The 461373-nt window shown below is 63.9% G+C and carries 387 protein-coding genes, 3 tRNA genes, 1 other RNA gene and 2 pseudogenes (2 of these 393 running past the window's edge); 194 read left to right on the forward strand and 199 right to left on the reverse strand.

Translation table 11 applies throughout. The features are described from left to right. The 3 genes from AB6809_RS07340 to AB6809_RS07350 form a co-directional block, all read right to left on the reverse strand. On the reverse strand, window positions 1–2291 hold the 5' portion of the coding sequence (locus AB6809_RS07340; protein WP_371026216.1) for an acyl-CoA dehydrogenase. The gene continues 208 nt to the left of window position 1, outside the view; 2291 of the gene's 2499 nt are visible here — the first part of the coding sequence; it begins with the start codon at window positions 2289–2291; its stop codon lies beyond the left edge, outside the window. A gap of 130 nt (window positions 2292–2421) precedes the next feature. Further along, complete coding sequence (locus AB6809_RS07345) at window positions 2422–3402, reverse strand: TetR/AcrR family transcriptional regulator (protein WP_371026217.1); 981 nt, start codon at window positions 3400–3402, stop codon at window positions 2422–2424. 390 nt (window positions 3403–3792) lie between these two features. Continuing rightward, window positions 3793–5040 (reverse strand): MFS transporter, encoded by a 1248-nt coding sequence (locus AB6809_RS07350; RefSeq protein WP_371026218.1) that lies wholly within the window; start codon window positions 5038–5040, stop codon window positions 3793–3795. A 433-nt stretch (window positions 5041–5473) separates the two neighbouring features. Between AB6809_RS07350 and AB6809_RS07355 the strand changes: the two genes are divergently transcribed. Continuing rightward, window positions 5474–6667 carry a hybrid sensor histidine kinase/response regulator gene (locus AB6809_RS07355; RefSeq protein ID WP_029971641.1) on the forward strand — a complete coding sequence of 398 codons (1194 nt, stop codon included), beginning with the start codon at window positions 5474–5476 and terminating at the stop codon, window positions 6665–6667. Window positions 6668–6700: 33 nt separating this feature from the next. On the opposite strand, the gene AB6809_RS07360 is transcribed toward AB6809_RS07355, so the two are convergent. Continuing rightward, window positions 6701–9331, reverse strand: a complete 2631-nt coding sequence (locus tag AB6809_RS07360) for a response regulator (protein WP_371026220.1) — start codon at window positions 9329–9331, stop codon at window positions 6701–6703. A gap of 28 nt (window positions 9332–9359) precedes the next feature. After that, entirely contained in the window at window positions 9360–10574 is a 1215-nt protein-coding gene (locus AB6809_RS07365; protein WP_029971643.1) for a hypothetical protein, read from the reverse strand. A 421-nt stretch (window positions 10575–10995) separates the two neighbouring features. Between AB6809_RS07365 and AB6809_RS07370 the strand changes: the two genes are divergently transcribed. The 6 genes from AB6809_RS07370 (at window position 10996) to AB6809_RS07395 (ending at window position 16725) form a co-directional block, all read left to right on the forward strand. Continuing rightward, window positions 10996–11790 carry an OBAP family protein gene (locus AB6809_RS07370; RefSeq protein ID WP_371026221.1) on the forward strand — a complete coding sequence of 265 codons (795 nt, stop codon included), beginning with the start codon at window positions 10996–10998 and terminating at the stop codon, window positions 11788–11790. A 203-nt stretch (window positions 11791–11993) separates the two neighbouring features. After that, the gene (locus tag AB6809_RS07375; protein WP_371026222.1) at window positions 11994–12323 is read left to right on the forward strand and encodes a four-helix bundle copper-binding protein; all 330 of its coding nucleotides are present in this window, start codon (window positions 11994–11996) and stop codon (window positions 12321–12323) included. A gap of 16 nt (window positions 12324–12339) precedes the next feature. Then, window positions 12340–14454, forward strand: a complete 2115-nt coding sequence (locus AB6809_RS07380; RefSeq protein ID WP_371026437.1) for a protein-L-isoaspartate(D-aspartate) O-methyltransferase — start codon at window positions 12340–12342, stop codon at window positions 14452–14454. Window positions 14455–14561: 107 nt separating this feature from the next. After that, the gene (locus tag AB6809_RS07385; RefSeq protein WP_371026223.1) at window positions 14562–15170 is read left to right on the forward strand and encodes a cytochrome b/b6 domain-containing protein; all 609 of its coding nucleotides are present in this window, start codon (window positions 14562–14564) and stop codon (window positions 15168–15170) included. Between the two features lie 2 nt (window positions 15171–15172). Next, on the forward strand, window positions 15173–15964 hold the full coding sequence (locus AB6809_RS07390) for a molybdopterin-dependent oxidoreductase (protein ID WP_006051790.1): 792 nt from the start codon (window positions 15173–15175) through the stop codon (window positions 15962–15964). Window positions 15965–16107: 143 nt separating this feature from the next. After that, window positions 16108–16725: a hypothetical protein gene (locus AB6809_RS07395; RefSeq protein ID WP_006051789.1), complete on the forward strand. Its 618-nt coding sequence runs from the start codon at window positions 16108–16110 to the stop codon at window positions 16723–16725. Between the two features lie 58 nt (window positions 16726–16783). On the opposite strand, the gene AB6809_RS07400 is transcribed toward AB6809_RS07395, so the two are convergent. Next, complete coding sequence (locus AB6809_RS07400; RefSeq protein ID WP_371026224.1) at window positions 16784–17626, reverse strand: EamA family transporter; 843 nt, start codon at window positions 17624–17626, stop codon at window positions 16784–16786. A gap of 417 nt (window positions 17627–18043) precedes the next feature. Then, window positions 18044–18577, reverse strand: coding sequence for a low affinity iron permease family protein (locus AB6809_RS07405; RefSeq protein WP_371026225.1), 534 nt, complete (start codon window positions 18575–18577; stop codon window positions 18044–18046). Between the two features lie 284 nt (window positions 18578–18861). Between AB6809_RS07405 and AB6809_RS07410 the strand changes: the two genes are divergently transcribed. Next, window positions 18862–19722: a class I SAM-dependent methyltransferase gene (locus AB6809_RS07410; protein ID WP_006051785.1), complete on the forward strand. Its 861-nt coding sequence runs from the start codon at window positions 18862–18864 to the stop codon at window positions 19720–19722. A gap of 285 nt (window positions 19723–20007) precedes the next feature. On the opposite strand, the gene chrA is transcribed toward AB6809_RS07410, so the two are convergent. Further along, a complete protein-coding gene (chrA, locus tag AB6809_RS07415; protein ID WP_371026226.1) occupies window positions 20008–21336 on the reverse strand; it encodes a chromate efflux transporter in 1329 nt (442 codons plus the stop codon). 236 nt (window positions 21337–21572) lie between these two features. Between chrA and AB6809_RS07420 the strand changes: the two genes are divergently transcribed. The 11 genes from AB6809_RS07420 to AB6809_RS07470 all read left to right on the forward strand — a co-directional run bounded on the left by AB6809_RS07420 (window position 21573) and on the right by AB6809_RS07470 (window position 32125). Beyond that, entirely contained in the window at window positions 21573–22178 is a 606-nt protein-coding gene (locus AB6809_RS07420) for a 2'-5' RNA ligase family protein (RefSeq protein ID WP_371026438.1), read from the forward strand. A gap of 258 nt (window positions 22179–22436) precedes the next feature. Continuing rightward, on the forward strand, window positions 22437–22883 hold the full coding sequence (locus AB6809_RS07425; protein WP_371026227.1) for a DnaJ family domain-containing protein: 447 nt from the start codon (window positions 22437–22439) through the stop codon (window positions 22881–22883). Between the two features lie 482 nt (window positions 22884–23365). Further along, window positions 23366–23902, forward strand: coding sequence for a tRNA adenosine(34) deaminase TadA (gene tadA, locus AB6809_RS07430; RefSeq protein WP_371026439.1), 537 nt, complete (start codon window positions 23366–23368; stop codon window positions 23900–23902). Between the two features lie 115 nt (window positions 23903–24017). After that, complete coding sequence (ldcA, locus tag AB6809_RS07435) at window positions 24018–24944, forward strand: muramoyltetrapeptide carboxypeptidase (protein ID WP_053858191.1); 927 nt, start codon at window positions 24018–24020, stop codon at window positions 24942–24944. A 314-nt stretch (window positions 24945–25258) separates the two neighbouring features. Next, window positions 25259–26095 (forward strand): GntR family transcriptional regulator, encoded by an 837-nt coding sequence (locus tag AB6809_RS07440; RefSeq protein WP_371026229.1) that lies wholly within the window; start codon window positions 25259–25261, stop codon window positions 26093–26095. 354 nt (window positions 26096–26449) lie between these two features. Next, window positions 26450–27931 (forward strand): NCS1 family nucleobase:cation symporter-1, encoded by a 1482-nt coding sequence (locus AB6809_RS07445; RefSeq protein WP_006051777.1) that lies wholly within the window; start codon window positions 26450–26452, stop codon window positions 27929–27931. Between the two features lie 60 nt (window positions 27932–27991). After that, on the forward strand, window positions 27992–28819 hold the full coding sequence (locus tag AB6809_RS07450) for an aspartate/glutamate racemase family protein (protein WP_371026230.1): 828 nt from the start codon (window positions 27992–27994) through the stop codon (window positions 28817–28819). A gap of 240 nt (window positions 28820–29059) precedes the next feature. Then, a complete protein-coding gene (puuE, locus tag AB6809_RS07455; protein WP_371026440.1) occupies window positions 29060–30010 on the forward strand; it encodes an allantoinase PuuE in 951 nt (316 codons plus the stop codon). After that, a complete protein-coding gene (uraD, locus tag AB6809_RS07460) occupies window positions 30007–30528 on the forward strand; it encodes a 2-oxo-4-hydroxy-4-carboxy-5-ureidoimidazoline decarboxylase (RefSeq protein WP_107706747.1) in 522 nt (173 codons plus the stop codon). Before puuE ends, uraD begins: the two co-directional genes overlap by 4 nt. 74 nt (window positions 30529–30602) lie before the next feature. Further along, the gene (gene alc / locus AB6809_RS07465) at window positions 30603–31616 is read left to right on the forward strand and encodes an allantoicase (protein WP_006051773.1); all 1014 of its coding nucleotides are present in this window, start codon (window positions 30603–30605) and stop codon (window positions 31614–31616) included. After that, complete coding sequence (locus AB6809_RS07470; RefSeq protein ID WP_053858187.1) at window positions 31613–32125, forward strand: ureidoglycolate lyase; 513 nt, start codon at window positions 31613–31615, stop codon at window positions 32123–32125. The genes alc and AB6809_RS07470 overlap by 4 nt, the downstream gene beginning before the upstream one ends. Before the next feature lie 378 nt (window positions 32126–32503). Here AB6809_RS07470 and AB6809_RS07475 read toward each other — a convergent pair whose 3' ends face one another. Both AB6809_RS07475 and uraH read right to left on the reverse strand, forming a co-directional pair. After that, window positions 32504–33697: a urate hydroxylase PuuD gene (locus AB6809_RS07475; protein ID WP_371026231.1), complete on the reverse strand. Its 1194-nt coding sequence runs from the start codon at window positions 33695–33697 to the stop codon at window positions 32504–32506. Window positions 33698–33878: 181 nt separating this feature from the next. Beyond that, the gene (uraH, locus tag AB6809_RS07480; protein WP_006051770.1) at window positions 33879–34232 is read right to left on the reverse strand and encodes a hydroxyisourate hydrolase; all 354 of its coding nucleotides are present in this window, start codon (window positions 34230–34232) and stop codon (window positions 33879–33881) included. Window positions 34233–34350: 118 nt separating this feature from the next. Here uraH and AB6809_RS07485 point away from each other — a divergent pair, with 118 nt between their 5' ends. Beyond that, window positions 34351–34608: a hypothetical protein gene (locus AB6809_RS07485; RefSeq protein ID WP_371026232.1), complete on the forward strand. Its 258-nt coding sequence runs from the start codon at window positions 34351–34353 to the stop codon at window positions 34606–34608. A 171-nt stretch (window positions 34609–34779) separates the two neighbouring features. Continuing rightward, window positions 34780–36195 (forward strand): 8-oxoguanine deaminase, encoded by a 1416-nt coding sequence (locus AB6809_RS07490; protein WP_371026233.1) that lies wholly within the window; start codon window positions 34780–34782, stop codon window positions 36193–36195. Between the two features lie 79 nt (window positions 36196–36274). On the opposite strand, the gene AB6809_RS07495 is transcribed toward AB6809_RS07490, so the two are convergent. Further along, entirely contained in the window at window positions 36275–37207 is a 933-nt protein-coding gene (locus AB6809_RS07495; protein WP_006051768.1) for a LysR substrate-binding domain-containing protein, read from the reverse strand. A gap of 249 nt (window positions 37208–37456) precedes the next feature. On the opposite strand from AB6809_RS07495, the gene AB6809_RS07500 reads away from it, so the two are divergent. From AB6809_RS07500 to AB6809_RS07515, 4 genes are all read left to right on the forward strand, one after another. Further along, window positions 37457–39070 (forward strand): ABC transporter ATP-binding protein, encoded by a 1614-nt coding sequence (locus AB6809_RS07500; RefSeq protein WP_371026234.1) that lies wholly within the window; start codon window positions 37457–37459, stop codon window positions 39068–39070. Window positions 39071–39141: 71 nt separating this feature from the next. After that, the gene (locus AB6809_RS07505) at window positions 39142–40248 is read left to right on the forward strand and encodes an ABC transporter permease (RefSeq protein WP_006051766.1); all 1107 of its coding nucleotides are present in this window, start codon (window positions 39142–39144) and stop codon (window positions 40246–40248) included. A gap of 28 nt (window positions 40249–40276) precedes the next feature. Continuing rightward, the gene (locus AB6809_RS07510) at window positions 40277–41206 is read left to right on the forward strand and encodes an ABC transporter permease (protein WP_171799849.1); all 930 of its coding nucleotides are present in this window, start codon (window positions 40277–40279) and stop codon (window positions 41204–41206) included. Between the two features lie 65 nt (window positions 41207–41271). After that, the gene (locus AB6809_RS07515) at window positions 41272–42378 is read left to right on the forward strand and encodes a BMP family ABC transporter substrate-binding protein (RefSeq protein ID WP_371026235.1); all 1107 of its coding nucleotides are present in this window, start codon (window positions 41272–41274) and stop codon (window positions 42376–42378) included. 154 nt (window positions 42379–42532) lie between these two features. Here AB6809_RS07515 and AB6809_RS07520 read toward each other — a convergent pair whose 3' ends face one another. Next, complete coding sequence (locus AB6809_RS07520; RefSeq protein ID WP_006051763.1) at window positions 42533–42742, reverse strand: dodecin; 210 nt, start codon at window positions 42740–42742, stop codon at window positions 42533–42535. 225 nt (window positions 42743–42967) lie between these two features. Between AB6809_RS07520 and AB6809_RS07525 the strand changes: the two genes are divergently transcribed. Next, window positions 42968–44560 carry an ABC-F family ATPase gene (locus AB6809_RS07525; RefSeq protein WP_006051762.1) on the forward strand — a complete coding sequence of 531 codons (1593 nt, stop codon included), beginning with the start codon at window positions 42968–42970 and terminating at the stop codon, window positions 44558–44560. 103 nt (window positions 44561–44663) lie between these two features. On the opposite strand, the gene AB6809_RS07530 is transcribed toward AB6809_RS07525, so the two are convergent. Continuing rightward, window positions 44664–45116: a hypothetical protein gene (locus AB6809_RS07530; RefSeq protein WP_006051761.1), complete on the reverse strand. Its 453-nt coding sequence runs from the start codon at window positions 45114–45116 to the stop codon at window positions 44664–44666. A gap of 199 nt (window positions 45117–45315) precedes the next feature. Here AB6809_RS07530 and AB6809_RS07535 point away from each other — a divergent pair, with 199 nt between their 5' ends. The 3 genes from AB6809_RS07535 (at window position 45316) to AB6809_RS07545 (ending at window position 48785) form a co-directional block, all read left to right on the forward strand. Continuing rightward, the gene (locus AB6809_RS07535) at window positions 45316–46740 is read left to right on the forward strand and encodes an aldehyde dehydrogenase family protein (RefSeq protein WP_371026236.1); all 1425 of its coding nucleotides are present in this window, start codon (window positions 45316–45318) and stop codon (window positions 46738–46740) included. 129 nt (window positions 46741–46869) lie between these two features. Continuing rightward, window positions 46870–48060: an NAD(P)H-dependent flavin oxidoreductase gene (locus tag AB6809_RS07540; RefSeq protein WP_371026237.1), complete on the forward strand. Its 1191-nt coding sequence runs from the start codon at window positions 46870–46872 to the stop codon at window positions 48058–48060. Window positions 48061–48128: 68 nt separating this feature from the next. Beyond that, window positions 48129–48785, forward strand: coding sequence for an OmpW family protein (locus AB6809_RS07545; protein ID WP_006051758.1), 657 nt, complete (start codon window positions 48129–48131; stop codon window positions 48783–48785). A 9-nt stretch (window positions 48786–48794) separates the two neighbouring features. Here AB6809_RS07545 and AB6809_RS07550 read toward each other — a convergent pair whose 3' ends face one another. The 3 genes from AB6809_RS07550 to AB6809_RS07560 all read right to left on the reverse strand — a co-directional run bounded on the left by AB6809_RS07550 (window position 48795) and on the right by AB6809_RS07560 (window position 52073). Further along, window positions 48795–48998, reverse strand: a complete 204-nt coding sequence (locus AB6809_RS07550; RefSeq protein WP_006051757.1) for a DUF1289 domain-containing protein — start codon at window positions 48996–48998, stop codon at window positions 48795–48797. Window positions 48999–49118: 120 nt separating this feature from the next. Then, window positions 49119–50483, reverse strand: coding sequence for a phospholipase A (locus AB6809_RS07555; RefSeq protein ID WP_371026238.1), 1365 nt, complete (start codon window positions 50481–50483; stop codon window positions 49119–49121). 294 nt (window positions 50484–50777) lie between these two features. After that, entirely contained in the window at window positions 50778–52073 is a 1296-nt protein-coding gene (locus AB6809_RS07560; protein WP_371026239.1) for an Nramp family divalent metal transporter, read from the reverse strand. 427 nt (window positions 52074–52500) lie between these two features. Here AB6809_RS07560 and AB6809_RS07565 point away from each other — a divergent pair, with 427 nt between their 5' ends. From AB6809_RS07565 to AB6809_RS07580, 4 genes are all read left to right on the forward strand, one after another. Continuing rightward, window positions 52501–53601: a polyamine ABC transporter substrate-binding protein gene (locus AB6809_RS07565; RefSeq protein ID WP_307254117.1), complete on the forward strand. Its 1101-nt coding sequence runs from the start codon at window positions 52501–52503 to the stop codon at window positions 53599–53601. A gap of 94 nt (window positions 53602–53695) precedes the next feature. Beyond that, entirely contained in the window at window positions 53696–54862 is a 1167-nt protein-coding gene (locus tag AB6809_RS07570; protein WP_371026240.1) for an ABC transporter ATP-binding protein, read from the forward strand. Continuing rightward, window positions 54859–55788 carry an ABC transporter permease subunit gene (locus AB6809_RS07575; protein ID WP_371026241.1) on the forward strand — a complete coding sequence of 310 codons (930 nt, stop codon included), beginning with the start codon at window positions 54859–54861 and terminating at the stop codon, window positions 55786–55788. The genes AB6809_RS07570 and AB6809_RS07575 overlap by 4 nt, the downstream gene beginning before the upstream one ends. After that, window positions 55788–56606: an ABC transporter permease subunit gene (locus AB6809_RS07580; protein ID WP_006051751.1), complete on the forward strand. Its 819-nt coding sequence runs from the start codon at window positions 55788–55790 to the stop codon at window positions 56604–56606. The genes AB6809_RS07575 and AB6809_RS07580 overlap by 1 nt, the downstream gene beginning before the upstream one ends. A 42-nt stretch (window positions 56607–56648) precedes the next feature. Here AB6809_RS07580 and AB6809_RS07585 read toward each other — a convergent pair whose 3' ends face one another. From AB6809_RS07585 to AB6809_RS07595, 3 genes are all read right to left on the reverse strand, one after another. After that, complete coding sequence (locus AB6809_RS07585) at window positions 56649–58052, reverse strand: methyl-accepting chemotaxis protein (protein ID WP_044021883.1); 1404 nt, start codon at window positions 58050–58052, stop codon at window positions 56649–56651. Between the two features lie 311 nt (window positions 58053–58363). Further along, a complete protein-coding gene (locus AB6809_RS07590) occupies window positions 58364–59374 on the reverse strand; it encodes an alpha/beta fold hydrolase (protein WP_371026243.1) in 1011 nt (336 codons plus the stop codon). Window positions 59375–59471: 97 nt separating this feature from the next. Further along, window positions 59472–60980 carry a flavin-containing monooxygenase gene (locus AB6809_RS07595; RefSeq protein ID WP_371026244.1) on the reverse strand — a complete coding sequence of 503 codons (1509 nt, stop codon included), beginning with the start codon at window positions 60978–60980 and terminating at the stop codon, window positions 59472–59474. 170 nt (window positions 60981–61150) lie between these two features. On the opposite strand from AB6809_RS07595, the gene AB6809_RS07600 reads away from it, so the two are divergent. Beyond that, the gene (locus AB6809_RS07600) at window positions 61151–61840 is read left to right on the forward strand and encodes a TetR family transcriptional regulator (RefSeq protein ID WP_371026441.1); all 690 of its coding nucleotides are present in this window, start codon (window positions 61151–61153) and stop codon (window positions 61838–61840) included. A gap of 97 nt (window positions 61841–61937) precedes the next feature. Here the strand turns inward: AB6809_RS07600 and AB6809_RS07605 are convergent, their stop codons facing one another. The 3 genes from AB6809_RS07605 to AB6809_RS07615 all read right to left on the reverse strand — a co-directional run bounded on the left by AB6809_RS07605 (window position 61938) and on the right by AB6809_RS07615 (window position 65062). Continuing rightward, a complete protein-coding gene (locus tag AB6809_RS07605) occupies window positions 61938–63149 on the reverse strand; it encodes a tetratricopeptide repeat protein (protein ID WP_371026245.1) in 1212 nt (403 codons plus the stop codon). Between the two features lie 125 nt (window positions 63150–63274). Then, window positions 63275–63955: a PspA/IM30 family protein gene (locus AB6809_RS07610; RefSeq protein ID WP_006051744.1), complete on the reverse strand. Its 681-nt coding sequence runs from the start codon at window positions 63953–63955 to the stop codon at window positions 63275–63277. Between the two features lie 417 nt (window positions 63956–64372). Further along, window positions 64373–65062, reverse strand: a complete 690-nt coding sequence (locus tag AB6809_RS07615) for a hypothetical protein (RefSeq protein ID WP_371026246.1) — start codon at window positions 65060–65062, stop codon at window positions 64373–64375. A 532-nt stretch (window positions 65063–65594) separates the two neighbouring features. Between AB6809_RS07615 and AB6809_RS07620 the strand changes: the two genes are divergently transcribed. Further along, complete coding sequence (locus tag AB6809_RS07620) at window positions 65595–68096, forward strand: penicillin-binding protein 1A (protein WP_006051741.1); 2502 nt, start codon at window positions 65595–65597, stop codon at window positions 68094–68096. Window positions 68097–68253: 157 nt separating this feature from the next. Here the strand turns inward: AB6809_RS07620 and AB6809_RS07625 are convergent, their stop codons facing one another. The 4 genes from AB6809_RS07625 to AB6809_RS07640 form a co-directional block, all read right to left on the reverse strand. Beyond that, window positions 68254–68973: a glycosyltransferase gene (locus AB6809_RS07625; RefSeq protein ID WP_371026247.1), complete on the reverse strand. Its 720-nt coding sequence runs from the start codon at window positions 68971–68973 to the stop codon at window positions 68254–68256. A gap of 228 nt (window positions 68974–69201) precedes the next feature. Then, window positions 69202–70770 carry an efflux transporter outer membrane subunit gene (locus AB6809_RS07630; RefSeq protein ID WP_371026248.1) on the reverse strand — a complete coding sequence of 523 codons (1569 nt, stop codon included), beginning with the start codon at window positions 70768–70770 and terminating at the stop codon, window positions 69202–69204. Between the two features lie 2 nt (window positions 70771–70772). After that, window positions 70773–73901, reverse strand: coding sequence for an efflux RND transporter permease subunit (locus AB6809_RS07635; protein ID WP_371026249.1), 3129 nt, complete (start codon window positions 73899–73901; stop codon window positions 70773–70775). Further along, window positions 73898–75061, reverse strand: a complete 1164-nt coding sequence (locus AB6809_RS07640; RefSeq protein ID WP_371026250.1) for an efflux RND transporter periplasmic adaptor subunit — start codon at window positions 75059–75061, stop codon at window positions 73898–73900. The genes AB6809_RS07635 and AB6809_RS07640 overlap by 4 nt, the downstream gene beginning before the upstream one ends. Before the next feature lie 217 nt (window positions 75062–75278). Between AB6809_RS07640 and AB6809_RS07645 the strand changes: the two genes are divergently transcribed. Continuing rightward, window positions 75279–75896: a TetR/AcrR family transcriptional regulator gene (locus AB6809_RS07645; RefSeq protein ID WP_029968608.1), complete on the forward strand. Its 618-nt coding sequence runs from the start codon at window positions 75279–75281 to the stop codon at window positions 75894–75896. A 99-nt stretch (window positions 75897–75995) separates the two neighbouring features. On the opposite strand, the gene AB6809_RS07650 is transcribed toward AB6809_RS07645, so the two are convergent. Next, window positions 75996–76208, reverse strand: a complete 213-nt coding sequence (locus AB6809_RS07650) for a hypothetical protein (RefSeq protein WP_029968606.1) — start codon at window positions 76206–76208, stop codon at window positions 75996–75998. Window positions 76209–76483: 275 nt separating this feature from the next. Here AB6809_RS07650 and AB6809_RS07655 point away from each other — a divergent pair, with 275 nt between their 5' ends. Beyond that, window positions 76484–77494: a LysR family transcriptional regulator gene (locus AB6809_RS07655; protein ID WP_371026251.1), complete on the forward strand. Its 1011-nt coding sequence runs from the start codon at window positions 76484–76486 to the stop codon at window positions 77492–77494. On the opposite strand, the gene AB6809_RS07660 is transcribed toward AB6809_RS07655, so the two are convergent. The 7 genes from AB6809_RS07660 to AB6809_RS07690 form a co-directional block, all read right to left on the reverse strand. Then, window positions 77491–77880 carry a cupin domain-containing protein gene (locus AB6809_RS07660; RefSeq protein WP_371026252.1) on the reverse strand — a complete coding sequence of 130 codons (390 nt, stop codon included), beginning with the start codon at window positions 77878–77880 and terminating at the stop codon, window positions 77491–77493. The two genes, AB6809_RS07655 and AB6809_RS07660, sit on opposite strands and share 4 nt — an antisense overlap. A 185-nt stretch (window positions 77881–78065) precedes the next feature. Further along, on the reverse strand, window positions 78066–78296 hold the full coding sequence (locus AB6809_RS07665; RefSeq protein WP_006051732.1) for a DUF2795 domain-containing protein: 231 nt from the start codon (window positions 78294–78296) through the stop codon (window positions 78066–78068). 177 nt (window positions 78297–78473) lie between these two features. Next, window positions 78474–78728, reverse strand: a complete 255-nt coding sequence (locus tag AB6809_RS07670) for a hypothetical protein (protein WP_029968601.1) — start codon at window positions 78726–78728, stop codon at window positions 78474–78476. A 266-nt stretch (window positions 78729–78994) separates the two neighbouring features. After that, window positions 78995–80332: a C45 family autoproteolytic acyltransferase/hydolase gene (locus AB6809_RS07675; protein WP_371026253.1), complete on the reverse strand. Its 1338-nt coding sequence runs from the start codon at window positions 80330–80332 to the stop codon at window positions 78995–78997. A 143-nt stretch (window positions 80333–80475) separates the two neighbouring features. Next, window positions 80476–82209: a ClcB-like voltage-gated chloride channel protein gene (locus tag AB6809_RS07680; protein ID WP_029968599.1), complete on the reverse strand. Its 1734-nt coding sequence runs from the start codon at window positions 82207–82209 to the stop codon at window positions 80476–80478. A gap of 112 nt (window positions 82210–82321) precedes the next feature. Continuing rightward, window positions 82322–83059, reverse strand: a complete 738-nt coding sequence (locus tag AB6809_RS07685; protein WP_371026254.1) for a glutathione S-transferase — start codon at window positions 83057–83059, stop codon at window positions 82322–82324. Between the two features lie 210 nt (window positions 83060–83269). Further along, window positions 83270–84373: a YeiH family protein gene (locus tag AB6809_RS07690; protein ID WP_371026255.1), complete on the reverse strand. Its 1104-nt coding sequence runs from the start codon at window positions 84371–84373 to the stop codon at window positions 83270–83272. A 114-nt stretch (window positions 84374–84487) separates the two neighbouring features. Here AB6809_RS07690 and AB6809_RS07695 point away from each other — a divergent pair, with 114 nt between their 5' ends. The 8 genes from AB6809_RS07695 (at window position 84488) to AB6809_RS07730 (ending at window position 92875) form a co-directional block, all read left to right on the forward strand. Next, on the forward strand, window positions 84488–85399 hold the full coding sequence (locus AB6809_RS07695) for a LysR family transcriptional regulator (protein ID WP_371026257.1): 912 nt from the start codon (window positions 84488–84490) through the stop codon (window positions 85397–85399). 187 nt (window positions 85400–85586) lie between these two features. Then, window positions 85587–86360 (forward strand): sugar phosphate isomerase/epimerase family protein, encoded by a 774-nt coding sequence (locus tag AB6809_RS07700; protein ID WP_371026258.1) that lies wholly within the window; start codon window positions 85587–85589, stop codon window positions 86358–86360. Window positions 86361–86666: 306 nt separating this feature from the next. Continuing rightward, window positions 86667–87650 (forward strand): sugar kinase, encoded by a 984-nt coding sequence (locus AB6809_RS07705; protein WP_371026259.1) that lies wholly within the window; start codon window positions 86667–86669, stop codon window positions 87648–87650. Between the two features lie 259 nt (window positions 87651–87909). Next, the gene (locus AB6809_RS07710) at window positions 87910–89199 is read left to right on the forward strand and encodes an MFS transporter (protein WP_371026260.1); all 1290 of its coding nucleotides are present in this window, start codon (window positions 87910–87912) and stop codon (window positions 89197–89199) included. Between the two features lie 4 nt (window positions 89200–89203). After that, window positions 89204–90169, forward strand: a complete 966-nt coding sequence (locus AB6809_RS07715) for a 2-hydroxyacid dehydrogenase (protein WP_371026261.1) — start codon at window positions 89204–89206, stop codon at window positions 90167–90169. Between the two features lie 97 nt (window positions 90170–90266). Beyond that, window positions 90267–91367 carry a LacI family DNA-binding transcriptional regulator gene (locus tag AB6809_RS07720; RefSeq protein WP_371026262.1) on the forward strand — a complete coding sequence of 367 codons (1101 nt, stop codon included), beginning with the start codon at window positions 90267–90269 and terminating at the stop codon, window positions 91365–91367. A 168-nt stretch (window positions 91368–91535) separates the two neighbouring features. Continuing rightward, on the forward strand, window positions 91536–92408 hold the full coding sequence (locus tag AB6809_RS07725) for a YhfC family intramembrane metalloprotease (protein WP_029968589.1): 873 nt from the start codon (window positions 91536–91538) through the stop codon (window positions 92406–92408). 101 nt (window positions 92409–92509) lie between these two features. Then, window positions 92510–92875: a DUF3022 domain-containing protein gene (locus AB6809_RS07730; RefSeq protein ID WP_029968588.1), complete on the forward strand. Its 366-nt coding sequence runs from the start codon at window positions 92510–92512 to the stop codon at window positions 92873–92875. Between the two features lie 17 nt (window positions 92876–92892). On the opposite strand, the gene AB6809_RS07735 is transcribed toward AB6809_RS07730, so the two are convergent. Both AB6809_RS07735 and AB6809_RS07740 read right to left on the reverse strand, forming a co-directional pair. Next, the gene (locus tag AB6809_RS07735) at window positions 92893–93330 is read right to left on the reverse strand and encodes a PGDYG domain-containing protein (RefSeq protein WP_371026263.1); all 438 of its coding nucleotides are present in this window, start codon (window positions 93328–93330) and stop codon (window positions 92893–92895) included. A 243-nt stretch (window positions 93331–93573) separates the two neighbouring features. After that, window positions 93574–94098: a Spy/CpxP family protein refolding chaperone gene (locus tag AB6809_RS07740; RefSeq protein ID WP_006051717.1), complete on the reverse strand. Its 525-nt coding sequence runs from the start codon at window positions 94096–94098 to the stop codon at window positions 93574–93576. A 224-nt stretch (window positions 94099–94322) separates the two neighbouring features. Here AB6809_RS07740 and AB6809_RS07745 point away from each other — a divergent pair, with 224 nt between their 5' ends. From AB6809_RS07745 to AB6809_RS07755, 3 genes are all read left to right on the forward strand, one after another. Further along, on the forward strand, window positions 94323–95207 hold the full coding sequence (locus AB6809_RS07745) for a LysR family transcriptional regulator (protein ID WP_006051716.1): 885 nt from the start codon (window positions 94323–94325) through the stop codon (window positions 95205–95207). A gap of 70 nt (window positions 95208–95277) precedes the next feature. After that, window positions 95278–95736, forward strand: coding sequence for an Lrp/AsnC family transcriptional regulator (locus AB6809_RS07750; protein ID WP_006051715.1), 459 nt, complete (start codon window positions 95278–95280; stop codon window positions 95734–95736). 276 nt (window positions 95737–96012) lie between these two features. Beyond that, the gene (locus tag AB6809_RS07755; protein WP_029968583.1) at window positions 96013–97119 is read left to right on the forward strand and encodes a saccharopine dehydrogenase family protein; all 1107 of its coding nucleotides are present in this window, start codon (window positions 96013–96015) and stop codon (window positions 97117–97119) included. A gap of 68 nt (window positions 97120–97187) precedes the next feature. On the opposite strand, the gene AB6809_RS07760 is transcribed toward AB6809_RS07755, so the two are convergent. Continuing rightward, complete coding sequence (locus AB6809_RS07760) at window positions 97188–97775, reverse strand: AAA family ATPase (protein ID WP_371026264.1); 588 nt, start codon at window positions 97773–97775, stop codon at window positions 97188–97190. A gap of 263 nt (window positions 97776–98038) precedes the next feature. On the opposite strand from AB6809_RS07760, the gene corA reads away from it, so the two are divergent. From corA to AB6809_RS07815, 11 genes are all read left to right on the forward strand, one after another. After that, window positions 98039–99016, forward strand: a complete 978-nt coding sequence (gene corA / locus AB6809_RS07765) for a magnesium/cobalt transporter CorA (protein ID WP_006051712.1) — start codon at window positions 98039–98041, stop codon at window positions 99014–99016. A 355-nt stretch (window positions 99017–99371) separates the two neighbouring features. After that, entirely contained in the window at window positions 99372–100334 is a 963-nt protein-coding gene (locus AB6809_RS07770) for a sugar ABC transporter substrate-binding protein (protein WP_006051711.1), read from the forward strand. Between the two features lie 286 nt (window positions 100335–100620). Further along, a complete protein-coding gene (locus AB6809_RS07775; RefSeq protein ID WP_371026265.1) occupies window positions 100621–102216 on the forward strand; it encodes a sugar ABC transporter ATP-binding protein in 1596 nt (531 codons plus the stop codon). Then, window positions 102213–103286, forward strand: a complete 1074-nt coding sequence (locus AB6809_RS07780; protein WP_371026266.1) for an ABC transporter permease — start codon at window positions 102213–102215, stop codon at window positions 103284–103286. Before AB6809_RS07775 ends, AB6809_RS07780 begins: the two co-directional genes overlap by 4 nt. Window positions 103287–103433: 147 nt before the next feature. Further along, window positions 103434–104474, forward strand: coding sequence for a LacI family DNA-binding transcriptional regulator (locus AB6809_RS07785; protein WP_006051708.1), 1041 nt, complete (start codon window positions 103434–103436; stop codon window positions 104472–104474). A gap of 65 nt (window positions 104475–104539) precedes the next feature. Next, window positions 104540–105463, forward strand: coding sequence for a ribokinase (gene rbsK / locus AB6809_RS07790; RefSeq protein WP_371026267.1), 924 nt, complete (start codon window positions 104540–104542; stop codon window positions 105461–105463). Window positions 105464–105960: 497 nt separating this feature from the next. After that, window positions 105961–107793, forward strand: a complete 1833-nt coding sequence (locus tag AB6809_RS07795) for a methyl-accepting chemotaxis protein (protein ID WP_371026268.1) — start codon at window positions 105961–105963, stop codon at window positions 107791–107793. A 449-nt stretch (window positions 107794–108242) separates the two neighbouring features. Then, window positions 108243–109004: a 2-keto-4-pentenoate hydratase gene (locus AB6809_RS07800; RefSeq protein WP_006051705.1), complete on the forward strand. Its 762-nt coding sequence runs from the start codon at window positions 108243–108245 to the stop codon at window positions 109002–109004. An 828-nt stretch (window positions 109005–109832) separates the two neighbouring features. Continuing rightward, window positions 109833–111755: a PrkA family serine protein kinase gene (locus AB6809_RS07805; RefSeq protein WP_013339422.1), complete on the forward strand. Its 1923-nt coding sequence runs from the start codon at window positions 109833–109835 to the stop codon at window positions 111753–111755. Window positions 111756–111886: 131 nt separating this feature from the next. Then, a complete protein-coding gene (locus AB6809_RS07810; RefSeq protein WP_006053195.1) occupies window positions 111887–113158 on the forward strand; it encodes a YeaH/YhbH family protein in 1272 nt (423 codons plus the stop codon). After that, window positions 113155–114870, forward strand: coding sequence for a SpoVR family protein (locus tag AB6809_RS07815; RefSeq protein ID WP_006053194.1), 1716 nt, complete (start codon window positions 113155–113157; stop codon window positions 114868–114870). The genes AB6809_RS07810 and AB6809_RS07815 overlap by 4 nt, the downstream gene beginning before the upstream one ends. 111 nt (window positions 114871–114981) lie before the next feature. Here AB6809_RS07815 and AB6809_RS07820 read toward each other — a convergent pair whose 3' ends face one another. Beyond that, entirely contained in the window at window positions 114982–116019 is a 1038-nt protein-coding gene (locus AB6809_RS07820) for a GSU2403 family nucleotidyltransferase fold protein (protein ID WP_371026269.1), read from the reverse strand. 269 nt (window positions 116020–116288) lie between these two features. On the opposite strand from AB6809_RS07820, the gene AB6809_RS07825 reads away from it, so the two are divergent. Beyond that, a complete protein-coding gene (locus AB6809_RS07825; protein ID WP_006053192.1) occupies window positions 116289–117593 on the forward strand; it encodes an MFS family transporter in 1305 nt (434 codons plus the stop codon). 73 nt (window positions 117594–117666) lie between these two features. Here AB6809_RS07825 and AB6809_RS07830 read toward each other — a convergent pair whose 3' ends face one another. From AB6809_RS07830 to AB6809_RS07855, 6 genes are all read right to left on the reverse strand, one after another. Then, window positions 117667–117888 carry a hypothetical protein gene (locus AB6809_RS07830; RefSeq protein ID WP_006053191.1) on the reverse strand — a complete coding sequence of 74 codons (222 nt, stop codon included), beginning with the start codon at window positions 117886–117888 and terminating at the stop codon, window positions 117667–117669. A 154-nt stretch (window positions 117889–118042) separates the two neighbouring features. Continuing rightward, window positions 118043–119221 (reverse strand): glycosyltransferase family 2 protein, encoded by a 1179-nt coding sequence (locus tag AB6809_RS07835; protein ID WP_371026270.1) that lies wholly within the window; start codon window positions 119219–119221, stop codon window positions 118043–118045. A 212-nt stretch (window positions 119222–119433) separates the two neighbouring features. Continuing rightward, window positions 119434–119610, reverse strand: coding sequence for a hypothetical protein (locus AB6809_RS07840; protein WP_006053189.1), 177 nt, complete (start codon window positions 119608–119610; stop codon window positions 119434–119436). 55 nt (window positions 119611–119665) lie between these two features. Next, window positions 119666–120586: a LysR family transcriptional regulator gene (locus AB6809_RS07845; RefSeq protein WP_006053188.1), complete on the reverse strand. Its 921-nt coding sequence runs from the start codon at window positions 120584–120586 to the stop codon at window positions 119666–119668. Between the two features lie 183 nt (window positions 120587–120769). After that, entirely contained in the window at window positions 120770–122161 is a 1392-nt protein-coding gene (locus tag AB6809_RS07850; protein ID WP_371026271.1) for a DHA2 family efflux MFS transporter permease subunit, read from the reverse strand. A gap of 229 nt (window positions 122162–122390) precedes the next feature. Next, window positions 122391–122828: a carboxymuconolactone decarboxylase family protein gene (locus AB6809_RS07855; protein ID WP_029968571.1), complete on the reverse strand. Its 438-nt coding sequence runs from the start codon at window positions 122826–122828 to the stop codon at window positions 122391–122393. 229 nt (window positions 122829–123057) lie between these two features. On the opposite strand from AB6809_RS07855, the gene AB6809_RS07860 reads away from it, so the two are divergent. Further along, a complete protein-coding gene (locus tag AB6809_RS07860) occupies window positions 123058–124143 on the forward strand; it encodes an NAD(P)/FAD-dependent oxidoreductase (protein ID WP_371026272.1) in 1086 nt (361 codons plus the stop codon). A gap of 89 nt (window positions 124144–124232) precedes the next feature. Here the strand turns inward: AB6809_RS07860 and AB6809_RS07865 are convergent, their stop codons facing one another. Continuing rightward, window positions 124233–124469: a hypothetical protein gene (locus AB6809_RS07865; protein ID WP_006053184.1), complete on the reverse strand. Its 237-nt coding sequence runs from the start codon at window positions 124467–124469 to the stop codon at window positions 124233–124235. A 198-nt stretch (window positions 124470–124667) separates the two neighbouring features. Here AB6809_RS07865 and coxB point away from each other — a divergent pair, with 198 nt between their 5' ends. The 6 genes from coxB (at window position 124668) to AB6809_RS07895 (ending at window position 131063) form a co-directional block, all read left to right on the forward strand. Beyond that, window positions 124668–125762: a cytochrome c oxidase subunit II gene (gene coxB, locus AB6809_RS07870; RefSeq protein ID WP_371026273.1), complete on the forward strand. Its 1095-nt coding sequence runs from the start codon at window positions 124668–124670 to the stop codon at window positions 125760–125762. Between the two features lie 53 nt (window positions 125763–125815). After that, the gene (ctaD, locus tag AB6809_RS07875; RefSeq protein WP_371026274.1) at window positions 125816–127846 is read left to right on the forward strand and encodes a cytochrome c oxidase subunit I; all 2031 of its coding nucleotides are present in this window, start codon (window positions 125816–125818) and stop codon (window positions 127844–127846) included. A gap of 1 nt (window position 127847) precedes the next feature. Beyond that, a complete protein-coding gene (locus tag AB6809_RS07880; protein ID WP_371026275.1) occupies window positions 127848–128510 on the forward strand; it encodes a heme-copper oxidase subunit III in 663 nt (220 codons plus the stop codon). Beyond that, window positions 128495–128935 (forward strand): hypothetical protein, encoded by a 441-nt coding sequence (locus AB6809_RS07885; protein WP_371026276.1) that lies wholly within the window; start codon window positions 128495–128497, stop codon window positions 128933–128935. The genes AB6809_RS07880 and AB6809_RS07885 overlap by 16 nt, the downstream gene beginning before the upstream one ends. A gap of 29 nt (window positions 128936–128964) precedes the next feature. Next, the gene (locus tag AB6809_RS07890) at window positions 128965–130404 is read left to right on the forward strand and encodes a cytochrome c (protein ID WP_371026442.1); all 1440 of its coding nucleotides are present in this window, start codon (window positions 128965–128967) and stop codon (window positions 130402–130404) included. A gap of 164 nt (window positions 130405–130568) precedes the next feature. Then, complete coding sequence (locus tag AB6809_RS07895) at window positions 130569–131063, forward strand: DUF421 domain-containing protein (RefSeq protein WP_029968556.1); 495 nt, start codon at window positions 130569–130571, stop codon at window positions 131061–131063. A 211-nt stretch (window positions 131064–131274) separates the two neighbouring features. Here AB6809_RS07895 and AB6809_RS07900 read toward each other — a convergent pair whose 3' ends face one another. Then, window positions 131275–132672 carry an MFS transporter gene (locus tag AB6809_RS07900; protein ID WP_371026277.1) on the reverse strand — a complete coding sequence of 466 codons (1398 nt, stop codon included), beginning with the start codon at window positions 132670–132672 and terminating at the stop codon, window positions 131275–131277. Window positions 132673–132904: 232 nt separating this feature from the next. Here AB6809_RS07900 and AB6809_RS07905 point away from each other — a divergent pair, with 232 nt between their 5' ends. Then, window positions 132905–133057, forward strand: coding sequence for a hypothetical protein (locus tag AB6809_RS07905; RefSeq protein ID WP_013588207.1), 153 nt, complete (start codon window positions 132905–132907; stop codon window positions 133055–133057). Between the two features lie 182 nt (window positions 133058–133239). On the opposite strand, the gene AB6809_RS07910 is transcribed toward AB6809_RS07905, so the two are convergent. Together AB6809_RS07910 and AB6809_RS07915 are read right to left on the reverse strand one after the other, a co-directional pair. Next, window positions 133240–133389 (reverse strand): hypothetical protein, encoded by a 150-nt coding sequence (locus tag AB6809_RS07910; RefSeq protein ID WP_006053306.1) that lies wholly within the window; start codon window positions 133387–133389, stop codon window positions 133240–133242. Between the two features lie 153 nt (window positions 133390–133542). Next, complete coding sequence (locus AB6809_RS07915) at window positions 133543–133749, reverse strand: hypothetical protein (protein ID WP_006053305.1); 207 nt, start codon at window positions 133747–133749, stop codon at window positions 133543–133545. Window positions 133750–133789: 40 nt separating this feature from the next. Here AB6809_RS07915 and mprF point away from each other — a divergent pair, with 40 nt between their 5' ends. The 5 genes from mprF (at window position 133790) to AB6809_RS07940 (ending at window position 141330) form a co-directional block, all read left to right on the forward strand. Beyond that, window positions 133790–136342 (forward strand): bifunctional lysylphosphatidylglycerol flippase/synthetase MprF, encoded by a 2553-nt coding sequence (gene mprF, locus AB6809_RS07920; RefSeq protein ID WP_307258495.1) that lies wholly within the window; start codon window positions 133790–133792, stop codon window positions 136340–136342. Beyond that, on the forward strand, window positions 136339–137634 hold the full coding sequence (locus AB6809_RS07925; RefSeq protein WP_371026278.1) for a virulence factor family protein: 1296 nt from the start codon (window positions 136339–136341) through the stop codon (window positions 137632–137634). Before mprF ends, AB6809_RS07925 begins: the two co-directional genes overlap by 4 nt. 267 nt (window positions 137635–137901) lie before the next feature. Further along, complete coding sequence (gene ilvA, locus AB6809_RS07930) at window positions 137902–139473, forward strand: threonine ammonia-lyase, biosynthetic (protein ID WP_371026280.1); 1572 nt, start codon at window positions 137902–137904, stop codon at window positions 139471–139473. Window positions 139474–139721: 248 nt separating this feature from the next. Continuing rightward, complete coding sequence (locus AB6809_RS07935; RefSeq protein ID WP_371026281.1) at window positions 139722–140900, forward strand: 4-hydroxybenzoate 3-monooxygenase; 1179 nt, start codon at window positions 139722–139724, stop codon at window positions 140898–140900. Between the two features lie 178 nt (window positions 140901–141078). Further along, window positions 141079–141330 carry a hypothetical protein gene (locus AB6809_RS07940; protein ID WP_371026282.1) on the forward strand — a complete coding sequence of 84 codons (252 nt, stop codon included), beginning with the start codon at window positions 141079–141081 and terminating at the stop codon, window positions 141328–141330. An 88-nt stretch (window positions 141331–141418) separates the two neighbouring features. Here AB6809_RS07940 and AB6809_RS07945 read toward each other — a convergent pair whose 3' ends face one another. Both AB6809_RS07945 and AB6809_RS07950 read right to left on the reverse strand, forming a co-directional pair. Further along, entirely contained in the window at window positions 141419–141688 is a 270-nt protein-coding gene (locus AB6809_RS07945; RefSeq protein WP_006052828.1) for a hypothetical protein, read from the reverse strand. Window positions 141689–141802: 114 nt separating this feature from the next. After that, entirely contained in the window at window positions 141803–142177 is a 375-nt protein-coding gene (locus AB6809_RS07950) for a hypothetical protein (RefSeq protein WP_029968545.1), read from the reverse strand. A 659-nt stretch (window positions 142178–142836) separates the two neighbouring features. Between AB6809_RS07950 and AB6809_RS07955 the strand changes: the two genes are divergently transcribed. Continuing rightward, the gene (locus AB6809_RS07955) at window positions 142837–143391 is read left to right on the forward strand and encodes a cytochrome b (RefSeq protein WP_029968543.1); all 555 of its coding nucleotides are present in this window, start codon (window positions 142837–142839) and stop codon (window positions 143389–143391) included. Window positions 143392–143438: 47 nt separating this feature from the next. Here the strand turns inward: AB6809_RS07955 and kdgR are convergent, their stop codons facing one another. The 3 genes from kdgR to kduI form a co-directional block, all read right to left on the reverse strand. Beyond that, window positions 143439–144317 carry a DNA-binding transcriptional regulator KdgR gene (gene kdgR, locus AB6809_RS07960; protein ID WP_114156157.1) on the reverse strand — a complete coding sequence of 293 codons (879 nt, stop codon included), beginning with the start codon at window positions 144315–144317 and terminating at the stop codon, window positions 143439–143441. 110 nt (window positions 144318–144427) lie between these two features. Further along, the gene (gene kduD / locus AB6809_RS07965) at window positions 144428–145228 is read right to left on the reverse strand and encodes a 2-dehydro-3-deoxy-D-gluconate 5-dehydrogenase KduD (RefSeq protein ID WP_371026283.1); all 801 of its coding nucleotides are present in this window, start codon (window positions 145226–145228) and stop codon (window positions 144428–144430) included. Window positions 145229–145267: 39 nt separating this feature from the next. After that, window positions 145268–146104 (reverse strand): 5-dehydro-4-deoxy-D-glucuronate isomerase, encoded by an 837-nt coding sequence (gene kduI / locus AB6809_RS07970; RefSeq protein ID WP_053859030.1) that lies wholly within the window; start codon window positions 146102–146104, stop codon window positions 145268–145270. Window positions 146105–146420: 316 nt separating this feature from the next. Here kduI and kdgT point away from each other — a divergent pair, with 316 nt between their 5' ends. After that, complete coding sequence (gene kdgT / locus AB6809_RS07975) at window positions 146421–147437, forward strand: 2-keto-3-deoxygluconate transporter (protein WP_053858142.1); 1017 nt, start codon at window positions 146421–146423, stop codon at window positions 147435–147437. Between the two features lie 59 nt (window positions 147438–147496). Here kdgT and AB6809_RS07980 read toward each other — a convergent pair whose 3' ends face one another. After that, entirely contained in the window at window positions 147497–148075 is a 579-nt protein-coding gene (locus AB6809_RS07980) for a GNAT family N-acetyltransferase (RefSeq protein WP_371026284.1), read from the reverse strand. Between the two features lie 107 nt (window positions 148076–148182). Further along, window positions 148183–149628 (reverse strand): NAD-dependent succinate-semialdehyde dehydrogenase, encoded by a 1446-nt coding sequence (locus AB6809_RS07985; RefSeq protein ID WP_371026285.1) that lies wholly within the window; start codon window positions 149626–149628, stop codon window positions 148183–148185. A 306-nt stretch (window positions 149629–149934) separates the two neighbouring features. Here AB6809_RS07985 and AB6809_RS07990 point away from each other — a divergent pair, with 306 nt between their 5' ends. Both AB6809_RS07990 and AB6809_RS07995 read left to right on the forward strand, forming a co-directional pair. Then, entirely contained in the window at window positions 149935–150138 is a 204-nt protein-coding gene (locus AB6809_RS07990; protein WP_006052818.1) for a cold-shock protein, read from the forward strand. 503 nt (window positions 150139–150641) lie between these two features. Continuing rightward, complete coding sequence (locus AB6809_RS07995; RefSeq protein WP_371026287.1) at window positions 150642–151529, forward strand: ProQ/FinO family protein; 888 nt, start codon at window positions 150642–150644, stop codon at window positions 151527–151529. 31 nt (window positions 151530–151560) lie between these two features. On the opposite strand, the gene AB6809_RS08000 is transcribed toward AB6809_RS07995, so the two are convergent. Next, window positions 151561–152901, reverse strand: coding sequence for a TAXI family TRAP transporter solute-binding subunit (locus tag AB6809_RS08000; protein WP_371026288.1), 1341 nt, complete (start codon window positions 152899–152901; stop codon window positions 151561–151563). 489 nt (window positions 152902–153390) lie between these two features. On the opposite strand from AB6809_RS08000, the gene AB6809_RS08005 reads away from it, so the two are divergent. Beyond that, window positions 153391–154137: a glucose 1-dehydrogenase gene (locus tag AB6809_RS08005; RefSeq protein ID WP_006052815.1), complete on the forward strand. Its 747-nt coding sequence runs from the start codon at window positions 153391–153393 to the stop codon at window positions 154135–154137. A 73-nt stretch (window positions 154138–154210) separates the two neighbouring features. Here the strand turns inward: AB6809_RS08005 and AB6809_RS08010 are convergent, their stop codons facing one another. After that, window positions 154211–155080, reverse strand: a complete 870-nt coding sequence (locus tag AB6809_RS08010) for a LysR substrate-binding domain-containing protein (protein WP_107707799.1) — start codon at window positions 155078–155080, stop codon at window positions 154211–154213. Between the two features lie 133 nt (window positions 155081–155213). Between AB6809_RS08010 and AB6809_RS08015 the strand changes: the two genes are divergently transcribed. Further along, the gene (locus AB6809_RS08015) at window positions 155214–156446 is read left to right on the forward strand and encodes a 2-aminoethylphosphonate--pyruvate transaminase (protein ID WP_371026289.1); all 1233 of its coding nucleotides are present in this window, start codon (window positions 155214–155216) and stop codon (window positions 156444–156446) included. 40 nt (window positions 156447–156486) lie between these two features. Continuing rightward, window positions 156487–157290: a phosphonoacetaldehyde hydrolase gene (gene phnX / locus AB6809_RS08020; RefSeq protein WP_006052812.1), complete on the forward strand. Its 804-nt coding sequence runs from the start codon at window positions 156487–156489 to the stop codon at window positions 157288–157290. 26 nt (window positions 157291–157316) lie between these two features. Here the strand turns inward: phnX and AB6809_RS08025 are convergent, their stop codons facing one another. The 3 genes from AB6809_RS08025 to AB6809_RS08035 are packed head-to-tail and all read right to left on the reverse strand — an operon-like array spanning window position 157317 to window position 162672. Then, on the reverse strand, window positions 157317–160238 hold the full coding sequence (locus AB6809_RS08025; RefSeq protein ID WP_371026290.1) for an Hsp70 family protein: 2922 nt from the start codon (window positions 160236–160238) through the stop codon (window positions 157317–157319). After that, window positions 160235–162094 (reverse strand): Hsp70 family protein, encoded by a 1860-nt coding sequence (locus AB6809_RS08030; protein WP_371026291.1) that lies wholly within the window; start codon window positions 162092–162094, stop codon window positions 160235–160237. Before AB6809_RS08030 ends, AB6809_RS08025 begins: the two co-directional genes overlap by 4 nt. Next, complete coding sequence (locus AB6809_RS08035; protein ID WP_371026293.1) at window positions 162091–162672, reverse strand: DUF2760 domain-containing protein; 582 nt, start codon at window positions 162670–162672, stop codon at window positions 162091–162093. The genes AB6809_RS08030 and AB6809_RS08035 overlap by 4 nt, the downstream gene beginning before the upstream one ends. Before the next feature lie 468 nt (window positions 162673–163140). Here AB6809_RS08035 and deoC point away from each other — a divergent pair, with 468 nt between their 5' ends. The 7 genes from deoC (at window position 163141) to AB6809_RS08070 (ending at window position 172649) form a co-directional block, all read left to right on the forward strand. Continuing rightward, the gene (gene deoC, locus AB6809_RS08040) at window positions 163141–164148 is read left to right on the forward strand and encodes a deoxyribose-phosphate aldolase (RefSeq protein ID WP_371026294.1); all 1008 of its coding nucleotides are present in this window, start codon (window positions 163141–163143) and stop codon (window positions 164146–164148) included. Window positions 164149–164162: 14 nt separating this feature from the next. Continuing rightward, window positions 164163–166577, forward strand: coding sequence for an aldehyde dehydrogenase family protein (locus tag AB6809_RS08045; protein WP_371026296.1), 2415 nt, complete (start codon window positions 164163–164165; stop codon window positions 166575–166577). A 139-nt stretch (window positions 166578–166716) separates the two neighbouring features. Next, on the forward strand, window positions 166717–167685 hold the full coding sequence (locus tag AB6809_RS08050; RefSeq protein WP_114156149.1) for a ribokinase: 969 nt from the start codon (window positions 166717–166719) through the stop codon (window positions 167683–167685). Window positions 167686–167734: 49 nt separating this feature from the next. Next, on the forward strand, window positions 167735–168808 hold the full coding sequence (locus AB6809_RS08055; RefSeq protein ID WP_371026297.1) for an ABC transporter permease: 1074 nt from the start codon (window positions 167735–167737) through the stop codon (window positions 168806–168808). Window positions 168809–168938: 130 nt separating this feature from the next. After that, the gene (locus AB6809_RS08060) at window positions 168939–169943 is read left to right on the forward strand and encodes an autoinducer 2 ABC transporter substrate-binding protein (RefSeq protein WP_006052803.1); all 1005 of its coding nucleotides are present in this window, start codon (window positions 168939–168941) and stop codon (window positions 169941–169943) included. 60 nt (window positions 169944–170003) lie between these two features. After that, window positions 170004–171551 (forward strand): sugar ABC transporter ATP-binding protein, encoded by a 1548-nt coding sequence (locus AB6809_RS08065; protein WP_006052802.1) that lies wholly within the window; start codon window positions 170004–170006, stop codon window positions 171549–171551. A gap of 15 nt (window positions 171552–171566) precedes the next feature. After that, the gene (locus AB6809_RS08070; protein ID WP_371026298.1) at window positions 171567–172649 is read left to right on the forward strand and encodes an ABC transporter permease; all 1083 of its coding nucleotides are present in this window, start codon (window positions 171567–171569) and stop codon (window positions 172647–172649) included. Window positions 172650–172727: 78 nt separating this feature from the next. Here the strand turns inward: AB6809_RS08070 and AB6809_RS08075 are convergent, their stop codons facing one another. After that, window positions 172728–173453, reverse strand: coding sequence for a DeoR/GlpR family DNA-binding transcription regulator (locus tag AB6809_RS08075; RefSeq protein ID WP_053858131.1), 726 nt, complete (start codon window positions 173451–173453; stop codon window positions 172728–172730). Between the two features lie 250 nt (window positions 173454–173703). Between AB6809_RS08075 and AB6809_RS08080 the strand changes: the two genes are divergently transcribed. From AB6809_RS08080 to AB6809_RS08095, 4 genes are all read left to right on the forward strand, one after another. Beyond that, on the forward strand, window positions 173704–173955 hold the full coding sequence (locus AB6809_RS08080; protein ID WP_371026299.1) for a DUF2934 domain-containing protein: 252 nt from the start codon (window positions 173704–173706) through the stop codon (window positions 173953–173955). Between the two features lie 53 nt (window positions 173956–174008). After that, complete coding sequence (locus AB6809_RS08085; protein ID WP_006052798.1) at window positions 174009–174284, forward strand: hypothetical protein; 276 nt, start codon at window positions 174009–174011, stop codon at window positions 174282–174284. A 198-nt stretch (window positions 174285–174482) separates the two neighbouring features. Further along, a complete protein-coding gene (locus AB6809_RS08090) occupies window positions 174483–175538 on the forward strand; it encodes a glycosyltransferase family 4 protein (RefSeq protein WP_053858129.1) in 1056 nt (351 codons plus the stop codon). Window positions 175539–175576: 38 nt separating this feature from the next. Next, a complete protein-coding gene (locus tag AB6809_RS08095) occupies window positions 175577–177394 on the forward strand; it encodes an HAD hydrolase family protein (RefSeq protein ID WP_371026300.1) in 1818 nt (605 codons plus the stop codon). Between the two features lie 47 nt (window positions 177395–177441). Here AB6809_RS08095 and AB6809_RS08100 read toward each other — a convergent pair whose 3' ends face one another. From AB6809_RS08100 to AB6809_RS08115, 4 genes are all read right to left on the reverse strand, one after another. Continuing rightward, complete coding sequence (locus tag AB6809_RS08100) at window positions 177442–180408, reverse strand: winged helix-turn-helix domain-containing protein (RefSeq protein WP_371026301.1); 2967 nt, start codon at window positions 180406–180408, stop codon at window positions 177442–177444. 202 nt (window positions 180409–180610) lie between these two features. After that, entirely contained in the window at window positions 180611–181591 is a 981-nt protein-coding gene (locus AB6809_RS08105; protein WP_371026303.1) for a helix-turn-helix transcriptional regulator, read from the reverse strand. Between the two features lie 418 nt (window positions 181592–182009). Beyond that, window positions 182010–182831, reverse strand: coding sequence for an alpha/beta fold hydrolase (locus AB6809_RS08110; RefSeq protein ID WP_371026304.1), 822 nt, complete (start codon window positions 182829–182831; stop codon window positions 182010–182012). A gap of 347 nt (window positions 182832–183178) precedes the next feature. Next, window positions 183179–183697 (reverse strand): Dps family protein, encoded by a 519-nt coding sequence (locus AB6809_RS08115; RefSeq protein ID WP_371026305.1) that lies wholly within the window; start codon window positions 183695–183697, stop codon window positions 183179–183181. Window positions 183698–183992: 295 nt separating this feature from the next. Between AB6809_RS08115 and AB6809_RS08120 the strand changes: the two genes are divergently transcribed. From AB6809_RS08120 to AB6809_RS08165, 10 genes are all read left to right on the forward strand, one after another. Continuing rightward, on the forward strand, window positions 183993–185864 hold the full coding sequence (locus tag AB6809_RS08120; protein WP_371026306.1) for an amidohydrolase: 1872 nt from the start codon (window positions 183993–183995) through the stop codon (window positions 185862–185864). Between the two features lie 72 nt (window positions 185865–185936). Further along, on the forward strand, window positions 185937–187406 hold the full coding sequence (locus AB6809_RS08125) for a mechanosensitive ion channel domain-containing protein (protein ID WP_371026307.1): 1470 nt from the start codon (window positions 185937–185939) through the stop codon (window positions 187404–187406). A 223-nt stretch (window positions 187407–187629) separates the two neighbouring features. Then, entirely contained in the window at window positions 187630–188271 is a 642-nt protein-coding gene (locus tag AB6809_RS08130; protein ID WP_371026308.1) for a phosphohydrolase, read from the forward strand. 24 nt (window positions 188272–188295) lie between these two features. After that, window positions 188296–188547 carry a DUF1427 family protein gene (locus tag AB6809_RS08135; protein ID WP_371026309.1) on the forward strand — a complete coding sequence of 84 codons (252 nt, stop codon included), beginning with the start codon at window positions 188296–188298 and terminating at the stop codon, window positions 188545–188547. A 93-nt stretch (window positions 188548–188640) separates the two neighbouring features. Beyond that, on the forward strand, window positions 188641–189609 hold the full coding sequence (locus AB6809_RS08140) for a VOC family protein (protein ID WP_371026443.1): 969 nt from the start codon (window positions 188641–188643) through the stop codon (window positions 189607–189609). Continuing rightward, window positions 189599–191212: an alginate export family protein gene (locus AB6809_RS08145; protein ID WP_371026310.1), complete on the forward strand. Its 1614-nt coding sequence runs from the start codon at window positions 189599–189601 to the stop codon at window positions 191210–191212. The genes AB6809_RS08140 and AB6809_RS08145 overlap by 11 nt, the downstream gene beginning before the upstream one ends. Window positions 191213–191269: 57 nt before the next feature. Next, window positions 191270–192997: an FAD-dependent oxidoreductase gene (locus AB6809_RS08150; protein WP_371026311.1), complete on the forward strand. Its 1728-nt coding sequence runs from the start codon at window positions 191270–191272 to the stop codon at window positions 192995–192997. Window positions 192998–193008: 11 nt separating this feature from the next. After that, the gene (locus AB6809_RS08155; RefSeq protein WP_371026312.1) at window positions 193009–194022 is read left to right on the forward strand and encodes an MBL fold metallo-hydrolase; all 1014 of its coding nucleotides are present in this window, start codon (window positions 193009–193011) and stop codon (window positions 194020–194022) included. Window positions 194023–194121: 99 nt separating this feature from the next. Continuing rightward, entirely contained in the window at window positions 194122–194649 is a 528-nt protein-coding gene (locus tag AB6809_RS08160; RefSeq protein WP_371026313.1) for a DUF3331 domain-containing protein, read from the forward strand. Between the two features lie 113 nt (window positions 194650–194762). Continuing rightward, on the forward strand, window positions 194763–197774 hold the full coding sequence (locus AB6809_RS08165; protein ID WP_371026314.1) for a winged helix-turn-helix domain-containing protein: 3012 nt from the start codon (window positions 194763–194765) through the stop codon (window positions 197772–197774). 83 nt (window positions 197775–197857) lie between these two features. Here AB6809_RS08165 and AB6809_RS08170 read toward each other — a convergent pair whose 3' ends face one another. The 4 genes from AB6809_RS08170 to AB6809_RS08185 form a co-directional block, all read right to left on the reverse strand. After that, window positions 197858–198793: a LysR family transcriptional regulator gene (locus AB6809_RS08170; RefSeq protein ID WP_371026315.1), complete on the reverse strand. Its 936-nt coding sequence runs from the start codon at window positions 198791–198793 to the stop codon at window positions 197858–197860. A 131-nt stretch (window positions 198794–198924) separates the two neighbouring features. Beyond that, complete coding sequence (locus tag AB6809_RS08175) at window positions 198925–199836, reverse strand: MBL fold metallo-hydrolase (RefSeq protein WP_371026316.1); 912 nt, start codon at window positions 199834–199836, stop codon at window positions 198925–198927. Between the two features lie 95 nt (window positions 199837–199931). Continuing rightward, window positions 199932–200840: a LysR family transcriptional regulator gene (locus AB6809_RS08180; RefSeq protein ID WP_371026317.1), complete on the reverse strand. Its 909-nt coding sequence runs from the start codon at window positions 200838–200840 to the stop codon at window positions 199932–199934. A 97-nt stretch (window positions 200841–200937) separates the two neighbouring features. Then, window positions 200938–201891 (reverse strand): 2-hydroxyacid dehydrogenase, encoded by a 954-nt coding sequence (locus AB6809_RS08185; protein WP_029968488.1) that lies wholly within the window; start codon window positions 201889–201891, stop codon window positions 200938–200940. A gap of 424 nt (window positions 201892–202315) precedes the next feature. Between AB6809_RS08185 and AB6809_RS08190 the strand changes: the two genes are divergently transcribed. After that, entirely contained in the window at window positions 202316–203713 is a 1398-nt protein-coding gene (locus AB6809_RS08190) for an MFS transporter (protein WP_371026318.1), read from the forward strand. Between the two features lie 37 nt (window positions 203714–203750). On the opposite strand, the gene AB6809_RS08195 is transcribed toward AB6809_RS08190, so the two are convergent. After that, entirely contained in the window at window positions 203751–204059 is a 309-nt protein-coding gene (locus AB6809_RS08195; protein ID WP_371026319.1) for a zf-TFIIB domain-containing protein, read from the reverse strand. 33 nt (window positions 204060–204092) lie between these two features. Beyond that, window positions 204093–204851 carry a TerC family protein gene (locus AB6809_RS08200; RefSeq protein ID WP_044020922.1) on the reverse strand — a complete coding sequence of 253 codons (759 nt, stop codon included), beginning with the start codon at window positions 204849–204851 and terminating at the stop codon, window positions 204093–204095. 143 nt (window positions 204852–204994) lie between these two features. Between AB6809_RS08200 and AB6809_RS08205 the strand changes: the two genes are divergently transcribed. Continuing rightward, on the forward strand, window positions 204995–205876 hold the full coding sequence (locus tag AB6809_RS08205; protein WP_006049042.1) for a LysR family transcriptional regulator: 882 nt from the start codon (window positions 204995–204997) through the stop codon (window positions 205874–205876). Here AB6809_RS08205 and AB6809_RS08210 read toward each other — a convergent pair. From AB6809_RS08210 to AB6809_RS08235, 6 genes are all read right to left on the reverse strand, one after another. After that, window positions 205849–206310: a TerB family tellurite resistance protein gene (locus AB6809_RS08210; RefSeq protein ID WP_371026320.1), complete on the reverse strand. Its 462-nt coding sequence runs from the start codon at window positions 206308–206310 to the stop codon at window positions 205849–205851. The two genes, AB6809_RS08205 and AB6809_RS08210, sit on opposite strands and share 28 nt — an antisense overlap. 217 nt (window positions 206311–206527) lie before the next feature. Then, window positions 206528–207964 carry an aspartate aminotransferase family protein gene (locus AB6809_RS08215; protein ID WP_371026321.1) on the reverse strand — a complete coding sequence of 479 codons (1437 nt, stop codon included), beginning with the start codon at window positions 207962–207964 and terminating at the stop codon, window positions 206528–206530. A gap of 37 nt (window positions 207965–208001) precedes the next feature. Beyond that, on the reverse strand, window positions 208002–209336 hold the full coding sequence (locus AB6809_RS08220; RefSeq protein WP_371026322.1) for a glutamine synthetase family protein: 1335 nt from the start codon (window positions 209334–209336) through the stop codon (window positions 208002–208004). 30 nt (window positions 209337–209366) lie between these two features. Beyond that, window positions 209367–210161 carry a gamma-glutamyl-gamma-aminobutyrate hydrolase family protein gene (locus tag AB6809_RS08225; RefSeq protein ID WP_371026323.1) on the reverse strand — a complete coding sequence of 265 codons (795 nt, stop codon included), beginning with the start codon at window positions 210159–210161 and terminating at the stop codon, window positions 209367–209369. Between the two features lie 306 nt (window positions 210162–210467). After that, a complete protein-coding gene (locus tag AB6809_RS08230) occupies window positions 210468–210701 on the reverse strand; it encodes a hypothetical protein (RefSeq protein ID WP_321175803.1) in 234 nt (77 codons plus the stop codon). Window positions 210702–210976: 275 nt separating this feature from the next. Then, the gene (locus tag AB6809_RS08235) at window positions 210977–211720 is read right to left on the reverse strand and encodes an SDR family NAD(P)-dependent oxidoreductase (RefSeq protein ID WP_371026324.1); all 744 of its coding nucleotides are present in this window, start codon (window positions 211718–211720) and stop codon (window positions 210977–210979) included. Between the two features lie 182 nt (window positions 211721–211902). Between AB6809_RS08235 and AB6809_RS08240 the strand changes: the two genes are divergently transcribed. Both AB6809_RS08240 and AB6809_RS08245 read left to right on the forward strand, forming a co-directional pair. Beyond that, window positions 211903–212478 carry a TetR/AcrR family transcriptional regulator gene (locus AB6809_RS08240; protein WP_371026325.1) on the forward strand — a complete coding sequence of 192 codons (576 nt, stop codon included), beginning with the start codon at window positions 211903–211905 and terminating at the stop codon, window positions 212476–212478. 244 nt (window positions 212479–212722) lie between these two features. Further along, window positions 212723–213064 (forward strand): cupin domain-containing protein, encoded by a 342-nt coding sequence (locus AB6809_RS08245; RefSeq protein WP_006049034.1) that lies wholly within the window; start codon window positions 212723–212725, stop codon window positions 213062–213064. Between the two features lie 21 nt (window positions 213065–213085). Here the strand turns inward: AB6809_RS08245 and AB6809_RS08250 are convergent, their stop codons facing one another. Beyond that, complete coding sequence (locus AB6809_RS08250; RefSeq protein WP_371026326.1) at window positions 213086–214558, reverse strand: HD domain-containing phosphohydrolase; 1473 nt, start codon at window positions 214556–214558, stop codon at window positions 213086–213088. A 284-nt stretch (window positions 214559–214842) separates the two neighbouring features. Between AB6809_RS08250 and AB6809_RS08255 the strand changes: the two genes are divergently transcribed. Together AB6809_RS08255 and AB6809_RS08260 are read left to right on the forward strand one after the other, a co-directional pair. Then, on the forward strand, window positions 214843–215547 hold the full coding sequence (locus AB6809_RS08255; RefSeq protein WP_371026327.1) for an FMN-dependent NADH-azoreductase: 705 nt from the start codon (window positions 214843–214845) through the stop codon (window positions 215545–215547). After that, window positions 215544–216002 carry a cupin domain-containing protein gene (locus AB6809_RS08260; RefSeq protein WP_371026328.1) on the forward strand — a complete coding sequence of 153 codons (459 nt, stop codon included), beginning with the start codon at window positions 215544–215546 and terminating at the stop codon, window positions 216000–216002. The genes AB6809_RS08255 and AB6809_RS08260 overlap by 4 nt, the downstream gene beginning before the upstream one ends. 74 nt (window positions 216003–216076) lie before the next feature. On the opposite strand, the gene AB6809_RS08265 is transcribed toward AB6809_RS08260, so the two are convergent. Continuing rightward, complete coding sequence (locus AB6809_RS08265) at window positions 216077–216388, reverse strand: hypothetical protein (RefSeq protein ID WP_006049030.1); 312 nt, start codon at window positions 216386–216388, stop codon at window positions 216077–216079. 289 nt (window positions 216389–216677) lie between these two features. Between AB6809_RS08265 and AB6809_RS08270 the strand changes: the two genes are divergently transcribed. Next, complete coding sequence (locus AB6809_RS08270; protein ID WP_029968461.1) at window positions 216678–218030, forward strand: MFS transporter; 1353 nt, start codon at window positions 216678–216680, stop codon at window positions 218028–218030. A 28-nt stretch (window positions 218031–218058) separates the two neighbouring features. On the opposite strand, the gene AB6809_RS08275 is transcribed toward AB6809_RS08270, so the two are convergent. Next, window positions 218059–220575: a penicillin-binding protein 1A gene (locus AB6809_RS08275; protein ID WP_371026329.1), complete on the reverse strand. Its 2517-nt coding sequence runs from the start codon at window positions 220573–220575 to the stop codon at window positions 218059–218061. Between the two features lie 320 nt (window positions 220576–220895). On the opposite strand from AB6809_RS08275, the gene fabV reads away from it, so the two are divergent. Beyond that, the gene (fabV, locus tag AB6809_RS08280; protein ID WP_006049027.1) at window positions 220896–222092 is read left to right on the forward strand and encodes an enoyl-ACP reductase FabV; all 1197 of its coding nucleotides are present in this window, start codon (window positions 220896–220898) and stop codon (window positions 222090–222092) included. A gap of 115 nt (window positions 222093–222207) precedes the next feature. Here fabV and AB6809_RS08285 read toward each other — a convergent pair whose 3' ends face one another. Next, a complete protein-coding gene (locus AB6809_RS08285) occupies window positions 222208–222831 on the reverse strand; it encodes a glutathione S-transferase family protein (RefSeq protein WP_371026330.1) in 624 nt (207 codons plus the stop codon). A 344-nt stretch (window positions 222832–223175) separates the two neighbouring features. On the opposite strand from AB6809_RS08285, the gene AB6809_RS08290 reads away from it, so the two are divergent. Then, window positions 223176–223541: a hypothetical protein gene (locus AB6809_RS08290; RefSeq protein WP_006049025.1), complete on the forward strand. Its 366-nt coding sequence runs from the start codon at window positions 223176–223178 to the stop codon at window positions 223539–223541. A gap of 317 nt (window positions 223542–223858) precedes the next feature. Beyond that, a complete protein-coding gene (locus AB6809_RS08295) occupies window positions 223859–224791 on the forward strand; it encodes a LysR substrate-binding domain-containing protein (protein ID WP_006049024.1) in 933 nt (310 codons plus the stop codon). Between the two features lie 121 nt (window positions 224792–224912). Here AB6809_RS08295 and AB6809_RS08300 read toward each other — a convergent pair whose 3' ends face one another. The 4 genes from AB6809_RS08300 to aldA all read right to left on the reverse strand — a co-directional run bounded on the left by AB6809_RS08300 (window position 224913) and on the right by aldA (window position 230700). Further along, entirely contained in the window at window positions 224913–226574 is a 1662-nt protein-coding gene (locus AB6809_RS08300) for a GMC family oxidoreductase (protein WP_371026332.1), read from the reverse strand. Between the two features lie 3 nt (window positions 226575–226577). Continuing rightward, window positions 226578–227795: a mandelate racemase/muconate lactonizing enzyme family protein gene (locus AB6809_RS08305; RefSeq protein WP_371026333.1), complete on the reverse strand. Its 1218-nt coding sequence runs from the start codon at window positions 227793–227795 to the stop codon at window positions 226578–226580. Further along, window positions 227796–229142 (reverse strand): nitrate/nitrite transporter, encoded by a 1347-nt coding sequence (locus AB6809_RS08310; RefSeq protein ID WP_371026335.1) that lies wholly within the window; start codon window positions 229140–229142, stop codon window positions 227796–227798. It abuts the gene before it with no gap. Window positions 229143–229245: 103 nt separating this feature from the next. Next, on the reverse strand, window positions 229246–230700 hold the full coding sequence (gene aldA / locus AB6809_RS08315; RefSeq protein ID WP_371026336.1) for an aldehyde dehydrogenase: 1455 nt from the start codon (window positions 230698–230700) through the stop codon (window positions 229246–229248). Between the two features lie 274 nt (window positions 230701–230974). Here aldA and AB6809_RS08320 point away from each other — a divergent pair, with 274 nt between their 5' ends. Further along, window positions 230975–232153 (forward strand): porin, encoded by a 1179-nt coding sequence (locus AB6809_RS08320; RefSeq protein WP_371026444.1) that lies wholly within the window; start codon window positions 230975–230977, stop codon window positions 232151–232153. Window positions 232154–232166: 13 nt separating this feature from the next. Here AB6809_RS08320 and AB6809_RS08325 read toward each other — a convergent pair whose 3' ends face one another. The 5 genes from AB6809_RS08325 to nirB form a co-directional block, all read right to left on the reverse strand. Next, window positions 232167–232667, reverse strand: a complete 501-nt coding sequence (locus tag AB6809_RS08325) for an MgtC/SapB family protein (protein ID WP_006049018.1) — start codon at window positions 232665–232667, stop codon at window positions 232167–232169. A 75-nt stretch (window positions 232668–232742) separates the two neighbouring features. Continuing rightward, complete coding sequence (locus AB6809_RS08330) at window positions 232743–233465, reverse strand: type IV pili methyl-accepting chemotaxis transducer N-terminal domain-containing protein (RefSeq protein ID WP_371026337.1); 723 nt, start codon at window positions 233463–233465, stop codon at window positions 232743–232745. 37 nt (window positions 233466–233502) lie between these two features. Further along, window positions 233503–234870, reverse strand: a complete 1368-nt coding sequence (locus AB6809_RS08335; protein WP_006049016.1) for an MFS transporter — start codon at window positions 234868–234870, stop codon at window positions 233503–233505. A gap of 149 nt (window positions 234871–235019) precedes the next feature. Next, a complete protein-coding gene (gene nirD, locus AB6809_RS08340) occupies window positions 235020–235373 on the reverse strand; it encodes a nitrite reductase small subunit NirD (RefSeq protein WP_006049015.1) in 354 nt (117 codons plus the stop codon). A gap of 33 nt (window positions 235374–235406) precedes the next feature. Continuing rightward, complete coding sequence (nirB, locus tag AB6809_RS08345; RefSeq protein ID WP_371026338.1) at window positions 235407–237947, reverse strand: nitrite reductase large subunit NirB; 2541 nt, start codon at window positions 237945–237947, stop codon at window positions 235407–235409. Window positions 237948–238730: 783 nt separating this feature from the next. Here nirB and cobA point away from each other — a divergent pair. Then, window positions 238731–239510: a uroporphyrinogen-III C-methyltransferase gene (cobA, locus tag AB6809_RS08350; RefSeq protein WP_371026339.1), complete on the forward strand. Its 780-nt coding sequence runs from the start codon at window positions 238731–238733 to the stop codon at window positions 239508–239510. A gap of 36 nt (window positions 239511–239546) precedes the next feature. Here cobA and AB6809_RS08355 read toward each other — a convergent pair whose 3' ends face one another. Further along, complete coding sequence (locus AB6809_RS08355; protein WP_371026340.1) at window positions 239547–240428, reverse strand: MOSC domain-containing protein; 882 nt, start codon at window positions 240426–240428, stop codon at window positions 239547–239549. 274 nt (window positions 240429–240702) lie between these two features. On the opposite strand from AB6809_RS08355, the gene AB6809_RS08360 reads away from it, so the two are divergent. Next, a complete protein-coding gene (locus AB6809_RS08360; RefSeq protein WP_006049011.1) occupies window positions 240703–241107 on the forward strand; it encodes a heme-binding protein in 405 nt (134 codons plus the stop codon). A gap of 160 nt (window positions 241108–241267) precedes the next feature. Continuing rightward, window positions 241268–243445: a malate synthase G gene (locus tag AB6809_RS08365; RefSeq protein WP_371026341.1), complete on the forward strand. Its 2178-nt coding sequence runs from the start codon at window positions 241268–241270 to the stop codon at window positions 243443–243445. A 157-nt stretch (window positions 243446–243602) separates the two neighbouring features. On the opposite strand, the gene galU is transcribed toward AB6809_RS08365, so the two are convergent. Together galU and AB6809_RS08375 are read right to left on the reverse strand one after the other, a co-directional pair. Next, window positions 243603–244517, reverse strand: a complete 915-nt coding sequence (gene galU, locus AB6809_RS08370) for a UTP--glucose-1-phosphate uridylyltransferase GalU (RefSeq protein WP_006049009.1) — start codon at window positions 244515–244517, stop codon at window positions 243603–243605. Window positions 244518–244803: 286 nt separating this feature from the next. Next, complete coding sequence (locus AB6809_RS08375) at window positions 244804–244974, reverse strand: hypothetical protein (protein WP_371026452.1); 171 nt, start codon at window positions 244972–244974, stop codon at window positions 244804–244806. A gap of 220 nt (window positions 244975–245194) precedes the next feature. Between AB6809_RS08375 and AB6809_RS08380 the strand changes: the two genes are divergently transcribed. After that, complete coding sequence (locus AB6809_RS08380; protein ID WP_029968437.1) at window positions 245195–246430, forward strand: acyltransferase; 1236 nt, start codon at window positions 245195–245197, stop codon at window positions 246428–246430. Between the two features lie 117 nt (window positions 246431–246547). Here the strand turns inward: AB6809_RS08380 and AB6809_RS08385 are convergent, their stop codons facing one another. From AB6809_RS08385 to AB6809_RS08395, 3 genes are read right to left on the reverse strand one after another with little or no spacing between them, the layout of a single operon-like run. Next, entirely contained in the window at window positions 246548–249022 is a 2475-nt protein-coding gene (locus AB6809_RS08385; RefSeq protein WP_371026342.1) for a glycosyltransferase family 4 protein, read from the reverse strand. Continuing rightward, window positions 249019–250485 carry a flippase gene (locus AB6809_RS08390; RefSeq protein ID WP_006049005.1) on the reverse strand — a complete coding sequence of 489 codons (1467 nt, stop codon included), beginning with the start codon at window positions 250483–250485 and terminating at the stop codon, window positions 249019–249021. The genes AB6809_RS08385 and AB6809_RS08390 overlap by 4 nt, the downstream gene beginning before the upstream one ends. Window positions 250486–250520: 35 nt before the next feature. After that, window positions 250521–252722 carry a hypothetical protein gene (locus AB6809_RS08395; protein ID WP_371026343.1) on the reverse strand — a complete coding sequence of 734 codons (2202 nt, stop codon included), beginning with the start codon at window positions 252720–252722 and terminating at the stop codon, window positions 250521–250523. A 706-nt stretch (window positions 252723–253428) separates the two neighbouring features. Between AB6809_RS08395 and AB6809_RS08400 the strand changes: the two genes are divergently transcribed. From AB6809_RS08400 to gmd, 3 genes are all read left to right on the forward strand, one after another. Further along, window positions 253429–254526, forward strand: coding sequence for an acyltransferase family protein (locus tag AB6809_RS08400; RefSeq protein ID WP_371026344.1), 1098 nt, complete (start codon window positions 253429–253431; stop codon window positions 254524–254526). Between the two features lie 94 nt (window positions 254527–254620). After that, window positions 254621–255370 carry an SGNH/GDSL hydrolase family protein gene (locus AB6809_RS08405; RefSeq protein WP_371026345.1) on the forward strand — a complete coding sequence of 250 codons (750 nt, stop codon included), beginning with the start codon at window positions 254621–254623 and terminating at the stop codon, window positions 255368–255370. A 39-nt stretch (window positions 255371–255409) separates the two neighbouring features. After that, a complete protein-coding gene (gmd, locus tag AB6809_RS08410) occupies window positions 255410–256453 on the forward strand; it encodes a GDP-mannose 4,6-dehydratase (RefSeq protein ID WP_029968426.1) in 1044 nt (347 codons plus the stop codon). A gap of 151 nt (window positions 256454–256604) precedes the next feature. Here the strand turns inward: gmd and AB6809_RS08415 are convergent, their stop codons facing one another. Next, window positions 256605–256982, reverse strand: a complete 378-nt coding sequence (locus tag AB6809_RS08415; RefSeq protein ID WP_198143912.1) for a hypothetical protein — start codon at window positions 256980–256982, stop codon at window positions 256605–256607. 69 nt (window positions 256983–257051) lie between these two features. On the opposite strand from AB6809_RS08415, the gene AB6809_RS08420 reads away from it, so the two are divergent. Next, window positions 257052–258203, forward strand: a complete 1152-nt coding sequence (locus AB6809_RS08420; protein WP_371026346.1) for a Fic family protein — start codon at window positions 257052–257054, stop codon at window positions 258201–258203. A gap of 24 nt (window positions 258204–258227) precedes the next feature. On the opposite strand, the gene AB6809_RS08425 is transcribed toward AB6809_RS08420, so the two are convergent. From AB6809_RS08425 to AB6809_RS08470, 10 genes are all read right to left on the reverse strand, one after another. After that, the gene (locus AB6809_RS08425) at window positions 258228–259394 is read right to left on the reverse strand and encodes a glycosyltransferase family 4 protein (protein WP_006048999.1); all 1167 of its coding nucleotides are present in this window, start codon (window positions 259392–259394) and stop codon (window positions 258228–258230) included. Between the two features lie 73 nt (window positions 259395–259467). Next, window positions 259468–260697 carry a glycosyltransferase family 4 protein gene (locus AB6809_RS08430; RefSeq protein ID WP_371026347.1) on the reverse strand — a complete coding sequence of 410 codons (1230 nt, stop codon included), beginning with the start codon at window positions 260695–260697 and terminating at the stop codon, window positions 259468–259470. Then, window positions 260694–262220, reverse strand: coding sequence for a glucose-6-phosphate isomerase (locus AB6809_RS08435; RefSeq protein WP_371026348.1), 1527 nt, complete (start codon window positions 262218–262220; stop codon window positions 260694–260696). The genes AB6809_RS08430 and AB6809_RS08435 overlap by 4 nt, the downstream gene beginning before the upstream one ends. A gap of 3 nt (window positions 262221–262223) precedes the next feature. After that, entirely contained in the window at window positions 262224–263429 is a 1206-nt protein-coding gene (locus AB6809_RS08440; protein ID WP_371026349.1) for a glycosyltransferase, read from the reverse strand. A 73-nt stretch (window positions 263430–263502) separates the two neighbouring features. After that, on the reverse strand, window positions 263503–264435 hold the full coding sequence (locus AB6809_RS08445; protein ID WP_371026350.1) for a glycosyltransferase family 2 protein: 933 nt from the start codon (window positions 264433–264435) through the stop codon (window positions 263503–263505). A 61-nt stretch (window positions 264436–264496) separates the two neighbouring features. Next, on the reverse strand, window positions 264497–266695 hold the full coding sequence (locus AB6809_RS08450) for a polysaccharide biosynthesis tyrosine autokinase (RefSeq protein ID WP_371026445.1): 2199 nt from the start codon (window positions 266693–266695) through the stop codon (window positions 264497–264499). Window positions 266696–266738: 43 nt separating this feature from the next. After that, entirely contained in the window at window positions 266739–267968 is a 1230-nt protein-coding gene (locus AB6809_RS08455) for a polysaccharide biosynthesis/export family protein (RefSeq protein WP_371026446.1), read from the reverse strand. After that, on the reverse strand, window positions 267968–268405 hold the full coding sequence (locus AB6809_RS08460) for an exopolysaccharide biosynthesis protein (RefSeq protein ID WP_029968415.1): 438 nt from the start codon (window positions 268403–268405) through the stop codon (window positions 267968–267970). Before AB6809_RS08460 ends, AB6809_RS08455 begins: the two co-directional genes overlap by 1 nt. Before the next feature lie 53 nt (window positions 268406–268458). Then, on the reverse strand, window positions 268459–269931 hold the full coding sequence (locus tag AB6809_RS08465; protein WP_029968413.1) for a UDP-glucose/GDP-mannose dehydrogenase family protein: 1473 nt from the start codon (window positions 269929–269931) through the stop codon (window positions 268459–268461). A gap of 31 nt (window positions 269932–269962) precedes the next feature. Continuing rightward, on the reverse strand, window positions 269963–271360 hold the full coding sequence (locus AB6809_RS08470) for an undecaprenyl-phosphate glucose phosphotransferase (protein ID WP_006048991.1): 1398 nt from the start codon (window positions 271358–271360) through the stop codon (window positions 269963–269965). Between the two features lie 668 nt (window positions 271361–272028). Between AB6809_RS08470 and AB6809_RS08475 the strand changes: the two genes are divergently transcribed. Further along, window positions 272029–273594, forward strand: a complete 1566-nt coding sequence (locus AB6809_RS08475) for a mannose-1-phosphate guanylyltransferase/mannose-6-phosphate isomerase (protein WP_114156118.1) — start codon at window positions 272029–272031, stop codon at window positions 273592–273594. Window positions 273595–273709: 115 nt separating this feature from the next. Here AB6809_RS08475 and AB6809_RS08480 read toward each other — a convergent pair whose 3' ends face one another. Both AB6809_RS08480 and AB6809_RS08485 read right to left on the reverse strand, forming a co-directional pair. After that, window positions 273710–275143 carry a transposase gene (locus AB6809_RS08480; protein ID WP_371026351.1) on the reverse strand — a complete coding sequence of 478 codons (1434 nt, stop codon included), beginning with the start codon at window positions 275141–275143 and terminating at the stop codon, window positions 273710–273712. A gap of 599 nt (window positions 275144–275742) precedes the next feature. Next, on the reverse strand, window positions 275743–276039 hold the full coding sequence (locus AB6809_RS08485; protein ID WP_029968407.1) for a YciI-like protein: 297 nt from the start codon (window positions 276037–276039) through the stop codon (window positions 275743–275745). Window positions 276040–276505: 466 nt separating this feature from the next. On the opposite strand from AB6809_RS08485, the gene AB6809_RS08490 reads away from it, so the two are divergent. The 3 genes from AB6809_RS08490 to AB6809_RS08500 all read left to right on the forward strand — a co-directional run bounded on the left by AB6809_RS08490 (window position 276506) and on the right by AB6809_RS08500 (window position 278510). Then, window positions 276506–276799 carry a PsiF family protein gene (locus AB6809_RS08490; RefSeq protein ID WP_006048987.1) on the forward strand — a complete coding sequence of 98 codons (294 nt, stop codon included), beginning with the start codon at window positions 276506–276508 and terminating at the stop codon, window positions 276797–276799. Window positions 276800–277100: 301 nt separating this feature from the next. Then, on the forward strand, window positions 277101–277553 hold the full coding sequence (locus AB6809_RS08495) for a hypothetical protein (protein WP_371026352.1): 453 nt from the start codon (window positions 277101–277103) through the stop codon (window positions 277551–277553). Between the two features lie 369 nt (window positions 277554–277922). Then, a complete protein-coding gene (locus tag AB6809_RS08500; protein ID WP_006048985.1) occupies window positions 277923–278510 on the forward strand; it encodes a YSC84-related protein in 588 nt (195 codons plus the stop codon). A gap of 378 nt (window positions 278511–278888) precedes the next feature. Here AB6809_RS08500 and AB6809_RS08505 read toward each other — a convergent pair whose 3' ends face one another. The 11 genes from AB6809_RS08505 to mltG form a co-directional block, all read right to left on the reverse strand. Then, window positions 278889–279956 (reverse strand): glycosyltransferase family 4 protein, encoded by a 1068-nt coding sequence (locus AB6809_RS08505; protein ID WP_006048984.1) that lies wholly within the window; start codon window positions 279954–279956, stop codon window positions 278889–278891. Between the two features lie 251 nt (window positions 279957–280207). Then, window positions 280208–281374, reverse strand: coding sequence for an AAA family ATPase (locus AB6809_RS08510; protein ID WP_371026353.1), 1167 nt, complete (start codon window positions 281372–281374; stop codon window positions 280208–280210). A gap of 100 nt (window positions 281375–281474) precedes the next feature. Beyond that, complete coding sequence (gene otsA / locus AB6809_RS08515; protein WP_006048981.1) at window positions 281475–282884, reverse strand: alpha,alpha-trehalose-phosphate synthase (UDP-forming); 1410 nt, start codon at window positions 282882–282884, stop codon at window positions 281475–281477. A 290-nt stretch (window positions 282885–283174) separates the two neighbouring features. Beyond that, window positions 283175–284413, reverse strand: a complete 1239-nt coding sequence (locus AB6809_RS08520; protein ID WP_371026354.1) for a mechanosensitive ion channel family protein — start codon at window positions 284411–284413, stop codon at window positions 283175–283177. A 303-nt stretch (window positions 284414–284716) separates the two neighbouring features. Further along, complete coding sequence (locus AB6809_RS08525) at window positions 284717–285073, reverse strand: Rap1a/Tai family immunity protein (RefSeq protein WP_006048979.1); 357 nt, start codon at window positions 285071–285073, stop codon at window positions 284717–284719. Between the two features lie 176 nt (window positions 285074–285249). Continuing rightward, complete coding sequence (locus AB6809_RS08530; protein ID WP_371026356.1) at window positions 285250–285987, reverse strand: ankyrin repeat domain-containing protein; 738 nt, start codon at window positions 285985–285987, stop codon at window positions 285250–285252. A gap of 47 nt (window positions 285988–286034) precedes the next feature. Further along, entirely contained in the window at window positions 286035–286826 is a 792-nt protein-coding gene (locus tag AB6809_RS08535) for a TatD family hydrolase (protein WP_029968401.1), read from the reverse strand. Window positions 286827–286859: 33 nt separating this feature from the next. Then, window positions 286860–287384 (reverse strand): GNAT family N-acetyltransferase, encoded by a 525-nt coding sequence (locus AB6809_RS08540; protein WP_114156699.1) that lies wholly within the window; start codon window positions 287382–287384, stop codon window positions 286860–286862. A gap of 96 nt (window positions 287385–287480) precedes the next feature. Then, window positions 287481–288524 carry a DNA polymerase III subunit delta' gene (locus AB6809_RS08545; protein WP_371026357.1) on the reverse strand — a complete coding sequence of 348 codons (1044 nt, stop codon included), beginning with the start codon at window positions 288522–288524 and terminating at the stop codon, window positions 287481–287483. Between the two features lie 97 nt (window positions 288525–288621). Then, entirely contained in the window at window positions 288622–289242 is a 621-nt protein-coding gene (tmk, locus tag AB6809_RS08550) for a dTMP kinase (protein WP_114156113.1), read from the reverse strand. Further along, window positions 289243–290253 carry an endolytic transglycosylase MltG gene (mltG, locus tag AB6809_RS08555; RefSeq protein ID WP_371026358.1) on the reverse strand — a complete coding sequence of 337 codons (1011 nt, stop codon included), beginning with the start codon at window positions 290251–290253 and terminating at the stop codon, window positions 289243–289245. A gap of 77 nt (window positions 290254–290330) precedes the next feature. Here mltG and AB6809_RS08560 point away from each other — a divergent pair, with 77 nt between their 5' ends. Together AB6809_RS08560 and AB6809_RS08565 are read left to right on the forward strand one after the other, a co-directional pair. Then, a complete protein-coding gene (locus AB6809_RS08560; protein WP_029968394.1) occupies window positions 290331–291407 on the forward strand; it encodes a folate-binding protein YgfZ in 1077 nt (358 codons plus the stop codon). Window positions 291408–291544: 137 nt separating this feature from the next. Then, the gene (locus tag AB6809_RS08565) at window positions 291545–292426 is read left to right on the forward strand and encodes an NRDE family protein (RefSeq protein WP_371026359.1); all 882 of its coding nucleotides are present in this window, start codon (window positions 291545–291547) and stop codon (window positions 292424–292426) included. Here AB6809_RS08565 and AB6809_RS08570 read toward each other — a convergent pair whose 3' ends face one another. The 5 genes from AB6809_RS08570 to AB6809_RS08590 all read right to left on the reverse strand — a co-directional run bounded on the left by AB6809_RS08570 (window position 292427) and on the right by AB6809_RS08590 (window position 297850). After that, window positions 292427–293386, reverse strand: coding sequence for an alpha/beta hydrolase (locus AB6809_RS08570; RefSeq protein WP_114156112.1), 960 nt, complete (start codon window positions 293384–293386; stop codon window positions 292427–292429). Between the two features lie 64 nt (window positions 293387–293450). Then, window positions 293451–294344: an SDR family oxidoreductase gene (locus AB6809_RS08575; RefSeq protein WP_029968391.1), complete on the reverse strand. Its 894-nt coding sequence runs from the start codon at window positions 294342–294344 to the stop codon at window positions 293451–293453. 231 nt (window positions 294345–294575) lie between these two features. Next, on the reverse strand, window positions 294576–295574 hold the full coding sequence (locus AB6809_RS08580) for an NADP-dependent oxidoreductase (RefSeq protein WP_029968390.1): 999 nt from the start codon (window positions 295572–295574) through the stop codon (window positions 294576–294578). A 116-nt stretch (window positions 295575–295690) separates the two neighbouring features. After that, window positions 295691–296176, reverse strand: coding sequence for a PaaI family thioesterase (locus AB6809_RS08585; RefSeq protein WP_006048967.1), 486 nt, complete (start codon window positions 296174–296176; stop codon window positions 295691–295693). 126 nt (window positions 296177–296302) lie between these two features. Beyond that, window positions 296303–297850: a PLP-dependent aminotransferase family protein gene (locus AB6809_RS08590; RefSeq protein WP_310034003.1), complete on the reverse strand. Its 1548-nt coding sequence runs from the start codon at window positions 297848–297850 to the stop codon at window positions 296303–296305. A 231-nt stretch (window positions 297851–298081) separates the two neighbouring features. Between AB6809_RS08590 and AB6809_RS08595 the strand changes: the two genes are divergently transcribed. Together AB6809_RS08595 and AB6809_RS08600 are read left to right on the forward strand one after the other, a co-directional pair. After that, window positions 298082–298438, forward strand: a complete 357-nt coding sequence (locus AB6809_RS08595) for a hypothetical protein (protein ID WP_029968387.1) — start codon at window positions 298082–298084, stop codon at window positions 298436–298438. Between the two features lie 68 nt (window positions 298439–298506). Then, a complete protein-coding gene (locus tag AB6809_RS08600; RefSeq protein WP_371026361.1) occupies window positions 298507–299010 on the forward strand; it encodes an LEA type 2 family protein in 504 nt (167 codons plus the stop codon). A gap of 10 nt (window positions 299011–299020) precedes the next feature. On the opposite strand, the gene AB6809_RS08605 is transcribed toward AB6809_RS08600, so the two are convergent. The 3 genes from AB6809_RS08605 to AB6809_RS08615 all read right to left on the reverse strand — a co-directional run bounded on the left by AB6809_RS08605 (window position 299021) and on the right by AB6809_RS08615 (window position 304127). Beyond that, the gene (locus AB6809_RS08605; protein WP_371026447.1) at window positions 299021–300184 is read right to left on the reverse strand and encodes an acetyl-CoA C-acyltransferase; all 1164 of its coding nucleotides are present in this window, start codon (window positions 300182–300184) and stop codon (window positions 299021–299023) included. Next, entirely contained in the window at window positions 300127–302256 is a 2130-nt protein-coding gene (locus tag AB6809_RS08610; RefSeq protein ID WP_371026363.1) for a 3-hydroxyacyl-CoA dehydrogenase NAD-binding domain-containing protein, read from the reverse strand. Before AB6809_RS08610 ends, AB6809_RS08605 begins: the two co-directional genes overlap by 58 nt. Window positions 302257–302441: 185 nt before the next feature. Next, window positions 302442–304127, reverse strand: a complete 1686-nt coding sequence (locus tag AB6809_RS08615; protein ID WP_029968383.1) for a 3-(methylthio)propionyl-CoA ligase — start codon at window positions 304125–304127, stop codon at window positions 302442–302444. 221 nt (window positions 304128–304348) lie between these two features. Here AB6809_RS08615 and AB6809_RS08620 point away from each other — a divergent pair, with 221 nt between their 5' ends. From AB6809_RS08620 to AB6809_RS08640, 5 genes are all read left to right on the forward strand, one after another. Then, entirely contained in the window at window positions 304349–305905 is a 1557-nt protein-coding gene (locus AB6809_RS08620) for a YdiU family protein (protein ID WP_307254411.1), read from the forward strand. Between the two features lie 61 nt (window positions 305906–305966). After that, the gene (gene msrB, locus AB6809_RS08625; RefSeq protein WP_006048959.1) at window positions 305967–306389 is read left to right on the forward strand and encodes a peptide-methionine (R)-S-oxide reductase MsrB; all 423 of its coding nucleotides are present in this window, start codon (window positions 305967–305969) and stop codon (window positions 306387–306389) included. Between the two features lie 171 nt (window positions 306390–306560). Further along, complete coding sequence (locus tag AB6809_RS08630) at window positions 306561–307091, forward strand: septation protein A (protein ID WP_006048958.1); 531 nt, start codon at window positions 306561–306563, stop codon at window positions 307089–307091. 1 nt (window position 307092) lies between these two features. Further along, a complete protein-coding gene (locus tag AB6809_RS08635; protein WP_006048957.1) occupies window positions 307093–307404 on the forward strand; it encodes a BolA family transcriptional regulator in 312 nt (103 codons plus the stop codon). A gap of 11 nt (window positions 307405–307415) precedes the next feature. Beyond that, a complete protein-coding gene (locus AB6809_RS08640; protein WP_006048956.1) occupies window positions 307416–308195 on the forward strand; it encodes a peptidylprolyl isomerase in 780 nt (259 codons plus the stop codon). Window positions 308196–308250: 55 nt separating this feature from the next. Here the strand turns inward: AB6809_RS08640 and AB6809_RS08645 are convergent, their stop codons facing one another. The 3 genes from AB6809_RS08645 to purL form a co-directional block, all read right to left on the reverse strand. Further along, entirely contained in the window at window positions 308251–309543 is a 1293-nt protein-coding gene (locus tag AB6809_RS08645) for a HipA domain-containing protein (protein ID WP_006048955.1), read from the reverse strand. Continuing rightward, a complete protein-coding gene (locus AB6809_RS08650) occupies window positions 309533–309820 on the reverse strand; it encodes a helix-turn-helix domain-containing protein (RefSeq protein ID WP_029968379.1) in 288 nt (95 codons plus the stop codon). The genes AB6809_RS08645 and AB6809_RS08650 overlap by 11 nt, the downstream gene beginning before the upstream one ends. Before the next feature lie 315 nt (window positions 309821–310135). After that, entirely contained in the window at window positions 310136–314230 is a 4095-nt protein-coding gene (purL, locus tag AB6809_RS08655; RefSeq protein WP_371026365.1) for a phosphoribosylformylglycinamidine synthase, read from the reverse strand. 350 nt (window positions 314231–314580) lie between these two features. On the opposite strand from purL, the gene AB6809_RS08660 reads away from it, so the two are divergent. From AB6809_RS08660 to pgi, 3 genes are all read left to right on the forward strand, one after another. Further along, window positions 314581–315888: an FAD-dependent oxidoreductase gene (locus AB6809_RS08660; protein WP_371026366.1), complete on the forward strand. Its 1308-nt coding sequence runs from the start codon at window positions 314581–314583 to the stop codon at window positions 315886–315888. A gap of 246 nt (window positions 315889–316134) precedes the next feature. Beyond that, the gene (locus AB6809_RS08665) at window positions 316135–317721 is read left to right on the forward strand and encodes a bifunctional ADP-dependent NAD(P)H-hydrate dehydratase/NAD(P)H-hydrate epimerase (protein WP_006048951.1); all 1587 of its coding nucleotides are present in this window, start codon (window positions 316135–316137) and stop codon (window positions 317719–317721) included. A 343-nt stretch (window positions 317722–318064) separates the two neighbouring features. Continuing rightward, complete coding sequence (gene pgi / locus AB6809_RS08670; protein ID WP_029968372.1) at window positions 318065–319687, forward strand: glucose-6-phosphate isomerase; 1623 nt, start codon at window positions 318065–318067, stop codon at window positions 319685–319687. A 178-nt stretch (window positions 319688–319865) separates the two neighbouring features. Here the strand turns inward: pgi and AB6809_RS08675 are convergent, their stop codons facing one another. Next, the gene (locus AB6809_RS08675) at window positions 319866–320552 is read right to left on the reverse strand and encodes an ABC transporter ATP-binding protein (RefSeq protein ID WP_029968371.1); all 687 of its coding nucleotides are present in this window, start codon (window positions 320550–320552) and stop codon (window positions 319866–319868) included. On the opposite strand from AB6809_RS08675, the gene AB6809_RS08680 reads away from it, so the two are divergent. Further along, window positions 320551–321297, forward strand: a complete 747-nt coding sequence (locus AB6809_RS08680; RefSeq protein WP_371026367.1) for an arylesterase — start codon at window positions 320551–320553, stop codon at window positions 321295–321297. The genes AB6809_RS08675 and AB6809_RS08680 overlap by 2 nt on opposite strands. Before the next feature lie 116 nt (window positions 321298–321413). Further along, window positions 321414–321755, forward strand: coding sequence for a hypothetical protein (locus tag AB6809_RS08685; protein ID WP_006048947.1), 342 nt, complete (start codon window positions 321414–321416; stop codon window positions 321753–321755). Between the two features lie 177 nt (window positions 321756–321932). On the opposite strand, the gene AB6809_RS08690 is transcribed toward AB6809_RS08685, so the two are convergent. Both AB6809_RS08690 and AB6809_RS08695 read right to left on the reverse strand, forming a co-directional pair. Beyond that, window positions 321933–323873 (reverse strand): SurA N-terminal domain-containing protein, encoded by a 1941-nt coding sequence (locus AB6809_RS08690; protein ID WP_371026368.1) that lies wholly within the window; start codon window positions 323871–323873, stop codon window positions 321933–321935. 83 nt (window positions 323874–323956) lie between these two features. After that, window positions 323957–324033, reverse strand: a tRNA-Asp gene (locus AB6809_RS08695). Between the two features lie 244 nt (window positions 324034–324277). On the opposite strand from AB6809_RS08695, the gene AB6809_RS08700 reads away from it, so the two are divergent. The 3 genes from AB6809_RS08700 (at window position 324278) to AB6809_RS08710 (ending at window position 327116) form a co-directional block, all read left to right on the forward strand. After that, window positions 324278–325183, forward strand: coding sequence for a LysR substrate-binding domain-containing protein (locus AB6809_RS08700; protein WP_371026369.1), 906 nt, complete (start codon window positions 324278–324280; stop codon window positions 325181–325183). Window positions 325184–325299: 116 nt separating this feature from the next. Beyond that, window positions 325300–325977 (forward strand): HAD-IA family hydrolase, encoded by a 678-nt coding sequence (locus tag AB6809_RS08705; RefSeq protein ID WP_371026370.1) that lies wholly within the window; start codon window positions 325300–325302, stop codon window positions 325975–325977. Then, on the forward strand, window positions 325974–327116 hold the full coding sequence (locus AB6809_RS08710; protein ID WP_371026371.1) for a DSD1 family PLP-dependent enzyme: 1143 nt from the start codon (window positions 325974–325976) through the stop codon (window positions 327114–327116). Before AB6809_RS08705 ends, AB6809_RS08710 begins: the two co-directional genes overlap by 4 nt. 35 nt (window positions 327117–327151) lie before the next feature. Here the strand turns inward: AB6809_RS08710 and AB6809_RS08715 are convergent, their stop codons facing one another. Beyond that, window positions 327152–327655 (reverse strand): flavin reductase family protein, encoded by a 504-nt coding sequence (locus tag AB6809_RS08715; RefSeq protein WP_371026372.1) that lies wholly within the window; start codon window positions 327653–327655, stop codon window positions 327152–327154. Window positions 327656–327780: 125 nt separating this feature from the next. Here AB6809_RS08715 and AB6809_RS08720 point away from each other — a divergent pair, with 125 nt between their 5' ends. The 3 genes from AB6809_RS08720 (at window position 327781) to AB6809_RS08730 (ending at window position 330571) form a co-directional block, all read left to right on the forward strand. Beyond that, the gene (locus tag AB6809_RS08720) at window positions 327781–328563 is read left to right on the forward strand and encodes an SDR family NAD(P)-dependent oxidoreductase (RefSeq protein ID WP_371026448.1); all 783 of its coding nucleotides are present in this window, start codon (window positions 327781–327783) and stop codon (window positions 328561–328563) included. 9 nt (window positions 328564–328572) lie between these two features. Then, complete coding sequence (locus tag AB6809_RS08725) at window positions 328573–329943, forward strand: 3-deoxy-D-arabino-heptulosonate 7-phosphate synthase (protein ID WP_371026373.1); 1371 nt, start codon at window positions 328573–328575, stop codon at window positions 329941–329943. A 103-nt stretch (window positions 329944–330046) separates the two neighbouring features. Beyond that, a complete protein-coding gene (locus tag AB6809_RS08730; protein WP_371026375.1) occupies window positions 330047–330571 on the forward strand; it encodes a cyclophilin-like fold protein in 525 nt (174 codons plus the stop codon). Between the two features lie 141 nt (window positions 330572–330712). On the opposite strand, the gene AB6809_RS08735 is transcribed toward AB6809_RS08730, so the two are convergent. After that, window positions 330713–330988, reverse strand: coding sequence for a DUF4148 domain-containing protein (locus AB6809_RS08735; protein ID WP_029968351.1), 276 nt, complete (start codon window positions 330986–330988; stop codon window positions 330713–330715). 234 nt (window positions 330989–331222) lie between these two features. Here AB6809_RS08735 and AB6809_RS08740 point away from each other — a divergent pair, with 234 nt between their 5' ends. From AB6809_RS08740 to AB6809_RS08765, 6 genes are all read left to right on the forward strand, one after another. Next, window positions 331223–332116: a LysR family transcriptional regulator gene (locus tag AB6809_RS08740; RefSeq protein ID WP_371026376.1), complete on the forward strand. Its 894-nt coding sequence runs from the start codon at window positions 331223–331225 to the stop codon at window positions 332114–332116. A gap of 345 nt (window positions 332117–332461) precedes the next feature. Further along, window positions 332462–333649 (forward strand): MFS transporter, encoded by a 1188-nt coding sequence (locus AB6809_RS08745; protein WP_371026378.1) that lies wholly within the window; start codon window positions 332462–332464, stop codon window positions 333647–333649. A gap of 212 nt (window positions 333650–333861) precedes the next feature. Beyond that, window positions 333862–334443 carry an RNA polymerase sigma factor gene (locus AB6809_RS08750; protein WP_371026379.1) on the forward strand — a complete coding sequence of 194 codons (582 nt, stop codon included), beginning with the start codon at window positions 333862–333864 and terminating at the stop codon, window positions 334441–334443. Between the two features lie 12 nt (window positions 334444–334455). Then, window positions 334456–334764, forward strand: a complete 309-nt coding sequence (locus AB6809_RS08755) for a hypothetical protein (protein ID WP_006048934.1) — start codon at window positions 334456–334458, stop codon at window positions 334762–334764. A 2-nt stretch (window positions 334765–334766) separates the two neighbouring features. Further along, window positions 334767–335063 carry a 4Fe-4S dicluster domain-containing protein gene (locus tag AB6809_RS08760; protein WP_029968348.1) on the forward strand — a complete coding sequence of 99 codons (297 nt, stop codon included), beginning with the start codon at window positions 334767–334769 and terminating at the stop codon, window positions 335061–335063. Window positions 335064–335068: 5 nt separating this feature from the next. Continuing rightward, window positions 335069–335785: an O-methyltransferase gene (locus tag AB6809_RS08765; protein ID WP_029968347.1), complete on the forward strand. Its 717-nt coding sequence runs from the start codon at window positions 335069–335071 to the stop codon at window positions 335783–335785. A gap of 153 nt (window positions 335786–335938) precedes the next feature. On the opposite strand, the gene AB6809_RS08770 is transcribed toward AB6809_RS08765, so the two are convergent. From AB6809_RS08770 to tig, 7 genes are all read right to left on the reverse strand, one after another. After that, window positions 335939–337561, reverse strand: a complete 1623-nt coding sequence (locus tag AB6809_RS08770) for an MFS transporter (protein WP_307254452.1) — start codon at window positions 337559–337561, stop codon at window positions 335939–335941. Between the two features lie 188 nt (window positions 337562–337749). Beyond that, window positions 337750–337825 (reverse strand) — tRNA-Val (locus tag AB6809_RS08775). 59 nt (window positions 337826–337884) lie between these two features. Beyond that, complete coding sequence (locus tag AB6809_RS08780; protein WP_006048930.1) at window positions 337885–338157, reverse strand: HU family DNA-binding protein; 273 nt, start codon at window positions 338155–338157, stop codon at window positions 337885–337887. A gap of 332 nt (window positions 338158–338489) precedes the next feature. Continuing rightward, the gene (lon, locus tag AB6809_RS08785; protein ID WP_006048929.1) at window positions 338490–340913 is read right to left on the reverse strand and encodes an endopeptidase La; all 2424 of its coding nucleotides are present in this window, start codon (window positions 340911–340913) and stop codon (window positions 338490–338492) included. Window positions 340914–341111: 198 nt separating this feature from the next. Beyond that, window positions 341112–342383 (reverse strand): ATP-dependent Clp protease ATP-binding subunit ClpX, encoded by a 1272-nt coding sequence (clpX, locus tag AB6809_RS08790; protein ID WP_006048928.1) that lies wholly within the window; start codon window positions 342381–342383, stop codon window positions 341112–341114. Between the two features lie 180 nt (window positions 342384–342563). Beyond that, a complete protein-coding gene (gene clpP, locus AB6809_RS08795; protein ID WP_006048927.1) occupies window positions 342564–343217 on the reverse strand; it encodes an ATP-dependent Clp endopeptidase proteolytic subunit ClpP in 654 nt (217 codons plus the stop codon). Window positions 343218–343388: 171 nt separating this feature from the next. Next, window positions 343389–344735, reverse strand: coding sequence for a trigger factor (tig, locus tag AB6809_RS08800; RefSeq protein WP_006048926.1), 1347 nt, complete (start codon window positions 344733–344735; stop codon window positions 343389–343391). 399 nt (window positions 344736–345134) lie between these two features. On the opposite strand from tig, the gene AB6809_RS08805 reads away from it, so the two are divergent. Both AB6809_RS08805 and AB6809_RS08810 read left to right on the forward strand, forming a co-directional pair. Next, complete coding sequence (locus AB6809_RS08805) at window positions 345135–346280, forward strand: glycerate kinase (RefSeq protein ID WP_371026380.1); 1146 nt, start codon at window positions 345135–345137, stop codon at window positions 346278–346280. A 64-nt stretch (window positions 346281–346344) separates the two neighbouring features. After that, the gene (locus tag AB6809_RS08810; protein ID WP_029968344.1) at window positions 346345–346797 is read left to right on the forward strand and encodes a MarR family winged helix-turn-helix transcriptional regulator; all 453 of its coding nucleotides are present in this window, start codon (window positions 346345–346347) and stop codon (window positions 346795–346797) included. Window positions 346798–346933: 136 nt separating this feature from the next. Here the strand turns inward: AB6809_RS08810 and AB6809_RS08815 are convergent, their stop codons facing one another. Then, a complete protein-coding gene (locus AB6809_RS08815) occupies window positions 346934–348466 on the reverse strand; it encodes a DUF3999 domain-containing protein (RefSeq protein WP_371026381.1) in 1533 nt (510 codons plus the stop codon). After that, window positions 348463–352014: a DUF2339 domain-containing protein gene (locus AB6809_RS08820; RefSeq protein ID WP_371026382.1), complete on the reverse strand. Its 3552-nt coding sequence runs from the start codon at window positions 352012–352014 to the stop codon at window positions 348463–348465. The genes AB6809_RS08815 and AB6809_RS08820 overlap by 4 nt, the downstream gene beginning before the upstream one ends. A 530-nt stretch (window positions 352015–352544) precedes the next feature. On the opposite strand from AB6809_RS08820, the gene AB6809_RS08825 reads away from it, so the two are divergent. From AB6809_RS08825 to AB6809_RS08835, 3 genes and pseudogenes are all read left to right on the forward strand, one after another. Further along, on the forward strand, window positions 352545–352832 hold the full coding sequence (locus tag AB6809_RS08825) for a hypothetical protein (RefSeq protein ID WP_029968338.1): 288 nt from the start codon (window positions 352545–352547) through the stop codon (window positions 352830–352832). Window positions 352833–353177: 345 nt separating this feature from the next. Continuing rightward, on the forward strand, window positions 353178–353405 hold the full coding sequence (locus AB6809_RS08830; RefSeq protein ID WP_006048920.1) for a hypothetical protein: 228 nt from the start codon (window positions 353178–353180) through the stop codon (window positions 353403–353405). A 306-nt stretch (window positions 353406–353711) separates the two neighbouring features. Next, window positions 353712–353897: pseudogene (locus AB6809_RS08835) on the forward strand (hypothetical protein); the annotation flags it as partial. Here AB6809_RS08835 and AB6809_RS08840 read toward each other — a convergent pair. Further along, window positions 353898–353984, reverse strand: a tRNA-Leu gene (locus AB6809_RS08840). It lies immediately after the preceding pseudogene. Between the two features lie 230 nt (window positions 353985–354214). Here AB6809_RS08840 and AB6809_RS08845 point away from each other — a divergent pair. Further along, window positions 354215–355075 (forward strand): squalene/phytoene synthase family protein, encoded by an 861-nt coding sequence (locus tag AB6809_RS08845; protein ID WP_029968337.1) that lies wholly within the window; start codon window positions 354215–354217, stop codon window positions 355073–355075. A gap of 25 nt (window positions 355076–355100) precedes the next feature. Here AB6809_RS08845 and AB6809_RS08850 read toward each other — a convergent pair whose 3' ends face one another. Both AB6809_RS08850 and AB6809_RS08855 read right to left on the reverse strand, forming a co-directional pair. Further along, a complete protein-coding gene (locus AB6809_RS08850) occupies window positions 355101–356303 on the reverse strand; it encodes a DUF1501 domain-containing protein (protein ID WP_307254492.1) in 1203 nt (400 codons plus the stop codon). Between the two features lie 323 nt (window positions 356304–356626). Beyond that, window positions 356627–356953, reverse strand: coding sequence for a hypothetical protein (locus tag AB6809_RS08855; protein ID WP_029968335.1), 327 nt, complete (start codon window positions 356951–356953; stop codon window positions 356627–356629). 229 nt (window positions 356954–357182) lie between these two features. Between AB6809_RS08855 and ompR the strand changes: the two genes are divergently transcribed. The 4 genes from ompR (at window position 357183) to AB6809_RS08875 (ending at window position 360689) form a co-directional block, all read left to right on the forward strand. Continuing rightward, window positions 357183–357917: a two-component system response regulator OmpR gene (gene ompR, locus AB6809_RS08860; protein WP_006048917.1), complete on the forward strand. Its 735-nt coding sequence runs from the start codon at window positions 357183–357185 to the stop codon at window positions 357915–357917. A 44-nt stretch (window positions 357918–357961) separates the two neighbouring features. After that, the gene (locus AB6809_RS08865) at window positions 357962–359311 is read left to right on the forward strand and encodes an ATP-binding protein (protein ID WP_006048916.1); all 1350 of its coding nucleotides are present in this window, start codon (window positions 357962–357964) and stop codon (window positions 359309–359311) included. Window positions 359312–359547: 236 nt separating this feature from the next. After that, window positions 359548–360096, forward strand: coding sequence for a peroxiredoxin (locus AB6809_RS08870; RefSeq protein ID WP_006048915.1), 549 nt, complete (start codon window positions 359548–359550; stop codon window positions 360094–360096). Window positions 360097–360170: 74 nt separating this feature from the next. Continuing rightward, window positions 360171–360689 carry a carboxymuconolactone decarboxylase family protein gene (locus AB6809_RS08875; RefSeq protein WP_006048914.1) on the forward strand — a complete coding sequence of 173 codons (519 nt, stop codon included), beginning with the start codon at window positions 360171–360173 and terminating at the stop codon, window positions 360687–360689. Window positions 360690–360766: 77 nt separating this feature from the next. On the opposite strand, the gene ispF is transcribed toward AB6809_RS08875, so the two are convergent. Together ispF and ispD are read right to left on the reverse strand one after the other, a co-directional pair. Continuing rightward, window positions 360767–361246, reverse strand: coding sequence for a 2-C-methyl-D-erythritol 2,4-cyclodiphosphate synthase (gene ispF / locus AB6809_RS08880; protein WP_371026384.1), 480 nt, complete (start codon window positions 361244–361246; stop codon window positions 360767–360769). A gap of 54 nt (window positions 361247–361300) precedes the next feature. After that, the gene (gene ispD, locus AB6809_RS08885; RefSeq protein WP_029968333.1) at window positions 361301–362014 is read right to left on the reverse strand and encodes a 2-C-methyl-D-erythritol 4-phosphate cytidylyltransferase; all 714 of its coding nucleotides are present in this window, start codon (window positions 362012–362014) and stop codon (window positions 361301–361303) included. Between the two features lie 120 nt (window positions 362015–362134). On the opposite strand from ispD, the gene mfd reads away from it, so the two are divergent. The 4 genes from mfd (at window position 362135) to mscL (ending at window position 368737) form a co-directional block, all read left to right on the forward strand. Further along, window positions 362135–365617: a transcription-repair coupling factor gene (mfd, locus tag AB6809_RS08890; protein ID WP_114156083.1), complete on the forward strand. Its 3483-nt coding sequence runs from the start codon at window positions 362135–362137 to the stop codon at window positions 365615–365617. A 218-nt stretch (window positions 365618–365835) separates the two neighbouring features. Then, the gene (argE, locus tag AB6809_RS08895; protein WP_114156082.1) at window positions 365836–367083 is read left to right on the forward strand and encodes an acetylornithine deacetylase; all 1248 of its coding nucleotides are present in this window, start codon (window positions 365836–365838) and stop codon (window positions 367081–367083) included. Window positions 367084–367145: 62 nt separating this feature from the next. Next, entirely contained in the window at window positions 367146–368180 is a 1035-nt protein-coding gene (locus tag AB6809_RS08900; RefSeq protein WP_006048909.1) for a threonine/serine dehydratase, read from the forward strand. Window positions 368181–368290: 110 nt separating this feature from the next. Then, window positions 368291–368737 (forward strand): large conductance mechanosensitive channel protein MscL, encoded by a 447-nt coding sequence (mscL, locus tag AB6809_RS08905; protein WP_006048908.1) that lies wholly within the window; start codon window positions 368291–368293, stop codon window positions 368735–368737. Window positions 368738–368804: 67 nt separating this feature from the next. Here mscL and AB6809_RS08910 read toward each other — a convergent pair whose 3' ends face one another. From AB6809_RS08910 to AB6809_RS08920, 3 genes are all read right to left on the reverse strand, one after another. Continuing rightward, window positions 368805–370778, reverse strand: coding sequence for a response regulator (locus tag AB6809_RS08910; protein ID WP_006048907.1), 1974 nt, complete (start codon window positions 370776–370778; stop codon window positions 368805–368807). Between the two features lie 52 nt (window positions 370779–370830). Further along, window positions 370831–371316, reverse strand: a complete 486-nt coding sequence (locus AB6809_RS08915) for a response regulator (RefSeq protein WP_107707714.1) — start codon at window positions 371314–371316, stop codon at window positions 370831–370833. Window positions 371317–371458: 142 nt separating this feature from the next. Further along, the gene (locus AB6809_RS08920) at window positions 371459–373069 is read right to left on the reverse strand and encodes an ATP-binding protein (protein WP_371026386.1); all 1611 of its coding nucleotides are present in this window, start codon (window positions 373067–373069) and stop codon (window positions 371459–371461) included. 334 nt (window positions 373070–373403) lie between these two features. Between AB6809_RS08920 and AB6809_RS08925 the strand changes: the two genes are divergently transcribed. After that, window positions 373404–373895 (forward strand): hypothetical protein, encoded by a 492-nt coding sequence (locus AB6809_RS08925; protein ID WP_006048904.1) that lies wholly within the window; start codon window positions 373404–373406, stop codon window positions 373893–373895. Window positions 373896–373980: 85 nt separating this feature from the next. Here AB6809_RS08925 and AB6809_RS08930 read toward each other — a convergent pair whose 3' ends face one another. Next, entirely contained in the window at window positions 373981–376629 is a 2649-nt protein-coding gene (locus AB6809_RS08930) for an AsmA family protein (RefSeq protein ID WP_371026387.1), read from the reverse strand. A 181-nt stretch (window positions 376630–376810) separates the two neighbouring features. Here AB6809_RS08930 and AB6809_RS08935 point away from each other — a divergent pair, with 181 nt between their 5' ends. Both AB6809_RS08935 and fetB read left to right on the forward strand, forming a co-directional pair. Then, window positions 376811–377521 carry an ATP-binding cassette domain-containing protein gene (locus tag AB6809_RS08935; RefSeq protein WP_371026388.1) on the forward strand — a complete coding sequence of 237 codons (711 nt, stop codon included), beginning with the start codon at window positions 376811–376813 and terminating at the stop codon, window positions 377519–377521. Then, window positions 377518–378324 carry an iron export ABC transporter permease subunit FetB gene (fetB, locus tag AB6809_RS08940; protein WP_371026389.1) on the forward strand — a complete coding sequence of 269 codons (807 nt, stop codon included), beginning with the start codon at window positions 377518–377520 and terminating at the stop codon, window positions 378322–378324. The genes AB6809_RS08935 and fetB overlap by 4 nt, the downstream gene beginning before the upstream one ends. Window positions 378325–378348: 24 nt before the next feature. On the opposite strand, the gene AB6809_RS08945 is transcribed toward fetB, so the two are convergent. Together AB6809_RS08945 and AB6809_RS08950 are read right to left on the reverse strand one after the other, a co-directional pair. Continuing rightward, entirely contained in the window at window positions 378349–378912 is a 564-nt protein-coding gene (locus AB6809_RS08945) for a DUF6013 family protein (protein ID WP_006048900.1), read from the reverse strand. Between the two features lie 396 nt (window positions 378913–379308). Continuing rightward, the gene (locus AB6809_RS08950; RefSeq protein WP_371026390.1) at window positions 379309–380325 is read right to left on the reverse strand and encodes a zinc-binding alcohol dehydrogenase family protein; all 1017 of its coding nucleotides are present in this window, start codon (window positions 380323–380325) and stop codon (window positions 379309–379311) included. 160 nt (window positions 380326–380485) lie between these two features. Here AB6809_RS08950 and AB6809_RS08955 point away from each other — a divergent pair, with 160 nt between their 5' ends. Then, the gene (locus AB6809_RS08955; RefSeq protein ID WP_371026391.1) at window positions 380486–381451 is read left to right on the forward strand and encodes a LysR family transcriptional regulator; all 966 of its coding nucleotides are present in this window, start codon (window positions 380486–380488) and stop codon (window positions 381449–381451) included. Between the two features lie 19 nt (window positions 381452–381470). Here the strand turns inward: AB6809_RS08955 and AB6809_RS08960 are convergent, their stop codons facing one another. From AB6809_RS08960 to AB6809_RS08975, 4 genes are all read right to left on the reverse strand, one after another. Further along, a complete protein-coding gene (locus AB6809_RS08960) occupies window positions 381471–381773 on the reverse strand; it encodes a hypothetical protein (protein ID WP_029968318.1) in 303 nt (100 codons plus the stop codon). A gap of 246 nt (window positions 381774–382019) precedes the next feature. Further along, a complete protein-coding gene (gene ligD / locus AB6809_RS08965; protein ID WP_371026392.1) occupies window positions 382020–384818 on the reverse strand; it encodes a DNA ligase D in 2799 nt (932 codons plus the stop codon). Window positions 384819–384827: 9 nt separating this feature from the next. Next, window positions 384828–385835, reverse strand: coding sequence for a Ku protein (locus AB6809_RS08970; RefSeq protein ID WP_307254567.1), 1008 nt, complete (start codon window positions 385833–385835; stop codon window positions 384828–384830). A 161-nt stretch (window positions 385836–385996) separates the two neighbouring features. Continuing rightward, window positions 385997–387226: a cytochrome P450 gene (locus AB6809_RS08975; protein ID WP_371026393.1), complete on the reverse strand. Its 1230-nt coding sequence runs from the start codon at window positions 387224–387226 to the stop codon at window positions 385997–385999. Between the two features lie 404 nt (window positions 387227–387630). Here AB6809_RS08975 and serB point away from each other — a divergent pair, with 404 nt between their 5' ends. Further along, a complete protein-coding gene (serB, locus tag AB6809_RS08980; protein WP_371026394.1) occupies window positions 387631–388476 on the forward strand; it encodes a phosphoserine phosphatase SerB in 846 nt (281 codons plus the stop codon). A 283-nt stretch (window positions 388477–388759) separates the two neighbouring features. Here the strand turns inward: serB and AB6809_RS08985 are convergent, their stop codons facing one another. The 12 genes from AB6809_RS08985 to AB6809_RS09040 all read right to left on the reverse strand — a co-directional run bounded on the left by AB6809_RS08985 (window position 388760) and on the right by AB6809_RS09040 (window position 402820). Next, a complete protein-coding gene (locus AB6809_RS08985) occupies window positions 388760–389221 on the reverse strand; it encodes a hypothetical protein (protein WP_371026395.1) in 462 nt (153 codons plus the stop codon). A 205-nt stretch (window positions 389222–389426) separates the two neighbouring features. Then, window positions 389427–390611 (reverse strand): cystathionine beta-lyase, encoded by a 1185-nt coding sequence (locus tag AB6809_RS08990; protein ID WP_053858035.1) that lies wholly within the window; start codon window positions 390609–390611, stop codon window positions 389427–389429. 125 nt (window positions 390612–390736) lie between these two features. Beyond that, window positions 390737–391369 carry a hypothetical protein gene (locus AB6809_RS08995; RefSeq protein WP_053858034.1) on the reverse strand — a complete coding sequence of 211 codons (633 nt, stop codon included), beginning with the start codon at window positions 391367–391369 and terminating at the stop codon, window positions 390737–390739. A 59-nt stretch (window positions 391370–391428) separates the two neighbouring features. Beyond that, a complete protein-coding gene (gene bktB, locus AB6809_RS09000) occupies window positions 391429–392613 on the reverse strand; it encodes a beta-ketothiolase BktB (protein WP_371026396.1) in 1185 nt (394 codons plus the stop codon). A 70-nt stretch (window positions 392614–392683) separates the two neighbouring features. Then, window positions 392684–393619: a sugar kinase gene (locus AB6809_RS09005; RefSeq protein ID WP_371026397.1), complete on the reverse strand. Its 936-nt coding sequence runs from the start codon at window positions 393617–393619 to the stop codon at window positions 392684–392686. A 3-nt stretch (window positions 393620–393622) separates the two neighbouring features. Next, window positions 393623–395014 carry a 30S ribosomal protein S12 methylthiotransferase RimO gene (rimO, locus tag AB6809_RS09010; RefSeq protein WP_371026398.1) on the reverse strand — a complete coding sequence of 464 codons (1392 nt, stop codon included), beginning with the start codon at window positions 395012–395014 and terminating at the stop codon, window positions 393623–393625. 286 nt (window positions 395015–395300) lie between these two features. Continuing rightward, complete coding sequence (gene phaR / locus AB6809_RS09015; protein ID WP_006048885.1) at window positions 395301–395912, reverse strand: polyhydroxyalkanoate synthesis repressor PhaR; 612 nt, start codon at window positions 395910–395912, stop codon at window positions 395301–395303. 127 nt (window positions 395913–396039) lie between these two features. Continuing rightward, window positions 396040–396780 (reverse strand): 3-ketoacyl-ACP reductase, encoded by a 741-nt coding sequence (locus AB6809_RS09020; protein ID WP_006048884.1) that lies wholly within the window; start codon window positions 396778–396780, stop codon window positions 396040–396042. A 210-nt stretch (window positions 396781–396990) separates the two neighbouring features. After that, window positions 396991–398172 (reverse strand): acetyl-CoA C-acetyltransferase, encoded by a 1182-nt coding sequence (locus AB6809_RS09025; RefSeq protein WP_029968296.1) that lies wholly within the window; start codon window positions 398170–398172, stop codon window positions 396991–396993. Between the two features lie 123 nt (window positions 398173–398295). Next, complete coding sequence (phaC, locus tag AB6809_RS09030) at window positions 398296–400263, reverse strand: class I poly(R)-hydroxyalkanoic acid synthase (protein ID WP_371026399.1); 1968 nt, start codon at window positions 400261–400263, stop codon at window positions 398296–398298. 374 nt (window positions 400264–400637) lie between these two features. Beyond that, a complete protein-coding gene (gene pgeF / locus AB6809_RS09035) occupies window positions 400638–401498 on the reverse strand; it encodes a peptidoglycan editing factor PgeF (protein ID WP_371026400.1) in 861 nt (286 codons plus the stop codon). Beyond that, entirely contained in the window at window positions 401495–402820 is a 1326-nt protein-coding gene (locus AB6809_RS09040) for an RluA family pseudouridine synthase (RefSeq protein WP_371026401.1), read from the reverse strand. Before AB6809_RS09040 ends, pgeF begins: the two co-directional genes overlap by 4 nt. Window positions 402821–402858: 38 nt before the next feature. On the opposite strand from AB6809_RS09040, the gene AB6809_RS09045 reads away from it, so the two are divergent. Continuing rightward, window positions 402859–403719 carry an outer membrane protein assembly factor BamD gene (locus AB6809_RS09045; protein ID WP_006048879.1) on the forward strand — a complete coding sequence of 287 codons (861 nt, stop codon included), beginning with the start codon at window positions 402859–402861 and terminating at the stop codon, window positions 403717–403719. Window positions 403720–403838: 119 nt separating this feature from the next. On the opposite strand, the gene rlmD is transcribed toward AB6809_RS09045, so the two are convergent. From rlmD to surE, 6 genes are all read right to left on the reverse strand, one after another. Continuing rightward, window positions 403839–405266 carry a 23S rRNA (uracil(1939)-C(5))-methyltransferase RlmD gene (rlmD, locus tag AB6809_RS09050; RefSeq protein ID WP_371026402.1) on the reverse strand — a complete coding sequence of 476 codons (1428 nt, stop codon included), beginning with the start codon at window positions 405264–405266 and terminating at the stop codon, window positions 403839–403841. A 91-nt stretch (window positions 405267–405357) separates the two neighbouring features. After that, complete coding sequence (locus AB6809_RS09055; protein WP_371026449.1) at window positions 405358–406134, reverse strand: 3'-5' exonuclease; 777 nt, start codon at window positions 406132–406134, stop codon at window positions 405358–405360. A 4-nt stretch (window positions 406135–406138) separates the two neighbouring features. Continuing rightward, complete coding sequence (gene rpoS / locus AB6809_RS09060) at window positions 406139–407218, reverse strand: RNA polymerase sigma factor RpoS (RefSeq protein ID WP_006048876.1); 1080 nt, start codon at window positions 407216–407218, stop codon at window positions 406139–406141. 11 nt (window positions 407219–407229) lie between these two features. After that, on the reverse strand, window positions 407230–408177 hold the full coding sequence (locus AB6809_RS09065) for a peptidoglycan DD-metalloendopeptidase family protein (protein WP_006048875.1): 948 nt from the start codon (window positions 408175–408177) through the stop codon (window positions 407230–407232). A 5-nt stretch (window positions 408178–408182) separates the two neighbouring features. After that, a complete protein-coding gene (locus AB6809_RS09070) occupies window positions 408183–409313 on the reverse strand; it encodes a protein-L-isoaspartate(D-aspartate) O-methyltransferase (protein WP_371026403.1) in 1131 nt (376 codons plus the stop codon). Then, complete coding sequence (surE, locus tag AB6809_RS09075; protein WP_006048873.1) at window positions 409310–410068, reverse strand: 5'/3'-nucleotidase SurE; 759 nt, start codon at window positions 410066–410068, stop codon at window positions 409310–409312. The genes AB6809_RS09070 and surE overlap by 4 nt, the downstream gene beginning before the upstream one ends. Before the next feature lie 252 nt (window positions 410069–410320). Between surE and AB6809_RS09080 the strand changes: the two genes are divergently transcribed. Further along, on the forward strand, window positions 410321–411295 hold the full coding sequence (locus AB6809_RS09080) for an NADPH:quinone oxidoreductase family protein (protein WP_053858025.1): 975 nt from the start codon (window positions 410321–410323) through the stop codon (window positions 411293–411295). Between the two features lie 96 nt (window positions 411296–411391). On the opposite strand, the gene AB6809_RS09085 is transcribed toward AB6809_RS09080, so the two are convergent. The 8 genes from AB6809_RS09085 to ffs form a co-directional block, all read right to left on the reverse strand. Then, window positions 411392–412216, reverse strand: a complete 825-nt coding sequence (locus AB6809_RS09085) for an ABC transporter permease (protein ID WP_006048871.1) — start codon at window positions 412214–412216, stop codon at window positions 411392–411394. Between the two features lie 78 nt (window positions 412217–412294). Beyond that, entirely contained in the window at window positions 412295–413107 is an 813-nt protein-coding gene (locus AB6809_RS09090) for an ABC transporter ATP-binding protein (protein WP_006048870.1), read from the reverse strand. 88 nt (window positions 413108–413195) lie between these two features. Continuing rightward, window positions 413196–414233, reverse strand: a complete 1038-nt coding sequence (locus AB6809_RS09095) for an ABC transporter substrate-binding protein (protein ID WP_029968283.1) — start codon at window positions 414231–414233, stop codon at window positions 413196–413198. A gap of 137 nt (window positions 414234–414370) precedes the next feature. After that, a complete protein-coding gene (locus AB6809_RS09100) occupies window positions 414371–415618 on the reverse strand; it encodes a CaiB/BaiF CoA transferase family protein (protein ID WP_371026404.1) in 1248 nt (415 codons plus the stop codon). Between the two features lie 72 nt (window positions 415619–415690). Beyond that, window positions 415691–416287 (reverse strand): recombination mediator RecR, encoded by a 597-nt coding sequence (gene recR, locus AB6809_RS09105; protein ID WP_102634031.1) that lies wholly within the window; start codon window positions 416285–416287, stop codon window positions 415691–415693. A gap of 346 nt (window positions 416288–416633) precedes the next feature. After that, window positions 416634–416960: a YbaB/EbfC family nucleoid-associated protein gene (locus tag AB6809_RS09110; RefSeq protein ID WP_006048866.1), complete on the reverse strand. Its 327-nt coding sequence runs from the start codon at window positions 416958–416960 to the stop codon at window positions 416634–416636. 79 nt (window positions 416961–417039) lie between these two features. Further along, window positions 417040–420090 (reverse strand): DNA polymerase III subunit gamma/tau, encoded by a 3051-nt coding sequence (dnaX, locus tag AB6809_RS09115; RefSeq protein WP_371026406.1) that lies wholly within the window; start codon window positions 420088–420090, stop codon window positions 417040–417042. 334 nt (window positions 420091–420424) lie between these two features. Continuing rightward, an RNA gene (ffs, locus tag AB6809_RS09120) (signal recognition particle sRNA small type) lies at window positions 420425–420523 on the reverse strand. Window positions 420524–420951: 428 nt separating this feature from the next. Between ffs and trxA the strand changes: the two genes are divergently transcribed. The 8 genes and pseudogenes from trxA to AB6809_RS09160 all read left to right on the forward strand — a co-directional run bounded on the left by trxA (window position 420952) and on the right by AB6809_RS09160 (window position 429942). Further along, the gene (trxA, locus tag AB6809_RS09125; RefSeq protein WP_006048864.1) at window positions 420952–421278 is read left to right on the forward strand and encodes a thioredoxin TrxA; all 327 of its coding nucleotides are present in this window, start codon (window positions 420952–420954) and stop codon (window positions 421276–421278) included. A gap of 262 nt (window positions 421279–421540) precedes the next feature. Continuing rightward, window positions 421541–422809, forward strand: coding sequence for a transcription termination factor Rho (gene rho, locus AB6809_RS09130; protein ID WP_006048863.1), 1269 nt, complete (start codon window positions 421541–421543; stop codon window positions 422807–422809). Between the two features lie 185 nt (window positions 422810–422994). Further along, window positions 422995–423600, forward strand: coding sequence for a MerR family transcriptional regulator (locus tag AB6809_RS09135; RefSeq protein WP_371026407.1), 606 nt, complete (start codon window positions 422995–422997; stop codon window positions 423598–423600). Next, window positions 423597–425152 (forward strand): annotated as a pseudogene (locus AB6809_RS09140) (MFS transporter). The gene AB6809_RS09135 and the pseudogene AB6809_RS09140 overlap by 4 nt, the downstream one beginning before the upstream one ends. A 14-nt stretch (window positions 425153–425166) precedes the next feature. Then, entirely contained in the window at window positions 425167–426000 is an 834-nt protein-coding gene (locus tag AB6809_RS09145) for a M90 family metallopeptidase (protein WP_371026408.1), read from the forward strand. Between the two features lie 206 nt (window positions 426001–426206). Further along, window positions 426207–426473 (forward strand): type B 50S ribosomal protein L31, encoded by a 267-nt coding sequence (locus tag AB6809_RS09150; protein ID WP_006048858.1) that lies wholly within the window; start codon window positions 426207–426209, stop codon window positions 426471–426473. 325 nt (window positions 426474–426798) lie between these two features. Further along, window positions 426799–428556 (forward strand): glycosyltransferase family 39 protein, encoded by a 1758-nt coding sequence (locus tag AB6809_RS09155; protein WP_006048857.1) that lies wholly within the window; start codon window positions 426799–426801, stop codon window positions 428554–428556. Window positions 428557–428562: 6 nt separating this feature from the next. Next, window positions 428563–429942 carry an MATE family efflux transporter gene (locus tag AB6809_RS09160; protein WP_029971382.1) on the forward strand — a complete coding sequence of 460 codons (1380 nt, stop codon included), beginning with the start codon at window positions 428563–428565 and terminating at the stop codon, window positions 429940–429942. Window positions 429943–430135: 193 nt separating this feature from the next. On the opposite strand, the gene AB6809_RS09165 is transcribed toward AB6809_RS09160, so the two are convergent. Next, entirely contained in the window at window positions 430136–430567 is a 432-nt protein-coding gene (locus AB6809_RS09165) for a carboxymuconolactone decarboxylase family protein (RefSeq protein ID WP_371026409.1), read from the reverse strand. Next, window positions 430519–431019, reverse strand: a complete 501-nt coding sequence (locus AB6809_RS09170; RefSeq protein WP_371026410.1) for a MerR family transcriptional regulator — start codon at window positions 431017–431019, stop codon at window positions 430519–430521. The genes AB6809_RS09165 and AB6809_RS09170 overlap by 49 nt, the downstream gene beginning before the upstream one ends. A gap of 334 nt (window positions 431020–431353) precedes the next feature. On the opposite strand from AB6809_RS09170, the gene AB6809_RS09175 reads away from it, so the two are divergent. Continuing rightward, the gene (locus tag AB6809_RS09175; RefSeq protein ID WP_371026411.1) at window positions 431354–432004 is read left to right on the forward strand and encodes a ComEA family DNA-binding protein; all 651 of its coding nucleotides are present in this window, start codon (window positions 431354–431356) and stop codon (window positions 432002–432004) included. An 88-nt stretch (window positions 432005–432092) separates the two neighbouring features. Next, a complete protein-coding gene (locus AB6809_RS09180; RefSeq protein WP_371026450.1) occupies window positions 432093–432659 on the forward strand; it encodes a YidB family protein in 567 nt (188 codons plus the stop codon). Between the two features lie 193 nt (window positions 432660–432852). Here AB6809_RS09180 and clpB read toward each other — a convergent pair whose 3' ends face one another. Both clpB and AB6809_RS09190 read right to left on the reverse strand, forming a co-directional pair. After that, the gene (gene clpB / locus AB6809_RS09185) at window positions 432853–435450 is read right to left on the reverse strand and encodes an ATP-dependent chaperone ClpB (protein ID WP_006048851.1); all 2598 of its coding nucleotides are present in this window, start codon (window positions 435448–435450) and stop codon (window positions 432853–432855) included. A 132-nt stretch (window positions 435451–435582) separates the two neighbouring features. After that, entirely contained in the window at window positions 435583–436092 is a 510-nt protein-coding gene (locus tag AB6809_RS09190; protein ID WP_006048850.1) for an Rrf2 family transcriptional regulator, read from the reverse strand. 310 nt (window positions 436093–436402) lie between these two features. Between AB6809_RS09190 and AB6809_RS09195 the strand changes: the two genes are divergently transcribed. Next, entirely contained in the window at window positions 436403–436945 is a 543-nt protein-coding gene (locus AB6809_RS09195; RefSeq protein ID WP_029971376.1) for a group III truncated hemoglobin, read from the forward strand. 36 nt (window positions 436946–436981) lie between these two features. Here AB6809_RS09195 and AB6809_RS09200 read toward each other — a convergent pair whose 3' ends face one another. From AB6809_RS09200 to ltrA, 7 genes are all read right to left on the reverse strand, one after another. Then, a complete protein-coding gene (locus AB6809_RS09200; RefSeq protein ID WP_371026412.1) occupies window positions 436982–437458 on the reverse strand; it encodes a molybdenum cofactor biosynthesis protein MoaE in 477 nt (158 codons plus the stop codon). A gap of 17 nt (window positions 437459–437475) precedes the next feature. After that, window positions 437476–437733: a molybdopterin converting factor subunit 1 gene (gene moaD, locus AB6809_RS09205; protein WP_371026413.1), complete on the reverse strand. Its 258-nt coding sequence runs from the start codon at window positions 437731–437733 to the stop codon at window positions 437476–437478. A 24-nt stretch (window positions 437734–437757) separates the two neighbouring features. Next, entirely contained in the window at window positions 437758–439014 is a 1257-nt protein-coding gene (gene glp, locus AB6809_RS09210; protein WP_371026451.1) for a gephyrin-like molybdotransferase Glp, read from the reverse strand. A 123-nt stretch (window positions 439015–439137) separates the two neighbouring features. Then, the gene (gene thrC / locus AB6809_RS09215) at window positions 439138–440589 is read right to left on the reverse strand and encodes a threonine synthase (protein WP_006048845.1); all 1452 of its coding nucleotides are present in this window, start codon (window positions 440587–440589) and stop codon (window positions 439138–439140) included. Window positions 440590–440596: 7 nt separating this feature from the next. Beyond that, window positions 440597–441928, reverse strand: a complete 1332-nt coding sequence (locus AB6809_RS09220; RefSeq protein ID WP_053858014.1) for a homoserine dehydrogenase — start codon at window positions 441926–441928, stop codon at window positions 440597–440599. A gap of 94 nt (window positions 441929–442022) precedes the next feature. Then, window positions 442023–443270 (reverse strand): pyridoxal phosphate-dependent aminotransferase, encoded by a 1248-nt coding sequence (locus AB6809_RS09225; protein ID WP_029971373.1) that lies wholly within the window; start codon window positions 443268–443270, stop codon window positions 442023–442025. A gap of 393 nt (window positions 443271–443663) precedes the next feature. Continuing rightward, on the reverse strand, window positions 443664–445364 hold the full coding sequence (gene ltrA / locus AB6809_RS09230) for a group II intron reverse transcriptase/maturase (RefSeq protein WP_371026414.1): 1701 nt from the start codon (window positions 445362–445364) through the stop codon (window positions 443664–443666). Window positions 445365–446549: 1185 nt separating this feature from the next. On the opposite strand from ltrA, the gene AB6809_RS09235 reads away from it, so the two are divergent. From AB6809_RS09235 to AB6809_RS09290, 12 genes are all read left to right on the forward strand, one after another. After that, window positions 446550–446924, forward strand: a complete 375-nt coding sequence (locus AB6809_RS09235) for an Mth938-like domain-containing protein (RefSeq protein ID WP_029971371.1) — start codon at window positions 446550–446552, stop codon at window positions 446922–446924. A 163-nt stretch (window positions 446925–447087) separates the two neighbouring features. Continuing rightward, window positions 447088–448818, forward strand: coding sequence for a glycosyltransferase family 39 protein (locus AB6809_RS09240; protein ID WP_371026415.1), 1731 nt, complete (start codon window positions 447088–447090; stop codon window positions 448816–448818). Window positions 448819–448843: 25 nt separating this feature from the next. Next, a complete protein-coding gene (locus tag AB6809_RS09245; RefSeq protein WP_006048839.1) occupies window positions 448844–449215 on the forward strand; it encodes an SMR family transporter in 372 nt (123 codons plus the stop codon). Between the two features lie 210 nt (window positions 449216–449425). Beyond that, window positions 449426–450586, forward strand: coding sequence for a DegT/DnrJ/EryC1/StrS family aminotransferase (locus AB6809_RS09250; RefSeq protein WP_371026416.1), 1161 nt, complete (start codon window positions 449426–449428; stop codon window positions 450584–450586). Between the two features lie 6 nt (window positions 450587–450592). Next, entirely contained in the window at window positions 450593–451654 is a 1062-nt protein-coding gene (locus AB6809_RS09255) for a glycosyltransferase (protein ID WP_006048837.1), read from the forward strand. After that, window positions 451651–452586, forward strand: coding sequence for a formyltransferase (locus AB6809_RS09260; RefSeq protein WP_006048836.1), 936 nt, complete (start codon window positions 451651–451653; stop codon window positions 452584–452586). The genes AB6809_RS09255 and AB6809_RS09260 overlap by 4 nt, the downstream gene beginning before the upstream one ends. Continuing rightward, entirely contained in the window at window positions 452583–453629 is a 1047-nt protein-coding gene (locus AB6809_RS09265; RefSeq protein ID WP_006048835.1) for a bifunctional UDP-4-keto-pentose/UDP-xylose synthase, read from the forward strand. Before AB6809_RS09260 ends, AB6809_RS09265 begins: the two co-directional genes overlap by 4 nt. Window positions 453630–453639: 10 nt before the next feature. Further along, a complete protein-coding gene (locus AB6809_RS09270) occupies window positions 453640–454533 on the forward strand; it encodes a polysaccharide deacetylase family protein (RefSeq protein WP_029971368.1) in 894 nt (297 codons plus the stop codon). A gap of 199 nt (window positions 454534–454732) precedes the next feature. Continuing rightward, window positions 454733–455194 carry a peroxiredoxin gene (locus AB6809_RS09275; RefSeq protein WP_371026417.1) on the forward strand — a complete coding sequence of 154 codons (462 nt, stop codon included), beginning with the start codon at window positions 454733–454735 and terminating at the stop codon, window positions 455192–455194. 361 nt (window positions 455195–455555) lie between these two features. After that, window positions 455556–457430 carry a PhoH family protein gene (locus tag AB6809_RS09280; RefSeq protein WP_371026418.1) on the forward strand — a complete coding sequence of 625 codons (1875 nt, stop codon included), beginning with the start codon at window positions 455556–455558 and terminating at the stop codon, window positions 457428–457430. A gap of 213 nt (window positions 457431–457643) precedes the next feature. Beyond that, window positions 457644–458939, forward strand: coding sequence for an NlpC/P60 family protein (locus tag AB6809_RS09285; protein WP_371026420.1), 1296 nt, complete (start codon window positions 457644–457646; stop codon window positions 458937–458939). Between the two features lie 273 nt (window positions 458940–459212). Next, a complete protein-coding gene (locus AB6809_RS09290) occupies window positions 459213–460019 on the forward strand; it encodes an SDR family oxidoreductase (protein WP_006048830.1) in 807 nt (268 codons plus the stop codon). 144 nt (window positions 460020–460163) lie between these two features. Here AB6809_RS09290 and AB6809_RS09295 read toward each other — a convergent pair whose 3' ends face one another. Continuing rightward, complete coding sequence (locus AB6809_RS09295) at window positions 460164–461174, reverse strand: inorganic phosphate transporter (protein ID WP_006048829.1); 1011 nt, start codon at window positions 461172–461174, stop codon at window positions 460164–460166. Further along, window positions 461174–461373, reverse strand: partial view of a DUF47 domain-containing protein gene (locus AB6809_RS09300; RefSeq protein WP_006048828.1) — the 3' end only. It continues 427 nt past the right edge of the window; 200 of the gene's 627 nt are visible here — the last part of the coding sequence; its start codon lies beyond the right edge, outside the window; it ends in the stop codon at window positions 461174–461176. Before AB6809_RS09300 ends, AB6809_RS09295 begins: the two co-directional genes overlap by 1 nt.

A 461373-nucleotide genomic window follows, 5' to 3' on the forward strand; every position in this document is an offset into this window, starting at 1 on the left:
GGCATCGGCTCGAGGCGGCGCGCTTTCACCGCTTCGCGAAGCTTATGCTCGATCTGCGTGAAGCGCGGGTTCAGCTCGAATACGAGTTCGCCGTAGCCAAGCGCATCGACGTCGGGATGCGGCACGTACGAATCGGAGACCAGCCGGTTGCGCGCCGCGCCAGGCGTCTGCATCAGTTCCGCGATCGCGCTGCCGAGGCGGTCGGACGGCTCGCGATGCGGCAGGCCGAACGGAAAGGCGAGCACGCGCACGAGGCCGGCGGCAAGGCGATTCGGATAATTGGCGAGCACGCCGTCGAGCGCCTGTTGCGCGCGATACAGCGAGTCCTCCACGCCCCAGCGCACGAGCGGCAGATCGTCTTCCTGACGGCCTTCGTCCTCGAAACGCTTCAGCGTTGCGGAGATCAGATAGAGCTGCGAGAGCACGTCGCCAAGACGCGCCGAAATGCGTTCGCGGCGTTTCAGATCGCCGCCGAGCACGAACATGGAGACATCCGCGAGCAGCGCGAAAACCGTGGCGATGCGCGTGGCCGCGCGATAGTACGCGTGCAGCGGCGCATGCGCGGCGCGCGGCGTGGCGACGAAGGCGCCGCCCGTGATGCCGTACACGACGCTGCGCACCACGTTCGACAGCGTGAAGCCGACGTGGCCGAAGAAGGCGTCGTCGAAATCGCGCAGCGCTTTGGCGCGGTCGGCTTCGCGCGTTGCGCTCATTTCCTTCAGCACGTACGGATGGCAACGAATCGCGCCCTGACCGAAGATGATCAGGCAGCGCGTGAGAATGTTCGCGCCTTCGACGGTGATCGCAATCGGCACCTGCTGATAGGCGCGTGCGAGAAAATTCGACGGCCCCATGCAAATGCCCTTGCCGGCGGTGACATCCATTGCGTCGTTGATGACCATGCGCGCGCGTTCGGTGATGTGATACTTCGCGATCGCCGAAATCACCGAAGGCTTTTCGCCGAGATCTACCGCATGCGCGGACAGGCGGCGCGCGGCGTCCATCACGTACAGATTGCCGCCCATGCGGCCGAGCGCTTCCTGCACGCCCTCGAACTTGCCGACGGCCGTGCGGAACTGGCGGCGCACGGCGGCATACGCGCCCGTGCCGCGCACGGCGAGCTTCGCCATTCCCACATTCGACGACGGCAGCGAAATCGCGCGGCCCGCCGCGAGACATTCCATCAGCATGCGCCAGCCGTTGCCCACTTGCGCGCGTCCGCCGATCACCCAGTCGAGCGGAATGAAAACGTCCTTGCCGGAGTTCGGGCCGTTCTGGAACACCGCGTTGAGCGGCCAGTGACGGCGCCCGATGTTCACGCCCGGATGATCGGTCGGAATCAGCGCGCACGTGATGCCGGGTTCGTCGTTCGAGCCGAGCAGACGGTCGGGATCGAGCGCGCGAAACGCGAGGCCGAGCACGGTGGCAATCGGCCCGAGCGTGATGTAGCGCTTGTCCCATGTCACGCGAAGGCCGAGCGTCTCGCGGCCTTCGTGCATGCCTTTACACAGGATGCCGACATCGGGAATCGCCGCGGCGTCCGAGCCGGCGTAGGGACTCGTCAGCGCGAAGCAGGGGATTTCATCGCCGCGCGCGAGACGCGGTAAATAGTGGTTCTTCTGCTCGTCGGTGCCGTAGTGCATCAGCAGTTCGGCGGGGCCGAGCGAATTGGGCACCATCACCGAAACGGCCGCGGCCGAGCAGCGCGTGGCGAGCTTCATGATGACCTGCGAATGCGCGTACGCGGAGAACTGCTTGCCGCCATACTGCTTCGGAATGATCATGCCGAGAAAGCCACGCTCCTTGATGAACTGCCATGCTTGCGGCGACAGGTCCTGCCACACCATGGTGGTTTCCCAGTCGTTCGCGAGGTCGCATAGCTGTTCGCATTCGTTGTCGAGAAAGGACTGCTCTTCGGCCGTCAACGTCGCTGGGCCGTAGCCTAGCAGCGTGTCCCAATGCGGACGGCCGGAGAAGAGTTCGGCGTCCCACCAGACGGTGCCGGCTTCGATCGCGTCGCGCTCGGTCGGCGACATGTCCGGCAGGATCTTGCGGAATGTGTCGAGCACCGGCTTCGCGAGCCACGCGCGGCGCAGCGGCTTCACGGCGAGCACGAGGGCAGGCAGCACCAGCACGATCGCGAACAGCGTGGTCGCGGCCACGCCCGCCGCTCCGCTCACGCGTACGGCGGCGACCCACGCGGCCATGAAGACCAGCCACCAGAGCGCGCGCGCCTGAACGTACACGAGCGCAAGCGCGCCGACGACCAGCAGTAGAACGAACCACGACATGACGTTTCCTCCCTGTTTCGATGATGCGTGCGAACGCATCCACGGCGCGTGGACGGTTCGTTTTTTTGATGTTGTGCGAGCAGGCTTGGCGTCGATTGGCGCTTGGCCTGCTTTTTGTCGAACGGCGTTTTTATGTCGCGCCGTGCCACACCTGCTGCAACGGACACGCTTCTATCGCACTGCCGCGAGATTCGCCGTCGAGGCTCGCATGTGCCGGTGTGTGTGCATGTGTATGTGCATGTGCTGATGCAGCCGACATGCCTGGGTTGCCTCGCGAAGCAGATGACCTCGCTGAGTCGTCAGCGTCGCGATGTGCTTCGTTCGCGGCATCGTTCGTAACGTGTTGGCTGTTCTGCGCGGCCGTGGCGGTGCTCGCGTCGCTGTCCGCATCCGCTTCGGTATCGTTATCCGTTGCGTCGCCGAGCACCGCCGCGAACATCGCCAGTTGCGACGCGTCGGGCAGCGGCGCCTTCAACGCGGCGACCATCAGCGATGCAAGACGGGCGATCAGTTGCAGATCGTTCATCGACTTGCCCTGCGAGAACTCCGCGATCAGGCTCTCGGTGTCGGCGCCTGCCAGCACGCCCGACAACGCGCCGATCGCAAAGTGCAGACGCCAGCCGAGTTCCTCGCGCGGCAGATGCGGCAACGCGCGCTGAAACGCGTCGAAAAAACGCACGGCCACCGACGCATAGTGCGCATTCAGAAAGTCGCGAATGAAGGCGGACGGGTCCGTGTAAGCGCGGCCGAGCAAGCGCAAAAACGCCTTGCCGCCGACGCGCGGATCGCGCGACAGCCGCAGCGCCGGAATGAACATCGCGCCGAGCACATGCTCGCAGGTGAGCCGTTCGCCGAGCATCTGATCGAAACGATCGAGCAGCTTGACGCGCTCTTCGTTGAGGCGGTCGAGCCGGCGCGACAGCATCGAGTGAATCAGCGATTCCTTGCTGCCGAAGTGATAGTTGACCGCCGCGAGATTCACTTCGGCGCGCGAAGTGATCTGCCGCATCGACATGGCCTCGTATCCGCAATCGATGAAGAGCGTCTCAGCGGCGTCGAGAATGCGTGACTTCGTATCGCCGGCGTGCCGGCTTGTTGTGCGACCTGCCATGTTGCGTCTCCCAGTTGCCGGGCGCCCGGCCCGCAAACAGGCGATTCAAATGTCAATTTGAAACAGCCGTTTTTTTCAGGATAAGAAGGATGGTGAAGGCGAGCAAGGGTTGCGTGTCGATTAACTCCTCTAGAAGACTCAAGGTTGGGCGCAACGCTTCGCGCGCAAAAAATAAAAAGGCCGTTCCGACGAATCGGAACGGCCTCGTATGAATCGGTGCTGATTGGTACTCTGTTTGGCCTGCGCTTATGCGCTAGTTCAATGCGGCACGCGCGCTATGTATGCCGTGGTGCTCTGTGCATACAGGCTGCGTGCCGTGGCGGTTCGAGCCGCCTTGTTGTCTATTGTGCCCGATAACGGCGCGGCGAAACAGTTGTTTGGTTCGAACGCTTAAAGCTGTCCTCCAACGGCGCGGCCTTGCACGTGTTCGCCGACATGCGCGGCCGACTGCGTCATGTCGATGCCGCGGCGCTCGCGGCTAAACGGAATCAGCGCGCAGATCACGAGCGCGACGACGCCGATCACGACCGCCATCACGAGTGCATAGTTGTTGCCGTGGGCTTCGGCGGCGCTCGCCTGCAGCGGTCCGTTCACCGACGCAATCAGATTGCCGAGCTGATACACGAGACCGGGGAAGGTCGCGCGAATTTCATCGGGCGAGATCTCGTTCAGATGAACCGGTATCACGCCCCATGCGCCTTGCACGGAGATCTGCATCAGGAACGCGCCCACCGCGAGCAGCACCGGCGTGCTCGAAAAAGCCCACAGCGGCAGCACCGGCAGAGCGATCAGCGCGGCGATAAAGATTGCGCGCTTGCGTCCGATCTTCTCGGACAACATGCCGAAAAAGAGCCCGCCGCAAATCGCGCCGATGTTCAGCGTGATCGTGATGAGCGACACCGTGTGCGCGTCGAACTGATGCTGCACGCGCAAGAAAGTGGGGTACAGGTCCTGCGATCCGTGAGAGAAGAAGTTGAACGCGGTCATCAGCACAATCGCGTACAGCGACAGCTTCACGTTCTTTTTCAACGTGGCGACGAGGCCGGGCCGTGCCTGCTTTTCGAGTGTTTTGAACGCGGGCGATTCCGGCACGTGCGCGCGAATGTACAGCACGAGCAGCGCGGGCAGCACGCCGACGAAGAACATGCCGCGCCAGCCGATATACGGAAAGAAGAGGCCGAACACCACCGACGCGAGCAGGTAGCCGCTCGGATAGCCGGCTTGCAGCAAACCGGAGACGATGCCGCGCGACTTCGGCGGCACGGTCTCCATCGTCAAGGCGCCGCCCACGCCCCATTCGCCGCCCATCGCGATGCCGAACAGCGCGCGCAGCACCAGCAGCGTCGCGAGGTTAGGGGAGAAACCGGACAGCAATTCGAGCAGCGAGAAACACGCGATGTTCACCATCAGCGTGGGCCGGCGGCCGTAGCGATCGGCGAGCCAGCCGAAAATGAGCGCGCCGACCGGCCGCATCATGAGCGTCAGCATAATGCCGAACGCGACATCGGGGATTTTCGTATTGAATTCCGCTGCAATATCTTTCAATACGAAAACCATCAGAAAGAAATCGAATGCGTCGAGTGTCCAGCCGAGATAGGCGGCGATCGTGACGTTTCTCTGCTCGCGTGTCCAGCTCATGGATTGTTCTCCTGGTCTCCATTCCGTTTTCGGTAAGCCGCGCGCGATGCCGATGACCGACACGCCCGTGGCATGGTCTTCGAGCGCGAGTGTACGCCGACCTTTAAGCGTCTGCAGGAATCCGCGCAGCGTTATCGGTGTTAATCCTGGAGCAATTATCGTGCTGAATGCGCAACTGAGGCGGAGTGTCGGTTTAATGTAATTATTGTATTGGGCTTGTTTGCGAAAGTGCATGCGATATGTAATGGAATGGATTGCGGAATGGATTGCCTATCAATTGCCCGATCAATTGCAAACGCGGCCTCATCCGGTCGCAATGACTTCGCTGTTTTGCGTAGCCCCGCAAGCTTTTCCGATGCGCTCGCGCCGCAACGGTAGAATGCAATCGACCGCCGACTGTCGGCATCCACGAATGGATGTGCCCGAAAACGCAATGAGCGATTCAACCCAAACGACAAATCAGACGGCAACGCCCGCGCCGCTCCAAACACCGTTCTCCGTCCTGTTCGTCGACGACGATGAGATGTCGCGCAACCACTTCGCCCGCGCCGTGCGCGACGATTACCGCGTGCATCTCGCGCGCGACGCCGACGAAGCGATGGCGCTGCTGCACGATCTGGGTCCCGAGATTGCCGTGCTCGTCACCGACTTTCGCATGCCGGGCCGCGACGGCGGCCATCTGCTGCGCGAAGTCGGAGAAACGTATCCGCAGATCGTGCGCATCCTCGTGACGGCGTATGCGGACAAGGACATGCTGCTGCAAACCTTCAATACCGGCGACCTGTTCCGCATCCTCGAAAAGCCGCTTCGCGTGGAGTCCGTGCGCGAGGTGCTGCGGCAGGCGGTGACGCGTTACGCCGAGCGCGAAACGCGTCAGCAGCGGCTGCTCGCGATGGACGAGACGCTTGCGTTCCTCGCTCATGAGCTGAACACGCCGCTCGCCGCGATCTCGCTCTTTGCGCGCTCGGTGGAGAACGACGTCGCGCAGGACTACGATCCCGAGCGTCAGCGCGAGATCGGTCTCGCGGCCACGTCCATGCTCAACAACGCGCAGTATTGCCTGACGCTGATCTCGTCGTTCTGGGCGACGGTGCACAAGAGCGGCGGCCCGCAGCCGGCGTCGGGCAGCGCGGCGCGCGAGGTGAAGGCGACGCGCCTCATCGCCACCTTGCTCGACTCGTATCCGTTTGCGGGCGCACAGCGCGAATGGGTCGCGGTCGACGCGCGCGGCGATTTTGTCATTCACGCGATGCCCAATTGCGTCGCGCTGGTTCTCTCGTCGCTGATCTCGAATGCGTTGCGCGCGCTCGACGGTTGCCCCGCGCCTTCGTTGCGCGTGGAAGTGGTGAGCGAACCGGAGCCGGAAATTCGTCTGCACGACAATGGTCCGGGCATCGAACCGGAGGTCAAGGCGCGCTTGCTGCTCGATCCGGTGACGACGCACGCCGGCCGCGGCGGTCACGGCATGGGCATGATCTTTTGCAACCGCATCATGCAATCGTTCGGCGGCGGGCTGCGGATCGAATCGGCGGTCGGCGAGGGCACGACCGTGACGATGCGCTTTCCGGGCATCAGAGGCCGGGTGCAGAGTGGCGTCGGCGAAGCGCGCGACAACGGCGCGATCTGAATCGCGCCTTTGACGCAGACGCCTTAGTCTTAGTTAATGCTCGCGCATCGCGATGCCGTTCGCGCTTGCCGACGCGGGATCGCCTGACGATTCGGGCAGGCCAGGCCTTACTGTCACCGACTCGAGATAGCGACGCAGCGCCTCGGTCGAGCGCTCGCCGAGTTCGCCAATCCGTTCCAGCCAGTCGGGTTCCGCGGGCCATGCGCCTTCGAGCGTACGTGGATAAATCTGCCGCGTGTACTGGTGCAACGCCTTCGCGCCGATGTTGCCGCTCGCGCCGAGCAGCAGATGCAGCGCGCCATGCGTGGCGTCCAGGTCGCGATCCGCGGCGTGCGCACGAAGCTGCGAAATCAGCGTGCGAATCTGCTCGATACCGCTTGAAAACGTCTCGTCGATGAGGCCGAGCGCGGCCAGCTCGCGCAGATGGTTCGTGTCGAGGAGATCGTTCTCGAGGATTGCGTTTTGCGTGTTGCCGGAGTCGAGCAGCGTCGGCAAGCGCCGCAGCTCGACCGCCGCGCCGGCACCGTTGCCACTTTTGCCACTCTTGCCGCCACCACCGCCACCACCACGCTGTTGCGCAAACTGCCTCGTGAGACACGCGTACAGCGATCCGCCTTGCACCGGCTTGACCATGACCTCGTTCATCCCCACGCTCATGCACGCCTGCACCGAGCCAATATCCGACTGGCTCGTGAGCGCGATGATCGGCACGCTCGCGTGCGCGTCGGTGCGCGCGCGAATGGCCGCGGCCGTCTCGAGCCCGCCCATGCCCGGCATGTTCATGTCCACCACGATCGCATCGATGACGGGTTCTTCGTCGAGCCGCTCCAGCACCGCCTGTCCATGTTCCGCCTCGACGACGCTCGCGCCGAAGCGCTCCAGATACGCCTTGGCGACGAGCCGGCTGTAGGTGTCGTCGTCGGCGACGAGAATCGACTTGCCGGAGAAGTCGTCGAAGCGCTGGTTCAGATGGCGCCGGTTGCCGTTCTCGAACAGCGCCTGCAGCGACGTGAACAGTTCCATCACGCTGCACGACTTGCTGATCATGTCGTCCATGCCGGCACGGCGCGCCAGCACTCGCGCGATGTTGCCCGGCTCCGACGTGTACGCGGCAACCAGCACGTTCCAGTTCGGATGATCGCGGTCCGCGCGCAACTGTTCGGTGGTGGTGTAGCCGTCGAGCACCGGCATGTTGACGTCCATCAGCACGAGGTCGTAAGCCGTCGCTTCGCGCAGCATCGTCAATGCCGCATGGCCGTTGTCAGCCTCGCTCACCTGCATGCCGACCTTCGATAACGTGCGTCGCGTGCGGATGCGCTGAGCGGCGTCGTCGTCGACGAGAAGAACGTGCTTGCCGTCGAGCACCGTCGTTGCGCGCGCAACCAGAGCGCGCTCGTGCGCGGCGACCTCGCTTTCGGTGACGGGCGGAAATTGCAGCGTGAATTGCGTGAACTTGCCGGGCTCCGACTTGCACGCGATGCTGCCGCCGAACGCGCGCATCGCGCGCTGACAGTACGCGAGCCCGAGGCCCGTGCCCGCCGAGTTGCCGGCGGTGCGAAACGGCTCGAACAGATGCGGCAGGATTTCCGGCGCGACGCCGCTGCCGGTGTCGTGCACCGTGACCGTGTGCCGGTCCACCGTCAGCGTGAGCGTGGCCGAAGCAAGCGGCGCAATGTGATGCAGCGCGTTCTTGATCAGATTGAAAAGCGTGAACAGGTAGACGGTTTCGTCGACCTTGAACATGAAATCCTCGAGCACGACGAGGCGAACCTTGCCGCGCTCCTTTTTATCCGCGAAGCCGTATTCGTCGAGTGCCTTGCGCGTGGTGGCCGCCGCGCTCAGGTAAGTGAGCGAGTCGGAGCGGATCTGTTTCGCGCTGACTTCATCGAGCGTCATCGCAATCACGCGCAGGCCGCGCTCGATCGACAACTGCCCATGCGCGATATGCCGGTACAGCAGGCCCGCGCCTGCACCGGACAGAGCGGGCCCGCGGCCGGCTTCGGTGAGCGCGGGCAGCGTTTCTTCCACGCGATCCAGAACGTGCTTTAACTGGCTGAGCGGGTTGCGCATTTCATGCGCGATGGACCCGGCGAGCGCCTGCAGCGCGCGATTTTTCTCGACAAAGATGCGTCCCTTGCTGATCGCATGAGCGAAGGCCATGCTGCACAGCACGACGACCGGCAGCACCGCGAGATCCGATTGATTCGCCGTACTGAGCACGATAGGAGCGGGCGAACTGGCCACCGCGGCCCATGCGCCCGACAGCATGCCGATGCCGATGCAGCCCATCAGCAGGAAAGGGTTGTCGATGCACAGCGCCATGATGAAGATCATCATGACCTCCGTCATCATCCACATGGTGGAGAACGAATTCCGGATAGCCAGGAACGTGCAAACGAACGGCAGCACGTAGATCAGGCAGATGTGCCAGTAGATCAGCAGGTACTGGTTGAAGCGCTTCGGCCAGCGCGCCTGGAAGATCAACGGAATGCAGAGCAACGCGGCGCTCAGACGCAGCGCCAGGTTGTCGTACGGCTGCGGCAGGATATAAGTCCAGACCAGGTAATAGATGGGGTGGCACACGAGGCCGAGTACGCCTCCCCATCGAATTGCAAACCGGCTTCGTTCAAGCACGTCCTGCATGCTTTCGCGCGGTATGATCATCTGGCCTCCAGAGACATTGACGACCCGGTCAAGTCATATTTGCAGTCACGCCCAGATCGAGGTTGATCGCCGAGCCGTCTTTGCCGTGAAAAGGTCCGACCGAGAATCCGTACTTTTTCAGCAGGCCATGAGTATAGGAGACGGACCACACAGGCGGACTGCCGATGATGAAGTCCGAAGCAATCCCTTCCTGCCAGGCGGCATAGCCCTCGGCGAAACAGGTATAGCAGTCGCGCGTAGTAGGCAGTCGGAACGGGAACCTCGAATCGAGACCGGCGGGGCCGCGCGCGAAGCATTCAATATATAGCGTATGTCCGCGCGACGCGAGTTCCGCTTCCACGCTTGCCGCGCGCGGATGCGAGTCGTCGATCCAGAAGCGCGCGCGCTTCAGATCGGCGGCGGTGAGATACGGCACGCTGGTGCTGCTCGCGAGGATCGCGCCGTCGAACTGCGGCAACGGCGTGTCGGGGCTGAAGGTGTGGACCGATACCTTCGTGCGCCCGAGCAGGTCGGCCGCCATCAGTTCGCGCGCCTGGTCCGCGAGCAGATTGACCTTGTCGGGCAGATCGATCAGCACCAGTTCCGTCGGTGTTTCCTTGTACAGCAGGTACTTCGCCACCGTGGTGCCGAGCCGGCCGGCCGCGCCGAAGAGCGCGAGCTTGGTCTTGCCGAACTCGAGATCGAGCTCGTTGCAGCAGTGAATCGCCCAGTCCTTCAGCATCGCCGCAGTCGCCGCATGGCCCGTGGTGATGTGCGGCGGCTTCGTCTGCCGCGGCAGCGCCCCATAGTTGCAGGCATAAGGCGTCGAGGCGCCCATTGCCACCATGTTCAAGCCAGCCTGCCTCGCCAGTTCCAGCGCGGGGAAGAATTGCGTTTCGCGAAACCGCTTGATGCCGCGTGGACTGCCGAGCCAAAGCTCGAGCGGCACCGGGCAGGCAATGTTCGCGCCGATCATCTGCGAGCCCGAATAGATCGGCGACGCGATAAAAGGCTTGGTGCGCCAAAGCTCTTCTTCGAATGACTCGCTTCGGGTTTTGACATTGTGAAAGGAGAAAGCAAGCGTATCCCAGTCTGTAGCGTGAAAGAGAAAGCCGACACCGCCCTGGCCCGCCGGCAGATTGTCGCGAATCTGCTCGGGGTGGATCGTGTGCTTGAGTGTCAGCGGCGCACCGGATAGATGCAGCCTCGAGGTGCCGTGCCCGTGTTGGCCGGTCGATCGATCGTTGTAAAGAGACGTTCCCATTTGTTTTTCCCTGGTTTCCTCTGGATGACCCGCGCTGCGTGTTAGCGCGGCTTCGCCAGCCGCCATTGGCCGGCGATCCATCAACTCTAGAGAAATCCAATAGTTTTTGTCCGTGTGTTCGTGCGCATCGCCCGCCGTTGGGGGGATTGCGCGGCTTGGACCGCGCCGGCTTGGCGGGATTTGCGGCTTGGGCGGGCGGTCGGCTGGCGGCCGGCTTGCTGCGAATCGCGCGCGGCTGGGCATAGGCGATGCTGGTTTTGATCAGGCTGGGCCTGAGCCTGAGCCTGGGCCTTCGACGGCGTCGCCGCCAGGCAACCCGCCGTGCGGACGCGTCAGCGCCGCCTCGTCTTGAAACCGTACCGTCGCGCGAAGCCGGATCGCCCAAGCGCCGGCCGCGCGCCCATCCGTGGAGGAAACCCGTATGAACCGACCTGCCGCGTGCGGCTGCCGCCGCGCTTTCACGTCGTCGATACTCAAAAGCGTGCTGCTGCTGCCGTTCGCGAGCCTCTTCGTGCCCGAGGCGCGGGCGCAGCACAATCTCGGCGTGCCGCCGCGGGGTTCGCAAAAGAGCGCAAAGAGCAAGGCGCTCGCCGCGGGCGCCGACGTGTTGCAGAACCGCAAGCCGATCGACGCGATGAGCGCCTACCTGAACGGCTTTCATTTTTACGCCGACGACATGGGCCGCCAGGTCGAGGCGCATCACTTCTGCACGCATGTGACCGAGGATTTTCACCAGTGCGTGATCTTCGATTCCAACGAGAGCAACGCGAAGCTGATCGGCATCGAGTACATCGTCAGCGAGCGCATTTTCAAATCGCTGCCCGACGACGAAAAGAAGCTCTGGCACAGCCATCATTACGAGGTGAAATCGGGCGAACTCGTCGCGCCGCGCATTCCCGAACTCGCCGAACATGCGCTGATGCAGGACCTCGTGACGACTTACGGCAAGACCTGGCACACATGGCAGATCGACCGCGACGCGAGCCTGCCGCTCGGCATCCCGCAACTGATGATGGGCTTCACACGCGACGGGCAGATCAATCCGCCGATGCTCGACGCGCGCGACACGCGGTTTCGCACGTCGACGGTCGAAGCGAGGCGCAAGCGCGCCGACATCGCCGAGCCGCAAGTGGTGAAGGGCGCGAACGCGTGGGAAAGCGGCAAGACCGTGCAACTGACGTTGGCCGAAGTGGACGTGAGAAATCTGCGGCGCTGACACGCATCGGCACGCGAGGTTTGCCTAATACCCGCGCCTGCGAATCGCGACCGCATTGGCACCGAAACACTGCGGCGCGACGCTGCTGCCCAAGCAGAAAAACCGCAGCCGGAATGCGCTTTGCTGCTCATCATGCAGGACGCGCGACGCGTCGGCGCGTTGCGTCGTCGATTGAAAATTCGACTCGTCAGAAGGAGGTCACCATGACGCACGAACAGTTTCAGGCCTGTATTTCAGCCTGCGATGCGTGCGCGCTCGCCTGCGGCCACTGCGCCGGCTCTTGCCTCGCGGAAGAGGGCGTGGCCGACATGACCCGATGCATCGAACTCGACATCGATTGCGCGGCGGCTTGCCACTTCGCATCGGCTGCGATGGCGCGCGGCAGCAGCGAAGCCGCCACGATCTGCCGCATGTGTGCCGACATTTGCGACGCCTGCGCAGCGGAATGCGAAAAGCACGAAGCGCAGCACTGCAAGGATTGTGCTGCGTCGTGCCGCGCGTGCGCGAAAGCGTGCCGCGCAATGGCATCGTGATGCATGAAGGCCCATGATGGACGAATCGACAGTCAATGAAGAGGCGTTCGACGAAGCGCGGCAGCAGATGGTCGAAAGCCAGATCGCCGCGCGCGGCGTGCGCGATGCGCGCGTGCTCGACGCGATGCGCGAGGTGCCGCGGCATCTGTTCGTGCCGCCGGAGCTTGCCGAGTTTGCCTACAGCGACACGCCGTTGCCGCTGGCCGATGGCCAGACCATCTCGCAGCCGGTGATCGTCGCGCGCATGCTGGAGGCGGCGCAGTTGTCGCCAGGCGATCGCGTGCTTGATGTCGGCACCGGTTCGGGTTATGCGGCGGCCGTCGCGTCGAGGATCGTGGCCCACGTGGACAGCATCGAACGGCATGCGTCGCTCGCCGACAGCGCGCGGCAAGCGCTGCACAAGCACGCTTTCCACAATGTCGCCGTGCATCACGCGGACGGCACGCGCGGCTGGCCCGCCGCGGTGCCGTTCGATGCGATCATCGCGGCTGCTGGCGGCCCCGATGTGCCGCAGGCGTGGCGCGAGCAACTGGCGATCGGCGGCAGGCTCGTGATGCCCGTGGGGGCGTCGACGGAGACGCAGCGGCTTATCAAGGTCACGCGCCGCAGCGACACGGAGTTCGACGAAGAGGACATCTGCGGCGTGCATTTCGTGCCGCTGATCGGCGAGCAGGGCTGGCCGGAGGAAGACGGCGTTGCGGCGGCGGGTGCTGAGCAGTCGAGTGAAGCGGGTGGTGGGGTTTCGGTGGATGAGCCGCAGGGGCAACAGCGAGGGCCAACCCGAGCGCGAACGCAAAGACCAACGCCCAAGCAAGCGCGAACCCAGCGCCAACCCCATTCGCTAGCCGGCCTGATCGCAGCGAGCGCGCGTCCGCTGCCTGAGCCCGAAGACGACAGCTTCGCCGACGCGTTCGATCATCTGCGCACGAAGCGAGTCGTGCTGCTCGGCGAATGCAGTCACGGCACGTCGGAGTTTTACCGGGCGCGTGCGGCGATTACGCGGCGGCTCGTCGAGCGGCATGGCTTCACGATCGTCGCGGTGGAAGCGGACTGGCCCGATGCGGCGGTCATCGACAGTTACGCACGCGCGCGCGAGCCGCGCAACGGCGAGCCGCCGTTCCAGCGCTTTCCGGTATGGATGTGGCGCAACGAAGAGTTCGCGGCGTTCGTCCGCTGGTTGCGCGCGCATAACGAACAGCAGAGCGACGGACGGCGCCGTGGTTTTTATGGGCTCGACATGTATAGCCTGTCGGCGTCGATTGCGGCCGTGCTCGATTATCTCGATCGCACCGATCCCGAGGCGGCCAGGATCGCACGCGAGCGCTACGGCTGCCTCACGCCGTGGCAGAAGGACCCGCAAGTGTACGGACGCGCGGCGTTTTCAGCGGGCTTCAAAACTTGCGAGAATGCGGTGATCCAGCAGTTGCAGGACCTGTTGCGCAAACGGCTCGACGAGGCGAACGTCGACGGCGAGCACTGGTTCGATGCGACGCAAAACGCGCGGCTCGTGGCATCGGCGGAACGTTATTACCGGACCATGTACCGCAGCTCCGCCGCAAGCTGGAACCTGCGCGACACGCACATGTTCGAGACGCTCGAAAGCCTGCTCGACTCGCAAGGCCCCGACAGCCGCGCGGTGGTGTGGGCGCATAACTCGCACATCGGCAACGCGGCCGCGACCGAAATGGGCCGCGTGCGCAACGAGCTGAACGTGGGGCAGCTATGCCGTGAACGTTTCGGCGACGCGGCCGCGTTGATCGGATTCGGCACGCACAGCGGCGACGTCGCCGCCGCGTCCGACTGGGACGGACCGATGGATATCAAGGCGGTGCGGCCTTCACGCGAGGACAGTTACGAGTATCAGTTTCATGCGTCCGGCGAGCCGCGCTGCGTCGTGGACCTGTCGAGCGGCGCGGACGCGCTGCTGCGCGCGCGCTTGAGCGAGGCGCGGCTCGAACGCTTTATCGGCGTGATTTACCGGCCCGAGACCGAACTGCATAGCCACTATGCGGAAGCCGTGCTGCCCGAGCAATTCGATGCCTATGTCTGGTTCGACACGACGCGCGCCGTCGAGCCGCTGGCCACGCGCGCGACCGAACGCGCGCCGGACCTGTATCCGTTTGGCGTATGAAGGGTGGCGCCGAAATAAATTTATCGTGCGATGGAATAGCTGCCCACACGCGCTGTTAACGCCCATGACAGTGCCGATTTTTTGCAGCTATCCACCACGAGGCCGCCTTGAATTACGCCACAATTCGTCATGCCACGATTCAACCCGCATGGGTTCGGATCTCACACTGGGTCAACGCGCTCGCCGTCACGCTGATGGTGATGAGCGGTTGGCAGATCTATAACGCTTCGCCGATCTTCGCGGGCTTGCGGTTTCCTGCCGCGATCACGCTGGGTGGCTGGCTCGGCGGCGCGCTGCAATGGCATTTCGCGATTATGTGGATGCTGGTCGCGAATTTCGCCGTGTACGTCGCGCTCAATATTGCTTCGGGCCGTTTGCAGCGCAAGCTGCTGCCGCTCAGCTTGCGCTCGCTGATGAGCGATCTCACCGCCGCGCTGCGCGGCAAGCTCGGGCACGACGACCTCGCGCATTACAACGCGGTGCAGAAGTTCGCGTACCTCGTGGTGATCGTCGATATTGTGCTCGTTATCCTGTCCGGGCTCGCGATCTGGAAGTCCGTGCAGTTCCCGCTGCTGCGCACGCTGATGGGCGGATACGACAACGCGCGGGTCGTGCATTTCGTCGGGATGAGCGTGCTGGTGGCGTTCTTCGTCGTGCATGTGGCGATGGTGGCGCTCGTGCCGCGCTCGCTTCTCGTAATGATTCGGGGGCGCTGATCATGACGCTTCGAAACAAGTCAGGAAGGCTAAGCGAATTTGCTTCGTCGCATGCCGAGAGCATCATCAAGGATGCGCGCAACGAGCTCAAGAATCCCGCACGCCGCCTGCTCGGCAAGCGCATTCTCACGCTCGGCGGAATCGCCATGCTGTCGGGCTGCGATCTGTCGAACGACAAGTCGGTGAACAGCATGTTGCGCAAGATGTCGTCCTTCAACGACGACGTGCAGGCGCTGCTCTTCAGTCCGACTACGCTCGCGCCGACCTATCCGGAGTCGATGATCACGCGGCCGTTTCCGTTCAACGCGTTCTACGATATCGACGACGTACCCGAGGTCGACGCCGCGAGCTATCGGCTGCAAGTGAGCGGCCTTGCCAACGGCAAGCGCGTGTGGACACTCGACGAACTGCGCGCGTTGCCGCAGGAAAGCCAGATCACGCGCCATATCTGCATTGAAGGCTGGAGTGCGATTGGCCGTTGGGACGGCGTGCGCTTTGCCTCGTTCCTCAAGCAAGCGGGCGCCGATCTGACCGCGAAATATGTGTCGTTTCATTGCGCGGACAACTACTGGACCAGCATCGACATGCCGACGGCGCTGCATCCGCAGACGCAACTCACGCTCGGTTACGACGGCGAGACGCTGCCGCCGAAATACGGTTTCCCGATGAAGCTGCGCATGCCGACCAAGCTCGGCTACAAGAATCCGAAGCATATCGTCGCGATCAGCGTGACGAACGACTATCCCGGCGGCTACTGGGAGAACCAGGGCTATAACTGGTTCGGCGGTTCGTGATTTGCAGCGGGCCGTTCAGGGTGTTGCAGTTTCGGTTTGCAGTACTCGCTTATACATTGTCGTTTTGCAGTGCTCGCTTGTGCAGTCCCCGCTTTGCAGTTCTTTTTGATCGTTTTCGATCGTTTCTCACGGAGCATTCATTCATGTCTATTCGCCTGAAAATCGGCATCACGCTCGCGACGCTCGCCTTTGCCGGCGCCGCGCTCGCACAGACGCCCGCCGCCAAACCGTCGCGCATTCGCGGCGATATCGTTTCGCTCGACGGCGACGTGCTGAAGGTGCATCGCCGCAGCGGCGACACGGTATCGATTGAACTGAAGCCGGCTGTCGCCGTATCGGCGGTCAAGTCCATGCAGCTTTCGGACATCAAGCCGGGCTCGTTCGTCGGCACGGCCGCGACGACCGGCACTGACGGCAAGCTCACGGCAACCGAAGTCGTCGTCTTCCCCGAAGCCGCACGCGGCACGGGCGAGGGTCACTATGGCTGGGACCTCGGCCCCAACAGCACGATGACGAATGCGAACGTCGACACGGTGGTCCAGGGCACCAGCGGCCGCAACCTGAAGCTCTCGTACAAGGGCGGCAGCAACGAGGTGACGGTGCCGCCGAACGTGCCTGTCGTGACCTTCACGCCGGCTGCCCGTTCGGATCTGACGCCGGGCAAGAAGGTGTTCGTCGTGGCAACCGCCGCATCGCAGGGCGGCGCGTATGTCGCTCAGCGCGTGGTCGTCGAAAAGGATGGAGTCGCGCCGCCGATGTAAGGTGCGCAGGAAGTGCGGCAAGTGCGGCAAGCGCGGCGGCGCGGTGAAGGCTTGAGCATCAAAGCCCGAGACAAACCGCGCCGGCCGCGACCACCACGCAGGCAAGCCAGCGCTTGCCGTTGACCGTTTCGCTGAGGAACACGCGACCGATGAGCACGGCGAACACCACGCTGGTCTCGCGCAACGCCGAGACGGTGCCCATCGCGCCCGACTGCATCGCCCAGATCACGATGCCGTACGCCGCGACCGACACAAGCCCGCCCACGAGCGACGAGCCGACCGCCGCCGGCGCCGAGCGTATCGGCATCCACAGCGCGGGCAGCCCGCGCCTCGCGATGAACAGCAGCGGCATCAGCCAGTAGAACAGGAACATCCACGCGGTGTAGGCAAGCGCCTCGCCGCCGGACAGCCGCACGCCGATGCCGTCGATCACCGTGTACAGCGCGATGGTCGCGCCGGTCGTCAACGCGGCCAGCACGCCCGCGCGCGACACGCGCCCCGCTTGCAGTGCAATGGCGATGATGCCGCCGGAGATCATCGCGATCCCGAGCGCGTGCAGCGGGCCGATCGCCTCGTGAGCGAAGAGCGCCGCGCCGAGCGTGACGAGAAGCGGCGACGAGCCGCGCGCGACCGGATACGCCTGCGCCAGATCGCCGCGCCGGTACGCGTGCACGAGGCTCGCGTTGTAGCCGATATGCACGAGCCCCGATGCGACCACATACGGCCACGCCGCGGCGGCCGGCAGCGACGTGAACAGAACGATGACCGTGCTGACCGCCGCGATGGCGATGCTCATCCACGTCATCGACAGGAAACGGTCGCGATTGCCGTGCAGCAACGCGTTCCAGCTTGCATGAAGCAGGGCCGCGACGAGGACGAGACCGCCGGTATAGCTGAGCATGCGCCGGTCAGGCCAGGAGTGCGGGAAGCGGACTTGCAGGCGCGAAAGCGGGGACAACGGCTTGAGCGATGTTCATGGTTTTCTGTTGCAGCGTGGTTGGCGTAAGGCGGATCAGGTGCCGACGCGCGAGCGCGCGTGAGGCCGCGCGAAGCGTTCGATCTTAAACGGAATTCGCAGAGATTGCCCGCGCGTCTCGCAAGGGCCTGCACGGCGGAGGAGCGTCGGTGCGCTGCAAGCGCTCGACGTTTCTGCGGTGTCGCTTGAGGAGCAGAGCCGCGAGTTGAACGATGCGGTGGCCGTGTTTCGTTTGAAGGGGGACGCGGCGGTGGGGTGAGGCGAAGCGGCTTTCTTCGCTGTTATCGATGGGTGCATGGTTCGCCTCGCCTGGCCGCGTTGCGTTGCGTTGGGAAACGTGGGCTAGTTTTTTCGCTCGTGTGGGTTTGGTGTGTTTTGTGTGTCTCGCTTGTCGTGTTTGTCGTCGTCATGGTCGCCGTGGCGCTTGTCGTCGTCGCTCCGCTTTTCGTCGCTCATGTCGCGATTGTCGACGAACGGCGAATCGGTATCGCTGCCGCCTTTGCGCAGCGCGACGCGCGCGTCTTTCGCGAGATTTTCGTACTGTTTGCGAAAGCGCGTGAGGTCTTTCTCCTCCAGTTCTTCGAGATCGAGCAGTGCGTTATGCGCGCCTTCGATCGCGCGGATCAGTTCGTCGAGCTTGATCTGCATCGCGGCCGTATCGCGGTTCTGCGTGTTCTGGATCAGGAAGACCATCAGGAACGTGACGATCGTCGTGGATGTGTTGATCACGAGCTGCCACGTGTCGCTGTAGTGAAAGAACGGCCCCGTAACGGCCCACACGATCACGAGCGAGACGGCGATGACGAAGGTGCCCGGCCGGCCGGTCATCGTCGAAAGATAGCTCGCGAAGTTCGAAAACCATCTGCTGCTGCTCATGGCGATCTCCCTGAGGTCTGGTCTGGTTCATAGGATGATCGCATAGAGATGCGGAGGGATCGGATGTTGAGTGGCGATTCGGCGCGGTGGGGATCTGTATGGTGTTGTGTGCCGATGCTATGCTTTTTGTTTGCTGCGGGCTGGGCGCGCAGAGCAGAGGGCAGAGCTTTCTGTGCCTGGGTTGCTGCGTGCTGGGACTGCGGTGCTGCGCTGTGTGCTGCTGCGCGCCAACCCGGCGATGAAGCGAAACACCCGCATCGCATAACCGAGGAGGATCGGCCATCATGAATGACGAGCGAGATCTGGCACCCGACAGCACCGCGGCCCGCGTCGCCCTGTGGCGTGCGTTGCATACCGAGGCAGACGCCGCGCCGCATGTTTTCGACGATTCCATTGGGCTGAAGCTGCTGTCTCCTGGCGACGACTGGCGTCAGCGCGGCGACATGGACCCGCAATTCACGCGTCCGTTTCGCGCATCGATCGTGGCTCGCGCACGCTTTATCGAAGATCTCGTGGCCGAGCAGGCCGCGCACGGAATCGATCAGTATGTGATTCTTGGCGCGGGCCTCGACAGTTTTGCGCAGCGCAGGCCCGAGCTTGCTTCACGCCTCACCGTGTTCGAGATCGATCAGCCTGTGCCGCAGGCGTGGAAACGTCGGCGGCTGATGGAGCTTGGCTTCGGCATTCCACAGTGGCTGCGTTTCGTGCCGGTCGATTTCGAGGCCGGCGAAGCGTGGCGCGAGCGGCTGATGGCCGAGGGTTTCGACAGCAACAAGCCGGCAATCGTGGTCTCGACGGGCGTGAGCATGTATCTGACACGCGATGCAAACGCGGCCACGCTGCGTGAAGTTGCTGCCTTCGCGCGCGGATCGACGCTCGCCATGACTTTCCTGCTGCCGCTGCAGATGGCGGACCCCGAGGTACGCCCCGGACTGGAAATGGCGGAGAAGGGCGCGCGCGCAAGCGGCACGCCTTTTCTCAGCTTCTTCACGCCGGCGGATATGCTGGCTCTTGCGTACGAAGCCGGGTTCACGCAGGCCCAGCACGTTTCGGCGGCAGATCTCACGCAGCGCTACTTCGCGGACAGGACCGACGGTTTGCGTCCGCCGAGCAATGCTGAAGAGCTATTGGTCGCGAGTATGTAAGGCTGTTCTTGGCGGACGCCGCTGAGCGGCGTTCCGCGCTTAGTGTCGCGAGTACCTGGCCTGTTCTTGACCGAGGTCGCGATGCAACGGCCTTCCGCGCTTAGTGTCGCGAGTACCTGGCCCGCTCTTGACGGACGCCCGCGAGGCAGCGGCGTTTCGCGCTTCATGCTGAGAGTACTTGGCCCGCTCTCGACGGAGGCCACGATGCACCCGCCTTCCGCGCTTCATGTCGCGAGTACCTGAACCGTTCTTGACGGACGCCGCGACGCAGCAGCGTTCCGCGCTTCATGCAAGCAGCCGGAACGCGAGCCCTGCCGCGCCGCACGTCAGCACCACCGGTATCACGCCGGCCTTCAGCCGAAACAGGGCAAGCGCCGCCGCGAACCCGATGACGAGCGACGGCCAGTCGAAACTTCCATGCAGGCCGTGCGGCCACAAAACGTGCAACGCAAAGAAGACCGCGAGATTCACGATGACGCCGACCACCGCTGCGGTGATCGCCGTCAGCGGCGCGGTAAATTTCAGATTGCCGTGCGTGGTCTCGATAAACGGGCCGCCAAGCAGAATGAACATGAACGAAGGCAGGAAGGTGAAGAACGTCACGACCGTCGACGCGACGACCGCGGACAAGAGCAGCGCGTGCGGACCGAATATCGCTTTCGTCCATCCACCGACAAAGCCGACGAACGCGACGACCATGATCAGCGGGCCGGGCGTCGTCTCGCCGAGTGCGAGGCCGTCGATCATCTGAAGTCCCGTGAGCCAATGCTGATGCTCGACCGCGCCCTGATAGACGTACGGCAAAACAGCGTAGGCGCCGCCGAACGTAAGCAGCGCGGCCTTCGTGAAAAACCAGGCCATTTGCGTGAGCGCGCCGCTCCATCCGTAGAGCGCCGCCAGCGTACCGATCGCCGCGAGCCATAAGGCGACGAAGATCGCGAGCACAATAAAAAAGCGCTTCCAGGTGAAGAGCGCATGGCGAGGCGTCGGCGTGTCGTCGTCGATCAGCGCCGGACCATGAAGCTGTGCGGCGGCGGCGTGTTTCCCGCCCATCGCGAAGCGGGCCGGCGCATATTTGCCACCCAAGTACCCGATGATGCCGGCGACGAGAACAATCAGCGGGAAGGGCACATTGCCGACGAAAATCGCGAGAAACGCGGCGGCGGCGATCGTCCATAGCCACGCGTTCTTGAGCGCTCGCGAGCCGATGCGATACGCGGCGAACACGACAATCGCCGTCACGGCCGGCTTGATGCCATAAAGCACGCCGGCCACGGCCGGGACGCTGCCGAACACGAGATAGACCCACGAAAGGCCCATCAGAATGAAGAGCGACGGCAGCACGAACAGTCCGCCCGCGATCACGCCGCCCCACGTGCGATGCATGAGCCAGCCGATGTACGTGGCCAGTTGCTGCGCCTCCGGGCCCGGCAGCACCATGCAGAAATTCAGCGCATGCAGGAAGCGCTTTTCCGAGATCCAGCGCTTTCGTTCGACGAGTTCCTCATGCATGAGCGCAATCTGGCCCGCCGGACCGCCGAAGCTCATGAAGCCGAGCCGCAGCCAGTACAAGAACGCCGTAGAAAAAGGGACCTGCGCGACGTCGTCTTTCATTGAGGTGGACCTGTTGTTTTCTCTGCCAGAACTTCTTCTGGTTTTTTTCCAATTTCACGTTGCCGCCGATACTGTATGAATGTACAGTATTCTACGTAGACGGTTTGGTACGGCAAGTGTTTTTTTGGGGGGGGGCAGTGTGGCTTTCGCCCTCGCAGCACCCCCGAGTCAGTTAATGGCCAGTTAATGTGAAGGAGGATCCGTGTAGATGCCGGCTTTCACCACGCAGGAGCAAGATGCCTGAACAACTGTGGTTGCCCGGGCTCGAGGCGCCGCCAACCCCGACAGACGGTCTGTTCTTCGCTGTGTTTCCGGACACTAGCACGGCGGCCAGCATTTCAAAGCTCGCGCAGGAGCTTTGCGGGGAGGCGCGCGCCCGCGGCAAGCCGCTCGCCGCCAATCGGTTGCACGTCACGCTGCGTCACCTCGGCACTTTTGCAGGCGGGCTGCCGCAGGCCCAGGTGGCGGCGGCCATGCAGGCGGCCGCGTCGGTGCGCGTGGCGCCGTTTACCGTCGAATTCGATACGGTCGAGAGCTTCGCTTCGAAGCCACGGCCGGGGCCATTGGTGCTGACGGGAACTGAGGGCGTCGTCGGCCTGCATACGCTTCATGATGCGTTCCGCAGCGCGTTGGAGAGCTGCGGCATCGACAGTCATCGGGGTTCGGGGGCCGTGGCTTTTACGCCGCATGTGACGTTGGCTTACGGTTTGCCGTGGGCTGCGCCGCGCCCGGTCGAGCCGGTCTGCTGGAATGTGCGCGGTTTTGCGTTGATACATAGCTTGTTGGGGCGTACCCGGCATATCGCGCTTGTGCGGTGGCCGCTCGAAGCTGCCGAGTCATAGGGGAGGGAAGTCCGCATCGTGGGCTCTCGGGCTTGCTGTGGATCGTACGAGGGCCCGGCGCTACTGCGGAACTGGGCTCGAATTGATTGCACGCTCGGCGCGCTCACATGGCCGGCTTGCGTCCACAAACGCCGCATACACAGCATCCACGAAATGTCCGCGCAAGATGCGAAGGGGCGGCGGCGCCGGTCGCTCCGGCGGAGGCAACCGTCGCGCGCCCTGATAGAATGCCTTGGGCCGCAACGTAGTGGATTGCAGATGAGATTGCTTGATGCGTTAGTCGAACAGCGTATTGCCGCCGCCGCCGCGCGCGGCGAGTTCGACGATTTGCCGGGCGCGGGCGCGCCGCTTTGCCTCGACGACGATGCACTCGTCCCGGAAGAGGTGCGCGTCGCGAACCGGATTCTGAAAAACGCGGGTTTCGTGCCGCCTGCGGTCGAGCAGTTGCGCGCTCTGCGTGACTTGCAGGCCGAACTGAATGCCGTGAGCGACAAGGCTACGCGCCGTCGCCTTCAGGCGCGCATGCTGGCGCTCGATATGGCGCTGGAATCGCTGCGCGGGAGCGCTATGGCGTTGCCGCGCGAATATTGCCGTCGGATCGCCGAACGGCTGTCCGAGCGTGCTTCCAATGACGAAACGTCTCGATTGGAAAGCGCGGCGTCGGTTGTGTCCGGCGCGGAGAACGTCGCTGCGAGGTCGCGGTGAGCGAGCCCGTCGTCCATCCGGGCGCGGCGCATGCCGAGCCGGATCGGACCGAGGGCAGCAAGGCGTCGGATGGATCGCCTGCTGTTGTCGAGGGCGTTGACACGGCGAGCGGTGCTTGCGCGGGGCGCACGCCGCGCGTCGACGCCACTGGCGTGTGCGCGCCAGGGCGGCCGCTGGTCGCGCAGTCGGCCGTCGCTGAGCCTTCACCCGCAACTACAACTGCAACGGCCTCTGCTGAAACCGCTGCGTCTGGTGCTCCTGCTGCAACTGCCGCGATCCCCGCAGCCGCTGCGACTGCCGAAACTGCTGCACCTGCCGAAACCGCTGCCTCTGCTGAAACCGCTGCACCTGCCACAACTCCGGCAACTGCCGCAACTGCCGCAACTGCCGCAACTGCCGCAACCGCCGCAACCGCCGCAACCGCCGCAACCGCCGCAACCGCCGCAACCGCCGCAAGCGATCCGGCTGCACCGCCCACCGGCATCCCCACCCCCATCTCCGACCGCGACCGCCGCTTCATGGCGCTCGCCCAGGCCGCCGCCGAAGAGGCGCGCGCGGCCGGCGAAGTGCCCGTCGGCGCAGTGCTGGTGCGCGGCGACGAAGTGATCGCCACGGGCTTCAACCATCCGATCGGCGCGCACGATCCGTCGGCGCATGCGGAGATGGTCGCGTTGCGTGCCGCGGCGCAAGTTGCGCAGAACTATCGCTTGCCGGGCTGCGAACTGTATGTGACGCTCGAGCCATGTTTGATGTGCGCCGGCGCGATCATGCATGCGCGCATCGCCCGGGTTGTGTTCGGCGCACGCGATCCGAAAACGGGCGCGTGCGGGAGCGTCGTCGATGCGTTCGCGAACCCGCAGTTGAATCACCACACCGAGGTAACGGGCGGCGTGCTCGAAAGCGAATGCGGCGCCGCACTGAAGTCGTTCTTCGCGGAGCGGCGGCGTGCCAGTCGCGAAGCGCGGGCAGCGGCGCGCGCCGGCATCGGTGCGCAAAGCGAGTCAGACGAGCCGCTCTGAACAGCAACCGCGCGCACAACTCCAACCAACAACCTCGATCAGCAACCGCAGCCAACAACCGCAGCCGACAACCGCAGCCAACAACCGCAGCCAACACCATAACAAGGTCCCGCCGATGACTGTCCACCGTACCTTCGATCTGATCGCACCGTCCGGCTACCCGCCTGATTCCGAGGTGCTGAATCGGGCGTTGCAGCGCCTGCGCGGGCAAGGGCATCGGGTGGAGGGCGTCGACGCGACGCGGCGTCGTTATCAGCGCTTCGGCGGTACGGACGGCGAGCGCGCTGCGGACCTGAACCGGCTCGCGGATGCATCGCGCGCGTTGCCCGATATTGTGCTGGCCGTGCGCGGCGGATACGGCGCGATGCGTCTCCTGCACGGCCTCGATTACGACGGGCTGCAACGCCGGCTGACCGATCAACCGGTCGCGCTCGTCGGCCATAGCGACTTCACGGCGATTCAGTTGGCGCTCCTCGCGCGCGCCGGGCTGAAAACGTTCAGCGGGCCGATGCTGATGAGCGACTTCGGCGCGGAACACGTCAGCGAATTCACGATGCAGCATTTCTGGTCCGCGCTGACAAAGCCCAGCGTGACGATCGCGCGAAACGTCCCCCAAGCGCACGCGGTCGACGTCTCCGGCACCTTGTGGGGCGGCAATCTGGCGGTGCTGACGTCGCTCATCGGCACGCCGTACATGCCACCAGTGCAAGGCGGCGTGCTGTTTGTCGAAGACGTCAACGAGCAACCGTTTCGTATCGAGCGGATGCTTTATCAATTGCATCTGTCGGGCATCCTGGGTCAGCAGCAGGCACTCGTGCTCGGCGATTTTTCGGGCGGCAAGTTGTATGACTATGACAACGGCTACGACCTGCAAGCCATGATCGAGCACATGAGATCGGTGATCGGCATTCCGATCGTCACTGGCCTGCAGTTCGGCCACGTGCCGGACATGGTGACGCTGCCTGTGGGCGCCGACGCGCACCTCATCGCCGATGCGCGCGGCTTCAGGCTGACGTTATCCAACTATCCATTCCTGGGTTGAATGCCCGGGCACCTAAGAAGCGGGCTGCGGTCCGTTTTTTTTATGGCTTGTCCACGCAACTAACGGCCCGGATCTGAACGCCCGTTCGGGCAACGAAGGCAGCGGTGAAGTAACGATTTTGTCGACAAAATAGCCGTTTAAAGACAGCGACTGTGCTCGCCGGCCGAGCGGCGCGTCCTTGCTGACAAAGCCGCCAAGCCACCCAGGCCAATTCACGTCGCACCGCACCACGAAAAATTGTCGATGATCGCCGCAAAAATTGTTGACAATCTTTATGTCCATCCTAATATGACCAACATACCGAGACACACATCATGTCCGACATCGACACCGAATCCGTCAGCACAAATAGTTCGAGGCCCGAAGCAATTGCCGAGCGCATTCGTGCCGCGATTCTTGAGCATCGGTTGGCGCCCGGAGCGAAGTTGACCGAAGCACAGTTGTGCGAAGTATTCGCGGTGAAGCGTGGTCCGATCCGGCAAGCGTTGGCGCAACTCGCGACGGATCGTCTCGTGGATCTTGAGCCGAACCGCGGCGCGTTCGTCGCGAGTCCGTCGCTCCAGGAAGTGCATGAGGTGTTCGAGATGCGCCGCATCATCGAGCTGGCCGTCGTCGAAAAGATTTGCAACGGACACGGCATGCTGCAGTTAAAGAGCATCGGCGGCATGATCGGCCGCGAACGCAAGGCGTTCGAGACGCGCGACTTTTCGTCGTGGATTCGTTTGTCCGGCGAGTTTCATACGGAGCTGGCTCAACTCACCGGCAACACCGTGCTGTGCGATTGCCTGAACGGACTGGTCGCGCGCTCCACGCTGATCTCGGCGTTGTACGAGTCGCTTGGACGAAGCCCGTGTTCGTTCGAGGACCACGAAGCGATTCTCGCCGCGCTCGACGCCGGCGATGCCAAAGAGGCGGCGGCACTCATGTCGCGCCATCTGCAAAGCGTCGAGTTGAAGATGCTGGAGCGGCCCGCACGCGGCGCAGCCGACCTGCATGAAGTATTCGGCGCGCTGAGCGGCGGCATGAGCGGCATGAGCGGCATAAGCGGCGCAAGCAGCGGCGCAATGAGCGGTGCACCACGCGGCGCCGCGAAAGCATCGCGTGAAGAATCACCCAAAGCGTTATCCAAGCGCAAGTCCGCGCCAAGCTGAGGCAAGCGGCCGGCGTGCGCCCGTTGCTGGTGCGCGCCGCACTGAACTGAACCGATAGAGCGAGCGTTGCAAGGCGGCCCGGCGCGGGCGCTGCCGGCCGGCGCACGCGCGTCCGTCGCCAACGCGCCGGACGAAAGTAGCAGCAGACCCATTGCGGACGTCCGCGGAACGCCGGCAATGCGATAACCACAAGTACTTCAGTACGGAGACATCCGCGGCGTGGCCATCGCGGCGGCCCGAGTCTGTTGCGCTTGCAACGACAGCAGGCGCGGGACCGGCAGCAAAGCCGCAAGTGGCATGGCCAATGCATTGCCCTTCGATTCTCAATCGACGGTCCCATCACAAGGAGGAATCATGGCTCAGTTCAGTGCAGCGCCCGGCAGTTCCGCAATCCCCCCTTATGCAGACGGCGACGCATCCGGCAATCCCGCCATGCCGGCCGGCTACAGCGAGCGCTTATACAACGAGGATCTCGCGCCGTTGCGTCACCAGACCTGGGGCGCCTATAACATCTTCGCGTTCTGGATGTCGGACGTGCACAGCGTGGGCGGCTACGTGTTCGCGGGCAGTCTGTTCGCGCTCGGCCTGACGAGCTGGCAGGTGCTGATTGCGCTGCTCGTCGGCATCGGCATCGTCAACGTGTTGTGCAACATGATCGCGAAGCCGAGCCAGGCGAACGGCGTGCCGTATCCGGTCGCATGTCGCGCGACTTTCGGCGTGCTCGGGGCCAATGTTCCCGCCGTGATTCGCGGGCTGATCGCGGTCGCGTGGTACGGCATCCAGACGTATCTCGCGTCGAGTGCGCTGGTGATCGTCGTGCTGAAGTTCGTGCCGCAACTGCTGCCGTATGCGGACGTGCATCGTCATGGCTTCATGGGGCTGTCGACGCTCGGCTGGTCAGGCTTCATGCTGCTCTGGGTGTTACAGGCGCTGGTGTTCTGGCACGGCATGGAGACGATCAAGAAGTTTATCGACTTCGCGGGTCCGGCCGTTTATGTCGTGATGTTCATCCTCGCCGGCTACATGGTGTATCGCGCGGGCTGGCGCAACATCGGCATCAACCTGGGCGGCGTCAAATATCACGGCATGGAAGTGCTGCCGGTGATGATCACGGCGACCTCGCTGGTGGTGTCCTACTTCTCCGGGCCGATGCTGAATTTCGGCGACTTTTCGCGCTACGGCAAGAGCTTTCGCAGCGTGCAGCGCGGCAACTTCTGGGGACTGCCGGTCAACTTTCTCGCGTTCTCGCTCGTCACGGTGATTACGACGGCGGCCACGCTGCCGGTGTTCGGTCAACTGATCACGGACCCGGTGGAGACGGTCGGCCGCATCGACTATCCGACCGCCGTGATTCTCGGCGCGCTGACTTTCACGATCGCGACCATCGGCATCAACATCGTCGCGAACTTCGTTTCGCCGGCCTTCGACTTCTCGAACGTCGCGCCGCGGCTCATTAGCTGGCGCGCGGGCGGCATGCTCGCGGCGGTTGCGTCGATCTTCATCACGCCGTGGAATCTGTTCAATAACCCGGCCGTGATTCACTACACGCTGGACGTGCTCGGCAGCTTCATCGGACCTTTGTACGGAATCCTGATCGTCGATTACTACCTCGTGAAGCGCCAGAAGATCGTGCTCGACGATCTGTACACGGTCGCGCCGACGGGGTCGTACTGGTATCGCAACGGCGTGAACTATCGGGCCGTTGCCGCGCTGTTGCCGGCCGCGCTGATCGCCGTGTTGTGCGTGATGGTGCCGTCGCTCGACGGCATGGCGAACTTCTCGTGGTTCATCGGCGCGGGCCTTGGGGCGCTGTTTTATCGCCTGCTGGCACGCTGAGCTTCGGTAGGTGAAGGGCAGTGCCGGTGCATTGCCCATGCAGTCGAAAGAGGAGACGAGATGCGTATCAAACTGATCAACCCGAACACGACCCAACGCATGACGGATGCAATGGGCCGCTGCGCGCGCGAAGTCGCCGCGCCGGGCACCGAGGTGATCGCGGTCAGTCCGACGATGGGGCCGCCGTCCATTGAAGGCTATTACGACGAAGCGCTCGCGACGCCGGGCCTGCTCGCCGAAGTGATGGCGGGCGAGCGCGAGGGCTGCGACGGCTACGTGATCGCGTGTTTCGGCGACCCTGGTCTCTACGCGGCGCGCGAGCTCGCGCGTGGCCCGGTGATCGGCATCGCGGAGGCGGCCATGCACGCGGCGAGCGTGCTCGCGCCGGGCTTTTCGGTGGTCACGACGCTTGCGCGCACTTGCGGAATGGCGTGGCATCTCGCCGAGCGTTACGGCATGCGGCGTTTTTGCCGCAACGTGCGCGCGACGGACGTCGCCGTGCTCGACCTCGACAAGCCTGGCTCGGCGGCGCGCCGCATCATCCTCGACGAATGCCGGCGGGCGCTGGCGGAAGACGGTTCCGATGCAATCGTGCTCGGCTGCGCGGGCATGGCGGAGTTGTGCGCGGAGATCGAGGACGCGCTCGGCGCGCCGGTGATCGAAGGTGTGACGGCCGCCGTCAAGTGGACGGAAGCGCTCGTCGCACTGCGGCTGTCGACCGCCAAGCGCGGCGACTATGCGCGGCCATTGCCCAAGCGCTATGACGGCGCGCTGGAATCGTTCAGTCCGTCGGCAGCGGACCCGAATCCCGCGCCGGCGCGCGTGAGTCATGCCGATTCGCTGCGGGTAAACACCAGCGCAGCCGAGCCGCACATACATTCAGTCTGACACGCACTATCTGCGCCGGTGTATGGGCGCACCAAGGCGTTTTCGCTACACTGGTCCAACTCGCCGCGGGCCGTGCGACGTGCTGTGCGCTGCCTTGTGGTGGCCGCTGTGGTGGCCATCTCGGTGGCCATCTCGGTGGCCGTCGCGACGGTTATCGCGGCGGCGCCGCACAAGGCTTCAACAGGTCTTGCAGCGCGCTTCGCGAGCCCACTCGTATCGTCACTACGCATTCGTCAAACCATGCCACTCGACCCCAACTATCCACGCGATCTGATCGGCTACGGCCGCCACCCCGTGCAGGCCAACTGGCCGGGGCGAGCGCGCGTCGCCGTGCAATTCGTCCTCAACTACGAGGAGGGCGGTGAAAATTGCGTGCTGCACGGCGACCCCGGTTCGGAGCAGTTCTTGTCGGAGATCGTCGGCGCGGCTGCGTATCCGGCGCGTCACATGAGCATGGAGTCGATCTACGAATACGGCTCGCGCGCGGGCGTGTGGCGCATTCTGCGCGAATTCGAAAAGCGCGGCTTGCCGCTCACCGTGTTCGGCGTGGGCATGGCGATCGAACGGCATCCCGAAGTGGCGCGTGCATTCGTCGAACTCGGCCATGAGATCGCGTGTCATGGCTATCGCTGGATTCACTATCAGGACGTATCGCCGGAAAAAGAAGCCGAGCATATGCGGCTCGGCATGCAGGCGATCGAGAGCGTCACCGGCGAGCGGCCGCTTGGCTGGTACACCGGCCGCGACAGTCCGAACACACATCGGCTCGTCGCCGAATACGGAGGCTTTCTATACGACTCCGATTACTACGGCGACGACCTGCCGTTCTGGATGGACGTCGAAGTGACAGGCGGCTCGACCGTGCCGCAACTGATCGTGCCGTACACGCTCGACACCAACGACATGCGCTTCGCGAGCCCGCAGGGCTTCAACACCGCGGACCACTTCTTCACGTACCTGCGCGATGCGTTCGACGTGCTCTACGAAGAAGGCGACGAAGCGCCGAAGATGCTGTCGATCGGCATGCACTGCCGGCTGCTCGGACGCCCTGGGCGTTTCCGCGGACTGCAGCGTTTTCTCGACCATATCGAACAGCACGATCGCGTCTGGGTGACACGGCGCGTCGACATCGCGCGGCACTGGCGCGAACATCATCCGTATCAGCAAAACAACCGCGAGGCGGCGGCATGAAGGCGATGCAATACACACTGGACCAACTCAACACCGTTTCCACCGACGCATTCGTCGCGGCGCTCTCGGGCATCTTCGAGCACTCGCCGTGGGTCGCGGAAATCGCCGCAAATGAGCGGCCATTTGCGAGCATCGACGAACTGCATCGCAAGATGTCGAAGATTGTCGAGACGGCGGGCGAAGACAAACAGCTCGCGTTGATCAATGCGCACCCGGAGCTCGCGGGCAAGGCGGCGGTGCGCGGCGAACTCACCGCGGAATCCACGCGCGAGCAAAGCGGCGCGGGCCTTGCGCAATGCACGCAGGCAGAGTTCGACAGGCTGCTTGCGCTGAACGCGGCGTATCGCGAGAAGTTCGGCTTTCCGTTCATTCTCGCGGTGCGCGGCTATGACCGTCACGGCATCATCGCGAACTTCGAGGCGCGCGTGAACAACAGCCGCGCCGACGAACTGCGCGCGAGCCTCGATCAGATCTACCGTATCGCACGTTTCCGGCTCGAAGACCTGATTAGCGCGTGAATGGACGTTTGAATCAACGCGCGGCTTCACGGAAACGTTTCCTCGCACTAACAAACACATCAAGGAAGACAAAGATGGCACTCCCGACTCTCGACCCCAACGCACCCGAATTCACGCGGCGTTACGTGAATCTGGCGGACCCGCGCCTGGGCGCGCAGGCGCTCGAGGCCAGCGACGAATTCTTCGCGCCGAAGGACCGCATGCTGAACCCGGAGCCGGCTGTCTTCATTCCAGGCAAGTACGACGAGCACGGCAAGTGGATGGACGGCTGGGAAACGCGCCGCAAGCGCGTGACCGGCTACGACTGGTGCGTCGTCAAGCTCGCGCGTCCGGGCGTGATCAAGGGACTCGATCTCGACACGAGCCACTTCACCGGTAACTTCCCGCCGGCCGCTTCCGTCGAAGCCGCGCGCGTGGTGGACGGCGTGCCGAATCAGTCGACGCAATGGACCGAAATCGTGCCGTCGATCACGTTGCAAGGCAACAGCCATCACTATCTCGAAGTCGGCGACACGAATGCGTACACGCACTTGCGCGTGAACATCTATCCGGATGGCGGCATTGCACGCTTGCGTGTGTACGGTCAGCCGCAAGTCGACTGGGCGGGCGCGAGCCGCACGCAGCAATTCGACCTGGCCGCGATGGAGAACGGCGCGTATCTGGTCGCGGCGAACAATCAGCACTTCGGCGCGGCGTCGACGATTCTGATGCCGGGCCGCGGCGTGAACATGGGCGACGGCTGGGAAACGCGGCGCCGTCGCGAACCGGGCAACGACTGGGCGATCGTCGCGCTGGCACAGCCGGGCGTGATCTCGAAGATCGAAGTCGACACCGCGCACTTCAAGGGCAACTATCCGGACCGCTGCTCGATTCAGGCCGCGTATGTGACGGGCGGCACGGACAGTTCGCTGATCACGCAAGCGATGTTCTGGCCCGTGCTGCTCGGCGAGCAGAAGCTGCAAATGGACAAGCAGCATTACTTCGAAAGCGAGATCGCGGCGCTCGGTCCGGTGACGCACGTGCGCTTTAACATCATTCCGGACGGCGGCGTATCGCGTCTGCGTTTGTGGGGCACGCTGGCATCATGAAAACGCTCGCTATCGAACCATTGACGAAGGAAGCGTTCGCCGCGTTCGGCGACGTGATCGAACTCGAGGGCGCGAAGCAGATCCCGATCAATCTCGGCACGACGATCCGCTATCACGACCTCGCGAAGGTCGACGTAACGGACGAGAATGGCCGCACGCTGATCAACCTGTTTCGCGGGCAGCCGCGCACGCTGCCGTTCGAGGTGAAGATGCTCGAACGGCATCCGCTCGGCAGCCAGGCTTTTGTGCCGCTGAACGACAAGCCGTATCTGGTGGTGGTCGCGCCGGCGGGCGAACTGGACGAATCGAAGATTCGCGCATTCGTGACGAGCGGTTGGCAGGGCGTTAATTATGCGAAGGGGGTTTGGCACCATCCGCTGATCGCGTTGGGAGAAGTGAGCGACTTTATCGTCGTCGATCGTGGCGGGGAGGGGCTTAATCTTAACGAGCAGGATCTTGTGGAGCCGCTGTGGTTGACTGAGGATGCGTTGAGTGGGGTGGCGGTTTAGCGTTCCTGTTCCGGCGTTATTGGCGATTGACGAGCAGGATGATGGTAAGGAGCTCATGGCAGAAATGCCGTGGGCTCTTTTGTTTTTTGACGGTCGTCAACATCGGCGAGTCGGCTTCGACTTGGCCAGCGGCGGCATCACTGAGAACGTGCGTTAGCCGGCGCCTCGGCTGCGGCCATGACTGGTGAAACCAACGTCGACCGGCAGCAGGCCGTACAGAATGCCTGCGCGACAGAGGAAGCGTCCAGCAAGCAATTCAACCATCACTGCGCAGCAAACAAAAAACGGGCTTCCCGCTTCCGCGAAAAGCCCGCTTCGTGATGCTGAGCGACCTGGTTCCAACGACCTCACACCGGCAAAGTCTCGGTCACTTCGCCATCACTTCGCCGCACCCCCCTCGAACCACGCAGCGATCTTCATCCGTTCGTCGTCCGTCATATGCGTGACATTGCCAAGCGGCATCGCCTTCAGCGTCACCGCCTGCTGATAAATCCGCTGCGCGTTCTGCGAGATCTCGTCCGGCGTATCGAGCAACACGCCGGCGGGCGCGCTGCCCATCATCGTCGGATGCGCGGAGTGGCATGCCACGCAACGCTGCTGCAACACCGGCGCGATGTCGGCCACTTTCACCGTCGGCGCATTCGCCGCTTGCGCCTGCGGGACCATCGGCTTGGGCATCGTCCAGAAGAGGGCGCCGAACATCAGCGCGATGCCGGCGAGCGGCAAATACCACAGCACCTGGCCACGATGACGCATCACGAAGAACTGACGGATCAGCGCGCCGGCCAGCATGATGACGACGAGCACCGCCCAGCTGTGCGGATGCGTGTACGTCATCGCGTAGTGATTCGACAGCATCGCGAAGACCACAGGCAACGTGAAATACGTGTTGTGCACCGAGCGCTGCTTGCCGCGCTTGCCGTAGATCGGGTTCGGCGTGTCGCCCTTGAGCATCGCGTCGACCATCTTGCGCTGGCCCGGAATGATCACGAAGAACACGTTGGCCGACATGATGGTCGCGAGCATCGCGCCCATGATCAGATACGCCGCGCGACCCGCGAAGATATGGCACGCGAGCCACGCCGCGATCAGCACATACACGCCGACGCAGATGCCGAGCACCTTGTCCTTGTTGCCGAGCATGCGGCACAGCGAGTCGTAGACGATCCAGCCTGCGGCGAGAAAACCGAGCGCCGACGCGACCGCGACCACGGGGCCCATGTCGAGCACGTTTTTGTCGATCAGATACGTGGACGGCGAGAACAGATACAGCACCGTAAAAAGCCCGAAGCCCGACAACCACGTCGTGTACGACGGCCACTTCGACCAGTGCAGGTCGTCCGGCATTTCCGGCGGCGCGACGGTGTACTTCTGCATGTTGTAGAAGCCGCCGCCGTGCACATGCCACAGTTCGCCGAACACGCCGCGCTTGCGCTGGTTCGGGTCCTGCGGCGGTTTCAGGCTGTTGTCGAGGGCGACGAAATAGAACGACTCGCCGATCCATGCGATTGCGGCGACGACGTGAAACCAGCGAATCGCGAGATTCAACCAGTCGGTGATAAAGCCTTCCATGAAACTCCTCCACTTCTGATTCGTTGCTCGCGCGGCGGCGTTGTGTGCGTCACGCCGCCCCGCGGACTGCGGGGCGAAAGACGCGGTGCGCTCAGTTCGCACGGCGTCGTCTTTCACTCGTCTCTAAGCTTTGTTATTGCGCTTCTGCAATCGACCGCACGCTTTTGCGGTTGCCGATCGATCAGCTGCCGCGATAAGTGCTGTACGACCACGGCGATACGAGCAGCGGCACGTGATAGTGCGCGTTGGCATCGGCGATACCGAAGCGCAACACGACGCGATCCACGAAACGCGGCTCGGGCACCTTGGTGCCGATCGACGCAAAGTAATCGCCCGCGGCGAACACGAGTTCGTACTCGCCCGGAACCAGCGCGTCGCCTTGCAGCAGCGGTTCGTCGCAGCGGCCGTCGTCATTGGTGAGAGTGGTTTTCAGCGCGCGGCGCGTGTCGCCCGAAAGCGCGAAGAGTTCGACCTTGATGCCCGCGCCGGGACGGCCGTTCGCGGTGTCGAGCACATGGGTAGTGAGCTTTCCCATTCGCAGTTTTCCTTGTGTGTTTGCGAGGTTTCGGCGGCAGCCCGATCCAGATACGTTGCGGCGGATCGAGGCTCCACGTCAGTGGCTACATACCCGTCGGCGAATTGAAGCGAGCGCCGTGGCAGCCATTGTAAAAACTTGTTCTGTCGAGCGCGCGCGCGATAAGAAAGATAATAGCTGGCGCATGAACGACAGTCTGCTGAAAGCCTCGGCGGATGCGTTCGCGCGGCCTTGCTGCGCAGACGATCCCCGTTGGATCGTACCGTCGTCAAAAATGACCGACTATATCGCCGGCCTGAGGATGGTTATCGCAACGGCGCGAGTTGCCAGCGTTATTTTGGCCGTCGAAGGTTACGTCTGTGCGCCGCAGCAATAAGGCCGAGCAACTCAAGGCTTATGCGCGGCACACGTCCCGAAGACGGCGGAGCACGCCGGGTAACCGGGCCAACGGCGTTCGACGGGACGCGGCGGCGCGGCGACACGGCTCACGCGCGGTCACATCGCGTTCGAACGACTTTGCACGGAAGCAATCAGGCGGAGAAAGCGGATGACGATGGAACAGGCAGCACAAGAAACAAACAAAACGAACAAAACGAACAAGCCCAACAGAACGATGCTGGTCAAGCACGCCGACGTGCTCGTCACAATGGACGGCGCACGGCGCGAACTGCACGACGGTGGCTTGTATATCGAGGACAACCGCATCGTCGCGGTCGGGCCGACGGCGGAACTGCCGCCCACCGCCGACGAAGTGCTCGACATGCGCGGACATCTGGTGATTCCCGGCCTCGTGAACACGCATCACCACATGTACCAGAGCCTCACGCGCGCGCTACCGGCCGCGCAGAACGCCGAGCTGTTCGGCTGGCTCACGAGCCTCTACAAGGTGTGGGCGAACCTCACGCCGGAGATGATCGAAATTTCGACGTTGACCGCAATGGCCGAGCTGTTGCTCTCGGGATGCACGACGTCGAGCGATCACTTGTATATCTATCCGAACGGCAGCCGGCTCGACGACAGCATCGTAGCGGCACGCCGCATCGGCATGCGTTTTCATGCGGCGCGCGGCAGCATGAGCGTGGGGCGCAAGGACGGCGGCCTGCCGCCGGATTCGGTCGTGGAGCGCGAGGCGGACATCCTGAAGGACACGCAGCGGCTCATCGAGAGTTACCACGACGAGGAGCGTTACGCGATGCTGCGCGTCGTCGTTGCACCATGCTCGCCGTTTTCGGTGAGCCGCGATCTGATGCGCGAATCGGCGGTGATGGCGCGGCACTACGGCGTATCGCTGCACACGCACCTCGCCGAGAACACGAACGACGTTGCCTATAGCCACGAGAAATTCGGCATGACGCCCGCGCAATATGCGGAAGACCTGGGCTGGGTCGGGCGCGACGTATGGCACGCGCACTGCGTGCAACTCGACGACGCCGGCATCGAACTGTTCGCGCGAACCGGCACGGGCGTCGCGCATTGTCCGTGCTCGAACATGCGGCTCGCGTCCGGCATCGCACCGATCAAGCGGATGCGGCTCGCGGGTGTGCCGGTGGGTCTCGGCGTGGATGGCTCGGCGTCGAACGACGGCGCGCAGATGGTCGCCGAAGTGCGCCAGGCGTTGCTATTGCAGCGCGTCGGCTTTGGACCGGATGCGATGACCGCGCGCGAAGCATTGGAGATCGCCACGCTCGGCGGCGCGAAGGTTCTGAATCGCGACGACATCGGCGCGCTCGCGCCGGGCATGGCGGCCGACTTTGTCGCGTTCGATTTGCGTCAACCGCTCTTCGCCGGCGCGTTGCACGATCCGGTCGCGGCGCTGGTCTTCTGCGCGCCGCCGCAGGTGAGCCATAGCGTGATCGGCGGCAAGGTCGTGGTGAAGGACGGACAGTTGACGACGCTGGAACTCGGACCGGTCATCGAGCGGCACAACCGGTTGGCGAAGGCGCTTTACGAAGCCGCGGTGTGAGGCGAAGGCAAAAGGCGGCCGCGTGCGGGGATGCAGATGCACGAAATCGCCGTCGACCGCTCACGCGGCCACTCAAGCTTCAAGGCTTGTCGATCAACGTCCTGGTCGCTTCCGCGACGAGGCTGCGCAGCCAGCGCACTTCGTCGGAGTAGTGAACGCGCTCATGCCAGAGCTGGTAGTACTGCATCGGCGGAAAATCGAGCGGTGCGGGCACCACGGTCAGCGGCAAAAACTTGGCGTAGTAATCGGCGAAGAGACGCGTTGTCGTGAAGATCAGATCGGATTTGATCAGCACGTACGGCGCGAGATTGAAGTACGGCAGCGTGACGACCACATGGCGCTTCAAACGCTCGCGCGCGAGATGCACGTCGATGGCGCCGCGCTGGCCGACCGAATACGGCGTCGGCGCGAGATGCGGCGCGTTCAGATACTGATCGAGCGTGAGCCCGCCGCGCTTGGCGAACGGATGCGTGTTGCTCATCAGGCAGACGATCTGATCGACGAACAGGTTCGACAGATGCAGCTGCTCGGGCGGCTCCGGCCAGTTGCCGACGACGATGTCGAGCTTGCCGTCTTCGAGCGCGAGTTCGTAGTCGAACGCGGGGCCGAGCGAATGAAATTCGAGCGTCGCGTTCGGCGCGGCCTGGCGAAAGCGTTCGACCACCGTCGGCACGAACAGCACGTTGAGGTAGTCCGGGCAGCCGATGCGGTAGCAGCGGATCGACGTCGCCGGATCGAAATTGTGTTGCTGGAACTTGATGCGCTCGATTTCGCGCAATGCGTTTTGCACCGGTTCGAGCAGGCGCAGGCCGTATTCGGTGGGCACCATGCCGGATTTGCCGCGCACCAGCAGCGGGTCGCCGGTGATGTCGCGCAAACGCCGCAGCGCGGCGCTAATGGCCGGTTGCGATTGATTCAGTTTGACGGCCGCGCGCGTGACGCTGCGTTCCATCAACAGGGTGTGCAAGACGCGTAAAAGATAGGTATCGATCGCCTCGCGTTGCTGACTCATGACTTCTCCAAAATATATGTTCTGGCTGATCGACGGGGTGCAGGGATATATGCTTTTTAATATGAACGAAAAACCGCGTCAAGGGAGGCATACCCGCAGAGCTTGCTGTGGCGCGGGTTTCAGCGAATTTTGTCGGCTCGACTGAGCGGGGCGAATTAGGTATTGTCATCCGGTTGTGGTGACGGATCGGCCGCCGGGAAGGTGGGCGAACGCACGGCAACCGCAGTCACTGACGCACTACGGAATCACATGAGCGACTCTTCTTATAGCGACGGCGCCGCCGCGCAGCCGGCAGCCGGATCGGAACCCAGGCCGGAACAGGCGGCGCCCCGGTTGATGCTCAAGGGCATCACCAAACAGTATCCGGCCGTGCGAGCCAACGACGACGTCACGCTGATCGTCGCGCCGGGCGAGATCCACGCGGTGCTCGGCGAAAACGGCGCGGGCAAGAGCACGCTGATGAAGATCATCTACGGCGCCGTTCGGCCCGACGCAGGCGAGATTCACTGGGAAGGCGAGGCGCTCGACATCGCGAGTCCCGCGGCCGCGCGCAAGCTCGGCATCGGCATGGTGTTTCAGCACTTTTCGCTGTTCGAGACGCTCACGGTCGGCGAAAACATTGCGCTCGCGCTCGACGAACCGTTCGATCTGAAAGCGCTGTCCAAGCGCATTCGCGAAGTGTCCGCCGACTACGGCCTCGACATCGATCCGCAGCGTCACGTGCATAGCCTGACGGTCGGCGAGCGGCAGCGCGTGGAGATCGTGCGCTGCCTGCTGCAGAACCCGCGGCTGCTCATCATGGATGAACCGACGTCCGTGCTCACGCCGCAAGCGGTGCGCAAGCTGTTCGCGACGCTGCGGCGGCTCGCGGCCGAAGGCTGCAGCATTCTCTACATCAGCCACAAGCTCGACGAAATCCAGGAACTGTGCGACACGGCCACGGTGATGCGCGGCGGTCGTGTGACGGGTCATGTGAAGCCCAAGCAGGAAACGCATGCATCGCTCGCGCAACTGATGGTGGGCCACTCGCTGCCCGATTACACGCGCCGCGAGCACAAGCCCGGCGACGTGCTGCTGGAAGTGAAGGCGCTTTCGGTGGCAAGCGACGACCCGTTTGGCACCTCGCTCGATAACGTGTCGTTCGCCGTGCACGCGGGCGAAATCTTCGGCATTGCGGGCGTGTCGGGCAATGGTCAGGCGGAGTTGCTGTCGGCGTTGTCGGGTGAGAAGCGGGGCGTGCGCGCCGATGCGGTGACGATCTGCGGCAAGCCCGCGGGCCGTCTCGGCGCGGGCGCGCGGCGCGCGCTCGGTTTCGGCTTCGTTCCGGAAGAGCGGCTTGGCCGCGGCGCAGTGCCCGCGATGACGCTCGCTGAAAACGCGCTGCTGACCGGGCATCGGCAGAAGATGGTGCGCTCGGGCTGGATCAACGCGGGCGCGATGCGTGCGTTTGCGAAGCGCTGTATCGAAGCGTTCGACGTGCGTTGCGGCGGTTCCGAAGCGCTCGCGCAGAGTCTGTCGGGCGGCAATCTGCAGAAGTACATCGTGGGCCGCGAGATCTTGCAGGCGCCGAAGGTGCTGGTGGTCGCGCAGCCGACGTGGGGCGTCGACGTCGGCGCGGCCGCGTTCATTCGTCAGCAGTTGCTCGATCTGTCGGCGCGCGGCGTGGCGATCCTCGTCATTTCCGAAGAGCTGGAGGAACTGTTCGACATCTGCGACCGGATCGCAGTGCTCGCGGGCGGCAGACTCTCGCCGGTGCGCGCGACAGGCGCGACCAACGCCGAGGAAATCGGCCGCTGGATGGCGGGGCTTTTCGGCGACCGCGAAGGCGCGGCGCCGTCGGCGGAACAGCCGGCGCATGCCTGAGCCACGTTCGTCCACGCGTTTATCCACGCTTTGCGTCCAATAACAGAACCCGACAACACGACACGCTACTCATGATTCTTCCGTATCGACTCGAAGCGCGCACGACGCCCTCGCGCACCATGCAGATCGCCGTGCCGCTGATCGCCGCGTTGCTCACGCTCGCCATCGGCTTCGTGATCTTTGGGCTGGTCGGCCGCGATCCGCTTCAAGCCATGCACGCGTTTTTCATCGAACCGCTGTCGAGCGTGAACGGCTGGTCCGAGCTTCTGCTGAAGGCGTCGCCGCTGTGCCTGATCGGCCTCGGCCTCGCGATCGGTTATCGCGCGAACGTGTGGAATATCGGCGCCGAAGGGCAGATGCTGCTCGGCGGCATTGCCGCGAGCGGCGTCGCGATTTATTTCGATCAGGCAAGCGGCTGGTGGATTCTGCCGTTGATGATGCTGGCCGGAGTGATCGGCGGCATGCTGTGGGCGGCGATTCCCGCGCTGCTCAAGAGCCGTTTCAACACCAACGAAATTCTCGTGAGCCTGATGCTCACGTATGTCGCGACGCAATTGCTGATCTATCTCGTGAGCGGTCCGTGGCGCGATCCGCAGGGCATGAATTTTCCGCTCTCGGAGATGTTCAGCGGCGACGCGCTTTATCCGACGTTTTACGGCGACTGGCACTGGAAGTGGCTGCGCGGCACGCGGCTGAACGCGTCGGTATTCGTCACGCTGATCGCGATTCCGCTGGTGTGGATCTTCATGCGCAAGAGCTTCGCCGGCTACCGGATGAACGTCGGCGGTCTTGCGCCGCTGGCCGCGCGCTACGCGGGTTTCTCCGACAAGAAAACCATCTGGATGTCGCTCCTCATCAGCGGCGGCCTTGCGGGTCTTGCCGGCATGGGCGAGATCGCCGGGCCGATCGGTCAGTTGCAAGCGACGTGGTCGCCGGGTTACGGCTTCACCGCGATCATCGTGGTGTTCGTCGGACGGCTGCATCCGCTCGGCATCGTGCTCGCCAGTCTGCTGATGGCGCTGCTGTATCTCGGCGGCGAAGCGGTGCAGACCTCGATGCAATTGCCGCAGGCGCTCTCCGGCGTGTTCCAGGGGCTGCTGCTGTTCTGCCTGCTCGGCGCCGATCTGTTCGTGAATTACCGTGTGCGCCGGCGCTCCGTTGCCGCGCAAGCCCACTGACCCGCTCACCGCTTCGCTCACGCCATTCATGGATATTCAACAAGCCAGCGCGCTCACGTCGAGCGCCGTCACCGCCGCGATCCCGCTGATGTTCGCGGGCGCGGGCGAACTCGTCGCCGAAAAGTCGGGCGTTCTCAACCTCGGCGTCGAAGGCATGATGCTGATGGGCGCCGTCACCGGCTACGCGGTCACCGCGATCACCGGCAACCCGTGGCTCGGCGTGATTGCCGCGATTGGCGCGGGTCTCGCGATGTCGCTGCTGTTCGCGTTTCTCACGCTGACCATGCTCGCCAACCAGGTCGCGACGGGTCTCTCGCTGACGATCTTCGGCATCGGTCTGTCGGCGTATGTCGGCAAGCCGTACACGTCGGCGGCGGTGCGCGCCACCATCGACACGTGGACCATTCCGGGCCTCTCGAAGATTCCGGTGCTCGGTCCCGCGCTTTTCAGTCTGACGCCGCTCGATTACCTCGCGTTTGCGATGTTCGCGGTCATCGGCTGGTTTCTGTATCGCACGCGCGCGGGGCTCGTGTTGCGCTCGGTCGGCGAGTCGCCGCAGGTCGCGCATTCGGTCGGCTTTCCGGTGGTCGGCGTGCGCTATGGCGCGGTCGCGTTCGGCGGCGGCATGGCGGGACTCGCGGGCGGCTACTACTCGATCGTCAATCTGCACTTGTGGCAGGAGCAACTGACGTCCGGCCGCGGCTGGATCGCGCTTGCGCTCGTCGTGTTCGCGACGTGGCGGCCGGGGCGCTTGCTGATCGGCGCGCTGCTGTTCGGTGCGGTCACGGGCCTGCAGTTCTACGCGCAGGCGATCGGCGTGCCCGTGCCGACGCAATTCCTCGCGATGCTGCCGTATGTCGCGACGGTCGTCGTGCTGGTGCTGATTTCGCGCAACCCGAACACGATTCGCCTGAATGCACCGGCATCGCTCGGCAAGCCGTTTTTCTCGGCGGGCTGACGCGCCGCCCGGTTGGCCAGACATAACCACACGTTTCAATGACTAATCACACGACTGGAGAAAACATGAAGAAAAGGAATCTGCTGACGGCTTTCGCATGGGGCGCCGCCTCGCTCGCGCTCGGTGCAGCCGTGACGGCGCCATTCGCGCAATCCGCGCACGCGGCGGACGCGCCGGGCGTCGCGTTCGTCTATCTCGGCAATCCGGGCGATGCCGGCTGGACCTTCGCGCACGACCAGGGATCGAAGGAAGCGGAAGCGAAATTCGGCAACAAGATCAAGATCACGCGTATCGAGAACGTGCCGGAATCGGCGGACTCGGAGCGTGTGTTTCGCGATCTGGCGAACAAGGGGAATAAGGTCATCATCGGTTCGAGCTTCGGTTATCAGGACTTCGAACTGAAGGTCGCGAAGGACTTCCCGGACACGGTGTTCCTGCATGCAACCGGCTACAAGAAGGCGCCGAACTTCGGCACCTACGACGTGCGCATGTACCAGGGCGCGTATCTGGCCGGCGTCGCCGCGGGCTATGTGACGAAGACCAACACGCTCGGCTTCGTCGCGTCGGTGCCGATTCCCGAAGTGGTCCGCAACATCAACGCGTACACGCTCGGCGCGCGCTCGGTGAATCCGAAGGTTCATACCAAGGTCATCTGGATCAATAGCTGGTTCGATCCGGGCAAGGAAAAGCAGGCCGCCGAAACGCTGATCGGGCAGGGCGCCGACGTGCTGTTGCAGAACACGGATTCGAGCGCGACGCTCGCGACGGCGTCCGAGAAGCACGTGCATGCTTTCGGCTGGGATTCCGACATGAAGAAGTTCGGCCCGAGCGCGCATCTGGGTTCGGTGGTCGCGCACTGGGGCGTGTACTACAACTCGGCGATCCAGCAGGTGCTCGACGGCAAGTGGAAGAACGATCCGGTGTGGTGGGGCATTCCGCAGAAGGCGGTCGATCTCGAGGATCTGAACACGTCGGCGATTCCGGCGGACGCGCAGAAGAAGGTCGCGGGCAAGCGCGACGAGCTGGCGAGCGGCAAGTGGGATGTGTTCGCCGGTCCGATCAAGGATCAGTCGGGCACGGTGAAGGTGCCGGCCGGCAAGACGCTGACGGACCCGGAATTGCAGCGGCTGAACTGGTATGTCGAAGGTGTCGACGGGTCGTTGCCGAAGTAAGCGGGTGATGCCGGGCGGGTTGTGCTGCTCGCCTGGTTGATTACTTGTTGAGAAAGAGCTGCATCCGTCGTTGGCGGATCGCAGCTCTTTTGGTTTGCGTTTTTGTGCTTGTGGGGCTAGGCGTCAGCGCGCCACATGCGCGACGTGCTCTGCCTCAATCGTCGATGCGCAGCCCGACCTTGATCGTCACCTGCCAGTAAGCGACGCGGTCGTTTTCGATCTGGCCCCGCGTTTCCGTCACTTCAAACCAGTGCAGATTGCGCAGCGTTTTCGACGCCTTGGCGATGGCGGTGCTGATCGCGTCGTCGATCGATTTCGTCGATGAGCCGGTCAGTTCGATCTGCTTGTAGACGTGGTCTGACATGAAATCTCTCCTTTAATCTTCGTTGGCGTTCAAAAAGTATAGGTAACGCGGACGGTTGCGCATGGCCTCCGCGCGAACGCGTTCCCCCGCACGTCGCATGCCCGATACGCCGGACGCCCCCAGCCAGCAGGGCGCGGCGCGCGCCGAATTCCCGTCCGGTTGAAATCCCGGTAACCTGCTAAAATATTGGGTTTTTCGCCGATATCACATTCAAAGGGACGCGCCGTGCTGTCTACTGCCAACATCACCATGCAATTCGGGCCAAAGCCCCTGTTCGAGAACATCTCGGTCAAATTCGGGGGAGGGAACCGCTATGGCCTGATCGGTGCTAACGGCTGCGGCAAGTCCACCTTCATGAAAATCCTCGGTGGCGACCTGGAGCCGAGTTCCGGCAACGTCATGCTGGAGCCGAACGTGCGCCTCGGTAAATTGCGCCAGGACCAGTTCGCGTATGAAGACGTGCGCGTGCTCGACGTCGTGATGATGGGCCACGCAGAAATGTGGGCCGCGATGACCGAGCGCGACGCGATCTACGCGAACCCTGACGCGACCGACGACGACTACATGCACGCCGCCGAGCTCGAAGCGAAGTTCGCCGAATACGACGGCTACACCGCCGAAGCGCGCGCGGGCGAACTGCTGCTCGGCATCGGCATCGCCATTGAAGATCACAACGGTCCGATGAGCAACGTGGCTCCGGGCTGGAAGCTGCGCGTGCTGCTCGCGCAGGCGCTGTTCTCGAAGCCTGACGTGCTGCTGCTCGACGAACCGACCAACAACCTGGACATCAACTCGATCCGTTGGCTGGAAGACGTGCTCAACCAGTACAACTCGACGATGATCATCATCTCGCACGATCGACACTTCCTGAACCAGGTGTGCACGCACATGGCCGACATGGACTTCGGCACGCTGAAGGTCTATCCGGGCAACTACGACGACTACATGCTCGCGAGCACGCAGGCGCGCGAGCGTCAGCAGAACGCGAATGCGAAGGCGAAGGAGCGTGTCGCCGACCTGCAGGACTTCGTGCGCCGCTTCTCGGCGAACAAGTCGAAGGCGCGTCAGGCAACCAGCCGTCTGAAGATGATCGACAAAATCAAGATCGAGGAATTCAAGCCGTCGTCGCGGCAGAATCCGTTTATCCGCTTCGAGTTCGAGAAGAAGCTGCATAACATCGCGGTGGTCGCCGAAAACATTTCGAAGAAGTACGAGCGGACCATCTTCAATAACTTCAGCATCAGCGTGCAGCCGGGCGAGCGCATTGCGATCATCGGCGAGAACGGCGCGGGCAAGACCACGTTGCTGCGCTCGCTGCTCGGCAATCTGCCGCTCGATCACGGCACGGTGAAGTGGGCGGAAAACGCGAACGTCGGTTATATGCCGCAGGACACGTACGAAGAGTTTCCGCAAGACGTCACGCTGATGGACTGGATCGACGCCTATCGCAAGGAAGGCGACGACGAGCAGATGGTGCGCGGCACGCTCGGCCGGCTGCTCTTTAATGCCGACGACATTCGCAAGTCGGTGAAGGTGCTGTCGGGCGGCGAGAAGGGCCGCATGATCTGGGGCAAGCTGATGCTCGGTCGCCACAACGTGCTGATGATGGACGAGCCGACCAATCACATGGACATGGAATCGATCGAGTCGCTGCAAATCGCGCTCGACAAGTTCGAAGGCACGCTGATTTTCGTCTCGCACGACCGCGAGTTCGTGAGCGGGCTGGCGAACCGGATTATCGAAGTGAAGACGGACGGCACGCTGAACGACTTTGGCGGGAATTACGAGGACTTTTTGGCGAGCCAGGGCGTGCAGTAAGGGGCCCGGAATGCCTATTCATGTGACGCCGTTGTCCTGCGGGATTGTCCCGTTGGGACAATGGCGGCCGACATATCGGCCGGGAAGCCGCCGCGTGGAATCGCTACTCCGTTGGGGGCAGCGCCGCCTTCAGCGCGATCAGTGCGTCAACAAAGCTCTCTGCATCTTTCTGATTCTCCACGTACACGTCAGCAAGCTTTCGTCCTTGCCCTGTGCGCGGCTCGACTATGTACCAGTGACCCTTCAACGAAGCACGATCTAACAGCTTTACGTCGGCCATCGTTCGATAGTAGAGCCTCGTTACGTCCTTCTTGGACGAATGGTTGAACCCGGTCAGCGTCTCGCGAGACGAGCCTTTACTGCCGGCTCCGAATTCCACATAGTCATCAGTAACATCGACGTATTCCGGCCGTTTGCTCCCGGGCTGCTCGTACATAACGCGTTCCACGATTTTCTTCGGATCACCTTGGACCGGCCCGGCTTTGTATTCGGTCGGGACGTAGACACAAGCGGTAAGCGCGAGAGCGGATAGAGCTACGGACAGAACGGCTTTCATTTGGTCCCTTTTATGTTTGTCGACGGCATCGTAGCAGAGGTAAGACGGGAGCTAGGCGGCGATCAAACTACAAAATAGTGCCCTTATCCGCGGGTACTTCGCCGCATGCCGGCAACTCACCGCCCAACCCGCCCACCGAATCCTTCCCCCGACGCTGGCTAAAATAGAACAACCACCATCCGAAGCCAGGGCCGACATCATGAAGATCTACGACAAACTCTACATCGACGGCAAATGGATCGCGCCGTGCGGCACCGGCACGATCGACGTGATCGACTCGGGCACCGAGGAAGTCATGGGCCGAATCCCCGAGGGCGTCGACGCCGATGCGGAAAGCGCGATCGCGGCCGCGCGCGTGGCCTTCGACGGCTGGGCCGCCACGCCCGCCGCCGAGCGCGGCCGATACCTCGAGCGGATCGCCGAGAACCTCAAGGCGCGCACCGACGAACTCGCCGCGCTGATCGCAGGCGAAGTCGGCATGCCGCTGAAGCTCGCGCGCGCGATCCAGGTCGGCAGTCCCGTCTACAACTGGAACGCCTATGCGAAGCTCGCCGGCAGCTTCCAGTTCGAAGAGCGCGTCGGCAATTCGCTCGTGGTGCGCGAACCGGTCGGCGTGGTTGCGGCGATCACGCCGTGGAACTATCCGCTCAATCAGATCACGCTGAAGGTCGCGGCCGCGCTCGCGGCCGGTTGCACGGTGGTGCTGAAACCGTCGGAGATCGCGCCTTTGAATGCGTTCGTGCTGGCCGAAGCGATCCACGAAGCGGGGCTGCCCGCCGGCGTGTTCAACCTCGTCAGCGGTTATGGGCCGGTGGTCGGCGAAATGCTGGCGAGCCATCCATCGGTCGATATGGTGTCGTTCACCGGCTCGACGCGCGCGGGCAAGCGCGTGTCGGAACTGGCATCGGCGACGATCAAGCGGGTCGCGCTCGAACTGGGCGGCAAATCGGCATCGGTCATTCTCGACGACGCCGATTTCGCCGCCGCCGTCAAAGGCACGGTCAGCGCATGCTTCCTCAACTCGGGGCAAACCTGTTCGGCGCACACGCGCATGCTGGTGCCCGAAGCACGTTACGACGAAGCGCGCGCGCTCGCGAAACAGGCGGCCGAAAGCTACGCAGCCGGCGATCCGCGCGACGAGAAAACGCGCCTCGGCCCGCTGGCCTCCGCCGCGCAACAGGCGCGTGTGCAGCAGTACATCGCGAAGGGCATCGAGGAGGGCGCCGAACTCGTGACGGGCGGCGCGGGGCTGCCCGACGGTGTGTCGAAAGGCTTTTTCGTCAAGCCGACGGTGTTCGGCCGCGTGCATCCGAAAGCGACGATCGCGCAAGAAGAAATCTTCGGGCCGGTGCTGTCCATTCTGACTTACAAGGACGAAGACGAAGCAATTCGGATTGCCAACGATTCGCCATACGGACTCGGCGGCGCAGTGTGGGCCGGCAGCGACGAGCGCGCGCAACGCGTCGCGCGCCGCATCCGCACGGGGCAGATCGACATCAACGGCGGCGCGTGGAATATGGCGGCGCCGTTCGGCGGCTTCAAGCAGTCGGGCTTCGGACGCGAGAACGGCGTCTTTGGACTCGAGGAATATCTCGAACTCAAGTCGATGCAATTCAAAGTCTGACGCGGATGACCGGCATCAACAAAGCCGCGCGCGCCGCAACGGCATGCGCGCGCCGCTTGATCTGACGCAACCCCGGCCGCGCCCGACCGACGATTATCCACGCTTTGATAATCGTCCGTCGGGTCAGCCATGCTCAACTCTCATTCGTTTTCTCCGCTGGTCATTCGCGGCCGCTCGCTCTTGCCGATCGTGCAAGGCGGCATGGGCGTCGGCATTTCGGCGCACCGGCTCGCAGGCAGCGTCGCGCGCGAGGGCGCGCTCGGCACCATCGCCAGTATTGATTTACGCCATCATCATCCCGATCTGGTCGAACGTTGCCGGCAGTCGCCCGACCGTGCCACGCTCGAAGAGGCGAATCTCACCGCGCTCGCGCGTGAAATTCATGCGGCGAAGAAGCTGAGCGAAGGCCGCGGCATGATTGCCGTCAACGTGATGAAGGCAGTCAGCGCGCAAGCCGATTACGTGCGCGCCGCCTGCGAAAACGGTGCCGACGCGATCGTGATGGGCGCGGGCCTGCCGCTCGATTTGCCGGAGATGACGCAAGGCCACGACATCGCGCTGATTCCGATTCTGTCGGACAGCCGCGGCGTCGCGCTGGTGCTGAAGAAGTGGATGAAGAAGGGCCGCTTGCCCGACGCCGTCGTGATCGAGCATCCGGCGCATGCGGGCGGCCATCTCGGCGTCACGAACATCGCCGATATGAACGATCAGCGCTTCGACTTCAGGCGCGTTCTCGATGAACTCGAGACCGTGTTCACGTCGCTCGGGATCGATCGCAAGCAGGTGCCGTTGATTCTCGCGGGCGGCATCAATAGTCATGAGGCCGTGCGCGCGCTGCTGAACGCGGGCGCGAACGGCGTGCAGCTCGGCACGCCGTTCGCCGTGACCGAGGAAGGCGACGCGCATCCGAACTTCAAGCGCGTGCTGGCCGAGGCGGCGCCCGATGACATCGTCGAATTCGTCAGCGTGACCGGTTTGCCCGCGCGTGCGGTGAAAACGCCGTGGCTCACGCGCTATTTGCGGCATGAAGCGAGGATCCGCGAGAAGGTCGGCGCGCTCAGGCAGGCGTGCCCGACGGCGCTCGAATGTCTGAGCGTGTGCGGGTGGCGTGACGGCGTGGAGAAGTTCGGGCACTTCTGCATCGACACGCGGCTTGCCGCGGCCTTGCGCGGCGATGTGGCCAACGGCCTCTTTTTTCGCGGCAAGGAAGCGCTGCCGTTCGGCTCGGCGATTCGCAGCGTGCACGACCTGATCGAACTGCTGCTGACTGGCGCGACGCGACCGGCTGTCGCAGGGCGGCTGGCTTTCTCGCTCGGTTGATGGGAGTCAACGTGACGCGCGGCGGGAGCTTCGACAATCCCCGTAGATCAACAAAAAGGGGAAGAAAAATGAAGCTCTCGCTCAGCAACACCATCAGGACGGCTGCGTTGGCATCGGGGCTGCTCTGCGCCGCCGCGCTCATTCCGCAGGCGCATGCCGCCGGCGACGATTCGATGAGCGGCATTCACGCCGGCGACGTGATCGTTCGATTGCGCGCGATCAGCATCATGCCGAGCGTATCGACGACAGGCACGCTCTCCACGCTGAACACCGACGTCAACAACGCGATCGTGCCGGAACTGGATCTGACCTACATGATCCGCGATTATCTCGGCGTCGAACTGATTCTCGGCACGTCGCGTCATCAGCTCACTTCGAGCATCGGTCCGCTTGGCGGAGTGAACGTGCTGCCGCCCACGTTGCTGCTGCAATATCACTTCAATCACGCGGGGCGCGTGCGTCCGTATGTCGGCGCGGGTCTGAACTACACGTTGTTCTATAACAATGGCTTGCACGCCGGCGGGCAGCCGGTGTCGATCCGCAATCACAGCTTCGGTCCGGCATTGCAGGCAGGCGTCGACGTGCAGGTGACAAAGACGCTCTTCGTCAACGCGGACATCAAGAAGATCTGGATGCACACGGATGCCTCGCTCGGCGGGCAGCCGCTCGGCCGCGTGAGCATCGATCCGGTGGTGGTGGGGCTCGGCGTCGGCATGCGCTTCTGAGCGAAACGCTCAGAGCTTGTCGTTCTGAAAACGCATGGCCGTGCCTTCGCGTTCGATGCGGGTCCACACGGCCCGCTTTTCTTCATCGCTCATGAATACCCAGTTCGATACCTCGCCGGCCGTGCGGCCGCAGCCCTTGCAGACTTCGTCGAAAAGTGTCGAACACACGCCGATGCACGGGCTGTCGGGTAGAGCGTGGAGATTGGAAGCCATCGGAAACCTTGCAGCAGAAAAGCGGAGGTCCGCTATGTTAACCGATACGGGACGTGAAGCCGCCCGAGCCCGTCCGCGAGGCCGATACTGCGCCGCCGCCGAGCGCGGCCCGCGTCGGCCTCACCGCGCGATGCTGTAACCGATTCGCGCCATCCAGTGCTGACGGTTGTTGTAGTCGAGCAGATCCTCGCCGTAGCCGTTGAAATAACCGATCCACAGATAGCCGCCCCACGCGCTGCCGAGCAGCTTCGCGAGCGGATAGGTGAATTGCGTGTCGACGCTGCCGTACCAGTGCTTCGTGCCTTTGCGCAGCGTGGTCGCCAGTTGCCAGCCATCGGGGCTGCCGTATTTGACGAGCAGATCGACATAGCCGCGATAGTCCGCAATGTCCGGATTACTGGACGTGCCGACGTAGTAATAAATTTTCGGCGACACCGTCAGATGGTTGGCCGTCAGATCGCCGAATTCCCACGTCGGGCGGATGAACGGCATGTTGATGCTGCGCGAATCGCTTCCGCCTTTGCCGTTCGATTCATGCGCGACGCCCGCTGCAAAACCCATTCGCGTGAAGAACGGACTGCGCCAGCCCGTGTCCGGCACGTAGTAGAAAAGCTGCGGCGAGTACGTGGTGTCGCGAAACGGACGCGAGTCGGCGGAGAGATCCCAGATCGACGTCTGCGTGTAGGCGAAGTAAAGGTTGTCGGTGAAGGCTTTGGAGCGCAGGTCGTCGGGAATGCGCAAGCGATACTTGAAGCTCAGTTGCAGCCGCGCATTGGTGTCGCCGTTGTGGCCGACGCCGATATACATCGGGTCGTAGTAGGAAACGTGCGCAAGCACGCCGCGTCCGGTCGTCGACAGCGAGTCGCCTGGCGGCGAGATCGCGTCGCCCGAGGGGCCGTCGAGCGCGGCCGCCGTCGCCGCGGCCTGGGCCGGCGTGCGGGCCTGGCTTTCGCTGCGCTCGGCCTGCGCAATCGCATTCTGGTTGGGACCGCGATTGATCACGACGACCGCGGGCGAAGCATCGAAACCGATCGGATCGACACGCACTTCTCCGCGAGCCGATTCCGGCCAAGGCGCGGAAAAGCGCACCTTGCGGAACTGGCCCGGCCGCAGACGCAGCGTGTCGGGCACGCCCGCTTCGCGCGCGAGTTCGAGCGGCTGCGGAGACTGCTCGCCGCCGCTCAGGTTCACGCGCAGCGTTTGCGGCACGGCGACGGTGAGCGGCGTGGAGTCGTCGGCGGAATAGAGCAACGTGATCTGCAGCGGCTCGTTCGCAGCGGCGATGCGCGCCGGCTGCAGCATCGCGACGGTGGCCGCAGCCTCGCCGGGAAAGGCGCTCGACAAGAACAGCGCAGCGAGCACGCAGACGAGTCTGCCGCGGCCGAAGCGGTGGCCGGGCACGCGCAACGGTCTGGCGGAGGCGCGATGGGTAAGGCGGTCGAATGCAGCAATGAGGAAAGCCGGAGGCAAAGCAGGAAGCGGCATGGGCTGTCGTCCAGGAGCAAGGGCGGTGAGCAAAACGGCGCGCCGCGTGTCGACTGAAGTCATGCTCGGGGCATGGCGTCATCGCCGCCGCCTGGCGGATACGGCACGCAGACGGCACAACGCGGTGGCAAGACAAACAAGCGAATGGCCGCCGCAATAGCGCAGGCAGCCATCGGGACTACGGCGAAGGCGGCGCCACGGCCAGCGGCGGCGCCGTTAAACTCGAAATACTAAAAGAATATTTACAACTGCGTTGCAACGATTGGCGAATGGCCTCGCGGCTCGCGAGGCGGCTCACTCACCCAACGCAACCTGCCACAGCAGCGCGCCGTTCAGCAGGATGATGAAAGCCGCCGACATCCACGCCAGCACCAGCGGCACGCCGTGCACGCGCCAGTCGCGCATCAGGCTCGTATCCGACGCGTAGCGGATCAGCGGCACGACCGCGAGCGGCAATTGCAGGCTCAGCACCACCTGGCTTGCCACCAGCAACTGATTCGAGCCTTCCTGGCCGAACATCGTCACGGCCACCAGCGCCGGTCCGATTGCCAGTGCGCGCGTGAGCAGCGCACGCTTCCAGCGCGGCAGACGTAGTTGCAGGAAGCCTTCCATCACCGCCTGGCCGGCCAGCGTGCCGGTGACGGTCGCGCTGAGTCCGCAGGCCAGCAGCGCCGCGGCAAACAGGATGCCGGCCCAGCGCGTGCCGAGCAGCGGCGCGATCAGACGATGAGCGTCCGCGAGATCGGTGACGTCGCGGTGGCCGCTCGCATGGAACACGGCGGCGGCGACGATCAGCAGCGCGGCATTGATCACGAAAGCAAAGAGCAGCGAGCCGATGGTGTCGATATTGACGACATGCAGCGCGGCCTTGATCTGCGCGTCGCTGTTGTCGGGCGCGTGATGCTTGACGAGCGACGAGTGCAGATAGAGGTTGTGCGGCATCACCGTCGCGCCGACGATGCCCGCCGCGAGCCACAGCATGCCCGCGTTGCGCAGAAGCTCGGGGCTCGGCGCGGTGCCCGCCAGCGCCGCATGCCAGTCGGGCCGCGCGAGCGCCAGTTCGATCACGAAGCACAAGCCGACGAAGCCGATCAGCAACGCGATCACCGCTTCCAGCTTGCGGCCGCCTATCTGCTGAAGCGCCAGCAGCGCGAACGTGCATACCGCCGACATCAGCACACCCACGGTCAGCGAGACGCCCAGCAGCAATTGCAACGCGACGGCGCTGCCGACCACTTCGGCGACATCGCAGGCGATGATCGCCACTTCGCTGGTCAGCCACAGGAAGATCGTGCGGCGCGGCCCCGAACGCTCGCGGCAAACCTGCGCGAGATCGCGCCCGCTGACGACGCCGAGCCGCGACGACAGCCATTGCAGCAGCATCGCCATCAGGCTGGAGAGCACCACCATGCCGAGCAACTGGTAGCCGTAGCCGGCGCCCGCGCCGAGCGCCGTTGCCCAATTGCCGGGATCGATATAGCCGACGGCAATCAGCGCACCCGCGCCGACGAACGAGAACCAGTGCGCGGGTCCTCCTTCGGGCAGACGTCGACGGCGGTTTGGGCGCAGCGCGAACGGATTGGTGTTCATGGATGCCTGAGGTCAAAGACTGCCTGGTTTCGCAAGGCTTGTGCCCGCCGGGCGCGTTGCTGCCGATCGAGCCCGCGCCTCGCCGCTGTTGCCCCTTGTCCGTTGTCAGCTATTGTGCTCCGTCGCCCGGCTCCGCGTTTGGCTTGTCATGCGCGTGGGGAGCCTGCGTGAGGCCGCCGCCAGAGCGCCTAAGCGTGGCGGCGTTTTTTTCGGGTAGACACGCGCCCATAACCCGCTAAAATTGCGCCCATTTTCCGGCGGCGCGGCTTACGCTGTACCGTTTGCGCGACAGTGCGGCATTTTTTTTGGACCGCGCAATAATTGATGGTAGTTTTCGGGTTTTTCAGGGGAGCCGCTAGCGCAGCATGGCGCTGCTCGCGGCGTGCGTGAGGACGGCCGGCTCGGACCGGCACGATCGGAGAACGGGATGAAAAGACGGGTAGTGGGGCAAGTGGCTGCGCTGGTCTTGTGCGCGGCGCCGTGGTTGACGGCGGCAGCGAAGGATACGCAGCTCAACGTGTACAACTGGTCCGATTACATCGCCAAGGACACCATTCCGAACTTCACGAAGCAGGCCGGCGTCCAGGTCAAATACGACAACTACGACAGCGACGACACCCTGCAAGCCAAGCTGCTGACGGGCAATTCCGGTTACGACATCGTCGTGCCGACCAGCAATTACGCGGGCAAGCAGATCGCTGCGGGCATCTTCGCGCCGCTCGACAAATCGAAGCTGCCGAACCTCAAATACCTCGACCCGTCGCTGATGGCGCTTGTGGCCGGCGCCGATCCCGGCAACAAGTTCACGGTGCCCTGGGCATACGGCACGACCGGCCTCGGCTACAACGTGACGAAGGCCCAGCAGATTCTCGGCAAGAACGTGCCGCTCGATAACTGGGACGTGCTCTTCAAGCCGGAAAACATCTCGAAGCTGAAGGCCTGCGGCGTGTCCGTGCTGGATGCGCCGGATCAGATGTTCGCCGCCGCGCTGCATTACATCGGCAAAGACCCGATGAGCACGAACCCGGCCGACTATCGCGAGGCGCTCGCGATGCTCAAGAAGATTCGCCCGTACATCACGCAGTTCAACTCGTCGGGCTATATCAACGACCTGGTGGGCGGCGACGTGTGCTTCGCCTACGGATGGTCGGGCGACGTGGTGATCGCGAAACATCGCGCGATCGAAGCGAAGAAGCCGTACAAGATCGAGTATTACATTCCGAAGGGCGGCGCGCCCGTATGGTTCGACGTGATGGCGATTCCGAAGGACGCGAAGAACAAGGAAGCCGCGCTCGAGTGGATCAACTACATCGAAACGCCGCAAGTGCATGCCGCGATCACCAACGCCGTCTACTACCCGAGCGCGAATCTCGAAGCGCGTAAATACGTGGATAAGGACGTCGCGAACGATCCCGCCGTGTACCCGCCGCCCGAAGTCATCAAGACGCTGTTCCTGTTGAAGCCGTTGCCGCCCGAAGTGCAGCGGCTGCAGACGCGGCTCTGGACCGAGTTCAAGTCCGGCCGCTGAAGCGTGGCCGGAGTGAACGGGTAACAGCATCATCAAGAAGCCCTCGGTGTTCACCGGGGGCTTTGTTCGTCAAACGCCGGAGTGAAGCATTGTGATGAGTAGTGAGCAGCCGGGCGCGCTGGACCGGACGGCCGTGTCGCCCGCCGGCGGCAACGCCGCGATCGACGACGCCGCCGATAATTTCGTGCAGGTCGTCGACGTCGTGAAGAAATTCGGCGAGACCGTGGCGGTCAAGCAGGTCAATCTGTCGGTGAAAAAGGGCGAGCTGTTCGCGCTGCTCGGCAGTTCGGGTTGCGGCAAGTCGACCTTGTTGCGCATGCTCGCGGGCCTCGAGACCGTGACCTCGGGCAAGATCCTGATCGACGGCGAAGACCTTGCGCAACTGCCGCCGTACCGGCGGCCGGTCAACATGATGTTCCAGTCGTATGCGCTTTTTCCGCATATGACGGTCGAGTCGAACGTCGCGTTCGGTCTGAAGCAGGAAGACGTGGCCAAGGCCGAACTCAAGGACCGCGTGCAGACCGCGCTCGAACTCGTGCAGATGGGCCGCTTTGCGAAGCGCAAGCCGCATCAGCTTTCCGGCGGTCAGCAGCAGCGGGTGGCGCTGGCGCGTTCGCTGGTGAAGCGGCCGAAGCTGTTGCTGCTCGACGAACCGATGTCCGCGCTCGACAAGCAGATTCGCCAGCGCACGCAGATCGAGCTCGTCAACATTCTCGACAAGGTCGGCGTGACCTGCATCATGGTCACGCACGATCAGGAAGAAGCGATGACGATGGCAGGGCGCCTCGCGGTAATGAGCGAAGGCGAGATCGTGCAGCTCGGCACGCCGCACGAGGTGTACGAGTATCCGAATAGCCGCTTTTCGGCGGAATTCATCGGCTCGACGAATCTGTTCGAAGGCCATACGGTCGAGGACGAGCCCGATCACGTCTTTATCGAAACGCCCGATCTGACTTGCCGTTTGTATGTGAGCCACGGCATTACCGGTCCGCTCGGCATGCCGGTGACGATCTCGGTGCGGCCCGAGCGCATCGCGCTCACGAGCAAGCCGCCCGAGGGCGCGTTCAACTGGGGCAAGGGCGTCGTGTCGAATATCGCGTACATGGGCGGCTATTCGCTGTATCACGTGAAGCTCGACGGCGGCAAAACCGTGATCGCGAACGTGACGAGCCTCGCGCTGACGGAGATCGATCCGCCCACTTGGGGCGACGAGGTGTACGTGCGCTGGAGCGCATCGGCCGGTGTGGTGCTGACGTCATGAAGCGCCAGTTCCATTCGGTTCTCAACTGGCCGGTGCGGCGCTTTAACCTGACGGGCCGTACCGCCGTGGTGGCCGGTCCGTTCGTCTGGCTGCTGCTGTTTTTTCTGGTGCCGTTTTTGCTGGTCGTGAAGATCAGCTTTGCCGATTTGCAGCTCGGCATTCCGCCGTATACCGAGCTCACGAGTTTCGCGGACGGCGCGATCAATCTCAAGCTCGATCTGTCGCATTACGCGTTTCTCGTCACCGACAGCCTGTATTTCGCGACGTATGTGAATTCGGTTGTCGTGGCCGCGATTTCGACGCTGCTGTGCCTGCTGATCGGTTATCCGATGGCGTATTACATCGCACGTTCGAATCCGGCGCGCCGCAATCTGCTGATGATGGCCGTGATGCTGCCGTTCTGGACGTCGTTTCTGATTCGCGTGTATGCGTGGATCGGGATTCTGAAAAACAACGGGCTGCTGAATAACTTCCTGATGTCGATCGGCCTGATTCATTCGCCGATCGAGCTGTATCACACGAATACGGCGGTTTATATCGGCATGGTCTATTCGTATCTGCCGTTTCTCGTGATGCCGTTGTACGCGCATCTCGTGAAAATGGACATGACCTTGCTCGAAGCCGCCTACGACCTGGGCGCAAGACCCTGGAAAGCGTTCTGGCAGATCACATTGCCGCTTTCGAAGAACGGCATTATCGCCGGTTGCCTGCTGGTGTTTATTCCAGCGGTGGGCGAGTACGTGATTCCGGAATTGCTCGGCGGCGCGAATACGCTGATGATCGGCCGCGTGATGTGGAATGAGTTCTTCGACAATGCCGATTGGCCGATGGCTTCCGCCGTGACGTGTGCGATGGTAGTGCTGCTGTTGGTGCCGATGGCGTTTTTCCAGTACGCGCAGGCCAAGGCGATGGAGGAAAAACGCTGATGAAGCCGAACCGGATATTGCAGTTCACCGCGTTGGCGCTGGGCTTTCTGTTCCTGTATATACCGATCATCAGTCTGGTCGTCTATTCGTTCAACGAATCACAACTCGTCACCGTATGGACGCGTTTTTCGACGCGCTGGTATGCGGCGTTATTGCACGACGATGAACTGATTGCGGCGGCGTGGCTGTCGTTGAGAGTGGCGGTGCTGACGGCGTTTGCGTCGGTGATTATCGGCACATGGGCGGGTTTCGTGCTCGCGCGCATGGGGCGTTTCCGCGGCTTTACGCTTTATACCGGCATGATCAACGCGCCGCTCGTGATCCCCGAAGTGATTCAGGGCATATCGCTGCTGCTGCTCTTTATCGAAATGGCGAAGTGGCTCGGCTGGCCGGCGGGGCGCGGCATTTTCACGATCTGGATCGGGCACGTGATGCTGTGTATTTCGTACGTGGCGATTATCGTGCAGTCGCGTGTCAAGGAGTTGCATCCTTCGCTCGAGGAAGCGGCGCTCGACCTCGGCGCGACGCCGCTGCGGGTGTTTTTCTCGATTACGTTGCCGCTGATTTCGCAGGCGCTGGTATCGGGCTGGTTATTGTCTTTTACGTTGTCGATCGACGATCTGGTTTTATCCGCGTTTCTGTCGGGGCCTGGGTCAACGACATTGCCGCTGGTGGTTTTCTCGCGCGTCAGGCTGGGTTTGAATCCCGAGATGAATGCGTTGGCGACGTTGTTTATCGCGGTGGTGACGGTTGGCGTGGTGGCGGTGAATTATTTTATGCAGCGGGCGGAGAGGAGAAGGGTGCAGGTGAGGGGGTAGGTGACGGGGCAAGTGCGCTTGCCCTGTTTCACGAATTGCAGCTTAAACCCTATACCCAATCCGAACCCCGCCCCAATGCCGTCCCTGCACAAAAACCGGCGCGGACGCATCCTTCATCAAAACAAACTGTCCACCGCCCATATCTCGCCGATACGTCTGCAGCAAAAACTTCTTCGTATGCGACCCGGCAGCCAGTCCAGTGCGGTCGTTAAAAATGCGCCGGTTCCGGCAATTGGCCATATTCCACACGACATCGTCACGCTGCGGCAAAGAGAACTTCAGGTTGTGCGTCGGCAGATAACCGCGCACGTCGATTGCGGCAGAGAACGCGACCCGCGGATCGAGATCGAGTAGCGGCTCCTGAATCGCCGGCAGAACGCGATCGGTGAAAGCCGTGAACCGCGTCATGAACTGCTGCGGATTGCTGCCAGGCACGGGCACGTAGTGCTGATCGAACAGATCGTCGAGCGAAATCTCGCCGCGCGCGACCGCTGCCTCAAACAGCTTGCTCACCGCCGCCGCCGCGTCCTGCACGGCCTCGATAAAGCGCGTGTCCGGCGTCTCCACGCCCGCCGCCGCCGTCAGTTCGATCAAGGTCTCTGAGACGCCGAGCAGATTGCCGAGCCGATCCTTCGCCTGCACGAAGTTCTCGCTCGAATCCTCGACGCCGCTCGCCATTTCCAGCACCTGCGCCTCGAGTCCGCCGCACTGCGTCTCGATCTCGCCGGTCAACGCGGCGATCTGCTCGGCCTCGTTGTTCAGATGCGCGATCGCGTCGCCCGTCGAATGCACGACGTCGCCGATCTTGCGCGTGCCCTCGCGTACCCGATGCGCCCGCTCCGTATTCACCGAGCCTTCGTTGATCAACTGCTCGGTCTGCTGCGTGAGTTGCGCGAGTGTGGTCTCGATCTGGCCGGTCGCCTGCGCGGTCTTCGCCGACAGATTCTTCACCTCGGCCGCCACCACCGCGAAGCTTCGGCCGGACTCGCCGGCGCGCGCGGCTTCGATCGCCGCGTTCAGCGCGAGCAGATGCGTTTGCCGCGCGATCAGCGAGATTTCCTCGGAGACGCGGCTCACATGCGCGAGCGCGCTGCGCAGCGCGCCGATCTGGCTCTCGATCACGGTCACGCCTTCCACCAGTCCGTGGATGTCGGCAAGCGACGCCTCCAGCGTGTCGTGCGATTCCTGCACGCCGGTCGCCGCTTGTGCCGACACATCGCGCATACCCCGCGCGGCGGTCGCGATCCGATGATTGCCGGCGAGCGTCTGCGCAGCCGACTCGCGCAACGCGCGGCACACCTGCGCCTGATGCTGCACGCGCGCGGCGACTTCATCGACGTGGCCCGATACATCGCAGATTTCGATACCCAGTTTGCCCGCCTGCGCGGCAATATCGCCGACGACCCCTTGCGGTCGGCCCGTCCGGCGAAAGCTGAAACGCGACATGAACGTCTCCTTGATGACGCTAGCAACGCTGCCGGTCACGCGCTCGTCGAGCGCGAACACAGCCTCTTCTCGACGCGTTTACGGCTGGCTTTCGGCGGACTTGATACGGGGTATCCCGCAGTCGCTACGCCGCAGTCGTTATGATGTCCGGTTTGGCGCCGCGGCAAGCGCCGCCATTCCTGACCAACTTTAACGATGTTCGATTCCTTCGCGCGCGCTTCGGGCTGGCAGCAGCTTTACCATCTGTGGGAGCTGATCGTCATGCTCTTTAAATTTCTCTGGGACTTGCTGCGCTTGCTCGGAGGAAGGGGCTAGGCGCGCGCGACGGCGCCTGCTTTCGGAGCAGCATGCGTGCCGAGAAACGCCCGCAGGTCGGCCAGCACGCGCTCGGGCGCTTCCTCCATCGGAATGTGTCCAAGGCCCGGATACATGACCGATTTCGCGCCCGGAATGCGCTGCGCGAATTCAGCCGCGTGCGCGGTCGGAATCCAGCGGTCCTTCGCGCCCCACAATACGAGCGTCGGCAGCGCGAGTGTCGTCAGCACATTCGTATCCAGTTCGGCGAAATCGAGCGTCGGCACCATCTTGCCGATCGCGGCGCGCGTGCCTTCGCCGTGAAAAAACTCGACGTAGCGCCGCAGCGTGACGGCATCGATTTTGCGCGGATCGCCATACACGTTGCGCACCGCGCTTTTGATGATCGCTTCCGGCAGCCAGCGCGGCGAACTCGCGCGCACCAGCGCGCTATTGAAGAGGCCAATATAGATGGGCAGCCGCATCGGAAAGCCCGCGGAGTCGATCAGCACGAGCCGCTCGACGGCCTCGCGATGCCGCACCGCGTAGTCCCACGAAATCAGTCCGCCGAGCGAATTGCCGATGAAAGTCGCGCGCCTAATGCCGAGTGCCTGCAAAAAAGTGTCGATGAAACGCCGGTAGGTCGGGAGGTCCATCGTTTCGATCGCGCCTGTGCTGGAGCGCAGCGGCCCAGTCACGCCGAACGGCGGCAGATCGAGACGAATGATGCGGTAAGCGTGCTTCAGTTCATCCGCGACACGATTCCATGTGTGCAGCGACGACGCGAAGCCATGAATCATCACGATGATGTCGCCGCGGCCTTCGTCGACATAATGCACGTCCGCGCCCATGATGCGGATGAACTTCGAGCCGCTTTGGGTGTAGCGCCGCCGCAGTTCGTCGCGCGGCACGCTGGTGATGCCGAGGCGCGCGGCGAGCGAGCGGGGCGGCAGCGCCGCGACTGAACTACGGGGCAACGAGTTCGACGAGTTCGACGAACTCGACGAACGAGGATCGATGCTTGCCATGTTTTCCGTCTCCCTTTTTTATTTGAATCGGGATACTAAATAGTCGCCATCGGATCGGGCGACGTAGCTTGCAATCGCACCGCGTGAGCGTCATTCCTCAAGGCAAAAAGCGGTAATCGCCTGGCCGCACGCGGCGCGTCCTCTTGCGAAAGCTGAACGTGAATCCCGGCCACAGCGCGGTCACTTTGCCGCTTCGCGTCTGATACCAGCTATGGCAACCGCTCGACCACACCGAGCGCCGCATATCGTGCTGCAGGCGCGCGTTGTAGTCGCGCTGCACGTCGGGCCGCAGGTTCATCGTGCGGGCGTTGCGCCGGCGCAGCGTCCGCAGGCAATCGGCGATGTACTGCACTTGCGACTCGATCATGTAGATCAGCGAGTTGTGGCCGAGTCCTGTGTTCGGGCCGACGATCATGAAGAAGTTCGGAAAGTCGGCGACGCTCACGCCGAGATAGGCTTCGGGGCCGTCGCGCAGCCACAGCGCGCCGAGATCGGCACCGCCGACGCCGGTCACGTCGAACGGCGCGCCGACGTCGTTGACCTGAAAACCAGTGCCGCAAATGATCGCATCCGCACGATGATGCGCGCCGTCTTCTGTCACGATGCCGTGCGCGACGATCTCGCGGATGCCCGTCGTGATCACGTTCACATTCGGCTCGACGAGCGCGCGATAGTAGTTGCTCGACAGCAGCACGCGCTTGCAGCCGAGGCGGTAGTTCGGCGTGAGCGTCGCGCGCAACTCAGGGTCTTTCACGCGCCGCTCGAGATAGCTGAGGCACAGCTTCATCGGGCGCTTCATTAGCTTTGGATGACTAACGAAAGCGATCGCCTGCGATTCGAGCTTCCAGTAGATCGCGCTGCGCACGAATCGCTGCGTGAACGGCAGATGTTCGAAAAGCCAGCGCGCGCGTTCGCCGATGCGCTTGTCCGGCTTCGGCATGATCCACGGCGCGGTGCGTTGGAACAGATCGAGCCGCGCGACGCGTGGCTGAATCTGCGGCACGAACTGAATCGCGCTCGCACCGGTGCCGATCACGGCGACGTGCTTGCCTTCGAGCGGATACGCGTGATCCCAGCGCGCGGAATGAAACAGCTTGCCTTCGAAGCTCTCCAGTCCCGCGATGCGCGGCATCGCCGGCCGCGACAGCGGACCGCTCGCGGCGATCAATACGTCGGCCTCGATGTTCTCGCGCATGCCGCCGGCATCGAGTTCGATCTGCCACACATGACGCGCTTCGTCGAAGCGTGCCGCCACCACGCGCGCATTGCAACGCACGTAACGGTCCACGCCATACTTGCGCGAGCAATGCTTCAGATAAGCGAGAATTTCGTTCTGGCCGCTGAAGGCGCGCGACCACGCCGGGTTCGGCTCGAACGAAAACGAATACAGATGCGAGGGCACGTCGCACTCGGCGCCCGGATAGGTATTGTCGCGCCATGTCCCGCCGATGTCCGCGGCGGCTTCATAGACGGTGAACGACGTGATGCCCATTTTTTGCAGCCGCACGGCCATGCCGATGCCGGAAAAACCGCTCCCCACAATGGCGATGCGCGGCGCGACAGCTTGTGTTGATGCAGCGGATGCAGCAAATGCAGCGGACGTCACGTCGATCTCCTGCAAGGGGAAGTCGGGCGCTGCCTGCGCACACGGCAAGCCGCGTAGCCGCCCAAACGTAACGCGCAGGGTAGACAACTGTACACCTCGCGTCAAGATCGTTTAGAGTACGTCTATCAAACGCGCGTCCCGCGCGGCGATTGAAAGCCACCATGAACGCGATGAAATCCGTATCCGAAACGGCGCGGCAGCCCGCGCGCGACGCTGCGGCAGAACAGGAACTGCCGCCCGGCAAACGCAAACTGATCGAAGCCGCGTTGCGCTTGACCGCGGGCGGGCGCGGCTTTGCGAGTCTGGGTTTGCGCGAACTCGCGCGCGAGGCGGGACTCAATCCGAACACGTTTTATCGGCATTTCGACACGCTCGACGAACTCGCGCGCGAGGCCGTCGATTCGGTCAGCCGCCGTTTGCGGCCGATGCTGCGACGCGAGCGCTGGCTCGCGGCGCATGACGAACCGCATAGCGTGCCGCGGCGCGCGTGCGTCGCGTTCTTCATGTTTGCGCTCGAAAACCGCGATGCGTTTCTCAGTGCGTTAGCTGAATATCACGGCACGTCGCCCGCATTGCGTGAGGCAGTGCGCGCGACGCTTCATGCGGTGTCGGCGGAAATGGCCGACGACGTCGTGCAATTGCAGCTAATGCCCACACTTTCGCAGGATGTCGTCGATGAAGTCTGCACGCAGATCGTGCTGCAACTGTTTCATCTCTCCGCCGAGTATCTCGATGCCGACGCCGCGCGCCGCGATGCGCTCGTCGGCTATGCGGAGCGTTTTATCGTGAGGCTTTTTGCGGGCTCGGTGCTGCTCGCGCAGCAGGAGGAGGCGCGGGCGCCTGTCTCGCGGCGCGCGTGATTTTCGCTGAACGTGCAGGCAAAAAAAACGGGCTCCGTGTAGGAGCCTGTCTTCAATGCACACGCGGAGAGTGCCGCGACTGAAAGAGCGCGAGGACTCAGGTATTGTCGTCGCTCCAGCCGCCGGAATCGTCGTTGCTGCCCATGTCGATGCCGCCGCCGCTGTTGTCGTTCCAGTCGTTCGAGCCCTGGCCGAAATCGAGCCCGCCGCCATTGTCGCCTGAGTTGCCGCGCCTGCGCCCTTCATCGTCGACGATGACGTCGCGCTCCACGACGCGTTCACGCCCCGAGTTCAGCGCCTCGCCGAGCAGCACGCCGGTCAGCAGCCCGCCCATGCCGCCGCCGAAACCGCCGCCTTGCTGCACGACAACAGGCGGTTGCTGCTGATACGGACCTTGCTGCGGATAGGGCGCTTGCGGCGGATTGCCGAAGCGCTCGGCTTCGCGCGCATACGGCGACTGCTCGTTGCCTGCCGCGGCTGCTGCGTTCGGATCGGGCCGGCCTTCGGCGCGTGCGCGCAGGCTGCCGATACGCTGCTCCAGTTCATCGAGCTGATACGGCGGCACCGGATTCTTGCTGTTCGACAACGCTTCGACGAGCGTGCGCAACTGGTCTTCGGTTGCTTCGACTTCCTTCTCGAGCGCTTCGTGACCGGGCGCGGTGGAGAGCTTCACGTCGAGTTTCAGCGAACGCACGGTGTTGAGCAGGTCGGTTGCACGCTTGAGTTGCACGCGACGGTCGTCGTTCGCGCGCGTGTCGTCTTGCGTGCGGGCGCGGCGCAAGGTCCAGCGCAACACGAGCGCGATCACGCCCACGATAAGCAGAATGCCGACCCACATGCCGATGCCCGGGCCGTGGCGCTCAGGCGCTTGCGGCACTTGCGGCGCGAGTCCGGCCTGCTGCTGCAAGGCCGGTGTGTTCACGCTCTGCTGGGCGAACGGGTTGTCCGCGCGGCTCGTCGATTTGGCGTTCGCGTTGCCCACCCGTTCGGCGTCCCGACGAATGCGCGCCTCGACTTGTGCGAAACGCGTGGGATCGGTGAAACGGATTTGCGGGTCGAGCGTCTTTGCCTGTTGAAGCTGCGCGAGCGCGTCGCCATAGTGGCCTTCACGGTCGAGCACCTGGCTGTACAGGTAATGCGCGCGCGCGTTGTTCGGATGCGCCTGCAGCACTTCGGACAAGCCGGCGTCGGCTTGCTGCCAGTTGCCTTGCGACATCGCGGATTCGATCTGCTGCACGGTCGGCACGGCAAACGCCGCGCCCGAAACGAGCATGAGCGAGACGAATGCGCTTGCGATAAGTTTTTTCATTTGCGGACCGGGCGTCATACGCCCGTCTCCTTCAGTCGATTGCGCCGGGCCGGCGATCCCGCGGCGGCCGGCGGCCGGTTAAACATCCACGCTCACCGGCCTGCCGTCAGACACTACTCACGCAATTACTGGGCCGGCGTATTGAGCTGCTTCTTCAGCGCTTCGAGACGGTCTTCCACCGACGGGCCGCGGTTCAGATCCGCGAGCTTGTCGTCGAGCGCCTTGCCGCTTTTGACGTCGGCGGAATTCAGGCGTGCGTCCGACCGTGCATTCGACAGTGCGACCTTGTCCTCGAGCTTCTGAAAATCTTCGGACAGGTTCTTTCCGCCGATGCCGCCGAGCGCCGTCGCAGCGACGTCTTTCGCCTCGGCGATCTGCTGCTTGGCCTGGAGAATGTTGGACCGCGCGTTCAGATCGTTGCGGCGCGCGCGCATGTCTTCGATCTGGCTCTTCAACTGCGCGACCGACGGCTCGAGCGTGGCGAGTTCCTTCGTCAGTGCATCGCGTTCCGCCTCGGCGGTGGCTTGCGCGCTCAGCGCTTCACGCGCGAGCGCTTCGTCGCCGGATTGCAGCGCGCGCTTCGCGCCGTCTTCATACTTCTTCGCCTTGTCGGCGGCAACATCGCGCTTGCTTTGCTGCGTGGCCACCTGCGCCTGAATCTCGATCAGCGAATTTTCGGCCTTGCCGATGCTCTCGTCCAGTTCGCGCACGATCTGGCGCGAGTCGCGCGACGGGTCCTGCACGGAGTCGGCCGCGTCGTTCAGGAGACCTTTTAGCGTGCGCGAAATGCTGTCAAAAAGCGACATGAAAACCTCCAAAGAATGGTGTCGGCGCTGAATAGTTCACGCGCGTTCGATTGCTTGCCACTGCTACTTTACGCCGCCGCGCGACAAGCCGCGCAGCGTTCGGACCGGAGGTCGGGGCGCGCGTGCGGAATGCAATAGCACGAGCGCAAATTGTCCGGCCGGTTCGCGCATGCGTCGCGTGATGAAGCGGCAAGCTTCGATGATAAACACGCGGGCGCGTCCCTTCAGCGGCTCGCGGATATTACACCACGGGCTCTCTTAAAATGCGCTTAAAGGGCACGATGCGCGAGCCGCTCAGTGTGCGAGCGGCGAGTGTCGTCGGCGTGAATTGAGCGATGGTTGCGAAAGCGTAGGCGCGCGGAGACGATGAGCTTGCATCGTACATTCGCCTTACACCTCCATTGCGTTTCGCCGGCGCTAGGCGAAGCGTCCGCCTTCGGGGCCCAGATCGCCTTGCGGATCGTCGTCATCGCGCGCGATGTCGAGGCGAGGGCGCTTCAGTACGCTCTTTATGTGCGTCTGTACTTGCGTCTGCGCGGTAACGGCAGCGGGCGCCGTCTTCTGATCGGCAGCCGCTCGGGCTGCGGCGACTCGCGCGACGGCTTCGGCGGTAGCGACAGCGTCTTCATCGACATCGGCAGTGAGCGCGGCCAGCACATCGGCGGGCAGCAGCGGGGCGGGTTCGGAAGGAGCGGGTCGAGATGCGTGCGGCGCGCTACCCGCAAGCGCTTTGCCTGACGACGTCATCGGCTCATGCGCCGCGCGGTTCGCCGCATCGGGCAGTGCGTGGTTTGCGTCGGCGTTCGCGAGTCCGCTCGCCTCGCTGCTCGCGCGCGTGCGCAAGCCTGGCGGCAGCGCCGCGCGCGCATGCTCCGTGTCCTGCGCGACGCGCCGCAGCGCGGCGTCGAGCGCGTCGGGCGCGCGCGGCGCATTGAGCCTGTCGACGATGCTCGCCGCTTTCACCTGCTCGCTCGTCGCGTCGAAACTCAGCACCGCGCGCCGCATGAGCTCGCTGACGCTGATGCCGAGCTCGTCGGCGGTGGCGGCGATCGCGCGTTTCTGCGCGGGCGTAACGAATACGACGATGCGTTCGCTGGGCTTTGTCATGATCGGCTCGCATACTTTTGTTGGTGTGGCGCTTCGCGGCGCGCATCGGCGTGCGCCGAATCCATCATATGACGAGTTGCGCCGATCGCAAACGGGCGCGTCGTGAAAATGCCGTGACATCAACGGCTTGTGGCGTTTTTGGTGGGCTTGTCCACAGGCTTGTGAACGTTTTCTGTTGATAACTCGCGCTGTGTGCGCAAGCGCATCGAAAGCTTGCCGAATCTACTCAAGCGCGCGCCGCCGGGGGCGGCGCGAAGGGAATTCTTACAAAAAAACTGCGTTGAGCGCGGCTTGATTTCTTTAAAATGCGCTGTTACGTTGCGCCGGACACTGTTCGGGCGCGCCGTGGCGACTCGCGGGGGCAAAGGGTCGCGCGGCGGTTTGCGTCCCGGACAACGCCCGCTCAGGATTCATGCGCGCTTCAAGCGCGAGAACAAGGCGTTGAATCATGGCATCCGGTCATGGCATTCAGTCATCCACTGAGTCATGAGACTGAGTCACGCCATTGATTCACGCGCCCACTATTCCAGTCATGCCAATCATCAAACGACCGCATTCTTCGCATTCTCCCGCCGGTCAAGACCGGGACTCCTACCGCCGCACCGAGGGACGCAACGCCGCTTCGCGAGATCGCGAAGAACGCGGCCGCCCGATCGGCGCGACCATCGCGATCTGGTTCGCGAGCTTCGCGGCGATTGTCGCCGTGGTGGGCGCGCTGATCGTCGGCTATGCGCTCGTCGTGATGGGGCCGAACCTGCCCTCGCTCGATGCGCTCACCGACTATCGTCCGAAAGTGCCGCTGCGCGTGTACACGGCGGACCATGTGCTGATCGGCGAATTCGGCGAGGAGCGGCGCTCTCTCGTGCGCTTTCAGGACATCCCCGACCAGATGAAAAAAGCCGTGCTCGCGATCGAGGACTATCGCTTCTACGAACACGGCGGCGTCGACTTTCTCGGCATCTTGCGCGCGGGTTTCGCGGACCTCGCGCACGGCGGCGCGTCGCAGGGCGCGAGCACGATCACGATGCAGGTCGCGCGCAACTTCTTCCTGTCGAGCGAGAAGACCTATACGCGCAAGGTTTATGAAATGCTGCTCGCGTACAAGATCGAGCGCGCGTTGACGAAGGACCAGATTCTCGAGCTGTACATGAATCAGATTTATCTGGGCGAGCGCGCGTATGGTTTCGCGGCGGCGGCGCGCGTGTACTTCGGCAAGGATCTGAAAGACATCACGCTCGCGCAGGCCGCGATGCTCGCGGGTCTGCCGAAAGCGCCGTCCGCGTATAATCCCGTGGTGAACCCCAAGCGCGCGAAGATCCGTCAGGAATACATTCTGAGGCGCATGTTCGAGCTTCGGTATATCAGCCAGGAGCAGTACGACCAGGCGGTGAAGGAAGAGATTCACACGCGCAATCCGGGCAACGAATACAGCGTGCACGCCGAGTACATTGCCGAAATGGTTCGGCAGATGATGTATGCGCAGTACAAGGACGAAACTTATACGCGCGGCCTGAACGTGACGACCACGATCGATTCCGCCGACCAGGACGCCGCGTATCGCGCGGTGCGCAAGGGCGTGATGGATTACGAGCGGCGCCACGGTTATCGCGGGCCGGAAGGTTTCGTGCAATTGCCGGCTGCGGGCGACGACCGCGATCAGACGATCGACGACGCGCTCACCGATCATCCGGATAACGGTGAACTCGTCGCCGCCGTCGTGACGGACGCGAGTCCGAAGCAGGTGAAGGCGCAACTGGTCGACGGCACGCAGGTCACGATGAGCGGCGAGGGCTTGCGCTTTGTGGCGAATGCGCTGAGCGCGCGCGCCGCGTCGGCGACGAAGATCAAGCCCGGCTCGATCGTGCGCGTGATGAGCGACGACAAGGGCAACTGGCAGATAACGCAGCTTCCGCAAGTGGAAGGCGCGCTTGTGTCGCTGACGCCGCAGGACGGCGCGATTCGCGCGCTCGTCGGCGGCTTCGATTTCAACAAGAACAAGTTCAACCACGTGACGCAGGCATGGCGTCAGCCGGGTTCGAGCTTCAAGCCGTTCATCTATTCGGCCGCGCTCGACAAGGGCCTCGGACCGGCGACGATCATCAACGACGCGCCGCTGTACTTCCCGTCGAGCACGCCAGGCGGCGACGCATGGGAGCCGAAGGACGACGATCAGCCCGACGGTCCGATGCCGCTGCGTCTCGCGTTGCAGAAGTCGAAGAACCTGGTGTCGATCCGCATCCTGTCGTATATCGGCACGAAGTACGCGCAAGACTTCGTCACGCAGCGTTTCGGTTTCGATGCCGACAAGACCCCGCCGTATCTGCCGATGGCACTCGGCGCGGGGCTCGTCACGCCGTTGCAATCGGCGGGTGCGTATTCGGTGTTCGCGAACGGCGGCTATCGGATCAACCCGTATCTGATCAGCGAAGTCACGGACGCGCGCGGCGAGCCGCTTTCGAAAGCGCAGCCGCTCACGGCCGGCCGCGACGCGCCGCGCACGCTCGAGCCGCGCAACGCGTACATCATGAACAGCCTGTTGCATTCGGTCGCGACGGCGGGCACGGGGGCGGGCACCAACGCGCTGCATCGTTCGGACTTGCAGGGCAAGACGGGTACGACCAACGACGCAAAGGACGGCTGGTTCGCCGGTTATCAGCAATCGCTCGTCGCGGTCGCGTGGATGGGTTATGACCAGCCGAAGACACTCGGCAGCCGCGAGTTCGGCGCGCAACTCGCTTTGCCGATCTGGGTCGAGTACATGCAGCGCGCGTTGCGCGGCGTGCCGCAAAGCGAGCCGGCGCAACCCGACGGCGTGACTTCAGTCGACGGTGAGCTGTTCTATTCGGATATGACGCCGGGGAATGGTTTCGTGGCGAGTATCGGGCTCGATTCCGCGAATCCGACGGCGGGTGTTAGCGATGCGGTCGGCGGTGTCGGGCCCGCGGGCATGACGCCGCCGGCGGTGCCGCCGCCGAGCGTGTCGTCGAACGAGAAGAAGCAGATCATGGATCTGTTTGAGTCGAATAAGCCTTGAAGATGGGAAGCGCGTGCGAGCGGTGCTCGCACGCGCTGTGTTCTGCGCAGACCGCAAGGCAATGCGGACTTATGCGCGGGTCTGCCGTGTCGCTGAGACTAAGCGGACGGCTGCGGCGTGTAATGCCGCCGACAATAGGCCAGGTGCATGGTCGCTTTCAGTAGCCTGCCTCTCGGCGTATCTCTTTCAGTTGTGCGTAACTGATTATCTGAAAATGCTGATCGTCGTTGAATTGGGCGATGAGCTTTGAGTCGTCGGGTGGCGTTTCTCCAAACATCTGGTAGTGAAATGCAAGCGTGGTCACATAGTTGACACTTGGCACGATTGAGTGGGCTCGCGTGTAGCCACCGGTTTGCACGGCACGCCAGAAAACCCTGTCGCCGACGATGCTCTCCGACGAGTCCTTGAAGAGCCAGACTGCGCATGCGGGAAACGCAGCTCGCGTCAGGAAATAGCAATTCGTGTCGTTGAAATCGATCCCGTTGGATTCCTTGCAGATGCCAAGCACGCGGCCGTCTGCCGCAATTATCGTGCGAGTAGCCGTGACCACCTGCGCACCCGTCATCTGTACTATTGAGCGCATCGTTTCGATGTGGTTTGGCTCGTACCAGTTGTCGGCATCGAGAAAGCAGATCGCATCGAAACCATTGGCAGCCACGCACGCGGCACCTACTCCACGAGGAGTGTCTCCATAGTCAGCATGGTTCGGAATCTTGATGTGGACGACGCTTTCCCAGCTATCGACATCGGCAGCAGGGAACCCATCGGCGACCATGAAGTGAGTGACGTCCCCTTGCTGTCCAAGGACGCTCTCGTGGCACCTTCGTAGAACGTCAAGCGGCTCTTTATAGTACGGGCTAATAACGGCGACTCGCATGAAGAATTCCCGACGTATCCATGGAGCGGCGAATTATATATATCGGTAGTTCGCAGAAGGCTATCTCGATTAATGGTCGCGCGAGGTCTGCGTCTTTAAGGCAATCCCTGCCGCTTATGCTTCATTCCTCACCGCTGCCGATAACCCCAGCCCGCTCAACGAGTTAGCCTGCTTATCAGAAAGTTTTCAACAGGCTCATGAACATCAACTGGGGATAACTCCGGCCGACTAATTCGTACCACCAGGTTTCGCCTCTACTCCCCGCGAAACCTCCCCCAAACTCGCCTGCCCACCGTCGCCCCCCACCGGCGGATTCCCCATCGCCTGAAACAGCGCCGCCGTATCCGTGAGCCGTGCGCTCGTGTAGCGAATCTCATCGAGCTGCGCATTACGAAACTGCTGCTCGCTCGTACGCGTCGACGAGACAGGCACGGCGCCGAGCCGATAGCGCCCCGACGTTTCATCGAAAACACCCTGCGCCGAACGCGCCGCCGTACTCGCGGCATCCAGCGCCTGCGCGTCATGCTCGAGCGCGGCGAGCGTATCGGCGACGTTCTGGAACGCGGCAAGCACCGTTTGCTTGTATTGCGACACGGTGGCCTCGTAGATGTTCATGGCCGCGCGGCGCTGCGCCATCAGCGCGCCGCCGTGAAAGAGCGGCTGCGACAGCGACGCGCCGATGCTCCAGATCGCGCCCGCGCCCGAAAGCGCGACCGGCCAACTGAAGCCGCCTTGTCCCATCGACGCGCTCAGCGACAGGCTCGGATACATCTGCGCGGTCGCCACGCCAACATCGGCGGCGGCGGCTTTCAACGCGGCGTCGGCGGCCTGAATGTCGGGCCGCGCACGCAAGAGTTCGCTCGGCACCACGACCGGCACCTGCTCGGGCAGATGCAAGCTCGCGAGTTGGAGATCGTCCGGCGCGGCGTCCGGCGTGCGGCCCAGCAGCACGGCGAGCGCGTGACGCGTCGTTTGCCATTGCTGCCTGAGCCCCGGCAGACTCGCCGACAAACTCGCCGCACTTTGTTGCGCGCTCAACTGATCGGCATGCGAGACGGCGCCAAGCGCATAGCGCCGCGCGGTGTCGTGAGCCTGATCGTTGGCAAGCGTGACGAGCCGCTCGGTGGTGTCGATCTGCGCGCGCAATGCCGCGCTCGTGATCGCGGCGCTCACGATGTTCGCAGCGAGCGCGCGCCGCGCGGCGTCGAGTTGATAGGCCTGCACGTTCACGCGCGCGGCCAGCGCGGCATCGGCGAGACGCGCGGCGCCAAACAGGTCGATCGTGTAGTGCGCCTGCAATTGGCCGACGAAGATGTTGTACAGAAACGTATTCGGGCCGATCTCCGGAATCGCCAGCGCGCGATTGCGGGTTGCCTGACCGCCCGCGTCGATGGTGGGCAGCATCGAACTGCCGATCTGCGCGCGCAGTTGCTCGCGCGCGGCGGCAAGCGTCTGTTCGGTGGCGGCGAGCGTCGGGCTATTGTGCAGCCCTTCGTCGACGAGCGCGTTCAACGCATCCGATCGATACAGCGTCCACCACTCGGGCACCGGTTTGCCGCCGACCATGAACTGCTGCGCGACGCCTTGCGCGGCGACGGTTTGCGCCGGCTGTGCCTCGCTGCCGTAGTGGAGCGGCTGCGGCATCGCCGGCGGCTCGCCGTTCGGTCCGAACGAACAGCCGGCAAGCGAAGCGGCGAGCGCGAAGGTGAAGCCCGCAAGCGCCGTGCTGGGCGATACGCGTGCCGGCGAGAAAACCCCCAACCTGCGCAAGAGGCGGGAATGTGCGAACTGGTTCATGTTCAATTCCCCGTGTGCGCCGCGCCGGATTCGGGCGGCGTTTGCGGCTCGCGCTCGTCGTTGCGCACGCGGAACGACAGCGCATAGAGAGCCGGCAGATAGAACAAGGTGAGGACGGTCGCGCTCGTGATGCCGCCCATCAGCGCGGTGGCCATCGGCCCGAAAAAGTTCGAGCGCAACAGCGGAATCAGCGCGAGCACGGCAGCGGCCGCGGTCAGCGTGATCGGCCGGAAGCGCCGCACGGTCGCGCCGACAATCGCGTCGAAGCGCTTTTGCCCGGAGGCGATGTCCTGCTCGATCTGGTCGACCAGAATCACCGAATTGCGCATGATGATGCCGAACATCGCAATCACGCCGAGCATCGCGACAAAGCCGAACGGCTTGCCGAACAGCAGGAGGGTAAAGACGACGCCGATCAATCCGAGCGGCGCCGTCAGCACCACCATCAGCACGCGCGCGAAGCTCTGCAACTGGATCATCAGCAATGTGAGCACGACGACGATCATGATCGGCATTTGCGCATTGATCGACGCCTGGCCTTTGCCGCTTTCTTCGACGGAACCGCCGATCTCGATCCGGTAGCCGACAGGCAAGCTCGCGCGAATCGGCGCGAGCGCCTTGTCGACGGCATGCGTCACGTCGATGCCTTGCGCGCCCGGCGCGACGTCGGACTGCACGGTGATGGTCGGCTGACGGTCGCGTTCCCAGATCACGCCGTACTCGAGATCGTTGCGCAGATGCCCGAGCGTGCCGAGCGGCACCGCGCCGTTCGGCGTCGGCATGGCGAGCGTGACGAGCTTCGCCGGGTCCACGCGCTCGGCTTTCGGCGCGCGCAGATCGACGCTGATCAGCTTGTCGCGCTCGCGATACTGCGTGACGGTATAGCCGGACAGCGTCATCGCGAGGAAGCTCGAAATGTCGTCTGAACTCACGCCCAGTTCGCGCGCTTTTGTCTGGTCGACTTCGAAGCGCACCGAGCGTTCGGCCGGCTCGTCCCAATCGAACTGCACGTTGCGCGTATCGCGGTCGGCGCGCAGCGTCGCGGCGACTCGCTCGGCGATCGAGCGCACGGTCGCGATGTCGTCGCCGCTCACGCGGAACTGCACGGGATAGCCGACCGGCGGCCCGTTTTCGAGGCGCGACAGGCGCGTGCGAATCGCGGGAAAGTTATTGCGCAGTTCGGGCTCGAGCCATTGCGCGAGCTTCTCGCGCTCTTTCACGGACTTCGCGGTGATCACGAACTGCGCGAAATTCGGCTGCGTCAGTTGCTGGTCCAGCGGCAGATAAAAACGCGGCGCACCGGTGCCGACGAAGTCCACCGAGTGATCGATTTCAGGGCGTCCCACAAGTACCTTTTCGAGCCGTTTCGCTTCGCGCAAGGTCGCGTCGAACGATGCGCCTTCGGGCAGCCGCACGTCCACCAGCAGTTCGGGCCGGTCCGAACTCGGGAAGAACTGCTGCGGCACCAGCGCGAAGCTGGCCATCGCCACGACGAACAGCACGATGGTGATGGCGAGCACGATGAAGCGCCGCTCGATACACCAGCCGATCCAGCCGCGCAGACGCTTATAGAAGCCCGTGTCGTAGATGTCGTGTTCGTGATCAGGGGCGTGGTGCGCCTCGCGCTTGCGCTCGGGCAGCAGGTGAAAACCGAGCAGCGGAATGAGCACGACCGCCGCGAGCCACGACGCGATCAACGCGATCGCCGAGACTTCGAAAATGGAGCGCGTGTATTCGCCGGTGCTCGACTTGGCCAATGCAATCGGCAGAAAGCCCGCGACGGTGACGAGCGTGCCGGTCAGCATCGGAAATGCCGTGCTGGTGTAGGCGAACGCCGCGGCGCGCGTGCGGTTCCAGCCCTGCTCGAGCTTCACGGCCATCATTTCGACGGCGATGATCGCGTCGTCGACCAGCAGGCCGAGCGCAAGCACCAGCGTGCCGAGCGATACCTTGTGCAGTCCGATGTCGAACATGTACATGCACAACGCCGTCACGGCGAGCACGACCGGAATCGAGATGACTACCACCATGCCTGTGCGCACGCCGAGCGACACCAGGCTCACCACCAGCACGATCGCGATGGCTTCGGCCACGGCTTCCAGGAAGTCGTCGACGGAATGAGCGACGGCGTGCGGCATGCTCGACACTTCGGTCAATTGCAAACCGGCGGGCAGCGCCTTGCGCAGGCCGACCATTTGCGCGTCGAGTGCCTTGCCGAGACGGATCACATCGCCGCCCGGCTGCATCGTCACGCCGATGCCGAGCACCGCCTTGCCGCCCGCGCGCATCTGCGTGACGACCGGATCGTCGTAACCGCGCTTGATCGTCGCGATGTCGCCGAGACGGAACGAGCGGCCGTTGATGCGGATCAGCGTGTCGGCAAGCGCGTTCACGTCCTTGAACTGGCCGGTGGGACGCACGAACACGCGGTCGTCGGTCGTGGTCAGCGTGCCCGCCTGCGACACCGCGTTCTGCGAGTTGATCGCCTGCCCGAGTTGTTGCGGCGAAATGCCGAGCCGCGTGAGCTGCGTGTTCGTGATCTCGACGTAGATGTGCTGATCGGGATCGCCGAAGTAATCCACCTTGGCGACGCCGGGCACGCGCAGCAGCACGGTGCGCAACTGGTCCGCGTAATCGTGCAGTTGTGCGGGCGAGAAGCCGTCGCCTTCGAGCGTGAAGATGTTGGTGTAGACGTCGCCGAATTCGTCGTTGAAGAACGGGCCCTGAACGCCTTGCGGCAAGGTCGCGGCGATGTCGCCGACTTTCTTGCGCACCTGATACCAGGTTTCGGGCACGTCCTTTACGGGCGCGGAGTCTTTCATCGTGAAGAACATCAGCGACTCGCCGGGGCGCGAGTAGCTGCGCACGAAGTCGATGGCGGGCGTTTCCTGCAGCTTGCGGCCGATGCGGTCCGTCACCTGTTCCTGGACCTGGCGCGCGGTCGCGCCGGGCCAGAAGGTGCGGATCACCATCACGCGAAACGTGAACGGCGGGTCTTCGGATTGCGCGAGGCGCGTGTAGGCGAGGGCGCCGAACGCGGTGGCCAGTGCGATCAGGAAGACGACCAGCGCCTGATGGCGCAGCGCCCACGCGGACAGATTGAAGCGTCCTTCCTCTTGCGTCGCGCTCATGAAGCGAAGTCCTCGGGATGCAGTGGCGCAATCGCGCGGACTTTCTCACCGGCGCTGACCGTATGCACGCCTTGCAGCACGACGTGCTCGCCGTTCTTCAGGCCCTGGCTCACGATGATCGTGCGCTCGTTATAGCGCGCGACCGTGACGCGGCGCAGCTCCAGCGCGCTGTCCGCCGCTCGCACGACCCACACGGCCGGCTGCGTGCCGTCGTGAAAGAGCGCGGTGGACGGCAGCACGAAAAAGCCGTGCTCGCCTTCGGCGTTGCTCGCCGCCGAAGACGAACGCGCCGACAGCGCGATGTCCGCGGTCATGCCGAGGCGCACGTCGGGCCCGGGATTGTCGAGCGTGAGTTTCGCGCGATAGGTGCGGCTCTGCGGATCGGCGGCGGGCGACAGTTCGCGCACGCGCGCCGTGAACTTGCGGCCAGGCAGTGCGCCGAGCGTGACGTTCGCCGTTTGCCCGACGGAGAGGCCGGCGAGCGCGCTTTCCGGCACGTCGCAGACCACGTCGAGTTCGCCGCTCCACGCGAGGTTGTAGACGGCCTGGCCCGCCGACACGTTCTGGCCCGTGTCGGCCTGCTCGGCGGTGATCACGCCGGCGTGATCGGCGGCGAGCGTCGTGTATTGCAACTGATCTTTCGACAACGCCGCCTGCTGCGCCGCCTGATCGCGCTGCGCAGCGGCCGACGCATATGCGTTCGTGGTCTGCTCAAGTTGCGCGGGGGCGATCAGATTTTCCTTGGCTTGCGCCCGGTCGCGGTCGAGCTGCTGCTTCGCGTATTGATAGCTGTGCTCGGCGGCGGCGAGCTGCGCCTGCGCGCTCGCAGCGTTCTTTTGCGCATCCGCGGGATCGAGGCGTGCGACGATCTGGCCGCTCTTCACCACGTCGCCAAGACGCACGCGCCGCTCGACGATTTTTCCGCCGACGCGAAACGACAGCGGCGTCGAATAACGCGCCTGCACCTCGCCCGGCAGCGACGCGACGGGCGCGGCGTTGCCGTCCGCATGAACCGCGACGGCCACGACGGGCCGCGGCTCGGGCGCGGCGGCTTCCTTTTTCGAACACGCGCTCAACGCGACGACGCCCGCAAACGCGAGCGCAACGGCGAGGCGGCGCGCACGCCGTTGCGCCGCGAGGCGAGGAGACTGCTGGCGCATCGCTTCAGATGCGCGGACACCGGGACGCTTCACAATGACCCCAACCGGAAACAGCGAAGAACATGGCAGGCCGCAGCGGCATACCAGCGAAGAGCGCACGCCCGGTCATGCAATTGGCATACGCATCTGATTTTCAATGATGCCTCGCATTCTAATACACACCTGTATCTGAATGTCGATGTGAATTAGAATTCTTTTCGGTGCTAGACTTGCGCCCATGAAACGGCAAAGACTCACACGCGAGCAAAGCAAAGACCAGACGCGGCAGCGTCTGCTCGATGCTGCGCAGGCAACTTTTATGAAGAAGGGCTTTGTCGCGGCGAGTGTCGAGGACATCGCCGCGGCGGCGGGCTACACGCGCGGCGCGTTCTATTCGAACTTCCGCAGCAAGAACGAACTGTTCCTGGAACTGCTGCGGCGCGACCACGAAGCCATGCAGGCGGGCTTGCGCGCGATTTTCGAAGAGGCGGTCACGCGCGAGCAAATGGAAGAGCGCGTGATGCGCTACTACAGCAACCTGCATCGCGAGAACAAATGCTTTTTGCTGTGGGTCGAGGCGAAGCTGCTGGCGGTGCGCGACGGCCGCTTCCGGCTACGGTTCAACGCGTTCATGCACGAGAAGCTCGAGCAGCTCGCCGCGTATGTGAGCGAGTTCTCGGAGCGGGTCGGCACGCCGCTGCCGCTGCCGGCCGCGACGCTGGCGCTGGGCTTGATGGGTTTGTGCGACGGCGTGCAGTTCTTCTACACGGTCGATCCGCAGAATGTGCCGAGTGAAACGGCAGAAGCGGTGCTGGCGGGATTTTTCGCCCGCGTGGTGTACGGGCGCAGCGCCTGAGGGCGCGAGGTGCTTAAAGCGCGCGAGGGCGCGTGAAGCGCGAGAATGCGTGGGGCTACAGATGCCCCACGCCTTTGCGCATAAGTCCCGCTGCGGGAATCAGTTTGTCGTGAACTGCGTGCAGGTATCGACGACGGGGCTCGCGCACACGAACGAATATTCGCCGCTGTAGCGCAGAACTTGCTCGCCCGCATGAAGAACGACCTTGATGTCCGGGCAGCGCTCGTAAGCGATGAACGCCGAGCAGGCTGCGGCGGACCAGCAGACCAGAGAAAACGCGATTTTTTCGAGAAGCTGGAAACGGTGTGGCATGGCTAGAGGCTGACGAAATAGCTAGCGGTGAAATTGTTCAGGCGCCATCTTACCAGCATCTAAGGGTTTATACCTAGTCTGACTCCGCAATCACGGGTGAACCGTCGCGCGCACGCATCGGCCAAGCTGGCGGGATTGTCATGTGCAGGTCAGGGTTGGGACAGGTCGGGTCGATACAATCGATTCGTTGGGCAAATCCGCGCGAGCCTTGCCGCGCGGGGTGATGGTGGCGGCAGCGCGCGCCCGGCCCGGCATCTCGACGTAGGAGTCGCCCCATGAATCAATTGCAGTCCATGCGCGTGTTCGTCAAAGTGGCGGACCTCGGCAGTTTCGTCCGCGCGGCAAACGCGCTGGATCTTTCCACCGCTGTCGTCACGCGCCATGTGGCCGATCTGGAAGCGCGCCTCGGCGCCCGTTTGCTCAATCGCACCACGCGCCGTCTGTCGCTGACGGAGTCGGGCGCGACCTATCTGGAGCGCGTGCGTCATCTGCTCGACGATCTCGAAGGCGTTGAGCAGATGCTGGCCGCGCGCCATCACGAGCCGGTCGGCACCCTACGGATCGTCGCGCCGGTGGTGTTCGGGCTGCAAAGCCTCGCGCCGGCCGTGCAGTCGTACGCGGCGCGCTATCCCGACGTGGTGCCCGATGTGACGCTCGCCGACCGCCAGGCGGATCTCGTTGAAGAAGGTTTCGACGTGGGCATCATGGTCGGGCGTCCGGCGCGCAGTGCGAGCATCGTCACACGGCGGCTCACCACCTGTCAGCTAACCGTTTGTGCGACGCCGGCCTATCTCGCGCAGCACGGCACGCCGACGCGCCCCGACGATCTGTTGCGTCATCCGTGTCTGAGCCGGGCGCCCGAGCAGGGCGGCGAGGAGCGCGTGTTCAGCGGACCGGAAGGGCTCGTGCGCGTGAGGACCACCAACGCCATTGCCGCGAACAATAGCGAAATGCTGCGGCAGTTCGCGCTGCTCGGCATGGGCGTCGCGATTCTGCCGAGCTATCTGATTGGCCGCGATCTGGCATCGGGCCGGCTTGTCGAACTGCTCGGCGATTACCGCCTGCCCGAGATCGAAATTACGATTGTCTATCCCAGCCGCCTGCACTTGCCGGCGAAGGTGCGGACTTTCGTCGATCACCTCGTCGAGCATTTCGAGTCGGACTTCACGGTGCCGGCACGCGATTCGCGACATGCGAAGCGTGCAGGTGCGCTTGCGGGTTGCGGCGTCCGGCATGTGCGGCCACGAGCGGGCGCCGCCGCCGGTCTCGCAACGGCGCCGGGCTAGATCCAGAGATCGTTGACGGCCGTGCGTTCGTTGGTTTCGTCGCCGGTGTTCTTGACGCCGCGCGGCTCGATCAGCAGCAGCTTCGCTTCGCGCTCCGCGAACGGCTTGTGCTCGGTGCCCTTCGGCACCACGAACATTTCTCCCGCCGACAGCGTCACGAAGCCGTCGCGCATGTCGATGCGCAACTGGCCGTCCAGCACGATGAAGGTCTCGTCGGTGTCCGCATGCTCGTGCCACACGAAATCGCCTTCGATTCGCACGACCTTGAACTGATAGTCGTTCATTTCGGCAACGACGCGCGCTTGCCATTGGTCCTGGAACAGCGCGAGTTTTTCAGCGAAATTGATCGCGCGGTAGGTTCGTTGTTCGGGCTGGACGTCGGACATGTGGTGCTCCTTCCAAAGAGGGTTGCTGTCTCGGGAAAGAGCATAGCGCGCGCGGACGAGGCGCGTCTGGAACGTTTGTGCGCGGGAGCGGGGCGCGAGCGGCCGCGCTTAGGTCGCGCTTAGGTCGCCTTTAGGTCGGGCTTTTGGCCGCGCTCACCTGCGCACGCATTCACCTGCGGACAAACTCACACACTGAGTCCCGGCCCGAAATTGCCGCCGATCAGCCGCGTGACCGAATCGACGTCCGCGTAGTCCTGCTCGGGAAGGCCGTCGAGCATCGACAGGACTTCGTTGCTCGCACCTGCCTCGCGCGCCGCGTCGACGAGTGCGTCCTTGTTGGCGGGGAAATGGATTTCGCTGAGTACGTCGGAGATCTGCAAGTCGATGGATTCCCCGGGGATGGACGATGCCGTCATGCAAGCGCTCCTGCAGATAAAGTTGGAATGAATCGCGGCGCCGCCCGAGCCGCACAAGCCGCCGCTCAAGCCGCACGCGGACCGCCGCGAGCCGGAACTCCGTATTGCCGGCCGGTTCGCCGCACTCGACCCCTCGGTCAAAGCGGACCGAGCGAAGCCACGCAACGGGCGCTGCTGTCAGGTCTGCAAGCGCTCATTGCGCGCCGCAAATCCACGCTCCGGATGTCGCGACTTCGGCAGGACGATATGCTGCCATTGCTGCGGACGATTGTCGTCCGTGACGGCCACGTCAGGCGCTGCTGGGGCGACTGGCGCGGCGTTCGCGCGTTCGGCGAGGGTGCTCGCCGGCGTGCCGTCCTGCGCGGTGTGAACCGGCGCGGCAAAGCACGAAGCGGACAGCGTCACCATGGTCAACAGTGTCGAGGTTTTCATGCCCGACCTCCTAAGCTCATGCGGCGCTAAGCATTCAGCAAGGGCTGTGCCGTCCCCGCGTCGAAAGGAAAGCGCAAGCCGCGCGAGGCCGGGCTGCAAAGGCCGCGCGCTTTGGTCGGGCGGGGCGCGTAATGCTTGCCCAGCGGCCTGCAAAGCAAGCTTGCCGCGCGCCTCGTGACCACCCATTGTAAATCGCCGATGATGGCGCGGGAATGGCAGTCAAAAGGCAGTGGTGTTCAGCAGTTTGGAGGCGCGGCGGCGCACCGCTACCTCAGCACATCGAAGCGCGTCCACGGCCACGAAGGCCGGTCGCGCATATAGCCGTTCAGCCAGTTCCACTGCGGATGCCGCTTCATGAACGCCTGGGCGTCGAACGGCCGGCCGCACGGATGTCCCCAGCGCGCCGAGAACGCCATGTCGCGTGCCATCTCGCTGTCGACCACCTTGCCGTCGTTCGCGCCCCACGGATTGAACGGCCCGTGATCCGAGCCGCCGAAACGCGCGTCGTCCAGTTCCAGATGTCCGCAGATCGTGCGCGAACACGGGTTGTCGTTGCGATCGAGATAGACGTCGTGATGATCGGCGATCATCGCCTTCGCGAGCTCGACGTCGATTTTGCCGCGGTGCATCTCCTCGAGCTGCATGAAGCGCAGACGCCGCGCGCCGTTCTTGCGCACGTCGGTATAGTCCTCGCCTTCGCCGATGCATTCCTGGTTGCGGATCTTCAGATCGGTCGCCGTGTTGTAGCCGCTGTAAAAGCCGTCCTTCGTGCTCTCGAAGCCGGAGTAGTGCAGCCCCAGTTCATAGCGCGCGATCTCGCCGGTCTTGATGTCGCCGAGCAGCCAGCTATTCGCGTAGCCGCCGTTGTTCGCCACGGCAAACATTTCGCACCATTCGCCGATGCTGTTCGCGTATTGCGACGCGCGTCGAGAACGATAGAACTCGGGCGCGCCCGCCGCGTTGTAGCCGACGAAGTTCGAGATGGTCGTCTCCGTCACCATCAGTCCCGCGGCCGTGATCCAGAAATCGGTGAGGCTCGAAATGCAGCCCGGCAGGCCCTGCATCAGAATGCGGTTGCCCTCATCGGGCACGATGTCGAAGATGACATTAAACGCGTCGCCCGCGGCGTAGCGGTCCCACGAGTTGTGCGCCATCACGATGCGGCCGTCGCGCGTGGCGTTGCCCGTTGCGATGAACGCGCTGCAATGATGGCCGCGCCGGCCGCGCCAGGGCTTGAGTCCGAGGCCGGGCTTTTGCTGGGCCGCGTGCGCGGGCCACCAGCTTTGCAGCAGGTCCATGTAGCCGTTCCACGCGAGCACTTCGGCGAATGGCAGTTTCGCGCCGTCCGCGATGCCTTGGATTTCGTCGGCGAATTCGGTGTCGAGCTTGTTGGCGAACTGCGAGACGGCAGCCTCGACGAAGGTGTCGAACTCTTCGCCGGTGTCCCACTTCGCAAGGTAGCGGGCGGTGCGGATTGCGTTGCGGATTTCGGCTGCGAGCAGTTGGCCGTGCTGTTCGCCGCGATCGTACGGCTCACCTTCGATATGCAGGAAAATCCAGCCCGCCTGGTCGCGGCGCGCGGCGTCAAGGGACGGTTCGCTCATCTTCCCTCCGATCGAATGGCGGGCGTCGCGCTCGCCCGGCCTGGCGTAAGCTCGCGCTGCCGATGCCGCCGCAGCGTCTTTTCATTGTAGAGATTCTGCGATGCTTTGCACGGGCGCGCCGCCCGCATGCGGAGCCGCCGTGCTCAGCGCGTCGGATTCATGCGGAAGTACGCATCGAGCAGCGACGTTTTATAAACCACGCCCGCGAGCCGCGGATGCGCGGCGCTTTCGACAACCGGCAGGCGCTCGCCCTGGAACGCCATGAAGTGCTGCAACGCGACGCCGAGCGGCATGTCGGGCGTGAGCACGTCGAAGTGCGGCTGAAGATAGTCGGCGGCGGTTCGCGTCGAGGTATCGCGCTTGTCGAGCAGATCGGACGTGATGTCCTTCAGCGCGACGACGCCGAGAAACGCGCCCGATTCGTTCGCCACATACAGATACTTGACCGGATATTCGAGGAACACGCGCGTCATGTCGTGCACGGTCGCATTGGGCGGCACGACGGTCTGCGCAGGGCGGATCAGCTCGCGCATCTGCGTCGCGCGCAGGCGCGTGCGTTCCTGCTCTTCCTGATTGCGGCGCAGCGTGATTTCGTACATCGACGTCTTGCCGATCGCCCGCGAGACAAAGTACGCGACGACGCACGAAAGCATGAGCGGCAACACCACCTGGTAGCTGAGCGTCATCTCGAAGATCATCAGGATCGCCATCAGCGGCGCCTGCGTCGCGCCCGCGAGGAAGGCGCCCATGCCGACCATCGCATACGCGAACGGCGCCGAGGTGCCGTGCGGCCACAACGCGTGCATGCTCTGCCCGAACAGCGAGCCGACCACCGCGCCGACGAACAGCGTCGGCGTGAACACGCCGCCCACGGCGCCCGAACCGGCAGTGGCCGCGGTCGCCACGAGCTTGAACACCAGCACGACGACGAGCGCGGTCCACGTCCACGGCGAGTGCAGGATGGAGTTCACGACGCTGTAGCCGTTGCCCCACACCTCGGGCGTCCATACGGACAGAATGCCGACCACGAGCCCGCCGAGCGCGAGCCGCGCGGGCAGCGGCAACGGCAGCTTGCCGAACAGCGCCTTGGAGCCGTCGAGCAGCCGCAGAAACTGCGGCGCGGCTGCGCCGCACAGCAGACCGAGCGCGACGAACAGCAACACCTCGACGCCCGCCACCGGCGGAAACACCGGCATTTCATACGGCGGCTTGTAGCCGGCGAATTCGCGCATCGTGATGTTCGCGACGACTGCCGCGACGACCACGGGCCCGAAGCTTTCCATCGCGATCGAGCCGAGCACGATCTCCGTGACGAAGAACGCGCCCGCGATCGGCGCGTTGTACGCGGACGTGATGCCGGCCGCCGCGCCGCAGGCCACCAGCAGGCGCAGCCGCGGCGGATCGAAGTGCACCCAGCGCCCGATCAGCGAGGCCGCGAGCGCGGCGAGCTGCACCATCGGACCTTCGCGGCCGATCGAGCCGCCGCTTGCAATCGTGAACAGCGACGAGACGCTGCGCCACAGACTCAGCTTGACCGGCACCACGCCGTCGCCGATCGCCACGGCCTCCATGTAGTCGATGTGATTGCATTTGTCGGCATGACGACGCGCGATCAGCAGCAGCGAACCGGCGATCAGCCCGCCCGCCGCCGGCAGCCAGATGCGCACCGTCCACGGCAGGCTGCGCGCCATTTCGACGAAGCTGCCGGCCTTGCCGGCCACCAGCAGTTGCAGGATCTCGATGCCGCGGCGAAAGGCGATCGTCGCAAAGGCGCCCGCGACGCCGACTACCACCGACCAGACCAGCATCGTGTGCGCGTCGGAGAGACGGAAAAGATCTTGCGCGCGGGTGCGCAGCTTCAGCAGGAATGAAAGCACGTCGGCGGTACGGAGCGGGAAGAAGCGTTGAAAAGCGCGCACGGTAACAGCAGCGCGCCCGCTGGACGAAGCGGGCGCGCTGCCGGACGTGAACGGGGAAGGGCGGCGCGGCTCAAGCCGCCGCCTTGTCGAGTTCGGGATAGTGTCTGAAGATGCTCGCCTCGTTATGCTCGATGCGGCGCTCGGACTGCAGATAGGCGGCGATATTCGGCCGCTCCATCACCGCGGCATGCAAGGCGGCGAGCCGCGGATACTGCTCGCCGAAGCGCTTCAGCGCGCGCGGGAACGCGTAAAGCAATCCGTCGATCAACTGGAACATCGAGAGATCGACGTAGGTGAGCGAGTCGCCGACCATGAAGGTGTCGCCGGCCGGATTCTGTTTCAGCACGCGCTCGAAATACTTCATGAACTTCGGAATCCGGTTGTCGATGAAGTCACGCGAGCGCGTTTTCGCGGCGTCTTTCTGGTCTTCGTAGTAGAGGCTGGCCGCAAGCGGGTGATGAGTGTCGTGGGCTTCGGTCACCACGTCGGCGATAGTCAATTGCAGGCCGTTTGCGACGTAGCGCAGGCTTTCCACGGACGGCGCGAGATCCAGCCGTGGTCCGAGATAAAACAGGATGTTCGCGGTCTGCGCGATCACCAGGTCGCCGTCTTTCAGAAACGGCGGAGCGAACGGCGGATAGGGCTCGTCCCTGCTTTTCATGACCGCCATCATCGCGCCGGTGCCGAGACCTTCGGACGGCTCGCCGCGCGCCACTTCGACATAGTCCGCGCCGGCTTCTTCTAGCGCGAGCCTCACAAATTCGCCACGGCCTTGCAGGCCGTCCCAATAGTAGAGTTCCAGGCTCATCGATCTGTCCTCATTCGGGTTGCGGGAAGGGTGTGCGGAACGCGTCGCGCTTGCTGCTGCGGGCGCTAGCGATGCTGTTTGCGTCGTTCGCGTCGTTTGCGTTCTCCGCGTTTCTCGCACGCCAGCCAGTATGCCGCGCGGCGCGGCCGGATGCTTTCCCAGACGCACGAAACCCCGCACGCGGCGGGGTGTGTTCGGGCGAAGTGCGGCTTAGCCGAAGAAGTGCTGGACAGCCCATGTGATACCCAGTCCGCCCGCAATCAGCCACACGTACAGGATGAAGCCCGTGGTCAGCGCACGCGGACCTGCCTCGCGGATTTGCGAAATGCGCGTTTCGATGCCGAGCGCGGTCATGGCCATGGTCAACGCGAAGGTGTCGAGCGTGTTGAGCGTGCTTGTGGCGGCTTGCGGCAGCACGTGCAGCGAGTTGATCACGACGAACGCGAGGAAGCCGAGCGCGAACCAGGGAATCGCGAGCTTGCCCGCACGACGCTGCTGAACCGCAGCGCCTTGTTGCGAGCTGGCAGACGATGCGTCAACGTCGCGGCGCGCCGCGCGGTTGACCCACAAGCCGACCACGAGCAGCACCGGCACGAGCAGCATCACGCGAGTCATCTTGACGATGGTGGCGATATGCGTCGCTTCCGGGCTCACATTGCTCGCGGCGCCGACCACCTGCGCGACCTCGTGAATCGTGCCGCCAAAAAAGAGTCCGGCGCCCGTCGTGTCGAGATGCAGCCAGCCCGCCTTGAAGAGAACCGGGTAGAGGAACATGGAGAGCGTGCCGAACAGCACGACGCTGCCCACCGCCATCGCGCTTTTGTGCGGCTTGGATTGCAGCGTCGACTCGAAGGCGAGCACGGCCGCGGCACCGCAGATCGCGCTGCCCGCAGCGGTGAGCAGCGCGGTGTCGCGGTCGAGCTTCATGATTTTCATGCCGGCCCACGTGCCGATTACCAGCGTGCTCACGACGATCAACACCGATTCGGCGAGGCCCGGCAAACCGACCTGGGCGATTTCCTGAAGGCTCACGCGCAGGCCGAAGAACGCGACGGCGATGCGCAGCAGCTTGCGCGCGGAAAAATTGACGCCGGCCGCCCAGCTTGCCGGCATGCCGTCGCGCAGCGCGTTGCCGTAAATCGCGCCAGCGACGATGCCGACGATCAGCGGGCTCAGCCCCAGCCCCGCAATCGCAGGGATCTGGGCGATGCGCGTGACGGCGGCGGCGAACAGGGCGACGAACAGAATGCCGTTGAGCTGGCCGCGGGCGGATGACGCTTCGGCGGTGGCGGCGGTGAGGCGGGCGGTGGTCATGGGTGCAGCCTTTGGACTGACTGAGTCGATAGGTCTAATCCTAAGTTAGATATATGAATATGAAAAATCGTGATTTAGAATGGAAACTATCCGCTCTGCCGATAGTTCGTTGCCATGACCCCTGATCAGCTTATAACGTTTGCCGCCGTCGCCGAACATCTGAACATCAGCCGCGCCGCGCTGGCTCTGCATTTGTCGCAGCCGGCGGTGTCGGGGCAACTGCGTCAGCTTCAGGATGAATTCGGCGAGCCGCTTTATCAGCGCGACGGGCGCGGCGTGCGTCTGACGCCCGCGGGCGAGCAACTCGCGCAGTACGCCGCGCGGCTGCGCGACACCTGGCGCCAGGCGCATGCGTACCGCGACGCGCTGCGCGGCCTCGAACACGGCACGCTGCGGATCGGCGCGACCACCACGCCCGCCAGTTATCTGCTGCCTTACCTGATCGCGGATTTTCATCGGCAGTATCCGGACGTGACGCTGCATACCGCCGACGGCAATACGACCGACATCGTCGGCGCGCTCGGCTCGGTCGACATCGCGCTGATCGAGGGGCCGGTCGGCACCGACCTGCCGCCGGATACGGCCGTGCACGCGTGGCGCGAGGACGAGATCGTGGCGATCATGCCGCGCACGCATCGGCTCGCGCAGGGGATGGGAGCAGACGCGGCAAATGCGGCAAATGCCGGGCTAGACCTTGCCGCGCTCGGCGCGGAGCCGCTGATCGTGCGCGAGGCGGGCTCGGGCGTGCGGCAAGTCGTCGAGCGTGCGTTTGCCCGCGCGGGCGTGCCGATGCGCGTGGCGCTGGAAATTGCCGGCGTCGAAGGCGTCAAGGAAGCGGTGCGGGCGGGCATGGGCATCGGCTTCGTCTCGGCAATGTCGATGCGGCACGAAAACGGCGCGCTGCGCGTGTTCTCGCTGAGCCCCGAGCCGCTGACGCGGCGGCTGTCGATTGTCGTGCCGCACGCCAGCGCGCCGTCGCGTGCGGTCAAGCGGTTTTTGGCGTTGTGTCTGGAGGAGGGGGCGTAGACACCGAGCGCTGCGGCGCGCCGTGCCAACACAGCCCACAGCCCCGCCTGGGGATTTCCACTATGGTCTCCGACACGGACCCAAGCGCACTATTGGCCTATCGCAAGCGCTTCGGCGCTTTTTTGAAATCCGCCTTTGGAACCGGTTCCATAGACGGAAGCTCGACGAAACACACGGTAGTGACGACATGACGGATGCAGTGGAAGTAGCGATTGTTGCCAGCGCTTTCGGCGCCGACGCGGTGCGCACGGCGGGTCATCGCAAGTGGGCGGAGGCGAGCCGGCGCGCCGGGGCGACCGGTTTCGAAGTGCGTCGCGAGCTGTTCGGCGACGAAGCCGACGCGGAGCCGGCGTGCCTCGAGACACTGGGCAAGCAGATTGCGGAACTGGGCCTGTGGTCGGTGTACTCGACACCTGCGTCGCTGTACGCCGAAGACGGCCAGCTCGACGCAGCCGCGCTGCGGCGCGCAGTGGATGAAGCGACGGCGCTCGGCGCGCGCTTCGTCAAGCTGCAACTCGGCGGCTTTGCGGATCGCGCACACGGCGACGCGATCGCCGAGCAATTGCACCGCGCGAACGTGCGGCTCGTCGTCGAAAACGGGCAATTGACGCAGGGCGGCTCGCTGCATCAATTCGTCGGCCTGTTCGACGCATTGCAGCGCGAAGGTCACGCGGATCTGCTCGGCATGACGTTCGACGTCGGCAACTGGGCGTGGTGCGGCGTGCCCGCGCTCGACGCCGCTGTGGCGCTCGCGCCTTACGTCGAGTACGTGCATTGCAAGATCGCGGCGGGCGAGGGCGCGCGGCGTTTCGCGGCCGCGCCGGCTGCCGACGATGCGCGCTTCGCCGCCGTGCTGGACCGGCTGCCGCGCCGCGTGCCGCGCGGCATCGAGTTTCCGCTCGATCCCGCCTGCATCGACGACGACGCCACGCGGCGCGTCGCCTGGTTGGCCGCAGCGTAGGCGGTGGCGAGGACCGAGGTCCGAGAGTCAGCAGCCGAGAGTCAGCAGCCGAGAGTCAGCAGCCGAGAGCCGAAAGCGAAAAGCCGACAGCCGAAAGCCGAGAGCCAGAACCTGAGAGAACGAGCAGCAAACAAGACATAACAACAGAAGCAACAGCAGCAAAGCGGCACCAAGGCACCAAACGCAGCAACCGCACCAACCGCACCAACCGCACCAACCGCACCAACCGCACCAACCGCACCAACCGCACCAACCGCACCACCGCACCACCGCACCACCAGCCCGACGCACAAGCAGGAGCAACGCATGACCAACCCGCCCGCAGCACTGGACATCATCACCTACGGCGAAGCCATGGCCATGTTCGTGGCCGCCGAAACCGGCCCGCTCGCGGGCGTCGGCCAGTTCACGAAACGTATCGCGGGCGCCGACCTGAACGTGGCGATCGGCCTTGCGCGGCTCGGCTTCAAGGTCGGCTGGATGAGCCGCGTCGGCAACGATTCATTCGGCCAGTACGTGCGCGACACGTTGACGAGAGAAGGCATCGACCAGCGTTGCGTCATCACCGACGAGCGCTATCCGACCGGCTTCCAGCTCAAGTCGAAGAACGACGACGGCAGCGATCCCGCCGTCGAATATTTCCGCCGCGGCTCGGCGGCGAGTCACCTGTCGGTTGCCGATTACATGCCCGACTACGTGTTGCCCGCGCGTCATCTGCATCTGACCGGCGTCGCGCCGGCAATCTCGGAGAGCTCGCGCGAACTCGCGTTTCATCTGGCACGTGAGATGCACGCAGCCGGAAAGACCATTTCGTTCGATCCCAACCTGCGCCCGACGCTGTGGCCGTCGCGCGCCGCGATGGTCGAAGGCTTGAACTCCCTGGCCGCGCTGGCGGACTGGGTGCTGCCTGGCATCGGCGAGGGCGAGATTCTGACCGGCTACACGCAGCCCGAGGACATCGCCAGCTTTTATCTGGAGCGGGGCGCGCGCGGCGTGATCGTCAAGCTCGGCGCCGAGGGCGCGTACTTCCGCACCGCCGACGATGCCGCGATGATCGCCGGCCAGCCGGTCGCAAACGTCGTGGATACGGTCGGCGCGGGCGACGGCTTCGCCGTCGGCGTGATCAGTGCGCTGCTGGAAGGCAAGACGCTGCCGCAGGCGGTGGCGCGCGGCAACCGCATCGGCGCGCTGGCGATTCAGGTGATCGGCGATTCGGAAGGCTTGCCGAGCCGCGCCGAACTCGATGCGCTCGAACGCGGCGATGTCGCGAGCGTCGCGCACGCGGCATGACACGCAGGCGCGGCGAACATGGCACAGGCACCTCGCCGGCAGAGGCGGCGCGCACCGGCAAGCGCGCGCACGCACCGGCAGCCAGCGGCACACACATGCATCGAAACGGCAAGCACACGCATCGAAGCGCCGCGCGCAACGAAGACAGATCCAGCAAAGCACGGCGCGAGCCGCGCACCGATAACAGCAAGAGCGCTCGACAAGCGCCGCACCAGCTCCGTCCATCATTGTTTCGGGAAGCCGTAAAAGGAGACACCCCATGACTTCATCTCTCGCGATCCGCCGCTGGTGGACGATCATGCCGATCGTATTCATCACCTACAGCCTCGCTTATCTCGACCGCGCGAACTACGGTTTCGCGGCGGCCGCCGGCATCAACCAGGACCTGGGCATCAGCAAGGGATTGTCGTCGCTGATCGGCGCGCTGTTCTTCCTCGGTTATTTCTTCTTCCAGATTCCCGGCGCGATTTACGCCGAGCGCCGCAGCGTCAAGAAACTCGTGTTCTGGAGCCTGGTTCTCTGGGGCGGCTGCGCGGCGTTGACCGGCATGGTCAGCAATATTCCGTCGCTGATGGTGATCCGCTTCGTGCTCGGTGTCGTCGAGGCCGCGGTGATGCCGGCGATGCTGATCTTCATCAGCAACTGGTTCACGAAGAACGAGCGCTCGCGCGCCAACACGTTCCTGATTCTCGGCAATCCGGTGACGGTGCTGTGGATGTCGGTCGTGTCCGGTTATCTGGTGCACTCGTTCGGCTGGCGCCATATGTTCATCGCCGAGGGCGTGCCCGCGATTCTGTGGGCCGTGTGCTGGTGGTTCATCGTGCAGGACAAGCCGCAGCAGGTGTCGTGGCTCACGCAGCAGGAGAAGGACACGCTCGCCGAAACGCTGCGCGCCGAGCAGGCCGCGATCAAGCCGGTGCGCAATTACGGCGAAGCGTTCCGCTCGTCGGCCGTCATCAAGCTGTGCGCGCAGTACTTCTGCTGGAGCATCGGCGTGTATGGTTTCGTGCTGTGGCTGCCGTCCATTTTGAAGAACAGCTCGACGCTCGGCATGGTCGAAACCGGCTGGCTGTCGGCGCTGCCGTATCTCGCCGCGACCATCGCGATGCTGGTGGCGTCGTGGGCATCGGATAAACTCAACCGCCGTAAAGTGTTCGTGTGGCCGTTCCTGCTGATCGGCGCGATCGCGTTCGCGGCATCGTATGCGCTCGGCTCCACGCATTTCTGGCTCTCGTATGCGGCGCTCGTGATTGCCGGCGCCGCGATGTACGCGCCGTACGGTCCGTTCTTCGCGATCGTGCCGGAACTGCTGCCGAAGAACGTCGCGGGCGGCGCGATGGCGCTGATCAACAGCATGGGCGCGCTCGGTTCGTTCGTCGGCTCGTATGTGGTCGGCTATCTGAACGGCGCAACCGGATCGCCCGCGGCATCGTACGCGTTCATGAGTGTCGCGCTGATCGCCGCGGTCATCCTCACGCTGATCGTGAAGCCGCAACAGCAGGCGGCAGCGCCGCGGCACAAGCTCGCTACACCGTTGCAAGGAAAATAAGCTGATGAAGAAGATCGTCGCGTGGAAGCCGTTGCCTGAAGATGTGCTTGCGTATCTGCAACAACATGTCGAAGTGGTGCAGGTCGACCCGGCCCGCCATGATGCATTCGTCGCCGCGTTGCGCGAGGCCGACGGCGGCATCGGCGCGAGCGTGAAGATCACGCCGGCCATGCTCGAGGGCGCGACGCGCTTGAAAGCGCTCTCGACGATCTCCGTCGGCTTCGATCAGTTCGACGTCGCCGATCTCACGCGACGCGGCATCGTGCTCGCGCACACGCCGGACGTGCTGACCGAATCCACCGCGGACACGGTGTTCTCGCTGATCCTCGCGTCCGCGCGCCGGGTGGTCGAGCTTGCCGCGTGGGTGAAGGCGCGGCAGTGGCAGCACAGCATCGGGCCCGCGCTATTCGGCGTCGACGTGCAGGGCAAGACGCTTGGCATCGTCGGCCTGGGACGCATTGGCGGCGCGGTCGCGCGGCGTGCGGCGCTCGGTTTCAACATGCAGGTGCTCTATACGAACCGCAGCGCGAACCCCGAGGCCGAAGCGGCTTACGGCGCGCGCCGCGTCGAGTTGGCCGAACTGCTCGCCACTGCCGATTTCGTCTGTCTGCAAGTGCCGCTCACGGAAGAAACGCGGCACATGATCGGCGCAAAAGAACTCGCGTCGATGAAGAAAAGCGCGGTCCTCATCAACGCGTCGCGCGGCGCGATCGTCGACGAAAGCGCGCTGATCGAGGCGCTGCGAAACGGCACGATTCACGGCGCGGGTCTCGACGTGTTCGAGAAGGAACCGTTGCCCGCCGACTCGCCGCTCTTGCAGATGGCGAACGTGGTCGCGCTGCCGCACATCGGCTCGGCGACGCACGAGACGCGTCATGCGATGGCGCGCAATGCCGCCGAAAACCTCGTCGCCGCGCTCGCCGGTACGCTGACGACGAACATCGTCAATCGCGAAGTATTGCAACGGTGACGGCAGTCGCGATGAAGCGTTCGGCGGCCGGGTCGTTCGTTAAGCGACGCATCTTGCGTTGCATGGGGCGTCGCATGGCAGCGAGCGCGAGCACGCGATGAGCGCGACGCCCACATCTCAAGGCGCGCCGCGCCGCGCGACGATCACCGACGTCGCGCGCGAAGCCGGCACCGGCAAGACCAGCATTTCGCGCTATCTGAACGGCGAGATGAGCGTGTTGTCGCCGGAACTGCGCGCACGCATCGAGGCGGCGATCGAGCGGCTCGACTATCAGCCGAATCAGATGGCGCGCGGCCTGAAGCGCGGCCGCAACCGGCTGATCGGCATGCTGCTCGCCGACCTCACGAATCCTTATACCGTCGAAGTGCTGCAAGGCGTCGAGGCCGCATGCCACGCGCTCGGCCTGATGCCGCTCATCTGCCACGCGGCGAACGAAGTGGAGATGGAGCGGCGCTATCTGCAACTGCTCACCACGTATCGCGTCGAAGGCGTGATCGTCAATGCGCTCGGCGTGCGCGAGGAAACGCTGCGGCCGGTGGGCGGCGGCGGGATTCCGGCGGTGCTCGTCGACCGTTCCGTCGAAGGCCTCGCCGCCGACATCGTCGGACTCGACAATCGCGCGGCGGCGGAGCTGGGCACGCGGCATCTGCTGGACAGAGGCTTTCGGGAGATATGGTTCGTCGTGCAGCCGTTCGAGCAGGTCAGCTCCCGGCGGCTGCGCGAGGCGGCGTTTCGGGACGCGATGCGGGCACATGCGGATGCGGGTGCCCATGCCGATGCTGATGCAAGCGCTGCGCAAGGTCATACGCTCGTGCTCAATCTCGCCGACGCCGCGCAAACAGAACACGGCCTCGCGGAACTGGATCGGGCCATCGACACCGCGCATCAACGCGCAGGCAGAATCGGCGTTGATGCCCGCATCGCCGTGTTCGCGGCGAATGCGCCGGTCGCGCTGCGGCTCGCGCTGCATCTGAAGGCGCGTTACGGCGACGCCTGGCAGACACGCGTCGCACTGCTTTCCATCGACGACCCCGAGTGGGCCGAACTGACCGGCATCACGACGATTCGCCAGCCGACCTATGACATCGGCTATCGCGCGGTCGAGTTTCTGCATGAGCGGATCGAGGGCGTGCAGACCACGGCGCGCGACTGTCTGCTGCCGGGGGAGTTGATCGTGCGGGCATCGACGGCGCGCTGACAGGCTCACGCGCTGCGAGCGCACTGCGCGGCACCGCGCGACGTCATTCGCCCCCGCCACTCGCCGCATTTCCCATCCTCGCGAACTTCGCCGCCCGTTTTCCGCCGATCTGCGATCATTCGGGCTGCGGCGCGCAGCGGGTGCGCGCCGGTCATCGCAAGGAAACTCATGGTCGTTGCACCGCTCACTCTGTCGAGCCTCGCGCTCGCGACGCTCGTCGTCGCCGCTTTGCCGTTTGTCATTTACCGCCGCCTGCGCCGGCCGCTTGCGCTGAAGCCGCGCCCGGCGATCGCCGGCATCGCCGTGTTCGCGCTGTTCGCGATGGTCATCGAGCGCGCGCTGAACGATTATGTGCTGCATCGGAACGAGGCGACCGCGACGTTCCTGTCGCATCCGCTGGCGTTCGTCGTGTATGGCGCGCTGGCCGCCGGAATCTGCGAGGAAGTGGGGCGGTTCATCGGCATGCGCCTGCTGATTAAGCGTGCGTCTGCAAGGGCGGCTGCAAGTGCTTCGGCAAGCGCGTCTGCAACGCCCGCGTCCGCGCACCAAACCCCGCGCACCGACGACGGCACTGCGCTCGCGTACGGACTCGGTCATGGCGGCGCGGAAGCGTGGCTCGTCGGCGTAATGGTGCAGGTTCAATGGATTCTGTTCGCCGTGTTCGAAAACCGCGGCCAGCTCGACAGCTATCTGAGCAATCTGCCGACCGAATCGTTGATGCGCATCCATCTGATACTCGCGAGTCTGACGCCGCAAACAGCCGGCATTTTCGCGCTCGAGCGGATCGCGGCGCTCGTCTTCCAGATCGGTTTGTCGGTGCTGATGTGGCGCGGGCTGCGCGCCGGCTGGCGCGGCATCCTGCCGCTCGCGATCGCGCTGCATGCGCTCGTCGACGTGCCCGCCGCGCTGTTCCAGGCGCAGCTCGTGCCGCTTGCCGCTGTCGATGCGGTCTATGCGCTCGCAGCGGTCGTCGTCGTGGGATTGCTGTTCAAGACGTTGCGGCGTCCCGTCGCGGACGCTGTGACGGAACTGCCTCGCTAGGATGATGGCGTCGCTGCGGCCGCTGCGCCGCAGCGGCCTCGATAGCCGCTGCTTTACAATCGACGGCCATCCACCGCATGCCTATGACCTTCGGCACATCCATGGAAGCTTACCAATACGACTGCGCGAATCCCGAGTTCGAGGAATTGGCGCGCGTCATCAGCGATCTCTTTCCCGAGCAGACGCAGTTCATCCAGCGTGCCGCCGAAGACGGCACGCCCACGCTGGCGATTCACTGGGTCGCGATGCGCTTCGGCGCGACCGCGCGACGCATCGTGATGACGGTGCAGATCGCGCCGGCGGCGCTCGCGCGTTACCGCGCGCTGCCTGCGCGCTTGCGCGGCCGCAGCTTCGCGGTGTTGCGCGCGTATGTCGAGGCGAGCATCGGCTCGCTCGAGGAACAGTATGCGAATGGCGAAGCGGTGCCGCGCGAAGTCACCGTGGATCTCGGCGACGAATTTGCGTAACGCGCGCGTGACGTGCTTTAGTCCGCGAGACGGTAGACCTTTGCGAAGCGCGCGGCCTGCACGACGCCGTAATCGCCGGGCGCGTACTGCATGATCCAGTCGCCGGCCACGCCGCGCAGCACGTCGCCGCCGTTCGCCGAGCGGGCCAGCGAAAACGCTTCGTGCATCTGTTTCGCGAGCACGACGGCCGGGCGGTTGCGATAGGCGCCTGGCTCGCCGTGCGTGAGCGCGGCATCGGCGTGAACATACTTCGCGTCGAAGCGTTCACGCGACACGACCCAGCGGTCGCCGGTCGAGCCGGTGATCAGCGCGTCGCCTGGCAGATAGCGGTTCGGGCCTTCGAGGCTCATCAGTTCGCCTTGCGTGGCGGCGAATTCGACGTTGACCGTTTCGTCCTTGACGACACGCCGGGCGGCGGCGTCCTGGCTCAGGTCGAGATTTTTCAGGTGGTTCATGAAGCGGGGCAGAAGGTGTGTTGACGGCGGCGCCGCGAGCTCGATGTGATCGAGCGCGGACTCGCATCATGCCAGACGCATCTTACGGAGCGCTTCTTTTACGGTGCGACGTGCGGGACGCGATGCGATCCGATTCGACGTGATGCAATCCGGCGCACATCGCGATGCGGGCGCGGCGCTCAGAACAAACGGCGTCTAGCTTCGAACCGCGCCGCTTGCATCACGCACCGCGCCTGCAATCCGTTAAGGCTTCACCGTCGCATCGCTCGCCGGAGCCGGAGCCGCTTTGCCGCTCTTGCCCTTGCCGTGATGACGACGCCCGCCCTCAGCACCGCCTTCGCGATGGAACGTCGTATCGGCGAGCTTCTTCTGTTCCGGCGAGAAGCTGTTGTAGAGCGGATCGAATGCGTCCACCAGTTTCTTCACGCCGTCCGCATGGGCCTGCGCGATGGTCGCATACTGCTTCATGTCGTCGAGCGCCGACAGGTTTGTCGCGGCGCGGCGTTCCTTGAACAGCTCGCCCATCGTCTGGCCGTTGCCGCGCATCACGTCGGCGAACGCTTTCCATTGCGGCTCCTGCTCCGGCGTAATCTTCAGTTGCGAATGCAGATAGGCGATGCGGTCTTCGACATTGCGCTCATGCCCAGCTTTCGCGGCGGGCGCGGACGCGGCCGTGCCCGAGGGCGCCGCTGCCGGTGCCGAGGCTTGTTGTGCGAATGCGCCGCTCATCGCGACTGCGGAGGCCAGCAAGACCAGTGCTTTTTTCATCGAAACTCCTGATGTCTATTCGAATTGGGACGATTGGACCAGTGCGTGCGGCGAGCGTTCCGCGTCATGGCGCGGCATAACGTGACATAGCGCTGCATAACTCGCCAGGCGTCATGATGCGGATCGCTCGATCCTTACGGTCGCCGCTATTAGTATCACGATATCCCTACAATGCGGCTCTTGTGCGACAAACGCTTACAACCGAAACGAACAGGAAATAGCGGGTGGATAAATTCGTCAGCATGGAGATTTTCGTGGCCGTGGTGGAGGCGGGCAGCCTCACGGCGGCAGCGGAGCGCTTCGACATTTCGTCGGCGATGGTGGGCAAACACATCCGTTCGCTCGAGACGCGGCTCGGCACGCGGCTGCTCACGCGCACCACGCGCCGTCAAAGCCTGACCGAGATCGGCCGGCAATACTACGAGCAGTGCCGGCGCATTCTCGCGGACGTGAAGGACGCCGAGTCGCTCGCCGAAGCGATGGCCGCCGCGCCGCGCGGCGTGCTGAAGGTGACGGTGCCGCTCACCTACGGCGTCGAAGTCTTCTCTTCGGCGATGACCGATTATCTGAGCGCATGGCCCGACGTCACGCTCGAACTCGACCTGTCGAACCGCATGAGGGACCTCGTCGAAGAGGGTTTCGACGCGGCCGTGCGCATCGGCCATCTGCCGGATTCGAGTTTTGTCGCGCGGCCATTGAAGCCGTATCGCATGCGCGCGTGCGCGTCGCCGGCGTACCTTGCGCGCGCGGGCATTCCGCGCACGCCGGCCGATCTCGCGCATCACGAATGTCTCGGTTTCCTGCATTGGGGCCGCGAGGGGACATGGCGGCTCGGCGGCGAAAGCGCAACGGAAAACCCGCTCCGCGCAGGACGTTTTCGCGCGAATAACGGTCAGGCGCTCAAGGTCGCCGCATTGCGCGGCTTCGGCCTCGTGCTGCAACCGGAGGCGCTGCTCGCACGCGAGATCGAGAGCGGAGAACTGGTGTCGGTGCTGGAAGAGCATCTGCCGCAAGGCGCGCCCGTGCATCTCGTCTATCCGCGCGATCGGCGCGCCACGCCCAAGCTGACCAGCTTCATCGACTTCGTGATCGAGCGCTTCGGCGTTTGAAGACGCGCCGCATAGCACTGAAGACGCGCGATAATCCGCACCACTCCGACCACTTCTTCTTCCTTCTCCGATGAGACCTCCGCGCCTCGACCAACTCGACGATCTCGACCGCAACCTCGTGGCGCTGCTGCAGGCAAACGCGCGAGAAAGCGTCGCCAATCTCGCGCGCCAGCTCGGCGTTGCGCGTACCACCGTGATCGCCAGAATCGCGCGGCTCGAGCGCAGCAACGTGATCGCGGGCTACAGCGTGCGGCTCGGCCAGGACGTGCTCGATTCGAGCATCTATGCGTATGTGGGGATCATCATCGCGCCGAAGCATGGGCCCGCTGTGCAAAAGCGCCTCGGCAAGATGCCCGAGGTGCAACTGCTATGCGCGGTGAGCGGCGAATTCGACTACGTCGCCTGGCTGCGTGCGGATTCGCCCGATCGTCTGAACGATCTGCTCGATCAGATCGGCGGACTCGAGGGCGTGGAGCGGACCACGACCTCGATCATTCTCGCGCGCAAGATTGATCGCGGCATGGTGTGAAGCGCACGTTGCCGACGTTTTTTAGATGCTCTTTTATGGCGCTTTTGACGCGTTCCTGACGTTTCGTCGGCGTGGCTCGTCAAAACGTCGAAGTTGATGGTCATTGCGCAGCATTTTGCGCGTATGAACTGGTTTTGCTTCTCCCTACACTGTCGTTCGAGGGTTCAGCCCGCCGCGCGCCGCGCTCAATCGCGGCGCACCTGAAGCTGGAGACAGCGCACGAAATGAACCGGACGAGGTGCTCACGCGCCGCTCCGATCGACAAAGGAGAAGAACATGAAAGTTGCCATCGTTGGTGCAGGTCTGATCGGTCACACCATTGCGCATATGCTGCGCGAAACCGGCGACTATGACGTCGTCGCATTCGACCGCGATCAGCCCGCGCTCGACAAACTCGCCGCGCAAGGCATTGCGACCCGCCGCGTGGATTCCGCCGATGCCGCCGCACTGCGCGCCGCGATTCATGGCTTCGATGCGCTCGTCAATGCACTGCCGTATTATCTCGCGGTGAACGTGGCCGCTGCCGCCAAGGGCGCAGGCGTGCATTATTTCGACTTAACCGAAGACGTGCGCGCGACCCACGCAATCCGCGCGATCGCCGACGACGCCGAACACGCATTCATGCCGCAATGCGGTCTCGCGCCGGGCTTCATCGGCATTGCCGCGCACGAACTCGCGAACCGCTTCACGGAGATTCGCGACGTGAAGATGCGGGTCGGCGCGCTGCCGCAATTCCCGACCAATGCGCTGAAGTACAACCTGACGTGGAGCGTCGACGGCCTCATCAACGAATATTGCCAGCCGTGCGAAGCGATTCGCGACAGTCGCACGCAGTGGGTGCAGCCGCTCGAAGGCCTCGAACATTTTTCGCTCGACGGCACCGAGTACGAAGCGTTCAATACATCGGGCGGTTTGGGTACGCTGTGCGAAACGCTGTCGGGCCGCGTCGAATCGCTCGATTACAAGTCGGTGCGCTATCCGGGCCACCGCAATCTGATGCAGTTCCTGCTCGAAGACCTGCGTCTTTCCAGCGACCGCGATACGCTCAAGAGCATCATGCGCCGCTCGGTGCCGTCGACCGCGCAAGACGTGGTGCTCGTGTTCATCACCGTGAGCGGCATGCGCGACGGGCAACTGGTGCAGGAAGTGTTTACCCGCAAGATCTTCGCGAAGACAGTTTGCGGCGTGCCGATGAGCGCGATCCAGATCACGACGGCTGGCGCAATGTGCGCGGTGCTCGATCTGTTCCGCGAAAAGAAGCTGCCGCAACGCGGCTTCGTGCGTCAGGAGCAGGTGTCGCTGCGCGACTTCCTCGGCAACCGCTTCGGCCAGCTTTATGAAGGGCAAACTCTGGACTCGCTGCAAACACTCGCGACGGTTTGACGAACCATCTTCGATAGAGGCTGGAAGCGCAAACGCCCCATATGTGGGGCGTTTGCGCGTTTTTTCGTTTACTGCGGCTCGCCGAGAATACGCGCGAGCAGCGCATCGTAATCGGCCGCGCTCGGCGCCGTGTTATCGAACATCAGCAGATCGTTGCAGATGTCGCCGGCCGGCACGAAGCGCCGCTGACGGTATTCGTCCCAATGGGCGAGTTTGTACGCGTCGTTCGGATTGGCGCGCGCGACGATTCGCTGGTGCGCAGTCTCCTCCGATACATGCACCCACACCACGCGCACGCTGACATCGTCGCCGACGCCGAGCCACGCGCGATCGAAAAGCCGCCGTTCGCGGACTTCGCGTGACAGCGGCCCGACCACCAGTGCGCTCACGCCGAGTTCGAGATTATCGCGCGCGGTGTCGATGAGCCCGCGATATTCCGGCTCGCGCAGATGCTCAAGGAACAGCGGGCTGTCGCGATCGTTCGGGTCGCCTGTCAGCATGCCCATCGCGGCCGCGCTATAGCCGCCGTACAGCGTGTCCTTGTCGAGCAGACAGAAGGGCGACCCGGTTGCTTTCATCAACCTGCCGATCAGCATTTTTGCGAGCGTCGTCTTGCCGGTGCCCGCGTGACCGCAAATAAAAACGAGGCGGCTCACGACAAGCTGTCCTCCATCCGAACCGCCGCGGCACTAGTGGACATCGAATTCAAATACCACATTGCAGTCTCCTTACTGTCTTCCTTTGCATCGATCATGAAGAAGAACGCAGAGGCGCGCAAGCGCCAGGGCCTTTAACAAATCGATACATGAGCGCAGCCCGCAGCCCTTAACATGACGGTTACTTGTTCCATTCATGCAGAGGGGCTTGCACGCGTGTGCGGCGATGCAGCCCGCTCTGTTCCGCTTTCAGGGTAACCAACATGCTGATCAATTGCGCCGCCTATCAGGACGGCCGGAAGCTGGCAGACATCGACATCGATAGCATCAGCGACTACGTCGCGCGGCCCGAGTGTTTCGTGTGGGTCGCGTTGAAAGATCCGGGCCCGGGCGAACTCGCGGTGATGAAGCACGAGTTCGGTCTGCACGACCTCGCAATCGAAGACGCGCAGAACGGTCATCAACGGCCGAAGATCGAGGAGTACGGCGAGTCGCTGTTCGCGGTCATGCACACCGTCGAGATGGACGAGGACGGCGAACTGCTGCTCGGCGAGGTCGACGTATTCGTCGGAGCGAACTATGTGCTGTCGGTGCGGCGCGGCACGCGCGCGGGTTTTCAGAACGTGCGGGCGCGCTGCGAGCGCGAGCCGCAGTTGCTGAAGGCGGGCTCCGCGTTCGTGCTGTATGCGCTTGCGGACGACATCGTCGACCGTTATTTCCCGATCATCGACGCGGTGAACACCGAGATCGAAGCCATCGAAGACCGCATTTTCGAGCGCAACAATTCGGCGGCATCGCGCGCGATCATTCAGGATCTGTATTCGCTGAAGCGGCGCCTCGTGATTCTTCAGCATCACATCGCGCCGCTGCAGGAAGCGATCAGCAAGCTCACGGGCGGGCGCATTCCGAGTGTCTGCGAAGGCATGCAGGCTTACTTTCGCGACGTGTACGACCACCTTGAGCGGATCGTGCGGATCATCGACGGACGGCGCGAGATGGTCGTGACCGCGGTGCAGGTGAACCTCGGCATGATTTCGCTCGCGGAGAACGAAGTGACCAAGCGGCTCGGTTCGTTCGCCGCGCTGTTCGCGGTGCCGACGATGATCGCCGGCATCTACGGCATGAATTTTCAGAACATCCCCGAGCTGCATTTCCGCTACGGTTATCCGCTTTGCCTGGGGATCATGCTCACCGTCGACGTGATCCTCTACTGGCGTTTTCGCAAGGCCGGCTGGCTCTGAGCGCAAAGCCGCGCTTGCGCGCCGGTCCTGCTTGCACGCGGCGCAATAAAAGTCCAGCATAGGCGGCCCGTCGGCGGCGGAGATTGCAGCCGACGGCAACACCGTCACACGCGGACACAAGCGAGGACCCATTGCCAACCATCGTCTGCCGGACGGTCTGCGAGGCGTTTCGGCGCCCGGCCGTCGAGCGCTTTTGCGAGCCGCCCCGACGCGCCGCATTTTTTGCGCGCCGATGCACTGCAACACTTCGGATCGTTGACAGTTTGGCCGCGATGCGCTGAGAATGAGTCCCGCAAACGTTTGCGCGTAACTAAAAATACGGCTCGACAGAGCCTGACAAACCCAGGAGATATGCATGAGCAATCGCATTCGCCGCCGCATCGTGGCGGCCGCAATCCTCGCCACCGCCAGCACCGCCTTGCCGTTTTCCGCCGCCTATGCCCAGACGGCGCCCGCTCATAAGCCCAAAGTCGCGCTCGTCATGAAGTCGCTCGCCAACGAGTTCTTCCTCACGATGGAAAACGGCGCGAAGGACTATCAGAAGCACAACCCGTCGCAGTTCGACCTGATCACGAACGGCATCAAGGACGAGACCGATACGGCGAACCAGATCCGCATCGTCGAACAGATGATCGTCTCGAAGGTCGACGCGATCGTGCTGGCGCCGGCCGACTCGAAGGCGCTCGTGCCGGTCGTGAAGAAAGCGGTGGACGCGGGCATCATCGTCGTGAATATCGACAACCGGCTCGACCCGGACGTGCTCAAGTCGAAAGACCTGAACGTGCCCTTCGTCGGACCGGATAACCGCAAGGGCGCGCAGAAGGTCGGCGACTATCTCGCGAAGAAGCTGAAGGCGGGCGACGAGGTCGGCATCCTCGAAGGCGTGTCGACCACGACCAATGCGCAGCAGCGCACGGCCGGCTTCAAGGACGCGATGCAGGCGGTCGGCGCCAAGGTGGTGTCCGTGCAGTCGGGCGAATGGGAAATCGACAAGGGCAACGCGGTCGCTTCCGCGATGCTCAACGAGTACCCGAACCTGAAGGCGCTGCTCGCGGGCAACGACAACATGGCGATCGGCGCGGTTTCCGCGATCCGCGCGGCAGGCAAGCAGGGCAAGGTGATGGTGGTCGGTTACGACAACATCAACGCGATCAAGCCGATGCTGAAGGACGGCCGCGTGCTCGCCACCGCCGACCAGTACGCCGCCAAGCAGGCCGTGTTCGGCATCGACACCGCGCTGAAAGCGTTGAGCGAGCACAAGAAGCAGTCGCAGTTGTCGGGCGTGGTGGAAACGCCGTGCGACCTGGTGACGAAATAAGCGCCGCCACGCATGACCGACTAGCAGGGCGCGCGGATTCGCGCCGCATCAGCACGCGAATCCGCGCCTACTATTCAATGAACGCTCAATAGCCGCTCAAGAAACCCGCCGGGCCGCCGTTAATTCAGAGGTAAGCGTCATGACGGCGGCCGTGCGGCGAGAGGGAGCGCGGCCAGAGCGCCTGCGCATTCCGCGCATTGGGCCGGCATTGACCGCGCGGCGCCCGGCGCCGTCTCGCCCGAGCGGATCGTGCGAGACGCGCCTCGCGCCGCGAAACAGGATCGCGATGGATTCAACCGACCACGACGCCTTGCCTGCCGTGCTGTCCGTCAGCGGCATCGGCAAGACCTACGCCGAACCGGTGCTCGCCGACGTGTCTTTGTCGCTGCGCGCCGGCGAGGTATTGGCGCTCACCGGCGAGAACGGCGCCGGCAAGAGCACGCTGTCCAAGATCATCGGCGGACTCGTCGAGCCGACCGCCGGCACCATGCAGCTTGCCGGGAAACCGTATGCACCGGCGAGCCGCACCCAAGCCGAGGCGCTCGGCGTGCGCATGGTGATGCAGGAGCTGAATCTGCTGCCGACGTTGTCGGTGGCCGAGAATCTGTTCCTGAACCGCTTGCCGCGCGCGGGCGCGTTCAGCTTCGGCTGGATCGATCGCCGCAAGCTGCGCGAGGACGCGCGTCACGCGATGGCGCAAGTCGGGCTCGACGCGATCGACCCCGATACGCTCGTCGGCGAGCTTGGCATCGGTCATCAGCAGATGGTGGAGATCGCGCGCAATCTGATCGACGACTGCCGCGTGCTGATTCTCGACGAGCCGACCGCGATGCTGACCGCGCGCGAAGTCGATCTGCTGTTCGAGCAGATCGAGCGCCTGAAGGCGCGCGGCGTCGCGCTCGTCTATATCTCGCACCGGCTCGAGGAACTGGCGCGAGTCGCCGGGCAGATCGCGGTGCTGCGCGACGGCCGCCTCGTGCACGTCGACGCAATGGCCAATCTGACGAGCGACGAAATCGTCACGTGGATGGTCGGCCGCGAGCTTGGCGAGCAGATCGATCTCGGCGTGCGCAAGATCGGCGCGCCGCTCTTGCGGGTCGAGCGGCTTTCGCGCGGCAAGGTGGTCCGCGACGTGTCGTTCGAAGTCCGCGCGGGCGAGATTTTCGGCATCAGCGGGCTGATCGGCGCGGGCCGTACGGAGTTGATGCGGCTGATTTACGGCGCCGACCCAAAAGACGGCGGCACGGTGGCGCTGGCTCCGACGCCTGGCGCACCGCCTGCGCCGGTCAGGATCGATTCGCCGTCGGACGCGGTGCGCGCGGGCATCGCGCTCATCACCGAAGACCGCAAAGGCGAGGGCCTGCTGCTGCCGCAACCGATCGCGGCGAACGTGTCGCTCGGCAACATCGGCAGCGTGGCGCGGCACGGCATCGTCGATGCAAAGCGCGAGAACGCGCTGGCGAAAAAGCAGATGGACGCGATGCGGATTCGCAGCTCCGGCCCGGCGCAGATTGTCGGCGAGCTGTCGGGCGGCAATCAGCAGAAGGTCGTGATCGGCCGCTGGCTCGCGCGCGATTGCCGCGTGCTGTTATTCGACGAACCCACGCGCGGCATCGACGTCGGCGCGAAGTTCGATATTTATGGCTTGATGGGCGCGCTGGCTCGTGAAGGGCGCGCGCTCGTCGTGGTGTCGAGCGATCTGCGCGAACTGATGCTGATCTGCGACCGGATCGGCGTGATGTCGGCGGGAAGCCTGACCGGTGTGTTCGAGCGCGGCACGTGGTCGCAAGACGCGTTGCTGGCCGCCGCTTTCGCCGGCTATCGCGGCCGCGAAGCGCTGTTGCACGACCTCGACGCCAATGAAGCAGGGAGTTTGTCATGACCGATCAATCGTTGCGCGACGCGCCGGGCGCGAAACATGGCGCGGATGGGAGCAAGGCCGCCGCGAATGCGAATGCAAACGCCGCGCCGCCGGCCGATCCGTCGGCGCCGCTCGCGAGCGGCAAACCCGCGGGCACCCGGCTCGGCTTTTCGAACTACCTCGGCCTCGCCGGTGCGCTGCTCGCCATGATCGTGCTGTTCTCGCTACTGAGTTCGCACTTTCTGACGTATGACACGTTCAGCACGATCGCCAACCAGATTCCGGATCTGGTGGTGATGTCGGTCGGCATGACGTTCGTGCTGATCATCGCCGGCATCGATCTGTCGGTCGGGTCGGTGCTTGCGCTTGGCGCGTCGGTGGTGAGCGTGGCCGCGCTGAAGTGGGGCTGGGGCCCGCTGCCGTCGGCGCTGCTCGGCGTCGCAGCCGCCGCGCTGACCGGCACGGTCACCGGCGCGGTCACGGTCGGCTGGCGGATTCCGTCGTTCATCGTGTCGCTCGGCGTGCTCGAAGCGGCGCGCGGCCTCGCGTATCAGATGACGAATTCGCGCACCGCCTATATCGGCGATGCGTTCGATTTTCTGTCGGACCCGATCGCGGTCGGCATCTCGCCGGCCTTCCTGATCGCGGTGGCGGTGATGGTCATCGCGCAACTGGTGCTCACGCGCACCGTGTTTGGCCGCTACCTGGTCGGCATCGGCACCAACGAGGAAGCCGTGCGGCTCGCGGGCGTCAATCCGCGGCCGTATAAGGTGATCGTGTTCGCGTTGATGGGCGCGCTCGCGGGCCTTGCGTCGCTGTTCCAGATTTCGCGGCTGGAAGCGGCTGACCCGAACGCGGGCGTCGGCATGGAACTGCAGGTGATCGCGGCCGTGGTGATCGGCGGCACGAGTCTGATGGGCGGGCGCGGTTCGGTCATCAGTACGTTTTTTGGCGTGTTGATCATTTCGGTGCTGGCGGCCGGCCTCGCACAGATCGGCGCGAACGAGCCGACCAAGCGGATGATCACCGGCGCGGTGATCGTGGTCGCGGTGGTGCTGGATACGTATCGCAGCCGCCGCAAACGCGCCTGACATGTTCAGCGTAACGTGTGGCGGGTGCCAGAAGGGCGATTTGCGGTAAAGCGTAAGAATTCACGAGTACGGCGTGTTCGATGAGGACGTCCCGGGGTCGGCGCAAAGTCTGACTGGCGGGAAAAACAGGCGGGAGAGCAACAGGTTATGGCGACGATCAAGGATGTAGCAGCCGTGGCGGGCGTGTCCTTCACGACGGTATCGCACGTCGTGAACAACTCGCGGCCGGTGTCGGCCGACGTGCGCGCGAAGGTCGAGCTCGCCATCCGCCAGCTTCACTATGTGCCCTCGGCGGTGGCCCGTTCGCTGAAGGCGCGCGCCACCGCGACCATCGGACTCGTGGTGCCGAACAGCACCAACCCGTATTTCGCGGAACTGGCGCGCGGCATCGAGGACGGTTGCTCCCGCAACGGCTACTGCGTGTTTTTCTGCAATTCCGACGACGACCCCGCGAAGCAGCGCAACTATCTGCGTGTGCTGCAGGAAAAGCGTATCGACGGGCTGATCGTCGCGTCCGCCGGCGACGACGCGGTCCTCGCGCAGACGCTTGCCGACGCTCGCGAGCCGCTTGTGATCGTCGACCGCAATATTGAAGGCGTGAACGCGGACCTCGTGCAGATCGATCACGAGAAGGGCGCGTATCTCGCCACGCGTCATCTGCTGGAACTCGGGCACGTGCGGATCGGCTGCATTAGCGGGCCGGTCGACACGGCGGTGAGCGCGATGCGCGTGCACGGCTTCATTCGCGCGATGAGCGAGCGCGGCATCGAGATTCCGCCGGACGCGATCGTCGAAAGCGATTTTTCGGGCACCGGCGGCCATCGCGCGGCGGCGCAACTGTTCGATACCGTGAAGCCGTCGGCGATCTTCGCCTGCAACGACATGATGGGCATCGGCGCGCTGCGCGCGGCGGCGGAGCGCAATATCAGCGTGCCGCGCGACTGCTCGATCATCGGTTTCGACGACATCGAACTCGGGCGCTTCACCTATCCGGCGCTGTCGACGGTCGGGCAGTCGGTGCGCGCGCTCGGCGACATGGCCGCACAGACGCTGATCGAACGGATTGCCGGCAAGTCGTCGGCGAACGCGCGGCCGGGGGGGCGCAGGCGCGTCGTGTCGCCGCGGCTGATCGTGCGCGAATCGACGGCGACGTGGGCGGGCGCGGGAAAGCGTCATCTGGCCGCGTGATCGATCGGGTCTGAGTGCAGCAATCGCGTATCGGCAGGTTAAAGGCAGGAGAACGGGAGAAATGAGTGGCCAGTAAGGAAACGCGCTCACGCGTGGCAGTGGTCGGCAGTCTGAACATGGATCTGGTGGCGCGCGCGCCGCGTCTGCCGCATCCCGGCGAAACGCTGGCCGGCCGCACCTTCGCGCAGGTCGCGGGCGGCAAGGGCGGCAACCAGGCGGTGGCCGCAGCGAGGCTCGGCGCGCAGGTGTCGATGCTCGGCTGCGTCGGCGCCGATGCGAACGGCGCGCAATTGCGCGCGGGGCTGGAGGCGGAAGGCATCGACTGCGCGGCGCTCGAAACCGGCCGCGAGGCGACGGGCGTGGCGCTGATCGTCGTCGACGATGCGAGTCAGAACGCGATTGTGATCGTCGCCGGCAGCAACGGCGAGGTCACGCCTGAGACGATCGCGCGCCACGAAGCGGTGCTGGCCACCGCCGACGTGGTGATCTGCCAGCTCGAAACGCCGCTCGCCACGGTGCATGCGGCGCTTGCCGCGGCGCGGCGGCTCGGCAAGACGGTCATTCTGAACCCCGCGCCGGCCACCGGGCCGCTGCCCGCCGAGTGGCTGCCGCTGATCGACTATCTGATTCCGAACGAGCTGGAAGCCGCGACGCTCACCGGCTTGCCGGTCGGCTCGCCGGAAGAAGCGGCGACGGCCGCTGCCGTGCTGCGCGCGGCGGGCGCGCGCAATGTTCTGGTGACGCTCGGCCCGCGCGGTGTGCAGGCGGCGCTCGAAGGCGCGGCGCCTGTGCTGTACGACGCGCCGAAAGTCGAAGCCGTCGATACGACGGCGGCCGGCGACACGTTCATCGGCGGGTTCGCCGCGCAGCTCGCGGAAGGTGCGGACGTGGATGCGGCGATCCGCTTCGCGCAGCGCGCTGCGGCGCTGTCGGTGACGCGCGCCGGCGCTCAGCCTTCGATTCCGACGCGGGCGGAGTTGGGCGGGTAGGTTGTTGGGGGCGACGCTGAACTGCGCTCGCCTGGTCTCTTCCTGGTAGTTCAAAGGCTCGGGTTCGGCTGTGCAGCGCAGACGCGGTGCGCCCAAGCGCGCGCGGGCCAGCTTGCCCGCTTAAACTCGCCATTGCCGCCCGAGCCGTAGACGCGCGGCCCAAGCCGCAGGTCTCCTTTCCCGCAACTCAAAGCCCTCACATTGCCGCTCGAGCCGCAGACGCCTCGCGGCAAGCTGCATTCGTCCGTCGCTCCCAGCTTGTCCCTGCGCAGCCTTGCAACTACCGCCCCCCCGCTCAGCCATCCTACCACCCAACTTGTAACTCTTTCCGCCTCGTCTCCCGCCTTTCCTCAGACGTATAAAAACTTCAAGTCCGCATCGCAACTGCCGTTAATGCGGCTATCAGAGCGCCGACGAAACCAATAACAACCAACCGCGCGCGGGCCGTCATCGGACTTTTATTGCTGCAAAGCAGCCTCTCAAGCACAGGACACTTTATGTTGAACAAGGGCATTTCGATCAAGGCCCGCATTGGCCTCACGATGGCTTTTCTCGCCGCCTTGCTGCTGGGCATCGGCGCGTTCGGGCTGTTCGGCATGAGCCGTTCCAACTACGCCTACCAGGAAACCTTCACGAATTCGATGCCGAGCGCCGTGAACATCGGCAACGCCGAACTCTATGCGGCGCGCGAGCGTCTCGCGCTCGATCGCGCGGCCTTCATGATCGGCACGCCGGAAAGCGCGCCGACGCTGGAACGCGCGCGCTCGATGCGCACGACCTCCGACATGTGGTGGAAAAAGTATATGGATCTGCCGCGCGACGCCGACGAGGACCGTCTCGCGCGCGACGTGGTCAGCAAGCGCGACGCGCTGCACCAGCGGGCCGACGCGTTCGCCGCAGTGGTCGCGGCGAGCGACCAGAGCAAGCTGATCGACGGTGCCAAGCTTCTGCAAAGCGCCTACAACGAACTGGCGACCTCCGACGACGCACTGCGCAAATATCAGTTCGAGCTGGCGCAAGCCGGCTACGATGACGCGCAATCGAACTTCCATATGTTCCGCATGGTCAGCATCGGCGCGCTGATTGCCGGTATCCTCGCCGCGTTGCTGTCGTACGTGGCGCTCAGCCGCGCGATCGCACGGCCTCTCGCCGAGGCGCTCGACCATTTCGACGCGATCGCCGCGGGCGATCTGCGCCGCCAGGTCGTCGTCAGCTCACGCGACGAGATGGGCCAGATACTGGAAGGCATCTCGAAGATGCAGCGCAGTCTCATCGAAACGGTACGCGCGGTGCGCGGCGGCAGCGAGTCGATTGCGACTGCCACGCGCGAGATCGCCGCCGGCAACATCGACCTGTCCTCGCGCACCGAAGAGCAGGCGTCGGCGTTGCAGGAAACCGCGTCGAGCATGGAAGAACTGACCGGCACGGTGAAGCAGAACGCGGACAACGCGCGTCAGGCGAGCGCGCTCGCGGCCAATGCGTCGGAAATCGCCAACAAGGGCAGCGCGGTGGTCGGCCAGGTCGTCGGTACGATGGGCGAGATCAACCAGAGCTCGGCGAAGATCGCCGACATCATTTCGATCATCGAAGGCATCGCGTTCCAGACCAACATCCTCGCGCTCAACGCGGCCGTGGAAGCGGCGCGGGCCGGCGAGGAAGGGCGCGGCTTCGCGGTCGTGGCGGGCGAAGTGCGCAGCCTCGCGCAGCGATCGTCGGCGGCGGCGAAGGAAATCAAGGAATTGATCGACACGTCGGTCGACCGCGTGCAATCGGGCTCGGCGCTCGTCGATCAGGCCGGCCGCACGATGAACGAAATCATCGGCGCGGTGCAGCGCGTGACCGACATCATGGGCGAAATCGCCGCGGCGTCGGAAGAGCAGAGCAGCGGCATCGACCAGGTTGCGCGCGCCGTCACGCAGATGGACGAAGTCACGCAGCAAAACGCCGCACTCGTCGAGGAAGCGGCGGCAGCAGCGTCGTCGCTCGAAGACCAGGCGGACAAGCTGCGCGGCGCGGTCGCCGTGTTCCAGCTCAGCGACGAAGGCAAGGTGTCGGGCGGTTCGTTGGCGAAGCACACGCCGACGCCTGCGCGCGCCGTGTCTGCTGCGCCGCGGGCAGTTTCCAGGACCGTCGCCCACGCACGCTCAGCCGCCGCGCCGCGCGCGGCCGCAGCAACCGCCGCGCAGCCTGTGACGGCTGCTCATGTGCCGGCCGCGGCTATGGCCGCCTCGGCGCCTGCGGCACCGAAAGCCGCGCCGGCTCCGCGCGCGCCGGCGAAGTCCGCCGCCGTCGTCAGCGCCGGCAGCGATCAGGACTGGGAAACGTTCTGACGGGCATCCGCGGCGTTTGCCGCACGGCTGCACGAGCGCCGGCCAGGCGCCGTGCAACCGGCGTTCCCGGCGCGACGGCATCTGAATCGACGCCACGACGCCCGAGCCGCCTATATTGAAGACAGCAACGAAAAGACCGCGCCTGCTGACGCAGCCGCGGTCTTTTTTTATGGCGTGCGCATTAAGTCGCATTTGCGAAGCGGTGGGCGCCCTGGCGAGCCTCGCGATCCGGTACATTGACGGGCGGGTGACGGTAATTCGTAACCGGATCGCGGGCGAAGCACGGGTTGGCAAAGCGGCAGTGTGTAAGTCGGCGCCGCGCCCGACCGGTGCATCGCGCTCCACGTCACGTCACCGCTTGCCGGTCAGCGTCAGGCCGGCCAGCCGCTCGCCCTCACGCTTCTCATGCTTCAAACGCACGTTCAATGCGCCAGCCACAAAGGACCGACATGACGCCACACGACCTCGCGCATCGCCTCGTCGAAGCACGCCGGCAGCATCGCCCGATCGACGGGCTGCCCTCCGAACAGCTCCCGCCCGACGCCGCGACCGCGTATGCGATCCAGCAGGCGGTCATAGCAGGCCTCGGCGACTCCACCGGCGCGTGGAAGATCGGCGCGAAGGCGCCCGGCGGATCGACCTCGGGCGCGCCGATCCCGGCTTCGCTGGTGCGGTCTTCGCCGGCGCGCGTCGAGCATGCGGGCTTCTTTCGCGTACTCGTCGAGCTGGAGATCGCGTTCCGTTTCACCGAGGTCATCGAGCCGCGCAGCCGCGCCTATACGCGCGACGAGGTGCTCGCGCTCGTCGGCGTGGTGCTGCCGGCCATTGAAATCGTCGATAGCCGCTTCGCCGAATGGCCGAACATCGCGCCGCTCGCTCAACTCGCCGACGCGCAAAACAACGGCGCGCTCGTCACCGGTCATCCGGTCCCGTATGCGGGGCTCGCGCGCGGCTTCGACTTCGTGTCGCCGGAACTGGAACTGAGCTTCGACGGCGAGTCGCTCGTGCCCGACGCCACCGGCAATCCGGCCGGCGATCCACGCGAATTGCTGGTGTGGTTCGTCAACCATTGCGCCGCCATGGGCATCACGATCGAACCGGAATGGACGCTGACCACCGGCTCTTACGTCGGTGCGCACAAAGTGGGAAAGCCGGGCATCGTGCGCGGTCACATCGACGGACTCGGAGAGGTCGAGATCGAACTGACCTGATTGCGCGACACTGTGTCATGTGACACAGCGCTGCATTTCTTTCGACGCCGTTCTTGTAACGGCGCATTACAAACTCATCATCAAGCGGCTGCCCACGGGCGGCCGTTTTACATTTGACGCGTCGCCGAGGACTCCTTAGCCGTATACCCTATTGAAGCGGTTGCGCGCCGCGCCGTTATCCAGTTAACAAAGTTGAACAAGAGTCCAACGAGACATCGACAACGTAAAGCGAAGCAAAGGCGACCATGCCGTCGACGCGGTTATGCAAAGCATGTGAAGCATCGCATTGATAGCAAAGCATGCGCAGCGATGTGATGGAACAAAAGCTCGCGTGCATGGACGAACTGCATGAACGTGCGACGCCGAACGCTGCTTGCAACTTTGGTCGATCGACGTGTAACAGATGCGCACACAGGTAGACCAAATGCGTGTCAAAGCGTTAAGGAAGCAAGAGGCGAAAGCAGAAAAGAGTGGGGACGTAGCGCGAAAATGCGCGATGTGCGGCTGATGCCAGGCTTCAAGGTACGCGACGTGCGTGTGCAGGCAACGCGTGAATGTAACTGCTGGATGAGTGCCGTCAAAGAAGTGTGAAGCGACACTATGAAGCGAGGTCGCGAAGCAACGCTCGCGGCACTGTTCGACGCGCAAGATTGTAGGTGGTCGAAACGGTGTTTCCAAGTGATGAATGTCGGGAGGCCCGCACGGCGCGATTTTCGCAACGTAGTTCGTGAAAAAAAATTTAAAAGGGTTTAGGATGAATTCGAGCGATGTCGTTTCCGAATAGCGCGCCGCGCACGACATCGGTCTAGACTTCGGCGAGGAGGTAGCATGGATATCTACAGCAGTTTCGCGACCCGCTTCGAGAAAACGCGAGAGGACGAACTCTCGCTCGAGGAGTACCTCGCGCTCTGCAAAGACAATCCCGCCGCGTACGCCACGGCTGGCGAACGCATGTTGACGGCAATCGGAGAACCCGAACAGATCGACACTCGCAACGATCCGCGCCTGTCGCGCATCTTCGCGAACAAGGTCATCAAGGTATACCCCGCATTCCGTGAGTTCTATGGAATGGAGGAGGTGATCGAGCAGGTGGTCGCCTACTTCCGGCACTCGGCCCAGGGGCTCGAAGAAAAGAAGCAGATTCTGTATCTGTTGGGCCCGGTCGGCGGCGGTAAATCGTCCATCGCCGAGCGTTTGAAGCAGCTCATGGAGCGCGTGCCGTTCTACGCGATCAAGGGCTCGCCTGTGAACGAATCGCCGCTCGGTTTGTTCGATTACGACGAGGACGGTCCGATCCTCGAAGAGCAATACGGCATACCACGCCGCTACCTGAAAAGCATTCTGAGCCCGTGGGCGGTCAAGCGCCTGCACGAGTACAACGGCGACATCCGCAAGTTCCGCGTGGTGCGGCGCTATCCGTCCATCCTGCGGCAAATCGGCATCGCCAAAACGGAGCCGGGCGACGAGAACAATCAGGACATCTCCTCGCTCGTCGGCAAGGTCGATATTCGCAAGCTCGAGCAGTACGCGCAAGACGATGCGGACGCCTACAGCTACTCCGGCGGCCTGTGTCTTGCGAATCAGGGTCTGCTCGAATTCGTCGAAATGTTCAAGGCGCCGATCAAGGTGTTGCACCCGCTGCTCACCGCGACCCAGGAAGGCAACTTCAAGGGCACGGAAGGCTTCGGCGCGATTCCTTTCGACGGCGTGATCCTCGCCCACTCGAACGAGTCGGAGTGGAAAGCCTTCCGCAATAACCGCAACAACGAAGCCTTGCTCGACCGGATTTTCGTCGTGAAGGTGCCGTACTGCCTGCGCTATTCGGAAGAGATCAAGATCTACGAGAAGCTGTTGCGCAATTCGTCGCTGGCCAATGCGGTCTGCGCGCCCGGCACGCTGAAGATGATGGCGCAAATGTCGGTGCTCACGCGCTTGCAGGAGCCCGAGAATTCGAGCCTCTTCTCGAAGATGCAGGTCTACGACGGCGAGAATCTGAAGGACACCGATCCGAAGGCGAAGTCGTACCAGGAATACCGCGACTTCGCGGGCGTCGACGAAGGCATGACCGGCGTGTCGACCCGCTTCGCGTTCAAGATTCTGTCGCGCGTGTTCAACTTCGATTCGACCGAAGTCGCGGCCAATCCGGTGCATCTGATGTACGTGCTCGAACAGCAGATCGAGCGCGAGCAGTTCCCACCGGAAACCGAGCAGAAGTACCTGTCGTTCATTAAAGACGTGCTCGCGTCGCGTTACGCGGAATTCATCGGCAAGGAGATCCAGACGGCGTATCTCGAGTCGTACTCCGAATATGGGCAGAACATTTTCGATCGCTATGTGACGTATGCGGACTTCTGGATTCAGGATCAGGAATTCCGCGATCACGACACCGGCGAGAGCTTCGACCGTGCGGCGCTCAACGCCGAGCTGGAGAAGATCGAGAAGCCCGCGGGCATCAGCAACCCGAAGGACTTCCGCAACGAGATCGTGAACTTCGTGCTGCGCGCGCGTGCTGCGAATGCAGGGAAAAATCCTGCATGGATCAGCTACGAAAAGCTGCGCGTCGTGATCGAAAAGAAAATGTTCTCGAATACGGAGGAACTGTTGCCGGTCATTTCGTTCAATGCCAAAGGTTCGGCGGAAGAACAGCGCAAGCACGAAGACTTCGTCAACCGGATGGTGGCGAAGGGCTACACGCCGAAGCAGGTGCGCTTGCTGTGTGACTGGTATCTGCGCGTGCGCAAGTCGTCATGATACGCACTGCGTGCCGCTCGCGCGGTCCGACCGCGCGAGCACCCTGCGAGCCGCAAGCTGCATGGACATAGCATCGGGCCATCCAGCGTGCGTCTCGCGCACCCGAATTTGGGCAGTATGGGAGACCGGGCGTGCTTCATCAAATCATCGACCGCAGGTTGGCAGGCAAGAACAAAAGCATTGCAAATCGCGAGCGTTTTTTGCGCCGCGTCAAGAACTACATTCGTCGCGCCGTTTCGGAAGCGGTGCGCGACCGCAGCATTAAAGACATTCAGAACACCCAGAGCATCACCATTCCGCGTAAGGACATCGCGGAGCCGTCGTTCCGGCATGGACCGGGCGGCCGGCGCGAAATGGTGCATCCAGGCAACTCCGACTACATCCGCGGCGACAAGATTCAGCGTCCGCAAGGCGGTGGCGGCGGAGGCGGCGGCAGTCAGGCGAGCAACGAAGGCGAAGGTCAGGACGACTTCGTGTTCGAGCTGAGCCGCGAAGAATTCATGCAGTATTTCTTCGACGATCTCGAACTGCCGCGGCTCGTCAAAACCCATCTGATGGCCGTGCCCACATGGAAGAGCATCCGCGCGGGCTGGGCGGCCGAAGGCACGCCGAACAACATCGACGTGGTCCGTTCGCTGCGCAGCGCGCTCGGCCGCCGCATCGCACTCGGTGCGCCGCTCGTCAACCAGTTGCATGAAATGGAGCGGCAACTCGAGGTACTGAAGGCCGACCCCGACGATCGCCGCGAAGAAATCAAGCTGCTCGAAGACGAGATCCATCATCTGCGCGGGCGCATCTGGCGCATTCCGTTTATCGACCCGTTCGACCTGCGTTACGTGAACCGCGTGAAGCAGCCCACGCCGTCGAGCCAGGCCGTGATGTTCTGTCTGATGGATGTGTCCGGTTCGATGGACGAGCAGCGCAAGGATCTCGCCAAGCGCTTCTTCATCCTTCTTTATCTGTTTCTCAAGCGCAATTACGAAAAGATCGAGGTGGTGTTCATCCGCCACCACACGCGCGCCGAGGAGGTCGACGAAGACACGTTCTTCCATTCGACCGAAAGCGGCGGCACGGTCGTGTCGAGCGCGCTGGAGCTGATGCAGAAGGTGATGGACGAGCGCTATTCGCCGACTGAATGGAACATTTACGGCGCCCAGGCGTCCGACGGTGACAACTGGACCGACGACTCGCCGAAGTGCCGCAAGATACTCTCGGATGACATCCTCGAGAAGGTGCGCTATTTTGCGTATATTCAGGTGACGCCCGAAGAGCAGAACCTGTGGCTCGAATATGCGCAACTGGCCCTGAGCCAGCCGCATATGGCGATGAAGAAGGTCGAAACCGCGGCTGACATCTATCCGGTGTTTCGCGAGTTGTTTGAAAAGCAGGTGGCGTCGTCATGACGACCAAACATTTGCATAACGAAGCGCGCGGCTATCAGCCGGAGCGTGGGACAGGCGTGCCGCAGCGTGAGTCGGGGCATGCCGAGGCAGGGGCGGACGAAGAGCGGGCCGCCGCAGCCGGAGCAGTCGACAACGCTGACGCACGGGGACACACCGGAACGCCCATCGAGGGGCAAAGGGAAGTCCGTATGAACGTAGCCGATAGACGGCCTTTGCCGTGCCCGTCCGACTGGACCTTCGAGTTGATCGAGGAGTACGACTCCCATATTGCCCGTGTTGCAGAGCAATATGAACTCGACGTGTATCCGATCCAGCTCGAACTCATCAGCGCTGAACAGATGATGGACGCGTATGCGTCCGTCGGCATGCCGGTGAATTACCGGCACTGGTCGTTCGGCAAACACTTTCTCTCTACCGAAAAAAGCTACCGTCGAGGGCAGATGGGTCTCGCGTACGAGATCGTGATCAATTCGAACCCTTGCATCGCGTATCTGATGGAAGAGAACACGATGACGATGCAGGCGCTCGTCATCGCGCATGCGGCGTATGGGCACAACTCGTTCTTCAAGGGCAACTATCTGTTCCGGCTGTGGACGGATGCGCATGCCATCATCGACTACCTCGTCTACGCGAAGAACTACATTGCGGAATGCGAGGAGCGCTTCGGGCTCGACCGCGTGGAAGAACTGCTCGATTCGTGCCACGCGCTGATGAACTACGGCGTGGACCGCTACAAGCGTCCGCAGAAGCTGTCGCTGGAAAAAGAGTTCGCCGCACGGCGCGAACGCGAGGCGTATCTGCAATCGCAGGTGAACGAATTGTGGCGCACGCTGCCCACGCGGCATACGCCGTTGCCCGAGGAAATCGAGGAGCGTTATCCGCCTGAGCCACAGGAAAATCTGCTGTATTTCGCGGAGAAAAACGCACCTTTGCTCGAGCCTTGGGAGCGCGAGGTGATCCGCATCGTGCGAAAAGTGGGGCAGTATTTTTATCCGCAGCGGCAGACGCAGGTGATGAACGAAGGTTGGGCCACGTTCTGGCACTACACGCTGCTCAACACGATGTACAACCAGGGCAAGCTCGAAGACGGCTTCATGATGGAGTTCCTCCATTCGCACAGCAACGTCGTCTATCAGCCGCCCGTCACCAAGCCGTACTACAGCGGCATCAATCCGTACGCGCTGGGTTTTTCGATGATGAGCGACATTCGCCGCATCTGCGAAAACCCGACGGAGGAAGACCGCAAGTGGTTCCCGGAACTGGCCGGCAGTCCGTGGCTGCCCGCCATGCACTACGCGATGCGCAATTTCAAGGACGAGAGCTTCGTCGCGCAATATCTGTCGCCGCATCTGATCCGCGAAATGCGGCTGTTCTCAGTACTCGACGACGACATGCGCGACGCGCTGGAAGTCTCGGCGATCCACGATGACAGCGGCTATCAGTACGTGCGCCAGGCGTTGTCGCGGCAGTACGACATGCATCATCGCGAGCCGAATATCCAGGTGTGGTCGGTGAATACGCGCGGCGACCGCAGTCTGACGCTGCGGCATTTCATGAGCGACAACCGGCATCTCTCGTCCGATAGCGACGAGGTGCTCAAGCACATGGCGCGCTTGTGGCAGTTCGACGTGTATCTGGAAAGCGTCGACGAAAACGGCACGGTCAGGAAGCGTTACGAGTGCCGCTACGTGCCGCCGGCCGTGAGGGCGTGAGGACGTCTCACGGCGTGAGGGTCTCTTGGGCGCGCCCGCCACTGTCGTGGCCGGCGCGCCAGTCTTTATGGTGTCGAAGCCTGGCAGGCGATTCGCGCGGCCTGTCACGGGTTACGCGTGGGCACCCAGATCAGCCAGAAAATCGCGGGCGCGTTCCGACAAGCCCGGCGCGAGGTTTAGCGCCTGGGTGGCCGCGGTGCCGACCCTGGGGCGCGCGTTTTCCTCGAGTTCGTCGACGGCTGTCGTCAACCAGTCTGGAAACTTCTCCGCGAGCGCGTCGATCAACACGGCGGCCTGCCGCCGGTCCTTGTCCGCCTTGAGCGCACGCGACGGGTCGCGAAGCGTGTTGACGACAAGCTTGCGAAGCGCGAATCTGGCGGGGTCGGGCAGCATGACCGGCACCACGTGTTCCTTGCCGAGGATAAAGCCTTGCGTAGGGTTCGTTACCAGATACCTGAAGTAGGGAAGTCCGGTTGCGTGGGCGCGCAAGTGCGGCAAGGCCTTCGTCTCGTACGCGTCGGTACCCGGCACGAGCAAGTCCACCTTGAGGTGCTGTCCACGCGCCTTGAACGACGTGGACGGCTTTCGCGAGTGCAGTTCCGGCATCTCGAGAAACGGAATGCCGCTATCACGAAGGATGTCGAGAAAGCTGCGCTCTTCGGGGATAGCCACCGAAATGCTCCCGGTGCTGCCAATGTCGATATCTTCCGTCCGGTAGTTCGCAGGCAGCCGCACGCCCAGGCTGTTCAGAAGCGCGCCGAAGGCGTGGGAGCCGACCAGCACTCCGCCGTGGCTGAAGATGCCCGCGTTGAAGAGCGTTGCCAGCGTGAGCGCCGAAGAGTTGTCCGCGGCGGCAAAGTTCGCCTTGCGCAGTATGTGGACCTCGGCGGCAAGCGCGCGCATCTCCGCGCTCTCAAGTAGTTTCGCCTCGAGCGCAGCCTCGGTAGCGGGCTCGCCTGCGCGGCCAAGCGACGTTTCCTTATGCTTTCCCGATGCCAGATAGACGCGCCAGTAGGTGTACGTTTTCCCGTCGACGGTCTTCTGGGCCGCCGAGCCCGGAGAGTGCAGGGGAATATGACCTTGTGCGCCGGCGCGCTCGGTGACGGACGAATACAGCGTTTGCAATGCGTCGTTGTGGAAGCTGGCCATTGCTGGCGTCTCCTTATACCCTGTGATTGAGCATTAAGGTATAAATCCACAACAGTCAAATTTATACCTCACGATTAGACCACGAGGGATAAACCGGAAATGAGTTCTGAACTGTGCCGGGACCGGTCTGGCGACGGCGCTCGCCGTAGCGCTTGCCAACAAACCCCCAACTTTCACTTGCGATTCTGTAAAATTCGCCCACGCTAAAAATCGCGTGCTGAAGGAGGCGCCAAGACCGCCACCTCCGTTCAAGAGACAAGGAAGACAACATGACCGACCTCACAGACCACAGCGTGGCCTCCGCCCACGACACGCGGCGCCGCATTTTCGCGATCGTCGGCGCTTCATCGGGCAATCTCGTCGAGTGGTTCGACTTTTACGTCTACTCGTTCTGCGCGCTGTACTTCGCGCCCGCGTTCTTCCCAAGCGGCAACACCACCACGCAATTGCTGAACACGGCCGGCGTGTTCGCGGCAGGCTTTCTGATGCGGCCGATCGGCGGCTGGTTCTTTGGCCGTCTCGCCGACAAGCACGGCCGACGCACCGCGATGATGATCTCGGTCTTCATGATGTGCGGCGGCTCGCTGGTGATCGCCGTGCTGCCCACGTACGCGCAGATTGGCGCGCTCGCGCCGGCGCTGCTGCTCGTCGCGCGGCTGTTCCAGGGACTCTCCGTGGGCGGCGAATACGGCACCAGTGCAACGTATATGAGCGAGGTCGCGCTGAAAGGGCGGCGCGGCTTCTTCGCGTCGTTCCAGTACGTGACGCTGATCGGCGGCCAGTTGTGCGCGCTCCTCGTGCTGGTGATCCTGCAACAGACGCTCTCGACCGCGGAACTCAAAGCATGGGGCTGGCGCGTGCCGTTCGTGATCGGCGCGATCGCGGCGCTGGTCGCGCTCTATCTGCGTAAATCGCTCGATGAAACCACTACCGCCGCGACGCGTCAGCGCAAGGAAGCGGGCACGCTGCGCGGCTTGTGGCAGCACCGCGTCGCGTTCATGACGGTGCTCGGTTTCACCGCGGGCGGCTCGCTGATTTTCTATACGTTCACCACGTATATGCAGAAGTATCTGGTGAACACGGCGGGCATGAATGCGAAGACCGCCAGCAACGTGATGACCGCAGCGCTCTTCGTCTACATGCTGCTTCAGCCGCTGTTCGGCGCGCTGTCGGATCGCATCGGCCGGCGTCGTTCGATGCTGTGCTTCGGCCTCTTCGCGACCATCGGCACGGTGCCGCTTCTGCATGCGCTGAAGGACGTGACGAGCCCGTATGCGGCGTTCGGTCTCGTGGTGCTGGCGCTTGCCATCGTCAGCTTTTATACGTCGATCAGCGGCCTCATCAAGGCGGAAATGTTCCCGCCCGAAGTGCGCGCGCTCGGCGTGGGCCTCTCGTATGCGGTGGCAAATGCGATCTTCGGCGGCTCGGCCGAATACGTGGCGCTGTGGCTCAAGTCGACCGGCAGCGAACCGATGTTCTACTGGTACGTGACCTTGATGTGCGCGATCGCCGGCATCGTCGCGCTGCGCATGCGCGATCCGTCGAAAGAAGGGTATTTGCGTCACGAACCGTGAGCCGAGGCGCGCGCTCGGGTGCGTGCTTAGGTGCGTGCTTAGGTGCGTGCTCAGGCGCGTGTTCAGTGCGTGTTCACGCCACCACGATTTCGGTGCCGAGTACGTGCAGGAGGTCGCGCAGCGCCTCGGCCTGCGCCATCTTCGCGTCGCTGCGCAGGTGGATCTGCACGGCTCGCCCGGCAATTCCGTCGATGGGTTGAGCAAGCCACAATTCCACCGCCAGTCCCAATCCCTCGGGCTGATTGGCGGCGACCGGCTCGATCACACGCGGCTTGAAACAGGCACTGTCGGACATGGCGAATCACCTCGGACTTGATGACGTGTCCGGCTCATCGTAATCAGCGGCGCGCGCGAGTCCAAGCAACAAATACGCCTTTGCTAAGCAGAGGATGCTTAGCAGAAAACGCGCTGACGGCGCATGGCGACGACCGCCGACGACGTCGCCGCGATCAGCGCGATTCCGTCGTGTCGGCGGTGAGTTCCGCGACAAGTTCTTTGATGGTTGTGCCGGGTTCGCCGGGCAAGGCTGCAACAGGAGCCGCCGTTGCCACGGCGGTTGCAGCCACCGTTGCTGCTGCCGTAACCGTGGCTGCGGCGCTCGCCCTCACCACGCTCTCCGTCTCCGCCATCACCACATCCCCCGCAGCAATCCCCGCCCGCGCGCGCGCATTCACCGCAGCCCGCGAAAGCATCAGCAGATGGTAGTAAAGCCGCGCGCTGAACCCATACCGATACGCGAACAGATGACCCAGCGCGATCTTCAACCCGAGCCGCGCCTGACGATTCCTCGCATGCACCGACACGACGATCGGCGCGAGCCGCCGCAGAGCGAGCTTGCGCGAAGGCTCGAGCTGCGGCGGCAACTTCAGCTTCCTGACGAACGCGTAGGCGCTCAGCGTGGCTGCCGCCGCGGTCCCGCGCGTACTGTGCGAAATCGAAGTCGCGGTCTTGCGATACACCGACACGTAATCGTGCAGATAAAAGACCTCGCGCGCCGCGAGGCACAGCTCGGCGCCGAACACGAAGTCGCAGCACGCGCCGTATTGCTCCTTATAGCCGACGCGCCTAACGAGCCGCGCGTCCGCCATCCAGCCGTTGTTCGGGAACATCTGAACGAGCCCGGTTCTGCCCGGCAGCGGCTGCAAGCCTTCGGCGTCCTTCGTGCGCCTGAACGCCGCGTTAAGCCGCGCGCTGGCCTCGAGATCGATCGCGCCGTCATGGTCCGCCTCGTACTGTGCGCCGAACGCGGCATCGAGTTGCGGATGCAGCTTCCACAGCGACACGAGTTTTTCGACGCCGTCGGTGGTGAGCAGATCGTCGTCGTGGAGCAGCAGAATCTTGTCGCCGAGCGCGCGCTCGAACAGGCCCGCGACGTTGCGCGCCTGGCCAAGCGGCGGCTCGTTCCTCGCATAACGGATGCGCTCTTCGCTCAACTCGTGCGGATAGCGCAACGCGAGCAGCTGCGCGGTGCGCGCATCGTTTGAATCGTCGCCGATCACGATTTCCAGATTGCCGTAGGTCTGCGCAAGACACGAGTCGATGCACTCGACGATCAGCTCCGGCCGGTTGCAGGTCGGCACGCAGATCGACACTTTGGCTGGCTCGGCGGAGGGCGCGGGAATGGACATGGGCGTCGCCTTTGTTATCTGTTGAAGGGGCGGCAGCCGGCTGCTTGTTCGCATACATCGCTGCAAGCAGAAAAGTAGTGCATCGCGCCGAAAAAATATTCGGTAAAAAAGCGGAAAAAATGTCTGCTGTATGAAAGCTGCGGAAAGGGAAAAATTTATGCGGCTTTGCGCGCTCCAACGCAGCAAAGCCGCTTCCAGACCTGCGCTTAATTTCAGCCGACTGACGGCTCGCCTTCACCCGGCTTCTGACCCGGACGGTCCGCCGGCGACTGATCGCGGTCGGCGTCGCCGCGCTCCGGCAGCTTGCTCTTTTCGTTGTCGCTATGTACCGCGGGGTGCGGATGGGCGATGTCGTCGGGCTTGTCGTTGCCTTGCTTGGGGTCGGCCATGGCGTTCTCCTGATCTTGAAGACCTAACTCAGGAAGCAAAGCCTGGGCCCGCACTTCACTCGGCGTGAGCGGCGCCCGTCAGCGAAATGATGAAATCGATGAAGGCGCGCACCTTGGCCGGCGGATGGTGCCGCGACGGATAAAGCGCGTAGAGCGGATAAAGCTCGTCGCCCCATTCGGGAAAAAGTTCGACCAGCTTGCCGCTCGCGAGCAAGGCTTCCGCGCCGAGCGCGAGGATTTGCGCGATGCCCTGGCCCGCGGCGCACACGCTGTGCAAGGTGCCCACATCGTTGACGGTCAGGCGGCCTTGCGGCGTGACGACGATTTTCTTGCGGCCGCGATGAAACTCCCAACTGAACGGATAACCGGTCAGCGGATCGCGAAACTTGATGCACGCATGCTGGCCGCTTTCGAGTTCCGCAGGATTTGCCGGATGCCCATGCTTCTTCAGATACGACGGCGCGGCCACCGTCAGAATGCGCGTGTCGAGCAGCTTGCGCGCGATCAGCGACGACACCGGCGGCTCGCCGAAGCGGATTGCAACGTCGAAACCGTCGCCGACCATATCGCCCAACTGGTCGCGCGTGATCAGTTCGAGCTGCAAATCGGGATGTTTGTCGACAAAGCCGCCGAGTCTCGGTCCGAGCACGAGGCGCGAAAAGAACGGGTCCATGTTTACGCGCAGGCGTCCGCGCACGGCCGTCGCGCCTCGGGCGGCGCTGGCCGCCGCGTCCTCGAGGCCGCTTAGCAGCGGCACGATCTGTTCGTAGAAGCGCCGGCCTTCGTCGGTGAGCGTGACCGAGCGCGTGGTGCGATCGAATAGCCGGATGCCGAGCCGCGCCTCGAGCCGCGCCACCGAACGGCTCACGCCCGATTGAGACATGTCGAGCGCGACGCCTGCTGCCGCGAAGCTGCCGCAATCGACGATCGCCGTCAGCACGCCCATGCCGTTCAGCACGCGCTCGTCAAATGGCATCGGAGAATCCTTTTCTTGTTCGTTGACGCGGTACATGCTAACGCGAAACGCGCGGCGGAGAGCCCGTCCACGAAGGATCGCGGGTCCGTCATGCGCGGCGCATATCAGAAGCGACAGCGTGTGAAAGCAACGCGGCGGCGCGGACTCAGTTGCAACGTTACCGAACCCGAACCCGAACCCGAATCAGCGCCCCGCGCCCTGGCTAGCCGACGCGCGCACGGCGGGCGCCGCGTCGAGATGGCGGAACACCCACGCGGACAGCAGTGTGATCGCGCCGACGCAGACGAAGCTCAGCCGGAAGCCGAGGGCCGCCGAGTCCCATTGCGCGGCAAAGAGCTTCACGAGCCCGCCGCCGATGGACACGCCCAGGCCGATCGCCAGCATCTGCACCATCGAAAAGAGGCTGTTGCCGCTGCCGGCGTCTTCGTGCGAGAGGCCCTTGAGCGTGACGCTGTTCATCGCCGCGAACTGCATGGAGTTGGCTGCGCCGAATATCGCGAGAATCACGATTTCGACGATGAGCGGCGTGCCGCGCGAGATCGACGCAAACGCCACAATCGACGAACCGACGATGAGCGTATTCACCAGCAGGAAGAGGTCGTAGCCGTAGCGCCGCACGAGCGGCGCGATCCAGCGTTTGGCGACCGTGCCGGCGAGCGCCGCGGGCAGCATCATCAGCCCCGAATGCAGCGGCGTGTAGCCAAGCTGAAGCTGCAACAGCAGCGGCACCAGAAACGGCACGGCGCTCGAGCCGATGCGGCACACGAGGTTGCCGATCAGCCCCACGCTGAAATTCGGCTCGCTGAACAGCGACAGTTTGAAGAGCGGGTTACGCCGCCGCCTCGCGTGCGGAATGTAGGCGAGCGCGCTCACCGCCGCGAGCGCGAACAGCGCCGCGGACCACGCCGCCTGATGCGTCGGCACGGGCGCATCGACGGCCAGCGAAAACGCGATCATGCAAAGCGACAACAACCCGCAGCCGATGAAGTCGAACGGCGGCGCCTGGGTCTCGCCGTGCGGCGGCAAAAAACGCTGCACCGCGTAGAGACCGGCGGCGCCGATCGGCACGTTGATCAGAAAGATCCAGTGCCATGTGATCGCCTGGACGAACCAGCCGCCGAGCGTTGGTCCGACAATCGGGCCGAGTTGACCGGCGACCGAAATAAACGCGAGCGCCGCGACGTATTGCTCGCTGGACACGCTGCGTAGCACGGCGAGGCGTCCGATCGGCAGCAGCATCGAGCCGCCCACGCCTTGTAGCACGCGCGCGAGCACGAGTTCGCCGAGCGTGTGCGCGCTCGCGCAGCAAATCGAGCCGATCACGAAGACGAGGATCGCGGCGAAGTAGACGCGCCGCGTGCCGAAGCGGTCGGCGAGCCAGCCGGAGGCGGGCGTGAGCATCGCCATCGTCAACGTGTAGGCGACCACGATCGGCTGCATTGCAAGCGGCGCGACATGCAGGCTGTGCGCGATGGACGGCAGCGCCGTGTTCACGATCGTCGTGTCGAGCGACTGCATGAAGAAGCCCGCGGCGACGATCCACAGCAGCGCGGTATGCGACGAATCCCTGGTCATGTGATGGCAAGCGGCGGCGCATGGGCGCCGGTTAAGCGGAGTTTTTTGTCAGCAAACGCTTCAATGATACGGCATTGAGCGGTGTTGCAAGGCGGGGAATGGGGACGGCGTGCGAGCGCTGGAGGTGTGCGGTACGAGTGCGCAGCGCGAGCCGCCTCTTTGAATCGCGTGATCCAGCCGAGTTGAAAGAGGCGCTGCGCCAGCGGTGCTGCTATGTACAGTGACGCGCTTATTCAGGCATCGAGCGGAACGAAATCGCGAAGCGGTTCCAGGCGTTGATCGTGGAAACGAGCAGCGTCAGGTCGACCAGTTCTTCGTCGCTGAAGTGAGGGCGGACCGCTTCCCACACGGCGTCGGGCACGTGATCGTGCGAGATGAGCGTCAACGCTTCCGTCCATTCGAGCGCGGCGCGTTCGCGATCCGTGAAGAACGGCGTTTCGCGCCACGTCACGACCGTTGCAAGACGGCGGTCGGTTTCGCCGCCTTTGCGGGCGTCGGTGGTATGCATGTCCACGCAGAACGCGCAGCCGTTGATCTGCGACGCACGCAGGCGAACCAGTTCCGCGAGCGACTTTTCAATCGACGATTTGCCGATGCGTTCTTCGAGGCCCAGCATTGCCTTGATCGCAGCGGGACTGGCTTTGTAGTAGTTCAGACGTTGTTTCATGATTCACTCCTTCGCTTTGGTGGGACGCATCCGGTGATGCGATGAGTGAATACTAGTCTTGGCATTGGCTTTGCAAAATGGCCATTTTCGACGATTTGTAGGTGGCCACTTGAATGTCCGCAACCGGCTGCGAATCCCCGCTTAAGCGCCCTTGCTGGCTGTAATGGCATCGTTGCCGCGCTCACGGCGATTCGGTATGGTGGGTCATCACCTTATGAAGAGATAGCGAATGACGTCCGCCGCCGAGCCTGTTGTGCAACCTGGTTCACCGCCTATCCGCACCGACGTGCTGATCGTCGGCGCGGGTCCCGTTGGGCTCTTTGCCGCTTTCGAGGCCGGCGTGATCGGCTTGTCCTGCCAGATCGTCGATGCACTCGGCAAGATCGGCGGCCAATGCACCGAGCTCTATCCCGACAAGCCGATCTACGACATTCCCGCGATTCCATCGTGCACGGCGCGTGAACTCGTGGACCGCCTGCTCGCGCAATGCAAGCCGTTCGACGTGCCGATTCATCTCGAGCAGCGTGTGGAATCCGTCGAGCAGCGCAGCGACGGCCGGTGGACCGTGCGCACGGATCGCGGTCTTGTGTTCGACGTCGCGGCAATCATGCTGGCCGCGGGCAACGGTGCATTCGTGCCGCAAAAGCTGCCGCTTGCCGAAGCCGTGCCGCTCGAATCGCGCCATGTGCACTACAGCGTGCAGCGTCTCGCCGATTTCGCCGACAAAACCGTGGTCGTGGCAGGCGGCGGCGATTCCGCGCTCGACTGGGCGCTCGCGTTGCGCAAGGTCGCGCGGCGCGTAACGCTCGTGCATCGGCGCAACGGATTCAGCGCCGCCGATTCAAGCGTCGAGTTGATGCGGCGCGCGGTCGAAGCCGGCGAGATGGACTTTATTGTCGGCGCGATTTCAGGGCTGAAGGTGCAAAGCGACGCGCAAGAGAAAGCCGAAAGCGCTGCACTCAAATCCATCACATTGCGACATATCGAGGGCGAGACCGAGTTGCCGGCGGAACAGCTCGTCGTGCTATACGGACTGGTCGCGGACCTCGGTCCGATAGGGCAGTGGGGCTTGAGCCTGCACGGCGGCCGCGTCGATGTGGATACGTCCAACTACGAGAGCTCGCGGCCAGGCATCTTCGCGGTCGGCGACATCGCCAACTATCCGAACAAGCAGAAGCTGATTCTGTCGGGCTTTCACGAGGCGTCGCTCGCGCTGCGCAAAGCGTATTCGTATGCGTATCCCGAGCGCAAACGCGTGCACGTCCATTCGAGTTACGACGCGAAGCTCGCGGAAAAAGTCAGCGCGGCAGGCTGAGCGTGCAAGACGATTGAAAGAGACCCGCTGGAGACCGCACGATTGCAAGATGGTCCGATCGCCGCGGGTCTTTTTTACATCACAAGCTGCTATTTTCCCGCAGGCTGACTGGCGGCCGCCGCCGCGCTGGCCGCCTTGTCTTTCTTCTTTGCTTCATGATGGCCGATCGCGCAGCCTGCTGCTGCGCCGGCCACGCCGTGGCCACCCGCAATATGTCCGCCGACGCCGCCGACCACCGCGCCTTTGGTGCAACCTTCGGCATGCGCCGCGGCGTGAACGAACGCGAATGAAACCACGAGAGCCGTGGCGAGAGAGGCATGTTTCAAGGCAAGCTCCTGATGTTGAATTGATCGTGTGTCGATAAAGCAAGTGCGAGACCTGACCCGTGTTTAGCGGTCTGAAAGGTTCGTTTCTTGCTGCGCGATGAGCGCTGCTCGACGAAGCGCCGGGCACTTCGCACGAGGGTCGGGCGCCGCGCCGCGCAGCGTGAGTCCCAGATCGAAACCGAATCGGAGCCGAGCGGCATGTCACGCACGAGGACCGCGCGAATCACATCGGACAGGGCAAACTTTTTCGCGCGTCAGAGCGCGTGGTTCGTGCTGAGCCTGCTGTCCGCGAGCGCTGTTCTTCCATCCACAGCTTCTGCCGACTCCGCGCCCCTCGCGTATTTTCTCCACACCGCAGGGCCCGCTGCTGCGCCGACGATGCGCCTCGGCTGGGTGCTGACTGCAATCGTCGTGCTGGTGGTGCTGATCGTGAGCGGCTTGCTTGTCGTGGCGCTCGCTCGCAAGCGGCCTGCTGAACCGGCGGACACGATCGGTCCCGAAGCGGGCGGATTGCGCTGGATTTATGTGGGGACCGGTGGCTCGTGTGTGGCGTTGCTCGGCATGCTCGTCTACACGATGACGACGCTCGAATCCGTCGCTTCGCCCGCATCGCATGCGCGGCTTGTCATCACCGTGACCGCCTACGACTGGTGGTGGAAAGTCGATTACGCCGACGACCCCGACGCCGCGCGAAACTTCAGTACCGCCAACGAAATTCATATTCCTGTCGGCGAGCCCGTGAAGGTGCGGTTAAAAAGCGCCGATGTCGTCCACGCGTTCTGGGTGCCGCAGCTTGCCGGCAAGACGCAGACCATTCCCGGTCAAACGAACGAGCAATGGATTCAGGCCGATCGTCCCGGCGTCTATCGCGGACAGTGTTCGCAGTTCTGCGGCGCGCAGCATGCGCATATGGCCTTCGAAGTCGTCGCACAAAGCGCCGCCGATTTCGATGCGTGGCGAGACGCGCAAGGGCGCAACGCGATGCCGACGCAGGCATCGGCGCACGGTGCGCACGACGCGCAATTCAGCGCGGGCAAGAAACTGTTCGACGAGCGCTGTGCAGGCTGCCACACGATACGCGGCACCGATGCGCATGGCTCGCAAGCGCCCGACCTCACGCACCTCGGCTCGCGACGTCTGATCGCGGCCGGTGCGCTGACGAACACGCCCGAGCATCTGCTCGACTGGGTACAGCACGCGCAGCGAATCAAACCGGAAGCATTGATGCCGAGCATCGCATTGACGACGAGCGATGCCGCCGCGCTGTCCGCTTATCTCGCGACGCTTCATTGAACCCGAGCCGGTCGCGAGTTTGCGCGACCGCCTAACGTAAGGAGCGCATTTCGATGTCCGATCATGCCGACGCGCCGAGCTCGGGCGCATCGTCTTCGTTAGCGGCTGCACATGCGCCGCGCCTCGCGCGCCGGCCGCGGCGCGGCCGCGTGCCGCCTGGCAGCGCCGACGAAAAACGCCTGCGCGAGATCTGGGAAACGCCGCCGGGCTGGCGCGGCTGGCTTTCGTCGGTGGATCACAAGACGATCGGCTTGCGCTATCTGGTGACCGCGTTCGTGTTTCTGCTGATGGGCGGCGTCGAAGCGCTCATCATGCGCGTCCAGCTCGCGCGGCCGAATGCGACGGTGCTCACGCCTGAGCAGTACAACCAGCTCTTCACGATGCACGGCGTGACGATGATCTTTCTGTATGCGCTGCCTGTGCTGTCCGGCTTCTCGAACTACCTGTGGCCGCTCGTGCTGGGTTCGCGCGACATGGCTTTTCCGCGGCTCAATGCGCTGTCGTACTGGATCTTTCTGTTCGCGGGCATCTTCCTGTACGCGAGCTTTCCGACCGGCCAGGCGCCCGACGCGGGCTGGTTCAACTACGCGCCGCTCTCGGGCCTCGAATACAGCAGCGGACCCAACATCGACGTCTACGCGCTCGGCATGGTGCTGCTCGGCATTTCAACGACAGTCGGCTCGATGAACTTCGTCGTGACGTTGCTGCGCATGCGCGCACCGGGCATGTCGCTCGATCGCGTGCCGGTGCTCGTATGGGGCACGCTCACTGCATCGGCCGGCAATCTGCTCGCGGTGCCGTCAGTGAGCCTCGCATTCTTTCTGCTGTGGATGGACCGCCGCATCGGCACGCATTTCTTCGACGTACTGAACGGCGGACGGCCGCTGCTCTGGCAGCATCTGTTCTGGATCTTCGCGCATCCGTGGGTCTATGCGGTCGTGTTGCCGGCGATGGGCATCGTGTCCGATGCGTTGCCGGTGTTCTGCCGGCGCCCGCTGGTCGGCTACGGTCCTGTCGCGCTCGCCACGGTCGCGACGATGGCGATTGGTTTCGTCGTGTGGATTCACCACATGTTCGCGACGGGAATTCCCGCGCTCGCGCTGTCGTTTTTCGGCGCGGCGAGCATGGTGATTGCGATCCCGAGCGCAGTGGCCACGTTTGCATGGATCGCGACCATCTGGACGGGGCGGCCGGTATTTCGCGTGCCGTTCCTGTTTTTCGCGGGCTTCGTTTTTCTGTTCGTGGTGGGCGGCGTTTCGGGCGTGCTGACCGCGGCCGTGCCGTTCGACTGGCAACTCACCGACACCTACTTCGTCGTCGCGCATCTGCATTACGTGCTGCTCGGCATCAACGTGTTCCCGGTGATCGGCGGCATCTACTTCTGGTTCCCGAAGTTCACCGGCAAGATGATGAGCGAGCGTCTTGGCAAGCTCGGTTTCTGGGTGATGTTCGCGGGCTTCAACATCGGCTTTTTCCCGATGCATATCGCGGGGCTGCTCGGCATGCCGCGCCGCATCTACACGTATCCCGCCGATATGGGCTGGGATACGGTGAACCTCGTTACGTCGCTCGGCTCCTTTCTGTTTGCGTTCGGTATCCTGATCTTTCTCGCCGATCTCGCGGTGAGTCTGAAGCGCGGCAAGCCGGCGGGCAATAATCCGTGGGACGCACCATCGCTCGAATGGGCCGTGAGTTCGCCGCCGCCGCCGTACAACTTCGCCGTGGTGCCGACGCTCGCGAGCCGCCATCCGCTGTGGGAAGGCCGTATCGAGGAACCCGGCAACGCGGGCAACGTGCGCTCGCAAATCGACGAAGGTTATCTGCTGGCCGAAGGGCGCGAGGCGCTCGGCACGACCGCGCTCGAAGCGAATCCCGACGTGATTCTGAAGATGCCTGGCGACTCGTACGCGCCGTTCTTCCTTGCGTTGTTCGCCGCGCTTTTCTTCGCGGCGCTCGCGCTCGCGGCGTGGCTTTTCGCGGGCGCGATGCTGGCGGGCTGCGCGGTGTCGATCATCGTATGGCTGTGGCCGGAGCGCGAACTGATTCAGCGCGAACCGGTTGCCGTCCACGACGCTGGAGGCTGACATGAGCGACGCCGTCAACCTGCAGCGCTCATCGCGTGAGCCTCGCGAGCCGGACGAACCGGCGGGTCTGTTGCCGATAGGCAGCGCGGGCGAGCGTTCGGGCGGCTGGTGGGGTTGCCTCACGCTTGTGCTGACCGAAGGTGCATTGTTCGGATACCTGATCTTCACGTATCTGTATCTCGCTTCGCAAAATCCGCAGCACTGGCCGCCGGAAGGTTTGCCCAAACTCACGCTCGGCGTCGTCAACACAGTCATTCTGCTGACTAGCAGCGTGTTCGTCTGGCTATGCGAGCATTGCGTGCGCCGCCGACGCGTGCGCTGGGCAGTCGCGTCGATGGCCACGGGTGTCGTGCTCGGCATCGTCTTCATGGGCATTCAGCTTGCGGAGTGGCACGACCATCCTTACGGGCTTACGACGCATCTCTACGGCTCGCTCTACTTCACGATCACCGGCTTTCATATGGCGCACGTCGCCGTCGGCATCGTCGTGTTGCTGTTGCTGCTGTTATGGACGGCGCTTGGCTATTTCGACGAGCGGCGTTGCGCGGCGTTGAGGATCGGCGGACTGTATTGGCATTTCGTCGATATCGTCTGGCTGTTCATCTTCAGCACGCTGTATCTGACGCCTTACCTCTTTCAGGAGTGGTCATGGCCCAGGACATGAACACGCATTCGACGAGCCCATTGCCCGGCGCGCCGCACCCGCTGCGCCATGTGCTGATCGGTCTGCTGGTCGCGCCGCTCGCCTGGCTCTTGCAGATGACGGTCGCCGAAATGCTCGCTGCGCAAAGCTGTTATCCGTTCGATCATCCGTTATCCGAACCAATTCTGCCGTGGATGAAAACCGCGCTCATCGTGCTCGGCGCATTGTGCCTCGCGGCGGGCTCATTCGGCACCTGGGTCGCGTGGCGCGAAATGCGGCAGCTTGCGCCGGTCGAGTGGGCCGCGCTCGATGCCGCGCGCCGTAAGCGGGTAGAGTTGCAGCGTTTTTTGCTGAGGGTCGCGGCGTTGTGCAGCACGCTGTTTCTGGTCGCTTTGATCGCGGTCGACGCCGCCATCGCGATCGTCTCGCCGTGCAAATGGTGGTGACGATGCGCGGCCTTCGTGATTTTCTCGCGATGCGCGGCAGCGGCTTGGTGCGGCGAGGTTGGCGTGCGGGCAGTGTCGCCGCGGTCGCGCTCGCGGTGATGGGCATGTTGTTGCACGATGCCGCGAGCCATGCCGGAGAAGCCGCGGCGAGCGGGGCGGGCAAGGGCATAACCAGCACCGCAACGAACAGCACGGCCACGGGCGAGGCCAACGCCAACACCAACGCTACCAACACCAACCCCACCGAAATCGCCCGCGGCGCCTACCTCGCGAAAGCCGCCGATTGCGCCGGCTGCCACACAGCCCCGCCGCGCATCCCCCAGCCTGGCGCGAAGCCGGTAGCGACGCCGCCGTTCGCGGGCGGCCTCGGCATGGGCTCGCCGTTCGGCACCATCTATTCGTCGAACATCACACCCGATCCGCAAGCGGGCATCGGCCGCTACAGCTACGAAGACTTTGCGCGCGCGTTGCGCGAGGGCGTCGCGCGAGGCGGCAAGCGGCTTTATCCGGCGATGCCGTATCCGTCGTTTTCGAAAATCACCGACGACGACCTGCACGCCCTCTACGCGTACTTCATGCACGGCGTGCAGCCTGTGCCGACACCCGCGCCGACGACGCGTCTGCCGTTCCCGTTCAACCAGCGTTGGGCGCTGCTGTTCTGGGACTGGGTTTTTGCGCCGACCAGGCAGTACCAGCCGGACCCCGCGCATGACGCGCAATGGAACCGCGGCGCCTACCTCGTGCAATCGCTCGGACATTGCGGCGCGTGCCACACGCCGCGCGGCCCCGCGTTCAACGAGCGCGGCTACAGCCATTCGAGTTCGACGTATCTGACGGGCGGCACCAATGACAACTGGTTCGCCTCGAACCTCACCGCCGATCCCGGCTCGGGCCTCGGCCGATTTTCCGCCGACGACATCGCCGCCTTCCTCAAAGCCGGCCACGGCGGCGGACTCGTGACTTTCGGCAGCATGGTGCAAGTGGTCGAAGACAGCACCCAGTACCTGAGCGATGCCGACCGCGCCGCCATCGCCGCGTATCTGAAGAGCCTGCCGCCGCGCGCGCCGAACGGCCGCTTCAATGCAAACTCGCGCGCCGCGCAGCAGACCGTACGGGCGCTCAGAACCGGCGACGTCGAGCGGCCCGGCGCCGGCATCTACGCCACGTATTGCGCGCGATGTCATCAGATGGACGGCGCCGGCGTGCCGCAAAAGTATCCGCGGCTGGCGGGCAATCCCGCCGTGCTCGGGGCATCGAGTACATCGCTCGTGCGCTTGCTGGTCGAAGGCGGCGAGAGTCCGCACACACTCAGCGGTCCGGAGCCGCGCAAGATGCCGTCCTTCACGGACAAACTGACCGATAACGAAATGGCGCGCGTGCTGACGTTTATCCGCAATACGTGGGGCAACGCGGCTGCGCCGGTCACGTCGCGCGATGTGTCCCGTGTGCGGGCGAAGCTGGGGAAGTAGCGCCTCGAATAGCGCCTCAAACAGCGCTCGGAATAGCGCTTCAAAAAGCGTCGCCGCGTCCGGCGATCGGCACATGGTTTGCTTCTCCTTGGCATCTGCTGCCGGTACTGCGCATGGCCTTGCCTTCATCGAACGGAGGCGGGCCGGACCCGGAGGACAAAACAATGATGGACGCGATTTATCTGCTGTTCGGGCAAGGGCGCGATCTCGACCCGCTGCAGATGAGCCTGCGCGCGGTCGTCGTGTTTCTGATCGCACTCGTGCTGATCAGGATCTCCGGACGGCGTTCGTTGGGACAGCGCTCGCCGTTCGATTCGGTGGTGGTCATTCTGCTGGGCGCCACGTTGAGCCGCGCGATCGTGGGCGCCTCGCCGTTCGTCGCGACGGTGCTGGCATCGCTCGTGATCGTCGTTTGCCATCGCCTGCTTGCGTGGATCTGCATGCGCTCGCATGCGATCGAGCGGCTCGTCGGCGGCGTCGAGCGCGAGCTGTTCAGCAACGGCGCGTTCAACGAGGATCAACTGCGGGCCGCGCTGATGACCCCGAACGATGTGCGGGAAAGCGTGCGGCAGAAGATCGGCTCCCGCTCGCTCGACAAGGTCGCCGCGGCGATTCTCGAGCGCAACGGCGAAGTGAGCGTGATCCGCAAGGAGCAGTGAATTCGGCGCGGCGGGCAGCGGGGCAGACGAGCAGCGCGGGAGACCTGCGGCGTGACAGACGAGCAGCGCGACAGACGAGCAGCGCGACAGACAAGTAGCGCGGCAGACGAGCAGCGCGACAGACAAGTAGCGCGGCAGACCAGCAGCGCGACAGGTAAGTCACCAGCTCGCCAAGCCACCAGCCCCCGCAGACCGCGCTATCCGCTCGTCGTCAGCCGCGCCCACCGCGCGAGATTTCTTCCCCCGCGCCACGCGGCAGCCGCAACGTCACCGGAATCGACGCGAACGAGCACAATCCCACCACGAGAAACGCGGGCCAGAAATCCGACCACATGATCGCGTCGTGGCCGTTCATCAAGCGCGAAATCTGCAGAACGATGCCGCCGACCGTCACGCCGAGACCGAGCGACATCTGTTGCACGACACTGCCGAGGCTCGTCGCCCGCCCGACGTCGCGGCTCGCGATTTCCGCGTAGGTCAACGAATTGAGGCTCGTGAATTGCAGCGCGGGAAAGAAGCCGCCGAGCAGCACGACGACCCAGATGATCCACGTCGGCGTGCCGGGAAAAAACAGCCCGCACGCCGCGATCGAAACGCCCGACAGCGCCGCGTTGACCACCAGCACCGAGCGAAAACCATAGCGATGCAGCACGCGCGACGCGACCGTGCGCATGAACATGCCGCCGAATGCCGACGCGCAGGTAATCAGGCCGGACTGAAACGCGCTCATGCCGTGTCCTTCCTGAAGCATCAGCGGCAGCAGGAACGGCAGCGCGCCGAGACCGATGCGAAACAGCGATCCGCCGAGCACGCTCGCCTGAAACGTCGGCACCTTGAAAAAGCGCAGATCGAGCAGCGGCAGCCGCGCGCGCTGCGCATACACGACGTAAAGCACCAGCAGCACCGCGCCGACCCCGCACATGCCGAACGCGTCGCGATTGGCGATCAGCTCGCCGCCGATCAGCGACAAGCCCAGTAAAAGCAGCACCGCGCCCGCCGCCGACAGAAAAAAGCCGATCCAGTCGAGCGGGCCGGGATGCGGCTCGCGCGTGTTGGCGATGTGCTTGTTCGTCAGATAGATGCCGAGGATGCCGATCGGCACGTTGATAAAGAAAATCAGGCGCCAGTGCAGATAAGTCGTGATGAAGCCGCCGAGCAGCGGGCCGGCCGCGGGGCCGAGCATCGCGGGCACGCTCAGATAATTCATCGCGCGGATGAAGTCGACCTTGTGCACGACCCGGAAGATGATGATTCGGCCGACCGGCACCATCATCGCGCCGCCGACGCCCTGGACGAAGCGCGCGAGCGTGAAGGTGGCCAGCGAATTCGACGCCGCGCACAGCAGCGAGCCGGCCACGAAGATGCCGATTGCCGTGCGAAACACGGTGCGCGCGCCGAAGCGGTCGGCGAACCAGCCGCAAACGGGGATGAACACGCCGAGCCCGAGCACGTAGCTCGTGACCGCGATTTTCAGCGCCACCGGGTCGCGCCCGAAGTCGCGCGCCATCGCGGGCAGGGCGGTGACGATCACGTTGGCGTCGACGCTTTCCATGAACATCGCGCACGCGACGATCAAAGGCGCTATCAGGGCGGTGCGGGCGGCGGTCATGGACAAAGCTGCGGCGGGCGGTCGCAGGCAAAGGGGCCATTATTGCACCTGTACGGTGCGGTTTGTTAATACTACGGGCCTCCATGCCGCCCTTTGCGGTCATCGACCTCGGAGCGCGCTGCCGACGCCGCTGTGATTCTTGCGCAACAGCTTTATTTTTTGTTGCACTGCGCAACGAGAGGACTATAATCGGGTTATTCCCTAGGTATAAACCCTATACAGGAGCCTCGATATGAACACCGCCACGAACGCTGCATCCGCCCGTAACACCGTCGCCGCCAAGGGCAACTGGCTCGCGAAACTGCGCGCTCTCGCGCTGCACGCACTGAATCTGCATCTGCAAAACTGCGCCGTGATCGCCGAAGCGCATCGCCGCCCGCAGTAAGCGGCAAACGCGGCCGGGCGCGCTGAAAGGCGCTGTCGACGGTCGCGCGTTAAAGACGGTCGCGCGTGACAACGAACGCGGGTCAGCAAGCAACAAGCGGCGCATTTCGCGCCGCTTTTGCTTTGTGAACGCCGCGCGCTTCCCGTGGCTTATTCGCGGCTTATTCGCGGCTGACTAGCGGCTTACTCGCCCGAACGACGCGGCAAACGGATAAGCGTAACCGTTCGCCGCATTTTCGCCGCTCGCGCGGACCAGGCGCTCATCGCCAGCACGGTCGACGCGAGGGCCGCCAGATACAAGCCCGCCATCATCCAATCCTGTTCGGCCATCATCGTTTCTCCCGTCAAGTGCCCCGTTTGTGCGACCAACGGATCGCATCTCGCGAGGCTATTGCTTGCGACTACGGCACTTGCGGCAAAAAGCTTAGCCAGCCGTGGCTCACAGCTCACGTCAACCCGCGACGAATCTTCGTTGACCGTCCACGATTAGCGTTTAAACTTCAGCCCCCTGACTTCCGGGCCGGCCGGCGCGGCGCGGGTTCCGCCCAGGTTAAACCCCGGCGCAAAGGCCCGCAGTGTCAACCTTTTGATCTGCTTGCCGTTATCCAGTTGTAATCGCCGCAAGGCGACCTGGCGGCAGACGGCCCGTCGCCGCGACAGCTGACAGCTCCACGCAAGGCCCGCATTGACCATGTTCCATCGATATAAGAATAAATTCGACCGGCTGGGCGCGATGTTCGTCCGCGCATCCAAAGCGCGAGGCATCAGGGGATTGCTCTCGCCCGTGCTCGCGCTGGCGATCTGCGCGCTGCTGCTCGGCGTGCTCCAGCATTTGTCGCAGGCCGTCGACTACCGTTCGGTGATGCACGAGCTGCGCCGCTTGTCCGCCTCCGAGTGGACCGCCGCGCTGGCCGCCACGGCGCTCAGCTACGTGGCGCTCGTCGGCCGCGATGCAGTCGGCTTGCGCTACCTGGGTGCAAGCGTGCCGCGCCCGGCGTTGTGGATCGGCGCGACGGCCGGCTCCGCGCTCGGCAACGCCACCGGCTTCGGCGCGTTGACGGGCGGCGCGGTGCGCGCCCGCGTGTATGGCGCCTCGAGCATCACGCCCGCGCAGATCGGCCGCATGACGGTCTTCACGAGCGTCTCGCTCGCGCTTGCACTGGTCCTGATGACGGCGTTCGGCATGGTCTGCCTCGCCGGCCCGCTTGCGCCGATGCTGCATCTTTCGCCCGTCACGGTCCGCTGGGTCGGTGCGTTGCTGCTCGCCGCGCTGATTCTGCTGACCGCCGCATGCCGCGCCGAGACCCGCGCGATCCGCACGCGCTGGCAATGGCTTTCATTCGACATTCCCGCGCGCCGCGACCTGCTCGAACAAGTCGGCCTCGCGGTCGTCGACGTGATCGCCGCCGGCCTCGCGTTGTGGGCGCTGCTGCCGCATGCGCATGTGAGCTTCGTCACCTTCATTACCGTCTATGCCGCGGCCATGCTGCTCGGCCTGATCGGCCATACGCCCGGCGGCGTCGGCGTGTTCGAAGCGGCGATGGTGTTCACGCTGAACGGCAGCGTCGCGACCCAGCAGATGGTCGCCGCGCTGCTCGCTTATCGCGCGATCTACTTCGGCGCGCCGCTCGTCGTGTCGGCTGCGCTGCTCGCGGGTTTCGAGGGCCGCGCGCTGAAAGGCCGCTTGCCGCTGCGCCATGCGGCGGCCGCGTCGAAACTCGCGCCGCTGTTTCTGAGCCTCGTCACGTTCGTGGTCGGCGGCATGCTGGTGATCTCGAGTGCGACGCCCGCGTTCTGGCAGCGCCTTCATATTCTTCGCGACGTGCTGCCGCTGTGGGTGCTCGAAAGCTCGCAGATGCTGTGCAGCGTGCTCGGCGTGCTGCTGCTGTTCGTCGCGCGCGGGCTGCTGCGGCGTCTCGATGCCGCCTGGTGGATGACCTTGCTGCTCGCGGTGCTGAGCCTCGCGTTGTCGCTGACCAAGGGCCTGGCGTTCGTCGAAGCGGGCGTCTTGTGCACGCTGATCGTGCTGCTGCTCGCGACGCGCCGGCGCTTCAATCGTCATTCGTCGCTGTTCGCCGAGCGCTTCACGGCCGGCTGGCTCGTGTCGGTCGCAATGGTGCTGATGCTCGCGACGTGGGTCATGCTGTTCGCGTTCCGCGACGTTCCGTATACGCGTGACCTGTGGTGGCAATTCGCCTTCGACGAACGGGCGCCGCGTGCGCTGCGCGCAACGCTCGCCGCGAGCCTGTTCGCCGCGACGTTCTCGTTCTGGCAGTTGCTGCGTCCCGCGCCGGGCCACTTCGTGAAGCCCGCGCCGGAAGATTTGCAGGACGCGGCGCGCATCGTGCGCGCGCAGGAGCGCAGCGACGCCGGCCTCGCACTGATGGGCGACAAGAGCTTCCTGTTCTCGGAGTCGCGGCAAGCGTTCCTGATGTACGCGAAATACGGCCGCACGTGGGCCGCGCTGCACGATCCGGTGGGTCCGCGCGCGGAGTGGGCCGGTCTCATCAGCAAGTTCGTCGCGCTCGCGCATGCGCACGGCGGACGCGCGGCCTTCTACCAGGTGCGCGCGAACGCGTTGCCGCTGTATCTCGACGCGGGCCTCTCGCTGATGAAGCTCGGCGAGGAAGCGCACGTCGTGCTCGACGATTTCGATCTCAAGGGCTCGCACCGCGCGCATCTGCGCTACGCGCTCAAGCGCGGCGAGCGCGATGGCTTCACGGTCGAAGTGATCGACCAGGCGAACGTGCCGGCGTCGCTCGAAACGTTGCGCGGCATTTCCAACGGCTGGCTCAATAGCCGCGATGCGCGCGAAAAGAGCTTCTCGGTCGCCGCTTTCACCGACGAATACCTCGCCGCGCAATCGGTGATGCTGGTCCGCCAGAACGGCGAGCCGGTCGCGTTCGTCACCTTCATGACGACCGACCTGAACACCGAGGCGACCGTCGGCGTGATGCGTCACGTGGAAAGCGCGTCGCCGTACGCGATGGAATATCTGTTCACGCAACTGGCCTTGCATCTGAAGCAGGCCGGTTTCCGCTCGCTGAGTCTCGGCATTGCGCCGCTCTCGGGCATGCAGCCGACGCCGCTTGCGTCGCGCTGGCACCGGCTTGCCGGCATCGTGTGGCGCTTCGGCGGCCGCTTCTATAACTTCCGCGGACTGCGCGCTTTCAAGAGCAAGTTCCAGCCGCATTGGGAGCCGCGCTATCTCGCGGCGTCGGGTTCGGTGGGCGTGGTCTTCACGCTCGCGGACCTGTCATTGCTGGCGGGAGGCCGGCGTTCATGACTTTGCAATCGTTTTTCAGGCTCGCCGTCGTGGCGGGCCTCGTGGCTGGCGGCACCCTCGCAAACGCGGCGACGACCACCATTTCCGGCGGCCGCTACGGCAACGTCACGGTCACGCAGCCGGCCGGTCCGTTGCGCGGCTTCGTGGTGCTTTACTCGCAGGCGAGCGGCTGGAGCGCGGCCGATCAGCAAAGCGCCGACGCGCTGGCGAAGCAGGGCGCATTGACCGTCGGCGTGGATACCGCGCGCTATGCCGCGAAGCTCGCGACCGATCCCGTGCAGAAGAAAGAAGCCTGCCATCAGCTCGTCGGCGATGCCGAAGCGTTGAGCCATCAACTCGAGCGGCAGTCGCTGTCGAACCATTACTTCGCGCCGATCGTCGCGGGCACGGGCCAGGGCGCGACGCTCGCGATGCAGGTGCTGGAGCAGGCGCCGTCGAACACGATCGCCGGGGCTGTCGTCGTGGATGCGGAGCACACGCTCGATCCGCGCTTCAAGCCGTGCCCGCCCGATTCGACGATCATTCGCGACAAGATTCCGGGCTTCGTCGAAAAGGCATCGACGGGCAACGCAGGCAATGCGGGCAACGCCGACCGCGCGCGTCTCGTCGCGCTGATCGCGCCGCATCTGCAAACCGTGTCGACGCATGACGAGGACGTCTCCGATCTGCCGCTCATCGAACTGCCCGCCGCGCATCCGAACGGCCTGATGGCCGTCGTCATTTCCGGCGACGGCGGCTGGCGCGATCTCGACAAGACCATCGCCCAGGCGCTGCGGAAAGACGGCGTGTCGGTGATCGGCATCGACAGTCTGCGCTACTTCTGGAGCGAGAAGCCGCCCGCGCAAACGAGCCGCGACCTCGCGCGCGTGATGCAAACCTACGGCGCGCGCTGGCATGCCGAGCACATTGCGCTGATCGGCTATTCGTTCGGCGCGGACGTGATGCCGTTCGCGTATAACCGCCTGCCCGAAGCGTTGCGCGCGAAGGTGTCGCTGATCTCGCTGCTCGGCTTCGCGCCGGACGCCGATTTCCAGATTCGCGTCGGCGGCTGGCTCGGCATGCCCGCGAGCGACAAGGCGCTGAAAGTGCGCCCGGAACTGGCGCGCGTGCCGCCCGCGATCGTGCAATGCATCTACGGCCAGAACGAGGAAGACACGCTGTGTCCGACGCTGACGAAGACCGGCATCGAAGTGATTCGCACGTCGGGCGACCATCACTTCGGCGGCGATTACAACGCGCTCGAGCGGCGCATTCTGAGTTCGTTCAAGAAGCAGAGCGGCGTGCGGGATTGAGTGCGTCGGTCGCGCGCTCGTTTCGCACGGCGTACTCGCGGCACACTTGCATTGACAAATCCTGACCAGTCAACGATGATCGTCCGCATGAACTGCCTCGACATCCGTATTGCGCTGATTATTAGCATCATTCATCGAATGGTGGGTTAGCGCGCGTCTGATAGCAGTCACACATAACCCGCCCCACGAGGCGGGTTTTTTATGTCCGCTTGCTCCTGCCTCCTGGTCGACTTTCGATGACACGTCCTTGCCGCACAGGAGCTTGCCTTGCCCTCACGCGAATCACAACCGCTCGATGAAGCCGTCGACCATGTCGCGCTTCGTCACGACTACCTGAAGAAAACCCTCACCGCGCGCGTCTACGACGTGGCCCGCGAGACCGAGCTCGAACGCGTGCCGCATCTGTCGGCGCGTCTGCGTAATCCGGTGTATCTGAAGCGCGAGGACAACCAGCCGGTGTTCTCGTTCAAGGTGCGCGGCGCGTACAACAAGATGGCGCACATGTCCGCCGACGCGCTCGCGCGCGGCGTGATCACCGCATCGGCGGGCAATCATGCGCAGGGCGTCGCGTTGTCCGCGGCGCGCATGGGCGTGAAGGCGATCATCGTGGTGCCGGTGACAACGCCGCAGGTGAAGGTCGATGCCGTGCGCGCGCACGGCGGGCCGACGGTCGAAGTCGTGCAGTTCGGCGAATCGTTTAGCGATGCGTACGGCCACGCGGTGCAGCTACAGAAAGAGCGCGACCTGACCTTCGTGCATCCGTTCGACGATCCGTATGTGATCGCCGGCCAGGGTACGGTCGCGATGGAAATTCTCAGCCAGCATCAAGGCCCGATTCACGCGATCTTCGTGCCGATTGGCGGCGGCGGACTCGCAGCGGGTGTCGCGGCCTATGTGAAATCGGTGCGCCCGGAGATCAAGGTGATCGGCGTGCAGACCGACGATTCGTGTGCGATGGCGACATCACTGAAAGCGGGCGAACGTGTGACGTTGAACGAGGTTGGTCTGTTCTCCGATGGCACCGCCGTGAAGCTCGTCGGCGAAGAAACCTTCCGCCTGTGCAGCGAATATCTCGACGATGTGCTGCTGGTCAACACCGACGCGCTATGCGCCGCAATCAAGGATGTCTTCCAGGACACGCGCAGCGTGCTCGAACCCGCGGGCTCGCTCGCGGTCGCCGGAGCCAAGCAGTATGCCGAGCGCGAAGGCATCGAGAACCAGACGCTGATCGCGATCACGTCCGGCGCGAACATGAACTTCGACCGGATGCGCTTCGTCGCCGAACGCGCCGAAGTCGGCGAGGCGCGCGAAGCCGTGTTCGCGGTCACGATCCCCGAAGAGCGCGGCAGCTTCAAACGATTCTGCGAACTGGTCGGCACACGCAGCGTCACGGAGTTCAATTACCGGATCGCGCAGGCCGAATCCGCGCATATTTTCGTGGGCGTGCAGATCAGAAATCGCAGTGAATCGGCGCAGATCGCAAGCGCCTTCGAGGCGCACAATTTCGCCACCGTCGACATGACTTTCGATGAACTCTCGAAGCAGCACATCCGCTACATGGTCGGCGGCCGCTCGCCGCTCGCACACGACGAACGTCTGTTCCGCTTCGAGTTTCCCGAGCGCCCGGGCGCGCTGATTAAGTTTCTATCGTCGATGGCGCCCGACTGGAATATCAGCCTCTTTCACTACCGGAACCAGGGCGCGGACTACAGCTCGATTCTCGTCGGCATCCAGGTGCCTGAAACGGATAACGCGGAGTTCGACCGCTTTCTCGCGACGCTCGGCTATCCGTATTGGGAAGAGACGCAGAATCCGGTTTATCGGCTGTTCCTCGGCTGAACGTTATCGGCGCACTCGGGGTTTACCTTGAGCGCCTCACGTACGAGCAATCGCACCGCATAAACAGGCACTGCGCTGCAAGCGCCGTCAACAGGGCGTCGCGCCGTATCGGCGGCTTTGCGTGACGCTTGCAGCGCCGTCCTGCTATCTCAAAAGACGATACAGCGTATCCGCCGTATCGCGTTGCGCGATAGCCGGGCCCATCGTCAAACTGGGCGCAAATCACACTTGCACTCAGGAGACACATCATGCGCACTCAGGTTGGCATCATCGGCGCGGGGCCGGCGGGCCTGCTTCTTTCTCATCTTCTTCATCTGCGCGGTATCGAGTCGGTCGTGCTCGAAACGCGCACCCGCGAGCAGATCGAATCGACGATACGCGCCGGCGTGCTCGAGCAGGGCACGATGGATCTGCTGACGCAAGCCGGCGTCGGCGAGCGCATGAAGGCCGAGGGCGCGCTGCATCACGGCTTCGAGCTTGCGTTCGAAGGCAAGCGCCGCCGCATCGATCTGACTGGACTGACGGGCCACTCGATCACCGTGTATGCACAGCACGAGGTCATCAAGGATCTGGTCGCGGCGCGCGTGGCAGCGGGCGGGGAATTGCGCTTCGGCGTATCGGAGACGTCGCTGCATGGCATCGACACCGACAAGCCGTCGATCCGCTACCGCCACGAAGGCGAAGTCTGCGAGTTGCAGTGCGACTTCGTGATCGGCTGCGACGGCTCGCAGGGCGTTTCGCGCGCATCGATTCCGCAGGCATTGCGCCGCGACTTCGAACGCGTCTACCCGTTCGGATGGTTCGGGATCCTATGCGAAGGGCCGCCGTCTTCCGATGAACTCATTTACGCACGGCACGACCGCGGCTTTGCGCTGATCAGCACGCGCTCGGCCAACGTGCAGCGCATGTACTTTCAATGCGATCCGAAAGATTCCGTCGATAACTGGTCCGACGACCGCATCTGGGCCGAACTGCATGCACGCGTCGATTCGCACGATGGTCAGCACGTGAAAGACGGCAAGATCTTTCAGAAGAACATTGTCGGCATGCGCAGTTTCGTTTCGGCGACGATGCAGCATGGCCGACTCTTCCTGGCCGGCGACGCCGCGCATATCGTGCCGCCGACCGGCGCAAAAGGGATGAACCTCGCGGTCGCCGACGTGCGGTTGCTCACGAAGGCATTGAACGCGTTCTACGTGGAGAACCGCAGCGATCTGCTCGAACGCTATAGCGAAACGGCGCTCAAGCGCATCTGGCGCGCGGAGCATTTCTCGTACTGGATGACGAGCATGATGCATCGGATCGAGGGCGCGTCGCCGTTCGAGCAGCAGCTTCAGGTGGCCGAACTGGAATACGTGACGACGTCGCGCAGTGCGGCCACGGTGATGGCGGAGAACTACGTCGGCGTCGCCGTGCCGCAAGACTGAGCGCGAGACGGAGATTGAGACTGAGCGCAAGGCCGGCGGCTGCGATTGTCGGTGCAACAGCAACAGTGAATTCAGGATTAGCGGATTTATCGTCTACGACGGCGCACCTACACTGCCTTCACCGCTGCAACGAATTCCGTTCGCAGCACACATAAGAAGCATGACTGGAGGTGGTCAAATGAAATCGCTCATTCAGGCTGTTGCAGTTGCCGTCGCGCTGGGCGCGCCGATCGTTTCGATGGCGAAGACGTCGGGGCAAGCCGCGCAGCAAGGCGTCGAGGTTATTCAAAGTCAGGCCGCGGGCCAGCAGGGCGCCGCGCGAGTCGAGAACAGCGGCTATGGTTCGGGCAGCCACGGTACGTGGCAAGCGGGCCGCGGCGGCGACGTTACGTTCAGTTCGTATTCGCCGCCGGTTTATAACGCACGATAAAGTTTGCCGAAAGAGCAGGGCGCGGAGCTTTTCGCGTTCAAACCGCAAACGAAAAAACCGCGCGACGCCCTAGGCGCCGCGCGGTTTTCTATTTCTGCATCGTGCCGGATTGCGGCGAGCGCAGCAACGTCATCTCGTTGCGCAGCAGTGCGATGAGGTCGTCGTCGGTTGGTCGCGTGCCCCAATGCCGCGCGCCCGCGACGGACGCAATCGCCATCCACGAATGCGGTGGAAACCATTCGCGAACGAGCGCGCCGTTCTGCCGCAAGCACAACTGGCCGGTCTGTTCGCTGTACTCCGCGCAGACGAGCATGCCGTCGATCTGCGCGCTGACTCGTCGTGGATCAGTGCGTACCAAGTTGTCGCTCCTGCAAGCTGCCGATGCAAACGCAAACGCAGACCTCAATGCAAAGGCAAAGCCCAATGCAGCGCGGCGCGATCGTCATAACGTGTAGCGCCGCACTACGCGCGATCAATGATCGCCGCCGTGGCCGTGCCACTCGCCGCGGCCATGTCCTTCGCCGTGGCCGCGCCAGTCTCCGTGCGGACCGCGCGCGTCGCGCCATTCGCGTTCGCGATGACGCTCTTCCCATTCGCGGCGTTCCCAATAGCGATGACCGTCGTAGTAACGCTCGCCATACCAGCCGGGACTGACGACGACCACCGGCGGCGGCGGTGCATAGACCGGCGGCGGAGGCGGCGCATAGACCGGCTCGGGCGCATACACGACGCCCGGAACGCCGATGTTCACGCCGACGTCGACGTGAGCGAGCGCCGCCGACGACGCCCCGATGCCGACACCGGCGACGATCGCAATAGAGAGCAAGCGGCTTCGTGATTGATTCATGGGGTGGGTTCCCGTGTTCTTATGATTGAGTGTGTAGGGCTCGGCGCGCGCCGCGATCAGTAACGGTCGTGGTAACGGTAATGGTTGTGATAGCCGCCATCGGGCACCACGATGCAACCGCTCAACGCGGTGCCGAGCGTCGCCGCCAGAATGACCAGCGCAAAAATTCGTTTCATGAGATTGCTCCTCGTTGCTGTTGATCCGAACTCTACTGAGAGGCGGTATTACCGTTGTGTTCGTGTGTAACAGGACGTGTCGCGTGCATCGCGTGGACTGTTTGTGCAGGGCGCGCGCAGGCGAGGGCGCATGAGGCGTGCGACGACCGCGGCTACGAAGTGCAAACGAGGGGCAAGCCATTGAGCACGCTATGAAAAGGCCGCGTACGCAGGTCTTGGATGAGCCGTGGCGCAACAAAGGCGTGGTGCAAGCAGCGCTGAAAAGCGGAAGGCAAGGCCAGACGCGGTCTATATACCGCGCGGATACATTCGGTTGCAGACTGGCGTTTTACGTTGAACCGCTCGCGACGCCAGCCCTGAGATTGGTCATTCGTCGGACCGCAGTTCAGCTTTTATTAATATTTGACCGGTAGCATACTGGCTCGCACGCCGGCGCCCGCCCCGTGCCCAACCCACGATGCCAAACGAGAAACGAGACGTCCTATGAAGATGCAATCCTTCGATACGAATACGCGCCGTTATGCGACCGGCTATGACGGCGTCGCCCGCTTGCTTCACTGGCTGATCGTCTTGCTGATTGCGGCGCAGTTCGTGATCGGCTGGACCATGCCGGACATTCACAAGGGCACGCTGCCCGAAGGGCTGATTGCGTGGCATCTCGGTGTGGGCGCAACCTTGATTGCGGCCGTCGTGCTGCGAATCGTCTGGCGTGCCACGCATCGTCCGTCGCCGGCATCGGTGTCGCCGTTTTTTCGCGTCGTTTCGCACATCACGCATGGCCTGCTGTATCTCGCGCTTGTCGTCGTGCCGGTGCTCGGATGGGCGAACGCGTCATCGCGCGGCTGGACGATCAAGCTTTTCGGCGTGCTGCCGTATCCGTCGATTTCGCCGACCGGCTCGAGCGTCGGGCATGAGATGGGCGACATCCACGGGTATCTTGCGTGGGTCTTGCTCGTGCTGATCGGCTTGCATGTGGCGGGCGCGCTCTTTCATCGCTTCGTGCTGAAGGACGATGTGTTGCAGCGGATGCTGCCTTGAGCGGTGCGATTGCATGGACGCAACCTGAACGCTGCATCGGCGTTCGATCAACCCGGTTCGGCGGCCGCATGCTGCGGCGCGGCTGCTTCGCGATAGCCGAGCCGCGTCGAGATCGCAAGGCCCGACTCGCGCAACAGCGCGACGTAATGCGACTTCGTATCGGCGCCGCAGCGCATGGTCGGAAATGAAATGGACAGGCCGGCGATCACGCGGCCAAAGCGGTCGAACACCGGCACCGCGATACACTGCAAGCCTTCTTCCTGCTCCTCGTTGTCTTCGCCGTAACCTTGCTCGCGAACGCGCGGCAGGATGCTCAACACTGCCTCGGCCGACGACAACGTCTTTTGCGTCGACTTGCGGAATTCGACGTGAGACAGCACCTCGCGCGCGTCGGCCGGCTCCATCCACGCGAGCAGCACCTTGCCGATTGCCGTGCTGTGAAGCGGATTGCGCCGGCCGATCCGCGACTGCATGCGCAGCCCGTAATCGGCGTCGATCTTGTGGATGTAGATGATCGCGTCTTCGTCGAATGCGCCGAGGTGCACCGCCTCGCGTGTGAGCTGGCCGATGCGGCGCATTTCGACGTCGGCTTCGCGCACGAGATCGACGCTCTCCAACGCCTTCGCGCCGAGTTCGAAAAGACGGATGGTCAGACGGTAGCGCTCGGTCTCGACTTCCTGCGTCACGTAGCCGAGCGCCTTCAGCGTCTGCACGACGCGATGCACGGTCGTCTTCGACATGCCGAGCCGTTGCGACAGTTCGCTGATGCCGATCTGCCCGCTGTCGCCGATCGCGCCGAGAATCGCGAACACGCGGCCAATCGACGAAGCCGATTCGCCTTTGTCGCTGCCGCACTCGACGCTGTCCGCGTCGTGCGCAAGGGTCGCGGGAACGTCCTTACGCTGCTGTTTGCCGGTTGCTGCCATTTCCGTGATTCCCTGATCGAACTTCTATCGAACCATATTCGAACGCTATTGCGTGCCGCGTTGCGGCGGACGCCGCGAGCATACCGCGTCTCGTCGCGTATGTTGAAGACTCAGCGCGCGAGCCATCCGCCGTCTACTGCGAGTGTATGCCCGTGCACGTAGTCCGACGCGGACGACGCCAGAAAAACCACCGGTCCCGCGAGATCGTCCGGCGCGCCCCAGCGGCCGGCCGGAATGCGGCTCAGGATTTCGTCGTTGCGCTGCGCGTCTTCACGCAACGCCGCGGTGTTCGCGGTGGCCATGTAGCCGGGCGCAATCGCGTTCACGTTGATGCGCTGCGCGGCCCATTCGTTGGCAAGAAGCCGCGTGAGCCCGAGCACGCCGCTTTTCGACGCCGTGTACGACGCGACGCGTATGCCGCCCTGGAACGACAGCATCGACGCGATGTTGATGATCTTGCCGCCGCTTTGCTGCGCGACGAACTGCCTTGCCGTGGCCTGCGCGAGAAAGAAGAGGCTTTTCAGATTGAGGTCCATCACGGCGTCCCAGTCGTCCTCGGTGAACTCGAGCGCGTTCTCGCGACGGATGATGCCTGCGTTATTCACCAGCACGTCGACGCGTCCGAACGCTTCGACCGCGGCCCGCACGATGTCGTCCACTGGCGCAATCGAGGCGAGGTCCGCGCGCACGTCCGCGAATCTGCGCCCCGCGGCGGCGACGCGCTCGGGCGTATCGCCCGCATCGGCACGCGACACGCCGACGATGTCGCAGCCCGCCTCAGCCAGCGCGAGCGCCATGCCCGCGCCGAGGCCCGCGTTGCTGCCGGTGACGATGGCGACCTTGCCGGTCAGATCGAACGGATGGGTCACGGGGCGGTTGGTGGCGGAGATCTTCACAATGTCAAAGCCCATGTCGTGAGTTTCGTATGGCGAGCGGCCGATGCGATGCGCTCAGCGCAGATCGCGCACCGCGATATGGTCCATGTCGCTGAACACCTGGTTTTCGCCGACCATCCCCCAGATGAACGTATAGGCCCGCGTGCCGACGCCCGAGTGGATCGACCAGCTCGGCGAGATCACCGCCTGTTCGTTATGCACGACGATGTGCCGCGTCTCGCTCGGCTCGCCCATCATGTGAAAGACGGCGGCGTCGTCGGCGACATTGAAATAGAAATACACCTCCATGCGCCGCTCGTGCGTATGGCAGGGCATCGTGTTCCACAGACTGCCGGGTTCGAGCTTGGTCATGCCCATCGACAACTGGCAGGTCGGCAGCACCTCGGGCACGATGAACTTGTAGATGGTGCGGCGGTTGCTCGTCGCGGCATCGCCGAGCGTTTGCGGCGACGCCTGCGCGAGCGAGATCGTGCGAGTCGGATGCGACTCGTGTGCGGGTGCGCAGTTCAGGTAGAACTTGGCCGGCTGCGCGGCGTCGTCGCTGCCGAAAGCCACCGATTGCGCGCCGCGGCCGATGTAGATCGCCTCCTCGTTACGCACCGTGTAGCGCGTGCCGTCGACATCGACCCAACCGTCGCCGCCGATGTTGATCGCGCCCAGTTCGCGCCGCTCGAGCAGATAGCTGACGCCGATCGCCTTGCCCAGCGAGCCGGGCACTTCGACGGCGCGCGCGGCGGGCCACGCGCCGCCCACGATGATGCGGTCGATGTGGCTATAGGTGAGCCGCAGCGCGTCGCGCTCGAACACCTCGTCGACGAGGAACTCCTTGCGCAATCCGGCGGTGTCGAGCGTCTTCGCATACTCGCTGTTGACCGCTTGCCTCACTTGCAGCGTTGCTTCCATGATTCTGTCTCCGGTGGGTGGACGCCTTCCCGCAGTTACCTAGCGGCGGCGCACGCATGGGCTCGACTGTAGCGCGTTATTCGCTATTTCGGAACAGTGGTCCATAAAAAATTGCGAAGCATGGGGAGCCAGCGGAGGCCCGCCAGCATAGGCCGGGTAAACGATTATCCTTGTCGCGCAAAAAACCGGAACGACGTTCCTGACTCGATGCTATATTGCGCCGAAAGGGAGCAGCCGGCGTCAGACCGGTGCTTACCCAGGTGGAGTTACCGGACAACTGGACGTCAAGTCCACGGAGGAGACAATGAAGCTCAAGAAGGCCATCGACCGCATTCCTGGCGGCCTGATGCTCGTGCCGCTGCTGCTCGGCGCCTGCGTTCATACGTTCGCGCCCGGCGCGGGCAAGTATTTCGGCTCGTTCACCAACGGCCTGATCGCCGGCACCGTGCCGATTCTCGCGGTCTGGTTTTTCTGCATGGGCGCGACGATCGACCTGCGCGCCACCGGCACCGTGCTGCGCAAATCCGGCACGCTGCTCGTCACGAAGATGGTGGTCGCGTGGATCGCGACCCTCGTGGCGTCGCATTTCATTCCCATCGACGGCATCAAGGCCGGGCTCTTCGCCGGGCTCTCGGTGCTCGCGATCACGACGTCGATGGACATGACCAACGGCGGTCTCTACGCCGCCGTGATGCAGCAGTACGGCACGAAAGAGGAGGCCGGCGCATTCGTGCTGATGTCGGTCGAGTCCGGGCCGCTCGTCAGCATGATCATTCTCGGCGCGACGGGCGTCGCATTCTTCGAGCCGCGGCTTTTCGTGGGCGCGGTGCTGCCGTTTCTGATCGGTTTCGCGCTCGGCAATATCGACAGCGATCTGCGCGAGTTCTTCGGCCGCTGCGTGCATCCGCTGATTCCGTTTTTCGGTTTCGCGCTCGGCAACGGCATCGACCTGAACGTGATCGCGAAGAGCGGCATGGCGGGCGTGCTGCTCGGCCTTGCGGTGATCGTCGTGACCGGCATTCCGCTGATTCTCGCGGACCGCTGGATCGCGGGCGGCAATGGCGCGGCGGGACTCGCGGCTTCGTCGACGGCGGGCGCGGCGGTGGCTAACCCGGCGATCATCGGCGAGATGATTCCGAGCTTCAAGCCGCTGGTGCCGGCCGCGACCGCGATGGTCGCGACCGCCTGCCTCGTGACCGCGATTCTGGTGCCGATGCTGACCGCGCTATGGGTGCGCCGTCATCACGCGCGCGATACGTTGCGCGAGGAATTGCTGACGCCCGCGGCGACGCCGCTGAAGGAGAGCGACGTGCATGTGTGAGCGGGTGTGAGCATGCGCGCTGATGCTCGCTGACCGAGCGTACAAACGCCGGGGCCGCTTTAACGCGGCCCCAGTTTCGTTTCGAGCATGGCCTTAACGTGCGCCCATTCGTCGTCGATGATGCTAAAGCGCACCGAGTTGCGCTTGCGGCCGTCCGGCATGATGCGCTCGTGGCGAACCACGCCTTCCTGCTTTGCGCCGATTCGCAGAATCGCCGCGCGCGACTTGTCGTTGAGCTCGTCGGTGGTGAACTGCACGCGCACACATTGCATCGCTTCGAATGCATGACGCAGCAGCAGATATTTCGCCTCGGTATTGACGGCCGAACGCTGCGCCGATTCGCCGAGCCACGTGTGCCCGATTTCGAGCTTGCGATTCGCGTAGTCGATTTTCCAGAACCGCGTGCTGCCGACCACCGCACCCGTATCGCGGCGCACGATCACGAACGGCATGACTGTTCCCGCGTCACGTCCGGCGAGCGCCGCGTCGATATAACCGTCGATCATGCCGGGCCCTGGCACGACAGTCAGCGTCAGATTCCACAATTGCCCATCGGCGGCGGCTTCGAGCAGCGCTTGCGCGTGATCGCGTTCCAGTGGCCGCAGTTCGACCGTGTTGCCCGTCAGCGTGGGTTGCATGAGTTCACACAAAACGTTTGTCGATGAAATAAAAAAGTCCGCGAGCATCAACTCGCGGACTCTCTACAGCCAGCAACGATCAGCCGTTGCCGGCGTTACCCCATGCGTTACGACGACATCACCGTGACGGCCTTCGTGACCAGATACGCTTCCATCGCTTCCGGTCCGCCTTCCGAGCCGTAGCCCGAATCCTTCACGCCGCCGAACGGCATTTCCGGCGTCGGCGTGGCGGGCTGGTTGATCCACAGCATGCCGACTTCCAGTTGCTGCGACAGCAGATGCACATTCGCGAACGACTTCGTGAACGCGTAACCCGCGAGACCGAACGGCAGGCGGTTCGCTTCGGCGATCGCTTCCTCGAGCTTGTCGAAACCGCGGATCGCCGCGATAGGGCCGAACGGCTCGTTGTTAAACACGTCGGCTTCGAGCGACACGTTGGTCAGCACCGTCGGCGCGAAGAAGTTGCCTTCCGTGCCGACGCGCTCGCCGCCCGTTTCGATCTTCGCGCCGGTCTTGCGCGCGTCGTCGAGCACCTTGCTCATCGCCGTCAGGCGGCGCGCGTTGGCGAGCGGCCCGAGGGTCGTGCCGTCCGCGAGACCGTCGCCGAGTTTCAGGCCCTCGGCGTGCTTGACGAGCGCCGCGGCGAACTCTTTGCGGATGCTGTTGTGCACCAGAAAGCGTGTCGGCGAAATGCACACCTGGCCCGCGTTGCGGAACTTCGCACCGCCCGCTGCCTTGACCGCGAGCGCGACGTCGGCGTCTTCAGCGACGATGACCGGCGCGTGGCCGCCGAGCTCCATCGTCGCGCGCTTCATGTGCGCGCCGGCCAGCGAGGCCAGTTGCTTGCCGACCGGCGTGGAGCCCGTGAACGTGACCTTGCGGATCACCGGATGCGGGATCAGGTAGTTCGAGATTTCGGCCGGATCGCCGAACACGAGGCCGACGGTGCCGGCCGGCACGCCCGCTTCGACGAACGCCTGCAACAGGCCCGCTGGCGACGCCGGGGTTTCTTCCGGCGCCTTCACGAGGAACGAGCAGCCGCTCGCGAGCGCGGCGCTCAGCTTGCGCACGATCTGGTTGACCGGGAAATTCCACGGCGTGAAGGCGGCGACCGGGCCGATCGGTTCCTTCAGCACGAGCTGCTGCGCGGCGAGATTGCGCGACGGCACCACGCGGCCATAGAGGCGGCGGCCTTCGTCGGCGAACCATTCGATGATGTCCGCCGCGGCCAGCACTTCGACCTTCGCTTCGGCGAACGGCTTGCCCTGTTCCTGCGTCATGAGGCGGCCGATGTCGGACGCGCGCTCGCGCACCAGCGCGGCTGCCTTGCGCATCACCGCGGCGCGCTCGTGCGCGGGCACCTTGCGCCAGGCTTCGAAGCCGCGCTGAGCCGCTTCGAGCGCCCGGTCGAGATCGGCGATGCCGGCGTGCGCTACCTTGCCGATGACCTGGCCGATAGCGGGGTTCAGTACGTCGAGAGTCTTGCCGCTCGCGGCATCGCACCACTCGCCGTTGATGAGAAGTCGGGTATCGGTATAGCTCGAAATTGCCATGCTGGTTCCTGTAAATGGAAAAACGACAGGCTGCGCTGCGCTCGCGTACAGAGCCGAACGCGCGTGGCCGAGAATGGACTGCCGATAAGGAAACATCTTATCTGATTGCGCTCAAACGTACCGGCGGCCGCTCCGCTCGCGGCGGGCGCGGCACGCATCTTGCGACCCCAGTTTCCGGACGGCCGCCGCGGCCTGTGCGTCGACGCCAGGCGCTAGTCATGGAAAGCCCGGGGAGAGCGCCGGCGCGTCAAGTGGCGTACAGTCGAGCGGCAGTCCCAGTCAACCAGATGCACATGAGGAATCGACATGCCTACCGGTACAGTGAAGTGGTTCAACGACGCAAAAGGCTTCGGCTTCATCACACCCGACGACGGAGGTGAAGACCTGTTCGCCCATTTCTCGGAGATTCGCTCCGAGGGTTTCAAATCGCTGCAGGAAAATCAGAAGGTCAGCTTCGAAGTGAAGCAGGGGCCAAAAGGAAAGCAGGCCGCGGACATCAAGCCTATCTAGCCGGCGATGCGGCCGGCGCCGCGCACACGTTCGCGATCGTTGCGCGGCGCTTTGCGTGATGACGGCGAGCGCCGCGCTTGCTGCGATCGCCGAGATCGCCGCAGCGTCTGGCGTCGTCGTGGACGCCGCGCTCGAGCGTCGCCGGCTTGGGTGAGCGCGGCCCGTCGTGCGCCGATGCGGTTATCTTGGCCGCGCTTAGTGGCCGCGCTGAGCGGCCCGCTGAGTGGAAACTTACCGGCAAGTTAATCAGCATCCCGAAACCTTCTGCAACCCTCGTGCGGGCGATGCGAACGCAACGCCCGCGCGGACATCGGGTTCGCTCGCCGCGCGGGGAGCGAGCGTTCGAACGGTTATTGCACCTTGCATAATCCGCTGCGTTAGTGCCCAACGGCATCGCAAACGGGCGCCCGCGCATGCTGGCAGCCCGCCCGGCGTTGCAATGCCGTCACTAATCTCTTACGGAGCGCTGCTACAATCTCCCCTTTCTTGATTGGTTGTGCGCTATGGGTTTCGAACAACTCGCTGAACTGAAGAAGCAACTGGCCGCGGCACGGGCCCAGGCTGCGCCGGCCGCGAAGGCTGACGGCAAATCCGGCGCGAGGCCCGAGGGCAAGCCGGATTCAAGGCGCGATGTCAGGAGCGATGGCAGGCCGGCTGCGAAATCCGCGAAGCCGGGCGCGGGCCCCGGTGCGGGCGCCCGACAGGGCGCGCGGCCTGCCGGCAAGCCGTCGCAGCCGTCACAATCGCGGCGCGGTCCCGGCGGGGGTGCCAATGCTGGCGCGCCGGCCGCGGACGCCAAGCCGGTCGATCCGGTGGTGAAGTCCATCGGCCGTCTGCAAAAGCGCTTCCCGAACGCGTTCCCGAAGAACCCGGCGCCGAAGCTGCCGCTGAAGGTCGGCATCTTCGAAGACCTCGTGGTGCATGCCAAGGAACTGTCGCTGAGCGAAGCCGAGTTGCGCGACGCGATCAAGACGTGGTGCCGCGGCAGCCGCTACTGGAAGTGTCTCGTGGAAGGCGCCGCGCGCGTCGACCTGACGGGCGCCGAGGCGGGCAAGGTCACGGCTCAGGAAGCGGCGGGCGCGCAGCGCCTGCAGGCGCATCGCGCGGCGAAGAGCGCGAAGAGTGCGGCGGCAGCGGCTGCGCCGGCTGCATCTGCTGCTTCCGCCGATGCAGTCCATGCGCAGAACCAAGCGCCTGTGGATGCTTCTGCGTCACAGCAGGGTTCGCAAGAAGCGTCGCAAGCAACCTCACAAGAAGCGTCGCAAGCAACCCCGCAACAAGCCGAGCCCAACGAGCCGCAATCCACCGCCGCCGATGCGCCGTCTGACGACAAACTCGCTGCGCAATCCGCCAACCACTCCGAGACGGCTCCCGCCACTCGCGAAGCCTGAGCATCGGCCACCTGAATCACCCGGTGGCCGCTCAACGCACCGCCGCCCCCAGCCGGCCGCGCACGAAGCCGACGTGTTCGCGCAGCACATAGAACGCGTCGGCGTAAGCGAGCGGCATGCGCAGCCGATTCAACGATTCCTCGATCTGATCCAGTTCCGCGAAGAGCCGCTTGCGCTCTTCGTCGGTGGTTTGCGCGAGCGCGCCGCGCTCGATCGCGATCAGCGAACCGTAATAGCGATAGATGCGCGAACGCACCCGCCAGCGATACAGCGCCGGAACCAGCCGCATCGCCGGAAAAAGCAGCACGGCGATCGGCAACAGCAGCACGAGCGTGCGGTCGCCGATGCTCGCGAGCCAGAACGGCAGCGTCCGGTATAGGAAGCTCTTGCCGGTGCGGTAGTAGCGCTGCGCGTCCTCGCTGATCTGATACTCGTGCGCGATCGGGCTCGGGAATTGTCCCGCGCGCTGCAGCAGGCCCGGCCTGCCGTGCACTTCCTGCGCCGCCTCGATCAGCAGATCGGAAATGGCCGGATGCAGATCGGTTCGCGCGACAAGCTCGACCGTCGGGCTGATCAGATGCACGGTCTCGGGCGGAATCTTGTGCCGCAGATCCAGCACGCCAGGCGGCAGATCGATCTGATCCAGATACGGAAAAAGCCGCGTATAGGCGCTGGCTTCGTCGAAATTCATCACCGAAATGCCGGGCACGCGAAGCAGGCGCAGCATCAGCCCGCGGGTCGCGGAATCGCCGCTGAGAATCGCCGCATCGACCTCGCCCGCGACGAGCTGCGTGGCCGCTTGCAGACCGTCGCTCGGCACGAGCGTCGTATCGTCGCCGGACCCAATGCCGTTCGCGTCCAGCAGCTTCAGCGCGAGCAGGCGCGTGCCGCTGCCTTCACGGCCCACGGCGATCCGCTTGCCTTCGAGCTGCGCGAGCTCCGTTACGCCGGTGCCGCGATAAAACACCACGATCGGCACATAAAAGACGCTGCCGAGCGACATCAGCGACGACGTATCCAGACCGTCCGCCACGCCGCCTTGCACGAGCGCGAGGTCGACGTGCTGCTTCGGATCGAGCAGACGCTGAAGGTTCTGCACCGAGCCGTCCGATTCCAGTACGTTCAGTTTGATGCCGTTTTGCGCGAGAATTTTCTTGTACTGATCGGCGGCGGCGACAAACGAGCTATCTTGCGGACCGGCGCTGAGCGTGATCGTTTTCGGCGGCGCCGGATCGACGAGCCACACGATCAGCGTGACGACAAGCGCGACCGCCGCGGCGACGACAATATAGGGCAGCGTGTGATCGCGCCACTCGGCATGAAGCGATTCGCGAGGAAGCGGCGGAGGACGAGGCGGACGTTGCGCTTTCATAGGCATGGCGAGCGGTGGCCGGGATCAGGGCATTGTCTACTGCGGCGGGCGGAGTTGTCGTCGGAAGTTTGCTCTATTGTTGGTTGCCCTGTTGTTTGCCTGATTCGCGGCGCGCGTTGCAAAAGTCCTTTAATCGAAGGGCCATGCAATCGTTCTCAAGCAATGAGCAGCCCGAGCTGCCAAGGAGACGATCGTGTTGTCTGCTGCATTGGATACTTTAGGTGCATTGGCGGTGCTGCTGAGCATCGCTCTGCATATTCTCGTCTTCGGACGCAAGCGGTGAGCGCGACACATCGCCGGCCGACCGCATCTTTCCCATTGTTCGGCTGCCTTGACGTATCTATTCGCCTTGAGCCGCTTTATCCGCGTGGCCGTGGTGCTTACATTGTCACCAGTGTCAGCGCCGCAGCGTCCTGCTGAAGCAGCGTGAATGCCGCGAACTCCGCGGCAGCACGCCGGCGCAAATCCAGTCAAAGGACGAACCAGATCATGAGTAAGCTCACAGGCAAGGTCGCAGTCGTAACGGGTGCATCGAAAGGTATCGGCGCGGCAATCGCAAAGGGATTGGCCGCGCAAGGCGCGTCGGTAGTCGTGAACTACGCGTCGAGCAAGGCAGGCGCGGACGAAGTGGTGGCTGCGATCACCGCCGCGGGCGGCAAGGCCATCGCCGTCGGCGGCGACGTATCGAAAGCCGCCGATGCGAAAGGCATTATCGACAGCGCCGTCGAAACCTACGGCCGCCTCGATATCCTCGTCAACAACTCGGGCGTGTACGAATTCGCGGCGATCGAGGACATCACCGAAGCGCACTTCCATAAGCACTTCAATGTGAACGTGCTCGGTCTGCTGCTGGTCACGCAGGCAGCGGTCAAGCATCTGGGCGAGGGCGCGAGCATCGTCAACGTGAGCTCGGTCGCGAGCCGCATCACGCCGCCGACGAGCGCAGTCTATTCAGCGACGAAGGGCGCGGTGGACAGCATCACGGGCGTGCTCGCGAAGGACCTCGCGCCGCGCAAGATTCGCGTGAACTCGGTGAATCCGGGCATGGTCGTGACGGAAGGCACGCATAGCGCAGGCATCATCGGTTCGGACCTGGAGCAGTGGGCGCTGAGCACGACGCCGCTTGGCCGCCTCGGCCAGCCGGACGACATCGCGGACGTCGTCACCTTCCTCGCATCCAACGACGCGCGCTGGATCACCGGTGAAAGCCTCATCGTCAGCGGCGGCGTGCGTTAAGAATATCCATTGAAGTAGCGGCAAAGCGGCGCCCTCGGGTGCCGCTTTTTTTGCGCGTCGCTTTTTGCCTCGCTTATTCCTCGCTGCCCGGCAAGCGGACGGCAAAGAGCGCATCGAGCAGATTCGACCCCGGCCGTCCGGCGAGCCGCGTGAGCGATTCGGTCATCCGCACCTGACAATCGTCGAGCGGAATCATCCGGATGCGCCGCGACGGGTTGAATTCCGCGCGCGCGATCACGCCGACGCCCATGCCTTGCGCGACGGCTTCCTCGAGCGCCTCGCGGCCGTCGACATACATGACCGGCTCCACTTGCAGCGACTCGCGCACCAGTTCGATCTCCAGCAATTGCTGCGTGACCGATTGCGGCTCGCGAAAAATCATCGGCTGCTGCACGAGTTCCCCGTAACTCAGCTTGCGTTTCTTCGCGACGGGATAGCGCACCGGCACCATCGCGACCAGCGGATCGCGCCGCAATACGCGCGATTCGAGCCGGCTGTGAACCTGCGGCGCGGCGGTAATGGCGGCGTCGACGGCGCTCGACAGCACGCGCTGCATGCAGTCCGCCGCATTGGCGATGGACAGCGTCACCACGATCCCCGGATGCAGCTTGCGAAACGCGCGGATCAGCGCGACGGCGAGATCGGGCGCGTCCGCCGCGAGCGACAGCGACCCCGACTCCAGGCCGCCCGCCGATTCGAGCAACTGCCGCGCGTCGCGCTCGCAACCGAGCATCTGCCGCGTCACGCTGAAAAGGCGTAGCCCGAGCTCGGTGGTCTCGACGCCGCGCGGCCCGCGCTCGAACAGCTTCACGCCGTAATCCTGCTCGAGCCGCCGCACGTGATCCGACACCGCCGGTTGGGAAAGCGACAACGCCTCGGCGGCCCGCGAAAAGCCGCCATGTTCCGCGACCGCATGAAACGCCCGCAATTGCGCGTATTGCACCTGAGCCTCCGTCGCAGCGAAACTCGCCGGCTATAAGTATTTACGATGAGCGCATCGATTATATCGATTTTACCGATGCACCACGTTTCGGTACTGTAGGCGCTATCTCAACCAGCCAGACCGGAGATTGGGCATGCAAAGCGCGACTGGCAATTCCCCGGCGACAGCGCAAGAAAGCGCAAGCTGCCCGCCGCCGGCCCAAGGCGAGCCTTATCTGTTGACGCCCGGCCCGCTGACCACCGCCTTCTCGACCAAGCAGGCGATGCTGCGCGACTGGGGTTCGTGGGACGGCGATTTTCGCGCGATGACCGCGCAACTGCGCCGCAGCCTGCTCGACATCGCAGGTGACGCAAGCGACGAGGCCGGCGAATACGATTGCGTGCCGTTGCAAGGCAGCGGCAGCTATTGCGTCGAAGCGATGCTGGGCAGTCTGATTCCGCGCGACGGCCATGCGCTCGTGCTTGCGAACGGCGCCTACGGCAAACGCATCGCGACGACGCTGCGCTATCTCGGCCGCGCGCATACCGTGCTCGACAAGGGCGATTACTTGCCGCCGCGCGCGACGGAAGTCGAACGCATGCTCGATGCCGAGCCGGCCATCACGCATGTCGTCGCCGTGCATTGCGAAACGAGCTCGGGCATTCTCAATCCGATCGAGGAGATTGCCGCGGTCACGGCGGCGAAAGGCTGCAAGCTGCTGATCGACTCGATGAGCGCATTCGGCGCGGTGCCGCTCGACGTGCGTGAGATCGCGTGCGAGGCGTTCGTCTCGTCGGCGAACAAATGTATCGAGGGCGTGCCCGGCTTCGGCTTCGTGATTGCGAAGAAGAGCGCGCTGCACGACGCGCGCGGGCGCAGCCATTCGCTCGCGCTCGACGTGCACGGTCAATGGGACGTGATGAACCGCACCGGCCAGTGGCGCTTCACGCCGCCAACGCACACGGTCGCCGCGTTTATCGAGGCGCTGCGGCTTCACAAGCTCGAAGGCGGGCAGCCCGCTCGCCTCGCGCGTTATGCGAACAATCGCGACGTGCTGGTCGCGGGCATGCAGGAACTCGGCTTCGAGCCGCTCCTGAATGCGCGCTGGCGTTCGCCGATCATCGTGACGTTTTTCTCGCCGGCGCATCCGGCGTTCAGCTTTGAGCAGTTCTACGAACTAATGAAGCAACAGGGTTTCATCATTTATCCGGGCAAGCTGACGGTGGTGGAGAGTTTCCGCATCGGCTGCATCGGCCAGGTGGACGCGCAGGTGATGCGCCGCGTCGTGCAAGCCTGCGCGAGCGCGCTGCGGACGATGGGCGTCGATCACGCCGCGCCGCCGGCCGCCGCCATCGAAGAACGCAAGCTGCTGGCGGAGCTTGCATGAGCGATAGCAGACAACATCGAATGGAAGCGAACGAAATACGATGAAGCACGTCAAGGCGGTGATTTTCGACTGGGCCGGCACGGTGGTCGACTACGGTTCTCTTGCGCCGATGGGCGCGTTTGTCGAAACCTTCGAGCAGTTCGGCGTGCCGATCACGATCGACGAAGCGCGCGGACCGATGGGCATGGCCAAGCGCCCGCATATCGCGGCGCTGATGGCGCTGCCGCGCGTCGCGCGCGCATGGGCCGACAGGTATGGCCACGCGCCGGGCGACGCCGACATCGACGCCGTGTACGACGTGTTCGTGCCGAAGAATATCGCGGTGGCCGCGAGCTACAGTTCGGTGATTCCGGGCGTCGCCGAAGTGACGAGCGCGCTGCGCGGCGACGACATCCGCATCGGCACAACGACGGGCTACACGCGCGAGATCATGGCCGAGATCGTGCCGGGCGCGGCGGCCCAGGGCTTCTCGCCGGACAGCATCGTGTGCACGGGCGATACGCCCGAAGGGCGGCCGTCGCCGTACATGATCTACAAGACGCTGCCGGAACTGGGCGTGTGGCGCGCGAAAGACGCGATCAAGGTCGACGATACGGAAGTCGGCATCGAGGAAGGCATTAACGGCGGCACGTGGGCGGTGGGTGTCGCCGTCAGCGGCAATGCGTTCGGTATGGCGGAGGACGACGTCAAGGCGCTCGCGCCCGACGACTTCGCGCGGCGCCGCGCGGCCGCGATCGACAGATTGCGGGCCGCGGGCGCGCATTATGTGATCGACAGCGTCGCGGATCTGATGCCGGTGGTCCGCGATATCGACGCGCGGCTCGCGCGGGGCGAGCGGCCTTGAGGGGCGTGTTGGGCGCCGGTCCCAACTTAGTCGGAAATCAGCTTCAACCCCGCAGGCAAGGACTCCCCGAACACGCGGCCTTCGTCCGCATTATCCAGTTCGACCACCTCGCCGACCATCGCGATCCACGCGCGCGGCGCGCTCGCCGCCTCTAACCTGCGAATCACGGCGTCGCGCAACTCGTGCGGCAGATCGCGCGAGCGGTCGCCGGTCATGCGCGCGATCTGCACGGCGGCGAACGCGGCCGGGTCGATCTTCTTCCAGTCGAGCGCGAGAATCGCGTCGAGCCATCCACTCGCGACATCGGCCGGCACGACGTTGTGCGCGCTGCCATAGAACGGCCGGCGCGCGCCGATCCGCCCGACGGCCCACCAGCTCTGATGATTCTCCGAAGGCTTGCGCAAGCGCGCGAGCACCGACTCGCCGAGTTCGATCTTGCGCTCCACCGGAATGCGTTCCAGCGACGCGCTCAGCCGAACCATATCGGCGATACCGGTTTTCGCGACGTCGAACGGCAGCTTGTGACGCGACTGCGCGGCCGTTTGCAGATAGGTCATTGCATCGAGCACGCGCAGTTGCGCGGTTTCGTCGAGGCCGCCAGCGGCGCGCCGCCACAGCGTCCACCATTCGGACCAGACCTGGCTTTCCTGGACGTACTGAATACCGTCGTCGAAGAGCGACCACAGTTGTTCGACGCGCCATTCGTCGAGCGGATAACCAAAGCCTGGCCGCACGCAATAGCCGGCGAGGTTCAGCCAGAGCCGCTCATGATCCGCCGAGCGGCGCCGCCTGCGCGCGCGTTCCCACAGCGCGCCGAACAGTTCGCGTAGCAGCGCGCTGTTCCAGCTCTCGCGCGGGCCGAGCAGTTGTTCGAGCTGCGCGCGCAGACGTTTGACTTCCTTTTTATCGACGTCTTGCGAGCGCGAACCGAACGAGCGGTCGATCTGCGCGATGGCTTCGTCGAGCCGCGGATGCCGCGCCGCGGCGGCATCGTCGGCGAGATCGACTTGAGCATGCTCACGACGCAACTGGAACTCAAGCAACCAACGCTCGGCAGGATTGTCGCGGTCGATGCAGTGGACTTCTAGCGTGCCGACTTCGGTCAGCGAAGTCGCGATGCGCACGGCTCGCTCGCGGGCGCTGCCCGCGCCCTGCGGCGGGACGATGGTGGCGATGGGCGGCAGGCGCACGAAGTCGCCGCCCGCGAGGTCCGCCAGTTCGCCTGGTGCATACACGGTGTCCGCGCTCGACGACACGAGGTGAAAGCGCACCGGATGCCCGAGCCGCAGCGCGAACGTGCGATCGGCGATGAGGATTTCGTGGCCTTCCTCGGTGCCGCGCGGCAGAAGGCAGATGCCGCGTTGGGTGGTTTGCTCGGGCGGTGTGGGTTGCGAGCGCTGCCGTTCCTCGCGCGCGTCGGCGGGTTCATCCAGCACGAGAAAATAGCTGCGTGGCGAACCGCCGCCGATTTTCGGCGCGCCGCCCGCGCGTGCGAGGCTGTAGGCAACAGCGCCGCGCGCGACGGCGACGTCCGGATTGTCGTTCTCCAGCACATGCAGCGGTTCGCCGCGCCACGCGCCCAATGTGTCGGCGAGGCGCTGCGTCAACGCCTGCGCGCGGAACACGCCGCCGTTGAGCAGCAGCGTATCGGGGACGGGGAGTGCAGTGGGTTCGTCTTTCTCCCGCCCCAACGCCTTGCGCGACTGCGCCTCGAAGCGGCCCAGAAAAGCGGCGATATGCCGTGTGACGGCGGCATCGGTTGCGTACGGCAGACCGAACTCGACGATCGCGCCGCGCGGCCGGCCCGGCCGTTCGTGTGCAGCCACCGCCGGAAAAAATCCATCGACGATCACACGCTCCACCTCGTCGCGCGTGACCTGCGCCGTTCGCGCGCCGCCGACGAGCTTCGCGCCCGCGCCGAGCAGCGTGATCGACGCCGAGTCGGGCGCTTGCGGCCCGAGCAGCAACTCCTTCGCGCCGCGGCAGCGCTCGACCAGTTGCGACAGGCTCGCCGCCGACAAACGCGCGCGCTCGCCGCCGCCAGGCAGCCGCGCTTCGACGAGATGCGCGAGCGCGAGGTCCATGTTGTCGCCGCCGAGCATCAGATGATTGCCGACGCCGATACGCGTGAGCTGCGGCTCGCCGTCGGCCATGCTTACTTCGATCAGCGTCAGGTCGGTGGTGCCGCCGCCGACGTCGCAGATCAGCACGAGACGCGTGTGCGCCAGTTCGTCGGCAAGCCGCTCGCGATGATGGAACAGCCAGTCGTAGAAGGCTGCCTGCGGCTCTTCCAGCAGCCGCAACGACGGCAGCCCGGCCATGCGCGCCGCTTCGACGGTCAGCGCCCGCGCGCCTTCGTCGAACGATGCGGGGACCGTGAGCACCACGTCCTGCTGTTCGAGCGGCGCGTCGGGAAAGCGCTGATTCCACGCCGCGCGCACGTGCGCGAGATAGCTCGCGCTGGCTTCGACGGGCGAGACCTTGCGGACATCGTCGGCGGCGCCCCAAGGCAGGATCGGCGCGACGCGATCGACGGCGGCATGCGAGAGCCAGCTTTTTGCGCTGGCGACGAGACGTCCAGGGACCTGCGCGCCGAGCACGCGCGCAAGCCGGCCGATGACGATGGACGGCGCGTCCTGATCGTCGGTGGAAGGCGCCGCGGCTCGCGCCGCGCTTTCGCCCGAGACCGAGACCGAGACGCTTGCCCCGACCGCCTGCACCCCGCATCCCGAGGTCCACGGCAACTGCAAATCCCCCGCATCCAGCTCGCCCGGCGCCGCGTGATACCGCACCGAAGGCAATAGCGGCCGCGCGGCAACCTCGCCCGGACTAACAAGCTGCTCGATCTCGAAGACGCGAATCTCCTGCGAGCCGGCCTGCGCATACGCAAGCACCGTGTTGCTCGTGCCGAGGTCGATGCCGACGCTGTACCGCTTCATCTCAGTCATGCATTCGCGTTGCCGCGCACATCGAATTCGACTTTCCAGCGCTCGTCCGTTCCGCGCGGCACCGCTTCCAGTTCGAGCGTGCCCGCTTCGGTCACGCGCGCGTGCAGCTTCACGGGCACGACCTCGCCGGACCTGCGGCCGGAGGCGGGCAGCGTCGCCTGAATCTCTTCGAGTTCCTGCAACTCATCGGGGCCCCAGAAGTCGAGCAGCGTGCCGACCTGATCCTGACGACGCACCGACGACCCGAAGAAACGGAAATGCACCGGCTCGCCGACGACAAGCCCAAACTCCTGCGCCGGTAACTCGGCCTCGGTGCCTTCTTCCATGCCGAACGGCGCGACGCACAGCGCCTGGATGGGCGGCTCGAGGCCAGGCACGGCGGGCATCGCCGATTCGATCGCGATGTAATACGCCCGCGCGGTGCCGCCGCGAATCCGCACGCCCTGGCCGCGCCGCACGTAGCCGTAATACGCCGCGCCGCGCGCGACGGCCAGATCGAGATCGGCGCCTTCGAGCAGGCGCGCGGGCGCCGCGCCTTCCGCGGCGAGCCAGCCGTTCAGCGTGCTCATGATCCGCTCGACGAGCAGCGTCGACTTGAACACGCCGCCGTTGAACAGCACCGCCGTCGGATGCAGGAAGCTCGCGCCTTGCGCGGACGCGTCGGCAGCCGTCTCGCGCAAGCCTTCCAGTTCCGCGAGCGCGCCGACCTGACGGCCGAGAAACGCCGCCAGATGCCGCGTGATGCCCGCGTCCTGCGCATACGGCAAGCCGAGTTGCGTGAGGCCGGCGCGCGTGCGGCTCACCGGCCGGGCGGCGCTCTCCACCTGCGGGAAAAAGCCGTCGAGAATCGTCTGCGTCAACTCCGCGCGCGTGAGCTCCGTGCGGATCGATCCGCCGATCAGCTTCGAGCCGCGGCTCGGCACGACGAGCGGCACGGTGTCGGTGGTCGGGTCGCTTAGCAGCGTTTCCTTCGCCGAGCGGCACGCATAGGTGAGGGCGCGCAACTGCCACGCGTCGGCCTGCGTGCCTTGCGCCGCGAGCTTGCGCGCGACCACGTGCGCGAGCGCGAGGTCCATGTTGTCGCCGCCGAGCAGAATGTGTTCGCCGACCGCCACGCGATGCAGTTCGAGATTGCCCTCGCGCTCGACCACCGCGATCAGCGAGAGGTCGGTCGTGCCGCCGCCGACATCGACCACGAGAATGATGTCGCCGACCTTGACCTGCTTGCGCCACTGGCCGCCGCTCTTCTGAATCCAGCTATACAGCGCGGCCTGCGGTTCCTCGAGCAGCGTCATGCGGCCGTAGCCCGCGGCTTGCGCGGCTTCGGCGGTCAGTTCGCGCGCGGCCGGATCGAACGAGGCGGGAATCGTCACCGTGATGTCCTGCTCGTGAAACGGCGCGTCTGGATGCGCGTGGTCCCACGCTTCGCGCAAATGCGTCAGATAGCGGACCGAACTTTCGAGCGGCGACACGCGCGCGACTTCGGGCGGCGCATCGCTCGGCAGGATCGCCGCGCGCCGGTCGACGCCCGGATGGCACAGCCAGCTTTTCGCGCTCGAGACGAGCCGGATCGGCGTCGCCGCGCCGCGGCTGCGCGCGAATTCACCGACCGCGAACTGGCGCTCGCCCGTCCACGGCAGATGCAGGTCACCCGAACCGAGTTCGTCGGGATGCGGCAGATACAGGAACGAGGGCAGCAGATCGAGATCGGCAATTGCGCCGGGGCCCGTCAATTGCGCGATGGGCAGCACCGCCAGCGTGGTCTTCTCGCCGTCGCTTGCGCTGGTGTCGACGTAGGAGAGCGCGCAGTGCGTGGTGCCCAGATCGATGCCGATGGAATAACGCGCGCCGCTCATAGCTCCACCTCGGCGGGCGCGATGACCTTCGCGTTATGGCTTTCCGCGAGCTTCGGCAGACGCACGTCGTCGACGCGCCAGCCGCGGTGGCTGATGCTGCCGACAAACGGCGCGCGGCCGACCACGTTGCCCGTCAGACGGATCGCGCTCGCGTCGAAACCTTCCTGAAGCGTGACGCGGCTGCCTTCCGCCTCGTCGCGCACCGGGCGGATCGTGAAGTGCTCGCGCAGCGTCGCGCGGCAGCCTTCGTGCACGAGGCGCGCGGCGGCGCCGATGTCGGCGTCGCTGAAACGCTTGATGTCTTCCTCGACGAAATCGATGAAGCGCGCGTCGCGTTGCAAGAGGCCGAGCAGTTGCAGCGCGGCGTCGGGGCTGGCTTCCTTGAGCGTCGGCGCGGCCTTGGGGGCCGGCGAGGGCGCCTGGGTTTGCGTTTGTGCGGGAGTTTGCGCTTGCGCAGCCGCGCCGCCGTCGCGCACGCGCAGCACCGCGGCGGCGAATTCGCCATCGCTGAGAATGCGGAAAAACGCGCTGACGGCCAGCGAAATCCTGCCGAGGAAGGACGGGTTCGAATCGGTCATAAATGCTCCTGAGAGGCTCTGTTAGAGGACGAGCTGTCCTGTGTCCGGGAGTGGGCGCGGCGGGCGAAACGGCCCACGGCGCCCTGTGGCGATGTTCGTATCGCGGAAAGCCTGCGACGCAGCGAGCGGTGCGCTTTGCTTGGCGCGACCGGCGCAATCCGCGCGCGCAAAACCCGTATTTTGCCTTGTGACGCGCCGGCTGCGGGCAAACCCGCACGTTCTCACGTGAGAAACGCAGTCAGATTGGCGGCTTGGGAGGGGGCAGCCCAACAACCTCGCAACGTGGTTTGTGACGTCTACATCACGTTCAAGCGCCTCGCCTCACATGCAGACACCGCAACAACAGCATTCGCCGCCCGCAATGTGAGGATTTACCCGTACTGCGTGTGACAATCCTATCAAACGGAGTAACATAGCCCCGTCATTCGCCGGCTCGCCGTCGTGCCGCATTCCAACCCCGGACGCCTCATGCCTGATTCCTCTCCGTCGTCATCGGTCGTCGCGCTGCGCGGCGGGCCGCTCGTTCATCCGGTGCGCAATCCGGGCATGCCGTTCGACGCTTCGTGGCTCGACGGTTTGCGCGTCAACCAGTCGGCGGTCGAACGGCGCTCGGCCACGCTCGTCGCGCGCCGCAGCGTCAAGAAAGACGCGCAGGCCGCCTGGCTGCTGAAAGCCGTCACCTGCATCGACCTCACCACGCTCAGCGGCGACGACACCGAAGGCCGCGTGCGGCGCCTGTGCGCGAAGGCGCGCCAGCCGGTGCGCGCCGATATTCTCGACGCGCTCGGCATGGCGCCGCAGCGCATCACGACTGGCGCGGTATGCGTCTATCACCGCTTCGTCGCCGCCGCCGTGGATGCGCTAGAAGGCAGCGGCGTGCCCGTCGCGGCGGTGTCGACCGGCTTTCCGGCCGGACTGATTCCGCATCCGCTGAAGCTGAAGGAAATCGAGGCGTCGGTCGCCGACGGCGCCGCGGAAATCGACATCGTCGTCACGCGCGAATACGTGCTGACCGGCAACTGGCAGGCGCTGTACGACGAAGTGCGCGAGTTTCGCGCGGCCTGCGGCCCGGCGCATCTGAAGGCGATTCTCGCGACCGGCGACATCCGCACGCTGTCGAACGTGGCGCGCGCGTCGATGGTCTGCATGATGGCCGGCGCCGACTTCATCAAGACGTCGACGGGCAAGGAAGGCGTGAACGCGACGCTCGACGTGTCGCTCGTCATGGCGCGCATGATCCGCGAATACCACGAGCGCACCGGCGTGCTCATCGGCTTCAAGCCGGCAGGCGGCGTGTCGAGCGCGAAGTCGGTGCTGGCGTATCAGATCCTGATGAAGGAAGAACTTGGCCGCGCGTGGCTCGAGCCGGAGCTGTTGCGCATCGGCGCATCGAGCCTGCTCGCCGACATCGAGCGGCAACTCGAACATCACGTGAGCGGCCGTTATTCCGCTTTCAACCGTCACCCCGTAGCCTGAAGCAGACCCAACCCATGAGCGTAGCGGAGTATTTTTCTTCGATGGAATACGGCCCCTCGTCCGAGGGCGACCAGCCCGCGCGCGCCTGGCTCGCGCAACATGACGCGCGCTTCGGGCATTTCATCAACGGCGCGTGGCACGCGCCCGCAAGCGGCGCGCATTTTGTGTCGCACGCGCCGGCAAGCGGCGAGCGCCTTGCCGAAGTCGCCCAGGGCGATGCAGCCGATGTCGACGCCGCGGTAGCCGCCGCGCGCGCCGCGCAACCCGGCTGGCTCGCGGCGGGCGGCGCGGCACGCGCACGGCATCTGTATGCGCTCTCGCGCATGGTGCAGCGGCATAGCCGGCTTTTCGCGGTGCTCGAAGCGCTCGACAACGGCAAGCCGATTCGCGAGACGCGCGACATCGACGTGCCGCTCGTCGCGCGTCATTTTCTGCATCACGCCGGCTGGGCGCAGTTGCAGGACAGCGAGTTCGCCGATCACGCGCCGCTCGGCGTAATCGGCCAGATCGTGCCGTGGAATTTCCCGCTGCTGATGCTCGCGTGGAAGATCGCGCCGGCTATCGCAACGGGCAATTGCGTCGTGCTGAAGCCGGCCGAATACACGCCGCTCACCGCGCTCCTGTTCGCCGAGCTCGCGCATCGCGCCGGCCTGCCCGCGGGCGTGCTCAATGTCGTGACCGGCGACGGCGCGACGGGCGCGGCGCTCGTCGAGCACCCGCAAGTGGACAAGCTCGCGTTCACCGGCTCGACGGAAGTGGGCAAGCTGATCCGCTCGGTCACGGCGGGCTCGGGCAAATCGCTGACGCTTGAGTTGGGCGGCAAGTCGCCCTTCATCGTATTCGACGACGCGGATCTCGACGCCGCGGTCGAAGGCGTGGTCGACGCGATCTGGTTCAACCAGGGCCAGGTGTGCTGCGCGGGTTCGCGTCTGCTGGTGCAGGAGGGCATCGAAGCGCGCTTCATCGCGAAGCTCAAGCGTCGCATGGAGTCGCTGCGCGTCGGAACGTCGCTCGACAAGAATGCCGACGTCGGCGCGATCGTCGATCAGGTACAACTGGAACGGATTCGCTCGCTCGTCGAAAGCGGGCGGCGCGAGGGCTGCGCGATCTGGCAGGCGAGTAATACAACGCTGCCTGCCAACGGCTGTTTTTATCCGCCGACGCTGGTCACGAACGTTGCGCCCGCATCGACTCTGGCTCAGGAGGAAATCTTCGGCCCGGTGCTCGTGTCGATGAGCTTTCGCACGCCGGAAGAAGCCGCCGCGCTCGCCAACAATTCGCGCTATGGACTCGCTGCGAGCGTGTGGAGCGAGACCATCGGCCGCGCGCTCGACGTCGCGCCGCGGCTCGCGGCGGGCGTGGTGTGGATCAACGCGACGAACCTGTTCGACGCAGCGGTCGGCTTCGGCGGCTATCGCGAGTCGGGCTTTGGACGCGAGGGCGGACGTGAGGGCATTTACGAATATCTGAAACCGCGCGCGTGGCTCAATCTTCCGAAGCGCCGGCCGCCGAGCGCGACGCAAGAGGACAGCGACGGCGTAAAGACGGCTGCCGAGTGGGACACGACGAACACCGCGAACATCGTATCCATCGACCGCACGGCGAAGCTCTTTATCGGCGGCAAGCAGGTGCGGCCGGACAGCGGCTATTCGCTGACGATTCACGCGCCGGACGGAACGCCGGTCGGCGAGGTGAGCGAAGGCAATCGCAAGGACATACGCAACGCGGTCGAAGCGGCGCGCGCCGCGCACAAGTGGTCGCAGGCGAGCACGCATAACCGCGCGCAGGTGCTGTTCTATCTCGCCGAGAATCTCGCGGTGCGCGCCGATGAATTCGCGCATCGGCTCGTCTTGCGGCATGGCGTGACGGCTGACGCGGCGCGTGCGGAAGTGGAGGCGTCGGTCACGCGCCTCTTCACGTACGCGGCTTGGGCCGACAAGTTCGACGGCGCGGTGCATACGCCGCCGTTGCGCGGTGTCGCGCTTGCGATGCACGAGCCGCTCGGCGTGATCGGCATTGCGTGTCCGGACGAGGCGCCGTTGCTGGCTTTCGTTTCGCTGATCGCGCCGGCGCTCGCGATGGGTAATCGCGTGGTCGTGCTGCCGGGCGAGGCCGGTTCGCTCGCCGCGACGGATTTCTATCAGGTCGTCGAGACGTCCGACGTGCCCGGCGGCGTGGTGAACATCGTCACAGGCAAACGCGCGGCGCTGCTGCCGGCGCTCGCGAGCCACGACGACGTCGACGCGGTCTGGTGCTTCGGCAACGCGGCGGATTCGGCGCTGATCGAGCGCGCATCGGTCGGCAATCTGAAGCGCACCTTCACCGACTACGGCCACCAGTTCAACTGGTTCGACCGTGCGAGCGAGGGCAGGCCGTTTCTGCGCCAGGCCGTGCAGGTGAAGAACATCTGGATACCGTACGGAGATTGACCGCACAGCAGCACACGCACCGCAGCGCAGAGCATGCGCGTCGATCACAAAATGAAGGAGACAACGTGCCGAACATTCTGGACTTCCTGCTGTTGACGAACGCTGCGCCATCGCACGCGGCGCACGAAGGGCTGCCGTCATGAGCGCGCAGCAAGCGAGCGGACGCGTCGTCATTCTCGGCATCTACGTGACCGATCTGACGTTTCGCGCGGCGCGCATGCCTTCCATCGGCGAGACGATTGCGGGCTCCGCGTTCGCGATGGGCCCTGGCGGCAAGGGCTCGAACCAGGCCGTGGCGGCGGCGCGCGCGGGCGCGCAGGTCGTGTTCTGCACGCGCATCGGCGACGATGCGTTCGGCTCCATCGCACAGGCCACCTGGGCGCGCGAGGGCATCACGGCGCGCGCGTCGGTGGTGCCCGGCGTGGCGACGGGCGCGGCGCACATCTTCGTCGACGACACCACGGGCATGAACGCGATCATCGTCGCGGCCGGCGCGGCGGGCACGCTCGGCGCAGCCGACGTCGATGCGATAGAAGCCGACATTGCCGGCGCGCGCGTGTTCGTCACGCAGCTCGAGCAGCCGCTCGCGGCCGCGCGGCGCGGACTCCAAGTGGCGCGTAAGCATGGCGTCATCACGGTCTTCAATCCCGCACCGGCCATGCCGCTTGACGACGACATCTTCCCGCTGTGCGACTACATCACGCCGAACGAAAGCGAGGCGGCCGCGCTCACCGGCGTGCCGATCGCGAATGTCGACGACGCGCGGCGCGCGGCCGACGTGCTGCTCGCAAAAGGCGTGGGCGCCGCGATCGTGACGCTCGGCGAAGGCGGCGCGTTGCTGCACGACGCCACGCAATCGGTGTGGCTGCCTGCGTTCCGCTGCGGTACGGTAGTGGAAACGGCGGGCGCGGGCGACGGCTTCACGGGCGGCTTCGCGGCTGCGCTTGCGCGCGGCGAAGACCCGATTGCGGCGATGCGCTTCGGCTGCGCGCTCGCGGGCATCTCGGTCACGCGTGCGGGCACCGCGCCCTCGATGCCCACGCTTGCCGAAGTGAACCAGGTGTTGAGCGAGTACAGCGAGTCGGGCCAGACCGCGCAGGTGTCGTAACTCATCCGTGCAGTAACGTGCAGTGCAGTGTCAGGAGATCATGAGCGCCATGAAGTCTTCGTTTGCTGCGGGAAAACTGTTTGCCGACCGGCAACTCAACTTCCTTCTGATCGTCAACGTGCTCGTCGTGCTGGTCGCGACGTGGCTCTCGCGCGGCCAGTTCGTCGACATCGACAATCTTCAGTCGATGGGCGGCCAGTTGCCCGAACTCGGTCTGCTCGCGCTCGGCATCATGCTGTCGATGGTGTCGGGCAACGGCGGCATCGACCTGTCCGGTGTCGGCCTCGCGAACCTGTCGGGCATGGTCGCGGCGATCGTGGTGCCGCGCTTCGTCAATGGCGACGATTCGCCGATGCTTTACACGTCGCTCTTTTGCGCGATCGTGCTCATCATGGGTCTGCTCGGCGGGCTGCTCAACGGCGTCGTGATCGCGCGCCTCAGACTCACGCCGATTCTCTGCACGCTCGGCACGCAGTTGCTATTCACCGGCTTCGCGGTCGTGATCAGCAACGGCGCATCGGTGCATGTCGACTATGTGGAGCCGCTGTCGGACATCGGCAACGGCACCGTGTTGCAGGTGCCGATTGCGTTCTGCATCTTCATCGCCGCGGTGATCGTGCTGGGATGGCTGCTCAGGCGCAGTCCGTTCGGCTTGCGTCTCTATCTGATGGGCACGAATCCGAAAGCCGCGTTTTACGCGGGCATTCCACGCGCGCGCATGCTCATCACGACCTATGCGATGTGCGGCGTGCTCGCGTCGCTTGCCGGGCTGATCAGCGCGACGCATACGTCCAGCGCGAAATGGGACTACGGCAACTCGTATCTCTTGATCGCGATCCTCATTGCGGTGATGGGCGGCGTGAATCCCGCAGGCGGTTATGGGCGCATCGTCTGCGTGTTTTTTGCGGCGACAGTGCTGCAGTTTCTGTCGAGCCTCTTTAATCTGCTCGGCGTCTCGCAATTTTTCGGCGACTGCGCGTGGGGCTTTTTGCTGCTGCTCTCGCTGGCCTTTGCGGGCGGCGAACGCGTGCGCGCAATCTTCGGCTTCGGCGGCAGTGGCGCGCGTCCGGCAACGGAACCGGCAGCGGCTCGCGCCGACGGCGGCACGCCGCCAAAGCGCTAACGCATAGCGAAGTATCGGTAAAAGCAAACGCAACGCAACGCAACGTATAAAGGCGGACAGGGTGCCCTCCCTGTTCGCGACGGCTGACACGGCCAGCACGGGCGACATCGAACGATAAAGGAGACATTGCATGAAACTGACTCGACTGGGTGCCGCGCTCGCAGCAGGCGCAGTGGCGGTGGGCGCGATCGCCGCGGCGCAGGCCGCCACCAACGAAACCATTGTCACGGTCGTCAAGGTGACGGGTATCAACTGGTTCAACCGGATGGACGACGGCGTCAAGGAATTCGCGAAGGAAAACACCGGCATCACCGCGTACCAGACGGGCCCGGGCCGCGCGGACGCGGCACAGCAACTGAAGATCATCGAAGATCTGATCGCGAAGAAAGTCACCGCGATTGCCGTGGTGCCCTACGATCCGCCGACACTCGAACCGGCGCTGAAGAAGGCGATGGATCGCGGCATCAAGGTCGTCACGCATGAAGCGGACAACGCAAAGAACACGATGGTCGACATCGAGGCGTTCGACAACACGGCCTACGGTGCGGGTCTGAACGAACGGCTCGCGTCGTGCATGCATAACGAAGGCAAGTGGGCGGTGCTGGTCGGCTCGCTCGGCAGCCGTTCGCAGGTGCAATGGGCCGACGGCGGCATTGGGAACGCCAAGGCCAAGTACGCGAAAATGAATCTCGTCGAGCCGAAGCTCGAAACCAATAACGACGGCGAGCGCGCGTACGAAGTCGCAAAAGAAGTGCTGCGCAAGCATCCGGATCTGAAGGGCTTCCAGGGCTCGTCGTCGCTGGATGTGATCGGCATCGGCCGCGCCGTCGAGGAAGCCGGCATGCAGGGCAAGATCTGCGTATACGGCACGGGTCTGCCGACCGAGGCGGGCAAGTTCCTCGAGAGCGGCGCGATCAACGGCATCGCGTTCTGGGACCCGAAACTCGCGGGCATCGCGATGAACAAGGTCGCGAAGATGCTGGTGGACGGCAAGACCGTCGAGAACGGCGCGGACCTCGGCATTCCGGGCTACACGAAGGTGACGGTCGCGAAAGGGCCGGGCAAGGGCATCATCGTGCGCGGCCAGGGCTGGGTGAACGTCGACAAGTCGAACTACAAGCAGTATCCGTTCTGATTCCGTTGTTCACTTCGGGGCGCGTCCGGTGGGCGCGCCCCGGCATCGCGACCGCTCATCATGAATCGACAAGACGTCTCTTCCGCCCAGTCCTCGCAACCCTTTCTGCAAGTGGTCGGCGTGCATAAGCGCTTTACCGGCGTGCATGCGTTGCGCGGCGTGAGCCTCGCGTTCGAGCGCGGGCAGATCTATCACCTGCTCGGCGAAAACGGCTGCGGCAAGAGCACGCTGATCAAGATCATTTCCGGCGCGCAGCCGCCGGACGAAGGCCAACTCGTGATCGAGGGCGTGCCGCATGCGCGGCTCTCCGCGCTCGAGGCGCTCGCGGCCGGCATCGAAACCGTGTATCAGGATTTGTCGCTGCTGCCGAACATGAGCGTCGCCGAAAACGTTGCGCTCACATCGGAACTCGCGACGCATGCCGGACGGCTCGCGCGCACTTTCGATCGCCGCGTGCTCGCCGCCACGGCCGCGCGCGCGCTCGAAGCGGTGGGCCTGCCCGGCAACGCGGATTTCCAGGCAACGCTCGTCGAGCAACTGCCGCTCGCCACCCGGCAGCTTGTCGCGATTGCGCGAGCGATTGCGAGCGAGGCGAAGTTCGTCATCATGGACGAGCCCACCACGTCGCTCACGCAAAAGGAAGTCGACAATCTGATCGCGGTGCTCGCGAATCTGCGCGCGCAAGGCGTGACGGTGCTGTTCGTGAGCCACAAGCTCGACGAGTGCTATGCGATCGGCGGCGAAGTGATCGTGCTGCGCGACGGACAAAAGATGGCGCAAGGACCGATCGCGCAGTTCACCAAGGCGCAGATCAGCGAACTGATGACGGGCCGCCATCTGTCGAACGAGCGGTATCGCGAAAGCGCGCACGCGGACGACGTCGTGCTCGACGTGCGCGGCTTCACGCGCGCCGGTCAGTTCAGCGACGTCACGTTCAGGCTGCACGGCGGCGAGATTCTCGGCGTCACCGGACTGCTCGATTCGGGGCGCAACGAACTCGCGCGCGCGTTGGCGGGCGTCGCGCCGGCGCAAGCGGGCGAGGCGCGGCTCGACGGCAAGCCGATTGCGCTGCGCACGCCGTCGGACGCGAAACGCCACCGCATTGGCTACGTGCCGGAAGACCGGCTGAACGAAGGGCTCTTTCTCGACAAGCCGATTCGCGACAACGTGATCACCGCGATGATTTCGAGCCTGCGCGACCGCTTCGGCCAGATCGACCGCGCGCGTGCGCAGGCGCTTGCCGAGCAGACCGTGAAGGATTTGCAGATCGCGACGCCCGGCGTCGACAAGCCCGTGCAATCGCTTTCCGGCGGCAACCAGCAGCGCGTGCTGATCGGCCGCTGGCTCGCCATCGATCCGCGCGTACTGATTCTGCACGGCCCAACGGTGGGCGTCGACGTGGGCTCGAAGGACATCATCTACCGGATCATGCAGCGGCTCTCGCAGCGCGGCATCGGCATCATTCTGATCAGCGACGACCTGCCCGAGCTTCTACAGAACTGCGACCGCATTCTGATGATGAAGAAGGGACGCGTGGCCGCCGAATATCAGGCCGACGCATTGAGCGAGGCCGATCTGTATCACGCGCTGCTTTCCGAAGCGGCCTAGAGGACGTCAACCGCCATGAACTCGCGCATCCAGCCGCGCATTGATTTGCCCACCGAATCGCCCATGAAGCAGACCATGACCACTCCGAATGTCGTCGAAGTCGCGCCGAGCGTCGAACCGGGAGGCTTGCGCATGCGGCTCGCGCGCAACCCCGAGTGGTTCACGGTCGCGCTGATCGTGGTCACGTGTCTGATCGTCGGCGCCATCAACCCGCGCTTCTTTCAGTTGGCGACGCTGTTCGATCTGCTGCATTCGGCGACGACCATGTCGCTGTTCGCGCTCGGCACGCTCGTCGTGCTCGCGTCGGGCGGCATCGACGTGTCGTTCACCGCGATTGCCGCGCTGACCATGTACGGCATCACCAAGGCCGTATTCGCGTTCTGGCCGGACGCGCCGTTCGCGCTGATTCTCGTAGCGGGTGCAGTGGGCGGCGTCATGCTCGGCGTCGTCAACGGCTTGCTCGTGCATCGGCTGAAAGCGCCTTCGCTGATCGTCACGATCGGCACGCAATACCTGTATCGCGGCTTGCTGCTGTCGTTTATCGGCACGACGTTCTTCATGAACATTCCGCACAGCATGGATCGCTTCGGCCGCATTCCGCTGTTTTTCTATCACACCGCGGACGGCTTGCGCGCGGTGCTGCCGGTCTCGGTGCTGGCGCTCGTCGCCGCCGCGTTCGTCACCTGGTGGCTGCTCAACCGCACGATGATGGGCCGCGGCGTCTACGCGATGGGCGGCTCGCTTGCGATTGCCGAGCGGCTCGGCTACAACCTGCGCGCGATCCATCTGTTCGTGTTCGGCTATACGGGCATGCTTGCCGGCATCGCGGGCATTCTGCATGTGTCGAATAACCGCCTCGCGAATCCGTTCGATCTGGTCGGCTCGGAACTCGACGTGATTGCCGCGGTGATTCTCGGCGGCGCGCGCATTACGGGCGGCACGGGTACGGTGTTGGGAACGCTGCTCGGCGTGGTGCTGGTTACGCTGATCAAGAGCGTGCTGATTCTTGTCGGCGTGCCGACTACGTGGCAGAAGGTGATTATCGGCGCGTTCATTCTGCTCGCCGGCACGCTGTTCGCGCTGCAACGCAAGCGCTGAAAACGCGCCGCGCGGGGTTGCGTTCGTGTGAGCGGAAGGCGCGTCGCGATGCGCGCCTGCCGCTTCACGCTAAACGTATTACGTGCGCTTGCGCGGCGCCTGGCCTTCTTCGGTGATGATCGAATCGAAGTCTTCGATCTGTGAAAAGCGCACGGCTTTCACGACGCCGAACTTGCTTCTGTCCACGACCAGATGCCGCTCGACGGCGCTCGCCATCGCCGCCTGCTTCACTGCGACTTCGTGGAAATTCCAGCAGGTCACGCCGCGCGCGGTGTCCACGCCGCCCGCCGAGATAAACGCCTTGTTGATGCCCATGCGGCGCAGCATCTCGAGACTTTCCTCGCCCGCGAACGAATCCGACGAAGGCACATAGACGCCGCCGAGCAGAATCATGCGCACGTTCGGCTTGCGCCGCAAAATCTCCGCGACGTTTAGCGAATAGCAGACCACGGTCACATGCCGCTCGGGCGGAACGAGGCGCGCGAGTGCAGCGAGCGTCGTGCCGCAATCGATGAAAAGCGTTTCGTTGTCGCCGATCAACCCCGCCGCGATCGACGACGCGTCGGCCTTGGCCTGCGCGAAGTGATCCTTTTCCTGCTCCAGCGAATACCCGGCGTTATTCGGCACATCGGTCGCGCTGACGATATAGCCGCCGAGATACGTGAAGCGATCCGAATTCGCGGCAATGTCGCGGCGCACCGTCATTTCCGATACGCCGAGCAGCGCCGCGGCATCGCGCAGGCGCATCACGCTTTGCCGTGTCAGCGCGTCGGCCAGAGCGCGAAGGCGATCGGGTTTGAGCATGGAGGTCCTGGCGCGTGGAGAGAATGTGAATGTCGTTAGATTTGATTCATGCTTGCTGAAACGATTATAACGACAGGCTCATCGTGAGGCGAGCGGAAAGCCAACGCAGTCGCGCAAAAAGCGCTTGCTTCGAGACTTCACATGCAGCGTGCGCACAGCGCGCATGGGAACGCGCTTTGCTCACCTCACCGGCGCAGCGGCCCGCATCGCGTGCGCTGTTTCGACTGACAACGAACGTTTGGAGATTGCCATGGACGGGCTGCCGGGCGAACCCACCGTAGAGGACCGAATCCGCAAGCGCGCGTATGAGCTATGGCAGAGCGACGGCTCGCCGGAAGGAAGCGCCGACGATTACTGGACACGCGCTCAGGCGCAGATCGAAGCCGAAGGCGATACGGGCAACGCCGAGCCGCCGGTTGCCGTCGACCAGTCGAGCAAGGGGCGACGCGCGGACGAAGCCATCGGCGAAGACAGCGCACCGCGAGCCGATAACGGTTCGTGAGGGCACCTGGCAACACAACTGAGCGACACAACCACGACACGCGGGAGAACATCATGGATTTCGAATACGGAGGGTGCATCGTTCATCTGACGGCAGGCGTCGACGGCGGCGCGATCGTTGCACATGCGAGGATCGAGGTCACGCCAGGCAGCGTGAGTTCGGGCGACGATACGCATGACATGGAGTTTCACCGCGATTTCGTCGATGAACACGAGGCGCTCGAATTCGCACGTGAACGCGCGACGGCATGGATCGACGAGCACGTCGAACGGGCAAACGGAGCGGAGCCCGCGGCGTCCGCCGATGGCTATAGCGGCCCGATCAGCTAGCGGCGCATGCAGTCCGCTCAGGTTCAGAATGCCCACGCGACTGACCACGCGACTGACCATTGCCGCGCGTACCGCTTAATTTCATCGCCGGCCTGTACATTTTTCCATCGGCGAAAAGTACTGCGGCTCGCGCGTGAGGGCGCCGGGCATGCACCATGCGGCGGCTTCCGAACATAGGTTCGTCGAATGGAGCAGGGCATGCGTATCGCGCAGGTTTCGCCGTTGTATGAGAGGGTGCCGCCCGTGGCCTATGGCGGCGTCGAAAGAGTGGTGGCGTGGCTCGTGGACGGTCTCGTCGCGCGAGGCCACGACGTGACGCTCTTTGCAAGCGGCGACTCGCGCACGCGCGCGCGGCTCGTCTCGGGCAGCGACTGCGCGGTTCGTCTGATCGAAGATACCGCCGACCCGCAGGCCTTCCATTTCGCGATGCTCGAGGACGTGGTGCGGCGCGCGGACGAATTCGACATCGTGCATTTTCATACCGATTACGCGAGCTTTCCATTCGCCCGGCGTTTGAACTGCGCGTCGCTGACGACCTTGCACTGGCGGCTCGACGTGCCTGGCTTGAGCACGCTTTACCGGCAGTTCGCCGACATGCCGGTGGTCTCGATCTCCGCCGCGCAACGCGCGCCGTTGCCGTGGCTCAACTGGCGCGCCACCGTGCATCACGGCTTGCCCGTCGACCTGCTGCGCTTTCATGAAGAGCCGGGCGACTACGTCGCGTTTCTCGGCCGCATCGCGCCCACCAAGCGGCCCGACCGCGCGATCGAAATTGCGCGGCGCGCGGGCTGGCCGATCCGCATTGCCGCAAAAATCGACAACGGCGATCGTGCGTATTTCGAGCAGGAAATCGCGGACCTGTTCGAGCTGCCGCATGTCGAGTATTGCGGCGAAGTCGGCGATTCCGACAAGAACGATTTCCTCGGACGCGCGCGTGCGTTGCTGTTTCCGATCGACTGGCCGGAGCCCTTCGGCCTCGTGATGATCGAAGCGCTCGCGTGCGGCACGCCGGTGATCGCCTTCGATCATGGCGCGGCGCATGAAATCGTCGAACACGGCGTAACCGGCTTTCTCGTTCACTCCGTCGACGAAGCGGTCGACGCGCTCGCGAAGATCGACACCATCAGCCGCGCCGCGTGCCGCGCGGCCTTCGAGCGCCGCTTCACCGTCGAGCGAATGGTCGACCGGTACGTCCGCATTTACGAAGCGATGCTGCGCGACGCGTGCGACGCGCAACCGCTCGAGGCCGGCTGAAACAAGGCTGAACAACACGCGATCACGGAGCGCTTTCCATGCGATTTTTTGCCATTGCGACCGACTACGACAACACCCTTGCATCCGACGGACGCGTTGCCGACGCGACGTGGGCCGCGCTCGAACGCCTGCGCGCGTCGGGCCGCCAGGCGATCCTCGTGAGCGGCCGCGAGATGGACGATCTGCTCGCGATCTGTCCGCGGCTCGATCTGTTTTCGCGAGTCGTCGCGGAAAACGGCGGCGTGCTGTACACGCCGTCGACGGGCGCGCGGCGCCTGCTCGCTCCACCGCCGCCGCCGGCTTTCGTCGACGAATTGCGAAGCCGCGGCCTGCGCCATTTCAGCGTCAGCGAAACGCTCGTCGCGATGATGAAGCCCGCGGAACAGATCGCGCTCGCGGCGATTCGCGATCTGGGCCTCGGCTTGCAGATCATCTTCAACGGCGACGCGGTGATGATCGTGTCGCCGGGCATATCGAAAGCAACCGGCTTGCATGAGGCGCTCGACGAACTCGCGTTGTCGGCCTTCAACGTCGCGGGCGTCGGCGACGCGGAAAACGATCACGCGCTGCTCGACGCATGCGGTTTCTCGGTGGCGGTGGCGAATGCGCTGCCGGCGTTGAAGCAGCACGCCGACATGGTCACGAGCCAGGCGGCTGGCGCGGGCGTCGCGGAACTGGTCGACGCGATCGTAAAGGACGACCTGCGCGAACGCGCGTGCGCCGCGCCGAAGAGCCGCGTGCTGATCGGACATGCACGCGATGCGCAAGACACGCGCGAACCCGCGGACCGTTACTGCCCGGCGCACGGCACGGTCGCGCTGCTCGCCGGCGAATCGGGATGCGGCAAGTCGACCGCGTGCGCGGGTCTGCTCGAACGCCTCGCGGGCATGCATCAGCAGTTGTGCATCATCGATCCGGAAGGCGACTATCAGAACGACGAGGATACGATCGTGATCGGCGACGCGCACACCGCGCCGGTCATCGATGAAGTCGTGCAGTTGCTGTTGCGGCCTCCGCGTCCGGCAGTCGCGGTTAATCTGCTGCGTGTGCCGTTGCCCGAGCGGCCCGCGTTCTGCGCGTCGCTGCTGCTCGAAGTGCAGCAGTTGCGTCTGCGAACCGGGCGGCCGCACTTGCTCGTATTCGACGAGGCGCATCATTTGTTTCCGGCCGGCTGGGCCGGCGCGAACCAGGCGATTCCGCAGGCGCTCGAGACCGCGCTCGCGATCACCGTTTCTCCGCAGCAACTGGACGGCGCGTTCCTGCGTCAGGTGAACCTGATACTCGCAATGGGTCCGAGCGCCGGCAAGGCGGTGCAGGAACTCGCGAACGCCACCGGCCGCCCGGTGCCGCAGCTTCAGGAAACGCAGCTCGAGACAGGGCAGGCGTTGTTATGGCGGCTCGATGAGCCCGAGCCCGAAGGCATGATCCGGCTCGAGCCGGGCAGCAAGCATCGCCTCAGGCATCGGCGCAAATATGCGGAAGGGCTGCTGATTCCCGAGCGCAGTTTCTATTTCCGCGGGCCGCAGAACGCATTGAATCTGCGCGCGCATAACCTCGTGCTGTTCGTCGAAATCGCCGAGGGCGTCGATGCGGGCACCTGGCAGTATCACCGCGAGCGCGGCGACTATTCGCGCTGGTTCGAAAAGGAAATCGGCGATCCGGATCTCGCGGCGCAAGCGCGGCAGATCGAGCAGGACGCTTCGCTAGATGCAGCCGCGAGCCTCGCGCGCATCAAGGCCGCCGTGCAGGAGCGTTATACGCAGCCGGAGAATCCGTCGATGCCGGCGGTGCTGACGGCGAAGAATGCGGACGTGGCGACGGCAGATGGCGAAGACGCGGATGGAAAAAAAGAATAGTTCGGATGGCGTAATAAATCCGCGCTCGGGGCTTGCGCGACGCCAATCTAATCGACGCGCGCGAGGCTCGCGTTCGGTTTGCGCGCGGCTTTGCGACGACCATCCAGCGGTGCCGGACTTGTCAGCATCGCCGACGCAGTGCTCACCGTGCGTTCCGCTCCACGCATCGTGCTGAGCGTGTCGAACAGCGCACGCACATCGGCGGCATTCGACGGCGCGTCGAAACACAGCGCGAGGCGCTCGAGCATGTGCAGCGCGTGCGAATGGCGCTCCGCGTCGCGAGATTCTTCACGCCACAACGCGGCCAGCGACAGCGACGCGCGCAGCTCCCACATTGTCGCGCCTTGCCTGCGGGCCATTTGTATGGCCGTGGTGAAATGCGCTTCGGCGTCGGCGGATCGGCGTCGTGCGCGCGCGGCGATACCGAGCACGCGCCACAGTTCAGGGACGAACATCATCTCGCCGTTGTTCTCGCAGAACTGCAACGTGTCGTTGAGCCGGCGCACCGCTTCGTCGATTCGTCCTGCTGCAACGAGCGCTTCCGCATAGGCCGCGATGAACAGCGTGATGAGCCGGCGAAAGCCGCGCGCGATCAGCGCGTCGAGCGAACTCTCCAGCAATGCGACGCCTCGTTGCAGTTGGCCGTCGAGAATGTCGCGATGCGCGGACAAACAGTTGCAGTAGTCGCGCCACACGTCGAGCCCATGCAGCGCCACCTGCGAGCGCATGATGTCCAGATACACGGCGGCGCGGCCGAGGTCGCCGCACATCAGCGAGAGCGGGGCGGCCGAAGCGCCGAGCGTGTGCGTGAGCGACGGCTCCATGATGTCGGGCCGCACGAGGCCGACGAGCGTGTCGACGAGCCGCATCGCCTCGCCGCAATGTCCCTCGAGCCATGCAATGCGCGCGAGCGTGCCATTGCAGTAGACGAGCGGATCGACGGCAATCGTGTTGTCGCGCTGTCCGCTGTATTCGAGCTCGGCGAAGCGGTTTCTCGTGCGAAGCAGTTCGGCCTTGGCCTCCGCATGGCGGCCGAGGCAATGCTGCGAAATGGCGGCGATCTGATCGGCCAACGTTTCCTGCCAGGCGTTCTCGCGTTGCTGCGCGAGCTGCCGCAAGCGCACTGCGAATTCCGCCGATGCGTGGATGTTGCCGCTTGAAATCATCGTGGTCCACAGGCCCCACAGCGCGCGCGCGTGGTACGCGTCGTCGGCGCGTTCCGTTGCGAGCGCATAGACCTTGCGCCACAATTGCTCGGCTTTCGAGACCGAGCCGCGCACATGCGGCAGCGCCGAGGCCAACGCCGCGCGCACGCGCATTTCGTCGCGTGCATCGATGCTCGCGGCGGGCAGTGCGTCGAGCATGTCGACGGCGCGCGTCGCGCGTTCGCAGCATTCCGCGATCATGCCGCCGTCGAGCAGCGCAGCCGACAGCGTCGATGCCAACTCGACGCCGAGTTGCACGTCGCCGTCGGGCGAGAACGCCCAGTCGTACGCATGGCGCGCGTCGTCGAGCGTGTGTTTGAGTGCGGCGGCGAGTGCGGCGGCGCTGTCCGCGTTGCCGCGCACGGTTTGCGCGGTGTGCGTGATGAAGCACTGCGACAGATAGCGCGCGTGGCGCACCGCGAGTTCCTGGCGCTCGCCTTCGGCTTGCAGCTTGTCGAGCGCGTATGCGCGGGTCGATTCCGACAACCGGTAGCGCGCGACCGGCCCGTCGAACTCCACATTCACGAGCGACTTTGCGAGCAGTTCGCTGATCGCGATGATCGCATCGGCGACCGTCAGCGACGCATCGCATGCGACCGCGCACATCGCTTCGAAGGTAAACACGCCGCCGAACACCGCGCTTCGCCTGAACAGCGCCTGCGACTTCGCGTCGAGCAGCGCGAAGCTCCAGTCGAAGGTCGCGCGCAAGGTCTGGTGACGCGGCAACGCAGTGCGATAGCCGCCCGCGAGTATCGCGAGGCGATCGTCGAGCCGTTGATACACGCCGACCACGCCGAGCGTCACGACGCGCGCGGCCGCCAGTTCGAGCGCGAGCGGAATGCCGTCGAGCCGCCGGCAGATTTCGCCGACGAGCCGCAGCTCGGCGCTGTCCGTGGCCACCTCGCGCTGCATCGAGTTGGCGCGCAGCAGAAACAGATTGACGGCGGAGCGCCGCAGGATGTCGGCATCGGCGCTGCCGGGCTGCGGCACGTCGAGCGGCTCGACGCGAAACACCGCTTCCGCCATGATCCGCAGCGGCTCGCGGCTCGTTACGAGCATGCGCAAATCCGCGTTGACGGCGGCCAATACTTCGACGGCTTCGGCGACGTGCTCGATCACGTGCTCCGCATTGTCGAGCACGAGCAGACGGCGGCCGGCGAGCGCAGAAGCGATTTGCGCGAGGCCCGGCGTTGCGTGTTCGACCGGCAGTCCGCAAGCTTGCGCGATGGCGGCGAGCACCTCGTCGCGCGTGCCGAGCGTCGCGAGTTCGACGAACCAGACGGGCTCCGTGAAGGGCTCAGTGACATCTGCCGCGGCCTGGCGCGCGGCTTCGACGGCGAGACTCGTCTTGCCGATGCCGCCCGCGCCGACGAGCGTCAGCACGCGCGTATGGGCCAGCATCGAGCGGATCTGGACGACGTCCGCTTCGCGCCCGACCAGTTGCATGCGCAACGGCGGAAGCGGGCGTCCGACCGGCGCGCATTGTGCCTCTGGCGAAAGCGCCGCCACGCTCGCCACGCGGTGCCGCTGCACGAGCTGATAGCCGCGGCCAGGCACGGTCAGGATCAGGTCGCGGTCGGCGCCGAGAATCTTGCGCAACGCGGACAGATGAACCTGGATATTGTTTTCCTCGACGATGGTGTTCGGCCACACGGCGTCCATCAACTCGTCCTTGGTGACGAGGCGACCGCCGGCCTTGACGACCATCGCGAGAATGTCGAAGGCGCGCGAGCCGAGCGGCACACGTTCGCCGTCGCACCATAAGGTGCGCAGTTCCAGATCGATTTGAAAGCGGCCTAGTTCAATCATGTCGTTTTCAATTTCCGGACAACGGGCTGAGGGAAAAACGTGCAGGCGGTAGGGCAGAAATTACCGCGTCCGCGCCTCGGCGTCTTGTCGGTTAGTGCGATGCTTTGTAGGAAAGTCTCGCGATGGCGAGCGCAGACGGCTGTCATGCCGGCGGGGCGTTGCGTGCGGCGTGTGGCGCGTGACGTGCGGCGCCTGACGTGCCTTAACGCCCAGCCTGTCGACGCCAATGTCCAGGGGGCGTGCCGACCAGTTGCGAGAATGTGCGCGTGAAATGGCTCTGATCCGAAAACCCACAGGCCATGGCGATGTCGGACAGCGAACGGTCCGATCGTTTCAGAAGTTCGCGCGCCTGTTCGACGCGCCGCTCGAGCAGCCATTGATGCGGCGTGCGCTGCGTGGTCTCGCGAAACGCGCGAATGAAGTAACTGCGCGACAGATTGCACGCGCCCGCGATCTCTTCAATGGAGACATTGCCCTGCGATCTGGCGAGCAGCATCTCCTTCGCGCGCGCTTCCTGCAAGGGCGAAAGACGGCGGCTCGCCTGACCCGGTCCACGCGCGGGCTCGCCATATCGATCGAGCAGATGCGTGCCGATGGTCACGCCGAGTTGTTCGACGAAAAGCGGGCTCGCGTTGTTCTGTGCGTCGAGCGTGAGCGCGAGCACCTGGGCGAGATGGCCGAGCACCGGGTCCTTGTGTCCCGCGACGGTCGCGATGCGTGCGAGGCCGCGGCCGCGTTCATGGCAGGTGTCGCTGACGAACGCGCGCGACAGTTCGATCAGCACGAAGTCGAAGCCGCCCAGCAGTTCGGCGCGATAGTCGTCGGCGAGATCGCGCACGTACACCGAGTCGCGCTCGAACTCATGCGTGGTCCACCGATGCTGCGAGTGGATGCGCCGCCGATGTCCCGTTCTCAGCGATACGCCGATCAGAAAGCCGCGGCCCGAGCCGTCCATGACGACCGGGTTCGTGTCGCTGCCGAGCGTGCATTTGCGATAGAACCTGAACTCGCCGGTATCGAGTTCGCGGTCGTGCTGCAAGCGGCTCGACAGACAGCCGAGCGAATCCTCGCGAGCCGCGGTGGCAGACCCTGTGGCAGAAGCGATGGCAGAAGCGGTGGAAGAAGCCCCAGTGGAAGAAGCCCCAGTGGAAGAAGCGGCGGATGCAAGCCTATCGTTGAGCATGGTCGTTACCCCTGTTCGTCGCAGCGCCCGACTGCATGCCGTTAATTTACTCGGAAATAATTAAATGTAAGTGAATTGTCATTATGCCGGGTTTTCCGGCGAATTGGGGATGGCGGCTCATTCGCCATATGCACAAACAATAGGCAAAAAGCGCGATAAGAAGGGCGAGAGCCGCGCCGGGACTGGCTTTGCGCGCAGGAGCGGGATGACGGACGCCCGGCGGCAATTGATATTGTGATTTCTTTAGACGTAATGCCGCAATGGAGCGCGTGTCAAAATTCCGCGCCAACAACAGTCATGTATTTTAAGTGCATCTATTAATCGGCAAGGCGCGCTTTGCAGCCACGAAGAGGCGCGGCGCCGCTGCAATCGCGGCCCCGCGCCTCAGCCATTAACGGCATTAACGGCATTAACAGCATCAGCTCTGCAGGAACTCCAGCAGATCGGCATTCACCTTATCCGCGTGCGTCGAGCACATGCCATGCGGCGCGCCGGCATACACCTTCAGCGTCGCGTTCTTCACCAGCTTGGCCGACAGTCGCGCCGCGCCGTCGATCGGCACGATCTGGTCGTCGTCGCCGTGAAGGATCAGCGTGGGCATGTCCATCTTCTTCAGGTCGGGCGTGTAGTCGACCTCGGAGAACTGCTTGATGCATTCATACTGGCCTTTGATCGAGCCGAGCATGCCTTCGCGCCAGAACTCGTCGATCAGGCCTTGCGACACTTTCGCGTTCGGCCGGTTGAAACCGTAGAAGGGCACCGCGAGGTCCTTGTAGAGCTGCGAGCGGTTCGCCGCCACGTTCGCGCGAATGCCGTCGAACACGGACATCGGCAGGCCGTTCGGATGCGCTTCGGTCTTGACCATGATCGGCGGCACTGCGCCGATCAGCACGGCCTTCGCGACGCGCGCGCTGCCGTGGCGGCCGATATAGTGAGCGATTTCGCCGCCGCCCGTCGAATGGCCGACGAGCGTCGCTTCCTTCAGATCGAGCGCGTCGATCACCGCCGCCAGATCGTCCGCGTAGATGTCCATGTCGTTGCCATGCGACGGCTGGTCCGAGCGGCCGTGGCCGCGGCGGTCATGAGCGATCACACGATAACCCTTCTGCACGAGGAACAGCATCTGCGGGTCCCAGGCGTCCGCGTCGAGCGGCCAGCCGTGCGAGAACACGACGGGCTTACCGGTGCCCCAGTCCTTGAAAAAAATCCGCGTGCCGTCTTTCGTCGTGACCGTGTTCATGCTGTGTCGCTCTCCGTGATGTGAGTGAGATGAGTTGCCCGCATGGCTCGCGCCGCCGGCCGATGCCGCGGCCATCGCGGCGCCGGGCGCGGCAAACGCGGCAACGGCCGCGCTTGCGCCCGCTGCGAGCAACTGGCGGCGATTTGCCGATGGAACTGCGGATGAGTTAGCCAAATTATTCTCCGTACCTGTGACGTTGTTGTGTGCCGCTTTCAATGCTACGGGCGCGCATAGTCGCCGTACTTCAGATTGCTTAATTGTTGTTAACCTCGTGTTGTTAACCTCGTGTTGTTAACCTCGTGTTGTTAAGCGCGTGTCGTTAAGCCCGTGTCGCCCGCCGCGCCTCATCACGCATGTCGTCCCGACTCGAACAGGAACCACACGCGCTGTTCGGCTTCGTCGATCCAGTTTTCGAGCAGGCTTGCCGTCGCGACATCGCCATATTCGTCGCACAGCGAATGCGTTTCGCGCATATAGCCGGCAAGCGCCAGGTTGTCCTCGCGCAACTCGGCGAGCATGTCGTCGGGCGTGACGAACTCGGCGTCGTTATCGGCGATGCGCTGCAGCTTCGTGATGTGTCCCGCCGAGCGCAGCGTCTTTCCGCCGATCTTGCGCGCGCGCTCCGCGATGGGATCGGTGGTCGCGTAGATCTGGTCCGACTGTTCGTCGAGCAGCAGGTGATAGTCGCGGAAGTACGGGCCGGACATATGCCAGTGGAAGTTCTTCGTCTTCAGATAGAGCGCGAACACGTCGGCGAGCAGCGTGGTCAACGCGGCGGCGATGTCGCGCGTCGCGTCTTCGCTGAGGCGGGTCGGCGTCTTCAGCGGCGCCGCGCGATGCGCTGCGGCCTCTTTGATGTCTTTCATGGCGATTCCTTTTTAAAGGCGAGTGAGCAGCGGGTCGAACGTGTCGAAGCATTCGGTTTACCGCGCTGCCAGTGTAAAAACGCCGCCCGCAAAAAGTCCTGCAAAAAAGATGAAAAGTTCTGAGGCGCATCACCGTCTCGCCACGCCTCGCCGGACAGTTCTTTTAAGAACTATTAAGGGCTTGCACAAGGACTCGGCAAAACCCCGCCGATAGACTGCCTCCCAGTTCGACTCGCCATGAGTGCGAGCCCCGCACTCATCCCAGTCTGCCTGTCCTTTCCCACTGGAGCCCGTCATGTCCCAGGACCCGTCAACCGGATTCACCCCGGCCGAAGTCGTTTTCTTCAACGGCAAAATCGCGACGCAGGACGACAAGCGCTCGTTCGCGGATTCGCTTGCCGTCGCGAACGGCCGTGTGATCGCCGCAGGTTCGCGCGATGCCGTGATGCGTCACGTGAACGACGCCACCCGCCATGTCGATCTGAAAGGCCGCACGGTCATTCCGGGTCTCAACGATTCGCATCTGCACATCATTCGCGGCGGTCTGAACTTCAACATGGAACTGCGTTGGGACGGCGTGCCGTCGCTCGCCGATGCACTCGACATGCTGCGCAAGCAGGTCGCACGCACGCCGGCGCCGCAATGGGTTCGCGTGGTCGGCGGCTGGAACGAATTCCAGTTCGCCGAGCGGCGCGGCCCCACGCTCGAGGAAATCAACGCGATCGCGCCGGATACGCCCGTGTTCATCCTGCATCTGTACGACAGCGCGCTGCTGAACGCGGCGGCGCTGCGCGCGGTCGGCTACACGAAGGACACGCCCAATCCGCCGGGCGGCGAGATTCAACGCGACAAGCGCGGCAATCCGACCGGCATGCTGATCGCGCGGCCCAACGCCGGGCTGCTGTATGCGACGCTCGCGAAGGGTCCGAAGCTCGCGCTGGAAGACCAGCGCAATTCGACGCGCCACTTCATGCGCGAACTGAACCGCCTCGGCGTGACGAGCGCGATCGATGCGGGCGGCGGCTATCAGGCCTATCCCGACGACTACGCGGTCATCATGGAGATGGCCACGCGCAATGAACTGACCGTGCGCATCGCGTACAACCTCTTCACGCAGAACGCGAAGAAAGAGATTGAGGACTTTGCGAAGTGGGTGAAGATGACGAAGCCCGGCGAGGGCGACGACTTCCTGCGCGTGAACGGCGCCGGCGAAATGCTGGTGTTTTCCGCAGCCGACTTCGAAGACTTCCTGGAGCCGCGGCCCGATTTGCCCGACACGCTCGAAGTCGAACTCGAGGCGGTGGTGAGACTGCTGGTCGCGAACCGCTGGCCGTTCCGTCTGCATGCCACGTATAACGAGTCGATCGAGCGCTTCCTGAATGTGTTCGAGCGCGTGAACGCCGACATTCCGTTTAACGGCCTGCGCTGGTTCTTCGACCATTGCGAAACGATCACGCAGAAGAACATCGAGCGGGTGCGCGCGCTCGGCGGCGGCATCGCCATTCAGCATCGGATGGCGTATCAGGGCGAGTACTTCATCCAGCAGTACGGCGAAGAAGCGGTCAAGCACACGCCGCCGATCCGCCAGATGCTCGACGCGGGTCTGCCGGTCGGCGCGGGCACGGACGCGACGCGCGTCGCCAGTTTCAATCCGTTCGTGTCGCTTTACTGGATGGTGTCGGGCAAGACGGTCGGCGGCACGGCGATGTATTCGAGCGCGAACAAGCTCGACCGCATGGAAGCACTGCGCCGCTACACGGTGGGCAGCGCGTGGTTCTCGAACGAAGACGACCGCAAGGGCGCACTGATGCCGGGGCACTTCGCGGACTTCGCGGTGCTGAGCGACGACTACTTCAGCGTCGACGAAACCAGCATCAAGTACCTCGAATCGGTGATGACGGTCGTGGGCGGCAAGGTCGTCTATGCGGCCGACGAGTTCGCGCCGCTCGCACCGCCCGACCTGCCGGTGAGCCCGTCGTGGTCGCCGGTCGCCGAGTTCGGCGGCTACAGCCGTTATAAGCCGACCGCGGTGGCCTGCGTGGACGGCTGCGTGAATCTGTGCGGCGTGCACGCGCATGCACACGGCTGGGCGTGGCGCAAGAACGTGCCCGTTAGCGATTCGAACGGCTTCTGGGGCGCGCTCGGCTGCAGTTGCTTCGCGTTCTGACGCGCGGCGCACGCACCAGGCACTTGATGTTGCGCCCGGCTCTTTAATACATCGTCGCAAGCGGGAACCCTCATGCCGACTCTGACCGATGGCGTGCTCTATGGGCTCGGCATTCTGGTTCTCGACTTCCTCGCGTGGCGCTTCATGGGCCGGCGCAGCGAGCAGGCGCGGCTCGCGTTGCGCGCGCTGATGTTCGGGCTGTCCAGCTACGTGCTGTTTAGCCACGGGATGAATCCGCTGCGTGAGGCGCCGTGGTCCGCGGAACCGGTGCGCCATCTGCTCGCGCAGATTCTCGAGGTCGTGTGGTGGCTGCAAGGCGCGCGGCTTGTCACCGTCGTGCTCGACCGGATGGTGTTGCCCGACACCTGGCACAAGGAGCGTCTCTTTCAGGACGTGCTCGGCGCGCTGGTGTTTCTCGCGGCCGCGGTCGGCGCGATAGCGTTCGTGCTGCAACTGCCGGTGCGCGGGCTGCTCGCCACTTCGGGAGCGGTCGCCGTGGTGCTGGGTCTCGCGATCCAGAGCACGCTGAACGACGTGTTCTCCGGCATCGTGCTCAATGCGACGCAGCCGTTTCGCATCGGCGACTGGATCACCATCGGCGAAGTGGAAGGCCGGGTCGTGGAGAGCAACTGGCGCGCGACGAGCCTGCTCAACTCGCAGGGCAACATCGTCGTGATTCCGAATAGCGTGGCGGCACGCACGAACATCGTCAATGCGAATCAGCCGATGCACACGCACGGCGTGAGCGTGGTGCTGCCGGTCAAGCCGTCGGTTCGTCCCGCGACGGTTTTGCAGGCGCTGATGCACGCCGCGGCGAGTTCGCCGGAAGTGCTGACCGAGCCCAAGCCGCTGGTGAGCGTGAAGCGCGCGACCAACGACGCGATCGAGTACGAGATCGTTTGTTATGTCGACGCGTGGACCAAGAAGATCGGCGTGCGCAACGACCTTTACGACCTCGCGCACCGGCATCTGCTATCGCGCGGTGTGGTGTTGCGGCCGTTGTCGGTGGCCGAACCCATAGGCGAGCCCGCCGACGAAAAGCAGCGACTGCTGCGCAACGTGCTGATCTTCCAGACGCTCGACGACGATGAAATCGCCGAGCTTGCCGCGCAATTGACGCCGCACGAGTTCGACGCCGACGACACCATCTACAGCGCCGCCGACGAGGGCGGCCACGAGCTGCATATTCTCGCGCGCGGCGTCGCGAAAGCGGTCGTGACAAAAGAGGGCGTCGAGGTCGAGTTGCGCAGGCTCGCGCCAGGCGACTCGGTCGGCCAGTCCGGAATACTCGCCGGTGTCAGAACCGGCGTGATCGTGCGCGCACTGACGCGGGCCACGGTGTTCCGGCTCGACAAGGACGCGCTGACACCGATCCTCGCGCGGCGGCCGGACGTGGCGCGCGAAATGTGCCGGCTGCTTTCCGTCCATCACGAAAGCGAAAAGATGCTGCTCGCGCCGTCCGCGAATACCGATGCGGGCAGCGGCGGTTTGCTGCAATGGATTCGCGACGGCGTGCGGCGTTTTCACGAACTCGCGCTGTGAGCGCGGGTGTGCGTGTGAACGTGCGCTTGCGCTTATTCCCGCTTCAGGCTTTTTAAGTTTGCGCCAAGGCTTTTATCGGCGGCAATCGTTACGCTGTTCAAGGCTCGGTCGATGGCCTGCCGATGGCAGCCTTTCGCGTGTTCGCAGGAATCGCGCGAGGACTACGGCCCGATGAAGAGGCCCGCGCGGAGGCCCGTGCGATGCGCTACGTGGAGGAGATGAGATGAACAGGACCATAGCGGGCATCGCGATGCCGGACAGTGCGATGGCCCGCGGGGCAACCGAGCGGGTCCGCGCGACGGAATCGGCGCTGATGTTCCATCACGCGCAGCGGGCGTTTCTATTCGGCGCGTTGACCGGCTATCGCGAGAACCTGGTGTTCGACATCGAACTGCTGTACGTGGGCGCGATGTTTCATAACGTGGGCCTGAATACCGTGCATCGCGGATCGTCGTGCCGCTACGAGGTCGATAGCGCGAACGCGGCGCGCGACTTCATGCGCGAGCACAAGGCCGCGGCGAGTGCGATCGACGAAGTCTGGCTGGCGGTCGCGTTGCATACGACGCCGGGCATTCCCGAGCATCTCGCGCCGCTCGCGGCGTTGCTTGCCGCGGGTGTGCAAATGGACGTGCGCGGCGCGTGCTACGACGAATTCGCCCCGCAGCAGCGCGACGAAATCGTCGAGGCGTGTCCGCGGGAAGCGGGCTTCAAGAAGCGGATTCTCGAGGAATACGCGCGCGGCATGGAGTTTCGTCCGCATACGACGTTCGGCACCGTGAACGCCGACGTACTGGACCGGTGGGACCCGAACTACCGGCGTCTGAATTTTTGCGGGCTGGTGCTCGGTTCGGAATGGCCGAACTGAGCATGGCCCCGATAGGAGATTGACATGGGCTACATCATTTCTTTGGGCGTCGGCTTCGGCGTCGGACTGCTCTACTGGCTGCTCAAGGTGCAGTCGCCGGCACCGCCGTTGATCGCGCTCGCCGGCCTGCTCGGCATGGTGCTCGGCGAACACGCGATCCCTGTCGTGAAGGGCCAGCTCTTCACGCCGAGCGCGGCGGTCCAGAGCGCGCCGCCCGCAGCGGATGGCGCCGCGCAAAAACCGGCCGCGCCGGGCGCCGCGAAAGAGGGCGGTTGATTCCAAGTTAGTGCGCAGTTGATTCCCACGTTAGTGCAGCGATTCCTCCGCTCCATTGCACACGCATTTTTCCAACACGATCAGGTCATGCATATGCTCCATTCGCTCCAGCGTCTTCGTCCTCTCGCGGCGGTGTCCGCCGCACTGCTCATCGGCCTGACCGGCCTCACGCCGTTCACGTCCGCATTCGCCGATGCGGGTCCGCCCGAAGTCGCGAGCGCGAAGACCGCGCTTGCCGCGCGTCATCCCGATGTGTCGGTCGGTCCGCAATACGACACGACGCACGTGTATGTCGCTTCCGCGGATCTCGATGCGTTCGTCAACAGCTTCATCGCGACGTTCGGCGGCAAGGCGTCGCCGCGCGCGGTCTTCACCGTCACGCCGACGCCGAGCCGCACCGCTTCGCAATATGTGCAGACGCCGGTGGGCATGCTCTCGGTGTTCGGCTTCGAAACGCCGGTGCCGTATCCGTTCGGCAATGAACGCACCGGCTACCTCGTTACCAATATCGATCAGGCCGTGAAGGCCGCGCGCGCGGCGGGCGCGGACGTGCTCGTCGACAGCTTCGACGATCCGATCGGCAAGGACGCGATCATCCAGTGGCCGGGCGGTCTGACGATGCAGCTCTACTGGCACACCAAGGCGCCCAACTATGCGCCGCTGCAAAGCGTGCCGGATAACCGCGTGTACGTGTCGCGCTACGAGGCCGACGACTTCGTGCGCCGCTGGCTGCACTTTTCGCACGGCAAGGTGCTGTCGGATAATCCGCGCGCCGATGGCGGCGTGATCGGCCGTCCGGGCGAAACGATCCGCGAGATTCGCATCGCTTCGGGCTTTGGCCGCATGGTCGTGTTCGTCACCGACGGCAAGCTGCCGTTCCCGTTTGGCCGCGACACCACCGGCTATGCCGTCGACGATGTCGCGCAGACGCTGCAACGCGCGCAAGCGGCCGGCGCGAAGGTGCTGTATGCGCCGTACGCGTCCAATGGCAGCGCGGCGGGCAAGACCGCGATGCTTGAGTTCCCGGGCGGATATATCGCCGAAGTGCACGATGGCCGCTAAAGCGACCGCGATGCAGATGACGCAGACGATGCAGGCTACATCGGCGGCGAGTTCACGCAAGGTGGAGGCGACGGCGCGTGCTCGAACGGCGCGCCGTACCGCGCTGCGCGCGTGGCTTTTCGCCACGAGCGTGACGACGGGACTGGCGACGGGTCTGACTGCCGCAACGCCGGCTTTTGCCGTGGAGAGCGCATCGGGCAGCGCCGCGAATACGGCGAGCGCCACCAACACCGCCCTCGGCAGCGCCGACGACACAGCCCTCGTCAGCGCTCCCGCCACAAGCACGTCATGCACGCGCCCAGCCGTGATGTTCAACCGCTGGCAGGAAAACTGGTCGGCGCTCGCGAATCCGTGCGTCCCGAAGCGTCCGTTCGATTCGCTGAAATACATCCCGCTGTTCGGCAATCCCGATGCGTATGTGTCGCTCGGCGTGGTGCTGCGCGAGCGGCTCGAAACCAACGACGCGCCGCTCTTCGGTCTCGGCTCGGGGCATGCCGACACGTATCTGCTGCAACGCCTCGAAGTGCATGCGGACGTGCGCCTCGGTCCTCACGTGCAGATCTTCACGCAACTCGAGGACGCGCATCCCTACGGCAAGAACACGGTCTCGCCAGTCGACAAGAATCCGCTCGACTTGCGTCAGGCGTTTGTCGCCATCGTGGAGCCGCTCGGGCCCGGCGTGATCAAGTTCCGCGTCGGCCGCCAGGAGATGGCGTTCGACTTGCAGCGCTTCATCTCCGTGCGCGACGGCCCGAACGTGCGCCAGGCGTACGACGCGATCTGGGCCGACTACGAGACCGGTCCGTGGCGCTGGATCGCCTACGCGACGCAGCCGGTCCAGTACCGCGACAACAGCGATTTCGACGACGTCTCGAACCGGCATCTCACGTTCAGCGGCGTGCGCGTGGAGCGCCAGGGCGTCGGTCCCGGCGACGTGTCCGCGTATTACTCGCGCTACAACCGCAGCAACGCGCGCTTTCTCGACGCGACCGGCGACGAGCATCGCGACGTGTTCGACGCGCGCTATGCGGGCAAGCTCGGTCACGTCGACTGGGACGTCGAGGGCATGTATCAGTCAGGGCATGTGGGCACGAAGACGATCGGCGCATGGGCGGTCGGTTCGCTCGCCGGCTACACGTTCGCGTCCGCGCCGTGGACGCCGCGCGTCGGCATCCAGGTCGATGCGGCATCGGGCGACAACCATCCGGGCGACGGCCGCGTCGGCACCTTCAATCCGCTGTTTCCGAACGGCTACTACTTCGCGCTCGCCGGCTACACCGGCTACGCGAACCTGATCCACGTGAAGCCCTCGCTCGTCGTCAAGCCGACCAGCAAGCTCTCGCTGCTCGCGGGCGTCGGTCTGCAATGGCGCGAGACCACCGCCGACGCGGTCTATCAGCAAGGCTCCGCGGTGGTGCCGGGCACGGCGGGACGCGGCAGCCGATGGACCGGTTTCTATACGCAACTGCGCGCCGACTGGGCCGTCACCGCGAATCTCGCGGCGGCGCTCGAAGCCGTGCATTTTCAGGTGGGACCGTCGCTGCGCGAACTCGGCGCGCGCAATGCCGACTATGTCGGCGCCGAGCTGAAGTTCGGCTGGTAGGTAAGAGAAAAGCAGAGAAGAGAGCGGCAACGGGTCACGCATACAAAGGTCATCGCAATGAGCACTTCCGGTTTTTCGCTCGACGCCTCCCAACCGTCGGAGCTCGAGTTTCCCTATTCATCGCTCGAATACCGGCAACATCAAATGTTTCCGCGTCTGTCGGCGGCGGAGATTCAGAGCGTGCGGCGCTTTGCGCGGCCGATGAGCTTCAAGGCCGGCGAACTCATCTTCAAGACGGGCGAAGTCGCGCTCGGACTCTTCGTGCTGCTGCATGGACGCGTGCGGATTTTTTCGCGCGACAGCTTCGGCCGCTCGACGCTCGTCACCGAACACGACGACGGGCATTTCATGGCGGAGATGGCGCAACTGTCCGGCAAGCCGGCGCTGATCGACGGTCTCGCGCTGACGGACGCCGAGACGCTCGTGATCGAACCCGAGCGCCTGCGCGCGCTGATCGTCGCCGATGCGCAACTCGGCGAGCACATCATGCGTGCGCTGATCTTGCGGCGGCTCGGACTGATCGAGCAGGGCCTCGGGCCGATCATCGTCGGCAATGGCGACGATGCGCGGCTCGTCGGCCTGCAAGGCTTCCTGCGCCGCAATGCCTATCCGGCGACCGTGATCGACGCGCGCTCGGACCCGGAGGCGGTCGCGCTGCTCGGCGGCATGACGACCGGTCCCGGCGATTTTCCGCTGGTGTTCTGCCCGAACGGACATGTGCTGCGCGCGCCCGATGAAGCGCAACTCGCGTCGTGCCTCGGACTCGTGCCGACCTTCGAGCAGTCGCATCGCTACGACGTCGCGATTGTCGGCGCGGGTCCGGCCGGACTCGCCGCGTCGGTGTATGCGGCGACCGAGGGACTGTCCGTGGCCGTATTCGATCAGCGTGCGCCTGGCGGCCAGGCGGGCGCGAGCTCGCGCATCGAAAACTATCTCGGCTTTCCCACCGGCATCTCGGGTCAGGCGCTCGCCGCGCGCGCATTCCAGCAGGCGCTCAAGTTCGGCGCGCATCTCGCGATTCCCGGCAAGGTCACGGAGGTGCGCCGCGATGACGGCAGGTTCGCGCTGACGCTCGTCGACGGCCAGCGCATCAGTGCGCGCACGGTCGTGGTGGCGAGCGGCGCCGCGTATCGCAAGCCGACGGTGCCCGGCTTCGAGCGTTTCGAGGGACGCGGCACCTACTACTGGGCATCGACGATCGAAGCGAAGCTCGTCAAGGGGCAGGACATCGTGCTGATCGGCGGCGGCAATTCGGCGGGGCAGGCGGTGGTGTTTCTCGCCAACTTCGCGCGCAGCATCCGCATGCTGATTCGCGGCCGCGATCTCAACGCGAGCATGTCGAAGTATCTGATCGACCGGATCGGTTCGCTGCCCAACGTGTCGTTGTGCACAGGCTGCACGCTGAGCGAGCTCGAAGGCGACGAAGCGGGCCTCACTCAAGTGCGCGTGCGTCACGAAGCGAGCGGCGACGAAGAAGTCGTGGCCACGCGGCATCTGTTTCTCTTTATCGGCGCGGACCCGAAAACCGATTGGCTCACGGCGAGCGGCGTCGAACTCGACAATCGCGGCTTCGTCGTGACAGGAATCGCAAGAAGCGACGCGGGCGGCTCCGCGGCGGGCCTGCGCTATCCGCTCGAAACGAGCGTGCCGGGCATGTTCGCGGTCGGCGACGTGCGCTCGGATTCGGCCAAACGCGTGGCCGCGGCGGTCGGCGACGGCGCGGCGGTCGTCGCACAGATTCATGCGTATCTCAGCCAGCCGGCGAAAGTCGCGGCTCATTCCTGACGGAGCAGAAGATGAAGTCGTTTCAACGTAGCTGGACTTTGCATGCGGCCGCGCGTTGCATGATGATTTTGGGCATGGCCGCGAGCTTTTTATGCAGTGCGGCGTTCGCGGCCGCGCCGCAAGTCAAGACACAAGGGCCGGGCTTTTACCGGCTCATGCTCGGCAAGTTAGAAGTCACGGCGCTGCTCGACGGCACGCATCCGTTTCCCATCGACACGGTGATTGAAGACGTGTCGAAGGCCGAGATCGCGCGCGACCTCGAACGCGATTTTCTGAGCGCGCCGGTGCAAGGCTCGATCAACGCGTTTCTGATCAACACGGGCTCGAAGCTGATCCTGATCGACACCGGCGCGGGCGTGCTGTACGGCGATTGCTGCGGCAAGCTGCTCGCCAATCTGCGCGCGGCCGGCTATCGGCCTGAGCAGATCGACGAAGTGTTGCTCACGCATCTGCACAAGGATCATGTGGGCGGGATCGTGATCAACAGTGCGAGCAGCGGCACGATGGCGTTTCCGAACGCGCTCGTGCGAGCAAGCCGGGCCGAAGCCGACTACTGGTTGAATCCGGCCAACAAAGCGAAAGCGCCGGCTTTTCTGAGCACCTTCTTCGACGCCGCGAGCGCAAGCGTCGCGCCGTATATCGCGGCGGGCCGCTTCAAACCGTTCGATGTCGACGTCGATAGCGATATCGAACTCGACGCCGGCATCCGCGCCATCGCGTTGCCTGGACACACGCCTGGCCACACCGGTTATCTGATCGAGAGCGGCACGGAGCATCTGCTCGTGTGGGGCGACATCGTGCATGTGGCCGCGATCCAGTTGCAGAACCCGACAGCTTCGGTCGAATACGACACCGACGCCGCCGCTGCACAACGCTCGCGCCGCAGCGCGCTCGAACTCGCCGCGAATCGGCGCTACCTGATCGGCGCCGCGCATATCGCGTTTCCAGGCCTCGGGCATATTCGAAAAAACGGCGGCACGTACGACTGGGTGCCGGTCAACTACGAGGCCGCGCCTGGCCACTGATGCGGCCACTGATGCGGCCACTGATGCAGCCGACGTTGCGAGGCGAGCCGCCTGCAACGTGGCCCACCGGCGCATAGTCAACACTCGAGGAGAATCGCGATGCACATCGAATCCCCCGCCAAGCAATGCACGAATGCAGCCAGGCACGAAGCGGGCGTGCATCGTGACGAATGCCGCACAGCGCGCGACGAGTGCGAGCATGAGCACGAATACGCGCGCGACGGCACCAGCGCGCCCATCTGGAATCACGTGATCGAGCGGCTCCTCGCAGGCTATCGCGGCGACGCCGAAGGCGAGCCATATCGCGTGCTGCCGCTCACGCGCGAGGCCGCCAACGGGCCGTCGCGGCATCGGCAGGTCGAAGTGATCGAGCGTCTGTCGGAGACGTCGATTGCGGTCCTCTGGCAGGACGCCACGCTGTGCCGTTACGCGGACCAGGTGTGGATCAGTTGCCGCGCGCGACTGAAGGGACGCTGCGCGCTGAGCGGCGCGACGATCCGCCGGAACGACATGATCTACAAGCCGAGAGTGCGCAGCGCGGTGCCGGTCAACGCCGCGGCGATGATTCTCGCGTCGGTGGTCGAGCTTCAGCATCCGCTCGTTCAGTACAAAAATTTTGAACGATAGGTTCAGTTTTTTCCGCGCATGCGTGATTACTGTTGGTCTAGACTTCGGGGACTCATCGCCGGGTAGCCATTGCCCGGCAGCATCTTCATCCCTCGTGCTCTGGATACCGCCTCATGATCCGCATCGGCCCGCTTCAGGTGGACCTGGCCAGTCGGGAACTGCTTCTCGACGGACAACCCGTGCGCATCGGCAGCCGCGCATTCGACATGCTCGCCGTCCTGATCGCCGCGAAAGGCGAACTGGTGTCGAAGAACGACATGTTGAAGGAAGTGTGGCCCGACACCATCGTCGAAGAAAATAATCTGCAGGTTCATATGTCCGCGCTGCGCAAGGTGCTTGGCGAGAGCCGCGGACTCATACAGACGGTCTCGGGCCGCGGCTACCGGCTCGTCGCGCGGCAATCGCCGGTGCAGCACGCGAGCGGCGTGACGTTGAGCGGATTCGGCCGCGACCTGCAGGCGGCCAACGACCGCCAAAGCGCGGCGGCCCACATCCCGCGCAATCTGCCCGCGAGCTTCTCGCCGCTGATCGGCCGCGACGACGCGCTGCGCGACGTCGCGCAGGCGCTCGCATCGGCGCGTCACGTCACGCTGCTCGGCGCGGGCGGCATCGGCAAGACGCGTCTTGCGGTCGAAGTCGCGCGCCGCCTGCTCGACGCGTATCCGGACGGCGTCTATCTGATCCCGCTTGCATCGACGTCGGACGCGAACAGCGTGCTCGCGATGTTCGCCGCGAGCGTCGGCGTCAGCAAGGCGAGCGGTCCGCTCACGCTCACGCGCGTCAGCAGCGAGTGGGGCGAGCGGCGCGTGCTGTGCGTGATCGACAATTGCGAGCACGTACTCGGCCCGGCCGCCGAACTCGCCGACGCGCTGCTGAATGCGGGTCCGGGCGTACGCGTGCTGACCACGAGCCGCGAGCCGCTACGCCTCGCGCAAGAGCACTTGTACTGGGTCGCCTCGCTCGATGTTCCCGCGCACGACGATCAAAGCCAGCAGGTACTCGAGCGCAGCGCCGTGCAGTTGTTTCTGTCGCGCGCCCGTGCGATGGATGCGCGTTTTTCGTCCGACGAACGCAGCATTCAACTGACCGGCACCGTGTGCCGCCGGCTCGACGGCATACCGCTTGCGATCGAACTTGCTGCCGCGCGCGCGGCCACACTCGGCATCGAAACACTCGCGGATCATCTCGATGACCGCTTCGACATGCTGACGGGCGGCAACCGCACGGCGCTGCCGCGGCATCAGACCTTGAAGGCCACGCTCGACTGGAGTCACGGCCTGCTCGACGACGCCGAACGCGCGACGCTGCGCAGGCTCGGCATCTTCGTCAACAGTTTTTCAATCGACGCGGCCATCGCCGTCGCCGCGGACTCTGGCTTGCAGCAAGCCGGGGTGATCGCGGCGGTCTCGGGGCTCGTCGAAAAGTCGCTGGTGGTCGCGCGCGTGGAGCGCGGCAAGGCGAGCTATCGGCTGCTCGAAACCACGCGTGCGTACGCGCTGCAAAAGCTCGACGACAACGGCGAGCGGCGCGCGGTCACGCTCAATCACGCGCGCTATTTCACCGGCTTGCTCGAGCGTCATATGTCGGCAGAAGCGCGCTCGGCGGAAGGCGATGCCGATGCCGACGCCGACCGCTGGCATGCGCGCATGCGCGGCTGGCTCGACGATCTGCGCGCGGCGCTCGGCTGGGCGCTTTCGTCGAAAGGCGACGACGCGCTCGCGGAAAAACTCGCGGTCAAGGTGGTCGCGTTGTTGTACGAGCTTTCGCTGGTGGACGAATGCTGCGCGTGGGCGCGCCGCGCGCTGGAAAGCGTCGCGCATACGCATGGCGCGTCGGGGTCGACGCGGCATCTGCGCGTGCGCATGCAACTGCTCGCGGCGCTCGGTGCGGCGCTTGTCTACGTCAACGGACCGAACCGCGAAACGCTCGCGGTCTGGGCCGAGGTGCTGGCGCTCGCCATCGCGCTTGCCGATCGCGCATTCGAAGCGCGCGCGTTGTGGGGCATGTGGAACGCGAGCCAGTCGTCGGGCGCGGCGCGCAATGCGCTGGCGTTCGCGCATCGGTTTGCGTCGCTCGCGGCGCAGACCGGCGACACGAGCAACGGCATTCTCGCCGCGCGGCTTCTCGGCATAGCGTGGCATTACGCGGGCAATCAGCAGCAGGCGCGCGCGTCGCTCGAACGCTTTCTGCTGCAAGCAGATACGTTGCAGCACGGTTTGCCGCTCGGTCAATCCATCGATCAGGGCGTGGTCGGCCGCGCGACGCTTGCACGGCTGCTGTGGTTCCAGGGCGCGCGCGACGAGGCGCTGGATTTGGCGCAGGCTTGCGTCGCGAGCGCGTGCGCGGAAGACCAGGCGATCGTCACCTGCTACGTGCTCGTCGAAGCGGAGATTCCGCTCGCGTTGCTGTCGGGTCAACGCGAGCGGGCCGCAGACGCCATTGCCTTGCTGCGCGATGTATCGGCGCGCACGGGCCTCGGTGTCTCGCAAGCGTGCGCGCGCTGTTTCCACGAGTACCTGCGTTCATTCGACGACGTGAGCCCCGCGCGTCTCCAGGCATTTCGCGCGGCGCTCGACGAACTCGACGCGCTCGAATACGCCGCGCAACGCGCGATGCTGGTCGCGCAGTACGCGCTCGCATTGGGCCGCGCGGGACGGCGCGAGGAAGCCATCGCCGCGGTGACGCGCGCGCTGGCCCAATGCGACGAAAGCGGCGACCATTGGTATGTGGTCGAACTGCGGCGCGTGCAGGGCGAGTTGCTGCTTCAGGATGCCAATGTGTTTTCAATTGGCAGCGCCGCGATGGATGCGAACGCGTGCCTGACGGCGGCAATGGAGGAATCGCTCGCGCAAGGCTGCGCTTCGTTGCAGTTGCGCGCGGCCACCAGTCTCGGCCGCCTGTGGTGCGCGCAAGGGCGTGCTGCCGATGCGGTGCGCCTGATCGAATCGGCGTGCGCGAAACTCACCCAGGGGCTCGATTTCGACGACTTCAGAGCAGCGCTGCAACTGCTCGAAACCGCGAGGGCTTCGGCCGCAATGGTGCCGCAATGCGCGCACAGAGAAGGCGAGGCGAGTGCGCCGCCTGTCAGGCGTTCGCGGCAGCCGAGAGTGAGCGAAGGATGCTAGCCGGCGCGCGGCATTGGCTTTGAGCGGCCTGGGTTATGCCTGAGTCACGCCTGAGTCACGCCCGCGTCACGGGTGCGTCTGCATCACGGCGGACTGATCTGCATGTCGAGCATTTGCCGTTGCACGGCCTGGTCGATCAGGTCGGGATGATCGAGACGCTCGACCCACCAGCGCAGCGCCTTGCCCGTCTCGTCGTCGCGCCATGCCAGATAAAAATGTGTGATCTCGCGCATGCCGAGCACTTCTTTCTGCACCAGGTCGCCGTTCCTGAGCGCCTCGACGGCGAGGCATTCGGGAATCGTGCCCGCAGCGAGCCCGCGCAACTGCGCGGCGAGCTTGGTTCCGAGCGTCGGCACGGTCAGCACTTCCTGATTGTCGGCGAGCGCGATGGTGCGCGGCGCGAGTTTGCGCGACGTATCGCCGATCGCCACCGCGCGATAGCGCGCGACCACGTCGAGCGTCAGCGGTCCGGGCATGCTTGCGAGCGGATGATCGGGCGCGACCACGAAGACGTGCCGCAAAGAGCCGATCGGCTTTGCGACGAGATTCGGAATCGGCGGCGGATCGCCCGCGGCGCCGACAATCAGATCCGCGCGGCGCGTGAGCAGCGCGTCCCACGAACCGCCCAGCACTTCCGTCGACAGATTCAGGCGCGTGTCGAGCTTGAGCTTATAAAACTCGCCGACGTGATCCCACAGCAGCGCGAACGGAATGATCTCGTCGACGGCGACGTACAGGTCGGACTCCCAGCCTTGCTCGATGCGCTTCGCCTTGCATTCCAGATCTTCTGCTGCGGCCAGCAAACGGCGGCCTTCCTCGACGACCACGCGCCCCGCATGCGTGAGCGTGGCGCGCCGGCCACTGCGATCGAACAGCTTGACGCCGAGATCGAGCTCGAGCTTCTGCACCAGATACGTGAGCGACGACGGCACCTTATGCAGCGTTTCCGCGGCGCTCGCGAAGGTGCCGGTTCGATCGACGGCGTCAAGCACCTGAAGGACTTCAAAGGAAAGATTCATGACGAAGAAGGGCGAAGGACGACATCCATTCGAGCCGGGCGGCTGAAGCGCTCAGCATACTGGATTTCATCGCAGGCGCGGTGGCTGGCGCGCCGGCTTCTTCGTTGTTGTCTGTTCTTTTGTTGACGGCGCTATGCCGTGCGATTGTCGGACGACCAGGCCGCGTGCGGGGCGGCAGAGGTGTCGACGGCCCGGCGCGCCGGCATGTTCGCGGGACGCTTCGCGAGCCGTTCGAACTCGGTCACGTCGTGACTGCAAAACACGCTCACCGCCTGGCTCGTCAATGCGAGTTCGCGCAACCGGCTTTGATTATCGAAGCGCGCCGCGCGATCTTTTTCGAGCATCCACTGATAAAAGCGCAGCCCCGGCGTGCAATGCGGTTCTGCATGCATTTCGGCGTGATGGAAATAGGCGTCGGCCGCGTTGAACAGCCACCGGTCGCCCGTCGTATTTACGGCGATGCCCGCATGACCGAACGTGTGTCCGCGCAACGGCACGACGAGCAGTTCGGGCGGCAGTCCGTCGAATTGCTGCACGCGCGAAAAGCCATTCCACGTTTCGCCTTCGCTCGCCTGATACACGCGCCATTTCGCGGACGTCGACCACTGCTGCGGACGAAACCGCTGCCGGTCCATCCACGTTCTTTGCTCGAACGCGTAATCGCGCTCGACGCGCAACAGGTGCACGGTGGCGTGCGGAAAGTCGTCGAGGCCGCCCGCATGATCGAAGTCGAGATGGCTCAGCACGATATGCGTGACGTCGCGCGGATCGAAACCGAGCCGCTGAATCTGCCGGATCGCGGTCATTTCCTCGCGGAAATCCGGGCTCACGAGTCCGAGAAAGAAACGGCTGATCCGCGAGCGCGGATCGGCGACGTCGCGCAGACCGAAGCCGGTGTCGACCAGCACGAGCCCCGCGGAGGTTTCGACCAGCAGGCAGTGGCAGGTGAGCAACCCGCGCTCGGCGAGCGAACGCGTGCGTCCGTCCATCAGGCGGCCGCCCAGCGGGCAGGTCGAAATGCAGTTGAGATGGTGCACGATCATCGCATTCGTCCCGTAACGGAAGGGGAAGGAGTGATGCAACGTCGCGCAAGCGCTATACCTGGTCGCGCGAGAGGCTATTGGTTCCGCGCGGCTTGCTACGTGCGCGCCACATTCGCCACATTCGCGAAATATTCCGCGGCCATCAGACGGAACGCGGTGACGGCGGGATTGTCCTGATCCGCGCGCCAGGCCATGCTCATTTCCGCGTGAATCGTGTTGCCGGCGATATGCCGGAACTCCACATTGTCGTAATGAAACCGTTGCGCAGACGCGGGCAGAATCGCGAGCCCGAGTCCCGCGCGAACCAGCGACAGAATCGTGGGCGTCTGATCGATGTATTGCGCGATGTTCAGATTCACGCCTTCGGCCGCGAGCATGCCCATGATGCGGTCGTGAAAGTACTTGCCTTGCGCGGGCGAATGCATGATGAACGGCTGCTCGTCGAGTTGCTTCAGTTCGATCCGCTCGAACTGGCACAACGCGTGGCGCCTCGGCAGCGCGACGATCAACGGCTCTTCGTCGACGAGCAGAAACTCCAGCTTTTGCCTCGATTGCAACGGACGCAGAAAGCCGAGGTCGATTGCATTCGCGGCGAACGCTTCGATCTGCGCGGCGGAAACGAGTTCGAGCAATACGACGTCGATCTCGGGCAGCACGTCGGCGGCGGCGACCAGCAACTCGGGAATCAGCTCATAACCGGCCGCGCCAGTGAAACCGAGCCGCACGCGCCCGGTCTTGCCCTTGCTCGCGCGCCGCACGGTGCTTTCGGCCTGCTCGGCAAGATTGAGCAGACGCGTCGCGTCGGCGAGAAACACGCGGCCTTCGGTGGTCAGCTTGACGGTGCGGCCAATGCGTTCGAACAGCTTCACGCCGAGGTTGTCCTCGAGCAGTTGAATCTGTCTGCTCAATGGCGGCTGGGTCATGTGCAGCAGCGCGGCAGCGCGTCTGAAATTCAGTTCTGTCGCCGCGGCGACGAAGCAACGCACTTGTCCGAGATCGAGCATTCTTGTATCGGCATGGAAGGGAAGTCGACGCTCATTATAGGTGCGCGCGCTCCCCATCCGATCCGGACGCCGCGGCAAGCCGCGGGCCGGTGCTGCATCAGGTCGTGAGACTGCCCTCGGGACGCTGCCCTGCAAGCGCCTGTTCGAGGCTTGCCAGCACCATTTCGCCCATCGCGGTGCGCGATTCGACCGTGGCGCTCGCGCGATGCGCCTGCAAAACAACGCGGTCCATGTCGAAGAGCGCAGGCGGCACGTTTGGTTCGTCGACGAACACGTCGAGTCCCGCGCCCGCGATCACGCCGCCTTGCAGCGCCTGCACGAGATCGCTTTCCACGACGAGCTTGCCGCGCGCGACGTTGATCAGGTAGCCGTTCTTGCCGAGCGCATCGAGCACGGCGGCATTGACGATGCCTTGCGCCTTGTCGGCGGCGGCGGCCAGCACGAGAAAATCGCAACCGCGCGCGAGCGACAGCAGATCGGCGACGAACGGATGCGGCACATCGTCCATGCGGCGCAAATCCGTGTATGAGATCGGGCAGTTGAACGCGCTCGCGCGCTGCGCAATCGCACGCCCAACCTTGCCCATTCCGACGATTCCGACGCGCTTGCCGCTCAAGCGGCGCGACAGCGGCAACGCGCCCGGATGCGGATTCTTCTGCCAGTTGCCCGATTTGACGAACTCGTTGCCCGCGCAGATTTCGCGGCATACCGCGAGCATCAGACCGATCGCGAGGTCGGCGACATCTTCCGTCAACGCGCCGAATGTCGCTGTCACCGGAATGCCGCGCGAGCGCGCGAATGCCAGGTCCACTGCATCGGTGCCCACGCCGTTGACCGCGATCACTTCCAGAGCGGGCAAGCGCTCGATCAGGTCGTTCGAAATGCCGGTGTGGCCGCCTGTGATAACGCCTCGGATCGACGCGCCGTGCTCGCTGATATAGGCATCCTTATCATTTTGTTCAAAGAGGCGATGCACCGTGTAGCGCGATGCGAGCGTGTCGTTGATCGCGGGAATCAGAATCGGGTTCAGTTGCAGAATGTTCGGTTTCAAAGCGGCGCTCCTTGTTGTAGTCGACGATCCGGCCGGCGCGGCGAGCGGCGCACGCATCCAGTCGCGATGCCGGCGGATGATGGGCCCTTTCACGAATCGCGTCCAATCCCAAAACGCTATCAGTTGATCCACGGATCGAAGCGTAACGGCGCGCTCGCCGGTGATTCAATCCAGGCATCAATTAATAGCGAGAAAAGATTGGACGGCCCATGACACCGCCCGCAGAATCGAAGCGTCGGAAGGAGCATTCCTTCGCCTGCTTCCTCAAGGGAAGCGGCTAATAATTTCTAAATACATCGGAGACAAAGCGTGAAAACATGCCGCTGCATGACGCCTCTCGCTGCATCAGGTTTTTTACCGATGCACCCGCTGTTGCACTCGCAATTGCATTCCCGTCCCGACGCAAGCTCGCGAGGGATTCGCCATGAATAATGCGGAGAGTGTGGTCGCGGATGCAAAAGCCGCACCGCTTGCGCAAAAGCGCACGGGCCACCGCTGGATCGTGATGGGGCTGATCTTCTGCATCTGGGCGATTGCCTGCGCGGACCGCGCCAATTTCGGCTTTGCGCTGCCGTACCTGAAAAAGGAGTACGGCATCACGAACACGCAGGCGGGACTCATCGTGAGTCTCTTTTCGTTTGCGTACGGTTTCGTGCAGATACCCGTCGGCCTGCTTTACAAGCGGCTCAGTGAAAAGACCACGGGCTTTCTGTTTTCGGTCTTCATGATTCTCACGTCGGTATTTACCGGGCTGATGGGCACGACGTCGTCGGTGTTTCTGCTCCAGGCGTACCGCGTCGGTCTCGGGTTATCCGAGGGTCCGTTGGGGATCGGCTGCACGAACGTGATCAACCGCTGGTTTCCCGCGAAAGAGAAGGGCACGGCCACCGGCCTGTGGATCGCCGCGTCCAAGCTCGGGCCGCTGATCGTGCCGTCGGTGTGCATCGTCGTGATCCAGTTGTGGGGATGGCGCGAGATCTTTTATGTCTTCGCGGTGCCGGGCCTTGTGCTTGCTCTCGTGTGGATGGTTCTCGTCACGAATTCGCCCAGTGAAAACCGCTTCTGTTCGGAAGCCGAGCAGCGCTATATCGCCGACGATACCCCGCGCCAGGGCCAGGGCGCAGCCGCGTCGCGCCGCAATGAAGTCGCGCGTATTCCGTATCTCGATGCGTTCAATCGGACCAGGCCCGTCGCGCAACTCGAGACGATCCGCCAGGTGTTCGGATCATGGAATATTCTGGGCGTCGCGATCGGCTATGGCTGCATGATCGGCATCAGCAACATCTTCATGTCGTGGATGCCAACGTACCTCGTCACGGTCAAGGGTTTTGCGTCGGTAAAAATGGGCTTTCTCGCGTCGGCGCCGTTTATCGGCGCGGTGGCCGGCAACATGCTCGGCGGCGTCATATCGGACCGGCTGCTCGCCGGCCGCCGCAAGCCGATGATGATGCTCGGCGCGCTCGGCACCATGCTGATGATGCTGCTGCTGATCGACGCGCCGGACAGCGTCGCGTATCTCGGCGTCGCGCTGATGCTCGCGGGCCTGATGCTCGGCATCGGCTTCGCCGGCTATTCCGCGTACCCGATGGGACTCGCGACGAAATCCACTTATCCGACGGCCTTCGGCATCGTGAACTGTGTCGGGCAGATTGGCGGCGCATGCGCCCCGCTTGTCGTCGGCATTCTGCTCGACAAGTTCAGTTGGACGAGCGTGTTTCTGTATATGGTCGGCACGGCGCTGCTGTGTCTGCTGCTGCTCTGCAGCGTGGCCGAGCCGATTGCGACGCGGCGCGGTGACGGGCCGCAAGCGCGCGCGAAGTAGCAGGGCCACGCGAGGCGTATGACGCAGGTTTAAGCGCTCAATCGAAGTCGAACACGTCGAAAATCGAGCGCTTTTTCTTGTGCGTCCGATAACCCGATCGATGATCGTCGTAACGGCGTTGATCGTCGTAGACATGCCCGCGATCGCGATCCCGATAGTCGTCGTGGCTCGGGCGCGCGTGAGCGGCTGCGGCAGGCGCGGCTGTTTCGGCGGTGTCTTGCGCGATCAGCTTGTCGAGCTCGCCGCGGTCGAGCCACACGCCGCGGCACTGGGGACAGTAGTCGATTTCGATCGAGCGGCGCTCGGTCATCAGCAGGTCAGGCGTTTTGCAAGCAGGGCATTTCATGGTGTCGCTCCTTGTTACGAGAGGTGGAAACGCTCATCGAGCGGTGCCCGCAGCGCGCTTCGACTTCGAGCGGCGCACGAGCATGTTCACTGCCTCGACGAACGCGGAGAAAGCCATCGCCACGTAGATATAGGCCTTCGGCACATGCGTTCCAAAGCCTTCCGCAATCAGCGTCATGCCGATCACGAGCAGGAAGCTCAATGCGAGCGTGACGATGGTCGGATTGCGGTCGATGAATTGCGACAGCGGGCGCGCGGCGAACAGCATCGCCATGACCGCGCTGATGACCGCGAGGAACATGATCGGCAAATGGTCGGTCATGCCGACCGCCGTGATGATGCTGTCGACTGAAAACACGATATCGAGCAGCAGAATCTGGCCGATGGCGCTCGCCACGGTCAACTGAACGGTGCTGCCCGCGCTGCGGTCTTCGTGGTCCGCCTGCGCGTGCACGACGTGATGGTGCATTTCACGCGTCGCTTTCCACACGAGGAACAGGCCGCCGCCAAGCAGAATCAAATCGCGCCATGAAAACGCGTGGTCGAACAGCGTGATCGCGGGCGCGGTCAGTTGCGCGATCCATGCGACCGTGCCGAGCAGGCCGAGCCGCAGCACGAGCGCGAGCATGATGCCGAGACGCTGCGTGCGCGCGCGCTGCGCCACGGGCAGCTTGTTGCTGAGGATCGAGATGAAGATGAGGTTGTCGATGCCGAGCACGATCTCCATCACGACGAGCGTGAGAAGCGCGACCCATGCGGCGGGATCGGCAGCGAGTGTGAGCAGGGTGTCCATGAGTTCGTCGGCGAATGGGGTTGAATAACGGTGGAATAGCGATGCGATAGCGATCATGATCGCCAAATGCGTGGATCGGATAAACCAGTGTTAAGCTGATCGATATATCGGTTTTTTCGAACATGATTTCCACCGGCCGTGCCATGCTCAACTACCGTCACCTGTACTATTTCTGGATCGTCGTGAAGGAGGGCGGCTTTGCGCGCGCAGCCGAGCGGCTCGATATGGCGGTTCAGACCATCAGCGCGCAGGTCCGCGAACTCGAAAAATCCATCGGGCGGCAATTGCTGAAACCGGCCGGCCGCGGCGTCGCGATGACCGAAGCCGGCGAGACCGCGTTCAGCCGCGCCGAGCAGATTTTTCAGCTCGGCGAGGCGCTGCTCGACGACATGCAAGAGGCGGGCGGCGAAGGCGTCGCGCGCCTTGCGGTCGGCCTGTCCGATGGCATTTCAAAGCTCGCGGCGCATGCGCTTCTCGCGCCCGTGCTCGGCACGCCGTCGCTCAGGCTGCTGTGTCACGAGGGAGAGCCCGCGCAGTTGCTGTCCGAACTCGCGCTGCATCGGCTCGATCTGGTGCTCGCGTGTCAGCCGGCGCCGCACAATTCCGATCTGCGTGTGCTGAGTCAGCGGCTCGTCGGCTCGCCCGTCGACTGGTACGGTCCTGCGGAAATCGTGCGCAAATCCGCGCGCGCGAGTTTTCCGCACTGTCTTGCCGATTTGCCCGTGCTACTGCCCACGCGTCACGCCGCGTTGCGAGCGCGGCTCGATCGCTGGTTCGATTCGCACGGCATCCGGCCGCGCGTCGTCGGCGAGTTCGAGGACAGCGCGCTGATGGCGGTGTTCGCCGCGCGCGGCCTCGGCGTGTTTCCGCTCGCCGAACTGGGCGCGGAAGAGTTGTCGCTGCTGCGCGGTTTGCGCCCGCTCGGCCGCGCGGACGGCGTGGTCGAAGAGATTCACGCAATCCGCTCGCGCCGCGGGCAGCATCATGCGCTGGCTTCTCAGGTGATGGCGAGCGCGCGCTCGTAATTGCGCATCACATGCGACGGAAAGCCGTGGCGACGTGCGACCGGTTTCAGTTCGTGTCCCCACGCATCGAACACCGCGGCGAGCAGCGCGATTTCGCCGTCCGCGAGATAGTCGTCGGCGACCGTCACCGCGACGCATAGGCGGATGACCTTGCGGCGCAGCGCGGGATCGTCGATTTCGTCGATCAGCGTGGCGAGCAGCGCGGTGTCCAGGCGGCCCATCGGTGGCGCGGACGATAGCCGCGCGATCGAGCGGTCCTCGCACAGCGTCTGCAGGATCTGCGCGAACTGCGCCGGCGCGAGGCCGAGTTCGCCGGCTATGTCGAGCTTCTCGAGTGCGCGTTCTTCCGAACTGCAGACATGGCCGTCCGAAGTGAGCGCAAGCGCGACGATACGGGCTGCTGCCTCTTTGCTGTTAAGCGGATAGCTTCGCATGATCGGGTCCTTTCGCGGACAATGTCCGTGTTGATGATGAGCCCAGTCTGCGGCAGTATCCGTATCGGATAAACCTGTTAATCGCGAAGTTAAGGTGCGGAAAATGCGAAGTGTCACGAACCGCCGTTGCGGCGCTTTTTTCAGCGTCGGCGTCGGCGTGAGCGTCAGCGGCATGCGCGTGCCTGACGCCTACGCGCATGCCTGAAGCCGCAATCCGTTATAAGCGGCCCAGTTGCCGCGCTGTTGCATCGACGGCCTTTTTCGCCTTCGCAACGATCTCGTCGATTTCCTCCCTGCTGATCACGAGCGGCGGCGACAACAGCATGCGGTCGCCGGTTGCGCGCATGATCAGATTGCCGTTGAAGCAGAAGTCGCGGCAGAGCGTGCCGACATCGCCGCCATTCGCAAAGCGTTTGCGCGATGCAGGTTGTTCCGCGAGTTGCAAGCCGGCCACGAGTCCGGCACCGGCAATCTCGCCGACAACCGGATGATTGGCGAACGTCTCACGCAGTTTTTTCTGGAAGTACGGACCGGTGTCCGTCTTCACGCGCTCGACGATTTTCTCGTCGCGCAGCAACCTGAGGTTCGCTACCGCAACGGCGGCGGCCACAGGATGACCGGAGTACGTAAGGCCGTGATTGAACTCGCCGTTGTCGATAATCGCGGTTGCGATGCGATCGTGCAAACCGACGGCGCCCATCGGCACATAGCCGCTCGTGAGTCCCTTGGCGAGCGTGATGAGATCGGGCTCGAAACCAAAGTGCTGATGAGCGAACCATTCGCCGGTGCGCCCAAATCCGCCGATCACTTCGTCCGCGACTAGCAGCACGTCGTATTTGCGGCAAATACGCTGAATTTCCGGCCAATAAGTCGACGCGGGAAAGATCACGCCGCCCGCGCCCTGGAACGGCTCGCCGATAAACGCGGCCACGTTTTCAGCGCCAAATTCGAGGATCTTTGCTTCGAGTTGCTGCGCGCGAGCCAGCGCGAATTCCTCGGGCGTCTGGCCGCTTTCTGCTTCGCCGAAGAAATACGGTTGATCGATATGCACGATGTTCTCGACTTTCGACGGCATCTGCTCATGCATATAGCCCATGCCGCCGAGCGTCGCGCCTGCGATGGTCGAGCCGTGATAACCGTTTCTGCGCGCAATCACGATCTTCTTCGAATGCCGGCGCTGCGTGGCCCAGTATTGATGAACGATGCGCAGCACCGTATCGTTGCCTTCCGAGCCGCTATTGCAGTAGAAAAAGTGATTGAACGGCTCGGGCGCGAGTTCGGCGAGCAAAGCCGACAACTCGATTATCGGCGGGTGCGTGGTCTTGAAGAACGTGTTGTAGTAGGGCAGTTCCTGCATCTGCCGATAGGCCGCATCCGCGAGTTCCTTGCGACCGTATCCGACGTTGACGCACCAAAGACCCGCCATGCCGTCGATAATTTTGTTGCCGTCCGAATCCCACAGATACACGCCGTGCGCTTTCACGATCACGCGACTGCCGCTGCGATTGAGCGCGCCCATATCAGAGAACGGATGAATGTGGTGAGCGGCATCGAGTTCGCGGAAATCGGCGGTAGTGCGTTGCTGCGCGGCAGGCGTGTTCGCCGCGGATTGCGCCGGCTGCACATAAGCGATGTCTTCTGTCCGGTAACTCATGTTGCCTCCAGTGTTTGGCTTGTTGGCTTTGTGTGCGTTAGACGTGCAGCAGCAAATGCCGGCGTTCCCACGAACTGATCACGCGGAAAAACGCTTCGTATTCGGTCTCTTTCAATGCGAGGTAGGCCTTCACGAATTTTTCGCCGAGTACTTCGGCAATGGGTTCGCATGCGCTCATCAACGTTAGACCCTCTTCGAGATTGCGCGGCAATTGATAGGGCAATTCATAGCCGTCGCTAAGCAGCGGCTCGGTGGCTTCGAGTCTTTGCGTGATGCCCAGATAGCCGGCCGCGAGCGTCGCCGCAATCGCAAGGTACGGGTTGCAATCCACGCCCGGAATGCGGTTTTCTATGCGGCGCGCGGCGGGCCCGGAATGCGGAATACGAAAGCCGACTGTGCGGTTGTCGTAGCCCCACGCGACGTTGATCGGCGCGGCCATGAAGCGCGACAGCCGCCGATACGAGTTGATGTACGGCGCGAAAATCGGCATCAATGCCGGCGTGTATTTCTGCAAACCGGCGATATAGCTCGTGAAAAGCGAGGTCGGCTTGCCGTCCGCGGCGGTGAAAAGATTGCGGCCGGTTTCTTCATCGACGAGGCTCTGGTGCATATGCATCGCCGACCCCGGCTCGCTTTCCATTGGCTTCGCCATGAACGTCGCGTACATCTTGTGACGCAAGGCGGCTTCACGCACCGTGCGCTTGAAGAGGAACACGCTGTCCGCGAGTTTCAACGGATCGCCATGCATGAAGTTGATCTCCATTTGCGCGGCGCCCACTTCGTGAATCAGCGTATCGACTTCGAGTTCCTGCACCTCGCAGTACTCGTAAATATCTTCGAAGAGCGGGTCGAACTCGTTGACCGCTTCGATCGAATAGGACTGGCGTCCGGTCTCGGGACGTCCGGTTCGGCCAATCGGCGGTTGCAAGGGCAGGTCCGGGTCCTTGTTCATGTCGACCAGATAGAACTCGAGTTCGGGCGCGATGACGGGCTTCCAGCCTTTCGCGCGATACAGCTCCAGCACACGGCGCAACGCGCGGCGCGGCGAGATGGCAACGGGCGTGCCGTCGAAGTGCACGCAGTCGTGGATCACCTGAGCGGTTGGATCGACGGCCCAGGGAATCATCCGGATTGTCGTGGCGTCCGGAACGCACACCATGTCGGGGTCGGTGACGCCGGTCAGCGTGCCGTCGTCCGGATAATCGCCGGTGACGGTCTGGATCATTACCGCTTGCGGCAAGCGCATCGACTCGCCGGATTCGAACTTGCTGCGCGGAATGATCTTGCCGCGCGCGATGCCGGCCATGTCGGGAATGATCGCTTCGATTTCAGTCACATGGTGCTTCTTCAGAAAATCGTCGATGTCATGCATGATTTTTCTCTCGGTTTTATAGCGCTACTGTTAGCCTTGCTTCGCGGCGACGGATGACGCGCCGTAACTCGTCGTCATGCGTAGCCGGTTGCGGCACGCGTCGCCGAACGCACGAAAAATCGCGGTGGAGAGCGCGTCGCTCGCATGCTTCCACTCGGGGTGCCACTGCACGCCAAGCGCGAAAGCACGCGCGTTTTTTACGCTGACCGCTTCGATCAGCCCGTCCGGCGCGGTGGCTTCAATCGCGAGGCCCGCGCCCAATCGCTCGATGCCCTGGCCGTGCAATGAATTCACGCGCGCTTCATTTGCGCCGCATGCGAGGCGCTGCAATAAGCCGCCTGGCGCGAGAGAAATAGAATGAGAGGGCGCGTATTGCACGTCGAGGCTGTCTGCCTTGTTCTCGCGATGGTCGGCAAAGCCCGCACTCGTATGCACGCTTTGGTGCAACGTTCCGCCGAATGCCACGTTCATTTCCTGGAACCCTCGGCATACGGCGAGTACGGGCACGCCCGCTTCGATTGCGGCGCGCAGCAAAGGCAGCGTCGTTGAGTCGCGGGCCGCGTCGTAGAGCGTGTCCGGTTCGTGCGGCTCGCCGCCGTAGCGGTGCGGCTCGACATTTGAATAGCTGCCGGTGAAGAGGAGGCCGTCGACTGCGGCCAGCACGTCTTGCGCCGATTGACGCTCGCCGAACGCGGGCAGCAGCATGGCGAGCGCTCGCGAGCCGTCCACGATCGCCGCGATGTATTTTTCGCCGGCCACGTGTGATGGATGCATGCCTGTCGTCGTTCTGTCGGCGCTGATGGCAACCAGTGGTTTAGTTCGCATAACGAATAGATGTGTTTATCCGGCCGCGAAATGCGGCGCGACATTCTTCGAAACACGGCGGGGCGCGAGTTCGCGGCCGCACGGCCTGCTTCAAGGCTTCGGAGCAGGGCAGGCGGTCGCCGTCAACGGAACGCGCCGCGCGTGACGATCTGATGAGCCGTTCGATGCCGCCCGCCGCGATGCGCGAGCGGGCGCACGCGTGCGCGACGGATGGACGTCAGGCAACGCCGCACGCAAGCAAACGCGCGATTCAGGCGAACGCGTTCACGCAGACGGACGGATCGAACGGCAAAAAGGAGGGAGGCGCTAGGGCAACAGCGACGCGACTTCGTCTGTACGCACCGCGATGAAGGCGCGCGCGGAGATAGAGTTGTGACGCCGAACTGAACGGCGGGAGATGATTGTAAAGACGATCTTGAAGACGGACAGGAAGCGGCGGAACGCAAGGCTGCCGCTGCTGCCGTTGGCGATGGCGCCGTCAGCGCGCGGACAACTCGCGTGACTGCGGTTCCATCTCACCAAAGGGCCACGGACTCTCACGATGACACTCGATTAGCGACGTTGAACGTATTGAACGCGCTGCCTTGATCGCACGGGGCATTGACAGAAGCTGCGCGTCGGATGGATCGTGTATTCGCTGCGTCGGAAAAAGTGATGAACGTGTTTTCCGACGGCGGTATCACGATCGCCTGTTAACCAGCATATACGAGCCGGTGATGCCGTCAAATTGTTTTCTGGATTGGTGAGCGTGGATGCATTGTTGGGATGTATGCACTCGGCAATTTTGGAGCGCCGAAAAATCGTGCATTACCGACCTAAGTCAGCAAGCCCCCGTCGACCGTGAGAATTGTTCCCGTGACATGCCTTGCCGCCGGGCTTGCAAGAAAAGTGACGGCCGCAGCGATGTCAGCCGGCGCGGCGAAGCGCCCGAGCGGCGCGAGGCTGCGCTGGAAGTCCGCGCTCTCGCCATTAGCCGGGTTCATTTCGGTATCGGTCGAGCCCGGTTGAACGAGGTTGGCAGTGATGTCTTTCGGGCCCAGTTCCTGGGCCAGCCCGCGTGTGAACGACTGTAGTGCGGACTTGGTCATGTAGTAGACCGTTCCCGCTGCGCCCACGATGCGATCAGCTCCGGCGGAGCCGATCGTGATGATCCGACCGCCCGCTTTGAGGTGAGGGATGGCTGCCTGCGTCGCGAGAATGGGACCGCGGATGTTGACCGCAAGGAGAGCGTCGATGTCCGCCAGGTCGAAGTCGGCGATCGTGTTGTAGCGAGCGATGGCAGCGTTGTTGACGAGAATGTCGAGCCCACCCAGCGCGCCAACGGCCTCATCGACCGATCGCCTGATGGCGGCCGGATCGGCAATGTCGGCTTGGATCGCGACACCGCGGCGGCCTAGCTTCTCGATTGACGCCACGACTGCCTGCGCGCGCTCGGCTGAGTTCTGAAACGTTAGCGCAACGTCCGCGCCTTCTTCTGCAAGCGCAAGTGCGATCGCGGCGCCGATGCCCCGGGAGCCGCCGGTGACCAATGCCCGTTTTCCGACTAGATTGTTATTCATTGTCCGCCTTTTATGTAGTGATCGATGCATAAATGGTAGAATCGGCGGCACAGACAGTCAAGATATTTGTGTAGTGATCGATGCAAAAAAAATCAGAGAGATCTCCGAGCACCGTTGGACGCCCACTTCGTGGCCGCGGCAGGCCACGCGCTTTCGATCGCGAGGCTGCATTGGCGCAAGCCATGAGACTTTTCTGGATCAAGGGTTATGAGGCGACCTCAATCGCAGACCTGACCAATGCGCTCGGCGTCGGCCCGACCAGCCTCTATGCCGCTTTCGGATCGAAAGACGAGCTATATGCCGAAGCGATGCGGTTTTACTCGGAGACCTACGAGCATCTGGTGCTGGGAAGCTTTCGCAAGGCGGTCACAGCGCGCGAAGCGGCGTTCGCCTATCTGTGGGACTCAGCCGCGGCGATGACTGGGGCAGATTGCGGTCTGCCACACGGCTGCATGGTCACACTGGGGAGCGTCGGGAGCGACGGCCATGCCGAGCTCGGCGACTTGATGCGGGCCGCGCGAGGTGGAGCGTTTGATGTGCTCGTGTCGCGCCTGGAAAGGGCCGTTGCCGAGGGTGAGTTGCCGGAATCCGTGGATATAGTGAAACTCGCGAGGTTCCTGCAAACAGTACAAAGCGGTATGGCGATCCGGGCGCGGGACGGCGCCGAAAGAGCAGAACTCCAGGCCGTCGCTGAGATGACGATGGCGGGATGGGAGGCGCTGGTTCGTCACTGCGACACACGTGTAAAGCCTGATTAACAGATTGATTCGGACAGCGGAGTATCTCGCTGGGCTTGAAAACCGGCTTCGCTTTGCGTCAAGGTGTTTTCGGGCGCGCAGAATTTCGCTATTCCGGCTTCTTTCGACTGGAACGGAAACGTGCTTTAGAGGCACGCTCGCGCGTATCGGTCATTCGACCGATACCTCAGCGATCAGTCGGCTGCCATGATGCCGTTGGAGCCGCGGCGACACAACACGCTACTGACTCGCATCGGAGAATGAAATGAATGACAACGATATTCCGCTTGCCAACGGCAAGGTGCAGTACAAGACGCTATTGCGCGAGGAAGGGTGCTCGATCCTGCAAACGACGGTTCAAGCCGGCGGTGAAACGCAGTGGCATCACCACACGAATGTCAGTGACCGGTTTCTCGTGATCCGGGGCGTCTTGACCGTCGAGTTGAATATCGACGGTCAGGTTCAGAGCACCGAGGTGCGCGAATTTTACTCGGTTGATCCGGGCACCGTTCACCACGTCAAGAACGAGACGAATGAGGATGTTGTCTATCTCACGGTCCAGGCGGGCGGCGTCCCGGACATTGTGCTGGCCGGATCGTCTCGCTGAGGGCAGGGCAACGCCATGCATCTAGATCAAGCCCATCGTCGACGCCTTGAGTGTTGCTGCCGCGCGTGTCGAACACTCGAGCTTGCGAAACACGCTCTCGACGTGGGTGCGCACCGTGCTCGGACTCATCGTCAATTCCTGCGCGGCTTGCTTGTTGCTCGCACCTCGCGAGATCGCACGCAGGACGTCGATCTCTCTCGCAGACAGACGCGGACCATGTGACACACTTCTTGCCGCGCGCCTTGCGACGGGGACCCGTTCCGCCACCAGCGCGTCCACCACCTCGCGGCATAGCCGGCCATTGGCAGCCTCGTCTTGCAGCAAGCGTCCGGCCGCCTCATCGGTCAGCGCGGCGCGCCACGGGCGCGTCGAGCGCAACGCAACCCATGCCACCGACGCAGCCAGCACGCGAGCCTCCAACGTCAATGCCGGGTCGCGCACGCCGCGAAAGTACCCGGAGCCGTCTTGCCGCTCGTACGCATGGGACGCAAGCACGGTGGCTTCGCCGAGCGAGCCGGTTTGCTTGCCGGCGCGCTCCGTCCAGTAGGGCACGAGCCGCACCTTTTCCCAGGCGCTCGGCGACAAGCGAGTAGGTAGGTTCCACACTTCGTTGGGCACGGCGGCCCTGCCGATGCCATGAATCAATCCAGCCCGATAGACAAGCGCGCCTGCTGCGTCATCCGACGTGAATCGTGCGTAGCATTCGGCGGCCGTCATTGCGACCGCACGTGAAAAGCCTGTCATCCACGGCAATTTCAGATCGATGATGTCGGCGATCAATTCCGCCGACGTGGTCCGTTGCATATCGGCTGTCGCGAGCACGACGTCAAAATCATCCAGCGCCTGGCGCTCCAGTTCCGTCAGCCAACTGCCGGCGTGGCGTGTCGCGACTGCGACGAGGCTCTCCGGATACCGCGTGCCGGCGCGTTCTTCGATCAGCGCAAGCGCCGCTTCGACTCCATATGTGCGGCTGAACACCTCCAGATCGCCAGCAAGCGCGACGACGAGTACGGATATCGGCACCGCGTCGCGGGCGAGTTGTGCGGGCAAGCCGCTGCCGTCCCAGGTTTCGAAAATGTGGCGCAGCGCCGTTTCGGTCCCACTCGAAAGCCCCATTATTCGCGCGACCTCGCCGGATACTTCGCAGTGAGTTTGCGCGAGAGGCATCATCGCGGCGCCGACGCCGCCAATCGTCTCCGCGATGCCGGGCCTGCTCTCGAGCATCGCGGTCCGGACCGCGATGTCGTCGCCGAACACTGTTGCGAACCCTGCCGCGTTTGCCGTGCAACCCGACCAACGTAGCAGCGACACCTCGCGGACCGCGTCGCAGGCCGAGGCCTCGAGTCCGGCCGCTTGTGCGAGCCGTACTGCCAGCCAACCCGTGCGCAACGAATGATCGGTCGGCTGTCCCATGCTCAGATCGCCGATGAAAGCGAGGGCTCTTACCGCATCGAAAATGCGCAGCGTGGCGTGGCTGGTCTGAAGGTCGAACATCGGATGGGATAGGGTACGTCGCCGGAATGGGCTAACAATCATACGCGACGGTTAGAAGCGCTGCACCGCAGTGCCTGATGGATCGGAGGTGATGAACTATGCGCGCCGTCGAATAGTTGATTTGACATAAGATAAATTATCAACAAATCGCATGGCGGAGCTTTTTAGAAATGTCCGCCCGCCGACGCGAACTGGCCACCTCAATTTCCCAAAAACCGGTCATTTCCCAAAGCCACTCCAGGCTCTAATCTGACATCACCCATTCAACCCTGAAGGAACCGACGATGAAACTCATGCATGTCGATGCCAGCGCGAAACGCGAGCGTTCGAACTCGCGGGCGTTGAGCCGTTTTTTTGTGGAACGTCTGCGCGTCGGGCACCCGGACCTGGAAGTCGATTATCTCGATGTCTCCGTCGATACGCCGTCGCACGTCGACGAAGCGTTCGCGATCGCAATCTACGCGGCGCCGCACGAGCGCACGCCGGCCATGAAGGCGCGGCTCGCGGCGTCGGATGCGCTCTGCCAGCGCGTGCTCGCCGCCGATGCGCTCGTGTTCGCGATGCCCATGTACAACTGGTCGATGCCGTCCGCATTCAAGACGTTCGTCGACGCGATTTCGCGCGCCGGCGTTACCTATAAGCATGGCGACGACGGCCGCATCGTCGGCCAGCTCGCGGGCAAGAAAGTGCTGTTCATCACGAGCCGCGGCGCGGACTTGCGGCCGGGCTCGCCGTACGCGTCGATGGACGCGCTCACGCCCGCGCTCAAAGCCGCGTTCGGATTTCTCGGCGTCGCGGCGCCGACGTTCGTCGATGCCCAGCCGTTGCAGTTCGCGAATCAGGAAGCACGAGCCGAAGCGCTCGAACGCGCACGCGACGAATTATCGGCGGTGGCGGCTAGCTGGGCCAATTCGGCAAACGCGGCTTCGCATGCGAATAACGCAGACGCCGCACAACATGAAGACGCAGACTCGGAGATGACGCAATGAAACTACGTACCCTGATCGCCGCGGCAACGTTCGCCGGTTTCGGCATGCTCGCCACCTCGCAAGCCGCGCTTGCCGCCGACTCAACCGGCCAAGCCGCCGCCGCTGCCGCCGCCGCTGCGGAGACCATCACGCCCGCCTTCGCCGAAGCGATCGCCAACGTGCCCGGCAAGAAAATGACTGCGCTGGTGGTCGATTACGCGCCGGGCGGCAAGTCGTCGCCGCATCGGCACGGAAAGGCTTTCGTGGTCGCGTATGTGTTGTCGGGCGCAATTCGCAGCGGCGTCGACGGCAAGGAAGCGCAGGTCTTCCATGCGGGCGAGCACTGGATCGAGAAGCCGGGCGCGCATCACACCGTCAGCGAAAATGCGAGCGATACAGAGCCGGCCCGCCTCCTCGCCATTTTCGTGGCCGACTCAAACGACAACAAGCTCGTCACATTCGACCACAAGAAATAAGCTACCAATAAGCCGCAAAATAAGCGGCAACCGCAGCGCCAACCGCGCAACACCCCTGCCGCACGCGCTTCGTTCTAGAACTTCGGATGACATTCGAAGTTCAGCGAAGACGCGTGCGTCGTCAGCATCGCCACCCCGCTCACCGATTCTTCCTTGACACTGCTTTGCATGCCGAGGCGCTCGCAGTAATCGCGCGCTTCGTTCAGCGCCTCGCCGTGTGCGCGGGCCCATGCCATGCGCCCGCCCGTCGCGCTCGCCGCGACCGTGTACGTGCCGGGTTTATCGGTTGCGACGACATGCGTCGACGATGCGCAGCCGGCAAGCGCGCCGCCTGTCGCGAGCGCTGCGAGAGCGACGCGCGCCCAATCGCGTAGCTTATTCAACATGATGTACCTGAGTTTGCTGATCGTTGCGTGATCCGCCGACGGAGTCGTCGCAGATCGGTTAGATGGTTTTTCCGCGAATCGAATTATCCTGAATCTGCCGCTGGAGATCAGCCTCATGGGTCGAAAACACTGTTGCCTTCGCCCGAACAATCCGCGTGCGCTTACTGACCGCGGCCTCGACGCATTGGCGCGCGCGGACTGTTTAAAGCACTTCCCGAAACGTGGCCGAGCGACTAGTCTGTAACGGCATCTTCTGAACCATCCGGACAATGAACTGGAGGAGACATCGATGGAACTCGAAGCACGTACCATGAAACGTGTGACGGTTCGGCTCGTGCCGTTCCTGATCGTCTGCTATTTCATCGCCTATCTGGACCGCGTGAACGTCGGCTTCGCCGCGCTGCAGATGAACAAGGCGCTCGGCCTTTCCGCGAGTGCATTCGGCTTCGGCGCGGGGATTTTCTTTATCGCGTACTTTTTTTTCGAAGTGCCGTCCAACCTGCTACTCGAGAAATTCGGCGCGCGTCGCTGGATCGCGAGAATCATGTTCACGTGGGGCCTGCTCGCCGGCGCGATGGCGTATATCCCACATATCGCGCAATACACGGGGTTTTCGGCGGCGCATGTTTTTTACGGCTTGCGCGTTCTGCTCGGCGTGGCTGAAGCGGGCTTCTTTCCCGGCGTCATCTTCCTGCTCACATTGTGGTTTCCGGCCGCCTATCGCGGCCGCGTGGTCGGCTATTTCATGGCGGCGATTCCGTTATCCACGGTGATAGGCGGGCCCATTTCTGGCGCCCTGCTCTCCATGGATGGCTTCGGCGGGCTCGCCGGCTGGCAATGGGTTTATCTGATCGAAGCGGCGCCCGCGCTGCTGCTCGCGTTCGCGGTCTGGTTCTACCTGACCGACAAGCCGGCCGACGCAACCTGGCTTGCCGACGACGAACGCGAATGGCTCGTCGCGCGTCAGAAGCAGGAGCGCGAACATCGCGAGGCCGCGCATGCATTCAGCGTGAAGGAAGCGCTTTTCAATCGGCGGGTGCTTGCCATCGCGCTCATCTACTTCGGTGCAAACGCAACGAATTATGGCTTGAGCTTTTTCCTGCCGCAGATCGTGAAGTCGTTCGGCTTGACCAACTTGCAGACGGGCTTCGTGACGTCGTTGCCGTATATCGTCGGCGTGATCAGCATGGTCTATTGGGGACGTCATTCGGACCGCAAGCTCGAACGCAAACGCCATGTCGCTTTCGCGCTGACGGTGGCCGCGGTTGGCATCGCGGCGTCGGCGGGGCTCGATAATCCGGTGCAAAAAATGATCGCGCTGTCGATCGCCGGCTTCGGCATTTTCGGCTGCCTGCCCGTTATCTGGACGCTGCCGGCCGCGTTCCTCTCGGGCGCCGCGGCGGCGGGCGGCATCGCCGCGATCAATTCGCTCGGCAACCTCGCGGGCTTCTTCGGACCTTACGCGATGGGCTGGATCAAGGACAGCACCGGCGGCTTCGGCGCGGGCCTCCTGTGCCTCGGAGGCGCGGGACTCGTCGGCGCGGCGGCCGCGCTGCTGCTGCATCACGATACCGCACTGGAGACGTCGGCGGGCGCGGCGCAGCGGGAAGCGCCGGGGCGGCCTGGCGTGGCGGAGTATTAGGCGACGCTCACGTGGCTTGCGTCGACAGTCACTCCGACGCACCTGCTCCGCTCGGCTGACCTTCGACGCTCACCGCATCCGGCGGCATCACGTCGTCGGGCGTGGGCGTCGGTGCCGACGCCGCTGTGCCGGCGCCGCGCGCTTCGCCGTGGACCGGCTCATTCAGAACCGCCGCACCTGAAGCCGCGCCAGGCGCCGTCAGCAACGGCGGCAGCGCCCGCGTGTCTTCGCTCGCCGCCGCGGCTGCCGCCGCGGCACTCGACGCAGCCGCCCCCGCCTCCGACGAAACAACCTCAACCGGCGCGCGCCGCGTCGTATTCCGCGCAGTCACCGCCGCATCCGGCTTGACCGTCGGCGCCGTCGACGGAAACAGTTGCTGGAACCACGCCCGCAACCGCTCCGAACGCTCGGCGAACCAGCCAGGCTGGTGCTCGGTGTCGAATTTGACGCGCGTGTCGACGAGCTTCGAGCGCTGCGCGCGCTGGAAAAAATCGCCGACGATCGGCAGCGCGCTATGCGCCCCCTGCCCCCAGTAATCGCTGCGCAAGGTCACGCGGCTGTCGTTGAAACCGACCCACGCGCCGGCCACGAGTTGCGGATGGATCAGGATGAACCAGCCGTCCGCGTTGCCCTGCGTCGTGCCGGTCTTGCCGGCGACGTCGCCGCGCACGCCGAAGCGTCCGCGTATCGCCGATCCGGTGCCGCGATTGACGACGTCGCGCATCACGTCGACGAGCGTGCGCGCCGCATCGGCGGACAGTTCCTGCTGCGGCGGCGTCGGCGCGAAGTCGGCCAGCACCTCGCCGTTGCGGTCCTCGATGCGCGTGACCATCACCGGCTCCACGTATCCGCCGAGGTTGGCGATCGTGCCGTATGCCGAGACCATTTCCTTCAGCGTGACCGGGCTCGTGCCCAGGGCGAGCGACGGCACCGCCTCGAGCGGGCTGTCGCGCACGCCCATCGCGCGGGCGAGCCGCGCGACCTTGTTCGGACCGACTGTCTGCATCAGTTGCGCGGTGATGCGGTTGCGCGAATACGCGAGGCCGTCGCGCAGCGTGATGGGCCGCTCGCTCGGTTCGTCCTCGTCGCCCGGACGCCAGACTTCGCCGCCCGCGAGTTGAATTTCGACGGGCTGATCGAGCAAGGTATCGGACGGTTTCGCGCCCGCCTCGAAGGCCGCCGCGTAGACGAACGGCTTGAAGGTCGAGCCCGGCTGACGCCGCGCCTGCTGCACATGATCGAACGGGTCCTGGCTGAAATCGCGGCTGCCGACCCACGCGCGGATCTGGCCGTTGCGCGGGTCCATCGCGAGAAAATCGGCCTGCACGCGCGTTTTCGATTCGCATACCGACTGCACGAGGCCGCGGTTCGCCGACACGCGCTTGAGCGCGTCGTCGTCGGAGAGGCCCGTGTCTTTCGCGGCGCGGTAGTCGGGCGTTTCGCGCAGGAACGTCGCGAGCAGGTCCTTGCCGTTCGAACAACCGGCACGGCTGCCCCACGCCGCATTCGCGATGCCTTGCAACTGGTTGCCCTGCAAAATGACCGCCTGCGTGGCCATCGTCTGCAGACGCGAATCGATCGTGGTGCGCACCACGAGGCCGTCCGAATACAGGTTGTAGTCGTTGCGGTCGGCCCATGCCGCAAGCCATTTGCGCAGTTGCTGCGCGAAGTGCGGCGCGGGTCCGGGCGGCTCGGTCTGCCGCTCGAAGTCGATGCGCAACGGCTTTTTACTGAGCGTCTGATACGCGGCGGGCGTGAGCTTGCCGAACTTCACCATCTGCGCGAGCACCGTATTGCGCCGCTGCAATGCGCGCTCCGGATTGAGCACCGGGTTGTAATAGCTGTTGCCCTTCAGCATGCCCGCGAGCGTCGCGCTTTCGAGCACGTTCAGCTCCGACGCCGACTTGTCGAAGTACGTGCGCGCGGCCATCTCGATGCCGTACGCGTTGTACAGAAACGGCACGGTGTTCAGGTAGGTTTCGAGGATCTCGTCCTTCGTATAGAGCGCTTCGATCTTGAAGGCCGTGATCGCTTCCTTGAGCTTGCGCGTGAGCGTCGGCGCGCGGCCGATTTCGTCGGGATAAAGATTGCGCGCGAGTTGCTGCGTGATGGTCGAGCCGCCCTGCCGGTCGCCAGAAAACGTATGCAGCGCGGCCGATGCCGTGCGCCGCCAGTCGAGCCCGAAATGCTGATAGAAGCGATGGTCTTCGGTAGCGATCAGCGCATTGACCACGTTCGGCGAGATGTCCTTCAGCTTGACCCACTCGCGGTTGGACGGCTTGAACTCGGCGAGCAGTTTGCCGTCTGCCGAGAGAATGCGCGCCGGCTGCTCGATCTTCGCCTTGCGAATATCGCCGATGCCCGGTGTGAACGGAATCAGGACCAGCACATACAGCACGAACAGCAGCGGAAGCGCCGCGCACGCCTTGAGTACGCCGCGGCGGGTCGGATGGCGCAGATGCCACAGCGCCGCGGCCACGAGCGGGTTCACGCGGGTCAGACCTCGGTCGAGTGTCTCCAGAATCAGGGGAATAAGGCGCTTCACGCTGGCTACCGTCTGCGGGAAAAGGCTGAATCCTACCAAGATGTGCGGGTTGGGCTGATTTTTGCCCGTGCAGCCGTGGGACGGCGGTGGCTTTGTTGCGGGTTTGTTACGGGTTTGTTGTGCGTTTGTTGCTGCTTTGCCGGTGCTTTTCGGCGGCTTTGCCGGTTCTCGCCGCGGCTCGCCGCTCGTTTGTTGCTCGCTCGCCGCTCGTGTGCTGCTCGTCTGCTGCCTGTTTGCCGCTCCCCGCAGCCGATCCCGCGTGCCGCGCCAGCAGCCGCGCGGGCCACTATAATGTCGCCAATTCCGACAAGAGGTGCTTCATGATCATCAAACCGCGCGTGCGTGGCTTCATCTGCGTAACCACCCATCCGACGGGCTGCGAGGCCAACGTCAAGGAACAGATCGACTACGTCAAGGCACGCGGTCCCATTGCGAACGGTCCGAAGAAGGTGCTCGTGATCGGCGCATCCACGGGCTACGGACTGGCCGCTCGCATCAGCGCGGCGTTCGGCTGCGGCGCGGACACGCTCGGCGTGTTTTTCGAGCGCGGCGGCAGTGAATCGAAGGCCGGCACGGCAGGCTGGTACAACAGCGCGGCGTTCGAGAAGTTCGCCGCCGCCGAGGGCCTCTACGCGACGAGCATCAACGGCGACGCGTTTTCCGACGAAGTGAAGGCGCGCACCATCGAAGTCATCAAGCGCGATCTCGGCCAGGTCGACCTCGTGGTCTACAGCCTCGCCGCGCCCAAGCGCACGCATCCGAAAACCGGCGAGGTGTTCACGTCCACGCTCAAGCCGGTCGGCAAGGCAGTCACGCTGCGCGGCATCGATACCGACAAGGAAGTGATCAAGGAAACCGTGCTCGAACCCGCCACGCAAACCGAAATCGACCACACGGTCGCGGTGATGGGCGGCGAAGACTGGCAAATGTGGATCGACGCGCTGCTCGAAGCGGGCGTGCTCGCGGACGGCGCGAAGACCACCGCGTTCACCTACCTCGGCGAGAAGATCACGCACGACATTTACTGGAACGGCTCGATCGGCGCGGCCAAGAAGGACCTCGACCAGAAGGTGCTCGATATCCGCGCGAAGCTCGCGGCCAAAGGCGGCGACGCGCGCGTGTCGGTGCTGAAGGCGGTCGTCACGCAGGCGAGTTCCGCGATTCCGATGATGCCGCTCTATCTGTCGCTGCTCTTCAAGGTGATGAAGGAGAAAGGCACGCACGAAGGCTGCATCGAGCAGGTTTATGGCCTTTATAAGGACAGCTTGTACGGCGCGGCGCCGCATATCGACGAAGAAGGCCGTTTGCGCGCGGACTACAAGGAACTGGACCCGGAAGTGCAGCAACGCGTGGAAGCGCTGTGGGGCCAGGTGACGAACGACACGATCTACGAACTCACGGATTTCGCCGGCTATAAGACCGACTTTCTGCGGTTGTTCGGCTTCGAGATTGCGGGCGTCGACTATGAGGCCGACGTGAATCCCGACGTGCAGATTCCGCGGCTCGTTCAGGTCTGAGTTTTTGCGGGTTTTAGCCGCGTTTTGAGAATGCGGGGCCGCTGCGCCCCGCATTGTTTGTCTCGTTTGCTTCCTCCTCTGCTTTTTCTCCCCTCGTTCGCTGATGCTGTCGCGCTTACGGCGTGCCGTTGCGGCAGTACTCGCGATACGCATCGCGCGACGCAAGGCGCGTCATGTATGCGTCGACCGCGGGCAGATCGTCGCGTGCAATTGGGGTTTCGAGCCAACGGTTGATCGATAGTGCGATCGGAATGTCCGCGAGCGAGAAGGCGTCGCCCGCGATGAATGCGCCGGTGCGCTGCAATTGTCCTTCGACGATTGCCATGTGCTTCGCCCAGTTCGCGCGCGACGCCTCGATCTGCTGCGCATCGCGATGAGCCGGCGATTGCCGCACGAGCGCGAGAAACGCGTAGCTCCACGAGCGGTTCAATTCGCTTGCCTGCCAGTCGATCCACTGGTCGCAGCGCGCGCGTTCGCGCGGGTCGGCCGGATAAAGCCACTCGCCGCCATAGCGCCCCGCGAGATAGCGGATGATCGAGTTCGACTCCAATAGAACGAAGTCGCCGTCCCTGATGACGGGAACCATCGCGTTCGGATTCAGCGCGAGAAATTCGGGGACGTTGGTTGGACGGAACCCCGCGCCCCAATCTTCCCGTTCGAACGCGAGCCCGAGTTCCGCGCAGGTCCACAGCACCTTGCGCACGTTGATGGAGGTAGGTTTGCCGAGAATCTGCAGCATGGGGCGTGAATGCGGTGGTGGACGGGAAACGTTACGTTAGCGCGTTGGCGGGTTTTCCGCTGGGGCGCGGCGGGTGCCTGCGCGGTTGGGCGCGTTGCTTGCCGCGCGTCTCGTTACCCGCTCCTGCTCCTTGCTGCCGCGCGCCTCGCGCTCGTGTCCTGTTTTGTGCCAACGGGGCGAGTGGGCCGCCGTTAAACCAGCGCCCGAACAAAGCGCCGCCCCGCGTGCGCCAGGGTACGCCCGGGAATTGCCGCTGATGAATTCTGCGTGATATTGTTAATCCATGCGGAGGACGGCTGCACGCCGCCTCCCCCGGAAAGCAATTTACCGCAGCGAGCGTCGCCATGAGTGATGTACGCCACCATCTGAGTCCGCGGGACCGTCTGGAGCTGTTGTGCTGGCTCACATGCGGCAGCCTCGGCGCTTACTACCTCAACGAGGACTGGCCCGACGCGGCGTTCCACGTGCAGGCCGCCCACAAATGGCTCGACCGGCGCGCGCGCGAGGCCGACTGGCTCGCCATCGCCAAGCTGTCGGCCACCGCGCTGGAAATCGCCCGCCGGCACGCGCGCTTCGTCGACACCGACTGGGCCCGCGACGCCGTCGAGGAAATTCTCGACACCGACGAACTCGATCCGCAAGCGCGGCTCGTCCGGCAGGTTCTCGCGGACTGCGAGAAGGCGCTGGCGGACCGGCGGACGGCGGACTGATTGGTATCGAGAGGGCAAGCTGGCGCCGCCGCGCGTTTTTTGCCCGCAAGTCTAAAAACGAACGTTTCGCACGAATCCCGACGCCGAACTCTGGCGGTGCGGGAAGCCGTTTCAGCAGCAAGTCCGCATCTCGCGCTTCGCCGTGCCCGCCATCTCTTCAAACCCGCGAAAACACCTGCGCGACACGCCTTCCCTCCGCGTCCCCTCCGTAAAAACACCCGCCCAAACCACCTCGCCTCGCTCTCCCCAGCCGCTAAAATACCGGGCACATCGCGCGTCGCGCTTCCCTCTCCCGGTCGAACATCTTGAAACGCAAAATGCCGGCGCTGAACGCGCTCAAAGCCTTCGAAGTGGCTGGCCGCACCGGCAGCTTCACGCGCGCCGCGGAATTGCTGAACGTCACGCAAAGCGCCGTGAGCCGGCAAGTGCGTCAACTCGAGGCGCAAATCGGCGAGACGCTGCTGCAACGCCATCATCACCATCTCGAACTGTCGGCCGCCGGGCGCGTGCTGTTGCAGGCGCTGCAGCAATCGTTCGACCGTATCGAACTGACGGTGCGCAGCCTGCAGGAGAAAACGCATCGTAACCGGCTGCGCATCAACGCACCGCCCACCTTCACGAGCCGCTGGCTGATGCCGCGTCTCGGCCGGCTGCGCGACGCGCACCCGCATCTCGAACTGAGCCTGTCGACGCGCATCGACGACAAGCTCGCGGAATCCGGCGTGCTCGATTGCGCGATACGCTTCGGCAACGGCGAGTGGGAAGGTTTCGACAATCGTCTGTTGATGAACGAGCGGCACGTCGCCGTCTGCGCGCCCGCGCTGCTCGCGCGCCAGGCGGGGCGCGCGTCGATCGATCTGAACGAATTCACGCTGCTGCACGTATTGGCGAGCGCGGATCAGCGTTACCTGACCTGGCAACACTGGCTGAAGGCGGCCGGAATCGACAATGTGGATACGCGCGGCGGCTATGAATTCGATCTGCTCGACCACGCGATTCGTGCCGCCATCGACGGCCTCGGTGTGACGATCGCCGACCGTCACATGGTCGCGCGTGAACTCGCCGACGGGCAACTGGTGCAGGTGCTGAACGTGCACGTCGACGGCCATCAGTCGTACTGGCTCGTGACGCGCGCCGGGCAGGAGGAACTGCCGCACGTCGCGCTGTTTCGCGACTGGCTGCAACAGGAAATCTGGCTGGGCGAACGGTCTTTCGAAGGGTCGGAGGCGATGCCGCTCGGCGACGTCTAACGTGTAGTGAAACGCGCGGCGTCAACCGCGTTTGTTTTTCACAGAGTGCCGATAAAAAACGCGCCGATCGCATTGCATCGGCGCGCTGTCCTCGTCAGCTTCAACACAACGCCGACACCCCTCAAGCGGCGCTAGCCCACTCCGCCACCTCAGCCTCGCGCGCAGCATGCGCGGCAGCGTCTTCGAGAATCATGTCGGCGCCCTTCTCCGCGACCATCATCGTCGGCGCATTGATGTTGCCGGACGTGATGTTCGGGAAGATCGACGCATCGACGACGCGCAAGCCCGCCATGCCGTGCACGCGCAAACGCGCATCCACCACCGACGTCCGCGGATCGTCGCCCATCGCGCACGAGCCGCACAGGTGATAGATCGAGCCGGACTGCTCGCGGAAATATTGCAGGAAGTCCTCGCGCGACGCGACCTGCGGCCCCGGCGAGATTTCCTCGACTGTGATCTCCTTCAGTGCCGGCGAGCCCATGATCTTGCGCACGAGTTCGCAACCCTGAATCACCTCGTCGATGTCCTTCTGTGTGCTGAGCGCGTTCAGCCGAATCTTCGCGGCGTCGGCCGCGCGATTCGACGCGATTTCGATCGAGCCGCGGCTCGTCGGCCGGCAAGGGTTGAATGCGAGCAGGAAGCCCGAGTACGGCTCCGGTTCGAGATTCGCCTTGCTGCTCTTCGGAATGCGGTACGACAGCGGATTGAAGTAAAGCTGCAGGTTCGGCTGCGCCTCGCGTTCACTGCCTTTGAAAAAACCGCCCGACTGATTCACGCTCATTGCAAGCGGCCCCTTGCGCGTGAGCAGATATTGCAGCCCAAGTTTGAGCTTGCCGAGAAGCGGCCGCATTTCGTCGTTGAGCGTTTTGACGTTCGCGCGGTAGTAGAAGCTCACGCACAAATGGTCCTGCAAATTGCGGCCGACGGCGGGCAACTCATTGACGGTGGCGATGCCGTGCTTCGTGAGCAGCGCACTGTCGCCGACGCCGGACAGTTGCAGGAGCTTCGGCGAATCGACCGCGCCCGCGCACAAGATCACCTCGCGGTTCGCCATGAAACGCCGCACGACACCCTCCTGCGTGACGCTCACACCAATCGCGCGCCGCTCGCCGTCGAACAGCACACGATCGACCAGCACGTTATGCTCGATCGTGAGATTTTTCCGCGCGAGCGCCGGATGCAGATACTCGAAGCTGCTCGACGAGCGCTGACCATTGCGCGTGTTCACATCGTAGATACCGGCGCCTTCGAATTGCGCGCCGTTGAAGTCGTCGCTGCGCTGATAGCCGGCCTGATCGCAGCCCTTCAGAAAGACGTGGCAAATCGGATGCACGGCGTCTTTCATCGGCGAGATGCGGATCGGCCCATCGGCGCCGTGATACTTCGTATTGCCAAGCGGATGCGATTCGAGCTTGCGGAAATACGGTAGCACGTCGCGAAACGCCCAGCCGGAGTTGCCCGCTGCCGCCCAATCGTCGAAATCGCTCGCTTGCCCGCGCACGTAAATCATCGCGTTGATGGAGCCGGAGCCCCCCTGCACCTTGCCGCGCGGACAGTAAATAGGCCGGTTATCCAGCGCTTTTTCCGGCTCGCTGTAATACATCCAGTTATAGGTTTCGTTGTAGTAGGTCTTCGTAAAGCCCACTGGAATCCTGAACCAGAACGAACTGTCCTTGCCGCCCGCCTCGAGCAGCAGCACCGAATATTGGCCCGACGCCGACAGGCGATTAGCGAGAATGCAGCCCGCCGAACCCGCGCCGACGATGATGTAATCGTAGTTCATGCTCTAACCCCTGGCCGGCGCGAGATCTTTCACGTCGGCAGGTTGTGCGGCCATTTGCAGATGCAGACGCTCGCCCGTGTACGGCGTGTGCTGTGCGACGACTTCCATGTTCAGCTCGACGCCAAGCCCAGGTTCGCGCGACGGAATGATGTAGCCGTCTTCCCATTGAATCGGCTTCTTCAAAACCGCCGCATGAAAACCGTCCCACGTGCCGATGCTTTCCTGAATCAGGAAGTTCGGCGTGCATGTCGCCAATTGAATGCTTGCGGCCGCACCGATCGGACCGTTGTACAGATGCGGTGCGATCTGCGCGTAATACACCTCGGCGAGCGCGGCCACTTTCTTCGCTTCGAGCAGACCGCCCACGCGCGCCACGTTCAATTGCAGAATCGATGCGGCGCCCGCTTGCAGCAGCTTGAAAAATTCGTACTTGGTAGTCAGCCGCTCGCCCGCTGCAATCGGAATGCTCGTGTGCCGCGAGACTTGCGCCATCGCGTCTTCCTGGCCGGGCGGCACGGGTTCCTCGAACCATAGCGGATCGTATTTTTCGAGGCGCTTCGCAAGACGGATTGCCGATGAAGGCACCATCTGTCCATGCGTGCCGAACAGCAGATCGGCCTTGCTGCCCACCGCTTCACGCACGCGGCGGCAGAACGTCTCGCAGCGGTCGAGTACTTCCATCGACAGTTGATGCCCCGAGTACGCCGTGTACGGCCCGGCCGGATCGAACTTCACCGCGGTAAAGCCGCGCTTCACATTCCCGGCGGCGCATTCGGCGGCAAGATCGGGATCGTCGTAGTCGTATTCGCCGCGGCTGTTCTTCGGGTATAGGTACGTGTATGAGCGCAGACGCTGATTCACCATGCCGCCGAGCAATTCGTAAACCGGCTTGCCTGCCGCCTTGCCGATAATGTCCCAGCACGCCATTTCGAGGCCGCTCACCACGCCCATCATCGTCAGATCGGGACGTTGCGTGAAGCCGCTCGAATAGGCTTCGCGCCACAAGCGCTCAATATGATGCGGGTCCTTGTCGAGCAGATAGCGCGCAAACACATCGTCGACGATATGCGTCATTGCTTTCGGATGAAACGTCGCCGAATAGATTTCGCCGACGCCTTCAATACCGCAGTCGGTTTTCAGCTTGACGAAGATCCAGTACATGCCGCCCACGTGCGGCGGCGGTACGGCAACGATATGCGTTTCGAGGGAGACAACTTTCATTTACGCAACCTCTTTCCTGTTAAGCATGTTTCTCAACGCGAGCCCCGCAAAACCGCCGAGCGCAGCCATCGCCGCCACATAACCGAAATACAGCTGATAGCCGAATACGCCGGGGAACGTTTGCGTCAGATAACCGTTGATGAGCGGCAGAAATACATCGGGCGAATAACCAAGTACGGAGATGAGGCCGATGGCGAGGCCCATCGTCGAAACGGGGATGTTGCAGCGGTCCAGCAGCGACCAGTAAAGCCCGCGAATCGCGTAGGTCAGAATGCCGATGAACAGCACGAGGAACACCAGCAATACGTGGCTCGCAATGCGTGGTGCGGCCATCAATCCGAGCAGGGACAGCGCGGCGAGGAACAGCGCGATGACCAGCACCGATACCTTCGAGTAACGGTCGCCGAGAAAGCCGCCGCCAATGCCGCCAATCGGCCGCATCCACAGTTTGAGCGTGGTGATCGTGCCGGCCATGACGACGGTCAGGCCGATTTCGCCTTCGTGCAGATAGGCGGAAAAGCTATACGTCGCCCAGAACACCTGGTAGCCGCAGAACACGATCGCCGCGACGAGCCACAACTCCGGAATCTTTGCGAGCGTGGCGAGATCGGCGAGCACGTTGTTGCGCCGGCGCGCAGCGCGATTGGCCGCGTCGTCACGCGCGCCCTGCTCGCCTTGCGGGTCTTTCACGAGAACCAGCACCACACCGAGCGCAATGCACAAGAACGCGTACATGTAGACGACCATTCTGAAACCCGCGGCGACTGACTCGCCCTTCGTCTGCGTCGCCCATGCGAAGAGCGTGATCGCGACCGTCGCGAGCATCGCCTCGATGAGCCCGCGCCCGCCGTCGAGCAGACCGAAGAAGCGGCCTTGCTCGTCGGCGCCGGCGATCATCGTCACGCGTTTGATGACAGCGGCCCAGAACGTCAGGCCCGTCGACAAGCCCCAGCCGCCGAAGATCAGCATCAGCATCTGAAACGAAGGCGCGGTCGAATACCAGAGCCCCAGTGCGCCGGTCGCGATCAGCGAAAAACAGATCAATAGGCGCGGCGCGATGCGATCCGCGAGCCAGCCGCTCGGCAGATAGCTCAGCAGAAAAATCGTGCCGAGCGACGAATACAGATAGCCGAGTTGGCTATCGGTGATATGAAACACTTCGAGCATCGTCGGCTGATAAACCTGCCGCAGATACAGGATCGGATAGATCGCGCCGGCTGCGAGAACCAGCAACATCAGTTGCGTATAACGGCGCGCTCTGGTGTTTTGCAGCGCGGCTTGCAGGTCGTTTTCGTTTAACGCCAGCGCTGCGGCGTTCGAAGCGGATCGGACGGGTTGAGATGACACGTGAGCCTCCTGAGAGACCCCGCTCCGCATGAGCGGCCCGTGAGTCTCCAATATGTTTTGATGTTTTGTTATGAATGAGCAGCGGTTTTGCTGCGTGTTTGCATCAGTACTTCATGACGACAAGACGCGTCTGCGTGAATTCGAGCATGCCGTGCTTGCCGTCGTCGCCGCCGAGCCCCGAGCGTTTCCAGCCCGCATGAAAGCCCTGATACGGATCGGCCGGCGTGCGGTTCACATACAACTCGCCCGCCTCGATGCCGTTGGCGATCTTCATCGCGCTGCGATAGTTCTCGGTGTAAAGCACCGACGACAAACCGAACTGGTGATCGTTGGCCATCTCGAGTGCTTCGTCGAGCGTGCGGTATTTGACGACCGGCATCACGGGGCCGAAGGTCTCTTCCTGCACGATCTCCATGTCCTGCCGGCAGTTCGACAACAACGTGGCCGGATAGAAGAACCCTTTGCGTTCCGTCGATGCCGGCAGCTTGCCGCCTGTTTCCAGCGTCGCGCCTGCTGCAACCGCGCGCGCGACCATCGCGTGAATCGACTGACGCGATGCTTCATTGACGAGCGGACCCATCAGCGACGGCTGTTCGCCGCGGTCGCCGAACTCGACTGCGCTCATGTGGCGCTTGAGCAGCGCGACGAAGCGGTCATGCACGCTTTCCTGCACATAGACGCGTTCGATCGCCGTGCAAAGCTGGCCGCAGTGCGTGGTTTTCGACGCGACCAGTTCACGCGCGGCTTTTTCCAGATCGGCGTCGGCTTCGATAATGGCCGGCGTCTTGCCGCCCAGTTCGAGCGACGGCTTCGCGATATTCGCCTTGCAGTAATCGAGCACCTTGCGGCCTGCGCCGACGCTGCCCGTCAACGTGATCATGCCGACCTTGGGATGCGTGCACAGCGCTTCGGCGGTCGCATGATCCATCGCGAGAATGTTGACGACGCCTGCGGGCAAACCGGCTTTCTCGACGGCCTTCGCGATTTCGAACGCCGAGGTCGGCGTGTTGTTGCTTGGGCGCACGACGACCGTGTTGCCCGCGATCAGCGCGGGCGCCACCTTGCGCATGAACGTGTAGACCGGGTAGTTGAACGGAATCAGGCACGCGACCACGCCGATCGGCTCGCGATGCAGCACGAGGTTTTCGTCGGGCGTATCGCTTGGAATCACTTCGCCTTCGATGCGCCGCGCCCACTCTGCGTGGTAACGCGTGATCTGCGCGGCGTAGATCGCTTCGTTCGTGGCATCGGCGAGACTCTTGCCCGATTCGAGCGCGAGCGCCGCGCCGATGGCCGGCGCGCATTCGGTGAGCGCGTCGGCGAGCTTGTGCAGCCACGCGCCGCGTTCCACCGACGGCAGCTTGCGCCACGCCTTTTGCGCGAGCGCGGCGGCATCGACGGCGGCCACGGCTTCCGCGCGAGTCGCGGCGGTGACGTGCGCAATGAGCGCTTCGGTCGCTGGGTTGTGGACGGCGATCAACGCCTGATGCGTGGGTGAACCGGCATCGGCGGCCGGTTCGAGAAAGCGGCCGTTCACATAGTTCCGGTCGAGTCGCATGTTCGTCTCCTTCGTTTTCTTGCCTGCGGAAAACGCATGCCTTGCGTTTCCGTCTTCATGCAAAAGTGCATGGACGGAATTTTTGTCGGCCTGATTACCGGCCACAAGCGAATAATTCGCGGGACAAACATTCGAAAAAATCACGTTTATCCAGGGATGTGCCTCATACGCGAGCCGCATCTCGAATAGCAGAATCCGGGCTTCGCCAAAAAGCAGCGGCCGCGCCGAGTCCTCATGCGCGGCCGCTCATTACCAACGTCTGGAGTTCACGATGATGAGAAAGAACCTGTTCGCCACGGCTAGTGCCAAGGCCATTGCGGGCGCTATCGCCGCCCTCGCCTCGCTGGCCAGTCCCTGCGCCTTCGCGCAAAGCAGCGTGACGCTGTACGGCGTGCTCGACGAAGGCCTCGACTACACCAACAACGCCGGACACGGTGCAGTGTGGGAAATGGCGAGCGGCTACGCGCAAGGCAGCCGCTGGGGCCTGAAGGGCTCGGAAGATCTGGGCGGCGGGACGCAGGCCGTGTTCCAGTTGGAGAACGGCTTCGACATCAATTCGGGGCGGCTCGGCCAGGGCGGCCGCATGTTCGGCCGCCAGGCGTACGTGGGTTTGAGCGACAACCGGTTCGGCACGCTCACGTTCGGACGACAGTACGACTCCGTCGTCGACTACCTCGCGCAGACGACGGCGAACGGCAACTGGGCCGGCTATCTGTTCGCGCATCCGTACGACAACGACAACACCGACAACTCGTTTCGCCTCGGCAACAGCGTGAAATACGCGAGCCCGAACTTCGCGGGCCTGCAGTTCGGCGGCGTCTACAGCTTCAGCAACGACACGAACTTCGCGAACAATCGCGCGTACAGCTTCGGCGCGCAGTACGCGACCGGCGGCCTTCTGATTGCGGCCGCCTATCTGCAGGCGAATAACCCCGGCGTGGGCGCGACCGGCGCAATCACGGCGAACGACGCGAGCTTCATCGCCGGACGCATGCGGATTTTCGGCGGCGGCATCAACTACACGTTCGGCTCGGCCACCGCCGGTTTCGCTTATACGAACTCCAGCTACAGGAGCCCAACGGGCAACGGCTATATCGGCGTGCCGCTCGCGGCGGCGGGCGTGACGTTGAACACGCTGAAGTACCAGAACTTCGAAGTGAACGGCAAATACCAGTTCACGCCCGCGTTCTTCGTCGGTGCGCAGTACGTGTACACGATGGAGAATTACGACGCGTCGTCAGGCGGCGTGAAGCCGAAGATTCATTCGGCCGGTCTGATGGCGGACTACAACCTGTCCAAACGCACGGACGTTTACGTGCAGGGCGTGTATCAGAAGGTCACGGGAGACTCGACGCATTCGATCCTCGATAACGCGTTTATTCCGGGCGTGCAGGCGCCGTCGTCGACGGGTACGCAGGTCGCCGCGCGAGTCGCGCTGCGTCATAAGTTCTAACGTCGACGCACGCTTATTTTCGTGGATGCGCGCGGCCTTTCACGAGCCGCGCGCTCGAGAGAATCAGCAGCGCAATGACCACGCTCAGAATCGCGGTGGCTTCGCGCCCAAGGCCCGCCGCCATGCCGACACCCGCGCTCAGCCACAGGCTTGCGGCCGTCGTCAGGCCGCGCACCTCGCGCTGCGCACTGAGTTTGATGACGGCGCCCGCGCCGAGAAAGCCGATGCCCGACACGAGCCCTTGCAGCACGCGGCTCATATTGTCTTGCGAAAAGCCGGCTTGCAGCGGCACCACGACGAATAGCGCCGCGCCCACGGCGACCATCATATGCGTGCGCATGCCGGCATCGCGCCGCGAGATCTCGCGCTCGAAACCGATCACGCCGCCGAGCACGAGCGCGATGCCGAGACGCATCAGCACCTGAGTCAGATCGGCCGCGCTGCCGAGGTCCGAGAACTCACCCTTGGCCGTCTGCCACACCGTTTCCCACACCGTTTGCGATCCGCTGTTCATATGGCTGACCCGACGTTGGCGAAAACGTCAAGCATAGCCGGGATAGCATCGTGTCGGCAGACCTCGGCGCGCGGATCAGGCGGACGCGGTCTTCTTCACGAACGCGCTCACCACGGACTCGAGTTCCTTCGTGATCGAAGTCATCACGCCCGCAACGACCGCGAACTCGCGACCGGTCACATTGGTGCGGCTCGCCACGATCTGACCGTTGAAGGACACGATATGCGCTTCCTTCGCGATCGACTTGATTCGTTCGATCAATTGCTGCTGCTCTTTTTTCTGCAAGCGGGCAATGCGCCGGCTCTCCTGTTCGTAGACAGCCGTGATGCCATGCAGGTCGTTCAGCAACGGATCGGCGCAAGCGATCAACGCCTGCACGGCGTCTTCAGCGCGTGCCGAGTCGCGTGCCGAGTTGCGTCCTATCTCGTCGAGCGCGGCCGACGCCAATGCGATGAAGTCGGCGATTTTCTTCGCGACGTGTCCGCTACCGTTGCCCTTGTCTTTGTCACTGCCCGTGCCGTGAAAGGCCTCGCGCAGCGCCGGTGAAAAGAGCCCCGGCAGACCATCGCGGCCTTGCACGAGCGCCGCGTGACTGTCCGCGAAAGTGCGCAGCGTGTCTCGCGCGATCGCGAGCGCGCCGTCGCTTTGACGCAGCGCGAGCATCGCCTTGAAGACGATGCGCTGCGAGAGCATCCGTTGACGCCCAGCGATGTTGATCAACGAGCTCAACACTTCGCTGGACACGTCGGTTTGCGCTGCGTCGGCCCGCACTGTCTGAATCCGTTCTATCGTGCTCACGCTATTTGTTTGTGAAGGTTCAGATCAAAGCGCCGCATCACTCCGTAGCATGCGCGTGCATGCCGGCAGATTGCATCGACCACGCCATCCACGGACGGCGCAGCGCGACGATCGCGAGGAACGCGCAGGCGGCCAGCGCGCCGAAGGTCGCAAAGCCCATCTGATACGAACCGGTGCTTTCCTTCGCGATACCCATCACGACCGGCAGATAGAAACCGCCAATCCCGCCCGCCGCGCCGACGATGCCCGACATCAAGCCCGTGCGGCCAGCCCAGCGATGCGGCACGAGCTGGAACGTTGCACCATTGCCGAGTCCGAACGCCAGGTACAGGCACACCAGCAGCGCGATGCCGCCTGCGAGCGAAGGCATGACTGCCGCGAACACAAGGTCGCACAGCGAAATCGTCGCGAGCAGCACCGTCAGCGCACGCACGCCGGACACCTTGTCGGCGATCAGGCCGCCGAGCGGACGCACCAGCGCGCCGGTTGCGGCGAGCAACGCCATGAAGAGGCCGGCGTCGATCTTCGAGAGCTGATAGAGGTTGGTGAGCAGCAGCGAAACATACGAGGACATGCCGACGAAACCGCCGAACGTGATGCTGTACACGAGCATGATGACCCACGTATCGCGCTCCGCGAGCACTGAGCGATAGCGCTTGGGCAGCACCGCAATCGCGAGCAGCGCGCCGATCACCGGCAACAGCAGCACGCCGGTCTTGCCCGAACCGAAGATGCCCGCTTCGACGAGCAGCACGAGCACGATCAGACCGACGAGCGTCACCGCGAAACCGCCGAAGGCACGCAGCACGCTGCCTGTCTTCACGCCGGAGTCGTTGGCCCAGAAGTACAGCGTGATCGCGGCGATCGCGAGCAGCGGCAATGCGCCGCCGGTTGCGACCTGCCAGCCGTAGTGCGTGGCGAGCTGCGGAAACAGGAAGCCGTCGAGCACCGCGCCGATGTTGCCCGCAGCGGCAAGCCCCAGCACGAGGCCCTGCACTTTCGGCGGATAGTTGCTGCCGGCCATCGGCAACGCGACCGCGAAGCTCGCACCGCCCACGCCGAGAAACACGCCGAGCACAAGCAGCAGCGTGTACGACGGAACGAACGGCAGCACCGGCAACACGATGGTCGGCACCGCCGAGAGCAGCACGCCGAGCAGCGCAATGCGCTTGCCGTGCGCCGACTGATAGAGGTTGCCGAGCGTCACGCGCAGGATCGCCGCGGAGAGCACGGGCACCGCGACGAGCAGGCCCTGCTGCGCCGGCGTCATCGAAATGCTTTTGCTGATGAACGGCGCGAGCGGGCCATACAGCACCCACACGGTAAAGCCCGTGTCGAAATAAAGGAAACACGCCACCAGCGCGCGCCAATCGCCGCTCTTAAGCGAGCTCATCACGTTTTTCATCAGACATCCTCATTAAACTGATTTTCGATCACCCGGCTGGCCGTATGCTTCGCCGCGCACCGGAATGATCACTCTGTTTGGACCCCGCGCTGTCAATGCAACGTCTGTGCCATGCGGGCCGTTCTTATGCAGCGGTGAAACGTACCGGCTCAAACGGCGACCCACACCTGGCCGTTTTCGACGCGCGCGGGAAATGCGCTGACGGAATGCGCGGGCGCTTCGAGGCACTCGCCGGTGCGCAGATCGAAGTGATGCTTGTAGATCGGCGAAGCCACCACGACGCGCTCGCCGAGACTGCCGATCAGCCCGCGCGAAAGCACGGCCGCGCGCGAGCCCGGATCGAAGTTTTCGATCGCGTACACGGCGGCCTGATCTTGGTCCGTGTTCACGTGAAATACGGCGACCTGTTCGCCTTTGACGAGCGCGCAGACGCCCGTGTTCGGAACGATGTCGTCGAGCGTGCAAACAGGGGTCCAGGTTTGCGGCAAGCGGTCGTTACTCATGGCGGAGCTCCTCATTTTCGATGACGCTAAAAATCAAACGGTTTCGACTACGACAGGAATCGCAGCGAGCTTCGACTGACGTTCCTCCGGCGTGGCCGGGCGAATCTGTCCGCGCTCCTGAACGAACGTCACGGTGCTGTCGGCCTGATCGCTGTTGACGAAGTGACGGAAGCGCTTGCGCGTCTCGGGATCGGTGACCGCTTTCTTCCACTCGCATTCGTATGTGTCGACCACGCGCTGCATGTCCGCTTCGAGTTCCGTGGCGACGTCGAGCTTGTCGTGTACGACCACGTCGATCAGATACTGAAGCCCGCCTTCCAGGCTTTCGCGCCACACGCTGGTGCGTTGCAGACGGTCGGCGGTGCGTACATAGAACATCAGGAAACGGTCGATGTAGCGCACGAGCGTCTCGCGATCGAGGTCCGACGCGATCAGTTCAGCATGCCGCGGCTTCATCCCGCCGTTGCCGCACACATAGAGATTCCAGCCCTTCTCGGTCGCGATCACGCCGACGTCCTTGCCCTGCGCTTCCGCGCATTCGCGTGTGCAGCCCGACACGCCGAACTTGATCTTGTGCGGCGTGCGCAAGCCCTTGTAGCGGTTCTCGAGTTCGACCGCGAGCCCGACCGAATCGCCGACGCCATAACGGCACCACGTCGAGCCGACGCACGACTTCACCGTGCGCAGCGATTTGCCGTACGCATGCCCCGATTCGAAGCCGGCTGCGATCAGCTCTTCCCAGATCAGCGGCAACTGCTCGACGCGCGCGCCGAACAGGTCCACGCGCTGACCGCCAGTGATCTTCGTGTAGAGGCCGTATTTCTTCGCGACCTGCGCGACGGCGATCAGGCCGTCGGGTGTGACTTCGCCGCCCGGCATGCGCGGCACCACCGAATAGGTGCCGTCACGCTGGATGTTCGCGAGGTAGTAGTCGTTCGTGTCCTGCAACGACGCGTGCTCTTTCTTCAGCACGAATTCGTTCCAGCACGACGCGAGAATGCTCGCCACCACCGGCTTGCAGATGTCGCAGCCCAGACCGTGGCCGTGCCGTGACAGCAGTTCGCCGAAGCTGCGCACGCCTTCCACTCGCACGATGTGATAGAGCTCCTGGCGCGAATAGGCAAAGTGCTCGCATACGTGATTGTTCACGGCGAGGCCCTGCTTCTTCATCTCGGCCTTCATCACCTGCGTGACGAGCGGCACGCAGCCGCCGCACGACGTGCCCGCCGTGGTCGCGCATTTCAACGCGCCGATGTCGGTCGCGCCCGCGCAAACGGCGGCGCACAGTTCGGCCTTCGACACGTTGTTGCACGAGCAGATCTGCGCGGTGTCGGGCAACGCGTCGACGCCCAGGCCCGGTTTCGCGGCGCCGTCGCTTGGCGGCAGGATCAGGAATTCGGGCGACTCGGGCAGCTCGATACCGTTGAGCATCATCTGCAGCAGCGTGCCGTATTCGCTCGCGTCGCCGACCATGACCGCGCCCAGCAACTGCTTGCCGCATTCGGAGACGACCAGCTTTTTGTAGACCTGCTTGCGCTCGTCGCTGAACTGGTACGCGCGGCTGCCCGGCGTCGTGCCGTGCGCATCGCCGATGCTCGCGACGTCCACGCCCATCAGCTTCAGTTTCGTGCTCATGTCGGCGCCCGCGAAGGCCGCGTCGTCGCCGAGCAGATGTTTCGCGGCCACGCGCGCCATGTCGTAGCCCGGCGCGACGAGGCCATACACCATGCCGTTCCATGCGGCACATTCGCCGATTGCGTAGATGTCGGGATCGCTCGTGCGGCACGCCGCGTCGATGGAAATGCCGCCACGCGCGCCGACTTCGAGGCCGCATGCACGCGCCAGTTCGTCGCGCGGACGGATGCCTGCGGAGAACACGATCATGTCGGTGTCCAGATGCGAACCGTCGGCGAACTGCATGCGGTGCGTGCCGGCTTCGCCGTCGACGATTGCCGTGGTGTTCTTCTGCGTGTGGACCGTCACGCCGAGTTCCTCGATCTTCGCGCGCAGCACGCGGCCGCCGCCTTCGTCGACCTGCACGGCCATCAGGCGCGGCGCGAACTCGACCACATGCGTTTGCAGGCCCATGTCGCGCAGCGCCTTCGCGCATTCGAGACCGAGCAGCCCGCCGCCGACGACGGTGCCCGTCTTCGAGCGCGCGCCGCATTCCTGCATCGCTTCGAGATCCTCGATAGTTCGGTAGACGAAGCAATCGCGGCGCTCGCGGCCTGCCACGGGCGGCACGAACGGCGACGAACCGGTGGCCATCACGAGCTTGTCGTAGGCAAGCGTCTCGCCACTGGAAAGCGCGACCGTGTGCGCGTCGCGATCGATCGAAACGGCCTTCGCGTTCAGTTTGAGCAGCACGTTCTCGCGCTCGAAAAAGCCGGGCTCGACAAGCGAGAGGTCGTCTGCGGACTTGCCCGCGAAGAATTCGGACAGGTGCACGCGGTCGTACGCGGGACGCGGCTCTTCGCACAGCACGGTGATGTCGAGGCCGTGCGCGGCCTCTTGCGCCAGACACTCGACCAGTTTGTGACCGACCATCCCGTGACCGATAACGATGATTTTCATGACCGCGGTTTCCTCAATGTGCTGGGCATCGGCTGCCGCGCTGCCGTCATCGGCAAAGCGGCGCCGGAAATAAAAACGGCGTCCCGCGAACCCAGTCGATGACTGAATTCGGGGGACGCCGTTGTCCTGACCTGGGTGCTGCGGCGAGCGCTTTGTGTGCGCTCACGGCGGATCGTCGTTGATCCGATGGCACCGTTAAATGCAAGGGCTGTGCCAATCGGGTTTTATAGGCTCGTGAGCCTTGCAGCGCGTGGTTTGCGAGGAATCGCGGCATCGTATGAAGGACTCGACGCGCGACGTATTTCGATGCACGTCAGCACAGCGATGGTGCGACGCAGCACTGTGTGCGTGCGAAACGTGCGTGGATCGGCGGCGCGGGAAGCGCGCTCCCTACCCGGCTTTTTCAAGCGTGCAACGGCGACTCGAATGCGGGAGCGCGAGCGTCGGCGCGCGAGTCATCGGCGCTTTGCGTCCAACGAATACGCACGTCATTACCGCGCAAGCGCTTCGTTGGCCTGCTCCTTGCATAAACACGATGCGCGTCGCGTGCAACGTTCGACTCCGGCAACGCAGCCGGAGCGCAACACGCGACCATCGCGCGAGACACAACGCAGTGCCTCGCGACGCATCGAACAAGTCAGCAACACAGCAAGCAACGCAGCAGCATCGGACAACGGCGTCCCCTCGTGATCATCGCGAGAGGACGCCGTTTTTGTTTTTGCGCCGGCGGCACGCGAGGCACACCAAAGCCGTCGGCCACCAGAGAATCAAAAGGACATCGCGATGAACACGAACTCCGGCAAGGTCACGTTATTGAGCGCCGGCCCAGGCGAACTCGATCTGCTCACGCTGCGGGCCGCGAAAGCGCTCGCCGCCGCCGACGTCGTGCTGCTCGACGACCTGGCCAATCCCGAGATCGTGTCGCTCGCGCCGCAAGCGCGCGTGATTCGCGTCGGCAAACGCGGCGGCTGCCGCTCGACGCCGCAGGCTTTTATCGAGCGCCTGATGCGGCGCTACGCGCAGAAGGGCTTGCATGTGGTGCGCGTGAAAGGCGGCGAAGCGCTGCTGTTCGGCCGCGCGGGAGAAGAACTCGCGAGTCTGCGCGAGGCCGGCATTCCGGTCGAGATCGTGAACGGCATTTCATCGGGTTTTGCTGCCGCGGCGGGCCTCGGCATTTCGCTCACGCACCGTCGCCATTGTCATGGCGTGACCTTCGTCACCGCGCACAAAGAGGATCACGGCGAACCCGATTGGGCCGCGCTCGCCGCGACGCGCACCACGCTTGCCATCTATATGGGCATGCGGCGGATCGAGAGCCTCGCCGCAGCGTTGCTCGCGAGCCTGCCCGCCGACACGCCCGCAGCAGTCGTGCAATGGGCCGGCAGCGCGAATGAACGGCGCTTGCTGACGCGCCTCGATCGTCTCGCCGCGGATGCCACCGACGAGGGCTTCGGCAGTCCCGCCGTGATCCTGGTGGGCGATGCGATCGGCGAAAGTGTGGAAGCGATGTGGGTGCAAGACGCGGCATCGCACGATGAATCGGCGCGTGCTCGGGCTGCGTGACGCACGTCACGCGCGCGGCCGCGCTGCAAAACCCAGCTAATCGCCGAAGCCCAACTCCGCTTCGACCGTCTGCCCCACGCGCAGCCACGTGCCCGCCCCGCTCGCGACGACCGCGTTGTTGCCGAACGTGACCGCGCCGTTCCTCTGCGGATTCGCGCGATAGGCGCTCATCGTGTCGGTCGGTTCGTTCGGCCATTCGGGATCGCGCTCGCCCTTCGCCTGGTCGATGGTCGGCATCGGACAGCGCGAGCATGGCTTCACAAGGCGCAGTTCGACGCGCGGCCCCGAGGTTTGCGCGCCGTCGATGCCGAGCGTCTCCACATAATCTTCCTCATAGGCATCGAGCCCGTTCAGCACGATGTTCGGACGAAACCGGTCGATCGGAATCGACGGCGCGCCTTTCGCGTTCAGACGCGTGTTCAGATCGTCGAGCGAAGCCTGGCCGATCACGAGCAACGGAAAGCCATCGGCGAAATAAGTCGTGGCGCCGCCCACGCTCTGCGTGTAGGTGGGATCGACAATGCGCTCGCGCTCGGGATCGAAGCGCAGCAGCCGCACCGGCATGCCGAGAAACGCGGTGAACCAGGCGGCGCATTCGTCGCCGGTGTCGAGTCCGTAAGCCGCGTCGCGCCATACCTTCGTAGTTAATTTGTTCACAGCGCCGAGTTGCGCGGCGTCGAGCGGCGTGCGCAACTCGCTCATGCCGGGCGCGCGGATCACGAGTTCATGATCCGCAATCTCCACCTTGATGAGCGCCATGCGCGGATACGCGCGCTGCGTGAGCATCTCGCCGTTTGAATCGACGGCCATCCAGTAACGATCGTATTCGAGCCCCGTGGCCAGCAGACGCGCTTCATTCAGCGCAATGCCCGCGCAGGATTTGATCGGATAGACAAATAGCTCGCTGATGGTCGGCATGATGTGGGGTTCTCGCTGGTTTTTATGAGGCACTTGGGCGATTGTAAATCGGCAAATCGCGCCGCTTGTTCCTTTCGAGCCGCAAGCTTGGGACGGCGGCCGTTTCCTCCCGCCGCTCGTGGAAGTAAAATCCCAAAGCTTGGCACGCAGCATGGCTGTCGACGCGGCCCGCGCTTTATGCCCCGTTTGATAGCCACTGCAAGCATGAACATGCGCACGAGCCGGAAGAAGTGGCACAAAGCCTCCCTACCATGAACGAGACAGGAACCTGATTATGCTGAGCAAACCCGTACTGACCATCGCCGAAACGACCCGCATCCTCGAAGCCGCGCGTGCCGAAGCCGAGAAGAACCGGTGGGCCGTCGCGATCGTCGTGTCCGACGACGGCGGCCATCCGCTCGGCATGCTGCGTCTGGACGGCAGCGCGCCCGCGAGCGCCTATATCGCGACCGAAAAGGCCCGCACCGCGGCCATCGGCCGTCGCGAAACCAAGGTTTACGAGGACATGATCAACAATGGCCGCACCGCGTTTCTCAGCGCGCCGCTCTCCGGTACGCTGGAAGGCGGCGTGCCGGTGATCGTCGAAGGCCAGGTGATCGGCGCGGTCGGCGTGTCGGGCGTAAAGTCCGATCAGGATGCGCAGATCGCGAAGGCCGGCATTCAGGCGCTCGGCGTCTGATGTCGGCAAGGCCATGAGCATGGCGCGTGCGCCACGAATGCCGTCGTGATCGCATGATCCGCGAACCGAACGCAGCAACAGCAGCAGACAGCTTGTCAGCAGTAGCCCCAACGCGGGCCGATACCCCACATCGGCCCCACTCAGACAGATGGAGCAGTCGATGACTCAGATGAACCCGCGTGGCGGCTTGCAGGTCGCCGCCAATCTCGACCAGTTCGTCGAAACCGAAGCCCTGCCCGGCACCGGAATCGACAGCGCCGCGTTCTGGTCGGGCTTCGACGCCCTCGTGCACGAGCTGGCGCCCAAAAACCGCGCGCTGCTCGCCGAGCGCGATCGCCTGCAAACGGAACTCGACAACTGGCATCGCGCGAATCCGGGCCCGGTGCGCAACTTGGGCGCGTATCGTGCGTTTCTTGAAGGCATCGGTTATATCGTGCCCGCGCCGGCCGGCGTGAAGGCGACAACCGCGAACGTCGATACTGAAATCGCCGAACAGGCCGGTCCGCAACTGGTGGTGCCGTTGTCGAACCAGCGCTATGCGCTGAACGCGGCGAACGCGCGCTGGGGCAGCCTGTACGACGCGCTCTACGGCACCGACGCGATTCCCGACACCAACGGCGCGGAGCGTCAGAAGAGCTTCAATCCGGTGCGCGGCGCGGCGGTCATCGCCTATGCCCGCAAGTTTCTCGACGAAGCCGCGCCGCTCGCGAACGGCTCGCATGCCGACGCGACGCGCTATAGCGTGCAGGACGGCAAGCTCGTCGTCGCGCTGAAAAACGGCACGAGCGAGCTTGCTGCGCCCGCGCAGTTCATCGGCTATCAGGGCGACGCGAGCGAGCCCTCGGCGGTGCTGCTCAAGCATAACGGCTTGCACCTCGAAATCCAGATCGACGCGAACGACTCAATCGGCAAGACCGACGCCGCGCATGTCAAGGACGTGGTGGTCGAAGCGGCGGTGAGCACGATCATCGACTGTGAAGATTCCGTTGCGGCCGTGGACGCGAGCGACAAGGTTCAGCTCTATCGCAACTGGCTCGGCCTGATGAACGGCGATCTGACCGAAGAGGTCACGAAAAACGGCAAGACATTCACGCGCCGTCTGAACGCGGACCGCGAATACGTCGGCGCGGACGGCAAGACGCCGGTCAAACTGCATGGCCGCTCGCTGCTTTTTATCCGCAACGTCGGCCACCTGATGACCAATCCGGCAGTGCTGACGAAAGACGGCGCCGAGATTCCCGAGGGCATTCTCGATGCGGTCATCACGACGCTGTGCGCGCTGCACGACCGCAAAAACAGGCTCAATTCGCGCACCGGCTCCATCTATATCGTGAAGCCGAAAATGCACGGTCCGGCTGAAGTGGCGTTCGCGAGCGAGCTCTTTGCGCGCGTCGAAGACTTGCTGAAGCTGCCGCGCAACACGATCAAGATGGGCATCATGGACGAGGAGCGCCGCACCAGCGTCAATCTGCTCGCGTGTATCGGCGAGGCATCGGAGCGCGTCGCGTTCATCAATACGGGCTTTCTCGACCGCACCGGCGACGAGATGCACAGCGCGATGGAAGCCGGCCCGATGATGCGTAAGGGCGATATGAAGTCGAGCACCTGGATTGCAGCGTACGAGCGCAGCAATGTGCTGGTCGGTTTGCATGCCGGGCTGCGCGGCCGCTCGCAAATCGGCAAGGGCATGTGGGCGATGCCCGATCTGATGCACGCGATGCTCGAGCAGAAGATCGGGCATCCGAAGGCCGGCGCGAACACCGCGTGGGTGCCCTCGCCCACGGCCGCGACGCTGCATGCGCTGCACTATCACCAGATCGACGTGCAGGCGGTTCAGCAGGAACTCGAGCGCACCGATTACGCGAAGGTGCGCGACGAATTGCTCGACGGCCTGCTGACGATTCCCGTCGTCGAAACGGCGAAGTGGAGCGCCGATGAAATCCGCGCCGAGCTCGACAACAACGCGCAAGGCATTCTCGGCTACGTGGTGCGCTGGATCGATCAGGGCGTGGGTTGTTCGAAGGTGCCGGACATTCACGACGTCGGCCTGATGGAAGACCGCGCGACGCTGCGTATCTCGAGCCAGCACATCGCCAACTGGCTGCATCACGGCGTGGTCACGCGCGAGCAGGTCGAGGAGACCTTCAGACGCATGGCGAAAGTGGTCGATCAGCAGAATGCCGCCGATCCGTTCTACACGCCGATGGCGCCGGGCTTCGACACGATTGCGTTCAAGGCCGCGCAGGCGCTCGTGTTCGAAGGACGTCAGCAGCCGAGCGGCTACACCGAGCCGTTGCTGCACAAGTTCCGGCTCGAAGTGAAGCAGGACCGGGCGTGAGGTTCGCCGCTGCGCGAACAGCGTTGAAGTTCGAGTAGCGGCAGCCGCAAAAAAAGACGGACGCCTCGTTGCTGCGAGGCGCCCGATTTCAATGCGCGCGATGTATTGCGCGCTTTCTGCGTGATTTACGTGTGGACCGCAGCGACCGCCGCCCGAATCAGGCCGCTTCAGCCGTGTACTCCGGCGGCACGCCGTGCGCGTTCGCCTGCAAATAAGCCTGCAAATAGGCTCCAAACTCGTCTTTGACTTCCGGATGACGCAGCGCGAACTCCACCGTCGCCTTCAGATAGCCGAGCTTGCTGCCGCAATCGAAACGCGTGCCGAAGTAGCGATAGGCGAGCACCTGCTCTTCGGTGAGCAGCGACTGCACGGCATCGGTCAACTGCAATTCGCCGCCCGCGCCGGGCTTCAGCGCGCGAATATGCTTGAAGATGGTCGGCATCAGCACGTAGCGGCCCACTACGCCGAGGTTCGACGGCGCCTTGTCCGGCGCGGGCTTTTCGACGATGCCCGAGAGTTTGATCACGTTGTCTTCCCACTCGCGGCCGTCGACCACACCGTATGAGCGGCTGTCTTCACGCGCGATGGTTTCCACGCCGATCACCGAGCTGTGATAGTGATTGAACGTATCGACAAGCTGGCTCATGACCGGCTTCGAGCTATGCAGCAGGTCGTCCGCGAGAATCACCGCGAACGGGCTCTGACCGACCAGCTTTTCCGCGCACAGCACTGCATGACCGAGACCGAGCGCTTCGGCCTGGCGAACGTAAAAACAGTCGACATTAGCGGGCTTGATGCTGCGCACGAGATCGAGCAGCTTCTGCTTGTTGCGCGCTTCGAGCTCGGCCTCGATCTCATACGACTTGTCGAAATGATCTTCGATAGCGCGCTTGCTGCGGCCCGTGACAAAGATCATTTCGGTGATGCCGGCAGCAATCGCTTCTTCGACAGCATACTGAATCAGCGGCTTGTCGACGATAGGCAGCATTTCCTTCGGACTTGCCTTGGTAGCCGGCAGGAATCGTGTCCCGAGGCCCGCTACGGGAAACACGGCTTTGGTGACTTTCAGCATGGTAGGCATTCCCAGATCGGTTAGAAATTGGTGTCGCGGGCATGGCGGCCGCTCGACGTCGCCGGAAAGGCTAACAAAAAAGCCACGCGAGATCACGCGTGAAATTTCTCAAACAATGCTTAATAAAACCGGTTTGCATCCATTGGAGCGGCGTGTAATGCGCAAGACAGGCAACAATTACATTGCAAAATCGAATTATTTTTAAGCAGTTGCGAAAAATTTACTCGTGGATTTTCTCGCGCCGCGCGCGCGAGTCCGCGCGCAACGAGGCGTGCCGCGGCCGGCTTTACGAACGGGCTTCTTCGTTTTCGTCGAGTTGCGGCAGCTTGCCCGGATTGATGCGAAAACGGCGGATCGGCTCATTACGCAGCGCTTCCCGGTAGGCGGAGGCGGCGACGAGGATCAGCAGCACGGCGAGGCCGGCCAGCAAATGCAGGTTCATGACTTCACCTCTCATCAGGAGAATCCGTGCTTCAAATTAGCATGACAAAACGGATAAATAATTATTCGATACGGCTCGTCATGTCTAATTACAATTCGTCACAAAATGGCCTTTTTAATGGAGAATATGGCCGATTTTTTTATCCATTTTTGGTGCGCGCGGTGCACTAGCATGTGATGCACCGCGCGCACATCGCGCGAATCCGCATTGCACCACTTCGAATAAAGGACCGCGCATGAGCGACTCAGCACTGGATGCCGCCGGCTCATCCCTGCCCCTGTCTCCTACGTCAAAACCCGCGGCAAAACCCGCCGCGCCGCGCGCGCAAAGCGACGCGCGCGCCGACAGCGCCGGCAAGGAACATGTGATCGACGCAATGCGAGGCTTCGCCGCGCTGCTCGTCGCGTACTTCCATTGCCGGCAGATCGAATGGGTCGGCATGCAGGCCTTTCACCAGAACGCCGGTCATTCATTCAGCCTGAATACGATTGCCGCCTATCTGACCTTTCCGATTGCGTGGGGCTCGGCCGGCGTGCCGATTTTCTTCGTGATCAGCGGCTACTGCATTCATCGCAGCGCCGCATTGCGGCTCGCCGCCAATCCCGCTTACCGGCTCGGCGCGGCGAACTTCTGGGCGCGCCGCTTTGCGCGCATCTATCCGGTGCTGCTCGCGGCATTGCTGCTGACGTTCGCACTCGACTGGTTCAGTCTGCAATTGCCACCTGTGAGCCACAAGATTCGCGAGATCGGCCTCGAGGCATTTCTCGTCAATCTGTTTTCGCTGCAAGGCGTGGCCGGCAAGACCTATGGATCGAACGGCGCGCTGTGGACGCTTTCGCTCGAAGTGCAGTTCTATGCGATCTATCCGCTGCTGTTCGCACTGCGCCGGCGCATCGGCATGACGTCGGTGCTCGCGATAGTCGGCGTGGTCAATGTCGTGTCGGCTTATGCGCTCGAGCGGCACGACATTCAGTTCTTCACGTCATACTGGTTTTCGTGGACGCTCGGCGCATGGATCGCCGACGCGAAGGCGCACAGCGTGTTGCAAACGCGTTCGTCGCGGTGGCTTTACGCGCTCGCGGCGGCCTGCATCGCGCTCGGCTGCGCGGCGTTTCATTTCGGTCAGTACGGTGCGTTCCAGTTGTGGGCGATCGGCTTCGCGTTCTATCTGTACAAGGCGTTGGAACCCAACGACCGCAATAAGGGCAACGGCAGCGGCCGCGCCGGTTGGGGCCTGCGGCTGCTGTCGCGCTTCGGCGACTTCAGCTTCTCGCTGTATCTGATTCATCTGCCGATCTTCGTGCTGCTTTCGTCGCTGCTGTTCCGCTCGTCGTTGCAGATGTCGATCTGGCCGTCGTTCGGGTACATGCTCGTCGCGGTGCCTGCCGCGTATGTGTTCTATCGTCTCGTCGAATTGCCGGCGATGAAGTGGTCGGCCAGTTTCAAACCGAAAACGAAAAGCGCGCTGTAACGTTCCTGAAAAAAAAACGGAGCAAGGCCGGCGAGTTCGTCGCTGACTCATGCTCCGCTTTCTTTCTTTCACGCAAGCGGCGCTCACAACCGCGAGCGCCCGCTCCTTCCTCAAGCGTCACGCATCCGCAGACTTCTTCGCCGACGCCGCCACGCGCCTCAGAATCCGCTCGACGCTCTCGACATACGCTTCCGTGCCGAAACGGCTCAGCGCCGTCCTGTAGCCGTTTTTAACGAGCCTCTCGCGCAGTTCCGCATTCGAGCGCAGTTCGGCCAACGCGTCGGCCAGCGCATGCGCATCGCCTGGCGTACACAGCACGCCGTTCTCGTAGTCGTCGACGATCTCCAGCACGCCGCCCGCGCGTGCGGCCACCACGGGCCGCTGCGCGAGCATGCCTTCGACGATCACGCGGCCGAACGGCTCGGGCGTGATCGACGTATGCACGACCGCATCGACGGCACACATGCACGCCGGAATATCGTGCTGAAAGCCGAGGAAATGCACGCGGCCACCGAGCTTGTTCGCCGCGACGAACGCATGCAGTTCGATCTCGTACTGATCCTCGCCGAAGAGCGGCGCGCCGACCAGCACCGCGTGCATGTGCGGATTGAGGACCATCGCTTCGAGCAGCACATGCTGGCCTTTCCAGCGCGCGAGCCGGCTGAACGAGCCGACCAGAAACGCATCCTGCGGCAGGTTCAGGCGCTCGCGCAGCGTCGCTTGCGGCACGTCGCGCAACGCGTCGAACGGGGCTGCGGAAATGCCGTTGAATACGACGTCGATACGCTTGTCGTCGAACTGCGTGAGTTCGGCAAAGGCACGCGCCGATGCCGCCGAATTCGCGATCACATGGCTAAGGCCGAGGCGCGCGCACCACTTGATGATCGCAAGCTGCTTGCCGCCGAAATGCTCGGGACTCACGATGTCGCGCAGATGCCAGACCACCGGCCGCCTCGCGAGCTTGCCCGCGACCGCGCCGATCACCATCGCGCGCTGCGTGTTCGCATAGATCACCTGCGCATTGCGCGCGCGTTTGGCCGTCGCCCGAACGAGCGACAACAAACCCTTCAGCGCCGCGCCCTTCGGCAGCGAGCCGCCCTGCTTGCGCACGTTGCGCAGCGCGCCGGCGTCGAGCACCTCGACGCTCACGCCCGCTTTGTCGAGCGCGGTGCGGAACGGGCCGTCGTCGAACAGCACGACCTCGATGCGCGAACGCAGCGCCTTGACGATCTCGAGCAGCGACAATTCGGCGCCGCCCAGCACGCCGCTTTGATCGACCGCGAGAATGCGCGGCGCGTTCGCCGCAGGTTCAGCGCGCTCCGGTACATACGGCACGTATGGCGGCAGCGTTGCGTTGCGCAGCGCGGGCACCGCAGCGCGAACGTGTGCGAAGAGGCGCTCGCGGAAATTGGCCGCGGAGAAACGCTCGGCGTTCGCGCGGCAATCCAGCGGCGAAAAACGCTTGACGTGTGCGTCGAAACGCTCGACCGCGGCAATGATCGCGTCCGCGCTTTGCTCGTCGAAGAACATGCCGGTCGCGCGCGGCTCGGCCACGTCGCGCACGGTTTCGAGCGCCCCGCCCTTGCCGTATGCGATCACCGGCGTCCCGCACGCCTGCGCCTCCACCACCGAAATGCCGAAGTCTTCTTCTGCGGCGAACACGAACGCCTTCGCGCGGCTCATCCGGTCCTTGAGCACCTCGAACGGCTGATAGCCCATGATCTCGACATTCGCGCCCGCCTTCGCGCGGATCTTCTGCATCTCGGGACCGTCGCCGATCACCACGAGCTTGCGCTCGGGCATACGCGCGAACGCCTCGACGATCAGATCGATCTTCTTGTACGGCACCATGCGCGACGCGGTCAGATAAAAGTCGTCCTTCTCCGTGCATAGCGTGAAAGCATCGACGTCGACGGGCGGAAAGATCACTTGCGCATCGCGCTGATAAACCTTCTTGATGCGCCGCGCGATGAACTCCGAGTTCGCGATAAAGCCATCCACGGAATTCGCCGTGCGGATGTCCCAGTTGCGGATGTAATGCAGAATCAGCCGCGCCATCGCGGACTTGAGGCCGCTCGTCAATTTCGACTGCTGCAGGTACTGATGCTGCAAATCCCACGCATAACGAATCGGCGAATGCACGTAGCTGATATGCACCTGGTCGGGCCCGGTGAGAATGCCCTTCGCCACCGCGTGGCTGCTAGAGATCACGACGTCGTACGCGGACACATCGAGTTGCTCGATGGCGAGCGGCATCAGCGGCAGATAGGTGCGGTACTTCGTGCGTGCGAGCGGCAGCTTCTGGATAAACGAGGTGGTCACGGGCTTGCCGCGCAGGAAGCTGCGGTCGTCGAGAAAATCGACGAGGCTGAACAGGTCCGCCTCCGGAAAGCACGCGACGATCTGTTCCAGCACCTTCTCCGCGCCTGCATAGGTGACGAGCCAGTCGTGCACGATCGCGACGCGCACGGTTTTATTGTCGCGTGATGCGGCGCGCGAAGGCGTGCCTATAGCGGGAGCCGTGGTCAGTTCGGCCAGTGCGCTGCGCGTCGGCGGTTGCAGCACGGCTTCTTCAAGGACTTCGTGGTTCATGCGCTTTTCCTCGGATTCAGTCGCAACAGCAGTGAACGCGCTAGATCGCGCAATGCGGGAGTCATCGTGATGGACCAGGCGATGTTCGCGCCGACCATCAGTACGCCGGCGACAATCGCCATCGCGAGGCCGGGCAGGAAGCCGGAGAGCCAGAGGCTCGCCAGCAGGAAAACGAGGTGAGCGAGCATGTCGAGCGCGATCTGCCGCGCGCGGATTGCGGAGAGCCGCAGCAGCACGACGTAGTCGAAAAGTGCGCGGCCGGCCACCGCGATCGCCGCGCCGGTCAGTCCGAAATGCGCGATGCCGAACCACAAAGCCCCTGCAAACAAGGGCAATTCGAACAGGCCGACGCGTGCGGCCGTGGCCGGATTGACCTGCGACTGGATCAGGATGCGCGTCACGTTTGCCTGGCCGACGAGCCAGACGGCGACGATCATGATGCGTCCCACCGGCGCCGCGACGGTCGCAATCTCATTGCCCACCCATAGATGCAAAAACGGTTCGAGCACGAGCATCGCGATCAGCGCGACAGGCGTGAACACGCCGTTGAGAAATTCAAGCGATTGCTGCGTGATCGTGTCGGCGTCCGCGCGGCCCACAGCGGAGAGCCTTGGAAACAGCGTGCGCACCATCGCAGTGGGCACGATGTTCAAACGCGTGACGAGGTTTTGCGGCACCGTGTAATACGTGACGAAGCGCGCGCCGAGACTGGTGCCGAGCATCACGCGGTCGAGCGATTCGGCGATCATGTTGGTGACGCTCGCAATCAGCATCCAGCCGCCGAAGTTGAAAAGCCCCTTCGCCACGCCGAGCTGCGGCGGCAGAATACTGCGTATTTCAAGCACTTTTAGCGCCGAACGGCCGAGCAGGATCGCGGCGAGTATGCGTGCGAACACCGCTGCCGCGAGCACGTTCTGCAAATTCGCGCCGAGCCAGAGCGCCGCGCCGAGCGGCAAGAGCTGGAACAGGAAAGTGCCGATCGTCTGATTCGTGTTGTAGACGCCGAAGCGTTCCGCACCGTTGATCGCGCCTGCGAATACCCACGAGACATTGGCCAGCGGAATCGCCACCGCGAGCCACGGCAACGCCATGTAGACCTCGTGCTGCAGTTCCGGCGATACCTTCGTGAAATACGCGGTGTAGAGAAACGCGCCGAAATAAATGATCAGTCCGCCGATTACACCGGTCCCGAGATTGAGCCACGTCGCGCTCCAGAACACGCGCGCGCTTTCGTCCTTGTCGCCCGATGCGCGCGCTTTCGAAATGTGATTCTGCGCGGCCATGCTCATGCCGAGATCGAGAATGCCGAAGTAGCCGATCAGCGTCCACACGAGACTGATCACGCCATAGCGCTCGACGCCCAGCAGTTTGATATACGACGGCACGGTCACGAGCGAGACGAAAGTCGGCAGCACGAGGCCGAAGAAATTGATCGCTACGTTCTTGAGAATGCCTTTGTCCATCGGATGCCCTGGGTTCGACTGCGATTGGTAATTCGTCACGGTTTCCAGCGGTACATGAGCACCTTGCCGCGCGCGTCTTCTTCGACGAACACGAGGTACTCGCCGTTGCTTCGCTTCGCCGCGCTGATGCCGTTGGGCACATCGACCCAGCCGGACGCGCGGCCTACTTCGGGGCCCGGCCGAATCACGCCGACCTCGCGGCCGTTGTCCTTGTCCCACACGTGCACGGCGCCCACGGGTTCGACGCCGAAGATGTATTGCCCTTCGACCGTGAGGCCGATAATCGTCGCGATGGGTTTGCTCTGCGTCTGCCAGGGGAGCGTGATCGAATAGCGCTGCACCGGCTTGCCGCTCGACCACTTGTCGTAGCGCACGAGCACGCGGCCCACTTCCTTCCAGAAGCCGCGGTCGGCCGGCGTGTCCTGCGTATAACCTGTTACGTACAGCGTGTCGGTGTCGGGTTCGTAAATCGCGCGATGCAGTTCGGCGAACGGTTGCGGCACCGGGTATTGCGTGAGGTCGGAATACGAATAGACGGGGTTGCCCTTCGCATCGATGCCGCCGAAGCGGAAGCGATAAATGCCCTTCGTATCGCGTGTGCGCCAGATGTCGCCGGCGCTATCGACCCACCAGCCCCAGCCACCCGCGAGCTTCGTGCCGGTTGTGTTGAGCGCGAACTCGTCGGAATTAAATTTGCCGTCGCCGTTTGCGTCGCGCCAGATCCAGTCGCCGCCCGGCGGCGCGTTCGGCACCTTCACGACCGCACGTTCTCGGCCCGCGATAAAGCCCGACGGAATCGCCGTCTCGCCGTCGTGTTGCGGATCGAAGCGATAGATCTTCAGATGATCCGCATACATGTCCGTCAGATACAGAAACGTGCGGCCCTTCAGCTTGCGGGCGATCGGCAGGCCCGGATACTGGTCGGTGTGAAAGACCGGATCATCGGGATACTTGAATCGGTTGGACAGGAATCCGACATATTTCCAGTCCTGTCCCGCGGGTGTCGATAGGTCGAGTTCGAAGCGTTTGTTGCCTGTATAAACGCTGTCCGGACGCGACGGATCTATCCACGCGCCGTCGACGAAAAGCAGTCCCTGAACGAGCCAGTTCTGCTTGCCGTCGGGCGCGTAGCTTTCGAGCGTCGCGCCAAGGCCCGCGCCGATCGGCTCATAGCGCGGACCGATGCCGTTGGTCGACACGTACACATTGCCGCGCGCATCCACGCCCACACCGGTGAGTCCGTTAAAACGCCGCGGTCCCGGCCTTCCGGCGACGCCGCTAAAAATGCCGCCGCGCTCGCCGAGCGAACCGCTCTCTTCGTAGCGCCCTTCCTTCTTGCTGAAGAACAGCACCTGCTGACGCGGGCCGTTATCGGCGATCAGCACACGGCCTGTTGCATCGACGGCGACGTCGACCGCGACCGTATCGGCGGGCAGTTCGAAGTTCTCGTCGATACGTTTTCCGCCTGACGTGTAGTGCTCGACATGCGGCGCGCGATCGTTGCGCGTGCCGCTCAGCACCCATAGCGTGCCGTCCGGCGCAAGCGCGAGGCGGCCCGGTTCGTGCACGCTCCACGTGGTCTTCTGTTGCATCGATTCCGCGTCGTACACCTCGATGCGATCGCGCGCGGTGTTCGCCGCGTAGAGCGTCGTTTCGCTCGCCGCGAGTCCGCCGATTTCGGCGCTCGTGCCGGTCGGCACTTCGTTCATCATCAGGAAGCCGGCTGCGAGTTGCGCATGCGGATCGGCGCTCTTCGCCGCAGGCTGAAACGGTGCGGCGCGTTTCGGATCGCCGATCTGCCGGCGCGAGATGCCGAACCACTCCTTGCCTTTCTCCGGCCACACGCCCGGCTGTACGAGCCGGCCTTTTTCGTTGCCGACTGCAATTGCGACGAACGCATACTTGCGATTGATCGCGATCGCATTGCCGCCGCTGTTGCCCCAACCGTGCGTGCCGCCTGCGAAGCCGAGCATCTTGCCGTTCTGATAGACGCTTGCCTCCGCGCCGCTTTCGTCCCACGGCGCATTCGTGTAGACCTTGCCGTCGGGCGCGACGGCAATTGCTGTGATGTTGATTTGCGTCCAGGTGCCGTCGCCGAAGCCGAACGTATTGCCGATCCACGACGTCTTTGCGTTCAACGCCGTTTCGGCACGCGCGATCGAACCGGCCGATAGAGCGGCCAGCCCGGCAGCGCACGCGAATATCGCGAGACGGCGTTTGAACGTGAAGCGCAGCAAGGTATGTCCTCCAGTCGATACGGATCGATGCTTTAAAAACGATGAGGCTGATAGGCGAGCGCGCGCGAGCCTCACAGACGTACGCTGCTATCCGCACACACAGGCATTCAATGAAGGTGACGGCATGCGCCGCAAGTTGCCGATGAAAGACGAAGCGCGAACGTTCGCCTATGCCACGCAGGCCGCATAAGCCACGTCGAAATGCGATGCTCGGCGCACGCGCCGTCCTTGGCCGCCCAATCCGCACGGTTCACATTACGCGTACAAAAGTCGGCGACGAAAGTCAAAAATAATTCAAAAATATTCCCGGCTTTATGCCGGGATAAAGAAATCGATTTAAAAATGGATTAAAAGAAAATTTGGCCGTGCCATGCTGTATAAGGAACACGCTTGCGGATGCATGAGCCCATGTTTTACCGACTCCGCTTCACCGATCCGGCGAATTCACGCAGAGCTTTGGCTCACGCTCGAAGTACAAGACAAGCATGAAAACCGCCTTCAAATGGATAACGAAACACCCTGTTGCAATCTGATTCACTTATCCATTTCATTCGCGTTTTTTCGCGATTTTCTTTTGCCTAGAATCGATTGCAGCCGGATTGCATTCCGATTGCGCTCCGGATCGCGGCCGTTATCGGCGCGACGCGTCTTTCGCAATGCCTTGCGGCTTCTCGCGGCTTTATCCGCTTCACACCATGGACGGTTCATGACTGCTAGCGCCCTGCCCATAGCGCCTTCTCATTCACGCCGCATCGTGCAGCTCGACGGCTTGCGTGCGATCGCCGTGCTCGCGGTGTTCGCGCAGCACGCATTGAAAGCGCCGCTGTGGATGGGCGTCGATCTGTTCTTCGTGCTGAGCGGCTTTCTGATCACCGGCATCCTGCTCGAACGCAAGGCGCGCGGGCAGTCGTACTTCGGCTATTTTTATGCACGCCGCGCGCGGCGCATTCTGCCGCCGTATCTGCTGCTGATGGTGGTGTCGTCGATCCTGTTCGGCTTCGGTTGGGCGCAGCACTGGCAGTGGTATGCGTTCTTCGCGACCAACATCGGCGATGCGCTCAACCAGAGCGGACACGACAGCCTGAATGTGCTGTGGTCGCTTGCCGTCGAAGAGCAGTTCTATATTGTCTGGCCGTTCGTGATTCTGCTCGTGCCCGAGCGCGTGCTCGCGTGGGTCGCGGCCGCGCTGATCCTGCTCGTGCCGGTGCTGCGCGCGGTGGCCACGCCGTGGTTCGATTCGTTCTGGCCGATCTATTACCTGACGCCCTTTCGCATGGATTTGCTTGCGGCGGGCGCGCTGCTCGCGGTCGCCGTGCGCCGCGATCGTGACGCGCTCGAACCGTTCAAGGGCCTCGCAGTGCTCGGCGTGATTGCCGCACTCGCGGCGCTCGCGTGGCTGCATCTGCATTTTCCGCGTTTTCGCGCGGCCAATACGCCGCTGTCGAACGCGGGGCTTTACAGCATTTCGTTGGTGCTTTGCACGTCCGTCGTGGTCATCGCCCTGCAAAGCCGGGGCATCGTCAAACGGCTGTTGTGCAATCCGGTGCTGGTGTACATCGGTACGATCAGCTACACGATTTACCTGATTCACCTGAGCGTGCTGTATGCGTTGTGGCCGCTGAACATGAGCCGCTATGTGACCGCTGCGCTTGCGCTCGCGATCACCCTCGCCTATGCAAGCGTCACATGGTTCGCGTTCGAGAAGCGGCTGATTTTCGGCTCGCGCGGCAGTTCGCACGCAACGGCCGGCGCGGGTGCGAGTGTGCCGCGCGCCGCGCCGCAAGCACCGCACGGCCGCGCATGAAGTGGCGCATGAAGTGGCGCATGAAGTGGCGCATGAAGTGGCGCATGAATTGGCACATGAAGTGGCACATGAAGTGGCGCATGAGGTCGCACGCATGAAGCGCCGCGCATGGGCCGCCGCGGCAGCGATGCTCGCGCCGCTTACCGCACTCATCACGCTCACGGCGCTCACTGCCGCAACGACCGGGCATGCTCAGGCCACGCAGCACCAGATCGTGATCGATGCCTACGGCGACTCGACGACGCTCGGCATTTCATGCAGCGAAGGCCGTTGCGCGCCGCAAGCGCAAAACGCCGTGGCCTATCTGCAGGACAAGCTGCAGATGCATTTCGGCGAGCGCGTGCACGTCGTCAACTACGGCGTCGGCGGCACGATGGCGACGCAATTGCGCGACGGCACCGGCAACCGCCGCGCCGGGCCGACGGCCGGTTTGCCGTGGCGCGAACGGCTCGCGGCATCGCCCGCGCAAATCGTGCTGATCAACTACGGCATCAACGAAGTGATGCAGGACCAGACGCCCGAGCAGTTCTACGCAGCGCAGAGCGCGCTCGTGCAAACGGCTCGCGCGCTCGGCAAGGAGCCGGTGCTGGAAACGTCGAATCCGATGCCCGATAACCGGCTCAACGCGCGGCTCGCGTCGATGGTCGCGGTGACGCGCCGCGTCGCCGCCGAGCAGCACGTGCCGCTCGTCGACCAGTTCGCGTACATCAGCAGCCTGCCGGACTGGAAGACGCTGATGTCCGACGGCGCGCATCCGAAGCCGGGCTTGTACCGGCTCAAGGCCGAGCAGGATGCCGAGGTCGTCGAACCGCTGGTGCGGCGGCTCCTGGATGGCACGCTCTGAGGTGCTCTTTTTTTCTTTTACCCATATCGAAGGCAAGCTATGAGCCAACCACGCAAAGCGATCATCACCGGTGTGTCCGGACAGGACGGCGCCTATCTGACCAAGCTGCTGCTCGACAAGGGCTATCACGTGACCGGCACCTACCGGCGCACGAGTTCCGTCAACTTCTGGCGCATGCGCGAGCTGGGCGTGCTCGATCATCCGAATCTGCGTCTCGTCGAGCACGATCTGACCGATCTCGGCTCGACGCTGCGTCTGCTCGAAGGCGCGCAGGCCGACGAGCTGTATAACCTCGCCGCGCAAAGCTTCGTGGGCGTCTCGTTCGATCAGCCGGTGACGACCGCCGAGGTGACCGGCATCGGCGCGCTGAATCTGCTCGAAGGCATCCGCATCCTCAATCCGAAGATGCGTTATTACCAGGCGTCGACGTCGGAAATGTTCGGGCTCGTGCAGGCGGTGCCGCAACGCGAGGACACGCCCTTCTATCCGCGCAGTCCGTATGGCGTGGCGAAGCTGTTCGCGCATTGGTCGACGATCAACTATCGCGAGTCGTATGGTCTATTTGCGAGCAGCGGCATTCTGTTCAATCACGAATCGCCGCTGCGCGGCCGCGAGTTCGTGACGCGCAAGATCACCGACACCGTCGCGAAGATCAAGCTCGGCAAGCAGGACGTGCTGGAGCTCGGCAATCTCGGCGCGAAACGCGACTGGGGCTTCGCGCTTGAATATGTGGAAGGCATGTGGCGCATGCTGCAAGCCGACGAGCCCGACACCTTCGTGCTCGCGACGGGCCGCACTGAAACGGTCCGCGACTTCGTGCGCATGGCGTTCGCAGCGGCCGGTTATCAACTCGAATGGTCGGGCAAGGAAGAGCGCGAAACGGGTATCGACGTGGCGACCGGCAAGACGCTCGTGCGCGTGAATCCGAAGTTCTACCGGCCGGCCGAAGTGGATCTGCTGATCGGCTGCGCGGACAAGGCGCGCGAGAAGCTAGGCTGGGAGCCGCGGACGAGTCTCGAGCAACTGTGTCACATGATGGTTCACGCGGATCTTGGGCGGAATGAGCATCAGGAGACGTTTTGAGGTAAGGGGCGCGGGGACGGCGTGACGGCTGTGGGGGCCGGCACGCGAGAGCCGCGTGTCGCGGTCGGAGAGCACGTCGTAAGCTGGTAAACGACATTTATCCGCGTTCCTTAGCTGGTTTACGACAAATTCGCCAATCCGCCCGTGCCGATTAGCTGGTAAACGACACGCCTCCCGGATAGCGTTTTAGCTGGTAAACGACAAAACCGGTAGAATGGAAGCTGGTTAACGACAAATTCCCGGCTCCATGCCCTCCCTCGAAGTCGAAAAACGACAATCCGATGAAATTGTCTTCGCGGCCGGTGACACCGGCTTCGACCGCACGCTTCAAAGGCGCGCGAAGGAAGGCGGCCTGTTGCGCGTCGCGCGAGGCGTCTACGTCGAGCCCGGTAATCAGGAAGAGGTCGCGGGGCGGATTCGCCGAAACTGGCAGAAAATCGCCGCGCACGCGGTGCCTGGCGCGGTAGTCTCCCACCGTAGCGCATTCGCCGGCGGCATCACCGCGGCCAATGAAGTCGTACTCTCCCATCCCACGCGGTTTAACCGGCGTATCACCTACCCCGGCCTCACGCTCGTGCTGATGAAAGGCCCCGGGCCTATGCCCCGCGATCTGCGGCTTGGATCGCTCGATCTTTACTGGGCCTCGCAGGAACGTGCGCTACTCGAAAATCTCGCGCGGGGGGCGGCCGCAACGCGGGCGTCGCGCGAGGAGATTGAAGAACGCCTCGTTGCCTGCCTGAGCGCGAACAAAGAGCCAGGCCTCAACCAGATTCGGGATCGCGCTCGCGAACTTGTCGAACCGCTCGGCGCAGCAACGAGCTATGAGACGCTCAACGGACTGATAGGCGCGCTGCTGAGCACGCATTCAAAGGGCGTGCTCAAAACGAAGGCTGGATTGGCTATCGCCCAGGGCGCGCCTATCGACATGGCGCGCATGACGCTCTTCGGCACGCTGGCAACCGCGCTACGCACGGCGGTGTTGCCCGACATCGTGGACGTGGCCGTTGGGGGTGACAGCCGCATCCATTTCGCGTTTCTTGAATCGTATTTTTCCAACTATGTCGAAGGAACACGGTTCTCTGTCGAGGAAGCGGAAGGCATCGTCTTGCGCAATCAGATCGTTGCGCAAAGACCCAAGGATTCACACGACATCCTGGGCGTATTCAATCTGGCGTATCGCACCGAGACCCGCGCAATAGTGCCGCCAGTCGGTGAAGATTTCATCGACGTGCTTCAGGAGCGCCATCGGATCATGCTCGAGCGCAGACCTGAAGTAGACCCTGGCAATCTGAAGCTCGAGGCAAACTATGCGGGCACCACGCAGTTCGTCGAGCCCTCTCGCGTTCGCGGCACGCTCGCCGAAGGATCTCGCCTCGCGTTGACCGTCCCCGAGGGCCTCGCGCGGGCCATTTTTTATCTGTTTCTGATCGCGGAAGTTCATCCCTTCGCGGACGGCAATGGGCGTCTGTCGCGGCTGATCATGAATGCGGAGCTTTCGCGGGGCGAGCGCGCTCGCATCATTATCCCCACGCTTTTCCATCCGCAGTTCGTGGACTGCCTGAGAGCCCTCACACAAAGCGGCCGTCCGGAGCCGCTCATCAGTTCCCTCGCACGAATGGCAGCGTGGTGCGCGGGCTTCGACTATGCCGAACTTGAAGCAGTCGTGCCCGCCATGCGCAGCGCACACGCGTTCGAAGAGTCGCCGGCGGAATTCCGGCTGCTCAATGCGGACGGCAGCCGGGCCACGTAGTAGCGTCTCGTCCCGTCACAAAGCTCAATGCACCCCACCCGCCCCAATCGCCTCCCCATAAACCGCAGCCACGCGCTTCGCGATCACCGAATTATCGAAGTTCTCACGCGCATAGCGCCGGCACGCGTCGGCGTCCGGCAGCTTCAGCCTGCCGCTTAGCGCGCCCGCAAGACCCGCTGCGATGGCTTGCGCGCCCGTCTCCGGCAACACGAGATCGGGCGACAGCCCCGCCACCGCTTCCGGCAAGCCGCCGACCGGCGTTACCAGCACCGGCGTGCCCGACGCGAGCGACTCGACCGTGATGAGCCCGAAGCCTTCGAGCGCCACCGTCGGCACCACGCTGATATTCGCCGCACGATACAACGCCGCGAGATGCTGATCGGGCACGAAGCCGAGCAGCTTCACGTTGTCCTGCAAACCGGCCTCGTCGATGCGCGCCTGCAATTCGTCCGCGAGACGCCCCTTGCCCGCGATCAGCAGCAGCACGTCCGGATGGGCCGCCTTCAGCAGCTTGACCGCGTCGATCAGATCCTCCAGACCCATGCGCCGCACGAGACGCCGCACCGCCAGCACGATCGGACGATCCTGCGGCAATTGCAGTTTCAGGCGCGCTTCGGCCGGTGTGATCGGCAGATTGAATTGCTCGACGTCGACGCAACCCGGCACCACGCGCACACGGTCCGGCGAGATGCGATAACGCGAAGTCAGAATCTTGCCGAACGCCTCCGACAAGACGATGAGCCGCGACGAACGCGCATACACGGACTGCTCGAGATAACGCTTCGCGCGCTGGCCGAGCGAATCGGCGCCTTCGACATGGCTTTCGTCGGCCCACGGTCCCTGAAAATGCGAGACCTGCGGAATGCCCCGCGTCACGTCGAGCCCAGGAAACGTATAGAGCGCGAAGTGCGACGAGATCACGTCGGGACGCGAGCGGCCGATCTCCTCGCGCAGCGCGCGGCGTGCGGCCATCAAGCGCAATGGCAGCGATTGCCCGGCCGAACCGAAGCCGTTGATCGCACCGCCGGTATCGGCGGCCACTTTCGGCGAGCCGGCCACGACGCCGCGCACCGCGACGCCCGCGCCCGGCAGCGCGCCGACCAGCGAGTAATACATGCGGTCGAGGCCGCCCGCGCGCTCGGGGAACCAGTGCATCCCGATCTGCAGCGATTTGATTGAGCTCGTCGTCATTGTCATTGCCCCTTGTCGATTTCGTTAGGTATTCGTTGGATTGCGATGGTCGCGTGTCCGACGCGCCGTCGCTTCATTCGCCGCTCTTGTGCCCGGCCAGCGAGTTGAGCGTCAGCGCGTCGGTCTTCGCGACCGCCGCCGCGTCGGCTTCGCTGCGCCGGCGATTTTTCTGCTGCCCTTCGAGCTGCCGATACAGCGCAATGTATTGCGCGGCCATGCGCGCCCAGCCGAAGCCGGTCGCGAGTTCGTTGGCGGCTTTGCCCATGTTGCGGCGCGCGTTGTCGTCGGCGGCAAGGCGCGCGACTGCGGCAGCAAGCAGGCGCGGATCGTCGGGATCGTCGAGCACGATGCCGCACTCCGGCGTGATGATCTCGGCGCCGCCCGCGGTGCGCGCGGTCACGACCGGCAGACCCGCGGCCATCGCTTCGAGCAGCGACAGGCTCATTGCCTCATAACGTGATGGAAACACGAACGCATCGACGGAATGCATCAGCACGGGCATCTCTTTGACGAGTCCGAGAAAATGCACGCGATGCGCGATGCCGAGCGCCTTCGCTTCGTCCGGATAAGGACTGCCCGGCAGGAAACCGGCCACCGCGATATGCACATGCTCGGGCAAATGTTTGAGCGCAGCCAGCACCGTACCGAGGTTTTTGCGCGGCGTCCGCAAGTCACCGACGAACAGCAGCAGGAACGCATCGGACGGCAGACCGAATTTCGCGCGGTCGCCGGTGGCCGCCGCGAAGCCCTGCGTATCGACGCCGTTATAGATCACATCCACACGGTTATCCGGCGTGAGGCCGATCGCGCGGATTTCATCGGCGACCTTCTGCGAGACCGCCGTGATCACCTTCGAGCGCCGGTAGGCCCAGCGCTCAAGCATCGCATTGCAGCGCGTATAGATCGACTGATACGCGGACCACACGCCCTTCAGCAGCCCGAACGGGTAGTACTTGCTGCCGAGCCAGCCGCTATGCACGAAGTGCGATGTGTTGACGTCGGCGGGCATCCACGTAATGAAGCCGTTCACATGCAGCACGTCGTATTCGCGGCGATGCGCGCGCAGCCACAGCGCGCTCTTGAACGCGAACACCTGCTGGCGCAGCAGATTGGTGGGCCACCAGCGGCCGATCTTGATCGGCGCCCAGCGGACATTCGGATGAACGAGCAGCTCGGGCGCCACATGCGAAGCGATCAGCGTCACGCCGATGCCTTCGTCGAGCGCCGCGCGCGCGATCTCATGGTTGACGCGCCCCTGGCCGTCGTTATGGCGCACAACGTGCGTGACAATGGCGACTCTCAATCAGTGCCTCCGTGGAAAATTGGCGTGCGCGATGGGCTATTGACCGCGTTGACGCGGTTGATCTTGTCGTAATGCACCGCGGAAAGAATCGAAAAAACGCTCATGAAAAGCAGCAGCCCGCCGGTGCCGACGAGCGAATTGGTGAACACCAGCATCGCGAAGGTCGCGAGGCACAGGCTCAGGCACGCGGACACGTATTTGTCGTGGCGCAATCTGAACGACGCGAGCACCGCGCGCGTCAGCAGCCACACGATGCCCGACATATAGAGCAGCGTGCCGGGCCATCCAAGCACGAACGGTATGTTCATCACGCCGCTGTCGAAGTTGCCGTACTGGCCAAGCTGGCCGCCGTCGTTCGAGAGTTTCGTCGAGGTGCCGGTCGCGCCCATGCCTTCGCCGGAGACATCGGTGAAGGCGGTCTTCGCGAAGGTCGCGTAGAACTCGTTGCGCGCGGCATAGCTCTGGTCGTCGTTCAGATTGACGATGGTCGACAGACGCGCCTGCATCCGCTCGGCCACCGGACCCACCGCGAGCAGCGGCACGCATAACCCCGCAAGCAGTACCGCGCTCGCGACGATCCGCAAGCGCACCTTGTTGTTCGACTTGATCAACTGGATCAGCAGCGCGATCACCCAGCCGCCCCAGGTGGAACGCACGAGGCTCAGCGCAAACGAGAAGAAGCCGAGCGCCGCCGCGACCCAGCGCACGCGATGCGTGGCGGCCATCACGTAGACCATCGCGCCCATCATCGCGAAGGCGAACGGTCCGGAAGAATTCATCGTGCTGAAGACGCGCACGCCCATCGGCACGGGATCGCCTTGCGAGTTCATCTGCGAGCCGAGCATCCACAGCGCGTCCCACTGCGGCATGATGAAAAACTGGATCAGGCCGTAGCCGCCCATCACGAGCATGCCCCAGATAAACGTGTTGACGATGATGTCGCGATACTGCGGATACTGGCGCGTGTTCGCCATGATGTGAAAGCCGATCAGGATCGGATAGAGCCAGTTCGCGAGGTCGTAGGTGGCCGCGAGCGGACCGCTCGACACCACGCCGACGAGATACGCATAGACGAGGCCGAGCAGGATCAGCAGCACAGGCAGACCGCGTCGCTGGCCGAGCAGCCGGTAGTAGCGCAATAGTGAGAGTGCGCTGATCATCGTGACCGCGAGCGGCGCGACCTGGATCAGGCTCGTCGGTGTGAACGAGCCTTTCGACCAGTCGGCGAGACGCCGCACTTCCGGGCTCAGAAACCACAGCCACCACATGAAGCCGATGTAGCGCGCGGGGCTTTTGAAGTAGAGCCACAGGCCCGTGAGAATCGCGAGAACGGGAAACGCGAGCGTCAACACCGTGCCTTGATGCGCGACGATCAGCACCGCCGTGATGAGCCAGAGCATCGCCGATGGTAGCCATTCGCGGCGGCCTCGCCTTGCGCCCTGCACGGCCGCCGCCTCTACAGCGCTGGACATGCCGGGTATGCCGGGCGTAGGCGGAAAGTCCGCTCGCGGGAACATCGACATCGCTTACAGACCTCCGCGCGATTCTTGCGCGGCGCCGGCCTGCGCTTGCCTGCTTGCGGCGCTATTCGCGGCCTTGCTTGCGGCCTTGTCCGCGTCGGTGCTCTGCGCGCCCCGGCCGCGCACCCCAGCGCGTGCCCGTAGCATCTCCTGCGTGATGCGCACGTGCTGCATCGCGTAATGCTCGGTCGTGAGATCGCGCGCGAGCAAACCGGCGGCGGCCGCTTGCGCCTGTCTCAGTGCATCCATTGGCGCGGCGGCGAGCTGATCGACGGCATCGCGCAACGCGGGCGGATTGAATGGCGGAATGTAGAAGGCCTCACTCGCCGGAAAATAATCCTGCAACGCGCCGACGTTGGTCACGACCATCGGCTTGCCGACCGCCGCCGCCTCGAGCATCACCGTAATGCCCGACGCGTGCGTATTCGGCCGCAGCGGCACGACGATCACATCGGCCCAGTCATACAACTCATGCTGTTTCTTGATGCCGGAGAACAGCGCGATCTCGACGTTCGGCGCACGCAGCGAAGCGGGAATCCGGCGACGCGTGGCGAGCTTCACCGTGTAGCGCGCGTCGTTGCCGAATGCCTTGATGAGCGTCTCCCAGTCGCGGTCGCGGTCGTTGCCGATCGCGGCGATGCGGATCGGCGAATGCGGCTTCCATTCGGTCGGCGTCTTCACGGGGAAGTCGCGCGTGTTCAGACCGTACAGCAACGGCTTCGCGTCGCGATCGAAATAGCGCTTGCACAGCGCGGCGTTCTCGCTGGCGAGCGTGGTCAACTGATCGGCGCGAGTCATCAGCTTGCGATACAGCCAGCGACGCACGATGCCATACGAAGGCCACTTGTCGAGCAGCCACACGCTTTGCGCAAGCAGCAGCGGCGACGCATTCGCGCCGGCCTTGCGGCCGCTCAGCAGAAGCATCAGCGCGGCGGAAAGCCATTCCTGCTCGGTATGCGTCCAGATCACGTCGGCACTCAACATGTCCGCGCGATTGCGCCACGTGTGAATGAAATCGAAGCCGAACGCCGCCTTCAGTGCCCGGCGCGCGAGGCGCACCGGTTTGTTTTCGCGCGCGTCTTTCGAATAGCTGAGCGCGAACGCGTCGGACTCGGCGTGGTGATAGCCGTACAGGCAACCGATGTTGTCGCCCGGTCGATAGAAACGCGGATCGGCGCCGTAAAACAGATGAACGTGAACCTTGGTAGTCATGTAGAGATTCCCTTTGCCGATGCCGATGCCCACGCGTCCAACCCGCTGCGTGCCGCTTGCATGAACCGCCGCTTCACGCGGTCCGCGACAATGCGCGCCGCGCCTCGTGCGCGCCGGTTCGCACCGCGCGCCAGCGCGAGAGCTTCAAACGCGCCTGTTTTGACAGCAGCGCGAGCGCCGCATGCGTGAGCCCCGGATACACCTTGGTGCCGACGAGCGTCCACCACCACCATGCGGTTTCGCGGCGCAGCGGCGGCAACTGGTCGCGCAGAATCAGATGGAAGTTAAACGCGGCGTTGCGCAACGCGGCCATGGTCTGCGCGTCGCGGCGGTCGTCGTCGAAACGTTCGGCGGGGAAATGATCGACCGCCACGCGCGGGTCGTACATCAGCTTCCAGCCGGCGTTCTTGACCGCGAGGCTGAACGCCATGTCGTTGTGAACCTGGGCGCCCGCGCCGCGCAGCCGTGCATCGAAACGGATGTTGCGCACCGCGTCGCGCCGATAGCTCATGTTGGCGCCCTTCAGGATGTCGACTTCGCGTGCGCCGCCCACGCCGAGATGATGATTGCCGATGATCTTGCCGTGCGCGGTGACCTTGCCGACCAATGGCCGCTCGCCGTCGAGCACGCGGCCTTTTTCGTGCACCCAGTCGCGGCCGCCGAGCGCGCCGAGCCGCGCATCGCGTTCGAACGCGGCGGCGATGCGCTGCACCCAGTCGGGATGCGGCGCTGCGTCGTCGTCGGTGATGGCGATCACGTCGCCGCTCGCGGCGTCTAGTCCGCGATTGAGCGCGGCGACCTGGCCGGGCACGTCGACGAGCGCCACCGACAGCGGCAGCTTGCCCGGCACCGCCGGATCGCGCAGACAGGTATGCGTCGCGTCGTCGTCGGCGCGCGCGACCACCACGACTTCGTCGGGCGCGCGCGACTGCCGTTGCAGCGCCGCGAGGCAGCGCGCGAGGTCGGCCGGGCGGCGGTAAGTCGGAACCAGTACCGTCACTTTCATTGCGATGTCCTTGTTGCTGAGTCCTTGATGCGATGCGTTTCGCTAGCCGAGGCCGTTCCGGTTACGTGCTCAGATATTCCTGCACCGCCGCGTAACTGCGGTCATAGCCGCCGCGAGCGCGCGCCGGCATGCCGTTGAAGATGCCGCCCTGCACATGCACGCCGGCCCCGCGCAGACGTTTCAGCGAGTCGATGATCTCGCCCTCGCTGTGCATGCCCGAACGCATCACGAAGAACGTCGAGCCTGCATACGCGCCGATGATCGACGCATCGGTCACCGCGAGCACCGGCGGCGTGTCGATCAGGATCACGTCGTAGCGTTTCGCGAGGGCGTCGAGGTATTGCGGCAAACGCGGCGACATCAGCAATTCGGACGGATTCGGCGGACGGCGCCCGCACGAGATAAAGCTGAGGTTCTCGATCTCCGACGCGCGGATCGACTCCTCCAGCGAAATCTGACCGCTCAGCAATTCCGACAAACCGTTTTCCTGCGTGCCGCCGAGGTAGCGTTCGAGCACACCGCGGCGCATGTCGCCGTCGATCATCAGCACGCGCTTGCCCGAATGCGCGAGCAGCACGGCAAGGTTGACCGTGAGGAAGCTCTTGCCGACGCCCGCCATCGGTCCCGTGAGCATGACGATGCGATTCTTTGCATCCATGATCGTGAACTGCATCGACGTGCGCAGACTGCGCAGACTCTCCACGGTGACGTCCTTCGGCCGCGCATTGGCGAGCACGGAACGCAGGCGCTCGCCGCCACGAGCGAATCCATTTTCTAGCAGCGTCTGCTCGGCGCTCATCGGCACAAGGCCGAACACCGGCAGACGAAATGCGCGCTCGATATGCTCGGGGTCGTCGATGCCTTTGAACATATTGCGGCGCAGGAACACGAAGCCGGTGCCCGCGATCAGCCCGAGAATCGTCGCCGCCGACAGGATCAGCGCCTTCTTCGGCTTGACCGGCGATCCGGGACGCAGCGCGGCATCGACGATATGCACGTTGCCGCCAGTGCCGGCCTTCTGCACCGACAACTCCTGCACGCGATTGAGCAGCAGCACGTAGATGTCTTCCGCGACCTTCGCGTCGCGCTGCAACTGCACGGCCTTGACCTCGGTGGCCGGCAGATCGCGGAAACGGTCCGCGTATTTCGTGCGCTGCGCCTGCAGCTCGGCCATTTGCTCGCGTGCGGCCTTCAGCATCGGATGGTCGTCGCCGTAACGTTCGGTGAGCTGCGCCATCTGCAGACGCAAGCCGGCAATCTGCTGTTCGTACTGCACGCTGCCTTCGAGATAAACCTTCGCCTCCTCGCTCGCGTTGATCGAGCCGGACTGACGCTGATACGCGGTCAGCGCGGCCTCGGCGCGTTCGAGATCGGACTTCAGGCGCGGCTCTTCGCTCTTCAGGAAGTCGAGCATCTTGCTTGCATCGGACTGCTTGTTCGCGATGTGCTGACGCACATACGACTGCGCGAGCGCGTTGGCGACGAGCGCGGCATGCTCGGGGTTTTTGTCCTCGAGTGAAATCTGGATCACGCCGGTCTGCTTGCCCTGCTCCTGCACGCTGATCGCGGATTGAAACGCGCTAATCGCGTCGAGATCGTTCGCCCGCATCACGGTGAATTCCTCGCCCGGACGCGCGACCAGCTTGCTGACCAGCATCGTCACGCCGCCGCCTTGCGCCTGCTGCCCGACCTGACCGCGCAGCAGCAACGCGCCGTTCTCCGCGCGCAGTTCGTAGCGGCCGCCGTCGAGCGCTTTCATGGTCAGCTTCTGGCCTTCGAGCGTTGGCAGCACGTCGATCGAATCGACGTCGACGACCTCGCCGCCCCATGCATACGACGACAAGCCGAGCCACGGCTTCGCCGGCTCGCCAGGCGTCGCGACGCGCGCGGCGATGCTGCCGAGCAGCGGCAGCGTTTTCGGCGTGACGCTGAAGTTCAGCTTCATCTGCTCGACGACCGGCGCCACCACGCCGCGGCTCTTGATGATTTCGATTTCGGCGTCGGTCGGCAGCGAACTGGAGCCGCTCGTGATCGCGGCGCCGGTCTGCGTTTGCGTGAGCGCCTGCGACGTGTTGTCGGCCTGCTCGACGCGCACGTGCGCATCGGCCGAATAGATCGGCTTGGCGAGCACGCAGTACGCGCCGGCAATCGCGACGACCGCCGCCGCGATCGCGATAAGCCACCAGATGTCGTCGAGGATCACCTGCACCAGTTGCCCGAGGACCACGTCCTCTTCTTCGGTCCTGATCGGGCCGGCCATGTGTGGAGAGATTTGATTGCTCACAGTTCGATCCCGTATCTGGTTAGCGCGTCAGTTGCTTCAGGTAGAACAGCGTCTGCACGCTCGGCAACACCTGCTGCAACACGCGGTTGAACGTGGTCGAGGCGGCGGTGCCCACATACACGACATCGAGCGGCTGCAACTGGAACTGCGCGGACAGCATGATCGCGTCGGGCTGCGTCATGTCGAGGCGGTACACGTCCGGCGTGGTCGGATGCTCGCGCATGCCGCGCATCACGAAGATCTGCCGCGGATTGGCGTCGGTGTCGAGAATGCCGCCGGCTTGCGTGAGCGCGTCTGCGATCGTCAGACGGCCCTTGAGCATCGGCACCTGAATCGGCGTCTTCACTTCGCCCATCACGAAGATGCGGCTGTTGCTGCGGTCCGGCACGTTGATGACGTCGCCGTTTTGCAGCATCACGTTCTGCGTGGTGTCGCCCGCATCGAGCATGCGGTTCGCGTCGAGCACGTAAAGCGTCTTGTTGCGCGTGAGGCGCACGCGCTGGATGTCGGCGTCGGCAGTCGTGCCGCCCGAGCGCGTGAGCGCATCGACGAGCGTGAGCGGCACGTCGCTGACCGCGAGCGGGCCCGGCGTCTTGACTTCGCCGGTGACCTGCACTTTCTGGCCGCGATACGACAGCACGCGCACATCGACCTGCGGATTGCGGATGTAGCGCACGAGGCCGCGCGCAAGCTGATCGCGCAACTCGCCGACGGTCTTGCCCGCGGCCATGACGCGGCCGACGAACGGGAAATAGATGGTGCCGTCCGCGGCGACGGTCTGGCCGTACGGATCGGCCTGGCCCGGCAACGCGGCCGTGTACGGCTGCTGCAACGCGCCGGCGATGGTCTGCGTGCTCGTGCCGCCCGCCGACAGCGTGCTGCCCTGCGGCGTGGTCAATTCGGGGTGATCCCACACGGTGATGCCGAGAATGTCTTGCGGCGACAGCCGGTAGACGTACTGCGAAGGATCGCTGAAGGTCGAGGTCGGCAACGGACGCGGCGGTGCGCTGGCTTCGGCCTGTGCCTGAGCCGCAACGACGCTCGCGTCGATCACATGGACCGGATAGGTTTCGGCGGACTGGCTCTGAGTCTGGTGCTGGCCGTCGTCTTTCAGACGCGACGTGTCGAGGTAATTACCCGGTGCGGTGGCGCAGGCCGACAGAAAGGACGTCAGCAAAAGCGTGGCGGCGAACTTCGTGGTGAGCTTCGTTTTCGGGTTCGCGAATGTAGGTGTAGCGAGTGTTTTCATCAGCATATTTTTTTCAGCCATCCCATGACCAGATGTTCGATGAGCACGAGACTTTCCCTGTAAGCGGATTCCTCGCCGCCGTGCGGATCGGCGACGTCGGCCAGGTCTTCCCACTTGCCGAGCGGAAAGACCTTGCCGCGCGAAGCCGGATCGAGCGCTTCGACTTCGCCGATCTGCGCGCGCTCGCTCACGAGCACGAGATCGGCGGATCGCACGAGCCGGCGGTCAAGCCGCCGCGAGTGATGCGCGCCGGACGCGACGCCGCGCTCGGCGAGCAGGCGCCGCATCACCGGGTCCATGCCGTGGCCGTTCATCGCGCGGATGCCCGCCGAATGAAACGCGATGGACGCCGACGCCTGACGCGCCTTGAACAGCATTTCGGCGGCCGGCGAACGGCACACGTTGGCGTGGCAGACGATCAGAACATTGGCGAACATGTCGGGCTCCGTGATGAGGCGCGTAGTGCGTGCGGGCGGCGTGACAGGCAGGCTTATTGGCCGGCCTGGGCCACGGCGAGCGCATCCGCTTGCGTACCGCCGTGCGTATCGCCATGCACGGGCGGCAGACCGTTCACGCCGACTCTTGCGGGCGCATTGCGCAGCGCATGCTGGCGTCCGATCGCGTGATACTCGATGCCGAGTTCGAGCAGCGCGTCCGGTTCGTACAGATTGCGGCCGTCGAAAATAAGCGGCGTTTTCAGCATCGTTTTGAGCGCATTGAAGTCCGGGCTCTTGAAGACTTTCCACTCGGTCAGGATCACGAGCGCGTCGGCGTCTTGCGCTGCTTCCATCTCTTCGTTCACGAACTGCAGACGCGCGTGCTGCTGCGGCACGTCCTTCAGATCGAGCGCGAACACGCGCTTCGATTCGTCGATTGCGACCGGGTCGTACGCCTTCACGCGCGCGCCGCGGCGCAGCAGTTCGGCAATCAGCGGGCGGCTCGGCGCTTCGCGCATGTCGTCGGTATTCGGCTTGAACGCGAGGCCCCATACGGCGAACGTGCGGTCGGACAGGTCCTCGCCGAGACGCGCGACGATCTTCTGCCCGAGCACTTTCTTCTGCGTGTCGTTGACCGCTTCCACGGCTTCGAGAATGCGCAGATTCGCGTGGTGATCGGCGGCTGTGCGGATCAGCGCCTGCACGTCTTTCGGGAAGCACGAGCCGCCGTAGCCGCAGCCCGCGTACAGGAAGTCGTAGCCGATGCGCGGGTCCGATCCGATGCCGCGGCGCACGGCCTCGATATCCGCGCCGACGCGGTCGGCGAGATTCGCCAGCTCGTTCATGTACGAGATGCGCGTGGCGAGCATCGCGTTGGCCGCGTACTTGGTGAATTCGGCCGAGCGCACGTCCATGTACAGCGTGCGTTCGCGATTGCGATTGAACGGCGCATAGAGGCGCTTCATCAACTCGCGCGCCTTTTCTCCGGGCACGTCTTCGTCGCAACCGAGCACGATGCGGTCGGGCCGCGTGAAGTCTTCCACTGCCGCGCCCTCTTTCAGGAACTCCGGGTTCGACACCACCGAGAACATGTGACTGAGGTTGCGCGCGGCAAGCTCCTCGGCGATCGCGTCGCGAACGCGTGAAGCGGTGCCGACCGGCACCGTCGATTTGTCGACGATCACCTTGAAGCCCGTCATATGGCGGCCGATATTGCGTGCCGCGGCGAGCACGTATTGCAGATCCGCTGAGCCGTCTTCGTCCGACGGCGTGCCGACCGCGATGAACTGGATGTCGCCATGCGCGACCGCCGCTTCGACATCGGTCGAAAACGTGAGGCGTCCGGCCTTGCGATTGCGCGCGATGATCTCCTGCAGGCCCGGCTCGTGAATCGGCACGCCGCCGCCGTTGAGCACGTCGATCTTGCGCCGGTCGACGTCGAGACAGAACACGTCGTGGCCGATGTCGGCCAGACATGCGCCCGTCACGAGGCCTACGTAGCCGCTACCGATGATCGTCAGGTTCATGTATTACCTCGCAGGAGTTTGGAGTGAGTGTTCAATATGCGTTGCTGCCGACAAAGCCCTTCCACAGCGTCAGCACGACGATCTTGATGTCGAGCCAGAAGGTCCAGTGCTGCATGTAGTACAGATCGAGCTTGACGCGGCCCATCATTTTTTCGATGCGGTCGGTTTCGCCGCGATAGCCGTTGATCTGCGCCCATCCGGTGATGCCGGGCTTGATCCGGTAGCGGTGCATATAGCCCTTCACCAGATCCTTGTAGATGTCGTCGTGTTCGAGCGCATGCGGACGCGGGCCGACCACCGACATCTCGCCGCGCAGCACGTTGATGAATTGCGGCAGTTCGTCGAGGCTCGTGCGCCGCAGGAATGCGCCGACCGCGGTGATGCGCGGATCGCGCCGCGTGGCCTGCGTGATCTTGCCGGCCTCTTCCTTGTGTACTTTCATCGAGCGGAACTTGTAGATCTCGAACTCGTTTCCGTCGATGCCCTTGCGCTTCTGGCGGAAGAACACCGGACCCGGCGAGCTGAGCTTGACGAGCACCGCGATTCCGAGCATCAGCGGCGCGAGCGCGGTCAACGCGGCGAGCGCGAACAGCCGGTCGAAGATGCGCTTGGGCAGCACGCGCAAATCGGTGATCGGCGAAGCCGCGAGGTTGATCGCCGGCACGCCGAGCAGCTCCACCATCGGCTGATTGAAGAGCGTGAGGCTGCGCACGTCCGGAATAAAGCGGATGTTCACGAAGTCGTTGCGCAGATCCATCACAATGCGATGTATTTCCTTTTCCTTCGAGATGGGCAGCGCGAGCCACAATTCGCGGATCGCGCGCTGGCGCACGAGCTGGATCATGCGCTGATAGTCGCGTTCGACGGGCACGCCTTCTATCGCAGCGGCCGCGTCGGGATCTTCATAAGGGTTGATCGTGCCGTTCTCGTCGAACACCACGACGGGGCTGAAGCCGGCGTCCGGGCGGCTGCGCATCTGCTGGATCAGGAAGCGCCCATACGGTGCGCCGCCGACGATCGCCACCGCGCGCTGATTGAAGCCTTCGCGGCGCAGCCCGCGCAGAATCGAGTAGACGATCACCTTCGTGACGATCAGCAGCACGATGGTCGCGGCCGCCCAATAGACGAGCCACAGCCGCGACAGACTGTCCGCGCGATGCAGGCTGAAGCTGATCAGCACGCCGGTGACTTCGACCATCGCCCAGCCGCCCGCGACGCGGCACAGCAGGTCGTAGAGCGGCTTGCCGCGCCATGACTGATAGATGCCGAGCGCGGGAAAGAACACGACGACGAGCAGCACGTCGAAGGCGAGCGACACGCTTTGCATGTCGTCCAGCCACACGACTTCTCCGTTGTGCACGGCCGCCGCGATGGCGGCGCCGAGCGCGACCATCGCGATGTCGATCAGTCTCGATAGAACGCTCAGCATGTGCTGCCCCTCAGTTCGTCAGTCAAGTGCCATCCTGCTGTTAGTCCGTTGCGTGCATCCGCCGGCCAGTTGCAATGCGCTGCACGGTCGTTTGGGCGTGGCACGCAAAAACGCCGGCAGCCGCGCCGGCAAATGAATTGCCCGACGCGAATCCGATTGAAGCCGTGCTAATTGCAATTACGCTTTCCGCTTTGCTAAACCGGACGCTCGGCCGCGGCGAAAAACGTGTCTCGGAATGAGTGAATGTCCTTCTACAGGTATAGATAAAGCGTTATTAAAATTCGCGCCGCAAGGCTGCAAAAATCTCAAAATGTATCGGTCAAAATTTCGGAATTTTTTGTGAATTTTGTGGGGTTTTTTTACCGGAATAGCGGCTTTGACCATGCTTTTGCGCCTTCATGACGGGCAACGGCGGCCTTTCTGTCGCTTTCCGGCGATGCCCGCCCGGTCTTGCGCCGTCATCATTCTCGTGCAGGCGCCGCGGTAAAAAAATAGCCCGCCGTTAATTTCCGCATAATTTTTCTTTTTATAAAATAGCCGCGACATTTTTTGTTCATCAAGACGTTAGCTCTATTCGGCTTATATATAGTTTCCAATTAACGGGCTTTTATTCATTTCGGTCTTCGTGATAAAACTGGACGCATCCATCCAGTCCCGAGGAGTCCATCATGACCGCTCCGGTTACGGCCACGTCCGCCGACACCCGGCCCACCCAGACGACGTCCGCGCACGTCAAACTGAAGGTTCATCCCGTCATTCTCGCGGGCGGCTCAGGCACGAGGTTGTGGCCGATGTCGCGCGAGCAGCATCCCAAGCAGTTGATCGGCCTGCTCGGCGAAGACTCGCTGCTGCAGTCCACCACGCGCCGTCTCGACGCGCTCGAAGCCGGCTATCCGCTCGCCGGGCAACTCGTCGTGGTGGCCAACGAGGAACAACGCTTCACGACCGCCGAGCAATTGCGCACGAGCGGCAAACCGACTCGCCTGATTCTCGAACCGGTAGGCCGCGATACGGCGCCGGCGCTGACTGTGGCCGCGCTATCCATTGCTGCGCAGGACGAGGACGGCATCATGGTGGTGATGCCCGCGGATCACGCGGTCACCGATCTCGAAGGCTTTCACGCCGCAGTCGCCGCGGGCGTGCAGCATGCGGCGGCGGGTCAGATCGTCACAATGGGCATCGTGCCGACGCGCGCGGAAACGGGCTACGGCTACATCCGCATTGGCGCGGCTATCGGTACGCCTGGTAATCCTGATGAAACGCAAGCGGCTGACGCTGTGGATGCGAGTGCTTCGGTCACCGCGCACAAGCTCGATCGCTTCGTCGAAAAGCCGCATCTCGAACTCGCGCAGCGCTATGTCGAATCGCGCGAATACTGGTGGAACAGCGGCATTTTCATCATGCGCGCATCGACGTGGTTGAAGGCGATCCGCCACTTTCAGCCGGCGATTCACGACGCCTGCGAAGCGGCCTACGCGGGCGGCAAGGCTGACGGCGATTTCTTCCGCCTGCAACGCGATGCGTTCAGCGCGTCGCCGTCCAATTCGATCGACTACGCCGTGATGGAGCAACTCGGCCAGGACCAAAGCGCGGCCTCGGGCGTGGTCGTGCCATTGCAGGCGGGCTGGTCGGACGTGGGCTCGTGGGACGCCATCTGGGACATCTCCGAGAAAGACGCGGAGCAGAACGTGGGCCGCGGGCGCGTGATGTTCGAAGGCGCCTCCTCCACCTTCGCGCATTCCGAAGGACGCCTGATTGCCTGCGTGGGCACGCAGGATCTCGTCGTCGTCGAAACGGCGGACGCGATTCTCGTCGCCGACAAATCGCGCGTGCAGGACGTGAAGAAAATCGTGGGCCGCATTCGCAGCGAAGGCGGCATCGAAGCGGCCAATCATCGCAAGGTGCATCGCCCGTGGGGCAATTACGATTCCGTCGATACCGGCGAGCGTTTCCAGGTGAAGCGCATTGTCGTAAAGCCGGGCGCTCGCCTCTCGCTGCAAATGCATCATCACCGCGCCGAACATTGGATCGTCGTGCGCGGCACCGCGCTCGTCACGCGAGGTGAAGAGCGCTTTATCGTCTCCGAAAACGAATCGGCTTATATCCCGCTCGGCGTCACGCACCGTCTCGAGAACCCGGGCAAGATGCCGCTCGAAATGATCGAGGTGCAATCCGGCTCGTATCTCGGCGAAGACGATATCGTGCGCTTCGACGACACGTACGGACGCCAGTAAAGCCTTGGGTCACACATCAGGCACGCGAGGTCGGTTGCGGGAACAGCATTGAATCACAGCGAATGAAGCGGGATCCTGCGGCGGTTGCTCCAGACTGCCGCGGGGTGCTGCGTGCTCATCCCGCGTGGGAGATGAGTTCTGTGTACGACGGATAACGTTCTGCTCGATCTGCTGCGGCTGGATTGGCGGGCGTTGCGGTTGCTGCGCCTGGTGCTGCGCCCGCGCCTGATGCTGCATTGGCTGATGCGTTTGCGCTAGTCATCCCGCCATTCACCGCGCTGCCGACGGCGGCCGCGGCGGGTTCGCTCGTGTAGCGCCGCAGCGGTCCGCGAAACGCATTCAACGGACCATGCAACGGCGCTCCATGATGCGCGGCGACGGACTCGGGCACATGACGCATGCCCGCCATCGGACGAGCCGGCGGCGCGGTATACGGCGAGTGAGCGGCAGAGACGTCCGACGTGTACACGGGCTTGTGCATCTGCCCATGCATCGGCGCGCCGTACGCTTGCGATGCCCGTACCTGCGGCGCTGCATAGGCCGCGGCCTGCATCGCGCATTCACGATCGATCCACTGCGCGGCCCACTCGAACGCATAATGCTCGGCCGCCTCGGCGTCCGCGAAGCGCGGGCCGACGAGGCCGGAACGCTCGACGCGCTTGCCGTCCTTCATGATCTCCGCCCATGCGCGATACATCGCGTTCGGCACCCGCTCGGCGGCGACGTAGATCAGATAGCCGTGCCGCTCGGCGACTTGCCGCCCGCGCGGCGCGAGAGCCGTCGACAGCGGGCTGCGTTGCAGCGCCGCTCCCGAGATTCCGCGCGCCGATGCAATGGCCGCGTCCAGACCCTGCATGGCCGCACCGACCGCGCCGGCTTCGTTCATCGCGCGCAAGTCGGCACGCAGCGCCGGGCGCGGCGCATAAGCGACCGATGGAGTCGGCAAAGCCGGCGCACGCGCGATGGCATGTGCGGCTTGTGCAGCGTAGGCATCTTGCCGATCCTGCGCGACGACGGGCGCGGCGTGGTCGAAACCCGCCAGTTGACGCGTGATATCCGCGATCGGATCGGCCGAACGCCAGGGCCGCGCGTGCGACGCCTGAGCCTCGTGCAGCGCGTTGGCCGCGTGGCCATTCGTGCCGGGCGCCTGCCACGACTCGGGGCTTTTCCACGACACGCCGCGCGGACTCTCGTCACGCATGCTGGTTGTATCCGCGACAGGCGCTGCGGGTTTCGACGCGACGGGCGGCGCCGGCTGCGGCACGTAGGCGAACGTGCGCCCTGTTCTGGACAGAAGCCGAACCATCTCGAGCAGCGTGCCGTTCAGTTGCCATTCCTCGAAACGGCGCCGGCAAGTGGGCCCCGACGGATAACGGCCTGGCAGCTTCGACCAGGGCTCTCCGGTAGTGAGGATCCACAAAACCGCATTGGCCACGACACGTGGGTCGGCGCGAGGCCGCCCACGTCGGTTCAGACGGACGGCCGGCTCATCGGAGACAAGCGCAGATAGCAGCGCCCATTCGTCATTGCTTAGCTCATCGAAAAACATGGATTTTCTCCACGCAGCCTGGCCGGGCCGCGGCTTTGGGTGGACCACAGATTCAGCCTTCACGATCCGTGTGTCACCCTCGGTTGCACAAATATGTCTTGTACGTTCTGTTGGCTGGTCAACCCCGCCCTGTGTTAGTGCGGTTTATCCCTATTGCGAAGCACAAAACGTGGTCTCACTCGTGCATGGGAGAATTGTGCACGAAGCATACCATCACCAGGGTTTGCGTGAATATCGGCGAGACAAGTGTTACGGATAGAAACAAACTTATGCTTTTCACTCGCTTAATTCACGTCATGCCGTAACGGAAATGCTTCATGCGATAGCGACGGAATTGCTATTGCCCACTCGACAGCCCGCGAAAAAGCACAGCCAATGCGCGCTAAAGGCCTGCTAAAAAATGCGGCAGACACGCCGAATAAGCCGCCCGAATTCGACCGCATCACGGCGCAATAATTCATGCATTCTTTGTCTGTCTGCCGGTGCGGCAGGTTCGTTGCGCGCGCATCGAGTCAACGGTGCCAACGCTTGATGACATCGATGTGGCAACGCAGGCGAGCCGCTCGCTTGAGGCATCGCCCGCGTGGTGTATGGAACGGCTAGCGCACGGGATTCGCCGCGCCCTCGCCCGCCACGGTTTTCCATTCGCGTACGCGCCAGCGTGTAACAAGCCCCGCTCGCACGTACGGATCTGCCTGGGCGAAGGCTTCGGCGACGCGAGGCGTGTCGCTGTTAAAAAGCAGCATGGCCGTGTCGACCGGTTCGGTCAGCGCACCGCCCAACATCAGTTCGCCGCGCCCCGCCGCTTCCCATGCGAGTTTCAGATGCGCATCGCGGTACTCACCGCGCCGTTCCAGATAGTCGGGCACGAGGTCATAGATCAATAGATAGTGCATGACGAATTCCTCCTTAAAAAACACTACAGCGCCGGTGGTGAACGGACACGGCAACCTGTCAATAGCCGTTAAGGATTTCCCTGCGAATTTCCTTACCAATTGCCATTCATGTGCTACCGCAGCAAATGGACAATGCAGAAAAACAATGCAGCGCGAATTTTTCAACCGCTCGCAGTGGGCGATACGGTAGCGAATTGCAGCTCGATTGCATCATCGTTTAATCTGCAATGCATAACATAATCGCGTGTCCGGATTCGCTGCAATTCAACGCCAATCGACCTGAAATACGCACTCACTCCGCCTGGTCAGGGAAAACCAGCGGGCGCGGCTGTCAACGCAAACGCGGTTTTGACCGTTGATGCAGACAGCATTTGCCATAATGGACTTGCCGAGGGCCGGATGCCGGATCCCGTCGACGCCCACGTGCATGAAGACCAAAAACGTTTCCACACCGATGGAGTGTCACATGAAAATCCAATCCGCAATCGCTTCCCTGGTACTCGGCGCCGTCCTCGTTTCGCCGGCATTCGCGCAGAACAGCCAGCAGACGAAGATGGCCGACTGTAACAAGCAGGCCGGCGACAAAAAAGGCGACGAGCGCAAGGCGTTCATGAAGACGTGCCTGTCGGCGAAACCGGCCGCCGCGCCGATGAGCCAGCAGGACAAGATGAAGGTATGCAACACGCAAGCCACCGGCAAGAAAGGCGACGATCGCAAGGCGTTCATGAAGAGCTGCCTGTCGTCCGCGCCGGCTAACTGAACTTGGCTTAAACCCAACCAGATTCGACCAGGCGGGTTTCCAGCACGCTCGACCATGCGCCGCGCACTTCGCGCGGCGCATGCTTTCCGCATCGGACTCCAGCATCCCACTCTCGCATCCGATCTTTCGCACCACACCCCCTACGCTTTTCCGTTCCCCGCTTCGCCCGCCCTTCACAGTCCTCTCGCCCGAACGCGCCGTTTTTCTTCTATGATGGCTGCGGAGACGGCCCACCCCACACAACATTCATACGGGCCGCCATCTTGTCGTTGATGCCGCAAAGCATCGATTGGAGGCAAGGATGGTATCGAAGCATAAAAACCGCTGGTTGAGGCGGTGGCTGGTCGTCATCGTGTTCTGGGCGGTGCCCGTGGCGATCGTTGCTGTCAGCGAGATTCGCGAGGAGATGGCGTACAACGCCGTCGACCTGGACCGCGCGCTGACCACCTGGAATTTCACCGACGCGCAACGTGCGGCCGGCGCCCCCGCGCGCTGCCACGGCAAGCCGGAAGAGGCGCAAGCCGCCGGTTGTCCCGCCGACGTGCTCGCGGCCAACGCGCCGCGTCAGCAGGACGCCCGCAATGAATACAGCGTGCGCCGCTCCACCCTGATGGCTTATCTCTGGCATGCGTTCGTCGGCTACTGGATCGTGCCGGCGCTCACGCTGTTTGCTATCGGCGTGTTGATCGGCGCGGTGCGCCGCGCGCTCAGGCGGCCACCGGCGGTCAAGAGTCCGGCCAATCACGGCGGATAGCGCGCGCATCTGACTTCGGATTTGCGGCGTCGAGACAACAGTTTCGAGCCGATCGCGACAGAAAATGCGAAGCGCTGGAGTCGGTAAAAATGGGCGAATCCGGCGATTTCGGCTCGCGTGCGCGGCGGCTCGACCGAGCGCGACCCGCAGCACGGCGGCCCGGTTTCTGCGTGTTGATGCGGTCGGCGAGCGTCGCCCGGCGACCGGTCAAATTTACAGAAGACTCTTTTCGATTTGCCTCAAAGCCCCGCCGCATAAGGCTTTGAGGCTTACGACCGAGGGCGCGTTTTGGCGTGCCGTGTGATATAACTCAGAGGCGACCGCGCGATTTGCTCGCGGTCGCGCCCCGGAACCATACGGAGAAAAACGATGCAAAGACGACACTTCATGTTGAAGACTACCGCTGCGCTCGCTTTCGGAGGCCTTGCTCTCGCCGGTTGCACAACCAACACCGGCGGCCACGACACCGCCGCCACCGATTCGTCCAAACGCCGCTCGATCGACGCCGACGTCGACGGCACCATGTCGCGGCTGTACACGACCGTGAAGGGTTCGCGCGAGCTCGTCGCCAAGGCGCGCGGCGTGCTGGTGTTCCCGTCGGTGCTGCAGGCGGGCTTCATCGTCGGCGGGCAATACGGCGAAGGCGCGCTGCGCGTCGCCGGCACCTCAGTCGGCTACTACAGCACGGTTTCCGGCTCGTTCGGGCTCCAGGCGGGCGCGCAATCGAAGGCCATCATCTTCCTGTTCATGACGCAGGATGCGCTCGACAAATTCCGCAATGCCGACGGCTGGTCGGTCGGCGGCGACGCCTCCGTTGCGCTCGTGAAAATGGGTGCGAACGGCGCGATCGATTCGAACACCGCAACCGCGCCGGTCGAGGTCTTCGTGCTGACCAACGCCGGGTTGATGGGCGACCTGTCGTTGCAAGGCACCAAGGTTTCGCGCCTGAAGATTTGACGCCGAAGGGTTGGCCCCGGCGGTTTGTGTCCGCGGGCCGACTCTGTGAGCGTGACAATGGCTCGACGAGCCGCCGCCGCGTTGGTTGAGGCGGTATAGCGTCTTTGCGGCGGGACACGCAATGTGTCCCGCTGGGCCTAGGGTTGTGGAACGCAACCGTAGTAATGCAGCCATCGCGACAACTGAGTTGCCGCGAGCGCGCCTAGTGCGCTATGCCGGCATCGGCTCACCGCACACGCGGCACAGCCTCTCGCAGTAAAAAAGCCGGCGCTCGCCACGAGCGCCGGCTTCGTTTCTCTCTACTGTTTTCGCTCAATCCCGCTTTGTCTGATCGCGCGAGCAAACGAGACAGCAGCACCGCGCGCCCACTCGCCGCGATCAACGCCCCGAGCTATCCACCACCTTGAAGCGCGAACGTTTCTGCGCGCGGATCACCGACTGATACGCATCCACGTACTGCTGCGCCATCCGGTGCGACGTGAAACGCTCTTCGAAGCGCTGCCGCACGCCCGCACGCGACATCTTGTGCAGCCGGTTGACCGCCGCGACCGCGCCGATCTCGTCTTCGACGATAAAGCCCGTCAGCCCGTCTTCGAGCACTTCCGGCACCGAGCCGCGGTTGAACGCGACGACCGGTGTGCCGCACGCCATCGCCTCGATCATCACGAGGCCGAACGGCTCCGGCCAGTCGATCGGAAACAGCAGCGCATGCGCGCCCGACAGAAACTCCGCCTTCTGATTGTCCGCGATTTCGCCGATGAACTCGACGTACGGCAAGTCCAGCAGCGGCCGGATATCGCGCTCGAAATATTCGCGATCGGCGGCGTCGACCTTGGCGGCGATGCGAATCGGCATGCCGCAGCGACCGGCAATGCGGATCGCCGTATCGACGCGTTTTTCCGGCGAAATACGGCCGAGAAACGCGAGGTACTTCTGCTCGACCGGCTGCGGCGTGTAGAGATGCTCAGGCAAGCCGTGATAGACGGTGGTGAGCCAACGCGCCTGCGGCAGCGGATGGCGCTGCGCATTCGAAATCGAAATCACCGGCGCGGAGCTGAACGTGTCGAACACCGGCTGCTGTTCGGGCAGGTCGAGACGGCCGTGCATCGTCGTGACGAACGGCGTGTCCTGGCGCTGAAACACCGAGAACGAGTAATAGTCGAGGTGAAAATGCAGGACGTCGAACTGCTCGGCCTGGCGGCGCACCAGTTCCATCAGCAACATATGCGGCGCGACGCGATCGCGAATGCCTGGGTCGAGGCGCAGCGCGCGCGGCCACACCGGCTCCAGTTTCGCACTCGTAACGGAATCGCCGCTTGCGAACAGCGTCACATCGTGGCCGAGCTCGACGAGCGCCTCGGTGATGTACGACACGACGCGCTCCGTGCCGCCGTATAGCTTCGGCGGCACCGATTCGGTCAAGGGGGCGATCTGCGCAATCTTCATAGTTGTCTCCGTGAACTGACGGCTCGTGCCCGGCTTGTTCCGAGGCCGCGTTTTGCGGCGCCGTCAGTGGCGCCCTTTTGAGCGCCGGTCTTCGATCAGTGCACCGCGGCAGCACGCGCGCACCATAGGCATCGGAGCATTATTCCCTGGCAGGGACTAAAAAGCGCCCGTTATTGCATTTCCTGGGCGCTGTTACATTCAGCTTACAAGCCGCCTGGCACCGAAATAAAGGCCGCATCGCACCGCGCGGTTCAGCGCGACGGCCACTTCCAGGCCGGCATGTCGCGCTCGTCGGCGCCCGCGAGACGCGTGGCGCCGAAATGCTTTTCCAGCACCAGCGATTCGCTCGCGTCCTCGCGTTCGAGCGCCGCGATCAGCCGCGCCGCATGCGATACGACGAGCACCTGCGAGTGCGCGGCGGCCCGCGCGATCAGCCGCGCGAGCGCCGGCAGCAGATCGGGATGCAAACTGGTTTCAGGCTCGTTCAGCACCAGCAGCGCGGGCGGGCGCGGAGTCAACAGCGCGGCGACCAGCAGCAGATAGCGCAAGGTGCCGTCCGACAATTCCGCGCCCTTCAGCGGACGCAGCAAGCCGTGCTGCTGCATCAGCACTTCGAAGCGGCCGTCCTGCGAGGCGATGTCGAGCCGCGAGCCGGGAAACGCGTCGTCGATCGCAGCGTCGAGCGCGCTCGAATCGCCGATTTCGCGGATGGTCTGCAACGCGGCGGCGAGGTCCGCGCCGTCGTCGGAGAGCACCGGCGTATGGGTGCCGACTTGCGGCATGCGGGCCGGGGCGTCGACGTCGGTCCGGAAGTGATCGTAAAAGCGCCACGAGCGGATCTGTTCGCGCACCGCGATCATTTCGGGCGCGGAGCGCGGGTCGGCGAACTCCGTCATCATGCTGTCGAAACTCGCAACCGGCTGCGGCACCGTTTGCCACTCGCCGCTTTCATCGCGCGTGCGTAACGCCGGACCCTGCCTGTCGACGAGCAATGCGGACGGCCGCAGCACCGGCCCGCTCCAGATGCATTCGCGCTTGACGACGGGATCGAGCATAAAACGGGTGCTCTTATTGAGCAGCGGCAGCCCGAGATCGATCGCATAACTAAACTGCTCGCCCGCGAAACCGAGCCTGAGACTCACCGGCGTCTTGCGTGCTGTGGGTTCAACCTCGAATTCGCCGCTCAGCACGCCGCGCGAAAAGCGTTCGGGACCGGCCCATAAGGTGGACGGCAGGCCGCCTTCCCGTGCGAGCGACGTAATCACGCCGCCGCGCGCCGTTTCCGCAAGCAGACGCAGCGAACGGTAGACGCTCGATTTGCCGCTGCCGTTCGCGCCGGTAATGACGTTCAGCCGGCCGAGCGGCACGATCAGTTCGCGCAAAGACCGGTAGCCCGCGATGGCGAGCGCACTCAGCACGCGGCCATCCGAAGATACGAGGCTTGCGGGCGCACGCGCGCCTTGCTGGCCGACAACCTCCGCTGCCCGGGGATGAATGTTGCGTATTGCCGCAAGCTCATTACCTGTGCCCTCCGCCCGCGGCCGGTCTTTGTATCGGCACGCTGCGCAGGTCGCGCAGGAAGCTGTCGCGCCACACGCCCAGATCGTTCTTGCGCAGCGCCGCCATGTTGATCTCGTGACGCCGCTGCCGTGCATCGAGCGGCATTTGCAGCGCCCGCTGCAACGCCTCGCACATGCCGATCGCATCGTGCGGATTGACGAGCAGCGCGCCCGTCAACTCCGCCGCCGCGCCCGCGAAAATCGACAGCACGAGCACGCCGGGATCGTCCGGGTTTTGCGCGGCGACATATTCCTTTGCGACCAGGTTCATACCGTCGTGCAACGGCGTGACGAAACCGATCTGCGACTCGCGAAACAGCGACATCAGTTTCCAGCGGTCGTATTGCTGATTCAGATAACGGATCGGCGTGTAGTCGAGGCCCGAATAGCGGCCGTTGATACGCCCCGCTTCGTACTCCAGGTCCTGGCGGATCTTCTGATAGGTCGCGACGTCCGACCGCGTGGGCGGCGCGATCTGCACGAGCGTGACGTTGCCGCGCCATTCGGGCGAGCGTTCCAGCAGATGCTCGAACGCGCGAAAACGTTCGACGAGCCCCTTCGAATAATCGAGCCGGTCCACGCTCATGATCAGCTTGCGGCCTTCCAGGCTCTGCTTCAGGTCGAGCACGTGCTGACGGCTTTCGTAGCGCTTGGCCTGTTCGGCGATCTCGTCGGGAAACACGCCGATGCGGTAAACGCCCGTGCGCAGCTTGCGGCCGAACGCCTCCACCATGCCGTTCGACACCGTGCCGCGCGCGTGGCGCGTCACGTAGTCGTGAAACGCCTCTTCGTCGGTCGCGGTCTGGAAACCGAGCAGGTCGTAGCACGACAGCGACTTCACCAGCTCCTCGTGCGGCGGAATATTCAGCAGGATTTGCGGCGACGGAAACGGAATGTGCAGGAAAAAGCCAATGCGATTCGTGATGCCCTCGCTGCGCAGCGCCTCGGCGAACGGGATCAGATGGTAGTCGTGAATCCAGATGACGTCGTCGGGTTCGAGCAGCTTGATGAGCTTGTGCGCAAGCCACGCGTTGACGCGCCGGTAACCGGCATATTCCTCGCGCTCGTAGCGCGCGAGGTCATTGCGATAGTGGAACACCGGCCAGAGCGTCGCGTTCGAAAAACCGCGGTAGTACTGGTCGTAATCCTTGCGCGTGAGGCCCACGGTCGCGAAGGTGACTGCGCCGTCCTGCTCGAGTGTGGGTCCCGCGTTGGCGACGGTCTCGCTGACCACGTCGCCGCTCCAGCCGAACCACACGCCTCCCGCGTCTTTCAGCGCGCCGAACACGCCGACGGCGAGGCCGCCCGCCGATCCTTTGGTTTCCGTCGGCGTAGCGACGCGATTCGACACGACGATCAGTCGGCCCATGTTGCAAGTCCTCCTTGTTTCGCGCGGCATCTGACAGGGTGCAGCCCGCGCCCGCCACGCAGCGGACGCGTCGACATCGTTTTGCATGGTGCACGCCATGCCGCGCCAGGTTTATTCAATGAGTGGACGGTTCGACCCTTTGGCGAACGATCGGTTGCATCGTTTAGCCGGTTGGCCAGGGCAGATAGCGCACGGCGCGCACATTTCAGCGAATTCGGTTGCGCGCTTCCGATCGTCGCAGCACTGCCTGCCCGCGTTCCGCGCAGCGTCGCGCGGATTCTGACCTCGCGCTAGGCCGTTTCCTTCACTTTGTGGGGCGACCCAGCCGCCGACGACGGCCCAGGCCCAGGCCGGCTTGCCACCGGGTCCGCCTCAGTATGCGCCGCCGTGCTGCCGGCCGGCGTGCGCGTGCCGCGCGGCACCCAGTCGAGCGGTTCGCCCTTGCCGTTTTCGAGTTCCGCCGACACCTCCGCGCGCGCCCGCGGCAAATACTGCGGATAGTGCTTCTGGATGAAGTCGAGCAGCCCCTCGCGCACGCGGCAGCGCAGGTCCCAGTTCAGACCCGAATCGAGCGAACTGACGAGCGCGCGCAACTGCATCGAGCGCTCGGTGCCCTCGGTGACTTGCAGCACCTGCACGCGACGGTCCCACTCGGGCGCCGCTTCGACGATGCGCGCCAGTTCCTCGCGCAACAGCGCGAGCGGCATCCGGTAATCGACGTACAGAAACACCGTGCCGATGATCTGCGAACTGCTGCGCGTCCAGTTCGAAAACGGATTCTCGATGAACCATTGCAGCGGCACGATCAGCCGCCGCTGATCCCACAGACGCACCGACACATAGGTCCCGGTAATCTCCTCGATGCGCCCCCACTCGCCCTGAATCACGACAACGTCGTCGAGCCGGATCGGCTGCGACAGCGCGATCTGCAAACCCGCGATCAGATTGCCGAGCACCGGCCGCGCGGCAATACCGGCGACCAGACCGGCGACGCCCGCCGACGCCAGCAGGCTCGCGCCGATCTGCCGCACGTTCGGAAGCGTCATCAACGCGCCGCCGACGCCGACGATCACGATCACCAGCATCACCGAGCGCGCCAGCACCCTCGCCTGCGTATGGATGCGGCGCGCGTGGAGATTGTCGGCGGTATCGAGCGGATGGGCCTGAATGATCGCCTCGCCGATGGCCGCCGCCGAGCGCACCGACAGCCACGTCAACGCGCCGATCAGCGCAATGGCCGCGGCGTCGCGCAACGGGCCGATGAAGGTGAGCGTGTCCGGCGCCTCCCACCAGACGGCTTCGAGCGAGAGAATCAGCAGAACGAACAGCGACGGCTTGTCGATATAGCGCAGCACGACACTCGTGAGCGGATAAGGCCGCGCGATCCGCGTGACGATGCGCGCGCCCACGCGGTGCGCGCCGATCGCGATCAGCACGGCGATGACCGAGACCAGCAACGCGCCGGGCCAGGTATGCAGCGGCGCTTCGGCGATGTGGTCCAACTGGTCGAGTCGATCGAGAAAAGCCATATAGGACAGTTTCCTCCTCGCTTGGATGGGGACAGGCCGGCCGCGTGTGACGCGGCGACGGCGTAGAGATGAGGCGCCGGCCGGCACGCCCGCGAAAGCGCGGATCAAACGATGCGCCCCGCTATCAAAGCCGGCTGCGACCGCGCAAAGCGGCGCCCCGGCTCATGTTGAACGCGTGCACGGCATTCGGCGCACGCGGTGAGCAAACTCAGTGACAAGAACCTGTGACAAAACAACAAAGCTGGCAACCCGCACGCCCCGCTACACGAGGCCGCAAACCGCGCCGGCTCAAATCAACTCAAGTCAGCTTCCGCTTTTGCAAGGAAACGCCTTGCCGAGCCCCAGCGAAATCGCCGTGCTCGCGTTATAGCCCGCCACAATCGGATTTTCCGCGATGTATTTGCGCACCGCATCCGTCAACTGCGCCGAACGCGCGTCTTGCGGCAGGCAGAAGTACTGGCCGACGCGCGGCCCGGTCGTGCCGCCGATTGCGTCGATCGTGTTGAAAATGCCGTCGGCGGCGCCTTCAATGTACGCGGCGCATGCACTGCGCGACGCCACGTCGGTCTTCGTGCACAGCTTGTTGAGGTCGCCTCCCGTAAACGCGGCCGCCGACAACGGTACGGCAAACGCGCTGGCGAAAATCAAAGCCCGCAGCATGGTGTTCCTTTCCAGGTCGTTTATCAGGCGGTCTGTTGCCGCATCCCGAGGGCGCGCACACGAGAGGCGCGCCAAAGTCGTCATTCTGCACTGTTTTACGGGGCCGCAGCAGGCAGCCGCCGCTATCTTCAGGCATATAAGCGGCAAAGCGCGCACCAGCCGCTTCGCCGCGCGCCTTACTTCTGCTGCATCTGTTGCAGGCGGGCGGTGAGGCCCTCGACCACGTCCGGCTCCTTGTAGGTCTTCGCGAAATCGAGCGCGGTCAGGCCGATCTGGTTCTTCACGGTCAGGTCCGCGCCGTTGTCGAGCAGCAGCTTCACCGTCGACACATGGCCGCCGCGCGCGGCCATCATCAGCGGCGTGGTGCCGTTCGGGGAGCCGGCGTCGACGTAAGCCGAATGGTCGAGCAGCAGTTTCACGATGTCGTCGTGGCCGTTCGCGGCGGCGTAGTGCAGCGGCGCCCAGCCCTTCTTGTTGACTTCGGCGTCTTTCGCGATCAGTTGCTTGACGAATTCCAGGTCGCCGTTCAGCGCGGCCATCATCATCGCGTTCTCGCCCGCCTTGTCCTCGATTTCAACGTTGGTCTTCGGATTCGCGAGCAGCGCGGCGCCGACCTTGTCCGACTTCTCGCGCGCTGCAAGGACCAGCAGCGGCATGCCCTGGTTGTCGACGCTGTTCGGGTCCATGCCCTTCGCGAGCAATTTCTTGACGCCGTCCACGTCGTCGAATTTCACCGATTTGATCAGCGAGTCGATCGGCGCGGCCACAGCCGGCGCGGCGATCAGCGAACTCAGCGCGGCACAGGCGAATGTGGCGGCCAGGGCGGTGCGCGACAAACCGCGGCGGACGGACGAGACTGCCGTGGCCGTCGTGTCAGCGGTATGCGGTGTGTGGGTTAATGTGAAATATGTCATATTTTACTTTAGGGATAAGCCCTATCCTATTGATTTACTTACATTTTCTATGCGCCAGCCGGCGCGGGAATCTTGAAAAGGCGGAAGAAGTTTTGCGTCGTCGCGGCGGCGAGCGCCTCGTCCGTCATCTCGCGCTGCTGCGCGATGAAACGTCCGACATAACTCACGTACGCAGGTTCATTGGGCTTGCCGCGATACGGCACGGGCGCCAGATACGGCGAATCGGTCTCGATCAGCAGGCGCTCCAAGGGCACGCGACGCGCGACGTCCTGCACGTCCGTCGCGCTCTTGAACGTGACGATGCCCGACAGCGAGATGTAAAAATTTTGCGCAAGCGCCTGCTCGGCGACGCTCCACGGCTCCGTGAAGCAATGCATGACGCCGCCCGGCTCGCTCGCACGCTCCTCGGCCATGATGCGCAGCGTGTCTTCCGACGAAGAACGCGTATGGATGATGAGCGGCTTGCCGGTCGCATGCGCGGCGCGGATGTGCGTGCGAAAGCGCTCGCGCTGCCATTCCATATCGGCGATCGAGCGGCCTTCCAGGCGGTAATAGTCGAGCCCCGTTTCGCCGATCGCGACCACTTTCGGATGTTCGGCCAGTTCGACCAGTTCGGCGACGCTCGGCTCGCGCATGTCCTCGTGATCGGGATGCACGCCCACCGACGCATAAACGTTGTCGTGCCGGCTCGCGATTTCAAGAACCGACGGCAGCGTTTCCAGATCGACCGACACGCACAGCGCATGCGTGACCGCGTGGCTGCGCATGTTCTCGAGCACCTGCGGCAGGCGGTCGGCGAGTCCTTCGAAATTGATGTGACAGTGTGAATCGACAAACATGACGATGTCCTGCAAAGGAATGCCTGAGGCGGATCAGCTTGCCGCGCCCTGCGCGTCGAGCCGCTTGCCGAGAATCACCAGATCGCGCTCGACGCCGTCCAGCACGGCCACGCGCGGCAGCGACCCCCACGTGTCGAAGCCGAAACCCCGAAAGAGGCGCAGGCTCGCGTCATTGTGGCCGAAGATGAAACCGAGCACGGTGTCGATGCCGAGCGCCGGCGCCGCCGCGAGCGAGGCCGCCAGCAACTGCTTGCCGAGGCCCTTGCCGCGCGCGCGCTCGTCCAGATAGATGCTGACTTCCGCGGTGCGCTGATAGGCCGGACGGCCGTAAAAGTCCGAAAAGCTGAGCCAGCCGAGCAGGCGGCCGGGCGCTTCGGCGTCGTCGACGACCCACAGCGGACGTTTCTGCGGCCCGTGCGCATGAAACCATGCCAACCGGCTCTCGACGCTGACCGGCTCCAGATCGGCGGTCACCTGGCGCGACGCGACCGTCGAGTTGTAAATGGCGACGATCGCGGGCAGATCGTCGAGCGTGGCATCGCGGTAAGACAGGCTCATGGTGCTTTCGGATTGGAATGAGAGGCTGGGTAAAAAATTAACAAACGGTCCTTCAGACGACGCTTGCGGCATGGACGGCATGGCGCTTCGTGAGCGTCATGCAAAAAGCTCGCGGTAGCCCAGAAACAGCTCCTCGAACACAAGCCGCGCGTTCAACGGATGATTTTCGACCGCGCGCTGCCGCGTCACGGTCCGCATGAAGCGCGCGAACGCGCTCGCGTCAGCCTGCGACGCGCAACGCGTCAACGCCGCCGACGCCTGCGGAAAGTAGCGCGGCGCGCCGGCCGCGCGCTGGGCGAGCAGATCGTACATCCAGCGCTGCAGCCAGCCGAGCACGAGCGGCACCGGCAGCTTCTGCAGCGCCTCGCCGCACGCAAAGGCGTCGCACTCGGGGCCCGCAGCGAGTTGCTTGAGCGTCCAGTCGCGCAGCGTGCGGTTTTCGTCGTTGGCGAGGGCGAGCGCGGTGAGCGGCGCGCCGCCCGCCTCGGCGAGCAGCGCCGGCGCTTCGGACACGCCTTGCGCCGCGAGCCATTGGGTGGCGGCTTCGGGCGACGGCATGCTCATCGGCCATTGACGGCAACGGCTGATGATGGTCGGCAGCAACCTGTCGACGCGGGCCGACACCATCAGGAATACGACGCCCGCCGGCGGCTCCTCGAGCGTCTTCAGCAGCGCATTGGCCGCCGCGATGTTGAGCCCTTCGGCCGGATACAGCACGACCACGCGCGCGCCGCCGCGATGCGAGCCCACGCCGACGAAGTCGAGCAAGCCGCGAATCTGCTCGATCTTGATCTCCTTGCTGGGTGCACGCGTTTTCTTGCCCTCGTCGGCGTCGGCCTTGTCGGCTTTGTCCGCTTTGTCGTCGGCGCCGTAGCCCAAGCCCGCCTCGGCGGCCAGCGCCTCGGGCACCACGATCCGGTAATCGGGATGGTTGCCTTGCACGAACCAGTTGCACGCGACGCACGCGCCGCACGGCTCGCCGTTCTCGCGCTGGTCTTCGCACAACAGGCCCTGCGCGAGGTGCTGCGCAAAGCGCAGCTTGCCGATGCCCGCCTGGCCATGCAGCAACAACGCATGCGGCCAGTGGCCGCGCAACTGCTGCAGGCGGTTCCAGTCATCGGCTTGCCACGGATAAATCATCGTTTGTCTTTTCGAATCAAGCGGTTGGGGGCGTTATTTGACGCTTTGCCGGAGCTTTGGCGTGCGCTCGCCTGGATTTGACATTACTAGTGCAAAATCAAAGGCTTGCAATCAACTCTTCAAGCTGCTTCTGGATACGGACAATGCTCTGCGAAGAGTCAATGATAGCGAAACGATACGGTGCTTCTTCCGCCCGGCGGAGATATTCGGTCCGCGTGCGCTCGAAAAAAGCCGCCGATTCGCTCTCGAAGCGATCCGGATCGCGCGCCGCGCTGCGCCGTTCGTTGGCGATTTCCGGCGCGAGGTCGAACAGCACGGTCAAATCCGGCTGAAAGCCGCCCTGCACCCAGCGCTCGAGCGTTTCCAGCTTGTCGCGCGGCAGCCCGCGCCCGCCGCCCTGGTAGGCAAAGGTCGCGTCGGTGAAACGGTCGGACAGCACCCAGTCGCCGCGCGCGAGCGCCGGCTCGATCACTTCCGCCAGATGCTGGCGGCGCAGCGCGAACATCAGCAGCGCCTCGGTTTCGAGATCCATCTTCTGATGCAGCACGATTTCGCGGATCTGCTCGCCAAGCGGCGTGCCGCCGGGTTCGCGCGTCATGACGACCGCGCGGCCGGTGGCCGCCACCTTCTGTTCCAGCCGCTCGCGGAACCAGGCGAGATGCGTCGTCTTGCCGGCGCCGTCTATGCCCTCGAACGTGATGAATTTGCCGCGCGCCATTTATTGCCCTCGAATGTATTTGTCCACGGCCTTGTTGTGATCGCCAAGGTTGTCGGAAAAGATGCTGCTGCCGTCGCCGCGCGACACGAAGTACAACGCGCTCGTTTGCGCCGGGTTCATCGCCGCCTGCAGCGACGCGACGCCGGGCAGCGAAATCGGCGTGGGCGGCAGGCCCATGCGCGTGTAGGTATTGTAGGGAGTGTCCGTCTGCAGGTCTTTTTTGCGGATGCGGCCCGCGTAGCTCTCGCCCATTCCGTAGATCACAGTCGGGTCGGTCTGCAGCGGCATGCCCACGCGCAGACGGTTCGCGAACACGGCCGCGACCATCGGACGGTCCGACTTTTTGCCGGTTTCCTTTTCGATGATCGAAGCCATGATGAGCGCCTCGTACGGCGTCTTGTACGGCAGGTTCGGCGCGCGCGCGAGCCATGCTTCATCGAGACGCACGCGCATCAGACGATACGCGCGGCGATACACGTCGAGGTCGCTCGTGTTCTTGTCGAACAGATAGGTGTCCGGGAAAAAGAGCCCTTCGCCGTTGCCGATCGACGCTTCCGGTGCGCCGATTGCGCTCATCAGCTGCGCGTCGTTCATCGCGACGCTGTCGTGCTTCAGCGCCGGATTCGCGTCCAGCTCGGCGCGCATGCGCTTGAACGTCCACCCTTCGATGATGGTCGCGACGTATTCGTTGACGTCGCCGCGCGCGATTTTTTGCAGCACTTCGTAGGGCGTCACGCCGGTCTTGAACTCGTAATTGCCGGACTTCAGCTCGCTTTGCAGGCCGAGCAGCCGCGTCATCACGATGAATAGCTCGGGCTCGACCGGCACGCCGCCGCGATTGAGCTGCAGCGTGACGCTGCGCAGGCTGCTGTGCGGTTTGACGGTGACGTCGAGTTGCGCGGGATTCAGCTCGAGCGGGCTGTTGGCCCAGTGGTGTCCGCCAGCGATCGCGGCTGCGGCCAGCACGAGGACAATCGAGCCGGCAACCAAACATTTCTTGAAGAGGGACATGAAAACGTGGCAGGGTTGGACTGCATATAATACTTGTTTGCCTTAGCTAAAGTCAGAATTGACTGTTCCCGGAATCCATGAACACACCGCTCGCTACCGCTTCAGGCACTGTCCCAGCTAACCCCGCAGTGCATCCGTCAGCCGCGGCCGTCACGGCGCTGCCGGTGTGGCCGCGTCCGTCCGCCGATGAGTTCGACGCCGCCCTCCAGCACGGCGCCTACGCGGTGCTCACGCAGTTCGGCGTGATCGACGCGACCGGCGACGACGCCGCGAGCTTCCTGCACGGTCAGTTGACGAACGACACGCAGCACCTCGACGCCGCCAACGCGCGCCTCGCAGGCTACTGCTCGGCGAAGGGACGCCTGCTCGCGTCGTTCCTGACCTGGCGCAGCGGCGACACGCTCCGTCTGCTGGTCTCAAAGGACGTACAGGCGGCGGTGCAAAAGCGCCTCTCCATGTTCGTTCTGCGCGCGAAGGCGAAGCTCGCCGATGCAAGCGGCGAGCTGGCGGTGATCGGCCTCGCGGGCGACGTGCGCAAGGCGCTGTCCGGCGTGTTCGACGCGTTGCCGGACGGCGTGCACGTCAAGGTGGACGGCGCGGCCGGCTCGCTGATTCGCGTGCCGGATGCGTTCGAGCGGCTCCGTTATCTGTGGATCGGGCCGAAGGCGCAGGTCGAAGCGCATCTGCCCTCGCTCGGCGAGAAGCTCACGCAGGTTTCGCCGGCCGTGTGGGACTGGCTCGACATTCGCGCGGGCGAGCCGCGCATCACGCAGCCGGTGGTCGAACAGTTCGTGCCGCAAATGGTCAATTTCGACGTGCTCGGCGCGGTCAATTTCCGCAAGGGCTGCTACCCTGGCCAGGAAGTGGTCGCGCGCAGCCAGTACCGCGGCACGATCAAGCGGCGCACGTCGCTCGCGAACGTGGCGGGCGAGCTCGATACCGTGAAGGCGGGCGTCGAGCTGTTTCACTCCGACGATCCTGGTCAGCCGTGCGGCATGGTGGTGAACGCGGCGTCGGCGCGGGACGGCGGCGTCGATGTGCTCGTCGAGATCAAGCTCGCGGCGCTCGAAAGCGGTTCGGTGCATCTGGGCGCCGCGGACGGCCCGGCGCTGCGCTTTCTCGCGCTGCCGTACGGACTGCCCTCCGAGGTTTGAACGGCGCTCCGCGGTACGCAGATGAGCGGCGCAGTGCGCTCGAAGCACGCGCCGCTTTTTGCCGGCGTCCTCGTCCGACTACTGTTCGCCATTGCGTTTTGAAGCAACATTGAAGCAACAACCGGGAGACGCCCCCGATGTGCCTGATCGTGTTCGACTGGCGACCCGATGCGGTCGACGGCCCGCTCTTCACGCTTGCCGCGAATCGCGACGAATTTTTCCACCGCACGGCCCAGCCGATCGGCTGGTGGGACGACGCGCGGGGCGTGCTGGCCGGCCGCGATCTGGTCGGCGGCGGCACCTGGCTCGGCATGTCGCGCCACGGACGCTTCGCCGCGCTGACCAACTACCGCGCGCCGCACGACATGCGCGCCGACGCGCCGACCCGCGGCACGCTCGTCAGCGACTGGCTGGCTTGCGAGGAGCCCGCATTTGACGCGGGACGGAATGGCGGCGAAAACCACGACGCAAACGACGGCGAACAGGAAACGCCCCTCGCCTATCTGCGCCGCGTCGCGCAAACCGGCGATCTGTACAACGGCTTTAATCTGCTGGTAGGCGACTGGACGCGCCGCGAGCTGGCCTGGTACTGCAATCGCTCGAATCTGGCGCCCGCGCTGCTCGCGCCGGGCACGCACGGCATCTCGAACGCGATTCTCGACACGCCGTGGCCGAAGCTCGTCAGGAAGCGCGCCGAACTGGGCGCGCTGCTCACGCGCAATTCGATGCCGCCGCTCGAACATCTGATCGACCTGATGCGCGATCCGCGCGTCGCCGCGGACGCCGAGTTGCCGTCCACCGGCATTGCGCTCGAGCGGGAACGGGCGCTGTCGGCGGCGTTCATCGAAACGCCCGGATACGGCACGCGCGGCACCACGGCGCTGCGCGTCGTCGCGAACGGCGAGATGGTCAGCGTCGCGGTGGCCGAGCGCAGCGACGACAACGGCTCACACTGCATCGTCCGGCCAGGCGACTTCGAACGCAGCTTCGCGTTCAACGTCGAGCGGGAAATCGCCTAGTCAGTCGACGCCGAATGCCGCGCGCAATGCCGCGGCGGCATCGGCATGCGCGTGCGCGACCTCGGGCACGAAGCCGCCCATCTTGAAGAACTCGTGGATCATGCCCGGATAGCGCCTGAGCGTCACCGCGTTGCCGTAGCGGCGCAGCTTGTCCGCGTAGGCATCGCCTTCGTCGCTGAGCGGATCGTATTCGGCGGTCGCGATCCAGGCCGGCGCGAGTCCGCTGAAATCGGGCGCACCGCGCGTGCCGTCGAGCGGCGCGAAACGCCAGTCGTCGCGATCGCTCGTATCGCGCACATACTGCTCGAAGAACCATTGGATCGTCGTGCCCGACAGCAGGAATCCGTCGGCGAGGCGCGAGTGCGAATCGGTCTGCTGATAACCGGTCGTGCCGGGATAGATCAGCAATTGCAGCGCGAGCGGGATGCCTGCGTCGCGCGCGAGCACCGCGCACACCGTCGCCAGCGTGCCGCCCGCGCTGTCGCCGCCGACCGCGAGCCGGGCCGCGTCGATGCCGAACTCCGCGCCGTGCGTATGCAGCCACGTGAGCGCGTCGAAAGCGTCGTCGACGGCGGTCGGGAACTTGTGTTCCGGCGCGAGCCGGTAATCGACCGACAGCACCGCGCATTGGCCGTCGCGCGCGAACATCCGCGCGAGCGCATCGTGCGTGTTCACGCTGCCGACCGTGAAGCCGCCGCCGTGATAGTAGACGAGCGCGGGCGCGGGGTTCGCCCAGCTCGGCTCTTCGGCGTGGTAAAGACGTGCGCCGATCGTCGCGCCGTCGCGTGTTGGAATACGCAGGTCTTCGACGGAGAACATCGGCGCGCTGGCGATCTCCAGAATCGGCGCGCTTTTTTCATACGATGCGCGCGCCGCTTGCGGCGTCATCTCATGGAGCTTCGGGCGCTTTGCGCGCGCGATCATGTCGAGCACCTGCTCGATCTTCGGATTCAACGGCATGTGACGTGAGGTGGGTTGAAGAGAACTCGCGGGACGGCTCGGGCGGGCGGCTTCCGTACCGCATTCAAATCTCGCTGGCGCTTCTCACTTCCGGCTTCAGCGACATCGGATCGGTCGGATCGCGCAACTGCTCGATGTCCTCGTGACGCAGCTTGACGGTCGCCATGATGGCCGGGTGCGTGATGATATAGAAGCGCCGTGCGGCGATGGCGTCGAACGTGAGCGCGGCGACCTCGGCCGCGCTCAGCTTGCCCGCTCGCACCGCGCGCTGCAATTGCTTGCCGGCGGCGATCTGCGAGCGCGTCGGGCCGTTTTCGTTGCGCAGACCGGCGGGCCGCATGCGCTCGGCATCCGCGATGCCGGTCGGCGCGAAGGCCGGACACAGCAGCGAACAGCCGACCCGGGCGTTGGCGTCGCGCCCGGCCTGCGCGAGTTGCAGGTCGTGATACAGCGTCTCGGTGAGCGACACGACGGCGTGCTTCGACGCGTTGTAGACGCCCATCGCAGGCGGCGACAACAGCCCCGCCACCGACGCCGTATTGACGATATGCGCCGGCTCGTTCTGCGCGAGCATGAGCGGCGCGAACGCGCGCACGCCGTGGGCGACGCCCATCACGTTCACGCCGAACACCCAGGCCCAGTCGTTCGCCGAACTCTCCCACAGGAAGCCGCCCGAGCCCACGCCCGCATTGTTGAAGAGCAGATGCACCTTGCCGAACGCATCGAGCGCGGCCTGGGCAAGCGCTTCGACCTGCGCCGCGTTCGATACGTCGGTCGGCACGCCGATCGCGTCGGCGCCCGCGGCGCGCAATGCATCGACGGTCTGGGCGAGCGCCTCGGGGTTCACGTCCGCGAGCACGAGCTTCATGCGAAGCGCCGCGGCTCGTTGCGCGAATGCCTGGCCGAAGCCGCTCGCCGCGCCGGTGATGACCGCGACCCTGGCGGGGAATTCGAACATCTGGCGACTCCTTTTTGCGTGGGGCCTAATGCGTGGCTTTTGAATGTGTGATTCGCGATGCGCGACTTCGACTGCCGTGACTTCGGCTGCGTGCCGTTTGATGCCTGATTTTGCCGCATGCCCTCAACCCGCGACTTCCGCGCAACGCAACGCATCGCATCGCATCGACAAACGGCTCAATGAGCGACTCGCGCGTCCCACTCACGCTTCACTCACCGAGCCGAGCCTCACTCAAATCAGCTTCACCAGCTGCTTGCCGAAGTTCTTGCCCTTCAGCAAACCAATGAAAGCCTCGGGCGCGGCATCGAGCCCTTGCGCGATGGTCTCCCGATATTGCAGCTTCTTCTGCGCGACGAGCGTGCCGAGTTCGTTGAGCGCCTGCGGCCAGACGTCCATATGCTCGGTCACGATGAAGCCTTGCACCAGCAGGCGCTGCGTCAGTATCAGCGACGGGTGCTTGAGCGGCACCGGCTGACCGTCGTAGCCCGCGATGTATCCGCACACCGCGATGCGCCCCGACGGGTTCATGCGCGCGAGCGTCGCGTCGAGCACTTCGCCGCCGACGTTCTCGAAGCAGCCGTCGATGCCGTCCGGCGTCGCCGCCTTCAGGTCCTGATACAGATTGCCGGCCTTGTAGTCGACGCAGGCGTCGAAGCCGAGCGTCTCCACGACGTAGCGGCATTTCTCGACGCCGCCGGCGATGCCCACCGCGCGCGCGCCGGCCCGCTTCGCCAGTTGGCCGACGACGCTGCCCACCGCGCCGCTCGCCGCGCTCACTACGACGGTCTCGCCCGCCTTGGGCGCGATGATCCGGTTCAATCCATACCATGCCGTCACGCCCGGCATGCCGACGGGTCCGAGATAGGCCGACAGCGGCACGTGCGTGTCGTCGACTTTCTGCACGCCCGCGCCGTCCGACGTGCCGTATTCCTGCCAGCCGAATATGGCGACGACCTTGTCGCCGACCGCGAACTTCGGGTTCTTCGACTCGATCACTTCGCCGACCGTGCCGCCGATCATCACTTCATCGAGCGGCTGCGGCGCCGCGTACGACTTGCTGTCGTTCATGCGGCCGCGCATGTACGGATCGAGCGACAGGTAGTGATTGCGCACGCGGATTTCGCCATCGGCAAGCGGCGCGAGCGGCGTCTCCACGAGACGGAAGTTGTCGGGCGTGACAGCGCCTTGCGGACGCGAAGCGAGCAGGAACTGGCGGTTGATTTGTGGCATGTCGATCGTCTCCTTGGGTTGTGGATTGTGGACTACCGATTACGAATCAGCGATGGCAAGTCGCGCTCGCCGATGGCATGTTCGGGCATGTTGCCGCCTCGCACCTTGCCACTCGCTCAACCGTCGCTAGGACCGGGTTTCGCCGACGGGTCGCTGCGCAAGCGCTGGCGCGTCACGTCGCGGCCCACGGCGAGGCGGCGCATGTATTTGAACGTGCCGAGCGCCTTGCCGACGAAGTGGCCTTCGCTATCGCGGATCTCGCCTTCGCAATAGGCCATGGTGGTCGAGCGGTGCAGCACGCGCGCCGTCGCGCGCAACTCGCCGCGGCCTGGCTGCATGAAGTTGACCTTCATCTCGACCGTGACCACGCCGACACCGTCGCCGGCGAGACTGCGCGCGGCCATCGCGAGCGCGACGTCGGCGAGCGTCATCGTGACGCCGCCGTGCGCGACGTCCCAGGTGTTCATATGCTCGGGCAAGAGGGACAGCACCACTTCGCTGGCGCCGTCCGCAGCGGAAACGAGCCGTGCGCCGAGCCGGTCGACGAAGGGACTTTCGGGCAACGACGCGCCGCCCGCAGTGGATGAAGATGAATCGGTCATTGCGGCTTTCGGTTTTCCTTGTCTTGACGTGCGGCGGCGCGTGCGCGTGTGCGCTGATGCAGCGGCGATGCGGGCACCTTCATGCACGCGCGACGCGACGCGCCGGAAGAGAAGAAATGATACCTGCTATGCCGTTTCGCAGTGGGAGAGAGGCGTGGGTTTGTCTGCCGCCGACGCATATGCCGACGCCCGCGCCGCCATCGCTGTCGCAAGCCGTCCGAGCCGGCGCAGCGCGTCATCGGCGAGATCCAGATCTGTGCTTGGACAACTGAGGCGAATGAAGTGATCGAAGCGGCCCGCGTTCGAGAACACGGTGCCCGGCATCACGCGAATGCCCTCTTTCAGCGCGGCGTCGAAGAAATCGGCCGACGACACCTCGCGCGGCAGCTCGATCCAGAAGAAGATGCCGCCCGCGGGCGGCGTGAACCGCGTGCCCTCGGGAAAGGACGCGCCCAGCGCCGCCGCCATCCGCTCGCGCTGCATCCTCAGCCGGTCGCGCAAGCGCCGCAGATGCCGCTCATACGCGTTGGTCTGCAGAAACTCCGCGAGCACGACTTGCGACAACTGCTCGTTGTGACGCGACTGCGCGAATTTCAGCATGCCGATACGCGGATGCCAGCGCCCGCCGTTGATCCAGCCGATGCGCATGCCGGGCGCGAGCGTCTTGTTGAACGACGTGCAGTGGATCACGGTGCCGTCGCTGTCCCAGGCCTTCAGCGAGCGCAGCGGCTGCGCGCTGTCGACCAGCTCGCGATACGGGTCGTCCTCGATCAGCGCGATGCCTGCCCGCGCGCACAACTCGACGAGCCGTGCCTTGTGCGCGTCGGGCATCACGCTGCCAAGCGGATTCTGCAGGTTCGGCACCACGACCACGGCCTTGATGTCGGGATGCGTTTGCAACGCGAAGTCGAGCGCCTCGATGGCGAGCCCCGTGCTCGGGCTCGCGGGAATTTCGAGCGCGCGCAGCCCGAGACTCTCCAGCGCCTGCAACAGGCCGAAGAAACACGGCGATTCGACGACGACGGTGTCGCCCGGTTGCGTCACGGCCCGCAACGCCAGGTTGACCGCCTCGATGCCGCCGTGCGTCATGATGATGTCGTCCGCGCCGACCTGGATGCCCGCGTCGAGCGCACGGCGCGCGATGATCGCGCGCAACGCCGGATCGCCCTGATCGGGCCCGGCTGCGGTCAACAGCGTCGGCCGTCGGCGCAATGCGCGCAGCGCGGCTTTCTGCAACGCGTCGGTCGGATAAAGATCTGGCGACGCCGTCGCGCCGCCCAGATTGAACGCGTCCGGATAGCGCTGATATTGCGAGACGATGGTTGAAATGACCGAGTGAATGCCGACGAACTGCGCGGCGCGAGGCATCGTTGCGAGGTCGGGTTCCGATGCGGCGGGCAACGCGGCGCTTTGCGACGCGCGCACGAAATAGCCGGCGCGCGGCTGCGCCTCGATCAGCGCCTCGCGTTCGAGCACGCGATAACTTTCGGTGGCCGTCGCGAGGCTCACGCCGTGACGCTGCATGAAGGCGCGCATCGACGGCATGCGCTCGCCGGGGCGCAGCACGCCGCTGCGAATCGCGCGGCGATATTGCGCCGCCAGTTGGCGGTAAAGCGGTTCGCTCGCGGTGGCATCGTTCGAGGACGCCGGGAGTGCATGAGGCGCGAGGGGCATGCTGGTGTACGCGTGCATGGGCTTTTGTGCTTGCGTTCAGGTTGATCGGCTCATGAGCCGATGGTGCGCACGGTCCGCGTGCGGCAACAGATACACATCGACCTCATTTCGACCGATACAGCGTATCAAAGAGCCGCGTTGTACCGGTGCAGATCGTCGGCGACTGCGGCTGTTTTCTGTGGCAGCGGGTCAATAAGCTGAATGGCATGCAAACGCACCAAAGGAAACGTTATGTCAGCTCACGCCAACATCAATGTGTGCCGTCTCGCCGCGGGCCAGGTCGCGCTGCACGACCTGCGCGCGAGGAGCGCCGTCGTCGCGGTCGAAGGCGATCTGCACCTCGTCGTCCGCGATCATTCGCTGTCGTGGCTCGGCGACGCGGTTCCGTCGACATCGATCATGCTCAGCGAAGGCGAGTGCTTCGTGCCCATCGAACGCAGCATGGTGTCGATCAGCGCGTTGCATGGAAAAGCCGCGGCGTTCGCACTGCCCGCATCGCATGCAGCAGCTAGAAGCAATACGCAGCACGCGAATGGGATTCGCCAACTCGCCGCGTTTCTCAAAGCGACGCTGCGGCGCGCTGCCTGATGCGTTGCCGCGCGCCGCCTGTCGCCCGCTACAATGCATGACCCCATCCGCTCTTCGAGGTGCCGGTCATGTCCTTTGTCCGCAAGCTGTTCGGCGCGAGTCTGTTGCGCGTCGCCGCGTTGTGCGCGGTTCTCACGCTGACGCTCAGCGGCTGCGCGGGGCTGTTCGGCGGCGACCCGTTGCGCGTGAGCGTGGCGGGCATCGAACCGCTCGAAAGGCAGGGGCTGGAGGTGCGCTTTAACGTCAAGCTGCGCGTGCAGAATCCGAACGAATCGGCGGTGAGCTTCAACGGCGTGTCGCTCGATCTCGAACTGAACGGCCACTCTTTTGCGAGCGGCGTCAGCGATCAAGCCGGCACCGTGCCGCGCTATGGCGAAACGGTGCTGAACGTGCCGTTGACGGTGCCCGCATTCGCCGCGGTGCGCCAGGCCTTTGCGTTTGCCGGGGCCGCGCAGTCGGGACAGGTTCCGTATATTCTGCGCGGCAAGCTGGCGGGCGGTCCATTCGGCACCGCCCGTTTCGTCGATCAGGGCATGCTCAGCCTGCCGATGTCCGGCGCCGGCATGCCGTAATCACGCGACCTCAGACCACTTCAAAGAGGCCCGCCGCGCCCTGCCCGCCGCCGATGCACATCGTCACCACGACGAGCTTCGCGCCGCGCCGCTTGCCTTCGATCAGCGCATGTCCGGCGAGGCGCGCGCCCGACACGCCATACGGATGGCCCACCGCAATCGCGCCACCGTTCACGTTCAAGCGCTCCTGGTCGATGCCGAGTTTGTCCGCGCAATACAGCACCTGCACGGCGAACGCTTCGTTCAGTTCCCACAGGTCGATGTCCCCGACTTTCAGACCGGCCTGCTTGAGCAGCTTGGGCACCGCGAAAACCGGGCCGATGCCCATCTCGTCCGGTTCGCAGCCGGCCACCGCGAAGCCGCGAAAAATGCCGAGCGGCTGCAGCCCTTCGCGCTCCGCGAGCTTCGCGTTCATCACCACGCAAGCCGACGCGCCATCCGAAAACTGGCTCGCGTTGCCCGCGGTAATCACGCCGCCGGGCAGCGCCGTGCGAATCTTCGATACGCCTTCGAGCGTCGTGTCCGCGCGAATGCCTTCGTCGCCGCTGACGGTGACTTCCTTCGTATAAAGACGCCCCGTTGCCTTGTCGGCGACGCCCGCGAGCACCGTCAACGGCACGATCTCGTCGTTGAAGCGGCCGGCTTCGAGCGCGGCTGCGGCGCGCTGCTGGGAGCGCACGCCGTATTCGTCCTGACGTTCCTTCGAAATCGAATAGCGTTTGGCGACGTTCTCGGCGGTCTGCAACATCGACCAGTAGATTTCCGGCTTGTTCTCGCTGAGCCAGCCTTCGGTCATCATGTGGCGGTTCATCTCGTTCTGCACGCACGAGATGGATTCCACGCCGCCCGCGACGAACACATCGCCTTCGCCGGCGATCACGCGCTGCGCGGCAAGCGCGATAGTTTGCAATCCCGACGAACAGAAACGGTTGACCGTCATGCCCGGCACGCTGACCGGCAAGCCCGCGCGCAGCGCGATCTGCCGCGCGATGTTCATGCCCGTCGCGCCTTCCGGATTCGCGCAACCCATGATCACGTCTTCGATGCGCGCCGGGTCCAGCTTCGCGCGCTCGACCACGGCCTTCGTCACGTGGCCGCCGAGCGTCGCGCCGTGGGTCATGTTGAAACCGCCGCGCCATGACTTGGCGAGCCCCGTGCGGGCGGTCGATACGATGTGCGGCCCTGCGCCGCGAGTTCGGCGATGCTCGGCGCAAGTTGCCACGCGTCGCCGTTCGGCTGCGATGCGTAGCGGCGTATTGCGCGCTCGACGTTGTAAAGCCCGACGGTATCCGCGTACAGCATCGGACCGCCGCGATAAAGCGGAAAGCCGTAGCCGGTCAGATAGACCATGTCGATGTCCGACGCTTTCGACGCAATGCCTTCCTCGAGTATCTTCGCGCCTTCGTTCACGAGCGCGAACACGAGGCGCTCGACGATTTCCTCGTCGCCGATCTTGCGCCGCTCGCTACCGGTTTCCTTCGAATAAGCGACGATCATTTCGTCCACCATTTTCGACGGATACGCGGTGCGGTCGCCCGCCTTGTAGTCGTACCAGCCGCCGCCGGTTTTCTGGCCGAAGCGCCCGCTCTCGCACAAACGGTCGGCGATTTTCGAGTAGTGCATGTCAGGCTGTTCCTGATAGCGGCGCTTGCGGATCGCCCAGCCGATGTCGTTGCCCGCCAGGTCGCTCATACGGAACGGCCCCATCGCAAAGCCGAATTTTTCGATGGCCCGATCGACCTGCGCAGGCAGCGCGCCTTCTTCAAGCATGAAGAGCGCCTGGCGGATGTACTGCTCGATCATCCGGTTGCCGATAAAGCCGTCGCACACGCCCGAAACAACCGCGGTCTTCTTTATCTTTTTCGCGAGCTTCATGACGGTGGCGAGCACGTCTTTCGCGGTCTTCTCGCCACGCACCACTTCGAGCAGCTTCATCACATTGGCCGGGCTGAAGAAGTGCGTGCCGACGACGTCCTGCGGACGCTTCGTGAACGCGGCGATCTTGTCGACATCGAGCGTCGACGTGTTCGACGCGAGAATCGCGCCCGGCTTCGCGATTTCATCAAGACGCCTGAATACCTGCTCCTTGACGCCGAGTTCCTCGAACACCGCTTCGACGATCAGGTCGGCGTTCTTCAGGTCGTCGTAGGAAAGCGTGGTCGTGATGAGCGCCATGCGCTCCTGCAGCGCCTCGGGCTTGAGCTTGCCCTTCTTCACGCTCGCTTCGTAATTGTTGCGGATCGTGGCAAGACCGCGCTCGAGCGCGTCCTGCTTCATCTCGAGCAGCGTGACCGGAATGCCCGCGTTGATGAAGTTCATCGCGATGCCGCCGCCCATCGTGCCCGCGCCGATCACCGCGACCTGGCGGATCTCGCGCACCGGCGTATCGGCCGGCACATCGGGAATCTTGCTCGCCGCGCGTTCGGCGAAGAACGCATGGCGCAGCGCGCGGCTCTCGGGCGTTTGCACGAGCGCGACGAAGCACTCGCGCTCGAATGCGAGGCCCTTGTCGAAGCCGTTTTTCACGCCGGCCTCGACAGCGTCGATGCATTTGAGCGGCGCGGGAAAATTCTTCGCGATAGCCGCGACGCTGTTACGCGCGAACTGAATGAAGCCCTCGGCATTCGGATGCTCGATCTTGCGATCGCGCACTTTCGGATGCGGGCCTTGTTTCGCGCCGACCTTGCGCGCAAACGCGAGCGCGGCTTGCGTGAGATCGCCTTCGGCGAGTTCGTCGAAGAGACCGGAACCGGCCAGTTTCTGCGAGTCGACCGGCACGCCCGACACGATCATGTTGAGCGCGCTTTCGAGGCCGATTGCCCGCGGCAGACGCTGCGTGCCGCCCGCGCCCGGCAGAATGCCGAGCTTCACTTCGGGCAATGCGATCTGCGCGCCGGGCGCGGCGATGCGGTAATGCGCGCCGAGCGCCAGTTCGAGGCCGCCGCCCATCGCGACGCTGTGAATGGCCGCAACCACCGGCTTGGCGCTCCCTTCCACGGTCTTGATGACGGTGGCGAGCGTCGGCTCCTGGGTCGCCTTCGGCGTGTTGAATTCGGTGATGTCGGCGCCGCCCGAGAAGGCCTTGCCCGCGCCCGTCAGCACGATGGCCCGGATGGCCGGATCGCGTTGCGCTCGCTCGATGCCTTCGACGATCCCCGCGCGCGTCGACAGGCCGAGGCCGTTGACGGGAGGATTGTTCAGCGTGATGACGGCCACGCCGTCATGGGTTGTGTAGTCCACTGCCATCTGCCTGCCTCCGTGCGATGCATTGCATCCATGAGATGAGGCGGCGCAGCGCGCGCCGCCCGTCCGGTTGATCGAGCCGGCGAATGGCCCAACTCGAATGCGCCGGCCTTCGTCTTCAGCTTAGGTCGGCGGTTCCGGTGTCAGCAGGCAGAATACACAAAAAAGCACGTTCGTTCAATTTACGATCAGGCGGGGTTTCCCCTGGCGAGCGGGCAATCGCCTTCGTGCATGCGGTCTTCGAGCGCGGACGGCAGCACATGATCGCGGAAAATATCGCGCAGCTTGAGCTTCTGCAGTTTGCCCGTCGCCGTATGCGGCAGTTCGTCGACGAACACGACGTCGTCCGGAATCCACCACTTGGCGACCTTGCCGTTGTAGAACGCGAGCAGTTCGTCGCGCGTCACGTCGAGGCCCGCGCGCTTGACCACGACGAGGAGCGGCCGCTCGGTCCACTTCGGATGCGCGCACGCAATGCACGCCGCTTCGGCCACTGCGGGATGCGCGATCGCGACGTTTTCCACGTCGATCGAACTGATCCATTCGCCGCCCGACTTGATCACGTCCTTCGAGCGGTCCGTGATCTGCAGGAAGCCGTCGTGATCGATGGTCGCGACATCGCCGGTCGGAAACCAGCCGTCCACGAGCGGCGAGTCGTCCTTGCGGAAATATCGGTCGATCACCCACGGCCCACGCACGTACAGATCGCCGAACGCGACGCCGTCCCACGGCAACTCCTGTCCGTCGTCGCCGACGATCTTCATATCGACGCCATAGAGCGCATGCCCCTGCTTCTCGAGCAGTTTGCGCTGCTCCGCGACAGGCCGCTGCGATTGTTCCCACGTAAGTTTGGAGAGCGTGCCGAGCGGCGACATCTCTGTCATGCCCCATGCATGAATGACCTGCACGCCGTAGTCGTCGACGAAGCTGCGCAGCATCGCCGGCGGACACGCGGAGCCGCCGATCACCGTGCGCTCCAGCGACGAAAACCGCGAGCCGCTTTCGCGCAGATAGTTGAGCAGGCCGAGCCAGACGGTCGGCACGCCCGCCGAATACGTGACGCGTTCGCGCTCCATGAGTTCGAACAGCGACTTGCCGTCGAGGTCCTTGCCGGGGAACACGAGCTTTGCGCCGGTGAGCGGCGCGGCGTGCGGGATGCCCCATGCGTTGACATGGAACATCGGCACGACGGGCAGCACGGAATCGCGCGCGGACAGCGCCATCGCATCGGGCAAGGACGCGCCGAACGCATGCAGCACCGTCGAGCGATGCGAGTACAGCGCGCCTTTCGGATTGCCGGTCGTGCCCGACGTATAGCAGAGATACGACGCCTGCCGTTCGTCGATGGGCGGCCACTCGAAGTCGCCGTCGTGCGCGTTCACGAGCGTTTCGTAGCTGAGCACGGGCGTTTGCATGGCCGGCAGATGCGCTTCGTCGGCGAGCGCGATCCAGCCGCGCACTTTCGGACATTGCGGCGCGAGCCCGTCGACGAGCGGCGCGAACGTGGTGTCGAACAGCACGTAGGCGTCGTCGGCGTGATTGACGATGTAGGCGATCTGATCGGGAAAAAGCCGCGGGTTGATCGTGTGGCAGACCGCGCCGAAGCCGGTCGTGCCGTAGTACGTTTCTAGATGCCGGTAGCCGTTCCAGGCGAGCGTCGCGACGCGCTCGCCGGGCTGCACGCCAAGCGCGATGAGCGCCTGCGCGAGTTGCTTCGCGCGCCGTTCGCAATCGCGATAGGTATAACGGTGGATGTCGCCTTCAATGCGCCGCGACACGATCTCGGCGGTGCCGAAATGCCGCGCGGCGTGCGCAAGCAGCGAGGACACGGTGAGGGGCACGTCCATCATCTGGCCAAGCAGCGGCATCGTCATAAAGAGTCGTCTCCTCGCCTTTTGCTTTTCAAAGAGTGCGGATCGGAAAGCGCCGTGCGCGGGAAATCCGCCGCGGCAGTGAAATTGCTGAAGCAGTCGGCAAGCGAGCCGGCGGCTCGCCACGCATCGGCAGCCACGCGGCCCGCGCGGCTTACGTGCCGGCCCGCCAGCAGCGCCGCGGGTGCGGACTTACAATATCGGTTAATAGTGAGGCGCTCAACATGTCGTTTTCCCCAAGCATTGCAGGCCTGTCCGGGCCTTTGGCGGCACTTTCCGAAGCTCTTTCCACCTCCAACGAAAACGCGTTCGCGCAGCTTGGCAGCACATTTGTCACGCGTTTGCCGGCCACGCCGCTCAACGCGCCGTACGTCGTCGGTTTCTCTTCCGAGACCGCGGCGATGCTCGGCCTGGAGCCGGGGCTCGAAAAAGATCCGGGCTTCGCCGAGCTGTTTTCGGGCAACGCCACGCGCGAATGGCCGGCAGATGCGCTGCCCTATGCATCGGTCTATTCGGGGCATCAGTTCGGCGTGTGGGCGGGTCAACTCGGCGACGGCCGCGCGCTCGGACTCGGCGAAGTCGAACATGACGGCCAGCGCTTCGAGCTGCAACTGAAAGGCGCGGGCCGCACACCCTATTCGCGCATGGGCGACGGCCGCGCGGTGCTGCGCTCGTCGATTCGCGAATTCCTGTGCTCGGAGGCGATGCATCATCTCGGCATTCCGACCACGCGCGCGTTGTGCGTGATCGGCTCGGATCAGCCGGTGCGGCGCGAGGAAGTCGAAACGGCCGCCGTGGTCACGCGCGTCGCGCCGAGCTTCGTGCGCTTCGGCCACTTCGAGCACTTCTATTCGAACGACCGCACGGACGCGCTGCGCGCGCTCGCCGATCATGTGATCGAGCGCTTCTATCCGCATTGCCGCGAAGCCGACGACCCGTATCTCGCGCTGCTGAACGAAGCGGTGCTGTCCACCGCCGACCTGATGGTCGAATGGCAGGCCGTGGGCTTTTGCCACGGCGTGATGAACACCGACAACATGTCGATCCTCGGTCTGACGATCGACTACGGCCCGTTCGGCTTCATGGACGGCTTCGACGCCGGCTACATCTGCAATCACTCCGATTCGCAAGGCCGTTACGCGTACCGGATGCAGCCGCAAATCGCGTACTGGAATCTTTTCTGCCTCGCACAAGGGCTCTTGCCGCTGCTCGGCGAGCGCTACGAGGAAAGCGTGCGCGGCGACAAGTCGATCGAAGACGCGCAGCGGGTGCTCGCCGGTTTCAAGGACCGCTTCGGTCCGGCGCTCGAGCGGCGCATGAGCGCGAAGCTCGGACTCGAGATCGAGCGGGACGGCGACGCGGCGCTCGTGAATCGCCTGTTCGACGTGATGCACGCCAATCGCGCCGATTTCACGCTGACGTTCCGCAATCTCGCGCGTCTCTCGAAGCACGATGCGAGCGGCGACGCGCCGGTGCGCGATCTGTTCCTCGATCGCGCCTCGTTCGACGCGTGGGCGAACGACTATCGCGCGCGGCTGTCCCATGAAACACGCGACGACGCGGCGCGCGCCATTGCAATGAACCGCGTCAACCCCAAATTCGTTCTTCGCAATCATCTGGCGGAAACGGCGATCCGCCGCGCGAAAGAGAAGGACTTTTCCGAACTGGAGCGTCTGGCCGCCGTGCTGCGCCGTCCGTTCGACGAACAGCCCGAGCATGAGGCGTATGCCGGCTTGCCGCCCGACTGGGCAAGCTCGCTCGAAGTGAGCTGCTCGTCGTGACGCGCGCGTCGCCGCATCGCGCGAACCGCGCTCCCACCCAAGCCCGAGAGAGGAACCGACCATGAACAATCCCGACGACCTCAAGCACGACGCCCCGGCCGTACAGAAAGACGACGCCGAGTGGCGCAAGCAGCTTTCCGACATCGAATATCAGGTGACGCGGCACGCGGCCACCGAGCGTCCCTTCACCGGCCGCTATCACGATCACTGGGATCGCGGCATCTACGACTGCGTCTGTTGCGGCACGCCGCTGTTCGAGTCGGACACCAAGTTCGACGCCGGCTGCGGCTGGCCGAGCTACTTCAAGCCGATCAACGGCGAAGTGATCGCGGAGAAGACCGACCGCTCGCACGGCATGCTGCGCATCGAGGTGCAATGCAAGAACTGCGGCGCGCATCTCGGCCACGTGTTCGAGGACGGCCCCGCGCCGACCGGTCTTCGCTACTGCATCAATTCGGCTGCGTTACAATTCGAGCCCAAGTAACGCAGCGCGTGCGCTGATGGCGGGACCCGACGAGTGTTTGGCGGCCGCTTGCACGGTCCGCCAGGCGCCGTCGGTCGTGATGCTGAAGCTGAGCGCCCGGCGCAGCCAGCCAGTTGGCGGATCACGGCGCCCCTGCCTCTCCGACCCACTCTCCGAATTCCCCGTCCACACATGAAATTTCTGTTCGATCTGTTCCCGATCATCCTGTTCTTCGTCGCCTTCAAGGTGTGGGGCATCTTCACGGCGACGGCAGTGGCGATCGTCGCCACGCTGGTGCAGATCGCGTGGGTGGCCTTCCGCCATCGCAAGGTGGACCCGATGCTGTGGGTGAGCCTCGGCGTCGTCACCGTGTTCGGCGGCGCGACGCTCGTGCTGCATAACGACACCTTCATCAAGTGGAAGCCGACCGTGCTGTACTGGGCTTTCTCGGTCGTGCTGATCGTCTCGCAACTGGCCTTCAACAAGAACCTGATCGAAGCGATGATGGGCAAGCAGATCACGCTGCCGCACGCGATCTGGGGCAAGCTGAATGTCATCTGGGCGATCTTTTTCGTGCTGCTCGGGCTGCTCAATCTGTTCGTCGCGTACAACTACACGACCGACCAATGGGTCAATTTCAAACTGTTCGGCGCGACCGGCTGTCTGGTGGTGTTTATCGTCGGGCAAAGCTTGTGGCTGTCGAAGTACATGAAGGAGGAATGACATGAGCGACGTGTTCATGCACGCCACCACCGCCGAGCGCGCCGCGCTGATCGAGGCGCGCCTCACGGCTGCGCTCGCGCCCATCGCGTCGATCCAGATCACCGACGACAGCGCGCAGCACGCAGGCCACGCCGGAGCCTCTGCCGGCGGTCATTTCAGCGTCACGATCGTGGCCGCCGCGTTCGCCGGGAAGCCCCGCGTGGCGCGGCATCGCATGGTGTATGATGCGCTGGCCGACGCCATGCAGCGCGGCATTCATGCCCTTGCCATCACGGCTTACACGCCCGAAGAATTCGCTTTGTTGCCCCGCTAGGAAACCTTCCGATGACCTTGAAGAAAACCCGCCTTTGGGTATTGCTGGCTGCGTTTGCGGCCGCACCTGCATTCGCACAGAACATCGCCGTGGTGAACGGCACGCCGATTCCGAAAGCGCGCGCCGACGCGCTGATCGATCAACTGGTTCATCAAGGCCAGCAAAACACGCCGCAGTTGCAAATGGCAGTGCGCGAAGAGCTCGTGAATCGCGAGATCCTGATGCAGGAAGCGCTGCGCCGCGGGCTGCCGAATCGGCCGGACATCAAGGCGCAAATCGCCGTCGCCCAGCAAACGGTCGTGCTGCGCGCGCTGATCGAAGACTTCGTGAAGAAGAACACGCCGAGCGACGCGGAAGTCACCGCTCGCTATAACGCGCTGATCAAGGACGCGGGCGGCAAGGAGTATCACCTGCATCACATCCTCGTCGACAACGAACAGCAGGCGAAGGACCTGATCGCGAAGATCAAGGGCGGCGCGAGCTTCGAGGATCTCGCCAAGCAATATTCGAAGGACCCGGGCTCGGGCAAGAACGGCGGCGACCTCGACTGGTCCGATCCGAAAGCCTACGTGCCCGAGTTCGCGGACGCGGCCACGCATCTGCAGAAAGGCCAGATGAGCGAGACGCCGGTGCATACGCAATTCGGCTGGCACATCATCCGCGTGGACGACGTGCGCAGCATCACGCCGCCGCCGCTGGAACAGGTGCGCCCGCAGATCGTGCAGCAGATTCAGCAGGAAAAGCTGCAGGCGTTCGAAGAAGGTCTGCGCAAGAACGCGAAGATCCAGTAAGCGGCAAGCTGGTTCGCTTCATGGCCCCGTTCAGTCGATGACTGAACGGGGCTTTTTATTTGCGCAGTGCCCGGCTCATTTCAGCAAGCGGCATCGCAACGATCGAATCGAGCAGGCGGACTTCGCCGGCATTCGGCTGCGCGATTTCGTCGACGGCCCGCCGCGTGTTCGCGACTTTCGCGTCGGCCAGTGCCAGCATTTCGTCCAGCAATTTCTCGCAGCCTTTCAAAGGAAGGCGCAGTGCTTGCCCGAACTCGAGCATGTTCTTCCTGGAGATGTCGGCGAAACGCGTGGCCTGACCGACAGGCATGGTCAGATCGCAGTCGGGCCAGCGGTCCTGATTGTGCGGCTGGTAAGTCGGCGTGTGATAGACGACTGTGCTCACCAGGTCATAGAACGGCGCGAGCATGTAGCCCCGGAAAGTCGCGAAAAACGACACGTTCTTGAGATGCGAGTCCGCATTGCCGATAAGCACATTGAAGATGGCCCAACGGAACAGATGCAGCCGCGCGACGGCTCGCGTGCTGGTTATCTCGATGGCATCGCTCAACACCTGCGCGTTCGCGTTCCGGTATTTGAAGCTGCGGTCGTAGTTCAGCAACTGCATCGCGTCGATCGTGTGCAGGCGCCGAACCGGCTCGCTGGAGATGTCGCGATCGAAGCGGTCGATCACATAACACGCCGACGGCACGCGCAGAAAATGCGTGGGCGGCACCGGCAGACCCATCGCCTGCGCCAGTCGCATGCAGAAAAATTCGTTGATTGCCGAATGCGGATAGCCGGTGCTTCGCATGTCGGGCTTCAGCAAATGCATGGACGGCTCGCTGCCTAGCGGCTCGAGAAGCTCGTACTCCGGTGCATTGCCCCTTAACGTCAAAAGAAGCTTCTGCTGCGCGCCAGCCGCCGACATGCGCTTGGGTGCGGTGGCGGTCAGCGCGCGTTCGGGCATGGCGCGAATGCGCGCGTCGAGATTGGCGTACGACAACGGTTGCAAACCGCCCGAAGCCTCGCGCTCGCCTTCCGCGAGCAGAGTCAGCGCGCCTGCCGATTCCCGGCCGTAGTAGGCGAGCAGACCCCAGGCATCGTTTGCATCGACTGTGGCTTCGCGAGCAAGCGCCGCTCGCATTTCTTCTTCGGGCAACAGATTGTCGAAGAACCATTGAACCGGCCTCTCGCTCGAGCCATCCACAAAAGACGCGGACTGGAACGCGAAAGCGGGCGACAGCGCGAACGCGTCGCCGTAGCCGAGCCATTCCTCGTCGTAGGTGAACGACCAGACGCCGTTTTCATCGCTCACGGTGCCGACGCGCCGGCGGTTGGCGTATGCGACGAGTGTTCTAGCCGCCACGATTGCTCCGCCGGCGACGAGGTGCACCTGCGGCCGCGGCCGCGGGAAGATTGACGGGGGTCTCGGCGCGCAGTGTTATGCCGAGTTCGCCAAGCAGATGCAATACCTTGCCGATCTGCGCCGTCGTCTTGCCCGCCTCGATGTGGCTGATGAATTTGGGCGACAGGCCGGTGGCAAGCGCGACGTCGTCTCGCGTGAGCCCTTGCGCGAGCCGCGATGCTCGCGCCAGTTCGCCCAACTGCGCAATGTCAGTAATCAACACTCCGGATTCCCGCACTTTCGACTCCCTCGCCGTCCGTATCCGCTCGGGAACATTATGGCATAGCGAAGCGGTTCAAAGCCGTTTTCGTACCCGAGCGGATACGAAGCGGGTCAAAATGGGGTGAAACCGGGTGTTTCGTACCCGAGCGGATACGAAACCGGTGAAAAGCGGGAGAAATGAGGTGTTTCGTACCCGAGCGGGTACGAAGAGAAGTGGAGCGAAGCGGCCGCGAGGGCTAGGACGGCGACCTGCGGCTCGGCGCAGCGGAACGGGCTGCCGCGAAAGACGCGGCAGCCCGTTCTACGGCTCTACCGGCTACACTCCAGGCGATCAGCCCAACCAGCGCCGTGCGTTCTGGAACACGCGCAGCCACGGGCTTGCGTCGGTGGCGCCCTCGCCCCAGCCTTCCGGATGCCAGCTCATCTGCACCGCGCGGTGCACGCGCTCGGTGTGCGGCATCAGCACCGTGAAGCGGCCGTCCGGCGTCGTGACCGACGTGATGCCGTCCGGCGAGCCGTTCGGGTTGAACGGATACTGCTCGGTCGCCTGACCGCGGTGATCGATATAACGCATTGCCACCGCGACCTTCGACGCATCGCCCTGCTGCGAGAAGTCCGCGTAACCCTCGCCGTGCGCGACCGCGACCGGAATACGCGAGCCTTCCATGCCGGTGAAGAAAATCGACGGCGAAGCCTCGACCTGCACGAGCGAAAAGCGCGCTTCGAATTTCTCCGACTTGTTGCGCGTGAACTTCGGCCAGGCTTCGGCGCCCGGGATCATCGACGCGAGGCTGCTCATCATCTGGCAGCCGTTGCAGATGCCGAGCGCGAAGGTGTCCGCGCGGCCGAAGAACGCCGCGAACATGTCGGCGAGTTGCGCGTTGAAGCGGATCGCCTTCGCCCAGCCTTCGCCCGCGCCGAGCGTGTCGCCGTACGAGAAGCCGCCGCACGCAACCGCGCCGGCAAAGTCAGCGAGGTTCGCACGTCCCGCGAGCAGATCGCTCATGTGCACGTCGTGCGCGTCGAAACCGGCGCGGTCGAACGCATAAGCCGTTTCCAGGTGCGAGTTCACGCCCTGCTCGCGCAGGATCGCCACACGCGGACGCGCGCTCTTGCCGACGTACGGCGCGGCGACGTCTTCGGCGGGATCGAACGTCAGCACCGGCGTGATGCCCGGATCGGCGGCGTCGAGCAGCGTGTCGTATTCGGCGTCCGCACAAGCCGGGTTGTCGCGCAGACGCGAAATGCGCCAGCTCACCTCGCTCCATGCGCGATGCAGTTCGACGCGAGGCGCTTCGTAGACCTTCTTCGCATCGCGATAAATTTCGATGACGTCGCGGTCGTTGATCTTGCCGATCACATGCGAGCAGGCCGCGAGGCCATGTTCGCGCAACGCGGCGAGCACCACGTCGCGGTCGGCTGCGCGCACCTGCACCACGGCGCCGAGTTCTTCGTTGAAAAGCGCGCGGATCGTGCGGTCTTCGCGGCGGCCGCTCGTCTGCTTCGCCCAGTCTTTGGCGTCGCCGTAATCGGACTCGTGATGCGGGTCGAGCACCAGCATGTCGACGTTCAGCGACACGCCGACGTGACCCGCGAACGCCATTTCGCAGACCGTCGCCCACAGGCCGCCGTCGGAGCGGTCGTGGTAAGCGAGCAGCTTGCCGTCGCTGTTGAGCGACTGGATCGCGTTGAAGAAGCGCTTGATGTCTTCGGGCTCGTCGACGTCCGGCACCGTATCGCCGATCTGCTGCGTGACCTGCGCGAGGATACTGCCGCCCAGCCGATGCTTGCCGCGGCCGAGGTCGATCGCGATCAGCACCGAGTCGCCGACGCCGTCGGCACCGCTCGCGCGACGCAGTTGCGGCGTGAGATGCCGGCGCACGTCTTCGACGGGCGCGAACGCCGAAATGATGAGCGACACCGGCGCGACCACTTCCTTCGCGACGCCGCGGTCTTCCCATTTCGTGCGCATGGACAGCGAGTCCTTGCCGACCGGAATGCTGATGCCGAGCGCCGGGCACAATTCCATGCCGATCGCCTTCACCGTGTCGTAGAGCGCCGCGTCTTCGCCCGGCGCGCCGCACGCGGCCATCCAGTTCGCCGACAGCTTGAGTTTGTCCAGCGACGCAATCGGCGCCGCTGCGATATTCGTGATCGCCTCGCCAACCGCCATGCGGCCCGACGCCGGCGCGTTGATGACGGCGAGCGGCGTACGCTCGGCCATTGTCATGGCTTCGCCGCGGAAGCCCGCGTAGTCCATCGTCGTGATCGCGACGTCCGCGACCGGCACCTGCCAGGGGCCGACCATCTGGTCGCGCGCGGTCGTGCCACCCACCGAACGGTCGCCGATGGTGATGAGGAATGACTTGCTTGCGACCGTCGGATGACGCAGCACGCTGACCGCGACTTCGGAGAGAGCGATGCCGGTCACATCCACCGCTTGCAGTTTGGACTCGACGCGCTTGACGTCGCGATGCATGCGCGGCGCCTTGCCGAGCAGCACTTCCATCGGCATGTCGACCGGTTGATGCGCGTTGTCGTCCTTCAGTTCAGGATCGATCAGCTTCAGTTGACGCTCGGCCGTGGCCGTGCCGATCACGGCGAACGGGCAGCGCTCACGCTCGCACATGGCCTGGAACGCCGGCAAATCGGCCGGCGCAATGGCCAGCACATAACGCTCTTGCGCCTCGTTCGACCAGATCTCGCGCGGCGACAAACCGCTTTCCTCGAGCTGAATCTTGCGCAGATCGAACAGCGCGCCCTTGCCTGCTCCGTCGACGACTTCCGGAAACGCGTTCGACAAACCGCCCGCGCCCACGTCGTGAATGCTCAGAATCGGATTCTTGTCGCCGAGTTGCCAGCACGCGTTGATGACTTCCTGCGCGCGCCGCTCGATTTCCGGGTTGCCGCGCTGAACCGAGTCGAAGTCGAGTTCGGCTGTGTTCGTGCCCGTCGCCATCGAACTCGCCGCGCCGCCGCCCATGCCGATGCGCATGCCGGGGCCGCCGATCTGAATCAGCAGTGAGCCTTCCGGCAAGTCGTGCTTGTGCGTGTGCTGATCCGAGATATTGCCGATGCCGCCCGCGATCATGATCGGCTTGTGATAGCCGCGCACGAGGCCCGCCACATTCTGCTCGTAAGCACGGAAATAGCCGCCCAGGTTCGGCCGGCCGAATTCGTTGTTGAACGCGGCGCCGCCGAGCGGTCCGTCGATCATGATTTGCAGCGGCGACGCGATACGGTCCGGGCGGCCATACGCTTCGTACTTATTGTTCGGATTGCGATGCGCGAGCGGCTCGGCAACGTCGCGCGCGTTTTCCCATGCCTCGACGGCGTCGGGCAATTCCAGGTTCGACACCGTGAAGCCCGCGAGGCCGGCCTTCGGACGCGCGCCGCGGCCCGTCGCGCCTTCGTCGCGGATTTCACCGCCCGCGCCGGTTGCGGCGCCGGGGAACGGCGAAATCGCGGTCGGGTGATTGTGCGTTTCGACCTTCATCAGCGTGTGCGTGAGCTCGACGCTGCGGCGATAGTGCTCGGGCAATTCGTTCTCGCCGAGCTGCTCCGGCGTGCGCGGGAACCAGCGCTCGGCCATGCCGCCCGCCATGATCGCCGAGTTGTCCGAATACGCGACGATCGTGCCTTGCGGATTGAGCTTCTCGGTATTGCGGATCATGTTGAAGAGCGAGATGTCCTGCTTCTCGCCGTCGATGGTCCATTCCGCGTTGAAAATCTTGTGACGGCAGTGCTCGCTGTTGGCCTGCGCGAACATCATCAGTTCGACGTCGGTCGGATTGCGGCCGAGTTTCGTGAACGCGTCGACCAGGTAGTCGATTTCGTCGTCGGCGAGCGCGAGGCCCAGTTCCGTGTTCGCGGTTTCCAGCGCGCCGCGGCCCTGGCCCAGCACGTCGACGGTTTGCAGCGGCCTGGCCGGCAGTTCGTCGAACAGATGCAGCGCGTAATCGCGCGACGGCGCGACGCTCTCGGTCATGCGGTCGTGCAACGCGGCGGCGACGGCCTCACGTGCTTCGTCGGAGAGCGCCTTCTTGCCGCCGAGCAGCCCGCTTTTCAGCGTGACCGTGTACTCGACGCCGCGCTCGATGCGGCGCACCTGCGTGAGCCCGCACAGATGCGCGATGTCCGTTGCCTTGCTCGCCCACGGCGACACCGTGCCGAAGCGCGGCACCACGAGGAACGTCTCTGCGGCGCCGCGCTCTTTGACTTCTTCGAGCGGATGGCCGTAGTGCATCAGCGCCTCGATTTTCGCGTTGTCTTCTGCGGAAAGCGGAGCGTGCGCGTTGACGAAGTGCAGGTATTGTCCGCGCACGCCCGTGATGTTCGGGTCGATGCGCGTGAGCGTTTCGAGCAGGCGGGTTTGACGGAAATCGGAAAGGGCCGAAGCGCCGGGGAAACACGAGAAGTGGGCCATGGACTTGACGTTGCGTCGCTCAATGATGCCGAAGAGTCGCGCGTGATGGCGACATGAGGCGGAAAGGAAGTCCGGGATTATACCCCGGGAACGGGCTTCCAGCGGCCCGCGCCGTGGGCTCGCCCGCGCTCCGCGAGGCGCTCTCGGCCATGCTCCGGCGCGCCGCGCGCGGTCGTTGACTGCTATCATTCGCCCTTTCATCAGATCGGTGCGAGCAAGGCGTGGCCTTGCGCCGGCCTCACGTCGCGAGCCGCGCCGGACTTCGTTCCGGAAGTCTTGGCTGCGCGCGAGGTGCGGCCGCGCCGCATGTCACGCCTCGGCGCCTCGCCCCGGCAAATCGAATCAGAACAATGGATGTCATCGTCATTGGCGGCGGGATTGCTGGCGTCGCCACCGCTTATCAGCTACGCGCGGCCGGCCACCGGGTATGCGTCGTCGAGCGCCACGCCACCGTCGCGCAGGGCGCCACCTATGGTCACGGCGGCACGGTCCTGCCGACGCCGCTCGACGTCTGGTTCGGCCCGACCTTCATGGCAAGCCGGCAGAACGCGAAAAACGGCGTGATCAGCAAGCCCGGCTTCAGCGGCCCGGCGCGCCAGTTCGTGAAGAAGCTCGCCGCGTTGCAGGAGCCGGACGAGTTCGGTCATCAGTACGAGATGTTGCGGCCGCTCATCGAGTCCTCGCGCGAGGCGATGGCGGACATGGAAGCGCGCTTTGGCTACGAGTTCGAACAGGCAAGCGGCCTGCTCTATCTGGTGCGTTCCGCGCAGGAGTGGCAGCAGTTGCAGCCCGCGCTCGGCCTGCTGGCGCTGCACCACGTGCCGCATCGCGTGCTCAGTCCCGCGGAATGCGCGGCCTACGAGCATTCGGTGCGCACCGACCCGGAATTCGCGGGCGGCGTCGTGTTCGATCACGAACGAACCGCCAATTGTCCGCTCTTCACCAAGCTCATCAAGCAGACGCTCGACAACCAGGGCGGCGTGCAGTTCATGCTCGGCTGCGAGGTGTCGTCGATCCGCCTCGACGGCCAGCGCGCGGCGGTCGAACTTGCGTCGCGGCCGGGCGAAACTTCCCGTTCGCGCGAAGTCGACGTGATTCACGCGGACGCCGTCGTGGTCGCCGCCGGTCAAGGCAGTCTCGCGCTGCTCGAGCGCCTCGGCTTGCGACTGCCGCTCTATCCGTTGCGCATTCACACGCTGGTCGCACCGATCGCGCATGAAGAATGCGCGCCGCACGTGGCCATCGTCGATGCGGTCAAGCGCATCACGATCAGCCGCATGAATCACCGTTTGCGGATTGCCGGCGGCGCGGTCCTGCAAGCCGCCAACCAGCTCGACAAGCCGCTTGGCGAGGCGCTGACCAAGGAAGCGCTCGCGCTCCTCGGCCAGGCCACGCACGACTGGATTCCCGGCGCCGCGCGCATCTCGGCGGCCTTGCCGTGGGAAGGCGTCAAGCTGTTGTCGCCGGACGGACTGCCGGTGGTCGGCAATGCGCTGCATCCGCGGCTCTTCGTCAATGTCGGGCATGGCCCCGCGGGCTGGGGCGTCGCCTGCGGAGCGGGCAAGCTGGTCGCGGATCTGATCTCGGGCAAGACGCCGGATCTGCCGGCGGAAACGCTCGCCGCGTTGCGGGCCGAGCGGTTCGGGCAAGGGGTTTAAGCGCTGCGCGGGCCGTGGGACGTAGCCACGGTTTTGCGAATGCCGTTCGCGCCCGGCCATCGCTAGCAGTGCCGCCGGCGCTTTGCATGGCCGCAGACCAGCTCGCCTCATCTCACTTCATCTCGCCTCGTCTCATCTCGCCTGGCCAAACTGCCACGCGGCGCGTCCATCGGCACTACCATAGCGATTCCAGAAGCTCTCGCGCCTTACCCAAGGTGCTCGCCTTGTCTTCGCCCTGTTCTCGCCATGACCGATGCCGACCTCACGCCGCCGACGCTGATCCGCCCGCAAAACCGCGCGCTGCCGCTGCTCACGCTGACCGATCTGCGGATCGCCGAAACGCAAGCCGCGGCGTCGCTGCCCGCGCACACGCTGATGGACCGCGCCGGCAAGGCGGCCGCCAGCTTCCTGCGCGAACAGATCACGCGCGACACGTCGACGGAAAAATCCCGCCAGCGCGTCTGGCTGATCGCCGGTCCCGGCAACAACGGCGGCGACGCGCTGATTCTCGCGACGCAACTGCACAAGGCCGGCATCGCCACGGAACTGTGCATGCCCGTCGAAGTGAAACCGGACGACGCCCGCTGGGCGCTCGACACGGCGCGCGCGAACGGCGTCTCGATCACCCAGGCGCCGCCTGCTTCGTTCGATGGGTACACGTGGCTTGTCGACGGCATGTTCGGCATTGGCCTCGCGCGCCCACTGGAAGGCGTGTTCGCCGACATCGCGCGCCGGCTTTCGCAGCGCACGCGGGCGCGGCCGCATGGCGGCGGCGTGCTGGCGCTCGACGTGCCGAGCGGTCTCGACAGCGACACCGGCACGATCGTCGGCGACGGCGACGCCGCGGTGCGCGCGACGCACACGGTCACGTTCATCGCCGGAAAGCCGGGCCTCTTTACCGCGCAGGGCCGCGATCTTGCCGGCGCGGTGACGGTCGCGCCGATCGGCATCGACAGCACGGCGCGCGCCTCGGTTCGGCTGAACGCGCCGGAACTGTTCGCGACGTTCCTGCCGCCGCGCGACTTCGCGACCAACAAGGGCACGTTCGGCAGTCTCGCGGTGGTCGGCGGCGACACCGGCATGTGCGGCGCGCCGATTCTGGCATCGCGCGCCGCGCTTTTCTGCGGCGCGGGGAAGGTCCACGTCGCGCTGCTCGGCGCGGGCGCCCCGCCCTACGACCCGCCGCATCCCGAACTGATGCTGCATGCCGTCGACGATCTGCCGCTCGACAAAATGGACGCGCTGGCGGTGGGCTGCGGCATGGGCCACGGCGAGCGCGCCACGCGCGTGCTGCGCGACGTGCTGCAACTCGACGTGCCGAAGCTGCTCGATGCCGACGCGCTCAATCTGATTTCGAACGACGCCGCGTTGGCCGCGGCCGTCACCGCGCGCGGCGTCGAAGGCGATCCGTGCGTGCTCACGCCGCATCCGCTCGAAGCCGCGCGCCTGCTCGGCACCGACGCCGCCGGCGTGCAGCGGGACCGCCTCGGCGCGGCGCGCGCGCTCGCTGCGCGCTTCGCGAGCGTGGTGGTGCTCAAGGGAACGGGCACGGTGATCGCCGCCCCCGACGGCCGTCTCACGATCAATCCGACCGGCAATGCCGCGCTCGCGACGGGCGGCACCGGCGACGTGCTCGGCGGCATCATCGGCGCCTTGCTCGCGCAACGCCTGCCGGGCTACGAAGCGGCGCTCGCGGGCGTCTATCTGCACGGACTGGCCGCCGACACGCTCACCGCGCAAGGTCACGGCCCTGCCGGATTGACGGCGGGCGAACTCGCGCCGATGGTGCGCAGCCTGATGAACCGCATGTTCTATCCGTCGACGCAATCATGAGTGATGGCGCGCTGAGCGGCATCGCGCCGCGTGCGGCAAGAGGCGTCCTATACCGGGTGGCTAAAGCCCTGCCGCCTGTCACGCAACGCCGCTATACTGAGTGACTGCGTGACCCACTGTGTAGATAGACCGCGCTAAGCGATTATGTTCGCAGCGTGTCGCATGCAGTGCCTCGCGAATCGCGATGGATTCCACGAACCGCGGCGAAGCGCTGCATGGTGCCGCAGCTTCTGAAATTTCACCACGAACGCGGCCGTGCGGTCTCGCTCTAACAGCATCGTTGCATCATCCCTGGCGGCGCTTCGCGCGCGCCTTTCTTCGTGCCCCTGGTTAGACGGACGCTATGACCCAGAACTCGCTCCCCTCCTGGTCCTCGCTGCAAACGCATTACGAGCAGATTCGCAATGCACACCTGCGCGACTGGTTCGCCCCCGAGAACGATCCCGCGCCCACGCGTGCCGAACGCTTTGCGTTCGCCGGCGGCGGTCTCGCGGCCGACTTTTCGAAGAACCGCATCACCGACGACACGCTGAAGCTGCTCGTGCAACTCGCCCGCGAAGCCGGCGTCGAAAAGCGCCGCGACGCGATGTTCGCGGGCGAAGTCGTCAATCCGACCGAAGGCCGGGCGGCGCTGCATACCGCGCTGCGCGCGAGCAGCCCGAGCGCGCCGTTCCACGCGCAGGTGCAAGCCGAGCGCGCCAAGATGGCCGCGTTCGCCGACCAGGTGCGCAGCGGCGCGTGGACCGGCTACACGGGCAAGCGCATTCGCCACGTGGTGAACATCGGCATCGGCGGCTCGGACCTCGGGCCGAAAATGGTCGTGCACGCGCTGCATCATCTGGCTACGCCCGAGATCGCCACGCACTTCGTGTCGAATGTGGACGGCGCGGATCTCTACAACGTGATGCAGCAAATCGATCCCGAAGAGACGCTCGCCATCATCGTTTCGAAGACCTTCACCACGCTCGAAACCATGACGAACGCGCGCTCGCTGCGCGACTGGTTCATCGAGAAAGGCTGCCCGGAAAACGCGCTCGCGAAGCACTTCGTCGGCGTATCGGCGAACCCTTCGGAAGTGGTCAAGTTCGGCATTGCGCAAGAGAACGTGTTCGAGATGTGGGACTGGGTGGGCGGCCGCTATTCGCTGTGGTCGGCAGTCGGTCTGTCGATCATGATCGCGGTCGGACCGCAGCAGTTCGGCGAGCTGCTCGCGGGCGCCAACGACATGGACGAGCATTTCCGCACCGCGCCGCTCGACAAGAATTTGCCCGTGCTGCTCGGCATGATCGGCATCTGGTATCGCAACTTCTTCGGCTCGCAGAGCTATCTCGTCGCGCCGTATTCGGAAGCGCTGCACTACCTGCCTTCGTATCTTCAGCAACTGGAGATGGAGAGCAACGGCAAGTCGGCGCGTCTGGATGGCGCGATGGTCGACTATCCGACCTCCGCCGTGACGTGGGGCGAGCCGGGCACGAACGGCCAGCATGCGTTCTTCCAGATGCTGCATCAAGGTCCGACCATTGTGCCGATCGACTTCGTCGCTGTGCTGACGCCGGAGCATCCGCTCGTCAATCATCACGCGAAGCTGCTCGCCAACTGCTTCGCGCAAAGCGAAGCGCTGATGCTCGGCCGCACGCTCGAAGAAGCGAAAAAGGTCGCCGGTCCGGACAAGCCGGAGCTTGCGCCGCACCTCGTGTTCCCGGGCAACCGTCCGACCAGCACGCTGATTCTCGACGCGCTCACCGCACGTTCGCTCGGTGCGTTGATCGCGCTGTACGAACACAAGGTGCTGGTGCAGGCGTCGGTCTGGAACATCAATCCGTTCGATCAATGGGGCGTCGAGCTGGGCAAGATTCTCGGCAAGGTGGTTGAAGCCGATCTCACCGCGGCAAGCGTCGATGAAAAGAAACACGATTCATCGACGTCGGCGTTGATCGCAAGGGCGCGGGCGGCTTTGAAGCGCTGATGTTCGTGCGCTGGTCGAATAGATGCTTGCGGCCGGCGTGTCGGATATGCGCTGTGCCGGGTGAAGTAGAAAGCGGGCCTTTAGCGGCCCGCTTTTTTTCGACCTAACGGCATGTGTCGCGCTTACTGGTTGTAGCTCGCTGATGAGCGCGGTGTTAACCGCGCCTCCTCCACCTCGCTCACGCCAGACGCCCCGCTTCGATCGTCACTGTCGTATCGCAGCGGCGCGCCAGTTCGACGTCGTGCGTGACGAGAATCAGCGTTGCGCCATTCGCGCGATTCATCTCGAACATCAGGTCGATCACCGCGTGGCCGGTCGCGGCATCGAGGCTGCCGGTCGGTTCATCGGCGAAGAGAATGGCCGGGTGCGTGACGAACGCGCGCGCCAGTGCGACGCGTTGCTGTTCGCCGCCCGACAGCAGCTTCGGATAATGACCGGTGCGCTGTCCGAGGCCGACTTGCTCGAGCAGCCGGCGCGCGCGCAGCGCGGCCTCGCGGGTGCCGATACCGCCTTGCAGTTCCAACGGCAAGGTGACGTTTTCGAGCGCGGTCAAATGCGGCATCAACTGGAACGACTGGAACACGAAGCCGACCGAGCCGCTGCGCAATGCCGCGCGCTCGTCTTCGTTCAATGTCGTCAGCTCGCGGCCGAGCAGACGAACCGAGCCGGCGCTCGCGCTGTCCAATCCTGCGAGTAGGCCGAGCAGCGTAGACTTGCCCGACCCGGACGCGCCGACTATCGCGACACTGCTGCCGGCCTGGATAGCCAGGTCGATGTTGTCGAGAATGGTCAGTTCGCCCGTTGCATCCTTAACCTTCTTGCACAAACCCCGCACTTCAATGACTGGATCAGTTTTGTTTAGCATGGTGAGGCGTAGGTTGAAAGTGCGCGCCATCAGGCGTTGCGCCAACGCCATTATTCCGGCAACGAGCTCAGTGGTAATCGGCTCGGTCGTATTGGCCGCGGCCTTGCTATCGGCGAGTTTCGCGGTTCGCGCGGCTAATGTACCCAACGCACCCAACGCACCGAATGCGCCCGAAGCGGCCAGGCCGGTGATCGTCGTATTGGGCGATAGCATCTCCGCCGAATACGGCCTGCCCCGCGATACGGGCTGGGTTGCGTTGCTGCGCCAGCGCCTGACCGAAGAGCGAATCGATTATAGCGTTGCCAACGCCAGCATCAGCGGCGACACGACGAGCGGCGGACGAGCCCGCTTGCCAGCGCTGATGCAGCGTTTGAAGCCGAGCATTGTGATCGTGGAACTGGGTGCGAACGACGCGTTGCGCGGCGTGCCGCTCGCCACGACCGAGGCGAACCTGCGCACGATCATCGAAGAGGCGCAGCAAGGTCACGCGAAGGTCGTGCTCGTGGGCATGTACGTGCCGCCTAACTACGGCCCCGACTATACGCAAAAGTTCCACGGCATCTATGGCCAGCTCGCGAAGCAACTGCGCGTGCCGCTCGTGCCGTTTCTGCTCGCCGGCATTGCCGACAAGCCCGATATGTTCCAGGCTGACCAGATTCATCCGACGCAGCAGGCACAGCCAGTGCTACTGAACAACGTGTGGCCCGCTGTGAAGCCACTCCTTCGTGCAAGTTCGCCGCGCTAGGCAGGCGGCTAGCAACTTGTGTCCGACATCACGGGAACACGGATCGGCGCGCTCTATCTCACGCTTCGCAATCCCGTGTACCCGGCTCGATTCTGAGCGACTTCTGAGGAGATAACGTGAAATACCTACCGTTAATCGCTTTGACCGTGGCAATTTCTGCCTGCGCCGCTCAACCGCCGGCTGGCGTCCAATCCGTTGGACAAAGCCAGCAACCGCCGAAGGCCGTGGCGACCTGCATCGCGCAAAAGTGGGCGGACGGCTCGCAGCAGCAGGTCGTGTCGCAAGACACGCTCGCTAACGATCAGGCCGTCGACGTGTATGTGCCTGGCCAGCAGCCGCCGAACGGCGCGGCCGCTGTCGTGCGTCCTTCATACTCCGGCAAGGGTTCGTGGGTCGGCTTCCGCGCAAACGGCGCAGCAGGCAGCGACGCCACCGGCGCGATCAGTTCGTGCCTGTAATCGCGAGGCGCTGACCAGCGCCAGGATCGTTCGACGAGCGCTCAGTTGTCGAATGAAGCTTGTCGAATGAAAAGTGTCGCGAAATGCAAAAAGCCCCGCCGTTGCGGGGCTTTTTGCGTTTGCGTGCTGCTGACTAACAGGCTGCAACCGGGCTGCAACGAGGCTGCAACGCGAGACTTACTGGTCGCTTGCCTGCGCGTTGCCGCTGCTTTCGAGCGAGCCGTACAGCTTCACCTTCGAGCGGGCGCGCAGTGCCTCGACATACGCCTCGGCTTCCGACTGCGATTGCACCTGCGCGATCTGCTGCTGAGCCGCAGCCAGACGCTGCGGGTCCACCGCCCCACCCGTCACGACCGCGTTCACCCGATAGATCGCGTAACCATCGTCGCCGAGATCGACGCCTACGTAGGCGGGCAACTTTTGCGCGTCCGCCTTGTAGATCGCGCTCAAGGCCGCCGGAGGCATGCCTTGCGCGTCGTTGCGCGACACTTTCAGCGGCGACGAGAAACCCGTGGTCGCCTTCGACTTCTCCAACTCCGCGAGCTTTGCGATGCCGTCCTTATGCGCGGCTTCGTTCGACTGGGCCGCGATGACCTTCTGACGCACGGTGTCCTTGATCGCGTCGAGCGCCGGCACGGCCGCGGCCTTGTAGTCGGTGACACGCGCCGCGATCAGCGTGTTGCCGCCGACGTCGATTGCCTGCGTGTTGTTGCGCGCATTGACCGAGTCGTTCGCGAACACGGCGGCGAGGAACTTCGCGTTGTTCAGCGGGCTGTCGGGCGGCAGCTTCGGATCGGGCTGCGGCGTGACCGTGGCCGTCTGCAACTGAAGCTTGTACTTGTCGGCAGCCGGTTGCAGGCTCTTCGCCTTCTCATAGACGATGGACGTGAAACCTTCCGAGTCGTCGCTGAACGCCTTGCTGGCGAGTTGGGTCTTCAGGTCGCGCGCGATCTGATCTTTCACTTCGTCGAACGGCTTGGTAGCGGCCGGCTTCACGTCCGTCACCTTGACGATGTGATAGCCGAAGTCCGTTTGCACGATGCCGCTGACCTCGTCCTTCTTGAGCGCGAACACCGCGTCGTCGAACGCCTTGCCGCCTGCGATCATGCCGCGGCCAAAGTAGCCGAGATCGCCGCCCTTCGCCGCCGAGCCGGGGTCTTGCGAGTTCTGTTGCGCGATCTGAGCGAATTGATCAGGATGCGCCTTGATCTGTGCGAGCAACTCGTCGGCCTTCTGCTTCGCCTTGGCCTTGTCGGCCGCGCTCGCGTCTTTCGGCGCTGCGATCAGGATATGGCTCGCGCGCACCTGGCCTTCAGTGCGGTAGTGCGCGATGTTGTCGTCGTAGTATTTTTTCAGCTCGGCGTCGCCGGGCTGCACCGACGCGGCGACCGTGGCCGGCGACATCACCAGATACTGGATGGTCGCCGTGGCCGGCGTCGCGAAGTCGTTGCGATGGGCGTCGTAATAGGCCTGCAACTGCGCGTCGGTAGGCTGCACCTTCGCGGCATAGTCGCGGGGATGGAACGCGATGCCCTGCACTTCGCGCTGCTGCTCGGCGAGTTCGGTCAAATGCTGCGCGAGCGTTTTCGACGTGAAGGCGCTGCCCTGAATGGCGGCGGGCAACTGCTGCGTGGCGATGCTGTAGCGCACGCGCTCGTCGTACTGATCGGGCGTCATGCCCTGCATGGCGAGCAACTGCTTGTAACGGTCGACGTCGATCGAGCCGTCCGGATTTTTCAGCGACGAGATGACCGGATCGTTCAGCAGCACGCGGCGCACGGCGTCGTCGGACGCGGTGAGGTGCAGGCGCTGCGTTTCATCGGCCAGCACGCGTTGTTCGATCAGGCCGTCGAGCATCTGGCTGCGACGCTCCGGCGTGTCGAACGCCTTGATGTCGAACTGCGCGCCGAGCATCTGCCGCGCGCGGTCGAGCTGCTGACGCATCGCGTTGTCGTACTCTGCCCGCGTGATCTTGTGACCGTTGACGCTCGCGACGTTTGCGCTTTCGTCAAAGAAGCCGCGAAAGCCCTGAATGCCCACAAAACCCAGCCCCGGCACAATGACGAGGATGAGCATGAACATCATCAGGCGTTTGTGATTACGGAAAAAATCGAGCATGCGTGAGTGCCAAAAACAGAACGCCCGATCTTACAACAGCGGGCAATAAAAAAGGCGAACCGGAGTTCGCCTTTCAAGGATACTGGCGGAGTGGACGGGACTCGAACCCGCGACCCCCGGCGTGACAGGCCGGTATTCTAACCGACTGAACTACCACTCCTTCTACTACACACTTCTGCATCTTCGCTGCGCTTCTTCTTGCAAGCTGCAGCTTGCCGGGACTGCCCAAATTGCGGCGAAATCGCGGCAAAAAATGAATTGTAGCTGAAGGCGCCGCGTGTCCGCAACTTTTGCGTCCCGGGGTTCGGGCGGCTCCCGATGCGATTCAGGCAAGGTTCGGCGCGTACCTGAGCGGTCCGGCTCACAATCCAATCTCCGTCACTGATCCAGTTAGCGTCACCCAAATGACCGATACCGCCGATATCCGCTTCCTCCTTACCATCCAGCAGAACGGAAGCCTGATCGCCGCCTCGCGCAAGCTCGGCCTCACCGCTTCGGCCGTAACGCAGCGCCTGCAACAGATCGAAAAGAAGCTCGGCAGCAGGCTCGTCGAAAGAACCGCGCGCAAGCTGACCTTTACCGAAGAAGGCACGCTGCTTTGCCTGCGCGGTGCGGAACTGATCGAGCAACTCGACACGCTGCTGGAAGATCTGCGGATTCATCATGGAGGACTGGTCGGCACATTGAAGGTCAATGCGCCGCTCGGTTTCGGCCGGCGCTACCTCGCACCGGTCATCGCCGATTTCCAGCAGGAGAACCCCGACGTCGATGTCGCGCTGACGCTATCCGACCAGCCGCTCACCGAAGCGGCGGACCGGTTCGACGTCGTGGTTCACATCGGCGAGTTGCGCGCATCCAATCTTGTCGGCCATACGATCGCACCGAACGCGCGATTCGTCTGCGCATCCCCTGCTTTCGTGAAGCGTTTCGGCAATCCCGAGCAGCCTGACGACCTCGCGGGACTGCCGTGCATCGTCCTTCGCGAAAATCAGGAAGACGTGTCGCTGTGGCATTTCAGCAAAGGCAAAACCGGCCGCAGCGTCCGCGTGACGTCGAAACTGAGTTGCAACGACGGCGACGTGATCCGCCGATGGGCGTGCGAAGGGCGAGGCGTCATCCTGCGTTCCGAGTGGGATGTCGCGGACGATATCCGGCAAGGCCGGCTGGTGAGGCTGCTGCCCGCCTGGAAAGCACCGGATGCCCACGTGATCGCGCTGACTCACAACCGTTCCGGCTTGCCGAGAAGAACCCGGAATTTCATGCAGTATCTGCAGGCGCGCTTCAAGCCGCTTCCGCCGTGGCGCGTTTGAGCGCGCATCGCATGTTCATATTTTTTGAATCATTGAGTTAGCGCAGCTAAATTCACAGCGGGCTGCTGAAACCTATAATCGAATCGTCCCTGGATTCCGATTGGTTATCAACGTCCATGTCCGCGAAAGATTCCTCACCTCAACCGGGCTATCCGAAAGCCGTCCTGTTCGACCTGTTGACCGCCCTGCTCGATTCGTGGACGCTCTGGAATCGTTGCGCCGGCTCCGAACAGGCAGGCAGAGCGTGGCGCGCGGAGTACCTGCGCCTCACCTACGGCTGCGGCCAATACGTCGAATACGAAACGTTGGTCAAGCGCGCGGCGCAATACGTCGGCCTTCCCGACTCCGCGCCGCAAGCGCTCGAGGACAACTGGCTCGAACTGACGCCGTGGGAAGGCGCATTGGCTGCGCTGCAACAGCTACAGCCTCACTGCAAGCTCGCAGTGGTCACCAATTGTTCGGCACGACTCGGCCGGCAAGCCGCCTCGATTCTGCCCGTGCAATGGGACGTGGTAGTGACAGCAGAAGAAGCCGGCGCCTACAAGCCCAGCCCTCGTCCCTACGAGTTGGCGCTCGACGCGCTGAACGTGCTGCCTCACCAAGCGGCATTCGTCGCGGGTTCCAGTTACGACATGTTCGGTACGGCTGCCGTCGGCTTGCGGACGTACTGGCATAACCGGATCGGCCTGCCGCTCGTCGCCGGCGCACAGCGGCCGGAAATCGAATCGCCGGCACTCGATTCTCTCGCCGCCTGGGCGAGCCACTTCACGCCGAACAAACCGCAAACATCATGACGCTAGACTCACAGGAAACGCCCGCAGCCATCGTCGATGTCCGCAAGATGGAAAAGAATATTGCCGCGATGCAGGAACGGATGAACGCGCTCGGCGTGAAATTCCGCCCGCACGTGAAAACGTCGAAATGCGTCGACGTGGCACAGGCGCAGATCGCCGCCGGGGCTCGGGGCATCACCGTTTCCACGCTGAAAGAGGCGGAAAGTTTTTTCGCGGCCGGCATCGTCGATATTCTTTATGCGGTCAGTATCGTTCCGTCGAAGCTGCCTAGAGTCATGGCGCTGCGGAAACGGGGATGCGATCTGAAGATCGTCGTCGACAATGCGAGCGCCGCGCTCGGCATCGTGGAGTTCTGCAAAACAGCGGGCGAATCGCTGGAAGTGTGGATCGAAGTGGATACCGACGGCCATCGCTCCGGCCTCAAGCCAGAAGAAGATGCGCTGCTCGAAATCGGCCGCATTCTGCACGCGGGCGCGATCAAGGTCGGCGGCGTGTTGACACATGCCGGTTCGAGCTACGAATTGAATACGCCCGAAGCGTTGGCGGCGCTCGCTGAACAGGAACGCGCCGGCTGCGTGCGCGCCGCGCAACGCCTGCGCGCGGCCGGCATTCCGTGCGAGAGCGTGAGCGTCGGCTCCACGCCGACGGCGCTCGCCGCGCGCAGCCTCGAAGGCGTCACCGAAGTGCGTGCCGGCGTCTACGCATTCTTCGATCTCGTGATGCACAACGTCGGTGTGTGCGCGATCGACGATATCGCGCTGAGCGTGCTGACCACGGTGATCGGCCATCAGGAAGACAAGTCGTGGGTGATCGTCGACGCGGGCTGGATGGCCATGAGCCGTGACCGCGGCACGTCGAAGCAGTCACGCGATTTCGGCTATGGACTGCCGTGCACGCTCGACGGCACTCCGCTCGACGGCTATCTGATGATCGGCGCAAACCAGGAGCACGGCATTCTTGCACCGGCCGATGCCGGCCACGCTCCTGATCACGGCGATCTGAAGGCACGTTTTCCGATCGGCAGCCGGCTGCGCGTTCTCCCCAATCACGCGTGTGCAACGGGCGCGCAGTTCCCCGAATATCACGCGCTGCAAGCAACGGGAGAACTCGCCGCGTGGAGCCGCCTGCATGGCTGGTGAAACTCGCGGACCTGCTTGTGAGCCCGCGCCCGCGGCTAGCCAAACTGGTCCGGATAGAGCGCCGCGCTGCCGTCGAGATTGCCGGTTTGCGCGTAGATCAACGGCTCGCCGTCGCGGCGAATGATTGCTCCATCAACGACACGGCCGATGACCAGGCGATGATCCCCCGCCTCGATGTCGCTCGCCACTTCGCACTCGAAGTGCGCGAGCGCCTCGAGGAGCAAGGGCGCACCCGTCCTGCCGGGTTGCCACGACACGGACGCGAGTTTGTCGACGGTGCGGCCCGACTGCGTGCCGAAGTGCTCCGCGAGCGGCTGCTGGTCCGCACTCAACACGCTGATGGCGAAGACCTGGCCGCTTCGCAGCAGTTTGTACGACTCGTGGTCCGTGCCGATCGTGATCGCGACGAGCAACGGCGAAAACGAAACCTGCATGATCGAACTGGCGGTGAACGCGTTGCGTCGATTACCATCCGCAACGCCGACGACATACACGCCGGCCGTCAAATGCCTGAAAAGTTCTGCGATGCGCTCGCTCATCGTGGACTCCTCTTAAGTGCGAAGAAGCGTGTTTCATCATAGCGCCGCTCATGCGTTGCGGCTCGCGCATCGGCTGGAACGCGGCTTGCGGCGCGAAGGTGTTTTACAGCGATCTTCATTTCATCATGAAAGACTCTCTCATCTACAACCGGTTCAGTTCGAAAGTGGTCGTCGTGACAGGCGCCGGGTCCGGGATCGGCGAAGGTGCGGCGCGTCGCTTTGCCGGAGAAGGCGCGTCGGTCGTGTTGGCCGGACGCACTCACGAGAAGCTCGAGCGGGTGGCGCGCGACCTCGACGCTCAACGCACGCTCGTTCACCCCTGCGATGTCTCCAGCTACGAGGCCGCCGAGCAACTGATGGCCGCGGCAATCGCGCGCTTCGGCCGTATCGACGTGCTCGTCAATAACGCAGGAATCGCGCCGACTGGCCGCATCGACGAAGCCTCGCTCGACGACTGGCGCGCGATCATGTCGACCGATCTCGACGGTGTTTTCTATTGCAGCCGCGCGGCGATTCGTCATTTGATCGACGCGCGCGGCTCGATCGTGAACGTGTCGTCGGTGTCCGGCCTGGGCGGCGATTGGGGCATGAGTTTCTACAACGCGGCCAAGGGCGCGGTCACCAATTTCACGCGGGCGCTTGCCCTGGATCACGGCCGCGACGGCGTGCGAGTCAACGCGGTCTGCCCGAGCCTGACGGCCACCGACCTCACGCAAGACATGCTCGGCGACGAAAAGCTGATGGCAAAGTTTCGCGAGCGCATTCCACTCGGCCGCGCAGCCGAGCCCGCTGACATCGCGGCGGTCATCGCTTTTCTCGCCAGCGACGACGCGCGTTTTGTGACCGGCGTGAATCTGCCCGTCGACGGCGGTCTGAGCGCGTCGAACGGCCAGCCGCCGCAAGCGTGAGCGCGACGCGTGCCTGCGCTGCTCGATGACACGCTGAATCGCGTCGTGCGGCGTTATCGCTTGCCGGCCGACGCCTGCAAATTTCCGCCGACGCCCGATGCCAGTCCTGCTGAGGCGCTCGCGATCGTCATCGAGCGGGCTCGCGAAGCCGTGGTCCGCGGCGAAGCGCCCGATGCGGAATTGAAGCGTCGTTTCATCGCAGCGCTCGCTCAGATGATTCGTGACGCGATGCGTGCCGAATCCGGCGACCCCGTTTTCCAGGCGATGGCGTTTCGTCATCGAACGGCTGAGGTGCGCGAGTACGCGTCGCTGGCAGCGCGTGCCGCGCGGGACCGCCGTACGATTCACGCGGCCGTGAACGCCATCGCTCATCCGGCGAAGCAGCAACGAACTCCGCCGGGGCGGCAACGTGATGCGTTGGCTTTGTTGCATGCGTCCGCGGCGTCGGGAGCGTGGTCGGAGTTCGACGCGACGCTGCGGCGGCTTTGCGTCGAGCATTGCTCGGGCGAGTTTCCGTTCGAGCGCAGCTTGACGCAATTGCTCGACAGTCCCGAATTGTCACGCTTGCGGCGTCTCGAACTGCTCGCGTCCGATGATCGTGTGCGTCAATATCAGTCGCTGTGGGATCGGCATGCTCATCGTCCGGGAAGCGCAGCGGCGATTGCCCTCGGCGTTGCATCAAAAGAACGCGGCGCCCAGGTTGAAGCGTTAGCCACGCACGCGCTCGAGCTATTGGCGCGACGACTGAATGAAGCGGAAGACTCGCTCGCGTCGTATCGCATCGTCAACTCGATGCGCGTGCCGGCCGCGATGCCCGCGAGCCACGAGCGTGCAAAAACCGAGTGGGACGTCGTGCTGTTAAGACGTGCAAAGGCGAATGGCGAAGCTGCGGCCTGGGACGTATGCCTGCTCGTGGAGGCGAAGGCATCCGTTGACGCCGCGACCACCGACTTCCCGCGTCTTTTGCGCGGTGTGAATCTGCTTGCCCACGCGGATGAAAACACGGTCTATTCGTTCCTCACCCAGCAAGGCACGGTGAGTGTGCGTGGCGCTTCACTGAGCGCGCTGCGAACGGACGACGCAAGTCTCGCGAAGACCGTGCTCTATTGCTGTGACGCTCCTGCTGAAGCGACTCCGCGTTTGCTTGGTGCCGCCGCTCGTATGCAGTTGTTGTCGGCAGAGGCCAGTCTGGTGTTTGCAAATGTTCTCGCTACCGAACACGATGCCGATTCAAGCGCTCTAGAACCAGTCTGGCAGCAGTTACTCGAATCTCCGAAATGGCATGCCCTGCTCTACCAGTATCCGACGCTGCGCCGGGTTCGCGAGCTGATGGTTCATGCGGAAGATCTGCAATCGGCGGTCATCGCGGCGCTGTATTGATGACGCTGATTCATAGCCTCAAGAAAGCACAGCAACTTAATCTAAGGAAGACTCTCGGATAAAGTGGACAGCGACGTGGACTTCCCAGGCAAAGGAGCAGCATTTGGACACGAAGGTTTGCCGAACAGTTGCACTGGCTGTTGCATTTGCAACGACTGCTCTCCCCTTTATGAGCCGTGGCGCGTCCGCATTAAAGAGCCAAACGAATCCTGCTTACGTACAGACCGCTTCAGCAAAACAAGCCGCAACCATGTCGAACAAATCGACCGCGCTGGCCCGAATCAGGCTGAGCTTCGACGGTAAGCAAGCGGAGGTCGAACTCAACGACAACCCTGCCAGCCGCGACTTGGCTTCCATGCTGCCGCTCACGCTGAACTTCCGGGACTACAACGGAGTGGAGAAAGTCGCCTATCCTCCGCGCAAGCTCTCAACCAAAGGCGCGTCCTTTGGATTGACACCCTCAGTAGGCGACTTTGCGTTGTATGCGCCGTGGGGAAACCTCGTGGCCTACTATCGCGGGTTTCGACATTCCGACGATCTGATTCATCTCGGTCGCTTCACTTCCGGTATAGAAGAACTGTCGAAGATGGACGGCGAGTTCAGCGTCCGTATTGAAGCTGTGCAGTAGTCGGCTTTTGAACTTTCGATGCCGTTCCGTCGTTTTCTCGAACATGCACAAAGAGGCTATGGGACTCGCATCCCATAGCCTCTTTTGCTTGCGAGCGTCGGCAGATAACCGATAGACAACTATCGTCGCGCAATACAGCGATCAGTTGCAGTGAGCGTTGTCGTCGCTCTTATTGGCCGCGAGTTGACTCGACGTGCGTTCCGCTTTCGCGAGCGTAACCTTCGCGGACGCTGCGTGCGCGTCGTCCACCCAGGTCCGCGGATTCATGCGCGCGGGGTTATATCCTGCTGCCGCGTAGTCGGCCGTTTCCTGACGGACCTGCTCACGCGTCAGATCTTGAGCGGACGATTGCGCCGAGGCGAGCACAGGCGCGGACATGGCGATTGCGATAAGAACAAGTTGAAGTTTGCGTTTCATGGTCGTAGCTCCGGAAAGATGGGCAAGGTTTGCCCGATAGCTTCGATGAAGCAACGGGCGTCGCTTCGGTTCATGCACACTTTAAGGATTTCTACTGATTCGATTAAGTAGACGCCTTCCATTGAGCCTATTAGTATCATTCATGAATCACGAGATCGAAGCGACGCTCGAACACGCAACGCGCTGCTCGCCCCTGGCACCGGATGTTTGCTCACAAAGAATGGATGATGCGAGATGCCTCGAGAAAACCTGAATGACATCCTTGTGTTTATCGCGGTTGCACGCGAGAAGAGCTTCACGCGTGCGGCGGCAAAACTGGGCGTTTCTCAATCGGCGTTGAGTCATACCATCCGCGATCTCGAGGCGCGACTCGGACTGCGCCTCCTCACGCGAACGACCCGAAGCGTTTCGACCACTGAAGCGGGCGAAGAACTCTTTCAGGCGGTGGCGCCGCGCATCGAGGAAATCGATGCAAGCATTGCGGCTTTATCGGATTTCAGGGACAAGCCCGCTGGGATCATTCGCATCACCGCAACGGATCATCCGGTGGAGACGGTCATCTGGCCGAAGCTGCGAAAACTTTTGCCGTCCTACCCGGACATCAAGGTCGAGGTGACCGTCGACTACGGTCTTTCGAACATCGTCGAAGAACGCTATGACATTGGCGTCCGATTCGGCGATCAGGTCGCAAAGGACATGATTGCGGTCCGTATTAGCCCGGACATTCCGATGGCTATCGTCGGCTCACCCGGCTACTTTGGAAATAGAGAACTTCCGAAAACGCCGGAAGATCTTCTCCGCCACGAATGCATTAGCTTGCGCATGACGACCACGAAGGCGCTGTACGCGTGGGAATTGAAAAAGGGAAAGAGAGAGACGCAAGTGCGCGTTGCAGGACAGGTCACCGTCAATACGCAGCCTCAAATGATCCAGGCCGCGCTGGACGGCTTTGGACTGACTTTCGTACCTGAGGACGCAGTACTCGAACACATGCGCAATGGCCATTTGCTAAGCGTTTTGAGAGACTGGTGCCCAGTCTGGCCCGGCTACCGCGCCTACTATCCGAGCCGCCGTCAAACGTCGCGTGCTTTCTCGCTTGTGATCGATGCATTGAAACACCAAAGCTAAGCCGACTCGCAATCCGCCGCACCGATTGATCACAACAGCTCATAAGTCCAATCGACCGGCTTGGGTTTATCCGAACTGCCCGCGCAGCTAGAATAAGTTCAATCGGTCAGGCATTCACTCGCTGACTTCAGTCTTTTAGTCAACACGCGCCCGCTGCATTGCTTTAACGGATCGTAGCGCCGGCGACTCGCACGTCCATTCACTGCTTGAGCGCGTATCGTCGCGCCTGAACGCCGTAGTCAGGCATTGTCGACTGCCAATTCGTTGGCCGGTCGTGCATTCCTTTTGTCGGAACACGTTCAAGTACTGCAGCGAATCGGCGCGCAAGATGAACGAGGAAATCCGATGTCCACAGTGCCGAATCAATCCGCTATTTCCAGACGTCAGGTATGGAGCGCGGTCGCCTCGATGGCGATGTGCGCGGCCATGCTGATAGCGTCCGAATTCATGCCCGTTAGTCTTCTGACGCCGATTGCCTCGGACCTGCGTGCGTCAGTCGGTATGGCGGGCCAGGCCATTTCTATCTCGGGCCTCTTTGCTGTCGCGACAAGCCTGATCATTCCTTCGGTGACGAGCCGTCTCGATCGACGTCATGTGCTGGCCGGACTCGCGGGGCTGATGCTGATGTCGTTGGTGCTGATCGCCGAGGCCCGCAGCTTCGAGATGTTGATGGCTGCTCGCGCGCTTCTCGGCGTGACAGTAGGCGGCTTCTGGTCGCTTGCAACCGCAACGATCATGCGACTCGTGCCCGAGGAATCGGTGCCGAAGGCGTTAGGTGTTCTTTATACGGGCAACGCCGTCGCGACGTCGTTTGCGGCACCCATTGGCAGTTACCTGGGCAGTGTCATCGGATGGCGAGGTGTGTTCTGGGCACTCGTCCCAATCGTGGCAATCAATCTGGTCATGCTGCTGGTGACGCTTCCGCCTATGAAAACCCGCGCATCGCAAGACGGCGGCGCGAACGCGCTTGCACTCCTGCGGCGCCCACATGTGTCGTTTGCAATGCTCGCCGTCATGCTGACGTTTGCCGGCGCTTTTCAAGTCTTCACGTACTTCCGGCCGTTCTTTGAAACCTGCACGCACGTCGGCGTGCTACGGCTATCAGTCCTTCTGCTTGGCATGGGACTCGCCGGTTTCGCCGGCACGTACGGTGCGAGCGCACTGATCGGTAAACGCCTCTTCCATCTGTTGATGGCTTTGCCCGTTGCACTGGCTGTCGTGACGCTCATCATGCTTCCCGCGGGTCACTCGTTCGGCGCAGCGGCATTGCTGGCAATTGCGTGGGGCGCCGTTAATGCAGCCATTCCGGTCGCTTGGTCGACGTGGCTTTCAAAAGGCGTGAAGGACAAACCCGAAAGCGGCGGAGGCTTGATGGTTGCGTCTATCCAGCTATCCATCATGGGGGGCGCGGAGCTAGGCGGCACACTACTCGATCATTATTCGATCGGCGCGACCTTCTTGTCCGGCGCGGCGCTGCTGGTTCTTTCGGCGATTGTGGTTGGCAGCGGCAAGCGTCTCAGGCCTGCGGTGTGATAGACGATGCAGACGTTGCGCAGTTCATGCGCGGCGCCGACGTCAATGCTTGTCCGGCTAACGGCCATCTTACGTTTCCAGTTTGCGCGTCTGGGTCCTGCCGCGTACAGTTGATTATTCTTCTATCGGCGGCAACGAGCGGCCGCAGTCGCCCGACAAAACATTTTTCACGCTCGCCACAATATTCGCGTTCCTGAAACGTCTTCAGGCGCATGGAACCGCCACCTACCTCGCAGCCGATGACCGACCGAGACAGCAACATCACCGCGACCGTGGTGCGTGAGCGCACGAGGCTCGTCAATTTCATCCGGCGTCGAATACGCGACCCGGACGATGCCGAGGACATCCTGCAGGACGTGTTCCACGAATTCGTGCAGGCTTACCGGCTTCCCGCTCCGATCGAACAGGCTAGTGCGTGGCTTTTCCGCGCCGCGCGCAACCGCATCATCGATCGTTTTCGCAAGAAAAGAGAGCAGCCGCTGCCCGATCCGTTCGAGACCGACGACGACGCCGGCGGCGAATACCGCCTCGACCTCGCGCTGCCGGCGCACGATGCCGGTCCCGAAGCGCTCTACGCTCGCGCTCTATTGCTGAAGGCTTTGCAGGACGCGCTCGATGAGTTGCCGCCCAATCAACGTGACGTATTTATCGCCCACGAGCTCGAAGGACGTTCCTTCAAGGACATGGTCGCGCAAAGCGGCGTGCCGCTTAATACGCTGCTTGCGCGCAAACGCTATGCGGTTCTCCATTTGCGCGCTCGACTGCAAGTCATTTACGACGAACTGGATATTTAAAGGAGTCAACGGATGAAATTCCGAATCAGATGTGCCGGCAAAGCGCTGCTTGTGGTGGTCGCCATCGCCGCGCTCGGGTGGGTGGTCATGACGCTATGGAATTGGGTGATTCCGGCGCTATTCGTCGGCGCCCGTGCGATCGATTTCGCTCATGCGTTGGGCTTGCTGGTCTTGAGCCGCATTCTCTTTGGCGGATTCCGCGGACATGGCGGCTGGCGCGAACGGCGTCACTGGCGCAAATGGGAAGCGATGACGCCCGAGGAACGCGAGCATTTCCAGACGGCGTGGCGCTCGCGCCATGCCCCGCGCAAGGAGGATTGAACATGCGCGAGAACGCGATGCGCGACTGCAAACAGGAGCCGGGCGTGATTGCGCCTGTCGTCGATCTGAGACGTTGCGAAGGCAAAGGCGATTGCGTGAACGTTTGCCCGGAAAATGTGTTTGAGATCCGGCGTATCGATGAGGCCGATTATCTCAGCCTCGGTTTGATGCATCGCCTGAAGCAGCGCGTGCATGGAATGAAGGTCGCCTATACGCCGAATGCGGACGCCTGCCGCTCGTGCGGTCTTTGCGTGACGGCATGCCCTGAACGCGCGATCAAGCTCGCCAGAACGGCATAGCGCATATGAGTCCATCAACCACAGTGCTTTTGCGCGAGCTTCACGAGCAGAGCCAGTCAGAAATGATAGCCCGCGCATGCGCGCAGTTTCAGGGATCGAGCGAGGAATTTCTGACTCTCGCCGACGAATACGAAACGCTCGCACCCAGATTGCGTGGCCGGTTTCTCGAAACGCTCGGGCTATCCAGCGAAGATTTCGAGTCCTCGCAAGGCACGCCTCTTTCGCTGGCCGTCTCGGCGGAGACGGGACGGTTCCTGCGCAACATGGTGCTGTCGCACAAACCGGCTCGAATCCTCGAACTCGGGAGTTCGTGCGGTGTGTCCACGTTGTATCTCGCCGAGGCTCTTCGCACGTCAGGCAGCGGCATCGTTGTAGCGACTGAAGTCGATCCGCTGAAGTGCGTACGTCTTCGGGACAACATCACGACGGCGGGCGTCGATGCTTATGTCGATCTGCGGGAAGGCGATGTGTTCCAGACCGTCACCGAGCTGGACGGCACGTTCGACATGGTGTTCATCGACGTATGGGCCAACGCCTATCTGGATCTGTTCAAACGGATCGAACACCTGCTGCGCCCCGGATCGATCGTTCTCGCCGACAACATGTACACAGCCGAAGACGCGGTTCGGCCGTACAAGCAATATCTCGATGGCGACCCGCGCTTCTCGAGCACGACCTTGGGCTTTGAATCGGGGATCGAGTTTACGGTCGTGGTTTGCTGAATGAATCGGGAGTGGGCTCGCGTTCTTGCGCCATGCAATCGGGATGATTCCAGTGCGCCGTGATTGATCGCTGCTTGCCTGAAGGCGCCCGGTCTCAGCCGGAGATCGAAGCAGAGAGTCCGCGAGCAAACGCGTCCGGTGAAGCGAAGCCTCTCACTTGCGCCGCTGGATGGTTGCCAACGCGAGCCCCGCTCCTGCGAACGCGCACGCGGCGGACACCAGCGCGACTGCGCGCAGCGCGGCAACGATGGCGTCGGCTTCCGCTTGCGCCGTCGGCGTCTGCGGCGTCTGCTGCGGCGTATGGGCACCGCCGGCTTGCGCACCGGCTGCCGCGTTCAACCCCGATAACTGTGCGCTCTGGCGTGCATCGTGAGGAACGTGCAGTGCGTCCAGCCGCGCGGACAGCGCCGCGTCGTGCGACCACACAAACACGATGCCGAGCACCGCAACCGCCAGCAGGCTCGCCACGCGTGCGACCGCGTTGTTGATACCGGACGCCACGCCCGTGCGATGAGCCGGCACTGAGCCCATCACGGTCGTCGTGAGCGGTGCGACCGTGATCGTCATGCCGAGGCCGAGCACGGCGAGCGCAGGGAAAAATCCGGCCCAATAGCTGCCGCGCACGAACGGCATCGCGAGCATCGCAAAGCCGATTCCGGCGATGGCCGGGCCAACGCTCAATAGGACCCGCGAACCGAAGCGGGTCGTCAGGCCGCCGGTCAAGCGCGACAACGAGCCGATGATGACCGGCACCGGCAGCAGCGCCGCGCCCGCTTCCGTTGCCGTGTAGCCATGTGCGCGGATCAGCGTGAACGGCAGGAAGAAAAATACCCCGCCCATACCGAAGTAAAGCAGCAGCGTGACGAGATTGGCGCCGGTGAAATCGCGCGAGCGGAACACCTCGAGCGGCATCATCGGGTCACGGCTCTTCGCTTGGATCATCAGGAATGCGGCCAGCACGAGCGCGCCAACGCCGATCGCGCACAGTACGAGCGCATGCGCGAAGCCACGCGCCGACGCCTCGGTCAGGCCATAGGTCAATGCCGCGAGCCCCGCTGCCGCACTCAGCGCGCCAGGCCAGTCCAACTGTTGAGGGGCATCCGGCGTGTGGCTGTTCGGCACCGACGAAACCGCGAGCGCAATCGTCGCCGCTGCAAGCGGGACGTTGAGAAAGAAGATCGCGCGCCAGGAGAATGCGTCGACGAGCAGGCCGCCGGCCACTGGCCCGAGCGCCGACGTAATCGCGCCGACACCCGCCCAGGTGCCGATTGCCCGTCCGCGCTCTTCGCCGTCGAAGATCGCCCCGATGATCGCAAGACTGCCGGGTACGAAGAGCGCAGCGCCTATGCCCTGCACCGCACGCCCGGCGATCAGCGAGCCCGCGTTCGGCGCGAGCCCGCAAGCGGCCGAAGCCAGCGTGAAGACCGCGATGCCCACGATGAACACGGTGCGATGGCCGAGTTTGTCGCCCATCGATCCGCCCACCAGCACGAGCGAGCCGAGAAACAGAAGGTAGGCGTTGATGATCCACTGCATCGCCGCGACGCTCGCGCCGAGCTCGCTCTGAATGGCGGGCAACGCGACGTTGACGACGGAGCCGTCGATAAACGCCATGCTCGAGCCGAGGATCGTCGCGGCGAGCGCCAGACGCTTGCGCCGGCACGGGCTGTCGAGTGCGGTGGGCTGCATGCGGATGATGAGTTCGTCGCACGGGCTCGCTTGCGCAGCGACAACGTGCGCGCGGTGTGGGTCGCTATGAACGCGCGGGTCGGCCATGCTCGCTCCAGTGCCGGTCGATGGTGACTAGCATAGCAACTGGGGCGCAGGAGCGCAGGTGTGGGTGCTCGTGGACTTGCGCGCCGCGCCACGGCCAAGAAAAAACCCGCAGAGCCAATAGCTGTGCGGGTTTTCGGATACTGCGGCAGAACACTACGGAACTGCGTGGAAGCAGGTCGCGAAACGAATGGTGGGTGCTGAGAGGCTCGAACTCCCGACCTACGCCTTGTAAGGGCGCCGCTCTACCAACTGAGCTAAGCACCCGTTTCGCAGACTTCTGATGCTGCTGCCTCGCTGTTGCCTTTGCCGAAGCAGCAAGCCCGTTAGTTTAGCGCATCCTTTAGGGCTTTGCCAGGCCTAAATTTAGGCACTTTTGCCGCCTTGATCTTGATCGCGTCGCCGGTGCGCGGATTGCGTCCCGTGCGCGCCGTACGCTTGCCGACGGCGAACGTGCCGAAGCCGACCAGCGTCACCGAACCGCCTTTCTTCAGCGTGCCTTTTACACCGCCGATCACTGCGTCCAGCGCGCGGCCGGCCGCAGCCTTGGAAATTTCCGCCTGCTGCGCAATGTGGTCGATCAATTCCGTCTTGTTCATCCTACCCCCGCGAATGTTTTAGAAGCGAAACGGCGCGTGCAGCGCCTGACATCGTGTGGCCGGCGCAACGCCGGGCCGAGTCATTAGAATTGGCCGAAACCGCCGTGTCAACCGGGGTTGAGCCTGATTTTGCAGAGATTCGAACGGACTTGCTTATCGCCGCGATGCTTGCGCCTTTCGATGCGCGCACAACCAGTTTACAGCCTCACATTTCATTGCCCAAATGAAGACCGTGTCGCGACAACTTTCTTTGCACTCGAAAGAAAACAGGCAATAAAAAACCCGCGGCGATAACACCGCGGGTTTTGTGCAGCGAAACTACCGCTGAAGGTTTAGTGCTTCACGACTTCGGTTGCGCCGGAGTCCTTGCCGGGTTCGGCAGCGACCGGCGACGCAGGCTTCGCCTCTTCTTCCGGCAACGCTTCAGGCACACGTTCGAGCGCCAGTTCGAGCACCTTGTCGATCCAGCGGACCGGCACGATTTCGATTGCGTTCTTCACGTTGTCCGGAATCTCCGTCAAGTCCTTGACGTTTTCTTCCGGGATCAGCACGAGCTTGATGCCGCCGCGATGCGCTGCCAGCAGCTTCTCCTTCAGACCGCCGATCGGCAGCACTTCGCCACGCAACGTGATTTCACCCGTCATCGCGACGTCGGCACGCACCGGAATACCGGTCAGCACCGACACCAGCGCGGTGGTCATCGCGATACCGGCCGAAGGACCGTCTTTCGGCGTGGCGCCTTCAGGCACGTGGATGTGAATGTCCTGCTTCTCGAACGCTTCGTCCTTGACACCGAGACGACGCGAACGCGAACGCACAACCGAGCGCGCTGCCTCGACCGATTCCTTCATCACGTCGCCGAGCGAACCCGTGCGGATCACATTGCCCTTGCCCGGCATCACGGCGGCTTCGATGGTCAGCAGATCGCCGCCCACTTCCGTCCACGCGAGACCCGTGACCTGGCCTACCTGATTTTCCTTCGCGGCCAGACCGAAGTCGTACTTGCGCACGCCGAGGAACGTGTCGAGGTTGCTGCCGTCGACCTTCACCGCGCCTTCCGCCTTCTTCAGCAGAAGCATCTTCACGACCTTGCGGCAGATCTTCGAAATTTCACGCTCGAGCGAACGCACGCCCGCTTCACGCGTGTAGTAACGAATGATGTCGCGGATCGCCGTTTCCGTCACATCGACCTCGCCATCCTTGAGGCCGTTGTTCTTCTTCTGCTTGGGCAAAAGATAACGTTGCGCGATGCTGACCTTCTCGTCTTCCGTGTAACCCGACAGACGGATCACTTCCATCCGGTCGAGCAACGGCGGCGGAATATTCAGCGAGTTCGACGTCGCCACGAACATCACGTCCGACAGATCGAAGTCGACTTCGACGTAGTGATCGGCGAACGTGTGGTTCTGTTCCGGATCGAGCACTTCCAGCAATGCCGACGACGGATCGCCGCGGAAGTCCTGGCCCATCTTGTCGACTTCGTCGAGCAGGAAGAGCGGATTGCGCACGCCGACCTTGGTCAGGCTTTGCAGAATCTTGCCCGGCATGGAACCGATATACGTACGACGGTGACCGCGAATCTCGGCTTCGTCGCGCACGCCGCCGAGCGCCATGCGCACGAACTTGCGGTTCGTGGCGCGAGCGATCGACTGGCCCAGCGACGTCTTACCGACACCCGGAGGCCCAACGAGGCACAGAATCGGCGCCTTCACCTTGTCGACACGTTGCTGGACCGCGAGATACTCGAGAATGCGTTCCTTCACTTTCTCGAGACCGAAGTGGTCTTCGTCGAGCACGCGTTCCGCATTCGAGAGGTCGTTGTTGACCTTGCTCTTCTTGCGCCACGGCAAGCCGATCAGCGTGTCGATATAGTTGCGCACGACCGTCGCTTCAGCCGACATAGGCGACATCAGCTTGAGTTTTTTGAGCTCGGCGTCGGCCTTCTTCTTGGCTTCCTTCGGCATGCGGGCAGCCGTGATGCGCTTCTCGAGTTCCTCGAGATCCGCACCTTCCTCGCCTTCGCCGAGTTCCTTCTGGATCGCCTTGACCTGCTCGTTCAGGTAGTACTCGCGCTGGCTCTTCTCCATCTGGCGCTTCACGCGCCCACGGATGCGCTTTTCGACCTGCAGGATGTCGATCTCGGCTTCGAGCTGCGCGAGCAGATGCTCGAGACGCTCGATGACCGGGAACATCTCAAGGATGTGCTGCTTCTGGTCGAGCTTCAGCGGCAAATGTGCCGCGATGGTATCGGCCAGACGCCCGGCTTCGTCGATACCCGACAGCGACGTCAGAATCTCCGGCGGAATCTTCTTGTTCAGCTTCACATACTGATCGAACTGCGACACGATCGCGCGGCGCAGCGCTTCAGTTTCAGCGCTGTCGGCGTGGTCGGGTTCGAGCGGCATGACTTCGCACGAAAACTGCGTTTCCTGTTCTTCGATGGAAAGCGTTTTCGCGCGCTGCAAACCCTCGACGAGCACCTTAACGGTGCCATCGGGCAGCTTGAGCATTTGCAGGATGTTGGCAACACACCCTACTTCGTACATGTCCTTTTCGGTCGGCTCATCTTTCGCAGCCGTTTTCTGGGCGACGAGCATGATGTGCTTGCCGCCTTCCATCGCTGCCTCGAGAGCCTTGATCGACTTCGGGCGGCCTACGAAGAGCGGAATCACCATGTGCGGGAAAACGACTACGTCACGCAGCGGGAGCAGCGGGAGCGTAATGCGTTCCTGCGGAAGGAGTTGGGTTCCTGACATTTCATTTCCCCATGAGTGGAATCAGTTCGTTCGATAGGTGAGGCCGGCAGAAAATATTGCAAGCCTCCGCGTGTGGGAAAAGTTCAGTGACTCCGAAGGTTCAGTGACTCCATTGTGAAAACAATCTTTCTGACCACACGATAAACGAAAAAGCCGTTCACGTCGCCATGAACGGCTTTTTGCGGTATCCGAAGCCGATCAGTTGGAACCCGCGACTTTGGGCGCGTCTTCGTAGATCAGTAACGGTTTGCCGTCGCCGTCGATCACATTGTCGTCGATGATGACCTTGCTGACACCTTTCATTTGCGGCAGATCGTACATCACGTCCAGCAACGCCTGTTCCAGGATAGAGCGCAGTCCGCGCGCGCCCGTCTTGCGACGGATCGCCTTGCGCGCCACAGCCTGCAACGCGGCCGGGCGAATTTCGAGTTCGACCCGTTCCATGTTGAAGAGCTTGTGGTACTGCTTCACCAGCGCATTCTTCGGTTCGACGAGAATTTTCATCAACGCCGCTTCGTCGAGCTTGCCGAGCGTGGCGACCACCGGCAGACGGCCGATCAGTTCGGGAATCAAACCGAACTTGATCAGATCTTCCGGTTCCACTTCGCGCAGCACTTCGCCGGCGTCGCGATCCTGCTTGCTCTTCACGCTCGCGCCAAAGCCGATGCCGGTCTTTTCAGTACGATCGACGATGACTTTTTCGAGGCCGTCAAATGCGCCGCCGCAGATGAACAGAATGTTGGTCGTATCGACCTGGATGAAGTCCTGATTCGGATGCTTGCGGCCACCTTGCGGCGGCACCGACGCCATCGTGCCTTCGACCAGCTTCAGCAACGCCTGCTGCACGCCCTCGCCCGACACGTCGCGGGTAATGGACGGGTTATCCGACTTGCGGCTGATCTTGTCGATTTCGTCGATATAGACAATGCCGCGTTGGGCCTTGTCCACTTCGTAATTGCAGTTCTGCAGCAGCTTCTGGATGATGTTCTCGACGTCTTCACCCACGTAACCCGCTTCGGTGAGCGTGGTTGCGTCCGCAATGACAAAGGGAACGTTCAGAAGACGCGCGAGCGTTTGCGCGAGCAAGGTCTTGCCGGAGCCGGTCGGGCCGATCAGCAGGATGTTGCTCTTGGACAGCTCGATCTCGTCTTTCTTGTCGAGATGCTTCAGGCGCTTGTAGTGGTTGTACACCGCGACCGCGAGAATTTTCTTCGCGCGTTCCTGACCGATCACATACTGGTCGAGGATTTCACGGATTTCCTGCGGACTCGGCAGATCGGACTTGGACAAGCCCGCCTCGATACCCGCGCCTGCTGCTTCGTCGCGAATGATTTCGTTGCACAGGTCGATACATTCATCGCAGATGAACACCGACGGGCCGGCAATCAGTTTCTTGACTTCATGCTGGCTCTTGCCGCAAAACGAGCAATACAACAGCTTTTCGCTGTTAGAACCTTTCTTGTCCGCCATAGATGTGTGAGCCTCCGGACACTCGATTACATGATACGCCGTTTGCCCCAGCCTCGCAGTTGGGCGCGGCGGGGCTGAGCAAGGTGACGGCGTTTGCCGCAGGCGCTCGGACGAGTCTTGATTATTTCACAACCGATCAGGCGCCGGATTTGCCCCGAATTAGGGCAAATCCGTACCCGATCAAGGACGCTTGTGGGCTACCTGATCGACCAGACCGTACGCTTGCGCGTCGTCGCCGGACATGAAGTTGTCACGGTCGGTGTCGCGCGCAATACGCTCGACCGGCTGGCCGGTGTGGTGCGCCAGCAGATGATTCAGCCGCTCCTTCAGGTAAAGGATTTCCCGCGCCTGAATTTCGATGTCCGACGCCTGACCGCGCGCGCCGCCAAGCGGCTGGTGAATCATCACGCGCGAGTTCGGCAGCGCGAAGCGCTTGCCCTTCGCGCCCGCTGCCAGCAGGAACGCGCCCATGCTCGCCGCAAGCCCCATGCACAGCGTGGAGACGTCCGGCTTGATGAACTGCATCGTGTCGTAGATCGCCATGCCCGCCGAAACCGATCCGCCCGGGCTGTTGATATAGAAGTAGATGTCCTTGTCCGGATTCTCGCTCTCGAGGAACAGCATTTGTGCGACGACGAGATTGGCCGTCTGATCGTTCACCTCGCCGACCAGGAACACAATGCGTTCCTTCAGAAGACGCGAGTAGATGTCATACGAGCGCTCGCCCCGACCGCTCGTTTCCACGACGATCGGCACCAGTCCGAGCGCCTGCGCTTCGAGATCCCGGGACGACTGGGAGGTCAACGTGTCCAGCATTTGGGCGCGAAAGGTCATGCAATGGATCCTTGTCTGGAAATATTCTAAATATTTGATGCTAGACAGGTGTGGTCGACCAGCCCGTATTCAAGTGCGCGCCGACTGCACGACAGGCAGTACAAAAATGCAGCACAAAAAAACGGCGTGCGGGCCGTCGCTCCGACAGCCGGCACGCCGTTGCAGCGACGCTTACGCTTGCGCCGTTGCGCTTGCCAGTTCTTCGAAGCTCACTTCCTTGTCCGTCACCTTGGCCTTGCTCAGCACGAATTCGACGACGTTGGCTTCAACGACGTACGCTTCCATTTCAGCAAGGCGTTGCTGGTTCGAATAATACCAGCGGACGACTTCCTTCGGGTCTTCGTAGCTTTTCGCGAATTCGTCGACTTCGGCGCGGATCTGTTCCGGCTTTGCCTGCAGGTCGTTCGCCTTCACAAGCTCGGCCAGCACGAGACCCAGCTTCACGCGACGCTCGGCCTGTTCCTTGAACATAGCGGCAGGAATCGGCGCATCTTTAGCGTTCGGCACGCCGCGCTGCTCCAGATCCTGGCGAGCCATCGCGACGAGGCGTTCCTGATCCTGTTCGATCAGCGCGTTCGGCACGTCGAGTTCCGAAATCTTGAGCAGCGCGTCCATCACCTGATTCTTGACGATGGCTTGCGTGCGGCGCTTGGCTTCGCGCTCCAGATTGTCCTTGATCTCGGCGCGCATCTTGGTCAGATCGCCGTCTTCAATGCCGAGCGACTTTGCGAATTCAGCGTCGATTTCCGGCAGATGCGGCCACTCGATCTTCTTCATCGTGATCGTGAATTGCGCGGTCTTGCCGGCCACTTCCTTGCCGTGATAGTCGGCCGGGAATGCCAGGTCGAATTCCTTTGATTCGCCGACCTTCAGGCCCGTAGCCGCCTTTTCGAATTCCGGCAGCATGCGGCCTTCGCCGAGCACGAACGCGAAGTCTTCGGCGCTGCCGCCCTGGAACACTTCACCGTCGATCTTGCCGACGAAGTCGACCGACACGCGATCGCCTTCCTTGGCCGCCGTATCCGCGCCGCCGTCGCCGTGCTCGCCGGCTTCGCCGCGAGCGTGGAAATGCACGCGCTGCTTGCGCAGGATTTCGAGCGTGCGGTCGATTTCCGCTTCGGTGATCGTGGTCGTGGTGCGCTCGATTTCAGCCGTGGCGACATCGCCCAGCTTCACTTCGGGATAGACCTCGAAGGTCGCGTCGAAAGCGTAATCGCCTTCAGTCGCGTCGACCTTCGGCGCAAAGCTCGGCTGACCGGCGACGCGCAGGTTTTCGGCGCGGCTGATGTCGAAGAATTCCTTGCCGACCTTGTCGCTCAGCACTTCCGCTTCCACCTGGCCCGAATACTGTTGCGTCACCATCTTGAGCGGCACCTTGCCCGGGCGGAAACCCGGCATGCGCACGTTCTTCGCGAGTTGACGGATACGCGAGTCCACTTCCTTCTGCACGGCGTCCTTCGGCAGGGAAATCGTTACGCGGCGTTCGAGCTTGCCGAGGTTCTCAACAACGTTAGCCATGGCTTCAATCGTCCTAAAATTATTCGAGCGAATTCAGTTATCTTCTCGTGCCGCATTTGCGCGCCTGCGCCGCGGGCTTGCAGGCCGCCGGCAGCACGGTTGGGTCCAAAGAGCCGAATATTTTAGCAAACTATTTGCGCGCCTAGCCGGGATTCGATGATTACGCGCGTTTTTATCGGCATTCGGAGCCCTTTCCGGGCTGTTTTCGAGTCGGTTTCGCACTTCGCCGACGATGCCGCCGCGCTACCAGATCGCAATTTCCACAATGCCGCCTATGCCTTTCGGCATATTTAGTCGGCGCGGCCATGCTGATAAGCTAGCGAACGCGTTCGGAGCGGCGCCGCGTCCGCTCCACCGCCGCCTCCCGGCTCGTAACCATTCAAACCATTTAGAGACACCATGCCGAATTCGCCGTCCACGCCTGTCGTCGTCATCGCCCCCGATTCCTTCAAAGGCTCGCTCAGCGCCGAACAGGTCGCGCAGGCGATCGCGTCGGGCGTGCGGCGTTCCCGTCCGGACGCCGAAGTCCGTATCTGCCCGATGGCGGACGGCGGAGAAGGCACGCTCGACGCCATGCTGACGAGCGGCGGCGAGCGCCGCACGCTGAGCGTGCGCGGTGCGGCCGGGCCGGTGCGCGACGCGCTGACCGGCGTGCTCGCCGACGGCAGCGCGATCGTGGAAACCGCGGAGATCGTCGGCATCACCGACCCGGTCGGGATGGGCGTGCCGGTTCAGGCGCGCAACACGCGCGGCATGGGCGAAGCGATCAGCGCGCTGCTCGACGCGGGCGTGCGGCGGTTTTTCGTCGCGCTCGGCGGCAGCAGCACGAACGACGGCGGCGCGGGCCTTCTCGTCGGACTCGGGCTGAAGCTCTTCGATGCGCAAGGCGGGGAACTCGAGCCCTCGCCCGAGCAACTCGCTCGCGTCGCGCGCGTGGACGTGTCGCAACTCGACGCGCGGCTCGCGGGCACGCAATTCATCGGCATGTCCGATGTGGACAATCCGCTGACCGGTGAGCATGGAGCGACCGCGGTGTTCGGCCCGCAAAAAGGCGTCAAGCCGGAACAGGTCGCGACGATCGACGCCGCCCTCGCCCGTTACGCGGATCTGCTCGAAGCGGCGCTCGGGCGCAGTGCCCGCGATCTGCCCGGCGCGGGCGCCGCGGGCGGCCTGGGCTTCGCGCTGCACATGCTCGGCGCGCAGTTCGAGCCGGGCGCGGAAACGGTCGCGCGGCAACTCGGCCTCGACGCCGCGCTCGAAGGCGCGAACTGGCTGATCACCGGCGAAGGACGCTCGGACGTGCAAACGCTGCATGGCAAAGCGCCCTTCATCGCGTGCCGTCATGCGCAAGCCGCAGGCGTGCCGGCGACACTTTTGTCGGGCGCCGTGGACTCCGCCGCGTTGCCGCGCCTTGCCGAATTTTTCAGTGGTTGCTTCTCGCCGGCACCCGGTCCGATCACGCTTGAATTCGCGATTCGCGACGCCGCGCGGCTCCTGGCGGATGAGGCCGAACAACTGACGCGTTTGAAGTACGGCGCGCGTTGACCAGGCGGCATGGTTGCGGCAACAATCACAGCGCCACAACCACGCCACTCATCACGGGAAGACCATGAAGGACTCCGCCAAAGCTGGCCTGGAACAGCTCCTCACTTATCGTCTGCATGTACTCAACAAGCTTGCTGAGCGCGGCATCAGCGAGCGCTACCAGGACAAGCTCGGCGTGACGTTGCCGGAAGCTCGCGTGATTGCGTCGGTGGGATCGTTTGGACCGTTCTCGATCATGGAACTCGCAAGGCATGCCAATCTCGACAAGAGCCAGGCGAGCCGCGCCGCCGAAGGTCTGATCAGACAGGGACTCGTCAAACGCGAAGCGAGTGCCGACGACGGACGCGTGGTGCTCGTATCGCTCACGCCCGAGGGCCGCGCGCTGTATCGCAAGGTGATGCCGATCGCGCGCAAGTGGAATGGCGACCTGTTCGATTGCCTCGACGAAAACGAAAAGCTCGCGCTAGGCGAAGCGCTCGACAAGGTCATCGAGATGATGACTACGCGCGACGCGTGAAGCACGTGAAGCGCTGCTCGAGTCTGAAACCGGCAAGCGTCAGACATGGCGCGCGGCGCTTCAAATTTGCGACGAATGCCGCGCTCATGAACAGAGGTGGATAACGCGTGTCGTTCGTTGCGAACGCACGCGTGTTTCAGTCGTTGCTCTCGCGCCGATGCCCAGGTTCCGGCGCGTGCCCTGCACCACCGGACACCGCGTTCGCATTATCCTGGGGCGAAGCACCTGCCGGGCCGTTTAGATCCGCTGCCGCAGCCGCCGTAGTTGCAAGACCGCCGGCCATCGCGCCCGATGCGCTTGCCGCGGCATCGCCCGCCGGCACCCGATGCGACACGCTGCGCGCCAGACGCCACGCGATCGCCGCGAGCGAACCGACGGCCAGCAGCAACGCGGCCCACAGCACGTAGCGGCGATACGCATCCGCATTCGCCGGCGACGGCGCATTCGCATTCGGCGCAAGCGCGAGCGGCTCGCCGACGCGCGCGGTGACAATCGCCGAGGACGCGTCCATCAGCAACTCGTCGCGCCCGACTGCGGTCGACACCGCGGACGCATTGCCCACGCCAAGCGTGAAAGGCGCCGATCCGCGCGCGACGAACGTCAGCGTCGCCGGACGCCACCCCGCTGCAACAGTCAGCACGCCGCTGCCGAGTCCGCCGTTACGCGCATCGACAACGACGCGCCAGTGACGGTCCGTATCCGGCGTCAATTGAAGCGACGGATTGTTCTGTTCGACGTCCCCGTTATGCAAACGGAACAGCGTCGCATTCGACACCTCGCGCCACGCCCCGCCCAGTTCGCCGCGCGAATAGACGACCGCGGGCGCCACCGTGTTGGGCTGCGGCAGATTGAGCCGCAGCCGGTCGACCGGAAACGGACCGCTGGTGCTAAAGAAATATTCGCCGGCCTTCGGACCCGCGCGCGCGACGATGCCTTCGCGCCACTCGCGCTGGCTGTCCGCCAGTTGCGTGCGCCCCGCGCCGGCCGCCTGCACTTCCACGTCGATCGATTCGAGGTACGGCGCGCCGTCGAGCCAGCGCAGGCGCAGATAGCGCGCGTGCGCACCGTTCAGTTCGATCCGGTCCTGGCTCAGCGTGCTGCCGTTGTAGCTGACCTTGAGCAGTTGCGCATCGCCGGCCGGTTGCCAGTTGCGCAGATCGTCGCTCGATTCGACCGACACACGCCCCTGGTAATTGTCGTCGCGTAGATGAATCAGCAGCGCGCTCGCGCGGCCTTCGTGCGACGCCTGACCGGCATCGATCAGATCGGTGTCGTGCTGCGCGCGCCCAGGCGGCGCGGCGGTGGCGCGCAGCGATCCGTCGGCGGCGATCGTCACGCCCAGCGGCGCGCCCGCCTGACCTGCGGCGGCCGGACGAAGCGGGAACCAGCGGGCCGGACGCAGCGTCGGCGGCGTGCGGGCCGGCTCGCGGAGCCCCTCGAGCGAGTACGGCACGGGCTCGCCCGCGCCGTTGAAAACGCGCACGTCGCCGAGATCGTTGCGCTGGCTGGCCGCATAGACCGCGGCCGGCAGCCTCACGCTGTAGTAGGCCGCGCCGTCGTCGAGCTGAAGCGCAAAGTGCCGCGCGAAATCTTCGGCCCACGCGGGCGCCGCGGTCCACGCGCACACGAGCGCGGCACACCAGCCCGTCACTTTCAGAAGATGCTTCATTGTTCAGTTTCCCTGACCATCGGCTTGGGCGGCAGCGGCGAGAAGTAGCCGATCAGCAGCAACATCAGGCCGATACCGATAAACGATACGATGCGCTCGATCCCCGTCACGTGCGACAGGTCGAACAGAAATAATTTGACGACAGTCGCGCCGAGCAACCCGCCGCCGATGAACCACACGATACGGCTTGCGCGTCTCGTCGCCCAGATCATCGCCGCCAGCGCGCACAGCGTCCAGAAGACCGAGACGGACGCCTGCACGAGCATCGACTCGGACATCTGCGCGAACTCGTACGGCACGCCGATCCAATGATGCAGCGTGCGCAGCAGCATCGCATTCAACCACACGAAGCCGGTCGCCCCGGCCGCGACTTGCAGCGGCAGCCGGTAGCCGTCGAGCGGCACGCCGAGACGGTGAACGCGCACGAGCCAGAGCGCGGCCAGTGCAAAGACCACGGCCTGCACGAGATCGAGCGGATTCAATAACGGCAGCCGCGCCCACGCGCCGCCGTCCTGCGTCAGGTTGGCGTAGAACGTCCACAGCCACATCACGAGCACGAGCGGCGTCGACGCAATCGCGCACAGGCGCACGATGCTGTCGCGTCGCGCGAGCCACAAACCGGCGAACGCGAACGCGCTCCATCCGACCAGGAACACCTGCTGCAGCGTGAACGACGCGAGCACCGCGGTCACGTCGTACGCCGCGTCGAAATGATGATGCAGCGTGCGAAGCAGCAACGCATTGAACCACAGGAACAGCGTCGCGAGCACGGCATAATCGAACGCGCGCGGATGCCATTGCACGCCCAGTGCGCGCAGCCGTCGCAGCCACACTGCGCCCGCGACGAACACGAGTATCTGTGCGACGTCGAGCGGATTGACGATAGGCAGCCAGAAGAGCGGCGCGGCGCTGCCGTCGCTCGTCACGCTTGCAATGGTCCACGCCCACAGCAACGCGGCGAGCGGCGCCGCGGCCCACACCTGATAGGCCCGAGTGAAGCGCGCAACCGGCCAACGCAGACGATGCCCCACGCCGGCCAGCAGCAACAGCAGCGCGCCGAAGCCATACGCCCACGCGCTCCAGCTCCATGCACCTTCGGGCACGTAAGCGCGCAACGCCCAGTAGCCTTCGAGCGCGGCGAGCGTGCCGGCGGTCCAGAACATCAGCGTGTGCAGCGGCGCGAGAATGCGCTCGCCGACGTCGCGCTGCTGACGCCATAAAAGCGCGTAAGTGGCGACTGCAACCAGCAGACAAACCAGCCAGCCGTAGCCGCTGACCGGCCTTATGTTCAATGCAAAAAGTTCGAGTGTGAGCGCGGCGAGAACAGGCACGAGCGCGAGCGCCGGCCACTCGGCGAGCGGCCAGCGCAGCTTGCGGCGCGCGCCATGAGCGAGCCATGCGCTCAACGCGGCGAACAGCGCGACGAGTGCGATGCCGACTCGGTCGCGGTCGTCCGGAACGTACGCATGGACGTAGCTCTGTATCTCGTTGAGCCCGCCCCCCACCCACCACAGCAGACCCCACAGACTCGCGACCACGCCGATCTGCGGCAGCCACGCGTGCCAGTCGCGTGCTTCGCTGCGGCCGTGCAAACGCCATCCGGTGAAGATGCCGGCGAGCGCGATCAGTACGCTTGCCAGATAAGCGCCGTTCAGCACCGGCAAGCTCGCCGCGTGGCTGAACGACAAAACCGTGCCGACGACAAACGCGCCCGCCGCGGCCAGTTGCATCAGCAGGCCGAAGGCGAACGCGACGAGGCGTCGTTGCCGTACGGCGAGCCATGTCACCGCGGCGCCTTCGATTGCCCACGTCGCGCTCGTCGTCGGTCCGGTGAACGCGAGCGGCACGGCGAGCGTCGCGAAGATGACGGCGAGCGCGAACATCGAGTCGAACAGCAGGCCGAGACGCGCGCGGCGCGGCGCGAGCCAGCCCGCTATCGCGAGATAGAAGACGGCGAGCGCGACGGCGCTCCATGCGAGCCCGAACTCGGTGCCTCGCATCAGCGCGGACTGTAGGCCGATTGCGACGAGCGGCGTGCCGAACACGAGCGTGCCGTCGACGTAATGCCTGAGCGTCAGTTCGCGGCGCACCGCGTAGAGCAGCGCGATTCCGACATACATCAGGAAGAAGAGGATCAGAAACGGCTCGGTGCTCGCGAGGAGTTCCGGGCGATATGCGGTCGCGCCCCACGCGGCGCCGATCGAGAACGTGAAGACGAAGCCGAGCAGATTCAGCGGACGCCATGCCTTGAACCATGCGATCGCGAAGATGCCCGCGTTGAGCAACGCGTAGTAACTGAACAGCATCACATGACTGCCGCCGCCGGTGGACAAGAGGAGCGGCGCGAGGAAGCCGCCCGCGCTGCCCATGAACGCGAGCGAAGGCGCATTCTGCCGTACCGCGAGGAACGCACTCAGCGCGCAGGTCGCGACCATCAGCGGCAAGGCTGCGCCGGCGGGCAGCAGATGATAGAGCCGGGTCGCGGCGAACACCGTCAGGTACAGCGCGCCGACGCCGCCGCCTTGCAGCACGAGCCCGTACGCGCCGCGACTGTCGCCGATGCGCCAGCCGAGCACGAGCAAGGCCGTCGCGGCGAGCGCGACGCCGGCGAGGCGGAATTCGATCGGCAGCAGGCTGTTGTCGGCGGCGTATTTGAGCAGGAACGCAATGCCGAAGAACAGCACGACGATGCCGACGCGCACCACCGTATTGCCGCCGAAGAGCCAGTCGCGGCCTGCTTTGAAAAGGCGCTCGACGACGCCGGGGCCGCGTGGAGGTGCGGGTGGGAGGTTGGGTTGTGCGGGGGCAGCGAGGTCAGGTTGGGTATGCGCAGCGGCGGCGGGTTGCGGTTGGGCGCGTTGTGCCGTGTCGGTCGCAGTGGCTTGCGGGAGGCCCGCGAGGTTCGGTTGTGCTGGCGCGGCGGCGTCGGCTTGGGTGCGCGCGGCTGGGTCGAGTTGTGCTTGTGCTTGTGCTTGTGCTTGTGCTTGTGCTTGTGCTTGTGCTTGTGCTTGTGCTTGTGCTTGTGTTTGTGCGGCGGCGTCCATGCCGGTTGACGTTTCCGTCTGCCGATCAATCGACGCGCCCGCCTCCCCGCCCGCTGGCGCAAGCGCCGCCGACGCTCTCGCCGTGAGCTTCTCAGCTTCTTGCGCCGCGATTGCATAGCGATGCTCTGTGGTGCCTGCCGCAACTGAATCGGGCATCGTTGCGGCGTCTGATGCGTGCATCGGCGCGGGCGCTCGAGCGTCGTCGTCGGCTGATGCAATACCCGCTGCCTCATGCAATTGCCGGATCTCGCCGCGCAGCGAAACGAGTTCACGTTCCAGCCACTCGACGCGAGCCGCCAGGTCACGAGGCGCGCCGGGCGCATCCGTGGCGGTAGCGCCCGGCAATGGCGACTGCGCAGTGCCCGCTGGATTTCTCTTGCGCAAGCGCGCCAGCGCAAAGCCCGCGAGCGCGCCGAACAATGCGCCGTAGCCGACCGGAAGATCGTTCGACAACGAAGCCAGCATGCCGACCACCGCGCCCAGCACGGCAAATAACACGCTCATCGCATCCCTCTTTTATTGTGTTTTCCGGCGATATCCGTTTGATCGCAACCTCGGTCGCGCGGATTATCCGCGAATACGGCATGTGGAATCAGCGAAAATCGGCGCGCAGAATAACATGCAAAGCGACGTGCAAAGCGGGCTTTTCAAGCAGCTATCCCCCGATAGATGATGACGAGCGGCAGGCAAGCCAATTGAACGCGGATGTCGCCACGTCTCCGACAACACTTGCCGAAATTTCATCGCTCATTATGCGGCTGATGCACGCCGATTAATTAAAGCGAATCGCTTAACGAACCGAACCGTTATTGTCAGCGTTTTTGCCAGCGCCTTTGCCGAGTCAATTACCCGAACAACGGCACGCGATTATCCGCGCGCCGCATTCTCACTGATCGCGACGCTGTCTTCGCGGCAAAACGCCAACCGTGTCAAAATCCCGGGTCCGCCGCGTGCGCCGGGTTATCGCTTCCATTCAGGTCGATGAACCGCGCGGCGCGCGAGCCAGTCATCCAACTCTATTCAGGGAAGTTTCAGTGGACATCAACAAACAGGTCGCGGCGCTCACGGCGTCGGAACTCCAGACGGCCGGTGCGAGCCAGGCGACGGCGATTGCGGTAAGCGTGCTGTTGCGCCATCTGCGTTCGCCGGAACTGGTGAAGCTGTTGTCGTCGGCATTCGAAAACCATCAGGCGGTCATGCTGCAAACGCCGTGGCCCGAGCCGATGTTGCAGGCTTTCGAATCGACGCGGCGCTTTCTCGAGGGCGCCGCGCAAGCCGATCTGCCGGGCACGCAGGCGCCGCCCGCCACACCGGAAGTCTGAGCGGCCTGACCTCGCCATGCGGGCCTCTACGGGCCTGCATCGCGCGCGCCGCCTATCCGGGTCACCAAAAAAGAGTCACCCAGGAGCCATTCAAGAAAGAGCCCCGGCGAGTGCAATGACCTGACGGGGGTTCTCACTACACATCGCGACGATCGCGAACACTCGGCGTCGTACCGCTTCAGGCCGCCGTCAATTCCTGATTGCAGCCTCGCCAGCAGATTGTCGGGCGCGCTTTTGATTCGTCCCGCATGACAGGACGGCACAACTTTCCGAAATTGGAAGTTACGACATCAGAAAATCGGAGTATCTTTCCGATCAATCAAAAAAAATACCAAAGACCAAGAGATGGCAGATAACGAACCGACCAAGCCGGACTACCTTCTGTTCGATGAAATGAAGGAAGTCAGCGCGACCGTGCGCCGCACTCGCTCAGCGCAGGGCAAAAAGAATCCCGAGGACGTTCCGTTCGGTACGCCCGAGTGGATCGAGGTCAGCACGGACCTCATGCGGGACATGTGTGTGGCGATGGGTGGAGATCCCGACGCATGGCCCGCACTCCCGAATATCGAGTGATTGATAACCTGCGGAACCGGACCGACGGTCTCATTTGTACAGGTGAGCCATAGCGGACGGCCCGCTGTTCATCGACCCAACGACGCGCGAACGGTACGCCGGCTCGCACCAGGTTTACCGCGTGTGGCAAACGGCGCGCAAGCGCGCCGGCGACGATTCTTCAGGCGCAAAGACCGTGGATAAGTTTGGAAAAGAAAACGGCGAAAAGAATGCAGCGATGCACGGAAAGCTTCTTGAGCGCGCAGGCCTTCAACAGGTTCCGATTCCGGCCTAGCGCCGCGGACTCTATTTCTCGGACTCTATTTCTTCTTGAGGCAGCGGAATATCCAATACATTGGAAAGACAGAAGATGTCTATACGCGGCTCCGGCAACACATCAACGTCAGGGAATTCGATGATGTTATGTTCGTGCCGACAATCCCGGATTCGCTTCAAGGCCGCCGGTCAACCACGCCAAGGAAATCCGCAGACCGCTCTATATCGAGAAGTTAATGGTGCGAGGGAGGGGACTCGAACCCCTACACCCTTGCGGGCGTCAGGACCTAAACCTGGTGCGTCTACCAATTTCGCCACCCTCGCAGCCGGGCCAACGTTGTACGTCTCGCCCGATGTCCTGCATGCTTTCCGGCGCGTTCAAATGTACGCGCCCAAAAGCGTAAGCGCGAGATTCTAACGCATTGATTCGCGCTTGTCTGCAACTGCCGGGCATCCGGCTCGCGCCTCTGCCGTTGCCCCGCCGATGCTACAATTTTCGGCTTCGCGCACGCATGCCGTGCTCACTTCGCCTGCCCTTCCCCACATTCCAAGCCGTGAATTTCGACGAATATTGCCAGCAAAAAGCGGCGCCCCCTGGATCGAGCGCCTACTACGCGCTGCGGCAAGCGCCGGCCGCCAGTCAGCCGCGCTTGACCGCGCTCTTCGCACTGCGCCGCGAGTTCGAGGAAACGGTCAAGGAAGTGAGCGACCCCGCGATTGGCCGCACGAAGCTCGCGTGGTGGCAAAACGAACTCGGCGCGTTGGCTGCGGGCTCGCCCACGCATCCGGTTGCAAAGGCGCTCGCGGCTTCGCTGCCCGACGTCAAAGCGGAATACCCCGCGTTGCAGACGCTGCTTGGCGGCTTCGAGATGGATCTCGACCAGGCGCGTTACCTGGACTATCCGAATTTGCGCCGCTACGTGCAGGCGGTCGGCGGCACTTTTGCCGCGCTTGTGGCGCGCGCGGCGAGCACGAATGGATCCACGAGCGCACACACCAGCGCACCCACCGACGGCGCGCAGGCTCCTGGCTGGTCCACGCCGTTAGGCGAAGCGCTGCTGCTCGCACAACTCGTGGCGGAAACGGGCAACGATGCGCGCCACGGCCGCATCTACATTCCTATTGACGAAATGCAGCGCTTCAGTGTGACAGCCGCGGACCTGATCAATCGAAAATATTCGGATGCGTTCACGGAACTCATGCGCTTTCAGACGAAGCGTGCCCGCGATGCCTTGCATAGCGCGCTCGCCGCGGTGCCGCGCAGCGAGCGCCGTTCGCAGCGCACGCTGCTTGCGCAGGGCGCGCTTGCTGGCGCGTTGCTCGATGAAATAGAGCGCGACGGTTATCACGTGCTGCATCAACGTATCGCGTTGACGCCGGTCCGCAAGCTGTGGATCGCGTGGCGCGCAAAGTAAGCGTAACGGGCGGCGCGCGCCGTCGTCAGATGTGCAGCAAAGGGAGTGGCTCGAACTGCTGCCGCAAGATCGCCTGTGCGTCGACACGCCACCAGCGCGCGAGCACCGTCGCGTAAAGCTGTCGAAAATCGACGCCGACCGGCAGCTCCCCATTGCCGTCGAGCCGCGCCAACTGCGGCGGCACGCCGTGCAAGCCGCCGAGCACTCGTCCACCCATCATGAAATGCGGCGCCACGGTGCCGTGGTCCGTGCCGGCGCTGCCATTCTCACGCGGATGCCGCCCGAACTCGCTGTACGTCATCACGAGCGTGTCGTTCCAACGGCCCAGTTCGACAAGCGCCGATCGCATCGCAGCCAAGCCTTCAGCAAATTGCGTCAGCAACAGACGGTGGCGCTCCGGCTGATTCTGATGCGTATCGAAGCCGTTTAGCGTCAGGCGGATTGCGGTTGCGGGGGCGGTTGTGTCGGCTTGCGCAGCATGTAGTCGCAGTGCCTGCCCTTGCTGTGCTTGCACGCGCAACCTATCGCGGGCCGCGAGCATCTGCATCGCGCTCTTTATCGACGCGCCGAACGAGCTGCATGGAAACGCGGTCGTCAGTCGCGTTGCGTCTTGTGCGCGCAGCGGCCGACCACATAGTTGAGCGATGCCTTTCCCGGCCTCTACAACTTGAGCGCGACCGGCAAGCGCCCCGTCACCGCCGCCCAGCGCCAACGGTCCCATTTCAGCGCTGCCGATCACGACGCCCTCAGCGGCAAAACCAGCCGCCGCCGACGCGCTGTCGAACGCGCGACTGAGCCAGCCTTCGCGCAGGTACTGATCGGAGCGCGATGCCGTGTCCCATATCTGCATCGAACGAAAATGCGAGAGGTTGGGCGCCGCGTAACCGACGCCCTGAATGATCGCAAGCTGCCCGCTTCGCCACAAGGGCATCAACGGTTCGAGCGATGGATGCAGCGCCGTGCGTTCGTCGAGTTGAATCGCGTGCTCGCGTCTGATTGCGATGCGCTTACGGAGCCGGTAGTACGCCGGATCGGCGAACGGAATGACGGTGTTCAGACCGTCATTGCCGCCCTTCAATTCGATGAGGATCAGGAGCTTGCCGTTATCGCGTGCGAACGCTGGAACGTGACGTGCCCTGTGCGCGGCGGGCTCAGCGCCGAATGTGCGAGGCAGCCAGAGGGCCGCGCTGGCGGCGGCGCTCATCGAGAGAAAGCTGCGTCGTTTCATGGGGCGTCCGGAAGGATGCGCGAATCACTGGCGAGCAAATGTGCAAGGCGCACGATGCGTTCATGACAGACCGCATCTTCACGCACGATGACGCATCGCATGCGCCATGCCGCTCCCCTGCCCGCCCGCTTCTAGCACGAGCCACATGCAAGACTCGACACACCTTGTCAGCATGATGAGCAAGACATGCACTGCAAAATCACGAACGGGAAGCACAGCGAAGAGCGATGCAAGTGCGAACAAGCACAAGACAGCACAAGAACGGAAAGACAGCGTGGAACGCTAAAACCAGAACAAGCACGACGACCACCACCACCAAAACCCTACCGCTTATAAAGCTCCCGCACAGCATCTTCGATATGCTGCCTCAGCAAACGACGTTCGTCCGGCGTCATATGCCCATCGCGGCGGCGTTGATCGAGGTCGGGGGGAACCGCGGTGCGCAGCATCACGTCCGATGCAGGCCGCTCGCTGTTCGAGTCATGACGGTTTGCTTTTGAGGGACTCGGTCTGGGCGCGCGCGCGCTCGCAGCTCTGTCGGCAGAAGGCTGGGCGTGGGCGAGCGTTGATCCCAATGTGCCTGCGAGCGTACCGGCGACCGCCAGTGCAATCACGTTCAGGCGCACATTCGGCCAAACCCCTCCCTTCATGTTGTTCCCTTCGTGGCGCGGCAACCGGCGACCTCAAATGCGTGTGACAAACCCGGTTACGAGCCGGGCGCGTGGGTTTTAGTCGAGTGAAGTATCCACCGAACAGCCGCATTCAGTAAAGGAGTCTAACTGGCGTCGCTTTACGCCGTGCCACAGGCAGGGTAAATTTTGTAACTGACTGTAACTCGACAAATGATGCAACCGCGCACCACTTTCTAATCGCGCTAAGATGCCGACCATGGAAACCAAAAACCCTTCGAAAATCCTCGTCGTCGACGACGATCCGCGCCTGCGCGACCTGCTGCGCCGCTACCTCGGCGAACAAGGCTTCAATGTTTATGTGGCGGAGAACGCGCCGTCCATGAACAAGCTGTGGGTGCGCGAGCGCTTCGATCTGCTGGTGCTCGACCTCATGCTGCCTGGCGAGGACGGCCTGTCCATCTGCCGGCGTCTGCGCGGCAGCAACGACCGCACGCCGATCATCATGCTGACGGCCAAGGGCGAAGACGTCGATCGTATCGTCGGCCTCGAAATGGGCGCCGACGACTATCTGCCGAAGCCGTTCAATCCGCGCGAACTGGTCGCGCGAATTCATGCTGTGTTGCGCCGTCAGTCGCCGTCGGAATTGCCGGGCGCGCCGTCCGAGACCACCGAGGTCTTCGAGTTCGGCGAGTTCGCGCTCAATCTCGCGACCCGTACGCTCACCAAGGCAGGCCAGGAAATTCCGCTGACCACCGGCGAGTTCTCGGTGCTCAAGGTATTCGCGCGTCATCCGCGCCAGCCGCTGTCGCGCGAGAAGCTGATGGAACTCGCTCGCGGCCGCGAATACGAAGTGTTCGACCGCAGCCTCGACGTGCAGATCTCCCGTCTGCGCAAGCTGATCGAGCCCGACCCGGGCAGCCCGCGCTTCATTCAGACGGTATGGGGTCTTGGCTACGTGTTCATTCCCGACGGCGCAGCCTGAGTTTGTTCACACCTCAAGCTTTTGTTTTCAGATAAGAAGGGCCCATGCGGATCGACCGGCGCCTCCTGACGCTCGCGTTCGGCGGCCTTTTCTGGCGGACCTTTCTGCTGATCGCGCTGTTGATCGCAGTCAGTCTCGCCGCGTGGTTCCAGAGCTTCCGGGTGATCGAGCGCGAGCCGCGCGCGCAGCGCGTGGCGTTGCAGCTCGTCGCCATCGTCAAGCTCACACGCACGGCACTCCTTTATTCCGATCCCGATCTGCGGCGCGCGTTGCTGCAAGATCTGGAAAGCAATGAAGGCGTGCGCGTGTATCCGCGCGAAACCACCGACAAGTTCAAGCTGCAGCCCGACGAGTCGCTGAACCGGCTGATCGAACACGACATTCGCGGCCGTCTCGGCGACGACACCGTGATCGCGCAAAGCGTCAACGACATCCCTGGCGTGTGGATCAGCTTCAAGATCGACGACGACGATTACTGGGTCGCGCTCGACCGCGATCAGCTCGACAATGCAACCGGCCTTCAATGGGCCGGCTGGGGCGTGTTCGCGCTCGCGTTGTCGCTATTCGGCGCGGCCTTCATCACGAGTCTCGTGAACCGGCCGTTCGCACGTCTCGCGATGGCCGCGCGCCGGGTCGGCTCGGGCCAGTCGCCCGAACCGCTGCCCGAGCGCGGCATGGGCGTGGCCGCCGAAACCAATCGCAGTTTCAACCAGATGGTGCGGGACCTCGAACAGCTCGAGGCCGACCGCGCCTTGATGCTCGCCGGCATCTCGCACGATCTGCGCACGCCGCTCGCGCGGCTGCGGCTCGAAACAGAAATGAGTCCGTCGGATCAAAGCACGAAAGACGCAATGGTCGACGACATCGAGCAGATGGATATGATCATCGGCCGCTTCCTCGATTACGCGCGGCCGGTGCAGCGCGTGCCCGAGCCCGTCGATCTGTCGGTGATCGCAAGCGAACTCGCCGCGCGCATGCAAAGCGAGGACAGCATGCGGCTGATCACGCGGCTTGCGCCGTCGGCGGTGATCGAAGCGGACGAGACCGACATGCGGCGCGTCGTCGGCAATCTGCTGGAAAACGCGCGCAAATATGGTTTGAGCGATGGCGACGGCATTCCGCACGTCATTCTGGAGACGCGTGTGTCGCACTCGCGAGTCGAGCTTTCGGTGGTCGACGAAGGCCCGGGCATTCCGGAAGATCAACTCGCGCTCGTCACACGGCCGTTCTATCGTGTGAACTCCGCTCGCACGCAGGCGAACGGCACGGGTCTCGGCATGGCGATCGTGCAGCGGCTCGTCGGCCGTTATCGCGGCGCGCTGCGCTTGCGCAATCGCACGCCGGGCCCCGGCCTCGAAGTCACGATCGAATTCCCGCTTGCCAAAGGCGCTTGAGTCCACTGCGAGCCCGCTGTGAACCGCTTGGCCCGCGCCTTGCGACACCGGCTACATCGGACCAGGCTGCGCACTGCCAATGCCCGCCCCGTTGAATAATAACTATCCGGGTTGTTAGTTAAAAACTATTGAGCGGATAGTTCCATAGAGCTATAGTTAAAAGCCTGACACGCGCTCGTGATGACGAGCTGGTAGCCTCAACATGCTGTTTTTCCAACACACGAAGGAGCACTCGCATGAAAACCGTTGGCGACAAACTCGAAGCGTTCACCGTCACCGCTGCCAAGCCTGGCTTTAACAACCACGAGGAAAACGGCGTCTCGGCGTTCGAAGAGATCACGGAGCAGTCGTTCCCCGGCAAGTGGAAGATCATCTACTTCTACCCGAAGGATTTCACCTTCGTGTGCCCGACGGAAATCGTCGAGTTCGGCAAGCTCGCGAAAGACTTCGAGGAACGCGACGCGGTGCTGCTCGGCGGCAGCGTCGACAATGAATTCGTGAAGCTCGCATGGCGCCGCGAGCACAAGGACTTGAGCAAGCTGAACCACTATTCGTTCGGCGACGTGAAGGGCGAGCTGATTGACCAGCTCGGCGTGCGCGACAAGGAAGCGGGCGTCGCGCTGCGCGCCACGTTCATCGTCGATCCGGACAATACGATCCAGCACGTTTCGGTGAACAACCTGAACGTCGGCCGCAATCCTGAGGAAGTGCTGCGTATTCTCGACGGTCTGCAAACGGACGAGCTCTGTCCGTGCAACCGCGCAGTCGGCGGCGCGACGCTGTAAGCCGTGTCTGCCCAGGCCCGCCACGCTTGAAAAAGCCGCGGGCTTTTTTATCGACAACCCGATAGGAGATCGCAATGGAGTTCTTGTCTTCCATTAAGGCGCTCGTGCCCGACTACGCGAAAGACATCCGGCTGAATCTCGACGGCACGATCGCGCGCTCGTCGCTGGAAGGTAACGATGCGGTGGGCGTCGCGTTGGCCGCGGCTTTCGCCGCGAAGAGCACGGTGATCGTCAACGCGATTCGCAACGCGGGCGTGCTCTCGCCCGAAGAGACGAACGGCGCGTTGACCGCCGCCGCGTTGATGGGCATGAACAACGTCTGGTATCCGTACGTCGAAATGACGGACAACGCGGATCTGAAATCGCAACCGGCGCAGTTACGCATGAACGCCTATGCGTCGCATGGCGGCGTGGACAAGCGGCGCTTCGAGATGTATGCGCTGGCCGCGTCGATCATCGGCAAGTGTCATTTCTGCGTGAAGTCGCACTTCGATACGCTGGTCGCCGAAGGCATGAGCACGACGCAGTTGCGCGACGTGGGCCGGATTGCCGCCGTGATCAATGCGGCCGCGCAGTGTATTGCCGCAGAATAACGGCAGTTGATTTCGTCGCGGCTTAGGGCTTTGTCGACGCCGCGCGAGCCGCTCTTCGCGGCCGCATAAAAAGCCAGTCAGTCCTTGACCAGCAACACCACGGCCTGCGCCTCGATGCCCTCGCCCCGGCCAAGATAGCCGAGCTTCTCATTGGTCTTGGCTTTTACGTTGACCTTTTCCGTCGGCAAGCCGAGGTCGGCGGCAATGTTCGCGCGCATGCCTTCGATATGCGGCGCGAGCTTCGGCGCCTGCGCGACCACGCTGCTGTCCACATTCGCGATCGAAAAGCCCGCGGCCTTCACGCGCGCCACGCACTCGCGCAGCAGCACGCGGCTGTCGGCGCCGGCGAACTTCGCATCCGTATCGGAGAAATGGCGGCCGATGTCGCCGAGCGTGGCCGCGCCGAACAGCGCGTCGGTGATCGCGTGCAGCAGCACGTCGGCATCCGAATGGCCGAGCAAGCCGCGCTCATAGGGAATCGTCACCCCGCCGATAATCAACGGACGCCCCGGCACCAGCGCATGCACGTCGTAGCCTTGCCCAATTCTGAAATCCATCTGCGTCAAGTCCTCAAGTCCGTTCACTGAATTCACTGAAAATGAAACCGCCGGTCACGCTGCCGAAGGCCGCAGCAAAATCGCCTCGGCGAGATCGAAGTCTTCCGGGTACGTCACCTTGAAATTGCGCAGGCTGCCCTGCACGAGCCGCGGCGCATGGCCGGCCCATTCGATCGCGCTCGCTTCGTCGGTGAGATCGTGGCCGTCGGCCTGCGCGCGCAAGATCGCTTCGCGCAACATGCCGATGCGGAACATCTGCGGCGTCTGCGCCTGCCAGAGTCCGTCGCGCGATTCGGTGCGGGCAATGCGGCCGTCCGCCGATGCGCGGTCGATGCGCTTTAACGTATCCGCGACCGGCAAGGCCATGATGCCGCCCACCGCGTCGTCTTTCAGCGCGCCGGTCAACGTGCGGATCAGCCCCGGCGTGATGCCCGGCCGCGCGGCGTCGTGCACGAGCACCCAGTCGTCGTCGCGCGCGTTGAACTCGGTGAGCGCGTGCAAGCCGTTCAGCACCGACGCCTGGCGCGACGCGCCGCCGCAACGGCGCACGGCAAAGCGCAAGCCGCCGAAGCGGCGCGCGTCGAAGTGCTGGTCGTCGGGCGCAATGACGACGAGCGTTTGCGCGAATTCACTGCACGCGTCGAATGCCGCGAGCGAATAATGCAGCAGGTCGCGGCCGGCGACGGTGCGATACTGTTTGGGCATCGCGGCGCCGGAACGGCTGCCGGTGCCTGCGCACGGAATCAGGGCAAATAGACGGGAAGTCACGAGTGCGGATGCCGCGAGGTCAAAGTAAAGGACGGATTTTATAATAGGTCCTTCGCATCCACGCCCCGACACGCGTAAACTTGCCGGTTCGTGTGAGCCCGAGGCCGCCTTTTCCTTTCTATGCCAGATATCGCCGCAACATCGCAGTACTCCCCGCCCGTCGCGCTCGTCAAGGCCGGCCAGCGTTTCGCCTTCGACGGCACGCATGGCTCGTCCGACGCCCTGCTGATCGCCCGCTACCATCTCGCCTATCGCGAGAAGGTGCCGTTGCTCGCGGTCGTCTGCGAGAGCGCGGTCGATGCACAGCGGCTGTCGCAGGAAATCGGCTTTTTCGCGCCGGACGCGCGCGTGCGCCTGCTGCCCGACTGGGAAACGCTGCCTTACGACACCTTTTCGCCGCACCAGGATCTGGTCTCCGAGCGCCTCGCCACGCTGCACGATCTCGGCGAGGGCCGCTGCGACATCCTGCTCGTGCCCGCCACCACGGCGCTGTACCGGATGCCGCCCGCGTCGTTTCTCGCGGCCTATACGTTCTCGTTCTCGCAAGGCGAGCGCCTCGACGAGGCCAAGCTGAAAGCGCAGCTCACACTGGCCGGCTACGAACACGTGAGCCAGGTCGTGCGCCCCGGCGAATACTGCGTGCGCGGCTCGCTGCTCGATCTTTACCCGATGGGCTCGCCCTTGCCCTACCGGATCGATCTGTTCGACGACCAGGTCGATTCGATCCGCGCGTTCGATCCCGACACGCAGCGCAGCCTTTATCCGGTGAAAGACGTGCGGCTCTTGCCGGGCCGCGAATTCCCCTTCGACGAAGCCGCGCGCACCGCGTTTCGCAGCCGCTGGCGCGAAACGTTCGAGGGCGATCCGAGCCGCGCGTCGATCTATAAGGACATCGGCAACGGCGTGCCGTCGGCGGGCATCGAATATTATTTGCCGCTTTTCTTCGACGAGACGGCCACCCTCTTCCACTACTTGCCGCAAGGCGCGCAACTCGCGTTTATCGGCGATCTGGACGCGGCGATCCGGCGCTTCACCAACGACACCAAGCAGCGCTACAACTTCCTGTCGCACGATCGCGACCGGCCCATTCTCGAGCCGCAGCGCCTCTTTCTGACGGACGAGGATTTCTTCACGCTCGCCAAGCCGTTCGCGCGCCTCGTGCTGCCGGCCAACGCGGGCGGCGGCTGGGCGACGCCGCTGCCGAATCTCGCGATCGACCGTCACGCGGACGATCCTGTCTCGGCCTTGCGCGCGTTTCTCGACACGACGCCGAACCGCGTGCTGTTCGCCGCGGAATCGGCGGGCCGCCGCGAAACGCTATTGCAGTTGCTCGCGGACAATCATCTGAAGCCCGCGTCGAGCGACAGCTTCCAGGACTGGCTCACCGGCGACGCGCGTTTTTCGCTCGGCGTCGCGCCGCTTGCGAACGGCTTTGCGGTGCCGGTCGACGGCATCGCGATCATCACCGAAACGGAGCTTTACGGACCGCTCGCGCGGCGTGCGGGGCGTCGTCGCCAGGAACAGGCGAGCAACGTCGATTCGATGGTGCGCGATCTGTCCGAGCTGAAGGTCGGCGATCCGGTCGTGCATTCGCAGCACGGCATTGGCCGCTACATGGGCCTCGTCACGATGGACCTGGGCGAAGGCGAAACCGAGTTCCTGCACCTCGAATACGCGGGCGACAGCAAGCTCTACGTGCCGGTCGCGCAACTGCATGTGATCTCGCGCTATAGCGGCGCCGACCCGGAAAGCGCGCCGCTGCATTCGCTCGGCTCGGGTCAATGGGAGAAGGCCAAGCGCAAGGCTGCGCAGCAGATTCGCGACACCGCCGCCGAGCTGCTGAACCTTTACGCGCGCCGCGCCGCGCGCTCGGGCCACGCGTTCGCGCTCGAGCCGAAAGACTATGTGAAGTTCGCCGAGAGCTTCGGCTTCGAGGAAACGCCCGACCAGGCCGCGGCCATCGCCGCCGTGATCGGCGACATGACGAGCGGCAAGCCGATGGACCGTCTGGTATGCGGCGACGTGGGCTTCGGCAAGACCGAGGTTGCATTGCGCGCGGCGTTTATCGCGGTGATGGGCGGCAAGCAGGTCGCGCTCCTCTCGCCCACCACGCTGCTCGCCGAACAGCACACGCAAACCTTCACAGACCGCTTCTCCGATTGGCCGGTGCGCATCGCCGAACTGTCGCGCTTCAAGTCGACCAAGGAAGTGAACGCCGCGATCCAGCAGATCAACGAAGGCAGTGTCGACATCGTGATCGGCACGCACAAGCTGCTCTCGTCGGATGTGCAGTTCAAGCGGCTCGGGCTCGTGATCATCGACGAAGAACACCGCTTCGGCGTGCGTCAGAAAGAAGCGCTCAAGGCGTTGCGCGCGGAAGTGGACGTGCTCACGCTGACCGCCACGCCGATTCCGCGCACGCTCGGCATGGCGCTCGAAGGGCTGCGCGATTTCTCCGTGATCGCGACCGCGCCGCAAAAGCGTCTGGCGATCAAGACCTTCGTGCGTCGCGAGGAAGAAAGCGTGATTCGCGAAGCCATGCTGCGCGAACTGAAGCGCGGCGGCCAGGTTTACTTCTTGCACAACGAAGTCGAGACCATCGAGAATCGCCGGCAGATGCTTGAAGCGCTCGTGCCCGAAGCACGCATCGCGGTCGCGCATGGGCAGATGCACGAGCGCGAACTCGAACGCGTGATGCGTGACTTCGTCGCGCAACGCGCGAACGTGCTGCTGTGCACGACGATTATCGAAACCGGTATCGACGTGCCGAGCGCGAATACGATCCTGATTCATCGCTCGGACAAGTTCGGTCTTGCGCAATTGCACCAGTTGCGCGGGCGCGTCGGGCGCTCGCATCACCAGGCGTACGCGTATCTGCTCGTGCACGATCCGCAAGGTCTGACGAAGCAGGCGCAGCGCCGGCTCGAGGCGATCCAGCAGATGGAGGAACTCGGTTCGGGCTTCTATCTGGCCATGCACGACCTGGAGATTCGCGGCACGGGCGAAGTGCTCGGCGACAAGCAGTCGGGTGAGATTCACGAGATCGGTTTCCAGCTTTACACCGACATGCTCAACGACGCCGTGAAGGCGCTGAAGGACGGCAAGGAACCCGACCTCACCGCGCCGCTCGCCGCGACGACCGAGATCAATCTGCATGCGCCCGCGATTCTGCCCGCCGACTATTGCGGCGACGTGCAGGAACGTCTGTCGCTCTACAAGCGGCTTGCGAATTGCGAGCACAGCGATTCGATCGACGGCATTCAGGAAGAGCTGATCGACCGCTTCGGCAAGCTGCCGCCGCAAGCGCATGCGCTTGTCGAGACGCATCGGTTGAGGCTGGCGGCGAAGCCGTTGGGCATTTCGAAGATCGACGCGGGCGAAGCCGTGATCGGCTTGCAGTTCATTCCGAATCCGCCAATCGACGCGATGCGTATCATCGAGATGGTGCAGAAGCACAAGCACATCAAACTCGCGGGCCAGGACAAGCTGCGTATCGAAACGCGCAGTCCCGACCTTGCGGTGCGCGTCGCGACCGTCAAGGAGACCTTGCGCGCACTCGGGTCGCCGAGCCGCGGTACGGCCGCGGCAACGGCGGCGCGATGAGTTGAGTAAGTTGAGTTGAAACGCCGCACGGCGTAGGGCGCGTTCATTCGATGCACGCGTTACGCGCGGCCCAGCGCACAAAACCGCCCTACGTCTAGCGTTATTCCGCAATGCTGCGCTGCGCAACCCGCGCGCAGCAGCACACTCAACGTACACAAGCCGCATACGGCACGGCATTTTTGGGTATGATCGAAAGACTCAAATGCCGGAGTCTTGTCATGTCTCACGTCGCTGATTCAGCGCAGTCCTCGCAAACATCCGCCACTGCATCATCCGCTTCCGCCTCCGATACGCCTGTCTCGCTGCCTTGGGTCACACGGCTCGTGTCGATGGACACGGTGAGCCGCAATCCAAACTTGGGTCTGATCGAAACCGTGCGCGACGAGTTGCGCGCCGTAGGCATTGACGCCACGCTCACGCACGATCAAAGCGGCAAATGGGCCAACCTCTTTGCGACGATCCCCGCGCACGACGGCGAAACGAACGGCGGCGTGGTCTTGTCGGGCCACACGGACGTGGTGCCCGTCGACGGTCAGCAATGGGACAGTGATCCGTTCAAGCCGGAAATTCGCGGCGACAAACTGTATGGCCGCGGCACCTGCGACATGAAAGGCTTCATCGGCGCGGCGCTCGCTCTCGTTCCTGAAATGCAGCGCACGAAGCTCGCCAAGCCGATTCACTTCGCGCTTTCATTCGACGAGGAAGTGGGTTGCGCGGGCGCACCGCTTCTGATCGCCGACCTGATGAAGCGCGGCGTGAAGCCGGACGGCTGCATCGTCGGCGAGCCGACCAGCATGCGGCCCATCGTGGCGCATAAGGGCATCAACGCTTATCAATGCTGCGTGCGCGGCCAGGCGGCGCATTCGTCGCTCACGCCGAAGGGCTTGAACGCGATCGAATACGCAGCGCGCCTCATCTGCTATATCCGCGACATGGCCGATCAGTTCCGCGAGCAAGGTCCGTTCGACGAACTGTACGACGTGCCCTTCACCACCGCGCAAACCAGCACGATCGTCGGCGGCAATGCGATCAATACGGTGCCGGCCGAATGCAAGTTCCAGTTCGAATTCCGTAACCTTCCCACGCTCGACCCGGAGCCGATCTTCGCGCGCATCGACCAGTACGCGCGCGAAACGCTGCTGCCGAAAATGTTGCGCGAGCATCCATCGGCGGCCATCGAGATCACGAAGATCGCCGCGGCGCCGGGACTCGATTCGTCCGAACAGGCGGCCATCACGCAACTCGTGCGCGCGCTCACCGCGGATCAGGACAAGCGCAAGGTTGCATACGGCACGGAGGCCGGACTGTTTTCGCTGGCGGGCATTCCGAGCATTGTGTGCGGACCCGGCGACATTCAGCAGGCGCACAAGGCCAACGAGTTCGTCGCACTGGATCAGCTCGTGCAGTGCGAACGCTTCCTGCGCAAGTTCATCCACAGCATGTCGGTGGAAGCGCATGCGCTCTGAAAACGCGTGAGAAAGAAGCAGACACTCACGCGTTTCCCGATCAACCCATTGTCGCCCACGCCATGTCAACCGCCACGCCGCAGCACACCGACCATACGATCGACGGCGAGCCGATCCCCACTCTCGACGACATCGCCGCGCAGCACTTCGCGCTGACGCCGTGGGTGGCGCGAACGCCGGTGTTCGACAGGCTCGACTTCGCGTCGCTCGAAGGCACGGTGGTGAACTTCAAGTTCGAGTTGCTGCAGGCGGGCGGCAGCTTCAAGGCGCGCGGCGCGTTCACGAACCTGCTCGCGTTGGATGAAGCACAGCGCAGCGCGGGCGTCACCTGCGTATCGGGCGGCAACCATGCGGTAGCGGTTGCGTATGCGGCGATGCGGCTTGGCATCAGCGCGAAGGTCGTGCTGTTTCGCGCGGCCAATCCGGCACGCGTCGCGCTGTGCCGGCAATATCGCGCGGAAATTGTGTTCGCCGAAGATCTCGCCGAAGCGTTCGAACTGGTGCGCCGCATTGAAGCGGAAGAAGGCCGCTACTTCGTGCATCCGTTCAACGGTTATCGCACGGTGCTCGGCTCGGCCACGCTCGGCTACGAATGGACCACGCAAACGCCCGACCTCGAAGCCGTGATCGTGCCGATCGGCGGCGGCGGTCTCGCGGCCGGCGTCGCCACGGCAATGCGGCTCGCGAATCCCGACGTCCACGTGTTCGGTGTCGAGCCAGAAGGCGCCGATGCAATGGGCAAGAGCTTCGCCGCGAATCACACGGTGAAGATGGGCCATATGCACAGCATCGCCGATTCGCTGATGGCTCCGCATACCGAGGAATACAGCTATGAACTGTGCCGCCGTCATATCGACGAACTCGTCACGGTTTCCGACGACCAGTTGCGCGCGGCCATGCTGACCCTGTTCGGACAACTGAAGCTCGCCGTCGAACCGGCTTGCGCGGCTGCCACCGCGGCGCTGCTCGGACCGCTGCGCGAGAAGCTGCAAGGCAAGCGTGTCGGCGTTCTGCTGTGCGGCACCAACACCGACCCGGTTACTTTCGCGGCGCAGATCGAACGCGCGCGCCACAGCGCGTCGCAGTTTCCCGACTAAGCTAGTCATGCCGACCAAGCCGAACTACGCTCACTAAGCTATAACTAAGGGCTGGCCTATCCGTCTGAGATTGGTATGATTAAGTCATCGATATTCGGGAGGAAAACCCTATGAGCATGGTCAAGGAATTCAAGGAATTTGCCCTTAAGGGCAACGTGATGGATCTCGCGGTCGGTGTGATCATCGGCGGCGCGTTCTCCACCATTGTCAATTCAGTCGTGAAAGACCTGATCATGCCGGTCGTCGGCGTCGCCACGGGCGGCCTCGACTTCTCGAACAAGTTCATTCGCCTCGGCGACATTCCGCCGAGCTTCAAAGGCAGTCCGGAATCGTATAAAGACCTGCAAACAGCGGGCGTTGCCGTGTTCGGTTATGGCTCATTCATTACGGTGCTCATCAACTTCATCATCCTCGCGTTTATCATTTTCCTGATGGTGAAGTTCATCAACAATCTGCGTAAGCCGGACGCTGCCGCGCCGTCGGAACCCCCGCCGCCGCCCGAAGACGTGCTGCTGTTGCGTGAAATCCGCGACTCGCTGAAAAACTCGCCGCGCTAGGCGACCGATGCTTGCCGTGCGGCGCTCTCATGTGCCGCACTTATGTGCCACACCTACGCGCCGCGCGTCACATTTCCTTCTGCGCCTTCAGATTGATCGCGTTCTCGATCATCGTTTCCAGTTGCGCGAAGTTCACCGGCTTCGTCAAATGCGATGTGAAACCAGCGGCGAGACAACGGCGCACGTCTTCGTCGGTGCCGAAACCGGTCAGCGCAACGGCGGGCGCATTCGAACGCTCGCGATACGCCTTGATGAAGTCGAGGCCGGTGCCATCCGGCAAGCCGACGTCGCTGATCACCAGATCGAAAGTTTGCAACTGCGTGGCGGCGAGCGCGTCGTCCACGCGGCCCACCGTCGTCACGTCGTGGCCGAGCGTGCGTATCAGTTGCGCCATGACTTCGGCAGTATCGACGTGATCTTCGATCAGCAAAATGTTAAGTACACCGGCCGGATGCACCGGGTCGGGCAACACCGGCTGCGAGGTGCGCGCGGGGGCGGCAGCCGTCGGCAGCGTGATGGTGAACGTGGCGCCGCAGTGCGGGCCCGGGCTTTGTGCGGTCACCGTGCCGCCATGCACGTCCGTGAGCGCCTTGGTGATGGCGAGGCCGAGCCCCAGCCCGCCGAACTGCCGCGTCATCTTCTGATCGCCCTGCTCGAACGCGTTGAACAGCTTGCCGATCTGTTCGGGCTCGATGCCGATGCCCGTGTCTTCCACCGAAATCTGCACATGCATGCGCTCGTCGCGCGTGCGTACGTAGATGTGGCCGCCGTCAGGCGTGAACTTCGCGGCGTTGCGAATCAGATTCCATAGCATCTGTTGCAGGCGCGCGCGATCGGCAAGCACGTAGTGATGCGTCGCGTCCTTGTGCACATGCACGTCCTGCTGCTTGACCTGGATTTCGCTGCGGAACAGTTCGAGCACGCTGTCGATCACCTCATGCACGTCGACCGTTTCCAGCGACAGACGCAGCTTGCCGTTGGCTACCCGCGTAAGGTCGAGCAGATCGTCGATCAGGCGCGCTTCGAGTTCGATGTTGCGGCGAATCATGCGCACGCTCGAGCGCGCCTGATCCGGCAGATCGGGAATCATCTCCAGCACGCTCGCGCCGGCGAGCACCGGCGTGAGCGGCGTACGCAACTCGTGTGAAAGCATCGCGAGGAAGCGGTCTTTCGCGCGGTTCGCTTCTTCGGCGATCTGGCGCGCGGCCTGTTCGGAAGCGAGCAGCCGTTCGCGTTCCTGCATCGCTTCGCGCTCCGAATGGATGTCCGTGCAGCTGCCGAACCATTTGCTGATGTTGCCTTCGTTGTCGCGCGTGGCGACGATGCGCGTGTCGAACCAGCGATATTCGCCGTCATGGCGGCGAATGCGCAGTTCGTGCCGATAGGTGCCCGCATTGCCGGCCACCGCTTTGAGCCAGCTACGGCGCACTTCCTCGCGATCGTCCGGATGCACGGCATCGAGCCACGCAAGACCATGCGAGCTGTTTTCGGTGAGACCGGTGTAGTCGTACCATTGCTTCGACAGAAAATCGCAGTCGCCCGCGGCGTTGCAGGTCAACACGAGGTGAGGCAGCGCTTCGGACAGGTCGCGGTAGTGCTGCTCGCGATCGCGCAGCAGCAATGCTTCGTCCGACGCGCGCTGCAGGCGCACTTGCGACAGCACGCGCTCCACCGCTTCGGGCAGGTAATCGAGGTAATCGCCTGACTTCGGCACCACGTCGGACACGCCCGCGCGCAGCGCTTCGATCACACGCGATTCGTCGGTAAAACCAGTCACGAGGATGGCCGGAATCCGCACGCCTTCGGAGCGCAGCCGGCGAAAGAAGTCGAGGCCCGTTTCCGGTCCGCTCAACTGATAGTCGAGCACCAGCAAGTCGAGCCCGCCCGCGGCGAGCCGTTCGCGCGCGGCCTCCACGCTCGGGCATACCGCGACCCGGCAGCCGGCGCGTTCGAGCGACTTGCGCGCGAGACGCAAGATGCCCTCGTCGTCGTCGACGACGAGAACACAAGCGGCGGGCTGCGTGGACACTTCTTCGGTCATGCGCGATCTTCGTCGGGTAGATATATAGAGTATGTGAACAAATTGAGGCACGTCATGATGGCGACGCAAAGCGATGCCCGGACGGCAGCTTCACCACTTGCAGGAAAAACCCGAGGCGGCGCACCGCTTCAATAAATGCATCGTACTCGACTGGCTTCGTAATGTAGACATTGCAGCCCAGTTCGTAGCAGCGCGCGATTTCGCGAGGATCGTCGGTCGTGGTGAGGACGATCACCGGCACTGGGGCCGTTTGCGGCGACTCCTTCAGGCGCCGCAATACTTCGAAGCCGTCGACGCGCGGCATCTTCAGATCGAGCAGAACCACGGAATTCCTCAGATCTTCAGCATCGGGATGCGCGCCCGGCGCGCTCTCGCTGTCCGCCTGCGCGCCGAAGAAATAATCGAGAGCCTGCTGACCATCGCGAAAGCGCACGAAGCCATTCGAAATACCGGCACGGCGCAGATTGCGTTCGACGAGCGTGGCGTGGCCGTCGTCGTCTTCGATCAACACGATGCTGACCGTTTCCCCGTGACTCATATGCCCTCCGTTCTCCCAGTTCACGGCAGTTCACGCCAGGTAAGGCCAAGTAAGGCCAAGTAAGGCCACGTAGTGCCGGCGTTGCGCTGGAGCGCAGGCCGCTCGAATCATGCGCTGCGAGTTTTCATTGCGCCCGCGCGACTCAGAGGCGCGCGGGTTGTTCCGGCAGTACGACGAAAAAGCTCGATCCCGCACCTTCCGCGGACTCGACCCACACTCGCCCGCCATGCCGTTCCACCGTGCGCCGCACCACCGCGAGACCGACGCCGTCGCCCTTTGCCACGTCGATATGCAGACGTTGAAACGCACGAAACACTTTCGACATATACGCGGCCGGAATGCCGAGGCCGTTATCGCGCACATAGTACGTGCGCATGCGCACGGCGCGCGGCCCGTTCGCTTCGACGGGCTCCGGCTCGAGCGCGCCGATCTCGATGCGCCCGATGCGCGCCGGGTCGAGGTAATTCAACGCATTGCCAATCAGATTGCTGAAGACCTGTTCGATCGCGGCCGGGTCGCCCCAGGCCGGCGGCAAATCACGCACGGTGACGACCACGCCGCGCTCGTCAATGACGCTTTGCAGATTGTCGACAACGCGCGCCACCGCGCGCGCGACGCTCACCCGTTGCCACTGATACTCGAGCCGCCCCGCACGCGAAATGCGCAACAGCGCCTCGATAATCGCAGCCGCCTGCGTGACCGCACCACGCAAGTATTGCAGGGATTCGCGCACGTCGCCGTCGAGAATATGCGCCATCCGTTTATGTTCCGCTGCCGGCAGGCGCGCCTCGCCGACGATACCGTCCAGCTCGTCGCACGAAACCTGCAATTCCTTCGAGAACCCTTGCAGGTTCACGAGCGGCGAGCGCAGATCGTGCGATACGCTGTAGATAAACATTTCGTTGTCTTGCGTCTCCTGGCGCAGTTCCTCATTGACGCCGGCGAGTTCGTGCGTACGCGCTTCGAGGCGCCGCTTGAGCGACGCCTGCTCGGCATCCGCCTCGCGCAGACGCGCGCCTGTCTGATGCAGCACGGCGTCGAGCGCAGCGATTTCGTCGTTGCCGGACAGGCGCGCGGCAAGCGGCCGCCCGTTGCCGAGGCGCTCCGCGTTATCGGTCAGCACCTCGAAGCGCCGGCCGATGCTGCGCGCAAAAACGACTGCGGTGCCGGCCCAGATCAGCATTGAGCCGATCACTGCCGCGATCAATGCATATTGCTGACGCTCGCGACGCCGCGCGAGCGCCGCGGCACGCTCGCCATCCAGACGCGAGGCCTCTTCGCCGAATGCCGCGAGTTCGTCGCGAAAGAGCGCGATAGGCTGCGGCAGCGCACCACTTTCGAGCGCGGCCAGCGACTTGCCGCTACGCCCTTCATGCAACGCCTCCGAAACGGTGGCGGTCTGCGCGCGATAAGCGTCGATCGCGCGTCTCATGTTCTGCACGCGTTGCACTTGCTGCGGCGTGTCGGCCACGAGCGCGTCGAGCTTCGACAGACGATCGCTCATGTCGATCCACACCGTGTGCCGGTCGAGCAATGACGGATCGCCGATCACCATGCCGGTTCGAACGCGTGCGGCCTGGCGCAGCAGCGGATCGACGAGCGCCGACGACTGATAAAGAATCTGCTTGCTATTGGTGACCCATTGCGCGGCCTGCGCTGTCTCTTCCTGCGTATCGAACACGGCGCCGAGAAGCGCGAGTTCGACGAGGCTAGGTACTGCGATCAGCAACAGACCCTTGGTGAATAATTTCATGGTCGCCCGAAGGTCGTTCACGCCGCGGCAAGTCACGGGAACCCGCCAGCCGGACGGGCCATTATCGACGTGAATCGGCAATATTTCAACGTGGCCCAAAGATGCGCCGACCCACATAAAAACGACTTTTTTATTGGTGCGAGATGTTTTTTCGGCGCGCCGTGCGTCTATGATGGAGTCAGATGTGCTCGAATGCTAAGGCGCACGGCGAGGCGGTTCGGCATGATTCGTGCGGGAGACGGTGAGGCGGCGGGATTGTCGAATCATCGTGAATCCGGCCTTGTCGTATGCTATAAAAGATCGACGTGCGGCGCGCGAAGCCGGGAGTTGTCGCATGAGGACGCTGCGTTTCTTGCAATTCTTTTTCAGGCGAATTTTTATGTCCTTCCCGAAAAAGCGTAGACGCGCGAAGGTGGACGGCGATGAGTCGTTCCTCGCGGTACTGCGGCATTTCAAACCCTTCGGCCAACTCGACACCAAGATCGCACGCGCTCGGGCGCAAGACGAGCCGGTGCTTTATGCCCACGTGCTGCCGGGACTCGACGTACTCCTATGCAGCGTGCGCGGCGCACATCCACCCTACCCGGCCGCTGCCGAACTGCGGCGGCGCTGCATCGAATCCATTACGAATGCGCTGGAACAGCCGCTCGACGGTCTCGAGAACGGCGGTTACTGGTATGAAGCCGACGGCTTCGGCTTCCTCGTATTCGCAAGCCGCGCTCGCGGCAAGATCCTGACCGAGTTCGGCGCGACCCGCGTGGGCGCACGTCGCGGAGTTCGCCGGCAGGACGCGGCAGGCGACGCGACGCCGCGTTCGCTGCGCTAGGCACGCTGGCCTTTCATAGAAAGACAAAAGAAAGGCCGCCGCCGAACGTGCGAGTTTCACGAGTCGGCGGAAACAAGGATGTGCCTCAGCTTCCCTTGTATTCGGCGGCGCTCGCGGGCGACATCGGCGCGGGCTTGCGCGTTGCCGGTGCAACCGCCGAAGCGCCAGAAGCCGCCGATGCACCCGAACCTGCCCCCGCCCCCGACGAACGCTTGTTGACCGGCACGCCCTCGAGCGAGATGGCGGGCTTCGGCTGCTGCTTGCTGCCCGGCGGCGGCGCAGTCGGCGCCTGACGCACTTGCGAGAGCAACTGCGCGCACGGCAACGGCTTGTTGTTGCTCGGTGCGAGCAACGGCAACAGCGCCGCAAACGGATTGATGAGGCCGAGGCCGACGGCCGCGCCGCCTCGCAAGGCCAACGCGGCAGCATTCACGCCGACATGCGGGTTCTTGAACGTGCCCTTCGCGTACAGCGGCGAGCGCAGCGAGAACACGCGAAAACCCTTCGTATGCGGATGCACGCCGAGGTCCATCGTTTCGTCGCGCATGTTGACGTTGCCGTCGATGTCGATCACCGCGTCGTCGGTATCGAGTGCGAACACGCGCGAATCCAGCACGCCGTTGGTCGCGACGAAGTCGGCGGCCGCGCAGTTGATCTTCACGTCGCGATTGCCGAAGAGCTTCTCGTACACGACGTTCGCCACGTTCAGGCCGGCGGCCTCCATCAGCAGGCGGCTCACGGTGCCTTCGGTGACGAGCGCCTTGACCTCGCCGTTCGATGTCGCGGCGAGCGCGGCCGGCGAGTTGCCCGTCGCGGTCAGCGAGGCGTCGCCGTTGATTTCCCCGAGTGCGTTTTGCATCGTCTTGAAGTTCGGGAAGAGCTGCTTCAACTTCAGATGCCGCGCCGAAGTCGCGAAGCGTCCCTTGAGCGGCGTGCCGCTACCGTCGAGATGAATGTCCGATGCGAGCGTGCCGCCTGCCACGCCGAACTTCAATGGTTGGAGCGACAGCACGCCGTCGGTCATCACGATGTGTGTGTACAGGTCGGTGATCGGCAAATCGGCGTTCTTGACGATGCGCCGGCCGGTGAACTTCACGTCGGCGTCGATCGCCTTCCAGCGGTCAGTGCGGAATTCTTCGACGGGCAGTGCCTTGTTGGACGGCTGCTTCGCCGCATCGCCGCGCTTGGCTTTGCTTGCGTTCGAGTCCGCGCCGATCACCGGCGCGAGATCGGAGAATTGCAGCAGGCGCGACTCGAGTTCGCCCTGCAGCAAGGGGCGCGGCCGACGCGCGGTGTAGGTCAGCGAACCGTTCAGATCGCTGCCGCCCACGCGGCCTGTAAAGTTTTCATACTTGAACACGTTGCCGCTCGTTTTGAACTGGCCGACGAGACGTCCTTCGGTTGCGTAAGGCGGCGTGTCGGGCAAGGTGACGCCCGTCAGCGAATAGAGCTTGGCCATGCTGCTGCCTTGCACCCACAGGCGCAGGTCGACGGCGGCGAGATGCGCGGGGTCGGTGATGGTGCCGACGAGACCCACGTGCAGATCGCCCGCCTTCACGTCCGCTTGCACGGGAAACGGGCGGTTCGCGTCCTGCAGCGCGAGCACGCCGCCGACCTTGCCGCTGCCCGACACGGGCGTCTTGTTGTAGGTGCCTTTCAAGGTCCAGCCGATCGCGTACGGCGGCAGGTCGGGTTTGCCGTTGCGGGCGGTGTTGGGGGCGCTGGCGGGGTTCGTATTGCTGGCCTCGTTGGCGCCGTTGGCTTCATGCGTACCGCTCGTTCCGTTTGCATCGCTGGCGCGGTTCGCTCCATTGGCTCCATTGGCGGTGCTCGCGCCGCGTGCATCGCTCGGCGTCGCCGCCGATGCAACCGCCGCGCCGCTCGCGCCTGACCGCGCTGTCGCGCTCGCGCCCTTCGAACCGCCCGCGACCAGCCCACCCGAAGCGCCCGTGGCCGCCGTGGTGCCCGACGCATGCACATCCGTCGCGGAAGCCCCGCGCGCCGCGGCCGCGGAGGCAGCGGACGCCGCCGAGGCCGCCTGCGCATCGGCCTGCGCGCTCAGCTTCTTCGCGCCGTCCTTACCCACCGCTTCCGCCGATGCCTTGCGCGACGCCTCTTCCTGCTGCTTCATCGCCTCGCCGATCGGAATCGGCTGGCCGAGCGTATCGACGACCATCTGCGCGTCGACCTTCTTCTGCTGGTCGGACAGCGCGATGTTGCCCTTCGCGAACACGATGTCATGCAACTGCAGCTTCCACTGCGACGGCGTCTTCGACTTCGGCAGCTCGAAGGTCCAGTTGTTACGTCCGTCGAGCATGCGTTCGAGATCGACGGAAGGATTCACCAGATTGATCGCGGGGATCACGATGTCGTGCGCGAGAAGCGGCAGCACCTTCACCTGGAAATCGATTTCGTCGAGTGTCGCGAACTGCGGGCGCTTGGCCCAGTCCGGATTCGCGATGGTGATGTTCGCCGCCGAGAAGCGCGGCCACGGCACCCAGCTTTTCAAGCCGGTCTCGCCGACCGGACGCCGCAAGCCGACCTTCAGATCGCCGTTGATCGTGAACTGCCGGCCGATGGCCTGCGTGACCTTGTCATTGACATAAGGCCGCGCGCGGTTCCAGTCGAAGGTCAGAATGAAAACCGTGAGCGCCACTATCAGAATGACGATGATCGCCAGTATCCATGCGACGATTTTGCCGGCCCGTCTTCCGATTGTGCTCGACCCTGCCATCAACGGCTCCGCGTTTTCTTCTTGGGTGCCGATCGTTCAGCAGATATTGTGCCCGGCGATTGCGTATCGTAAGAGTCGCGATCGCGTTTGAGCGCGGCACGGACTCATGCGAATGCTGTACGTTCGGTGCCCTTATGATGCTGCATCGCTCATCGCGTTTTCTCACGCCTCGTCCATTGTCATGACCGACGTCCCCCTCGTCCTCGCCGACGGCATCGTGCGGCGCGATCCGTCGCGCGGCCAGACGCTTCTGCACTCCACGCGCTTCGCGCTCGACGCCGGCGACCGCGTCGCCATCACCGGTCCGTCGGGCTCCGGCAAGAGCGTGTTCCTGCGCGCGCTCGCCCTGCTCGATCCGCTCGACGCGGGACGCATCGTCTGGCGAGGCGCACCCGTCGCGCGCGCCGCGATCCCGCAATATCGGCGCAACGTCGCGTATATCCGGCAGCGGCCCGCTCTGCTCGATGGCACGGTCGAAGACAATCTGCGTTATCCGTTCGAACTGCGCGCGTATCGCGATGTGCGCTTTGACCGCGAGCAGGCGGCGAGTCTCGTTGCCCAGGCAGGCCGCGGCAACGGCTTCCTCGACAAGCTCGCAAGCGAACTGTCAGGCGGCGAGGCGCAAATCACCGCATTGATTCGCGTGCTGCAACTCGCGCCCGAAGTGCTGCTGCTCGACGAACCCACCGCGTCGCTCGACCCCGAGTCATCGCACGCCATCGAGGGGCTCGTGCGCGCCTGGTTCGACGCCGCGCCGCACGCGCGCGCTTCGATCTGGGTGTCTCACGACGCCGCGCAAGCCGCGCGCATGAGCGAGCGTCATCTGACGATGAAGGCTGGCGTGCTCGACGAACCGGCCGTCGCCTCCACTCACGAGGAAGCCAGCCGATGACCTTGCAGAACCTGACGCTCTGGGACGTCGCGATCGCCGCGTTGCTGATCGTCGTGAACGGCGCGGTATCGGTTGCGCTCAAGCTCGATCTCGAGCGCAAGCTCGCATGGGCCGCCGTGCGCACTGTCGTGCAACTGCTCGCGATCGGCTATGTGCTTGGTTGGGTGTTTCGCTACGACCACTGGTTCGTCGTGCTGCCCCTGATGATCGTGATGACGCTGATTGCCGGCTTCGCGGGCGCGCAGCGCGGCAGCCGCACTTACGCGGGCCAACGCGTGGACAGCGTCCTGTCGATCTGGATAAGTTCGTGGCTGGTGGCCGCGGTTGGGCTCTTCGTCGTGATCCGCATTCACCCGTGGTACGAGCCGCAGTATGCGATTCCGATTCTCGGGATGATCCTCGGCAATACGCTCACGGGCGTATCGCTCGGCATCGAACGCATGACCGAGGAGTTGACCGCGCGCCGCGACCGCGTCGACATGGCGCTCGCGCTCGGCGCGACCCGCTGGGAAGCCGCGCAGGCGCCCGCGCGTCGGGCCGTGCGTGCCGGCATGATGCCGACGCTGAATCAGATGGCCGTGGTCGGCGTCGTGAGCCTGCCCGGCATGATGACCGGCCAGGTGCTGGCCGGCCAGTCGCCGCTGCAGGCGGTGCGCTATCAGATCGTGATCATGTTCCTGATCGCCGCGTCGTCGGCGCTCGGGACCGTGGGCGCCGTGCTGCTTACTTACCGGCGGCTGTTTTCGGCGGAGCACCGGTTTTTGTCGGCGCGGCTGGTGGAGCGGAGCGCTGGGCGGCGGTGAGCCGGGCGGGCGCGGGCCAACCCTTCACCGCCTGGCGCTGATCGCGACAACCGTGCCGTCGCTGAGCGTCAGGGATTTGGTGCTGCCGTTCACGGGCATCGTGAAACGCAGGACCTGGCTCATGCTGACATCGTTCGGACACTTGAGCGATTTGCCGCCGGCCGTGACCGTCTTCATGCCGTCCGGCTTGTGCGCCTGGAAGCTCAGTTGCACGGTCGCCGTGCCGTCTTCGCCGACGACCGGCGCGAGCCGAATCTGCGTCTGGCGGATCATTGCGCCGTTGGCGTCGAGCGGCAGCGACGCGTAGTTCGGGCACGCATCGGTGGCAGGCACCGCGCCGCCGGGCGGCACCGTTTTCCACGTGAAGTCATCCGACTGGCCCGAGCGGATCGTGCGGGTTTCCTGCGAGTTGCCGAACTGTTTCGACGTGACGCGCACCGTGTAGCGAATTGGACCGTCGAGCGCGGATTGCGACGTCACCGTGATCGGCGTCGCCGCATGAGCGGCCGGCGCGAGCATGCCGCAAGAAAGCGCGCAAGCGAGAGAAGCGACAACTGGAACGGCGGAGAGTTTGAAGCTGGAGCTCATACTGTCACCTCGTTGTTGTGCCGTTGCATGCCCGCCAGAGCCCGGCCCTCCCGCATGGTCCCAGGTACGGTCCAGATACAGCGTGCGGGAGCCGGCAACGGACGCGAGACACGCAACCGTTTTAGCATGATGCATTACCAGTCTACCGCCAAGCGATGCCGCGCGTGCTCGCGCGGCATCGGGTGTTACCCCGCTTGCGCTGACGCGTTTTATCGGGGGCCGCTTGTCGAAGTTGCGTCAACAGCCGCACGTCGCAAGCCGCTCATGAAAAGCCGCGCGAGAAGCTGCTTATCGAAGCCGCGTCAGCAGCCACTCGTCACAAGCCGCTGATCGAAAGCCGCGTTAAAAGCCCCTCATCACGAGCGGCTCGTCTAAAGCCGCGTCACAACGCACGCATCAAAACCCGCTCAGCACCAGCTTCCCGATCGCGCGCCCTTCCTCCAGCAGACGATGCGCGCGACGCAGATTGGCCGCGTTGATCGCGCCCAGGTGCTGGCCGACCGTCGTGCGCAACGTTCCGGCATCGACGAGACGCGCCACCTCCGTCAGCAGCTTGTGCTGTTCGATCATGTCGGCCGTGCCGAACATCGAGCGCGTGAACATGAACTCCCAGTGAAACGCGGCGCTCTTCGCCTTCAGCAGTTCGACCGGCACCGGCTTGCTGTTCTCGACGATCGTGCAAATGCCGCCTTGCGGCTTGACGAGCTCGGCAGCGGCGGGGAAATTCGCGTCGGTGTCGTTGAAGAGCAGCACGTAGTCAACCTGCTCGATGCCGAGCTTTTTCAGTTGTGCGGGTATGTCGCCGAAGTGATCGACGATGTGATCGGCGCCCAGCTCACTCGCCCATTTCGCCGACTCCGGCCGCGACGCCGTGGCAATCACCTTGAGCTTGCCGAGCTGCTTGGCCAATTGGATGCCGATTGACCCGACGCCGCCCGCGCCGCCGAAAATCAGCACCGTGCGGCCTTCGTGCGCGCCCTGCGGCGAGACGCCGAGGCGATCGAACAATGCTTCCCACGCTGTTATCGCGGTCAACGGCAATGCGGCGGCATGCGTGAAATCGAGCGATGCCGGCTTGCGTCCGACAATCCGCTCATCGACGAGATGAAACGCGCTGTTCGCGCCCGGCCGCGTGATGCTGCCCGCATAGAAGACCGGATCGCCGACCTTGAAAAGCGTCGCCTCCGGGCCGGCCGCGACGACGGTGCCGGCGGCGTCCCAGCCGAGCACGCGCGGCTCTTTCTCGACGGTGTCCTTCGGCGCGCGCACTTTCGTGTCCACGGGATTGACGGAGATGGCTTCGACTTTCACCAGCAGGTCGCGTCCGGTGGCTTGCGGTTGCGCAATCTCGACGTCGATCAACGCTTCTTCGTGGTCGATGGGCAGATAGCGGTAGAGGCCGACGGCTTTCATACAGGCTCCTTGGTTTGTTCAGGTCAGAGTTGAAGGATGAGGACCGGCGGTGTGCGCGTGTGACGAATACAACCGTCGATCCATGGACGTGATCGTAAGACGCCTCTTACTGCGACAAAAGCGGCATAATCGCTGAAACATCTTTTTGATTTTCCGAAGAATGGACCTTGCTGCCGCTCCACAATCGCGTGATGCGCGCCCCGCTGCCGGCGAGCGCGAGCGCCTCGATCTGCTCGACGTCGCCCTGTTCGTGCGGGCCGCGCTGCTCGCGAACGTGTCGGCGGCGGGACGCGAGTTCGGGCTGTCGGCGGCGGTCGCGAGTTCGCGCATCGCGCAACTGGAAAAGCTGCTCGGCGCGCGGCTGCTGCATCGGACCACGCGCCGCATCAGTCTCACGCAGGACGGCGAAGTGTTCATGACGCGCGCCGAAGCGCTGCTCGACGCGGCGGCGGCCGCGCGCGCGTCGGTGGGACGCGGCCAGGTGGAGCCGCAAGGCCGCTTGCGCGTGTCGATGCCGTCGTCGTTCGGACGGCAGCACGTGTCGCCTGTCATCAGCGAATTCCTGCGCCGTTATCCGGGCGTGAGCGTCGATCTGCGGCTGACCGATCAGGTGATCGATCTCGTCGATGCCGGTATCGACGTCGCGATCCGGGTCGGCGCGCTGAAGGATTCGTCGCTGGTGGCGCGCCGGCTCGCGGTCAACCGGCGTGTGTTGTGCGCGGCGCCTTCCTACCTCGAAGAGCGCGGCACGCCGCATCATCCGTCGGATCTCGCGCAGCACGAATGCATCATTCTGTCGGACCAGCGCGACTGGGCCTTCCACACGCCGGCCGGACGGCTCGACGTGCGCGTGAGCGGGCGCATCGTCAGCGACAACGGCGAAGTGATCCGCGATGCGCTGCTCGCCGGCTTCGGCATCGCGCTGAAATCCACTTGGGACGTCGCGTCGCTTTTGCGCAGCGGCGAACTGGTCAGCGTGCTCGAAAATTATCCGCTCGCCGAGCAGGTGGCGATCTGGGCGGTGTATCCGAGCCGCGCGTTCGTACCGCCGAAGACGCTTGCCTTCATCGACTTTCTCGCCGCTCATTTCGGCGATCCGCCCTATTGGGACGTCCAGCCGGACTAGCTAGCGTCGCTCGCGCGAATCAGCGTTTGCCGGTGCCCGCGCCGGGCGATCTGTCGTCCGAATTGGTGTCGGCGTGCGCGTCGTTCTGCGTCTTTTCCTGATATTCGCCGCCACCGCGGCGGTCCGTGTCCTGCAGACCGCGTTCGACGTCCTGATGTGCCTGCTTGCCGACGCGCCGCGGATCTTCGTCGTTCTGCGATTCGGCATTCTGGTCGTTCTCATGCGGCAGCGGCGCGGCAGCTTCCTCCAGCGACTGAGGATTCTTCGGTGCGTGCGGATCGGCTTGCTTGTCGCCGTCGGACGATTGCGGTGTGCTCTTCATAGTGGGCTCCTTTTTTGCGTTTGAGGTGCCTGAAAGAATGCGGCAGAGGCGATATGTCACGATGTGCTATGTGTGCGAGGACGTGTTGTGACGTGGTGAGGACGTGCCGCCGCGTATGGCACGTATGCCGCCAACGTCACGCACGCGATTTCCGCCACATACATCACAACGTGACATACGTCACGTAGACTACATAGGCTACATAGGCCAAATACTCCACGCCCAGCGAGCCGCAGCCACGCTCACCTACGCGCCGCTCAGACGCTTCCTCATCGCCGCCGCAATGCGTTGCCGCGTCTTTGCATAATCGGCCCACGGATCACCCTTCAGTTCGTCGAGCCTCTCGTGCAGGTTCTCGATATTCCACTGGTCGCCGCCCGTCGTTTGCGCGACTTCGTCCCATGCAAGCGGAACCGAAACGCCGAGGCCGGGACGCGCCCGCACCGAAAACGCGGCGACGGTGCTCGAGCCGCGGTTATTGCGCAGATAGTCGACGAAAATCTTCTGCTTGCGATTCTGCGCGCCCATCTTCGCGCTGAAGTACTTGGGCAGCGTGGTCGCCATGTGTTGCGCGACGGCCTGCGAGAACTCCTTCACCTCGTCCCAGCCCGCGTGTTTCGAGAGCGGCACGACCACGTGCAGACCTTTGCCGCCGCTCGTCTTGCAGAACGACGTGAGGCCGAGTTCCTCGAGCAGCGAGCGCGTCAACATCGCGGCCTCGATCATCCGGTCCCAGCCGAGCGACGGGTCCGGGTCGAGATCGAACACCACGCGGTCCGGCTTTTCGATGTTCGACGCCACGCCGTTCCATGTGTGAAATTCGATCGTGCCCATTTGCGCGGCGCCGACGAGCGCCTTCGCGCTATCGACGGTGATCAGCGGAGGATGACCCGGATCGAGCCCGGGATGCTGCGTGATGTTTGGAATCGACAGCTTCTGCGTGTGCTTCTGAAAAAACAGCTCGCCGCCGATGTCCTCCGGCGCGCGCACGAGCGACACCGGCCGGTCGACGAGATGCGGCAGCATCCATTGCGCGACGGATTCGTAGTACTGCACGAGGTCGATCTTGCGCGCGCCGGTGCTTTTGTCGATGACGCGGTCGGGATGCGAGATGCGGACCCCGGCGACTTCGGCGGGCGAGGATTTTTTGGCTCGCGGTGCGGTGGGTTCGGTTGAGTTTTGGGTGGCGGTTTTGGTGGCTACTTTGCTCGCGGTTTTCGTGGCCACTTTGCTGGCGGATTTGGCGGCGGTTTTGTTGGCCTCGCCGCGCGCCGCACGCTTTTTCGGCGCGGCGTCGGCCTCGATGTCGGTTTGCTGTTGCACGTCGTCCCCCTTGCGTGGTGCTTCCTTGACGATCTGGCGCGCCGGCTTGTCCTTGCGCAGACTCACGAACGACGCCTGACGCACGATGCCGTCGCTCGTCCATTCGGCGAAATTGCATTCCGCGACGAGCACCGGCTCGACCCAATGCACGGGCGTGCGGCTGCGCTCGCGCGGTGTGCTCGCGAACGGCATGCGCTTCGTTTCGTGCGCGTCGAGTTCCTTCTTCACCGAGCGCAGCAACGCGGCGTCGAAACCGGTGCCCACGCGCCCCGCATACCGCAGTTTGCCCTTGCTGTCGTGCACGCCGAGCAGCAGCGCACCGAACGCCGCGCGGCTGCCCGACGGTTCCGAATAGCCGCCGATCACGAACTCTTGCCGCCGACGGCACTTCAGCTTGATCCACGTGGCAGAGCGGCCGGACACATAGCCGCTGTCGCGCCGCTTGCCGATGATGCCTTCGAGCGCCATGTCGCACGCGCTTTTCAGCAGATCGTCGGCGCTGAACTCGAAGTCGTTCGAAAAACGCAGCACGCTGTCGTCGACGGGCTCCAGCAGCGCGCGCAGAATCGCGCGGCGCTGTTGCAGCGGCACGCCGCGCAAGTCGTAACCGTTGAGAAACGGCACGTCGAACAGATAGACGACAATGTCTTGCGGACGGTTCGAATCGAACGCGTTTTGCAGCGCCTGGAAACTCGGCACGCCGTTTTCGTCGAGCACCACGGCTTCGCCGTCGAGCCACGCGCTGTCGAGGCCCAGTTGCGCGAACGCCTTCACCTGCTTGCTGAATTTCGCGGTCCAGTCGTTGCCCGCGCGCGTGAAGACCTGCACGCCGCGGGTTTTCTCGCTTGCGTCGATGCGGGCCAGCACGCGATAGCCGTCGAACTTGATTTCGTATGTCCAGTCGTCGCCGGGCGGCGTCGCGTCGACGAGCGTCGCCAGTTGAGGCTTCAGCGAGGCAGGCAGTTTGGCCTTCACCGCGCCTTCTATCGCGGGCGATGCGGCGAGTTCGCGCAGCGACTCGCTGCTGCGTGTCGCGACGATGTCGGGGCGCTTCGGATCGCCGCGCACCGAGGCGGTTCTGGTTTTGCCGGCGCTCTGGTTGCCGGCTTTTCCCTTCCCCGCAGACGGCGCTGCGCCGCTCAGCACGCTGCCGGGCCGTTCGGCGAGAATGTCGTATTCGCTTTCGTCGCGCGCCTCGTCGTCGCGTTCCTTGATGAGGAGCCACTGTTCCTTGTCCGCGTCGCCGCGCATGTGGCTGCGCACGAGCGTCCAGCCGCCGTGCAGCTTGTCGCCGTGCAGATGGAACTTGAGCTTGCCCGCGCGATACGCGCGCGCCGCTTCGGCCGGGCCGCCGACAGGTTCCCATGTGCCGCGGTCCCATACGATGACCGTGCCCGCGCCGTAATTGCCCGGCGGAATCTCGCCTTCGAATGTCCCGTATTCGACCGGATGGTCTTCGACGTGGACGGCGAGGCGCTTCACCGACGGATCGAGGCTCGGCCCTTTCGGCACGGCCCACGACAGCAGCGCGCCGTTCAGTTCGAGCCGGAAGTCGTAATGCAGACGCCGTGCGTGGTGTTCCTGGATCACGTAGGACAGGCCCTGTTCGACTTCAGGCCGGGTGGCGCCGCGGCTGCCGCGCTTTTTCGCGGCGGTGCCCGCGGGCTCCGGCGTTTCGTCGAAGCGGCGCTTGCGGTTATAGAGGTCGAGTCTGTCGTTCATCGCGTGTCGTCATGCCGCCGCGCGGCGTTTGCGCGAAGCCGTCGTCGACTTCGCTGCGGCGCGGCCGCTCTTGCCGCCGCTCGTGCTGGCGCGAGACGTGCGCGTCGAGCGTGACTTTTTAGGCGCTGCCGTCGAGCCGCTGTCTTCTTCCGCCTCCGAGTTTTCGTCGGCGGCTTCATCGTCGGCGGCACGCTTGCGCGAGCCTGATGCGGGCTTGCTCTTACCGCGTCCCAAGCTGCGCTTCAGCAAGTCGGACAAATCGAGAATATCCGCCGATTGACGCGATTCGCGCGGCGCTTCGATGTCGGTGATTTCCTCGGTCTTGCCCTCGCGGACCTTGCGCTCGACCAGCGCCATGATGTCGTCGCGGAACGTGTCGTGATATTTCGACGGGTCCCACGTGTCGCTCATGTCGTCGATCAGTTTCTGCGCCATGTCGAGCTCGCGCGCGCTCACGCCGGCGGCCTTGGCACCTTCGGCGGGCAACTTGAATTCGTCGAAATCGCGGACCTCGTCCGCCCAGCGCAGTGTGTTCAGAGCGAGCACGGGGCCGACTGGAATCAGCGCCGCGAGATGCTGCTTGTTGTGCAGCACGACGCTTGCGACGCCGACCTTGCCCGATGATTTCATCGCCTCACGCAGCAGCGCATAGACCTTTTCGCCTTTGCGATCGGGCGTCAGGAAGTAAGGCGTGTCGAGGTAGAGAAAGGAGATGTCCGGGGCGTCGACGAACGCGAGGATATCCACCGTCTGCGTCGACTCGGGATTGGCCGCGCGGATTTCCTCGTCGCTCAGGACGACGTACTTGTCCTTCTCGTACTCGAAGCCGCGCACGATGTTATCGCGCGTCACGTCCTTGCCGGTGCGCTTGTTGATCTGCTTGTAGCCGACCGGATCGATCGTGCGCTTGTCGAGCAGATTGAAGCCGACCTTTTCCGATTTCGTGGCCGGATATAACTGCACCGGTACGTGGACAAGGCCGAAGCTGATCGCGCCTTTCCAGATCATGTGTGCCATCGTGCGCTCCCCTGGGCCTGGAATCTAGGAGAAGCAGCAAGCATGCCACGGCGCTCTGCCGACGCACGGCGCGGGCGCGCCGTCATCGGCGCGCATCGTGCTGTAACTCTTGCATGATGGCGGCAAGAACTACGGAGTCCCGCGTATTGCCGCCTCGCCTTCTATCGACACAACAGCGGTACTTCCGCGAAGCCGCGAAAACGCACGCGTCCGCCGCGCGTCGGCTCGCCATCGAGCTGATACGACGGAAAACGTCGAACGAAACGTCCGATGGCGATCCGCGCTTCGAGCCGTGCGAGCGAAAGCCCCGCGCATTGATGGATGCCAAAGCCAAAAGCAAGATGCCGGTTCGGCTCGCGGCGGATGTCGAAGCGGTCGGGCTCGGCGAACTGCTCGGGATCGCGATTCGCCGCGCCGATGCACAACGTGACCGGCGTGCCGCGCGCGACCGGCTGGCCGCCGATTTCGGTATCGACAGTCGTCATGCGGTTGCCGAGCTGGTTCGAGCTCTCGTAGCGCAGGCATTCCTCGATAGCCGATTCGATCAACGACGGTTCGGCGAGCAAGGCCGCGCGTTGGTCCGGCCATTCAGTCAGCGTGACTAGCCCGTTGCCGATCAGATTCGTGGTGGTTTCATGGCCTGCATTCAGTATGAAGATGCAGTTTTGCAGCAGTTCTTCTTCCGACAATTGCTCGCCGCCGGCCTCGCCCTGAATCAGCCGTGTCAGCACATCGTGCTGCGGATCGCCCGGCTCGCGTCGGCGCCGCGCGACCAGGCCGCGCAGATAATCGACGAATTCGCTGACGGCGCGGTTGCCGCGCTCGAATTGCGCGTCGGTGAGCGACGGTTCGAGCGCGCCGAGAATCGCGAGCGACCAGTCGCGCAACGGGGCGCGTTCGGCATGCGGCACGTCGAGCAGATTGCCGATGATCTCCACGGGTATCGCGGACGCGAAGTCGCCGATCAGGTCGATGCGTCCGCGCTCGGCAGCGGCGTCCAGCAAACCGTCGACGAGCCGGACCAGACCCGGCTCCATCGCCGCGATTGCTCGCGCGGTCAACGCGCCGGCGATCAGCTTGCGCACCCGCGTATGGCGCGGCGGATCGTTGAATACGAGGCTCGTGGTGTGATGCGTGTAGAGCGGCGAGTCGCCGTACTTCGGACGGAATTCGACGGTCTTGTCGGAACTGAAGGTTTTCGGGTCGCGGTATACCGCTTGGACGTCGCGAAAGCGCGTGAGAAAGAGCGAGCCGTCCGGCATGCGCTTGACGGGTTCGTGAGCGCGCAGCGCATGATAGACCGGGTATGGGTCCGCATAGAACTCAGGGCTCAGGTGGCGCAGATCGAAGTTGCGCGCGAGGGTGGCTGCGTCGGCGGTCGCCGTGGACATGCGTTGTCTCCTTGTTGTGTGTTTCTGTGCTCGTGTGTTGCGGGGCGTGTTTTGGTCGGGCGCTCGCTGCGTTTTGCGTGTGCTTTGCCTGTACGTTGGCTGTGCGTTGCCACTGCTTCGCGGCGCTTCAGTGCAATGAAGTCCGTTTGAACTTCACGCCAAAATCTCGCGGCGGCTTCTGCATGCAATGGCAGTGAGCCGTGAGCGTGGTTTGATGCGCCAGTATGAACCGGGCGGACGCGGATTGCACTGGAGCCAACGCCCTGTTTGCGTTTCACGCGCGCAGACGCGCTCGCTGGCGGCAGCAAAGCACTAGGACGGCCCCCTAGCCCCCGAGCCGTTACAATAGCGGCATTTTCCGCGCGCCTCGCGCGCTCGCCCTTTCCCGCGTCAATGCGTCGTTCATGAACCTCGTCATCCAAAGCCCCGCGCCCCTTTCCGCCGATCACCACAAGACGCTCGTCGCGCTCGCACGCGGCACGCACGCGACCGTCATCGATGCGACCGCGATTCGCATTGCCGACGCCGACGTCGCGCAGCGCCCCGACCTCGGCGTCTATTGCGGCACGCATCGGCTGGACTACGCGTTTGTCGAAAGCGGCCGCCGCTTGCGCGACTTCGGGCTCGTGGCAATGGACATGGATTCGACGCTGATCACGATCGAATGTATCGATGAGATCGCCGATTTCTGCGGCCTGAAAGCCGAAGTGGCGGCGATCACCGAGGCCTCGATGCGCGGCGAAATCAAGGACTTCAACGAAAGCCTGACGCGCCGCGTGGCGCTTCTGAAGGGCCTCGACGCGAGCGCGCTCGAACGCGTGTACGAAGAACGCCTGCAACTCTCGCCAGGCGCCGAGCGGATGCTGGCAGGCGCAAAAGAAGCCGGGCTGAAAACGCTGCTCGTCTCGGGCGGTTTCAACTTCTTCACCGAGAAGCTGAAGGCGCGGCTTGGACTCGACTTCACGCGCGCCAATACGCTCGAGATCGTCGACGGCAAGCTGACCGGCAAAGTGCTCGGCGAAATCGTCAATGCCGATGTCAAAGCGCGCACTCTGCGCGAGACGTGCGCGCAACTGAACATCGAGCCGTCGCGCGCGATCGCAATGGGCGACGGTTCCAACGACCTGAAGATGATGGCGGAAGCCGGACTTTCAGTCGCGTTCCGTGCGAAGCCGGTAGTGCGCGAAGCGGCCAGCGTGGCGTTCAACTACGTGGGGCTCGACGGGTTGTTGCGGTTGTTTGAAGCGTGATGCAGTTCGACGGACCGGCGCGATAGCTCGACGCGACGGTGCGATGATGTGATGGCCAGGTGAAACGGCTGCATGATCGTCAACCAATGCTGCGCCTGACGGCGCAACCAGGCGACGTTATTTTCTCGGAAGCCCGAGAAGAAATAATAAAGCCGTGCTGATCCCGTCGACGACGATGAAGATGGTGGACCACTTCACAAGACGCGTGCGATTTTGTTCCGATGCCAGAAAACTTACGACCTTATTCATAGTGCCTCCTTGAGTGGTCAGTATAACGGCCCGACTATCCCATAAATGACATGATGCAGATATGTAGGATTGCCAATAGTAGGGCGGCCGCACACGTGGATGCGATCGAGCAGCCGATTGCCGTTCGGGAGAACGTCCGCGCCGCCGGACGCGCAGTATCGGAGTTAGAGGCTGCAGCCGGCCGGGCGTACCGTGTACTCAGAAGACACGTCATCACCACAATAGAACACGCAAACGCGAGCAGGCAAAAAGCCACGATCCCCGACTCCAGAATCGGCGCGGCAGCGCTGCCGTGCTCCAACGCCGTCACCAGTTCATACACTCCGGCAGCGCACAGACCGATCGCACACCAGAACAGTTGTCCGTCCTTGATCGAGTCGGCGATCAATTCTTTCGCCACCGTCCAGCCATGTGCCGGCGCGACGAGCGCCAGCGTGAAGACAGGGCCGACGATCGGCACGCCGAGGTTCAGCAACATCCAGAAGAATAGGTTCATCGAAGCTCGCGGTCGTGCTCGGCAGTGAAGTCGGATACGCACGATCGTAGCGTTTGCGCACTGCCGCGGCTATTCAGCCGAACGGCTAGCTAGTGAGGCAAAGCATAAGAAAAAAGCCCACTGAAAACCGAAGTCCAGTGGGCTTGTGTCGCTGCAACATTGCGTCGTCGCGGCGCGGAAAATTCACATCAGGTTTGCCTAAACTTCACGCGAGCGCCGCGAGACATTGCTCGATGTCGGCGCGCAGATCCGCTTCCTCCTCGAGGCCGATATAGAACCGGACCAGCGTGCCGCGATGCGGCCATTGCGCCTCGGTCCGCATCGACGCGATGTCGTACGGCATCACGAGGCTATGCGCCCCGCCCCAACTCCAGCCGATCGCAAAGAGCTCCAGCGACTCGCAGAACGTGTCGATTTGCGCCGCACTATAGCGGGCGTCGAACACGACGGAAAACAGTCCGCCCGCGCCCGTGAAGTCGCGTTCGTAAAATTCATGGCCCGGACAGTCGGCAATGGCGGGATGCAGCACCGCGGCAATTTCCGGCCGCGTCTTCAGCCACTGCGCGAGCGCGAGCGCCGAGCGGTCGTGCTGCTGAAAGCGCACCTGCATGGTCGGCAGGCTGCGCAGAATCAGCGAGCAGTCATCCGACGATACGCCGAGGCCCATGCGCATGCGCGCCGACTTCAGCTTCAGATGCAACTCGCGATCGACGGTAATGGTCGCGCCCATCAGCACGTCGCCGCCGCCCGATTGGTACTTGGTCAGCGCCTGCACCGAAATATCCACGCCGTGATCGAACGGCCGGAAAGCGAGGCCGGCGGACCACGTGTTGTCGATCGCCGTGACGACGTTGCGCGCGCGGGCCGCGGCCGTGATCGCGGGCACGTCGGACACTTCCATCGTCACCGAGCCGGGCGCCTCGAGCCAGATGAGCCGCGTGTTCGGCTGGATCAGGTCGGCGATTCCCGCGCCGATCATCGGATCGTAGTAGCGCGCCGTCACGCCGAAATCGCGCGCGAGCCAGTCGGCGTGATCGCGATTCGGCGAGTAGACGTTGTCGGGAATCAGCACGTCGTCACCCGACTTCACAAGCCCGAAGTACACGTTCGAAATCGACGACAAGCCGGACGGCTGCAACAGCGCGTGATTGCCGCCCTCGATGGCGGCAAGGCGCTGCGCGAGCGCCAGCGACGTCGGCGTCGCATGCAGGCCGTAGCGCCACTGCGCGTCGTTTTTCCAGTCGAGCGCGCGCATCGTCGCGAGATCGGGAAATACGACCGTCGACGCGCGCGTCACCGGCACGGAGAAAGACTCGAAGCCCGGCGTGAGTTGGTCTTCGGCTTGCACGATGCGGGTTTGCAAAGCCCGCTTGAGTTTTGATTGGGTCATGGCGAATTCGATGAAAAGACAATGCGACGAGCGGACAATGCCGCGCCGTTCACGCAAGAGTAGACGAGTCGGCGGATTTTCGCCGCGGCGGGCGCAAGGGCCGCGAGGCTCGCGCCGTGGCGCGATTACTCGCCGGTTTGGAGATTGCTGACGCCGCCCACCGGGTGGCCCGCGCCGGTTGCGGGTGCGGATTGAGCCGGCAACGAAGGTGCGGTTGCAGCAGGCGCAGTCACATTACCCGGCTTACCCGCGGCCGGCACCGCTTGCCCCGCCGCCAGCGGCTTCAGATCGAACGGCTGCGGGTCGGAATCGTCGACGTTCATCCGCTCGCCGGCCAGCGAACCGTCGGCGGCAAACTTGCCGACCCAGTTCCCTGTGATGTGCGTACCGTCGTTCGACTCCTCGACTTCGAGCGTGTCGCCGTCACGGTCCCCCGCGATCAGGATCACTTCGCCGGTATCCGCGAACTGGTATTCGCCGTGGACGCCCGCCGGATCGTCGGCTTTCGGCCCAAGGCGCAGCACGATTGGCCGCGAGCCGAGCGTGCCGCTGTAGCGCGGCAATTTCGCGAATTCGGGGCTCGGCTTGAGCGGCAACTGGATCGGCGGCGGTGCGGCAAGTTCCTTGACTGCGTCGCTCTGCGCGCAGGCCGCGCCCGGAAACCAGGCCACCGCGCTCACCGACAGCAATGCGGCAACACTCGTCGCCGCCCAGCCGCGCCGGCGTACCGCGCCTTCCACCGATTTCACTTCCCGCATCCGTCGATCCTCATTGCTTGATACAGCTTGTGCGCCGTTCGCGACACCGTTCGTAAAATTCAGATCCGCTCGAAGACCGCCGCGATGCCCTGCCCGCCGCCGATGCACATCGTCACGAGCGCGTAGCGCCCGCCGATGCGCTGCAGTTCGTACAGCGCCTTCACGGTGATTAGCGCGCCGGTCGCGCCGATCGGATGACCGAGCGAAATGCCCGAGCCGTTCGGGTTGACCTTGGCCGGATCGAAGCGCAGTTCCTTGCTGACCGCGCAGGCTTGCGCGGCGAACGCCTCGTTGGCCTCGATCACGTCGAGATCGGCGACCGTCAGGCCGGCGCGCTCGAGCGCCTTGCGCGTCGCCGGCACCGGACCGATGCCCATATACGCCGGATCGACACCCGCATGCGCGTACGACACGAGCCGCGCCAACGGCTTGATGCCGCGCTGCTCGGCGACGCCGCGCTCCATCAGCACGACGGCCGCGGCCGCGTCGTTGATGCCCGACGCATTGCCCGCCGTCACCGTGCCGTTTTCCTTCGCGAACACGGGCTTGAGCTTCGAAAAGTCTTCCGCCGATGCGTTCATGCGCGCGTGTTCGTCGGTGTCGAACACGACATCGCCTTTCTTCGACGCCAACGTGATCGGCAGGATCTGTTCCTTGAAGTAGCCGTTCGTGATCGCGTGCGCCGCGCGGCGATGCGATTCTAGTGCGAGCGCGTCTTGCGCTTCGCGCGAAATTTCGTATTTGCGCGCGACGTTTTCCGCGGTCACTCCCATATGGATCGACTGGAACGGATCGTTGAGCGCGCCGACCATCATGTCGACGAGCCGCGCGTCGCCCATGCGCTGACCGAAGCGCGCGGCGGGCATCGAGTAAGGCGCGCGGCTCATGTTCTCCGCGCCGCCGCCGATCGCGATGTCGGCGTCGCCGAGCAGCACGCTCTGCGCGGCCGAGACGATGGCCTGCAAGCCCGAGCCGCACAGCCGGTTGACGGTGAGCGCGGGCGTGTGCTGCGCGACGCCGCCGTTGATCGCGGCCACGCGCGCAAGATACATGTCTTTCGGTTCGGTATGCACGACATTGCCGAACACGACGTGCCCGACTTCGTCGCCGGACACGTTGGCGCGCAGCAGCGCCTCGCGCACGACGCGCGCGCCGAGTTCGGTCGGCGCAATATCCTTCAGACTGCCGCCGAAACCGCCGATTGCCGTACGCACACCGCTCACCACCACTACGTCCCGTTGCATCGTTCGCTCCTCTTTCAGTCTCTACCGATAGTTTTGCTGCGGCGTGACCGGCATCGCGACTTTACGACGCTCAGCCCGCCAAAATCTCTTCGACCGCCGCGCGCGAAGGAATCGGCGCTACCGCGCCATAGCCTTGCGTGGACAGCGCCGCCGCAACGTTCGCATAACGCGCGGCTTCGAATGGATCATCGCCCTCAACAAGCCGCGCGATAAACGCGCCGCCGAAGCAATCGCCCGCGCCGGTTGCATCGACCGCATTGACGACGTGGCCCGGCACGAAGCGCCGCTCATCCGGCGTCGCGATATACGAGCCGTCCTTGCCGAGCTTCAGCGCCACCACGCGCGGACCGTGCGACAGCAGAAAGTCGACGATCTCGTCGCGGCCCGTCAAACCGGTCAGCTCGGTGACGTCGTCCCAGCTCGGCAGGCAGATGTCGGTTTGCCGGATCGCTTCGAGCATCACGGCGCGCGCGCGGTTCAGTGGCCACAGCTTGAGGCGCAGATTCGTGTCGAAGCTCACGCGCACGCCGTTGGCGCGAACATGCGCGATCGCTTCGAGCGCCGCGTCGCATGCGGACAGGCTGATCGCGAGACTGATGCCCGACAGATGGATGACCTTGGCCGCGGCAATCGCGTCGAGCGGCAGGTCATGCGGCGCATAGCGGCTCGCCGCCGAGCCCGCGCGCAGATAGTCGAACGCGTGGCCGTCCGGACCGTGCGACACGAAATACACGCCGGTCGACGCCTGCGGATCGACGCGCACCTGCGCCGTGTCCACGTTCTCGCGTTCCCACAGGTCGATCAGCAGCCGACCGAAATGATCGGCGCCGACCGCGGACACGAAGCCCGTCCGCGCACCTTGCCGCGCTGCCGCGATGCAGAAGTTCGACGTATCGCCGCCGAAGCCTTGCAGATACTTCGGCTCGCCTTTCGCCGACTGGTTGAACTCGATCATCGCCTCGCCGAGCGCGAGAATGTCCGGGTTAGCGGGCGTGTTCACGGTCATCGTTCAGACCTCGCCCCACAGGTCGTGACCGTCCGCGCCGGTGATTTTCACCGACACGAAGTCGCCGACCTTGTAACGCTTCGACGCCTTCGCGGCCGGCGCGATATACACGACGCCGTCGATCTCCGGCGCATCCGCGGCCGTGCGGCCAATGCCGCCGTCGGCGTTGATTTCGTCGACGAGCACTTTCAGCGTCTTGCCGACCTTCTTCGCGATCCGTTTGGCCGACACTTGTTCGGCCACTTCCATGAAGCGCGCGCGACGCTCTTCGCGGACTTCGTCCGGCAACGCGCCGTCGAGCTCGTTCGCCGTTGCGCCTTCGACCGGCGAATAGGCGAAGCAGCCCACGCGGTCGAGTTCGGCTTCGCGGATGAAGTCGAGCAGCGTCTGAAACTGCTCCTCGGTCTCGCCGGGAAAGCCCGCGATAAACGTGCTGCGGATCGTGAGGTCCGGACACATCTCGCGCCACGCCTTCACGCGCTCCATCACCTTCTCGGCGTTGGCCGGGCGCTTCATGCGCTTGAGCACTTCGGGATGCGCGTGCTGGAACGGCACGTCGAGATACGGCAGCACGTGGCCCTTGTACGGGCCCGACGCCATCATCGGAATGACTTCGTCGACGCTCGGGTACGGATACACGTAATGCAGACGCACCCACGCGCCGTATTGCGCGGCCAGTTCGCCGAGCGCGCCGACGAGATCGGTCATGCGCGTCTTGATCGGCTTGCCGTTCCAGAACCCGGTGCGATATTTGACGTCGACGCCGTAGGCGCTCGTGTCCTGCGAAATAACGAGCAGTTCCTTCACGCCGGACTTGAACAGATTCTCGGCTTCGAGCATCACTTCGGCGACCGGACGCGACACGAGGTCGCCGCGCATCGACGGAATGATGCAGAAGGTGCAGCGATGATTGCAGCCTTCGGAAATTTTGAGGTACGCGTAATGGCGCGGCGTGAGCTTGACGCCCGCGGGCGGCACGAGATCGACAAACGGATCGTGCGGCTTCGGCAGATGCATGTGAACGTGCTGCATCACTTCGCCGACCGCATGCGGGCCGGTCACGGCCAGCACTTTCGGATGCACTTCTTCGATGAGGCCCGAGCCGCTCGCGCTCTTCTTCGCGCCGAGGCAGCCGGTCACGATCACCTTGCCGTTTTCGTTGAGCGCCTCGCCGATGGCGTCGAGGCTCTCCTGCACCGCTTCGTCGATGAAACCGCAGGTATTGACGACCACGAGGTCCGCGCCGTCATAGGTGCCCGAAATCTCGTAGCCTTCGGCGCGCAGCTGCGTGATGATCTGCTCGGAATCGACTAAAGCTTTTGGACAGCCGAGGCTAACGAAGCCTACCTTCGGACTGGAAGGCGTCGGCGAGACGGAAGAAGTGGTTTGCGACATAGGTGAATCCGGCGGATAGCGGTGACGTGGCGACAATGGGGATCGGGGATGGTGCGGCAAGCGGTGTGGCAAGGACAGGCGGCTCAGAAACCCATGTCCCCGACTGCTGAAGATTCAGCGCCCCGCGCACGCAACCCGCTATTGTACCGCGCGCATTGGGCACACGTTGGGGCACACGTTGGGGCACACGTCGGGGCACGCGTTCGGACCCGCACCCGCGCCTGAGCCGCTCGCTAACCCGCCGTCCGCCGTCCGCAACGAGCGCGAGCGCCGACACAACCTTACGTCACTTCTTCTCCGGCTCCGGATTCGCCTGCGGAGTGGCGGTAGCAGACGGTGCCGCGGAGTTCGCGCCGCCCGGCGTGAACGGGAACGTCGCGAACATCGACTTCGCCTGGTTCTGCATCTGCTCCTGCATCTGCACGAACATGTTTTTCGACTGCTCGATGTAGCTGGTCATCATGCCTTGCATCATCGGCGCCTGCATGTTCATGAATTGAGACCAGACCTCCGGGTTCATCGCCTTGCCTTCGTACAGGTTCTTCGACTGGTCGGCGAGCTTCGCCTGAATGTCGATGAACGCCTGGATGTTCTTCTCCAGATACGTGCCCATCATGCCCTGCATCGCATGGCCGTAGAAACGGATGATCTGCGACAGCATCGACGACGAGAACATCGGCAGCCCGCCGCTCTCCTCTTCCAGAATGATTTGCAGCAGGATCGCGCGCGTCAGGTCCTCGTTGCTCTTCGCATCGATAACCTTGAAATCCTCCTGGTCCAGCACGAGTTGCTTGACGTCCGTCAGCGTGATGTACGTGCTTGTCTCGGTATCGTAAAGCCGCCGATTCGGATATTTCTTGATCAGTCGTTCGGCTGCTTTCTTTGTAGTAGTAGTCATGTAACGCCTTTGAGCGCAAGTAAAGCGCGGACGGCGTGCCGGCTGCGCAATCGGGCCGTTGCGCAACGGGACGCCGCCGGAACCATCCGAGCGGGGCGCGCTGCCTCGTGAGCGGCGCGCCGCTTGCTCAGCCCATATGCAAACCGCCGTTCAGCGAGAAATCGGCACCCGTGGAAAAACCCGATTCTTCGGACGCGAGCCACGCGACGATCGAGCCGATCTCATCCGGCCGGCCGAGGCGGCGCACCGGAATCGTCGCAACGATCTTTTCGAGCACGTCGGGGCGGATCGCCTTGACCATGTCCGTGCCGATGTAGCCAGGCGACACGGTGTTGACCGTCACGCCCTTGGTGGCCACTTCCTGCGCGAGCGACATCGTGAAGCCGTGAATGCCGGCCTTCGCGGTCGAGTAGTTGGTCTGGCCGAACTGCCCTTTCTGCCCGTTCACCGACGAAATATTGATGATGCGCCCAAAGCCGCGCTCCACCATCCCGTCGATCACCTGCTTCGTGACGTTGAAGAGACTGGTCAGGTTGGTGTCGATCACCGCGGTCCAGTCTTCGTGCGTCATCTTGCGGAACACGACGTCGCGCGTGATGCCCGCGTTGTTCACCAGCACGTCGATCTCGCCGACCTCGGCCTTAACCTTGTCGAACGCGGCCTTGGTCGATTCCCAGTCGCCGACGTTGCCTTCGGATGCGACGAAGTCGAAGCCGAGCGCCTTCTGCTCTTCGAGCCACTTCACACGGCGCGGCGAATTCGGGCCGCAGCCCGCGACGACCCTGTAGCCTTCCTTGTGCAGGCGCTGGCAAATGCTCGTGCCGATGCCGCCCATTCCGCCCGTTACATACGCAATTCGCTGTGTCATAACCTAGACTCCGTTGTCGTTCTTGAGGCGCCGGCCGGCTGCCCCAGCCGGCTACCTCTACCCTCGCCTGATGCTTTGTCCACACTGCCGCCGGGCGACCGGCCGGCGAGCCCGCTCTCGGGCGTCACACGAGCGCGCGCCGGATTCGCAAAGCGGCGCGCGTCAACACCGTGCACGGCGCCTGATGCGCGGTCGGCGTGCGGATCGTCGTCAAACGCGCTCGAGCGCCAGCGCGACGCCCATGCCGCCGCCGATGCACAGCGAAGCCAGGCCCTTCTTCGCATCGCGCTTCTGCATTTCGTGCAGCAGCGTGACGAGAATCCGGCAGCCGGACGCGCCGATCGGATGGCCGATCGCGATCGCGCCGCCGTTCACGTTGATCTTCGACGTGTCCCAGCCCATCTGCTTATGCACGGCGAGCGCCTGCGCGGCGAAGGCTTCGTTGATCTCCATCAGATCGAGATCGTTCACGCTCCAGCCCGCGCGCTCCAGACAGCGCTTCGACGCCGGCACCGGACCCATGCCCATGATCTTCGGATCCACGCCCGCGTTCGCGTACGCCTTGATGCGCGCAAGCGGCGTGAGGCCGAGCGCTTCAGCCTTTTTCGCGGACATGACGACCACAGCCGCCGCGCCGTCGTTCAGACCCGACGCGTTAGCCGCCGTGACCGTGCCTTCCTTCGAGAACGCCGGCTTCAGACCTGCCAGCGACTCGGCCGTCACGCCGTGACGCACGAATTCGTCGGTGGCGAAACGCACCGGGTCGCCCTTGCGCTGCGGAATCTCGACCGGCACGATTTCGTCGTCGAAACGGCCCGACTTCTGCGCGGCTTCGGCCTTGTTCTGCGACAGCGCCGCGAACGCGTCCTGCTGTTCGCGCGTGATGTCGAATTCCTTCGCGACGTTTTCGGCCGTCACGCCCATGTGATACTGGTTGTACACGTCCCACAGACCGTCGACGATCATCGTGTCCACCAGCTTGGCGTCGCCCATGCGGAAGCCGTCGCGCGAGCCCGGCAGCACGTGCGGCGCGGCGCTCATGTTTTCCTGACCGCCGGCGATCACGATGTCCGCGTCGCCCGCGATGATCGCGTTGGCCGCGAGCATCACCGCTTTGAGGCCCGAACCGCAGACCTTGTTGATCGTCATGCCGGGCACCGCCGAGGGCAGCCCCGCCTTGATCAACGACTGGCGCGCCGGATTCTGTCCCGAGCCCGCCGTCAGCACCTGGCCCAGAATGACTTCGCTCACCTGCTCGGGCTTCAGGCCCGCACGTTCCAGCACCGCGCGAATCACAGTCGCGCCGAGTTCGGGCGCGGCGATCTTCGCCAGCGACCCGCCGAATTTGCCCACTGCCGTACGCGCGGCCGATACGATCACAACATCAGTCATTTCCATATCCTCCGGGCTTCGCGGCCAATCAGGCCGGGGCCCGTCAAGTTAAAAATCTCGTTGCTCGTGAACCTGCTAGCTCGTCTTGCCCCGTTGCGTTGGGTGGCATCTGAGATCGTGTTCTTACTCGCGCTTGCGCACGTAGCGGCCCGGCGCCGGCTCGATGACCGGGAATTCCTCCGAGCCCGCCGCGGCGCGCGGCTTCACTTTCCTGCCGCCGTACTGATCGAGCCATGTGGTCCACTCGGGCCACCAGCTTCCGGGCACTTCCTTCGCCTCGCCGAGCCAGTCGTCCGGGTTCTCAGGCAAGCTCTTCTGCTCGCCCTCGAGCGTCCAATAGCTGCGCTTGTTTTTCGCGGGCGGGTTGATGACACCCGCGATATGACCCGACGCGCCGAGCACGAACTTCAACGGTCCGGTGAGGAGCGGCGCCGACGCATAGGCCGACGGCCACGGCACGATATGGTCGTCGCGTGAACCGTAAATGAAGGTGGGCACGTCGATCTTCGACAGATCGACCGGCTCGCCGCAGGTCGTCACTCCACCCGGTTCGCGCAGACGATTCTCGAGATACGTATTGCGCAGATACCAGACGTACATGGGACCGGGCAGGCTCGTGGAGTCGCTGTTCCAGTAGAGCAGGTCGAACGGCACCGGCGTGCGTCCCTTCAGATAATTGTCGACGACGTAGTTCCACACCAGGTCGTTCGGACGCAGGAACGAAAACGTGTTGGCGAATTCGATGCCGCGCATGAGTCCCGCCGGCGCACCGTTCTTGCCGCCGATGGTCTGCTCGCGCATTTGCACATGCGCTTCGTCGACGAAAATATCGAGCACGCCGGTGTCGGAAAAGTCGAGCATCGAAGTGAGCAGCGTCATCGACGCGGCCGGATGTTCGCCGCGCGCCGCCGCAACCGCGAGCGCGGTGGCGAGCATCGTGCCGCCGATGCAGAAGCCGAGCGTGTTGATCTGCTCGCGTCCGCTGATCTTGCTCACGGTTTGCATCGCGGTGAACACGCCCTCGCTGACGTAGTCGTCCCACGTCTTATGCGCGATGGAAGCGTCCGCATTGCGCCACGAAATCAGGAACACCTGGTGGCCCGAATCGAGCGCATGGGCGACGAGCGAGTTCTCCGGCTGCAGATCGAGAATGTAGTACTTGTTGATGCAAGGCGGCACGATCAGAAGCGGCCGCTCGCGCACGGTCGCCGTGCGCGGCTTGTACTGGATCAACTGCATCAGGTCGTTTTCGAACACGACCGAGCCTTCGGTGGTCGCGAGATTTTCGCCGACCACGAAACGCGATTCGTCCGTCTGCGAAATCTTGCCGCGCTGCATGTCGGCAAGCAGATTCATCACGCCTTGCCGCAAGCTCTCGCCCTGGCTCTCGAGCAAGGTCTTTTGCGCCTCGGGATTCAACGCGAGGAAATTGCTCGGCGACGCCGCGGCCGTCCATTGCTGAACGGCGAAGCGGATGCGCTCGCGCACTTTCGGTTCGGTCTCGAGCGCGTCGACCATTTCCTGTAGATAGCGCGCGTTCAGCAGATACCACGCGGCGGTGAATGCGAAGGCCGGCGTGGCGCTCCATGCGTCGGAACTAAAGCGGCGGTCCTTGAGTTCGGGCGCTTTCGGCGCCGCGCCGCCGCCGCTCGCCTGCTGCAGCAGCACCATCGCTTCACGCGTGTAGTCGGCTTGCAGTTTCTGCAGACGTTCAGGGGGAATCGCCGCGGCCGGTATGTTCAGACCGGCGAACGACGGCATGCCGGGTATCCCACCCGCGGCACCCGCAGCACCCGCTGCGAGCTTGCTGAAATCAGGCATGCCAGGGAACGATGGCATCGACGGCATGCCGGGCACGCTCCACGGCGCCGCGCCTTGAACTGGAGGAAATTGCGGCATCGCGAACGGCGCGCCGTTGCCGCCGGCTGCCGTTCCTGCGCCCAACGAGCGCCAGGCGTTTAACCACGCGTCGAAAAATGGCTGAAGGCCCGCGGTCGCTGCGGCGCCGCTCGCGCCACTGGTGCCGGCCTGCTGCGTTTGCTCCTTCGAGGAGTCGGTGCTGGGGGAAGCTGGGGAATGAGGAGCTGCCATACCTGCTTTTGACCGGTAAGTCCTTGCGGACGGTTGAGAGGCAGGTTCTTGCGCACGTGGGCGATCGCTCGCGCCCTCGTCACGCCCTGTCCCATGTACGAGGAGCTGTGAGGAACATTCTTGCTCCCCATCGCAAGGCATGTCAATGCTTGTTCCCGATTTTGCCGCAGTGCGATAGTTTTTTAATTATCGTTTTCCCTGTATCACTGGCCGGCATTTTCAGACATATGTCAATCGAATGGCGGATTGCGAAAAAACGCTGTATTGCCGCGCTTAATTCACATTTATTGCTCGGTGTTAATGCGGGTATTAACGGACGAAACGATTCCGTTCGACACTTCCGGCAGCGCAGCAAAATGCGAGTCTCGCTCGTCTCAGTCGCCGAGTGTCTGAGCTTCGTTGTCGAGCCAGATCAATGCGGCCATGCGCCCTGTCTCACGATCGCGCCGGTACGAATAGAAGCGCTCGCGCTCGCTGACCGTGCACATGTCGCCGCCGACAACGCGCGTCACGCCGAGCCGCTGCAAACGCAGACGAGCCAGCGCCGGAAGATCCGCAAGATATTTGCCGTCGTTTCGCGGATGCGCGACGAAGGCGCTCGCGGTTGCATCGCGTTCGCTTGCATTCGCGCCGTCGAGGAACGCGTCGCGCACGTCGGGCCCGACTTCGAACGATCGCGGTCCAATGCAAGGTCCGAGATACGCGTGCAACGCGTGCGCTTCTACGCCGGCGAGTTCGGCGACGCGGCCGGCCGTCTGCTCGACGATGCCCGCCGCGAGTCCGCGCCAGCCCGCGTGCGCCGCGCCCACTGCACGGCCGGTTTCGTCACACAGAAGCACCGGCATGCAGTCCGCGATCATGACCACGCACGCGATGCCCGCGCGATCCGTGACGCTCGCGTCCGCTTGCGTCGGCGTGCCGTTCGCTTGCGCTTCGCGAAGCGCGTCCTCGGCTCGCACGATGCGCGCCGCGTGTACCTGATCGAGCCACGCGGCATCGGCGACGCCTGCCAGCGTGAGGAGCCGCTCCCGATTGGCCGCGACCGCGGCGGGATCGTCGCCGGACTTCATGCCGAGGTTCAGGCCGCCGGGTTCGTCCGCGCCGTCGCGCCAGCGACCGAACGGCGGCTTGCTCACGCCGCCGTTACGCGTTGTGACGAGCGCGCGCACGCGCGGCGCCACATTCCACGCGGGTTGCACGACATCGGCAAAGCTCAGTTCGGGCAGGCTGGTCATGCGCGATCGTCCTTGTCTTGCTGTGGGTTGTGGTCGTCGGGTTCGTCGGCTTGGTCGTGCTCGTCGGACTCGTCCTGCTCGTCGTATTCGCCGTGCGGATCGTGCTCGTCGGCGTCGTCGTGCTCGTCGTAGTCCGCGGCCTCGTAGCCGTCTTCCTCATAGTACGTCTCGTCGAACTCGCCCGCATCGTCGCGACCAAGACCCAGCGCCGCCGACAGCGCCGCGATATCTGCCGGCACGTCCGCGCGCCATTGCATCGTGCGGCCGGTCTTCGGATGAATCAGACCGAGGCGCCATGCATGCAGCGCCTGGCGCGCGAACTCGCCGGGCAGCGGCGTCACCGAGCGCTTGCCGCGCGCGCGCCCATACACCGGATCGCCAAGCAGCGGATGGCCGATATGCGCGCAGTGCACGCGGATCTGATGCGTGCGGCCGGTTTCGAGATCGCAGTGAATCGCGGTGACCGGCTGACGCTGCCAGATCGCCGTATCGACGCGCCGAAAATGCGTGCGCGCCGGTTTGCCCGATGCGCCGGTCACGACGGCCATGCGCGTGCGCTCGCGCGGATCGCGGCCGATGGGCGCGTCGATCGTGCCTTCCTCGGGCATGTTGCCCCACACGAGCGCGAGATAGCGGCGCTTGACCGTGCGCGCCTGCAACTGGCGCACGAGGTCGGTCTGCGCCTCGAGCGTGCGCGCGACCACCATCAGCCCCGATGTTTCCTTATCCAGCCGATGCACGATGCCCGCGCGCGGCAAGCCCGCCGCGGCGTCGCCGTAGCGGTACAGCAAACCGTTCAGCACGGTCCCGCTCCAGTTGCCGGCCGCCGGATGCACGACCATGCCGGCCGGCTTGTTGATGACGACGAGCGTGTCGTCTTCGTAGACGATCTCGAGCGGCACCGGTTCGGGCGTGAACGCGAGCTGTTCGGGCAGCAGGTCCGGCACGAGTTCGATCGTCGCGCCAAGCGGCACCGGCTGGCGAATCTTTGCCGGCTTGCCGTCGATCCGCACGCGCTCCGCCTCGATCCAGCTTTGCAGACGGTTGCGCGAGAATTCGGGGAAAAGGCGCGCGAGCACCTTGTCGAGGCGCTCGCCTGCCAGTTCGTCGGGCACCGCGACACTGCGCGGCGTTTCGTCCGCGACACGGTTTGCCACACTCGGCACCATGCTGGCGAGCGCGGCTTTGCCGAGCGCGTCGGCGGGGAGGTCGTCGTCGAGCGAATCGGGGCCCAACGCGTCGGAGGGGTCGGCGCTTACGTTATAATCTTCGTTGCTATTCCGGGCACCGGTTGCAGCGCCTGGAGTATTTGAGCGGGTCATTGAGTCTGGGTCACCTGGACGTAAAGCTAGACTGGAAAATGCGAGCCTTGAACACCATCACTAAAGCGGCGATCAATTTGAAGGCCATGAAGAGCGCGGCCCGGAAAGTGGCCGGATACATTGCGTGTGCCGCAGCCGTCGCGGTTGTTGCGGCTTGCCACGGCCTGCCGGAGAAGACCGACGAAACGGCAACGTGGAACAACAACAAATTATATACGGAGGCGAACGACGCCCTGAGCGGCGGCGACTTCGGCAAGTGCGCGAAGTACTTCGAAATGCTCGAAGGCCGCGACCCGTTCGGCCACTTCGCCCAGCAGGCGCAGATCAACGTCGCTTATTGCAACTGGAAAGATAACGAAGCCGCGGCCGCCGATCAGGCTATCGACCGCTTCATCCAGCTGCACCCGGATCACCCGGACATCGCCTATGCGTACTATCTCAAAGGCATGATCCACTTTAACGACGACCTCGGTCTCTTCGGCCGCTTTTCCGGCCAGGACATGAGCGAGCGCGATCCGAAGTCGCTGCGCGAGTCGTACGACGCGTTCAAGGTCGTGGTCGACCGGTATCCGAACAGCAAATATGCGCCGGACGCCGCCCAGCGCATGCGCTACATCGTGAACGCGCTGGCGTCGCACGAAGTCCATGCGGCGGATTACTACTACCGCCGTGGCGCGTATGTGGCTGCGATCAATCGCGCGCAGCTCGCGTTGAAGGAATACAAGAACGCACCGGCTATCGAAGACGCGCTGCACATCATGATGCTGTCGTATCAGAGGCTGAACCAGCCACAACTCGCCGACGACACGAAGCGCGTGCTCGCCGGCACCTTCCCCGACAGCCCGTACGTCACGGGTCATGCAAGGCCGGGTAAGGAAAAGTCGTGGTGGCAGTTTTAAGCCGCACCGCGGGTTGAACCGCGGCTGAACACGAGTTGCAAAGCAAAACGCCACGACTTCGGTCGTGGCGTTTTGCTTTATGCGTTAGCGGGATGGGTTGGCCATATCGACTAGCCGGATCAGTCCCGCTCGAACAACGCAATCGACTCGACATGCGACGTATGCGGGAACATGTTGACGACGCCCGCACCCACCAGCCGGTAGCCCGCCTCGTGCACGAGCAGACCGGCGTCGCGCGCGAGCGTCGACGGATTGCACGACACGTAGACGATGCGCTTCGGCAGCGGTCCATCGCCGCTTTGCGCGATTTCCGCGAGCGCCTTCGCGACGGCCAGTGCGCCTTCGCGCGGCGGATCGACCAGGAACTTGTCGAAGTGGCCGAGCGCGCGCATGTCGTCGGCGGTGACTTCGAACAGATTGCGGCATGCAAACGACGTGTGCGCCGCCACGCCGTTCAGCTCGGCATTGGCCAGCGCGCGCGAGGTCAGCACGTCGCTGCCTTCGATGCCCACCACTTCCCTCGCGATGCGCGCGAGCGGCAGCGTGAAATTGCCGATGCCGCAGAACAGATCGAGCACGCGGTCCGTGCGCGCGGGCGCGAGCAGGCGCAGCGCGCGGCTCACGAGCACACGGTTGATCGCGTGATTGACCTGCGTGAAGTCGGTCGGCTTGAACGGCATGCGGATGTCGTACTCGGGCAGCGTGTAGTCGAGCTGCACGTCGAGCGGATACAGCGGCGTGACCGTGTCCGGGCCGCCTGGCTGAATCCAGAACTGCACCTTGTGTTCGTCGGCGAACTCGCGCAGCACTTGTTCGTCGGCGGGCGTCAAAGGCTCGAGATTGCGCACGACAAAAGCCGTGACCGACGAGCCGACCGCCAGTTCGAGCTGCGGCATGCGGTCGTAGATGGACAGCTTGCGCACCATGAAGCGCAGCGGCATCAACATCGCCGACACATGCGGCGGCAGCACCTCGCAGGTTTTCATATCCGCGATGTAGCTGCTCTTCTTCTCGTGAAAGCCAATGCGCATGCCGCCTTTTTCGGGCAGAAAACGCACGGCGAGACGCGCGCGATAGCGATAACCCCAGGCCGGTCCGTGAATCGGCCGGAACACCGTTTCGGGGCGCAGCTTCGCGAGATGCTGAAGGTTGTCCTCGAGCACGCGCTGCTTCACCGCGACCTGCGCGCGAATGTCGAGATGCTGCATAGAACAGCCGCCGCAAATGTCGAAGTACGTGCATTTTGGCTTCGTGCGCATCACGCTTTCGCGGAACACCTGCACCACTTCGGCCTGTTCGAACTTCGGCTTGCTGCGATGTGTCGAGTAGCTCACGCGCTCGCCGGGCAGCGCGCCTTCGACGAAAATCACCTTGCCGGGCGTGCCGTCTTCGGACTCGATGCGGCCGACGCCGCGCGCTTCCATATCGAGCGAAACGATTTCGACGACCGGCTCGTTGCCGGTAATGACGGGCGCCGGAGCCGGCGCGGCTTTGTGGTATTTCGACGTGCGCTTCGGCGAGCGACGATGGTGGGCAGTTCGGGACACCTGCTACTTCCTGACAAACTTGGGGGAAAGGCGAGATTGTAGACGAAGCCGGCGCGAGCGACGCCCCGGCTCCGTGCACGCGGCCCCACGGCTATTGATCGAACGCCGCCAGATATTCCGCCCATTGCGGCGCGGTTTCGAGTGCGAGCGCGTTCTTGACCAGATTGATCTCGTCCGCATATTCGGCGGCGGAGAACGCGCCGCGAATCAACTGAAAGCGGCAATACAGCAGATACGTATTGACGACGTCGGTCTCGCAGTAATTGCGGATTTCCTCGATGCGCCCTTCCTGATACGCCTGCCACACCTGGCCGCCGTCCATGCCCATCTTGCCGGGAAAGCCGCACATCTTCGCGAGCGCGTCGAGCGGCGCGTTGGCGCGCGCCTGGTACATCGCGAGGACGTCCATGAGATCGGTATGGCGCGCGTGGTAGCGGCTGATGTAGTTGTTCCACTTGAACTCGCGGTCGTCCTCACCGAGATCCCAGAACCGGTAGGCGGGAATCCCGTTGACGAGCGCGCGGTAGTTCAGCACCGGCAGGTCGAAGCCGCCGCCGTTCCACGACACGAGCTGCGGCGTGTACTTCTCGATCACGCGATAAAACGACTGCACCAGCGCCGCCTCGCCGTCTTCGAGCGTGCCGAGCGAGCGCACGCGAAAGCCGTTGTTATCGCGAAACACGCAGGAAATCGCGGCGATGCGTTGCAGATGATGCGGCAGAAAATCGCCGCCGGTCTTTTCGCGGCGCGCGGCGAACGCGTGCTCGGCGACTTCGGCGTCGCTCATCGTGGCGGGCAAATCTTCGAGACGGCGGATGCCGGCGACATCGGGAATCGTCTCGATGTCGAAAACAAGAATCGGTGTCATCAAGTCAGAGAACGGCGTCTTTGCGAACGCCGTTAGAGGCGAAGAAGCGCTTTAACCGCACGAGCGCTTCCTGTTGGATCTGGCGCACACGCTCGCGCGTGAGGCCCATTTCATCGGCCAGCTCTTCGAGCGTGGCGGGTTCGATGTGATTCAGACCGAAGCGGCGTTCGATCACATGGCGATGCTTGTCCGACAGACGCGCGAGCCATGCGCGCGTGAGCGTTTCCAGTTCGCGATGCTGAACCTCCGCATCCGGCGACTGGCTCTGGTCGTCCGACAACAGATCGAGCAGACTGCTGGCCGGATCGAGATCGAGCGGCGCGTCGAGCGAGGCGGTGTGCTCGTTCAGCGCGAGAATGTCGGTGACTTCGTCGGTGGTCTTGCCGGTCAGATAAGCGATGTCGTCGATGCTTGCGTCGCGGCGCTCGGCTGCTTCGCCGGAGTTCATCGAATTCTTTTCCAGATGGCGCTTCGCACGCAGCACCTGGTTGAGCTCGCGAATCACGTGCACCGGCAAGCGCACGGTGCGCGCCTGGTTCATGATCGCGCGCTCGATGCTCTGTCGGATCCACCACGTCGCGTAAGTGGAAAACCGGAAGCCGCGTGTCGGATCGAATTTCTCGATGGCGTGCATCAGGCCGAGGTTGCCCTCTTCGATCAGATCGAGCAGCGGCACGCCGCGATTCAGATAACCCTTAGCGATGCTGACGACCAGCCGCAGATTGCGCTCGATCATCACTTGCCGCGCTTCGAACTCGCCCGCCTTCGCGAGACGCGAGTACTTCTGCTCTTCCTCGACGGTGAGAAGAGGCTTCACGCTGATGCGATTCAGATAATGCTGGATCGTGTCCGCCGTGAGCTCGGCTTGCAGCAGCGCGCGGAAGTCGTCCGCATCGGGCACGACCTCGGCTGCGCCTTCGCGCGCGTCGCCGCCTTCTTCGGCGCTCGGGCGCTCGTCGAGCTCGCGCTCTTCGACGAGCTCCTCTTCCGCTTCCGAAGCGCCGCTGTCGTCCACCGAAGCGGACGTGGCATTGCTGATCGTTTCAGATTCGGCTTGCGGCAGGCGGCGCTTCGGTTTCGGCATGGTCGTATCGCTTATTGCGGCGGCAAATACTTCAGTGGGTCGACAGGTTTACCCTGCCGGCGAACTTCGAAATGCAACATGACACGGTCTGAATCGCTGTTACCCATCTCGGCGATTTTCTGCCCCTTCGTGACCGCATCCCCCTCTTTTACCATCAAAGAGCGGTTGTGTGCATACGCGGTGAGATAAGTTGCGTCATGCTTGATGATAATTAGATTGCCGTAACCACGCAGCCCATTTCCGGCATAAACCACGCGGCCGTCCGCGGAAGCCTTCACCGCTTCGCCCGCCGCGCCGCCGATATTGACGCCCTTGTTGGTCGAATCGTTGAAGGTGCCGAGCAACTGGCCGCGCACCGGCCAGGAGAAGCTGATGTTGCTCGACGCGCCGGCAGTCGAATCGCTTGCTGCAGCGGCGCTCGACGGCGGCGTCAGCGCCGCGCTGTTCGCGCTCGAGCCGTAGATAGGCGGCGCTGCCACGCCGGCTGCCGCGCCCGTTGACGGCGCCGCGCCATTGAGCGGCGCGCTTTGCACCGCGCCGTTACTGCCGAGCGGCGCAGTCGCGACGCCCGGCGTCAGCGCAGCGGTGTTCGCGCCCGGCGGCACCACGCGCAGCAGTTGATCGACCTCGATCTGATTCGGGTTCGTCAGGTTGTTCCACGCGGAAATGTCGCGGTAGTTCTGGCCGTTCTCGAGTGCGATCCGGTACAGCGTGTCGCCCGGCTTCACGCGATAGTAGCCAGGCGGCGGCGGGCCGAGCGGCACGGCCGGTTGCTGCCCGGCCTGCGCGGCTTGCGTGCCGAGCACGCCGCCGCCGGAGCGGTCGACGACCGGCGCCTGATCGAGCCGGGATGCACAGGCTGTCATCAACAGGGACAAGGCGAGCACGCACACGCTACGCTGGGTTACGGACATGGGGACGTTCAGGCTGGTTCTTTGCATCGCGCGCAACATACTCATCGGTGTCAAATCACTCCGGATTTTAAGGGTACAAAGAAAACGCGATCAAGCTGCGACTCGCGCCACTGCGCCGGCCCAAGGCGCTCGACGAGCGTCAGCACCTGGTTCTGGCCTTCCTGCGAGCCGACCGGCGCGATCAGGCGGCCGCCGATCGCGAGTTGTTCAAGTAATGCTTGCGGCACGTCGAGGCCCGCGGCGGCGATCAGGATCGCATCGAAAGGCGCCGCCGACGGCAGCCCCAAACGTCCGTCGCCATAGTGCAGCCGGATGTTCGGAATTCGCAGCGGACGCAAGTTTGTCTTCGCGCGCTCGGACAACGGCTTGATGCGTTCGATCGAATACACCTCGCGCGCGACCTGGCTCAGCACCGCCGCCTGATAACCGCAACCGGTGCCGATCTCGAGCACGTTGTTCAGCGCACGGCCCGTTGCGGCGAGCTCGATCATTCGCGCGACCACCGACGGCTTCGAGATGGTCTGGTGATGGCCGATCGGCAACGCCGCATCTTCGTAGGCCTGAACCGCGAGGCCGGGATCGACGAACATATGGCGCGGCACCACGGACATCGCGCTCAACACGCGCTGATCGGTGATGCCGTTCGCACGCAGGCGTTCGACCATGCGTTCGCGAACCCGTTCCGACGTCAATGCGGTTGCACGGTTCAGCGCAACGTTCGGCGCCACGCCGCGCTCGTTCGAGCGGCTTGTCACGGACTTGGCGGACGGCGAGGACGGTGCAGAGGAACTCACGGCCTTGCTCGCGGCTCGCGTAGACGACGACGCTGCACCCTTCACCGCGGACGACGGACGCGCGCCCGTGCTCTGCGCAATCGGCCGCGCCGGCGTCTTCACCGCAGGCGCGGCGAGCGCCTTGGGCGGCGTCACGATGAGCGGCCTCGCTGGCGTGCCGGCCGGCAATCTGTCCGCGACCGAAGCCGGCGCTCTCGCCTGCTTCGGCTGCGCCTTGCCAGCCGAACCGGGCTGCCCATGCTTCGCCGGCTGCTGCCGCGCATTGAGCGCGGCACTCGCGGCAAGCGCCGCCGCGCGCACTTCCCCTGGACGGCCTTCGGGCCGGCGCGGCTCGCGCACCAGATCTTCGAGGCCGAGTGGAAAGCGCTTCGCGCGCTCGCTCGTCATGAAGCGCCGCTGCCCGCGCGCGCCCAGTCGTGTGCGGCCGGCAGCATTTGCGTGTGCGTCAGATCGAGCTGCAGCGGCGTGATCGACACATGGCCGTTCGCGACCGCGTGGAAATCCGTCCCTTCGCTCGCATCGCGCGCGCTGCCCGACGGCCCGATCCAGTAGATCGGCTCGCCGCGCGGATTGGTCTGGCGGATCACCGGCTGCGACGGATGCCGCTTGCCCAGACGAGTGACGCGCCAGTCGCGCAGTTGCTCGTACGGCAGGTTCGGAATGTTGACGTTGAGAAGCGGATGCCCCGGCAGCGGCTGCGCGAGGTAATGCGCGACGATTTCCGCGGCGACGCGCACGGCGTCTTCGAGATGCACCCAGTCTTTATCGACGAGCGAAAACGCGATGGCCGGCACGCCGAACATGATGCCTTCGGTAGCCGCCGCGACGGTGCCCGAATAGAGCGTGTCCTCGCCCATGTTCTGGCCGTTGTTGATGCCCGATACGACGAGATCCGGCGTGTGGTCGAGCATGCCCGTCAACGCGATGTGCACCGAGTCGGTCGGCGTGCCGTTCACGTAGTAGAAACCATTGGCCGAGCGCAAAACCGAAAGCGGCCGCGACAAGGTCAGGGAATTCGACGCGCCGCTGCAGTTCTGCTCGGGCGCCATCACGGTCACGTCGGCGAGCGGCTTGAGCGCTTCGTAAAGCGCGCCGAGGCCGGGCGCCAGGTAACCGTCGTCGTTGCTGAGTAGGATTCGCATGCGGCGATTGTAACCGAGGAAAGATGGCGCGCGAACGACACGGCAAGCGCGTTGCGCAGGCCACGCAAAGCGCTTGCGCTGGTGTGTGAATGCGGGCTTGTTGTCTTGTCCCTATGCGCTCGTGCGCAGCGCAGTAAATGCAGATCGATGCGCGGCGCCCTGCTTCCGCCGAACCGCGAACCCGCGAAACGTACGGTCGTGCGCATGCATTACACTCGAAGCCATTGCGAACTCTGATCGAATGGAGACACGATGCGCGCGATTCGCTGCAATCAGTACGGCCCGCCGGAGAGCCTCACCGTCGAAGAGTTGCCTGATCTGGAACCGCCGCCAGGGCATGTCGTGATCGACGTGAAGGCGGCCTCCGTCAACTTTCCCGATGTGCTGATCATCCAGAACAAGTATCAGTTCAAGCCGCCGCTGCCTTTTACGCCAGGCTCGGAAGTCGCGGGCATCGTGCGCGCAGTCGGTGCGGGCGTCACGCAGTTCACGCCCGGCTCCCGCGTGGTCGCGTTCACGGGCTCGGGCGGCTTCGCGCAGCAGGCGCTTGCGAGCGAGTCGGCCTGCGTGCCGCTCGCGGAAGACGTCGACCTCGAACTGGCCGCGGCCTTCACGCTCGCGTATGGCACGTCGCATCACGCGGTGGTGGACCGCGCCGCGCTGCAAGCCGGCGAGACGATGCTCGTGCTGGGCGCGGCGGGCGGCGTCGGACTCGCGGCGGTCGAAATCGGCAAGGCGCTCGGCGCGCGCGTGATCGCGGCGGCGTCGAGCGATGAAAAGCTCGCGGTGTGCTTGCAACATGGCGCCGACGCGACGATCAACTACACGACCGAGGACCTGCGCGAGCGCATCAAGACGCTCACCGACGGCAAAGGCCCGGACGTGATCTACGATCCGGTCGGCGGCGTGTATGCGGAGCCGGCGTTTCGCAGCATCGGCTGGCGCGGTCGCTACCTGGTGGTCGGCTTCGCGAACGGCGAGATTCCGAAGCTGCCGCTCAATCTGACGCTGCTCAAGGGCGCGAGCGTGGTCGGCGTGTTCTGGGGAGACTTTGCGAAGCGCGAGCCCGAGCGCAATCATGCGGCGTTCCGGCAGATGGTCGGCTGGATCGGCGAAGGCAAGCTCAAGCCGCATGTGTCCGCGCGTTATCCGCTCGATGAAACGGCGCGCGCGCTGCGCGATATGGCCGAGCGTCGCGTGATCGGCAAGGTGGTGATCACGCCGTAGCCGGCCTCGCTGAGAAGCGGCGCTCGCTCAAACAAAAACAGCGTGCGGCTCTGCGAGCCCACGCTGTTTTTTTTGGCGCTTTGAAGTTTGCGGCGCCTACAGTTTTTCGGTGTCTCCGGTCTTCGGCTGCCACTTCATCAGATGCCGCTCGCCGACGCCGACGATCGCATCGAGAATCAGCGCGAACGCGGTCAACACGAGAATGCCGGCGAACACGGTATTGATGTCGAACGTGCCTTCGGCCTGCAGGATCAGATAGCCGACGCCGCGCGCGGAGCCGAGATACTCGCCCACCACCGAGCCCACGAACGCGAGACCCACCGACGTATGCAAGCTCGAAAAGACCCAGCTCATCGCGCTCGGCAAATAGACGTAGCGCAGCAGTTGCTTGCCGTTTGCGCCGAGCATGCGCGCGTTCGCGAGCACGACCGGACTCACTTCCTTCACGCCCTGATAGACGTTAAAGAACACGATGAAGAACACCAGCGTGACGCCAAGCGCGACCTTCGACCAGATGCCAAGACCGAACCACACGCCGAAGATCGGCGCGAGAATCACGCGCGGCATCGAGTTCGCGGCCTTGATGTATGGATCGAACAGCGCGCTCGCAAGCGGCGACAGCGCGAGCCATAAACCGACGCCGAGTCCGAGCGCCGTGCCGAGCGCGAACGCGAGCACGGTCTCGAGCAGCGTGATCCATAGGTGCAGATAGATCTCGCCGGTCGTGAACCATTCCCAGATCCGCAGCAAGACTTTTTGCGGTTCGCCGAAGAAGAAAGCCGCCTTGTTCGGGTCGTCGAAATAAAACGCGGGCAGCAGTGTCGGGCTCGTCAGCACGTACCAGAGCACGAAGCACAGCACGAGCAGCAGCCACTGCCAGATCACCAGATTCGCCCGGTTCGGGCGCAACGTCTTCCACATGACTCGGTTTGCCTCGGTTTGGCTTGGACGGTTGATAGACGTAAAGCGCGTTGCGTTCAGAGAGCGTTCAATGAGACGTCATACAGCGGTGAGTTGCTGTTGATAGCCTTTTAGCACCTCGTCGCGCAGCACGCTCCAGATCTGCGCGTGCAACTCGACGAAGCGCGGATGCGAACGGATTTCGGCGACGTCGCGCGGACGCGGCAAGTCGATCGTGAATTCGCCGATGGGATGCGTGCCCGGCCCCGCCGAGAGAACGACCACGCGATCCGACATCGCAATGGCCTCGTCGAGATCGTGCGTGATGAAAAGCACGGCCTTGCGCTTTGCGGCCCACAGGTCTAGCAACTCGTTTTCCATGAGTTGCCGCGTCTGGATGTCGAGTGCGGAAAACGGCTCGTCCATCAGGATGATGTCGGGGTCGAGAATCAGCGTTTGCGCCATCGCGACGCGCTTGCGCATGCCGCCCGACAATTGATGCGGATAGCGGTCGCCGAAACCGCCGAGACCCACGCGCTTGAGCCACTCCTCGGCTTTGGCGCGCGCTTCCTGCTGCGCCACGCCGTGAAACGCGAGGCCGGCGATCACGTTGTCGATAGCTGAGCGCCACGGCATCAACGCGTCGGCCTGGAACATGTAGCCCGCGCGCCGGTTGATGCCGTTCAACGGCTCGCCGAATACGCTGACCGTACCCGCCGACGGCCCGAGCAAGCCCGCGCCGACATTCAGCAACGTGGACTTGCCGCAGCCGGTCGGGCCGACCACCGAGACGAACTCGCCGGGCGCGATCCGCAACGTGGTGTCCTTGACCGCCGTATAGCGCTGCGCGCGGTTGTCGCGTGCGGCGAAGGTGCAAGTGATGTTTTCGAGCGCCAGAGCTGCAACGGTCATGGTTCGACTCGCTTCGAGGATCGGTTGTTCGATGATAGGCTGACACGCGCCGCGCGCGGCATGTCGTCGTCGCGCGGCGCTCGAAGTTTTACGCCTTGACGGTGCTGAGCGCTTTCTTGACGAAGTCGTTGGTCCACGTCTTCGACACGTCGATCGGCTTGCCCTGCACGGTCGCGTCGAACGCCTGCAAGGTCTTGAGCGCGGTGCCGGGGCCGTCGGTCGGCATGAGGCCATCGGGCGACATGGCTTCCTTGACGTGCTGCCATGCGTCGAGATAAACGGCGCGATCGCCGAGCAGATAGCTCTCCGGCACGGTGTTGATCAACTCGGTGCCAGTCGCCGTCTGCAGCCACTTCAGCGCGCGCACCATTGCATTGGTCAGCGCCTGCGTGGTGTTCGGATTCTTCGTGATGAAGCTTTGCGACGCATACAGGCAGCCTGCCGGCATGTCGCCGCCGAATACGCTGCGCGTATCGGCAAGCGTGCGCGTGTCGGAGACGATACGAATGTCGCCGGTGCGTTCGAGCTTGGTCATCACCGGGTCGAGGTTCGCCAGCGCGTCGATCTGCCCGGACTGCAGCGCGGCAATCGCGCCCGCGCCCGCACCCACGCCGATGAACGCGACGTCTTTCGCGGTCAGCCCGCCCTTGGCCAGCACGAAGCTCGCCATGATCGACGTCGACGATCCGGGCGCGGTCACGCCGATCTTCTTGCCACGCAGATCGGCGATCGACTTGTAGTTGGGCATCGTCTTCTTCGACACCGCGAGCACGATTTGCGGCGCGCGTCCTTGCAGCACGAATTCGCGGAACGACTGCTTTTGCGCCTGCAACAGCAGCGTGTGTTCGAATGCGCCGGACACCACATCGGCGCTGCCGCCCACCGCCGCCTTCAACGCTTGCGAGCCGCCGGCGAAGTCGGAGATTTCGACGTCGAGTCCTTCGTCCTTGAAGTAATTGCGGCGCTCGGCAATCGTGAGCGGCAAATAATAAAAGAGGTTCTTTCCGCCGACGGCAATGGCCACCTTCGTGGTTTCCAGTTTGCCCTGTGCGAAGGCGAGCGGCGTGGCCGTGAGCGTGGCGCCGGCAAGCGCGGCCGTACCGGCGAGGAAGCTTCTGCGATGCATGTTGGTTGTCTCCGAGGCTCTTGCAATTCTGCTGTTGCGATTTTATTTGCAGGTTGCTGCAGGCGTTGTACGTGCGTGCGCGGCGTTCATGTGTCGGTCACATGGCTCACATGGCGCTCATGTCTCTCACGCCGCACTCACACAACTTGTTGCGCATGCAACCTTGCGATGTGGTCTGCATCATAACCTAGCGACTGCAGGACTTCATCCGTATGTTCACCCAGTTCGGGGCCGAGCCAGCGCGTTTCGCCGGGCGTCTCCGAGAGCTTCGGCGTGACCGCGGGCAGCGTGATCTCGCGGCCGTCCTGCCACTTGAAGCGCTGAATCATCTGACGCGCGAGGTACTGCGGATCGGTGAACATATCGGCCACGCTGTAGATGCGCCCCACCGGCACGTCGGCGGCATTGAGCACTGCGAGCGCTTCGTCGATGGTGCGCGGCGCGAGCCACTCGGCGATCGCCGCGTCGATTTCCCCGGTGCGCGGCACGCGGCCGTCGTTGTGTGCGAGAGCGGGATCGTTCGCGAGATCCTCGCGTTCAATGGCGATCATCAGCCGCCGGAAAATCGGATCGCTATTGCCGCCAATCACGATGCTGCCGTCGCGGCAAGGGTACGTATTCGACGGCACGATGCCCGGCAGCGACGCGCCGGTGCGCTCGCGCACCATGCCGTACACGCCGTATTCGGGCACCACGCTTTCCATCATGTTGAAGACGGCCTCGTACAGCGCGACGTCGACGACCTGCCCTTTGCCGCCGTTCACCTGCTTGTGATGCAGCGCCATCAACGCGCCGATCACGCCGTGCAGCGCCGCAATCGAATCGCCGATCGAAATGCCGATGCGCGGCGGCGGCAATTCCGGATAGCCGGTGATATGACGCAGACCGCCCATCGACTCGGCGATCGCACCGAAGCCAGGCCGGTCGCGATACGGCCCGGTCTGGCCGTAACCGGAAAGCCGCACCATCACGAGCCCCGGATTTTCCGCCGATAGCACGTCGTAACCGAGCCCCAGCTTTTCGAGCAAGCCAGGCCTGAAATTCTCGACGACGATGTCTGCTTCACGCGCGAGGCGGCGCACGATCTCCTTGCCCTCCTCGGCCTTCAGGTTGATCGTGACGGACTTCTTGTTGCGCGCCTGCACGGCCCACCAGAGCGACGTGCCGCCGACTTCCGGATAAAGCTTGCGCCACTTGCGCAGCGGATCGCCGCCTTTCGGATCTTCGATCTTGATGACGTCGGCGCCGAACTCGCCGAGAAAGCGCGCGGCGAATGGGCCGGCGATCAGGGTGCCGAGCTCGAGGACTTTGACGCCGGCGAGCGGGCCAGCGCCGGGTGGGTTTTGCGGCGCGCCGTTCGCGCCCGAATCGGGAGTTGCGCTCATAGTCTCCTTCTCTGTTTTTGCTGTTTTGGCTGTTTCGGCGGCAGCGCTGGCGCCCACTCGTGCGGCTTGCCGCTACATCGAGCGGCGGTCGAGCATCGCGCGCGCGATGGTGCCCGCGTCGACGTATTCCAGTTCGCCGCCCACCGGCACGCCGCGGGCGAGGCGCGTGACGGCCAGACCGCGCGCCTTCAGCGTTTGCCCGAGATAGTGCGCGGTGGCCTCGCCCTCGTTGGTGAAGTTGGTGGCCAGCACGACTTCTTTAACGATGCCGTCCGACGCGCGCTTCACCAGCCGGTCGAAATGTATCTCCTTCGGGCCGATGCCGTCGAGTGGACTCAGACGCCCCATCAGCACGAAGTAGAGGCCGCGATAGGTCATGGTCTGCTCGAGCATGATCTGATCGGCGGGCGTCTCGACGACGCACAGCAACGTTGGATCGCGCTCCGAATCGAGGCACACTTCACAGATCTGCGCTTCGGTGAAGGTGTTGCACTTCTCGCAGTGCTGCAGATGCTCGGTCGCGAACAGCAACGCGCGGCCGAGCTTTTCGGCGCCGTCGCGGTCGTGCTGCATCAAATGGTAGGCCATGCGTTGCGCGGACTTCGGCCCGACTCCAGGCAGCGCGCGCAGCGCTTCGACGAGCGCCGACAAGGCGGAAGGTTGTTTCATGCGGATCGGCGTCGAGGTGAGTGAGGCCCGGGAATGCGGATTGGAACGCGTTTTTTGCGAACGTGGTACGAGCTTGTTTCAGCGGGCAAAGCTACGCGTGGCGATCTGCCGGCAGGTGGCATGGAGCGGCTCTTCACCGGCGAGTCTGGTCAGACATCGCGCAGCAGCAATGGGCAACGATGCGCGTCCGCGCGCGTCTCGCGAGGCGCACGGGCAGGCATCGCGCGGTAGGACCGATCACGAGTTCGACGCGTGCCGCGCTCTGCGTCGACCCTCTTTACTCAGCCGCTTTGTGCACGCCCGGCAGACGACGTTGCCAGTTTGCCGCGTCGCCTCGAACCCTCGCTTAGAACGGCAGCTTGAAGCCGGGCGGCAGCGGCAGGCCCGAGGTCATTCCGCCCATCTTTTCCTGCGCGGTCGCTTCGGCCTTGCGCACGGCGTCGTTGAATGCAGCGGCGACGAGGTCTTCGAGCATGTCCTTGTCGTCGGCGAGCAGGCTCGGATCGATCGACACGCGGCGCACGTCGTTCTTGCAGGTCATCGTCACCTTGACGAGACCGGCGCCCGACTGCCCTTCGACTTCGATCTGAGCGAGCTGCTCCTGCATCTTCTTCATGTTTTCCTGCATCTGCTGAGCCTGTTTCATCAGCCCGGCGAGTTGACCTTTCATCATGGAAATGCTCCTTCTTGATAGCGTGAAATTCGGGAATCGGGCGCGCTTTTAATGTGCTTGCGTTCAGCGGCGCGGCGAATCAGTGAACCTGGGACGCGCCGTTCTGGCCGACGTCCGGAGTAATCGGGCGAATCGAGCCCGGCACGATGCTCGCGTCAAATTCGCGGATCAGCGACTGCACGAACGGATCGGCGCTGATCTCGCGCTCCGCTTCCTGCTGACGTTGCGCGCGCATTGCGGCGTCGTGAGCGGCTGCAGTGCGGCGGGCCGGGCCGACTTCGACCACCACGTCGACATGCTGGCCGAGCTTGTCGGCGAGCGCCGCCTTGAGCTTCGCGACTTGCGAGGTTTCCGCGTACTGCGGCACGGGCACGTTGAGTTTGAGCGTGTTGCCTTCGAGCGCCATCAGTTCGCTGTTGAACGCAAGCTGATACGAAATGCCCTTGAGCGGCAGATCGACGGCGAGCGCCGGCCAGTCGCCGTTGAAGCCCAGCGGGTCGAGCGGCACGGCGGGCGGCAGCGGACGCCGATCGACGGCCGGTGCCGGTGCGGACGGTGCCGACGCGTTCACGCGGACGTCGTCCGGACCGCTGTCGAACACGGGCATGTAGTTGTCGTCGGGCGGGCCGTAGTAGCCGTCGTCCGATGCGGAAAGCGGCATGTAGTCGTCGGGCGGCATGTCGTCCCACGGCGGAACCGGCGAGCCGTTTTGCTGCGCGTCGTTGCGGGTCGCTGATTGCGCTGATTGCGCTGATTGCGCTGATTGTGCTGATTGTGCTGATCGTGCTGGTTGCGGTGGTTGCGGTGGCTGCGTCGACTGAGCCGATTGCGCTGACGCGCGCACGGTCGACGCGGGCGGCTGCTGCGCAGCAGCGCCGCGCGGCGCGCCGGGCGTCGGCACGGGGACTACCACGCGTGGCGCGGCTGGCTTCGGTGTTGCGGGCGCCGCAGCTTTCGCGGCCGGGGCGGCACTCGCGCGGCCACGATCGGACGATACCTTCAACCCGGCGCTGCGCAGAACGTCGAGCGCTGCGCTCGCACCGCCCGCGCGACGCGGCGGCATTTCAGATTCGGCTGCGGCGGCGTTGTGGCCTGCGGCTTGATCGACCGCTTCGCTCGCGCGTGCGAACGCGGCGGCGGCGGGCGGGTTCAATGCGGCGGGAGGCGCATCCTCGGCGAGCTTTTTGTCAGTGGAGGCGGAGTCGGATGCAGCGGTAGTTGCGGTGTCGACGGCGGACGCTTGCGCCGTATTCGGAGGTGTCTGTGCGGAACCCGTCTCGACGGCATCCGAAGATGCGGTGACAGACGCCTGCGCTGCTTCCGAAAATCCAGCGGCGGATGTCTGCGTCGCATCGGAACGCTTGGCGGCGGACGCCTGCGTCGCGTCGGAAGGCCGCGCGGCGGATGCCTGCGCCGCATCGGAAGACGCAGTGCCAGCGGATGCAGAAGCAGAGGCATCCGATGCGTCTGCGGCGGCGGGTCTATCAGCTACGGGCTCAGCCGGCGCGTCCTCCCACGGCGCCAACGGCGGCGCGGCAGCGGCCTGCGCTGCGGCAGGCGTTGCGCTGGACGGCGCGGACGCCGGAGCACTTGCCGCCGATCGCTCCAATTCTGCGCTCTCTACCACTGACGAAGAGGCGGCCTCGACCGCTGACTCAGACGCCGCAGCCGCTGTACGCGCTACATCGTGCGCCGCACGCTCCGCCGCATTCCCGCCATCCTGCCCCGCTGCGGACTGCGCATCCCGCCCAGCGGGCTCCATCGAATCGGCTCGACGAACCGGCTCGGCTAACGCAGCGGGTTCGGAAGACACCTTAGCTGCCACATCTCGCGACTCACCAACCGGCGACGCAACCGGGGACGCAGCCGCAGCAACGCCGCCCACCCCCGCCCTGCCCGCCCCGCCCATCGACGCAACACTCCCAGGCGAAGCCAACGCGCGTGGCTGCGCGGCCACCGCCGGCGCGCCCGCCCGCTTCGATCCACCCGCGCCCGCCTGCCCGGCTTGCGCACCAGACCCCGCGACGCCGCCACCGCCGCCCGTCGGCGCCGGCTCGAAAGCCAGCATGCGCAGCAGCGTCATCGTGAAGCCCGCGTATTCGTCGGGCGCGAGGCCGAGCTCGCTTCGTCCGATCGTCGCGATCTGATAGAACAACTGCACCTGCTCGGCGCTGAGCGTCTCGGCGAAACGCCGCAAATCGCCGGCTTCGGGCCATTCATCCAGTACCGACGACGGCGCGAACTGCGCCCACGCAATCCGATGCAGCAAGCTCGCGAGATCCTGCAGCGCCGTGGAAAACGACAGACTGCGCAGCGCCATTTCGTCGGCAATCGTGAGCACCGTTGCGCCGTCGCCCTGCGCGAGCGCATCGAGCAGGCGAATCAGGTAGCTCTGATCGAGCGCGCCGAGCATGCCGCGCACGGCTTCTTCATTGACCTGATTCGCCGAGTAGGCGATCGCCTGATCCGTCAGCGACAGCGCGTCGCGCATCGAACCGTCGGCGGCACGCGCGAGCAGACGCAACGCCTGCGCCTCGTAAGGCACTTTCTCTTCGCCGAGAATGTGTTCGAGGTGCGAGACGATATGGCCGGCCGGCATCTGCTTCAGATTGAACTGCAGACAGCGCGACAGCACCGTGACCGGAATCTTCTGCGGATCGGTGGTGGCGAGAATGAACTTGACGTGCGGCGGCGGTTCTTCGAGCGTCTTCAACATTGCGTTGAAGGCGTGATTCGTCAGCATGTGCACTTCGTCGATCATGTAGACCTTGAAGCGCGCGTCGACCGGCGCGTACACCGCGCGCTCGAGCAGCGCCGCCATTTCGTCGACGCCGCGATTACTCGCCGCGTCCATCTCGACGTAATCGACAAAGCGCCCTTCATCGATCTCGCGGCACGCCCGGCACACGCCGCACGGCGTGGACGTCACGCCCGTTTCGCAATTGAGCGCCTTCGAAAAAATGCGCGACAGCGTGGTCTTGCCGACGCCCCGCGTGCCGGTAAACAGATAGGCGTGATGCAGACGGCCGCCGTCGAGCGCGTGCGTGAGCGCGCGCACCACGTGCTCCTGTCCGACGAGCGACGCGAAATCCTTCGGCCGCCATTTGCGTGCGAGAACTTGATAGGTCATCCGGAAATTGTATCAGTAACAATGCCGCGCAAAACCGATTCGGCTGGCCGCGCGAACGCGCGTCGCCCCTCGATTGAAAGCGGCTAATGAAACGATAGAAAAAAATAGTCGCGCGGGGCGCAGTGCGGGTTGCGTGCGGGTTGCGTGCGGGTCCGTGTGCGTTGCGTGCGTTGTGCAGAGAGTACGCCCACCGCCGCGCGGCAAAGGCCAAGGGCCAAGACACCGCGAGCACGCTTGCGAAGCGAACGGACGAAGCAAAGCGAACCGGCATCTGAAGCAGATGCAATGTCGGCAAACGCAAGGGGGAGAAAAGCAGGACAAACAGAAAGAGGAAGGTGACGAGCCTGACCCTCGGCACTGGTGGAAAACGGCTGTGGCTGCTTCGTTCCCGACCTGACCAGGTTGACCATCCCTCCATGCGAGGAGGCCCGTCACGAAACATTCTATCATCGCGTGGCGCTTTGTGCGACTGTTAATACGACCAAACCGGCAAGCACACGCCGAATCGCGAACCCGCCGATTCCATCGCGACGCGCGCGCCGCTCACTTGAGTTTGTCCGCCGAGCCTCTACATAGGCTACGTCGCAGTTGATGAAATACGGTGGCACTTCATCGGCAGCCGTTGGCCCCACTGCCTGTGATGACTACTATCGCCCCCGGCAACGCATAGCGAATTAAGCTAAACTGCCGTACGGATGACCCGCAAACGCGGGCCCTTTGCCGAAGCCAGAAAGTCTCGTACTTTTCAGGCGCCGGCAGCGGGGCTCCGGGTGCGGCTAAGCGAACGGAAGTTTCCCCAGGTTTTGACGTATCGTGGCGAGCAATTCAGGCGGGCCTCGAACCGATAGAGGTATTCATACAATGAGCGAACAAATCAAGCATATTAGCGACGCATCGTTCGAACAGGACGTCGTGAAATCCGATAAACCCGTGCTGCTCGACTTCTGGGCTGAATGGTGCGGTCCGTGCAAGATGATCGCGCCGATCCTCGACGAAGTCGCCAAGGATTACGCCGATCGCCTGCAAATCGCCAAGATCAACGTCGACGAACATCAGTCGACGCCGGTCAAGTTCGGCGTGCGCGGCATCCCTACGCTGATCCTGTTCAAGAACGGCGCTGTCGCCGCGCAAAAGGTTGGCGCATTGTCGAAGTCGCAACTCACCGCGTTCCTCGACGGCAACCTGTAAAACAGCGGCGCGGGTGCGCCGCGCGGTCCGCCCGGACCCGCGCGCGCCCGCGTTGTTCTGCTTGCTGTCCTGGCTTGCCGTGCTGTTGTCAGCCGGCAACGTTTCGAAGAAGAAAGATGCCGCGCCGGCGCACTGGCGGAAACTGGCGTGTGCTATGCTAGAATCCGCAAAACGTCGAAAAGACGTGTAAGTCCTTGAGCGGTTCCGCTCACTTCTCCTCCCAGATTCCATTTCGTCGCACCTTCTCCTGCGGGTTCTCCGTATGCATTTATCCGAGCTTAAGACTCTGCACGTGTCCGAATTGATCGAGATGGCCAATGGCCTCGAGATCGAAAGTGCGAACCGCCTGCGCAAGCAGGAATTGATGTTCGCCATTCTAAAAAAACGAGCCAAAACGGGCGACACGATTTTCGGCGACGGCACGCTCGAAGTGCTGCCGGACGGCTTCGGCTTCCTGCGTTCGCCGGAAACCTCGTATCTCGCCAGCACGGATGATATTTACATCAGCCCGTCGCAAATCCGCCGCTTCAACCTGCATACGGGCGACACGATCGAAGGCGAAGTACGCACGCCGAAAGACGGCGAGCGCTATTTCGCGCTGGTGAAGGTGGACAAGGTCAACGGCCAGCCGCCGGAGGCCTCGAAGCACAAGATCATGTTCGAAAACCTGACGCCGCTGCACCCGAACAAGGTGCTGCTGCTCGAACGTGAAATGCGCGGCGAAGAAAATGTCACGGGCCGCATCATCGACATGATCGCGCCTATCGGCAAAGGCCAGCGCGGCCTGCTCGTCGCGTCGCCGAAGTCCGGCAAGACCGTGATGCTTCAGCATATCGCGCACGCCATCAAGCAGAACCATCCCGACGTCGTACTGTTTGTTCTGCTGATCGACGAACGTCCGGAAGAAGTGACGGAAATGCAGCGTTCGGTGGCGGGCGAAGTGATCGCATCCACGTTCGACGAACCCGCCGCACGTCACGTGCAGGTCGCCGAAATGGTGATCGAAAAGGCCAAGCGCCTCGTCGAAATGAAAAACGACGTGGTGATTCTGCTCGACTCCATCACGCGTCTCGCACGCGCATACAACACGGTCGTGCCGGCTTCGGGCAAGGTGCTCACGGGCGGTGTCGACGCGAACGCGCTGCAACGGCCGAAGCGCTTCTTCGGCGCGGCGCGCAATATCGAGGAAGGCGGTTCGCTGACCATCATCGGCACGGCGCTGATCGAAACGGGCAGCCGCATGGACGACGTGATCTACGAAGAGTTCAAGGGCACCGGCAACATGGAAGTGCACCTGGAACGCCGCCTCGCCGAGAAGCGCGTGTATCCGTCGATCAATCTGAACAAGTCCGGCACGCGTCGCGAAGAACTGCTGATCAAGCCCGAAGTGCTGCAGAAAATCTGGGTGCTGCGCAAGTTCATTCACGACATGGACGAAGTCGAGTCGATGGAATTCCTGCTCGACAAGATCCGCCAGACCAAGAGCAACTCCGAATTCTTCGACATGATGCGTCGTGGCGGCGGCAGCTAAAGCTGTTTGCCGACCAACGCAGCATCGGATGTGAAAACCGCTCGTCGCCGACGAGCGGTTTTTTTTCGTCTGGCGGTTTTGCGTGAGCGTATAGGGGCAGCGTTTCGGATCGCATCGGCCAACCTGTACGTGAACGTACAGGTTGAAGTACAATCACCCCGCCGCCACTCCGAACGCCACCGCTCATGCCGACCGAGCCGCCTGCCCTGCTGACCGTCGCCGATGCCGCCGAGCGCCTCGGCGTCACGCCGCGCACACTGAAGTACTACGAGGAGCGCGGGCTTGTTTCGCCGACGCGCAGCGAAGGCCGCTACCGTCTCTACGACGAGGACGATTTGTCGCGCTTCGGGCGCATCCTGCGTTTGCGTTCGCTCGGTTTCTCGCTGCACGGCATCACCGAAATGCTGAAACGGCCGCTCGAACCGGTGGAAGGCAAACACCGCTTTTCGACGGAATCGCTGCAGCAGATTCATGGCGCCTTGGCGGCACAAGTCGACGCGTTGAACGCGCGTATCGAAGCCATGCGCCGCGAGCTGAAGGAAGCGCAGAAACTGCGCGACGAATTGAGCCCGGATCTCGACTATCTGAAGCGCCGTCTGGCCGGCGAAAATGCGGACGCGTTGCTCGAGCAACGCCGCAACGCGCTGACAAAAAACGGCAACGCGCGTAAAACAGCGAGCGCCATTAAACCCGCCAAGGCCGACGCAAAGCCCACAGCAAAACGAGCAGCCAAGCCCACAGCAAAACGAGGCAAAAAGCCGCGTGCCTCGGCGCCGCGCGAACGGTCATGAACACATCGCGGGCTCACGCAGGCTGGCTCAGTGCTGACAAGCTGCGTGGCGATTTTTCCCGTGGGTGCTCGCGGTCGTCACCGGCCTCGACTACTTCGACAATTCCGTCTTTTCGTTTTTCGCGAGCTATATCGCCGGCGGCGTGAATGCGTCGCCGGATGAACTCGTCTGGGCTTCGAGCGCGTATGCCGTGGCTGCTGTGCTCGGTATCCTGCAGCAGGAATGGTGGGTCGAGCGTTTCGGCTATCGGCGCTATGTGGCAGGCTGCATGTTGTTTTACGCGGCCGGCGCGGTGGCCGCCGCGCTCAGCGAATCGTCGGTTGAACTTGCGTTTGCGCGCGGCTTTCAGGGCTACTTCATTGGCCCGATGATGGGCACCTGCCGCATTCTGATCCAGATGAGCTTCACACCCAGAGAACGTCCCGCCGCAACCCGCGCGTTCCTGATACTGATCGTGTTGAGCAGCGCGCTGGCGTCGTTGATCGGCGGTCAGTTGATTGGGTATTTCGGCTGGCGCGCGCTCTTTGCATGCACGGCGCCCGTGGGCGCGCTGTTCGCCGTGCTTGCGTTCGCCGCGTTGCCCGACGCGGGCAACCGTCTGCCCGAAGAGCGTGGTTCGGCGCATTTCTGGCCGTACATCATCTTTGCCTTTGCGCAAGGCGCGCTGCAGATCGTGATGCAGCAAGTGCGCTTCCAGTTGTTCAGCGCGTCGCCCGGTCTCATTCTGCTGACGGTCGCCGGCATCGCCGCACTCGGCTGGTTCGCGTATCACCAGTGGCATCACCCCGCCCCGCTCATGCGTCTGCATGCGTTGCGCGAAAAGGTGTTTCAGGTGGGCCTCGTGCTCTACATGTTCTACTACTACCTGTCGACCGCGTTCAGCTACCTGGTGTCGCGTTTCCTCGAAAGCGGGCTGGGTTATCCGGTCGAGAATACGGGGCAACTCGTCGGCGTCACGTCGCTGATTTCGGCGAGCGCGCTCTTCGTCTACCTGCGCTATGCAAAGCTGCTCACGCGCAAGAAGTGGATCATCGTGCCGGGCTTCGCGATCGCCGCGCTGACGGCCGCGTGGATGACGCGCATGTCGCCCGCCGCGGGCGAGGCTGCGCTCGCGGGACCGCTGCTGTTGCGCGGCCTGCTGTTATTGTTCATCGTGCTGCCGGTCGCGAACCTCACGTTCAGAATCTTCGCGATAGAAGAGTTCTCGCATGGCTACCGGCTCAAGAATGTGGTGCGCCAGTTGACCATCTCGTTTGCGACGGCGTCGGTGATCATCGTCGAGCAGCATCGGCAGGCGTTGCATCAGGCGCGCCTCGCGGAGTTCGTGAATCCGTACAATCCGGTGTTTCAGGACTCGCTGGCCGCGCTCACGCGGGCGTTTTCGGCAGCCGGACATTCGCCCTCGGACGCGCATTCGCTTGCCGTCGTCGAGATCAGCCGGGCCGTGGCGCGGCAGGCGAGTTTTCTGAGTTCGCTGGACGGCTTCTATTTCCTGATCGGCATCGCGATATGCGGCGGGATTTTCGCCGCGTTGCAAAAACAGATCGACTAACGGTTTCATCGCCCATGCTTTCGAAACTCACTGGATGGCTCGGCTCACGCCGGCGCGAGCGCGCGCTGCGCGACTACGCGATCGGCGACACGCTGTGGCAAGCCACGCTCGACGGCCTGCCGTTCCTCGCGCATCTCGATACGCCGGACCTCGCGCGCCTGCGCGAAATGAGCAGCCTCTTCATCGCGCAAAAGGAGTTCTCCACCGCGCACGAGTTCGAACTGACCGACGCGATGACCGTCGCGATCGCGGCCCAGGCGTGCTTGCCGGTGCTGAATCTGAGCCTCGACCTGTATCGCGGATGGGTCGGCGTGATCGTCTATCCGGGCGAATTCGTGATCCGCAAGACCGTCGAGGACGAAGACGGCGTCGTCCACGAAGTCGAGCACGACGCGAGCGGCGAAGCATGGGAAGGCGGCCCCGTGATCCTGTCGTGGGAAGACGCGCAGATGACCGACGGGACGGACGCGTACAACGTGGTGATCCACGAATTCGCGCACAAGATCGACATGCTGAACGGCGAAGCGGACGGCCATCCGCCGCTCGTGCGCCGCTGGCATGCGCCGCTCGACTCAGAGGCGTGGGCGGACGTGTTCGATTCCGCCTACGACCAGTTCTGCGCCCGCGTCGACGCCGTGCCGCAGCGGCGCTGGACGCGCTTCGAGCGCGAGTCGCTGATCGATCCGTACGCCGCCGACCATCCGTCGGAATTCTTCGCGGTATGCAGCGAAGCGCTCTTCGTCAAGCCGCATGCTTTCGAGGCGGAGTATCCCGAACTGTACAGATTGCTCGCGCGCTATTACCGCCAGGACCCGGCGCGAGCCGGTCTGACGTTCGCCGCACCGTGAGTTTCCGAATAGCGGCTGAATTCAGGCGAAAGGGGTCAAGAAAGGGGTCAAGAAAGCGGTCAAAAAACCTCGTCAGATTCGTCAAGCGACTGATTTTCTGGCATAATCGCCGTTTTTCGACCATAGGCAAGTGGCTCGCGCCTAAATGCGGTCCGCGCAACAGCGGCCTCACGCGGGTTGGCTACCGCCAGATTTAAGGAAAGATCATGAAAGAAGGCATTCACCCGAATTACCGCGAAGTCCTGTTCATCGACGTGTCGAACGACTTCAGGTTTGTGACGCGCTCCACGATCCAGACGCGTGAAACCGCCGAATTCAACGGCAAGACGTACCCGCTCGCCAAGATCGAAGTGTCGTCGGAATCGCATCCGTTCTACACCGGCCAGCAAAAGATCATGGACACGGCAGGCCGCGTCGAGAAGTTCCGCAACAAGTTCGGCTCGCGCGCTACCGGCAAGGCAGCAGCAAAGTAATACGCGCTTTGATCACCGCTTCGCCGGTTTCGGCCGGCAGCGGTGCAGCGAAAAGGAAGGGCAGCGCAAGCTGCCCTTTTTTGTCGCCTGCGCGCGGGCGGCTTGCGTCGCATGGCTATGTCCACGCGCCCATCGCGCTCACGAGCGGCATCGCGCAACTCGCGCCTGAGCGCCTATGCGGGCCGATTGCAGCCCCGTTGCACGCGATCACTTGCCGTGACGCGCACAGTGCCGCCCGACTACAATGCCGGATGCTCCAATCGGGCCATCGCCGGCAGGAAGGTAGTCCGGTGACGGCTTTCGCTTATCCACTATCCCAAACCGCATGAGACCTGTCGTTCGCCTCACTGCCTCCGCGACCAGTGCGCTGCCACGCTGGCTGCTGTTGACCATCTGTATCGTCTACGCGTCGTTCGGCCTGTTCGGCCGCGATCCGTGGAAGAACGAGGACGCAGCCGGCTTCGGCGTGATGTGGACCATGGCGAACGGCAGCGCGCACGACTGGCTGCTGCCGAATCTCGTCGGCAAATACCTCACTGAAGACGGCCCGCTCGGCTACTGGCTCGGCGCGATCGCGATCCGCGTGCTGGCGCCGTGGGTCGACGCGAGCAATGCATCGCGCGTCTTCACAGGGCTGCTGTTCTGCGCGGGCTGCGCGTTCGTCTGGTATGCGGCCTACCTGCTCGGGCGGCGCGCCGAAGTGCAGCCGTTCAAATACGCATTCGGCGGCGAGCCGGAGCCGCGCGACTACGGCCGCACGCTCGCCGACGGCGCCCTGCTGATCCTGCTCGCCTGCTTCGGCCTCGCCGAACGCGGCCACGAAACGACGCCGCAACTCGCGCAATTCGTCGGCATCGCGATGCTGGTGTACGGCCTCGTGCGGATGATCGACAAGCCGATTCAGGGCGCTTCGATCTGGGGCCTCGCACTCGGCCTCGTGACGCTCGCGAGCAGCCCGGTGCTGGTCGGCGCGCTGCTGCTCGGCACGCTCGCGATGACCTTGATCGTGCGCGAAACGCGCTCGCGCTGGCTGCTGCTGGCCGGCCTGCCGATCGCTCTCGGGCTGTCGGTCGCATGGCCGATTGCCGCGCTGGCCGCGTTTCCCGTCGACGCCGTCTGGTATCTGAACCAGTGGGTGCACGTGAGCCTGAGCTCGTTCGCCGGCCCGCCCGGCTCGGTGGCGGCTTACGCGCTCAAAAACCTGCCGCTCTTCACGTGGCCCGCGTGGCCGCTCGCGCTATGGGCATGGTTCAGTTGGTCGGGGCTGCGCCGCGGGCCACACGTGGCGATTCCCCTTTCGGTGATCGGGCCGCTGTTCGTGCTGGTGGTGCTGCAAAGCCATCAGTCGAACCGGCTCTATATGCTGCTGCTGCCGCCGCTCGCGGTGCTGGCCACCTTCGCGCTGCCTACGCTCAAGCGCGGCGCAATCAACGCAATCGACTGGTTCGCCCTGCTCAGCTTCACGATTCTCGGCAGCTTCGTGTGGCTCGTTTATGTGGCCGGGCTGACCGGTTTCCCGCATCCGCTGGCGCGCAATCTCGCGCGTCTCGCGCCGGGCTTCGCGCCGCAGTTCAAGATTCTCTCGTTCGTCTGCGCGGTCGCGGTGACGGTGTGCTGGTTCGTGCTGGTGCAATGGCGTCTCGCGCGCCATCCGAAGGTGTTGTGGCGCAGCGTGGTGCTCTCCAGCGCGGGCACGACGCTGATGTGGGTGCTGCTCATGACCTTGTGGCTGCCGGTCGTCAACTACAGCCGGACATATAAGGACGTGGCCCAACAGATCTCGAGCCATCTGCCCGACGACTACACCTGCATATCGCCGGTGCGCCTCGGCAATGCGCAGATCGCGACCTTCGCCTATTTCGGCGACATGCACTTCGCGTTCAATGAGGATTGCGACGTGATTCTGCGTCAGGACACGCAGGACTACGGCGAGCCGAGCGCAATGTCCAACTTCGTGTGGAAGCTCGTGTGGGAAGGCCGCCGTGCGGCCGACCGCGACGAACGCTTCCGCCTGTATGTCCGCATCGACCGGCCGAAGCCGCCCGTCGTCAAACGGCGCAGCTGGCACAAGAAAGCCGACTGAACGACGATGCTCGCCGACCTACGGAAAATCGCAGCGCTCGCGTGGCCGGTGCTGATCGGCCAACTGGCGATCATCGCGTTCGGCGTGATCGACACGGCCATGGTCGGCCGTTATTCGGCCGTCGATCTCGCCGCGCTCGGCCTCGGCTCGTCCATCTACATTTCGGTGTACATCGGCCTGACCGGCATTCTCACGGCGCTGCAGCCGATCACCGCGCAACTCTACGGCGCGCGCCGCTATGAAGAGATCGGCGAGGAGATCCGCCAGGCGCTGTGGCTCGCGCTTGCGCTGACAGTGATCGGCTTTCTGATCCTGTTCTTTCCGGGCCATCTGCTGAAGCTCGCGCGCGTGCCGGAGGCGCTGCACGAGCGCACGGTGTCGTATCTGCGGATACTCGCGTTCGGTCTGCCCGCCGGTCTCGTCTTTCGCGTTTACGGTTCGATCAGCAATGCAGTCGGCAAGCCGCGGCTCGTGATGATTCTGCAGATCGGCGGCCTGTTGCTGAAGGTGCCGCTCAATACGTGGTTCATTTTCGGCGGTCTCGGTGTGCCGGCGCTCGGCGGTCCTGGCTGTGCGCTGGCAAGCAGCCTGATTAACTGGGCGCTCGCGCTCGTCGGCATGCTGCTGCTCACGCGCGTCGACGTGTTCACGCCCTTCGCGATCTTCCGGCGCTTTTGCTGGCCGGTCTGGCGGCGCCAGGCGGCGCAGTTGCGGCTCGGCATCCCGATGGGACTGTCGTATCTGATCGAAGTCACGTCGTACACGTTCATGGCGCTTTTCATCGCGCGCTTCGGCACGACGACGCTCGCCGGGCATCAGATCGCCGGCAACATCGGCGCGGTGTTGTACATGACGCCGCTGTCGATCGGCATTGCTTCGTCGACGCTCGTCGCTCAGGCGCTCGGCGCGCATCGCCCGGAAGCGGCGCGCACGCTGTCGCGGCACGGCATCATGATGGCCGTCGCGATCGCCTGCTGTTACGGCGTCATCGTGCTCGCGCTGCGCCCGTATGTGATCGAAGGCTATACGCCGAATGCGCAAGTCGTGGCCGCGGCGATGCCGCTCGTGCTGATCGTCGTGTGCTACCACGCGTTCGACGCGTTGCAGATCACCACCGCGTTCGTGCTGCGCGCGTACAAGGTCGCGGTCGTGCCGACCGTGATCTACGCGGTGGCGCTATGGGGCGTGGGCCTCGGCGGCGGTTATCTGCTCGGTTTCAATGTGAGCGGCACGATCCCACCGTGGTTGACCGGCGCACGCGGCTTCTGGGTGGCCAATACCGCGAGCCTCGCGATTGCCGGCATCGGCTTGCTGCTTTACTGGCGAGTGGTCAGCAGGCGGCACGTGCGCGCGGCCGCGGCGTTGCGGGCCGATGCTGGGGTTTGATGGTGGAAGTCGCGGGCGGTCGCACTGCGGTGCGGTTGGTTGAAAGCGCGGATTGTTTCTATGTCCGCCCGCCGTACCGGGCGCGGGCGGGCCGGGCATAGGTGAAGTGCGTGTGTTGAGCGCAGGTTCCGAACGCCGGTTCCAGGCGACGACTAAACGCAGCCGCTCAACTACGCGGCCCGCATCCGCCGCTTCAACCCGCATCCGCCGCTTCCACCCGCGCCCCCGCCCCTCCCGCCTCCCGATCATGCCGCTCGAAAATCTCGCGTGCGGCAAAGAGCGCGTTCAGCGCCGCCGGAAAGCCGGCATACAACGCCATCTGCATGAACACTTCGACGATTTCCTCGCGCGTGCAGCCGACGTTCAGCGCTGCTTCGATATGCACCTTCAACTGCGGCTGCGCGCAGCCGAGCGTGGCAAGCGAAGCGATCGTCGCAATTTCGCGCGCGCGCAAATCGAGCTGCGGACGGCTGTAAATATCGCCGAAACCGAATTCGATCAAAAGACGCGCGAAGTCCGGTGCAATCGGCGCGAGCGCGGCAATGACCTGCTCGCCCGCCGAGCCGTCGATTTCCCTCAGCTTGTTCCAGCCTTGCGTGTAGCGGTCGTTTTGTGCGTGGTCCATGGTGAGTCCTTTTCCGAATGTGATAGGGATGACGTGTCGTCGATCCGCCGTGTCCGGCCGCCCGCCGCAGGCGTCTGGCCGGCCGCTTCGCCTTCGTAATACGCGATCTTGTCGATGATCGCGCCGAGGTTCGTCTGCAACTCGGCGATCCGCGCCAGCACCGCATCGCGATGCGCGGCGAGCAGGTCGCGACGCGCGCCCATCGTCTGCTGACCTTCCGCCCGCAGCGCCGCGAAGGCCTGCATGCCGGCGATCGGCATGCCGGTCGCCTTCAGGCGCATCACGAACCGCAGCCAGTCGAGGTCGGCCGGCGAGTACAGGCGATGCCCCGCCTGCGTGCGGCCGACCGCGCGAATCAGCCCGGCCTGCTCGTAATAGCGCAGCGTGTGCGTGGAGACGCCGATGGTTTCGGCGACCTGCCCGATGGTGAGTGCGTTCGACGTTTTCGACATGACAGGACTCAGGTTAGGACTTCGAGTGCACTCTAAGTCAAGCGCGCCGCGCTGTCATTCGCGCTGTCGTTCGCGGCTGTCGTTCATTGCCGCGCATTCGTCGACACGGCCACGCGCGCGCGGACGATGTGAGCAATCGGCGCACAACCGCCTTATATCGAGGCAAAAGGTTTAAAGATTGTTCATGGCGATTTACTTGCCATCAATCGATCGGTATAAATCGTCGGCGTTCGCAAATAAAGGGGCGCATTTGTCCTATGCTTATGCGCAGCGCCTGCTGAGCGATGCGTCGCCCGTTTCCGGCTAACTTTTTGCCCCCAATGGAGTGCTTGCCATGCTGAAAAAGCTCGTGATGCTTTGCGTTGCTCTCGCGTTCTCGCTGTCGGCCGGATTCGCGGCAGCAGTGGAAGTCAACTCCGCCGATCAGGCGGCGCTCGAATCGGTCAAGGGCATCGGGCCCGCGCATGCGAAGGCGATCATCGAAGAACGCAGCAAGAACGGCCCGTTCAAGGACGCCGACGATCTGGCCGCGCGCGTCAAGGGCATCGGCAGCAAGTCGGTCGTGAATCTGGAAGCGGCGGGCCTGACGATCAACGGCTCGTCAACGCCGCCTACGGGCGCAAAAGCGGCCGCCAAACCTGCGGCTACGCCGTCCGCGGCCACGAAGCCGACGGAGACGAAGGCCGCGCCCGCGGCTAATACGACCGCGACCGCGGCCACAACGCCGGCAACCGCGGCGCCGGCCACGCCTGTGGATGCTTCGGGCGCTAAGGCGTCCAAGTCCGCAAAGTCATCCAAGTCGAAGAAGGCTAAGGAGGCTGCAGCGGCATCGGCGCCTGCGGGCACTACTACTACCGCCACAACCACGGCCACCGCCGCCACGGCTGCAAGCGCGCCGGCCGACGCGTCGGGCGCCAAAGCATCGAAGAAGAAAGCGAAGAAGAGTAAAGCCGCGTCGGCAGCGGCGGCTTCCGGCGGCGCATAAAGAACCCGTCCGATGCAAACCGTGTCGGACATTGATCGAACAGCAAGGCAGTGCGCCGCGCAGCGATGTTTGCGCAGTGAGCGCACCGGTGCAGCCGGCCAGTCGGTGCACCACAGGCACCACCGCACCGCACGCACTACCTTCTTTCCCCTCGACGCCGCGCAGCCGCGCGGCGCCTCACCCGCCGGCCTGTCATCGACGTGCCGGCATTCAAGAGAGACCCATCATGAGCCTACTCGATACCCTCGGTTCCCTGGTCGGTAAATCGCCCGAAGGCGGCGGCCAGGCAGCGCTGATCACAGCCGCACTCGAATTCGTCAACAGTCAGCCGGGCGGGCTGAACGGCCTGATCCAGCGCTTCCAGGAAAAGGGCCTCGGCGAGGTCGCATCGTCGTGGGTCAGCAACGGCGAGAATCAGCCGATCGCCGCCGACGCGCTGCATAGCGTGCTCGGTTCCGACGCCGTCGCCGGTCTCGCCGCGAAAGCGGGCGTGCAACCGGATCAGGTCACCGGCCTGCTCGCGCAAATTCTGCCGCACGTGGTCAACGCGGCCACGCCGGAAGGCGAAGTGCCGGCCGAAGGCAAGCTGAACGCAACGACCGTGCTGGGCGCGCTCGGCGGTTTGTCGGCGCTGTTCGGCAAGGGCACGGCTTAAACGAAATCGGGGCGGCGCGAGCGCGCATGATCGGCTAAAACGCGCCTCGACGCACCGAGCGGACCGCTGAAGCAAGCGGCCCTGCCCGCGACCACGAGCAGCAAAAAAAAGCGGCAACGAAGTCACCTTCGTTGCCGCTTTGCCATCTACGCGCGCTTGATTACCGCGCGTGAGACCGTTCGTGACGTGTGGCTCAATGCACCACGCGCTCGAACACCAGGTTGCCGTCTTCCAGTTCGACCGGAATCACATCCTTCGGACCGAACTTGCCCGCCAGAATCAGCTTGGCGACCGGGTTCTCGATCTCCTGCTGGATCGCACGCTTCAACGGCCGCGCGCCGAACAGCGGATCGTAGCCGACCTTGCCGACGTGCTCGAGCGCCTCGTCGGAGACCACCAGTTGCATGTCGAGCTTCGCGAGCCGGTCATGCAGACGCTGCAACTGAATCCGCGCGATGGACTGCACGTTCGAGCGGTCGAGCGCATGGAACACCACGACGTCGTCGATCCGGTTCAGGAACTCAGGGCGGAAGTGCAGCTTCACCTCCGTCCACACCGCGTCCTTCACGGCTTCCTGCGGCTCGCCGACCATCGCCTGGATGACCTGCGAACCCAGGTTCGACGTCATCACGATCACCGTGTTCTTGAAGTCCACGGTACGCCCCTGGCCATCGGTCATACGGCCGTCGTCGAGCACTTGCAGCAGCACGTTGAACACGTCCGGATGCGCCTTCTCGATTTCGTCGAGCAGAATCACGCTATACGGCTTGCGACGCACCGCTTCTGTCAGATAACCGCCCTCTTCGTAGCCGACATATCCCGGCGGCGCGCCGATTAGACGCGCGACGCTGTGCTTCTCCATGAATTCGCTCATGTCGATACGGATCAGATGATCTTCCGAATCGAACAGGAACGCCGCCAGCGCCTTGCACAGCTCGGTCTTGCCCACGCCGGTCGGCCCGAGGAACAGGAACGACCCGTACGGACGGTTCGGATCGGACAGACCCGCGCGCGAGCGGCGGATCGCGTCGGCCACCGCGCTGATCGCCTCGTCCTGGCCGATCACGCGCTCATGCAGCTTGTCTTCGATCTGCAACAGCTTCTCGCGCTCGCCCTGCATCATCCGCGAGACCGGAATGCCGGTGGAGCGCGACACGACTTCCGCGATTTCCTCGGCGCCGACCTGCGTGCGCAACAGGCGCGGACGCGTCGGATTGTTCTGCTCCTTCGCCTCGGCCTGCGTGACTTCCTTCAGCTGCGCCTCGAGACCCGGCAGCTTGCCGTATTGCAATTCGGCGACTTTCTCGAGCTTGCCTTCGCGCTGCAAACGCGTGATTTCCGCACGCGTCTTGTCGATCTCTTCCTTCAACTGCGCGCTGCCCTGCACCGCTGCTTTTTCCGCGGTCCAGATTTCCTCGAGGTCCGAATACTCGCGATCGAGCCGCTCGATTTCCTCTTCGATCAGTTGCAGACGCTTTTGCGACGCTTCGTCCTTCTCTTTCTTGACGGCTTCGCGTTCGATCTTCAACTGGATCAGCCGACGGTCGAGCCGGTCCATTTCTTCGGGCTTCGAATCAATTTCCATCTTGATCTTCGACGCGGCTTCGTCGATCAGATCGATTGCCTTGTCCGGCAGGAAACGATCGGTGATGTAGCGATGCGACAGCTCGGCCGCCGCGACGATCGCCGGGTCGGTAATGTCCACGCCGTGATGCAGTTCGTACTTTTCCTGCAAGCCGCGCAGGATCGCGATCGTGGCCTCGACCGTCGGTTCGTCGACGAGCACCTTCTGGAAGCGGCGCTCGAGCGCGGCATCCTTCTCGATGTACTTGCGGTATTCGTCGAGCGTGGTCGCGCCGACGCAATGCAGCTCGCCGCGCGAGAGCGCCGGCTTCAGCATGTTGCCCGCGTCCATCGCACCTTCGGCCTTGCCCGCGCCGACCATCGTATGAATTTCGTCGATGAAGACGATGGTCTGCCCTTCGTCCTTCGCGATGTCGTTCAGCACGGCCTTCAGGCGCTCTTCGAATTCGCCGCGATACTTCGCGCCGGCGAGCAACGCGGCCATGTCGAGCGACAGCACGCGCTTGCCCTTGAGCGTCTCCGGCACTTCGCCATTGACGATGCGCTGCGCGAGCCCTTCGACGATCGCGGTCTTGCCCACGCCCGGCTCGCCGATCAGCACCGGATTGTTCTTGGTGCGGCGCTGCAGGATCTGAATGGCGCGCCGGATTTCGTCGTCACGGCCGATCACCGGGTCGAGCTTGCCGGCCCGCGCGCGCTCGGTCAGGTCGACCGTGTACTTCTTCAGCGCCTCGCGCTGGCTTTCGGCGTCCTGGCTGTGCACTTGCGAGCCGCCGCGCACCGCCGCAATCGCGCTTTCGAGCGACTTGCGCGACAAGCCATGCTGACGCGCGATGCGGCCGGCCTCGCCCTTGTCGTCGGCGACCGCGAGCAGAAACATTTCGCTCGCGATGAACGTGTCGTTGAGCTTCTGCGCTTCCTTGTCGGCCTGGTTTAGCAGTCCGGTCAACTCGCGGCCGATCTGCACATTGCCGTCGGTGCCCTGAACTTGCGGCAGACGCGTGATGGCGTCGTCGAGCGCGGTTTGCAGCGCCTGAACGTGCACGCCGGCGCGCGACAGCAGCGAACGCGCGGACCCGTCCTGCTGCGCGACGAGCGCCGCGAGGACGTGAACCGGTTCGATGTATTGATTGTCATGGCCGACCGCGAGACTCTGCGCGTCCGCCAGCGCTTCCTGGAATTTAGTGGTGAGTTTGTCGATTCTCATGCGAGACCTCCAATTTCGATTACCACCAAAATGAGGCGTTTTATTCAGGTTTCAAGCGCTTTTTTGTCCTCAGGACGTAGTTTTTAACGTTGCACGCGAAGAAAAATGCGCGACGCTTCGCGCGAGCCGCGTTCAGGCGACCGGCAGCGGGTTGTCGCTCGCCGGCTCGACGGGCACCGCCGGCACGACCGGGATTACCGTGCGTATGCCGAGCAAGGCCGCCAACGGCCCTTGCGGACCCGCGACTTCATCGATCGTATGGCGATCGAGTTCGGCGAGAAAGGCATTACGCGCGGCTTCCAGCACGTTGCGCAACCGGCATTGAGGCGTAATGACGCAAGGACGGCGTTCGCCGTTCTGGTCCGGCAGACACGCGACCAGCGCGAAGTCGCTTTCGGTCGCGCGCACGATCTCGCCGACCGTCAGCTTGCGGGTGCGCTCGGCAAGCCGCAAGCCGCCGTTACGGCCGCGCACGGTTTCCACCCAGCCGAGCTCGCTCAACTGCTGCACCACCTTCATCAGGTGGTTCTTGGAGACGCCGTACGCGTCGGAAATGTCCTGAATGGTCGACAAGCCCTCGCCGCGAATAGCGAGGTATAAAAGGACGCGCAGCGAATAATCGGTGTAATCGGTCAGTCTCATGGTTGCAGTATCACAATGAGCGCAAGCCGCGATCCGTGGGATAACCGCGTCGATGCAAGGGTTGCCGGGGGCCGCGGCTTCGCCATAAGATGCAGGGTTGGCACATGTTTAATTATGCTGCATCGATGAAGCCGGGCCTTCGACGCCAATGGTAACGTTTCGCGCCGCGCCTATTCACACCAAAAGCGCGCTATTTTGAGCTGACTTCCGCGGAACTGGTAGTTTTTATGGCAGTTCCGGACGCCCGGTGGCGCCCTGTGGCGCGCTTTGACGAATCGCAGCGCAATCGTCGCATATTTCTGGAACCCGCATGAAACCGTCTTTTCCGGCCGCGCCGGTTGTCGAGCGCGCCGCCGAGCCTACCGAAACGAACATCCGCGAGCTGGTGTACGCGTTTTATGACCGCGTGCGCGCCGATCCGCTGCTCGGGCCGGTGTTCGACGCAACGCTCGCGGGCCGCTGGGACGACCATCTGCCGAAGATGTGCACGTTCTGGGCGAGTCTCGTGCTCGGCGCGAAGCAGTACCGCGGCAATGTGCAGCAGGCGCATCAGCCGCTCGAGGGAGTCGAACCGCAGCATTTCAGCCGCTGGCTGTACCTGTTTCTCGACACCGTCGAATCGCGCTACGAGCCGGCTGCGGCCGTGCGCTTCATGGAACCGGCGCTGCGTATCGCGCAGAGCTTGCAGCTAAGCCGCTTCGGCTGGGACTACAAGATTCCGGCGGAACAGCAGGCGTTGCTCGAACGCGTGGCGCCGAAGCGGCCTCGGGCGGACGACGAACCGCATCTTCCCGCACGGCCCGCCGGGGAACCGTTTCCGACGCGCATTATCGGTAAATCGCGGGACGAGTGAGAGCGGTGGGTGCCGTGCCGAGCCCACGCCCGGCGCTTACTCCGACGCGCCGTTGCCCGACTCGATGCCCCAGCGCGCAAGCGCCGCGTCATCGGTCACGCGGGCGTCGACCCAGCGCTCGCCCGCCTCAGTTTTTTCCTTCTTCCAGAACGGCGCCTGCGTCTTCAGATAATCCATCACGAATTCGCACGACGCGAATGCGTCGCCGCGATGTGAAGCGGTGGTCGCGACCAGCACGATCTGATCGAGCGGATAAAGCTTGCCGACGCGGTGCACGATCAGCACCTCGATGCCCGGCCAGCGCTCGCGCGCGCTCACGATGATCGCCTCTAGCGACTTCTCGGTCATGCCCGGATAGTGCTCGAGTTCCATCGCCTCGACGGTGCTGCCGTCGTTCAGATCACGCACCGTGCCGACGAAGCACGCCACCGCGCCGACCTTCGGATTGCGGGCGCGCAACGCGGCGACCTCGGCGGTGAGATCGAAATCTTCGGTTTGCACACGAACGGGCATAGCGGGCTCCTTGCGGTTCAACCGCCCGTGACGGGTGGGAAGAACGCGACCTCGCAGCCTTCGGTGATGCGCGTGCCGGCGTCGGTCATCACGTGATTGCAGGCCATGCGCAGCGCGCGGCCTTCGGCCAGCGTGTCGGCCCAGATGCCGCCGCGCACGCGCAGCCACGCGCGCACGTCGCCGACGGTCGCGACGCCCTCGGGCACCTCGACGGTTTCGTCGGCCAGGCCGAGCGCTTCACGCACGCTCGCGAAATATCGCAGTTGAATCTTCATGGGATGCCGCCGGCTCAGCCGGCCTCAATTCAGCAATTCGGAAAAAGGAATGAAGCGCACGGTTTCGCCCGCGCTGATCGCGTGATTGGGCGGATTGTCGATCAGCCCGTCGCCCCATACCGTCGACGTCAGCACGGCCGAGCTCTGGTTCGGGAACAGATCGAGGCCGCCCTCGGCATTGATGCGCGCCCGCAGGAATTCATTGCGGCGATCGGCCTTGCTCTGCGTGAAGTCCGCGCGCAGCGACAGCGCGCGCGGCACGACGGCCTGCACGCCGGCAAGACGCAGAATGAACGGACGCACAAACAGCAGAAAGGTGACGAAGCTCGATACGGGGTTGCCTGGCAGGCCGATGAAAAACGTCTCGGCTGAAGGGGCAGCGGGAGCCGCGGCTGAATCTTTTGCCGAGCCGCTGTCCGCGCCGCGGCGCACCGCGCCGAACGCCAACGGCTTGCCCGGCTTCATCGCGATCTGCCACATCGCGAGGCGCCCTTCCGCTTCGACGGCCGGCTTCACATGATCTTCCTCGCCGACCGACACGCCGCCGCACGTCAGAATGAGATCATGCGCCTGCGCGGCTTCCCGCAGCGTGGCGCGCGTCGCATCGAGACTATCGGCGACGATGCCGAAATCGCTCACCTCGCAGCCGAGCTTCTCGAGCAGGCCACGCAGCGTGAAGCGATTCGAGTTGTAGATCGCGCCGGGCTTGAGCGGCTCGCCAGGCATGGTCAGTTCGTCGCCGGTAAAGAACACGGCGACTTTCACGCGACGGCGCACGGGCAGTTCCGCGCAACCGACGGACGCCGCGAGCCCTAGCGCCTGCGGCGTGAGCCGCGTGCCGGCCGGCAGGATCACCGAGCCGCTGCGGATGTCCGCGCCTTGCGCGGTAATCCATTCGCCCGGCTGCGGGCTGTGCAGGATAGTGACTTCGTCGGCGGCGGCTTCCGTTTGCTCCTGCATCACGACCGCGTCCGCGCCCGGCGGCACGGTCGCGCCGGTGAAAATGCGCGCCGCCGTGCCGGGCTTCAGCGGCTCGGGCGCGTGGCCGGCGGGAATGCGTTGCGATACCGGCAGGCGGCGGTTGCCGTGAGCCGTCAGGTCGGCGGTGCGGATCGCGTAGCCGTCCATTGAACTCGTGTTCATGGGCGGCACGTCGAGCGGCGACACGACGTCGGCCGACAACACCCGGCCCGACGCTTCGAGCGTCGGAACCGACTCGTTGCCGTCGACGGCGCGCGCGGCGTCGAGCAAGGTCGCGAGTGCGTCGGCAGTGGCGAGCATCGGAGCGCGGGGCGTGGGAGTGGACATCTGTGGTTTCAGGCCGCTGGTCAAAAGAACATTGTAGCGGGCCAACGGCGAGCCTTGTCGGGTCGGCGATGCTGGCACCGACCCGCCCTTCGATACTCAGGCGCCCGTATTCGCGGCAATGAAGTCCTTCACGCGCTGCGCGTCCGCCGGCAACACTTCGAAGCGCTGCGGCAGCGACTCCAGTCCCGCGAACGCCGCCGGACGCTCCGGTTCGCGCAGCAGCGCTTCGCGAATCGTTTCACCGAACTTGATCGGCTGCGCGGTCTCCAGCACGATCATCGGAATGCCCGGCTGCAGATGTTCGCGCGCAACCTTCAGGCCGTCGGCGGTATGCGTGTCGATCATCGTGTCGTAGCGCTGGAACACGTCGCGGATCGCCTCGACGCGATCGTCGTGACTGCTGCGGCCCGACACGAAACCGAACTCCTTCACGCGCGCAAAGTCGCCGCTCGCCGCAAGGTCGAACCCGCCCTTTTCCTCGACGTCGCGGAACAGTTGCAGCACGCGCGACGGATCGCGGCCGAGCAGATCGAACACGAAGCGCTCGAAGTTAGACGCCTTCGAAATGTCCATGCTCGGGCTGCTCGTGTGATACGTCTCGGCCGCCTTGCGCACGCGATAGATGCCGGTGCGGAAGAACTCGTCGAGCACGTCGTTTTCGTTCGTGGCGACCACGAGCTTTTCGATCGGCAGACCCATCATGCGCGCGATGTGCCCTGCGCACACGTTGCCGAAGTTGCCCGACGGCACCGTGAACGACACGCGCTCGTCGTTGCTCTTCGTCGCCGCGAAGTAGCCCTTGAAGTAGTAGACGACCTGCGCGACGACGCGCGCCCAGTTGATCGAATTGACCGTGCCGATCTTGTACTGCGCCTTGAACGCGTGATCGTTCGACACCGCTTTCACGATGTCCTGGCAGTCGTCGAACACGCCCTCGACCGCGAGATTGAAGATGTTCGGGTCTTGCAGGCTGTACATCTGCGCGGTTTGAAACGCGCTCATTTTCTTGTGCGGCGACAGCATGAACACGCGAATGCCCTGCTTGCCGCGCATCGCGTATTCGGCGGCGCTGCCGGTGTCGCCCGAAGTCGCGCCCAGAATGTTCAGCGTTTCGCCGTGCTTCGCGAGCGCGTATTCGAACAGGTTGCCGATCAACTGCATCGCCATGTCCTTGAACGCGAGCGTCGGACCGTTCGACAGTTCGAGCAGCGACAGCGGCGCGCCGTTCTCGACGCCAAGCGTTTTCAGCGGCGTGATCTGCGCGGCGCTTTCGTCGTCGCGCACGTTGCTGTACGTAGCCGCCGTGTACGTTTTGCGCGTGAGCGCGCGAAGGTCTTCGGCGGGAATGTCGTCGCTAAACTTCGACAGAATTTCGAATGCGAGGTCCGCGTACGGCAGCGTGCGCCAGCGCGTGAGCTCGTCGGCGCTGACGCGCGGATAGTCGGCCGGCAGATAGAGGCCGCCGTCTTTCGCGAGACCGCCAAGCAGGATTTCGGAGAAGGTGTGGCGCTCGCCGGCTCCGGCGCCGCGCGTTGACAGGTAGTTCATAGTTGGCCTAGTTCAGCGCTTCCATGCGCAGCTTCGTGACTTGCGAGACAACGGTCTTCAATGCTTCGATCGTTTTGATCGCCGCGTTGACGTGCTTTTCGACCGTTTCGTGCGTGATCAGGATGATGTCGGTCTCGCCCTTGCCGTTGGCGTCGACCTGTTCCGATTCTTTCTGCAGCAGCGCGTCGATCGAGATACCCGTGTCGGCCAGAATGCGCGTGATGTCGGCGAGCACGCCGGTCACGTCGGCAACACGCAGACGCAGGTAGTAGCCGCTCGTCACTTCGTCGATGGGCAGAATCGGCGTGTTCGACAGACGGTCCGGCTGGAAAGCCAGATGCGGCACGCGATGCTCGGGGTCGGCCGTGTGCAGGCGCGTCACGTCGACCAGATCGGCGACGACCGCCGACGCCGTGGGCTCCGCGCCCGCGCCCTTGCCGTAGTAAAGGGTGGTGCCGACCGCGTCGCCGTGCACGACGACCGCGTTCATTGCGCCTTCCACGTTGGCGAGCAGACGCTTGGCCGGGATCAGCGTGGGATGCACGCGCAATTCGATGCCCTTGTCGGTACGGCGCGCGATGCCGAGCAGCTTGATGCGATAGCCGAGTTCCTCGGCGTATTTGATGTCGATCGCGGCGAGCTTGCTGATGCCCTCCACATACGCGCGGTCGAACTGCACCGGCACGCCGAACGCGATCGCGCTCATGATCGTCGCCTTATGCGCGGCGTCGATGCCTTCGATGTCGAAGGTCGGGTCGGCTTCGGCGTAGCCCAGTTCCTGCGCGGCCTTCAGCGCGGTCGCGAAGTCGAGCCCGCGGTCGCGCATTTCCGAAAGAATATAGTTGGTCGTGCCGTTGATGATGCCCGCGATGTACTGAATCTGATTGGCCGTCAAGCCTTCGCGCAGCGCCTTGATGATCGGGATGCCGCCCGCGACGGCCGCCTCGAACGCGACCATCACGCCGTTCGCGCGCGCCGCCTCGAAGATCTCGGTGCCGTGCACGGCGAGCAGCGCCTTGTTGGCCGTGACCACGTGCTTGCCGTTGCCGATTGCGCGCAGCACCAGATCGCGCGCCACGCCGGTGCCGCCGATCATTTCCGCGATGATGTCGATCGACGGATCGTCGACCACCGCGTTGAAGTCGTCGGTCAGCGCGACGCTCGCGGCTTGCGCGCCGAGCGCCGCCGTCGCCTTGGCCGGATTGCGCACGGCGATGCGCGCAATCTCGATGCCGCGGCCCGCGCGACGTTTGATTTCATCCTGATTGCGGCGCAGTACCGTGAAGGTGCCGCTGCCTACCGTGCCGAAGCCCAGCAGTCCAACTTTGATCGGTTCCATGCAGCGTGGTGTCGTGTAGTGATTAAGGGAATTCGGGTGCCGGTTGGCCGGTGCGCGCAGCGGACAGATCACGCGTTGCGCACCGTATTGTGCGCTACGCCGTGTGACGTTTGCGATAACCGTCGAGGAAGCGCGCGATCCGGTTGATGGAATCGGCCAGATCGTCGACGTTCGGCAGGAACACGACGCGGAAATGATCCGGCGTCTTCCAGTTAAAGCCGGTGCCCTGCACGAGCAGCACGCGCTCCTCCAGCAGCAGGTCGAGGATGAACTGCTGGTCGTTCTCGATCGGATAAATCTTCGGATCGAGGCGCGGGAACATGTAGAGCGCCGCTTCCGGCTTCACGCAGCTCACGCCCGGAATCGCCGTCAGCATGTCGTACGCGAGCTCGCGCTGCTTGTAGAGGCGCCCGCTCGGCACAATCAGGTCGTTGATGCTCTGATAGCCGCCGAGCGCGGTCTGGATCGCATACTGGCCGGGCACGTTCGGGCACAGGCGCATGGAAGCGAGAATGCCGAGCCCTTCGAAGTAGTCTTTCGCGTTGCGGCGGTTTTCGCCCGTGAGGCCCGAAATGAACATCCAGCCGGCGCGGTAGCCGCACGAGCGGTAGCTCTTGGACAGGCTGTTGAACGTGACGGTCAGCACGTCTTCGGACAGCGCGGCCATCGACGTGTGCGTCTTGCCGTCGTAGACGATCTTGTCGTAGACCTCGTCGGCGAAAATCACGAGGCCGTGCTGGCGCGCGATTTCGATGAGGCCGAGCAGCAGTTCGTCGGAATACAGCGCGCCGGTCGGGTTATTCGGATTGATGACGACGAGCGCGCGCGTATTCGGCGTGATTTTCGCGCGGATGTCGTCGAGGTCCGGCATCCAGCGGTTCGATTCGTCGCAGATGTAATGCACGGGCGTGCCGCCCGCGAGGCTCACGCCGGCGGTCCACAGCGGATAGTCGGGCGCGGGCAGCAGCACTTCGTCGCCGTCGTTCAGCAGCCCCTGAAGCGCCATCACGATCAGCTCGGACGCGCCATTGCCGATGTAGATGTCGTCCAGCTCGACGCCGTGCACGCCTTTTTGCTGCGTGTAATGCATGATCGCCTTGCGCGCGGCGAACACGCCCTTGGAGTCCGAGTAACCGGACGAACCAGGCAGATTCAGGATCATGTCCTGAATGATTTCGTCCGGCGCTTCGAAGCCGAACGGCGCCAGGTTGCCGATGTTCAGCTTGATGATGCGATGGCCTTCTTCTTCGAGCCGCTTCGCATGTTCGAGGACGGGCCCGCGAATGTCGTAGCAGACATTCAACAACTTGTTGGATTTGAGAATCGGTTTCACGGCGGGCACTTCATCCTGGTTAATGTCCTGGTTAATGTCCCGGTTAAAGGGCATTGAGGGCTTCAAGGCTTGAGCTCGGGGCTGGCGGCGAACGGCTCGGCCAACCGGCTCTGGCGAACAAATCGACGGACCGTGCAGGCTCGCCGATTGCGGAATTCGGGTGCGGCAACGCCGCGGGGCCGCCCGGGGTCGGGCCGCCCATGGTGGACGAAAGCGGGCGGAACCAGGTAGGTAGCCGGTGGGTCGCACCCCGAACCTTAGCGCCACTTGTGACGGCGCATGAGCAGGGGCGCCGCGAGGCGGCTGTAGGGTAGCCCCCTTTCCTTTCGGAAAAGGGGCCCCCTTGGAACTGTACGTGCGGCTTTCACCGCATACAGCTCGAGCCTACAAACAATGCTCCGTCTACGACGGGACCGGCTTCGTTACTACAAGTTTACCAGCGTGCACTTGCTGGTGGCAGTGCGGGTGAAGCAATACCCGGTTAGACAGCGAGTCCGACCCGCCATGCATCCGATATTCAAGATGATGGTCATGCCAGCCGGTGTCCTCCGTCAGGGCACAGCCACAGTGCGCACACAACCCGCTCTGCGACATATATAGCGTCGCCCATTGCTTCCGGTAACGCACCGATTCCCACATGCGTTCCTGACGCAACTGCTCGCCATACTGCTCCCACGTCGGATCAAAGGGATGGTAGTCCCCTTTCACCTTCTTGTGCCGTTTGATAACCGTACCGTTGATCTGGTACAGCTCAAACAGTCCCTTGCTGCCGTCTTTCCAAACCACGGGAGCGGCAAAGACCCATTGTCGTTCACCAACGGAGTGGAAGTACTTCTGTCCCACCCATCTGGCGTTCTTCTGCGGGTGTCGCCTCTTCGACCACCACCAGAGTCTCCGGAAAACCAGATACTCCATGCGGTTGTACGCCTGCTTGGCCACGACGGGACTGTGATACTGCGCCCAGCCCCGTAGCATCGGGTTCAGCAGCCGGATCAAATCCTCCTGCCTCACCGTCTTGTTGCCGCTGATCGTTTCCGACACCTTGCGATAGAACGCTTGCGCGTTTTTCTTGCTCGGCTTGATGAGCAGTTTTCCCGAGTACTTCCGGAAATTCCACCCAAGGAAATCGAAGCCGTCATCAATGTGGGTGATCCGCGTTTTTTCCTCCGACAGTCGCAGCCCCCGAACAGCAAGGAATGCTTCCACCCAAGGCTTGACCTCGCTCTCCAGCATCTCTTTCGAGTCGCCGGTGATCACAAAATCATCCGCGTACCGCACCACATTCACTTTCAGCTTCTTGGCCTTCGCGATCCCGAATTTCGCACCGAGATGCGCAACCAGTTCACGTTCCAACCCATTCAGCGTCACATTGGCCAGCGTCGGGGAAATGATGCCCCCCTGCGGCGTACCGGCCTCTGTCGCCTGCAACTGACCTTTATAAATCAGGCCAGCCTTCAACCACTTCAGCAGAATGCCTCTGTCCATTGGGACATTGGCAGCCAGCCAGTCGTGATTGATCCAGTCGAAGCAGCCTTTGATATCGGCTTCCAGCACCCATCGGGCAGAGCCCTTCTGGGACGTGGCGACGAAGATCTGCGACATGGCATCGGCCGTCGAACGATTGAGTCTGAACCCATATGAGTTCGGATCGCTCGTCGATTCCGACACCGGCTCCAGTGCCAGCAGATACAGGGCCTGCATCGCCCTGTCCCGCATGGTCGGAATGCCCAGAGGGCGCTCCTTTCCATTGGCCTTGGGGATAAAGACCCTCCGTAATGGCAGAGGCTTGTACCCACGCCGCTTCAACCTGCCGACAGCTGCCCATCGGCTCTCAGGCGAGTCCCATAGCTCGCGATCGACTCCGGCCGTTCGCGCACCCTGGTTCTGCGTAACACGTCGTACCGCGTACAGCTTTGCGGACAACGTGCGGGTCAGCATCCGTTGCAGGGCCTTCACCCTGCGCCAGTCACTTTCCCGCGTCGCCTTCGCAATTCGCATCTGCATCCCTCTCACGTTCCGTTCGACCCGACGCCAATCTACGGCGTACCAGTTGTCAGGCACGTGGGAAAGCGCAGATCCATCCTTCCGGACGGATACTTTCATGCTGCTCTCCTACCTTGGGTTGATCATTCCCACAGCAGAAGGCGCATCTTCCCCAGCGGGGTAGATACACCCCGCTAGGGAACAACAGTTGAACAAGCATGGGCGCATGCGCCCATACGTCATCCATGTACTACGCACGGACGCGAGCGTCCGTGTCTACCAAAGTACCAAGGTCTGTCAGCCATCTTGCGACGGTAGACCAGACGGAAGTCTGCCCGCTTTCGCGTGGGATGATGTCTCAACCCCTATCCGGGCCATTACAGCCCGGCATTCGCTTTTTCCGTCCTCCCATACCCGCACCGTCAACAGCGTTCCTTGCGGTCCACCTGCCAGCCAAACCGCGCTGGCAACGATACGGGCTTACCGCGTTCCCGGTATGTCACACGACTGACGTAGGTTCTGCCTATTCCCCGACGGTCCAACGACGACGCAATCCGACCTTCTAGCGGATTGACCGACCGCGCACCTTTTGGTTAGTGCCTACCAGCAGCTTTGGCACTGCATTATTAACGAGGTTTATCAGCAGTTCACTTACATTAACCTTATCAGCCAGCCTAGCTCCTCGACCCCATTGCTGCTAGGAGTCTCCGGATGACCACCTCACGGCATTCATCCGCCCGAAATCGCCGGGGGCTACATTGTCAGAGAAGCTTCACACCCCACCGTTACCAGTGACGCATGTCCTCCTAGGCTACTGCTGGTCGCACAGCAGGTTCCCTACCGCACAGGGGTTACCCTGTGCGGTTGAACAATGACAAACCGAGCTTGCGCTCGACCTACCCTGAAATCACATACTCCAATCCGCTTTGTTAGCGGAGTTGAAGCCGCTAACTGGGCGGAACCTGACGGTAATCAGGTCAATGCAATTGCGCACAAGAGTCCGAAGACTCCAACGCGTCTAAGGCTACGATTCCAAGCCAGACAAGCACCCGGTTTCGCTTGCTACACAAGGGGTGGCCACAAGGTGCCACCAATGGGACGGCTTTCGCCGTCCAGTCGATGCGACTCGCGTCGCACAAAAAGTTATAATTTAGCGGATTTTGGCCGACTTCCGCAATGCACCAGGCGTAACGGGAGCCTTTTGGGCCCTTTCCTGTCCCACTCGTGTAGAACCGCCCTGCTCGCCCCTCGTGCGATCAGCCCTTCAACACGCATGATGTCTCGCGACGACTTCGGAAAACGAATTTGAAATTACATCAGGATTCCAGCGGCGCCCTCAATACCGTCACCGGTTACGGCGCCGGCTATGTCGAAATCAATCTCGTGCGTCACGTGGGCAGCCTTCTCGTGCTGCCGGACGCGCCTGTCATCCCCTGGCCGGTTACGTCTTTCGAGCAGCTGAGCGCCGAGCTTTTCGCGATGCTGGTCGAGCCCGCGCCCGAGGTCGTGATATTCGGCAGCGGCGAGCGGCTGCGCTTTCCGCATCCGCGCCTGACGGCGGCGCTCACCGCGAAGCGCATCGGCGTCGAAACCATGGACTTCAAGGCCGCCTGCCGCACGTACAACATTCTGATGGCCGAGGGCCGCAAGGTTGCGGCTGCGCTGCTGATCGAAGGCTAGCGCGGCAGCCGACGCGCCGCCCGCGCGCGCCCGCGCCCGCTCTCGCCGCGTCACGCCCGATCACGTACACTGCGCGCCATCCGCGCGAGGCCGGCTGCGTGCCGCCATCTCCGAATAACAACGCGGCGCCGCGCGAGCGGCGTCGCCAGAAAGGTTTGAATCCATGAACGATACGCCGTCGAGGCTACCGCTCAACCGCACCGCCATCCTGCTGCTGGTGCTCGCCCTTGCCGTCATCTGGTTCGTGCCGCTCGGCTGGCGCCATCTGCTGCCGAGCGACGAAGGCCGCTACGCCGAAATGGCCCGCGAGATGTTCGTCACCGGCGACTGGATCACGCCGCGCTACAACGGCTACAAGTACTTCGAGAAACCGCCGCTGCAAACCTGGGCGAACGCGCTGACGTTCGCGTGGTTCGGCATCGGCGAATGGCAGGCGCGGCTCTATACGGCGCTGACCGGCTTTGCCGGCGTGCTGCTGATCGGCTACACCGGCGCGCGCGTGTTCAATGCGGCGACCGGCGTGTTCGCCGCGCTCGTGCTGGCGACCTCGCCGTACTGGAACCTGATGGGCCACTTCAACACGCTCGACATGGGCCTGTCGTTCTGGATGGAGCTCACGCTCTGCGCGTTGCTGCTCGCGCAGCGCCCCAACCTCAAGACTTCGTGCGAGCGCGGCTGGATGTGGCTGTGCTGGGGCTCGATGGCGCTCGCGGTCCTGTCCAAGGGTCTCGTCGGCGTGATTCTGCCGGGCGCGGTGCTGGTGCTTTACACGCTGATCGCGCGCGACTGGGCGGTGTGGAAGCGTCTGCATCTGATCGGCGGCCTGATCGTGTTCTTCGCGATCGTCACGCCGTGGTTCGTGCTGGTGCAGCAGCGCAATCCGGAATTCCTCAATTTCTTTTTCATCGTCCAGCAGTTCAAGCGCTATCTGACGCCTGAGCAGAACCGCCCCGGAGCGTTCTATTACTTTGTGCCGGTGCTGATTATCGGTTTCCTGCCGTGGCTTTCGGTGACCGTGCAAAGCGTGCGTCACGCGTGGCGTCTGCCGCGTCAGCCGAACGGCTTCGCGCCCGTCACGATGATGCTCGTCTGGATCGGCTTCATCTTCCTGTTCTTCAGCGCGTCGCACTCCAAGCTGCTGTCGTACACGCTGCCGATCGCGCCGGCCATCGCGCTGCTGATCGGCATGTATCTGCCGCTCGTCACGCGCGAGCAGTTGCGCCGCCATCTGACCGGCTATGTGCTGTTTCTCGTAGTCGCCGCGTTTGCCTCGCTGTTCCTGCCGCGCTTCGGCAGCGCGCGCAATCCGGCCGAGCTGTATGCCGAGTACCGCACGTGGGTGCTCGCGGCGCTCGCCGTTGCCTTCGTGCTGACGCTCGCCGCGCTGTGGCTGAATCGCCGTGGCCGCGCGAGCAGTCTCGGCGCCATCGCCAGTTTCGGCGCGGCATGGCTGCTGCTCGGCACGATCGCCGGGACGGGCCACGACGTGTTCGGCCGCCTCAGTTCCGGCGCGCCGCTCGCGCCCGCGATCAAGGCGCAGATGGCGAAACTGCCCGCCGACACGCCGTTCTACTCGGTCGGCGTGCTGGATCACACGCTGCCGTTCTACATCGGCCATACGATGACGATGGTCGAGCATCCCGACGAACTGGCGTTCGGCGTTTCGGTGGAACCGCAGAAATGGCTGCCTTCGGTGCAAGCATGGGTCGAGCGCTGGAAGGCCGACCGCTACGCGCTCGCGCTCATTCCGCCGTCCACCTACGACACGCTTCTCAAGCAGGGCCTGCCGATGCAGGTCATCGCGCGCGATTCGCGCCGCGTCGTCGTGATGAAGCCGCTCGCGGCGGGCGCGGCGGGCGCGGCGGCCGCGGCGCTGGAAAAACCGCAGCAGTGACCCTATATCAGGACCTGAACATTCGATGAACCCGATTTCCCTCTTTTGCATTCTTGCCGGCGTCACGTTGAACGCCGGTGCGCAGTTGTTGCTCAAAGCCGGTACGAATGCCGTTGGACACTTCGAATTCACCCGTGCGAACATCCTGCCGATCGCCTTTCGACTTGCGACGCAGCCACCGATCATCGGCGGTCTGGCGTGCTATGTGATCAGCGTCGTGGTGTGGATCGTCGGGCTGTCGCGCGTGGACGTGTCGATCGCGTATCCGATGCTGTCGCTCGGCTACATCGTCAATGCGTTCGCCGCGTGGTATCTGTTCGGCGAAGTGCTGTCGGTGCACAAGCTCGTCGGCATCGGCGTGATTCTGGTCGGCGTGGTGATACTTGCGCGCAGCTAGGCGCGTTGCGTGGAACGCCGTGGCAAGCGCCGCGGCAAACGCCGGGGTAAAGACAGCGTAAGCCGGCATCCATGCCGGCCAAGCAAAATGTAAGGTTCATCGCGGTATGCTCCGCGGTTGCACCCTTTTTCGGCCTTGGCCTCGAATCGCGCCCAGTGTGTTTCCACAGCGCCGTTCGGGCCCCGGCTTCATTGATCGAGCGAAGCATTCATGACCCAGTCAACCGTTGCGTCTCTGCCCTTCCTGCCGTTCGTCAAACCGGAAATCGACGAAGAAACGATTCAGGGCGTAGCCGATGTGCTGCGCTCCGGCTGGATCACCACGGGCCCGCAAAACCAGAAATTCGAGGCGGCGCTCTCCGAATTCTGCGGCGGCCGTCCGGTGCGCACGTTCAATTCCGGCACGGCGACGCTCGAAATCGGTCTGCGCATTGCAGGCGTCGGCGAAGGCGACGAAGTGATCACGACGCCCGCCTCGTGGGTGTCGACGAGCAACGTGATCTACGAGGTCGGCGCGACGCCGGTGTTCGCCGACATCGACCCGGTCACGCGCAACATCGACCTCGACAAGCTCGAGCAGGCGATCACGCCGCGCACCAAGGCGCTGATCCCCGTCTATCTGTCCGGCCTGCCCGTCGACATGGACCGCCTGTACGCGATCGCTCGCGCGCACAAGCTGCGCGTGGTCGAAGACGCCGCGCAGGCGTTCGGCTCGACATGGAACGGCAAGCGCATCGGCGCGATCGGCGACATGGTCTCGTTCAGCTTTCACGCGAACAAGAACCTCACGTCGATCGAAGGCGGCGCGCTCGTGCTGAACAATGAGGACGAAGCCGTGCTCGCGCAAAAGTACCGGCTGCAAGGCATCACGCGCACGGGTTTCGACGGCATGGATTGCGACGTGCTCGGCGGCAAGTACAACCTGACGGACGTCGCCGCGCGCGTCGGCCTCGGTCAATTGCCGCATCTGGAACGCTTTCTCGCGCAGCGCAGGAAACTCGCGCACGCGTACTTCGCCGGCTTCGAGGGCGGCGCGGCACAGAAGCTCGGCGTCGGTCTGCCGTTCGCCGACTTCGAGAACAGCAACTGGCACATGTTCCAGATCACGCTGCCGCTCGAAAAGCTTTCCATCGACCGTGCGGGTTTCATGAGTCAATTGAAAGACCGCGGCATCGGCTCCGGCGTGCACTATCCTGCGATTCACCTGTTCACGCTGTATCGCGCGCGCGGCTTTACGGAAGGCATGTTCCCGCACGCCGAGCGTTTCGGCGCGACGAATGTCACGCTGCCGCTCTTCACGCTGATGAACGAAGGCGACGTGGAGCGCGTCTGCCGCGCAGTCAATGAAATTTGCGAACAATACGGAAAATAAGCGGAAATGATTTATACGGAACAACGCGCCGTCACACCGGAAGTGTCGATCATCATTCCGGTGTACAACGAGGAAGCCGGGCTGGGCGCGCTCTTCGCGCGGCTCTATCCGGCGCTCGACGCGCTCGGCACGTCGTATGAAGTGATCTTCATCAACGACGGCAGCCGCGACAAATCCCCCGCGCTGCTCGCCGAGCAGTTCCGCGCGCGCCCCGACACGACCCGCGTGATCCTGCTGAACGGCAACTACGGGCAGCACATGGCGATTCTCGCGGGCTTCGAGCAGTCGCGCGGCGAGATCGTCATCACGCTCGACGCCGATCTGCAAAATCCGCCGGAAGAAATCGGCAAGCTGGTCTCGAAGATGCGCGAAGGCTTCGACTACGTCGGTACGATTCGCCTGCAACGCCAGGACAGCTTGTGGCGCCGCAAGGCTTCGCGCGCGATGAACCGTCTGCGCGAGCGCATCACGCGCATCAAGATGACCGACCAGGGCTGCATGCTGCGCGCGTACAGCCGGCACATCATCGACACGATCAATCGCTGCGGCGAAATCAACACGTTCATTCCGGCGCTCGCGTACACGTTCGCGCAGAATCCGGTCGAGATCGAAGTGGCGCACGAAGAGCGCTTCGCGGGCGAATCCAAGTACTCGCTGTATTCGCTGATCCGCCTGAATTTCGACCTCGTGACCGGCTTCTCGGTCGTGCCGCTGCAGTGGCTGTCGTTCATCGGCGTTATCCTGTCGCTCGGCTCCGCGGCGCTGTTCGTGCTGCTGCTGATTCGCCGCTTCATCATCGGCGCGGAAGTTCAGGGCGTGTTCACGCTGTTCGCCATTACGTTCTTCCTGCTCGGCGTGATCATCTTCGCGCTCGGGCTGCTCGGCGAATACATCGGGCGGATTTATCAGCAGGTGCGCGCGCGTCCGCGTTATCTCGTGCAGACCATTCTCGAAGAGCGCAACGGCACGGCGGTGGCCGACATGCCGCGTCAAACCGTCGTGCAGGCTGTTCAACCGGCGCCGATTGTCGACCAGCGCGATCACCGCGACCAGGGCCCGAACCGATGAAACCGCGCGCCGTCGTATTCGCGTATCACAACGTCGGCGTGCGCTGCCTGCAGGTGCTGCTCGCGCGCGGCGTGGACGTGGCGCTCGTCGTCACTCACGAAGACAGTCCGACCGAGAACATCTGGTTTGGCAGCGTCGCGAGCGTGGCGGCCGAGCACGGCATTCCCGTCGTGACGCCCGCCGATCCGAAAAGCCCGGAACTGCGCGCGGCGGTGAGCGCGGCGCGGCCGGACTTCATCTTCTCGTTCTACTACCGCCATATGTTGCCGGTCGACGTGCTCGCGCTCGCCGCGCGCGGCGCCTACAACATGCACGGCTCGCTGCTGCCGAAGTACCGCGGCCGCGTGCCGACCAACTGGGCGGTGCTGCACGGCGAAACCGAAACCGGCGCGACGCTGCACGAAATGGCCGCCAAGCCGGACGCGGGCGCGATCGTCGCGCAAACGCCGGTGCCGATCCTGCCCGACGACACCGCCGCGCAAGTGTTCGATAAAGTCACCGTGGCCGCCGAGCAGACGCTGTGGCGCGTGCTGCCCGCGCTGCTGGCGGGCGAGGCGCCGCATCTGCCGAACGATCTGTCGCACGGCAGCTACTACGGCGGGCGCAAGCCGGAAGACGGCCGCATCGACTGGAGCCAGCCAGCGCAACAGGTCTACAACCTGATTCGCGCGGTCGCGCCGCCCTATCCCGGCGCGTTTACCGACGTCGGCGGCCGGCGTTTTGTTGTTGCGCGCGCACGCCTCGCGACACCCGGCGCGCTTCGCCCGGATTTGCCGCCGGGCCTGCACGTAAGCGATAATGCCGTTTTCGCGATATGCGGCGACGGTCGCGCGATCGCCATCCACGAATTGCGGCACCAGCACGACGGCACCGAAACTGTCGTCACTCCGGCCGAATTCGCCCAGCTCATTCAAACTCCCCGACCTTTATGAAGAAAGTCCTGATCCTGGGTGTGAACGGCTTTATCGGCCATCACCTGTCCAAACGCATTCTCGAAACGACCGATTGGGAAGTCTTCGGGATGGACATGCAGACCGAACGTCTGGGCGATCTCATCAATCATGAGCGGATGCACTTCTTCGAAGGCGACATCACGATCAACAAGGAGTGGGTCGAATATCACGTCAAGAAGTGCGATGTGATTCTGCCGCTGGTCGCGATCGCCACGCCCGCCACTTACGTGAAGCAGCCGCTGCGCGTGTTCGAACTCGACTTCGAGGCGAACCTGCCCATCGTGCGTTCGGCGGTGAAGTACGGCAAGCACCTCGTGTTTCCGTCGACGTCCGAGGTCTACGGCATGTGCACGGACGAGCAGTTCGATCCGGAAGAATCGCAGTTGTCGTACGGCCCGATCAACAAGCCGCGCTGGATCTACGCGTGCTCGAAGCAGTTGATGGACCGCGTGATCTGGGGCTACGGCATGGAGGGCCTGAACTTCACGCTGTTCCGTCCGTTCAACTGGATCGGCCCGGGCCTCGACTCGATCTACACGCCGAAGGAAGGCAGCTCGCGCGTGGTCACGCAGTTCCTCGGCCACATCGTGCGCGGCGAGAACATCAGCCTCGTCGACGGCGGCGCGCAAAAGCGCGCGTTCACCGATATCGACGACGGCATCGGCGCGCTGATGAAGATCATCGACAACAAGAACGGCGTCGCGACGGGCAAGATCTACAACATCGGCAATCCGACCAACAACTTCTCGGTGCGCGAACTCGCGCACAAGATGCTGACGTTGGCCGCGGAATTCCCGGAATACGCCGAGACCGCGAAAAAAGTGCAACTGGTCGAGACGTCGTCGGGCGCGTACTACGGCGCGGGCTATCAGGACGTGCAAAACCGCGTGCCGAAGATCGACAACACGATGCAGGAACTCGGTTGGGCGCCGAAGTCGACCTTCGACGAAGCGCTGCGCAAGATTTTCGAAGCGTATCGCGGCCACGTCGCCGAAGCACGCGCGCTCGTCGAACAGCAATAAGGGCTGATCCTTGGCCCGTATCGTCCTGAAGATCGACGTCGACACGCTGCGCGGCACACGCGAAGGCGTGCCGAATCTCGCGCGTATTTTCGATCGCTTCAAGGCGCGCGCCACCTTCCTCTTTAGCCTCGGGCCCGACCACACCGGTTGGGCGATGCGCCGCGTGCTGCGGCCGGGCTTTCTGAAAAAGGTGTCGCGCACGTCGGTGGTCGAGCACTACGGCATCAGGCAACTGATGTACGGTGTGCTGCTGCCGGGGCCGGATATCGGCGTGAAGGCGTCGGCGGAGATGCGCGCGATCCACGAAGCCGGTTTCGAATGCGGCATTCACACGTGGGACCACGTCTATTGGCAGGACAACGTGCGCTCGAAAGATCGCGCGTGGACCGCGGCGCAAATGCAGCAAAGCCATGATCGTTTCGTCGATATTTTCGGCGCGCCGCCGCTCACGCATGGCGCAGCCGGCTGGCAGATGAACGGCCACGCGTTCGAGCAGATCGACGCGTGGGGCATGCACTACGCGTCCGACGGCCGCGGGCATTCGCCGTATCTGCCGGTCGTCGACGGCAAGACGCTTGCGCATGTGCAGATGCCGACCACGCTGCCCACGCTCGACGAAGTGCTCGGCGTGAACGGCGTGGACGAACACAACGTGGCCGCGTTCATGCTGAAGCACACGGAAAACAATCCGCACGATCAGGTCTTCACGCTGCACGCGGAACTCGAAGGGCAAAAGCTCGCGCCGATCTTCGAACAGTTGCTGAACGGCTGGCGCGCGCAAGGCCATACGTTTGCGACCATGGGCGACTATTACGCGGCGCTGGACCGCGGCGCGCTGCCATCGTACCCTGTTACGTGGGGCGAAATTCCAGGGCGCTCCGGCGAGTTGATCGTCCAGCCGTGACGGGTCGGTCGGCACACTTCCAGTCGACGCAGCCTTCGTTGCCATCCGGTTGGTATTCGATTACAGACCGGCAGACTGCCCTGATGCCCAGCCGCCACGCGAGACTATGCGCGCACCGGTAGCCCCTCCCCCAAAAAGTTTCGATGCCAGGCCCGCGCCGCCATAACGCGCACGCCGACCATAACAACCGGAGAACCTCGTGCCCATCGCAGTCGATAAACCCATCCCCGACTTCACCGCTGCCGCTACCGGAGGCGAGATCACGCTGTCCGGCCTGCGGGGTAAGAAGGTGGTGCTGTACTTTTATCCGAAGGACAACACGCCGGGCTGCACGACCGAAGGTCTGCAGTTTCGCGATCTGTATCCGAAGTTCAAGAAAGCCGGCGCCGAAATTCTGGGCGTCTCGCGCGACAGCCTGCGCTCGCATGACAATTTCAAGGCGAAGCTCGAATTGCCCTTCCCCTTGATCTCGGACCCCGAAGAAAAACTGTGCGCGCTCTTCGGCGTCATCAAAATGAAGAAAATGTATGGCAAAGAAGTGCGGGGAATCGAGCGCTCCACGTTCCTTATCGACGGTGACGGCGTGCTGCGGCAGGAGTGGCGCGGCGTGAAGGTGCCGGGCCATGTCGACGAAATTCTGGAGGCTGTACAAGCGCTTTGAGGCGCGTTATATTGGGTTGCAATGAGTGCCTGTCCACCCCAAATTTTTCGTCGCTGCGCAAGACTTGACGGTCATATCGCCGTCGTCGCCCTCATCGGGACTGGCGGAGTCGTCAGGCGCAACGCGAACACCGTAGGCGAGCCGCTTGCCCCGTACGACGGGGCGGCGGCTTTTTTAATTGCGCGCAGCCGTTCGTTCATTCGGCCACGCGTTTCCGTTAAGGAGCCGATCGAAGACCAGGCGAACCGGCATCTCTAGACCGAATGCGCGCCTCCGGGCGCAAACTGCGTGCGCAACATCGGCACCGGCAGAATGCGACAGGCGGCGCACGATATGCGACCCGATAATTTCGAGGGAAACCATGCCTTTGCCTACCCCCCCGAGCAAGCTCGGCAATCTCCTGCCCCCTGACGAATACAAGGCCAAGCCCGCCGCGCCGGCGCGCTCGGCCGCGAAGAAACAGGCTGAGGGAGAATCCGCGGTGCCGGCCGACTACGGCCGCGCGAATGTCGCCACGCCCATGGCGCACGCCGCCAATGCCGCGACCACCTTGCGGCCGGTGCCGGCATCGTCGGCTGCCGCCACCGCGTCCGCCGCAGGCGAGGCCGCGCAGTCACGCGGCGCGTCGGGCTCCGGGCGCAAGACCCGGCAAACCGCCGCGCTGCTGCAGCCGGTTCCCGCAGCGCGTCCGCAGGCCGAGCCCGCTGTCGAGCCGTCCGCCGAACCGCAGCCGGCCATCGCGCGCAAGCCAGGCGCGAAGCAACCCGCCGCCAGCGCGCCCGCTGTCGCGCCAACCGCGCGCGGCACGAGCAAAAAACGCGGCACGGACGCCCAGTTGGTCGAGATGCAAAAGCTCTTCGTGCTCGACACCAACGTGCTGATGCACGATCCAAGCTGCCTGTTCCGTTTCGAGGAGCACGACGTCTATCTGCCGATGATGACGTTGGAGGAACTCGACAACCACAAGAAAGGCATGTCGGAAGTCGCGCGTAACGCCCGTCAGGTGAGCCGCACGCTCGACGCGCTGGTCGCGAACGCGGGCAACATGTCCGACGGCATTTCGCTCGCGCGGCTCGGCAGCCGCGAGGCTTCCGGGCGCCTCTACTTCCAGACGAAGCTGACGGCGATCGAACCGGTCGAGGGCTTGCCGGAAGGCAAGGCCGACAATCAGATTCTCGGCGTGGTGCGCGCGTTGCAGCGCGACCGGTCGGATCGCCAGGTCGTGCTGGTGTCGAAAGACATCAACATGCGCATCAAGGCGCATGCGCTCGGCTTGCCCGCTGAAGACTACTTCAACGACCAGGTGCTCGAGGACAGCGATCTGCTGTATTCGGGCATCCGCGCGCTGCCGCAGGACTTCTGGACCCGCCACGCGAAGGGCATGGAGAGCTGGCAGGACACCAAGACCGGCACCACGTATTACCGCGTGACCGGGCCGCTGTGTCCGTCGATGCTCGTCAACGAGTTCGTGTATCTCGAGCCGCAGAACGGCGAGCCGGCGTTCCATGCGCTCGTTCGCGAGCTCAACGGCAAGACGGCGCTGCTGCAAACGCTGCGCGACTACGGCCATCACAAGAACAACGTGTGGGGCATCACCGCGCGCAACCGCGAGCAGAATTTCGCGCTGAACCTGTTGATGAATCCGGAGATCGACTTCGTCACGCTGCTCGGCCAGGCCGGCACCGGCAAGACGCTGGTGGCGCTCGCAGCGGGGCTCGCGCAGGTGCTCGACGACAAGCGCTACAACGAGATCATCGTGACGCGCGCGACCGTGCCCGTCGGCGAGGACATCGGCTTCCTGCCCGGCACTGAAGAGGAAAAGATGCAGCCGTGGATGGGTGCATTCGACGACAACCTCGAAGTGCTGCAGAAAACCGACGACGCCGCGGGCGAATGGGGCCGCGCCGCGACGCAGGAACTGATCCGTTCGCGCCTGAAGATCAAGAGCATGAACTTCATGCGTGGCCGGACGTTCGTGGACAAGTATCTGATCATCGACGAGGCGCAAAACCTGACACCCAAGCAGATGAAGACGCTGGTCACGCGCGCCGGGCCGGGCACGAAGATCATTTGCCTCGGCAATATCGCGCAGATAGACACGCCTTATCTGACGGAAGGCAGTTCGGGTCTGACGTACGTGGTCGACCGTTTCAAGGGTTGGGCGCACAGCGGGCACGTGACGCTGGCGCGCGGCGAGCGTTCGCGCCTCGCCGACTACGCATCGGAAATCCTTTAAAGATCAACCGGCTGGCCGTCAGGCCGGTTACCGCTCAAGCCGCGCCCCGCTTTGCCGGGGCGCGGTTTTTTTATGGCTGCGGCGTCTTTGGCAGGCAACACTTAGCGTGTGAACTTCAAGTAATTTGTCAAGAATTCTTGCCGGTTGCGCGTTTCACCGGCTACCATCCGGACATCGTCCGCCTTTAAACGAGCGTTTACCGCCTTCCCTTTCATGCGCCGACTCGCCCTCTCGCTACTGACCGTCGTGCTGCTCGCCGCGTGTGCCGGCGCGCCGCAGAAGACGTCGTCGCGCGCGGGAAGCTCCGTCGTCGTCGCAAACGGGGCGTATCGGCCGCCGCCGCCGGGCTTTCCGAACTTCGTGGACCACAGCATCGGCCGCGAGGAAATCTCCATTCAGGCGATGAGCCTCGTCGGCGTGCCCTACCGCTGGGGCGGCAACACGCCCGATAGCGGCTTCGATTGCAGCGGCCTGGTTCGCTACGTGGTCGCGCGCGCGGCTTCGGTAAATTTGCCGCGCACGACCGCGGATATGAGCGGACGCGGCGAATCGGTCGAACCCGACGAGATAGCGCCGGGCGATCTGATCTTCTTCAACACGACTGGGCGCCCGCACTCGCATGTGGGCATCTACGTGGGCAAGCTGCGCTTCGTGAATGCGCCGTCGACGGGCGGCACCGTGCGGCTCGACTACCTGACCAATCCGTACTGGGCAAAGCGCTTCGACGGCATCCGCCGTATGGCCGGCCCGGCCGCCAAGCCGGCGCCGTTCGACGCGCCGAGCTATCAGGCTGCGGCGCCGCAGCCGGAGGCCGCGGCTGCGGGTGGGTATGGCGGTGGTCAAGGCGGTGCGGCGGCGATCGCTTATGGCGGTGCCCGCGCGAGCGCCGCGAATACGCCGTCTGTGACGGCGAAGACGGGTTCGGACTACGCCGCCGATGCTGGACTTTCGCAAACCACCACGGCTCGGGTTACCGGACAACCGCGAGTGACATCGAACGCGACTGGCGATTCGGCCGCGCTCTCGACGGTCTCAACGGCAGCGACCCGCGCGCCGCAAGCCGATCCGTTCGAGCCGCCGCCGCCCGGGATGACCGCAGCGCAATTGCAGGCCCGCGCGGCCGGCGCCGTCTCGCCGACGCCGGTTGCGTCGACGCGGGCAAGCGCCTATGGCAGCAACAACGACAGCGGCGGCAGTGGAACGCCCGTTCAAGCGCAATCGACAGCCACAGCGCGCGCGATGCCGCAGACGGCGAGCGCCGCTACACCGGACGCCATCGATGCAGCCGCCGACGCTTTCGAACCGCCGCCACCGGCTTCGATCGCCGCCCGCCAGGCGCGCCTTGCGCAGCAGACTCAACAAACGGGGCAAGCCCAGCGCGCAGGTGAAGCACAGGCGGATGACGGCGCCGTGCAAATCATGCGCGCCTCGACGGCCTCGCGACCCACACCCGCTCCTTCGCAGACCAACGACGACCCGATCGCCCGTTTCGCCAACGGCAAGTTCTAGCGAAAGCGGCGACCCCAGCACGCGCCAACGCGCGCGCCCTTATACATGCTGGTTAGTTGCCTGGAGACAAAGCATCCGCCATCTGCAGTGCGGTCAATCTGCTTCGCAATGCTGATAAATACGCGAACTAAACGCGCACACAATGTCCCAGCGATGAATCGGATTCGTCCGATCGGCACGTCCAGAAACACCGCGCGCAGCCTGGCTCGGTCAGCACGCGGACGCCGCCGATCTGCTATCGTCATCGGTATTCTTCCGAAGCGGGTGACGACAATGGATCTCGGGCTGAAAGAAAAAGTGGTCTTGATTACGGGTGGCAGCAAGGGCATTGGCTTTGCGTGTGCCCGCGCGTTCGCGATCGAAGGTGCGAAGGTCGCGATCGTTTCGCGCGATCCCGCCAACCTGGCGCGCGCTTACGAGCAGCTTAAACAGGAAGGCTTGCACGTGCATCGCACGCGCGCCGATCTGCACGAACCGCACAGCGCCGCGGACATCGTCGAGGAAGTGACTACCGCCGTCGGCCCGATCGATGTGCTGGTCAACAGCGCCGGCGCGGCGCGCCGCTACGACCCCGAAACGCTCGATGCCGACGCGTTTCGCGCCACGATGGAAGCCAAGTATTTCCCGTACATCTACCCGCAACAGGAAGTGCTGCGCCGGATGGCGGAGCGCGCGAAAAGAGGCGATGGCGGCGACCCGGGGACGATCGTGAATATCATCGGCATGGGCGGCAAGATCGCGAGCGACATCCATATTGCCGGCGGCGCCGCAAATGCCGCGCTGATGCTCGCCACGGTCGGCCTCGCCCACTACTACGCGCGTTACGGCATCCGGATCAACGCGATCAATCCGGGCGCGACGCTGACCGAGCGCGTCGAGGAAGCGGTCCAGCTCGAGGCGACGCAGCAAGGCATCGGGAGCGCGGAAGCGCTGGCGCGCGGACAGGCGAAGGTGCCGCTCGGGCGCTATGCAAAACCGGAGGAAATCGCGGACGTCGCGCTATTTCTGGCGAGCCGCCGCGCGAGTTATGTGACGGGCGCGATCGTGCCGATGGATGGTGCGAGCGCGCCGTTGATATGAGGTGAGGCGTTGAGCCTGGCCGTTTTGGGCTTGGCCCGTTCATCCGCCCGCTGGCGATACAGCCGTTGACCTGCACCGCTGCCACGCTGTGTTACGCCTACCGGGCGGACGACAACAGCGTCCCCCGCCGGCAGGCCGTGAAACTTACAGGAAATGGTGGCCGAGCCACCATGCGACGGCGGCGAGCGCCGCCGAAGCCGGGATCGTCAGAATCCAGGCCCACACGATGTTGCCGGCCACGCCCCAGCGCACCGCGCTCAGCTTCTGCGTCGCGCCGACGCCGACGATCGCGCCGGTGATCGTATGCGTGGTGGACACCGGAATACCGAGCCACGAGGCGGTGAACAGAGTAATCGCCCCGCCCGATTCCGCGCAAAAACCGCCAACCGGCTTCAGCTTCGTGATCTTCTGCCCCATGGTGCGGACGATTCGCCAGCCGCCGAACAACGTTCCTACGCCCATCGACAGATAGCAGCCGCCGATCACCCACAACGGCGGCGCATCGGCGAGCGACGATGCATAGCCCGTCGCGATCAGCAGCATCCAGATAATGCCGATGGTTTTTTGCGCGTCATTGCCGCCGTGCCCAAGACTGTACAAACCGGCGGACACCAGTTGCAGGCGGCGGAAGCGCCGGTCGACCTTGCTGGGCGGCGTGCGGAAATAGATCCACGACACGGCCAGCATGAAGAACGAGCCGAGCACGAAGCCGAGCAGCGGCGAGACCAGAATAAACGTCACGGTCTTCATGAGCCCGTCGAAATTCAGCGAGCCCCAGCCGGACTTGGCGAGCGCCGAGCCCACGAGCCCGCCGATCAGCGCGTGCGACGAACTCGACGGAATGCCGTAGTGCCACGTGATGACGTTCCACCCGATCGCGCCGACGAGCGCGCCGAAAATCACGTAGTGATCGACGATGGCCGGGTCGATCGTGCCCTTGCCGACCGTCGCGGCGACTTTCAGATGGAACACGAAATACGCGATGACGTTGAACGCCGCGGCGAACGCGACCGCCTGCTGCGGCTTCAGCACGCCGGTCGACACGACGGTGGCGATCGAATTCGCCGCGTCGTGAAAGCCGTTCATGAAGTCGAAAATCAGCGCGACGGCGACCAGGGCGGCGACCACCCAGATAGCGAGTTGTATCGATTGCATTATGCGTTTTCCAGCACGATGCCTTCAATGATGTTCGCTACGTCTTCACACTTGTCGGTGATCGTTTCGAGCAATTCGTAAATCGCCTTCAGCTTGATAAGCGTCTTGACGTTGTCCTCTTCGCGAAAGAGTTTCGACATGGCCGCGCGCAGCACGCGGTCCGCTTCGGATTCGAGCCGGTCGATTTCCTCGCACGCCT

The sequence above is a fragment of the Paraburkholderia sp. RCC_158 genome (assembly GCF_041355255.1).
In the GTDB taxonomy this organism is placed as follows: Bacteria; Pseudomonadota; Gammaproteobacteria; order Burkholderiales; family Burkholderiaceae; genus Paraburkholderia; species Paraburkholderia graminis.

What these genes read in the sequence shown, in the direction of transcription:
- AB6809_RS07345 (WP_371026217.1), bottom strand. Translation starts at nt 3,402, where the DNA reads ATGGCAGGTCGCACAACAAGCCGGCACGCCGGCGATACGAAGTCACGC.
- AB6809_RS07350 (WP_371026218.1), bottom strand. Translation starts at nt 5,040, where the DNA reads ATGAGCTGGACACGCGAGCAGAGAAACGTCACGATCGCCGCCTATCTC.
- AB6809_RS07355 (WP_029971641.1), top strand. Translation starts at nt 5,474, where the DNA reads ATGAGCGATTCAACCCAAACGACAAATCAGACGGCAACGCCCGCGCCG.
- AB6809_RS07360 (WP_371026220.1), bottom strand. Translation starts at nt 9,331, where the DNA reads ATGATCATACCGCGCGAAAGCATGCAGGACGTGCTTGAACGAAGCCGG.
- AB6809_RS07365 (WP_029971643.1), bottom strand. Translation starts at nt 10,574, where the DNA reads ATGGGAACGTCTCTTTACAACGATCGATCGACCGGCCAACACGGGCAC.
- AB6809_RS07370 (WP_371026221.1), top strand. Translation starts at nt 10,996, where the DNA reads ATGAACCGACCTGCCGCGTGCGGCTGCCGCCGCGCTTTCACGTCGTCG.
- AB6809_RS07375 (WP_371026222.1), top strand. Translation starts at nt 11,994, where the DNA reads ATGACGCACGAACAGTTTCAGGCCTGTATTTCAGCCTGCGATGCGTGC.
- AB6809_RS07380 (WP_371026437.1), top strand. Translation starts at nt 12,340, where the DNA reads ATGGACGAATCGACAGTCAATGAAGAGGCGTTCGACGAAGCGCGGCAG.
- AB6809_RS07390 (WP_006051790.1), top strand. Translation starts at nt 15,173, where the DNA reads ATGACGCTTCGAAACAAGTCAGGAAGGCTAAGCGAATTTGCTTCGTCG.
- AB6809_RS07395 (WP_006051789.1), top strand. Translation starts at nt 16,108, where the DNA reads ATGTCTATTCGCCTGAAAATCGGCATCACGCTCGCGACGCTCGCCTTT.
- AB6809_RS07400 (WP_371026224.1), bottom strand. Translation starts at nt 17,626, where the DNA reads ATGCTCAGCTATACCGGCGGTCTCGTCCTCGTCGCGGCCCTGCTTCAT.
- AB6809_RS07405 (WP_371026225.1), bottom strand. Translation starts at nt 18,577, where the DNA reads ATGAGCAGCAGCAGATGGTTTTCGAACTTCGCGAGCTATCTTTCGACG.
- AB6809_RS07410 (WP_006051785.1), top strand. Translation starts at nt 18,862, where the DNA reads ATGAATGACGAGCGAGATCTGGCACCCGACAGCACCGCGGCCCGCGTC.
- chrA (WP_371026226.1), bottom strand. Translation starts at nt 21,336, where the DNA reads ATGAAAGACGACGTCGCGCAGGTCCCTTTTTCTACGGCGTTCTTGTAC.
- AB6809_RS07420 (WP_371026438.1), top strand. Translation starts at nt 21,573, where the DNA reads ATGCCTGAACAACTGTGGTTGCCCGGGCTCGAGGCGCCGCCAACCCCG.
- AB6809_RS07425 (WP_371026227.1), top strand. Translation starts at nt 22,437, where the DNA reads ATGAGATTGCTTGATGCGTTAGTCGAACAGCGTATTGCCGCCGCCGCC.
- ldcA (WP_053858191.1), top strand. Translation starts at nt 24,018, where the DNA reads ATGACTGTCCACCGTACCTTCGATCTGATCGCACCGTCCGGCTACCCG.
- AB6809_RS07440 (WP_371026229.1), top strand. Translation starts at nt 25,259, where the DNA reads ATGTCCGACATCGACACCGAATCCGTCAGCACAAATAGTTCGAGGCCC.
- AB6809_RS07445 (WP_006051777.1), top strand. Translation starts at nt 26,450, where the DNA reads ATGGCTCAGTTCAGTGCAGCGCCCGGCAGTTCCGCAATCCCCCCTTAT.
- AB6809_RS07450 (WP_371026230.1), top strand. Translation starts at nt 27,992, where the DNA reads ATGCGTATCAAACTGATCAACCCGAACACGACCCAACGCATGACGGAT.
- puuE (WP_371026440.1), top strand. Translation starts at nt 29,060, where the DNA reads ATGCCACTCGACCCCAACTATCCACGCGATCTGATCGGCTACGGCCGC.
- uraD (WP_107706747.1), top strand. Translation starts at nt 30,007, where the DNA reads ATGAAGGCGATGCAATACACACTGGACCAACTCAACACCGTTTCCACC.
- alc (WP_006051773.1), top strand. Translation starts at nt 30,603, where the DNA reads ATGGCACTCCCGACTCTCGACCCCAACGCACCCGAATTCACGCGGCGT.
- AB6809_RS07470 (WP_053858187.1), top strand. Translation starts at nt 31,613, where the DNA reads ATGAAAACGCTCGCTATCGAACCATTGACGAAGGAAGCGTTCGCCGCG.
- AB6809_RS07475 (WP_371026231.1), bottom strand. Translation starts at nt 33,697, where the DNA reads ATGGAAGGCTTTATCACCGACTGGTTGAATCTCGCGATTCGCTGGTTT.
- uraH (WP_006051770.1), bottom strand. Translation starts at nt 34,232, where the DNA reads ATGGGAAAGCTCACTACCCATGTGCTCGACACCGCGAACGGCCGTCCC.
- AB6809_RS07490 (WP_371026233.1), top strand. Translation starts at nt 34,780, where the DNA reads ATGACGATGGAACAGGCAGCACAAGAAACAAACAAAACGAACAAAACG.
- AB6809_RS07495 (WP_006051768.1), bottom strand. Translation starts at nt 37,207, where the DNA reads ATGAGTCAGCAACGCGAGGCGATCGATACCTATCTTTTACGCGTCTTG.
- AB6809_RS07500 (WP_371026234.1), top strand. Translation starts at nt 37,457, where the DNA reads ATGAGCGACTCTTCTTATAGCGACGGCGCCGCCGCGCAGCCGGCAGCC.
- AB6809_RS07505 (WP_006051766.1), top strand. Translation starts at nt 39,142, where the DNA reads ATGATTCTTCCGTATCGACTCGAAGCGCGCACGACGCCCTCGCGCACC.
- AB6809_RS07510 (WP_171799849.1), top strand. Translation starts at nt 40,277, where the DNA reads ATGGATATTCAACAAGCCAGCGCGCTCACGTCGAGCGCCGTCACCGCC.
- AB6809_RS07515 (WP_371026235.1), top strand. Translation starts at nt 41,272, where the DNA reads ATGAAGAAAAGGAATCTGCTGACGGCTTTCGCATGGGGCGCCGCCTCG.
- AB6809_RS07520 (WP_006051763.1), bottom strand. Translation starts at nt 42,742, where the DNA reads ATGTCAGACCACGTCTACAAGCAGATCGAACTGACCGGCTCATCGACG.
- AB6809_RS07530 (WP_006051761.1), bottom strand. Translation starts at nt 45,116, where the DNA reads ATGAAAGCCGTTCTGTCCGTAGCTCTATCCGCTCTCGCGCTTACCGCT.
- AB6809_RS07535 (WP_371026236.1), top strand. Translation starts at nt 45,316, where the DNA reads ATGAAGATCTACGACAAACTCTACATCGACGGCAAATGGATCGCGCCG.
- AB6809_RS07540 (WP_371026237.1), top strand. Translation starts at nt 46,870, where the DNA reads ATGCTCAACTCTCATTCGTTTTCTCCGCTGGTCATTCGCGGCCGCTCG.
- AB6809_RS07545 (WP_006051758.1), top strand. Translation starts at nt 48,129, where the DNA reads ATGAAGCTCTCGCTCAGCAACACCATCAGGACGGCTGCGTTGGCATCG.
- AB6809_RS07550 (WP_006051757.1), bottom strand. Translation starts at nt 48,998, where the DNA reads ATGGCTTCCAATCTCCACGCTCTACCCGACAGCCCGTGCATCGGCGTG.
- AB6809_RS07555 (WP_371026238.1), bottom strand. Translation starts at nt 50,483, where the DNA reads ATGCCGCTTCCTGCTTTGCCTCCGGCTTTCCTCATTGCTGCATTCGAC.
- AB6809_RS07560 (WP_371026239.1), bottom strand. Translation starts at nt 52,073, where the DNA reads ATGAACACCAATCCGTTCGCGCTGCGCCCAAACCGCCGTCGACGTCTG.
- AB6809_RS07565 (WP_307254117.1), top strand. Translation starts at nt 52,501, where the DNA reads ATGAAAAGACGGGTAGTGGGGCAAGTGGCTGCGCTGGTCTTGTGCGCG.
- AB6809_RS07570 (WP_371026240.1), top strand. Translation starts at nt 53,696, where the DNA reads ATGAGTAGTGAGCAGCCGGGCGCGCTGGACCGGACGGCCGTGTCGCCC.
- AB6809_RS07575 (WP_371026241.1), top strand. Translation starts at nt 54,859, where the DNA reads ATGAAGCGCCAGTTCCATTCGGTTCTCAACTGGCCGGTGCGGCGCTTT.
- AB6809_RS07580 (WP_006051751.1), top strand. Translation starts at nt 55,788, where the DNA reads ATGAAGCCGAACCGGATATTGCAGTTCACCGCGTTGGCGCTGGGCTTT.
- AB6809_RS07585 (WP_044021883.1), bottom strand. Translation starts at nt 58,052, where the DNA reads ATGTCGCGTTTCAGCTTTCGCCGGACGGGCCGACCGCAAGGGGTCGTC.
- AB6809_RS07590 (WP_371026243.1), bottom strand. Translation starts at nt 59,374, where the DNA reads ATGGCAAGCATCGATCCTCGTTCGTCGAGTTCGTCGAACTCGTCGAAC.
- AB6809_RS07600 (WP_371026441.1), top strand. Translation starts at nt 61,151, where the DNA reads ATGAAATCCGTATCCGAAACGGCGCGGCAGCCCGCGCGCGACGCTGCG.
- AB6809_RS07605 (WP_371026245.1), bottom strand. Translation starts at nt 63,149, where the DNA reads ATGAAAAAACTTATCGCAAGCGCATTCGTCTCGCTCATGCTCGTTTCG.
- AB6809_RS07610 (WP_006051744.1), bottom strand. Translation starts at nt 63,955, where the DNA reads ATGTCGCTTTTTGACAGCATTTCGCGCACGCTAAAAGGTCTCCTGAAC.
- AB6809_RS07615 (WP_371026246.1), bottom strand. Translation starts at nt 65,062, where the DNA reads ATGACAAAGCCCAGCGAACGCATCGTCGTATTCGTTACGCCCGCGCAG.
- AB6809_RS07620 (WP_006051741.1), top strand. Translation starts at nt 65,595, where the DNA reads ATGCCAATCATCAAACGACCGCATTCTTCGCATTCTCCCGCCGGTCAA.
- AB6809_RS07625 (WP_371026247.1), bottom strand. Translation starts at nt 68,973, where the DNA reads ATGCGAGTCGCCGTTATTAGCCCGTACTATAAAGAGCCGCTTGACGTT.
- AB6809_RS07630 (WP_371026248.1), bottom strand. Translation starts at nt 70,770, where the DNA reads ATGAACCAGTTCGCACATTCCCGCCTCTTGCGCAGGTTGGGGGTTTTC.
- AB6809_RS07635 (WP_371026249.1), bottom strand. Translation starts at nt 73,901, where the DNA reads ATGAGCGCGACGCAAGAGGAAGGACGCTTCAATCTGTCCGCGTGGGCG.
- AB6809_RS07640 (WP_371026250.1), bottom strand. Translation starts at nt 75,061, where the DNA reads ATGCGCCAGCAGTCTCCTCGCCTCGCGGCGCAACGGCGTGCGCGCCGC.
- AB6809_RS07645 (WP_029968608.1), top strand. Translation starts at nt 75,279, where the DNA reads ATGAAACGGCAAAGACTCACACGCGAGCAAAGCAAAGACCAGACGCGG.
- AB6809_RS07650 (WP_029968606.1), bottom strand. Translation starts at nt 76,208, where the DNA reads ATGCCACACCGTTTCCAGCTTCTCGAAAAAATCGCGTTTTCTCTGGTC.
- AB6809_RS07655 (WP_371026251.1), top strand. Translation starts at nt 76,484, where the DNA reads ATGAATCAATTGCAGTCCATGCGCGTGTTCGTCAAAGTGGCGGACCTC.
- AB6809_RS07660 (WP_371026252.1), bottom strand. Translation starts at nt 77,880, where the DNA reads ATGTCCGACGTCCAGCCCGAACAACGAACCTACCGCGCGATCAATTTC.
- AB6809_RS07665 (WP_006051732.1), bottom strand. Translation starts at nt 78,296, where the DNA reads ATGACGGCATCGTCCATCCCCGGGGAATCCATCGACTTGCAGATCTCC.
- AB6809_RS07670 (WP_029968601.1), bottom strand. Translation starts at nt 78,728, where the DNA reads ATGAAAACCTCGACACTGTTGACCATGGTGACGCTGTCCGCTTCGTGC.
- AB6809_RS07675 (WP_371026253.1), bottom strand. Translation starts at nt 80,332, where the DNA reads ATGAGCGAACCGTCCCTTGACGCCGCGCGCCGCGACCAGGCGGGCTGG.
- AB6809_RS07685 (WP_371026254.1), bottom strand. Translation starts at nt 83,059, where the DNA reads ATGAGCCTGGAACTCTACTATTGGGACGGCCTGCAAGGCCGTGGCGAA.
- AB6809_RS07690 (WP_371026255.1), bottom strand. Translation starts at nt 84,373, where the DNA reads ATGACCACCGCCCGCCTCACCGCCGCCACCGCCGAAGCGTCATCCGCC.
- AB6809_RS07695 (WP_371026257.1), top strand. Translation starts at nt 84,488, where the DNA reads ATGACCCCTGATCAGCTTATAACGTTTGCCGCCGTCGCCGAACATCTG.
- AB6809_RS07700 (WP_371026258.1), top strand. Translation starts at nt 85,587, where the DNA reads ATGACGGATGCAGTGGAAGTAGCGATTGTTGCCAGCGCTTTCGGCGCC.
- AB6809_RS07705 (WP_371026259.1), top strand. Translation starts at nt 86,667, where the DNA reads ATGACCAACCCGCCCGCAGCACTGGACATCATCACCTACGGCGAAGCC.
- AB6809_RS07710 (WP_371026260.1), top strand. Translation starts at nt 87,910, where the DNA reads ATGACTTCATCTCTCGCGATCCGCCGCTGGTGGACGATCATGCCGATC.
- AB6809_RS07715 (WP_371026261.1), top strand. Translation starts at nt 89,204, where the DNA reads ATGAAGAAGATCGTCGCGTGGAAGCCGTTGCCTGAAGATGTGCTTGCG.
- AB6809_RS07720 (WP_371026262.1), top strand. Translation starts at nt 90,267, where the DNA reads ATGAGCGCGACGCCCACATCTCAAGGCGCGCCGCGCCGCGCGACGATC.
- AB6809_RS07725 (WP_029968589.1), top strand. Translation starts at nt 91,536, where the DNA reads ATGGTCGTTGCACCGCTCACTCTGTCGAGCCTCGCGCTCGCGACGCTC.
- AB6809_RS07730 (WP_029968588.1), top strand. Translation starts at nt 92,510, where the DNA reads ATGGAAGCTTACCAATACGACTGCGCGAATCCCGAGTTCGAGGAATTG.
- AB6809_RS07735 (WP_371026263.1), bottom strand. Translation starts at nt 93,330, where the DNA reads ATGAACCACCTGAAAAATCTCGACCTGAGCCAGGACGCCGCCGCCCGG.
- AB6809_RS07740 (WP_006051717.1), bottom strand. Translation starts at nt 94,098, where the DNA reads ATGAAAAAAGCACTGGTCTTGCTGGCCTCCGCAGTCGCGATGAGCGGC.
- AB6809_RS07750 (WP_006051715.1), top strand. Translation starts at nt 95,278, where the DNA reads ATGAGACCTCCGCGCCTCGACCAACTCGACGATCTCGACCGCAACCTC.
- AB6809_RS07755 (WP_029968583.1), top strand. Translation starts at nt 96,013, where the DNA reads ATGAAAGTTGCCATCGTTGGTGCAGGTCTGATCGGTCACACCATTGCG.
- corA (WP_006051712.1), top strand. Translation starts at nt 98,039, where the DNA reads ATGCTGATCAATTGCGCCGCCTATCAGGACGGCCGGAAGCTGGCAGAC.
- AB6809_RS07770 (WP_006051711.1), top strand. Translation starts at nt 99,372, where the DNA reads ATGAGCAATCGCATTCGCCGCCGCATCGTGGCGGCCGCAATCCTCGCC.
- AB6809_RS07775 (WP_371026265.1), top strand. Translation starts at nt 100,621, where the DNA reads ATGGATTCAACCGACCACGACGCCTTGCCTGCCGTGCTGTCCGTCAGC.
- AB6809_RS07780 (WP_371026266.1), top strand. Translation starts at nt 102,213, where the DNA reads ATGACCGATCAATCGTTGCGCGACGCGCCGGGCGCGAAACATGGCGCG.
- AB6809_RS07785 (WP_006051708.1), top strand. Translation starts at nt 103,434, where the DNA reads ATGGCGACGATCAAGGATGTAGCAGCCGTGGCGGGCGTGTCCTTCACG.
- AB6809_RS07795 (WP_371026268.1), top strand. Translation starts at nt 105,961, where the DNA reads ATGTTGAACAAGGGCATTTCGATCAAGGCCCGCATTGGCCTCACGATG.
- AB6809_RS07800 (WP_006051705.1), top strand. Translation starts at nt 108,243, where the DNA reads ATGACGCCACACGACCTCGCGCATCGCCTCGTCGAAGCACGCCGGCAG.
- AB6809_RS07805 (WP_013339422.1), top strand. Translation starts at nt 109,833, where the DNA reads ATGGATATCTACAGCAGTTTCGCGACCCGCTTCGAGAAAACGCGAGAG.
- AB6809_RS07815 (WP_006053194.1), top strand. Translation starts at nt 113,155, where the DNA reads ATGACGACCAAACATTTGCATAACGAAGCGCGCGGCTATCAGCCGGAG.
- AB6809_RS07820 (WP_371026269.1), bottom strand. Translation starts at nt 116,019, where the DNA reads ATGGCCAGCTTCCACAACGACGCATTGCAAACGCTGTATTCGTCCGTC.
- AB6809_RS07825 (WP_006053192.1), top strand. Translation starts at nt 116,289, where the DNA reads ATGACCGACCTCACAGACCACAGCGTGGCCTCCGCCCACGACACGCGG.
- AB6809_RS07830 (WP_006053191.1), bottom strand. Translation starts at nt 117,888, where the DNA reads ATGTCCGACAGTGCCTGTTTCAAGCCGCGTGTGATCGAGCCGGTCGCC.
- AB6809_RS07835 (WP_371026270.1), bottom strand. Translation starts at nt 119,221, where the DNA reads ATGTCCATTCCCGCGCCCTCCGCCGAGCCAGCCAAAGTGTCGATCTGC.
- AB6809_RS07840 (WP_006053189.1), bottom strand. Translation starts at nt 119,610, where the DNA reads ATGGCCGACCCCAAGCAAGGCAACGACAAGCCCGACGACATCGCCCAT.
- AB6809_RS07845 (WP_006053188.1), bottom strand. Translation starts at nt 120,586, where the DNA reads ATGCCATTTGACGAGCGCGTGCTGAACGGCATGGGCGTGCTGACGGCG.
- AB6809_RS07850 (WP_371026271.1), bottom strand. Translation starts at nt 122,161, where the DNA reads ATGACCAGGGATTCGTCGCATACCGCGCTGCTGTGGATCGTCGCCGCG.
- AB6809_RS07855 (WP_029968571.1), bottom strand. Translation starts at nt 122,828, where the DNA reads ATGAAACAACGTCTGAACTACTACAAAGCCAGTCCCGCTGCGATCAAG.
- AB6809_RS07860 (WP_371026272.1), top strand. Translation starts at nt 123,058, where the DNA reads ATGACGTCCGCCGCCGAGCCTGTTGTGCAACCTGGTTCACCGCCTATC.
- coxB (WP_371026273.1), top strand. Translation starts at nt 124,668, where the DNA reads ATGTCACGCACGAGGACCGCGCGAATCACATCGGACAGGGCAAACTTT.
- ctaD (WP_371026274.1), top strand. Translation starts at nt 125,816, where the DNA reads ATGTCCGATCATGCCGACGCGCCGAGCTCGGGCGCATCGTCTTCGTTA.
- AB6809_RS07880 (WP_371026275.1), top strand. Translation starts at nt 127,848, where the DNA reads ATGAGCGACGCCGTCAACCTGCAGCGCTCATCGCGTGAGCCTCGCGAG.
- AB6809_RS07885 (WP_371026276.1), top strand. Translation starts at nt 128,495, where the DNA reads ATGGCCCAGGACATGAACACGCATTCGACGAGCCCATTGCCCGGCGCG.
- AB6809_RS07890 (WP_371026442.1), top strand. Translation starts at nt 128,965, where the DNA reads ATGCGCGGCAGCGGCTTGGTGCGGCGAGGTTGGCGTGCGGGCAGTGTC.
- AB6809_RS07895 (WP_029968556.1), top strand. Translation starts at nt 130,569, where the DNA reads ATGATGGACGCGATTTATCTGCTGTTCGGGCAAGGGCGCGATCTCGAC.
- AB6809_RS07900 (WP_371026277.1), bottom strand. Translation starts at nt 132,672, where the DNA reads ATGACCGCCGCCCGCACCGCCCTGATAGCGCCTTTGATCGTCGCGTGC.
- AB6809_RS07905 (WP_013588207.1), top strand. Translation starts at nt 132,905, where the DNA reads ATGAACACCGCCACGAACGCTGCATCCGCCCGTAACACCGTCGCCGCC.
- AB6809_RS07910 (WP_006053306.1), bottom strand. Translation starts at nt 133,389, where the DNA reads ATGATGGCCGAACAGGATTGGATGATGGCGGGCTTGTATCTGGCGGCC.
- AB6809_RS07915 (WP_006053305.1), bottom strand. Translation starts at nt 133,749, where the DNA reads ATGGTCAATGCGGGCCTTGCGTGGAGCTGTCAGCTGTCGCGGCGACGG.
- mprF (WP_307258495.1), top strand. Translation starts at nt 133,790, where the DNA reads ATGTTCGTCCGCGCATCCAAAGCGCGAGGCATCAGGGGATTGCTCTCG.
- AB6809_RS07925 (WP_371026278.1), top strand. Translation starts at nt 136,339, where the DNA reads ATGACTTTGCAATCGTTTTTCAGGCTCGCCGTCGTGGCGGGCCTCGTG.
- AB6809_RS07935 (WP_371026281.1), top strand. Translation starts at nt 139,722, where the DNA reads ATGCGCACTCAGGTTGGCATCATCGGCGCGGGGCCGGCGGGCCTGCTT.
- AB6809_RS07940 (WP_371026282.1), top strand. Translation starts at nt 141,079, where the DNA reads ATGAAATCGCTCATTCAGGCTGTTGCAGTTGCCGTCGCGCTGGGCGCG.
- AB6809_RS07950 (WP_029968545.1), bottom strand. Translation starts at nt 142,177, where the DNA reads ATGAATCAATCACGAAGCCGCTTGCTCTCTATTGCGATCGTCGCCGGT.
- AB6809_RS07955 (WP_029968543.1), top strand. Translation starts at nt 142,837, where the DNA reads ATGAAGATGCAATCCTTCGATACGAATACGCGCCGTTATGCGACCGGC.
- kdgR (WP_114156157.1), bottom strand. Translation starts at nt 144,317, where the DNA reads ATGGCAGCAACCGGCAAACAGCAGCGTAAGGACGTTCCCGCGACCCTT.
- kduD (WP_371026283.1), bottom strand. Translation starts at nt 145,228, where the DNA reads ATGGGCTTTGACATTGTGAAGATCTCCGCCACCAACCGCCCCGTGACC.
- kdgT (WP_053858142.1), top strand. Translation starts at nt 146,421, where the DNA reads ATGAAGCTCAAGAAGGCCATCGACCGCATTCCTGGCGGCCTGATGCTC.
- AB6809_RS07980 (WP_371026284.1), bottom strand. Translation starts at nt 148,075, where the DNA reads ATGCAACCCACGCTGACGGGCAACACGGTCGAACTGCGGCCACTGGAA.
- AB6809_RS07985 (WP_371026285.1), bottom strand. Translation starts at nt 149,628, where the DNA reads ATGGCAATTTCGAGCTATACCGATACCCGACTTCTCATCAACGGCGAG.
- AB6809_RS07990 (WP_006052818.1), top strand. Translation starts at nt 149,935, where the DNA reads ATGCCTACCGGTACAGTGAAGTGGTTCAACGACGCAAAAGGCTTCGGC.
- AB6809_RS07995 (WP_371026287.1), top strand. Translation starts at nt 150,642, where the DNA reads ATGGGTTTCGAACAACTCGCTGAACTGAAGAAGCAACTGGCCGCGGCA.
- AB6809_RS08000 (WP_371026288.1), bottom strand. Translation starts at nt 152,901, where the DNA reads ATGAAAGCGCAACGTCCGCCTCGTCCTCCGCCGCTTCCTCGCGAATCG.
- AB6809_RS08005 (WP_006052815.1), top strand. Translation starts at nt 153,391, where the DNA reads ATGAGTAAGCTCACAGGCAAGGTCGCAGTCGTAACGGGTGCATCGAAA.
- AB6809_RS08015 (WP_371026289.1), top strand. Translation starts at nt 155,214, where the DNA reads ATGCAAAGCGCGACTGGCAATTCCCCGGCGACAGCGCAAGAAAGCGCA.
- phnX (WP_006052812.1), top strand. Translation starts at nt 156,487, where the DNA reads ATGAAGCACGTCAAGGCGGTGATTTTCGACTGGGCCGGCACGGTGGTC.
- AB6809_RS08025 (WP_371026290.1), bottom strand. Translation starts at nt 160,238, where the DNA reads ATGACTGAGATGAAGCGGTACAGCGTCGGCATCGACCTCGGCACGAGC.
- AB6809_RS08030 (WP_371026291.1), bottom strand. Translation starts at nt 162,094, where the DNA reads ATGAGCGGCGCGCGTTATTCCATCGGCATCGATCTGGGCACCACGCAC.
- AB6809_RS08035 (WP_371026293.1), bottom strand. Translation starts at nt 162,672, where the DNA reads ATGACCGATTCGAACCCGTCCTTCCTCGGCAGGATTTCGCTGGCCGTC.
- deoC (WP_371026294.1), top strand. Translation starts at nt 163,141, where the DNA reads ATGCCTGATTCCTCTCCGTCGTCATCGGTCGTCGCGCTGCGCGGCGGG.
- AB6809_RS08045 (WP_371026296.1), top strand. Translation starts at nt 164,163, where the DNA reads ATGAGCGTAGCGGAGTATTTTTCTTCGATGGAATACGGCCCCTCGTCC.
- AB6809_RS08050 (WP_114156149.1), top strand. Translation starts at nt 166,717, where the DNA reads ATGAGCGCGCAGCAAGCGAGCGGACGCGTCGTCATTCTCGGCATCTAC.
- AB6809_RS08055 (WP_371026297.1), top strand. Translation starts at nt 167,735, where the DNA reads ATGAAGTCTTCGTTTGCTGCGGGAAAACTGTTTGCCGACCGGCAACTC.
- AB6809_RS08060 (WP_006052803.1), top strand. Translation starts at nt 168,939, where the DNA reads ATGAAACTGACTCGACTGGGTGCCGCGCTCGCAGCAGGCGCAGTGGCG.
- AB6809_RS08065 (WP_006052802.1), top strand. Translation starts at nt 170,004, where the DNA reads ATGAATCGACAAGACGTCTCTTCCGCCCAGTCCTCGCAACCCTTTCTG.
- AB6809_RS08070 (WP_371026298.1), top strand. Translation starts at nt 171,567, where the DNA reads ATGAACTCGCGCATCCAGCCGCGCATTGATTTGCCCACCGAATCGCCC.
- AB6809_RS08075 (WP_053858131.1), bottom strand. Translation starts at nt 173,453, where the DNA reads ATGCTCAAACCCGATCGCCTTCGCGCTCTGGCCGACGCGCTGACACGG.
- AB6809_RS08080 (WP_371026299.1), top strand. Translation starts at nt 173,704, where the DNA reads ATGGACGGGCTGCCGGGCGAACCCACCGTAGAGGACCGAATCCGCAAG.
- AB6809_RS08085 (WP_006052798.1), top strand. Translation starts at nt 174,009, where the DNA reads ATGGATTTCGAATACGGAGGGTGCATCGTTCATCTGACGGCAGGCGTC.
- AB6809_RS08090 (WP_053858129.1), top strand. Translation starts at nt 174,483, where the DNA reads ATGCGTATCGCGCAGGTTTCGCCGTTGTATGAGAGGGTGCCGCCCGTG.
- AB6809_RS08095 (WP_371026300.1), top strand. Translation starts at nt 175,577, where the DNA reads ATGCGATTTTTTGCCATTGCGACCGACTACGACAACACCCTTGCATCC.
- AB6809_RS08100 (WP_371026301.1), bottom strand. Translation starts at nt 180,408, where the DNA reads ATGATTGAACTAGGCCGCTTTCAAATCGATCTGGAACTGCGCACCTTA.
- AB6809_RS08105 (WP_371026303.1), bottom strand. Translation starts at nt 181,591, where the DNA reads ATGCTCAACGATAGGCTTGCATCCGCCGCTTCTTCCACTGGGGCTTCT.
- AB6809_RS08110 (WP_371026304.1), bottom strand. Translation starts at nt 182,831, where the DNA reads ATGAACACGGTCACGACGAAAGACGGCACGCGGATTTTTTTCAAGGAC.
- AB6809_RS08115 (WP_371026305.1), bottom strand. Translation starts at nt 183,697, where the DNA reads ATGAAAGACATCAAAGAGGCCGCAGCGCATCGCGCGGCGCCGCTGAAG.
- AB6809_RS08120 (WP_371026306.1), top strand. Translation starts at nt 183,993, where the DNA reads ATGTCCCAGGACCCGTCAACCGGATTCACCCCGGCCGAAGTCGTTTTC.
- AB6809_RS08125 (WP_371026307.1), top strand. Translation starts at nt 185,937, where the DNA reads ATGCCGACTCTGACCGATGGCGTGCTCTATGGGCTCGGCATTCTGGTT.
- AB6809_RS08130 (WP_371026308.1), top strand. Translation starts at nt 187,630, where the DNA reads ATGAACAGGACCATAGCGGGCATCGCGATGCCGGACAGTGCGATGGCC.
- AB6809_RS08135 (WP_371026309.1), top strand. Translation starts at nt 188,296, where the DNA reads ATGGGCTACATCATTTCTTTGGGCGTCGGCTTCGGCGTCGGACTGCTC.
- AB6809_RS08140 (WP_371026443.1), top strand. Translation starts at nt 188,641, where the DNA reads ATGCTCCATTCGCTCCAGCGTCTTCGTCCTCTCGCGGCGGTGTCCGCC.
- AB6809_RS08145 (WP_371026310.1), top strand. Translation starts at nt 189,599, where the DNA reads ATGGCCGCTAAAGCGACCGCGATGCAGATGACGCAGACGATGCAGGCT.
- AB6809_RS08150 (WP_371026311.1), top strand. Translation starts at nt 191,270, where the DNA reads ATGAGCACTTCCGGTTTTTCGCTCGACGCCTCCCAACCGTCGGAGCTC.
- AB6809_RS08155 (WP_371026312.1), top strand. Translation starts at nt 193,009, where the DNA reads ATGAAGTCGTTTCAACGTAGCTGGACTTTGCATGCGGCCGCGCGTTGC.
- AB6809_RS08160 (WP_371026313.1), top strand. Translation starts at nt 194,122, where the DNA reads ATGCACATCGAATCCCCCGCCAAGCAATGCACGAATGCAGCCAGGCAC.
- AB6809_RS08165 (WP_371026314.1), top strand. Translation starts at nt 194,763, where the DNA reads ATGATCCGCATCGGCCCGCTTCAGGTGGACCTGGCCAGTCGGGAACTG.
- AB6809_RS08170 (WP_371026315.1), bottom strand. Translation starts at nt 198,793, where the DNA reads ATGAATCTTTCCTTTGAAGTCCTTCAGGTGCTTGACGCCGTCGATCGA.
- AB6809_RS08175 (WP_371026316.1), bottom strand. Translation starts at nt 199,836, where the DNA reads ATGATCGTGCACCATCTCAACTGCATTTCGACCTGCCCGCTGGGCGGC.
- AB6809_RS08180 (WP_371026317.1), bottom strand. Translation starts at nt 200,840, where the DNA reads ATGCTCGATCTCGGACAAGTGCGTTGCTTCGTCGCCGCGGCGACAGAA.
- AB6809_RS08190 (WP_371026318.1), top strand. Translation starts at nt 202,316, where the DNA reads ATGAATAATGCGGAGAGTGTGGTCGCGGATGCAAAAGCCGCACCGCTT.
- AB6809_RS08195 (WP_371026319.1), bottom strand. Translation starts at nt 204,059, where the DNA reads ATGAAATGCCCTGCTTGCAAAACGCCTGACCTGCTGATGACCGAGCGC.
- AB6809_RS08200 (WP_044020922.1), bottom strand. Translation starts at nt 204,851, where the DNA reads ATGGACACCCTGCTCACACTCGCTGCCGATCCCGCCGCATGGGTCGCG.
- AB6809_RS08205 (WP_006049042.1), top strand. Translation starts at nt 204,995, where the DNA reads ATGCTCAACTACCGTCACCTGTACTATTTCTGGATCGTCGTGAAGGAG.
- AB6809_RS08210 (WP_371026320.1), bottom strand. Translation starts at nt 206,310, where the DNA reads ATGCGAAGCTATCCGCTTAACAGCAAAGAGGCAGCAGCCCGTATCGTC.
- AB6809_RS08215 (WP_371026321.1), bottom strand. Translation starts at nt 207,964, where the DNA reads ATGAGTTACCGGACAGAAGACATCGCTTATGTGCAGCCGGCGCAATCC.
- AB6809_RS08220 (WP_371026322.1), bottom strand. Translation starts at nt 209,336, where the DNA reads ATGCATGACATCGACGATTTTCTGAAGAAGCACCATGTGACTGAAATC.
- AB6809_RS08225 (WP_371026323.1), bottom strand. Translation starts at nt 210,161, where the DNA reads ATGCGAACTAAACCACTGGTTGCCATCAGCGCCGACAGAACGACGACA.
- AB6809_RS08235 (WP_371026324.1), bottom strand. Translation starts at nt 211,720, where the DNA reads ATGAATAACAATCTAGTCGGAAAACGGGCATTGGTCACCGGCGGCTCC.
- AB6809_RS08240 (WP_371026325.1), top strand. Translation starts at nt 211,903, where the DNA reads ATGAGACTTTTCTGGATCAAGGGTTATGAGGCGACCTCAATCGCAGAC.
- AB6809_RS08245 (WP_006049034.1), top strand. Translation starts at nt 212,723, where the DNA reads ATGAATGACAACGATATTCCGCTTGCCAACGGCAAGGTGCAGTACAAG.
- AB6809_RS08250 (WP_371026326.1), bottom strand. Translation starts at nt 214,558, where the DNA reads ATGTTCGACCTTCAGACCAGCCACGCCACGCTGCGCATTTTCGATGCG.
- AB6809_RS08255 (WP_371026327.1), top strand. Translation starts at nt 214,843, where the DNA reads ATGAAACTCATGCATGTCGATGCCAGCGCGAAACGCGAGCGTTCGAAC.
- AB6809_RS08260 (WP_371026328.1), top strand. Translation starts at nt 215,544, where the DNA reads ATGAAACTACGTACCCTGATCGCCGCGGCAACGTTCGCCGGTTTCGGC.
- AB6809_RS08265 (WP_006049030.1), bottom strand. Translation starts at nt 216,388, where the DNA reads ATGTTGAATAAGCTACGCGATTGGGCGCGCGTCGCTCTCGCAGCGCTC.
- AB6809_RS08270 (WP_029968461.1), top strand. Translation starts at nt 216,678, where the DNA reads ATGGAACTCGAAGCACGTACCATGAAACGTGTGACGGTTCGGCTCGTG.
- fabV (WP_006049027.1), top strand. Translation starts at nt 220,896, where the DNA reads ATGATCATCAAACCGCGCGTGCGTGGCTTCATCTGCGTAACCACCCAT.
- AB6809_RS08285 (WP_371026330.1), bottom strand. Translation starts at nt 222,831, where the DNA reads ATGCTGCAGATTCTCGGCAAACCTACCTCCATCAACGTGCGCAAGGTG.
- AB6809_RS08290 (WP_006049025.1), top strand. Translation starts at nt 223,176, where the DNA reads ATGAGTGATGTACGCCACCATCTGAGTCCGCGGGACCGTCTGGAGCTG.
- AB6809_RS08295 (WP_006049024.1), top strand. Translation starts at nt 223,859, where the DNA reads ATGCCGGCGCTGAACGCGCTCAAAGCCTTCGAAGTGGCTGGCCGCACC.
- AB6809_RS08300 (WP_371026332.1), bottom strand. Translation starts at nt 226,574, where the DNA reads ATGAACTACGATTACATCATCGTCGGCGCGGGTTCGGCGGGCTGCATT.
- AB6809_RS08305 (WP_371026333.1), bottom strand. Translation starts at nt 227,795, where the DNA reads ATGAAAGTTGTCTCCCTCGAAACGCATATCGTTGCCGTACCGCCGCCG.
- aldA (WP_371026336.1), bottom strand. Translation starts at nt 230,700, where the DNA reads ATGCGACTCGACCGGAACTATGTGAACGGCCGCTTTCTCGAACCGGCC.
- AB6809_RS08320 (WP_371026444.1), top strand. Translation starts at nt 230,975, where the DNA reads ATGAGAAAGAACCTGTTCGCCACGGCTAGTGCCAAGGCCATTGCGGGC.
- AB6809_RS08325 (WP_006049018.1), bottom strand. Translation starts at nt 232,667, where the DNA reads ATGAACAGCGGATCGCAAACGGTGTGGGAAACGGTGTGGCAGACGGCC.
- AB6809_RS08335 (WP_006049016.1), bottom strand. Translation starts at nt 234,870, where the DNA reads ATGAAAAACGTGATGAGCTCGCTTAAGAGCGGCGATTGGCGCGCGCTG.
- nirD (WP_006049015.1), bottom strand. Translation starts at nt 235,373, where the DNA reads ATGAGTAACGACCGCTTGCCGCAAACCTGGACCCCTGTTTGCACGCTC.
- nirB (WP_371026338.1), bottom strand. Translation starts at nt 237,947, where the DNA reads ATGAAAATCATCGTTATCGGTCACGGGATGGTCGGTCACAAACTGGTC.
- cobA (WP_371026339.1), top strand. Translation starts at nt 238,731, where the DNA reads ATGAACACGAACTCCGGCAAGGTCACGTTATTGAGCGCCGGCCCAGGC.
- AB6809_RS08355 (WP_371026340.1), bottom strand. Translation starts at nt 240,428, where the DNA reads ATGCCGACCATCAGCGAGCTATTTGTCTATCCGATCAAATCCTGCGCG.
- AB6809_RS08360 (WP_006049011.1), top strand. Translation starts at nt 240,703, where the DNA reads ATGCTGAGCAAACCCGTACTGACCATCGCCGAAACGACCCGCATCCTC.
- AB6809_RS08365 (WP_371026341.1), top strand. Translation starts at nt 241,268, where the DNA reads ATGACTCAGATGAACCCGCGTGGCGGCTTGCAGGTCGCCGCCAATCTC.
- galU (WP_006049009.1), bottom strand. Translation starts at nt 244,517, where the DNA reads ATGCTGAAAGTCACCAAAGCCGTGTTTCCCGTAGCGGGCCTCGGGACA.
- AB6809_RS08375 (WP_371026452.1), bottom strand. Translation starts at nt 244,974, where the DNA reads ATGAGAGGTGAAGTCATGAACCTGCATTTGCTGGCCGGCCTCGCCGTG.
- AB6809_RS08380 (WP_029968437.1), top strand. Translation starts at nt 245,195, where the DNA reads ATGAGCGACTCAGCACTGGATGCCGCCGGCTCATCCCTGCCCCTGTCT.
- AB6809_RS08385 (WP_371026342.1), bottom strand. Translation starts at nt 249,022, where the DNA reads ATGAACCACGAAGTCCTTGAAGAAGCCGTGCTGCAACCGCCGACGCGC.
- AB6809_RS08390 (WP_006049005.1), bottom strand. Translation starts at nt 250,485, where the DNA reads ATGGACAAAGGCATTCTCAAGAACGTAGCGATCAATTTCTTCGGCCTC.
- AB6809_RS08400 (WP_371026344.1), top strand. Translation starts at nt 253,429, where the DNA reads ATGACTGCTAGCGCCCTGCCCATAGCGCCTTCTCATTCACGCCGCATC.
- AB6809_RS08405 (WP_371026345.1), top strand. Translation starts at nt 254,621, where the DNA reads ATGAAGCGCCGCGCATGGGCCGCCGCGGCAGCGATGCTCGCGCCGCTT.
- gmd (WP_029968426.1), top strand. Translation starts at nt 255,410, where the DNA reads ATGAGCCAACCACGCAAAGCGATCATCACCGGTGTGTCCGGACAGGAC.
- AB6809_RS08415 (WP_198143912.1), bottom strand. Translation starts at nt 256,982, where the DNA reads ATGGGAGAGTACGACTTCATTGGCCGCGGTGATGCCGCCGGCGAATGC.
- AB6809_RS08420 (WP_371026346.1), top strand. Translation starts at nt 257,052, where the DNA reads ATGCCCCGCGATCTGCGGCTTGGATCGCTCGATCTTTACTGGGCCTCG.
- AB6809_RS08425 (WP_006048999.1), bottom strand. Translation starts at nt 259,394, where the DNA reads ATGACGACGAGCTCAATCAAATCGCTGCAGATCGGGATGCACTGGTTC.
- AB6809_RS08435 (WP_371026348.1), bottom strand. Translation starts at nt 262,220, where the DNA reads ATGTCGATGTTCCCGCGAGCGGACTTTCCGCCTACGCCCGGCATACCC.
- AB6809_RS08440 (WP_371026349.1), bottom strand. Translation starts at nt 263,429, where the DNA reads ATGACTACCAAGGTTCACGTTCATCTGTTTTACGGCGCCGATCCGCGT.
- AB6809_RS08445 (WP_371026350.1), bottom strand. Translation starts at nt 264,435, where the DNA reads ATGAAAGTGACGGTACTGGTTCCGACTTACCGCCGCCCGGCCGACCTC.
- AB6809_RS08450 (WP_371026445.1), bottom strand. Translation starts at nt 266,695, where the DNA reads ATGGCCGGCCCGATCAGGACCGAAGAAGAGGACGTGGTCCTCGGGCAA.
- AB6809_RS08455 (WP_371026446.1), bottom strand. Translation starts at nt 267,968, where the DNA reads ATGAAAACACTCGCTACACCTACATTCGCGAACCCGAAAACGAAGCTC.
- AB6809_RS08460 (WP_029968415.1), bottom strand. Translation starts at nt 268,405, where the DNA reads ATGTTCGCCAATGTTCTGATCGTCTGCCACGCCAACGTGTGCCGTTCG.
- AB6809_RS08465 (WP_029968413.1), bottom strand. Translation starts at nt 269,931, where the DNA reads ATGAACCTGACGATCATCGGTAGCGGCTACGTAGGCCTCGTGACGGGC.
- AB6809_RS08470 (WP_006048991.1), bottom strand. Translation starts at nt 271,360, where the DNA reads ATGCTGAGCGTTCTATCGAGACTGATCGACATCGCGATGGTCGCGCTC.
- AB6809_RS08475 (WP_114156118.1), top strand. Translation starts at nt 272,029, where the DNA reads ATGACCGCTCCGGTTACGGCCACGTCCGCCGACACCCGGCCCACCCAG.
- AB6809_RS08480 (WP_371026351.1), bottom strand. Translation starts at nt 275,143, where the DNA reads ATGTTTTTCGATGAGCTAAGCAATGACGAATGGGCGCTGCTATCTGCG.
- AB6809_RS08485 (WP_029968407.1), bottom strand. Translation starts at nt 276,039, where the DNA reads ATGCACTATCTATTGATCTATGACCTCGTGCCCGACTATCTGGAACGG.
- AB6809_RS08490 (WP_006048987.1), top strand. Translation starts at nt 276,506, where the DNA reads ATGAAAATCCAATCCGCAATCGCTTCCCTGGTACTCGGCGCCGTCCTC.
- AB6809_RS08495 (WP_371026352.1), top strand. Translation starts at nt 277,101, where the DNA reads ATGGTATCGAAGCATAAAAACCGCTGGTTGAGGCGGTGGCTGGTCGTC.
- AB6809_RS08500 (WP_006048985.1), top strand. Translation starts at nt 277,923, where the DNA reads ATGCAAAGACGACACTTCATGTTGAAGACTACCGCTGCGCTCGCTTTC.
- AB6809_RS08505 (WP_006048984.1), bottom strand. Translation starts at nt 279,956, where the DNA reads ATGAAGATTGCGCAGATCGCCCCCTTGACCGAATCGGTGCCGCCGAAG.
- otsA (WP_006048981.1), bottom strand. Translation starts at nt 282,884, where the DNA reads ATGGGCCGACTGATCGTCGTGTCGAATCGCGTCGCTACGCCGACGGAA.
- AB6809_RS08520 (WP_371026354.1), bottom strand. Translation starts at nt 284,413, where the DNA reads ATGGCTTTTCTCGATCGACTCGACCAGTTGGACCACATCGCCGAAGCG.
- AB6809_RS08525 (WP_006048979.1), bottom strand. Translation starts at nt 285,073, where the DNA reads ATGCTGCGGGCTTTGATTTTCGCCAGCGCGTTTGCCGTACCGTTGTCG.
- AB6809_RS08530 (WP_371026356.1), bottom strand. Translation starts at nt 285,987, where the DNA reads ATGACATATTTCACATTAACCCACACACCGCATACCGCTGACACGACG.
- AB6809_RS08535 (WP_029968401.1), bottom strand. Translation starts at nt 286,826, where the DNA reads ATGTTTGTCGATTCACACTGTCACATCAATTTCGAAGGACTCGCCGAC.
- AB6809_RS08540 (WP_114156699.1), bottom strand. Translation starts at nt 287,384, where the DNA reads ATGAGCCTGTCTTACCGCGATGCCACGCTCGACGATCTGCCCGCGATC.
- AB6809_RS08545 (WP_371026357.1), bottom strand. Translation starts at nt 288,524, where the DNA reads ATGATTTATCCGTGGCAAGCCGATGACTGGAACCGCCTGCAGCAGTTG.
- tmk (WP_114156113.1), bottom strand. Translation starts at nt 289,242, where the DNA reads ATGGCGCGCGGCAAATTCATCACGTTCGAGGGCATAGACGGCGCCGGC.
- mltG (WP_371026358.1), bottom strand. Translation starts at nt 290,253, where the DNA reads ATGTCCCTCTTCAAGAAATGTTTGGTTGCCGGCTCGATTGTCCTCGTG.
- AB6809_RS08560 (WP_029968394.1), top strand. Translation starts at nt 290,331, where the DNA reads ATGAACACACCGCTCGCTACCGCTTCAGGCACTGTCCCAGCTAACCCC.
- AB6809_RS08565 (WP_371026359.1), top strand. Translation starts at nt 291,545, where the DNA reads ATGTGCCTGATCGTGTTCGACTGGCGACCCGATGCGGTCGACGGCCCG.
- AB6809_RS08570 (WP_114156112.1), bottom strand. Translation starts at nt 293,386, where the DNA reads ATGCCGTTGAATCCGAAGATCGAGCAGGTGCTCGACATGATCGCGCGC.
- AB6809_RS08575 (WP_029968391.1), bottom strand. Translation starts at nt 294,344, where the DNA reads ATGTTCGAATTCCCCGCCAGGGTCGCGGTCATCACCGGCGCGGCGAGC.
- AB6809_RS08580 (WP_029968390.1), bottom strand. Translation starts at nt 295,574, where the DNA reads ATGCCACAAATCAACCGCCAGTTCCTGCTCGCTTCGCGTCCGCAAGGC.
- AB6809_RS08585 (WP_006048967.1), bottom strand. Translation starts at nt 296,176, where the DNA reads ATGACCGATTCATCTTCATCCACTGCGGGCGGCGCGTCGTTGCCCGAA.
- AB6809_RS08590 (WP_310034003.1), bottom strand. Translation starts at nt 297,850, where the DNA reads ATGCCCCTCGCGCCTCATGCACTCCCGGCGTCCTCGAACGATGCCACC.
- AB6809_RS08595 (WP_029968387.1), top strand. Translation starts at nt 298,082, where the DNA reads ATGTCAGCTCACGCCAACATCAATGTGTGCCGTCTCGCCGCGGGCCAG.
- AB6809_RS08600 (WP_371026361.1), top strand. Translation starts at nt 298,507, where the DNA reads ATGTCCTTTGTCCGCAAGCTGTTCGGCGCGAGTCTGTTGCGCGTCGCC.
- AB6809_RS08610 (WP_371026363.1), bottom strand. Translation starts at nt 302,256, where the DNA reads ATGGCAGTGGACTACACAACCCATGACGGCGTGGCCGTCATCACGCTG.
- AB6809_RS08615 (WP_029968383.1), bottom strand. Translation starts at nt 304,127, where the DNA reads ATGACGATGCCGCTGCTTGGCCAGATGATGGACGTGCCCCTCACCGTG.
- AB6809_RS08620 (WP_307254411.1), top strand. Translation starts at nt 304,349, where the DNA reads ATGTCGTTTTCCCCAAGCATTGCAGGCCTGTCCGGGCCTTTGGCGGCA.
- msrB (WP_006048959.1), top strand. Translation starts at nt 305,967, where the DNA reads ATGAACAATCCCGACGACCTCAAGCACGACGCCCCGGCCGTACAGAAA.
- AB6809_RS08630 (WP_006048958.1), top strand. Translation starts at nt 306,561, where the DNA reads ATGAAATTTCTGTTCGATCTGTTCCCGATCATCCTGTTCTTCGTCGCC.
- AB6809_RS08635 (WP_006048957.1), top strand. Translation starts at nt 307,093, where the DNA reads ATGAGCGACGTGTTCATGCACGCCACCACCGCCGAGCGCGCCGCGCTG.
- AB6809_RS08640 (WP_006048956.1), top strand. Translation starts at nt 307,416, where the DNA reads ATGACCTTGAAGAAAACCCGCCTTTGGGTATTGCTGGCTGCGTTTGCG.
- purL (WP_371026365.1), bottom strand. Translation starts at nt 314,230, where the DNA reads ATGGCCCACTTCTCGTGTTTCCCCGGCGCTTCGGCCCTTTCCGATTTC.
- AB6809_RS08660 (WP_371026366.1), top strand. Translation starts at nt 314,581, where the DNA reads ATGGATGTCATCGTCATTGGCGGCGGGATTGCTGGCGTCGCCACCGCT.
- AB6809_RS08665 (WP_006048951.1), top strand. Translation starts at nt 316,135, where the DNA reads ATGACCGATGCCGACCTCACGCCGCCGACGCTGATCCGCCCGCAAAAC.
- pgi (WP_029968372.1), top strand. Translation starts at nt 318,065, where the DNA reads ATGACCCAGAACTCGCTCCCCTCCTGGTCCTCGCTGCAAACGCATTAC.
- AB6809_RS08680 (WP_371026367.1), top strand. Translation starts at nt 320,551, where the DNA reads ATGGTGAGGCGTAGGTTGAAAGTGCGCGCCATCAGGCGTTGCGCCAAC.
- AB6809_RS08675 (WP_029968371.1), bottom strand. Translation starts at nt 320,552, where the DNA reads ATGCTAAACAAAACTGATCCAGTCATTGAAGTGCGGGGTTTGTGCAAG.
- AB6809_RS08690 (WP_371026368.1), bottom strand. Translation starts at nt 323,873, where the DNA reads ATGCTCGATTTTTTCCGTAATCACAAACGCCTGATGATGTTCATGCTC.
- AB6809_RS08700 (WP_371026369.1), top strand. Translation starts at nt 324,278, where the DNA reads ATGACCGATACCGCCGATATCCGCTTCCTCCTTACCATCCAGCAGAAC.
- AB6809_RS08705 (WP_371026370.1), top strand. Translation starts at nt 325,300, where the DNA reads ATGTCCGCGAAAGATTCCTCACCTCAACCGGGCTATCCGAAAGCCGTC.
- AB6809_RS08710 (WP_371026371.1), top strand. Translation starts at nt 325,974, where the DNA reads ATGACGCTAGACTCACAGGAAACGCCCGCAGCCATCGTCGATGTCCGC.
- AB6809_RS08715 (WP_371026372.1), bottom strand. Translation starts at nt 327,655, where the DNA reads ATGAGCGAGCGCATCGCAGAACTTTTCAGGCATTTGACGGCCGGCGTG.
- AB6809_RS08720 (WP_371026448.1), top strand. Translation starts at nt 327,781, where the DNA reads ATGAAAGACTCTCTCATCTACAACCGGTTCAGTTCGAAAGTGGTCGTC.
- AB6809_RS08735 (WP_029968351.1), bottom strand. Translation starts at nt 330,988, where the DNA reads ATGAAACGCAAACTTCAACTTGTTCTTATCGCAATCGCCATGTCCGCG.
- AB6809_RS08740 (WP_371026376.1), top strand. Translation starts at nt 331,223, where the DNA reads ATGCCTCGAGAAAACCTGAATGACATCCTTGTGTTTATCGCGGTTGCA.
- AB6809_RS08745 (WP_371026378.1), top strand. Translation starts at nt 332,462, where the DNA reads ATGTCCACAGTGCCGAATCAATCCGCTATTTCCAGACGTCAGGTATGG.
- AB6809_RS08750 (WP_371026379.1), top strand. Translation starts at nt 333,862, where the DNA reads ATGGAACCGCCACCTACCTCGCAGCCGATGACCGACCGAGACAGCAAC.
- AB6809_RS08755 (WP_006048934.1), top strand. Translation starts at nt 334,456, where the DNA reads ATGAAATTCCGAATCAGATGTGCCGGCAAAGCGCTGCTTGTGGTGGTC.
- AB6809_RS08760 (WP_029968348.1), top strand. Translation starts at nt 334,767, where the DNA reads ATGCGCGAGAACGCGATGCGCGACTGCAAACAGGAGCCGGGCGTGATT.
- AB6809_RS08765 (WP_029968347.1), top strand. Translation starts at nt 335,069, where the DNA reads ATGAGTCCATCAACCACAGTGCTTTTGCGCGAGCTTCACGAGCAGAGC.
- AB6809_RS08770 (WP_307254452.1), bottom strand. Translation starts at nt 337,561, where the DNA reads ATGGCCGACCCGCGCGTTCATAGCGACCCACACCGCGCGCACGTTGTC.
- AB6809_RS08780 (WP_006048930.1), bottom strand. Translation starts at nt 338,157, where the DNA reads ATGAACAAGACGGAATTGATCGACCACATTGCGCAGCAGGCGGAAATT.
- lon (WP_006048929.1), bottom strand. Translation starts at nt 340,913, where the DNA reads ATGTCAGGAACCCAACTCCTTCCGCAGGAACGCATTACGCTCCCGCTG.
- clpX (WP_006048928.1), bottom strand. Translation starts at nt 342,383, where the DNA reads ATGGCGGACAAGAAAGGTTCTAACAGCGAAAAGCTGTTGTATTGCTCG.
- clpP (WP_006048927.1), bottom strand. Translation starts at nt 343,217, where the DNA reads ATGACCTTTCGCGCCCAAATGCTGGACACGTTGACCTCCCAGTCGTCC.
- tig (WP_006048926.1), bottom strand. Translation starts at nt 344,735, where the DNA reads ATGGCTAACGTTGTTGAGAACCTCGGCAAGCTCGAACGCCGCGTAACG.
- AB6809_RS08805 (WP_371026380.1), top strand. Translation starts at nt 345,135, where the DNA reads ATGCCGAATTCGCCGTCCACGCCTGTCGTCGTCATCGCCCCCGATTCC.
- AB6809_RS08810 (WP_029968344.1), top strand. Translation starts at nt 346,345, where the DNA reads ATGAAGGACTCCGCCAAAGCTGGCCTGGAACAGCTCCTCACTTATCGT.
- AB6809_RS08815 (WP_371026381.1), bottom strand. Translation starts at nt 348,466, where the DNA reads ATGAAGCATCTTCTGAAAGTGACGGGCTGGTGTGCCGCGCTCGTGTGC.
- AB6809_RS08820 (WP_371026382.1), bottom strand. Translation starts at nt 352,014, where the DNA reads ATGAGCGTGTTATTTGCCGTGCTGGGCGCGGTGGTCGGCATGCTGGCT.
- AB6809_RS08830 (WP_006048920.1), top strand. Translation starts at nt 353,178, where the DNA reads ATGGCAGATAACGAACCGACCAAGCCGGACTACCTTCTGTTCGATGAA.
- AB6809_RS08850 (WP_307254492.1), bottom strand. Translation starts at nt 356,303, where the DNA reads ATGAAACGACGCAGCTTTCTCTCGATGAGCGCCGCCGCCAGCGCGGCC.
- AB6809_RS08855 (WP_029968335.1), bottom strand. Translation starts at nt 356,953, where the DNA reads ATGAAGGGAGGGGTTTGGCCGAATGTGCGCCTGAACGTGATTGCACTG.
- ompR (WP_006048917.1), top strand. Translation starts at nt 357,183, where the DNA reads ATGCCGACCATGGAAACCAAAAACCCTTCGAAAATCCTCGTCGTCGAC.
- AB6809_RS08865 (WP_006048916.1), top strand. Translation starts at nt 357,962, where the DNA reads ATGCGGATCGACCGGCGCCTCCTGACGCTCGCGTTCGGCGGCCTTTTC.
- AB6809_RS08870 (WP_006048915.1), top strand. Translation starts at nt 359,548, where the DNA reads ATGAAAACCGTTGGCGACAAACTCGAAGCGTTCACCGTCACCGCTGCC.
- AB6809_RS08875 (WP_006048914.1), top strand. Translation starts at nt 360,171, where the DNA reads ATGGAGTTCTTGTCTTCCATTAAGGCGCTCGTGCCCGACTACGCGAAA.
- ispF (WP_371026384.1), bottom strand. Translation starts at nt 361,246, where the DNA reads ATGGATTTCAGAATTGGGCAAGGCTACGACGTGCATGCGCTGGTGCCG.
- mfd (WP_114156083.1), top strand. Translation starts at nt 362,135, where the DNA reads ATGCCAGATATCGCCGCAACATCGCAGTACTCCCCGCCCGTCGCGCTC.
- argE (WP_114156082.1), top strand. Translation starts at nt 365,836, where the DNA reads ATGTCTCACGTCGCTGATTCAGCGCAGTCCTCGCAAACATCCGCCACT.
- AB6809_RS08900 (WP_006048909.1), top strand. Translation starts at nt 367,146, where the DNA reads ATGTCAACCGCCACGCCGCAGCACACCGACCATACGATCGACGGCGAG.
- mscL (WP_006048908.1), top strand. Translation starts at nt 368,291, where the DNA reads ATGAGCATGGTCAAGGAATTCAAGGAATTTGCCCTTAAGGGCAACGTG.
- AB6809_RS08910 (WP_006048907.1), bottom strand. Translation starts at nt 370,778, where the DNA reads ATGACCGAAGAAGTGTCCACGCAGCCCGCCGCTTGTGTTCTCGTCGTC.
- AB6809_RS08915 (WP_107707714.1), bottom strand. Translation starts at nt 371,316, where the DNA reads ATGAGTCACGGGGAAACGGTCAGCATCGTGTTGATCGAAGACGACGAC.
- AB6809_RS08920 (WP_371026386.1), bottom strand. Translation starts at nt 373,069, where the DNA reads ATGAAATTATTCACCAAGGGTCTGTTGCTGATCGCAGTACCTAGCCTC.
- AB6809_RS08925 (WP_006048904.1), top strand. Translation starts at nt 373,404, where the DNA reads ATGAGGACGCTGCGTTTCTTGCAATTCTTTTTCAGGCGAATTTTTATG.
- AB6809_RS08930 (WP_371026387.1), bottom strand. Translation starts at nt 376,629, where the DNA reads ATGGCAGGGTCGAGCACAATCGGAAGACGGGCCGGCAAAATCGTCGCA.
- AB6809_RS08935 (WP_371026388.1), top strand. Translation starts at nt 376,811, where the DNA reads ATGACCGACGTCCCCCTCGTCCTCGCCGACGGCATCGTGCGGCGCGAT.
- fetB (WP_371026389.1), top strand. Translation starts at nt 377,518, where the DNA reads ATGACCTTGCAGAACCTGACGCTCTGGGACGTCGCGATCGCCGCGTTG.
- AB6809_RS08945 (WP_006048900.1), bottom strand. Translation starts at nt 378,912, where the DNA reads ATGAGCTCCAGCTTCAAACTCTCCGCCGTTCCAGTTGTCGCTTCTCTC.
- AB6809_RS08950 (WP_371026390.1), bottom strand. Translation starts at nt 380,325, where the DNA reads ATGAAAGCCGTCGGCCTCTACCGCTATCTGCCCATCGACCACGAAGAA.
- AB6809_RS08955 (WP_371026391.1), top strand. Translation starts at nt 380,486, where the DNA reads ATGGACCTTGCTGCCGCTCCACAATCGCGTGATGCGCGCCCCGCTGCC.
- AB6809_RS08960 (WP_029968318.1), bottom strand. Translation starts at nt 381,773, where the DNA reads ATGAAGAGCACACCGCAATCGTCCGACGGCGACAAGCAAGCCGATCCG.
- ligD (WP_371026392.1), bottom strand. Translation starts at nt 384,818, where the DNA reads ATGAACGACAGACTCGACCTCTATAACCGCAAGCGCCGCTTCGACGAA.
- AB6809_RS08970 (WP_307254567.1), bottom strand. Translation starts at nt 385,835, where the DNA reads ATGGCACACATGATCTGGAAAGGCGCGATCAGCTTCGGCCTTGTCCAC.
- AB6809_RS08975 (WP_371026393.1), bottom strand. Translation starts at nt 387,226, where the DNA reads ATGTCCACGGCGACCGCCGACGCAGCCACCCTCGCGCGCAACTTCGAT.
- serB (WP_371026394.1), top strand. Translation starts at nt 387,631, where the DNA reads ATGAACCTCGTCATCCAAAGCCCCGCGCCCCTTTCCGCCGATCACCAC.
- AB6809_RS08985 (WP_371026395.1), bottom strand. Translation starts at nt 389,221, where the DNA reads ATGAACCTATTCTTCTGGATGTTGCTGAACCTCGGCGTGCCGATCGTC.
- AB6809_RS08990 (WP_053858035.1), bottom strand. Translation starts at nt 390,611, where the DNA reads ATGACCCAATCAAAACTCAAGCGGGCTTTGCAAACCCGCATCGTGCAA.
- AB6809_RS08995 (WP_053858034.1), bottom strand. Translation starts at nt 391,369, where the DNA reads ATGCGGGAAGTGAAATCGGTGGAAGGCGCGGTACGCCGGCGCGGCTGG.
- bktB (WP_371026396.1), bottom strand. Translation starts at nt 392,613, where the DNA reads ATGCAACGGGACGTAGTGGTGGTGAGCGGTGTGCGTACGGCAATCGGC.
- AB6809_RS09005 (WP_371026397.1), bottom strand. Translation starts at nt 393,619, where the DNA reads ATGACCGTGAACACGCCCGCTAACCCGGACATTCTCGCGCTCGGCGAG.
- rimO (WP_371026398.1), bottom strand. Translation starts at nt 395,014, where the DNA reads ATGTCGCAAACCACTTCTTCCGTCTCGCCGACGCCTTCCAGTCCGAAG.
- phaR (WP_006048885.1), bottom strand. Translation starts at nt 395,912, where the DNA reads ATGACTACTACTACAAAGAAAGCAGCCGAACGACTGATCAAGAAATAT.
- AB6809_RS09020 (WP_006048884.1), bottom strand. Translation starts at nt 396,780, where the DNA reads ATGACACAGCGAATTGCGTATGTAACGGGCGGAATGGGCGGCATCGGC.
- AB6809_RS09025 (WP_029968296.1), bottom strand. Translation starts at nt 398,172, where the DNA reads ATGACTGATGTTGTGATCGTATCGGCCGCGCGTACGGCAGTGGGCAAA.
- phaC (WP_371026399.1), bottom strand. Translation starts at nt 400,263, where the DNA reads ATGGCAGCTCCTCATTCCCCAGCTTCCCCCAGCACCGACTCCTCGAAG.
- pgeF (WP_371026400.1), bottom strand. Translation starts at nt 401,498, where the DNA reads ATGACCAGCCTGCCCGAACTGAGCTTTGCCGATGTCGTGCAACCCGCG.
- AB6809_RS09040 (WP_371026401.1), bottom strand. Translation starts at nt 402,820, where the DNA reads ATGACCCGCTCAAATACTCCAGGCGCTGCAACCGGTGCCCGGAATAGC.
- AB6809_RS09045 (WP_006048879.1), top strand. Translation starts at nt 402,859, where the DNA reads ATGCGAGCCTTGAACACCATCACTAAAGCGGCGATCAATTTGAAGGCC.
- AB6809_RS09055 (WP_371026449.1), bottom strand. Translation starts at nt 406,134, where the DNA reads ATGACACCGATTCTTGTTTTCGACATCGAGACGATTCCCGATGTCGCC.
- rpoS (WP_006048876.1), bottom strand. Translation starts at nt 407,218, where the DNA reads ATGCCGAAACCGAAGCGCCGCCTGCCGCAAGCCGAATCTGAAACGATC.
- AB6809_RS09065 (WP_006048875.1), bottom strand. Translation starts at nt 408,177, where the DNA reads ATGAGTATGTTGCGCGCGATGCAAAGAACCAGCCTGAACGTCCCCATG.
- AB6809_RS09070 (WP_371026403.1), bottom strand. Translation starts at nt 409,313, where the DNA reads ATGACGAGCGAGCGCGCGAAGCGCTTTCCACTCGGCCTCGAAGATCTG.
- surE (WP_006048873.1), bottom strand. Translation starts at nt 410,068, where the DNA reads ATGCGAATCCTACTCAGCAACGACGACGGTTACCTGGCGCCCGGCCTC.
- AB6809_RS09080 (WP_053858025.1), top strand. Translation starts at nt 410,321, where the DNA reads ATGCGCGCGATTCGCTGCAATCAGTACGGCCCGCCGGAGAGCCTCACC.
- AB6809_RS09085 (WP_006048871.1), bottom strand. Translation starts at nt 412,216, where the DNA reads ATGTGGAAGACGTTGCGCCCGAACCGGGCGAATCTGGTGATCTGGCAG.
- AB6809_RS09090 (WP_006048870.1), bottom strand. Translation starts at nt 413,107, where the DNA reads ATGACCGTTGCAGCTCTGGCGCTCGAAAACATCACTTGCACCTTCGCC.
- AB6809_RS09095 (WP_029968283.1), bottom strand. Translation starts at nt 414,233, where the DNA reads ATGCATCGCAGAAGCTTCCTCGCCGGTACGGCCGCGCTTGCCGGCGCC.
- AB6809_RS09100 (WP_371026404.1), bottom strand. Translation starts at nt 415,618, where the DNA reads ATGAGCGCAACTCCCGATTCGGGCGCGAACGGCGCGCCGCAAAACCCA.
- recR (WP_102634031.1), bottom strand. Translation starts at nt 416,287, where the DNA reads ATGAAACAACCTTCCGCCTTGTCGGCGCTCGTCGAAGCGCTGCGCGCG.
- AB6809_RS09110 (WP_006048866.1), bottom strand. Translation starts at nt 416,960, where the DNA reads ATGATGAAAGGTCAACTCGCCGGGCTGATGAAACAGGCTCAGCAGATG.
- dnaX (WP_371026406.1), bottom strand. Translation starts at nt 420,090, where the DNA reads ATGACCTATCAAGTTCTCGCACGCAAATGGCGGCCGAAGGATTTCGCG.
- trxA (WP_006048864.1), top strand. Translation starts at nt 420,952, where the DNA reads ATGAGCGAACAAATCAAGCATATTAGCGACGCATCGTTCGAACAGGAC.
- rho (WP_006048863.1), top strand. Translation starts at nt 421,541, where the DNA reads ATGCATTTATCCGAGCTTAAGACTCTGCACGTGTCCGAATTGATCGAG.
- AB6809_RS09135 (WP_371026407.1), top strand. Translation starts at nt 422,995, where the DNA reads ATGCCGACCGAGCCGCCTGCCCTGCTGACCGTCGCCGATGCCGCCGAG.
- AB6809_RS09145 (WP_371026408.1), top strand. Translation starts at nt 425,167, where the DNA reads ATGCTTTCGAAACTCACTGGATGGCTCGGCTCACGCCGGCGCGAGCGC.
- AB6809_RS09150 (WP_006048858.1), top strand. Translation starts at nt 426,207, where the DNA reads ATGAAAGAAGGCATTCACCCGAATTACCGCGAAGTCCTGTTCATCGAC.
- AB6809_RS09155 (WP_006048857.1), top strand. Translation starts at nt 426,799, where the DNA reads ATGAGACCTGTCGTTCGCCTCACTGCCTCCGCGACCAGTGCGCTGCCA.
- AB6809_RS09160 (WP_029971382.1), top strand. Translation starts at nt 428,563, where the DNA reads ATGCTCGCCGACCTACGGAAAATCGCAGCGCTCGCGTGGCCGGTGCTG.
- AB6809_RS09165 (WP_371026409.1), bottom strand. Translation starts at nt 430,567, where the DNA reads ATGGACCACGCACAAAACGACCGCTACACGCAAGGCTGGAACAAGCTG.
- AB6809_RS09170 (WP_371026410.1), bottom strand. Translation starts at nt 431,019, where the DNA reads ATGTCGAAAACGTCGAACGCACTCACCATCGGGCAGGTCGCCGAAACC.
- AB6809_RS09175 (WP_371026411.1), top strand. Translation starts at nt 431,354, where the DNA reads ATGCTGAAAAAGCTCGTGATGCTTTGCGTTGCTCTCGCGTTCTCGCTG.
- clpB (WP_006048851.1), bottom strand. Translation starts at nt 435,450, where the DNA reads ATGAGAATCGACAAACTCACCACTAAATTCCAGGAAGCGCTGGCGGAC.
- AB6809_RS09190 (WP_006048850.1), bottom strand. Translation starts at nt 436,092, where the DNA reads ATGAGACTGACCGATTACACCGATTATTCGCTGCGCGTCCTTTTATAC.
- AB6809_RS09195 (WP_029971376.1), top strand. Translation starts at nt 436,403, where the DNA reads ATGAAACCGTCTTTTCCGGCCGCGCCGGTTGTCGAGCGCGCCGCCGAG.
- AB6809_RS09200 (WP_371026412.1), bottom strand. Translation starts at nt 437,458, where the DNA reads ATGCCCGTTCGTGTGCAAACCGAAGATTTCGATCTCACCGCCGAGGTC.
- moaD (WP_371026413.1), bottom strand. Translation starts at nt 437,733, where the DNA reads ATGAAGATTCAACTGCGATATTTCGCGAGCGTGCGTGAAGCGCTCGGC.
- glp (WP_371026451.1), bottom strand. Translation starts at nt 439,014, where the DNA reads ATGCTCGCCACTGCCGACGCACTCGCGACCTTGCTCGACGCCGCGCGC.
- thrC (WP_006048845.1), bottom strand. Translation starts at nt 440,589, where the DNA reads ATGAACTACCTGTCAACGCGCGGCGCCGGAGCCGGCGAGCGCCACACC.
- AB6809_RS09220 (WP_053858014.1), bottom strand. Translation starts at nt 441,928, where the DNA reads ATGGAACCGATCAAAGTTGGACTGCTGGGCTTCGGCACGGTAGGCAGC.
- ltrA (WP_371026414.1), bottom strand. Translation starts at nt 445,364, where the DNA reads ATGAAAGTATCCGTCCGGAAGGATGGATCTGCGCTTTCCCACGTGCCT.
- AB6809_RS09240 (WP_371026415.1), top strand. Translation starts at nt 447,088, where the DNA reads ATGAACGATACGCCGTCGAGGCTACCGCTCAACCGCACCGCCATCCTG.
- AB6809_RS09245 (WP_006048839.1), top strand. Translation starts at nt 448,844, where the DNA reads ATGAACCCGATTTCCCTCTTTTGCATTCTTGCCGGCGTCACGTTGAAC.
- AB6809_RS09250 (WP_371026416.1), top strand. Translation starts at nt 449,426, where the DNA reads ATGACCCAGTCAACCGTTGCGTCTCTGCCCTTCCTGCCGTTCGTCAAA.
- AB6809_RS09255 (WP_006048837.1), top strand. Translation starts at nt 450,593, where the DNA reads ATGATTTATACGGAACAACGCGCCGTCACACCGGAAGTGTCGATCATC.
- AB6809_RS09260 (WP_006048836.1), top strand. Translation starts at nt 451,651, where the DNA reads ATGAAACCGCGCGCCGTCGTATTCGCGTATCACAACGTCGGCGTGCGC.
- AB6809_RS09265 (WP_006048835.1), top strand. Translation starts at nt 452,583, where the DNA reads ATGAAGAAAGTCCTGATCCTGGGTGTGAACGGCTTTATCGGCCATCAC.
- AB6809_RS09280 (WP_371026418.1), top strand. Translation starts at nt 455,556, where the DNA reads ATGCCTTTGCCTACCCCCCCGAGCAAGCTCGGCAATCTCCTGCCCCCT.
- AB6809_RS09285 (WP_371026420.1), top strand. Translation starts at nt 457,644, where the DNA reads ATGCGCCGACTCGCCCTCTCGCTACTGACCGTCGTGCTGCTCGCCGCG.
- AB6809_RS09290 (WP_006048830.1), top strand. Translation starts at nt 459,213, where the DNA reads ATGGATCTCGGGCTGAAAGAAAAAGTGGTCTTGATTACGGGTGGCAGC.
- AB6809_RS09295 (WP_006048829.1), bottom strand. Translation starts at nt 461,174, where the DNA reads ATGCAATCGATACAACTCGCTATCTGGGTGGTCGCCGCCCTGGTCGCC.